The sequence below is a fragment of the Streptomyces sp. NPDC006687 genome, from assembly GCF_040636215.1.
In the GTDB taxonomy this organism is placed as follows: Bacteria; Actinomycetota; Actinomycetes; order Streptomycetales; family Streptomycetaceae; genus Streptomyces.
Genome location: NZ_JBEYJJ010000002.1, coordinates 1 through 453,889, shown reverse-complemented (window position 1 = coordinate 453,889; position 453,889 = coordinate 1). Strand labels below are relative to the sequence as shown.

Here is a 453,889-nt window from a genome sequence, read left to right as displayed (position 1 = left end):
CCGCACGCCTTCATGAAGTTCAGCGCGTTGTCGATCTCCCGCGCGAGCTGCTCGTAGCGCTGCCCGGACGGGGAGGACTTCACGAAGTCCTGGTTCCAGGCGTGCACCTGGCGCAGGTCGGCGTAACCGCCGGTGGTGAAGGCGCGCACCAGGTTCAGCGTCGACGCGGACGCGTGGTACATCCGCTTCAGCCGCTCGGGGTCCGGGATCCGGGCCTCTTCGGTGAAGGCGAAGCCGTTGACGGAGTCACCGCGGTAGGTCGGCAGGGTCACGCCGTCGCGGGTCTCGGTGTCCTTGGAGCGGGGCTTGGAGTACTGGCCCGCGATCCGGCCGACCTTGACGACGGGCACCGAGGCCGCGTACGTCAGGACGGCGCTCATCTGGAGCAGCGTCTTCAGCTTGGCACGGATGTGGTCGGCGGATACGGCGTCGAAAGCCTCGGCGCAGTCGCCGCCCTGCAGCAGGAACGCCTCGCCCTTGGCGACGGCTCCCAGGCGGGCGCGCAGCTGGTCGCACTCGCCCGCGAAGACGAGCGGAGGATACGACTCGAGGTCCGCGACGACAGCGCGCAGGGCCTCGGCATCGGGGTACGAAGGCTGCTGCGCCGCGGGAAGGTCTCGCCAGGTCGCCTTTGCGGCGAGGGCGTGGTTTTCAGCGTTCACGGTCACCTCGTACACATTACGGCGTCGGCCCGGGTGTCCGGCCGGACGCCCACCTGGTGAGACGGTCGCGTTCCAAGGTCCACGGGGCCCGGACCGGCCGAATGCAAGGCCCCGCCGGGGGGAAATCGGGAAAGCGGCGATTCCGGGGTGGTGTGGGCTAAGGTGCCTCCCATGTACGCGCTCTCCGTCCAGAACTGGTGGTGGTCCGCTCCCGGCGGCCCACTCCTCGCGCGTACCCACTGACACGAGCGAACCGAAGGCCGCCCCGAGGGGCGGCCTTCCGCGTACGCAGGCAGGCGCCGGCCGTCCCTCCTCCCGACACCCCACCGGAAGGACGTCCGCCCCATGCCCCAGTGCGACTTCTCCCTCACCCGGCTCCTCGACGACGCCGCCCCGCCCTTCGCGCTGCTGCGCCGGCGCACCCCCGGCCGGGACCACGACACCGTCGAGGTGCTGCTGGGCCCGGTCCACGAGGCCGCGCGCCTGGCGGAGCTGCCCGTCCGCGCGCTGCCCACCCTGGCCCTGGTGCCGTTCCGCCAGATCCGCGAGCGCGGGTTCGACGTACGCGACGACGGCACCCCGCTGAGCGTGCTGGCCGCCGAGGAGGCGTACGAGATCCCGCTCGCGCAGGCACTGGCCGCGCTCCCGGACCACCCGGTACGGGTGGAGGGCGGGGGCTTCGACGTCGGTGACGAGGAGTACGCGGCCACCGTCGAGCGGGTGATCCGCGACGAGATCGGCCGGGGCGAGGGCGCGAACTTCGTGATCCGGCGCACGTACCGGGGCCGGATCGGCGGCTTCGGCCGGGCCGACGCCCTGGCCCTGTTCCGGCGGCTGCTGGAGGGCGAGCGGGGCGCGTACTGGACGTACGTGGTCCACACCCCGGACCGCACCCTGGTCGGGGCCAGCCCCGAGGTCCACGTCCGGATGGCCGGCGGCACGGTCGTCATGAACCCCATCAGCGGCACCTACCGCCACCCCCCGGGCGGCCCGACCGCCGAGTCGCTCCTCGCCTTCCTCGGCGACCGCAAGGAGACCGAGGAGCTGTCGATGGTGGTCGACGAGGAACTGAAGATGATGTGCACGGTCGGCGACATGGGCGGGACCGTCGTCGGCCCCCGGCTGAAGGAGATGGCCCACCTCACGCACACCGAGTACGAACTGCGCGGCCGTTCCTCCCTGGACGTACGGGAGGTGCTGCGGGAGACCATGTTCGCGGCGACGGTGACGGGCTCGCCGGTGCAGAACGCCTGCCGCGTCATCGAACGGTACGAGCACGGGGGCCGCGGCTACTACGCGGGCGCCCTGGCGCTGCTCGGTCTGGACGCCTCCGGCGCCCAGACCCTGGACTCCCCCATCCTGATCCGCACCGCCGACATCGCCCCGGACGGGACGCTGCGGGTGCCGGTCGGGGCCACCCTGGTGCGCCACTCCGACCCGCACGGGGAGGTCGCGGAGACCCACGCCAAGGCCGCCGGGGTCCTGACCGCCCTCGGCGTACGGCAGGCCCCGCCCCGGCCGGCCTCCGCCGGGGCGGTCCGGCTGGCGGACGACCCCCGGGTGCGGGCGGCGCTGGCCGCGCGGCGGGCGGACCTCGCCCCGTTCTGGCTGCGGATGCAGGAGCGCCTGCCCGCGGCGGGCGGACACGCGCTGGTGGTGGACGGCGAGGACACGTTCACCGCGATGCTCGCGCACGTGCTGCGGGCGGCCGGCCTGGCGGTGACGGTACGCCGCTACGACGCCCCGGGGCTGCGGGAGACGGCACTGGCCTGGGACGGCCCGGTCGTGCTGGGCCCCGGCCCGGGCGACCCGGCCGACGGGGCGGACCCGAAGATGCGGATGCTGCGCGGGCTGGCGGGCGAACTGCTCGCCTCGCACCGGGGCGGCCTCCTCGGGGTCTGCCTGGGGCACGAGCTGCTGGCGGCGGAGCTCGGCCTGCCGCTGGTCCGCAAGGCGGAGCCGGCGCAGGGGGCGCAGGTGCGGATCGACCTCTTCGGCAGGCCCGAGGTGGTCGGCTTCTACAACACCTACACCGCCGCCTGTGACGCGGAGGCGGAGGCGGAGCTGGCCGCGCACGGGGTCGAGGTCTCCCGCGACCCCCGCACCGGGGAGGTGCACGCCCTGCGCTGCGCGGCGCGCGGCTTCGCGGGCGTGCAGTTCCATCCGGAGTCGGTCCTGACGTTGCGCGGCGCGCAGCTCGTGTCCGACCTCGTCCGGGTTCTGACCCCGGCGGGGCGGCGGGGGTAGCGGGACGGGGCCGGGGGCTGCCCTGCGGGGCCGGTCCCCCACCCGCCCTTCGCCCGTTCCCACGGGCTCGGCCCCTGGCCCCGCGCCTCGAACGCCGGCGGGGCTGTCTGTGGCTCCGCGGCGTTCGAGGCGCGGGGGCGAACCTCGGGCCGGGCCCGGGACCAGGGTGTTCTCGGCGGTGGCTCAGCCGAAGAAGACCCCGGCCTCCGTGTACAGCTTCGGGTCCACCGTCTTCAGCTTCGCCGTCGCCTCGGCGATCGGGACGCGGACGATGTCCGTCCCCTTGAGCGCGACCATCTTCCCGAAGTCCCCGTCGCGCACCGCGTCGATCGCGTGCAGCCCGAAGCGGGTGGCCAGCCAGCGGTCGAAGGCGCTGGGGGTGCCGCCGCGCTGGATGTGTCCGAGGACGGTCGTACGGGCCTCCTTGCCGGTCCGCGTCTCGATCTCCTTGGCCAGCCACTCCCCCACGCCCGACAGCCGGACGTGGCCGAAGGAGTCCCGGGAGACGGCGTCCTTGAGCACGAGGTCGCCGTCCTTGGGCATGGCCCCCTCCGCCACCACCACGATCGGCGCGTAGCTCGCCCTGAAGCGGGAGGTCACCCAGGCGCAGACCTGGTCCACGTCGAAGCGCTGCTCGGGGATGAGGATGACGTTGGCCCCGCCCGCGAGGCCCGAGTGCAGGGCGATCCACCCGGCGTGCCGGCCCATGACCTCGACGACCAGCACCCGCATGTGGGACTCGGCGGTGGTGTGCAGCCGGTCGATGGCCTCGGTGGCGATGCCGACGGCGGTGTCGAAGCCGAAGGTGTAGTCGGTGGCCGACAGGTCGTTGTCGATGGTCTTGGGCACGCCCACGCAGGGGATGCCGTACTCCTCGTACAGCCGGGCGGCCACGCCCAGGGTGTCCTCGCCGCCGATCGCGATGAGCGCGTCGATCTCGGCCTTGGCGAGGTTCTCCTTGATGGCGCGCACCCCGTTGTCGGTCTTGAAGGGGTTGGTGCGCGAGGAGCCGAGGATGGTGCCGCCGCGGGGCAGGATCCCGCGGACGGCGGGGATGTCCAGCGGGACGGCGTCCCCCTCGACCGGGCCCCGCCAGCCGTCCTTGAACCCGACGAACCCGTACCCGTACTCCTGGACGCCCTTGCGGACGACGCCCCTGATCACCGCGTTGAGCCCGGGGCAGTCGCCGCCGCCCGTGAGCACTCCGACCTTCATGGAATCTCCCTTCGCCATGACGGCCACGCTAGTGGTGACCCAGGTCACAGGGGATCGGTCGGTGTGCGCAATTCCGGTGGAATTACGGGGCGTTGCGTACGCGTGTTCACTCGTACGGGGAAGAAGGAGGATTTACACCTCGTCGAGCCCGCGTTCTATCGCGTACCTGACGAGCTCCACCCGGTTGTGCAGCTGGAGTTTGCCGAGGGTGTTCTGGACGTGGTTCTGCACCGTGCGGTGCGAGATGACCAGCCGCTCCGCGATCTGCTTGTACGACAGCCCCTTGGCCACCAGCCGCAGCACCTCGGTCTCCCGGTCGGTCAGCTGGGGGGCCTTCGGCTCGTCGGCGGCGGCCGGCGCCGGGTCGGTGGCCAGGCGCCGGTACTCGCCGAGGACCAGCCCGGCCAGCCCCGGGGTGAACACCGGGTCCCCGACGGCGGTGCGGCGGACCGCGTCGATCAGCTCCTGGGCCCCGGCGGACTTCAGCAGGTAGCCCGTCGCCCCGGACTTCACCGCCTCCAGCACGTCCGCGTGCTCCCCGCTCGCCGACAGCACCAGCACGCGCAGCGCGGGATCGGCGCCGACCAGCTCCTTGCAGACCTGGACCCCGGGCATCCCGGGCAGGTTGAGGTCGAGGACCAGCACCCTCGGGGTGACGGCGCGGGCGCGGCGTACCGCCTCCGGTCCGTCCCCGGCGGTGGCGACGACGTCGAAGCCGGCGGCGGCCAGGTCTCGGGCGACCGCGTCCCGCCACATCGGATGGTCGTCCACGACCATCACCGTGATGTCGTGCAGCTCGTTCGGGTCCTCGTTCACTGGGTCCTCCCCCTCGGTACTTTCAGTTCCACTTCGGTGCCCTGCCCGGGGACGGACACCAGCTCGGCGCTGCCGCCGAGGTCGCGCAGCCGGCCCCGGATGGACAGGGCCACCCCCATCCGCCCCTCGCCCTCCGCCTGGTCGAGCCGGCCGGCCGGGATGCCGGGGCCGTCGTCCCGTACGGTCACGATCACCTCGTCGCCCCAGTCCTCCACGAGGATCCAGGCGCGGGCCCCCTCCCCGGCGTGCTTGCGCACGTTGTCCAGGGCGGCCCCCACCGCTGCGGCCAGCTCCCGCGCGGCGGGCACCGGCAGCGGCACCGCGGTGCCCGGCTCCGCGAAGCTCACCCGGGAGCCGGCGTGCGGGGCGAGCAGGGAGCGCAGGTCCACCTCGCCCTCGTCGGCGCCCGGCTCCTCCACCTCGTACGTGTCCACCAGCGCGCCGAGCGACTCGTCGTGCGAGACCCGCGAGGGGCGGACCAGCCCGCTGGAGACCAGGGTGCGCAGCGCCACCTCCTGCTCCCCGGCCATCCGGCCCAGCTCGGCGGCCTCGCCGCCCAGCTCGGTGCCGCGCCGCTGGACCATGGCCAGGACCTGGAGGACCCCGTCGTGGATGTCGCGGGCGAGGCGTTCGCGCTCGCGGGTGGCGGCCTCGATCTCCAGGGCGCGGGCGAGGGTCGCCTCACTGGCCCGGGCGACCTCGACGACGTAGCCCAGCGCTATGGAGGCGACCCAGACCAGCAGGACGTTGTGCAGGGTGTCGCGGGTCGGGTCGCCGCCGTGGATGGCGATGTTGGCGACGGCCACGAAGGTCGAGGCGATACCGGCCCACCGCCAGCCGCCCTTGAGGGCGAAGGCGAGGACCGAGCCCGCCGTCCAGATGCTGGGGAGGGTCGGGCCGCCCGCCTGGATGCGGGCGTGGGCGTCGGCGAGCGGGGTGAGGGCGATCCCGGCCAGGGCGACGGTGAGGTCGCCTGCGAGGAAACCCCTGGTGCAGCGCGCCGCACCGGAGACCCGGCGGTGGGTGGCCGACGTCCAGACGACGAGGACGGCGAGGTAGCCGGCCGCGACGCCGGGGCGGACGAAGTCCCGGTACGCGGAGGCGAACAGCAGGACGGCGTAGACCATGGTGAGCAGCCGGTAGGCGGTCAGCGCCCGCCACAGCGGCTGCTCGACCGACATCCGTACGACGCGCTCGCGCTTCGCCGCCATCTCCCCCACCCCCGCCGCGCGGACGGCGGCCTTGCTCGGTCCTGCTCCTTACTCGGCCTTGTCGGCCTTGTCGGCCTTGGCCGCTTCCTTCGCGGCCTTCTCCGCGTCCGCGATCTGGCGCTTGGCGGCCGTCGCGTAGATGTCGACGTACTCCTGGCCGGAGAGCTTCATGATCTCGTACATGACCTCGTCGGTCACCGAGCGCAGGATGAAGCGGTCCCCGTCCATGCCCTGGTAGCGGCTGAAGTCCAGCGGCTTGCCGATCCGGATGCCGGGGCGCATCAGCTTGGGGACCACCTTGCCGGGCGGCTGGATCTTCTCGGTGTCGATCATCGCCACCGGGATCACCGGGGCGCCCGTGGCCAGCGCCACCCGGGCCAGACCGCCGGGCTTGCCCCGGTAGAGGCGGCCGTCGGGTGAACGGGTCCCCTCGGGGTAGATACCGAACAGCTCTCCCCGCTCGATGACCTCGATGCCGCTCTTGATGGCGGCCTCACCCGCACCGCGCGCGCCGGAGCGGTCCACGGGGAGCTGGCCGACGCCCTTGAAGAAGGCCGCGGTGAGCTTGCCCTTGACCCCGGGGGAGGTGAAGTACTCCGCCTTTGCGATGAAGGTCACCTTCCGGTCCAGCACGGCCGGGAGGAAGAAGGAGTCGGAGAAGGACAGGTGGTTGCTCGCGAGGATCGCCGGCCCCTCCGCGGGAATGTTCTCCAGGCCCTCCACCCACGGCCTGAAGGCGAGCTTCAGCGACCCGCCGATGGAGAACTTCATAGCGCCGTAGATCAACTCGAAAGCCTTCCTGTGTCTGTCGATCAGACCATAACCCGTGGCTCCACCGAGAGCTCCCGACGACCCTGGTCGGTGTCATCCCGGTCGCGTACGGTGAAGTCACACAGCGCGACGCACCCACGTGTACCCGTACCCGTACGCCACACGCGTCGCCGTCAGGTCCTCACCCCTCAAGGAGACTGTGGTGCCCGTCCTCCCTGGAGCAGAGCCGTTCCGCCACGAGGGCGGAGAGGTGGGCGTGCTCCTCTGCCACGGCTTCACCGGTTCCCCCCAGTCGCTGCGCCCCTGGGCCGACTACCTGGCCGGGCGCGGACTGACGGTCTCGCTGCCGCTGCTGCCGGGGCACGGCACGCGCTGGCAGGACATGCAGCTCACCGGCTGGCAGGACTGGTACGCCGAGGTGGACCGGGCGCTGCGCGAGCTGCGGGAGCGGTGCTCCCAGGTGTTCGTGTTCGGGCTCTCGATGGGCGGCGCCCTGACGCTGCGGCTGGCCGCCAAGCACGGGGACGCCATCAGCGGCATCGTCCTCGTCAACCCGGCCAACAAGGTGCACGACCCCCTGGCCTTCGCCCTTCCGGTGGTCAAGCACCTCATCCGCTCCCGGCCCGGGATCGCCAGCGACATCGCCAAGCCGGGCTCGGTGGAGACCGGCTACGACCGGGTCCCGATGAAGGCCGCGGACTCGCTGCGCAGGTTCTTCCGGCTCGTGGACTCCGAGCTGCCGCAGGTCACGCAGCCGCTGCTGCTGCTCCACAGCCCCCAGGACCACGTGGTCCCGCCGGTGGACTCCGAGCGGATCCTGGCGCGGGTGTCGTCGACGGACGTCACGGAGACCCTGCTGGAACAGAGTTACCACGTCGCGACGTTGGACCATGACGCGGAGCGGATCTTCGCGGACAGCTATGCGTTCGTCGGGCGGCTCGCGAAGAGCGTCGGCAGGGAGGGGGCGGCCAGCGGTGGCTGAGCACGAGGAGTCCTCCGGGGAGGTGCCCCCGCTGGACGAGGAAGCGGCGTGGGCCGCGATCGTCGCCGGGTACGGGCAGGAACCGCCGGACCCGCCGGGCTCGCGTCCGTTCCGGCCGATCGAGAACCTGATGCTGCCGGAGGAGGACGTCCAGCCGGAGCCCCCGGCCGCCGCCCCGACGGCGGCGCTGGGCAGCTCGGTGGTGTTCGCCCCGGGTGTCGGCCTGGGCCCCCGCGACCACGCGCCGGCCGGGCCGGAGGACGAGGACCCGGCGGCGGAAGCGTCCGACGAGGGCCACTTCGTCCCCCCGGAACCCCCGGAGCTCCCGCCGGCGGACACGACGGCGAAGTTCGCCTGGCTCGCGGTGGTCGGCGGCCCGGTCCTGCTGCTCGTGGCGGTCCTGCTCCAGTGGGACATGACCTGGTGGCTCACCACCCTGGGCATCGGCGGCTTCCTGGGCGGCTTCGCCACCCTGGTGGCCCGCATGTCCTCCGACCCCGACGACGGCGACGACCCGGGGCGCGGGGCGGTGGTGTAGGGAGGCGGGGGCCGGCTGTCTGCCCCGCGAGGGGTGGGTCGCGCCCGGTGTCCGCCCACCCGCCTCCCCTTCTCCGTACGCGCCGGACCGCTACGCGCTTCTCTCCGCTCGGCGTCCGGCGGCCGTCATGGGCTGGTAGCCCGCAGCCGTAGGGCCGCCAGGACCGGGAGGTGGTCCGTGGCCGCTCGGAGGTCTGGGGCGGGGAGGGCCGTGGGGACGCCGCAGGCGAGGACTTCGACGGAACGGGTGGTGAAGATCGCGTCGATGCGGCGCGTCGGGGAGGACGAGGGGAAGGTGGGTTCGCCGCCCCAGGGGGCCGTCGTGCGGCAGTCCTGGAAGGCGTGGGCGAGGTGGGTGAAGGCGGGGCCCGGTGGGGGCTCGTTGACGTCGGCGGCGACGATGACGTGCGGGGCCTCCAGTGCCCCGGCCCGTTCCACGAGGAGCTCGGCCTGGGCGGCCCGTTCCGTCGGGTCCAGCGACAGGTGGGCGCTGATCACGCCCACCCTGGCCGCGCCGAAGCGGACGACCGCCGTGGCGAAGCCGCGGCGGTGCAGGCCGGGGGTGAGGGGGAGCAGGACGTCCTCCGTACGTTCCACGAAGGCCCGTAGCGAGCACAGGAGCAGCGGTCCCGCCGCCGTCGCTCCCCCGCCGAGGACCACCAGGTCGGTCTTGGACGCCAGCCGGGCGGCGTGCTTGCGCCAGCGGAAGAACCGGGGGGCCTCCTGGACGAGGACGAGGTCCGGGGCACAGGCCCGGATCACCCGGGCCAGCGCCTCCTCGTCGTCGCGCAGCGAGCGCACGTTGTAGCTGAGGACCCGGATCACGGCGGAGCCGTCGGGCTCGGTGTGGGAGCGGGGCAGCGCGTCGGGCGCCGCGCCGGCGTCGGGCAGCGGCTGGGGCGTGGGCAGCGTGTCGGGCACCATGACCGCAAGATACGCAGCCGCCCGCCGCTCCCACAGGGGGCGCGGCGGGCGGCTCCAGAGGTGTCCGAGCGGGGTTCAGCCCTGGCGGGCCAGGTCGGCCGCGCCCACCAGCCCGGCCTTGCCGCCGAGCTGCGCGGCGAGCACCTGGGCGTGCGGCCGCCAGGCGCCGCCGATCAGCCAGCGCTTGAAGGACTTGCGGATCGGGTCGAGGACGAGGTCGCCCTCGTCGGAGACCCCGCCGCCGACGATGAACGCCGAGGGGTCGAAGAGGGAGGCGAGGTCGGCCAGGCCCGCGCCGGCCCAGCGGGCCAGTTCGCGGAAGGAGTCGACGGCCACCGGGTCGCCCTGGCGGGCGGCCTGGCTGATGTGCTTGCCCTCGATGCCCCCGGGGGTGCCGTCGCCCAGGCCCAGCAGGACGGTCGCGTTCTCGGGGGTGGCGTTGGCGCGCTGCTTGGCGTAGCGGACGAGGGCGCGGCCGGAGGCGTACTGCTCCCAGCAGCCCTGGCTGCCGCAGCCGCACAGCAGGCCGTCGGGGACGACCCGGATGTGCCCGAACTCGGCGGCGACGCCGAAGCGGCCGCGCCGGAGCTTGTTGCCGATGATGATGCCGCCGCCCAGGCCGGTGCCGAGGGTGATGCAGATGACGTCCTCGTGGCCCTGGCCGGCGCCGAAGCGGTACTCGCCCCAGGCGGCGCAGTTGGCGTCGTTCTCGACGACGACGGGGAGGCCGATGCGCTGCTCGACCTTGTCCTTGAGCGGCTCGTGGCGCCAGTTGATGTTCGGCGCGAAGAGGACGGTGGCGCGCTTGTCGTCCACGTATCCGGCGGCGCCGATGCCGACGGCCTCGATGGCGTGGTTGCTGCTGACCTCGGAGACGGCGGCGCAGATCGCCTCCGTCACGCCGTCCGCGGTCGGCGGGGTGGGCACCTTGTACGTCTCAAGGATGGTGCCCTCTTCGTCGACCACGCCGGCCGCGATCTTGGTGCCGCCGATGTCGACGCCGATGGTGAGTCCCATTAGTCCCTCGGTTTCCGGTCAAGCCCCGCCACGGCCAACCGTACCCGAGGCGGACGGAGTCTCAGTCGAGATCGATCCGCTGGGCCGGGCCCTCGTCGGGTCCGTCGTCCTGTCCGTCGTCCTCGTTCCGGGCGGGGCCGGGGGCCGGGGGGTCGGTGCGCGTCCAGCGGCGTTCGTGGCCTTCGACGGCCGAGCGGTAGGCGGCGAGCAGCTCCGACCCGGCGGCGGCGAGGTGGCCGAAGACCTCCGGGTTGCGCTCGATGACGGGCTTGGCGGCGGTTTTGGCCTGGTGGACGACCTGGCGTACGGCGTCCTGGGCGGCGGCGGCGAACTCCGGGTTGTTGAGCGCGGAGACCTTGTCGGCGACGGCCTCGAAGAGCTTGAAGAGCTCCTCGGCGGCGGTGCCCGTGGCGCCGCCGGGGGCCTTCTCGCGCCCGGCGGCCCGGCGCCGCTCCTGTTCGGCGGCGAGGTCCTCGGCGCAGGCCCTCGCCCAGGCGTCGGCGTCGGCGTCGGTGGGGCGGTCGGTGGCCTCGCTCATGGCGGACTCTCCTGCGGCGGCTGCGATAGGGGCTACTTCCGACGGTACCCGAACGGGGGTACGCGGCTCAGCGCGCCCGGGGCCACAGCTGCGGGTCGGGAGTGAAGCGGATGCGGAGCACCCCGTCGGTGAGGGCGGCGCCGGAGACGGTACAGCGGCGCAGGGCGGAGGGGAGGGAAACGGTCCTGCGGTACGGGCCCGCCGCGAGGAGGAGCTCGTCGCCGCGCCGGATCAGGTCGAGCTCGGACTTGCGGGCGCCCGGCAGGGGGACGGCCCAGACGAGCACCCCGTCCTCGGCGAGCCGGTCCTCGACGGGCCAGCCGGGGTGCCCCTGCGGTGCGGGGGCGGGGTCGAGACCCTCGGCGGAGGCGAGCTCCCCGGGCTCCCCGGGGTCGCGGCCGAGGTGCGGGAGCGGGACCACGGTGAGCTCCCGCCGCCACCGCGCGAGGTGCTCGCCCTGCTGGGCGGCGAGCCCGGCCAGCCAGGGGTCGGCGCGGTCCTGGGGGACGAGCCGGTTGGCCACGAGGTCGTGGACGGGCAGCCCGTACAGGGCGAGGCCGAGCCGGCCGGTGCGCAGGGCGGCGTCGGCGGCCGGTCCGGGTTCGGCGACGAGGCGGACGCGGGTGGCGGGGGCCTCGATGACGGCCTGGACGGCGGCGAGCTCCTCGTCCCAGCGGGCGGCGGTCTCGTAGAGCCACTGGGCGGGCATCGGGACCCCGGCGAGCTGGGCGAGTACGGGGCGCAGGGCGCGGGCCGCCTGGCGTTCGGCGGGCAGCAGGCGGGCGAGGTAGCGGCGCAGCTGGGCGGGGAGGGCGAGGGTGGTCAGGGCCTGGTGCAGCGGGGGGAGGTCCACGACGACGAGGTCGGTGCCGGGTGCGGTGGCGGCGCGGCGCAGGCCGCGCAGGAGGGCGAACTGCTCGGCGCCGGGGAGCTCGGTGAGTTCCTCGGCGCGCAGGGGGCTGCCGCCGAGCATCCCGAGGAGGGTGGCGCCGCGTTCCTGGAGGGCGGCGAGCTCGGTGCGGAACTCCTCGCCTGAGTCGATGCGGGCGAGGCGGAGCCCGTCGGGGGTCGGGGCGCCGGCCCACGGGTCCTCGGCGCACAGCAGGAGCACGCTCCGGCCGGCGCGGGCCGCGGCGAGGGCGGTGGCGGCGGCGACGGTGGTCCGGCCCGACCCGCCGGGGCCGGTGACGAGCAGGGTGTGCGGCATACGGTGCTCCGGGTCGTAGATCATCTTCCCCCGCACGCTACGCCGCCCACCCCCCTGTCCCCGGCCCAGGGGGCCCGGCCCAAGCCGGAAAGGCTCAGGCCATGGCGTTGGCCAAGGCTCAGGCCGTGGACTCCACGCGCTTCTTCAGGCCCGCCAGGGCGCGGTCGATGATGACCTTCTCCGCCTTGCGCTTGATCATGCCCAGCATCGGGATCTTGACGTCGACCGTCAGCTGGTAGGTGACCTCGGTGCGGCGGCCGCCGTCCAGGGGGGCCAGGCGGTAGGAGCCGTCCAGCTGGCGGAGCATCTGGGACTTGTGGAGGGTCCAGCTGACCTCGTCCTGGCCCTTCCAGCTGTAGGACAGCGTGTGGTCGTCCTTGATCGCGCCCGCGTCCAGCAGCAGCCGTACCTTCTCGGCGCGGCCCTCGGCGTCGGTGGACAGCACCTCGGCCTCCTTCACCTCGCCGGTCCACTCGGGGTAGCGGGCGAAGTCGGCGATCACGGCCATGACCTCGGCCGGGGCGGCCTCGATCGTGATGCTAGAGCTGGTGTGTTCCGCCATCGCGGGCGCTCCTCCGTGGGGTACCGCCCAGCGGGAGCTGGGGCAGGGTGTTCGGCAGGGGTGAAGGCTATCGCGCGCGGGGGCCCCGGCCGTCCGGGACCCCGCTCCCCGGACGTCCCGTCACCACTCCAGGGCCCAGGGGCGGCCCGTCGCCGCGAAGTGGCCCACGTTCACGCACTCCGTGCCGCCGATCCGCATGCGCCGTGCCATCGGCTGGTGGACGTGTCCGAAGAGGGCGTAGCGCGGCCTGGTGCGGCGGATCGCGGCCAGCAGGGCGGCGCTGCCCCGCTCGAAGCGGCGGGCGACGGTGTCGTAGCAGAGCTCGGGGACCTCCGGCGGGATGTGGGAGCACAGCACGTCGACCTCGCCGAGCGCCTCGACCTTCGCCGCGTACTCCTCCTCTTCCACCTCGTACGGGGTCCGCATCGGCGAGGGCAGCCCGCCGCCGACGAAGCCGAAGACGCGGCCGCCGATCTCCACCCGCTGCCCGTCGAGGACGGTGGTGCCGGGGCCGGCGTACTCGGGCCACAGGGCGGGCATGTCGACGTTGCCGTAGGTGGCGTACGTCGGCGTGGGGAAGGCCGCGAACATCCGCGCGTACTGGCGGCGGACGGCCTGCTCGATCAGCGCTTCCCTGTCCAGGTCGCCCCAGAGCCGGCGGCCGAATTCCCGCGCTTCGGCGAAGCGGCGGGCGGTGCGCAGCTCGACGATCCGGTGGGCGTTCTCCACGCCGAAGAGGTCCGGGAAGATCCCGCGCGAGTGGTCGGCGTAGTCGAGGAAGAGGACCAGGTCACCGAGGCACAGGAGGGCGTCGGCGCCCTCTCCGGCCCGGGCGAGGGCCTCGGTGTTGCCGTGGACGTCGCTGATGACGTGGACCCGTGTACGCCTGCTGCTGGCACCCATGCCGCCACCCTAGGGGCGGTGCGGCCCAGCGGGTAGAGGGGGGCTCGCAGGCGGCCGGACCTGCGGTTACTTCCGGGTCCTGAAGCCGGTCGACTACGCTCGGCTGCGCTGTGGAGGCGTTTGCGATGCACGGCGAAGTCCAGAATGTGACGCACGGAACATCTGGCCGGTTCCCTCTATCGGGAACCCACTACCGGTGGGTAACGTCCGGTCGGTCCACACGGTGGCGATGGCGCCCAGAGGAGCAGCAGTCTTGCGCGAGTTCAGCCTTCCGGCCCTGTACGAGGTCCCGTCGGACGGGAACCTGACGGATCTCATCCGCCGCAACGCCGCCCAGCACCCAGACACCGCCGTCATGAGCCGCAAGGCCGGCGGCCAGTGGCTGGATGTGACCGCTACGGAGTTCCTCGCCGAGGTGCGGGCGGCCGCCAAGGGCCTGATCGCCGCGGGCATCCAGCCCGGCGACCGGGTCGCGCTGATCTCCCGCACCCGCTACGAGTGGGTCCTGTTCGACTTCGCGATCTGGAGCGCGGGCGCCGTCACCGTCCCGGTGTACGAGACCAGCTCCCCGGAGCAGATCCAGTGGATCCTCTCGGACTCCGGCGCCGTCGCGGCCATCGTGGAGAGCCCGGCCCACCGCGCGAACGTGGAGGCCCTGCGCGACCGGCTGCCGGAGCTGCGCGAGGTCTGGGAGATCGAGCAGGACGCCTTCGGCGCGCTGAAGGCCGCCGGGGCCGGCGTCCCGGACGCCGACGTGGACACCCGCAGCTCGCTGGCCAACGCCGACGACCCGGCGACCATCGTCTACACCTCGGGCACCACCGGCCGCCCCAAGGGCTGTGTGCTGACCCACCGCAACTTCTTCGCCGAGTGCGGCAACGTCGTGGAGCGGCTGAAGCCGCTGTTCCGCACCGGCGAGTGCTCGGTGCTGCTGTTCCTCCCGGCCGCGCACGTCTTCGGCCGCCTGGTGGAGGTCGCCGCGGTCCTGGCGCCGATCCGGCTGGGCTGCGTACCGGACATCAAGAACCTCACCGAAGAGCTCCAGTCCTTCCGCCCCACGCTGATCCTCGGCGTGCCGCGCGTCTTCGAGAAGGTCTACAACTCGGCCCGTGCCAAGGCCCAGGCCGACGGCAAGGGCCGGATCTTCGACGCCGCCGCCGACACCGCGATCGCGTACAGCCGGGCGCTGGACCTGCCCTCGGGCCCCTCCTTCGGCCTGAAGCTCAAGCACAAGGTCTTCACCAAGCTGGTCTACAGCAAGCTGCACGCCGTCCTCGGCGGCCGCGGCGAGTACGCGATCTCCGGCGGCGCGCCGCTGGGCGAGCGGCTCGGCCACTTCTTCCGCGGTATCGGCTTCACCGTCCTGGAGGGCTACGGCCTGACGGAGACCTGCGCGGCCACGGCCTTCCTCCCCTGGGACAAGCAGAAGATCGGCACGGTCGGCCAGCCGCTGCCGGGCTCGGTGCTGCGCATCGCCGACGACGGCGAGGTGCTGGTGCACGGCGAGCACGTCTTCAAGGAGTACTGGAAGAACGAGGCGGCCACCGCCGAGGCGATGTCCGACGGCTGGTTCCACACCGGTGACGTCGGCACCCTCGACGAGGACGGCTACCTGCGGATCACCGGCCGGAAGAAGGAGATCATCGTCACGGCGGGCGGCAAGAACGTCGCCCCCGCCGTGATCGAGGACCGGATCCGCGCCCACGCGCTGGTCGCCGAGTGCATGGTGGTCGGCGACGGCAAGCCGTTCGTGGCGGCGCTGGTCACCATCGACGAGGAGTTCCTCGGCCGCTGGGCCGCGGAGAACGGCAAGCCGGCCGGGTCGACGGCGGCGGAGCTGCGGGAGGACGCGGACCTGATGGCCGCCGTCCAGAAGGCCGTGGACGACGGCAACGCGGCGGTCTCCAAGGCGGAGTCGGTGCGCAAGTTCCGCATCCTCCCCGCCCAGTTCACGGAGGAGTCCGGCCACATCACGCCCTCGCTGAAGCTCAAGCGCAACGTGGTCGCGAAGGACTTCGCGGACGAGATCGAGGCCCTGTACCGCTCCTGACCGCGCCGGAGCCCTCCTGACGGCGCGCGGCTCTAGCGCGGGTCCTCGGCCAGGATCCGCTCCATGTTCCGCTCGGCCAGGGCCGTGATCGTCACGAACGGGTTGACGCCGAGCGAGCCGGGGACGAGCGATCCGTCGAGGACGTAGAGCCCCCGGTAGCCCTTGACCCGGCCGTAGCCGTCCGTGGCCTCGCCGAGGACGCAGCCGCCCAGCGGGTGGTAGGTGAAGTTGTCGGCGAAGGCCCTGTTCTCTCCGAACAGGTCGTAGCGGTACATGGTGACGTTCTTGCGGTTGATGCGGTCGAAGAGGTTCTTGGCCGCCTGCACCGACGGGGTGTTCTGGTCGCGGGTCCACAGCAGCCGCGCCGAGTCGGTGGCGGCGTCGTAGGTGAAGTGCCCGCGCTCCGGGTTCTTGGTGATGGCCAGGTACATCGAGATCCAGTGCTCGATGCCCATGGGGAGCGGGGCGATCTCCGCGAAGACCGGGTTGGCGGCGTTGTCCCAGTCGTCGATGCCCAGGGCGGGCATGGTGGACTGGTGGGCGCCGACGGTGTCCCAGAGGTGGTTGGCGCGGGCGGTCATGATGTTGCCGTTGGTGCCCCAGTTCTGTCCGACCCGCTCGCTGAGCGCGGGCAGGGCGCCGGTCTCACGGGCGCGCAGCAGGATCTCGGTGGTGCCGAGGCTTCCGGCGCCGAGGAAGAGCTGGGCGCAGCCGAGTTCGCGGACCTGGGTGGTCCTGCCGGTGAGGTCGCTGGTGGTGACGGTGAGGACGTACCCTCCGGCCGGATCCTGGCGTACGGCGGTCACGCGCTGCATGGTCTCGATGGTGACGTTGCCCGTGCCGAGGGCGGCCGCGAGGTAGGTCTTGTCGACGCTCTTCTTGCCGTGGTTGTTGCCGTAGATGACCTCTCCGGCGAGCGCGGACTTCGTGGCCGTGCCGGCCGCCTCGCGCTGCATGTACCCGAAGTCGTAGACGTTGGGCACGAAAGTGGTCTTCAGGCCGGTGTTCTGGGCGTGCTTGCGGGAGGTGCGGGCGAAGCGGTACCACTCGGTGGACTCGAACCAGTCCGGGTCGATGGCGTTGACGCCGAGCATGGCGCGGGCGCGGGGGTAGTAGGTGCCGTACATCTCCTCGGCGTCGACCTGGGGCAGCACCTCGGAGAAGTAGGAGCGCCGCGGCGTGGGGGCCATACCGCCGTTGACGAGGGACCCGCCGCCGACGCCCCGGCCGACGTAGACGGACATGTCGCCGTAGTTCACCCGGTCGAGGACGCCGGGGTAGGGGCTGATGTCGCGGTTGACGACGTCCAGCCAGAGGAAGGTGGCGAGCGGGGCCTCGGTGCGGTTGCGGAACCACATGGAGCGCTGGTCGGGGGCGGTGGTGGCGGGGAAGACCTTCCCGTCGGGGCCGGGGGTGTCCCACAGCCGTCCCATTTCGAGGACGACGGTACGGACGCCGGCCTGCCCGAGGCGGAGCGCGGCGACGGCGGACCCGTAGCCGGAGCCGACGACCACGGCGGGGGCGTACTGGGCGGCGGGCGGGGCCTCGGCGGCGGTGGCGGTGGCGAGGCCGATGCGGGTCAGGCCCAGCGCGGCGGCGGTACGGAGGGCGGCGAGGCCGAGTTGACGGCGCGTCAGGTTGGGGGTCATGCGGGCATCATGAGCGGATTCCGCCCAACCGGCCATAACGCGGAGCGCCACGCATCTGAGGAACAGTCAGTCATGGCTGGACGGTAACCGGCCGGTGCGCACGGCGGTCCGTTTCCGGCCGTTTCCGCCGTTTCCGCTCCACGGGAGCCCGGTCCCCGCTACAGCAGTTCGCGCAGGCGTTCCGCGAGGAGGTCCCAGCGCCAGCGGGATTCGACCCAGGCGCGGCCCGCCGCCCCCATCCGGGCGCGCAGGGCGGGGTCCTGGAGGAGGGGGACGATGCGGTCCGCCGCCGCGGCCGGGTCCCCGCCCGGGACCACCCAGCCGGTCTCCCCCGGCAGCACCGCGTCCGGCGCCCCGCCGGAGTCCCCCGCGACCACCGGGAGGCCGGTCGCCGAAGCCTCCAGGTAGACGATGCCGAGGCCCTCCACGTCCAGCCCGCCCCGCCGGGTCCGGCAGGGCATCGCGAAGACGTCCCCCGCCCCGTAGTGGGCCGGCAGCTCCGGCCACGGGACGGCGCCGGTGAACACCACGGAGCCGGCGACGCCCTTCGCCTCGGCCAGCGCCCGCAGGTCGGCCTCGTACGGGCCGCCGCCCACGATCAGCAGCGCCGCGTCCGGCACCCGCGCCAGGATCCTCGGCATCGCCTCGATCAGGGTGTCCTGCCCCTTGCGCGGCACCAGCCGCGAGACGCAGACCACCACCGGGCGGTCGCTGAGCCCCAGCCGGTCGCGGACGGCGTCGCCGCCGGAGCCGGGGTGGAAGGTCTTCTCGTCGACGCCGGGCGGCAGTTGGACCATGCGGGCGGCGGCCGGCTCCGTGAGCGCCGAGGCGATCCGGGAGCGGGTGTACTCGCCCAGGTAGGTCAGGGTGTCGGTGCCCTCGCCGATCCGCCGCAGCAACTGGCGCGCGGCCGGCAGCTGCGCCCAGCCCGCCTCGTGCCCGTGGGTGGTGGCGACGATCCGCCGCGCACCCGCCCTGCGCAGCGCCGGGCCCATCAGGCCCAGGGGGGCGGCCGCGCCGAACCACACCGACTCACAGCCGTGCTCACGCAGCAGGGACACCGCCCGCCTGGTCACGCGCGGGGTCGGCAGCAGCATGGTGGTGCGGTCGCGCACCACGGTGAAGGGCTGCTCGGCGTCGAACGCGGCGGTGGCCTCGCGGCCCTCCGCGCTGCGCTTCCAGGTGGAGGCGTAGACGACGACCCGGTCGGGGTCCAGCCGCAGCGCCATGTTGTGCAGGAATGCCTGGATACCGCCGGGGCGGGGCGGGAAGTCGTTGGTCACGATCAGCGTCTTGTGCATCCCGGCCAACGTACCGGACGGCCGGGACGGCCCAGCGCAGCCCCGGGCGCGGGCCGTCCGCGGGCGCTGCCCGCGGGCCCGGGCCAGGTGCGGGCACAGGCCCGGGCGCGGGCCCTACCCCAGATCCTCGCGCAGTGACCGCTGCCAGTCCGTGGTCAGGGCGGGGAGGTCCGTGTGCAGGGTCTGTTCCAGGGCGGCCGGCAGGGGTTCGCGGGCGGCGTGTTCGTAGAGGGTGACCAGGGCGGCGTCGCCCCAGCGGGCGGCGATGAGCCGGCAGGCCAGCCAGGCGCCCTCGTAGGCGCGGGCCATCGCCTCCGGGTTCCCGCCGAAGGTGAAGGCCGCGTCCGCCGGGAGGGCCGCCGGGAACTCGCCGCCCCGGACGGACCGGGCGAGGGCGGGCGCGGCCTCGGCGGGGCCCAGGGGGCTCCCCCGGTACGCCGCCCAGTCCGCGAACCCCTCGGAGAGCCACTGCGGTGTGCGGGCGGAGGTGGCGGTCCGGGTCGCCACATGGGTGGCCTCGTGGGTGAGGACGATCTGCCGGCCCGCCTGCGAGAGCCCGGCGTACCCCTCCGGGTTGACCACCACGCGGTCCGCCGGGGCCGGTCCCCCGCCGGTGGCGCCCGTGGTGACGGCCCCCATGCCCCGGTAGGTGTCGGCGGCCCGCCCCAGCAGCGCCGCCATACCGTCCAGGGAGGCGGGGACCTCCACGACCAGCCGGCCCGCCCACGGCCGCGGCCAGGCGGCGTTCACCGCGGGGACCGCCCGGTCGGCCTCGGCCGCGACGGCGGACAGGGTCTGCGGGCTCTGCCCGACGCCGAGGACGAGGGCGTGCGCACCCCGTACGACGGCCACCTCCCCCTGGTCCCACAGCTGTGCCGGCGCCCCCGGAGCGGGCCGGTCGGCGGTGACCCGCCAGGCCGCGCCGCCGCCGTCGCCCGGGGCCAGTTCCAGCTCGCGGGCGGAGGTGGCGGGGGCGGTGTCGTAGCCGGCGAGGCGGTAGCGCAGCTCGGCGCGTGCGAAGGCCCGTACGCCGTCCCGCCGGACCGAGGTGACCTCGTAGGACCAGCCCTCCAGCGGGATCCCGGCGAGCTTCGCGGGCGGGGCCGCCGCCCAGTCGGCCACGGCCCGCCGCACCGCGGCGCCGTCGGACGGGGCGTCGGGCGCCGCGCAGCCGGCGACCGCCGCCAGGGCCAGGCACGAGGCCGGCGCGAGCAGCCGTACGAGGAGCCGGACGAGGGGGGCGCGGCGGACGGGATCCATCCGCCGATCGTACGCAGGGGCGGGATCAGGGCCGGGTGACCGAGGACACCGGCATCATGCCGACGGGGTCGTAGCGGACCCGGGCGCCGGGGTAGGGGGCGTGGATCACCTGGCCGTTGCCCACGTACATGCCGACGTGGCTGGCATCCGAGCGGTACGTCACCAGGTCCCCCGGCTGGGCCTGCGAGAGCGGCACCCGCCGGCCCGCGTACCGCTGCGCCTGCGAGGTGCGCGGCAGGGAGACCCCCGCCTGGCGGTAGGACCACACCATCAGCCCGGAGCAGTCGAAGCCGGAGGGGCCGGTGGAACCCCACACGTAGGGCTTGCCGACGGCCGCGCGGGCGGCCATCACGGCGGCCATGGCCCGGCCCGAGGCATGGCCGCCGCCCATAGGCGGGCCGGGCAGGTCCGGCAGGTCGGCGCCGTCGCGGCCGCCGGAGCGCGAGGCCCGCTCGAAGTCGGCGCGCTCCTCGGAGGGCATCTCGTTCAGCAGCCGGCGGGCGGCGGCGAGCTTCGCGGTGACGGCGCGCTTCTGGGTGGCCACCTCGGTGCGCAGGGCCTCCAGTTCGGCGAGCTTGCGGGAGGCGTCCTGGCGCTGCCGGCCGATCCGGCGCTGCTCCTCGCGCAGTTCGGCCAGCTGCTGGGCCTGGCGGCCGCTGAGCCGGTCGAGGACGGCGGCCTTGTCGAGGTAGGCGCCAGGGTCCTCGGAGAGCATCAGCTCGACGGTGGGGTCGAGTCCGCCGGAGCGGTACTGGGCTCCGGCGAAGGTGCCGAGGACCCCGCGCATGGTGTTGACGCGGTCCTGGGCGCGGGCGACGGCGTCCTGGGCGCGGCTGATCTCGGCGCGCAGCGCGTCGGCCTTCTCCCCCGCCTGGTTGAACTTCTCGGTGGCCTGTTCGGCCTCCTCGAAGAGCCGGTCCACCTGGGCACGGGAGCTGCTGGCGGGGTCCTGCGGGAGGCGGGGGGCGGCTCCGGCGGGTACGCCCGTCATGGCCACGGCGGCGGTGGCCGCGGCGGCGGTGAGGACGGTGACCTTGGCGCTCCGGTCGAGGCCGCCGCTCACGGCCCGGCGATGGGACCCCACGTGGCACCGCTCCCTTCCGCTGCGCGGGCCCGGGTCCGCCCCCGTGGACGGCCGTGTGCCGGGTTCCGCGCTGGCCGACAGTAGCCGCGCGGTCACGCACCGGCCAACGACCGCCGCGGGGCCCGCACACCGGCGCCCCGCCTCTGACACAGGTCAGGGGCGGGGCGCGGGGTCAGCTCGGGTCCGCGCGATTCGCCCGGATGGGCGGTGTGGGGCGCGTCCCCCGGGGGTGGGAGGGAGGTCAGCCGACGCGGACGCCGAACTGGAAGGGCATGTTGCTCATGGCCTCGAAGTGCACGCCGCTGTTGGGGTTCGCGGCGTGGAAGACCTGGCCGTTGCCCGCGTAGAGGCCCACGTGGTGGAGGTCGCTGTAGAAGAAGACGAGGTCCCCGGGCTGGAGTTCGTCGCGGCCTATGCGGGTGCCGTCGTTGACCTGGGTGTAGGTGGTGCGGCTGATGCTGACGCCGGCCTGGCGGTAGGCCCACTGGGTCAGGCCCGAGCAGTCCCAGGAGCTCAGGCCGGTGTCGCCCATGTGGTAGGCGTCGCCGTCGTGCTGGACCGCGGCGGCGAGGGCGGCCGCGGCCCGTCCCGACCCCTTCGCGGCACCGGACTTGGCGCCGGCGGCCTTCGCGGCGGCCGCGCCCTCCTTGGCCTCGTCGCTCTTGAGCTCGCCGCGCTCCTGCGCGGTCAGCGAGTTGAGCAGGGCCTGGGCGTCGGTGAGCTTGCTCTGGGCGGCGGCCTTCTGCGCGGCCAGCTCCTTGCGGACGGCGTCGAGGTCGGCGAGCTTGCCCGCGGCCTCCTGGCGCTTCTGCGCGAGGGTGCGCTGCCGGGCCTGGATCTGCCGGATCTGCTCGACCTGCTTGCCGCTCAGCTGCTGGAGCGTGGACGCCTTGTCGAGGTAGGTGTCCGGGTCGCCGGAGAGCAGCAGGGCCAGGCTGGGGTCGACGCCTTCACCGCGGTACTGGGCGGTGGCCATCGAACCGAGGGCGTTGCGCAGGGAGTTGACCTCGTCCTGGCCGCGCGCCACCTGGTCCTGGAGCTGCTCGATCTCCTTCTCCAGCTTCTCCTGCCGCTCCTTGGCCCCGTCGAACTTCTCGGTGGCCTGCTCGGCCTCCTCGTAGAGGGCGTCGACCTTGGTCTTGACCTCGTCCTTGTTCGGCTTGTCGGGGGCTGCCGAGGCCGACGGGGCGGAGAGGGCGACGGCCGCGGTGGCGAGAGTGGTGAGCACGCTCACACGGGTGCGGGTCGGCGGCTTGGGTCGACGGTGGGACGCCACGGACGGGAGCTCCTTCTGCCTGGAGTCGCCGAGACGGGTCGCACGCTCGGCGGCACGCCTCCGCCCGCACCCGAATGGGTGTCCTGCCGAACGAAGGTTTGATCCGACCCTAGTGACCCGTCCGTGATCAGTTCAAATCCCGGAACGCAAAAATCCGCAACCCTTCCGGCTTCTTTACCCGGCGTCCACGCTGTGTGCAGCCCCCTTGACGGTACGTCTCCCGGACGTACCGCCAATTCCGGCATAAGCACCAGCAGTTACATCAGAGGCAAGAGCTACGAAACACGGGCGAGCCGCTTGAGCAGCAGCGCCGACGCCACCGGCCGGGCCCCCGCCTTCGCCACCCCGTCGGCCACCTCGCGGTCGGTGGAGACCACCACCACCGGGCGGCCGGGCGGCTCGGCGCGCACCAGCTGGCGGATCAGCTCGTCCGCCGTCACCCCGGCCTTGGAGAACAGCACCCGCACCCCGCGCGGCGGCGCCAGCAGCACCGGCGCGGCCAGCTCCGCCCCGTCGAAGACGCAGGTCATCTCCGCGCCGGTCTGCGCGGCCAGCATCGACAGCCCGCCCAGCAGCCGCAGCCGCTGCTTCTCCAGCGGCATCGTCGGATAGCCGGTCTTGGTCACGTTGTAGCCGTCGACCACCAGATGCGCCTGCGGCAGCGCCAACAGCTGGTCCAGCAGCGCCGGATCGGTCTCCGACAGCGCCCGCGCCGCGATGTCCTTCGGGGTCATCCGGCCCGGCTCCACGGCCTCCACGGTGTCCGCGGGCCGCGTCGACACCGGCGGCAGCGCCAGTTCACGGCGCAGCCCCGCCGCCGCGTCGAGGACGGTGTCCAGCAGCAGCCGCAGCCGCATGTCCTCGACACTGCGCCCCTCGCGGGTGGCCCGGCGCGCGGTCTCCAGCGCCGACTCGGCCTCCGCCAGACGGGACTTCAGCCGCCGGGACTCGCTCTCGGCGGCGGCCACCTGCGCGGCCGCCTCGCCGCGGATCCCGTCGACCTCCGCACCCAGCTTGCGCAAGGCCGCCTCACCCCGCTTGACGTCGCTCAGGGCGCTGCGCAGCTTGCGCTGAAGCGATTCCGCTTCCCTGCGGGCGGCGTCCAGCTCGGACCGCACCTGCTCGACGCCGGTGCGCTGGGCCTCGCGCAGCTGGGCCAGTTCCGCGCGCAGCCGCTCCAGCTCGCGCCGGTTCTCGTCATCGGCCCGCTCGGCGTCGGCGCGCAGCGCCTCCTCGCCGGCGGCCGCCACCAGCTTGACCCAGCCGGCCGGGCGCAGCACGTACGCGACGGCCGCCACGTCCAGCGGGTCCGCGGCGGCCGGCGGGGCACCGGACTCCAGTGCCCCGGCCAGTTCGGGCTGGGCCTCGCGCACCTTGTCCGCGACCCGGCTGCGGAAGACGACGTCCCCCTCCACGGCCGCGGCCATGGCGGTGCCCGCGAACTTGGCGCGCCGGCTCGGGGTGAACCGGGCGTACTGGCGCAGCTGCGCCGGGAGGTCGGCGACCGTCAGGCCGCCGAAGGCGTCCGAGACGAGCGAGACGACCCGGCGCCGCACGCCTTCCGGCAGCGGGCGGTCGAGGACCTCCGCGGCGTCGCCGGCCGCGTCGGCCGGCCCGGCGCCGCTTGCTGGCTCCACAATCCGTCACCCCTACCGTGATCTCCTGTGGGCCCGGCTCCGTCAGGAGTCGGCGCCCGGCCTGTCGACGAGCTCGATCTGGTCCACCGCGTTGCACCAGCGGCAGCGGACCGACTCGATGGTCTCACTGACCACCTCGCGCTCCTCGACCTTGGGCTCCCCGGCGAGGTCGAGGTGGACGTACTCCACCACCTTCGACGACCGGGTGACGTCGAACCGCGTGAGGTTGCCGCACAGGGTGCAGCGCCACCGGGTGGTGTCGGTCGGCAGGGGAACCGTCGTCATCAGGCCGCTCTCTCCTTCGTAGCTCATTCAATTAAAGCCTTCCGCGGCGGTCGGCGGACCGCAGCACGTAACCCTACGGCCTGGCACCACCCTCAGGAGGGTCCGCCTGCGTCATGCTCTGTCGCATGATCGTAAAGTGGCGGACCGTGCGGGAGGCCGCCCGGGGCCCCGTGGTCACGTACGCGCTGATCGCCGCCTGCTGCGCGGTGTTCCTGGCGAGCCCGGCCTCCGGCCTGAACCCCTCCTACGGCACGGGCGAGCGGCTGGTCGCGACGGGGACGGCCTACTTCCGGCACTGGGGCGTGGTCCCGGACGAACTGTTCTCCGGCGGGCTGCTCCCGGGGGCCGCGCGCCCGCTGCTGACCCCGCTGACCGCGCTGTTCGTCCACGGCAGCTGGCTGCACCTGCTCGGGAACATGCTCTTCCTCTACGTCTTCGGCGCCATGACGGAGGAGCGGATGGGCCGGGCTCCGTTCCTGCTCTTCTACCTCTGCACCGGCTACGTGGCCCTGGCGGCCTACGCGGCGGCCAACGCCTCCTCGGACCAGACTCTGGTCGGGGCGTCCGGCGCGATCTCGGCGGTGCTGGGGGCGTTCCTGTGCCTCTTCCCGCGGGCCCGGGTGACGTCCCTGTTCCCCTTCCTGCTGTTCCTGCCGCTGCGGTTCCCGGCGTGGATCGTGCTGATGTTCTGGTTCGGGCTCCAGTGGCTGGCCGCGCACCGGGCGGGGAGCGGGCCGGGGGTGGCCTACCTGGCCCATGTGGTGGGCTTCTCGGTGGGGTTCTGCTACGCGTGGGCGCGATATCGCCGTACGACTAGAGTGAGGCGACCAGTGACTGCCGGCGAGGGAGACAGCCAACCGTGATCACCGCGATCGTGCTCATCAAGACCAGCGTGGACCGGATCCCCGAGATCGCCGAGTCCATCGCCCAGCTGGACAGCGTCAGCGAGGTCTACTCCGTCACCGGTACGTACGACCTGATCGCGCTGGTGCGCGTGGCCCGCCACGAGAACCTGGCCGACATCATCCCCGGCCGCATCAGCAAGATCCCGGGCGTCGAGGCCACGGACACCCACGTCGCGTTCCGCACCTACTCCCAGCACGACCTGGAAGCCGCCTTCGCCATCGGCCTCGACGCCTAGGGGGCCTGCCCTACACCGCCGGGACGCAGCGGCCCTCTTCCGTGCGGTACCGCCACTTCGCGCCGTCAGTGACGAGTTCGCGCACCGCGCGGACGAAGCGCTCCACGTGCTCGTCGGGGGTGCCGGCGCCGAAGCTGACGCGGATCGCGTTCAGGGACCTCTCGCCCGCGGCCGCCTCCGGCGCGCCGCACTCGCCGGGCTCCTGCGGCTCGCCGCCGAGCAGGGTCCGCACCAGCGGGTGGGCGCAGAACAGCCCGTCGCGCACGCCGATCCCGTACTCGGCGGAGAGCGCCGCCGCGAAGTGCGAGCTGTTCCAGCCGTCGACCACGAACGAGATGACGCCCACGCGCGGGGCCTCGTCGCCGAACAGCGACAGCACCCGTACCTGCGGGACCTCCGCCAGCCCCTCGCGGACCTTCGCGATGAGGTGCCGCTCGCGGGCGACGAGCCCGTCGAAGCCTGCCTCCTGGAGCGCCCGGCAGGCGGAGGCGATGGCGTAGACGCCGATGACGTTCGGCGAGCCGGCCTCGTGGCGGGCGGCGGTGGTGTGCCAGGCGACCTCGACCCCGCCGTCCTCGCGGCGGGCGACCGTACGGGAGGCGCCGCCCCCGGCGAGGTACGGCTCGGCCTCCTGGAGCCAGTCCGCCCGGCCGGCGAGCACGCCCGAGCCGAAGGGCGCGTACAGCTTGTGCCCCGAGAAGGCGACCCAGTCCACGTCCAGCTCCTCTACGGAGACCGGGTGGTGGGGGGCCAGCTGGGCGGCGTCCAGCACGATCCGCGCGCCGTGGGCGTGCGCGGCGGCGGCGAGCTCCTTGACCGGCCACAGCTCGCCGGTGACGTTGGACGCGCCGGTCACGCAGACCAGGGCGGGGCCGTGGGGCTCCCGGTCGGCCAGCGCCCGCTCCAGGGTGGCGACGGCCTGGGCCGGGGTGCGCGGGGCGTCGAGGTAGGTGACCTGCGCGTCGCGCCAGGGCAGCAGCGAGGCGTGGTGCTCGGTCTCGAAGACGAACACCTGGCAGCCGGCCGGGAGCACGGCCGCGAGCAGGTTGAGGGAGTCGGTGGTGGAACGGGTGAAGACCACCTGGTCACCGGCGCGGCAGCCGAGGAACGCGGCGACGGTGGCCCGGCTCTGCTCGAAGAGGTCGGTGGAGAGCTGCGAGAGGTATCCGGCGCCGCGGTGGACGCTGCCGTAGTACGGGGCGTACGCGGCGACGTCGTCCCAGACCCGCTGGAGCGCGGGGGCGCTGGCGGCGTAGTCCAGGGCCGCGTAGCTGACCTCGCCGCCGGTGACCAGCGGGACGGTGACGTCCCGTCCGAGCACGGGCAGCGGCTCGGCACACACGGGCTCGGCGGGGGCGGTACGGACGGTGGTGGTGGCGGCGGCGTTCAGGGATGCGGACATGGCGGTATCTCCCGGCAGGCAGGGGCGGAATGGCTTCGGTGTGCCCGTACGCGGGGACGGCTGCGCGGCGCGGCGGGGCGCACGGCGGTGACGGCCGTCAGGGGTACGGGAAGTGCCTCGGAAGCGGTGCGGGTACGCGGAAGGGACCCGGTGTCCGAGGGGTGAAGAAGGGGCGGAGTCGCCCTATCGCATTCGCTTGCTCACGGAAAACGCTCCTCGGAGGACCAGGACCCCTGGTGTCGAGGGATCCGCGCTTGCCGTAGACCTCGCTGCCTACGGCCTGGTCATCACCCGGGGCACCCCGCCACGGAAGGAGGGTTGCCGGACAGCGAGCCGGGGCCAAAACGCTGTCACTCGTGACCTTGGAGAGCATCCTGCCACAGGATGCCCGCAGCGCAAGACCCCGGTCCACGATGCGGACCGGGGTCGTGGCGGAGAACGGCTCAGGCGTTGCTGGCCGCCACCCAGCGCTCCAGCGCGGCCCGGGCGGCGCCCGAGTCGATGGACTCGGCCGCACGGGCCATCCCCGCGGCCAGCTGCTCCTCCAGCGAGCCCGGGCCCGGGTCCAGGGCCACCAGGGCGGACGCCGCGTTCAGCAGGACGGCGTCGCGCACCGGACCGGTCTCCCCCGCCAGCAGGCGGCGGGCCACGTCGGCGTTGTAGGAGGGGTCGCCGCCGCGCAGGGCCGAGATGTCGATGGTCCCGATGCCCACGTCGCGCGGGTCGAAGGCGTGCTCGGTGATCCGGCCCTCGCGCACCCACCACACCCGGGAGGTCCCGGTGGTGGTCAGCTCGTCCAGGCCGTCGTCCCCGCGGAAGACCAGGGCGGAGGTGTTCCGCTCCGCGAGCACCCCGGCCATGATCGGCGCCAGCCGGCCGTCCGCGACCCCGACCGCCTGGGCCGTGACCCGGGCGGGGTTGGTGAGCGGGCCGAGGCCGTTGAAGGCGGTGCGCACCCCCAGGTCCCGGCGGGCCGAGGCCGCGTACCGCAGGGCCGGGTGGAAGACCACGGCGGCGCAGAAGGTGATGCCCGCCTCCTCGGCGACCTCGGCCACCCGCCGGGGGGTCAGGGCCAGGTTGACGCCGAGCTTCTCCAGGACGTCGGAGGAGCCGCTGGCGGAGGAGGCGGCCCGGTTGCCGTGCTTGACGACCTTCGCGCCCGCGCCGGCGGCCACGATCGCGGACATGGTCGAGATGTTGACGGTCTTGGCGCCGTCGCCGCCGGTGCCGACGATGTCCACGGTCCGCCCGGGCACCTCGATCAGGTTGGCGTGGGCGTACATCGTCCGGACGAGTCCCGTGTACTCCTGGACGGTCTCGCCCTTGGCCCGCAGCGCCACCGCGAAGCCGGCGATCTGCGCGTCGGTGGCCTCCCCGCGCATGATCCGCTCCATGGCCCAGGCGGTGTGGTCGGAGGTGAGGTCGCGGCCGCTGAGCAGGGCCTCCAGGATGCCCGGCCAGGTGGGGGCCGCCACGCTGTCGCCGCCTGCCGGGGTCGCAACGTTCATGGTCAGCTCCTGCTGCTCGTCGGGTTCTCCCGTCCAAGGGGAAGGATCTCAGCCTATCCAGCCCCGGAGACGGCAATGAGCCCCCGTCCAGACCCTGGACGGGGGCTCTTGCCGTGGCGACACCAGGATCGACCTGGATCGATCCCTCAAGCGGTCATGCCGGAGATCAGTGGTGGCCGTGGCCGGACTGGATCTCCTTGTACTCCTCGGCGGTGGGCTTCGGGATCTGGTTGCCCTCCGCGTAGAAGCCCTTGCTGAGCTTGGCCCGCAGCTTCTGGGCGCCCGTCACCTTGCGCTCGACGCCGTTCTCGTCGACCGTCGGGCCGAGGTCGAGCGGCTTGTACTGCTCGTGCGAGGTGAGGGTGTGCAGCTTGCCCTGCGGGAGCGGCTCGTGGACCTCGACGAACTCACCGTGCGGCAGACGCTTGATGATGCCGGTCTCGCGACCGTGCAGCACCTTGTCGTGGTCCCGGCGCTGGAGGCCGAGGCAGATCCGCTTGGTGGCGATGAACGCCAGCACCGGGACGACGAAGAAGCCGATCCGGACGAACCAGGTGATCGAGTTGATCGACAGGTGGAAGTACTGGGCGAACATGTCGTTGCCGCCGCCGATGAGGAGCACGATGTACTCCGCGATCCAGGCGACACCGAAGGCCGTACGGGTCGGGACGTTGCGCGGGCGGTCCAGGATGTGGTGCTCGCGCTTGTCGCCGGTGACCCAGGACTCGATGAACGGCCAGACGGCGATCGCGCCGAGGACCAGCGGGAAGAGCAGCAGCGGGATGAACACGCCCAGGACGAGCGTGTGGCCCCACAGGTTGATCTCCCAGCCGGGCATGGCACGGATCAGGCCCTCGGGCATACCCATGTACCAGTCGGGCTGCGCACCGGTGGACACGTGGTCCGGGCGGTACGGGCCGAGCGCCCAGATCGGGTTGATCGAGGCGAGGGCCGCGATGGCCGCGATGACACCGAAGACCAGGAAGAAGAAGCCTCCGGCCTTGGCCATGTAGACCGGCAGCAGCGGCATGCCGACGACGTTGTTGTTCGTCTTGCCGGGACCCGCGAACTGGGTGTGCTTGTGGTAGAAGACCAGGATCAGGTGGGCCACCAGCAGGCCCATCATGATGCCGGGCAGCAACAGGATGTGGATCGAGTAGAACCGGGCGACGAAGTCGCCGCCGGGGAACTCGCCGCCGAAGAGGAAGAACGACAGGTACGTGCCGACGATCGGCACGGACAGGATCGCGCCCTCCATGAAGCGGACACCGGTGCCCGAGAGCAGGTCGTCCGGCAGGGAGTAACCGGTGAAACCGGTGAACATGCCGAGGACCAGCAGCAGGAAGCCGAAGATCCAGTTGACCTCACGCGGCTTGCGGAACGCGCCGGTGAAGAAGACGCGCATCATGTGCACGACCATCGCGGCGACGAAGATCAGCGCCGACCAGTGGTGGATCTGCCGGATGAGCAGACCGCCGCGGACGTCGAAGCTGATGTCCAGCGTCGAGGCGAACGCCTCGGACATCTGAACGCCCTGCATCGGCACGTACGAGCCGTGGTACACGACCTCGTTCATGCTCGGGTGGAAGAACAGCGTCAGGTACACACCCGTGAGGATGATGATGATGAAGCTGTAGAGGCAGATCTCACCCAGCATGAAGGACCAGTGGTCCGGGAAGATCTTGCGCATGTTCGCCTTGGCGAGGCTGTAGATCCCCAGGCGGCCGTCCGCCCAGTCGGCTACGCGCTCGCCGCGCGGCGCTTTGCGCTCGGTGGTGGTGGCAGTGCTCATCCGCGCTCCCAGAATGCAGGACCGACGGGCTCTTCGAAGTCGCCGAGCGCTTCGAGGAAGCCTTCGTCATTGACGCCGATCCGCAGCTGCGGAAGCGCGTGACCAGCGGGGCCGAAGATGACTCGGGCGCCGTCGGAGAGGTCGAAGGTGGACTGGTGGCACGGGCAGAGCACGTGGTGCGTCTGCTGCTCGTACAGGCTGATCGGGCAGCCGACGTGGGTGCAGATCTTGGAGTAGGCCACGATGCCCTCGTGGGACCACTCCAGCTCCTGCTTGTCCTTGATGTCCTCCGGCTTGATCCGGACGAGCATCAGGGCGGCCTTGGCGATCTGGACCTGGAAGTCGTGCTGGTCCTCCTCCAGGCCCTCGGGCATGGCGAAGGTGAGCGAGCCGACCAGGACGTCCTCAGGGCGCAGCGGCTCCATGGTGTTCTGGTTGATGATCAGCTTGCCCTTGGCCCAGACGGTCTTGCGCAGCTTCTTCTCGGGCAGCGGGCCCAGGTCGCGCAGCAGCATCACGCCGGAGAGCGGCACCAGGGCCAGCGCACCGAGCAGGGTGTTGCGGATCAGCGGGCGGCGGGCGATGCCGGACTCGTTCGCACCGTCGGCGAAGTCCTGCATGACCTTGGCCTTGACGTCCGCCGGCGCCGCGATCTCGTGGCGGTCGTCGGCGACCTCGACGTCGGACATCAGGGTGCGGGCCCAGTGGACCGCGCCCGCGCCGATGCAGAAGAGGGCCACGCCCAGGGTCAGGCCCAGGGCGAAGTTGAGCGCGCTGACCTTGCCGATCGGGAAGACGTAAATGATCTTGTCGACCGGGATGGACACGTACGAGGCGATGAAGGCGACGGTGGCCAGCATCGACAGCGTGAACAGCATCGCCACCGTGCGCTCGGACCGCCGGGCGGCCCGCTCGTCGATGTCCTGGATGCGCGGCTTGTGGACCGGGAGGCCCGGGTCGGCGAACGGGTCGTCCGCGACCGCTACGGCACCGTGGTGCGCGTCGCCCTGCTCACTCGGCAGGTGCTTGTCTTCGGGAATGTCTTGGCTACTCATGACTTCTTGGCCTTAGCGGTGTGGGCCGCGACCCAGACGGCGACAGCGATCAGCGCACCCAGACCGAAGATCCAGCCGAACAGACCCTCGGAGACGGGGCCGAGGCCACCGAGCTTCAGGCCGCCAGGGCTGACCGACTTCTCGCCGTTCACGTTCTGGAGGTACGCGATGATGTCCTTCTTCTGCTTCTCCGGCATCGTGCTGTCGGGGAAGGAGGGCATGTTCTGCGGGCCGGTGAGCATGGCCTCGTAGATGTGCTTCGGCTCGACGCCCTCAAGGTTCGGGGCGTACTTGCCGTTCGTCAGCGCGCCGCCCTCGCCGGTGAAGTTGTGGCACTGCGCGCAGTTGTTGCGGAACAGTTCGCCACCGGCGGCGACGTCGGCACCGGCCGGGTCGTACTGCTTCTCGGTCGGCGTGATCGGGCCGGCACCGAGAGAGGCGACGTACGCCGCGAGCTGGTCGATCTGGGCCTGGGAATAGATGTTCCGCTTCTTCGGCACCTGGGCGCCGGGCTGCTGCGCGGGCATACGGCCCGTGCTGACCTGGAAGTCGACGGCCGCGGAGCCGACGCCGACCAGGCTGGGGCCGTCGGTGGAGCCCTGACCGCCGGTGCCGTGGCAGCTTGCGCAGCCCACGGCGTAGAGCTTCTTGCCCTCCTCGATGGCGAGGGACTGGGCGGTTTCATCGGCCTGCGCCTTGCCAGCGGGCGCGAAGGCGGCGTACAGCCCCCCAGTGACCGCCAGCGCGAAGAGTAGAACGACGACCGCCGCCAGCGGATGGCGTCGTCGTGCGGAGAGCTTTTTCACGGATTACCCCGGTGTCAGGATCTTCTGCGTCGGTGTTTCTGGATGGTGTGCCGGGCGGGCCCGGCGACGTTTCGCTACTTGATCAGGTAGATCGTGGCGAAGAGGCCGATCCAGACGACATCGACGAAGTGCCAGTAGTAGGACACGACGATGGCCGACGTGGCCTGTTCGTGGGTGAACCTCTTGGCCGCGTACGTCCGGCCGAGGACCAGCAGGAAGGCGATGAGTCCGCCCGTCACGTGCATACCGTGGAAGCCGGTGGTCAGGTAGAACACCGTGCCGTACGGATCGGACGAGAGGCTCAGGCCCTCGTGCTTGACCAGCTCGGTGTACTCGAACACCTGGCCGCCAATGAAGATCGCACCCATGACGAACGTGATGATGAACCACGTCCGGAGCTTCTTCACATCACCGCGCTCGGCGGCGAACACGCCGAGCTGGCAGGTGAGGGAGGAGAGCACCAGGATCGTGGTGTTCGTCGCCGAGAAGGGCAGATTCAAGGCCGCGGCCTGCTCTGTCCAGTGCTCGGCGCCCATCACGGATCGCAGGGTGAAGTACATCGCGAAGAGGGCCGCGAAGAACATCAGCTCGGAACTCAACCAGATGATGGTTCCGACGCTGACGAGGTTCGGCCGGTTGACCGTCGGGTGCGCGTGCCCGGTATCTACTGTCGTTGCTGTCGCCACGACCGACATTATGTCGGTCGCTTATCCCGCCCTCACCCCGGGGGGTGCCGTTCGGAGTGTCAGGGGGGTGTGCAAGGCCCGAACGGCCCATCAGACCGACCCGCGCGAGCTCTTCCCCCGGGGTGACGGAACCGATGTTGACACGGGGTCGGACGGAGTAGCATCCCGCGCATCATCAGCGTGATTCACGGACACGTGGAGGAACGAAATGCGGGCGACTGCGCGGGTTCTGGTCTACAGCGACGACGCGGGCACCCGGGAGCAGGTGCGGCTGGCGGCCGGGCGCAGGCCGGCCCCCGACCTGCCGCCGGTGGAGTTCCTGGAATGTGCCACGCTTCCAGCGGTCCTCAAGGAACTGGACGCCGGCGGCATCGACGCGTGCGTGCTGGACGGTGAGGCGGTCCCGGCCGGGGGCATGGGGGTGTGCCGGCAGATCAAGGACGAGGTCTTCCGGTGTCCCCCGGTGCTGCTGCTGATGGGGCGCCCCCAGGACGCCTGGCTGGCGACCTGGAGCCGTGCGGACGCGGCTGTCACCCTTCCGGTGGACCCGGTGGAGTTCCCCGAGGCCCTGGCGGGCCTCCTGCGCGCCCGCCTGAAGCCGCAGGCGGCCTGAGACGCGGCCGAGGGCCTGCGGGCGGTCTGTGGCCGCCGGCAGGCCCTCGCGGCTGTACAGGGGCCGTCGGGCCCTGCCGTTAGGCGGTGGCCCTGCCGCTAGACGGTGGGGCGCAGGCGGGCCTGGTCGACGGCGCTGCGGCCCTCCTGGGTGCCCTTGAGGAGGTAGCTGCCGTCGCGCCACTCCTTCCAGTCCAGGTTCCAGTCGCCGAAGCCGTTGCCGAAGGGCTCCATGTCCTCGCCGATGCTGTTGATCACCCGGACGACGTCGCCCTCGGTGATGTTCTCGTAGAACCAGGCGGCGTTGGCGGTGCTCATGCCGGTGCAGCCGTGGCTGACGTTCTCGTAGCCCTGGGAGCCGACCGACCAGGGCGCGGCGTGCACGTACTCGCCGCTCCAGGTCACACGGGTGGCGTAGTAGACGGGGAGGTTGTAGTACTCGCTGCCGCCGATGCCGACGGTGTCCCCGCGCATCTGGACGAAGTACTGCTTGCCCAGCACCACCTTGACCCCGTTGCGGGTGGAGAAGCCGGGCTTTCCGGTGGTCACCGGAATGGTGTTGATCACTTCTCCGTTGCGCTCGAACGTGAGGGTGTGCGCGGCGGCGTCGGTGGTGACCTCCACGCGGTCGCCGATCTCCAGCTTGAGGGGCTTGGACGCGGATCCGTGGAGGTCGTCCTCGATCTTGACGCCCTCCAGGTTGCTCCGTACGGAGACCCAGGAGTGGGCGGGCCAGTAGTCCTTGGGGCGGAAGTGCAGGTTCTTGTCGTCCACCCAGTGCCAGGCGCCCTCGACGGGTTCGGGCGTGTCGATGACCAGGCCGCGTTCGACGAGGGCGCGGGCGGCCTTGTCCTTGACGGGTTCGCTGAGTTCGGCCGTGATGGGCTGGCCGACCCCGTATTTGCCCTCGTCCGGGCCGAATTCGACCTTGAGGACCTTCTTGGCCGGGGTGGTGTCGAAGGCCAGCGTGCGCTGCCCTGGAGCGCCGTCCTGGTTCTCCGTGCTGACGGTGACGGTGTAGTGGACGCCCGCCGCCATCGGTGAGGTGCTGTGCCAGCGGTCGCCCTTGGCGGAGAGCTCGCCCGCCAGGCGGCGTCCTTGGCTGTCGACGGCCGTCACGTCCGTGATCCGGGTCTCCGCGCCCTTGGCGGTGACCTCCAGGGGCTTGTCGGGGTCGGCGGCGCGGCCGCTGCCGGGCGGCTGGTTGAAGACGATCTGCTTGCCCGCGTCGTACGGGCGGGCTGACAACGGGTTGTCTGCGGACCCCCCGCATGCGGTGGCGCCGGCACCGAGGGACGCGACCAGCAGGGAGCAGCTGAGTACCGTCCAATGACGCGGTGAGTGCTTCATGCGATCAACGCTATGAACATATGACTATTACGTCGCGCGGGGTGACTGCAAACGAGGGGCCCGGACTCCTCCGAAAAGGTGTCCGGGCCCCTCAGCACTGCTCACACGGCTACGACCGGCGCCGCCGCCTACTGGTTCTGGTTCTCACCGCGGTAGTACTCGTACACCCAGCCCCACAGGCCGATCATGATGATCGGGGCCGAGAAGTACATGAGCCACCAGCCGAAGATGACGCCCATGAACGCGAGCGCGCCACCGATGCCCAGCGAGAGCGGCTGCCAGCTGTGCGGGGAGAAGAACCCCAGCTCGCCCGCCTCGTCCGCGACGTCGGCCTCCAGGTTGTCCTGGGCCATCTCGTCCACGCGCCGGGCCGTGAAGGCCAGGTAGTAGCCGATCATGGCGCTCAGGCCGAAGGCCAGCGCGAGAGCGGTGGTGCCGACCGGCTCCTTCGACCAGACGCCGTAGACGACGGTCATGATCAGGATGAAGACGGAGAGCCAGAGGAACATCTTGCCCTGGATCTTCACTTGCCGGCCTCCTTGCCACCGGTGAGGGCCTCGGCCGGGGCGTGGTGCTCAAGGTGGTCGAGCGCCGCGATCTCCGGGTGGTGCAGGTCGAACGCCGGCGATTCGCTGCGGATGCGCGGCAGGGTGAGGAAGTTGTGCCGCGGCGGCGGGCAGGAGGTCGCCCACTCCAGCGAACGGCCGTAGCCCCACGGGTCGTCGACCTCGATCTTCTTGCCGTACTTGGCGGTCTTCCAGACGTTGTACATGAACGGCAGGAAGGACAGGCCGAGGACGAAGGAGCTGATCGTCGAGATCGTGTTCAGCGTGGTGAAGCCGTCGGCCGCGAGGTAGTCCGCGTAACGGCGCGGCATGCCCTCGGCACCCAGCCAGTGCTGGACCAGGAACGTGCCGTGGAAGCCGATGAACAGCGTCCAGAAGGTGATCTTGCCGAGACGCTCGTCCAGCATCTTGCCCGTGAACTTCGGCCACCAGAAGTGGAAGCCGGCGAACATCGCGAACACCACGGTGCCGAAGACGACGTAGTGGAAGTGCGCGACGACGAAGTACGAGTCGGAGACGTGGAAGTCCATCGGGGGCGAGGCCAGGATGACGCCGGTCAGACCACCGAAGGTGAAGGTGACCAGGAAGCCGATCGTCCAGAGCATCGGGGTCTCGAAGGACAGCGAGCCCTTCCACATGGTGCCGATCCAGTTGAAGAACTTCACACCGGTCGGGACCGCGATCAGGAAGGTCATGAAGGAGAAGAACGGCAGGAGCACACCGCCGGTGACGTACATGTGGTGCGCCCACACGGTCACCGAGAGGCCGGCGATCGCGATCGTCGCGGCGATCAGACCGATGTAGCCGAACATCGGCTTACGGGAGAAGACCGGGATGATCTCGGAGACGATGCCGAAGAACGGTAGCGCGATGATGTACACCTCTGGGTGTCCGAAGAACCAGAAGAGGTGTTGCCACAGCAAGGCGCCGCCGTTGGCCGCGTCGAAGACGTGCGCACCGAACTTCCGGTCGGCCTCCAGCGCGAAGAGCGCGGCGGCCAGGACCGGGAAGGCGAGCAGGACCAGGACACCGGTCAGCAGCACGTTCCAGGTGAAGATCGGCATGCGGAACATCGTCATGCCGGGAGCGCGCATGCAGATGATCGTGGTGATGAAGTTGACCGAGCCGAGGATCGTACCGAAGCCGGAGAAGGCCAGACCCATGATCCACATGTCGGCGCCGATGCCCGGCGAGCGGACGGCGTCCGACAGCGGGGAGTAGGCGAACCAGCCGAAGTCGGCCGCACCCGAGGGGGTGACGAAGCCGGCGACAGCGATGGTCGAGCCGAAGAGGTACAGCCAGTACGCGAACATGTTCAGCCGCGGGAACGCCACGTCGGGCGCGCCGATCTGCAGCGGCATGATCCAGTTCGCGAAACCGGCGAACAGCGGGGTCGCGAACATCAGCAGCATGATCGTGCCATGCATGGTGAACGCCTGGTTGAACTGCTCGTTCGACATGATCTGCGTGCCCGGACGGGCCAGCTCGGCGCGCATGAAGAGCGCCAGGATGCCGCCGATCAGGAAGAAGATGAACGACGTGACCAGGTACATCGTGCCGATGGTCTTGTGGTCGGTGGTGGTGAGCCACTTCACGACCACGTTGCCCGGCTGCTTGCGCCGCACCGGCAGCTCGTTTTCATACGAGTCGGCGGCGGCACCCTGGGATTCGTTGAGGATGCTCACAGTTTGTTCACTTCCGCATTCCGGGCGGGGTCAGTCTGCTTGATGCCGGCCGGCAGGAAGCCGGTCTGCCCCTTCTCCGCCAGCTGCTTCAGGTGGGCCTTGTACTCCGCGGGGGAGACGACCTTCACGTTGAACAGCATGCGGGAGTGGTCGACACCGCAGAGCTCGGCACACTTGCCCATGAAGGTGCCTTCCTGGTTCGGGGTGACCTCGAAGACATTGGTGTGACCGGGGATGACGTCCTGCTTGAACAGGAAGGGCACCACCCAGAAGGAGTGGATGACGTCGTTCGACGACAGGACGAAGCGGACCTTCTCGCCCTTGGGCAGGTAGAGGGTCGGCCCCGGGTTGTTGGTGTCCGCGTTCCGGTCGCCGGGGACGCCCTTGTCGTAGACGCCCTCGGCGCCCGCGGGGAAGTCCTTGGTGAAGCGGTCCGGGAGGGAGGCGAGCTCCTTCGGAACCACACCCGCCTTCGGGGTCGCGGCGTCGCCGTCGACGTTCTCGACGTAGTTGAAGCCCCAGCTCCACTGGAAGCCGATCACGTTGATCGTGTGCGCCGGCTTGGAGAGGGTGAGCAGCTTCGACTCATCACGCGCGGTGAAGTAGAACAGCACCGAGACGATGATGAGCGGGACCACGGTGTACAGCGCCTCGATGGGCATGTTGTACCGGGTCTGCGCGGGGACCTCGATCTTCGTCCGGCTACGCCGGTGGAAGATGACGCTCCACAAGATCAGGCCCCACACCAGGATGCCCGTGATGAGAGCGGCCGCCCAGGATCCCTGCCACAGGGAGAGGATGCGAGGCGCCTCCTCCGTGACCGGGGTGGGCATTCCGAGGCGGGGGAAGTCTTTCCAGGTGTACGAGCAACCAGTGGCGGTCGCCAGGACCACGCCCGCAGTCAGCGCCTGCAGCAGCTTCCGCCGCATCGGGCGCCGCGGCGAGCGGTCGGAGCCGTAGGGACTCACGTAGCGCCTTCCCGAGAGTCTCGGCCCGCGCGGCCGGCCGCGGCCGTGTTCGGGTCGGTCGCCGGCCCTGACGCAGGCAGGGGTTTGGATGTTTATGCGGACCAAACCCTACTGGACGCTATTTGGGGCCGCGCGGGGAGGGTGCCCAACGCGCCGCTACTGCCCCCGAAGGGATGGATCCGCCGTACGGGGGACCGTCCGTCCGGCCCTGAACGGCGGGCCCGGGACGGCATCTGACGCCCCCTGAACCCGCCGCTGACCAGGGCCGCGTGTCCGGCCGGGACCCGCCCGGCGGGACGGGCCCCGTTCCCCGTGCCGCCCCTGCCTTACGGTGGCCGGATGCCGTACTTCGACACCGCCTCCGCCGCCCCGCTGCACCCCGTGGCCCGGCAGGCGCTGCTGGCCGCACTGGACGAGGGCTGGGCGGATCCGGCCCGGCTGTACCGGGAGGGCCGGCGGGCCCGGCTGCTGCTGGACGCGGCGCGCGAGGCGGCGGCCGAGGCCGTCGGATGCCGCCCCGACGAGCTGGTGTTCACTCCTTCGGGGACGCACGCGGTTCACGCGGGCGTCGCGGGGGCGCTCGCGGGGCGCCGGCGGGTGGGCGGCGGCCTGGTGGTGTCGGCCGTCGAACACAGTTCCGTGCTGCACGCGGCGCAGGCCCACGCGGCGGCCGGGGGGACGGTGACGGAGGTTCCGGTGGACCGGGCCGGCGCGGTCTCGGCCGCCGGGTACGGCTCCGCCCTGGCCTCCACCACGGCTCTGGCGTGCCTCCAGTCGGCCAACCACGAGGTGGGCACCGTCCAGCCGGTGGCCGAGGTGGCCGAGGTCTGCGCGGCCGCGGGGGTGCCGCTGCTGGTGGACGCGGCCCAGTCGCTGGGCTGGGGCCCGGTGGAGGGCGGCTGGTCGCTGCTGGCGGCCAGCGCCCACAAGTGGGGCGGCCCGCCCGGGGTGGGCCTGCTGGCCATCCGCAAGGGGGTCCGCTTCGCCCCCCAAGGCCCCGCCGACGAACGGGAGTCGGGCCGCTCCCCCGGTTTCGGCAACCTCCCGGCCGTGGTGGCGGCGGCGGCCTCGCTGCGGGCGGTGCGGGCGGAGGCGGACGCGGAGGCGGCGCGGCTGCGGGTGCTGGTGGACCGGATCCGGCGGCGAGTGGCCCGGCTGGTGCCGGACGTGGAGGTGGTGGGCGACGCGGACCGGCGCCTGCCGCACCTGGTCACCTTCTCCTGCCTGTACGTCGACGGCGAGACCCTGCTGCACGAGCTGGACCGGGCGGGGTACTCGGTCTCGTCGGGCTCCTCGTGCACGAGCTCCACGCTGACCCCCAGTCATGTGCTGCGGGCCATGGGGGTGCTGTCGGAGGGGAACGTACGGGTGTCGCTGCCGCGGGGGACGACGGCGGAGGAGGTCAACGGCTTCCTGGAGGCCCTGCCGCGGGCGGTGGCCGGGGTGCGGGCGGAGCTGGGCGTCCCGGACGCCGCGCCGGACGCCCCGCCGGTGGCGGAGTCGGTGGAGATCGACGCCCTCGGGCAGCGGTGCCCGCAGCCGGTGATCGAGCTGGCGCGGGCCGTCCTCACCGTCCCCGTCGGCGGGACGGTGACGGTGGTCTCGGACGACGAGGTGGCCCGGCTGGACATCCCGGCGTGGTGCGTGCTGCGGGGACACACGTATCTGGGCGAGAGCCCGCGCGCCGCCGGCACGGCCTACCGGGTCCGCCGCGCCACCTGACCGGGGTGCGGGGCGGGGCGAGGCCCCCTTCCCCGGGGCTCCGCCCCGGACCCCGCGCCTCGAACGCCGGCGGGGCTGGAACCAGCCCCGCCGGCTGGGCTACGCGTCCAGGTGGGCGCGGACTTCGGCCGCCGCCTGCTCGCCGTACGCCTTCGTGAAGCGCTCCATGAAGTGGGCGCGGGCCAGGGTGTACTCCTGGGTGCCCAGCGTCTCGATGACCAGCGTCGCCAGCATGCACCCCAGCTGCGCCGCCCGCTCCAGGCTCACGCCCCAGCCCAGACCCGTCAGGAACCCGGCGCGGAACGCGTCGCCGACACCGGTCGGGTCGACCTTCGCCGTCTCCTCGGGGCAGCCGACCAGGATCGGCTCCTCACCGGCCCGCTCGATCCGCACGCCGCGCGCGCCCAGGGTGGTGACCCGGGTGCCTACCTTGCCCAGGATCTCCTCGTCGGTCCAGCCGGACTTCGACTCGATGAGGCCCTTCTCGTACTCGTTCGAGAAGAGGTACGTCGCGCCCTCCATCAGGGTGCGGATGTTCTCCCCGTCCATGCGGGCGATCTGCTGCGAGAAGTCCGCCGCGAAGGGGATCTGGCGCGTGCGGCACTCCTCCGTGTGGCGGAGCATCGCCTCGGGGTCGTCGGCGCCGATGAGGACGAGGTCCAGCCCGCCCACCCGGTCGGCGACGGCCTTCAGCTCGATCTGCCGGGCCTCGCTCATCGCGCCCGTGTAGAAGGAGCCGATCTGGTTGTGGTCGGCGTCCGTGGTGCAGACGAAGCGCGCCGTGTGCAGCACCTCGGAGATCCGCACGGAGGCCGTGTCCACCCCGTGCCGGTCCAGCCAGGCGCGGTACTCGTCGAAGTCCGAGCCGGCGGCGCCGACCAGGATCGGGCGGCTGCCGAGCTGGCCCATGCCGAAGCAGATGTTGGGGCCGACACCGCCCCGCCGGACGTCGAGGTTGTCGACGAGGAAGGAGAGGGAGACCGTGTGGAGCTGGTCGGCGACGAACTGGTCGGCGAAGCGGCCCGGGAAGGTCATGAGGTGGTCGGTGGCGATGGAGCCGGTGACTGCGATGCGCACGGCGTGGACGCTCCTGCGGAGGACGGCGGGTGACAGTCAAAGCTACCCGGTCCCCGCCCCCAGGCCGATCGGCAGAAACTACCCCGTAGTAGGACTTCCTTCGCCCGACCTGGCGTGTCTACGGTGCCCCCATGACCTATACCGATGGTTTCGGTTACACCCAGTACACCGAGTACACCGCCGACGTGCGCCCCGGTTTCGCCCGGCTGCTGGGCGACTGCGCCCGGATGGCCCCGCACTGGGCGGCCGCGCCCGGTCCCCGGCCGGCACGGGTGGCGCCCTCGCAGATCCACGGGGTCCGCGTCCCGCCGGCCTCCGTCCGGCTGATCGCCGCCACGGCGGAGTACGGGGAGTAGGAGGGGAACCGGTTCGGCGGTCCGCGCGTCCCACCCGCATCACATACGGCGGGACACGCGAAGGAGCGAGCGGTGACCAGCGAACAACCCGACACATCACGCGCCACACGACGGCGGCCGGCCTGGGCCATCGGCTCCGTCGCCGCCGCCGTCCTGCTGGCCGGCGGCGGTACGGCCTACTGGGCGTCGACGGCGTACGGGGACGGCTCGGGCGGCGGCGGCCGTACGGGCAGCACCGCGGCCGTCGCCCCCCGCACCTCGGGGACCCCTTCCCGGCCGGGCATCGCCCCCGGGGAGCCGGACCCGAACGGTGGCGGGGTCACCTACAAGGCGGAGGGGCCGCTCCCCCAGGGCCCGGGCTCCGCACCCTCCTTCACCGCGTCCGGGGAGGTCGGCTCCGAGGAGGTGGCCCGGCTCGCGCAGGCCCTCGGGATCTCCGGCGCGCCCCGGCTCAGCGGTGAGCAGTGGCTGGCCGGTGAGTCCGCCGACGGCTCCGGGCCCCGGCTGAGCGTGACCCGCAAGGCCCCCGGCACCTGGAGCTTCTCCCGCTTCCAGGCCGGCGGTACGGGCACCGGCGCCGGAGCGGGGGACGACTGCGTCCGCGGCAAGGACACCTGCGGCCCGGCCACGCTCCCCGAGGAGGGCGCCGCGAAGCCGGCCGCCCCGCAGGACGCGGGCCCCGGCAAGCCCGTCACGGAGGAGGCCGCGAAGGCCGCCGCCGCGCCGGTGCTGGCGGCCGCCGGGCAGGGCGACGCGAAGGTGGACGCCCGTCTGGTGACGGGGTCGGTCCGGGTGGTGGTCGCCGACCCTGTGGTGGGCGGCCTGCCGACGCAGGGCTGGTCCAGCCGGATCACCGTCGGGGCGGACGGCCGGGTGGTGGCGGCCAGTGGTGAGCTGAAGGCCCCGGTCCGCGGGGCGGAGCAGCCGGTGGTCGGGGCCGCCGAGGCCCTGGACCGCCTCAACGCCGCCAGCAAGGGCGGCGGTGACGGCACCGGCCCGGGCCCGAGCGGCTGCGCGACCTCGGTGCCGCTGACCCCGGACACCGCGCAGGGGGCCACGGACACCCTGCCCTGCAACCCGGAGCCGCGCCCGATGAAGCCGCCGCGGACCGAGAGCGTGAAGGGTGCCGTGCTCGGCCTGGCGGCGGGGACGGTCGACGGCGGGCGGGGACTGGTGCCGGCCTGGCTGTTCGAGGTGGCGGGTACGGACGGCAAGCCCGGCCGTACGGTGGTCCAGCCGGCGGCGGCCGGTCAGGGCGGCGGCGCCACCACGGCGCCGATGCCCCCGCTGGGCCGTACCGTGCCCGGGTTCTCGTACGCGCAGGCGGACCGGACGCTGACGGTGAACTTCTGGGGCGGGATGTGCAGCACCTACGCCCTGGAGGCCCGGGAGGAGGCCGGTTCGGTGCTGGTGAAGATCACGGACACCCCCGTCAAGCCGGGCCAGGAATGCGTCATGCTCGCCAAGGAGATGTCCGTCACGGCGCAGCTCGCCAAGCCGCTGGACGGCCGCGCGGTGGTCGACGCGACGACGGGCAAGCCCCTGCCCCGCCAGTAGCCGGGCGGCACGGACGAGGGCCCGGGCGCCGGTCGGATCGACCGGGGCCCGGGCCCTCGTCGTGCGTTCAAGCCCGCCGGATCAGCCTGGTTTAGCTGAAGGAGTCGCCGCAGGCGCAGGAGCCGGTGGCGTTCGGGTTGTCGATCGTGAAGCCCTGCTTCTCGATGGTGTCGACGAAGTCGATGGAGGCGCCGCCCAGGTAGGGGGCGCTCATGCGGTCGGTGACGACCTTGACGCCGTCGAAGTCCTTGACGACGTCGCCGTCGAGGGAGCGCTCGTCGAAGAAGAGCTGGTAGCGCAGGCCGGAGCAGCCGCCGGGCTGGACGGCGACGCGCAGCGCCAGGTCATCGCGGCCTTCCTGCTCCAGCAGGGTGCGGACCTTCTCGGCGGCGGCGTCGGACAGGAGGATGCCGTCGCTCACGGTGGTCTTGTCGTCCTGTACGGACATCTGCATTCACTCCCGAAGTGGGCGGCTCCCCGCCGGAGGCTGGGGAAACGTCGGACTCTTGCCGTCGGTGGCAACCAGGCGGACCGCGGTTTCATTCCGGGTCCGGCGCCTTGTTTCAGATATTCATGCTCGCACACCCGCGGGGAGCGGTGGACCCCGCGCGGAAGGCCGCTGGAGTGCGCCGCGGCGGAGCGGGCGAATGCGTCACATCGACATTATCGCCATCGTCAAAGTGACGTGAAGCGGTTATGATAGATAGCGTCATATAGACGAGAAGTCGAAGTGACGCCTTCGGAAGCGCTCTTCGGAAGGCACCTAGTCGCAGAACAGAAAGGGTGCGTGTCGTGACCACCGCCCAGCCCTTGGACGTCCAGCCGACGCCCCTTGCCCTGCTGCTGCTCGGCCGCGAGTCCGACCCGAAGAGCGAGCGCGGGGTGGAGTGCCCCGGCGACCTGCCCTCGCCGTCGGACCCGGACCTGGTGGCCCGCGCCCGCGCGGCGAAGGAGAAGCTCGGGGACAAGGTCTTCATCCTCGGGCACCACTACCAGCGGGACGAGGTCATCGAGTTCGCCGACGTCACCGGCGACTCCTTCAAGCTCGCCCGCGACGCGGCCGCCAAGCCGGAGGCCGAGTACATCGTCTTCTGCGGTGTGCACTTCATGGCCGAGTCCGCGGACATCCTGACCTCCGACGACCAGAAGGTCGTCCTGCCCGACCTCGCGGCCGGCTGCTCGATGGCCGACATGGCCACCGCCGAGCAGGTCGCCGAGTGCTGGGACGTGCTCACCGAGGCCGGGATCGCCGGCTCCACCGTGCCGGTCTCGTACATGAACTCCTCTGCCGACATCAAGGCGTTCACCGGCAAGCACGGCGGCACCATCTGCACCTCCTCCAACGCCAAGAAGGCCCTGGAGTGGGCCTTCGAGCAGGGCGAGAAGGTGCTCTTCCTCCCGGACCAGCACCTGGGCCGCAACACCGCCGTCCGCGACATGGGCATGTCCCTGGACGACTGCGTGCTCTACAACCCGCACAAGCCGAACGGCGGGCTGACCGCCGAGGAGCTGCGCGGCGCCAAGATGATCCTGTGGCGCGGCCACTGCTCGGTGCACGGCCGGTTCAGCGTGGACTCGGTCAACGACGTGCGCGAGCGCATCCCGGGCGTCAACGTGCTGGTGCACCCCGAGTGCAAGCACGAGGTGGTCGCGGCCGCGGACTACGTCGGCTCGACGGAGTACATCATCAAGGCGCTGGAGGCGGCCCCGGCCGGCTCCAAGTGGGCCATCGGCACCGAGCTGAACCTGGTCAAGCGCCTGGCGAACCGATTCGCCGCCGAGGACAAGGAAGTCGTCTTCCTCGACAAGACGGTCTGCTTCTGCTCGACCATGAACCGCATCGACCTCCCCCACCTGGTGTGGACCCTGGAGTCCCTGGCCGCGGGCAACCTCGTCAACCAGATCCGGGTCGACAAGGAGACGGAGAGCTTCGCCAAGCTCGCGCTGGAGCGCATGCTCGCCCTCCCGTAGGCGGCACCGGAACACGTACGAAGGGGCGCCCCCCGGCCCGGGGGGCGCCCCTTCGGCGTTCACGAGGTCAGACGGTCACCCGGTCCTCGTCCGCGGCCGGGACCACCGTCAGCTTCGCCGCGCGCCGGGCCGAGCGGCGCTCGCGGCGACGCTCCTTGCGCAGCTCGATCGCCGTGTACAGGGTCGGGACGAGCAGCAGCGTCAGCAGGGTGGAGCTGACCAGGCCGCCGATCACGACCACCGCGAGCGGCTGAGAGATGAAGCCGCCCTCGCCGGTCACGCCCAGAGCCATCGGCAGCAGCGCGAAGATCGTCGCCAGGGCCGTCATCAGGATGGGGCGCAGCCGGTGCCGGCCGCCCTCGACGACCGCCTCGACCACGCCCAGGCCCTGCGCCCGGTACTGGTTGACCAGGTCGATCAGGACGATGGCGTTGGTGACCACGATGCCGATGAGCATCAGCATGCCGATCATCGCCGGGACGCCCATGGGGGTGCCGGTGACGATGAGCAGGCCCAGCGCGCCCGTGGCGGCGAAGGGGATCGAGACCAGCAGGATCAGCGGCTGGACCAGCGAGCGGAAGGTCGCGACCAGCAGCAGGAAGACGATCGCGATGGCCGCGAGCATGGCCAGGCCGAGCGAGCCGAACGCCTCGTCCTGGTCCTGGGAGACGCCGCCGATGGAGGCGGTGGCCCCGGCGGGCAGGTCCAGGGCCTTGAGCCTGGTCTGGAGTGCGGCGCTGACCGCGCCGGTGTTGTCGCCGACGGGCTTGGCGGTGATGGTGGCGGCGCGGGCGCCGTCGATCCGGGTCATCGCGACCGGGCCGGGGACCTCCTTGACCTCGGCGATGTCGCCGAGCCGGGCGGGGCCGACGGGCAGGGCCTGGAGCTCGGCCAGGGTGGTGGCCGGGTGGGCGGAGCGGATGACGACGTCCCGCTCGGTGTTGTCCAGGACGGCCTTGCCCACCGGGTTGCCGCGGACGGCCTGGGCGACGATCGCGCCCAGCGCGGCCTGGTTCAGGCCGGCCTCGGCGGTCTTGGGGGTGGCGGTGACCGAGATCCGGGGCACGGACTGGGCGAGGTCGCTCTGGACGTCGGTGACGTCCTTGAGCGTGGCCACCTCGGCCCGGACCTGCTCGGCGGCCTTGGCCAGGACGGCGCCGTCGCCGGCCTTGACGACCACGCTCAGGTTCTGGCTGCCGAAGCCGCCGCCCGCCGACAGGGAGGTGTCGCCGATGCCCTGGAGCTTGCCGAGGGCGTCCTGGATGCGCTGCTTGACGGCGTCGGAGTGCGCGGCGTCGTCCAGGGTGACCTGGTAACTGGCCTGGTTGGTGCCGGTACCGCCGCCGAAGGCCGCGAGGAAGCCGGAGGAGCCGACGGTGACCTGGTAGTCCTTGACGCCCTCGACGGAGGCCAGGGCCTTCTCCACCTTGCGGCTCGCCTCGTCGGAGGCGGCCAGGGAGGTCCCGGCGGGCAGCTCCTGCTTGACGGTGAGGACGTCCTGCTCGCCCTGGTCGAAGAAGTTCGTCTTCAGCAGCGGGGTCATCCCGAAGGTGGCGACCAGGACCACGACCGCGATCGCGATGCTGGTCAGGCGGCGCCGGGTGGCGAAGCCCAGGACCCGTACGTACAGGCGCTGCAGGCGGCTGCGCGCCTCCTTCTCCTCCGCCTCGCGGCGTGCCCGCTCCGGGTCCTCGGACGTGCCTCTGGGGGCGCGCAGGAACCAGTACGAGAGCACCGGTACCACCGTCAGGGAGACCAGCAGCGAGGCCAGCAGGGCGGCGGTGACGGTGAGCGAGAAGGAGCCGAAGAGCTCGCCGACCATGCCGCCGACCAGGCCGATCGGGAGGAAGACGGCGACGGTGGTGAGGGTGGAGGAGGTGACCGCGCCGGCCACCTCCTTGACGGCGGCGGTGATCGCGGCCTCGCGCTCCTCGCCGTAGCCGAGGTGGCGCTTGATGTTCTCCAGGACCACGATCGAGTCGTCGACGACGCGGCCGATGGCGATGGTGAGCGCGCCCAGCGTCAGCATGTTGAGCGACAGGTCGCGGGTCCACAGCACGATCAGGGCGAGGACCACGGACAGCGGGATGGACACCGCGGTGACCAGCGTCGAGCGGATCGAGGCCAGGAAGACCAGGATCACGATCACCGCGAAGACCAGGCCGAGCAGGCCCTCGGTGGTGAGGCCCGAGATGGAGCGGGCCACGGCCGGGCCCTGGTCGCTGACGACGGTCAGCGCGGCGCCCGAGCCGAGCTGGGAGCGCAGCTCGGGGAGCTTGTCCTTGACGGCGTCGGAGATGGCGACGGCGCTGCCGTCCTTGTCCATGGTGAGGACGACGGCGAGGCTGGGCTTGCCGTTGGTGCGGGTGATCGAGTCGGCCCTGGCCGGTTCCTGCGTGACGGCGGCCACGTCGCCGAGGCGGACGGCCGGCTTGCCGGGGCCCGCGGTCAGCCGGAGGTCCTCCAGCTGGGCGAGGGAGGTGTAGCCGGAGCCGACGCGGACGGTGCGGTTCTTGCCCTGTTCGTCGAAGGAGCCGGCGGGGACGGTCGCGCCGCCCGCCTTGAGGCCCTCGGCGAGGGCGGCGCCGTCGAGACCGGCGGCGGCGAGCTTGGCGTTGTCGGGGGTGATGGTGACCTGGAGGTCGCGGACGCCTTCGACGCTGACCCGGCCGACGCCGTCGAGGTCCTCCAGGACGGGGACGACGGAACGGTTCAGCTGGTCGGCGAGGGCCTGCTGGTCCTTGTCGGAGGTGGCGGCGAGGACGACGGTCGGGATGTCGTCGGTGGAGCCGGCCACCACCTGCGGGTCCACCTCGGCGGGCAGCCGGACGCGGGCCCGGTTGACGGCCTGCTGGACGTCGGCGACGAGCTGCTTGGTGCCGCTGTCGCCGTAGTCGAAGGTGGCCCGGATGAGGGCGTTGCCCTCGCTGGCGGTGGAGGTGATGCCGGTGATGCCGTCGACGCCCTTGAGGGTGTTCTCGATGGGCTCGACGACCTGCTTCTCGACCACGTCGGGCGAGGCGCCCTGGTACGGCGCGAGCACGGAGACCATCGGCAGTTCGATGGACGGCAGCAGCTGCTGCTTGAGCTGCGGGATGGCTATGGCGCCGAAGAGCAGCGCGACGATCGACACGAGGCCGATCAGGGCTCTCTGGGACAGGCTGAAGCGGGACAGCCAGGACATGGGCGTGGGATCTCTCTGCAGTGACGAACGCGAAGGGCGACGGCTGGGCGGCGAAGGCCAGGGGACGGAGGCAGGGACGGAGGGCGGGTACGGAGGGCGGGGGCGAACGCGAGGAGGCGAACGCCGAGGGGCTCCAGCCTCTCCCGCGCCGGGCGGGCGCCGCGTCGCCCGCAGGTCCCGTCCTCACCCGCCGCATACCGCGCCCGCAGTACGCCGTCCGCCCGCGGGACCGCTGCGCGCCGGGACGGGATCAGTCGGCGCGCGGGCGGACCAGGCCCGATTCGTACGCGATGACCACCAATTGCGCCCGGTCCCGGGCCCCGAGCTTGGCCATGGCCCGGTTGACGTGCGTCTTCACCGTCAGCGGGCTGACCTCCAGCCGGGCGGCGATGCCGTCGTTGGACAGGCCCGCCGCCACCTGGACGAGGACCTCCCGCTCGCGCCCGGTCAGCGCGGCGAGCCGCTCGGCGTGGGCCGAGCCCCCGGCGGGAGCGTCGTCGTGGCCGCCCTGGGCGAGGAAGCTGGCGATCAGCCCCTTGGTGGCGGCCGGGGAGAGCAGCGCCTCGCCGGCGGCCGCGACGCGGATGGCGTTGAGGAGCTCGTCCGGCTCGGCGCCCTTGCCGAGGAAGCCCGAGGCCCCGGCGCGCAGGGCCTCGACCACGTACTCGTCCACCTCGAAGGTGGTCAGCATGACGACGCGGACCCCGGACAGCTCCGGGTCCTGGCTGATCATGCGGGTGGCGGCGAGCCCGTCGGTGCCGGGCATCCGGATGTCCATCAGGACCACGTCCGCCCGCTCCTCGCGGGCCAGGGCGTACGCCTGGGCGCCGTCGGACGCCTCCCCGACGACCCGCATGCCGGGCTCGGAGTCGACCAGCACCCTGAACGCGCTGCGCAAAAGCGCCTGGTCGTCGGCGAGCAGCACCTTGATGGGGGCGCCGCCCCGCTCCTGGGCCCGGTAGTCGTCCACGCCCCGAGGGTACGCGGGCGCCCCGGCGCGGGATCAGCCGAGGGCGAGGACGACCAGGACGGCCGTGGCCGCCGTCTCGCAGACGGCCCCGAAGACGTCGCCGGTGACCCCGTCGAAGCGGCGGACGCAGCGGCGCAGCAGGAGTTCGGCGGCGAGCAGGCCCGCCAGGACGGCCGCCGTCTGCCGCGCGGCGGCGGGCAGCCCGGCGGGGAGGGCGGCCAGCGCGGCGGCGGCCAGCACCAGGGCGGCCACCAGGGCCGCCACGCGGGGCGGGACCGCGCCCGCGACCGCCGCGCCGAGCCCGCCGGGCCGGGCGGCGGGCACGCCCCGGCGGGAGGCCAGCGTCATCGCGAGCCGGGCGGTGACGGCGGCGGTGACGGCGGCGAGGGCGCCCCGGCTCCAGGAGCCGGCGTACGCCTCGGCGAGGGCGGCGACCTGGATCAGCAGGACGAACAGGAGGGAGATGACGCCGAAGGGGCCGATGTCGGACTGCTTCATGATCCGCAGGGCGTCCTCGGCCGGCTTGGCGCTGCCGAGCCCGTCGGCGGTGTCGGCGAGCCCGTCGAGGTGGAGGCCGCGGGTCAGGGCGGCCGGGACGGCGACGGTGACGGCCGCGGCGAGCAGCGGACCGCCGCCGAGCAGCAGCAGGAGGGTCCCGGGTACGGTGGCGAGCAGGCCGACGGCGAGGCCGGCCAGCGGGGCGCAGGCCATACCGGTGCGGGCCGCGGGCCGGTCCCAGCGGGTGATCCGCGCGGGCAGGACGGTCAGCGTGCCGAAGGCGAAGCGGATGCCGTCGGCCAGGGTGGCGCGCTCCGCGGGCGGCACCGGCGGTCGGTCTTCGGTCGAATCTGTCATCGGCGCGAACGCTACCCGCTCACGGCGAGCGGTAAATTGCTCATTACGCGTCATATCGGAAGCGGGTGTCGTGGGTCACTGGTGGGTGCGCAACATCGTCGAGCCGGGGAAGCTCCCGTTGCTGCTCGCGCTGTTGTCGTTCGTGCTGTCGTTTCTGGTCACTCGTGTGATCACACGGCTGATCCGGGCCGGCCGGGGCCCCTTCAAGAACATCACCCCGGGTGGTCTGCACGTCCACCACGTGGTCCCCGGGGTGGTCCTGGTGATCATCGGCGGGTTCGGGGCGGTGGGCAGCCGCGGGCACGGCTTCGGCGCCTGCCTGTCGGCCGTGCTGTTCGGGCTGGGCGCGGGGCTGGTGCTGGACGAGTTCGCGCTGATCCTGCACCTGGACGACGTCTACTGGAGCGAGCAGGGCCGCAAGAGCGTGGAGATCGTCGTCCTGACGGCAGCGATGGTGGCGCTGGTGCTGGGCGGGCTCCTGCCGTTCGGGGTCAACGAGCTGTCCGCCGGGGAGCGGCACAGCCGCGGGCTCGTCGTGATGAACACCGCCACCAACTTCTTCCTGGCGCTGATCGCCCTGTGGAAGGGCAAACCGCGTACGGCGGTCTTCGGGACGGTGATCCCCTTCGTGGCGCTGATCGGGGCGATCCGGCTGGCCCGGCCCGGCTCCCCGTACGCGAAGCGGTTCTACGCGCACCGGCCGCGCGCCCGCGCCAAAGCGGGGCTGCGGGCCTTCCACCACGACCGGCGCTGGGCCCGCCCGCGCCGCCGGTTCGAGAACTTCATCAGCGGGCTGTCCGACCCCGACCGGGACCGGGAGCGGGAGAAGAGCCGTCGCGGATGAGGTGAAGGGCCCGCCCCCTGGCCGGGGGCGGGCCCTTCACCCGTGTCGGTGTCCGGTGGCGCGGGGCCGCGCTCAGCCCGGGATCAGTCCGCCGTCGCTGAGCATGTCCCGGACCTGTGAGAGCGTCGCGTCCGGCGCGGGCAGGATCAGGTCCGAGGGCTCCAGGGAGTCGTCGGGCAGCGGCTCGCCGATGCGCCGTACGGCATCCAGCAGGGCCACCAGCGTGCGCCGGAAGGCCGCCTCGTCGCCGGACTCCATCTCCGCGAGGAGAGCGTCGTCCAGCTCGTTGAGCTCGGCGAAGTGGCTGTCGGCCACCTTCAGCTGGCCTTCCCCCATGATGCGGACAATCATGACGGGCCCCTGTCCTACTGCTTGTCGAACCGGTGCGGGGTCTGCTGCGGCTGGGCGGTGCCCGGGGCACCGCCTTCGATGGCCTGCTGCTGCGCGGACGGGCCGCCGGCCAGCTCCGCCTTCATCCGCTGGAGCTCCAGCTCGACGTCGTTGCCGCCGGAGAGGCGGTCGAGCTCGGCCTGGATGTCGTCCTTGGAGCCGAGGCCGCTCTGGTCGTCCAGGGCGCCGGAGGCCAGCAGCTCGTCGATCGCACCGGCCCGCGCCTGGAGCTGCGCGGTCTTGTCCTCCGCGCGCTGGATGGCGAGGCCGACGTCGCTCATCTCCTCGGAGATCCCGGAGAAGGACTCCGCGATGCGGGTCTGGGCCTGGGCGGCGGTGTAGGTGGCCTTGATGGTCTCCTTCTTCGTACGGAAGGCGTCCACCTTGGCCTGGAGGCGCTGCGAGGCCAGCGTCAGCTTCTCCTCCTCGCCCTGGAGGGTCTGGTGCTGCGTCTGGAGGTCGCTGACCTGCTGCTGGAGCGAGGCGCGGCGGGACAGGGCCTCGCGGGCCAGGTCCTCACGGCCCAGGGCGAGGGCCTTGCGGCCCTGGTCCTCCAGCTTGGCGGACTGGGTCTGCAACTGGTTGAGCTGCAGTTCCAGGCGCTTGCGGGAGGTCGCCACGTCGGCCACGCCGCGGCGGACCTTCTGCAGCAGCTCCAACTGCTTCTGGTAGGAGTAGTCGAGGGTCTCGCGCGGGTCCTCGGCCCGGTCCAGGGCCTTGTTCGCCTTCGCGCGGAAGATCATCCCCATACGCTTCATGACACCGCTCATGGGCTTCGCGCGCCCCCTTCTAGACGGACTGTGTTCCAGATCACCGACAGGTCCCACAGTACGGGCCCTGCTTCCATTACCGCACTGTTCGCGTACGGATGCGCTCCTCCTCCAGGACGACTGCTCCCGCCGCCATGTCAGGCGTGAGGAGGAGGTGATCCCCAAGGGCCTCGGGAACCCCCGTACCCGGAAGACGCCCGCCGTTGCCGGATCGTTCCCCGGCGAGGTGGGCCGCCCGCCCCCGACCACGTAGGGTTGTGTCTGTGTTTGGTAGCCGCTCCTCCAAGGAAGAGAAGGCCGCCGCCACCGAAAAGGTGAGCGCCGGTCCCTCGCAGCCCCGTGACCCGCAGGCCCCCAAGGGCCGCCCGACGCCGAAGCGCGCTGTCGCCCAGTCGCAGCGCAAGGCCGTCGTGGCCTCGACCGGCAACCGCAAGGAGGACACCCGACGGGCCCGCGAGCGCCGCCGCGAGGAGATGGCCCGGCAGCGCGAGGCACTGGCCAACGGCGACGAGCGCTATCTGCCCGCCCGCGACAAGGGCCCCGTCCGCCGGTTCGTCCGTGACTTCGTGGACTCCCGCTTCTCCGTCGCCGAGATGTTCCTGCCGCTGGCCGTGATCATCCTGGTGCTGAGCATGATCCGGGTCCCGTCCATCCAGAACGTCGCGCTGATGCTGTGGCTCGGCGTGATCGTCCTGATCATCCTGGACTCGATCGGCCTGGCCTTCCGGCTGCGCAAGGCGCTCAATGAGCGCTTCGCGAACGAACCCCGCCGCGGCGCCCTCGCCTACGGCCTGATGCGCACCCTCCAGATGCGTCGCCTGCGTCTGCCCAAGCCGCAGGTCAAGCGCGGGGAACGGCCCTGACCGCAACGGTGCCCGGCCCGTCCGGGGCGTCGAAGGGGGAGGGCTTCTCCGGGGGAGCCAGGCTGTGGCTGGAGGGCCTGGGCGGACTGCGCAACGCCGTCCGCCAGGAACTCGTCGGCCGGCAGGTCGAGGAACAGATCACCCACCGCTTCCCCGTCGGGCAGCGGCTGCGCGTCCTCGACGTCGGCATGGGCCAGGGCACCCAGGCGCTGCGCCTCGCCCGCGCCGGGCACATGGTCACCGGGCTGGAACAGGACGCCGCCATGCTCGCGGTGGCCCACGCCGCACTGGCCGCCGAGCCCGCCGGGATCCGCGACCGGGTCGAGCTGATCGAGGGCGACGGCCGGGAGACGGGCGCGCACTTCGGGCCGGGCAGCTTCGACGTGGTGCTGTGCCACGGCGTACTGATGTATGTCTCCGAGCCGGACGCCATGCTCGCCGGGCTGGCCCGGATGCTGGCGCCCGGCGGACTGCTGTCCCTGCTGGTGCGCAACGGCGACGCGCTCGCCCTGCGGCCCGGGCTGTCCGGGGACTGGCCGGGGGCGCTGGCGGCCTTCGACACCGTCGACTACACGAACCGGCTGGGCCTGGAGGTACGGGCCGACCGGCTGGCCGACCTGACCGCCACCCTGTCGGGCATCGGCGCGCCCCTGCACACCTGGTACGGGGTGCGCGTCTTCACCGACGGCACCGAGGCCGGGGCGGAGCTCCCGCCGGAGGAGGAGCTGGAGCAGCTGCTGGCCGCCGAGGAACGCGCCGGGCGCACCGATCCGTACCGGTCGGTGGCCGCGCTGCTGCACCTGTGCGGGGTGCGGGGCTAGCTGTGGTGGCCGGGGCGGAGCCGCTCCCCGCCCCGGCAGGATCGCGTCAGGCTTCCGCGGCCGCGCTGAGGCTCATCGCGTAGATCTCCGTGTCGTCCTCGAACAGGGTCACCCGCTCCGCGCCTCCGTCCAGGAGCTCCTTCCAGACCTCACCGATCCAGGACTCCGCGTCCCCCTGCGTGGTGAACTCCTCCGGTTCCACCGCCGGGGTGGTCTCGCTGCCGTCGGCCTTCTCGAACCGCCACGTCCACGCCATGTCCGCCTCCGTTGGTCGTCCGCTCTTCGTCTTGAGTGTGCCCGCAGCGTAACCGGGCGCGCACCACTACCGGTGAAGCGAGAGGATCTCCGTGTGGAACTCACTCTCCTCGGCACCGGTACCCCCGAAGGACTGCCCCGCCCCGGCTGTCCCTGCGCCGTCTGCGCGGTCTGCGTCGGCACCCGGTCGCGCGCCGCGACCTCCGTCCTCGTCGACGGCGCGCTGCTCCTCGACCTCACCCCCGGAGCGGTGCTCGCGGGGGCCCGCGCCGGGCATTCCCTGGCCGGCGTACGCCAGGTGCTGCTGACCCACCCGCACGACGGGCCGCCCGTGGAGCTGCCGCCCGGGCTGCCCGCCGCCGGGCGGGTCCCCGACGGGCGGGAGCTGGCCGTGATCAGCGGGCACCGGGTGCGGGCGGTGCCGATGGACTCGCCCGGCACCGGGTACGAGGTCACCGGCCCCGACGGGGCCCGGATGCTGTACCTGCCTCCTGGGGGTGCGCCGGCCGGCACCGAGGGCGTGCCCGCGCGCCGCCCCTACGACGTGGTCCTCGCCGATGTCCTCGGCCGGCCCGAGGCCCTGGTCCGGCTGCGCTCGACCGGCGCCGTCGGCCCCTCCACCGACGTCATCGCCGTCCACCTCGACCACGACACCCCGCCCGGCCGGGAGCTGGAGCGCCGCTGCGCCGCCGCCGGGGCCCGCGCGGTGCCCGACGGCACCACCGTCGTGGCCGGCGACTACCACGCGGTGCCGGACGTGCCCCGGCGCACGCTGGTGCTGGGCGGGGCCCGCTCCGGCAAGTCCGTGGAGGCCGAGCGGCGCCTGGAGTCCTTCCCCGAGGTCACCTACGTGGCCACCGGCGGCACCCGTGAGGGCGACGCGGACTGGGCCCAGCGCGTCGGCCTCCACCGCGAGCGGCGCCCCGCCGGCTGGCGGACGTCCGAGACCTGCGAGCTGGTGCCGCTGCTGGAACTGCCCGGGGCTCCCCTGCTGATCGACTGCCTCGCCCTGTGGCTCACCGACGCCATGGACCGCGCGGGGGCCTGGGACGACGAGGTCTGGGCGGCCGGCGGCCAGAAGGAACTGCGCGCCCGCGTCGCCGCCCTGGTGGCGGCGGTCCGCGCCACCCGCCGCACGGTGGTGCTGGTGAGCAACGAGGTGGGCTCCGGGGTGGTCCCGGCGACCGCGGCCGGACGGCGGTTCCGCGACGAGCTGGGCCGCCTCAACAACGCGGTGGCGGGCGAGTGCGAACACGTCCTCCTGGTCGTCGCCGGGCAGGCCCTCGTACTCAAGGAGCAGCCGTCGTGACGGATCGGCGGCCGCCCCCGGAAACAGGGCCCCGGGCGGCTGTAATCTCTGGCAGATGACCACGCTGAATCTCGACGACTTCTCCGATCTGATCGAACGCCCCGACGGTGGCGTCCGGCGTGACGCCGAGGAGCGCCGTGGACGCCTCGCCGTGCCGCCGGGCGCCCTCGGCCGGCTCGACGAGCTCGGCGAATGGCTGGCCGCCGCCCAGGGCCGGGTGCCGGTCAGGCCGGTCGAGCGGCCGCGGGTCGTCCTGTTCGCCGCCGACCACGGCATCGCCGCGGCCGGAGTCTCCGCCCGCCCCGCGGGCAGCGCCCACCAGCTGGTGCGCGCGGTGCTCGACGGGACCAGCCCCGTCGCCGTCCTCGCCGAGCGCTTCGGCGCGGGCATCCGCGTCGTCGACGCGGGCCTGGACTGCGATCCCGCGCTGCTGCCCGAGGACGTGACCCGTCACCGCGTACGGCGCGGCAGCGGCCGTACCGACGTCGAGGACGCGCTCACCGTGGAGGAGGCCGAGGCCGCGCTCCGGCTCGGCATCAAGATCGCCGACGAGGAGGCCGACTCCGGCACCGACCTCGTCGTCCTCGGCGACCTCAGCGTGGGCGGCACCACCGTCGCCGCCACCCTCGTGGCCGCGCTGTGCGGCACCGACGCCTCCGTGGTCACCGGCCGCGGCGGCCTGCCGATCGACGACCTGGCCTGGATGCGCAAGTGCGCCGCCATCCGCGACTCGCTGCGCCGCGCCCGCCCGGTGCTCGGCGACCAGACGGCGCTGCTGGCCGCGGTCGGCGGCGCCGACCTCGCCGCCATCACCGGCTTCCTGCTCCAGTGCGCGGTACGCCGTACGCCCGTCATCCTCGACGGGGTGGTCTCCGCCGCCTGCGGGCTCGTCGCCCAACGGGCCGCGTTCCGCGCCCCGGACTGGTGGCTGGCGGGCCAGAGCAGCGGGGAGCCGGGCCAGGCCAAGGCACTGGACCGGATGGCGCTCAACCCCGTGCTCGACCACGGCGTCACAGTGGGAGAGGGAACCGGGGCCCTGCTGGCGCTCCCCCTGGTCCAGGCGGCGGCCGCGCTCGCCGCGGAACTCCCGGAACTTCCGGAGCCCGCGGAGCTCGCGGAGACGCCGGCCGGCCAGCGGCCGGCGGACCAGAAGACGGACTGAAAGTACCGGGCACCACGGGCCTGACCAGTCCGCAGTGCTCGTACGGCATGCGGACCGGTGGCGCCCATATCATCGCGTTTCATGGGAGAGGTCCGCTTGACCAGCGTAGAAACCGACCGGACGAGCCTCGATCAGGCTTCCGGCAAGGGTTCCAACAACAACAAGAAGGAGAGGGAGCAGGGAGCGGAAGCCTCCGCGAAGCCCGCGACCCGCCGGGGCAGCCCGAGCTCGCGGCGCGGCGCCGCCTTCGCGGTCTGGTACCTCCGGGCCGTCACCTTCGTCAACTTCCTCAGCGCGGTGTGGCTTTCGCTCGGGCAGGACCTGCGCCGGCACAACACCGCCGACTTCTACACCCCGTACCTGCTGACGGCCGGCTTCGCCTCCGGCCTGTTCTCGCTGCTGCTCGCGGTCACCATGGGCCGCCGCAAGCGGGCCGCGTGGATCCTGAACCTGGTGGTCAGCGGCCTGCTGCTGCTGGCGTTCGCGGTCGCCGCCTTCGCCCCGTGCACCAGCGGCGAGTTCAGCCTGTGCTACCCGGAGTTCCGCGACCACGCGCAGAACTGGGTCTCGCTCGCCCTCACCGCCGCCTTCGTCGGCGCGCTGCTGGTGGGCCGCCACGAGTTCTACGCCAAGGGCGACCGCTCCAACCCCAAGCTGGCCAGCGCCGTCGCCGCCGTCGGCCTGCTGCTGACCTCGCTGGTCGCCGCCCTCCTCGTCGGCGCCACCAACACCGACCCGGACCGGGCCGACGCCACGTTCCTGGCCCGCTGGCGCTACGGCGTCATGCGGCTGATCACCCTGGCGCCCGACGACAAGGCGTACAACGCGATCACCACCCCTCCCTGGGTGGACGTCTTCATCAACGTCATGTCGATGCTGCTGCTGCTCGCCGTGCTCTTCGCGGCCTTCCGCTCGCGCCGCGCCGTCGATCCCCTGACCCCCGAGGACGAGGAGAAGCTGCGCGCGCTGCTCGCCAAGCAGGGCGACCGCGACTCCCTCGGCTACTTCGCGCTGCGCCGCGAGAAGTCCGTCATCTGGTCCCCCACCGGCAAGGCGGCCGTCACCTACCGCGTCGTCGGCGGCGTCTCGCTGGCCTCCGGCGACCCCATCGGCGACCCCGAGGCATGGCCCGGCGCCATCGAGCCCTGGCTGGCCGAGGCCCGCGAGCACGGCTGGGTCCCGGCCGTGATGGGCGCCTCCGAGGAAGCCGGACAGATCTACGCCCGGCACGGCCTGGACGCCCTGGAGCTCGGTGACGAGGCCATCGTCGAGACCGACGAGTTCACGCTGGAGGGCCGCGCCATGCGCACCGTCCGGCAGGCGTACAACCGCGTCAAGCGCGCCGGCTACACCGTCCGCATCCGCCGCCACGCCGACATCCCGGCCGACGAGATGGCCGTGCTCCTCCAGCGCGCCGACGACTGGCGCGACGGCGCCACCGAACGCGGCTTCTCCATGGCCCTGGGCCGCCTCGGCGACCCCGCCGACGGCCAGTGCGTGATGCTGGAGTGCACCGACGGCAACGGCGAGCTGCGCGCCGTGCTGTCCTTCGTCCCCTGGGGCCCCAAGGGGCTCTCGCTGGACCTGATGCGCCGTGACCGGGACTCGGAGAACGGCCTGATGGAGTTCATGGTCATCGAACTCCTGGAACGCTCGAAGGAGATCGGCGTCACACAGGTCTCACTGAACTTCGCGATGTTCCGTTCCGTCTTCGAGCGGGGGTCCAAGCTCGGGGCGGGTCCGGTGCTGCGCATGTGGCGCTCGCTGCTGAGCTTCTTCTCCCGCTGGTGGCAGATCGAGTCCCTCTACCGGGCCAACGCCAAATACCGCCCGATCTGGGAGCCGCGGTTCATGCTCTTCGAGAAGAGTTCCGACCTGCTGCGCATCGGCATCGCGGCGGGCCGGGCCGAGGGCTTCCTGGAGGCGCCCGGCCTGCCGAAGTGGCTGCACCGCAGACATCTGGAGACGATTCGTTGACGTCGTGGACGACGGCCTCACCGCGGCGGTTCGCCCGCCGCGAGTGGGGCCCCCTGTTCTGGACCCTCAGGGAGGCGCTCGTCCGCGACACGTGGCGTGCCGTCCCGATGACCATCGGCGCGGTCTGCCTCACCTCGGTCTTCCAGGTCGTGCAGAACACGCCCTGGGGCTTCCAGCCCGTCCAGAACCTCGGGTCCGTCAAGGCCGTCGACCCCCTGTGGCTCGCGCTGCTGCGCACGCCGCTGTCCCTCTTCGTCCCCGCCCTGGACCTGCCGGTGTGGGGGGCGCTCGCGCAGGTCCTGCTCGTCTTCGGCATCGCCGAGATCTGCATCGGCTGGTGGCGCACCCTGATGATCGGCTACGTCGCCACCCTCGCCGGCACCACGTACGCCCGCATCGGGCTCTCGCTGGGCCCCCACCACCCCTTCGGGCTGCCCGTCACCGACCGGGTCGTCAACGACACCGGGCCCTCGGCCGCCGTGGTGGGGCTGGCCATCTACGTCTGCTGGCGCTACCGGGCGTACTTCACGGGCACCCTGGTGATCCTCGTGATGATCGGGGAGGTGCTGATCAAGGACAACCTGGCGGGCAAGGAGCACCTCGCGGCCATCGCCGCCGTGATGGCGGTGTGCGTGGTGCGCGCCAAGTGGGGGCCGCCCCGCTCCCGCGCCCCGCTGGGGCGGCGTACGGCGCCGCGGCCGTCCGGTCCGCCGCCGGGGCCACCGGAGCCGCCGCCTTCCGCGCCGCCGTCCCCGCCGGCGTCCGGGTCCGGGCCGGCGTCCGGGCCGGCGTCCGGGCCGGCGAAACGGTCCTTCGGCGGCGTCTGACGCCGTACGACCGGCGGTGGGCGCGAGCCCTTACCGTATCCGGGTGACGACCACAGACCTCGGGCCCGGGCCCTTCCCCACCGCGCGGCAGTGGATGCGGGCCCATCCGCGCGCCACCGACGCCGTACTGGCACTCGGGGCACTGGGCTTCATGGTCGTCGGCTCCTTCGTCGACCCGCACGGCCCGCTCGGCCCCACCTTCCGCACCCGCGCCCCCGAAGCGGTCTCCCTGCTGCTGATGCTGCTCGGCGCGGCCGCCCTCGTCTTCCGCCGCCGCGGCCCGCGCAGCGTCCTCGCCGTCACCTGCGGGCTGGCCCTGGTCGAACTGTCCACGGGCGAACCGCGGGCGCCCGTCGCGATGAGCGCGGTCATCGCCCTGTACACGGTGGCCGCCCGCACCGACCGGCCCACCACCTGGCGGACCGGCCTGCTGACGATGGCCGGCCTGACCGGGGTGGCCATGCTGGCGGGGCCGCTGCCCTGGTACGCGCAGGAGAACATCGCCATCTTCGCCTGGACCGGCATGGCCGCGGCCGCCGGCGACGCGGTCCGCAGCCGCCGCGCCTTCGTCGACGCCATCCGGGAACGGGCCGAACGCGCCGAGCGGACCCGCGAGGAGGAGGCCCGGCGGCGCGTCGCCGAGGAACGGCTGCGCATCGCCCGGGACCTGCACGACGTCGTGGCCCACCACATCGCCCTGGTCAACGTCCAGGCCGGGGTGGCCGCCCACGTCATGGACCGGCGGCCCGACCAGGCCAAGGAGGCCCTGGCCCACGTACGCGACGCCAGCCGCTCGGCCCTGAACGAACTCCGTGCCACGGTCGGCCTGCTGCGGCAGTCCGGCGACCCGGAGGCCCCGACGGAGCCCGCACCGGGACTGGCCGTCCTGGACGAGCTCCTCGCCACCTTCCGGCACGCGGGCCTCCCGGTGGAGGCCACCGTCCAGCTCGGAGCGGGCACGGACCCGCTGCCGGCGGCGGTGGACCTGGCGGCGTACCGGGTGATCCAGGAGGCCCTGACCAACGTCCGCAAGCACGCGGGCCCGGGCGCCCAGGCCCAGGTCAGCGTGGTCCGGGTGGGCGCGTCGGTGGAGGTGACGGTCCTGGACGACGGCGGCGACTCCGCCGACTCCTCCCCCGCCCCACCCACCCCGGCCGGCGGCCACGGCCACCTGGGCATGCGCGAACGCGCCACGGCCCTGGGCGGCACCTGCACCACGGGCCCCCGCTACGGCGGCGGCTACCGGGTCCACGCGATCCTGCCGGTGTGAGGGCGCGCGGCTCCCCCGGCAGCGCGCCGCCGGACCGCCTCGCTCAGCAGCAGTTGGGGAAGTCCCAGGGCCACCAGCCCTGGCCGAGGGCGGGGCGGACCTTGCCCACGAAGGCGCCGTTGCTGTTGTGGAGGTAGATGCCCGTGCGGAGCGTGCCCCCGGAGTTGTCTTCCGTCACGTTGATGGAGCTCGCCGCGCGGGCGGAGCCCATGGGGTCGGGCATGCCCAGGGAGACCCACCCCGACCATTGCTTGTGGTCGGTCCAGCGCGTCCACACCGCGTAGTCGAGGCCGACCAGGAACTGTTCCCGCTCGCCGCCCGGCAGGGCGTGGGTCTTCACCCCGTAGTCACATATGTACTTGCCGCCGCCCCCGGCGTTGCAGCTGTCCGCCGCCTGCGCCGGTGCGACGGCCATGGCCGTTCCCGCGAGGGCGGCGACGGCGACTGCGGCGGCCTTGATCTTCTTCAACCTGAGCACCCTGGTCTTTCAGTGTGATCGGCTCAAGCCGGGCCTTGTGGCCCGACTCTGACATTTCGTCACCTTACCGGGGGCCGTTGCGTCCCGCCCGGGCCGTCAGCAGGGTTTGCGCCAGGCGTCCAGGTCGTACTTCTTCTGCATCGAGCTCAGGTTCAGCTTCTTCGATCCCGCGCAGAACTCCTTCGGCGAGCGTTCGTACTCCACGTGGAAGACCGCCTTGTCCGCCTTGACGAAGGGGGTGAGGCGGTCGCACTCCTCGTATTCGGCGCACTGTTCGTTCACCGCGAAGTCGAAGTCGCCGAGCAGTTCGGGGATCTGGTCGAGGTCGTTCTTCAGGCCCACCGACATCCCGCGCTCGTGCGCCAGGCGGGCGATCAGGCGGTTGTAGGCGAGCTGGTGGCCGGCGGTCAGGGGGAAGCCCGTCGTGTTGCGGTAGCCGTCCATGTTGTCCGGTTCCACCGCGTCGAAGCCCTTGGCGCGGCACATGTCGAGGCGCTGGGCCATCAGGGGTTCCAGGGCGGCCGTCTGGCGGATGTCCAGCCAGCGTTCGCCCTCCCAGCCGTTGTCCTCGCCGAGGAGGGACTGGGGGAAGGCGGCCGCGTCGGGGCGGAAGTCCTCCCAGGCGCCCGTGGAGACGTAGCAGATGGTGCGGCGGCCGGCCGCCCTCAGGGTCGCCACCTGCTCCTTCGTGGTGTTGAAGCCGTCGATGTCGTACACCGGCACCTTCACCGAGGTGTCCAGCTTCCCCGTCAGCTGCCACTGCCAGGGCGTACCCGGCCGGGGCTGCCAGCGCCCTCCCGGCGGCGACGAGGACGGGGACGGACCCGGCTCCGGGGTTTCGTCGTCGTCCGGGGTCGCCGTGCAGGCGGCGGTGAGCAGGAGCAGGCCGGTGACGGCGGCCACCGCGGCGGGGAAACGCTTCATCCTGCGGTCTCCAGGGCGTACGGGAGGGTGCCCCACGGGTGGGCGCCGGTGCCGGGGACGGCGCAGTGGACGGCCGCCCGGCGTTCGGCGGCCAGTTCGGCGGCCGGGGCGTCCGGCGGGACGGCGTACACGAGGTGGCAGAACCGGTCGGCGGGGTGGTCGGCGGTCCAGGGGGGCGGGGTGGCGGAGCCGTCGCGGTAGGCGTCCCAGGGGCCCTCGAAGGTCACGAGGAGGTCGGCGAGGGCGGCGTACCCGGGGTGCGGGTGGACGCCGTGGTTCAGGACGAGCGTACGGGCCCCGGCGGCGCGGGCGGCGACGGTGAGCCGGCCGTAGTGGGGCAGCAGTTCGGACCCGGAGGCGGCCTGGTCGAGGAAGGCGCCGTCGGCCCCGTACCAGTCGCGGTGGCGCAGCAGGTCCTGGACGACCTCGGCGTGGGGACGGCGCCCGTAGTCGGTGTCGGTGTAGCCGAGGACGGCCACGCCCGCCTCCCGCAGCCGGGCGGCGACGGCGGCGAACCGCTCGTCGGGGGCGGTGCCCGGCCCGCTGGCGGGGTTGAGCACCACGGAGTGCAGCCGGCCGGCGCAGGCGATGAGCCGCTCCCACGCCTCGGGCCGGTCGGCGGGATGCTCGTAGAGCGGGACCAGGAGCATGGGGGCCTTCTCGGGGTGCGGGGTCATCGGTGGGCCGTCGCACGGCCGAGGAGCAGGCAGACGAGGACGGCCAGCACACTCGCGGCGGCGCCGGCCACCGCCAGCTGGACCAGCCGGGGCTGGCCGGCGCCGGCCAGCAGGGCCAGGCTCTGGGCGGCGGCCGCGGCGGCGCAGACCACGGCGGCGGGGCGGACGGCGCCGAAGGACTGCAGCAGCAGCCCCGTCCACATCACCGCGCCGAGCAGCAGCAGGACGGCGACGCGGTCCCAGGTCAGGGACGGGGCCTGCGGCCAGAGCAGGGTTCCGGTGGTGCCCAGCAGGAACAGCACCGTCAGGTACGCGGCGAGGCACCGGGCCAGGGTGGTGAGCATCCGGCTCCGGAAGGCCGAGGGGGAACGGGCCGCGCGGAGTCCCGCGAGGCTGCCGCTGCGGAAGCGGTGCAGGAGCCATTCGGCGGGCCCCATGCTGAGGGTGAGGGCCACCGCCGAGGGCGCCGAGACCGCTTCGGCGGGGCCGCCGGTGAGCACCTCCCCCAGGGCGGCGTACAGCACCAGCAGACCGGTCCCGAGGCCGAACACCCCGTAGGGAACCGAGTCCCCGATGCGGGGTCCGCGCCGGGTGTGGTCCTCCTCGGCACCCCGCAGCATCCGCCACCGCACCGCGCCCCCCTCGCCCGGGTGGCGCTGCGCCCAGCCGGGGGCGCCTCCGGCGATCCTGCGCACCGCACCCCGTACGCCCGCCGCCAGGGGCAGCTCCCGCAGGGCCAGGGCGCAGGCCGCGGTGAGGGAGACCAGCAGCAGGGCCACCCGTACCGGCACGGGAGGGTCGCTGAACAGCGCGAGCACCGACCCGGCTGCCATCGGGGCGAGGGCGGCGAGCAGCAGCCGCTCCCGCCGCAGGACGAGCAGGACGGTAGCGGCGCCCACGTACAGGGCCTGCCCGGCGGCGAAGGCGTACGAGAACGGCGGCCCGCCCGGTACGGCGAACGCGGCGGCGGTGCCCAGGAGGGCGCCGACGGGGGCTCCGACGAGCAGGGTCCGTCCGGCGGCGGCCCGGTCGCCGAGGCCGATCCAGGTGTAGGCGCGGTGGGACAGGGTCTGGTCCCAGACCCAGCCGATGAGGGCGCCGGCGAGCAGGGTCAGGGTGCCTGCGGGCAGTCCGAGCCGGTCGGGCGGTCCTTCGAGGAGGGGTTCGCCCAGGAGGTAGGCGAGGCCGGGCAGGGCGAAGATCAGCCCGCGCAGGAGGCAGGCGGTGAGGGAGACCTTCCAGGGGTCGGGGAGGGCGTCGGGTTCGGGGAAGGATCGGGGGACGCGGGTGAAGAGCTCCTCGGCGAGGGCGAAGGAGTCGGGGCGGCCGTAGGTGAGGCGGATGTACTCGTCGGTCATGCCGTCGGATTCGAGGACGGCGGCGATCTCGTCGGGGTGGACGGCGGCGGCGACGAACCCTTCCAGGCGTCCGGCGAGTTCGTCCATCGGGTCGGCCCCGGGCCGGCCGGGCCGGGGCAGGGCGGGCAGGGTGTCGGTGGCGGCCGCCGGTGCGCCGCGGCGCGGGCGGGCCACGTGGCCGACGTGGACCCAGGAGCCTTCGGGGCCGGGCGGCTTGAGCCAGAGCGATCCGCTCACCACACGCTCCCGTCGGCCGCGAGTTCCCGGTACCAGGGGTCGGCGAGGCGGGGGGTCCACGGGTCGGCGGGCTGGAGGGGCAGGACGGGCCGCGCGGCCTGCTTCTGCTCGTCGAGCCCGCGGTAGATGTGGCGGAAACCGTCCACGGACTGGTGGAGGGTGAACTTCTCGACGACCCGTTTGCGGGCCAGGCGGCCGAGTTCGGCGCGGCGTGCGTCGTCGCGCAGCAGGGCGAGGGTGGCGCGGGCCATGGTCTCGGGTTCGCGGGGCGGGACGACCAGGCCGGTGTCGGCGACGGCTTCGCGGACGCCGCCGACGTCGGTGGAGACGGTGGTGCGGCCGCAGGACATGGCTTCGATGATGCTGAAGGGGAAGCCCTCGCTGATGCTGGAGAGCATCACGACGCTGCCGGCGGCGTAGGCGCGGGCGACCTCGCTGATGCGGCCCTCCCAGCTGATCCCGTCGGCGACGCCGAGTTCGGCGGCGAGTTTCTCCAGCCGCAGCCGGTACTCCTCGCAGCCGGCCGGGACGGGGCCGAAGAGGCGCAGCCGCAGGGCGGGGAGTTCCTCGCGCATGAAGGCGTAGGCGCGGATGAGGGTTTCGAGGTCCTTGATGGGGTCGATACGGCCGCACCAGCTGAGCGTGGGCACCTCGGGTTCGGGGCCGGCCTCGGGGAAGACGTGCGGGTCGACGCCGTTGTAGACGGTGCGGATCCGGTCGGAGTCGGCGCCTCCGCGCTCCTCCCAACGGCGGTTGTACTGGTTGCAGGGGGTGATCAGGTCGGCCTGCCGGTAGCCCTCGGAGTTCAGCTCCCGGTAGAAGCCGAGCACGAGGGCCTTGACGGGCCAGCGCTGGGCGGCGCTGCGGTAGCCGAGGTAGCGCTCGCGCAGGTAGATGCCGTGCTCGGTGAGGAGGAAGGGGACCCCGTCGAGGCGTTTGGCGGCCAGGGCGGGGAGGGTGGCGAGGCCGCTGCTGACCGCGTGGGCGACGCTGTCGGGCGGGATCCGCACGGCGAGCGGGCGCAGGGCGTGTTCCAGCAGGTCGGTGGCGGTGAGGGCGTCGTGGACGGTGGGGTCGGCGGAGGCGGTGGCCAGGCCCGGGCGGGTCCACACGGCCATGAGCAGGCGCAGGACGGATTCGGAGCGCAGGGCGGGGGCGAGCCGGCCGGCGCGGGCGAGGCGGGCGAGTTCGGCCAGGGCGTCGGAGAAGGAGGAGCCGCCGGGGCCGGCGGTGGCGTGCCCGGGGTCGAGCAGGGAGAGCAGGAAGGTTTCGTAGACCTCGGTGAAGCGGCGGTGGGCCTTCCCGCGGAGGGTGGTGCGGCGGGTCTTCGGGGGCGGCGGGCCCCACAGTGGGACGGCGGTGTGCCGGTAGACGTTGCGCGGAAGCTCCCAGGTGACCGGCTCGCGTCCGGAGCCGGTCAGGGCTATGACGTTGAAGTCGACCTCCGGCATCCCGCGTACCAGTTGGTCGCACCAGGTGCTGACGCCTCCGTGGACGTGCGGGTAGGTGCCTTCGGTGAGCATGGTGACATGACGCCCATGGCTCATGTGCTGAGTCCCCCCAGGACGGAAAAGGGGCCGGCGCCCGTGGTGGGCGGACGCCGGCGCTGGGTACTGCCGGGTGGAGCGGATGACGGCGAAGGCGCGCGGCGCGCGCCGCGGTCAGGGGAGCCGGAGGGTGACCGCCGACTGGAGCAGCTCGGGGCCCGTCCAGGTGGAGCGGGTTCCGGCGTAGGCGGTGCCGAAGTCCGCGGTGCCGAGGAGCAGCTGCTTCTTGGTGCCGTTGGGCGCGGTGAGCGGGGCGAGGATGCCGGAGGGCGCCTTGACGGTGACGTCCTTGCCGATGCGGTAGGCGGTGACCTGGCCGGCGGCGATGGCCTTGTCCCAGGCGGCGCGGCGCTGGAGCTCGGTGCCGGTGGCCTTCATGCTCTGGTTGACGATGGGGGCGCTGGGCGCGTAGAGGGAGCGGTAGGTGTCGAGGACCTGGTTGAGCACCGGGTAGAGGGTGCGGTCCTCCGCGAGGTTGGACTGGTGGACGTAGTGCGGCTTGGGGTCGTTGGCCAGGACGTGGCGCAGGGCGGTGCGGGCCTCGGCCGGGACGATGTAGTCCTGGTAGCCGGTGGCGGCGTCCAGGGGGGCGGGCAGGCAGGTGGAGGTCGCCGGGTTGTCCTCGCACAGGCCGCTGCCGCCGTCGGCGCGGCTGGTGTAGATCCAGTTGTACTCGTCGGCCATCTCGGCGTTGGTGCCCGTGTTGTAGTACACGTTCATCGGGTACCGGGGCACGGTCAGGGCGGCGCCGACGGCCCGCTGGTCGGGTTCGCGGGAGTTGTCGCTGCCGGCCCACTTGACCCCGTTGTCGGCGAGGGCGCCGGCCAGGTTGGGGTTGTCCTCGGGCTGCTGCGGGAGGGTCTTGAGGCCGGAGTGCTCGCCGGTGACGAGTTCGGTGCGGTCGGTGGTGAGGCCCTTGGACGCGGCCCAGTTGTTGTTGTCGCGGATCTGGGCGGAGATGTCGGCCCGGCTCATCCAGCTGGTCTGGCCCTGGGCGTCCTTGGTGCAGGTCCAGGGGGTGGTGGTGGTGTCCTGGGTGCAGCCGAGGAAGAGGTGGGTCCAGGTGTGGTTCATCCAGCGGTACTTGGCCTTGTCGGCCAGCAGCTGGGTGGTCAGGGCGTCGGTTCCGCCGTTCTCGGTCTTCCACTCCTCGCCGGCGCCCGCGTTGAAGAGCAGGTCCAGCTTGAAGTCCTTGGCGGTCTGCCACTGCGCCAGGTACTGGGCGTCGGCGGCGGTCATGCGGATGGTGGACTCCTTGCCCTCGCCGCCCGCGCAGGCGTAGTCGCCGGGGGTGCAGTTGAGGGTCTTGTCCCAGCGGGCGTCGGGGGCGAGGACGTCGTCGACGTGGACGGCGAAGTAGTTGCGCTCCTGCCCGAGGTGGACGCCCTGGGTGAGCCAGTCGACGATGCCGCGGGCCAGCAGCCGGAACTGCTGCTGGTACTGGTTGTAGCCGAAGGTGACGACGAGTTCGCTGCGCCCGTCGTGGGCGTACTCGCCGACGAGGGAACCGCGTCCGGAGCCGACGGGGGCGTCGACGTAGCTGGTGTAGCCGGCCCTCGGCTTGGCCAGGAACCCGTAGCTCTCCGGAATGAGGGCGGAGTTGTCCTCGAAGGCGACTTGACCGCCGAGGTAGCCGAAGGGGCCCGTCTTGCCGGCGGCGGTGACGGCGGCCTGCGTGCCGTCGAGGGTGCCGGCGTAGCCGCCGTTGTCGGTGTATTCCAGGCCGACTTCGGGGTGGGCCCAGGTGTAGGCGTCGACCTGGCGGATCCCGTACGCCGTCTCGTACGCGGTGAGCGCCGCCATCTCGGCGGAGCCGGCGCCGAAGGGGTTCTCGTTGGGCAGGATCACGCCCTGGTACTTGGCGCGCGGCCGGCCGCTGACGGTGTCGCTGAGGAAGGCGGCGTCGATCACCGGGCGGCCGGCGGCCCCCAGGTCGATCCGCGTGAACGGGACCCCGGTGTCGCGGAGTTCCGCGGTGAGCGCGCCGACCGAGCTGCCGCCGTCGTCGACGACCAGCACCTTCAGGTCGATGCGCGGGACCACCGTCGCCGCGTGGGCGGTGGTGGCGGGTACCGCAACGGACAGCAGCGCCGCTGCGCCCATGGCTGCGGCGGCCCTGTTCATCCGGTTCTTGTTGACCATTTCGGCCTTTCCCCCCGCAGGCGTCCCCCGGTTCGGCCCATGGCGGACGGCCGGGCCGGGGAGGCTCTGTGGAAATCATGCAAAAGGACCCCGCGTCCCCTTGCGAGAGTGGCTCGATCTTCGCGGACCTCGTCAGGTCTAGGCGGCAAACCTGGAGCAGAGTCCACGGATGGGTGAACCTGGTGGCCCCGTGGTCGAACAAGTTGCCAAACCTTCGAGTGACGTACGGGTGACGGGCTGCGCGTAGGCTCGTTTCCGGCGGCCGTCGGGCCCGAATACGATCGCTGCGGAGCGGCCGGCGACCCCGACGCGACAGAAGCGCCCATATAACACAAACGGAAGCGAGACTTCACCACCGTGACTGCTCTGACTCTCAGCACTGCCGGCGCGGCGACGCTGCGCGCCGACGCCCTCGTGGTCGGCGTGGCGAAGGGCCCGAAGGGGCTCGTCGTGGCCGCCGGCGCGGAGGCCGTGGACACGGCGTTCGACGGAAAGCTCGCCGCCGTGCTCGATGCGCTCGGCGCCTCCGGCGCGGAAGGCGAGATCACCAAGCTGCCCTCCCCGGCCGGCCTCAAGGCCCCGGTCGTGCTGGCGGTCGGCCTGGGCTCGGCGCCCGAGCAGGACCAGTCCTTCGACGAGGAGGCCCTGCGCCGCGCCGCCGGCTCCGCCGCCCGCGCCCTGCACGGCTCCAAGAAGGCCGCCTTCGCCCTCCCCCTGGAGGACGCCTCCGCCGTCACCGCCGTGGCCGAGGGCGCGCTGCTGGGCGCGTACGCCTTCACCGCCTACCAGGGCGGCGAGAAGAAGAACGGCAAGGACGAGAAGAACGGCGGCCCCAAGCAGCCGCTGGCCGAGGTGGCCCTGCTCGGCGCCAAGCCGCGCGACAAGGAGCACAAGGCCGCCGCCGAGCGCGCGGCCGTCGTCGCCGCCGAGGTCAACGTCGCCCGCGACCTGATCAACACCCCGCCGAACGACCTCACCCCCGCCGCCTTCGCCGCGATCGCCGCGGCGACCGCCAAGGAGCTGGGTCTCAAGGCCCAGGTCCTGGACGAGAAGGCCCTGGTCAAGGGCGGCTACGGCGGCATCATGGGCGTCGGCAAGGGCTCCGAGAACCCGCCGCGCCTGGTGAAGATCGCCTACACCCACCCCGAGGCGGACAAGCACCTGGCCTTCGTCGGCAAGGGCATCACGTACGACTCGGGCGGCATCTCCCTGAAGCCGGCCGGCCACAACGAGACCATGAAGTGCGACATGTCGGGCGCCGCCGCCGTGTTCTCCTCGGTCGTCGCCGCCGCCAAGCTGGGCCTGAAGGTCAACGTCACCGGCTGGCTCGCCCTCGCCGAGAACATGCCGTCCGGCTCCGCCACCCGCCCCGGTGACGTCCTGCGCATGTACAGCGGCAAGACCGTCGAGGTCCTGAACACGGACGCCGAGGGCCGCCTGGTCCTGGGCGACGCCCTGACCAAGGCGTCCGAGGAGAACCCGGACGCGATCGTCGACGTGGCCACCCTGACCGGCGCCATGGTGCTGGCGCTGGGCGACCGCACCTTCGGCATCATGGCCAACGACGACGCCTTCCGCACCTCGATCCACGAGATCGCCGAGGAGGTCGGCGAGTCCTCCTGGCCGATGCCGCTCCCCGAGGACCTGCGCAAGACCATGGACTCCCCGACGGCGGACATCGCCAACATGGGCGTCCGGATGGGCGGCGGCCTGGTGGCCGGCCTGTTCCTCCAGGAGTTCGTCGGCGAGGGCATCACCTGGGCCCACCTCGACATCGCGGGCCCCGCCTTCCACGAGGGCGCCCCGTACGGCTACACCCCCAAGGGCGGCACCGGCTCCGCCGTCCGCACCCTGGTGCGCCTGGCCGAGCGCACCGCCACCGGCGACCTGGGCTGACCCGCCCCCGCCGCAGCGCACGAACCCGCCCCGGGACCGGCACCTCGGCCCCGGGGCGTGTTCGCTCTGGAAGAAATCTTGAGGATCAGTAGGTTTCTACGCCCGGGTAACCCGGACTTCGGGCGGAACCACGGTGCACACCCGGGGCCCGGCGTCCCGTGTTCCCCCGACAAATGCGAAGATGGGTTCTCGGCAGGACAGGGCCCCCACCACAGGGCCGAAGAAACAAGCGGCCGATTACCAGCCGCCGCCCGGTCACAGAGGACCGGTGCCCGGCGCACATGCATGGAGGACGTGACGTGGCGAACGACGCCAGCACCGTTTTCGACCTAGTGATCCTCGGCGGTGGCAGTGGCGGCTACGCCGCGGCACTCCGCGCATCGCAGCTGGGTCTCGACGTTGCGCTGATCGAGAAGAACAAGCTCGGCGGCACCTGCCTGCACAACGGCTGCATCCCCACGAAGGCTCTGCTGCACGCCGGTGAGATCGCCGACCAGGCGCGCGAAGCCGCGCAGTTCGGTGTCAAGGCCACCTTCGAGGGCATCGACATCGCCGGTGTGCACAAGTACAAGGACGACGTCATCGCCGGCCTGTACAAGGGCCTGCAGGGCCTGGTCGCCTCCCGCAAGGTGACCTACATCGAGGGTGAGGGCCGCCTGTCCTCCCCGACCTCCGTCGACGTGAACGGCCAGCGCGTCCAGGGCCGCCACGTCCTGCTGGCGACCGGCTCCGTGCCGAAGTCGCTGCCCGGCCTGGACATCGACGGCAACCGCATCATCTCCTCGGACCACGCGCTGGTCCTGGACCGGGTGCCGCAGTCCGCGATCATCCTGGGCGGCGGCGTCATCGGCGTCGAGTTCGCCTCGGCGTGGAAGTCCTTCGGCACCGACGTCACCGTCATCGAGGGCCTCAAGCACCTCGTCCCGGTCGAGGACGAGAACAGCTCCAAGATCCTGGAGCGCGCCTTCCGCAAGCGCGGCATCAAGTTCAACCTCGGCACCTTCTTCGAGAAGGCCGAGTACACGGAGTCCGGCGTCCGCGTCACCCTCGCCGACGGCAAGACCTTCGAGGCCGAGGTGCTGCTGGTCGCCATCGGCCGCGGCCCGGTCTCGCAGGGCCTGGGCTACGAGGAGCAGGGCGTCGCGATGGACCGCGGCTACGTCCTGGTCGACGAGTACATGCGCACCAACGTGCCGACCATCTCGGCCGTCGGTGACCTCGTCCCGACCCTCCAGCTCGCGCACGTCGGCTTCGCCGAGGGCATCCTGGTGGCGGAGCGTCTGGCCGGTCTGAAGACCGTTCCGATCGACTACGACGGCGTTCCGCGCGTCACGTACTGCCACCCGGAGGTCGCCTCCGTCGGCATCACCGAGGCCAAGGCCAAGGAGATCTACGGTGCGGACAAGGTCGTCGCCCTGAAGTACAACCTGGCGGGCAACGGCAAGAGCAAGATCCTGAAGACCGCGGGCGAGATCAAGCTCGTCCAGGTCAAGGACGGTGCCGTGGTCGGCGTCCACATGGTCGGTGACCGGATGGGCGAGCAGGTCGGCGAAGCCCAGCTGATCTACAACTGGGAAGCACTGCCGGCCGAGGTCGCGCAGCTCATCCACGCGCACCCGACCCAGAACGAGGCGCTCGGCGAGGCCCACCTGGCCCTCGCCGGCAAGCCCCTTCACGCACACGACTAATCCACAGTCACGGGCGCGACGACCACTTCCGCACTTTCGTAAGGAGCAACTGAAACCATGCCGGTTTCCGTAACCCTTCCGGCGCTCGGTGAGAGCGTCAGCGAGGGCACTGTCACCCGTTGGCTGAAGGCCGAGGGCGAGCGCGTCGAGGCCGACGAGCCGCTGCTCGAGGTCTCGACCGACAAGGTCGACACCGAGATCCCCTCCCCCGTCGCCGGCATCCTCGCCTCCATCAAGGTCGCCGAGGACGAGACCGTCGAGGTCGGCGCCGAGCTCGCCATCATCGACGACGGCTCGGGCGCCGCGGCTCCGGCCGCCGCTCCGGCCGCCGAGGCCCCCGCCGCTCCCGCGCCGGAGGCCCCGCAGGCCGCCCCGTCGACCGAGGCCGAGACCCCGGCTCCGGCGCCGACGGCCGAGGCGGCCGCCGGCGGCGGTTCGGCCGAGGGCACCGATGTCGTGCTGCCCGCGCTGGGCGAGTCCGTCACCGAGGGCACCATCACCCGCTGGCTGAAGGCGGTCGGCGAGTCGGTCGAGGCCGACGAGCCGCTGCTCGAGGTCTCCACGGACAAGGTCGACACCGAGATCCCCGCGCCGGTTTCCGGCACCCTGCTGGAGATCGTCGTCGGCGAGGACGAGACCGCCGAGGTCGGCGCCCGTCTGGCCGTCATCGGTGTCGCGGGCGCTGCCCCGGCCGCCGCCCCGGCCGCTCCGGCCGCGGCTCCGGCTCCGGCCGCCCCCGCTGCCCCGGCCGCCGCTCCGGCTCCGGCCACCCCGGCCGCCGCTCCGGCTCCGGTGGCTCCGGCCGCTCCGGTCGCCGCTCCGGCTCCGGTGGCTCCGGCCGCTCCGGTCGCCGCTCCGGCCCCGGTGGCTCCGGCCGCCCCGGCTCCGGCCCCGGTCGCCGCTCCGGCTCCGGTCGCCCCGGCCGCCCCCGCCGCTCCGGCCCCGGCCGGTGACGAGGGCGCCTACGTGACCCCGCTGGTGCGCAAGCTCGCCTCCGAGTCCGGCGTCAACCTGGCGACGGTCACGGGCACGGGCGTCGGCGGCCGTATCCGCAAGCAGGACGTCCTGGCCGCCGCCGAGGCCGCCAAGGCCGCCGCCGCTCCGGCTCCGGCCGCCGCTGCCGCCCCGGCCGCCGCGAAGGCTCCGGCCGCGGTGTCCGAGCTGCGCGGTCAGACGGTCAAGATGACCCGCATGCGCAAGGTCATCGGCGACAACATGATGAAGGCCCTGCACTCGCAGGCGCAGCTCAGCTCCGTGGTCGAGGTGGACATCACCAAGATCATGAAGCTGCGCGAGCAGGCCAAGGCCGGCTTCCTCGCCCGCGAGGGCGTCAAGCTGTCCCCGATGCCGTTCTTCGTCAAGGCCGCCGCCCAGGCGCTGAAGGCCCACGCGGTCGTCAACGCCCGGATCAACGACGACGAGGGCACCATCACCTACTTCGACTCGGAGAACATCGGCATCGCCGTGGACTCCGAGAAGGGCCTGATGACCCCGGTCATCAAGGGTGCCGGTGACCTCAACCTGGCCGGTATCGCCAAGGCGACCGCCGACCTGGCCGGCAAGGTCCGCGGCAACAAGATCACCCCGGACGAGCTGTCCGGCGCGACCTTCACCATCAGCAACACCGGCTCGCGCGGTGCGCTGTTCGACACGGTGATCGTTCCGCCGAACCAGGTCGCCATCCTGGGCATCGGTGCCACGGTCAAGCGTCCGGTGGTCATCGAGACCCCCGAGGGCACCGTCATCGGCGTCCGCGACATGACGTACCTGACCCTGTCCTACGACCACCGCCTGGTGGACGGCGCGGACGCGGCCCGGTACCTCTCGGCCGTGAAGGCGATCCTTGAGGCCGGCGAGTTCGAGGTCGAGCTCGGTCTCTGAGCCCCCGGCCCCCGTCTTCGGGACCCGCTGACGGCGCCCCCGCCCGGATTCGTCCGGGCGGGGGCGCCGTCGTTGTAACGAGCCTCACCCTGCGTCCCTGACCACGAACGCATCGCAGCAGGCCACGGCGGCCTTATTGTCTAGGCATCAGGCCCCGCGTGTCCGCACACACAGGAGTTGAACCCCGATGATCACCCCACCCGTCGTGCACTCGCTGCGCGAGCAGATCCGCGAGCACATCGTGGAGGGGATCGTCAGCGGCCGCTGGAAGCCCGGCGAGCGGATCGTGGAGCGCCGGATCGCGGTGGAGCTGGAGGTCAGCCAGACGCCCGTGCGGGAGGCTCTGCGCGAGCTGGAGACGCTGCGGCTGATCGAGTCGGCGCCCAACAAGGGCGTACGCGTGCGGAACCTCTCCGCGGCCGACCTGGAGGAGATCTACCCCGTCCGGGCCGGTCTGGAGCAGATCGCCGCCGAGCTGGCCGCTCCGGGGCTGGCGGCCGACTGCTCGGCGCTGGAGCCGCACGTGGCGGCCCTGTGGGAGGCCGACCGGCTCCAGGACGGTACGGCGCAGGTGCGGCACACGGTGGGCTTCCACCGGGAACTGGTGCGGGCGGCGGGCAACAGCGTGCTGCTGCACACCTGGGAGAGCCTGGGCATCGAGGTGTTCACCGCCCTGTCGATCCGGTGGCTGGGAACCGTCCAGAAGTCGTACGCCGAGGAGCACGAGGCCCTCGTGGCGGCGTTCCGCAGCCAGGACCCGGATATCGGGGTGCTGGTGAAGCGGCATGTTCTGGGCTGCGCTCCACGTAGCGCCTGACCTGCGGTTTTGAGGAATCCTCCAGGGGATCACCGGCGCTTTGGCGTGTACTGATGAAACCGGCACGGCGTGCCTGAGTTCATGGCACCGGGTGCCGACTTTCGTCCGGGCGTCGAATAATCGTCACTTTTATTTGATCGATCATCGATCAGGGATTTACAGTCACTCCGGGCCCTCACCAGGGCCCGTCAGCCCTGTCCTGCCCGTCAGGGTTCTCTTCACCACCTCCTCTCCTTTGTCCGGAAGGCGGCGCACACCGATGTCCGACCCCGTAGGAAAGCTTCCGAGCGAGCTCGACCAGCTCCCGGACCGCGACACCGAAGAGACCGCCGAATGGGCGGCCTCCCTCGACGCCGTCGCCAAGGCCGCCGGTACGCGCCGCGCCGAATACCTGCTCCGCCGCACCCTCCAGCACGCCGAGGCCGCCGGCCTCGCCCTGCCGAAGCTGCTGGAGACGGACTACGTCAACACCATCCCCACCTCCGCGGAGCCCGAGTTCCCGGGTGACGAGGAGATGGAAGCCAAGATCACCGCCTGGAACCGCTGGAACGCGGCCGCCATGGTGACCCGCGGCTCCAAGTACGGCGTCGGCGGCCACATCGCCACCTTCGCCTCGGCGGCCTGGCTCTACGAGACCGGCTTCCAGCACTTCTTCCGCGGGAAGGAGGCCGACGGATCGGGCGACCAGCTCTACATCCAGGGCCACGCCTCCCCCGGCATCTACGCCCGCGCCTTCCTCGACGGGCGCGTCTCCGAGCAGCAGCTCGACAACTTCCGCCAGGAGTCCGGCGGCAACGGCCTGCCGTCCTACCCGCACCCGCGGCGCCTGCCGTGGCTGTGGGAGTTCCCCACGGTCTCCATGGGCCTCGGCCCGCTCTCCGCGATCTACCAGGCGCGCTTCAACCGCTACCTGCAGAACCGGAACATCAAGGACACCTCCAACTCGCACGTCTGGGCCTTCCTCGGCGACGGCGAGATGGACGAGCCCGAGTCGACCGCCGCCCTGGCCCTGGCCTCCCGCGAGCAGCTCGACAACCTGACGTTCGTCATCAACTGCAACCTGCAGCGCCTCGACGGCCCGGTCCGCGCGAACTTCCGCGTGGTCCAGGAGCTGGAGGCCCAGTTCCGCGGTGCCGGCTGGAACGTCATCAAGACCCTGTGGGGCTCCGCCTGGGACGAGCTGTTCCAGCTCGACACCACGGGCGCCCTGGTCCGCCGTATCCGCGAGGTGCCGGACGCGCAGTTCCAGACGTACGCGACCCGTGACGTGGCCTACATCCGCCAGCACTTCTTCGGCGCCAGCGCCGAGCTGGTCCAGCTGGCCGGCGTCCTGTCCGACGCGAAGATCGCCGAGTGCTTCCACTCCTCGCGCGGCGGCCACGAGCCCCGCAAGGTCTACGCCGCGTACAAGGCCGCCCTGGCGCACAAGGGCGCGCCGACGGTGATCCTGGCGCAGACCGTCAAGGGCCACACGCTGGGTGCCGGGTTCGAGTCGAAGAACGCGAACCACCAGATGAAGAAGCTGACGGTCGACGAGTTCAAGGACATGCGCGACCTGCTCGGCCTGCCGATCCCGGACAGCGCCTTCGTCGACGGCAAGGTCCCGTACGGCCACCCGGGCGCCGACAGCCCCGAGGTGCGGTACCTGCACGAGCGCCGCGCGGCCCTCGGCGGCCCGGCCCCGGCCCGCAAGGTCCACCACGTGGCCCTGCCGGCTCCGGCCGACCGCTCCTTCGCCCCGCTCATCAAGGGCTCCGGCAAGCAGGAGATGGCCACCACCATGGCCTTCGTCCGCCTCGTCAAGGACCTGATGCGGGACAAGGAGACCGGCAAGCGCTGGGTGCCGATCGTCCCGGACGAGGCCCGTACCTTCGGTATGGAGTCCCTCTTCCCGTCGGCCGGCATCTACTCGCCGCTGGGCCAGACGTACGAGCCGGTCGACCGCGACCAGCTGATGTACTACAAGGAGGCCAAGGACGGCCAGATCCTCAACGAGGGGATCACCGAGGCCGGCGCCATGGCCGACTTCATCGCCGCCTGTACGTCCTACGCGACGCACGGCGAGCCGATGATCCCGTTCTACATCTTCTACTCGATGTTCGGCTGGCAGCGCACCGCCGACCAGATGTGGCAGCTCGCCGACCAGCTCGGCAAGGGCTTCATCGTCGGCGCCACGGCCGGCCGCACCACCCTGACCGGTGAGGGCCTCCAGCACGCCGACGGCCACTCGCACCTGATCGCGTCCACGAACCCGGCGTCACTCAACTACGACCCGGCGTTCGCGTACGAGATCGCGGTGATCGTCAAGGACGGTCTGCGCCGGATGTACGGCGAGCAGCCCGAGGACGTCTTCTACTACCTGACGGTCTACAACGAGCCGAAGGTGCAGCCGGCCATGCCCGAGGGCGTGGAGGAGGGCATCCTCAAGGGCCTGTACCGGTTCAACACGGCCGCCGACCTGGAGGCCGCCCCGGCCGCCGACGCCCCGAAGATCCAGCTCATGGCCTCGGGAACGGCGATCCACTGGATCCTGGAGGCACAGCGGCTGCTGGCCGCCGACTGGAACGTGGCCGCCGACGTGTGGTCCGCCACCTCCTGGGGCGAGCTGCGCCGCGACGCGCTGGAGTGCGACGAGGCCCTGCTCCGCGGCGAGGAGCGCACCCCGTACGTCACCCGCGTGCTGGAGGGGGCCCCGGGCCCGGTCCTGGCCGTCTCCGACTGGATGCGCCAGGTACCGGACCAGATCAGCCAGTGGGTCCCGCAGGACTACACCTCGCTGGGCACGGACGGCTTCGGCCTCTCCGACACCCGCGAGGGCGCCCGCCGCCACTTCGGCGTCGACGCGCAGTCCATCGTGGTGGCCGCGCTGGCCCAGCTCGCCCGCCGCGGCGAGGTCCCGGCGTCCGCCGTCAAGGAGGCCCGGGAGCGCTACGGCCTGTAGTCCCGGGCCCGTCCGGCCACGAGGCGGTCCGTCCCTTCGGGGGCGGGCCGCCTCGGCGCGTTCAGGCCCGCGTGAGCGGGGGCTGGTCGCTGATGCGGCCGGGCGGGGGACGGGGCAGCGGCCTTTGGCCGTATGAGCGGTGGCGGTGGGCGCGTGGACCCCGGATGCTGTATTCCGTGATGGACGAGACGGAGTTCTGGGAGATCGTCGACCGTACGCGCGAGGCTGCCGGGGGCGACCCCGAGGAGCATGCCGAGCTGCTCGTGGAACGGCTGACCCAGCTGGACCCCGACTCCGTGCTGGATTTCGCGCGGCACTTCGAGTCCCGGTACAACCGCGCGTACACCTGGGACCTGTGGGGGGCGGCCTGGGTGCTGCTGGACGGGGCCAGCGACGACGCGTTCGACTACTTCCGGTGCTGGCTGATCGGGCAGGGCCGGGAGGTCTTCGAGGGCGCGGTGCACGACCCGGACCAGCTGGCCGTGCTGCTGGACGAGTTCGACGAGGAGATCGACGGGGACGGCGAGGAGCTGGGGTACGCGGCCGACGAGGCGTACGAGCAGCTCACCGGCTCCGTCGCCCCGGACCTGGGTGTCCCCCTCCAGGCGGAGGAGCCGGAGGGCACCCCGCTGGACTTCGAGAACGAAGCCGTGCTCGCGGAGCGCTTCCCCCGGCTCTGGGACCGCTTCAGGGCCTGAGCCGGCCCGGGGCGGTCAGTAGTGGGTGCCGCCGTCGATGCGGATCTCGGTGCCGGTGATGAAGGCGCCGTCCTCGGAGCCGAGCATGGCGACCACGCCGGCGACGGTCTGCGGGCCGGCGAAGCCCTGGCCGAGGGCCGGGGCCAGCTTGGTGAAGAGGGACCAGTCGGTGTCCTCGGGCAGGCCGGGGCCGTTGCCGGTGGTCATGCCGCTCTCGATGGAGCCGGGGGCGACGGAGACGAAGCGCAGGCCCTGCTTGCTGTACTCGGCGGCGAGGGCGTGGGTCATCGACTGGATGCCGCCCTTGCTGGCCGCGTAGGCGGACATGTAGGGGTGCGCGAAGGACGCCGAGGTGGAGCTGAAGTTGACGACGACCGGCTGGTCGCCCGCCAGGAGGGCGGGGAGGGACTCGCGGATCATCAGGAAGGTGCCGGTCAGGTTGACCGCGATGACCTTGTTCCAGAGGTCGAGGGTGGTCTGGTGGGTGTGGGCGGAGCGCAGGATGCCCGCGGCGTTCACCAGGACGTCGATACCGCCGAGGGTGTCGACGGCGGCGGCGACACCCTCCTTGACCGCGGCCTCGTCGGATATGTCCAGTACGGCGGTGGTCAGCCGCCCGGCGTTGCCTCCCCCGGCTGCCGCCGGGAGGTGCCCCGCAGCAGCGGCCTGGTCGGCGGTGGCCTTGAGGCCGGCCTCGTTGACGTCCACGGCGTGCACACGGCCGCCCTCGGAGAGAATGCGGTGCACGGTGGCCTGGCCGATGCCGGAGCCGCCGCCGGTGATGAGGACGCGTCGTCCTTCGTAACGGTTCATGGGGCGCAGCGTAGCGACTCGATGGCACATTTTGCCACCCTGTCACACATTGCATTCATCGGAGCCGACTGGCGGTAGGCTTCCCCCGTGAGATCTCCCCGCCCGTACTCCCCCCAGAGCGGCTCCGGAGCCCAGTCCCTGACCGAGCGCCGCAAGGCCGCCACGCAGCTCGACATCGCCCGCGCCGCCTGCGAGCTCTTCGCCGCGCACGGCCCCGACGGGACCACCGCCGAGGACATCGCCCACCGGGCCGGGGTCGCACTGCGCACGTTCTACCGCTACTTCCGCAACAAGCAGGAGGCCGTGGCCCCGCTGCTGGCGGGAGGCGGCGACGCCTGGCGCGCCCTGCTCGCCGAGGAGGACCCCGCCACCCCCCTCGCGCAGTCCCTGGAGCGGGCCGTGACCCGCGCCCTGAGCGACTCCAAGGCCGTCGAGGAGGGCCTGGAGGTCACCCGCGGCCTGCTGCGCGCGGCGGCCACGGACGAGGCCCTGCGGGCCGTCTGGTACCGGGTGAACCAGGAGTCGGAGGAGCGGCTGGTCCCGCTGGTGGCCCGGCTCGCGGGCGAGGACGCGGACGAGATGTCCGTACGCCTGGTCGCCGCGGCCGCCACCGACGCGATCCGGATCGCCCTGGAACTGTGGTCCGCCGGCGACGCCCCGGTGGGCGGTCCGGACTCCCCCGCCGACCTCGCGGTGCGCTGCCTGCGCCAGCTGACCAGCGCGATGCCCCTGCTCCGCTGAGCGCGGGGCAGGGGCATCGTCGGGGGTTCGGTCAGGTACGGCGAGGGTCAGCGCCAGCCGCCCCAGTCGTCGGACCAGTTCGCGTTGTCCCAGCGGCCCCAGTCACCGTGGTGGTGCCAGTTGCCGTGGCCGTTGCCGCAGTCGTCGTCATCGTCCCAGTTGTTGACCCACCGGGAGTGACTCGAGTGGTTCCAGTTCCAGTTGTTCCCGTCGTGGTCGTGCGCGGACGCGCTGCTCAGGGGCAGCAGCGCCAGGGTGGTTCCTGCGGCACCCGCGACGAGCGCACCGATGATCCTACGGCGCATGGTGATGCACCTCCGAACATATCTCGCTGATCGGGCTTATCGGGCTTTTAGGGCCTTATCAACGGTTACTCCACCTGAGCGACATGTCAAAAGCGGGAGGCCCCCCGCCGCTCTCCGAAGAGAGCGGCGGGGGGCCTCCCAGCAGGCACTTCACGGCCCGTGGGGCCGGCTTTTCTAGAGGTCGAAGTAGAGCTCGAACTCGTGCGGGTGCGGACGCTGCGCGATCGGGGCGATCTCGTGCGTGCGCTTGTAGTCGATCCAGGTCTCGATGAGGTCCGGGGTGAAGACACCGCCGGCCAGGAGGTACTCGTGGTCCTCCTCCAGGGCCTTGAGGACGTCCTCCAGGCTGGTCGGGACCTGCGGGACGTTCGCGTGCTCGTCCGGGGAGAGCTCGTAGAGGTCCTTGTCGATCGGCTCCATCGGCTCGATCTTGTTCTTGATGCCGTCGAGGCCCGCGAGGAGCAGCGCCGAGAAGGCGAGGTACGGGTTCGAGGACGGGTCCGGCGCGCGGAACTCGACGCGCTTGGCCTTCGGGTTCGAGCCCGTGATCGGGATGCGCATGGCGGCGGAGCGGTTGCGCTGCGAGTACACCATGTTGACCGGCGCCTCGAAGCCCGGCACCAGGCGGTGGTAGGAGTTCACCGTCGGGTTGGTGAAGGCGAGCAGCGACGGGGCGTGCTTGAGGATGCCGCCGATGTAGTAGCGGGCGGTGTCCGACAGGCCCGCGTAGCCGGCCTCGTCGTAGAAGAGCGGCTCGCCGCCGGCCCACAGGGACTGGTGGACGTGCATGCCCGAGCCGTTGTCACCGAAGATCGGCTTCGGCATGAAGGTCGCGGTCTTGCCGTTCTTCCACGCGACGTTCTTCACGATGTACTTGAAGAGCATCAGGTCGTCGGCCGCGGCGAGCAGCGTGTTGAACTTGTAGTTGATCTCGGCCTGGCCACCGGTGCCGACCTCGTGGTGCTGGCGCTCGACCTGGAGGCCCTGGGCGTCGAGCTCCAGGGAGATCTCGGCGCGCAGGTCGGCGAAGTGGTCGACCGGGGCGACCGGGAAGTAACCGCCCTTGTAGCGGACCTTGTAGCCGCGGTTGTTCTCCTCGGAACCGGTGTTCCAGGCGCCGGCCTCGGAGTCGATGTGGTAGAAGCCCTCGTTCGCGGTGGTCGCGAAGCGCACGCTGTCGAAGATGTAGAACTCGGCCTCGGGGCCGAAGAACGCGGTGTCCGCGATGCCGGTGGAGGCGAGGTACGCCTCGGCCTTCTTGGCGATGTTGCGCGGGTCGCGGCTGTACGCCTCACCCGTGATCGGGTCGTGGATGAAGAAGTTGATGTTCAGCGTCTTGTCGCGGCGGAACGGGTCCAGGCGGGCGGTCGTGATGTCGGCGCGCAGCGCCATGTCCGACTCGTGGATGGCCTGGAAGCCGCGGATCGAGGAGCCGTCGAAGGCGAGCTCCTCCGCCGGGTCGAACGCGCGCGCCGGGATCGTGAAGTGCTGCATCACACCGGGCAGGTCGCAGAAGCGCACGTCGACGAACTTGACGTCGTTCTCCTCGATGTACTGCTTCACTTCTTCGGCGTTCTTGAACATCCAAGTCCTCCTACTCCCGGTCCCGGGGCAGGGACGGGCTGTATAGCTCCTGGCGCGTCAGTGCGGTGCCGCACGCTGACCCGACCATAAGCAGACGGGATTTCCCAAGCATGACCCATTTGTTTCGCACAAGTTAACCAGGGTCCCGTCCAGGTCGCGTCGAAGGGCACCGGTACCGTGGTGGAGTGGACAACAGGCAAGCAATCGGTTCCTGGCTCTCCGGCCCCCGCGCGACCGCCGAGGAGATGGGCGTCGACTTCGGCTATCCGGGTCAGCAGCTCGGTCTGCCGCAGTCGGGGCCCGGCTCCGTGGCGCGTTTCGGGCGCCGGCTGGGCGCGGTGGCCATCGACTGGATCGGCTGCCAGCTGATCGCATACGGGCTCATCACCCACGGCGACCTGCGGTCGGCGGGCAACTGGACGCTGCTGCTCTTCGTGGCCCTGTCCCTCCTGACGGTGGGCACGGTGGGCTTCACGCCCGGCAAGCGGATTCTCGGCCTCCGGGTGATCTCGCAGAACGGCGGCCGCCTGAGCCTGCCGCGCGTGGTGCTCCGTACGGTGCTGCTGGCGCTCGTCGTCCCGGCGCTGGTCTGGGACCGGGACGGCCGCGGACTGCACGACCGGCTCTCGGGCGCCGTCCAGGTCCGGATCTGAGCGGGCAGAGGAACGAGCGGAGAAAAGAGCGCCCTGCGAGCCTTCCGGCTCGCAGGGCGCTCCTGTGTCGTATACGGGTCAGCGCGGGCGCTGGCCGCGCATCCCGCGCCCGGGGACCGGGCCCTTCGGGATAGGCATGTTGCTCATGAGGTCGCCCATGGCCCGCAGCTTGTCGTTGACCTGGGTGATCTGGGGGCCGGACAGGACGCGCGGGAGCTTCAGCAGCGTCGTGCGCACCTTCTTCAGCGGCACCTCGCCCTCGCCGGTGCCGACGATGAAGTCGTGGACCGGGACCTCGGGCATGATCCGGGCCAGCTTCTTCTTCTCTGCCGCGAGCAGGGACTTCACCCGGTTCGGGTTGCCCTCGGCGATCAGGACCACGCCCGCCTTGCCGACGGCCCGGTGGACGATGTCCTGGTTCCGGTTCATGGCGACGGCCGGGGTGGTCGTCCAGCCCCGTCCCACGTTGTCCAGTACGGCCGCGGCAGCGCCCGGCTGCCCCTCCATCTGCCCGAAGGCAGCCCGCTCGGCCCGCCGTCCGAAGACGATCGCCATCGCGAGGAACGCCACCAGGAAGCCCAGGATGCCCAGGTAGACCGGGTGGCCGATCAGGAAGCCGATCGCAAGAAAGACACCGAAGGTGACGATTCCCACGCCCGCGACGATCAGACCGACCTTCGGGTCGGCCTTGCGCGTCATCTTGTACGTCAGGGCGATCTGCTTCAGTCGCCCGGGGTTCGCAGCAGTCTCTGCGTTTGACTTCCTCGCCATAAGGCGAAGTTTACGTGGCCTGCGGGGTACGGGTCGCCGCGGCCTCGAGTACGTGCTCGGTTTCCACCCGGTCCTTGGCCCTGCGGCGGTCCTCCAGGACGGCCGTCCAGGCGTTGCGCCGGGCACCGCTCATGAGCAGCGACTCGATGCCGCGGACGGCTTCACTGAAGGACGGGATGGCGATGGCGCGGACAGGCGCGGCCTGCATGATGTCGGTCCCTACTCTCGTACTCGCGTCGATGGCGTGTGCGGTGCGTGGATCCAGCGTCACTGACTGGTGTTACCAGCGCATGCCCAGTGGGTCAAACGTTGTGAAACATTGACGCGGCCCGCCGGACTCTCCATATGAAAGAGCCTAGGGGCCGCGTCATCGCGTACTACTCACCGGTAAGTTTTTGTGCCCGACCTCACACGCTCCGTGTGCGCCGGGCGGAGGCGGTCAGACGGCCGCGCGCTTCTCCATCGCCTGGGTGTAGAGGCGGCCGGCGCGGTAGGAGGACCGGACCAGCGGCCCGGACATCACGCCGGAGAAGCCGATCTCCTCGGCCTCCTTCGCCAGCTCGACGAACTCGGCCGGCTTCACCCAGCGCTCCACGGGGTGGTGGCGCGGCGAGGGCCGCAGGTACTGGGTGATGGTGATGAGCTCGCAGCCCGCCTCGTGGAGGTCCTTCAGCGCCTCGCTGACCTCCTCGCGCTCCTCGCCCATGCCGAGGATCAGGTTCGACTTGGTGACCAGGCCGTACGCGCGGGCCTGGGTGATCACGTCGAGGGAGCGCTCGTAGCGGAAGCCGGGGCGGATCCGCTTGAAGATCCGGGGCACGGTCTCGACGTTGTGCGCGAAGACCTCGGGGCGGGAGGCGAAGACCTCCTCCAGCAGCTCCGGGACGGCGTTGAAGTCGGGGGCCAGCAGCTCGACCTTGGTGTGGCCGCCCTCGCGGCCCGCCGTCTGCTGGTGGATCTGGCGCACGGTCTCCGCGTACAGCCAGGCCCCGCCGTCGGCCAGGTCGTCGCGGGCGACGCCGGTGATGGTGGCGTAGTTCAGGTCCATGGTGACCACGGACTCGCCCACGCGGCGGGGCTCGTCCCGGTCCAGGGCCTCGGGCTTGCCGGTGTCGATCTGGCAGAAGTCACAGCGCCGGGTGCACTGGTCGCCACCGATGAGGAAGGTGGCCTCGCGGTCCTCCCAGCACTCGTAGATGTTGGGACAGCCGGCTTCCTGGCAGACCGTGTGCAGTCCTTCGCCCTTCACCAGGGCCTGCATCTTGGTGTACTCGGGACCCATCTTCGCCCGGGTCTTGATCCACTCGGGCTTGCGCTCGATGGGGGTCTGGCTGTTGCGGACCTCCAGGCGCAGCATCTTGCGTCCGTCGGGTGCGACTGCGGACACGACCGGCTCCCTGTGACTTCGATTCTTCGGCGCCCACCAGGGTACGCCCGTAATTTCGTACGTTCTTCCGTCCGGCCAACCGGGAGGCGGCCGGACGCATTCCCCCGGGCGTCAGCCGGCGGCCGGCGCGGCCTCGCGTTCGATCGCGCGCGGCTTCGGCTCGGCGCTCTCCAGGACGTCCCTCAGGTGCCTCTCGACGACCGGCAGCACCTCGGCGATGGTGATCTCGCGGCCCAGCTCGTACGAGAGCGAGGTCACACCGGCGTCGCGGATCCCGCAGGGGATGATCCGGTCGAACCAGGTGCTGTCCGGGTTCACGTTGAGGGAGAAGCCGTGCATCGTGACGCCCTTGGCGACGCGGATGCCGATGGCGGCGAGCTTGCGGTCCTCGCGGCGCTGGCCGGCGTTGGACGGGGCGTACTCGGCGCCGGCCAGGCGGGCGTCGAACTCGTCGTCGCCCATCCGGGGGTCGAAGTCCAGGGAGAGGCCGCCGGTCTTGGGACGGTCCTCCACGGGGTCGCCGAGGACCCAGACGCCGGAGCGGCCCTCGACCCGGGTGGTCCGCACGCCGAACTCGGTGGCGGTGCGGATCAGGGCCTCCTCCAGGCGGCGTACGTGGGCGACCACGTCGACCGGGCGGGGCAGCTTCAGGATCGGGTAGCCGACCAGCTGGCCCGGGCCGTGCCAGGTGATCTTGCCGCCGCGGTCCACGTCGATGACGGGCGTGCCGTCGAGCGGGCGCTCGCTGGGGTCGGTGCGGCGGCCGGCGGTGTAGACCGGCTCGTGCTCCACCATCAGGCAGGTGTCGTCGATCTCGTCGGCGAAGCGGGCCGCGTGGACGCGCCGCTGCTCCTCCCAGGCCGCGGTGTACTCGACGGATTCCGGCCCGAAGCCCAGATGGACAAACCGAAGCTCAGTCACCGCAGCGCCTCCTCGTTGAACCTGCTGTGTGCACGTATCCGCACCGGTCCAGGGTACGGCGGCCCGCGCGCGCCCCCTCAGGGCCCCGGTCCGGAGCCCGGTCCCGGCCCGGTCAGGGGCTCGTCCGCGGGCCCGGCTGCGGGTCGGGGAGGCGGCGGGGGCGTCTGCGGCCGGCCGGGGGGCGGTCGGGGTCCTCGTCGGCGCGCGGCAGCCGGCGGTGGCCCTCGGTGTGGTCGTTGACCCAGCCGCACACCCCGCACGCGTAACGCCCGTCCAGCCCCGCGATGTGGGTACCGCAGCGGCGGCACTGCCCCTCGGTGAGCTCGGGGGCGGCGAGCGGCGCGCCGGGCTGCGCGTTCTCGTGCGCGGCGGGCGGGTGCGGCCCGTCGGGTCGGCGGTTCATGGGGGCGCAGCTTACGTGGAGATCGTCGACCCGTCCGTAAAGAGCCCTACCCATTCTGCACACGATCGGATGAATGTGGGGCAGAGAGGGCAGCGCAGGCGGAGTTGGCCGCTACATTCACGCCGTTCACAGGGCCGGGACCCCGGTCCGTCACGTACGGAAACCGTGGAGCCGATGACGGAACGACCTGCCCAGCGCGTCCCCAACCGGCAGCTCGCCGCGCTGATCGCGGAAGCGGGGTTCTCCAACGCCGGGCTCGCCCGCCGCGTCGACCAGCTGGGGCTGGAGCACGGGCTGGATCTGCGGTACGACAAGACCTCCGTGACCCGGTGGCTGCGCGGCCAGCAGCCCCGTGGCACGACCCCGGCGCTGATCGCGGAGGTCTTCACGCGGCGCCTGGGGCGGCGGCTGTCGGCCCAGGACCTCGGCCTGGACGCGTGCGCGCCCGTGTACGCGGGGCTGGAGTTCGCGGCCACCCCGGAGGAGGCCGTGGACATCGCGAGCGGGCTGTGGCGCAAGGACTCCGGCTCGCACGCGGAGCTGCGCAAGATCGCCTTCACCCCGGCCGGGCTCGTGGTGCCCAGCCGTGACTGGCTGATCGGGCGGGCCGACGAGCGGGTGGGACGCGGCGCGGACCCCGCCGCCCACCGGGTGCCCGCGCAGGGCCGCGCGACGGTGCCCCGGCAGCGGCAGATCGACCGCGGGCCCGGGCAGCGGGTCACCGGCGGGGACATCGCGGCGCTGCGGTCGGTGAGCGAGCTGTTCCGCACCCTGGACCACGCCTACGGCGGCGGCCACGCCCGCCAGGCCCTGGTGCGGTACCTGGAGCACGAGGCCGAGCCCATGCTGCGCGGCACGTACGGGGAGACCACCGGGCGCCGGCTGTTCTCGGCCGCCGCCGACCTGACCCGGCTCGCGGGCTGGACCTCGTACGACATCGCCGCGCACGGGCTGGCCCAGCGCTACTTCGTGCAGGCGCTGCGGCTGGCGCAGGCCGCCGGGGACCGGCCGTACGGGTCGTACGTGCTGGTGACGATGAGCCGCCAGGCGGTGTACCTGGGGCACGGCCGGGAGGCGGTGCAGTTGGCCCGGGTGGCCCAGCAGGGCGTGGGTTCGGGGCCGCCGCCGGTGGTGCAGGCGCTGCTGCACGCGGCGGAGGCGCGGGGGCACGCGGTGCTGGGCGAGGTCCGGGCGGCGACGGCCTCGCTGGTACGGGCCGAGCGGGCGCTGGGCGCGGCCCGGCCGGGGGACGACGTACCGCACTGGGCGCGGGCCTTCGACGAGGGGCAGCTGGCGTACGAGTTCGGGCACTGCCACCGCGACCTCCAGCAGTACCGGGCGGCGGCCCAGCACGCGGAGCGCTCGCTCCAGCTGCGCTCGCCGGGGTACGCCCGCTCGCGGCTGTTCTGCCGGGTGGTCCTGGCGACGGCCCGGCTGGGGCTGGGCGAGCTGGACCAGGCGTGCGCGCTGGGGGCGGAGGCGGCGCAGCAGGCGAGCGAGATGCGGTCGGTGCGGGCGGTGGAGTACGTCCGCGACTTCGAACGCCGTCTGGAGCCGTACCGCGACGCGGCGGCGGTCAGGACGTACCGCGACCGGGTGGCGGCGCTGTCCTGACGCCGGCACGGGCGGGCGCGGCGGGGCACCCCCGGCGCGGCCGCGGCCGTGCCCGGCCCGGGGCCGCGCCGGGCCGGAGGCGGCCGTGCCCGGCCCGGGACGGGCACACCTCGGCCGGGCGCGGCCGTCGGAGCAGCGCCGGGCAGGCGGGGGCGCCGCCCGAGGCTCCGAGCACGGCCAGGCACACCTCGGCCCGGCCGGGGCCCGTGGGCTGCCGGAGTCGGCGGCGTGGGCCGACGCGGCCACCGGCCCGGGGACGGGCCCACCTCCGACGGGCGCGGCCGTCGGCGCGGCGCCGGTCGGGCGGGTCGGGGGCCGGCCCGTTCGCGGTCGGGGGGTCAGGCTGCTGCGGCTGGGAGCGGGGGTTCCTGGTGGGCCGGGAGGGGGATGCCGAAGTCGCGCAGGAGGGCGGTGGCGGCGCGGCGGGCGGAGTGGAGGGCGCCCTGGACGGTGTTGGCGTCGCGGTGGTCGCCGCAGACGTAGAGCCCGGCCAGGACCCGGACGGGCCGCTGCCGGTCGTGCGGCGGGGGCATGGCCGGAACGGCCTCCGGGGTGTGGTGGACGGCCAGCAGCTCCCAGTCCCGGGTCGCCGTCTCGTACAGCCGGGCCAGCCGGGCGGCGACCGTGCGGGCGGGCGGCGGGGGGCCGTGGACGGTGGTGGTGACCAGGCTGCGGCCCGCCGGGGCCCGGGTGGGGTCGACGGCACTCATCACGGTGGTGTGGGCGAGCGGCCACTTGGGGTCGGCGTCCAGCAGCAGCGATCCGTCCCAGGGCAGGGGCTCGGCGGTGGCGTGGTGGATGACGGTGACCTCGTGGAAGGCGGGCACCCGCAGGCCGGGGAGCAGTTCGGCGGCGGCGCGGGCCCCGGTGGCGAGCAGGACCGAGCGACAGCCGAAGTCCCCGTGCTCCTCGGTGGTGACGAGGTTGGTCGCCACCGACCGCACGCGGACCCCGGTGCGGACGGTGCCGGGCGGCAGGCCCGCGGCGAGGAGCTCGGGCAGGACCGCCGCACCGCCCTCGGGTACGGCGAGGCGGCCGCGGGCGAAGGTGCGCAGGGCGAGGTCGGCGACGCGGCTGGAGGTGGTGAGGTCCGGGTCGCGCAGCAGGGCCGAGAGCAGGGGCCGCAGGATCCCGTTGACGGTGCGCGGCGGCAGGCCCCGGGAGCGGAGGGCGGCCAGGGCGGTGCGCTCGGGCCGGGCCAGGAGGCGGTCGGGGGGCAGTGCCGCGAGGCGGGCGAGGGCGGCGCTGAGCCGGGCCTGGTCGAGGGAGCCGCTGGCCAGCGCGCGGGCGGGGGTGAGGGCCCCGGCCCGCTGCCGCTTTCCGTCGGCGCCGTGCACGAGGACCCCGGGGGCGAAGGGCCGCAGGGTCAGGGCTTCCAGGCCCGGGGTGCGGGCGGGTTCGGTGTACGCGGTGTTGAGGAGCTGGCCGACCCGGTCCAGGCGGAATCCGCCGGCCGACGCGGTGGCCATGCGGCCGCCGGGGTCGTCGGCGGCCTCCAGGACGCTGACGCTGACCCCCGCGGCGATCAGGTGGTGCGCTGCCGCGAGTCCTGAGACTCCGGCTCCTACGATGACGACGTCGCTGCTGAGCACGTGCCCCTCCCCGAGGTCGGCGCGGCGGCTGTGTGGGGATCGTTCTTCCCCCAACCGGCTCCAGGAGAACCCGAGTCGGGTGCGGTATTCCGCACAACTCCGGTCGCACACCGGTCGCATACGGGTCACAACCGGTCGCACACGGGCGCCCCTGCGCCACCCCCGTCAGGACAGCGCCGCCCGGATGGCCTCCTCGATGCGCGGGTGGGTGAAGGTGAACCCGGCCTCCAACAGGCGGGTGGGCAGCACCCGCTGACTGCCCAGCACGTCCTGCGCGAACTCCCCGAGCGCGACGCGCAGCACCGGGGCCGGAACGGTGCACAGGACCGGCCGGTGCAGGACGCGGCCCATCGCGGCGGTGACCTCGCGGTTGGTCAGGGGCTCGGGGGCGGTGAGGTTGAACGGGCCCGACAGGCCGGGGGTGTCGATCAGGAACCGCAGGGCGGCGACCTCGTCGCGCATCGAGATGTACGACCAGTACTGCCGCCCGTCGCCGAGGCGGCCGCCGACACCCGCCCGGAAGACGGGGAACAGCCGTCCCCAGGCGCCGCCCTCGGCGGAGACCACGAGCCCGGTGCGCGCGGACACCGTCCGGATCCCGGCGTCCCGCGCGGGGGCGGCGGCCGCCTCCCACTCGACGCAGACGGACGGCAGGAACCCGTCGCCGGCGGGGGCGGACTCGTCCACGGCCCTGCTGCCGGTGTCCCCGTAGTACCCGACGGCCGACCCGCACACGAACACCGCGGGCGGTTCCGCCATCCCGGCCAACGCGCCCGCGACGGCGGCGGTGCCGAGGACCCGGCTGTCGCGGATCTCCCTCTTGTACGCGTCCGTCCACCGGTGGTCCCCGACGCCGGCCCCCGCGAGGTGCACGACGGCGTCACACCCGCGCAGTCCGTCGGTGTCGACGTACCCGCTCGCGGGGTCCCAGCGCGCCTCGTCCGGCCCGGCGGGGGCGCGGCGGACGAAGCGGACGGTGTCGTGGCCGTCGGCGTGCAGGGAGCGGACGAGGGCCTTGCCGATGAGTCCGGAAGCTCCGGTGAGGGCGATGCGCATAGGGGCAGTCTGGCCCTCCGCCGCCCGGCCCGCCCGCACCGGCACACACCGCTCCCGGCGCCGCCCGGGCTCTGTCGCGGCTCAGGCGGAGCCCAGCCAGGTGCCCACCGCGTAGGTGACCGCCATCGCCAGGGCCCCGCCCAGGACGTTGCGCAGTACCGCCCGCGGCACCGGCGCCCCGCCCAGCCGGGCGCTCACCACCCCGCACAGCGTCAGCGCCGCCAGCACCGCCGCCACCGTCACCGGCACCCGCACCGATGCCCCCGGCAGGACGATGGCCAGCAGCGGCAGCAGCGCCCCCACCGTGAAGGCGACCAGGCTGGCCAGCGCCGCGTGCCAGGGGTTCGCCAGCTCGTCCGGCTCGATCCCCAGCTCCACCCGCGCGTGCGCCCGCAGCGCGTCGCGCGCCGTCAGCTGCTCGGCGGCCTCCCGGGCCACGTCCCGGCTCAGTCCCCGGTCGGCCAGCAGGTCCGTCAGCTCGGCCAGCTCCGCCTGCGGATCCTCCGCCAGCTCGCGCCGCTCCAGGTCGAGCGCCGCCCGCTCGGAGTCACGCTGGGAGCTGACCGAGACGTACTCCCCCACCGCCATCGACAGCGAGCCCGCCAGCAGGCCGGCCACCCCGGCCGTGAGGATCTCCGCCCGTGAGGTGGTGGCCCCGGCCACGCCCACCACCAGGCCCGCCGTGGAGATGATCCCGTCGTTGGCCCCGAGGACCCCGGCCCGCAGCCAGTTCAGCCGGGTGCTGATGGCCGCGCTCTGCGTCTGCGTCACCGCTCCACTGTCGCGGTCCGCGGCCGCCCCGGCCAGCCCGCCGGGGCCACCCGGCGTGCGCCGCCCCGCACCCCGTACCAGGGTGGAGGGGTGAGACCAGGGCCGAGCCGGAGGGCGAGACGCGAGCGGGACGAGCCCGGCTGGCTGCACGGGGCGCCGCCGCCGCGCTGGGCCCGGATCGCCCCCGTGGTGGCGCTGGGCGCGCTCTGCGCCGCCCAGTGGACCACCGCCACCGCCGAGCTCGGCTACTTCCTGGCGGCCCTGCCGGCCGTGGCCGCCTTCGCGTACGGGGCCGCCGGCACCGCCGTCTTCGGCGTCCTGGTGCTGGTCCTCCTCGGCGATCCCCGGCTCGGCGTGGGCCACGCCCGCGGCACCGACCTGGCCACCGTGGCCACCGTCGGGCTGCTCAGCGTGGTCATCGCCTGGGTGCGGCGGCGCCGGGACGCCCAGCTGGTCAGCGTCCGGACCGTCGCCGAGGCCGCCCAGCTGGCGGTGCTGCCGCCGGTACCGGAGCAGGTCGGCGGGGTGAGCTGCTCGGGGCTGTACCGGGCGGCCCAGCGGGGCACGCTGGTCGGTGGCGACCTGTACGACGTACGGGCCGGGCCGTACGGGGTCCGGGCGGTGGTCGGGGACGTCCAGGGGCACGGGCTGGCCGCCGTCGGCACGGTCGCCTCGCTGCTCGGCGCCTTCCGGGAGGCGGTGCTGGACGACCCGGGGCTGGAGGCGGTCGCGGCCCGGCTGGACCGGCGGCTGGCGGCCGACGCGGCGGCGGACTCGGTGGCCCACCCCGAGCTGTTCGCGACGGCCGTGCTGCTGGAGTTCCCGCCCGGGCTGGACCTCGTACGGATCGTGTCGTGCGGGCACCCTCCGGTGCTGCTGCTGCGGGACTTCACGGTCACGGAGGTGGCCGCCGAGCCGGGCCCGCCACTCGGTCTGGGCCTGGCCGGGCCGGCCCTGCCCGAGGTCGCCGAACTGCCGCTGCTGCCGGGCGACCGGCTCCTCGCGCACACCGACGGGGTGACCGAGGCCCGCGACGCGGCGGGCCGCTTCTACCCGCTGGCCGACCGGGTCCCGGTCGTGGCGGGCGACCCGGAGGGCCTGGTGCCGGCGCTCTGGCAGGACCTCGCGGACTTCAGCGGGGGCGGGCCGAGCGACGACGTGGCGCTGCTGGTGCTGTCGCCCGATCAGCGGTTGTCCGGCGGGCCGGGGCGTCCCTAGATTCAGGGGGCATCCCCCGCGCGTCCTCGTCCCGGAACCCCAGACCCCCCTTGGGAGCCGCCATGGCCATGCCGATGCTGCTGATCACCGGCACCTTCCGGGCGAAGAACCTCAGGCCGGACGGCGACACCGTCGCCTTCACCCCGGACGACCCCGCCGACTGGAAGCGCGTCCCAGGGGCCCGGCCGGTCCTGCCGAAGTGGGACGGCAGCGCCTCCATCCGGCTGGAGGGCGTCGACGCGCTGGAGACCCACTACGGGGACGAGCACTCGCCCTCGGGCGTGCAGCACCAGCCGCTGGGCCTGGCCCACGCGGCCGCGGACGCGCTGCTGACGGCGCTCGGCTTCACCGACTTCCACCGGGACGACCACGAGAAGATCATCAGCACCATCCCCGAGGTCACCCACGGCTACGTCCTCACCCGCGGCGCCGACGTCTCCGGCCGCTGCGTCGCCCTCGTCGGCAGGGACTTCCAGCCGGCTCCGAACGGCTACGAGATCGACGTCGACGAGCGCGCGCTGAAGAACACCGCCAACTACCAGCTGCTCGCCAAGGGCCTGGTCTACCCGACCTACTACAGCGAGTTCCCCGAGCTCCTGCGCGCCTCCCTCACCGCCGCCGCCACGGCGGCGGCCGCCCGGAACCCGAAGCCGGGCGTCTGGGCGAAGGACACGACCACGACCGGCACGAAGGTCACCGGCCTGTCCTCGCTCACGGACGAGGACACCGGGGCCGTGATCCTGCCGAAGCTCTTCCGCAGGCTGAAGGACTACCTGGACCTCAACCCCGCGGACCCCTCCCTGTCCTGCTTCCGCGCCTATCTGGCGGGGGCCTCGGAGGACCGGTTCTTCCTCCAGGGCGAGCCGGAGGTGTTCAGCGGCATGCACCACCTCGTCGAAGTCACCGGCGACACGGTCAGGATGACGCACGGTCCGGAGGAGATCGTCTTCGTGGAGAAGTGATCCGGGCGGACGGCCCGCCGGCGCGCGGAGCCGCCGGCCGGCCGTCGGCGTGCGGGGTGCCTGCCGCGCCTCAGGCGGCGTTGGCGACGATGAAGGCGCGGACCATGCGGCAGGTGAGGTTGGACGGCCGGCGGATCCCCACCCGGACGGCCATCGTCCGTATCTTCCGGTTGGTGGCGCGCTTGGCGTCGTACGTGCCCGTGTCGAGCAGCGAGATGGCCAGCCGCATGGCCTTCAGGCGGCGGTTGTGATTCTCGTACCACTCGCGGGGCAACCCCGCCGGCAGCGGCTTCTTCCTGGGCGTCATCATGCTCGCGGCAGCGGCCATCTACAGCCTCCCAAACGGTAGTTGGCTTCCTGTCGTTCTCCTTCGATTTTACCGGGGGGCACTGACAAAAGCCCTGGCCGGACGGCGGTCCGCCGCCTTCTGACTAGGCTTTCCGGCATGGAGATCTGGATCAACCCCGCCTGTTCGAAGTGCCGCAGCGCACTGACCCTGCTGGACGCGGAGGGCGCCGAGTACACCGTCCGCCGCTACCTGGAGGACGTACCGTCCGAGGCCGAGATCCGCGAGGTGCTCGGCCGCCTCGGCCTGGAGCCCTGGGACATCACGCGCACCTCCGACCCCCTGGCGAAGGAGACCGGCGTACGGGACCTGCCGCGCGAGGCGACGGACGAGGCCCGCGCCCGCTGGATCGCCCACCTGGCGGCCCACCCGAAGCTGATCCAGCGCCCGATCATCACCGCCGAGGACGGCACGGCGGTCGTGGCCCGCTCGGAGGAGGCGGTCCGCGAGGCCCTCTCCCGCAAGGGGTAGCCCCGCCCGCTACCCGGCGAGGAGGCGGGCGATGTCGGCGGCCGCCGTGAAGGGCAGCGCGTGGTGCGAGGCCCCGGGCAGCACCTCGACCCGCGCCCCCGGCAACGCCTCCCGCGCGGCCCGCGCGACGCGCCGGGGGTCGTGGCACCGGGCCGCCCCGGCGACGAGGACGTCGACCGGCAGCCCCCCGAGCCCGGCGAGGGCGGGCCGGGGCCCGGTCACCGGCCGGACGGTGGGGAAGGCGGCCACCTCCTCCTGGAGCCGCAGCCAGGCGGGGTCGAGCGGGACCCCGCCGGTCTCCCAGGCGAGGAACGAGCGGATCCGGGCCGGGGTGGGCCGCACGAGCACCGGCAGGGCGCGCAGCAGGTAGGCGGGCCGGAGTCCGGCGAAGACCCGGGCCGGGTCGAGCAGCACGAGCCGCTCCAGCCGCTGCGGCCGGACGGCGGCCGCGTGGGCGGCGATCCACGCGCCGTAGGAGTGCCCGGCCAGGGTCACGGGCCCGTCGGCGAGGGCGTCGAGCAGCGCGTCGAGCCACCCGACGAGGTCCCCGGGGCTCAGCACGGGCCGCCCGGGCGCCGGCACGCTCAGCCCCGGCTCCCCCACCAGATCCACCGCGTGGACCCGCCACGCCCGGGCCGGCAAAGCCCCCACGCAGCCGCCCCACACGACGGAGCCGGCCCCGCCCCCCGGCAGCAGCACCAGCGGGGGCGCCCCGAGCGGACCGCAGCTGTTGACCCGGGTGACCCCGTACGGCGTGGGCACCTCGACGGCCTCGGCGGACACGGGCCACCGGGCGAGGGCCTCGTCGTAGGCGGCGCGGAAGGACGTCGGGACCATGGTGCTGCTCCGCTCTCCCGGCTCGATCCCTCGCTGGGCGATAATCTCGCTGAGCGAGGGAATGGAATACCGGGGATCCTAGGCGGGAGACGGCATGGACGACAAGGACCTGGAACTGGTGCACCTGCTGCGGGCGGTGGCCATCGAATTCGGCCTGCGTCAGGCGGAGTTCGCCACCGCCAACGGGATGCACCCGACGGACGTACGGGCCCTGGTCTGCCTGCTGGACGCCGCCCGGGCCGGCGAACCGGCCACGGCGGGCCTGCTCGGCGCCCGCCTGGGCCTGAACTCGGCCGGTACGACGGCGGTGATCGACCGGCTGGAACGCCTCGGCCACACCACCCGCGCCCGCGACCCCCACGACCGCCGCCGCGTCCTGCTGACGGTCACCCCGCAGGCGGTCCGCCTGGGCCGGACCTTCTTCGGCCCGGCGCTCGCCACACTGGCGGAGGCGACGGCCGCCCTCACCGCAGCCGAACGGCAGGCGGTCCACCACTTCCTGACCACGGCCCGCGCCGCTTTCGCTGGCCCCGACAGGGGCTCGGGACAGCCGGGCGGCAGCCGGGAGACCGGGGCCTCGTTCATCTCGCCCTCATCCCCCACCCCGTAGGGTGGGGCGGACACCGAAAAGGAACAAACCGCACCAAAACTCCGAGCGAGCCCGGGACCACCATGACCGACGCCCACGCCCACGCCCACGACCACGCCCCCGACCAGCGCCCCACCGCCCCCGGCGGGCGCGTGCTGCCGCCGCCTCGGCGGGGGGCCGACTGGATGTTCGGCGGGGTGTACGGGACCGTGCTGGCCAGTGGGCTGCTGGCCGCGCTCGACGAGACGGGCGGGCCCTACAACCCCTTCTACGACGCCAGCTGGATCCTCGTCACCGCCGTCGCCGCCGGGCTCGCGCACGGGTACGCGCACCATATGAGCACCCACCAGGCGGGCTCCGCCGCGTACCGGTGGCGGCTGCTGGTGCGGGGGCTGTGGAACGAGTGGCCGATGATCGTGGCCGCCCTGCCCACCGTGCTGCTGCTCGTCCTCGCCGGGGTCGCGCACTGGGAGTCGTACGGGGTGACGGCCGTCGGGCTCGGGCTGAACACCGCGCTGCTCTTCGCCTGGGGCTCCTTCGTGGCGGTCCGGGTCGGCTACCGGATGGGCCCGGCCTTGCTCATCGGCCTGGCCGACGCCACGATCGGCCTGGCCATCATCGTCGCCAACGCCGTCATCAAGTGAGGCCCCCCGTCAGGCGGGCGGGGCGCCCAGCTGCGACTCCGCCTCCGTGAGGATCTCCGTCAGCCGGGCCCCGAACTCCGCCCCCCGGGGGTCGGGCACGCCGGTGCGGGCCGCGGTGAGGACGGCGTCCAGGGCGCGCCCGTAGGCGCCGGGGACGTCGCTCCAGCCGGGCAGCGCGAAGACGCCCTCCGCCCCGCGCAGCTCCAGCCCCACCCCGGCCGCCGCGGCCGGGGCGCTCAGGCCGAGGACGGCCGTGCTGGCGGCGCCCGAGTCGTGCCGCAGGGCGAGCTGGACCGTGTCGGCGGGCCCACGGGCGGCGGTGACGGCGGTGACCTCGCCCAGGACCGGGATCAGGACGGACAGCGCGTGGGGGCCGACGTCCCACAGGCCGCCCTTGGCCTTGCGCCAGGGCGAGTCGGCGTACGCGCTGGCCTCGCCGCCGGGCGGGAAGACGGCGCCGAGCCAGTGGGCGGAGGCGGTGAACCAGCCGCTGCGCCCGGCCTGTTCGCGGACCCACCCGGCGGTGGGTTCGGCGAAGCGGAGCGTCAGGAAGACGACGGAGGCGACGCCGTGCGCGGCGGCGGCGTCGGCGACGGCGCGGGCGTCCGCGACGGTCGTGGCGACGGGCTTGTCCAGCAGCAGGTGGCAGCCGGCGGCCGCCGCGCGCACGGCGAGCGGGGCCTGGACGTCCGGCGGCAGGGCGAACGCCACCACGTCGCAGTCCTCGAACAGCGCGTCGGGGTCCTCGTACGCCTTCACCCCGTACGCGGCCGCCAGCTCGGCCGCCGCTTCCGGCCGGCGGCCCCACACGCCGGCGAAGTCGGAGCCGGCGTGGGCGGCGAGGGCGGGGGCGTGGGTGCGGCGGGCCCAGGGGCCGGTGCCCAGCAGGCCGACGCGGGGGCGGGGGTGGCCGGGGGCCCGCTCGGGGCCGTCGCCGGAGGAGTTCAGATCGGACGAAACGCTCACCCGTCCAGTCTGCCCCACGCGGCGGACGACGCGGGGCCGGGCCCGCGCGCGGGCGTGGGAGTGGCGCGGGGGTGTGGTGGCGGTGGGACGAATCCGTCCGCGATGCGGTACGGCCGCCCGAGGCGGGGTGACCAACGCGGTTTTTCTGTCGGCGGTTTGCCGGGATTGTGACGGCCTGACGAAGAGATCACGACGGAATTTGAGATTCCGATCCACCAAGTGAGACGCGGTCTGCCTCAGGCCCGCGCTTTCTGCTTCAATGACGCCCATGGCCAGCTACTCGTACTCCCCGACAGGTCGCAGCGACCTGGAGCCGTTCTGGCCGTCCCGGCAGGACCACGACTTCGACCGGGTGTGTCGCCGCGCCGAGAACGCGCCGGCCCTCTAAAGCCTCCGGGACCCCTGACCTCTCCACCAGACCCCTCCCGGGGCCTTCGGTCTGCGCGGTACGCAACGACTACGTGCCTACGCACACGTGCCCATGCACACGTACGTCTTCTGCCGACCACTCCGCGTGAAAGAGCTGACCACTCATGGCGAACACCCGCTCCCTCGCTTCTGCCGCCTCCGCTGCGACCTCCGCCCCCCTGCCCTTCCCGGCCGGTGCCCGCCATCGGCTGCGGGCCGTCGAACGGGACGAGGTGGCCCGGGTGGTGGACCTGCTCCCGCCGGGCGCCACCTGGCTGCCCGCGCCCCAGCACTCCCTGCCCGCGCTGCCGGGCCAGCCGCCCATGGTCGGCTATCTGGTCCTCGTACCGGCCGACCAGCAGCCGATCGCCTTCGCCCCGCAGTCCGTTCCCGTCCCGGGGCACGGGGCGGGGGCCGGGGCCGCCGCTCCCGTCCAGCCTGGGGCGCCGTCCTCGACGACGACCGGAGACACGCTCGTGCGGATCGACGCCGCGCGGCGCACGGCGGAGGTCGACGGCGAACAACTGGACCTCACCTACCTGGAGTTCGAGCTCCTCGCCCATCTGGTGGCCCACCCGCACCGGGTGCACAGCCGGGACCAGCTGGTCACCACGGTGTGGGGCTACGGCCACGTCGGCGACGGCCGGACGGTCGACGTCCACATCGCCCGCCTGCGGCGCAAGCTGGGCGCGGCGCACCGGGGTGCGATCCAGACCGTGCGCCGCGTGGGGTACAAGTACACGCCGTGACGGGACGGCCGGGAGGGGTCCGGGCGGGACCGTACGCACTGAGGAGGGCGTACGGTCCCGCCCGGCCGGCCTCCGTTACGCGGGGGCCCCGCGGCCCGCGCGCCGGCGGGCGGCGAAGCCGAGGGCCACGTCCACCGCGAGGAACACCAGCAGGCTGATGCCCAGCAGCGGGACGAACCAGCCGATCACGGCGGTCACGCAGGCGAACGGCAGCAGCACGCCCACCGGCAGCTTCCGCCAGGCCCCGCGCGGCTGGGCCCGGCCGGCGGACAGGGCGCGGTCCTTGGTGGGCCGGCGCATCCACCACATCCGGTAGCCCCAGACGATCAGGAACATCACCGCGACGGCGAGCGCGGCCAGCGCGATCTGGTTGGCGATCCCGAAGGTCAGGCCCATGTGCAGGTCGATGCCGAACCGGGTCAGCTGCGCGAGGAGCGGGTAGTCCGCGAAGCGGAGCTCGTCCATGACCCGGCCGTCGGCGGGGTCGACGGCGACGGAGTCCAGGTGTACCGGCAGGGTCTTGTCCGCCTCCTTGATCACGTAGCCCTTGCCGTGGGCGGGCAGGGTGACGCGCAGGCTTTCGGTGACCCCGGCGGCGCGGGCGGCGGCGACGGCCTTGTCGATGCCGATGTCGGGGGCGGTGTCGGGCATCGGCATGGACATCTCCGTGCCGTCGGGCATGACGTGTCCGGCGTGCTCGCCGCCGCCGGTGGCTCCGGTGCCGGGGGTGAGGGTGGCGGTGACGGAGGGGGTGGCCCCGCCGAGCCGGTCCTGGAGCTGCCCGATGTTCTCACCGGCGTACTTCGACCAGGTCAGGCCGGTCGCGGAGAGGCCGACGAGGCCGACGGCGGCCCAGAGGCCGATGCTGCCGTGCCAGGAGAGGGTCTTGCGGCGGCCGGTGGCCCCGCGGTCGGGGACGACCAGCTGTGCGGCGCGGGTGCGGCGGCGGCCGATCCACAGGGCGAGGCCGCCCAGGGTGACCACCCACAGCCAGCTGGCGGCGAGTTCGCTGTAGTTCCGGCCGAACTCGCCGAGCTGGAGGCTGGAGTGGAACTCGCTCAGCCAGGCCCGCAGCGGCAGGGCGTCACCGGTGGTGGTGAGCTGTCCGCGCACCTCGGCGGTGTAGGGGTCGACGAAGACGGTGCGGGTCCGGCCCTCCGCCAGCGCCGGTTCCTCCATGACCACGCGGGTGGTGGCGTCGGGTTCGGGCGCGGGCCACACGCCGACGACCTTGCCCTGGGGTTCGGCGGCCTGGGCGGCCTTCACCTGGGTGCTGAGGGGGACGGCGCTCTCGCCGACCCGGTCGACGGTCAGTTCGTGGGAGTACAGGATCCGTTCGGCCTGCCAGGAGCCGGCGTAGAGCAGGCCGGTGGCGGCGGCGAGGAAGAGCACGGGGGCTATGAGCAGGCCGGCGTAGAAGTGCATGCGCAGGAGCAGGGGGCGCAGCGCGGCCCATCCGCGCGTGGCTCCGCCGGTTGCCGGGGTGGTGGTGGGGGCGGCGGCGTCCCGTTCGGGGGCGTCGGTGAGGTCGTCAAGGGACATGTCGGTCCTGGGGATCGGCGAAACGGGGGACCGGCCCCGGTGGCCTCGCCGCCCCGCAGGCGCCGGTCAGGTGGCGCGGGCGGGCAGCGGCCAGGGGGCCGTGGTGCGGGTGTCTCGCCGACGGGGCGGCCCCCGGCGGACGGCCGTATGGGCGTGCACGGCCCCGCGCAGCCGGCGCGGCCGGTGGTACGGGGGCTGCTGCGCCGGCGGGGCCGGTACGGGGGCCACCCGGGTGCGGAGCAGTACGAGGACACGGGCGAGCGGCCGGGCGGCCAGCAGGGCCGTGGCCCCGATCACCCCGGCCAGCCGGAACACGGCGGCCTCGCCCCGGGCCAGCCAGAGGGCGCAGAGGACCCCGGCGAGCAGGTGCGCGGCCACCATCCCGAAGCCACCGTGCCCGGCCATGGCCGCCAGGCCGGCGAGCCCGCCCATGCCGGTGCTCATCCCGTCGGCCGTCGCGGCGGCCATCCCGTCGGCCGTGGCCGCGGTCATGCCGGCGGCCATACCGTCGGCCGCGGCGTGGGCCGAGGCCATCCCGTCCGCCATGGCGGTGGCGGCGGAGGCCATGCCGTCCGCCGTCCCGGGGGCCGGGGCCGCCCCGTGGGCGTGGACCATGCCGGTGAGGTCGGCCAGGCCGGCGGCGTGCGCCATGGCGGCCGGGTCGTGCGCTCCGGCGGCGTGGGCCGTACCGGCGGCGTCCGCCAGCCCGGAGGCGTGAGCCGTCCCCGTACCGGCGGCGTCCATCGGCCCCGGAGGGCCCGTGCCGGGCAGGGGCCGGTGCCGGTGGTGGGCCGCCTGCGGCCCCTGGGCGGCGGAGAAGGTGACGTGGAGCGCCGCCTGGGCCGACAGGAGGGCCGCCGTGATGCCCAGGGGGCCGCGGCGGCGGCCGGCGGCGGTCCAGGCGAGGGCGGCCGTTGCGGCGAAGGCCGCCAGGAGCCAGGGCAGGGGAATGTCCCGGCCCGACATGTGGACGTGCCCCACGGCGGCCAGCGCCACACACACCGCCGCGAACATCGCGGCGCGCGGGGCGCGCATCGGCACGTGGGGGCGGGGTCCGGACATGTCCTGGTCATGTTCTCACGGGGCCCGCCACCGGGCGCTCCGGACCCGTATCCGATCATGGACGGATGAATTCCCTGCCACGGTCATGGTCCCCGCTCCCCCTCGGCGCGCTCTACGCCGGCGGGGTCCAGCTCGGGGCACTCGCACTGGAGCGGCTGGAGCCGGCCGAGCGGGAGCGGGTGCTGCGCGGCTGCTCGACCAACGTCGACAACCTCGACGGGGGCCGCTGGGAGACGCTGCTGAGCAGCGCGCTCGTCGTCGAGGAGCCGATGCCGCTGCCGTACGCCCTGCTGCTGGCCGCGGTGCTGGGCTACGCGGAGTACGCGTACGGGGCCTGGTGGACGGCCGCGGTCTTCCTCTTCGGGCACGCCTCGGCGACGCTCCTCGTCCACGGGGTGCTGCGCCGCACCGCCGGCCCCGGGACCCGCCGGGCCGTGGACGTCGGCACGAGCTACGGGTTCAACACCGTGCTCGGGGCGCTGACCTCGGCCCTGCCGCGCGGGGCGGTGCGGACGACGGTCCGGGCCGGGCTGCTGGCCCTGGCCGTGCGGCCGGTGCTGCGGCGGCAGCGGACGTTCACCGACGCCGGCCATCTCGTGGCGCTGGGCCTGGGGATCGGGCTTTCGGTCGCCGCCGATTATCTTTCTGGATCAAACCATCGGAAAATCGCTCATATCTGAGCCGAACCCGCGCCGGGCCGGGTCCTCCCCGCGCCGCGCGCACAACGCTGGAGCCGCCACGATGACCGCCAAGCCCTCCACCACCGTCGCCAATCTCCGCGACCTCGGTGGCACCCCGCTCCCCGGCGGCCGTACCGTCCGCTCCGGCCTGCTCTTCCGTGCGGGCGCCCTCGACCGGCTCGACCTCGACACCGACCCGGTGATGTCCGCGCTGGGCCTGCGTACGGTCATCGACCTGCGCAGCGACGCCGAGCGGGCCGACCACCCGGACCGGATACCGGACGGGGTCCGCCTGCTGGTGCGCGACGTCCTGGCGGACAAGATCAGCGAGTCCCGGATGCCGGCCGCCGCGCAGCTCAAGGACCTCCTCGCCGATCCGGTGGTGGCCGAGGAGCACCTGGGCGACGGCAAGGCGCACGCCCTGTTCGGCTCGGTCTACCGCTCCTTCGTCAGCACCGGCTCCGCGCACGCCGCGTACCGCACGCTGCTGACCGAGGCCGCCGACCCGCAGGCGGGCCCGCTGCTGTTCCACTGCACGGCCGGCAAGGACCGTACGGGCTGGGGTGCGACCGTGCTGCTGTCGCTGCTCGGCGCCGACGACGACACCCTGATGGCCGAGTACCTGTCGGTGAACCCGGCGGTGAAGGCGGCCTTCGCCCCGATGATCGAGGGCTTCACCGCCGCCGGCGGGGACCCGGACATCGCGCTGGCGCTGATCGGGGTGTTCCCGTCCTACCTGGAGGCGGGGCTGGACGAGCTGTACCTGCGGTTCGGGTCGATGGAGAGGTACGTCCGCGAGGGCCTGAAGGTCCCGGACGAGACGGTCGAGGCGCTGCGCGCCCGGTTCACCGTCTGACCGGGCGGTCCCGTCCCGCGTCACGGGGGGCGGGCCAGATTCGTCCGAACGTGTGCGCTGGTGCGGGTGACCATCCCACGATTCGCTCGTTCTGCTGAACGTGACTGCGCCGGATACCGCCACCCGACCCCTGCCCCCCGACGTCGAGCAGGCCGAGGCCGCCATCGTCGAGCACTACCCCCGGCTGGTGCGCCTCGCCTACCTGGTGCTGCCGCCCTCCCTGGGCCGCAACCGGCGGGTGCTCACCGCCCACTCCCTGACCCAGCGGGCGCTGCCGCGCGGGCGGCGGGCCGCCGCCGGGGAGGTGCAGGGCGGGGTGCCGGCGCAGCGGGGCGGGCTGGACGGACCCGACTCGGGATACGCGTACGTACGGCTGCGCGTGCTGCGGGCCGCTCTGGAGGCGGGGATCCCGCTGACCTTCAGGGCGCTCCCGCTGCGCGGGCAGTTGCCGGCGCTGCTCCCGCAGGTGTGGGGGCTGCGGCTGTTCCCGCGCGCGGGCGGGGCCGAGGAGCTGGCGCTGGACCAGTGGCTGGCCACCCTGAACGGCCCCGGCCGGGCGGCGTGCGTGCTGCGGGCGCTGGAGGGGCTGGCGGAGCCGGATGTGCTGCGGGTGCTGGCGGAGGCCGGGGTGGCCGATCCGGAGGCGGCGGTCGCGGAGTCCGGGAATCCGGCGCACGACGCCCTGTTCGCCTCCCCCGAGTTCGATCCCTGCGTGCTCCAGGCCCGGCCCACCGACCTGCTGCGCCGCCGCCGCTTCGCGCGGGCCGCCGTGGCGGGGGCGGCCGCCCTCGCGGTGTGCGGGGCGCTGCTGGCGCTGCCGGGCGGCGGCTGGGGCGCGGACGGGCCCGCCGCCCCGCCGTACGCGCGCAACGCCGTGGCCGAGCAGGCGCTGGACCCGGGGCAGCTGGTGCGGGTCGCGCCCGCGGCGTGGCGTACGTCCTCCCGTACGGACTACTCCGCCTGGCCGGCGCGCGGCGACCGGGCCGGGGACACCGAGCTGCTGCGGCGGGCGCTGGCCGTGTGGGCCCGTCCGGGCAAGGCGGTGGTGGTCTCGGCCACGCCGGGGACGCCTTCGGGGCCGCCGATGGGCCCGGCGCAGCTGCTGTTCGCGGGGACCGTGGACCAGGCGGTGGTGGTGCTGCTGTACGACGGGCTGCGGGTGGTGCGCTACGCCGAGCCGCGCAACGGGACCGCCGGCGCGGCCCTGGACTTCGCCCGGACCGACGGGGCGACGGCGGACACCGCGACCGCGCTGGTGCTCAGCCGGGTCGACGGCAACGTCCGCTATCTGACGGCGCCTTGGGTCACCGCCGCCGCGGTGCGCGACCTGCTGAAGCCGGGGGAGGAGCCGGCCGCGCTGAAGCTCACCCCGGACGGGCTGACCCCGCCGGTGCTGGGTCCCGCGCCGAACGGGCAGTGCAGCAGCTGGAGCGCGCTGGCCCTGACCGGTGACGGGGCCACCCGGCTGGTCACCGACCTGGGCGAGCTCACCCCGGCCCGGCTGACCTCGGGCGCGCCGGGTGCCGCGCGGGACGTGACGGAGGCGGCGGAGCTCGGGGAGTGGTCGAAGACGGCGTGTCTGCTGCCGTCGGTGCGCTCGCACGGGGTGCGGTCGGTCAACGCGTGGACGTACGCGAAGCAGCCGCTGCCGGAGGGTGACGGGGCGGCGACCTGGCTGTGCAGCCGGGCGGAGACCTGGCGGGGGACGGCGGACCGGGTGCAGGTGCAGTTCCTCGCCCCGGGGGCCGCGCTGGCCGCGCAGGCGGCCAAGGCGGAGGGGTCGGCCGCGTGCGGGCCCCGGGAGCCGAGGGTGCTGGCCGGGGTGCTGTGGAAGTCCCGGGCGGGGCAGTGGTACGTGCTGGCGGCGGGCAGCGCGCAGTTCGCTTCGCTCACGGCGACCGGGGGCGGGGTCAACGGCAGCGCGAACGGCAACCGGCTGGCGGTGAAGGCCGCCGAGGGGGCGCAGGTGGACCTGTCGGGGAAGCTGACGGACGGGAGCCGGGCCGGGGCGCTCCGCTAGGTGTCGGGGGCCGGGGGCCGGGGGGCGGATGGTGCGTCGGCCGCGGGGTGTTCGTGGCTGGGCGCGCCGTTCCCCGAGCCCCTGGGGGACTGGGCGGCCGTTCGGAAGTGCGGGTTTGGCACGGGGGGTTTTGCTCCCGGGTGGGCGTCAGTACATTGACGCCATGTCTAATACGCCGGTCGCGCCCGTCCCCGTGGCGTCGGAACACATAGACCTCCAGGCACGGAACGTGTCGTTCTCCTGGGACGCCACCCCGCTGCACTGGCTGCCCGGTGAACCCTTCGCCGGGCACACCATCAACGTGCTGCACCTGCTGCTCCCCGCCGGCGAGCGCTGGTTCGTGCACGTCTACAAGCAGGTGCTCCCGTACATCACCGACGAGCGGCTGCGGGCGGACGTCGTCGGGTTCATCGGGCAGGAGGCCATGCACGCCGCCGCCCACGACGACGTACTCCCCCACCTCAAGCGCCTGGGCCTGGATCCCACCCCCTACACCGCCCAGGTGGACTGGCTCTTCGAGAAGCTCCTCGGCGACCGCACCCTCCCGCCCGGCCGGGCCCGCAAGTGGTGGCTGATGGAACGCGTCGCGATCATCGCGGCCATCGAGCACTACACCGCCTTCCTCGGCGACTGGGTGCTCAACGCGACGGAGCTGGACCGGCGCGGCGCCGACCCGATGATGCTGGACCTGCTGCGCTGGCACGGCGCGGAGGAGGTCGAGCACCGCTCGGTGGCCTTCGACCTGTTCCTGCACGTGGACGGCGGCTACCGGCGCCGCGTGCGGACCTGGGCCACCGCCTTCGCCGCCCTGGTGTTCCTCTGGCAGCGCGGCGCCCGCTTCTTCATGGCGAACGACCCCCAGCTGCCCGGCGCCAAGGCGTCCCTCGGCCAGTTCCTCCGGGCGGGCCGCAGGGGGGTGCTGCCCTCGGCGGGGGCCATGGCGAGGTCGATCCCGACCTACCTCTCCCGCACCTACCACCCCTCCCAGGAGGGCTCCACCGCCCAGGCGCGGGCCTACCTGGCCTCCTCCCCCGGCGCCAACGGCGGGGTGCGGCCGTGAGGCGGGCCCTGGCCGTCACGGCGGTGGCGGGGGCCGCCGTACTGACCCGGCGGGCGCTGCGCAAGCGGATCGGCCGCTCCCCCCTGTGGCCGCTCCCCGCGCTGGAGACCCCGGTGTCGGGCTGCTCCCCGCGCCGCTGGCTGCGCACGCTGGTCGTGGAGCGTACCGAGCCCGCCGAGGGGGTGCTGCGGCTGGTGCTGGAGTCCGACGAGCTGCCGCCCTGGACCCCGGGCGCGCACGTGGACGTACGGCTGCCCTCGGGGCTGGTGCGCCAGTACTCGCTGTGCGGGGACCCGGCCGACTCCGGCCGTTACACGATCGCGGTCCGGCTGGTCGAGGACGGGCGCGGCGGCTCACGCGAGGCGCACGCCCAGCTCGTGGAGGGCGCGGAGCTGGAGGTGCGGGCGCCGCGCAACCGGTTCGAGCTGCTGCCCGCCCCCGCGTACGCCTTCGTCGCGGGCGGCATCGGGATCACCCCGGTCCTGCCCATGCTCCGCGCGGCGACGGCGGCGGGCGCCGAGTGGACCCTGCTGTACGGGGGCCGCTCGCGGGCCTCGATGCCGTTCCTGCCCGAACTGGCCGCGTACGGAGGGCGGGTGACGGTCGTCGCCCAGGACGAGGCGGGCCTGCCGGACCTGGCCCCGCTGGCCGGGCTGCGGCCGGGCACCCTGGTGTACTGCTGCGGCCCCGACCCGCTGATGGAGGCGGTCGTCCGGGCCGCCCCGGACGCTTCGGCGGTGCACCTGGAGCGGTTCGGCGCGGCGGTGACCGGGCCGGCGCGGGCCTTCACCGTCGAACTGGCCCGCAGCGGCGGCTCGGTGGAGGTCGGGGCCGGCGAGTCCGCGCTGAGCGCGGTGCGGCGGGTCCTGCCGGACACCCCGTACTCCTGTGAGCAGGGGTTCTGCGGGACCTGCCGGCACCGGGTCCTGGCGGGTGCGGTCGACCACCGCGACGAGCTCCTGACGGACGAGGAGCGCGCGGACTCGATGCTGCTGTGCGTCTCCCGCGCCGCCTCGGACCGGCTCACGCTGGACCTCTGAGCAACTGGCCCGGCCGCCCGCGAAGTAGGGTGTCGGCATGACGACCGGGGTGCGGCGCAGGATGGGTGTCGAGGAGCGGCGGCAGCAGCTGATCGGGGTTGCCCTGGAGCTGTTCAGCCACCGCTCGCCCGACGACGTGTCGATCGACGAGATCGCGGCGGCGGCCGGGATATCCCGGCCGCTCGTCTACCACTACTTCCCGGGCAAGCTGAGCCTGTACGAGGCCGCGCTGCGGCGGGCCGCGGACGAGCTGGCCGAGCGCTTCGTCGAGCCGCGCGAGGGTCCGCTCGGGGCCCGGCTGCTGCGGGTGATGGGCCGGTACTTCGCCTTCGTCGACGACCACGGGCCCGGCTTCTCGGCGCTGCTGCGCGGCGGTCCCGCGGCGGGCAGCAGCCGGGCCAACGCCATGATCGACGAGGTCCGGCAGGCGGCGTACGAGCAGATCCTGCTGCACATCGGCGTCGAACGGCCCCCCGCGCGCCTGGAGCTGGTGGTGCGGTCCTGGGTGTCGCTGGCGGAGTCGACGGCACTGCTGTGGCTGGACGGTCGGCGGATCCCGCGCGCGGAACTGGAACTCCAGCTGGTGCACGACTTCGCGGCGCTGGCCGCCGTGAGCGCCGCGTACGACGCGGAGATGGCGCAGATCCTCGTCGCCATCCTGGCCGGTGAGCCGGCCGACGGGCCGTTCGGTGAACTGGTCGGGCGGCTGGCGACGCTGGTGCCGGGCCCCCGCGAGGACGTGGCGGACCTGTGACGGACGACCCCCGGGCGGGTGGGGGCCGGGCGGCGCGGCTGGCGATAATGCCCGCGTGATCATTGACGACGGGATCGTGTTCCGGGCGGCCGGGGAGAAGGACGCCGGAATCCTGGTGAAGCTCTACGACCAGGCCGCCCGGTGGATGCGCAAGCAGGGCATCGACCAGTGGAAACCGGGCGAGAAGGACGCCGCGCACTTCCGGGGGAAGATGCGCGACGGGGAGGTGTGGCTCGCCGCGGACGCGGACGGGCAGGTCGTCGGCGCGTACGAGCTGTGGTGGTCCGACGAGGAGGCGTGGGGGGTCCAGCCGCCGGTCGCGGGCTATGTGCACCGGCTGATGGTGGACCGGGAGACGGCCGCTCCGGGGACGGGGCTGCGGCTCCTCGCCCACGCCGAGCGGCGGATCGCCCGGACCGGGCGGGAGCGCGCGCGGCTGGACTGCGTCTCGACGAACCCCCGGCTGCTGGCGTACTACCGGGGCGCGGGCTACCGGGTGGTGGGCGAGTTCCCGTCGAAGCAGGGCAAGGACGGGCGGGTGTACGGGGTGATCCTGCTGGAGCGGCGCCTGGACGTCTGAGGGGGCGGGTACCGGAGTCCGTCCGGTACCCGCCCCCTCAGGCGTGGTGCGTCAGCCGCGCTTGAACACCGCGACCGTCCGCGCCGGGGTGGTGAACTCCCCCGTCGTCCGGTCGTACGCCGCCGCCTTGACGGCCCGGTCGGAGCCGCCCGCCTGGACGGGGTGCAGGGCGTAGCCGGTGCCGGCGAGGGCGGGGACGCGCTGGGCCTGGGCGGTGGGGGTGGCGTTGAAGACCACCACCAGGTCACCGAGGGCCATGGTGAGCACGCCCGGGGTCTCGCCGGGGCCCGACAGCGGGAAGGACAGCCGTTCCTGCACCGCCTGGGCGGTGGTGAGGGCGAAGGCGGGTTCGGTCGTACGGATCCTCAGCAGGTCCCGGTAGGCGGCCGAGGCGCCGTCGATGTCGGCGCAGCCGGGGGCCGGGCCGCTCAGCAGGGGCTTGGCGTAGGGCCACTTGGCGCGGTTGTCGGCGGCGGGCGGCAGGCCGCGGCCGAAGCCGTTGCCGTCGCGGCAGTCCCAGTGCAGGGCGTTGAACCAGTCGCCGCTGTCGAAGGAGTTGCGGTCCAGGGACTTGGAGCGGAGCAGGTCGCTGCCCGCCTGGGAGAGGGCCGGGCCCTGGGAGAGGGCGGCCGTGGCCATCGCGAGGACCTGCATACGGGCCCGGTCGGCGGTGGCGGTGCCGGCGGGGAGCTTGTAGGCCAGGGCGTCGTAGAGGGACTCGTTGTCGTGGGCGTCGGCGTAGGCCAGGGCGTCGCCGGGGGCGGCCGCGTAGCCGGCCGGGGCGCCGTTGTAGTCGATCCCGGAACCCTGGGTGCGGCGGCCGGTGGAGTCGGTGAAGGCGTACGAGGCCAGGTTGCCGGTGAGACCGACCTTGAGGAGGTCCTGGTCGTGCAGCAGGCGGGCGCGCTGCTGCTCGGGGGTGCCGTTGGCGGGTGAGCCGTTGGGGTCGGTGAAGAGGCCGGTGGCGAAGCCCTGGACGCGGGGGTCCTCGTCGAAGGGGCCTCCGCCGCGTACGGCGTCGCGGGCACGGTCGGAGAAGGTGGCGATGCCGGTTCCGGCCATGTTCTTCTGGGTGGCCTGGACGAAGCGGGCGTCGTCGGCGACCTCGCCGAAGTTCCAGCCCTCGCCGTAGAGGACGATCTTCTTCCCGTCGACCCCGTCCTTGGCGACGGTGAGCTCGTCGAGGGCCTTGCGGACGGCCAGGATGTTGGCCTTCGGGTGGTGGCCCATGAGGTCGAAGCGGAAGCCGTCCACCTTGTACTGCCTGGCCCAGGTGACGACGGAGTCCACGACGAGGCGGCCCATCATGGCGTTCTCGGGTGCGGTGTTGGAGCAGCAGCTGGAGGTGGCGACGCTGCCGTCGGCGAGGAGCCGCTGGTAGTAGCCGGGGACGACGCGGTCCAGGACGGACTGGTCGGACTGGCCGGAGGCGATCGTGTGGTTGTAGACCACGTCCATCACGGTGCGCAGCCCGGCTCCGTTGAGGGACTGGACCATCCTGCGGAACTCGACGGTGCGGGCGGTGCCGTCCGGGTCGCTGGCGTACGAGCCCTCCGGGACGGTGTAGTGCAGCGGGTCGTAGCCCCAGTTGAAGCCGTCCTTGGCGGCCGCGGCCGTCACGCACTCCTGCTGGGACGCGGAGTCGGGGGCGTAGGACTTCAGGTCGCAGGCGGGGGTGGTGCGCTTCTTGGGGTCCTCGGGGACGCTGCCGAAGTCGAAGGCGGGCAGCAGGTGGACGTAGGAGGTGCCGGCGGCGGCGAGTTCCCGCAGGTGGCGCATGCCGGCGGAGTCGGTGTCGGTGAAGGCCAGGTACTGGCCGGGGTGCTTGCTGGTGGCGTCCGCGATCGAGAAGTCGCGGATGTGGAGTTCCTGGATCTGGGCGCTGCTGAAGGGGACGGGGGCCGGCTTGCGCAGGTCGCGCCAGCCGGGCGGGGCCAGTCGGGGGTCGGCCAGGTCGACGGCCAGGCTGGAGGCCGAGTCGGTGGTCAGGGCGGTGGAGTAGGGGTCGGTGACCAGGTTGCGGACGATCTGGCGGGTGCTGGGCGCCCACACGGTGACGGCGTAGCGGTAGGGCTTGCCGGTCCAGGAGCGGTCGCCGCGCACCGACCAGACGCCGGTGGTGTCGTCGCGGCGCATGGGCACGGTGCGGCCGTCGAGTTCGAGGGTGACCTGCTGGGCGGTGGGGGCCCAGACGGAGAGGGTGGGGCGGCCGTCCTTGAAGACGGGGCCGAGGGGGGTGGTGGCGGCGTTCGCCGCGTACAGGTCGTCCAGGACGCCGGCGAGCTGGACTCCGGTGGCGGCGAGGACGGCCCCGTTGGCGGCGCGGGCGCTGGCGACGAGCTGGCCGCGCAGGGCCTCGCGGACCCGGTCGCGGTCGCGGGGGTCGACGGTGAAGGCGGTGTACGAGGCCAGGTGCGGGAACTTCTGCTTCTGGGCGGCGGTGAGGGCGGAGCGGGTCAGCCGCAGCCACTGGGCGCCGTTCTCGTGCAGGAGGCCGTCGCCGGCGGTGATGCGGCCGTCGTGGGAGGCGAGGAGCTGGGCGGAGGCGGCGGTGGCGGGGGCGTTCCAGGCGAGGGTGTCGCGGTCGATCCAGACGGCCTCGGCCTTGGTGAGGTCGAGGGCGGCGCCGGATCCGGCCTGCTGGGGCAGGAGGTACTTCTCACGGCCGCCGAGCATCCACACCTCGTGGCCGGTGGCCTTGAGGTCGAGGGACTGGTCGGCGGGAAGGTCCTTCTCGTCGCCCTTGTGGAGGATGTAGCTGAGGCTGGTGGCGCCGGGGGCGAGGGGGACCTCGTAGACGGCGCCGTACGGGTCGGTGCGGACGGGCAGCAGCGGCTTGGACCAGTCGGTGGGGGCGGCGGCGCCGCTCCACACGTGCAGGCCCCAGCCGTCGTAGGCGCCGTCGGGGCGCTGGTAGTGCAGGACGGCCTTGGCCTGGTCCTGCGGCGGGTAGGCGGGGCGGTCGGTGCGGGCGGCCTCCTGGCCCTGCTCCAGCCAGACCTCGCCGCCGCGGCTGAGGTCGAGGGTGCGGTCGGCGGCCACGTCCTTGGTGCCGTCCTTGTTGATGACGAGGTAGCCGAGGGTGGTGGCGCCGGGCTTGAGGCGGACGTAGGCGAAGGCCCCGTAGGCGTCGCGGCCGGTGAAGGGGTGCCCCTCGGGCTGTTCCTTCGACGGAGCGGCCTCGCCGTCGGCGAGGTCGCCCCAGGCGTACAGGCGCCAGTCGGTGTAGTCGCCGTCGGGGCGGTGGTAGTGGACGACGGCGTAGTCGCGCTGGGTGGCGGTGGGGGGCGTGGGCGGCGGGGTCTGGCCCGCGGTGGTGGCGGCGAGGGCGGAGGCGGTGCGGCCGCCCGCGTCGACGGCGACGGCCTTGTAGCGCAGGGGGGTGCCGGCGGGGGTGGTGGCCGGGACGGTGTCGGTGACCTTGTAGGGGGCGTGGTCGGCGGAGCCGAGGACCCGCCAGGCGCCGGTGCCGGTCTGCGCGGCGAAGACCACCCGGGTCAGGGCGCCGGGGCCGCCGGCCGGGGGGACGTCGGCGGACAGCTCGACGGTGCCGGTGGCGCCGGGGGCGGGGGCCTTGAGGGTGAGGGAGGGGCCGGTGGCGGGGGCGGGGAGGGGGGCGGTGGCCTCCAGCACGGTGGTGGCGAGGGCCGGGACGGTGACGGTGAGCTTGCCGGCCGGGGAGGCGGTGCTCAGGCCGGTGGCGTAGAGGGCGTTCGGGCCGGTGGCGGCGGGGGCGCCGTGGAGGACGCGGTAGCGGGCGCCGGCGGGGGCGTCGAGCTGGACGGTCCTCGGCTCGGCGGCGTTGTTGGCGGCGACCAGGTACTCGGTGCGGGTCCTGGGGTCGGTGCGGGCGAAGGCGTAGACGCTGCCGTCGGAGAGGCGCTCGCTCTGGATACCGTCGCGCAGGGCGGGGTGGTCCTTCACCAGCTTCGAGAGAGCACTGATCTGCTGGTAGAGCGGGTGCTCCGGATCGTAGGCGTCGCTCGCGGCGGTGCGGGCGGTGCCCAGCTCGTCGTCGTCGAGGTAGTCGGCGATCCGGGTCGCGAAGAGCGGCTGGCGGGCGTCCTTGTCACCGCCGGAGCCGGTGAAGCCCTGCTCGTCGCCGGAGTAGACCACCGGGTTGCCGCGGGAGAGGAACATCAGCTCGTTGGCGAGCCGGTAGCGGTCCAGCAGTTCGGCCTCGCCGGCGCCCGGGTGGTCCTGCTTGAGGAAGCTGCCGAAGCGGCCCATGTCGTGGTTGCCGAGGAAGGTGACCTGCTCGTAGGCGTTGGCCTTGTCGGTGGTGTACCGGAAGTCGTCGCCGAGGACGGAGGCCAGACGTCCGGCGGGCGCGCCCTGGGAGGCGTACGCGCGCAGGGCGTCCTGGAGCGGGAAGTCGAGGGTGGCGTCGAGGCGGCCGCGGGTCACGTAGGGGGAGGTGACGGCGGTGTCGGCGGAGTAGACCTCGCCGAACATGAAGAAGTCCTTGCGGCCGCGGCGGGCCGCGTACTGGTCGAGGGCGGTGGCCCACTGGGTCCAGAAGTCCATGTCCACGTGCTTGACGGTGTCGATGCGGAACCCGTCCACGCCGAAGTCGCGGACCCACTTCTCGTAGATCTTCTCCATGCCGCTGACGACCTCGGGCCGCTCGGTCCACAGGTCGTCCAGGCCGGAGAAGTCGCCCTGCTGCGCCGACTCCCCGGCGAAGGTGGAATCTCCCCGGTTGTGGTACAGGGACGGGTCGTTGAGCCAGGCCGGGGACTTGAGGTCCTTCTTGCCGGCGGGGACGACAGGGGTACGGGGGAAGCTGCGGGCGGCGTCGACGGCGGGGAACTTCCGCTTCCCGTCGGCGTAGTCGCTGTCGTCGAAGGGGACGCCGTCCTTGGTCAGGTAGGGGAAGGCGCCCTGGGAGAGGTAGTCGTGGGAGCCCTCCTTGTAGTCGATGACGTCGGCGGTGTGGTTGGTGATGACGTCGAAGAAGACCTTCATCCCCTTGCCGTGGGCCTTGTCGATGAGGCGGGCGAGGTCGGCGTTGGTCCCGAAGTGCGGGTCCACCTGGGTGAAGTCGGTGATCCAGTAACCGTGGTAGCCGGCCGAGGCGTTGGCTCCCTCGCCCTGCACGGGCTGGTTCTTGAAGATCGGCGCCAGCCAGATGGCGGTGGTGCCGAGCCCCTTGATGTAGTCGAGCCGGTCGGTGATCCCCTTGAGATCCCCGCCCTGGTAGAAGCCCTTGTCCGTCCGGTCCAGGCCGGTCTGGAGCCGGGTGCCGGTGAGCCCGCCGGTGTCGTTGCGCGGGTCGCCGTTGGCGAAGCGGTCCGGGAGCACGAAGTAGAACTGCTCGCGGGTCAGATCGTGCCGGGCGGGCTCGGCGGCGAGCTTCGCGTCCGAGGGCGGCGCCGGCGGTGTGGCGGCGGCCGCGGAGTGGGGCAGGGCCGGCAGGACGGTCACGGCCAGGGTGGCGGCGACGATCCCCGCTGCGGGGCGTATCAAGGGGGCTCTCCTCGGGGAGGTGAGGGCCGCCCGGCGTGGCAGGGTCAGGGGTGCCGGACGGCCCTGGTCGGGGGGCGCGGGGTCAGTTGCGCCAGGTGTCGGTCAGGGTGACCTTGCCGTTGGCCGGGACGCTGGCGGAGCGGTTGGCCCCGCTCTCCCAGGTGACGTTCCCGGAGGCGTCCTTGCGGACGTACTTGTACGAGAACGCCGTCCCGGCGGGGAGGGTGACGTCGAGCTTCCAGACGGGGTAGGCGGCCGGGTCGAGCTTGAGGGCGGCGCCGGGGTTCCAGGAGCCGAGCTCCGGGCGGTCGCCGGTGACGTAGACGTCCTGGCCGGGGACGGTCGTCGCGGTGACGGCGAAGGAGGCCCCGGCGGTGGCCGCCGGGGCGCCGGTGCAGGTGCGGGCGCCGGCGTGCAGGGCCAGGGCGGTCTGGGGGGCGAGGGTGGCGGTGAACCGGCCGCCGGAGTCGACGCTGACGGCGCGGCCGCTCTGCACGTCGCAGTAGGTCCCGGCCGGGAGGGAGGTCTGGAAGGTGCGGGTCAGCGGGGCGCTCTCGTGGTTGAGGGCCACGTACGCCCTGGTCCCGCGTCCGAAGGCGATCTGGTTGCCGCCGTTGTCCCACCAGTCGCTGACGCCCTGGCCCCGGGCGGCGTTGCGGAAGGCCACCATGGAGGAGAGCTGCGGCCAGGCGTGCTGGCACTTCCACCCGTCGCTGTAGCAGGCGTTGACGGCGCCGCCGTTGGGCGGTCCGGCGTCCTTGTCGGTCCACTCGTAGCCGGAGTGCACGTCCGGGGAGCCGTAGGGCCAGGCCAGCATGAAGACGCCGGCCAGGGTGTAGTCGGCGCCGTCCTTGTAGTTGAGGGTGTCGCCGACGCGCTCGGTGTCGTGGTTGTCGACGAACACCGCGGCCTGGCCGGAGGGCATGTACCCCCACGCTTCGCCGAAGTTCTTCAGATAGGCGAGCTTCTCCCCCTGGAACACCCGCTTCAGGTCGCGGGCGTACCGGAACTCCTGCACGTCCCCGGTGCCGAGGTACTCGGACGGTGCCACGGCCTCGCCGGCCCCGTAGATCGCCTCCTGCTTCCAGTAGACGGCGGGGTTCGTGAGGCGGGACTTGATGTTGGCGAGGTCGGCGGCGGGCATGTGCTTGGCGGCGTCGATGCGGAACCCGTCGACCCCGAGGGACAGCAGGTCGTTGAGGTACCCGGCGATCCGCCCCCGCACGTACTCCTCACCGGTGTCGAGGTCGGCGAGCTGGACGAGCTCGCAGTTCTGCACGTCGGCACGGTTGTGGTAGTCGGAGACGGTGGCCCGGCAGTCGTCCATGTCGGCGCCGGAGTAGAGGCCCGGGTAGTCGTACTTGGTATACGAAGACCCGCCTGTACCCACACCGTTGCCCGCGGCCATGTGGTTGATGACGGAGTCCGCGACGACCTTGACCCCGGCGGCGTGGCAGGTGCCGACCATCCGCTGGAAGGCGGCCCGGTCCCCGAGCCGACCGGCGATCTTGTAGCTGACGGGCTGGTACGAGGTCCACCACTGGGGCCCCTGGACGTGCTCCTGCGGCGGCGACACCTGCACGAACCCGTACCCGGCGGGGCCGAGGCTGTCGGTGCACGCCTTGGCGACGGAGTCGAACCGCCACTCGAACAGCACGGCGGTGACGTCCTTGTCCCCCGGCGGGGAGGCGGAGGCGGACGGCGCCTGCGCGGTGAGGGTGGCGGCGGCGAGCGCGGCCACCGCGAGCCCGGCTCTGCCGGCGCGCGCGGGTAGGGATCTGGCCATGTGGGGGCTCCTCCTGGCGGGAAGGCGTGGGGGGTTGCACGCGACCGTAGGGCGCGGCCAGGAGTGTTGCAAGAGCTTGCGCAAGAGATTGCAGAATTGTTTCCGGGCAGGCACCCGCCCGCCCCACCGGCACGCCTAGGTTGGGCGGTATGACTTCTGCGCTTCTCATCGGATACGACCCGCACGCGATACCCGTCCCGGACATCGACGGAGCGGCTGTCCAGGCAGCCCTCGACGCGGAACTGGCCCGGTTCGGCGAGCACGGCATCGACGCGGCGATGACGCTGATCGTGTGGGACGGCTCGACCGAGTCCACGCTGATCGCGTCACTCACCGAACGCCCGTGGGACGTCGTGGTCATCGGCGGCGGCATCCGCAAGGCGGAGCCGCTGCTGCCCTTGTTCGAGCAGATCCTCAACCTGATCCGCCGCCACGCCCCCCAGGCGGCGATCGCGTTCAACACCCACCCCGGCGACAGCGTCGAGGCAGCCCTGCGCCGGCTCTGATCCGGGCGCACGAAAAAAAGGGGGGTGGGAGGCGGCTTGCGCCGCGCCCCACCCCCTCAGGCTCCCGCTAGTTGACGTTCACGGCCTTCCAGGCCGCCGCCACCTGCTGGTACTCGACGCCCGTCGCGCCGTACAGGTCGGCCGTCGCCTTCAGGGTCGCCGTGCGGGCGCCCGCGTAGTCGGTGGTCGAGGTCATGTAGGTCGACAGGGCCTTGTACCAGATCTTGTACGCCTTGGTCCGGCCGATGCCCGCGACGGTGGACCCGTCGTAGGTCGGCGAGTTGTACGCGACGCCGTTGACGGTCTTGGCGCCGCTGCCCTCGGACAGCAGGTAGAAGAAGTGGTTCGCGACGCCCGACGAGTTGTGGACGTCGAGCCGGCCCACCGTCTTGGACCAGTAGTCGGCGGAGGCGCCGTCCTTGCTGGGCTTGTCCATGTACCGCAGCGGGCTGCCGTCACCCCGGATGTCGATCTTCTCGCCGATGAGGTAGTCACCGGGGTCCGAGGCGTTGTTGGCGAAGAACTCCACCGAGGTGCCGAAGATGTCGCTGGTGGCCTCGTTGAGACCGCCGGACTCACGGCTGTAGTTGAGCTTGGCGGTGGCGGCGGTCAGGCCGTGGCTCATCTCGTGGCCCGCGACGTCCAGCGCGGTCAGCGGCCGCTGGTTGTTCTGGCCGTCTCCGTAGGTCATGCAGAAGCAGCTGTCGTCCCAGAAGGCGTTGACGTAGGCGTTGCCGTAGTGGACGCGGGAGTAGGCGGCCCTGCCGTCGCCGGCGATGCCGTTGCGGCCGAGCTCGCTCTTGTAGAAGTCCCAGGTGACGGCCGCGCCGTAGTGGGCGTCGACGGCGGCGGTCTGCCGGTTCGACGGGGTGCCGTCGCCCCACTTGTCGTCGGCGTCGGTGAAGAGGGTGCCGGTACCGGAGGTGCCGCCGTTCAGGTCGTACGTCTTGTGGCCGCCGCGCGCGGTGTCGGTGAGGCTGAACGCCGATCCGCTCGGCGCGGTGCCCAGGGTGACGGAGCCGGAGTACTCGCTGGTGCCGGTGCCGGTGTCGATGGCCTCGTAGGAGTAGAGCTCGGCCCCGGTGGCGGCATCGGTGATGACGTGGCGCTCGCTGGGCGTGCCGTCGTGCTGGGTACCGGTGACCACGGTCTCGTACGCGAAGACCGGCTTGCCGGTCGCGGCCCACACGACCTGACGCCCGCCGGCGGGAGCCGCCCGCAGGGCGGAACGGGCGCCGGCCGGGGCTATCTTCGCCTCGACGGCCTTGTCGGCCTTGCGGCTGCCGTCCTTCTTCTGGTGGACGACCAGGTCACCACCGAGGACGGGAAGCCCCTGGTACGTGCGCTCGTAGCGGGTGTGCACCGTACCGTCGGCGTCCTTGATGACGTCACGGGCCACGAGGCGCTCGTCACCGCCCAGCCCGATGGCACGGGCGGTGTCGGGCGCCGCGTTCTGCGCCTCACCGATCGCCTGCGCACGCGCTCCGGCCGTCAGCTGAAGCGCGGTGGCCCCGGCCTCCCGCTCGGCGGAGGCACTGGCGGAACCGGTCTGGACGGCGATGGCGACCATGGCCGCCGAGGCGACGAGTGCGGCGGCGCGCAGGGTGCGGGGGGTGCGGAATGAGGACATGGGGAAGGTCACTCCTTCGTAGCCGTGGGGGGACTGGCTGAGAGAGTGCCATCAACCCGACCTGGATGACAGGTACGCAACAAGGATTTGACCTGCCGTTGTCCGTTGAGCGGCGCACAAGCTCCGCTCAACGAACGAAAACCACCCATTCCGCTTCCGCTTGTGGGAAGTTGAAGCGACCCCCTGAAACAATCCCCGCCGCCTAACCTGTCGGTGTCGCGTTGCAAGGAAGGGGCAAGGCAGCATGTCGTACGACGCAACCCCGGACCCGTACGCCGATCCGCTGGTGTTCGGTCAGAGAATGCAGATCCTCCGCACACGGCGCGGACTCACCCGAGACCAACTCGGCGGCCTCCTGGGGCGCTCGGCCTCCTGGGTCAAGGCAGTCGAGACCGGCCGTCTGCGCACCCCGCACCTGCCGGTCGTCCTCCGGGTCGCCGAGGTGCTCCGCGTGCGGAACCTCTCCGAGCTGACGGGGGACCAGTCCCTCCCCGCCGACCTCTTCGCCGGCCCCGGGCATCCCCGCTTCGCGGAAGTACGCGAGGCCCTCAACTCCCTCAACCTCGGCACCACCCCCGAAGCACCCCCGGCCGCCCACCTCACCGCCTGCCGCCGCAAACGTCCAGCCCGCGTATGACCAGCCCCAGACCAGCGGCAGCCGCCGAGACGGGAGAAGCGCGTAGCGATCTGCGGCGCCCAGGGCCCCGAACGCTGCTCTGTTCGGCGTTTCGTGCAGGTATCAGCCCCAGACCAGCGGCAGCCGCCGGAACGGGAGGAGCGCGTAGCGATCTGCGGCGCGGGGAGGCGCTGGCCACCGGCTGAGGCCGGCCCGGATGCCCGGTCTGCCGGCCCCCGACCCCTCGCCTCATCGCCGAGGGAGCCGAATGTCCGCTTCTGGCCCGGCCCGTTCTTCTGGGGGCTTCCCGGCAGTCCTTGTCTTTCCGGGGCGGGCCGGCCTGTCAAGGGTGGCCGAAGGCCATCGCGCAGCGACGCGACCGAAGGGAGCGCCCTTGACAGGCCGGCCCGAACCGGAAGGACCGTGGGACTGACGGGAAACCCCCAGCCCCTCCCTGAGACCGCCCGACGGGCTACCGCCTCCGAACCACCGCCCCGCAGACGGGGAGGCGGGTGGGCAAACACCGCCCAGCCCCTACCCGCCGAGGGGGAGATAGCGGGCCCGCCCCGCACCCGGCCCGCCCCGCACCCGGGGGAAGGCGGGTGGGCAAACACCGCCCAGCCCCTACCCGCCGAGGGGGAGATGGCGGGCCCGGGCCACAGGGGCCCCCTACCCCGCCCCCGGCCCCGGTCCCGTCGACCCCCTCACCACCAGCTCCGGCTGGAAGACGTACTCCGTGCGCTGGACCGGGGTCCCCGCCACCGCCTCCAGCAGGGCCCCCACCGCCGCCGTGGCCATCGCGCGCACCGGCTGGCGGACCGTCGTCAGCGGGGGGTCCGTGAAGGCGATCAGCGGGGAGTCGTCGAAGCCGACCACCGAGACGTCCTCCGGGACCCGCAGCCCCCGTTCCCGGGCGGCGCGGATGACCCCGAGCGCCATCATGTCGCTCGCGCAGACCACCCCCGTGCAGCCCCGCTCCAGCAGGGCGCCGCCCGCCGCGTGGCCCCCCTCGACGGTGAACAGGGTGCGCTGGACGAGCCCCTCCCCGTCCGCCCCCGGCCGGGCGGCCAGGAAGCCCTGCTCCTTGCGCGCCGAGGGCACGTACCGCGTCGGCCCTATGGCCAGCCCGATCCTGCGGTGCCCGAGCTCCTCCAGGTGCCGTACGGCCATGTCCGCCGCCGCCCGGTCGTCGGGGGAGACGAAGGGCGCCTGCACGTGCTCGTTGAACCCGTTGACCATGACGAACGGCAGCCCCCGCGCCGCCAGCCGCTGGTAGCGCGCCGGATCGGCGGTGGCGTCCGCGTGCAGGCCGGACAGGAAGACGATCCCGGTGACCCCCCGCTCCTCCAGCTGCTCGACCAGCTCGTCCTCGGTCGCCCCGCCCGGCGTCTGCGTGCACAGCACGGGCGTGTACCCGTGCCCAGCGAGCGCCTGCTCGATGACCTGGGCGAACGCCGGGAAGATGGGATTGGTCAGCTCGGGGATCAGCAGCCCGACCAGCCCGTTGCTGCGCCGCTTCAGCCGCACCGGCCGCTCGTAGCCCAGCAGGTCCATGGCGGCCAGCACCCGGTGCCGGGTGCCGGCCGCCACGCCCGCCTTGCCGTTGAGCACACGGCTGACGGTCGCCTCGCTGACCTGGGCCTGCGAGGCGATGTCCGTCAGCCGCAAGGGGGAACTCACCCCTGCCACCACACCGCGGTGTCGGCGGGCAGGACATCCGCGTCAGCGCCCAGGTCACCGCTGGCCAGCAGCACGGAACCGACCGCCGGTATCCGCACGTCCTCCCCCGTCGTGTTGACGGCGCAGACGAACGACCCGCGACGGAACACCAGGACCCCCTCCGGCGCGTCCTGCCACTCCACCGCGTCCCCCGCCCCCAGATCGGCGTGCTCCCGCCGGATCCGCAGCGCCGCGCGGTAGAGCTCCAGCGTCGACTCCGGATCCCCGGTCTGCGCCTCGACACTCAGCCCCGCCCACTCCTGCGGCTGCGGCAGCCAGCTGCCGCCCGTCCCGAACCCGTACGGGGCCTCGTCGCCCGACCACGGGATCGGCACCCGGCAGCCGTCGCGGAGCCCGTCCTGGCCGTTCTGCTTGAAGAACGACGGGTCCTGGCGCACCTCGTCCGGCAGTTCCGTCACCTCCGGCAGGCCGAGCTCCTCGCCCTGGTAGACGTACGCCGACCCCGGCAGCGCCAGCATCAGCAGCGCCGCCGCCCGCGCCCGGGCCAGGCTGCCGAGCCGGGTCCGGTGGCGGACCACGTCGTGGTTGGACAGCACCCAGGTGGTCGGGGCGCCCACGGGCCGCATGGCGTCCAGCGACGCGTCGATGGTGGCGCGCAGCGCGGCGGCGTCCCAACCGGTCGTCAGATAGTGGAAGTTGAACGCCTGGTGCAGCTCGTCGTGACGCACGTACAGAGCGGTGCGCGAGACGTTCGGCGCCCATGCCTCGGCGACGCCGATCCGCTCGCCCGCGTACTCGTCGAGGACCTTCCGCCACGAGCGGTAGATCTCGTGGACCCCGTCCTGGTCGAAGAAGGGCAGCACCTGGTTCCCGAGCAGCTTGAGCTGCTCGTCACGGCCCAGGTCGGGCAGCCCGGGGGCCTTGACCAGCCCGTGGGCCACATCGATGCGGAACCCGTCCACCCCGAGGTCGAGCCAGAACCGCAGCACCGACCGGAACTCGTCCTGCACGGCCGGGTGTTCCCAGTTGAAGTCGGGCTGCTCGGGGGCGAAGAGGTGCAGGTACCACTCCCCGTCCGCGACCCGCGTCCACGCCGGGCCGCCGAAGATGGACTCCCAGTCGTTGGGCGGCAGCTCGCCGTCCTCCCCCTTCCCCGGGCGGAAGTGGAAGCGTTCGCGCAGCGGCGTCCCCGGGCCTTCGCGGAGGGCCTGCTTGAACCATTCGTGCTGGTCGGAGCAGTGGTTGGGGACGAGGTCCACGATGATCCGCAGGCCCAGCGCGTGGGCTTCGCGGATGACGGCGTCGGCGTCGTGCAGGGTGCCGAACATGGGGTCGATGGCCCGGTAGTCGGCGACGTCGTAGCCGGCGTCGGCCTGCGGGGAGGCGTAGAAGGGGCTCAGCCAGACGGCGTCGACGCCGAGCTCCTTGAGGTAGGGCAGTCTGCCGCGGATGCCCGCGAGGTCCCCCATGCCGTCCCCGTTGGAGTCGGCGAAGCTGCGCGGATAGACCTGGTAGATCACCGCGTCTCTCCACCAGCCGGACCGGGTCCCGGTCGGGGTGGGGAGGGCGTCGGCGAGGTGCTGGGTCATGGTGTCCTTGGAGAGTCGGGCCGGTCGTGGTTCGGGCGCCGGGTCGTCAGCCCTTGGTGGCGCCCGCCGTCATACCGGCGACGAGGTGACGCTGGGCGAACAGGAAGAAGACGGCCGCGGGGATGGCGATGAGGACGGAAGCCGCGCTCATGGCCCCCCAGTTGGAGGTGTACTGCGTGACGAAGGTCTGCAGTCCGCCGGCGAGGGTGAGGTTCTCCTCGCCGACCATGAAGGCCGAGGCGTAGGCGACTTCACCCCAGGCGGTGATGAAGGCGTAGAAGCCGGTGACGGCGAGGCCGGGCTTGGCGAGCGGGAGGATCAGGCGCCAGAAGGTGCCGAAGGGGTTGAGCCCGTCGACCCGCCCGGATTCGTCGATCTCGACCGGGATGGTGTCGAAGAAGCCCTTCATCATCCACGCGCAGAACGGCACGGCGATGGTGAGGTAGGTGATGATCAGGCCGAGCGGCTGGTTCAGCAGCCCGAGGTCCCCCATGAGGTTGTAGAGGGGGACGATGAGGATGGCCATGGGGAACATCTGCGTGATGAGCAGGGTCCACATGAGCGGCTTCATACCGGGGAACCTGAAGCGGCTGACGGCGTAGCCGGTGGTGGCGGCGATGAACACGCCGAGGACCGTGGTGACTCCGGCCACCAGCACGGAGTTCCAGAACCAGCTCAGGAAGTGGCTGGACTCCAGCAGGTAGGAGTAGTTCTGGAACGTGGGTTCCTTCACGAAGTCGGTGCTGATGGCGTACTTCGCGGGCTTCAGCGAGGTCAGCAGGATCCACAGCACCGGGAACACGGCGATGACGGACGCGACGAGGAGCATGGCGTGCAGCCCGAAGGAGGCGAGCGGCGAGCGCGCACCGCGCGGCCGGACGCCCTCCCTCGAAGCGGCGGCGGTATCGGACGAGGTCACGGAAGCGGTATCGGACGAGGTCACGGTCACCACACCTCTCCCTGCTTGCGCAGCGAGCGCCGGTAGACCAGCGCGAAGATCATGAGCAGGCCGAGGATCAGTACGCCCCAGGTCGCGGAGCCGGCGAAGTCGCGCGGGCTGGCGACGAACGCCTCGCGGAACGCCTGGGTGACGAGGATCTCGGTGGAGTCGCCGGGGCCGCCCCGCGTGAGCAGGAAGATCACCGGGAACATGTTGAAGGTCCAGATGGTGGAGAGCAGGATCACCGTCATGCTGACGGCGCGCAGCCCGGGCAGGGTGATGTGCCGGAACCGCTGCCAGGGTCCGGCGCCGTCCATCTCGGCGGCCTCGTACAGCTCCGCGGGGATCGACTGGAGCCCGCCGAGCAGGGCGACCATCATGAACGGCACGCCGAGCCAGACGTTGACGGCGACGACGGAGAGCTTGGCCCAGGTGGGGTCGTCCAGCCACGGGATCGCGGAGACGCCGCCGCCGTCGAGGATCTTGTTGAGGATGCCGTTGTCGCGGTTGAAGAGGAACCGCCAGGCGAAGACGGAGACGAAGCCGGGCACGGCCCACGGCAGGATGAGCGCCATCCGGTAGGCGGCGCGGCCCCGGAACTGCCGGTTGAGGACGGTGGCCAGGGCCAGGCCGAGGGCGAAGGTGATGGAGACGCAGGCGACGGTCCACACCACCGTCCACACCAGCCGCTGCCAGAAGACGGGGTCGCCGAGGACGGCCGTGTAGTTGTCGAGCCCGACGAACGAGTACGTGGCCTCGATGTGCCGGACGCCGATCGTGCGGGCGACGTTGCGCTCGCTGGCGTCGGTCAGCGAGAGGTAGACGCCGCGGACGAGCGGCCAGCCGACGATGACGCCGAGGACGAGGACGACCGGCGTGACCATGGCCCAGGCGTACCAGTGCGTGGCGAAGGCGCGGCCGATGCCGCCGCGCGGGCCCCCTCCGCCCGCGCGGCGGCTTCGGGCGGCCGGGGCGGCCGCGCCCTTGGCGGCCGTGCTCCTGGCGTCCGTGCTCCCGCCCGCCGTGCTCTGGTCAGCCGCGCTCTTGGCCGTCGTGCGGCCGGGGCCACGGCCGGCGAGGGTCGTCTCGCCGTCCGCGGCCCCGGTCACCGACCGGCTGGTGTCAGCAGCCATCGTCCGTACTACTTCCAGCCCTTGAGGATCTTGCGGAACTCGGTGCCGGCCGCCTTGGCCGCGTCCTCGGGGCTCGACGCCCCGGTGACGGCCTTGGTGTACTGGACCTTCAGCGGCTCGAAGAGGGAGCCGTTCTCCGGGATCCAGGCGCGCTGCACGGCCTTGTCGACGGCCGGCTTGAAGAACTGGACCATCTCGCTGTTCTTGACGTCCGGCTGCTCGTAGGCGGCGGTGCGCGTCGGCAGCAGGCTCAGCTCCTTGGCGGACTGCACCTGGACCTCCTGGGAGGTCATGTACTCGACGAAGGCGTGCGCGGCGGCGGTGTTCTTCGAGCCGGCGTAGACGGCGAGGTCGTGGCCGCCCTGCGGCGCGCCGCCCTTGACGGAGCCGGCCGGGACGGGGGCGATGCCGAGGTTGGCCTTGTCCTTGAACTGCTCGCCGGCGTAGGTGTCCTCCACGGCCCAGGGGCCGTTGATCATCATCGCGACCTCCCCGGACTTGAAGGCGGTCTGCATGTTGGTCCAGCCGTCGGTGGCGTTGGTGACCGCCGCGCCGGAGGCGACCAGGTCGCGGGCGGCCTTGAAGCCCTTGATGCCGGCCTCGTTGTCGATGGTGACGGTCTTGGCCTTGGCGTCGACCAGGTCGCCGCCCTCGCCGTAGAGGAACGGCAGGAGCCAGTAGGAGTCGTCACCGCGCAGGTAGAGGCCGGTCTTGCCGGTCTTGGCCTTGATCGCGGCCGCGGCGGTCTTCAGCTCCTCCAGGGTCTTGGGGGGCTGGACACCGGCGTCGGCGAGCATCTTCTTGTTGTAGAAGAGGCCGAGGGTGTCGATGACCTGCGGGACGGCGAAGGTCTTGCCGTCGAACCGGCCGCTGGCCACGGCCTGCGGCAGGAAGTCGGCCTCGACCTTCTTGACCTGGTCGCCCGGGACCTCGTCCAGGTAGCCGAGGGAGGCGAAGTCGGCGACCCAGCCGACGTCGGCGCGGATCACGTCGGGGGCGTCGGCACCGCTGCTGAAGGCGTTCTTGACCTTGTTCTGGGCGTCGCCGTAGGGCACGTTGACGTACTTGACGGTCACCTTCGGGTGCTTCGCGGTGAAGCCTTCGGCGATCTTCTGGAAGCTCGCCTTCTCCGCGTCGTTCGAGGTGTCCCACCAGGTGACGGTGCCGGTCAGCTCGCCGCCGGCCTTCGTCTCGCCACCGTTGTCCTTGGTGTCCCCGCCGCAAGCCGTCGCCGCGAGCGCCAGGGTCGCGACCAGCGCGGTGGCCGCTATGCCACGCCGCATATGAACTCCTTCGATGATCCCGGCCGCGCCCTCGCGGTCCCGAGTTGCAGGGAACGTAACAAGACTGAAAGCCGACGGAAAGACCTTGCGGCAATTTTCTGCAAGCGACGGTGATCGTTACATCCGTGTGTCCATCCAGTTGCCGCAGCTTGCTGTTAGTTCGAGCCCGCTTCGATTCCACAGGCCCGCAACCACGGGGCGTGCACGCGCGTTGACTGCGGTATGAACCACGAGTTGACGGCCGTGCCCCTTGCAAGAGCTTCCAGCAACCCGGCCGCGGGCGGCGGCTGGTGGCGTGATGCCGTCATCTACCAGGTGTACGTCCGCTCCTTCGCCGACAGCGACGGCGACGGGATCGGGGACCTGCGCGGGGTGCGCGAGCGGCTGCCGCACCTGGCCCGGCTCGGGGTGGACGCGGTGTGGCTCACCCCCTTCTACGTCTCCCCGCAGGCGGACGGCGGCTACGACGTCGCCGACTACCGGGCCGTCGACCCGCTCTTCGGCGACCTCGCCGACGCCGACGACCTCGTCCGTGCCGCCCACGCCCTCGGGCTGCGGGTGATCGTGGACGTGGTGCCGAACCACACCTCCGAGCGGCACCCCTGGTTCCAGGACGCCCTCGCCGGGGTGCCCGGCGCCCGGGAGCGGTACCTGTTCCGCCCGGGGCGCGGGGTGGACGGCTCGCTGCCGCCCAACGACTGGGAGTCCGTCTTCGGCGGGCCCGCCTGGACCCGGGTCGCGGACGGGGACTGGTACCTGCACCTGTTCGCCCCCGAGCAGCCCGACCTCGACTGGGAGCACCCGGAGGTGGCGCAGGAGTTCGCCTCGGTGCTGCGGTTCTGGCTGGACCTGGGGGTCGACGGGTTCCGGGTGGACGTGGCCCACGGCATGGTCAAGGCCCCCGGGCTGCCGGACATCGGCCGGGGCGCGCAGGCCACGCTGATCGGCACCGAGCCGCTGCCCTTCTTCGACCAGGACGGGGTGCACGCCATCCACCGCTCCTGGCGCCGGCTACTCGACTCCTACGAGGGCTCGCGGATCGGGGTCGCCGAGGCGTGGGCGCCGACCTCGGAGCGGCTCGCGCTGTACGTACGGCCGGACGAGCTGCACCAGGCGTTCAACTTCCGCTTCCTGAACTGCCCGTGGGACCCGGCGGCGATGCGGACGGTCATCGACGAGTCCCTGGCCGCGACCTCGGCGGTGGGGGCGCCGACGACGTGGGTGCTGTCCAACCACGACGTCGTACGCCATGTGACCCGGTACGGGGGCGGGGCGCAGGGGCTGGCCCGGGCGCGGGCGGCGGCGCTGCTGATGCTGGCGCTGCCGGGGTCGGCGTACGTCTACCAGGGCGAGGAACTCGGCCTGCCCGAGGTCACCGACCTCCCGGCGGAGGCCCGCCAGGACCCCGCCTTCCGCCGCCGGCCGCCCGCGGCCCCGGCGCCGGCCACCATCCCGGCCCCGGCGCCGGATCCGGACGAGCGGGATGCGAAGGAGGGGCAGGACGCGCAGGAGGGGCAGGACGGCCTGCGCGACGGGTGCCGCGTCCCGCTCCCCTGGTCGGGCAAGGAGCCCCCGTACGGCTTCGGCCCCGGCGGCAGCTGGCTGCCGCAGCCCGCCGGGTGGGGCGGACTCACCGTCGCCGCGCAGACCGGCGACCCGCACTCCACCCTGGAGCTGTACCGGGCCGCCCTGGAGCTGCGCCGCGCGCTGCCGGGCCTGGGTGCGGTCGAGGCGGGCCAGGGCGGCCCCGTCGAGGACTGGCCCGGTCCGGGGGCGGGGCCCGCGGTCTACGCCCGGGGCATGCGCTGGTGCCCGGCGCCCGAGGGGGTGCTCCTCTTCACCCGGCCCGGCTTCGCCTGCACGGTCAACACCCGGCCGACCACGGTGCAGATGCCGAGCCCCGGCCGCCCCGTCCTCTCCAGCGCCCCGGTGGAGACCGACGGCCGCACGGTCCGTCTTCCTGCGGATTCCTGCACGTGGTGGGCTTTGTGAGCCGCCTACCGGTACAGTCCCATCCCGTGACCGCACGGCTTGCCGACATCGCAGCCCAGGCGGGGGTCAGCGAAGCCACAGTCAGCCGCGTGCTCAACGGCAAGCCCGGCGTGGCCGCAGGCACCCGTGAGTCCGTGCTGGCCGCGCTGGACGTGCTCGGCTACGAGCGGCCCGTACGCCTGCGCCAGCGCAGCGCCGGCCTCGTCGGCCTCATAACCCCGGAGCTGGACAACCCCATCTTCCCGGCCCTCGCGCAGGTCATCGGCCAGGCACTGACCCGGCAGGGCTACACGCCGGTGCTGGCCACGCAGACGCCCGGCGGGTCCACCGAGGACGAGCTGACGGAGATGCTGGTGGACCGGGGGGTCTCGGGGATCATCTTCGTCTCCGGACTGCACGCCGACACCACCGCCGACATGGGCCGCTACGACCAGCTGCGCGGCCAGGGCGTCCCGTACGTCCTCATCAACGGCTTCTCCGACAAGGTGCGGGCCCCCTTCGTCTCCCCCGACGACCGGGCCGCCATGCACCTCGCGGTCACCCACCTCACGGCGCTCGGGCACACCCGGATCGGGCTGGCGGTCGGCCCGAAGCGGTTCGTGCCGGTGCTGCGCAAGATCGAGGGCTTCCGGGCCGCCGTGCAGGAGCGGCTCGGGCTCGGCGGGGCGGAGGCCGAGGAGCTGATCCAGCACTCCCTGTACAGCCTGGAGGGCGGCCAGGCGGCCGCCGCGGCGCTCATCGCCCGGGGCTGCACGGCCGTCGTGTGCGCCAGCGACATGATGGCCCTCGGGGCCATCCGGGCGGCGCGCCAGAAGGGGCTGCGGGTGCCGCAGGACGTGTCCGTGGTCGGCTTCGACGACTCGCCGCTCATAGCGTTCACCGATCCGCCGCTGACCACCATCCGCCAGCCCGTGCAGGCCATGGGGCAGGCGGCGGTGCGCACCCTGCTGGAGGAGATCGGCGGCACCCCGGCCCCGCACAGCGAGTTCGTGTTCCTGCCGGAGCTGGTGGTGCGCGGCTCGACGGCCTCGGGCCCTGGACAGCGGCGCGGGGCAGAGTAAGGGCTCCCCCTCGGGCTGTCCTCCGCAGGGCGGACCGCAGGCGCCGAAGACCCTCCGGAGGGATGATCGGAGGCGAGGACGCATCTGGCAGACTCTCTCCCCATGGGTGAAGCGAGCGTGAAGACACTGGAAACTCCCCCGGCCCCCGCCGGGGGCACCGCCAGCACGGACGCCTCCGCACCCTCGGCGGCCGAAGGCGGCAGCCGTCCGGAAGCGGACCGCACCCTCCTGGACCGGCTGCGGGCCGCGCGCCGGCCGAGGATCTGGTTCGAGGTCCTGCTGATCGGCATCAGCTACTGGACCTACTCGCTGATCCGCAACGCGGTCCCCGAGCAGAAGGCCGCCGCGCTCGCGAACGCCGACTGGATCTGGAGCGTCGAGCGGGGCCTGGGCATCGCGGTGGAGCACTCCGTCAACCAGGCGGTGAACTCGGTGACCTGGCTGGTGGTGGGCATGAACTACTACTACGCCACCCTCCACTTCATCGTGACCATCGGCGTGCTGGTGTGGATCTACCGCTTCCATCCGGGCCGTTACGCCGCCACCCGCCTGGTCCTCTTCGCCACCACGGGCGTGGCCCTGCTCGGCTACTACTTCTTCCCGCTCGCGCCGCCCCGGCTGATGAACGGGCAGCGCTTCGTCGACACCGTGCTGGTGCACCACACGTGGGGCTCGATGGCCTCCGGGAACCTCAAGCACATGTCGAACCAGTACGCGGCGATGCCGTCCATGCACATAGGGTGGTCGCTCTGGTGCGGCCTGACGATCTTCGCGGTGGCCTCGGCCCCGTGGGCGCGGATCCTCGGGCTGCTCTACCCGGCGGCGACCCTGGTCGTCATCGTCTCCACGGCGAACCACTTCTGGCTGGACGCCCTGGGCGGCATGCTCTGCCTGGCCTTCGGCTACACGGTCTCCCGCACCTGGTACGGCTCCCTCCCCCACCACCTTCCCCGCACCCCCCAGGACACCACCCCCCACCCGGCGACAGCCGCCCTCCTGGCCCGCTTCGGCCGCGCCTGAGGTCAGTCGACGGCCTGCAGATACACCCGGCTGCTGGCGTCATCCACCCGCACGACGGCCACGTGCATGAAGTCGACCTCCCCCGCGCACGGCGCGCACACCTGCCCCGTGCGCACCCCGGCCACGGAATCCGGCTCGGGCAGCCCGAGATGCGCGAAGGGCGCGACGGGCTGCGGCCCGGCGAAGGACTTCGGCCCCGCTTTCACCGGCTGCTCCGGCTTCAGCCGTTCGAGAAAGCCGTCCACATCGGCGGTGGGCAGCACGAACGCGAGCAGCAGCTGATCTTCCTGGAACCCCTTCTGATAGCCGGCCTTCAGCTCCCTCGCAGCCGCGGGCACCGGCACCCGAAGCCTCTGCCCCACCTCCTCAGCGGAGACCCCGTCCACCCAGTAGGGCACGTCCCGCCCCGCCACCGAACCCCCGTCACACCCCGCGACGAGCCCGGCGACCACGGCCAGGAGTCCGCCCATCACCGTCAGTCGCCCTCCGCGTCTCACCTGGCGTCTCCGTTCCGTCCGGGGTCAGTGCGGGTCTCGTCCCGGCCGGGGGCCTCGGGAGCCGGGGCGGGGCCGCCGGAGTCGAGGTCGTGCTGCTGCACCGAGCTGCTTCCTCTCATGTCGAATTCCCTGGCCAGACCCACCGTGTGGAGCCGGGCCATGTCGGCGTCGGTGACGGAGGTGGGGCCGATGGGCGTGGCCTTGCCGCTGTCCCAGTTGTAGCGGTCCCACACGTTCACCTGGTAGTCGATGCTGACCTGCGGCCTGCCGTCGGCGCCGGGCACCGCCGTCACCACACCCGTGGAGTTCGTCATCCCGCTGCCGACTGCCAGGAACCAGTTCCGGTCAGGGGCCCCGCTCTGCGCGGCATGGGTGTAACCGTCGGCGTGGGTTTCCACGGGGATGGCGACGGGTTGGCCACCGGACTTCTCGAACGCCGCCAGCGCCTGTCGGCGCCAGTCGTCCTGTTCGTCGGCACGCGGCTCTGCCGCCTTGTCCCGGAGGTTCGCGCTGTCAGTCAGCATCCGGTCGACGTCGAGGTCGAGGTCGAGCGGCGTGCCGGTACCGCGCAGGTAGTGGTCCATGTGCCGGGCCGCGTCGGGCATGCCTACGAAGTTCATGCCGGCCCCCTACCTGAAGTACGCGTCGAGCCGGGAGACGGGCACCGCCGAGCCGTCCCGGTTGCGCAGGGACGCCGCGATGGCCTCGTCGTCCGCGGCGTGCGCCTTCTTCGAGTGGTCCAGGTGGTTCGAGATGTGCGCGCATGCCTGGAGGACGGCCCTCACCTGCGAGGTCCACACCGACACCGCCGTCTCCAGCTCACCGCCCAGCGCGAAGCCGCTCGCCTTCAGGGCCGCGGCCGCCTGCATCGTGGAGCCGGAGCCCTGCTGGTCGATGCCCGCGCCCGCGATGTCGGCCTGCTTCAGCAGCCGGCCGTGCAGGCCGAACGCCTCGTGCCCCACCGCGCCGAGATCGTCCTGGTGCACCACCAGGTCGGCGTCCGGCGCGCCTCCCGGAAGCTGGTTGAGCCGCATCGGCGTCTGCCGGGCCGCCACGTCCGCCTTGGCCTGGTCCCATTCGTTCCACCCCATCGGACCATTCCACCACGCGGGACGGGCTCCTGATCACCCGTCAGCGGGGTTCACGCGCCGTAGAAGAGGTCGTCCACGACTGCGCGGGCGCGGCGGGTGGTGCGGCGGTATTCCTCCAGCATTTCGCCCACCCTGCCCTCCGGGTAGCCGAGGTAGCGGCCCACGGCTGCCAGTTCGCGGGCGTCCGCCGGGAAGGTGTCGCCGGCGCGGCCGCGGACCAGCATGACGGCGTTGCGGACGCGGGTGGCCAGGACCCATGCCTCGTCGAGGATCTGGGCCTCCTCCGTCGTCAGCAGGCCGGCGGCGTTGGCGGCGGCCAGGGCGTGGCGGGTGCGGGTGGTGCGCAGGCCCGGTTCGGCCCAGGCGTGCCGCATCTGGAGGAGCTGGACGGTCCACTCGACGTCGCTGAGGCCGCCGCGGCCGAGTTTGGTGTGGAGGGTGGGGTCGGCGCCGCGCGGGAGGCGTTCGGTCTCCATGCGGGCCTTCAGCCGGCGGATCTCGCGGACCGCGTCCTCGCCGAGCCCTTCGACGGGGTAGCGCAGGGGGTCGATCAGCTCGATGAAGGTACGGCCCAGGTCGGCGTCGCCCGCGACGGGTTCGGCGCGCAGCAGGGCCTGGCTCTCCCAGGTGAGGGACCAGCGCCGGTAGTAGGCGGCGTAGGAGGCGAGGGTGCGGACGAGGGGGCCGGAGCGGCCCTCGGGGCGCAGGTCGGCGTCGATGAGCAGCGGCGGGTCGGCGGTGGGCAGCTGGAGCAGCCGGCGCATCTCGGCGATGACGGTCTGGGCGGCCTTGGCGGCCTCCTGTTCGCCGACGCCCTCGCGGGGCTCGTGGACGAAGAGGACGTCGGCGTCGGAGCCGTAGCCGAGCTCGTGTCCGCCGAAGCGGCCGACGCCGATGACGGCGAAGCGGGTGGGGAGGGTCTCGCCCCAGTGGTCGCGTACGGCGGCGCGCAGGGCTCCGGCGACGGTGGCGGCGGTGAGTTCGGAGACGGCGTCGCCGACCCGGTCGACGAGGGCGCCGCAGTCCTTCTCGGCGGGGCTGTCCTCGGTGCCGTAGGAGGCGATGATGTCGGCGGCGGCGGTGCGGAAGAGCTCGCGGCGGCGGACCCCGCGGGCGGCGGCGACGGCGGCTTCGGCGCTGTCGGCGCGGCCGACGGCGGCGAGTACCTCCTGTTCGAGGGCTTCGTGCGTACGGGGCCGGAGGTTGTCCGGGTCGCCGAGGAGGGCGACGGCCTCGGGGGCGCGCATGAGGAGGTCGGGGGCGAGGCGCCCGGCGGACAGGACGCGGGCGAGGTTCTCGGCGGCGGCGCCCTCGTCACGCAGCAGGCGCAGGTACCAGGGGGTCTTGCCGAGGGCGTCGGAGACCTTGCGGAAGTTGAGGAGTCCGGCGTCCGGGTCGGCGGAGTCGGCGAACCAGCCGAGGAGGACGGGCAGCAGGGTGCGCTGGATGGCGGCCTTGCGGCTGACTCCGGAGGCGAGGGCTTCGAGGTGGCGCAGGGCGGAGGCTGGGTCGGCGTAGCCGAGGGCTTCGAGGCGCTGGCCGGCGGCGGCCGGGGAGAGCCGGGTCTCGCCGGGGGCGAGCTGGGCGACGGCGTCGAGGAGGGGCCGGTAGAAGAGCTTCTCGTGGAGGCGGCGGACGACGGAGGCGTGCCGGCGCCATGCCTTGTTCAGCTCGGCGACGGGTTCGGTGCGCAGGCCCATGGAGCGGCCCAGGCGGCGCAGGTCGCTCTCGTCCTCGGGGACGAGGTGGGTGCGGCGGAGCCGGTGGAGCTGGATGCGGTGTTCCATGGCGCGCAGGAAGCGGTACGCGTCGTGGAGCTGGGCGGCGTCGGCGCGGCCGACGTAGCCGCCGGCGGCGAGGGCGTGGAGGGCGTCGAGGGTGGTGCCGGAGCGCAGGCTGGTGTCGGTGCGGCCGTGCACGAGCTGGAGCAGCTGGACGGCGAACTCGACGTCGCGCAGGCCGCCGGGGCCGAGTTTGAGCTCGCGGTCGATCTGGGAGGCGGGGATGTTGTCGACGACGCGACGGCGCATCTTCTGGACGTCGGCGACGAAGTTCTCGCGTTCGGCGGCCTGCCACACCAGGGGGGTTATGGCCTCGATGTACTGGGCCCCGAGCTCGGGGTCGCCGGCGACGGCGCGGGCCTTGAGGAGGGCCTGGAACTCCCAGGTCTTGGCCCAGCGCTGGTAGTAGGCCAGGTGGGAGGCGAGGGTGCGGACGAGGGGGCCGTTGCGGCCCTCGGGACGGAGGTTGGCGTCGACGGGCCAGATGGTGCCCTCGACGGTGGTCTCGGAGCAGATCCGCACGAGGTGGGAGGCGAGGCGGGTGGCCGCCTGGATGCCCTTGCCCTCGTCGGTGCCGGGCGCGGCCTCGCCGACGAAGATCACGTCCACGTCGGAGACGTAGTTGAGCTCGTTTCCTCCGCACTTGCCCATGGCGATGACGGCGAGGCGGCAGGCGGCGGCGTCCTGGGGCGCGGCGGCCGAGGCGATGCGCAGGGCGGCGCGGAGGGTGGCGGTGGCGAGGTCGGCGAGCTCGGCGGCGGTCTGGGCGAGGTCTATGGTCCCGCAGACGTCGCGGGCGGCGATGGAGAGCAGGCAGCGGCGGTAGGCGACGCGCAGGGCGACGGGGTCGTGGGCGTCGGCGAGGCCGCGTTCGAACTCGGGCAGGCCGGGGTGGAGGTCGGCGGCCTCGTAGGTGACCAGGGCCCGCCAGTCGTGGGGGTGGCGGGCGAGGTGGTCGGCGAGGGCCGCGGAGGCGCCGAGTACGCCGAGGAGGCGGTCGCGCAGGGGTTTGGCGCTGACCAGGGTGTCGAGGAGGAGCGGCAGGTCCTCGGCGCTCTGGGCTTCGGCGAGGCGGACGAGGCCGAGGAGGGCGAGGTCGGGGTCGGCGGTGGCGCCGAGGGCGTCGAGGAGCACGGGGTCGGCCCGTACGGCGGCCAGCGCCTCGGCGTCGAGGAGCCGGGACGCGGCGGTGGGGTCGGTGAATCCGCTCCGCAGCAGCCGGATGAAGGTACTGCTCCTGCGTCCCGGGACTGTCATCCCGCCGCCTCCCGAGTCTGTCGCCGCCTGGTGGTCCGGTCCTCTCCCGGAGCGAGCCTATCCGGAGCAGGCGTTCGACTCACCGGACGCCGTGGCGCATATCATGAGGCGGATTATCGGATTATCTGCTTACTTTTAGCTCTCTAGAACTGTGCGTCAGGGGCCCGGTCCCCGCCCGACCGGCCGCGAGGAGCCCCATGTCCGACGGACCCCCGTCCTCGCGCCCTGCCTCCACGCCCGCCCCCGAGCCCGGCCCGACCGCCTCTGGGGCGGCCCGCGAGGCCGCCGCGACCGTCCGGCACGGCCATGACCACGGCCACCACCACGCCGGACACCCCCGCGCCCGCGCGGTCGTCAAGGCCGTGGCCCTCCTCGCCGCCACCGCCGCCGGGGGCATGCTCATCCTGCGCGCCAACGAGGCCCTCACCGGCCTCGACACGCCCGCCCGCACCGGCTCCCCGGCCCCCGCCGCCGTCACCGCCGACGCCCCCGACCCCGGCCGGGTGCTCCAGATCGTCGCCCACCCCGACGACGACCTGTACTTCATGAACCCCGACCTCGCCTACTCCATAGCCGCCGGCCACCCGGTGACCTCCGTCTACCTCACCTCCGGCGAGGCCGACGGGATCAACGCCGGTTCCGGCAAGGCGGCCTCCACCCGGCCCGACAAGCCCGCCTACGCCGAGGCCCGGCAGAACGGCATCCGCGCCGCCTACGCCAAGATGGCCACCGGCGACCGCAGCAGCGCCTGGAAGCGCACGGTCATCCCGACCAAGGGCGGCGGCCACGCCGAGGTGGACGTCCTCGTCGCCCGGCCGCAGATCAACCTGGTCTGGCTCCAGCTGCGCGAGGCCGGCACCGTCTACCAGGACGTCCCCGACAGCCTCCACGGCCTGTGGGACGGCAAGGTGGCGCGCCTGGAGTCGGTGCTCGCCTCCGGCAGCCCCGTCCGGCACGGGTTCACGTACACCAGGGAGCAGGTCGTCCAGACCATCGTCGGCATCCTGGAGCGCTACCGCCCCACCACCCTGCGCACCCAGGACCCGACCCCCGGCCGCTTCCACGACACCAAGCGCTACACCGACCACCAGGACCACTTCTACGGCGCCCGGTTCGTCCAGCGGGCGGCCGAGGAGTACGCGGCGGTGTTCAGGAACCGCCCGCACTTCACCGTCCAGAACTACGTCGGCTACTTCAACGGCTCCCTGCCCCACGCCCTCGGCCCCGGCGAGGCCAAGGACAAGCTGGACATCCTGGACACCTACGCCTGGCTGGACAAGGAGAACCACTGCGGCAGCGAGGCCGGCTGCGGGGACCTCAAGGTCGCCGAGCACCCCTCGGGCAACGGCTGGACCCAGTCCATCAACTACGCCCGCGGCACCGGCACCACCTGGCTCACCTCCGACGCCGAGCACGGCCTGTGGGCCTTCAAGGTCCTCGACGGCCAGGCCGCCCTCTGGCACCGCGACGGCCTCATAGGCCGCTGGAGCGGCCCGGTCCTGCTCCCTGGAACCGGGATGGACCAGGGCATATCCACCGTCACCCTCCATGACGGCCGGATCGCCGCCTTCGGCACCCGCACCTCCTTCGGCGAGAAGCCCGCCGACTACCGGCGCGAGGTGGTCTACGCCGTCCAGCGGGCCCCCGGCTCCGAGGAGTTCGGCCCCTGGCAGTCGCTCGGGACCCCGGAGCTCTCCGACGCCGACTGGACCTCCGACATCAGCGCGCCCGCCGTGTCCGTCGACGGGACCGGCGCCCTCGCCGTCTACGTCCGCGACGGCGCCTCCACCCTGCGCGGCCGCGTCCAGCGCCCCGACGGGACGTGGGGCCCGTGGGAGGCCCACGGCGGCACCGGCCTGCACGGCAGCCCGGTCACCGGCACCGACGGTGCCGGGCGGCGGATGGTCTTCGCCGCCACCACCACGTCCGTGACCGGGTGGCTCCAGCCCGCTCCCGGCGCCCCCCTGGGCCCGGCCACCCCGACCGGCCTGCCCGAGACCACCCTGCCGATCACGGCGGAGGGCCGCGAGGGCGGCGTACGGATCTGGTTCCGCAAGCCCGGCTCCGGCAACGTCCGCACCGCCCTGATGACGGCGGACGAGGGGCTCAAGGCCACCGGGCTCACCGACCTCGGCGGGCTCCAGGGCTTCGGCGCGGTGACGGCGAGCGGACACGTCCTCGCCGGCCGCTCGGCGGGCGGCCTGCTCGGCGCGGACGTCGGCCCGGGGCAGCCCTGGCAGCGCTCACCGCTGATGTTCGTGGGCGCGCCGTCCAGCACCATGACCGGCAAGAACCTGGTCAGCCTGGCGGTGGTGGGGCTCGACGCGCGGCTGTACGTCACCTCGTCGGCGGACGAACCCGACGCGTACCTGGCCCCGTGGCAGCCGGTGGGGCCGCGCAACACGGCGCCGTAACCCCCGTACCGCGCGCCCCCGCAACCCCGTGACTCCCCCCTGCACCCCCCTGCGCGGGCATAGCGGACGTACCGCCGGGACAGACACCCTCCGTGCCGGAGCAGCCCCGACGCCCCGCCCCCTGCGGTGATCCCGCCGCCGCGGGACCCCCGCGGCGGTCCACGATGCGGACGGACACCCGCCGCACGCCGAGCGGTCGGGCATCCTCACACCCGGTCGTTTTCGGAAGACACGCGTCATCGGCGCAGATCGGTGAACCAACTCGCCCGAATCCGCCTCTTCATGACTGCACAGCGGTTCTTCCCGCCCGGAACGACCTCAAGGCGTAACCGATGCCCGTTTCCCGCCGCCGCTTCCTCCTCGCGGCCGTCCTGCCCATGCTCACCCTGGGCGCCTCCGGCGTGCTCTCCATCGCCTCCGGCCAGCAGACGGCGGCCGAGGCCACCGCGGGCAAGGACCCGTCCGCCCTGCTGCCCGTCAGCATCACCTCCGGCACGGTCGTCCAGATCGTCGCGCACCCCGACGACGACCTGTTCTTCATGAACCCCGACCTCAGCCGCTCCCTGCTGGCCGGACTCCCCGTCACCACCGCCTACCTCACCTCCGGCGAGGCCGACGGCCGCAACGAGGCCAACGGCGGCCAGGCCAAGGACCCGCAGCAGCCCGCCGACCGCGCCCGCTACGCGGAGGCCCGGCAGAACGGCATACGCTCCGCCTACGCCCAGATGGCCACCGGAGACCGCACGAGCGCGTGGAAGCGTACGGTCATACCCACCGCCGGCGGCGGTCAGGCCGAGCTCGACGTCCTCGTCGCCCGGCCCCAGGTCAACCTGGTCTGGCTCCAGCTGCGCGAGGCCCGCAATCCGGCCGCCGCGAACCCCGACAGCCTGAACGGCCTGTGGAACGGCGAGATACCGGCGCTGGGTTCCCAGCTCACCACCGGAACCCCGGTCAAGCAGCCGTTCTCGTACACCAAGGACCAGGTCGTCCAGACCATATCGGGCATCTTGGAGCGCTACCGTCCGACGACGATACGGATGCAGGACCCCACCCCGAACCGCTACCCGGACACCGGCAAGTTCACCGACCACCAGGACCACATGTACGGCGCCCGCTTCGCGCAGGCGGCCATCGCCGCGTACGCCGAACGGGTCGCCGAACGGCCGCGGTTCTCGGTGCAGAACTACCTCGGCTACCACAACGGCACCCTCCCCCACGCCCTGGACCCGCAGACCGCCGAGACGAAGATCGGCTACCTGAAGACGTACGCCTGGCAGGACCACGCCGACTACTGCGGCTCCCCCGACGGCTGCGGCGACCGCAAGGTGGCCGGCAGCCCCACCGGCCGCAACTGGGCCCAGTCCCTGCGCTACGCCCGCGCCGACAACGCCTCCTGGCTCACCGAGGGCACCCCGGGCCGGCTCTGGGCCTTCGCCGCCCTCGACGGCAGGATGGCCGTCTGGACCCGCGACCGCTCCGGCACCTGGACCGGCCCCGACCTGCTCCCCGGCACCGGCATCGACTCCGGCGCCACCACCGCCCGCCTCCCCGACGGCCGCCTCGCGGTCCTCGCCACCCGTACGGTGATCGGGGCGCGGCCGGCCGACTACCGGCGCGAGGTGGTGTACGCCGTCCAGGGCGCCCCCGACGGCCCGTTCGGCCCCTGGCAGTCCCTCGGCACCCCCGAACCCGGTGACGGACCCGGCACCTCCGCGATCAGCGCCCCCGCGGCCGCCGTCGATGCGGCGGGCCGCCTCACCGTCTACCTCCGCGACAGCGCGCGCACCCTGCGGGCCCGCGTCCAGCAGCCCTCGGGCGCCTTCACCGACTGGCAGAAGCTGGGCGGCGCCGACCTCCAGAGCGACCCGGTCACCGTCACGGACGCGGCGGGCCGCCGCCACGTCTACGCCACCACCACGGCGTCCGTCCTGGCCTGGACCCAGCCCGCCCCGGACGCCCCGCTCGCCGGCCCCCACCCCACCGGCCTGCCCGCCACCACGGTCCCCCTGACGGCCACCCGGGACGGCGCGGGCATCCGCCTGTACTTCCGCCGCCCCGACTCGGGGGTGGTCCGCAGCGCCCTGGTCACCGCCGGCCCGGGCGCCCCGCAGGTCTCCGGCGTCTCGGAGTCCGGCGGCCGGGCGGGCTACGGCGCGATCGGCGTCGCGGGCCGCCTCCTGACGGGCCGCGCCGAAGCGGGCACGGTCTCCACCGCCACCCTGGGCGGCCCCCCGGCCTGGACGGAGTCCCGCATGCTGTACACGGGCGCCCCGTCAGCGGTCCTCGACACCACGGGCACCCCGACCACAGCCGCCCTCGGCCTGGACGCCCGACTCCACACCGCCACCCCCCACCCAGCCACCCCGGCCCCCACCTGGCACCCGGCCACCTGACCCCGCACACGCCCGTGGCCCCACCCCCGAAGCGGGGGCGGGGCCACGGTCACACCGGCCGGAGCGCTCGGGACCTCAGAGCACCGGGAGGTTCTTGCGGAGTTCGAAGGCGGTGACCTCCGAGCGGTATTCCTCCCACTCCTGCTTCTTGTTGCGCAGGAAGAAGTCGAAGACGTGCTCGCCGAGGGTTTCGGCGACCAGTTCGCTGCGTTCCATCAGGGAGATGGCCTCGCCGAGGTTCTGGGGGAGGGGCTCGATGCCCATCGCGCGGCGTTCGGCGTCGGAGAGGGCCCAGACGTCGTCGTCGGCGCCCGCCGGGAGCTCGTAGCCCTCCTCGATGCCCTTGAGGCCCGCCGCCAGGAGGACGGCGTAGGTGAGGTAGGGGTTGGCGCCCGAGTCGATCGAGCGGACCTCCACCCGGGCGGAGCCCGTCTTGCCCGGCTTGTACATCGGGACGCGGATCAGGGCCGAGCGGTTGTTGTGGCCCCAGCAGATGTACGAGGGGGCCTCGCCGCCGGAGCCGGCCGTGCGGGAGGATCCGCCCCAGATGCGCTTGTAGGAGTTGACCCACTGGTTGGTGACCGCCGCCGTCTCCGCCGCGTGCCGCAGCAGGCCCGCGATGAAGGAGCGGCCGACCTTCGAGAGCTGGTACTCGGCGCCCGACTCGTAGAAGGCGTTGCGGTCGCCCTCGAAGAGGGAGAGGTGGGTGTGCATGCCCGAGCCCGGGTACTCGGAGAAGGGCTTCGGCATGAAGGTCGCCTGGACACCCTGCTCCAGCGCGACCTGCTTCATGACCAGGCGGAAGGTCATGATGTTGTCGGCCGTCGAGAGGGCGTCGGCGTAGCGCAGGTCGATCTCCTGCTGGCCGGGCGCGCCCTCGTGGTGGCTGAACTCCACCGAGATGCCCATGGATTCGAGCATGGTGATCGCCTGGCGGCGGAAGTCCATGCCGACGTTCTGCGGAGTGTGGTCGAAATAGCCGGAGTTGTCCGCCGGGACCGGGCGGGTGCCGTCCAGCGGCTTGTCCTTGAGCAGGAAGAACTCGATCTCCGGGTGGGTGTAGAAGGTGAAGCCCAGGTCGGAGGTCTTGGCGAGGATGCGCTTGAGGACGTAGCGCGGGTCCGCGAAGGACGGGGAGCCGTCGGGCATCAGGATGTCGCAGAACATCCGGGCGGTCCCGGGGGCCTCGGCGCGCCACGGCAGTATCTGGAACGTGCCCGGATCCGGCTTGGCGATCATGTCGGACTCGTAGACGCGGGCGAAGCCCTCGATCGCGGAGCCGTCGAAACCGATGCCCTCGTCGAATGCCTGCTCCAGCTCGGCCGGAGCGACCGCGACGGACTTCAGGAAGCCCAGTACGTCGGTGAACCACAGGCGCACGAAGCGGATGTCGCGCTCCTCGAGCGTCCGGAGGACGAATTCCTGCTGCTTGTCCATGCCTTCATCCTCGCAGTTCAGACGATCTGTGCACCACCGACCCGAGGGGCGGCCGGCACAGCCGGGCCCGTCCAGTATCCCTAGTGGTGGTTTCCGCCACATTACGCACCCCCGGAGGCCGATGGCACCCCCGCTCTGACCGCAGGCCCGTCATGAGCATTACCATCTGCGGCCATGGGGGGCTGGGAGCACACGCGGAGCGGGCGTCACGGGCGTCCCGCCCGTCGGGGTGCCCTTCTACTGCTGCTCGCCCTCGGTGTGATGGCCGGGCTGGGGTTCCTGTGCGTGCGCGGTGGCGGCCCGGCCGTGGCGGGGGCGGGGGGTGCCGGTGGCGCCGGTGGTGCCGAAGGGGCGACCGTCCGGGCGCACGCGGGGCACGGTGCGCACGCCGGGCACGGTGCGTACGCGGGGAGTGACCAGCGGGTCGCCTGTGTGTCCCCGTACGAGCTGCCCGGCTGTTCTCCCCTCTCCCATGTGACCCCGGCCGTCCTGCCCGCCCCGCCGCCCGCCGTCACCGCGGCGCCGCCCGGACCGGCGCCCCGCGCCCTCCCGGCGGCCACGGGCCCGGTGCGGCCCCCGGGGACCCTCGCGCGCGCCCCCGACCTGCACGCCTTGCAAGTGCTGCGGACCTGACGGGTCCGGCGCCGTACACGACATCACCGGCACCACCCACACCCCCCTCAGCAGAAGGAACAGGGCACATGGCCAGCAGCAGGACGTCCGAGAAGAACTCCCGCCAGAACCGCATAGCCGAGATGCGGCGCGCCGAGAAGGCGCGCGACCGGCGCAACAAGATCATCGCGATCAGCGTCTCCGGGGCGGTCGTCGCCGGGCTCATCGGCTTCGGCACGTGGGTGCTCATGGACCAGAAGCAGAAGGAAAAGGACGCGGCGGCGGCCCGCAAGGCACCGGTCAACGGCGAGCAGAGCTGGGACGTGAAGAAGCTCGGCCGCAACCACGTCGAGACCCCGGTCAAGTACGAGATGAACCCGCCGGTGGGCGGCGACCACAACCCCCGCTGGATGAACTGCAACGGCGACGTCTACAAGAACGCGATCCCCGAGGTGAACGCCGTGCACTCGCTGGAGCACGGCGCGGTCTGGGTGACGTACAACGAGAAGGCCGCGAAGGCCGACGTCGACACGCTCGCCGCGAAGGTGGGCAAGACCCCCTACACGCTGATGAGCCCGGACAAGGAGCAGGCAGGCACGATCATGCTCAGCGCCTGGGGCAAGCAGCTGACCGTCGACAAGGCCGACGACCCCCGGGTGGCTCAGTTCTTCACCAAGTACGTGCAGGGCCCGCAGACCCCCGAGCCGGGCGCGGCCTGCACCAACGGGCTGGGCGAGAAATGACCCGCAGCCGCACGAACCGCACGTACTGGGCCGCCGGCACGGGAGTGGTCCTGGCCGCGCTGTTCGCGGCGGGCGCCACCTTCGCCACGGCGGACGGTTCGCGGGACACGGACGGCTCCACCGCCTCGCGGACGCCGGCGCTGTACTCCCCCGACGCCGGTTTCGCCCGGGACATGGCGGTGCACCACCAGCAGGCGGTGGAGATGTCCTTCATCGTCCGCGACCGCACCCAGGACGAGCCGGTGCGCGGGCTCGCGTACGACATCGCCAACACGCAGGCCAACCAGCGCGGGATGCTGCTGGGGTGGCTGGACCTGTGGGGGCTGCCGAAGGTGGTGGCCGACGAGCCGCCCATGTCGTGGATGGCGTCCATGGGCTCCGCGGACGGGCACGAGGCCCATGCGGGGCACGAGGGGCACGTCACCAAGCCGGGGGCCCTCATGCCCGGGATGGCCACCAAGGAGGAGCTCGACCGGCTCGGCGCCAGCAGCGGCAGGGACGCGGAGGTGCTCTACCTCCAGCTGATGACCGACCACCACAAGGGCGGCGTCGCCATGGCCCAGGGCTGCGCCCAGCAGTGCCGGACCCCGGCGGAACGGAAACTGGCCCAGGGCATGGTCGAGGCGCAGCAGTCGGAGCTGAAGCTGATGGCGGACATGCTCAGGCAGCGGGGGGCCGCGCCGCGGGAGTGACCCGGGGCAGCCTACCGCCGCTCCGTCGCGTACCGGACCGCCCGCGCCACCTGGTGCGGGCGGTCCAGCATGAGCAGGTGCCCGGCCGGCGCGGCCACCTCGAAGCGGGCGCCGAGCCGGTCGGCGAGGGCCGCCTGGCGGGCGAGCCAGCGCCGGGCGGCCCGGCCGGAGGTGCCGTCGTGCGCGGCGAGGACGGTGACGGGGGCCCTCAGGGGGTGGCGCGGGCGCAGGGCGAGGAGTTCGGCGGCGGTGTCGGGGTAGCGGGAGTTCTCCAGGAGGATCCCGCGCCAGACGCGGCCGGTGCGGTAGCAGCGGCGTACGAGGCCCCGCGCGGCCGGGTCGCCGGCCCGGCTCCCCGCGCGGGAGGCCCGTACGGCGGCCCGGCGGACGGCCGGGCCCAGCGCGGCGGGCAGACCGGTGGCGGTGAGCGCCCAACCGAGGGCGCGGGCGGCGCCGGTGCGGAGGGCGGCGGGCAGGAGCGTACGGGGGCGCGTCTCCTCGACGCTGGAGTCGACCAGGACCAGGGCGGCGGTGCGGTCCGGGTGGAGGCGGGCGAACGCCTCGGCGTGGAACCCGGCGAGGGAGTGCCCGACGACGGTGACGGGGCCGGCGATGCCGAGCGCGTCCAGCAGGACGGCGATACGGCGGGCCTCGCCGGCGGCGGTGGGCGGTGCGGGGGCCGGGGCGCTGAGGCCGTGGCCGGGGCGGTCGAACCGGATGACGGTCCGCCCGGCGGCCACGAGGAGGGCGGCGACCTCGTCCCAGTCGAACCAGGCCAGGGCGAGCCCGGCGCTCAGCACCACGGGAGGGCCCTCGCCCTGCACGAGCGTGTGCAGGGCGGTGCCGTCGACCCGGAGGAAGCGGCCGGAGCCGGGGTGGGTCACAGGCGGCGCTCCTTGTGAACGGAGTACGCGAGCAGGCCCAGCCAGAGCGCGACGAGCAGCACCTGGAGCCGCTGGCCGGCGCCGAGGGCCCAGGTGCCGTGCCCGGCGGTGAACAGGGAGATCGCGGTCAGGGTCCAGGCGGTGGCGAGCAGTTCGAGCCCGACGAGGACGGGGCCGTAGCGGGCGAGCGGGGCGAGCCGGCCGTAGCGGCGGGCGGCGAGGGTGAGGGCCACGATCCCGGCGAGCGCGCCGGCCATGGCGAGGCTGCTGCTGACGGCGTGGGCCTGGTGGGTGGCCGGGACGAGCCCGGCGGTCTCGCGGGCGGCGCACACGGGGTCGGCGGTCGGCCGGCAGCTCAGCGGAAGCCAGGCGTCGGCGGCGGTGGCCGCCCCGAAGAGCGTGACCCCGCCCCAGCCGGCGAGGGTCCAGGGGCGACGGGCCTCGGCGCCCCGGAGCAGCCGGAGGAGGGCGAGGAGCCCGCCGAGGAAGACGAGCAGCCCGGCGGCGAAGTCGGTGGCCCGGAACACCCCGCCGAGCGGCTGATCCTGCGCGGCGAGCTCACTGACGTAGGTCTGGACGGGGTCGACCCCGGTGGCGAGAACAACCTCAAGCACCCAGCCGGTATAGGCGGCCGCCCCCAGCCCGACGATCCAGGCGACCACCCGGGGGCGGGAACCGGTCTCGGCGCCGCCCGAACCGAGGGCTCCGCCGGTGTGGGGGGCGGCGCCGGGGCGGCCCGGGCTGGGGGCTGCGCCCGTGTGAGCGCCGGCTCCGCAGGCCGCGCCGGTATGGACATCGGCCCCGAACGGGCCCGAGCCGGGGGCTCCGCCGGTGTCGGGGTCGGTGCCCGGGCGGCCCGGGCCGGCGGCTGCGCCCGTGTGAGCGCCGGCTCCGCAGGCCGCGCCGGTATGGGCACCGGCCCCGGCGGCTTCGCCTGAGTGAGCGCCGGTGTCCGGGCGGCCCAAACCTGTGGCTCCATCTGTGCGGGCGTGGCTCTCGGGGCCGCCCGACCAGGGGGCTCTCCCAGCGTGGGCGCCGGTCTCCGGGCCGCCAGAACCGGGGGCTCCGCCGGTGTCGGAGGCGGTGCCGGAGCGGCCCGGGCCGGCGGCTGCGCCCGTGTGGGCGCCGGCTCCGCGGGCCGCGCCGGTGACGGGGCGACCGGACGCGGCGACTTCGCCGGTGTGGGCACCGGCCCCGGACGGGCCCGAGCCGGGGGCTCCGCCGGTGTGGGGGGCGGTCTTCGGGTGGTCGGGACCGGGGGTGGGTTGGGTACCCATACGGTAATGATCCTCAGCTGACCGGGCATCGGCGCGCGGCGCCCCGCACGGCGGCGGGGCCGTCCGGCGGAGTCCCTCACCCCTCAGAACGAGGCGGCGGCACCCCGCGTTCCCGCCCTTGGGCCGGATTCCGGCAGATCGGGCGAATTCCGCTGCGGCAGGGCGGGCGGGGGGCTATCCGGTTGGAGGTGACGGACGGTCATGGCAGGCTGCCCGCATCTCCGTAAGCCGTACTTCCCGAGGACGCCGCCAGGTATGAGCACCCCGCCGAACACCCCGCCCGACCCGCCGGCCACCCCGGAGCCGACCCGGATACCCGAGCCCATACCCTCGCCGGAGAACCCCGCCGCGACGGCCCGGCTGCCGCTCGCCAAGCCGGAGGCGGCCGCTACGTCGGCCGAGGAGCCCCGGCAGGACCCGGAGCCGCAGGAGGCACCGACGGAGCCCGAGACCCCGGCGGCACAGCCCGCCGGCCCGGCCGGCGACCCCGCCGAGACGGCCCGGCTGTCGTTCGACAAGGCCGCCGCCCCGGCCGGTGAGCCGCAGGACGCCCCGCCCACAGCCGCGGCCCCGGTGGCGCAGTCCGGCGCCCCGGACGACGACCCCGCCGCGACGGCCCGGCTGCCGCTCGCCAAGCCGGAGGCGGCCACCGCCTCGGCCGAGGAGCCCCGGCAGGACCCGAAGCCGCAGGAGGCACCGGCGGAGCCCGAGACCCCGGCGGCACAGCCCGCCAGCCCGGCCGGCGACCCCGCCGAGACGGCCCGGCTGTCGTTCGACAAGGCCGACGCCCCGGCCGGTGAGCCGCAGGACGCCCCGGCTACGCCTCCCAGCCCGACGGAGGACGTCAGTGAGACGGGCCGCCGGTTGTCGCTGAGCAAGCCCGACACCTCGGACCGGGAGCCGCAGGACGCCCCCGTTGCGCCTCCCGCCCCGGCGCAGGACCCCGACGAGACGGCCCCGCTGTCGCTGAACCAGGCCGACGCCCCGGCCGGCGACCCCGCCGAGACGGCCCGGCTGTCGCTCGACAAGCCGGAGGCGGCCATCGCGTCGGCCGAGGAGCCCCCGCAGGCCCCGCCTGCCCCCACCGCCCCGGCGCCGGGTCTCGCCGGGACGGCGCCGCTGCCGCCCGAGGCGGCCGGGGCTTCGCCGGCGCAGCCCGGGGCCGGTGCCGGGGGCGCGGCGGGGCCGCAGGGGCGTGACCCCTGGGCGACGCCCGCCCCTGGGGCGGCGCCCGTTGCGCCGCCGCCGCACGGTGGTGCTCCGTACGCGGCAGCCGCCGGGTCCTGGGCACCGCCCCCGCCGGCCTACCCGGGGTACCCGGGACCGGGCCAGCCGGGCCAGCCGAGCCAGCCGAGCCAGCCGAGCCAGCCAGGAGCGGGATACCCCGGACAGCCTGGGAACCCGGGCCGGCCGGGAGCGGGGCACCCGGGCCAGCCAGGCGCCGGGTACCCGGGCACGCCGGGAGCCGGGTACCCCGGGCAGCCGGGGCACCAGGGGCCGGGGTACCCCGGGTATCCCGGGTACCCGGGCCACCACGGCCACCCGGGCTACCCCGGCCACCCCGGCCACCCCGGCGTGGCCGGCTACTACCCCGTGCCCCCGCCCGCCGGCAACGGCATGGCCGTGGCCGCCCTCGTGCTCGGGATTCTTTCCGTGGTCCTCGGGCCCGTCCCGTTCCTCTTCTGGCTCGGGGCCGGTCTCGCGTTCACCGGGATCGGGCTGGCCGGCGGGGGGATCGGGCGGGCGCGGCGGGGAGCCGGGCGGAGGGGGATGGCCGTCGCCGGGGCGGTGCTCGGGATCGCCGGGCTCGCCGCCTCCGCGGGCGGGTGGTTCCTGACCACCGCCATCCTCGACCGGGCCCGCGACCGCGTCCACGAGCGGCTGGACGACCGCCCGTGGGACGACGAGGACCCGGAGGGCGACCCCGACCCCGGCCCCTCCTTCCCGCCCCGCGCCCCGAAGGGCCCCGGGTTCACCACGCCCGTGCCCTTCGGCCGGACGGTGACCTACCCCGAGGGCATCAAGGTGACCCTGGCGCCGCCGCACCAGTACGTCAGCAAGGCCGACTGGATGGACGTGGGCAACGCCGTCGAGGTGTCCTTCACCATCACCAACACCTCCGACAAGCCCCACAAGGTCATCTACGCCATGCCGGCGGTGAAGGACGACAAGGGCGGCAGCGCCAAGCTCGTCTTCGACGGCGACACCCCGAAGCGGATCGAGGGCGTGATCCAGCCCGGCCAGTCCGCGACCGGTACCGCCGCCTTCAAGGTCCCCGAGGGGACCAGGAGCATCACCGCCGAGCTCTCCCCCGGCATCCTGATGGACCCGGCGAAGTTCAGCGGACCCGTCGAGTAGCCCCTCCGAAGAGAGACGAAGAGAGACGAAGAGAGAGGCGAAAGGGACGCACGAGCGCCCGGGTCCAGGACATCGCGTCAGAAAGACGATTAGACTGGGCCCGTGCCTCAACTTCGCCTCGCGCTGAATCAGATCGACTCGCGGGTCGGCGACATCGCCGCCAACGCCGCCTCGGTCGTGCACTGGACCCGGCACTCCGCCGAGCAGGGCGCCCACCTCGTGGCCTTCCCCGAGATGGCGCTGACCGGGTACCCCGTCGAGGACCTCGCTCTGCGCGGGTCCTTCGTCGAAGCCTCCCGCACCGCCCTGGTGGCCCTCGCGCGGCGGCTGGCCGACGAGGGCCTCGGCGAGCTCCCCGTCCTCGTCGGCTACCTCGACCGGGCCGAGCGGGCCGCCACCCGGCTCGGCCTCCCGCCCGGCTCCCCGGAGAACGCGGCCGCCGTGCTGCACCGCGGTGAGGTCGTCCTGCGCTTCGCCAAGCACCACCTCCCCAACTACGGGGTCTTCGACGAGTTCCGCTACTTCGTCCCGGGCGACACCCAGCCGGTGATCCGCGTGCGGGGCGTCGACGTCGCCCTGGCGATCTGCGAGGACCTCTGGCAGGACGGCGGCCGCGTCCCCGCCACCCGCTCCGCCGGGGCCGGACTGCTGATCTCCGTCAACGCCTCCCCGTACGAGCGCAACAAGGACGACGTGCGCCTGGAACTGGTGCGCAGGCGGGCCCGGGAGGCCGGCTGCGCCCTGGCCTACCTGGCGATGATCGGCGGCCAGGACGACCTCGTCTTCGACGGGGACTCCATCGTCGTGGACGCCGCCGGGGAGGTCCTCGTACGGGCCCCGCAGTTCTCCGAGGGCTGCGTCCTGGTGGACCTCGACCTGCCGGCGGCCCGGGACGACGCCCCGGAGGGGACCGTGGACGACGGGCTGCGCATCGACCGCGTCGTGCTGTCCGCCGAGCCGGTGGAGCCCTACGAGCCGGTGGTGAGCGGCGGCTACGCCGAGCGCCTCGACGACGACGAGGAGGTCTACGACGCGCTGGTCGTGGGTCTGCGCGCGTACGTGAAGAAGAACGGGTTCCGCTCCGTCCTGATCGGGCTGTCCGGCGGCATCGACTCCGCGCTCGTCGCCGCCCTGGCCTGCGACGCGATCGGCGCGCAGAACGTCTACGGCGTCTCGATGCCCTCGAAGTACTCCTCGGAGCACTCCCGGGAGGACGCCGCCGAACTGGCCCGGCGGACCGGCCTGAACTTCCGGACCGTCTCCATCGAGCCGATGTTCGACGCCTACACGGGCGCGCTGGAGCTGACGGGCCTGGCCGAGGAGAACCTCCAGTCCCGGCTGCGCGGCACCCTGCTGATGGCCCTGTCGAACCAGGAGGGGCACATCGTGCTGGCCCCGGGCAACAAGTCGGAGCTGGCCGTCGGCTACTCCACCCTCTACGGGGACTCGGTCGGCGCGTACGGGCCGATCAAGGACGTCTACAAGACGGACGTCTTCCGGCTCGCCCGCTACCGCAACCGGGCGGCGGCCGAGCGGGACGAGACCCCGCCCATCCCGGAGAACTCGATCGTGAAGCCGCCGAGCGCCGAACTGCGCCCGGGGCAGGTGGACACGGACTCATTGCCGGACTACCCGGTGCTGGACGCGATCCTGGAGCGGTACGTGGACCGCGACCAGGGGCTGGAGGAGATCGTGGCGGCCGGCTTCGACCGCGTGCTGGTGGCGAGGACCATCCGGATGGTGGACACGGCCGAGTACAAGCGGCGCCAGTACCCGCCGGGCACGAAGATCTCCGCGAAGGGCTTCGGGAAGGACCGCCGGCTGCCGATCACCAACGGCTGGCGCGAGCACCCGTAGCCGCGCCGTACGCGAAGGGGCCCCGCCGCGGCTGCGGCGGGGCCCCTTTCCCGTAGGCGCCCGCGCTACTTGCGGCCCGTGAGCCGCGCCGCGATGGGGAGGTGGTCGCTGCCCGTGCGCGGCAGGGTCCAGGACGCCTCCGGCTTCACCCCGCGGACCATGATCTGGTCGATGCGGGCCATCGGGAACGGGGCCGGCCAGGTGAAGCCGAAGCCGTTGCCGGCGGCGCCCTGGGTGGAGCGCATCTGCGAGGTGACCTCGGACAGGGAGCGGTCGTTCATCGTGCCGTTGAGGTCGCCGAGCAGCACGACGTTCTTCAGCGGCTCGGCGGCGAGGGCCGCGCCCAGCGCGTCGGCGCTGTTGTCGCGCTGGTTGGCGGTGAACCCGGCGTTGAGCTTGACGCGCACCGACGGCAGGTGGGCGACGTAGACCCCGAGCTCGCCGAAGGGGCCGGCGACGGTGGTGCGCATGGCCCGGGTCCAGCCCAGCCGGATGTCGACGGGCCTGCTGGAGGTCAGCGGGTACTTGCTCCACACGCCGACCGTGCCCTCGATGGCGTGGTACTTGTACGTGCTCGCCAGGGCCTTCTCGTAGACCGGGACGGCGTCGCCCCCGAGCTCGGTGAGGGCCAGGACGTCGGCCCCGGACGCGGCGACCGAGCGGGCGGTGCCGCGCGGGTCGCGGTTGTCGGCGTCGACGTTGTGCGTGGCGACCGTCAGGTTGCCGCCGGGGCCCGACTTGTCGCTGATCAGACCGCCGAACAGGTTCACCCAGACCACGGCCGCCAGCAGGATCGCCAGCAGGGCGGTGGCGGACCTGCGGACCACCGCGACGACCAGCAGGACCGGCACGAACACGCCGAGCCAGGGCAGGAAGCTCTCGGTGAGGCTGCCGAGGTTGCCGATGTCGTTGGGTAGCTCCGCGTGGAAGACCATGATGCCGGCGATCAGCAGGGCGCAGGCGGCGGTGACGACGCCCCGCTTCCAGATGCCGGGATCCCGGCGCAGCGCCGCGAGTTCGCGGCGCAGTGCGTCCCACCGGCGTCGCAGTCCGGATCCGGAGGGCCCGGGCTCGGAGCCGCCGTTCCCCGTCTCCGTCACGTACGCCTGTGTCATGCCATGTCCTCGCTGCCGTGCTCGCGCTCCGTCCCCGCCCCCTGACCCTAGGCGATGTTCGGAGCCTTCCTCGCCGTCCTTCGCGGCCGTACGACCGGGAGGACGAACGGGCGTGCGGCCGGGGTTCCGCTTGTCACGAAACGCGCACATTGGCTCCGGTGCGCCTGGAGACCGGCCAGGGGTGTGACGGACCGGTCACGACGACGCGGCTGCGCCACTTCCGCCGACGGGCGGACGGGTGCCACCATGGGTGGTGAGTCCGGGGACGCCGTGAGGGCGCCTCGAGATGACACAAGGAGCAGTTGCAATGACGCATGCCGTTTCGCCTGCCCGCGAAGCCGCCTCCCCCACCCTGTACGGAGGCACGGGCACCCGGCGCATCACCGTCCGCGACCTCACCCTCGCCAAGGAGCGCGGCGAGAAGTGGCCGATGCTCACCGCCTACGACGCCATGACGGCGTCCGTGTTCGACGAGGCGGGCATCCCGGTCATCCTCGTCGGCGACTCGATGGGCAACTGTCACCTCGGCTACGACACCACCGTCCCGGTGACGATGGACGAGATGACGATGCTGTCGGCGGCCGTCGTACGCGGCACCAGCCGGGCCCTCGTCGTCGGCGACCTGCCGTTCGGTTCCTACCAGGAGGGCGCCGTGCAGGCGCTGCGCAGCGCGACCCGGCTGGTCAAGGAGGCCGGGGTCCAGGCGGTCAAGCTGGAGGGCGGCGAGCGCTCGCTGCACCAGACGGAACTGCTCGTCCAGTCCGGCATCCCGGTCATGTCCCACCTGGGCCTGACCCCGCAGTCCGTGAACGCCATGGGCTACCGGGTGCAGGGCCGCGGGGACGAGGCCGCGCACCAGCTGCTCCGGGACGCGAAGGCGGCGCAGGACGCGGGTGCCTTCGCGGTGGTGCTGGAGCTGGTCCCGGCGGAGCTGGCCGCCGAGGTCACCCGGTCCCTGCACATCCCGACCGTCGGCATCGGGGCGGGCGCGGAGTGCGACGCGCAGGTGCTGGTGTGGACCGACATGATGGGCCTGACCAGCGGGAAGATGCCGCGCTTCGTCAAGCAGTACGCGAACCTGCGCGCGACCATGGGTGACGCGGCGAGGGCCTTCGCCGAGGACGTGGTCGGCGGGACGTTCCCGCAGGCGGAGCACGCCTTCCACTAGGCGGCCCCGGTTCCCGTGCGGAGCCCGTCGGCCCCGGTGCCGGCGGGCTCTGCCGCGTCCACCGACAGGGCGTGGGCGGGCCTTCGGCGGGCTGTCGGTCGGCTGTCGGAGGTTTGTCAGTGGCGGCTGGTCCCATGGTGGACATGACGCGAAACGACAACACTCCCTACGCCGTCGAAGTGCGGGGGCTGGTGAAGCACTACGGCGACACGAAGGCCCTGGACGGGGTCGACCTCTTCGTCCGCGAGGGCACCGTGCTCGGTGTCCTCGGCCCCAACGGCGCGGGCAAGACCACCCTGGTGCGCTGCCTGTCCACCCTGATCACCCCGGATTCCGGTTCGGCGACGGTCGCGGGCTACGACGTGGTCCGCCAGCCGCGCCAGCTGCGCCGCACCATCGGCCTGACCGGCCAGTACGCCTCGGTCGACGAGAAGCTCTCCGGCTGGGAGAACCTCTACATGATCGGCCGGCTGCTGGACTTGTCCCGCAAGGACGCCCGGGCCCGGGCCGAGGAGCTGCTGGAGCGGTTCTCCCTGACGGAGGCCGCGAAGAAGGCCGCGATGCACTACTCCGGCGGCATGCGCCGCCGGCTGGACCTGGCCGCCTCGATGATCGGCCGCCCGGCCGTCCTCTACCTGGACGAGCCGACCACCGGTCTGGACCCCCGTACCCGCAACGAGGTGTGGGACGAGGTGCAGCGGATGGTCGCCGAGGGGGCCACCGTCCTGCTCACCACCCAGTACATGGAGGAGGCCGAGCAGCTGGCGAGCGAGCTGACGGTCATCGACCGCGGCAAGGTCATCGCCAACGGCAAGGTGGACGAGCTGAAGGCGCGCGTCGGCGGCCGCACCCTGCGGATCCGCCCGGTGGCCTCCGCCGACCTGCCCGACATGGCCCGCGCCCTGTCCGAGGCCGGCCTGGACGGGGTGTCCGGCGCCCAGGCCGTGCCGGACGAGGGCGTCCTGCTCGTCCCCGTCCTCAGCGACGAGCAGCTGACCGCCGTCGTCGGCCTGCTGGCCGGCCGCGGGTACGCGATCGCCGACCTCGGCACCTACCTGCCCAGCCTCGACGAGGTGTTCCTGTCCATCACCGGACAGCGGACGGCCCCGTCCGAGGACTCCGTTCCCCACAAGAAGACCGAGAAGAGCAAGGAGGTCGCGGCATGAGCACCGTCACCACCACCAGGCCCGCGACCGCCCGCGGCGGCGCGGCCCCGGACCCGTCCGAGGACGGCCGGATCGGCCTGCGGGGCAACCTGCGCCACATCGGCGCCCTGGTGCGCCGCAACGCCCTGCAGATCAAGCAGGACCCGGAGTCGATGTTCGACGCCGTGTTCATGCCGATCATCTTCACGCTGCTGTTCGTGTTCGTCTTCGGCGGCGCGATCTCCGGCAAGGGCAACCAGGAGCAGTACGTCAACTACGTGGTGCCCGGTCTGATGGCGATGATGGGCATGAACATCGCCATGGGCGTCGGCACCGGCGTCAACGACGACTTCAAGAAGGGCGTGATGGACCGGTTCCGGTCCATGCCGATCGCCCGGTCCTCGGTGCTCATCGCGAAGATCGTCGTGGAGCTCGGCCGGATGATGGTCGCCATCGCGATCCTGCTGGCCGTGGGCTTCATGCTGGGCCTGTCCGTCCACTCGGCGGTGGACCTGCTGCTGGCCATCGGGCTGTCGGCGGTCTTCGGCGCCTCCCTGATGTGGATCTTCATCCTGCTGGGTCTGACGATGAAGACCGCGCAGGCGGTCCAGGGCATGGCGATGCTGGTCCTGATGCCGCTGCAGTTCGGCAGCTCGATCTTCGCCCCGCCGACGACGATGCCGGGCTGGCTCCAGGCGTTCACGGACTACAACCCGCTGTCGAACCTGGCCGACGCGGCGCGCGGCCTGATGAACGGCACGGCGCTGGGCCACTCGGTGTGGGTGACCCTGGCCTGGTCGGTGCTGATCACCGCGGCCGCCATGCCGCTCGCGGTGCGCAAGTTCCGCCAGAAGACCTGATCCGGCCGGCCGGTCCGTTCCGGATCGCGTCCCGGACCGGGCTCCGCACGGGGGCGGGTCAGTAGAGGGCGGCGGCTTCCTCCAGGGTGAGGCCGCCGCCTTCGGCGTGCGCGGCCTCGTACGCCGCGTCCCCGAGTGCCGTCCGCGCCAGTTCCTCGGCGCGGGCGGCGTCCTCGCGTTCCGCGGTGACGGCGAAGTGCCCCTCGGGCAGGTGGGCGTGGTAGGCGCCGACCAGCCGGGCCGCGTCGTGGGCCCGCCGCCGGCCGCCGAGCGAGGCGAGGGAGACGGCGGCCGACACCAGGAACACGGCGGGCAGCTGCGGGGCGACCATCGCCGCCAGCGGGTGGCGGACGGACTCATGGGCTTCGCGGATGCGGTCCAGGGCGTCCTCGTACTTGCCCTCCTGGTTGTCCAGCCAGGCCGTCATGGCGTGCAGGAACACGTCGAAGACGGCGAACGCGCCGCGCGCGAACTCCTCGTGCAGCAGGACGATCTGGGCGCGAGCCTCGGCGATCCGGCCGGTGCGGCCGAGGAGTCCGGCGTAGAACAGGCGGGCGGCGGGCATGGCCTCGTTGCCGAACCGCTGTCCGGTGGCGGTGATCTCGGCGAGGATCTTTTCGGCCTCGTCCAGCCGGCCGCTCTCCATGACGGCACCGGCCATCCGCACCCGCAGCACCGTCATCTGGGCGCGGGCGCCGAGCCGTTCGGCGTGGGTGATGGCGTCGAGGTAGTCCTGACGGGCGAGTTCGTACGCGCCGCTCTTCTCCCGGGCCTCGGCGCGGGCGGACAGCGCCTCGGCGCAGCCCCAGTCGTCGCCGAGCTCGCGGAAGAGGGCCAGACTCTCCTCGGCGTCGCGGGAGGCGTCGTGGGCCCAGTCGGCGCGGTTGGCGAGGATGTTGGCCCGCAGCTGGAGGGCGGAGGCGAGTTCCCAGCGGTAGCCGAGGGCGCGGGAGGCGGTGACGGTCGCCTCGATGACCTGTTTGAGCAGCCCGGGCTGCCCCGAGATCATGACGGCGTAGATCCACAGGGAGCCCGGTGTGCGGCAGGTCTGCGGCAGGCCCGGCCGGTAGGTGGCGAGGATGCCCTGGACCTCGGCCTGGAGCTCGGGGCTGTCCCAGGTGGCGGCCGTGTGGTCGCGGGAGGTGAGGCGTACCAGGTGCAGGGCGCGCCATGCTTCGGCGAGGACCTCGCCGGAGTAGGGCGGCGGCGAGTCGAGGAGCCTCTCGTACAGCGGCTCGGCGGGTACGTGGGGCGGGGCGAAGGGGTCGGGGCCCAGGGCGGCGGCGGCCTCGGTCCAGTGCCGGATCTCGCCGCGCAGGTCCTGCATGTGCCAGTACCAGGCGAGGGCGTGGACCAGGCACAGGACCTCGCCGGTGTCGCGGGTGGCGACGGCCCGGCGCAGGGCGGTGCGGAGGTTCTCGTACTCGGTGGCGATGCGGTCCACCGCCGCGCGCTGGCCGCGGCCGCGCAGCCGGGGCTCGGTGGTGCGGGCGAGTTCGCGGTAGTGGACGAGGTGGCGGCGCTCGGTGTCCTCGCGGTCGCGGCCCGCACCGGCCTCGTCCAGGCGTTCGGCGGCGTACTCGCCGACGGTCTCCAGGAGCCGGTAGCGCATCTCGCCGGCCGGGCCGGGGGCGGCGACGACGAGGGACTTGTCGACCAGGGCTGCCATCACGTCGGCGACGTCGAGGCCGCTGCCGTCGGCGCAGACGGCCTCGGCGGCCTCCAGGTCGCAGCCGCCGGCGAAGACCGACAGCCGGCGCAGGACGGCCCGTTCGGGCGCGTCGAGCAGGTCCCAGGACCAGTCGACTACGGCGCGCAGGGTCTGCTGGCGGGGCAGGACGGTCCGGGCGCCGCCGGTGAGCAGCCGGAAGCGGTCGTCGAGCCGGTCGGCGATCTGCCGGAGGGTGAGCAGCCGCAGCCGGGCGGCGGCCAGCTCGATGGCCAGCGGCAGCCCGTCCAGCCGGCGGCAGATCTCGGCGGCGGCCCCGGGGTCGTCGGCGACGCGGAACCCGGGCCTTGCGGCGGCCCCCCGGTCGTCCAGCAGCCGCAGCGCGACGGGGTCGGGCAGCGGTTCGACGGGCCGCAGGAACTCCCCGGGCACGCCGAGCGGTTCGCGGCTGGTGGCGAGGATCCGCACGCCGGGGCACCGGGTCAGGATCCGCTCGGCAAGTTCGGCGGCGGCGCCGATCACGTGCTCGCAGTTGTCCAGGAGCAGCAGGAGCCGGCGGCGTGAGCAGTGTTCGGCGAGCAGGTCGAGGGGGCGGTCGCCGGTGCGGTCGGTGAGCGCCCGCAGTTCCTCGGCGGCGGCGCCGCGCAGCTTGGTCTCGCGGGCGCCGAGGGCGGCGAGGGCGGCCTCGGCGACGTCCTCGGGGTCATCGACGGGCGCGAGCTCCACGAGCCACACCCCGTCGGGCCACTCCCCCGCGGGGTGCGCCTCGGCGGCCTCCTGCGACAGCCGGGTCTTCCCCGCGCCGCCGGGCCCGAGCAGGGTGACCAGGCGGGCCCGGGAGAGGTCGTCCCCGATGACCCGGATGTCCTCCTCCCGGCCGACGAAGGTGGTCAGCCGCGCCCGCAGGTTCCCCGTCACGGGGGCGGGGGCGGCCGGTGCGGGGCGGGGCGGCGGCGGGGCCGGGTCGTCGGTGGGGTCGTCGGTGAGGAGTTCGGTGTGGAGGGCGCGCAGGGTCGGCCCCGGGTCGGTGCCCAGGCGGGTGGAGAGGTCCCGGCGGACCGTCTCGTAGGCGGCCAGGGCCTCGGCGGGGCGGCCGGCGGCGCGGAGGGCCCGGATGCGGAGGGACTGCAGGGACTCGTCCAGGGGGTGGCGGGCGCACAGTTCGGTCAGCTCCGGCAGGGCCTCTTCCGCCTGGCCGACAGCCAGCGCCGCGCCCAGGCGGCCCCGGCGCGCGTCCATCCGTACGGCCTCCCAGCGCGCGGACTCGGCCGCCGGATCGGGGAGGGAGGCCAGCGCGGGGCCCCGCCACAGCGCGAGGGCCTCGTCGTACAGGGCCGCCGCCCGGGCGGGGTCCTCGGTGGCCGCGGCGGAGCGCACGAGCCCTTCGAAGCGGTACAGGTCGACGTCCTCCCGTCGCGCCGCCAGCCCGTAGCCGCCCTCGCCGGAGCGCACGGCCTCGTGTCCCAGGGCCCGCCGCAGCCGGGCCACCAGCGCCTGGAGCGCGGCCGGGGCGTCGGCCGGCGGGTCGCCGTCCCACACCTCGGCGACCAGCAGCCCCGCGGGCACGGTCCGGCCCGGTCGCAGCGCGAGCGCCGTCAGGAGCGCGCGCAGGCGTGCGCCGCCGACGGCGACGGGGGTCCCGTCGTCGCGGACGGCCTGGGCGGAGCCGAGAATCGCGTAGCGCACCGGCCCATTGTCCCCGGCCCCCGCCCCCGCCCGGGCCGCGAGCCCGGGATAGGTTTCGCCGCATGGTTCACCAGGGCGGCCGCAGTGAGCGGCGTATCAGTTCCGTTTTCCTCGGCATCGTCGCCGTCATGGCGGTCACCGGCTGGGCGGTGTGGACCGGGTACGGGACGAGCCCGGGGCTGGCGGTGTTCCTCTTCGTCACCTCGGCGTGGGTGGTCTCGCTGTGCCTGCACGAGTACGCGCACGCCCGGACCGCCCTGCACGGCGGTGACACCACCATCGGCGCCAAGGGCTACCTCACGCTGAACCCGCTGAAGTACACGCACGCGCTGCTGAGCATCGTGCTGCCGGTGGTCTTCGTGATCCTGGGCGGGCTGGGCCTGCCCGGCGGGGCCGTGTACATCGAGCGGGACCGGATCCGGGGCCGCTGGCGGCACAGCCTGATCTCGGCGGCGGGCCCGCTGACGAACGTGGCCTTCGCGGTCATCTGCACGGCGCCGTTCTGGCTGGACGCCCTCGACGGGGTGCCGGTGCCGTTCCGTTTCGCGCTGGCCTTCCTGGCACTGCTCCAGGTGTCGGCGGCGATCTTGAACTTCCTGCCGGTCCCGGGCCTGGACGGCTACGGGGTCATCGAGCCCTGGCTGTCGCACCGCGCCCGCCGCGAGCTCGCGCCGCTGGCGCCGTTCGCGCTGATCGGGGTGTTCGCGCTGCTGTGGATCCCGGAGGTCAACAGCGCCTTCTTCGACGTGGTCCAGGCCGTCCTGCGGGCGCTGGGCGTCTCGGACCTGGAGACGTACTGCGGCCACGACCTGTACCGCTTCTGGCTGGACCAGGACGGTTTCTGCGCCGCCCCCGTGGACTGACGCGCCGCCTCCCCGTCAGGCGGTGCCGCGCTGCTTCTCGGCCTTGGCCTTGCGCAGGTAGAACCAGGCCATGTTGGACGTCACACCCGCCAGCAGCACCCACACGATCCCGAGGAAGCTGCCCTCCACGAAGGCGACCACGGCGGCGGCCACGGCAAGGACGCAGGCGACTACGGCGAACACGGCAAGGCGGGGCATCGGGAACAGCTCCTCGGCGACGCGGGACGGGGTCGAGCCCCTCCAGTGTCCCCCATCCCTCCCGGGCCCCCGCCCCCGCGGCGCGGGGACCGGGGACGGGGCCCGGGCGGGGGCTCAGACGTCCGTGAGGCGCAGGCCCGCGTGGGCCTTGTAACGGCGGTTGACCGAGATGAGGTTGGCGACCATCGCCTCCACCTGGTGGGCGTTGCGCAGGCGGCCCGCGAAGACCCCGCGCATCCCGGGGATCCGGGCCGCGAGGGCCTGGACCAGGTCGGTGTCGGCGCGGGACTCGCCGAGGACCATGACGTCGGTGTCGATCTCCTCGACGGAGGCGTCCTGGAGGAGGACCGCCGAGAGGTGGTGGAAGGCCGCGGTGACCCGGGAGCCGGGGAGCAGGGCGGCGGCCTGCTGGGCGGCGCTGCCCTCCTCGACCTGGAGGGCGTACGCGCCCTGCTTGTCGAAGCCCAGCGGGTTGACGCAGTCGACGACGAGCTTGCCGGCGAGGTCCTCGCGCAGCGCTTCCAGGGTCTTGGCGTGGCCCTCCCACGGCACCGCGATGATGACGATGTCGCTGCGGCGCGCGCACGCGGCGTTGTCGGCGCCCTCGATACCGAGGCCCAGTTCCCGCGCGGCGGTCTCGGCGCGGTCGGCGGCCCGGGAGCCGATGATCACCTTCTGGCCGGCGCGGGCGAGGCGGTAGGCGAGGCCGCGGCCCTGGTCGCCGGTGCCGCCGAGGACGCCGACGACCAGGCCGGAGACGTCGGGCAGGTCCCAGGGGTCCTTGGCCGGCGGCTTCTGCGTGCTGGCTGAGTCTGAGGAAGTCATGGGTGCGAGCGTACTGCCGGGTAGGACGGTCCCGGAGGGGTGGGAGAGGCGCGAAGCGCTCCCGGGGGCCCGGTGGTTGCGGCAGGATGCCGGCCATGGATGCCGTGAGGGTGGCTCTGTTGCGCGAGGTGCTCGCGGGGACGGCGTGGCCGGGTGAGGCGCGGCGGTTCGCCGGGTCGCTGCGGCGGGCGGTGGTACCGGCCGGCGGGGGGCTGCTGCTGGTGGGGACGGAGCGGTACGAGCCCTGGCACCTGGCGGCGCACCTGGTGGACGAGGCCGCCTGGTCGGGGCAGCCGGAGCTGGCGCCGACCCTCGTACGCCACCGGGTGCTGCCGGGCGCGCCGCCGCACCTGTCGGTCGGGCTGGGCCGGCTGGAGGCGGCCCGGCGCGGGCACACCCTGCTGGTGGTGGCTCCGGAGCAGCCGGGCGAGGGCCTGCTGGAGCGGGTCCACGACGCCCGGCGGGCCGGGGCGACCGTGCTGTCCCTGGACGGCGGCGACGCGGATCTGGGCGCCCTCGCGCATGACGCCCTGTCGGTGCCGGCCGAGGAGGGCACCCCGGACCTGGACACCGTGCAGCACCTGGTGGGGGCGGCGGCCGGGGAGAACGGCCTGCCGGTGCGGCGGGGTGGTGCGGGCGTGGGGAAGCTGCGGGACCGGCTGGCGCGGCTGGCCGATCAGCTGACCGCGCCGCCGCCCAGCCGCTGGTAGCCGGGGCCCGTCAGGGGGTGGCCGTACCGGTGCCGTCCCCCTCGTCCTCGCCGGTCTTGTCGTTCCAGTGGGGGTCGTTCTGCCATTCGAGGTTGCGCTCCTGCGCCGTCTCCATGGCGCGGGCGGCTTCCTCGCGGCTGGTGTACGGGCCGAAACGGTCCTTCGCGGGGCAGTCGGGGCCCTCTTCCACCTTCTTGTGGACCAGGCAGTAGTACCACTCGCCCGGTTTGCCCACCTGACGCTTCTTGAACAGTGCCATCTCTCCGCAGGCTCCTCTCGGTCCTCGTCTACAGCGCCATGCTGCCCCATGGCCGATCGATACACTCGCTTGCATGTCTGGCCAGTCGCTGCTCGTACCAGGCGAGCTCTCCCCCGCCCGTTCCGTTCCCGGAAACATCCGCCGCCCCGAGTACGTCGGCAAGCCCGGCCCCAAGCCGTACTCCGGACCCGAGGTGCAGTCCGCCGAGACCATCGAGGCCATGCGCGTCGCGGGCCGTATCGCCGCGCAGGCGATGGAGGAGGCCGCGAAGCACATCGCGCCGGGGGTGACCACGGACGAGCTGGACCGCGTCGCGCACGAGTACATGTGCGACCACGGCGCCTACCCCTCGACGCTCGGCTACCGGGGCTTCCCGAAGTCCCTGTGCTCCTCGGTCAACGAGGTCATCTGCCACGGCATCCCCGACTCGACCGTGCTGCGCGACGGGGACATCGTCAACCTCGACGTGACCGCGTACATCGGCGGGGTGCACGGCGACAACAACGCCACCTACCTGTGCGGCGAGGTGGACGAGGAGTCGCGGCTGCTGGTGGAGCGCACCCGCGAGGCCCTGAACCGGGCCATCAAGGCGGTCAAGCCCGGGCGCCAGATCAACGTCATCGGCCGGGTCATCGAGTCGTACGCGAAGCGGTTCGGCTACGGCGTGGTCCGGGACTTCACCGGGCACGGCATCAACTCGTCCTTCCACTCCGGCCTGATCATCCCGCACTACGACAGCCCGCACGCGACCACGGTCATGGAGCCGGGGATGACGTTCACGATCGAGCCGATGCTGACGCTGGGCACCCACGAGTACGACATGTGGGAGGACGGCTGGACGGTCGTCACCAAGGACCGCAAGCGGACCGCGCAGTTCGAGCACACGCTGGTGGTGACGGACACGGGGGCGGAGATCCTCACCCTCCCCTGAGCGGCTTTTTACCGACAACGCGTCGGGAACACATTGACGCGGGCGGACACCGGCAGGAGGATCGGGCGTGGCGGCGGTGTCGCCGCGCCCGATTCCCCTTCCGCGGAGGTCCGACGTGGACGCCTTCTCCACGCTCATCCGTACCGCCTCGCACGAGCAGCACACCGAAGCCGAGACCTCCGCCTTCATGAGCGACCTGCTCGGCGGGCGGCTCGGCGTGGACGCCTACACCCGCTACACCGAACAGCTGTGGTTCGTGTACCGGGCGCTGGAGGACGCGGCCGACGGGCTCCGCGCGGACCCGGTGGCGGGACCGTTCATCCGTCCGGAGCTGATGCGGGTGGCGGAGATCGAGCGCGACCTGGCGCACCTGATCGGGCCGCACTGGCGGGAGGCCGTCACCGCGCTGCCCGCCACGCGGGCGTACGCGGCCCGGGTGGCGCGGTGCGCGGCGAGCTGGCCGGGCGGATACGTCGCCCACCACTACACCCGCTACCTGGGCGACCTCTCCGGCGGGCAGATCATCCGGGACAAGGCGGAGCGCACCTGGGGATTCGCCCGCAAGGGTGACGGGGTGCGGTTCTACGTCTTCGCGGACATCGCCAACCCGGCGGCGTTCAAGCGGGGCTACCGGGAGCTGCTGGACGCGATCGACGCCGATGACCTGGAGAAACGCCGGATCATCGACGAGTGCAAGCGGGCCTTCGACTACAACGGGGCCGTGTTCCGGGAGCTGGGCGAGGAGTTCCCGATCAGCGCGTGAGCCCGGCTCACGAAGCCCATGAGCCCCACGAGCTCACGAGGCTCACGAGGCTCACGAGGCGAAGCGGACCCGGCCGCCCAGTTCCACCGTGCCGTCCGGGGCCGGGGCGGTGAGCAGCTGGGAGCCGGCGCCCTGGGTGATGTTCAGGGCGCGGTTCAGCTCGGCGGTGAGGAGGATCGCCGCCGAGCCGGTGGCCTCGTCCTCGGCGACGGCCCCGTCGGGGCGGCGCGGGAAGCCGCGGGCGCGGATCCGGCCGGCGGCCTCGTCCTCCCAGGCCCAGGCGTAGAGCCAGCCCTCGCCGGGCGGCGGGGTGGGCAGGGCCTCGACCTCGGCGGCGGTGGCGTACTGCCGGGTGCGCTTGCCGGTGACCCATTCGGGGCGGGCCGTGATCCAGGTGAACTCCCCGTCGCCCCGGGCCCATACGGATCCGGCGGGCGGCTGGAGCTCCTCGATGTCGAGCAGCCAGGCGAGTCCGACGAGCGGGTGACCGGCGAAGGACATGCGCGTGCCGGGGGTGCGGATGTCGACGATCCCGCGTTCGGGGTCGTCGACGAACACCGTCTCGCTGTAGCCGAGCTCGGCGGCGAGGGCCTGCCGGGCCTGGTCGTCCGGGACGGTGCGGCCGTCGCGGACGACGCCGAGCAGGTTGCCGTGCCGGCCGTCGGCCGCGCAGAACACCTTGATCACGTCGAGATCGTTCACGTCGGCATTGAAGCACGGGCCGGTGCGGCCCCCCGGCCTTGACTTCCGCTTGACTTTCGCTTGGGCCGGCCATGGAGGGGCCGTAACGGCCTCGTGTCCGGGATCGGCCAGTGAGAGCTGAATCACTGGACGAGTGGGCGTCGGTCAGGTAAGCCTCGGTTAAGTTAGGTCCGCCTCACCAGCTTGTTCCACGCCTCCACCTCGCCAGGAGCCTCCATGCGACCCGCCCGCCTCACCGTCCTCACCGCGGCCGCAGCCGTCGTCGCGCTCACCGCCGTCACCGGCTGCGCGGAGAAGAGCGACAAGGGCGGCTCGGGTGCGCTGCACGTGAACGCGACCGACAGCGCGTGCGAGGTCTCCGCGACGGACTTCCCGGCGGGCAAGGTCTCCGTCGAGGTGGAGAACAAGGGCTCCAAGGTCACCGAGCTGTACGTGCTCTTCCCCGACGACCGCATCGTCGCCGAGCGCGAGAACATCGGCCCCGGCACCAAGGCCACCATCACCGCGGAGATCAAGGCCGGGGACTACGTCTTCGCCTGCAAGCCGGGCATGAAGGGCGACGGCATCCGCACCAAGGTCAAGGCCACCGGCAAGGGCGGCTCCGAGAAGCGCAGCCCGGAGCTGGACGCCGCCGTGGCCGCGTACCGCAAGTACGTCCAGGAGCAGGCCGACGAGACCCTGCCGAAGGCGCAGGTCTTCGCCGACGCCGTCAAGGCCGGCGACCTGGAGGCCGCGAAGAAGGCGTACGCCCCCTCCCGCCTGGGCTGGGAGCGCACCGAGCCGGTCGCCGAGTCCTTCGGCGACATCGACCCGAAGGTGGACGTCCGCGAGGACGGCCTGGAGGCCGGCCAGGACCCGGCGAAGGACTGGACCGGCTGGCACCGCCTGGAGAAGGCCCTGTTCCAGGACAACCGGATCGGCGACGACGAGAAGAAGCTGGCCGACACCCTGATCACCGACCTCACCGCCTGGCAGAAGAAGGTCGGCCAGGCCGAGATCACCCCCACCTCCATGGCCAACGGCGCCAAGGAGCTCCTCGACGAGGTCGCCACCGGCAAGGTGACCGGCGAGGAGGAGCGCTACAGCCACACCGACCTGGTCGACTTCAAGGCCAACGTCGAGGGCGCCGAGAAGTCCTACGAGCTGCTCAAGCCCGTCACCGCGAAGAACGACCCGGAGCTCGCCAAGCAGCTGGACACCCAGTTCGCCGCGCTGAACACCCTCCTGGACAAGTACCGGGCGGACAAGAACGGCTACGAGTTCACCTCCTACGACAAGGTCGGCGAGACCGAGCGCAAGGAGCTCTCCGACGGCGTCAGCGCCCTGGCCGAGCCGCTGTCGAAGCTGGCCGCCGCGGTCGCCAAGTAGTCCACCGCCAGGCAGAGGGGGAGATCCCACCATGACCGACGCCCAGGAGCCGAAGGTGTCCCAGTCCCAGGAGTCCCTGGAGTCCGTGGAGTCGACCGATTCCACCGGGCCCGCCGCGGCGCCCTCGCGCCGTGCCCTGCTCGGCTGGGGCGGGGCCGGGCTGGCGCTCGGCGCGGCCGCGGCCGGCGGCGCCGTCGCGGCACTGGGCGGCGGCTCGGACCTCGCGCCGGCGGCCTCCGCCGGGGCGGCCGTCCCCTTCCACGGCGAGCACCAGGCGGGCATCGCCAGCGCCGTCCAGGACCGGCTGCACTTCGCCGCGTTCGATGTGAAGACCAAGGACCGCGAGGAGCTCGTCAAGCTCCTCAAGGACTGGACGGCGGCCGCCCGGCTGATGACGGCCGGCCTGCCCGTCGGTGACGTGTTCGAGGGCGTCCCCGAGGCCCCGCCGACCGACACGGGCGAGGCCCTGGGCCTCAAGCCCTCCCGGCTCACCCTGACCATCGGCTTCGGCCCGGGCCTGTTCGCCAAGGACCGCTTCGGTCTGGAGGGCAAGCGCCCCGAGGCCCTGGTGGACCTGGAAGCCTTCCCCGGCGACAACCTGGACCCGGCCCGCTCCGGCGGCGACCTGTGCGTCCAGGCATGCGCCGACGATCCGCAGGTGGCGGTGCACGCCATCCGCCAGCTGGCCCGCATCGGCTTCGGCAAGGTGGCGGTGCGCTGGTCGCAGCTCGGCTTCGGCAAGACCTCCTCGACCACGCCCGACGAGCAGACCCCGCGCAACATGATGGGCTTCAAGGACGGCACCCGGAACATCTCCGGTACCGACACCGCCGCCCTGGACAAGCACGTGTGGGTCGGCGCGGGCGACGGCAGCGCCTGGCTGACCGGCGGCTCCTACCTGGTCGCCCGCCGGATCCGGATGCACATCGAGACCTGGGACCGCACCTCGCTGCGCGAGCAGGAGGACGTCTTCGGCCGTGACAAGGGCGAGGGCGCGCCGGTCGGCAAGTCCAAGGAGCGCGACGAGCCGTTCCTGAAGGCCATGAAGCCCGACTCGCACGTGCGCCTGGCGCACCCCGACAGCAACGACGGCGTGGCGATCCTGCGCCGCGGCTACTCCTTCACCGACGGCACGGACGGACTGGGCCGCCTCGACGCGGGCCTGTTCTTCCTCGCCTACCAGCGCGACGTCCGCAAGGGCTTCGTCGCGATCCAGCGCCGGCTGTCGAAGAACGACGCGCTGAACGAGTACATCCAGCACGTGGGCTCGGCCGTCTTCGCCGTCCCGCCGGGCGTCCGCGACAAGGACGACTGGTGGGGCCGGACGCTGTTCGCGTAGTCCCCTCCGGAGAGGAAACGCCGTGTTCGGCAACTATCTGATCGGCCTGCGCGAGGGGCTCGAAGCGAGCCTGGTCGTCTGCATCCTGGTCGCCTACCTGGTGAAGACCGGGAACCGGGCCGCGCTGCGGCCCGTGTGGCTCGGGATCGGGATCGCCTGCTCGATCTCCCTCGCGTTCGGCGCGCTGCTCACCTTCGGCACGCAGGAGCTGACGTTCGAGGCGCAGGAGCTGCTCGGCGGCAGCCTGTCCATCGTCTCGGTCGCTCTGGTGACGTGGATGGTCTTCTGGATGAAGAAGACCGCGCGGCACCTGAAGAGCGAGCTCCAGGGCAAGCTCGACGCGGCGCTCGCGATGGGCACCGGCGCGCTGGTCGCCACCGCGTTCCTGGCGGTGGGCCGCGAGGGCCTGGAGACGGCGCTGTTCGTGTGGGCCTCGGTCCGGGCCAGCGGGGAGGGCTCCTCCGCGCCGCTGATCGGGGTGCTGCTGGGCATCGCGACCGCCATCGTGCTGGGCTGGCTGTTCTACCGGGGCGCGCTGAAGATCAACCTGTCGAAGTTCTTCACGTGGACGGGCGGGATGCTGGTCGTCGTCGCGGCGGGTGTCCTCGCGTACGGGGTCCACGACCTCCAGGAGGCCGGTTTCCTCGGCGGCCTGCAGGACAAGGCGTTCGACATCAGCGGGGCGATTCCGCAGGACAGCTGGTACGGAGTCCTGCTGAAGGGCGTCTTCAACTTCCAGCCGGACCCGACGGTGGCCCAGCTGGTGGTCTGGACCCTGTACCTGGCGGCGGTCCTGACGGTGTTCCTCCTCCCGGCGGGCCTGCGGGGCGCGGCCAAGACCCCGGCCGCCGTGAAGTAACCGTGTACGACCTGCGCCCGGTCAGCTCCCCCAGGGGGCGGACCGGGCGCTGTGCGTTGCGGGGGCTATCCGCGGCCGATGTACGGCATGGCCGTGGCCATCACCGTGGCGAACTGGACGTTCGCCTCCAGCGGGAGTTCCGCCATGTGCAGGACCGTGCGGGCGACGTCCGCCGCGTCCATCACCGGCTCCACCGCCAGCTGTCCGTTGGCCTGGAGGATCCCGGTCTGCATCCGCGCGGTCATGTCCGTGGCCGCGTTGCCGATGTCGATCTGCCCGCAGGCGATCCGGTGGGGCCGCCCGTCCAGGGACAGGGACTTCGTCAGGCCGGTCATGGCGTGCTTGGTGGCCGTGTAGGCGATCGAGTGCGGCCGGGGGACGTGCGCCGAGATGGAGCCGTTGTTGATGATGCGGCCGCCCTGCGGGTCCTGTTCCTTCATCATCCGGAAGGCGCCCTGGGCACAGAGGAAGGCCCCGGTGAGGTTGACGTCGACGACCTGGCGCCAGTCCTCGTACGCGATGTCCTCCAGCGGGACCCCGGAGGGGCCGAAGGTGCCGGCGTTGTTGAAGAGGAGGTCGAGGCGTCCGTAGCGGGCCCGGACCGTCTCGAACAGGGCGGTCACCTCGCCCGGGTCGCTCACGTCCGCCCGTACGGGCAGGACGTCCCCGCCCTCCGCCGCCGCGGCGGTCTCCTCCAGGGGCTGGATCCGGCGCCCGGCCACGGCCACCGACCAGCCGGCGCCGGCCAGGGCGAGGGCCACGGAGCGGCCGATCCCGGAGCCGGCCCCGGTCACTACAGCGATCTTGTTCCCACGTGCGCTCATGGGCCCGGAGAGTACGTCACAGCGGACATCCGGCCCGGGACGGTCCGACAGCTGAGAGCATGGTCCGGTCCGGGGTACGCAAAGCAGATGAAACGACTGGAAAGACAGGAGTCCTGTATGTCGGAGAGAGGCCCGTCGGCGGCCCCCTCGCACGAGTCCTCACCTTCGGCTCCCGTCACCGTCCCCCTGAAGGCCGCGCGCCGCACCGGTCTGCTGGTCACCTTCATCCTGGGCGGGCTGACCGCCCTGCCCCCGCTGTCCATGGACATGTACCTCCCGGCCCTGCCGCAGGTCACCGCCGCCCTGGGCAGCCCCGCCGCGACCATCCAGCTCACCCTCACCTCCTGCCTCGCCGGCATGGCGCTCGGACAGCTGGTCATCGGGCCCATGAGCGACAAGTGGGGGCGCCGCCGGCCCCTGCTGACCGGGATGGCCGTCTACGTCCTGGCCACCGCGATCTGCGCCCTCGCCCCCTCCGCCGGGCTGCTCATCGGCTTCCGGCTGCTCCAGGGCCTGGCCGGGTCGGCGGCGATCGTCATCGCCCGGGCCGTCGTCCGCGACCTGTACGACGGCGTCGAGATGGCCCGTTTCTTCTCCACCCTGATGCTGATATCCGGCACCGCCCCGATCATCGCCCCGCTGATCGGCGGCCAGGTGCTCCGCTTCGCCGACTGGCGCGGGGTGTTCGTCGTCCTCACCGCCGTCGGCCTGGCGCTGACCCTGGTGGTCTGGCGCGGGCTGGGCGAGACGCTGCCGCCCGAGCGGCGCCAGACCGGCGGTGTGGGCGCCGCGCTGCGGACCATGCGGGGGCTGCTCGCGGACCGGGTCTTCGCCGGGTACACCCTGGCGGGCGGCTTCGCCTTCGCGGTGCTCTTCTCGTACATCTCCGCCTCGCCGTTCGTCGTGCAGGAGATCTACGGGGCCTCCCCGCAGGCGTTCAGCCTGCTGTTCGGCCTCAACTCCGTCGGGCTGATCGTCGTCGGCCAGGTCAACGGCAAGCTGCTGGTCGGGCGGGTCAGCCTGGACAAGGTGCTGGCCGTCGGGATCGCCGTGTTCATGACCGCCTCCGTGGCCCTGCTGCTGATGTCCGCCGGGGTGTTCGGGAAGGCCGGGCTGCTGCCCGTCGCGGCGGCGCTGTTCGTGCTGATGTCGGCGATGGGCCTGGTCCTGCCCAACACCAACGCGCAGGCCCTCATGCGCACCCCGCACGCCGCCGGATCGGCGTCGGCGCTGCTGGGCACCTCCTCCTTCCTCGTCGGCGCGGTGGCCTCGCCGCTGGTCGGGATCGCGGGCGAGCACACGGCCGTGCCGATGGCCCTGGTGCAGCTGAGCTGCTCGGTCCTGGCGGCCGGCTGCTTCCTGGCCCTGTGCCGGCCCTGGCGGGAGCGGGAGCCGATGGCCGCACCGGCCGGTACGGCGGCCCAGGCCGATGCGGCAGCACCGGCCGATCCGGCGGCGCCGTAAACTTCGCTGGTGAACGCCACCGCCCCCACCACCGCCGAAACCCTCCGCAGCGCCCTCGGCGGGCTGCTCGACGGACTCCCGCAGAAGCAGGCCACGGCCGCCGTCGAGCGGCTCATCACCCACTACCGGGGCACCATCCCCACCGACGCCCCCGTGCTGCGCGACCGCTCCGACGTCGCGGCGTACGCGGCGTACCGGATGCCGGCCACCTTCGAGGCGGTGCGTTCCGCGCTGGACGGGCTGGCACAGGCCGCGCCGCAGTGGGCGCCGGGCTCGCACCTGGACGTGGGCGGCGGGACGGGCGCCGCGGCCTGGGCGGCGGACGCCCTGTGGGAGGGACCCCGTACGACGACCGTGCTGGACTGGGCCGAGCCGGCCCTGGCCCTGGGCAAGGAGCTGGCCGGCCGCTCCGCCTCCCCCACCCTGCGCGCGGCCGAGTGGCGCCGGGCGGTCATCGGGGCGGGGGTCGCCCTGCCGGAGGCCGACCTGGTCACCGTCTCGTACGTGCTGGGCGAGCTGACGGAGGAGGCCCGCGAGGCCGTCGTGGCGGAGGCGGCCCGCGCCGGGCAGGCCGTCGTCCTCATCGAGCCGGGCACGCCCGAGGGGTACCTGCGCATCCGCGCGGCCCGCGAGCAGCTGATCGCCGCCGGGCTGAAGGTGGCCGCGCCCTGTCCGCACGACGGGACCTGCCCCATCGAGGTGGGCCGGGACTGGTGCCACTTCTCGGCGCGGGTCAGCCGCTCCTCGCTGCACCGGCAGGTCAAGGGCGGCTCGCTCCCGTACGAGGACGAGAAGTTCGCCTACGTGGCCGCGACCCGCTTCCCCGCGGCGCCCGTCCCCTCCCGGATCACGCGCAGGCCGCAGATCCGGAAGGGGCTCGTCCTGCTGGACCTGTGCGGTCCCGAGGAGTCGGGGCTGGGCCGGGCCACCGTCACCAAGCGCCACGGCGACCTCTACAAGGCGGCCCGGGACGCCGAGTGGGGCGAGCAGTGGCCCCCCGCCGGCCCGGACCGCGACCTCTAGACCGGGACCTCCAGGCCGAGACCTCTAGGCCGGTATCACTAGGCCGGGACCTCCAGCACCGGGGAACTCTGGGCCGGCAGCTCCGTGACGGGCTCCGCCGGGCGGAGTTCCTGGGTGCAGCACTTCACGCTGCCGCCGCCCTTGAGCAGCTCGCCCAGGTCCATCGGGATGGGCTCGAACCCGCGCGAGCGCAGCGGTGCCAGCAGCCCGGTCGCCGCCTGCGGGAGCAGCACGTGCCGCCCGTCGGAGACCGAGTTCAGCCCGAAGGCGGCCGCGTCCTCGGCGTCCACGAGCAGGGCGTCCGGGAAGAGCCTGCGCAGCACGGCCTGGCTGCCCGGCGAGAAGGCCGCCGGGTGGTACATGATCTCGTCGCCGTCGAGCACGCACAGCGCCGTGTCCAGGTGGTAGTAGCGCGGGTCCACCAGGTCGAGGCCGATGACGGGGCGGCCGAAGAACTCCTGCGCCTCGTTGTGCGAGAGCGGGCTGGAGCGGAAGCCCCGGCCCGCCAGGATCCAGCTCGCGGTGACGGCGAAGTCCCCCTCGCCCTCGTTGACGTGCGCGGGCTCATGAACGTCGGTGAAGCCGTTGGCCCGGAACCAGTCGAGGTGGATCTCCGCCTCGGCGGTGCGTTCCGGGTAGGCGAAGCGGGCGCCGAGGACCCGGCCGTCGACGACGAGGGCGCCGTTGGCGGCGAAGACCATGTCGGGCAGGCCCGGCTGCGGTTCGAGGGTCTCCACGGTGTGCCCGAGGGAGAGGTAGCGGTCCCTCAGGTCCTCCCACTGGGCGACGGCGAGGGGCAGGTCCACCGGTTTCGTGGGGTCCATCCACGGGTTGATGGAGTACGTGACCTTGAAGTGTGCGGGTGCGCACATCAGGTAGCGCCGGGGTGTGGCGTCTCTGCGCAAAGAAGGCTCCTCACGACTGCGGACTCGCGGTACGGGTGTGTACGGAGAGAATCGTCCCCCCTCGGGGGCCGGGCGCACAGTGGACTGATCGGGTGGTTTACCACAACGGACGGGAGACGAGACGTCTCGCCGGGTTGGTAGGTTGGGGCGATGAGCAAGCTCCCGGACTCCGGCCGCCGCAGCGAGCGCTCCCGGCGCGCCATCCTCGACTCCGCCCTCGCCCTGGTCGGCGAGGTCGGCTACGACAAGCTGACCATCGAGGGCATCGCGGCCCGCGCGGGCGTCGGCAAGCAGACCATCTACCGCTGGTGGTCCTCCAAGGCGGCCGTCCTGCTGGACGCCTCGCTGGCGCTGGCCGGAGAGGCCGGCCGGGAGGCGGACTGGTCCGGATTCCCCGATACGGGTGACCTCGCCGCCGACCTCAAGTCCGTCCTGCGGGCCACCGCCGACGAGTTCGCCGACCCCCGGTACGAGGCCCCCCTGCGCGCCCTGACGGCGGCCGCGGCGACCGACCCCGAGCTGGGGGCGCGCTTCACCGAGCAGCTGATGGAACCGCAGCTCGTGCTGTACGAGGCCCGGATGCGGGCGGCCCAGAAGGCCGGGCAGCTCGCGGCGGACGCCGATGTACGGCTGGTGGTGGAAATGCTGCTGGGCCCGTTCACGTACCGGTGGCTGCTGCGGACGGCCCCCCTGACGCACGCCTACACCGACGCCCTGGTGGACTCCGTCCTGGGCGGGGTGGGCCACGGGGGCGCCGACGTGGCAAAAGTCACCGTCCGATAGCCGGACGGCTGCTGACCTCGGCAAGGCCGAGAACATATGGCCTGATTGTGCGGTTATCGCAGGAAGTAGGCGCGGGGGTCCGATCGGGGGGTGCGGTCATCCGGCCCCGGGGATGGTGGGACGATGGAATGGTCTGCCGGGGCAACGGTGAGGTGAGGGGATAGATGGGGTCTGAGTCCGGCCGCGTCAAACGCGGCGAGCAGAGCAGGATCTCCCAGTGGCTGCGCCGCCGCGCGAAACCCGCTCCCGAGGACCCCGGCAGGGAACGCGAAGCGCTCCTGCTGGCCGTCGCCGCCGCCGGCCTGCCGGTGGCCCCGGCCGCCCACCCCGTCGGCTACCGGTGTTCGTGCGACCGCATCGGCTGTCCCACGCCGGCCCGGCACCCGGTCTCGTTCGCCTGGCAGACCCAGTCGACCACCGACCGCGCCCAGATCGAGCGCTGGGCCCGCAGCCAGCCCCAGGCCAACTTCATCACCGCCACCGGCATGGTCCACGACGTCCTCGACGTCCCCCTGGAGGCCGGCCGCAGCGCGCTGGAGCGTCTGCTCGCCGCCGGTGTGGAAGTCGGCCCGGTCGCCGAGTCCGGCGGTACGGGCGACCAGGCGCGGATGCTCTTCTTCACGGCCACCCGGGGCACGCCCGAGGACGAGGACGAATGGTGGCCCTGCGAGCTGGACTGCCACCCCGAGACCATGGACGAGCACCCCGGCCTGCGCTGGCACTGCCGCGGCAGCTACGTCCTGCTCCCGCCGGCCGCCCTGCCGGGCGACCTCGCGGTCACCTGGGTGCGCGACGTCAGCCACCCCCTGCCGGACCCCCTGACCCTCCTGGAGACCCTGACGGACGCCTGCGCCCAGTACGCGGGCACCTCCGACCAGACCCCGTCCCCGGTCGCCTGGCCCCTGGGCCGCTGACGGCCGTGCCCCGTCGGCGGATCGGGGGGCCGGGGCCGCCCCGGCCCGGCCCCTGGACCGCCCGGCCGCCCCGCGTGGCGGCGTCCCGTCAGTGGATCTGGGTGACGACCACGTCCAGGGACCAGGCGCGGCCCGCCTTCGCCGGGGGCTCGGCCTCCACCACGTAGCCCAGGTCCCGCAGCGCGGTCACCAGCTCCTCCGGGCCGGCCGGCTCGGCCCCGGCGAGCAGCAGGTCGCGGACCAGGCGGCCCTTCGTCGCCTTGTTGAAGTGGCTCACCACCGACCGCTTCTCCACCCCGTCCACGATCTGCGCGTGCAGCACCCGCACCGTGGCCGTACGCCCCGCCGTCTCCCCCTTCGGCTTCCACGCCGACGCGTACGCCGACGAGCGCAGGTCCAGCACCAGCCCGTCCCCGGCCGCCTCCGGCATCACCTCGGCCATCGGCGTACGCCAGTACGCTCCCAGCGCGCCGAGCCCCGGCAGCTTCACGCCCATCGAGCACCGGTACGAGGGGATCCGGTCGGTCACCCGCACCGCACCCCACAGCCCGGAGAACACCAGCAGCGTCCGCTCGGCCCGCGCCCGCGCGGCGGCGGGCAGGCCGGCCAGGCCGAGGGCGTCGTACAGCACACCCGTGTAGACCTCCCCCGCCGGCCGGGCCGGCGCCGACCGCAGCGCGGCGTTCTTCGCGACCTCGCCCCGCAGGCCCTCGCTGAGCCCCAGCACCTCGCGCGCCTTGAGCTCGTCGCCCGCGCACAGCTCGACCAGTTCCTCCAGCACGGCCGCCCGCGCCCCGGCCAGCCCGGGCAGCGACAGCGAGGCGGGGTCGAGCGGTGCGCCGGAGCCGCCGGCGGCCTTTCCCTCGGAGGGCGGCAGCAGCACGAGCACGGTGGTTCTCCTATCGATGGCATGACACGGGGGGTGCGGCCCCCGGGCCAGGGTAGACGGCCCGCCGCCCCGCCGGTCCCGGCCGGAGCGCCCCGGTACCCGTACGCTCCGCCGCCGAGAAGAACTCCCGGCCAGGACATACGCTCGGTCCATGCCACACCGTCACCTGCACATGCAGCCGCACATGGCCGGTGCGGACGGTGCCGCCCTGGGCGCCGCGCTGCGGGCGCTGCGGACCCGGCTCGCCGTGCCCGACGCCTTCCCGGCGGAGGTGCTCGCCGAGGCCGAGCGGGCCGCTGCCGCTCCCCGGCTGCCCGCCGAGGACGCCACCGAGATCCCCCTGTTCACCATCGACCCGCCGGGCTCCGTGGACCTCGACCAGGCCATGCACCTGGAGAAACGGTCCTCCGGCGGCTACCGCGTCCACTACGCCATCGCCGACGTCGCCGCCTTCGTCACCCCCGGCGGCGCCCTCGACGCCGAGGCCCACCGCAGGGCGACCACCCTCTACTTCCCCGACGGCCGGGTCCCACTGCACCCGCCCGCGCTCTCCGAGGCCGCGGCCAGCCTGCTGCCGGACGGCCCCCGCCCGGCCCTGCTGTGGCGGCTGGACCTGGACGCCGAGGGACGGGTGGAGACCACCGAGGTCCGCCGGGCCCTGGTGCACAGCCGGGCGAGACTCGACTACGACGGCGTGCAGAAGGCCATCGACACCGGCACCGCCGAACCGGCCCTGGCCCTGCTGAAGGACATCGGGATCCTGCGCGAGGCGCTGGAGACCGCGCGCGGCGGGATCTCCCTGAACGTCCCCGAGCAGGAGGTCGTCGCCCGCGACGGCTCCTACGGCCTGACCTACCGGGCACCGCTGCCCGCCGACGGCTGGAACGCCCAGATCTCCCTGATGACCGGGATGGCCGCCGCCGACCTGATGCTGGCCGCCGGGACCGGGATCCTGCGCACCCTCCCGGCCGCCCCCGACGGCGCGGTGGGGCGGCTGCGGCGGGTGGCGGCGGCCCTGCGGATCGAGTGGCCGCACCACGTCCCGTACGCCCAGCTGGTGCGCTCCCTCGACCCCCGGATCCCCGCGCACGCCGCGTTCCTCCAGGAGTGCACGGCCCTGCTGCGCGGCGCCGGGTACACGGTGTTCACGGACGGCGAGCTGCCCGACCCCGCCGTGCACGCGGCGGTGGCGGCCCCGTACACGCACTGCACCGCCCCACTGCGGCGGCTCGTCGACCGCTACACCGGCGAGCTGTGCGTGGCGGCGGTGGCGGGCGCGGCGCCGCCCGAGTGGGCGCTGGCGGCCCTGGCGGCGCTGCCGCACGAAATGCAGGAGGGCACCCGGCGGGCCAACGCGGTGGAGCGGGGGTGCGTGGACCTGGTCGAGGCGGCCGTGCTCCAGGACCGCGTCGGGCAGACCTTCGAGGCGACGGTCATCGACGTGGAGGAACACGACCCGCAGACGGGCACGGTCCACCTGGAGGACCCGGCGGTGGTCGGCCGCATCGAATCCCCGACGGCGCCCCTCCCCCTCGGCGCCCGCATCCCGGTCCGCCTCACCCAGGCCGACCCGTCCACCGCCAGAGTCCTCTTCGCCCCCGCCTAACCGACCGTCCGCCGCAGGGCGGTGACCAGGCAGCTCATCCGTTCCTCACGCCCCTCGGCAGACACAGTGGAAACCCTGCCGCTGCGTCAAGGTCAAGCCCCGCCACCGGCAGCCGGTAGCATGGTCGGCACGACAGACGAGTCGGCTGGACGGCCGCGTCGGGATCTCCGGATCCCGCCGAGGAACGTCCGGGCTCCACAGGGCAGGGTGGTGGGTAACGCCCACCCGGGGTGACCCGCGGGACAGTGCCACAGAAAACAGACCGCCGGGGGCTTCGGCCCCCGGTAAGGGTGAAACGGTGGTGTAAGAGACCACCAGCGCCTGAGGTGACTCAGGCGGCTAGGTAAACCCCACCCGGAGCAAGGTCAAGAGGGGTCGTTCTCGGACGGCCCTGCGCGAGCGTTCGAGGGCTGCCCGCCCGAGTTCGCGGGTAGACCGCATGAGGCCGGCGGCAACGCCGGTCCTAGATGGATGGCCGTCTCCCCGGCGACCGCGAGGTCTCCGGGCGACAGAACCCGGCGTACAGGCCGGCTCGTCTGCCGTTCCCATCGTCCGGGGTTCCCGAACGCCCCTCGGAGGGGCGTGCCATGGGGCACGCTCGGATCCATGACCGATCACTCCGCGGCCGTCGCCGCCGCCGCCGCGCACATACACGATCTCGCTGAAGCGACCTCCGACCCGCGCAACGCGTACGCGGGCCACGCCGAGATCGCCTCCGTGACCGCGGGCCTGCTCGGCCTCGCCCAGCACCTCGAAGCCGCCCTGGAGCACCTGGCCCGGCACATCGAGCGGCACGACGGCGACTGGGACACCGCCGAGAAGGGGCGGCGGCTTCCCGCCCAGGACGGGCGGGCGGCGGGCCGCCGGATCCGCACCGCCGCGGCCGAGGCCGGCAACATGGCCCGCGCCCTCGGCGGGTCCGTGGAGGCCCTGGGCCGTGTCTAGCCGCCGCCCGCGCCGTGAGGCGGGCCGGCGGGCGGCCGTGTCGACGCCTACCGCAGGTGGGAGGTGTCGTTGAGCAGCCGGAGCGAGGCGTTGCCGTCGGCGTAGTAGGCCACCGCCGAGAGGGAGGCCGCGGAGAGCTCCATCTTGAACAGGGACTCCGGCGGGGCGCCCAGCGCGAGGCGGACCAGCGTCTTGACCGGGGTCACGTGCGTGACCAGCAGCACCGTGCGGCCCGCGTACGCGGCCAGCAGCCGGTCCCGGGTGGCCGAGACCCGGCGGGTGACGGCGGCGAAGCTCTCGCCGCCGCCCGTCGGGGCGGCCTTCGAGGAGTCCAGCCATGCCTGGAGGTCGTCGGGGAAGCGCTCGCGCACCTCGGCGAAGGTGAGACCCTCCCAGGCGCCGAAGTCGGTCTCGCGCAGGCCCTCTTCGACGGTGACGGGCAGCCCGAGGCGGTCGGCGACGGCCTGAGCGGTCTCACGGCACCGGCGCAGCGGCGAGGTCACGACGGCCTGGACGGTCCCCCGCGCGGCCAGCGCCTCGGCCACGGCAAGAGCCTGCCGGCGCCCGGCCGGCGACAGCTCGGGGTCGCTGCCGCCGCTCCCGGAGAACCGCTTCTGCGGGGTCAGGGCAGTCTCCCCGTGCCGCAGCAGTACGAAGGTGGCGGGCGCCCCCACATCGGGGCCGCCCCACCCGGTACCCACGGGAGCTTCCTGCGCCTGCCCGCCGACGGCCGGGGCGGCGGCCGCCCCCGCCTCCGCGGCTCGCGTACCCGCCGGGACCAGCAGCCCGGCCACCGTCGCGGGGGCAGAGCCGCCGGGGGCCAGGGCCTCGGCTTCGTCGAAGAGGGTTCCGGCCTCGGGTGCGGTAGCCGCGCTGCGGGCGGCGCGCAGATCGGCGGCGGGCGCGCCCGGCGTCCCGTCCGGCTCGGCAGCCGCGCGGGGTCCGGCCTCCGGGGCAGCGGCCGCGCTGCGGGCGGCCCGCAGGTCGGCGGCGGGCGCGCCCGGCGTCCCGTCCGGCTCGGCAGCCGCGCGGGGTCCGGCCTCCGGGGCAGCGGCCGCGCTGCGGGCGGCCCGCACGTCGGTGGTGTCCCCGGCGGTACCCGCCACCGTGCCGGCTCCCGCCGGGGCCGGGGCGGCGGCGCCCGTGAGGCGGCCGGAGGCCAGGGCCGCGCGGGCCGCTGCCGCGCCCTTCGCCGCGTCGCCCGGGGGGCCGGACGGGGGCGCGGGGGGCGTCGGGGCGGAGCGGGGTTGCCACGGGGTGCCGGTGCGGCCCGCGTCCATGGCCTCGTTGGCCAGGCGGTCCGCGTGTTTGTTGCGCTCGCGCGGGATCCACTCGTACGTGACCTGCCCGCGCGGCAGGATCGTCGCCGCCTCCGCCGCCAGCGGCCTCATGCCGGGGTGCTTGATCTTCCAGCGGCCCGACATCTGCTCCACCACGAGCTTCGAGTCCATCCGGACCCGGACCTCCGCGTCGGGGTCCAGCTCGCGGGCCGCCTTCAGGCCCGCGATCAGGCCCCGGTACTCGGCGACGTTGTTCGTCGCGACGCCGATGAACTCGGCGCGTTCGGCCAGGGTCTCCCCCGTCACCGGGTCCAGGACGACCGCGCCGTAGCCGGCGGGCCCCGGGTTGCCCCGGGAGCCGCCGTCGGCCTCCACGACGAACCGCCGCATCAGATGCCCGAGTCCGCCGTACGGACCAGGATGCGGCCGCAGTTGTCGTGGCGTACGACCTGGTCGCGGGCGGCGGCCTTGATCTCGTTGACCTCCGCCATGTCCAGCTCCAGGCGGCAGCCCTCGCAGCGGCGCTGGTACAGGCGCGCGGCGCCCACGCCGCCCTGCTTGACGCGGATCCTCTCGTACAGGGCCATCAGGTCCGCCGGCATCGAGGCGACGACGACCTCGCGGTCCTTGGCGATCTTCGCGGCCTCGGCGTCCAGCTCACCGGTGGCGGCGTCGCGGCGCGCGGTGGCGTCGGCCAGCTTGGCCTCCAGGGCGGAGACCCGCTCGGTGATCGTGGTGACGCGCTCCTGGGCGCCCTCAAGGCGCTCCATGACCTCCAGGACGACGTCCTCCAGGTCGGCCTGCCGCTTGGCGAGCGAGGCGACCTCGCTCTGGAGGTTCGCCAGGTCCCGGGCCGAGACGCCGGCGCCCGACTCCAGGCGCTGCTGGTCGCGCGCCGCGCGCTGGCGCACCTGGTCGACGTCCTGCTCCGCCTTGGTCTGCTCGCGGGCGGCGTCGCTGGCCTGGGTCTGGGCGGCGACGAGCAGGTCGCGCTGCTGGCTGAGGTCCTTGGTCAGGGAGTCGACCTCGGCGTGCTCGGGCAGCGAGTTGCGCTTGTGGTCGAGCTGCGACAGCCGGATGTCCAGGGCCTGGATGTCGAGGAGTCGGATCTGGTCGGCGGGCTCGGCGTTCAGTTGGGGGCTCCAGAGGAACTAGAAGGGGTGGTTCCGGACGGCGCGTGCGCCGTCCACGGGTCGGTGACCGTGCGCGAGACGTGGGTCCGCAGACCCCAGCCGTGGCGCTCGGAGAGGGCGTCGAGCTGGGCCGCGGCCTGCTCGCACCAGGGCCACTCCGTGGCCCAGTGGGCGGCGTCGACGAGGGCGAGCGCGCTCTGCTCGCGGGCCTCGGACACCGGGTGGTGACGCAGGTCGGCGGTGAGGAAGGCGTCGACGCCGGCGGCGCGGACCTGCGCGAAGAGGCTGTCGCCGGAGCCGCCGCTGACGGCGACGGTACGGATGACCGCCTCCGGGTCGCCGGCGCTGCGGATGCCCTGGGCGGTGCGCGGGAGCCGGGCGGCGGCGCGGGCGGTGAACTCGCGCAGGGTCTCGGGGCGGTCCAGCTCGCAGATCCGGCCGAGGCCGCGGCGGCCGGAGGGGTCCGTCGGGTCGGGCACGAGCGGGCCGGTGACGCGCAGGTCGAGGGCGCCGGCGAGGGCGTCGGAGACGCCGGGGTCGGCGGTGTCGGCGTTGGTGTGGGCGACGTGCAGGGCGATGTCGTTCTTGATCAGCGTGTGCACGACACGGCCCTTGAAGGTGCCCGCCTCGACGGTGGTGGTGCCGCGCAGGTAGAGGGGGTGGTGGGTGACGACCAGGTCGGCGCCGAGCTTCACCGCCTCCTCGACGATCTCCTGTACGGGGTCCACGGCGAACAGCACCCGGGTGACCTCGGCGTCGGGGTCGCCGCAGACGGTGCCGACGGCATCCCACTGCTCGGCCCGCGAGGGGGGCCAGAGTGCGTCCAGCGCGGCGATGACTTCAGAGAGAGAGGGCACGGGCCAAGGCTACCGTCCGTGGCGGCCGGCCAGCCTGTCCCCCGGACGGGGGGTGGGCGGGGGCGCCGGGCGGCGCGCCGGCCCCGAAGGCCCCGGACGTCCCGAACGCCCCCTGTCCGGAGCACAGCCGCCACCTCCGCCACGTGCGAACCGCGGCCCTGCCACCCGTACGTGTGAAGCGTGCGGGGTCGCGTTGTCCGGCCGGAAGCGCGAAACCTAGGTTCCTCCCGGAGGTGACGGCCCGGATGACTGTCTGTGCCACCGAGATGACCACGACCGCCCCCCTCACGATCACCGCCGACGGGGCGTACGCCGCGCGGCTGGCCGGGGAGGGCGAGGCCCGCTATCCCGAACGCTGGACGCTGGACGGGCCGGAGCCGTACGCGGTGCCGCTGCCGCTGGCGCAGCCGGAGGAGGCCGACAGCGAGGTGCTGCCGCTGGCCGACGGGCGGGTGCTGATCCACCGCCGGGTGGCCGACCGGCACGCGTTCGCGCTGCTCTACCCGTCGGGCACCTATACGGGCCCCCGCCCGGCCGGCCCCGACGCCGGGCCGCGCACCGGTGAGCTCCAGCTCGGCGGGGTCGAGGCCGGGGAGGGCCTGCGGGTGCGGCTGCTGCCGCCGTCCCCCGACGGGCGCACCGCCTACGCCCTGGCGGTGGACGGCGAGGAGACCACCGTCTGGCAGGTGGCCGGGCACGCCTCCGAGGGCCCGAGGCGGGCCGCCGTACTGCCGGGCCGCTGCTCGGGCGGGGTCTGGCTGGACCGTGCGGGCCGGCTGCTGTCCCTGGACCGCGAGCAGGACGGCCGCACGAAGGCCGTCGCCGTGGACCTGGCCCGGGGCGGGGTGGTCACCCCGCTGCTCCAGATCGCCGAGGACAGCGACGACCGGCTGCTGCTGGCCGCCCCGGACAGCGGGCTGCTGCTGATCCGCTCGGACGCGCCGGGCGAGCCCCGGCTCGGCTGGGGGGTGCTGGGCAGCGCCCGCCCGGTCCGTTTCCCGGAGTGCCTGCGGCTGGAGGACGCCCACCCCTTCGCGGTGCAGCCGGGCCAGGTCCTGATGCCGGAAACCTGCGGGGTCGCCCTCCGCGTCGGCGCCTCGGAGCTCGCCCTGTGGCGCCCCGCCGACCGCCACGTCTTCCGCCTCCCGGCCCCGGCGGGCTGGCTGGGCACGGGCCGCTGGACCCCGGACGGCCACCTCCACCTCCCGCACACCACCCCGGAAACCCCCTGCGGCCTCGTCACCCTCACCCAGCCGTCGTCCCCGCCCCCACCGATCCACCTGGACCCACCCCCGAAGCCGAAGCCCACCCCCCGCCCCATCCCCCTCCAGCAGGCCCCCCTGGGCTGAGCCCCGGGGAGTGCGTCAGGACGGCCGCAGGGCGGTCAGGAGGCGGGTGTGGAGGAGGCGGACTGCGGGGGACGGTGGGGACGGGCGGGTGATCAGGCCGAGGCGGGCGTGGGTGGGGGCGTCGGTGAAGGGGGTGGCGCGGAGGGCGGAGCCCTGGGTGGAGGAGGGGCTCAGGACGGCGACGCCCGCGCCGCGTTCGGCGAGGTGCAGGAGGGCGGTCGGGGAGGCGGCTTCGAGGTCCACGCGGGGGTCGAGGCCGAGGCGGCGGCAGGAGTCCTCGTAGGCCGCGCGGATACCGGTGCCCCGGGGGAGGCAGAGGACTTTCTCGCCCCGGAGGCCGGCGAGCGGGGGCCGGGGCCGGTCGAGGGGGTGGCCCGCCGGGACGACGGCGGCGATCGGCTCGTCGATGACGACGGCCGTCTCCAGGCCGGGGGCGGTCTCGCCGGCGTATCCGATCAGCGCGAGGTCGAGGGAGCCGGCGAGGACCTGGGCCTGGAGGTCGTCCGAGTGGCCCTCGTGCAGGCTGAGTTCGATGCCGGGGTGGCTGCGGCCGAGGTCGGCGACGGCGTCCAGGAAGGGCGGGATCGAGCAGCCCATGACCATGCCCAGCCGGACCCGCCCGCGCACGGCGTCGGCGAACTCGGCCGCGGTGTGCCGGATGGCGTCCAAGGTGGCGAGGGCGCTCCGCGCGAGGGGGAGGACGGCCTCACCGGCCGGGGTGAGGCGCACCTGGCGGCCGGAGCGGTCGAGGAGCCGCTGGCCCAGCTCCCGCTCCAGCTTGGCCACCTGGGTGCTGATGCCGGACTGGCTGACCTGGAGGCGGTGGGCCGCGCCGGTGAACGTCCCCTCGTCCACGACCGCCGTGAAGTAGCTCAGCTGATGGGTCTCCATAACCAGTGATGATAGCCCGTATGTGAATCATCTGTTGGACAGATGACTGCGGGGCTCGGCAGGCTAGGGGCATGACCAAGACGCAGAGCAGTGCACGAGAGCTTGCCGGGGCCTACTTCACCGCCTGGGAGGCGGGTGACTTCGAGACGATGAGCGGGCTGCTGGCCGAGGACGTCGACTTCGTCGGGCCGCTGGGGACCGCGCAGGGGACGGAGGAGGCGCTGGCCGGGCTGCGGGGGCTCGGGCAGGTGCTGGAGAAGATCGACGTGCGGGTGCGGGTGGCGGAGGGCGACGAGGTGATCACCTGGTTCGACCTGCACACCAGCATCGCTCCCCCCGCCCCGACGGCGAACTGGATGCGCGTCCGGGACGGGAGGATCGCCCGCATCCGCGTGACCTTCGACCCGCGCGGGCTGCTGGCGGGGTTCGGCGAGCGGCGCTGAGCGACGCGCCGGTGCCAGCGCCCGCGGGTCGGCGCCGTCGTGGATCGACGCCCGCCGTGCGTCAGCGCCCGTCGTGCGTCAGCGCCCGTCGTGCCTGAGGCCCAGGACCTCCGGCGAGGCGAAGGTCTCGTTCGGCGGGCGGGAGGCGTAGTGCGGGGTGAGGAGGGAGTCGAGTTCCTCGAAGGAGAAGGTCTCCTTCGAGGTGTCGAACTTCGCCGCCACCCGGGGGCGTTCCATCACCACCACGATCCCCCCGTGCACCACGAACAGCTGCCCGTTCGCCCGCGCCGACGCCGGGGAGGCGAGGTAGCCGACCAGCGGGGCCACGTGCTCCGGGGCGAGCGGGTCGAGCGTGCCGTCCTGCGGGACCTCGAAGCCGGCGAAGACGTCCTCGGTCATCCGGGTCCGGGCGCGCGGGCAGATCGCGTTGGCGGTGACCCCGTACTTGGCCAGGGCCAGCGCGGTCGAGGTGGTCAGGCCGACGATGCCCCCCTTGGCCGCCGCATAGTTCGGCTGGCCCGCCGAACCGCCGAGGAACGCCTCGGAGGAGGTGTTGACGATCCGCCCGTACACCGGGCCGCCCGCCGCCTTCGAGCGCTCCCGCCAGTGCGCGGAGGCGAAGCGGGTGGTGTTGAAGTGGCCCTTGAGGTGGACCCGTATCACCGAGTCCCATTCCTCCTCCGTCATCGAGAAGACCATCCGGTCCCGCAGGATCCCCGCGTTGTTGACCAGGACGTCCAGCTTCCCGAACCGGGAGACGGCCAGCTCCACCAGCTCCCGCGCCTGCGCGAAGTCGGCCACGTCCCCGAGGTGTGCCACCGCCTGCCCGCCCGCCGCGCGGATCTCGGCGGCCACCTCCTCCGCCGGGGCGGCCGACGCCTCCCCCGAGCCGTCGCGCCCGCTCTGGCCGAAGTCGTTGACGACCACGCTCGCGCCGAGCCGGGCCAGTTCGAGCGCCTCCGCCCGGCCGAGCCCGCGCCCCGCGCCGGTGACGATGGCGCTGAGCCCCTCAAGTGGCAGTGACATGGGCAGGATTCCTCTCGGATCAGATCTCTATGCAGGTGCGCAGGGCCGTGCCGGTGCGCATCTGGTCGAGGGCGTCGTTGATCTCGCTGAGCTGCACCCGGTGGGTGATCAGGCCCTCCAGGTCGATCCGTCCGGCCCGCCACAGGGCGATGGTGCGCGCGTAGGAGCGGAGCACGTCCCCGCCCCCGTACATGGAGGGGAGGATCTTCTTCTCGTCGAAGAACAGCGAGAACATGTCGATCTGGAAGTTGTCGTCCAGGGCGCCCGCGCCGACGATCACCACCGAGCCGCCGCGCCGGGTCATCTGGTACGCGGTGCGGGCGGTGACGGACTTGCCGACGACCTCGAAGACGTAGTCGAAGCCCTCCCCGGAGGTGATCCGGGCCTTGGCGTCGTCGAACGCGTCCGGCGCGACCGCCTCCGTCGCCCCGAACCGCAGGGCCGCCTCCCGCCGCGACTCCACCGGGTCGACGGCGACGATCTGCGCCGCGCCCTGCACCTTGGCGCCCTGGATGACGGAGATGCCGACGCCTCCGCAGCCGATGACGGCGACGGAGGAACCCGCCTCCACCTTGGCGGTGTTGATCGCGGCGCCGAGTCCGGTGGTGACGCCGCAGCCGATGAGCGCGGCGATGTCGAAGGGCACGTCGTCGGGGATCGGGACGGCGCAGTTCGCGGCGACGACGATCTCCTCGGCGAAGGTTCCGGTCGCGGCGAAGCCGAACACCTCCCCGCCCGGCCGGCGGAAGTTGGGGACGCCCGCGTTGGCCAGGCTCTCCAGGCACAGGTGGCCCTGGCCGCGCGTGCAGGCGGCGCAGTGCCCGCACGGCGGCAGCCAGCAGACGAGGACCCTGTCCCCCTCCTGGTGGCTGGTGACCCCCTCACCGACGCCGGTGACCACCCCGGAGCCCTCGTGGCCGGGGATGAAGGGCGCGGGCTGCGGCAGGACGCCGCTCATCGCGGAGAGGTCGGAGTGGCACAGGCCGGTGGCCCTGATGCGGATGCGCACCTTGCCGGGGCCCAGGCCCACGGCTTCCACGTCATCGACGACTTCCAGCTTGTCCTGGCCTATCTCGCTCAGCAGTGCTGCGCGCACGGTGCGGCTCCTTAAGGGGGTGAGCAGGCGTTACGCGTGTTCGACGACGGTGTCGGCGAGGACCGGGGCGTCGTCACGTCCGGCGGCGGTCACCGCGACCAGGACGCGGCCGGGCTCCTGCCACATCCGGATGCGCAGGGTCTCGCCGGGGAAGACGATCCCGGCGAAGCGGGTGCGGTAGGCGCGGACCCGGGAGACGTCGCCCCCGAGGACGGTGTCGACCACGGCCTTGAGGGTCATCCCGTACGAGCACAGGCCGTGCAGGATGGGCCGGTCGAAGCCGGCCAGCTTGGCGAACTCCGGGTCGGCGTGGAGGGGGTTCCAGTCCCCGGAGAGCCGGTAGAGCAGGGCCTGTTCCTCCCGGATCGGCCGCTCCTCGGTGCGGTCGGGGGCCCGGTCGGGCAGCTCGCCGCGCACGGAGGGGCCCCGGTCGCCGCCGAAGCCGCCCTCGCCCCGGACGAAGATCTGCGCGTCGCTCGTCCACAGCGGCCCGTCGGCGTCGGCGACCTCGGAGCGCAGCACGATGACGGCGGCCTTGCCCTTGTCGTAGACGGCGGCGACCTTGGAGGTGGAGGTGGCCCGCCCCTGGACGGGGATCGGGCGGTGCAACTCGATGGAGTGTCCGCCGTGCAGGACGTTCGCCAGGTCCACCTCGATGCCGGGGGCGGCGAGCCCGCCGAGCATGGCCATGCCGGCGCCGGCGACCGTCGCGAAGCTGGGGAGCACGTGGAGCCTGGACTCCAGGGTGTAGCGGAGTTCGTCCGGGTCGGTGGCGGGGCGTCCCGCGCCGAGGCCGAGGTGGTAGAGCTGGATGTCCTTGTGGTCCCAGGCGATCTCCCCCTGGCGGGGGTCGGCGGCGAGGGCCCTGGCGGCATCGATCGGCATTCGGATGCTGCTCCTTCTGCTCTGGAAGACCTCGGCGCGACCGTCCGCACCGTCGGCCGCACCGAGGTCGCATGCGGAGCCGGTTCTAGAACGCGTTCTAGGAGGCGGCTGAGGGAATGTATAACGCACGGCCCGGTGGTTGGGAAGACTGCTGACTCGCCGTCAGGTCGCTGTGGCGCGCTCCGTGTTACGGGCCCACGGGCGGCCCGGGCGGTAGCCTGCGGCGGTGGATGAGATGCCCGTGGCCCACCGGCCCGCCCGCTCCCTGCGTGTGCTGCTGCTCCCGCCGAACCCGCCGCTGGCGGTGCACCTCGGGCTCCTCCCGGACATCGAGGTGGTGGCCTCGCTGACGCAGCGGCCGCAGGTGGCGCTGGTGGAGGACCCCGCCGCGGTGGCGGAGCTGCTGGCCGAGGACCCGGAGTGCCGGGTGCTGGTGGCCACCGGCTCGGCGCACCCGGGGCTGCGGGAGGCCGTCCTGGAGGCGGGCGCGGCGGGGCTGGTGCTGCGGGACGGGCCGGTCGAGGAGCTCGCGGAGTGCCTGCGGCGGGCCTCGATGGGCGAGACGGTGGTGGACCCGGCGCTGGCGGGACCCTGACCGCCCGGCGCCGACGGGCCCCCGACCATGCCGAAGCCCTCCGCCGGCCAGGGGTGGAGGGCTTCGCCCGGGGCCTCGGGGCCCCGGTCAGTTCCCCGCGGTCCAGTCGTCGACCGTCCGCGAGGGGTCCAGGGCGACGGGCAGGCTCATCAGCCCGCGGAAGGCCGGGAAGGGCCCCTTGAGCCAGTCCCCCTCGGCGGGGGTCGGCAGGGCGAGGACCATCTCCGGGAAGCGGTCGAGCAGCGCCGTCAGGCAGATCTCCAGCTCCAGCCGGGCCAGCGGGGCGCCCAGGCAGTAGTGGGGGCCGTATCCGAAGCCGAGGTGGCTGCTCTGCAACCCTTCCCGGGTGAAGTCCAGGGTGTCGGGGTCGGGGAATTTCTCCGGGTCGCGGTTGGCGGAGGAAAGGGCGATCTGCACGACGGCGCCCTTCGGAATGACCGTCCCGCCGATTTCCACGTCCTCCAGCGCATACCGGAAGGTGGACGTTTCCACCGATCCCTCGAACCGCTGCATTTCCTCGATCGCCTGGGGCAGCAGTTCCCGGTTCTCCTTGACCATCCGGAACTGGTCGGGATGGGTCAGGAGGCTGTAGACGCAGTTCCCGATCTGGAGGGTGGTCGTCTTGTGCCCGGCGAAGAGCAGCACCCAGATCATCGAGACGAGTTCGTCGTCGTTCAGGGGCTCTTCCTCGTGCGGGGTCTCCACCAGCATGCTGAGGAAGTCGTCCGTGGGCTGCTGCCGGGTGCGGTGGATGTGGCGGGCGAAGTAGTCGCGGAGCCAGAGCTCCGCCTCCTCCAGGTCGCCCCGGAGGTCCTTGCTGAACCGGGAGCGGGTCACGACCGCGAACCACTTCAGGACCTCGGTCCGCTCGTCGCCGACGATGCCGAGGAGTTCGCAGATGACCATGACCGGGAGCGGCAGCGCGAACGCCTGCATCAGGTCGACGGGCCGGTCCGTGGGGCAGCGGTCGAGCAGCCCGTGGGCGAGCTCCTCGATGTGCGGGCGCAGGGCGTGGATGTGGCGGGGGGTGAAGGCGGTCTTGGCGATGTGGCGCAGCCGGGTGTGGCGGGGCGGATCGGCGAACAGGAGGTTGTCGTCGAGCGCCTCGCAGAGGTCGCCGAAGAGGGCGTGGTAGAGGTCGATGCCCTCGTGCATGTCCTTGCCGATGCGGGGGTCGGCGAGGAGGGCGTGGGCGTCCTCGTAGCGGGTGATCAGGTACGTGTCCACGCCGTGGCCGGGGGTGAGGCGGGCGATGGGGGCCTGTTCGCGCAGGGTGCGGTAGACCGGGTAGGGGCACTGGCGGTATGCGGGCGTGCTCTGCGTCGCGGCCGCCACCGCCTCGTGCAGCGCGAGACCGTCATCCGCCGCGGTAGTCGGTTCAGTCGTCACGCGCCCAGACCTTTCGGGTAACCCGGAATTGACAGTCGGCTCCTTTCCCGGGGCGGTTCGACGGTGAAACCCGATTGAGCCGTTCGGAGCCGAAAGCCACCCCTGCGGAATGTCCGGGCGGCGGGGGGCGGACGCCGCCCTAGGGTGTGCGGTGGTTTTCGATTCGCGGGCCGACGAAGGGGAAATGCGCACATGCCGGAATACGGTGCGGGCGGCCTGGCCGTCGGCGGAGCGGGACGCGTGGACGCGGTGGCGGGGCCGGAGGACGACGGCAGCCGGGCGGTGATCGACGTCCACCACCACTTCTGCGCGCCGGCCTGGCGCCGGTGGGCCGAGGAGCGGGGCCTGATCGGCCCGCGCTCGCTGCCGCCGTGGGCCGGGTGGGAGGCGGAGGCCGCGCTGGCGCTGATGGACCGGGCGGGCATCGCGGTGGCGGTGCTGAAGCCGATGCTGCCGGCGCGGTACGAGAGTGCCGCGCAGCTGCGGGAGGCGGTGGCCGTCACGCTGGAGGCGGCGGCGGAGGTGGTCGAGGCGCACCCGGGCCGCTTCGCGTTCCACGCGCCGCTGTTCCTGGACGAGGAGGAGGTCTCCGTCTGGACCCTGCGACGGGGGCTGGACGAGCTGGGCGCGGTGGGCGTCAACGTGACGGCGAACTACCGGGGCGTCTACCTGGGCGACCCCTCGTACGACCGCGTCTTCGCCGAACTGAACGACCGCGCGGCCATCGTGGACACCCACCCCCACAACCTCCCGGACGGCCCGACGGGCGGCCACCCGACGGTGTCGCCGCGCGGCGCGGGCGGGATGGGCGGCGGCCCGGGCGGGCCCGGCCGGTCTGACGGCCCCGGCGGCCCCGGCGGGGGAGGCGGCCCGGGCGGGCCCGGCAGTCCCGGCGGCCCCGCAGGCCCCGGCGGGCCGGGCAGTCCCGGCAGCCCTGGCAGCCCTGGCAGTCCAGGCGGCGCAGGCGCCGCAGGCGCCGCAGGACGCCCCACTGGCACGGGCGGCCCTGGTGGCCCCGGTGGCCCCAGCGGCCCCGGTGGCCCCGGCGGGACAGGCGGCCCGGACGGGCCGGGCAGTCCCGGCAGTCCTGGCGGCGCAGGCGCCGCAGGACGCCCCACTGGCGCGGGCGGCCCCGGTGGCCCCGCAGGCCCTGGTGGTCCCGGCGGCCCGGGCGGGCCCGGCGGCCCCGGGGCGGTGCCTGGGGTGCCGAACTTCATGTGTGACTTCCTGCTCGACACCACTCGGGCCGCCGTCAACATGATCCGGACGCGGACGCTCGACCGGTTCCCCGAGTTGTCCGTGATCCTGCCGCACGGGGGTGGGTTCCTGCCGCACATCGCCACGCGGATGGCCGCCTTCGGCGGGGCCTTCGAGCCGCCCCTGGAGCCCGAGGTCGTGCGGGACCACATGCACCGGTTCTACTACGACACCGCCGGCCCGCTCTCCCCCGCCGGGACCCTGCTCGCCACCGTGGACCCCGGACGGATCCTGTTCGGGAGCGACTGGCCCGCCTGCCCCGCCGGGGTGGTCGCGGACGTGGCCGTGCCCGCCCTGGCCGCCGACCCCGCGCTGAGCGTCCGGCAGCGGCGGGGCATCAACCGGGACAACGCCCTGCGGCTGATGCCCCGGCTGGTGCACGTGTAGGTCGTCTCTTCCGGACCTTGTCGCTCAAGCCCGCGTCGCTCCCCCAGCTACCGCTGGGAGGTGCCCCCAGGTGCCGTGCATCGGCGCCTTGGCCGGGCGCCGCCGTACTGGACCTACTTGGTGCCCTGCCAAGGCGGCGGGGTGCGAGGCCGGGCGGCGCGGGTCAGACAAGATCCGGAAGAGCCGGCCCAGGGCGCGTCGGCGCGCCTCACCACCGCTCACCGGCGCAGCAGCGTCACCACCGCCGCCCCGCCCAGGCCGATGTTGTGGGCCAGCCCCACCCGGGCGGCGGGCACCTGGCGGGCCCCCGCCTCGCCGCGCAGCTGCCACACCAGTTCCGCCGCCTGCGCGAGCCCCGTCGCCCCCAGCGGGTGGCCCTTGGAGATCAGGCCGCCCGACGGGTTGACCACCCACCGGCCGCCGTACGTGGTGGCCCCGCTCTCCACCAGCTTCCCCGAGGCCCCGTCCGCGCACATGCCGAGCGCCTCGTACGTCAGCAGCTCGTTCACCGAGAAGCAGTCGTGCAGCTCCACCACGTCGACGTCCTCGATCCCGAGCCCGGAGTCCTCGTAGACCCGGCGGGCGGCGGCAGCCGTCATCGGCTTGCCGACCACGTCGATGCAGGAGCCCCCGAAGCTCTCCTGCGTGTCCGTGGTCATGGCCTGGGCGACGATCTCCACCGCCTTGTCGTGCAGCCCGTGCGCCACGAGGAACCGCTCCGAGACGACGAGCGCCGCCGCCGCGCCGTCGGAGGTCGGCGAGCACTGGAGCTTCGTCAGCGGGTCGTGGATGGTCCGGGCGGCGAGGACCTCCTCCACCGTGTAGACGTCCTGGAACTGCGCGTTCGGGTTGTGCGCCGAGTGCCGGTGGTTCTTGGCGCCGACCGCCGCGAGCTGTGCGGGCGTGGTCCCGTACCGCTCCATGTGCTCGCGGGCCGCGTCGCCGAATATCTGGGCGGTGGGCGGGGACATCTCGAAGCCGTGCGCGGCGGCCATGATCCCGTAGTGCCGGGCGACAGGTGACGTGGCGAAGTCGCCGCCGTCGGCCCCGCCCCCCAGCGCGCCCCGCTTCATCTTCTCGAAGCCCAGCGCGAGCACGCAGTCGCTGAGACCGCCCTGCACGAACTGGCGGGCCATCATCAGCGCCGTCGAGCCGGTGGCGCAGTTGTTGTTGACGTTGTAGACGGGGACCCCGGTCAGGCCCAGCTCGTACGCCGCCCGCTGTCCGGCGGTGGAGGGCTGGAAGCAGTAGCCCACCGGCACCTGCTCCACCAGCCCGTAGTCCACCCCGGCGTCCGCCAGCGCGGCGCCGCCGGCCTCGCGGACCATGTCCCAGTACTGCCAGTCCCGCGACTCCGGCTTCTCGAACCGCGTCATGCCGACGCCCACGATGTACGACTTCATCACAGCTGCCCTTCAGTCCCTGGGAAGGCCGAGGAGCCGCTCGGCGACGACGTTGAGCTGGACCTGCGTGGTGCCCCCGGCGATGGTCAGGCAGCGCGACATCAGCATCCCGTGCACCGCCCGCTCCCCCGCCCCCTCCCGCACCGCGCCTGCCGGGCCCAGCAGTTCCAGCGCCAGCTCGGCGGTCCGCTGTTGGTGCGGGGTCTGCACCAGCTTCCGTACGGAGGCCCCCGCGCCCGGTTCCAGCCCGGACACCTGCTGGAGGGTGGTGCGCAGCCCGATGCAGGCGAGCGCGTGGGCCTCGGCGGCGAGCGCGCCGATGCGGACCCCGTACGAGGCGTCGAGGCCGGGGGAGGCGGCGATCAGCGCCTCCAGCCCGCTGTCGAAGGCGACCTGGTCGGCCATGTGGACGCGTTCGTTGCCGAGGGTGTTGCGGGCCGCCTTCCAGCCGCCGTCGGCCGCGCCGACCAGGGCGTCCGGGGGCAGCAGGGCGCCGTCGAACCAGACCTCGTTGAAGAGGGAGTCCCCGGTGATCTCCTTCAGGGGGCGGATCTCGATGCCGGGGGTGTGCTTCATGTCGACGACGAAGTAGCCGAGCCCCCGGTGCTTGGGCGCCCCCGGGTCCGTGCGGGCGAGGAGGATGCCGAAGTCGGCGGTGTGCGCGGAACTCGTCCACACCTTCTGGCCGTTGATCCTCCAGGAGCCGTCGTCGGTCCGCTCCGCCCGGGTGCGCAGGGAGGCCAGGTCGGAGCCGGCGTCCGGCTCGGAGAAGAGCTGGCACCAGGTGACGTCCCCGCGCAGGGTGGGCAGGACGTAGGTCTCGCGCTGGGCCTCGCTGCCGAAGGCGATCAGTGAGGGCACGATCCAGGTCGCGATCCCGAGCTCGGCGACCTTGACCCCGGCCGCCCGCATCTCCTGCTGGATCACGATCTGCTCGGCGGGTCCGGCCCCGCGCCCGTACGGCGGCGGCAGGTAGGGGGCCGCGTAGCCGGTCGGCGCGAGCACCCGGCGGGCGGCGGCCGGGTCGAGGCCAAGGGCTGCCCCGATGGCGGCGCGGGCGGCCGCCCGGTGGGTCTCGGCCTCCGCCGGGAGCTCCAGGCGCAGCTCGCGCCGGGCTCCGGCGGCGGCGAGGCGTACGGCGCGCAGCCGGTGGGTGTCGCCGGGGCCGAGCAGCTGGCGGGCGACGAGGGCGCGGCGCAGGTGGATGTGGGCGTCGTGCTCCCAGGTGAAGCCGATGCCGCCGAGGATCTGGACGCAGTCCTTGGCGCAGGAGTACGCGGCGTCCAGGGCGGTGGCGGCGGCGAGGGCGGCGACCAGCGAGCGGACGGCGGGCTCCTCTTCGGCGCCGAGGGCGGCGTCCCAGGTGAGGGCGCGGGCCTGTTCGAGACGGACGAGCATGTCGGCGCACAGGTGCTTGACGCCCTGGAACTGCCCGATGGGCCGGCCGAACTGCTCGCGCGTGCGGGCGTAGCCGGCGGCGGTGTGCACCGCCCAGGCGGCGGTGCCGCAGGCGTCGGCGGCGAAGAGCAGGCAGGCCGCGTCCCGCACCTGGGCCTCGTCCAGCTCCAGCAGCCGCCCGGCCGGCACCCGCACCCCCTGCGCCCGCACCTCGGCGGTGGGCCGGGTCGGGTCGGCGCTCTCGTGCGGCCGGATCCCCAGCGCGGCGGCGTCCACGGCGAACCACCGCACCCCCTCCCCCACCCGCGCGGCGAGCAGCACCACCTCCGCCTCGGCGGCCCCGAGCACGGGCGGCGCGACCCCGTCCAGCCGCCACCCACCCCCCTCGGCGGCCACGGCGGTGACCCCGCCGGGCGCCAGGGCCACCGCCCCGACCCGCCCGTCCAGCGGTTCGGCCCCTGCCCGGTCCAGGAGTACGGAGGCCAGCGCACTCGGCAGAAACGCCCCGGGCAGCGCCGCCCGGGCGGCCTCCTCCACGACGACGGCCAGATCCAGCAGCGACCCGCCCTCCAGATGAGGCGTCGCCAGCCCCTGCGCGCACAGCCCGTCCCAGTAGCCGGGCCGCGCCCCCGCCTGGGGCGGTGCGTCCAGCAGCTTGCGCACCGCCTCGGGCGGCACCTCCCGCCCCACCCAGCCGCGCACGGCCTCGGCCAACTCCCGCTGCTCCTGCGTGATTCCGATGCCCATGCGCGGCAGACTAGAACACGTTCCAATCTGACGGAAGGTCAGGTGCGGGTGTTCTTCGCCGCCTCCGGAGCCGCCTGCGGAGCCCCCGCACCCCGGTACCGGTCCGCCAGCGTCTCCACCGCCCGCGCCACGGCCGCCCGGAGCTCGGGCGGACCGAGGACCTCCGCCTCCACCCCCAGCCGGAGCAGGTCGCCGACCGCCACCGCCTGCGACTCCACCGACAGCTCCACCTCCACCCACCCGTCCCCGTCCGCCGCCCCGGCCCCCTCCAGCGCCCGCGCCCCCGGCGCCCCGCACTGCATCGGCAGCAGGCGCTGTCCGCGCGGGGAGAGCCGCAGGCGGGCCACGCCCTGGTGCAGGGCGGCCTCCAGGCGGCGGGAGGACTCCTCCCAGTGGGCGGCGAGGTCGAAGCCGGCCGGGCGCTCGAAGGTCCCGCCCGCCTCCTCCGCCGCCAGCAGCCGGGACACCCGGTAGGTGCGGGCGCTCCCCTCCGCCGCCGCGACCAGGTACCAGATGCCGCCCTTGAGGACGAGCCCCAGCGGGTGCAGCTCCCGGGCGCGGACCTCCCCCGACCAGCGCCGGTACTCCACCCGCAGCACCCGCTGCTCCCACACCGCCCGCGCCACCACCGCCAGGTGCGGGACGGAGTCGGCGTCGCGGAACCACGCCGGGGCGTCCAGGTGGAAGCGGTCCTGCACGAGGCGGGCGCGGTCCGCCAGCGCGGCGGGCAGCGCGGCCTCCAGCTTCAGCCGGGCGGTGGCCACGGCCCCGCCCAGCCCCAGATCCCGGGCCGGTCCCGGCGCCCCGGCCAGGAACAGGGAGCCGGCCTCGGCATCGGTGAGGCCGGTCAGCCGGGTGCGGTAGCCGTCCATCAGCCGGAAGCCGCCGGCGGGCCCCCGGTCGGCGCAGACGGGCACCCCGGACGCCCCGAGCGCCTCGATGTCCCGGTACACCGTCCGGACGGACACCTCCAGCTCGGCGGCGAGTTCCGGGGCGGTCATCCGGCCCCGGTTCTGGAGCAGCAGGAGCAGGGAGAGAAGCCGGTCGGCGCGCATCGGCCCATTGTGGCCAGGCCACCCGGTGTACCTGACAGAAGGTGTCAGGTACACCGCTCAGGCTGGAGCCACACCGCGCGGGAGAAGCCCGGGCGGCCCGCCCCTGAGGAGCCCCATGCCCACGCGCACGACGACCGGCCAGTTCACCTTCGCCAACTGGGAGGAGCGCACCGTCAGCCCGGAGGGCGCGACCCCGAAGCTGGCCCACGCCTCGGTCGTCAACTCCTTCACCGGCGGCATCGAGGCCGCCGGGACCACCTGCGAGTACTCGATCGTCTACGTCACCGAGAAGACCGGCACCTACACCGGCATGGAACTGCTCGCCGGCTCCCTCGACGGCCGCACGGGCACGTTCGCCGTCGAGGAGCGCGGCGCGTTCCACCCCGACGGCACGGTGGAGTGCACCTTCGAGGTGGTCCCGGGCTCGGGCACGGGTGAGCTCACCGGCCTGAGCGGAACGGGCACGTTCCTAGCCCGGCACGGCGAACCGTCCGTGCCCTACACCTTCGTGTACGAGCTGGACTGATCAGAGCCCGCGCACGAACGCCGTGAATGCGGCGGGGCTGACGGTGAAGGCGGGGCCGTCGGGGTTCTTGGAATCCCGCACGGCCACCCGGCAGGGGTGCTCGGCGATTTCGACGCAGTCACCGCCGTTGTCAGCGCTGTACGAGGACTTACGCCACTTTGCGCCCGTCAGGCTCTGGTTAATGTCCATAACGCTCCTCCATTACGCGGGCGATCCGTACCGCCGATTCCTCCACGGAGAGCGCGGCGGCCTGCAAAAGATCGTAACGGAGGGAACCCTCCCTGAGGGTCTGCGGATTGGCCGTCATGTACCCCTGGGCGAAGTCTTCGGTATAGACGATGTCGGGGTCGTCCTCGAAGCGCAGGATGTTGAACGATCCTGGTAGCCCCGCGTGCGCCCCCGCCTCGAAGGGCAGGATCTGTACCTGCACCCACTGCTTCTCCCGCATGGCCAACAAGTGGGCGAGTTGGTTCCACATGACCTCGCGGCCGCCGATCTCCTGATGCAGTACGGCCTCGCTCATCACCACCCACATCAGCGGCGGGTCCTCACGGTCGAGGAGGCGCTGCCGGTCCAGTCGGGCCTCGACCTTCGCGTCCAGATCCCCCTCGGGCCACACGCCCAGCACCGCCCGCGCGTACGCCTCCGTCTGGAGCAGCCCGTACACCAACTGCGGCTGGAACGAGGAGATGTACGTCGCCCGCGCCTCCATCTCCGCGTACGCCTGGAACCACGCCGGCAGCTGGCTCCTGAGCACCAGCCCCACCAGACGGGAGAACGCCCCTCCCGTGTCCAGCGCCGCGTCCACCCGCTCCGAGAACTCCCGGGTCGGTACCTTCCGCGCCGTCTCGATCTGCCCGATGAGGGACCCGGTGCAGAAGACGATGCTCCCGAGCTGTCCTTGTTTCAGCTCGGCTTCCTCCCTTATGCGGCGCAACTCGGCGCCGTAGTAGTCCAGCGGAGACGCACAGGGATCGAGATCGCGGATGTTGACCATGATGAGGCGGTCACCCCCAAGTTCACGCCGCAGGGCGTTGGTTTCGGTCTGTAGCCGAGCGTAATGACCGGACTCCACTCTGGTGACATGAATCACGCAACTGACCACGCTCCGGCGGAAATGGGCGGCAGCTACCGCATGGGCTTCACTGTGGGTGAGCATTCGGCCGGCCATATGCGGCGGATCCTGCGGCTGTTCCTGGACCGCTGGGAGATGCCCCGGCTGGCCGACGCCGCCGAGCTGGCGCTGACCGAGCTGGTCGCCAACGTCGTCCGGCACGTACCCGGACGCGGCTGCGGGGTGCTCATCCTGCGCCGGCCCGAGGGGCTGCGGGTCGAGGTGTCCGACGACAGCCCCGAGCAGCCCCGCCCCTGCGAGGGGGACGACGTCCTCGCGGAGGGCGGGCGCGGGCTGCTCCTCGTGGAGGCCGTCACCGACCGCTGGGGCACCGAGCCGCGCGCCGTCGGCAAGACGGTGTGGTTCGAGTGCGACGACCTCCCCCGGCCCCTTCGCAGGCGGGAGGCGGTCCGGGGCGCAACCCGCCGGTAACACCGCCGGAGGCATAGGGCACCATGGGCCGCCACACACCGCGCACCCCCCGGAGGAGCACCCATGGCGCCCGCCACCCCCAAGCCGGAGACCCTCGCCGCCTTCGAGGCAGCCAAGGGGTTCATGCCCGTCGGCGAGGGCCTCGCGCTGTACGAGGCGGCCTCCGCCGCGGCCGGGCTCGGGCTGCCGCTGCTGGAGGTCGGCACGTACTGCGGGCGCTCCACCATCCTGCTGGCCGACGCCGCCCGTGAGGCGGGGGTGGCGGCGATCACCGTCGACCACCACCGGGGCAGCGAGGAGCAGCAGCCGGGCTGGGAGTACCACGACCCGACGGTGGTGGACCCGGAGATCGGGCTGATGGACACCCTCCCCACCTTCCGCCGCACCCTCCACCGGGCCGGGCTGGAGGAGCACGTCATCGCGATCGTGGGCCGCTCCCCCCAGGTGGCGGCGGCGTGGGGCGGCCCGCTCGGGTTCGTCTTCATCGACGGCGGCCACACCGACGAGCACGCCACGGGCGACTACGAGGGCTGGGCCCCGCACCTGGCGGTCGGCGGCACGCTCGTCATCCATGACGTGTTCCCCGATCCGGCCGACGGCGGCCAGGCCCCGTACCGGATCTACCTGCGTGCCCTGGCCTCCGGAGCCTTCGAGGAGGTCTCCGTGACGGATTCCCTCCGGGTCCTGCGCCGTACGTCCGAGGGCATCTAGCCGGGGCACCCACACGGCCCACACCCCGGAACGACAATCGGACCACGCCCTCGGATGGCGCAGGATCCGTACGAGGGTCGGCCGGGCGTTCTAGCATCGCGACGTGCGCTACGACGACAGCCCTCCGCCGCCCGAGTCCGCCTCCTCCATCAGCCCCGACCGGCCCTGGTTCGCCCGCCGCCCCGCCCTCGCGGTGGGGCTCGCGGCCCTGGCCCCGACCTGCCTGGCCGGCTGGCTCCTGACCCAGGTCCTGGCCGGCCCGGGCCAGGCCGCCCCGCAGCCCGCGGCGGCGCCGCTCGCCGCCGCCTCCTCCCCGCCGGCCGCCGCGGACGCCAAGGCCAGCGCCTCCGCGAGCGCCCGGGCCGCCTCCCCGGCGGCGGCCCCCGCCAAGGGCCCCCTGGCAGGGCGGACCGTCGTCATCGACCCGGGGCACAACACCGGGAACTTCCAGCACGGCCGGGAGATCGACCGGCAGGTGGACATCGGCACCAACCGCAAGGAGTGCGACACCACCGGCACCACCACCAACTCCGGGTACATGGAGGCCGAGTTCTCCCTCGACGTCTCGCACCGGGCGCGGGCCCTGCTGGAGGCCAAGGGCGCCAAGGTGGTCCTCACCCACGACGGCGACCGCCCCTGGGGGCCGTGCATCGACGAGCGGGCCCGGATCGGCAACCAGGCGGCCGCCGACGCCGTCATCTCGGTCCACGCCGACGGCGCCTCCGCGGGCAACCGGGGCTTCCACGTCATCCTCCCCGCCCGGGTCAAGGGAGGTGCGGCCGACACCGCGCCGATCGTCGGCCCCTCCCGCGACCTCGGCGAGCGCATCGCCGCCAACTTCGCCCGCGCCACCGGCTCCGCCCCGGCCAACTACCTGGGCAGCGGTACGGGGATGGTCGTCCGCGACGATCTGGGCGGGCTCAATCTCTCGACCCGGCCCAAGGTGTTCCTCGAATGCGGCAACATGCGTGACGACAAGGACGCGGCGCAGCTGATGAGTCCGCAGTGGCGGCAGAAGGCCGCCCAGGGCATCGCGGACGGCATCACCGGCTTCCTCGGCGGGTAGTCACGGGGGCGGGCTCCGGCCTCCCCGGTCCTCCCGGTCGCGGAAACCTCCGTACCATGGGGGCGCCCGATCCGCCCTGCCGAACCGAGAAGGACACCAGAGACGTGAACATCCGCTCCCTCACTCGAGGAGACGGCGTGGTGATCGGAGCAGCGGTGCTGCTGTTCATCGCCTCGTTCCTCGATTTCTACTCCATCACCGGCGCCGACCTCCCGAGTGCGTGGGACACCGATGTCTACGGGCTGGCCCTCCCGACCATCTTCCTGACCGGGTTCATCGCGGCGGGCCTGCTGATCGCGGCCCGCTTCCAGCCCGAGGGCCGCAAGCTCGGCGGGCTGACGCTGACGGCCTGGGGCACGGTGCTGGCGGTGGCGGCCGCCTGGAACGCCCTGTGGTCGCTGATCACCACCCCGGCGCGGGCCGACCTGGGCGCGGGCTGCCTGCTCGCGTTCCTCGGCACGCTCGTCCTGGCCGGTGTGGCCGTGGCCGGGTCGAAGATCCCCGCGCTGGCCGGGCCGCTGGTGCCGGAGCCCAAGCCCGTCACCGCCCAGCCGTACGGGGCCCAGCCCGGCACCGGTTACGGCTACCCGGGCGCCCAGCAGCCTCCCGGCTACGGGACCACCCCGCAGCCGGACGCGCCGTACGGCGGCACCCCGCAGGACTCCGCCGGCGGCGGGTTCCAGGCCGCCGCGGAGTTCACCCCGTTCTGGTTCGCGGTGCCGGTGGCCCGGCCCCTCTTCGCCGAGGACGGCTCCCCCAACCCGATCGCGGAGCTCGCCCCGGGCACCTGGTACCTGGCCGTCGACCAGCGCGGCCCGTCCACGCTGATCGCCCAGACCCAGGACGGCCGCCGCGGCGTCCTCAACGACACCGCGGGCATCCAGCGCGGCTGACCCGCCCCGCCCCGTACGCACCGACGGCCCCCCGCCTCCACCGGCGGGGGGCCGTCGCTCTTTCCGGCGGGGCCATGGTGCCCTACAGTCGCCCGCACGAAGACCTGACGCGCCGTCAGGTCGAGCAGCGCGGAGGGGACGGCCATGCGCCTCGGACTCGCACTCGGCTACTGGGGCCGCGGCCCCGTCCCCGGCCACCTCGACCTCGCCACCGAGGCCGAACGGCTGGGCTACGACTCGGTGTGGACCGCCGAAGCCTGGGGCTCCGACGCCTTCACCCCGCTCACCTGGATCGCCGCCCGCACCTCCCGCATCCGCCTGGGGACGGCGATCGCGCAGATGGCCGCCCGGACCCCGGCCGCCACCGCCATGCACGCCCTCACCCTGGACCACCTCTCCGGCGGCCGGATGATGCTGGGGCTGGGCCTGTCCGGGCCTCAGGTGGTGGAGGGCTGGTACGGGCGCCCCTTCCCCGCGAGCCCGCTCACCGCCACCCGCGAGTACGTCGACGTCGTCCGCCAGGTGCTGCGCCGGCAGGCGCCCGTCACCCTGGACGGCCGCTTCCACGCCCTCCCGTACCGGGGTGCGGACGGCACCGGCCTCGGCAGGCCCCTCAAGCCCATCACCCACCCGCTGCGCGCGGACCTGCCGCTGCTGCTGGGGGCGGAGGGCCCGAAGAACATCGCCCAGACCACCCGGATCGCGGACGGCTGGCTCCCGCTGTACTGGTCCCCGACCCGCCCGGACGTCTACCGGGCCTCCCTCACCGGTCTCCCCGAGGGGTTCATGATCGCCCCGATGGCCCGGGCGCAGGTCTGCGAGGACGTCGCCGAGGGGCTGCTGCCGGTCAAGGCGATGCTCGGCTTCTACATCGGCGGCATGGGCCACGCGGCCAGCAACTTCCACGCCGACCTGATGGCCCGCATGGGCTACGAGGAGGAGGCCCGGCGGATCCAGGAGCTGTTCCTGGCGGGGCGCCGGCAGGAGGCGGTCCTCGCCGTCCCGGACGCCTTCGCCGACGAGATCTCCCTGATCGGCCCCCGCGCACGCATCGCCGAACGCCTGGACCTGTGGCGCGAGGGCCCCGTCACCGACCTCCTCGTCACCGCCCCGGACCCGCACACCCTGCGGGTCCTGGCGGAGCTGAACAGCTAGGGCCGTGGGGGCTCACGGGAGAATCACGCACCGCCGTACGCGTCGATGAATTCGGCGATGAACCGCGCGGTGCTCTTCGGGCTCAGCGCCTGGGCCTGCACATGCGCGTAAAGGTCGCTGTAGAGACGTACGTCGGATCGTTTCTCCACATAGAGGTCGCTGGTGAACCTCTCCAGGTACACCACATTCGCATCGGCGGCGTCGGCGAATTCGAGCAGCGAGAACTGCCCCGAGACACCTGGGTGGGCCCCCACCTCGTGCGGAAGGACCTGCACGGTGATGTGCGGCTGGGCGCCGAGGCGGATGAGATGTTCGAGCTGCTCGCGCATGACCTCGCGGCTGCCCACGACGCGCCGCAGCGCCGATTCGTCGAGCACGGCCCATAAGCGCAGCGGGTGGTCAGGGGCGCCCAGCCGGTCCTGGCGCCGCAGCCTCACCCGGAGGCGGGTGGCGGCCTGCTCGGCGGTGGCATGAGGGATCGTTCCTGCGATGACCGCCCGCGCGTAGGCCGGAGTCTGCAGCAGGCCCGGGATCAGCAGGGGCTCGTAGGTCCGGATCGCGACGGCCTCGGCCTCCAGGCCGATGTAGGCGCCGTACGGGATGTCGCCGTAGGTGTTCCACCAGCCCTGCCGGCCCGACTCCCCGGCCAGCCGCATCAGGTCGTCGACCAGCCGCTGGTCCTGGACCCCGTACAGCCGGCAGAGATCGCGCACGTCGCGCGGTTTGACGAGGCGACGGCCGTTCTCCAGGAGGCTGATCTTGGGCTGGGAGATCAGCAGCCGTTCCGCCACTTGCCGTGTCGTCATACCGCTGGCCTGCCGGAGCCGGCGTAGCTCCGATCCCAGCCGGCGCCTGCTGACGGTGGGGTTGATATCGACGCCCACGGGGTGTGTTCCTCCGCTCCGAGACCCTCGTTCCGGTGAGCAGACTGCCATGTCCCCCGGGGAGCCGAGTCCGTCCTGGCGCCGTGTCGCGCACGGCCGTCGAGCGGCTCGGGGAGGGGACCGCAGGAAATGCGATTTCCCCCCGTCATGCGCAGTTGAGCCAATTCGGCGATTCGTATGACCGGCTTGTCAGTGGCAAATGACGGACGGCCGGGAAATCGCCGAGCAGGTCCCGGCCATTTACATGTTTCTGCGTAATATGCCAGCGACAGCGAGACGGTCCTGTGCGGTCGAGACCGTCAATGAATTTCCCACCCACTCACAGGAGTTGGCCCCTCGATGACGCTGAACATCTCCGGCACGGCGCTAAGACGCACGACGCCGGTCTGGATCGCGACGGTACTCGCCACGGTGATCGCCTCTGCCGTGGTCGCGGTGACGCCGACCCGGGCACATGCCACCGCAACATCCGTACCTCTGGGCACGGCCGCCAGCTTCGCCGTGCTGGCCGGCTCGGAGATCACCAACACCGGCCCCTCGGTCATCACCGGTGACCTCGGGGTGAGTCCGGGAACCGCCATCAGCGGTTTCCCGCCCGGGACCGTGAACGGCACCGTTCACTCCGGCCCGGTCGACCCCGTGGGTCTCCAGGCCAAGAGCGACCTGGTCGTGGCGTACGACAACGCCGCAGGACAACCGTTGGACGCGACTCTTCCGGCGGATGCCGGGGGCCTGACGCTGGTTCCGGGTGTGTACCGCGCCCCCGACACCCTCGGGCTCACCGGCACCCTCACCCTGAACGCCCAGGGCAACCCCAACGCCGTGTGGGTGTTCCAGGTCCCTTCGGGTCTGACCACGGCGAGCTCCAGCAACGTGTCCCTGATCAACGGGGCCTCACCCTGCAACGTGTTCTGGCAGATCGGAAGTTCGGCCACCCTCGGCACCGACACCAACTTCGTCGGCACGATCATGGCCCTGACCTCCATCACCCTGACCACGGGCGCGGACATCGACGGACGGGCGCTGGCCCGTAACGGCGCGGTGACGATGGACACCAACACGATCAACCGTGGGACGTGCGCCGCCGGCACCACCGGCGGAACCACGGGCGGTCTGGTCACGGGCGGCGTCGTCGCCGGCACCACGACCGGCGGACCCACGACCGGTGGCACCACGACCGGCGGCCCGACGACGGGCGGCACCACGACGGGCGGTCCCACGACCGGCGGCACGACCGGCGGCGTGCTCGGCGGGGTACTCGGGGGTGCGACGACCGGTGGCACCAATGGCGGACTGCTCGGCGGCGTGCTCGGCGGGGCGACGACGGGCGGCGGCCTCATCGCCGGCGCCACGACGGGAGGCGTCACGGGCGCGACGACGGGCGGAACCAACGGCGGCACGACCGGCGGAATTCCCAAGCCGCCCCACCACAAGCCCGGAAAGCCCGGCCATGACGTCCCAGGGCGGCCGGGTCACGACAAGCACGACAAGCACGATCACCACGGCCGTCCCGACCACGGGGATCACGGCGGACACGAGGACGGGCCCCACGACGGGCCCGACGAGGGGCCCGACTACGGGAACCACGAAGGACCGCGAAGTCGCGCGTAACTCCCGGGGCGGCCTGAACACCAGGCGGTCACGCGCGATTCGCGAGTAGGGCGGGTGGCGCGCGGCGGATCGGCCTCGATCCCGTCGCGCGCCGCTCGCGCAAGCCGGAAGGAGCGGATGGATGAGCACGACGGAGCAGTCACGATCCGGGCCCGCGCTGGAGGGCCACGACGGCGGCCCGGAGTCACCCCCGGAGGATTGCGGGCCGCGCCGCCGGCTGGGGGTGGGAACAGGCGCCTTCGTCGTCCTGTGCCTGGCCACGGCGCTGATCCACGTACTCGTGGTCTTTCTCCATGTGGCACCGGCGAACGCCGTCTCACAGCTGTACAGCGGACCGGTCAACGCGTGGATCTATCCGCTTTTCGAGCAGAACTGGCGCCTCTTCGCCCCGGACCCGGAGTCGGTCAACCGCAAGATCTCGGCGAGGACCGGCCACGCCGCCCCCGACGGCAGTGTGCGGGTGAGCGACTGGTTCGACCTGAGCGCCGTGGACGACTCCGCTGTCGAGCACGACCCCTTCCCGAGCCACACGGCACAGAACATGCTCCGGCGCGCCTGGAGTTCCTACCTCGAAGCGTTCGGCGGTGACGACGAACCGCACTCGGAGCGGGCCGTGATGATGCGGACGTACCTGCGCAACATCGCGGCGGACCGCGTCGCCGCCCACAGGCGCGGATCCTTCGACTCCATCCAGCTCCGGGTGGTCACGCTTCCCGTCCCCGCCCCGGACGCCCCAGGCGCTGCCCACCGGGTCGCGCCCCTCGACACCCGTTACCTGCCCTGGTGGAAGGTGGCCCCCCATGGAACAGACTGAGCCGACACTGCTCGACCGCATGGGCGCGCTCGTCGCCGTACTGACCGAGCGGCCCGTCTCCCTGTACGCGGCGGCGGTCCTGCGCATCGGATACGGACTGCTCTACCTCGTCTTCCTCCTGCGCGAGTTCCCGCACCGCGACGAGATCTGGGGTCCGGGGTCGCCCTGGACGCCGGAGCTGGCGCGGCAGCTGTTCGACCAGACCGGGTGGGTCAGCGTCCTCACCCTCTCCGACAGCCGGCCGTACTTCGAATGCTGCTACGCGGCGGCCGTCCTGACGTCCGTGCTGTTCACGCTCGGCTGGCGGACCAGAGCGGTGTCCGTGCTGTTCGCGGTCATGGTCGCGTCGTTCCACGCGCGGGCGGTCTTCATGACGGACGGAGGCGACAACCTCTTCCTCCTCATGGCCGTGTACCTGGTCTTCACCGCGTGCGGCCGGCGCTGGTCCTGGGACGCGAGCAGGAAGCCGAGGGCGGCAGCGGACGGCGGCCGGTACCGGCTCCGGTGCCGCGCGTTCGGTCGCACCGCGAGCACCGTGCTGCACAACTGCGGCATGTTCGTCATCGCGGCCCAGGTCTGCTTCCTCTACGGGTCCGCGGGCCTCTACAAGGTGCAGGGCGGCTCCTGGGGCAACGGAACCGCCCTGCACTACGTGCTGAACCTCGACCTCTTCCGGCCGTGGCCCGCGCTGTCCCTCCTGATGGACGCGCACCCGGTCGCGCTGGCCATCGCCGGCTACCTGACGGTCCTGCTCCAGGTCGCCTTCCCGTTCGTCCTGTTCGGCAGGCTCAAATACCCCGTACTGCTCATGCTGGTGAGCCTGCACCTGGGGATCGCGGTCCTCTTGGGGCTTCCGGTCTTCTCCGGAGTGATGATCGTCGCGGATGCCGTCTTCCTTCCGGACCGCTTCTACCGGTCCCTGGCGCGCCTGTGGCCGCGGACCTTCCGGCCGGCCCCGGCGGGAGAATCCGCACTCGTGCCGGTTCAGCACGGGCCGGCCGGCTCGGCCACCACCCGCGGGTGCGCACCCGCGCTCGCCGCCACCGCAGACGGCTCCCGGTAGGCCGTGGGGCGGTCAGCCGCCGAGCTGGGAGAGGCTCGGCACCCTGTCCGTCACCGGGGCGTCCGCGCTCTGGCCGGCCTGCTTCACGCCGGTGATCACGTTCTCGAAGGAGCTGATGTCGGCGTCGCCCGCCTCGCCCTTGCGGAGCTTGCCGGCGAGGTTCTTGAGGGAGTCGATGCCCGCCGTCAGCGGTGCCACCGCCTTCGACAGCAGCGGGTCGCCCTTGGCGTTCTCGGCCGCCGCCTTCAGCCGGTTGTAGGCGAAGGCGCCCGCGAGACCCGCCTTGATCAGCGCGAACGTACGGCCCTTGGCGCCCTTCTTGAACTTGCCCGCCCGGTACGGCTTGATGATCCACTGGTAGGTGGCGCCCGCCGCCAGCCCCGCGTTGGCGACGAAGCGCGTCTTGGCGAACTTCTGCCGCTCCGCCGAGGTGCTCGGCTCGGGCGTCGCCGCGGCCAGCTCATCGGCCTCGGCCGCGTCCGGCTCCGCCACCGCGAGGGCGGCCAGCTCCGCCGCGGTCGCGGCCGAGGACGCCTCCTCCCGCCGGCCCCGGTCGCCGCCGGAACCGCAGGCGGTCGCGCCGGCCAGCAGCGCAGTGGACAGGAGTACGGCCGTCACGGCGCGACGGAATCGAACGGTGGTGGGTACGCGCACGGTTGCCTCCGGGGACTGAGGGGTCCTCCGCAGCCTCACCCGGCCGCCGCCGCTCCGCCACCCGGGTCACCCGTCCGGAGACCTCCGGGCCCCGCCCCGGGGCGGTACGGGTTTCAACCGTGCCGGAACGGCAAGACGCCGGGCATGGACCGGTATCGCATGGCAGGACCCCGCGCCGGCTGGTCGGCCGGACGGATCGTGGCGCTCGCCGCCGACCTGGTGGCGCTGATCATCGTCGTGTGGATCGTCCTGGACCTACTGGACGCGAACGGCTCCAACGCGGTCGTCCAGTGGTTCCACGACGCGGCGACCTGGCTGGCCGGCTGGTCCATCGGCATCTTCCACCTCAGCCGGCACTGGGCCCAGGTGATCGTCGACTACGGCATCGCCGCCGTGGTCTACCTGGTGGCGGGCCACGCCCTGGCCCGACTCCTGAGCCGGCTCTAGGCGACCTAGCAGCAGCCGGGGTCCATGCCGGGCGGGAGCCGCTCGCCGCCGAAGACCTCCGTGGTGGCCTCGTCCCCGCCGAGGGCGGCCACGGCCAGCAGGAGCGAGCCCGCCGTCCAGGTGGTCTGCTCCACCGGCCACACCGCCCGGTCCTCGAAGACGTAACCCGTCCAGTACATGCCGTTCTCGGCGCGCAGGTGTCCGATGGCGCGCAGGATCTCCAGCGCCCGGTCGGACTCCCCGACCGCCCACAGGGCGAGCGCGAGCTCGCAGGACTCCCCGCCCGTCACCCACGGGTTCGGCAGCACGCACCGCACCCCCAGGTCCGGGACGACGAACTCCTCCCAGCGCTCCTCGATGCGCGCCCTGGCCTGCGCACCCGTCAGGGCACCGCCCAGCACCGGGTAGTACCAGTCCATCGAGTAGCGGGACTTGTCCAGGAACCGCTCCGGGTGCCGGCGTATCGCGTGGGCGAGGGCGCCCGCCGCGAGCTCCCAGTCCGGCTGCGGGTCGCCCCGGTGGTCGGCGATGGCCAGGGCGCAGCGCAGGGCCTGGTGGATGGAGGAGGAGCCGGTCAGCAGGGCGTCGGTGACGGGCGTGCCGTCCGCCTCCCGCTTCCAGCCGATCTCCCCGCCGGGCTGCTGGAGGCCGAGGACCCATTCGACGGCGGCCAGGACGGCCGGCCACATCCGGTCCAGGAAGGTGTCGTCGCCGGTGGACAGGTAGTGGTGCCAGACGCCGACGGCGATGTAGGCGACGAAGTTGGACTCCCGGCCCGCGTCCTGCGGCTGGGCGGTGTCGACCCCGTCGGGCCGGTCGGCGTAGGCGGCGTACCAGGAGCCGTCCGGGTTCTGGTGGCGGGCCAGCCAGGCGTAGGCCCGCTCGGCCGCCTCGTGCTCGCCCGCCGCGTCCAGGGCCATCGCGGCCTCGGTGTGGTCCCAGGGGTCGAGGTGGTGGCCCCGGAACCACGGTATGGCCCCGTCCGGCCGCTGCGCGGCGAGTATCCCGTCCACCGTGCGGGCCGCCTGTGCGGCGGTCAGGACGCCGTCCAGCACGAGGTGTTCGGGTACGGTGCGCCCCGGCGAGCTCACTGGGCGGAGCCGGCGGCGCCGGCGGCTTCGACGGGGAGGTGGGGCTTGGTCGCGTACGCCACGAAGCTCTTGCCGATGAGCGGGTTGAGGGCCTGCTCGGCGAGGCGGGTGGCCAGCGGCTTCTTCATGATGTCCCACACCAGGAGCTTGTGGTACGCCTTGACCGGCAGCGCCTTGTCGTTGTCCACGCCGAAGGCGCACTTGAGCCACCAGTACGGGGAGTGCAGTCCGTGCGCGTGGTGGGTGCCGTACGGCTTGAGGCCCGCGGCCCGCATCTTGCCGAGCAGTTCGTCGGCCTTGTAGATGCGGATGTGACCGCCCTCGACCTCGTGGTAGGCGTCGGACAGCGCCCAGCAGATCTTCTCCGGGCCGTAGCGCGGGACGGTGATGGCGATGCGGCCGCCCGGCTTGAGGACGCGCACCATCTCGGCGAGGACGCCCTTGTCGTCGGGGATGTGCTCCATCACCTCGGAGATGATGACGACGTCGAAGGAGTCGTCGGGGAAGGGCAGGGCGAGGGCGTCGCCCTCCATGGCGGTGGCGGTGGCCCCGGCCGGAGCCTCACCGGCCTCCTTCATGGCGGCGAACCACTTGGCGACCTCGCGGATCTCCTCGCCGTTGCGGTCGACGGCGACGACCTGGGCTCCGCGCCGGTAGCACTCGAAGGCGTGCCGGCCTGCGCCGCAGCCCAGATCGAGGACGCGGTCGCCGGCGGCGAGCGGGAACCGGGAGAAATCGACGGTCAGCACGGGGTCCTGCCTTCGCGGTCACGGGGGTGAAGGGTGGTGCGGATGGTGCGGATGGTGCGGGTGTTGCTGCGGATGCGCGGTGGGCCGGTGGGGGCGCGGCCCGGCTACCGGGAGCTGCGGGCGGCGGCCGCGCGCTCGATCGCGGCCCGGTAGTGGGCGGCGGTGCCCTCGGCGGCTCTGGCCCAGGTGAACCGGGCCAGCACCCGCTCCCGTCCGGCCGCACCGAGACGGGCGCGCAGGGCGGCGTCGCCCAGCATCCGGCCCAGCGCGGCGGCCAGCGCCCCCGCGTCACCGGGCGGCACGGCCAGGCAGGTCTCCCCGTCGGGGCCGGCGACCTCGGGGATGGCCCCTCCGGTGGTGGCGACCAGCGGGGTGCCGGTGGCCATGGCCTCGGCGGCCGGGAGCGAGAAGCCCTCGTAGAGGGAGGGCACACAGGCCACCTGGGCGCTGCGCACCAGGTCCACGAGTTCGGCGTCGGTGATGCCCTTGACGAAGCGGACCGCGTCCTGGAGCCCGTACGACTCGATCGCGCGGGCGACCGGCCCGCTCTCGGCCCGCTTGCCGACGACCACGAGGTGCGCGCCGGGCTGCTCGGTGCGCAGTTTGGCGAGCGCCTCGACCAGGTGGACCAGCCCCTTGAGGGGGACGTCGGCGCTGGAGGTGGTCACGATCCGCCCGGGGACCTCGGCCACGGACGGGTCGGGCGACCAGAGGTCGGTGTCGGCGCCGATGTGGACGACGTGGATGCGGTCGTCGCGGACGCCCAGGTGCTCGGCGATCTCCTGCCGGGAGGAGCCGGAGACGGTCAGGACGGACGGCAGGCGGCGGGCGACGCGCCCCTGCATCCGCGTGAAGGCGTACCAGCGGCGCACGGAGGCCCGCTTCTTGCGGTCCTTGGCGGCGGCGAGGTCGAGCTTGCGGTCGACGGTGATCGGGTGGTGGACGGTCGTCACCAGCGGGGCGCCGAGGTCGCCGAGGAGGCCGTAGCCGAGGGTCTGGTTGTCGTGGATGACGTCGAACTCACCGGCGCGGGCCCGCAGATGGCGCCGGGCGCGCAGCGAGAAGGTCAGCGGCTCGGGAAAGCCGCCGGTCCACATGGTGGCGACCTCCAGGGCGTCGATCCAGTCCCGGTACTCCTCGCGCGCGGGCGTACGGAACGGGTCGGGGCTGCGGTAGAGGTCGAGGCTGGGCAGCTCGGTGAGGGTGGCGCCGGTGTCGAGGACCGGGTAGGGCTGCGCGCCGATGACCTCGACGGAGTGGCCCAGCTTGACGAGTTCGCGGGACAGGTGGCGGACGTAGACGCCCTGGCCGCCGCAGAACGGGTTCCCCTTATAGGTGAGCAGGGCGATCCGCAACGGGCGTCCGCCGTCGGCGGCGGGCGCTCCCAAAGCCTCGAAAGGGCTCGTCACCATGGCCTCTGCGGTCACTCTCGGCCCCCTTCTCCCTGCACCGTCGCCGGAGCGTAACCGCTCGTATCATGTAGAACAAGTTTCAGACTTGATCCGTCGAAGACCATTGAATCTACCGGCCGGAAACCACACCGTAAGAGGTGGAGCAGGTGATTCGCGCCACGGCTCGGACGCCTGACATGCTTGCTTCCGGACCCTCCCGGAATCAGCCCCGGCAACGACACGGAACGCCAGGAACGGGACACATGACAGCGGAAGCGAAGGCCGTCACGAGACCGGCGACCACGGCGGGCCCGGCGTCCCCTCCCCTGACGGAGCGCCAGGAGGCCCGCCGCCGCCGGATCCTGCACGCGAGCGCGCAGCTGGCGAGCCGGGGCGGCTTCGACGCGGTGCAGATGCGGGAGGTCGCGGAGTCCTCCCAGGTGGCGCTGGGCACCCTGTACCGGTACTTCCCATCCAAGGTGCACCTGCTGGTCGCCACCATGCAGGACCAGCTCCAGCACATGCACACGACCCTGCGCAAGCGGCCCCCGGCCTCCGAGGACCCGGCGGAGCGGGTCGCGGAGACCCTGATGCGGGCGTTCCGGGCGTTGCAGCGGGAGCCGCAGCTGGCGGACGCCATGGTCCGCGCCCTGACGTTCGCGGACCGCAGCGTCAGCCCGGAGGTGGACACGGTCTCCCGGCTGACGACGGCGATCATCCTCGACGCGATGGGCCTGGAGGCCCCTCCGACGGCGCAGCAGCTCTCGGCGGTCCGCGTCATCGAGCACACCTGGCACTCTGCGCTGATCACCTGGCTGTCGGGGCGGGCCTCGATCGCGCAGGTGAAGATAGACATCGAGACCGTCTGCCGGCTGATCGGCCTGACGGGCGCCGAAAAGTCCTGATCGTGTTGTCGTGGGGGCGGGGTCAGTCCTCCGCGCGGCGCAGGATCAGGGTGGCGAAGCTCCAGGCGGCGCGGTAGCCGTGCAGCCATTCGCCGCGGCGGGTGGCGGCGAAGTCCCGGACCTGGGCGCTGTCGGGGTGGTCGGGGTGGTCCAGGGCCCAGGAGGCCAGGGTGCCCCAGTTCGCCCACTCGTAGTCGTCGAGCTCGCGGCGGGTGCTGACGTGGCCCTGGACGGGGGTCCAGCCGGCGGCGACGACACGGTCCACGGTGGTGGCGAGGTCCGCCGTCTCCTCGCCCATGATCTCCAGCTCCAGTGGGGAGGGCTCGCCTTCCCATATGCCGTCGCCGACCATGACGCGGCCGCCGGGCGCCAGGTGCGCGCGGGCGGCTTCCAGGGTGGGCAGCAGACCGCCGAAGGCGTGGGTGGAGCCCACGCACATGACCAGGTCGAAGCGGTGGGGCGAGGAGAACTCCTCGGCGCTCTGGCAGTGCAGCGCCAGGCGGCCGTCGACGCCGAGGCGGACGGCCTCCCGGCGGGCGTCCTCCAGATCGGACGCGGAGATGTCCACGCCCTCGGCCCGCACCCGCGGGTGCTCGGCCAGGGCGCGCAGGAGCCATGCGCCGCCTCCGCAGCCGAGGTCCAGGACGCGCGCGTCGCCGCGCGGGAGGGCCTGGGCGAGGAGGCGGCTCACGGAGTCGTCCCCCAGCGGGGACTTGACGGGGTGGTGGGTATGGGCGAGCTGGGACAGCTGTTCACGGTTCACCGGCGCAGCCTCGCAGCGGGCGCCCGCGTACGCACCCCGTTTTCCGGACGGGCCGACGGTCAGACGGGCTGGGCCGCCTCGGGCTTCAGCGCGCCGCGCAGTCCGTCGCGGAACTCCTGGCTGTCCTCCTCGCCGTGGACGGAGACCGCGTGCTGGACGGCCGCCTCCATGACCTCGTCTTCCTCACCGATGATGGTCAGGGTGCACCCGATCTCGCTCGGGAACTCCCTGCAGTCCATGACCTTGCGCATGACGCACCTCCAGTGGCGATGCCGGTCATACGCTCCACGATCCTCCGGTTGCCCGTGAAGGGGAAGCCGGGGGGACGGCGCGGGGTCGCGGTCACTCCTCCGGGGGGAACACCGGCTCGCCGGTCCCCGCCAGGGTGATCAGGATGGCCTCCACCGGGCAGCCCTCCGCCGCCGTGAGGGTGGGCTCGTCGGCGTCCGTCTCGGGTGCGCGGGGGTGGGACTGGCGGGCGGAGTCGAGGGCGAAGGCTCCGGGGGCGTGGTGCACGCACTGGCCCGAGCCGATGCAGACCGCGCGGTCCACCTCGACGCGCCAGCGGTCCCCCATCAGGAGCCCGCCGGGAGGTGGATCATCTTGTGCTCCAGGTACTCGCTGAGCCCCTCGGGCCCGAACTCCCGGCCCACACCGCTGTTCTTGTAGCCGCCGAAGGGGCCGAGCATGTCCAGGCTGAAGGTGTTGACGTTGAAGGTGCCGGTGCGGACGCGGCGGGCGAAGTCGATGCCGTGGGCGGTGTCGGCGGTCCAGACGCTGCCGCTGAGGCCGAACTCCGAGTCGTTGGCGATCCGGGCGGCCTCCTCCTCGTCCCCGTAGGGGATCAGGCAGACGACCGGGCCGAAGATCTCCTCCTGGGCGATCCGCATCCCGTTGTCCACGTCACCGAAGAGGGTGGGCTCGACGTACCAGCCGCGGTCCAGGCCCGCCGGGCGGCCGCCGCCCGCGAGGATCTTGGCCCCCTCCTCCTGCCCGATGCGGATGTAGTCGAGGGAGCGCTGCTGCTGGCGCCGGGCGACGAGCGGGCCGAGCTGGGTCGCCGGGTCGAGGGGGTCACCGACGACCAGGGCCCCGGCCGCCGCCGCGAGGGCCTCGGCGAACTCCCCGTACCGGCTGCGCGGGGCCAGGATGCGGGTCTGGGCGACGCACGCCTGGCCGTTGTTCATCCAGGCGGCCGGGACGATCCCGGCGACGGCCGCCTCCAGGTCGGCGTCGGGGAGGATCACGGCGGCGGACTTGCCGCCGAGTTCGAGGGTGACCCGGGTCAGGTTGCGGGCGGCGACCTCCATGACCCGCCGGCCGGCCGCGACCGAGCCGGTGAAGGCCACCTTGTCGACGCCGGGGTGGCCGACGAGGTACTCGCTGACCTCGCGGTCGGCGGGCAGCACCGACAGCACGCCCTCGGGCAGTCCGGCCTCGCGGGCGATGTCCGCCAGGATGAAGGAGTCCAGCGGGGCCTCGGGTGAGGGCTTGAGGATCACCGAGGAGCCGGTGAGCAGCGCCGGGGCGAGCTTGGCGGCGGCCACGAACTGCGGGACGTTCCAGGGGATGACGGCGGCGACGACCCCGACCGGCTCGCGGCGTACCAGGATCGGGCCGAGGGCGCCCTGGCGGCGCTCCTCGTACGGGTAGTCGCGGGCCACGGTGATGGCGGCGTCGTAGACCATCATCGCGCCGAGTGCCTGGGCGAGGACGCTCCAGGAGTACGGGGAGCCGTTCTGGGAGCTGATGGAGCGGGCGATCTCCTCGTGCCGGACGGTGATGGCGTCCTTGATGCGGGTGACGACGGCGATCCGCTCGTCCAGGGAGAGCCGGGGCCAGGGGCCCTCGTCGAAGGCCCGGCGGGCGGCGGTGACGGCCCGGTCGACATCGGCCTCACAGGCGTGCGGGACGCTGCCGATGATCTGCTCGGTGTGGGGGGAGACCACGCGGATGGTGCCGGTGCCCAGCGGATCGGTCCATTGCCCGCCGATGAACAGCTGTCCGTGTTCCACGAGCTCGGTCATGTCCGATGCCTCCAAGGGCTGCGCACGTTTCCGCCGGTGTCGCAGAACTGATACCAGTTCTAGTTCCAGGAGTCCACGGTCAGGACCGCGGGGGCGTCGAGGGATCCCAGGCATCCGGTGGATCGTCAGGACTGTTGATGGGTGGTCGACTTGGGCTACTACTGGAACGCGTTCTCGTCGGAACGGATCGAGCCGGAGCCAGCCAGGGAGTCCCCATGTCACAGGTCATGTCGCAGGTCACCGACCACGGCGGGGGCGTCTGGGGCCTGAAGGTCCCCATCCCCGGCAACCCCCTCGGCCACACCCTCGTCCATGTCCTCGACACCGACGCCGGGCCCGTCCTCGTGGACACGGGCTGGGACGACCCCGCCTCCTGGGACGCCCTCGCCGCCGGGCTCGGCGCGCTCGGGCTGTCCGTGAGCGAGGTGCACGGGGTGGTCATCACCCACCACCACCCCGACCACCACGGTCTGTCCGGGCAGGTGCGGGAGGCTTCGGGGGCGTGGATCGCCATGCACGCCGCCGACACCGAGGTGGTCCTGCGGACCCGCTCCGCCGAGCCGGGCGTCTGGTTCGCCTACATGGACGAGAAGCTGGCCGCCGCCGGGGCACCCGAGGAGCACCTCGCCCCGCTGCGGGCGGCCCGGGAGAGCGGCCGGACGCGGACCCTGCCCGGGCTGCGGGCCGCCGTCCCCGACCGGGAGATCGTCCCCGGCGAGCTGCTGCCGCTGCCCGGGCGCCGGCTGCGGGCGATCTGGACCCCCGGGCACACCCCCGGCCATGTCTGCCTCCACCTGGAGGAGGCCCACCCCGCGCGGCTGCCCGGCAACGGCCGGCTCTTCTCCGGCGACCACCTGCTGCCCGGGATCACCCCGCACATCGGCCTGTACGAGGACCCGGAGGACACCCGGGTCACCGACCCCCTCGGCGACTACCTCGACTCCCTCGAACGCGTCGGCCGCCTGGCGCCCGCCGAGGTGCTCCCGGCCCACCAGCACGCCTTCACCGACGCCTCCGCCCGGGTACGGGAGCTCCTCGCGCACCACGAGGAGCGGCTGGCCGGCCTCCTGCGGCTGCTGGCAGATCCACTGACCCCGTGGGCGCTGGCGGAGCGGATGGAGTGGAACCGGCCCTGGGAGCAGATCCCGTACGGCTCGCGGAACATCGCCGTCTCGGAAGCGGAAGCGCATCTGCGGCGGCTGGTGAAGCAGGGCCGGGCGGAGGCGGTACCGGGCAGCGACCCGGTGGCGTACCGGGCGGTGTGAGGGGGTGGGGGGCGGGGCGGCCCGGCCGGGGTGCGGGGGCCCGGGGCGGCGGCTGTGGGCGGGGTCCCGGCGGCCGGGGCCGGCCGGTCGGGGCGGGGGTGCGGGGCCCAAGGGGCGGGGGTCCGGGGCGCGGGGCGGCGGGCGGGGGCGGGGGGCCGGTGGCCCGGGGGTGGCGGGCGGGGGCGGGGGTCCGGTGGCCCGGGGGGTGGCGGCTGTGGGCCGGTAGAGTGAGGCCGTCGTCCACACTTCCGTACGGGGGGAAGCCGGTGCGAATCCGGCGCTGACCCGCAACCGTGACCCGGCCCGCCACACGCGGGGCGGGGAGCCGGATTGCCCCGTAGCGGAGGTGCGCGGCTCGTGCCGCCGGGGCTTCCGGCGGCCGGCACCGTCGAGGTAAACGGAGCCGGAGCCCGGTGCCTTGCGCGTGCCCGTCTCCCGCTCCCCGCACGAGAGGCACCCGCCCCGCCATGAACGTCCGCCGCAGCGCCGCCGCGCTCGCCGCCTCCGCCGTGCTCTGCGCGGGCGCCGCCCCCGTGGCCCTCGCCGACACCCCGCCGCCCGCCCCCTCCGCGCCCCCGGTCATCCCCTCGGGTTTGTTCGGCAAGGCCGACCCCTCCTACGACGGGGTCTGGCGCCAGTCCCTCGCGCTGCTCGCCCAGCAGACCGTGGGCGAGAAGCCCGCCCCGCAGGCCGTGGACTGGCTGACCGGCCAGCAGTGCGCGAACGGCGGCTACGCCTCGTTCCGCGCGGACGCGGCCAAGGGCTGTGACGCGACGACCATGTTCGACACCAACGCCACCGCCGTCGCCGTGCAGGCGCTCAAGGCCCTCGGCGGCAAGGACGCCCAGGTCAAGAAGGCCGCCGACTGGCTGAAGTCCGTCCAGAACGAGGACGGCGGCTGGGCCTACGTCCCCGGCTCCCCCAGCGAGGGCAGCTCCACCTCGCTCGTGATCAGCGCGCTCGCGGTGGCGGGCGAGAAGCCGGCCGAGGTGAAGTCGAAGGCCGGCAAGTCCGCCTACGACGGCCTGCTCTCCTTCCAGCTGGGCTGCTCCGCCGAGCCGGCCGCCGACCGGGGCGCCTTCGGCTACCAGCCGGCCGACGGCAAGCTCCCCGCCAACGCCGACGCCACGGCCGCCGCCGTCCTGGCGGGGCTGGGCAAGGGCGCGCTCGTCGAGCCCGCCACCACGGACACCCCCACCGCCGCCCTCGCCTGCCCGGCGGGCGCCACCGACCCGGCGGGCGCCGCCCAGGCCGCGGCCGCCTACCTGGCCGAGGCGCTGAAGAAGGACGGCCACCTGACGGCCGTCACCCCGGGCGCCGACCAGCCGACGCCCGACACCGGCAACACCGCCGACGCCGTGATCGCCCTGGCCGCGGCCGGGCACCGGCAGGCGGCGGCGGGCGCGCTGGAGTGGCTGAAGAACAACTCCGCCTCCTGGTCCAACCGCAACCCGGCCGCCCTGGCCACCCTGGTCCTGACGGCCCACGCCACGGGTACCGACCCGAAGTCCTTCGGCGGCGTCGACCTGGTGGCGGCGCTGAACGCCACCGGCCCGGCCCCGCAGCAGCCGGACGCGGAGGCGCAGAAGGTGGAGAACAAGGAGGACAAGACCACCGGCTCGGGCGGCCAGAACCTGTGGTGGATCATCGGCACGGGCGCCGCGGCCGGTATGGGCATCGGCATCCTGCTGAGCGGCCGGCGCAAGAAGAACGAGCTGTGAGCCGGCGGCGTACGCGGGGTGCGGTCGGCGTACTGGCCGCGCTGGGCCTGCTGCTGACCCTGTTCGCGGCCTCCCCCGCCCTGGCCGCGAGCTACCGCTACTGGTCGTTCTGGCAGAGCGGCGCGGGCGGCACCTGGGAGTACGCCACCGAGGGCCCCTCGACGGCCCGGCCCGCGGACGGCGCCACGCTCGGCTTCCGCTTCGCGGTGAGCAAGGACGCCGGCGCTGAGGCGTCCCGGCCGCGCACCGGCCCCGGCTTCGAGGCCGTCTGCGGGGGCACCGCGGCGGCGGAGGGCCGCAAGCGGGTGGCCCTGGTCCTCGACTTCGGCGAGCCCGGCGACACCCCCGCCGGGGAGACCCCGCCGCAGGACTCCCCGCGCACGGCCTGCGCCCAGCTGCCCCCGGACGCCACGGCGGCGGAGGCCCTGGCGTCGGTGGCCAAGCCGCTGCGCTACAACGGGGCGGCGCTGCTGTGCGCCATCTCCGGCTACCCCAAGTCGGGCTGCGGCGAGCCGATCGCCGACCCCGCCCCCAAGCCGACCGCCTCCGGCGCGGCCTCGACGCCGGCCGCCTCGGGCGGGGGCTCGGGCCCCTCGGCCGGAGTGGCCGCAGGCGCGGCGGCGGTGGCCGCCCTGGCCGCAGCGGCCGTCTGGCAGTCCCGCCGCCGCACCCGATGACCCCCACCGCCACACCGGACGACCGGACCCCGGGGGGTGGGGGCCCGGCCGCCGCCGGGCCGGGTCCTGCCGCCGAGGGTGGAGGCCCGGCCGCCGCCGGCGCGGGCCCGGCCGTCGTCGGCGCAGGCCCCGCCGGCGTCGGCGCAGGCCCGGCCACCGCCAGCGCAGGCCCGGCCACCGAGGGTGGAGGGCCGCCCACCGCTGGTGCCGGGCCGGCCGCAACGACCGCCGACGCGGCACCGACCCCCGCACCGGCCCCGGTCGGCAGGGGCGGACGTCCCGCCGGAGCAGCCTCAGGCGTGCCATCGGCCCCGTCCGACGGGGGCGGGGCCGCCACGGCGCCTGCCGCCGGCACCCGACCCCGTGCGGCAGGGCCGAAGGCCCCGGCCCACGACACGACAGCCCCCGGCCACCCGGCCGCAACGCCCGCCGACGCAGCACCGACCCCGACCGACCGGGGCGGGGCAGCCGCGGAGCCTGCCGCCGGCACCCGACCCCGTGCGGCAGGGCCTAAGGCCCCGGCCCACGACACGACAGCCCCCGGCCACCCGGCCGCAACGCCCGCCGACGCAGCACCGACCCCGACCGACCGGGGCGGGCCGGTCGGGGCGGCTGCCGCCGGCACCGGGCCCTGTGCGGCAGGGCCCAAGACACCGGCCCACGACCCCGTCGGCACCCGACCCCGTGCAACTGGGCCGGAGGCACCGGCCCCCGACACGGCGGCCCCCGGCCACCACCCGGCCGTTCGGCCCGGACGTCCCGGCGGGGCCGGCCGGGCGGCGAGGCGTGCGGGCGGCGGCACGGCGCGGTCGCGGGTCGTGGGGCGGCGCAGCGGTCACGGGCCCGCAGGCGACGGCGTGACCCCGGCCCGGCCCGGCGCCGCAGGGGCCGGTCGGGGGCCGGGCCGGGCCTCGTACAACCGCCGGAGACACTGGCGGGCTCCGCAGGCCCGGCGCAGCAACGCCCTGCATGCGGGGGCCTGGTGGCTGTGGGCCCTGGGGCTCGCGACCGCCGCCTCCCGGACGACCAACCCCCTCCTCCTCGGGCTGATCATCGGCGTCGCCGGGTACGTCGTCGCGGCCCGGCGGACCGAGGCCCCCTGGGCGCGCTCCTACGGTGCCTTCGTCAAGCTCGGCCTGTTCGTCATCGGCCTGCGGCTGCTGTTCTCCGTGCTGCTGGGCTCCCCCCTGCCCGGCACGCACGTCCTGTTCACCCTGCCCGAGCTGCCGCTGCCCGCGTGGGCGCAGGGCATCCGGTTCGGCGGCCGGGTCACCGCCGAGCAGCTGGTGTTCGCGTTCTACGACGGGGCGAAGCTGGCGACCCTGCTGATCTGCGTGGGCGCGGCCAACGCCCTGGCCAATCCGGCGCGGCTGCTGAAGTCGCTGCCCGCCGCGCTGTACGAGGCGGGCGTGGCCGTGGTCGTGGCGATGACCTTCGCGCCGAACATGGTCGCGGACGTGGCCCGGCTGCGCACCGCGCGCCGGCTGCGCGGCCGCCCCACAGGTGGGGTGCGGGCCGTCCTCCAGATCGGCCTGCCGGTGCTGGAGGGCGCCCTGGAGCGCTCGGTGGCCGTCGCCGCCTCGATGGACGCGCGCGGCTACGGCCGCACGGCGCAGGTCCCGCCGGCGGTGCGGCACACCACCACCGCGCTGACGCTGGGCGGGCTCCTCGGGATGTGCGCCGGCACCTACGGGCTCCTCGCGGCGGAGGGCGCCGCCTTCGGGCTCCCCCTGCTCGGCGTCGGCCTGGCCCTGGCCCTCGCGGGGCTGCGGCTGGGCGGCCGGCGCAGCATCCGCACCCGGTACCGGCCCGACCGGTGGGGGGCGCGCGCCTGGCTCGTCGCCGGGTCGGGGGCGGCGGTGGCGGCCCTCCTCATCCGTGCGGGGTCGGTGGACCCGGAGGGGCTCCGGCCGGGGGTGATCCCGCTGGTCGCGCCGGGCCTGCCGCTGTGGCCGGCGGCGGCGGTCCTCATCGGCCTGCTCCCGGCGCTCGTCGCCCCCACCCCACCGCCCCCTCTCTCCCAGGAGTCCACGCAGTGATCCGCTTCGACCAGGTCACGGTGACGTACGACGGCGCCGCCCGGCCCTCCCTCCGCGACGCGGACTTCACCCTCCCGGAGGGGGAGCTGACGCTGCTCGTCGGCCCGTCGGGGGCCGGCAAGTCGACCCTGCTGGGGGCCGTGTCGGGGCTGGTCCCGCACTTCACGGGCGGCACCCTGCGGGGGCGGGTGACGGTGGCGGGGCGCGACACCCGTACGCACCGGCCGCGTGAACTCGCCGACGTGGTGGGGACGGTGGGGCAGGACCCGCTGGCCCACTTCGTGACGGACACGGTGGAGGACGAGCTGGCGTACGGCATGGAGTCCCTGGGGCTGGCGCCCGCGGTGATGCGGCGCCGGGTGGAGGAGACCCTGGACCTCCTGGGCCTGAACGAACTCCGCGACCGCCCGATCGCCACCCTCTCGGGCGGCCAGCAGCAGCGGGTGGCGATCGGCTCGGTCCTGACGACGCACCCGAAGGTGCTGGTCCTGGACGAGCCGACCTCCGCCCTGGACCCGGCGGCGGCGGAGGAGGTCCTGGCGGTGCTCCAGCGACTGGTCCACGACCTGGGCACGACGGTCCTGATGGCGGAACACCGCCTGGAACGCGTCATCCAGTACGCCGACCGCATCCTGCTCCTCCCCTCCCCGGGCACACCCCCGGTCCTGGGCACCCCGCCCGACATCATGTCCGTCTCCCCGATCCACCCCCCGGTGGTAGCCCTGGGCCACCTGGCAGGCTGGACCCCCCTCCCCCTCACCATCCGCGACGCCCGCCGCGAAAGCACACCTCTCCGGGCCCGGCTGTCCGACCATGCCGTTGCAACCCCGGCGACGCTTGAGGCGCGGGCCTTCCCAGCCCCTCCGACGCTTGAGGCACGGCGATCCGAGGCCGCAACCCCCGAAACGGGGCCCGGGGCGCAGACCCGACCCCTCCCAGCCCCGCCGGCGCTTGAGGCGCGGGGATCCGGGGCAGCGCCCCGGGGAACGGTGGAAGGGCGGGGCGGGGAGCAGCACCGCGCAGCGGCACCCCCGGCATCCGCCCCACGCCGCCTCCTGGCCCGCCTCTCCGGCCGCACCCCGGCCCCCACCACCGCCACCGCCCCGACCGGCACGGACACGGACACGGACCCGGGCACCCCCACGCCCACCCCCGCTCCCACGCCCACCCCCGCCGCAACCACCACCCACCTCCACATCCGCCGAGCCCGCGCAGAGGTCCTCCACGACATCACCCTCACCGTCGCCCCCGGCGAAACCATCGCCCTCATGGGCCGCAACGGCGCCGGCAAATCCACCCTCCTCGCCGCCCTCACCGGCACCCTCGCCCCCACCACCGGCCAGGTGACGGTCGGCGGCCGCACCCCCCACCGCACCCCGCCCGCGGACATGGTCCGCCGCGTCGGCCTCGTCCCGCAGGAGCCCCGCGACCTCCTGTACGCCGACACCGTCGCCGCCGAGTGCGCCGCGGCCGACGCCGACGCCGGGGCCGCGCCCGGAACCTGCCGGGCCCTGGTCAGCACCCTGCTGCCCGGCGTACCGGACGACACCCACCCCCGCGACCTGTCCGAGGGCCAGCGCCTCACGCTCGCCCTCGCCCTGGTCCTCACCGGCCGGCCCGCCCTGCTCCTCCTGGACGAGCCCACCCGCGGCCTGGACTACGCCGCCAAGGCCCGCCTCGTCGAGATCCTGCGCGCACTCGCGGCCGACGGGCACGCCATCGTCCTGGCCACCCACGACGTGGAGCTCGCCGCCGAGCTGGCCGACCGCGTCGTCATCCTGGCGGGCGGCGAGATCGTCGCGGACGGCCCGACCGCCGAGGTCGTGGTGTCCTCCCCCGCCTACGCCCCCCAGGTGGCCAAGATCCTGGCCCCGGGCCACTGGCTCACGGTCTCCCAGGTGGCCGCCGCCCTGGAGACCACCCCGTGAACCCCAACCCCACCAGCCCCACCAGCCCCACCCACATCCGCCCCGCCCGCCCCCTCCGCATCGGCCCCCGCGCCGCCGCGGCCCTGATCCTCGTCACCCTCATCGGCATCGCCGCCTTCGGCTGGCCCCTCCTCGCGGACGCCCAGTCCGGCCTGGCCCACTCCCAGGACGCCCCCTGGCTCTTCGCCGCCCTGCTCCCGCTCCTCGTGGGCGTGGTCGTCGCGACCATCACCGACCAGGGGATGGACGCCAAGGCGGTGGCGATGCTCGGCGTACTCGCCGCCGTCGGGGCGGCGCTGCGCCCGCTGGGCGCCGGCACGGCCGGCCTGGAGCCCATGTTCTTCCTGATGGTGCTCAGCGGCCGCGTCCTCGGCCCCGGCTTCGGCTTCGTCCTCGGTGCCGTCACGATGTTCGCGTCCGCCCTGCTCACGGGCGGGGTGGGGCCGTGGATGCCGTTCCAGATGCTGGCCATGGGCTGGTTCTCGCTGGGCGCCGGGCTGCTGCCCGGGCCGCAGCTCCGGGGCCGGGCGGAGCTGGCGCTGCTCGCGGCGTACGGGTTCCTCGGCTCGTTCGCGTACGGCACGATCATGAACCTCCAGGGCTGGGTCCTGCTCCAGGGCCTGGGCCAGGGGGTCTCCTTCCGCCCGGGCGACCCGCTGCCGGAGAACCTCGCGCGCTTCTTCGCGTACTGCCTGGCGACCTCGCTCGGCTGGGACCTCGGCCGGGCCGCACTGACCGTCGTCCTCACCCTCACCCTCGGCGGAACGCTCCTCCGGGCCCTGCGCCGGGCGACTCGCAAAGCTGCCTTCGACGCCCCGGTTTCCTTCGATTCGGGGGTCGGAAGTGGCCCGCACCACGCGCCCGAAAGGACACACCCGGCCACACACGGTGACATCGGACCCGCCCAGCGGTGAGGCGCCCCACAGGACCCACGTCACATCCGACCCGCCCTAGTAGCCCGACCTCCAGCCCCCGACCCACCCCCTCACCAGCCACAACCGGCCCCTCCCCACCCGGGCCGTCGGCACCGCCCTCCGACCCCCGCTAGTAGCAGGGGGGCGTTGCCAGGCCGTCCGGGGCCTGGCTAACTGGTGATGTCGCCAAGCGGCCGGGGCGCACCGCCCCCCGCCGGTCGAACCCCTCTCCCCCGTGTGAGTGGCTCACGCATGGTCCGCCGTGCGATGCGACCGCCCCTGTTCCCGTCGGAAGGTTCCCCTCCGTGTCCAACGCCGTCATCCGCCGCATCGCCGCTTCGAAGAAGACCCTCGCCGGTTCCGTCCTCGCCCTGGGTGTCGCGGGCTCGATGCTCGCCACCGTCCCCGCGCAGGCCGCCCCGACGAGCGCCAAGGCGATCGCCCAGCAGATGATCAAGGACCCGGCGCAGTTCGCGGCCTTCGACAAGATCGTCACCCACGAGAGCGGCTGGGACTACACCGCCACCAACTCCTCCTCCGGCGCCTACGGCCTGGTCCAGGCCCTCCCCGCGTCGAAGATGTCCTCCGCCGGCTCGGACTGGAAGACCAACCCCGCCACCCAGATCAAGTGGGGCCTGGACTACATGAACGACCGCTACGGCAGCCCGGTCGGCGCCTGGAACTTCTGGCAGGCCAACCACTGGTACTAAACCACCAGCAGCACACATGCGAAGAGCCGCTCTCCCGGAAACCCCGGGCGAGCGGCTCTTCGCGTGTGTGCTCGCTTCCTCAAGCCCGGCCGCCGCCGTCCCAGCGCATCAGGTTCTGGAACAGTTCGCCCTGCTCGATGGCGTCGTCGAGGGCGTTGTGCGTGTGGGGGCGGTCCGAGAGCAGATGGCTCGGCATCGACCGCTTCGTCGCCTCACTGATCCGCACCCCGGCCTTGGCGGCGTACAGCGACTTGAGGTCCATGCAGCGCGAGTGCCCGAAGGGCGAGCCGCCGTCCGCGAACCGCATGAAGTACCAGTACATCCACATCCAGTCGTAGCCGAGCGGGTAGGCGACGAAGACGGGGGTGGCTCCCAACTCCCCGGCCACGCCCGCGATCCACCGGGCGGCCGCGTTCATGGCCTCGCCCGGCTCCCGACCCTCCCGCACCAGCAGCTCGCGGTCCAGCCCCCCGACCGCCAGCGCCTCCGGGTCATAGGCATCACTGATCGGCTTCAGCTCGGCGTAGAAGGTCCGCTCGCCCGGATCGACGGCCCGGAACCCGTCCCCGTCACGAACCCCTGCGACCGCCATCCCGAAACTCGACATCGAGAACGGTCCGGGCACCGGGCCGTCCGCCTCGACGTCGGCGGAGACGTAGAACTCCGCTCTCGCCACACCCCTCACCCGACTTTCCGCAGAAACACCCGATAATTCTGGCTCAGGTGGTTCTCCACCCGATCCAGAGCCCACGTTTCACCATGGACGCTGAACGTGTCCCCGATGCCGAGGTCGTATTCTTCCTCTCCATCGGCTTTGACGAAGAGGGTGACCATGACGGCTCCTCCGTCCGGGGCGTAGACGTGGATCGCGACAAACGTCGCGTCACTGTGCGCCCAAGGAACCGCATGCCGCAGCACGATTTCCCCGACCATCGCATTCACTCCGTCGTCGTGTAGTGGTTCTCGTGGGTTCCCGGTCGCGGAAGTACGAGGGTTGCGCGACCAGCACGACGTACGCGAGGAACGAGTCGACCACGCACCCGACCAGTGCGGGGACGAGCACCAGCTTCGCAGACCCGGACGTCGCCCTGCTCGACCGGGTGAGCACCCGGCCGTTGCCGTACACGGCGTAGGGGCTGAGGGCAGACGAGGGCCCCGGTGGCCGGCCTCCCCAGGTCCGGCCGCCGGGGCCTTCGCACCCCATCCCACGGGTTCGGTGGGCGCCTGCGGCGGCGCGGTGGGTTCAGAGGCGCTGGATGATGGTCCCCGTCGCCAGCGCGCCACCCGCGCACATGGTGATCAGCGCGAACTCCTTGTCCCGCCGCTCCAGTTCGTGCAGCGCGGTGGTGATCAGCCGGGCGCCGGTGGCACCGACGGGGTGGCCGAGGGCGATGGCGCCGCCGTTGACGTTGACCTTCTCCAGGTCCTGCCCGAAGACCTGGGCCCAGCTCAGGACGACGGAGGCGAAGGCTTCGTTGATCTCGACGAGGTCGATGTCCCTGAGCGACATCCCGGCCTTCCCCAGCACCGCCCGCGTCGCGTCGACGGGCCCGTCCAGGTGGAAGTGCGGATCGGCGCCGACCAGTGCCTGGGCGACGATCCGGGCGCGCGGCCTGAGCTTGAGCGCGCGGGCCATCTTCCGCGAGGCCCACATCACGGCGGCGGCCCCGTCGGATATCTGCGAGGAGTTCCCTGCGGTGTGCACGGCCGTCGGCATGACCGGCTTGAGCCGGGCCAGGGCCTCCATGCTGGTGTCGCGCAGGCCCTCGTCCCGGTCGACCAGCCGCCACATCCCCTGGCCCGCCGCCTGCTCCTCCTCGGTCGTCGGGACCTGGACGGCGAAGGTCTCCCGCTTGAAGCGCTCCTCCCCCCAGGCGACGGCGGCCCGCTCCTGGGAGAGCACCCCGAGCCGGTCGACGTCCTCGCGGGTCAGACCGCGATGGCGGGCGATCCGCTCGGCCGCCTCGAACTGGTTGGGCAGGTCGACGTTCCACTCGTCCGGGAAGGGCTTGCCCGGGCCGTGCTTGGAGCCGGAGCCGAGCGGGACCCGGCTCATGGCCTCGACCCCGCAGGCGATGCCGACGTCGATGACCCCGCCGGCCACCATGTTGGCGACCATGTGGTTGGCCTGCTGGGAGCTGCCGCACTGGCAGTCGACGGTGGTGGCGGCGGTCTCGTACGGCAGGCCCATCGCGAGCCAGGCGTTGCGGGCGGGGTTCATGGACTGCTCGCCGGCGTGGGTGACGGTGCCGCCGACGATCTGCTCGACGCAGTCCGGCTGGATTCCGGTACGGGCGAGGAGCTCGCGGTAGGTCTCGCCGAGCAGGTAGGCGGGATGCAGGTTGGCCAGGGCGCCCCCGCGTTTCCCGATGGGCGTGCGTACGGCTTCGACGATGACGGGTTCCGCGGCCATGAGCTCGTCCTCTCCTGCACATTCTGCACAGCGCCGGCGCGGCGGACCGTCCCGGCGACCGCTGCGCTCGAACTAGTACGCGTTCTAGTTCCCCACCGAAGTCTTATGACCCGGACCCCGCCACGCAAGGGTCTTGCACGCCCCCTCCACGGATTCCACACGCAAGAGGTGGCGCGGGGACCCTTGTCACTTGTAGAACTCGTTACTACCGTCGAGCCAGTTTCTGAGGGACCGTCAGACTTCGCCGTCAGCTTCTCCGTCAGACTTCGCCGTCAGGGCTTGCCGCCAGAGCTTGCCGTCAGACCTTCGTTCGACCCTGGAGTCGCCCGATGTCCTGTCCCGCGCTGCCCGAAGGCTTCGACGCCACCGACCCCGACCTCCTCCAGGAACGGGTGCCGCTCCCGGAGTTCGCGCGGCTTCGGCAGACCGCTCCGGTGTGGTGGTGCGCCCAGCCGCGCGGTGTCACCGGGTTCGACGACGAGGGCTACTGGGCCGTCACCCGGCACGCGGACGTCAAGTACGTCTCCACGCACCCGGAGTTGTTCTCCTCCACCGCCAACACGGCGATCATCCGTTTCAACGCCCACATCCAGCGCGAGAACATCGAGGCCCAGCGCCTGATCATGCTCAACATGGACCCCCCGGAGCACACCCGCGTACGGCAGATCGTGCAGCGCGGCTTCACCCCGCGCGCCATCCGCGGGCTGGAACAGGCCCTCCGGGACCGGGCGCGGAAGATCGTCGCGGAGGCGCGGGAGGCGCGGGGGGCCCAGGAAACCCGGGAGGCCGCGGACGACGGCAGCTTCGACTTCGTCACGCGCGTGGCCTGCGAACTCCCGCTCCAGGCCATCGCCGAACTGATCGGCGTACCGCAGCGGGACCGGGCCAGGATCTTCGACTGGTCGAACAAGATGGTCGCGTACGACGACCCGGAGTACGCGATCACCGAGGAGGTCGGCGCCAACGCGGCCGCGGAGCTCATCGGGTACGCGATGAACCTGGCGGCCGAGCGCAAGCAGTGCCCGGCCCAGGACATCGTCACCCAGCTGGTGGCGGCGGAGGGCGAGGGCAACCTGCGCTCCGACGAGTTCGGCTTCTTCGTGCTGCTGCTGGCGGTCGCGGGCAACGAGACCACCCGCAACGCCATCAGCCACGGCATGCACGCCTTCCTCACCCACCCCGAGCAGTGGGAGCTGTACAAGGCGACCCGGCCCGCGACGGCGGCGGAGGAGATCGTGCGCTGGGCCACCCCGGTGGTCTCCTTCCAGCGCACCGCCACCCAGGACACCGAGCTGGGCGGCCAGAAGATCAAGGCGGGCGACCGGGTGGGGATGTTCTACTCCTCCGCCAATCACGACCCCGAGGTCTTCCGGAACCCGGAGGTCTTCGACATCACCCGCGACCCGAACCCGCACCTCGGCTTCGGCGGCGGCGGCCCGCACTTCTGCCTCGGCAAGTCCCTGGCGGTCATGGAGATCGACCTGATGTTCAACGCCCTCGCCGACACCCTGCCCGACCTGCGGCTCGCCGCCGAGGGCGCCGGGCCGCGGCGGCTGCGGGCGGCCTGGCTCAACGGCATCAAGGAGCTCCGCGTCACCGCCGGCTGACCCGCGACGCCTACCGCCCCGCGGCGGCCAGCCGGTCCGGCTCGTCCGCCTCCGACCGCCGCTGCGCGGGCAGGGTCACCCTCAGCGCGCGCGGCCCCGACAGGACGTGGACCAGCCCGAACCCCGCCGCGACGACGGCCGCGCCGCCAACCGCGTCCAGGACCCAGTGGTTGGCGGTGGCCACGATCGCGCACACCGTGATCAGCGGGTGCAGCGCGCCCAGCAGCTTCTGCCACCCCTTCGGCGCCAGCACCACGGCCACCACCCCGCACCACAGCGCCCAGCCGAAGTGCAGCGAGGGCATCGCCGCGTACTGGTTGGAGATCGCGGTCATGGCCCCGTACGAGGGGTGCGCCAGATCCTGCGCCCCGTGCACGGTGTCGACGAAGCCGAGGTCCGGCATGAGCCTCGGCGGGGCGAGCGGGAACAGCCAGAACCCGGCCAGCGCGAGCACCGTCGCCAGGCCCAGCGAGGCCCGCGCCCAGCGGTAGTCGCCGGGGCGGCGCCAGTAGAGGACCGCGAGGATCGCGAGCGGCACCACGAAGTGGAAGGAGGAGTAGTAGAAGTTGAAGAACCCCTCCAGCCACGGCGCGTCGGCCACCGCCCGGTTCACGGTCCGCTCGATGTCGATGCCGAGGACCCGCTCGATGCCGTGGATCCGGCTCCCGTTCCGCTCGGCGAGCCCGCGGCTGGCGGGGGCGGCGGCGCGGATGTGCGAGTAGATCGAGTAGCCGACCCGTATCAGGAGGAGTTCCAGCAGGAGGTTGGGGCGTGACAGCACGCGCCGCCAGAACGGCAGCAGCGGCACCCGGGCCCAGCGGGAGGCGGCGGGCCGCCCGTGGACGGCGGGGACGGGCGCGTGCCAGTACGGGGAGGAGCGCGGCAGGAACGGCACGGCGCAGGCCGCCGCCACGGCGGTGAGCAGCGGCACGTTGTCCCGTACGGGGGCCAGCACCGCCAGGTCGGGCAGCAGGACCGCGCTCGGCAGGGTGACGGCCAGCACCACCGCCACCGGCCACACCCGCCGGTCGGCGGCCCGCTTCCCGACCTTGCCGACCACCGCGAGCAGCACCCACAGCAGTTGGTGGCGCCCGCCGGCCGGGGACACGGCGACGGCCGCGCAGCCGGTGACGGCGACGGCGAGCAGCGGCTGGCCGTCGCGGGCGTAGCGGGCGGCGCGGCGCAGGGCGGCCCAGGCGATGGCGGCGGCGAGGGCGGCGTAGAGGAAGAGCTCGCCGGGGCCGCCGAGGCCGAAGCGCAGCAGGGCGCCGTGGACGGAGTGGGGGGCGGGGCCGGTTCCGGTGAGGTGGTGGATCCCGTACGTCCCCACGTCCTGCGGCAGGCAGGCCCAGGCGAGGACGGTGGCCCCGGCGAAGGTCGCGGCGGCGGCCCGGGCCGCGGGGCGGCGGCCGGTCAGCCACAGCAGCGGGACGAAGAGCAGCAGGGCGGGCTGGAGGGCGGCGGCGAGACCGACGAGGAAGCCGGCGGGTTTCCCGGCGGGCACGAGCGCCCACGGTCCGGCTGCCGCACCACGGCCCGCGCCGCGCCTGTCACTGGAGTTCACCACCGGCACGACGATATCCCGCGCGCGATCCCTAGGATGGCGCCATGAGCATCGTGAAGATCAACGCCCTGACGGTTCCCGACGAGCAGCGGGAGGTGCTGGAGCAGCGGTTCGCCTCGCGGGCAGGGGCCGTGGAGAACTCGGACGGGTTCGAGTGGTTCGAGCTGCTGCGGCCGATCGAGGGGACGGACCAGTACCTGGTGTACACGCGCTGGCGGTCGGAGGAGGACTTCCAGGCGTGGATGGAGGGGCCGATGAAGGCGGCGCACCAGGGCGGCGGGGGCGCTGGTGGCGGTGACCGGCCGAAGCCGGCGGCGTCGGGGTCGCAGGTGTGGTCGTTCGAGGTCGTGCAGCAGGCGGCGCCGAAGAAGGCGTGAGCGGGTGAGCGGAGGGCCCGGGGGTGTCGCGCTCGTCGCCTCCCGGGCCCTTTCGTGTGTGCGGGGCTCCGTCTGTCCGGCTCAGCCCCAGAAGGCGTCGCTCTCGTCGATGTCCTGGGTGCACTGGTCGATGTCGGTGATCTTGCCGCCGACGATGGTGAAGAAGAGCCCTTCGTGGATCTCGATGCCCCGGTCGCCGCGGTCTCCCATGGCGGTGTGGAAGGACATCGCGTGGCCCCTGCCGTCGACCAGGACCCGTTCCAGGCGGACGCGGAAGGTGCCGTTGGTCTCCTCTCCCATGCGGCGGTAGAGGTCGAGGACCGCTTCCCGCCCCTTGTGGTGCCCGGACAGGGGGCTGGTGCCGGGCACGTGGTGGATGACGTCGGCCGTCATCAGGCTGCCGAGGGTCTCCATGTCGCCTTTGTCGAAGGCTTCGTAGCCGCGGCGGATCAGGGCACAGTCCGGATGCTCCGACATGACCGTCCACCTTTCACTCGTATCGCTCGTACTGCTCGTACTGCTCGTACCGCCCGTATCGTTCGTACGATTTACACCTTTCCTCATCATCGGTCCGTTCCTGTGGATATTCCACGCGGGAGGCGGCCGCGGGTCTCCACAATGGCGCCATGGACAGGAATTCGATCACCAGGGAAGACAGTGTCGGTACGGCCGCGGGCGCGGGGACGGGCACGGGGACGGGCGCGGGCACGGGCACGGGCGCGGATCCTGCGGGCGGCCGCGGCGGCGGCTCGGGGTGGGTCGTCGCCGTGGAGCCGTACACGACGGCGGACGCCACCCTCCTCCGGCGCGCGTACTACGCGGAGATCGCCGGGCGGTACTGGAAGCGGTCCGTGACCGAGGCGGAGATCGACCAGGGGATGCTGGACTTCCCCGCCGATGGTCTCCGACCGCCGACGGGGAACTTCGTGGTCGGCCGGCTCGACGGGCGGCCCTTGGCGTGCGGCGGCATAGTCCTCCTCGATCCGGCGACCGCCGAGCTGACGAGGATCTACGTCGACAGCAGCGCGCGGGGCACCGGTGGCGGGGCGGCCCTGCTCGCCGCGCTGGAGGAGGAGGCCCGCGCGATGGGCGCCGAGCGGATGCGGCTGGACACCCGGACCGACCTGGTGGAGGCCCGCGCCTTGTACGCGCGCCATGGGTACCGCGAGATACCGGCGTACAACTCAGGCCCGTACGCCCAGCACTGGTTCGAGAAGCCGCTGGTCTGACGCACGCCGGCCGGCGCCTCGGTCGACGCGCCGGTCAGCGGGCCGCGTGATCCCGGCGGGGGGCGGTGTCGTAGGGCTCATCGGCGTCGGATCCGCACAGCTCCCGGTTCAGTTCCTCGACGAGCTTGACGAGGTCCGTGGGGCGCTCGGGGCCCCACCAGTCGCCTAGCAGTTCGGCGAGGGACTCCTGCCGGGCCCCGGCCAGCCGGTCCGCGGTCTCGCGGCCCCGGTCGGTCAGGACGAGCGAAAGACCCTCCCGCACCGCGAGCCCGCGCTCCTCGACCTGGCGGGCCGCTTCGGTGATGACCCTGAGGGGGACCGCGGTGCGCTCGGCGAGGAAGCCCGGATCGACCGAGCCGTACTTCTGGATCCGCAGCAGCAGCCAGCTGGCGGCGGGCAGGAGGTCGTAGCCGGCCTTCGCGGTGATCTTCTCGTAGACGCGCACCCGGCCCTCACGGGTGCCGAGCAGCGACAGGGCCCGGGCGACCTCTTCACGGGATGAGCGCTGGACCGGGTTGGAGGCGAGGGTCTCCGTCACATCGGGTGCGGTCACGGAGCCGCGCAGCTTGTCCTCCTTGAGGAACCAGGAGGTCAGGAACGCGAGCAGGACCACGGGCACCGCGTAGAGGAAGACGTCGGTGATGGCGCTGGAATAGGCGTCCAGGACCCGGGGCCGAACCGTGGGAGGAAGGGCGCCGATGGCCCGCGGGTCCGCCTCCAGGCGGGCGGGGCTCGCGGCGGCCGGGAGCGGGACTCCGGCGAGGGTGGCGGTGAGCTTCTCGCCGAGCCGGCTGGTGAAGATCGTGCCGAAGATGGCGACGCCGAAGGAGGCGCCGATGGAACGGAAGAAAGTGGCACCGGAGGTCGCGACGCCGAGGTCCTCGTAACTGACGGCGTTCTGCACCACCAGGACGAGTACCTGCATGACCAGACCGAGACCGACGCCGAAGACGAAGAAGTACACGCTCACCTCCAGGTCGGAGCTGGTGCGCTCCAGCTGGTGCAGGAGGAGCAGCCCGACGGCGGTGACGGCGGTGCCGGTGATGGGGAAGACCTTCCAGCGCCCGGTGCGGCTGACGATCTGCCCGGAGGTGGTGGAGGCGATCAGCAGGCCGAGCACCATCGGCAGCATGTGGACACCGGACATGGTCGGGGAGACGCCCCGGACGACCTGGAGGAAGGTCGGCAGGTAGACCATCGCGCCGAACATGGCGAAGCCGATGATGAAGCTGATCAGGGAGCAGAGGGTGAAGGTGCGGATGCGGAACAGCTTCAGGGGGAGGACGGGTTCGGCGGCCCGCCGCTCGACGAACAGGAAGGCGACGAGGAGGACGGCACCGAGGACGGCCAGACCCACGATCCGGGCCGAGCCCCAGCCCCAGCCGCCGCCGAGGGAGGCGACGAGGACGAGGCAGGTGGCCACGCCGGCGATCAGGACGGTGCCGACGTAGTCGATGGTGTGCCGGGAGGGGCGGGCGGGGATCCGCAGGGCCGCGGCGATGACGAGGAGGGCGACCAGACCGATGGGGAGGTTGATGTAGAAGACCCAGCGCCAGGAGAGGTGGTCCACGAACAGACCGCCCAGCAGGGGACCGAGCACGCTCGTCGCGCCGAAGACGGCACCGAAGAGGCCCTGGTACTTGCCGCGCTCACGGGGCGGGACGATGTCGCCGACGATCGCCATCGACAGCACCATCAGTCCGCCGCCGCCCAGACCCTGGAGGGCGCGGAAACCGATCAGCTGCGGCATGTCCTGGGCGAGGCCGCAGAGCGCGGAGCCGATCAGGAAGATGACGATGGCGCCCTGGAAGAGCTTCTTGCGCCCGTACTGGTCGCCGAGCTTGCCCCACAGCGGGGTGGCCGCGGTGGACGCCAGCATGTAGGCGGTGACCACCCAGGACAGGTGCTCCATGCCGCCGAGCTCGCTCACGATGGTCGGCAGGGCCGTGGAGACGATGGTCTGGTCGAGTGCGGCGATCAGCAGGCCGAGCAACAGGGCCCCGATCGAGACGAGTACCTCGCGCGAGGCATGTTCGGCGCCCTGGGCGGGATTCACGGGCGACGCGGTCACGTCCTGAGCCATCGGCTCCTCCTCACGCCGGATCAACATCTCCACCCATCCTGAGCGGTCTGTCCGGTTATGGCCTCTTGGAAGGGTTGGGTGGGACCCAGGGGGTCTGCATAATCGCTGGCAGTGTCCAGGGAGGGGTTACCAGTGAGCGCTGAGCGCTGTCCGGAATGCGGCGCCACAGGCGCCGACTGCACATGCGCGCGGGGGGTCGGGTTCAATCCCCTGCGCATCCGCCCGTACATGGCCGCCCCCGACGCCAACGGAACGGTTCCGGCATGGACGCACCCCCAGCCGGTCCTGGGAGCCGTCACCCCACCGCCCCCCTCCGAGCCCACCCCCTTCCCGGAACTCCCCGCCGACGCCGCCCCTGGGGCAGCAGCGGGAGGTGGAGGGCCTTGGACGACTGGGGGGCCTCAGGCGGCCGGCGGGCCTGAGGCGGCTGGTGGGGCTGGGGGAGCTTGGGCGCCTGAGGCAGCTGGCGGCCCTGAGACGGCTGGGGCAGCTTGGGCGCCCGAGGTGTCTGGGGCGCCAGGGGCACTCGGGGCGCCTGGGGTGCCTGGTGCCGATACGGCGCCGACGACTCTGATCCCGCCGGTTCCGGCCGGTGCGGGGTCCAGCGGCCCGCAGGGCCAGGACGCACCGACGACCGTGATTCCTCCCGTCCCGGCCGGTGCGGAGTTCGGCGGGTCGGAGGGCCAGGACGCACCGACGACTGTGATCCCACCCGTCCCGGCAGCTCCCGGGCCGGGGACGACCGGGCAGGGGATAGCCGACCCCGGGGCGCCCGGGCTAGGTATGGCCGGTCTAGGTATGGCCGGACCGGGTATGGCCGGACCGGGTATGGCCGGCACCGGGATGCCCGGGCCGGAGATACCCGGGCCCGGCAGGGCCGGACCGGGGGCGGCCGGGCCAGGGGCGGACCCCGGGATACCCGGGCCCCCGTCGGCCGGGGAGACCATGCGGCTGCGGGCCGTGCCCCCGCCGGGGGCCGGGCGCGGCGCCGGGCGGCGGCCGAAGCGGGGGCGCCTGGTTCCCCTGCTGGTCGCGGCGGGGGCGGTAGTGGCCGCGGGGGCGGTGGCGCTGTGGCTGTTCACCGGCTCCGGGCAGGACGGCACCGCTCTGGCCGACGCCAAGCCGTCGGCGGCGGTGGCCGGCGAAGCCCCGGCCGGTGCGTCGCAGACCCCGTCCAGCCCAGCGGCGAGCGCCTCCGGTTCGCCGTCCCCCTCGGCCAGCGCCAGCGCCTCCCGATTGGCGTCGGCCTCGGCGTCCGCCTCCCCGAGCCCTTCCCGCACGACGGCGGGCCCGTCCCCGAGCCCTTCCGCGAGCGCGCCCCGTACCACCAAGCCCGCCGCCCCGCCCCCGCCCCCGCCCGCCAAGGCCCCGACCCTGCGCCCCGGCGACTCGGGTCCCGAGGTGCTGAAGCTCCAGCGGCTGCTGGCGGACCAGGGGCTGTACGACGGCCGGTTCGACGGCCGGTACAACCGCTCGGTGGAGCGGGCCGTGACGGACTTCCAGATGGAGTCCGGGGTCTACGACGACCCCTGGGGCGTCTACGGCCCGGCGACCCGGCGGGCCCTGGAGGGATAGGTCACGCGACGCCCGGTGGCGCACACCGCCCCGGTTTTGTATCGTGTAGGAACAAAGTGGTTCCGTCCTCACTCCCTGACCGGTGGACGGAACCACTTGTTCTCTTCTCCCGCCCCGTCTGGAGCCCGCCGATGCCGGCCAGCACCGCCCCCGCCCAGGTCGTCCTCAACGCAGGGGCGCTGCTCCTGGACATGGACGGCACCCTCGTCAACTCCGACGCGGTGGTCGAGCGCTGCTGGCGCGCCTGGGCGCTGTCGCACGGTCTGGATCCGCAGGAGGCCCTCAAGGTGGTCCACGGCCGCCAGGGCTACGCCACCATGGCCCTCCTGCTCCCCGAGCGTCCGATGGAGCTCAACCACGCCGAGAACGCCGAGATGCTGGCCCGCGAGACGGCCGACACCGACGGCGTGGTGCCCGTCGCGGGCGCGCCCGCCTTCATGGCGGCGATCGCCCGCCTGCCGCACGCCCTGGTCACCTCGGCCGACGCCGCGCTGGCCTCGGTCCGTATGGCGGCCGCCGACCTGCCGATGCCGCGGGTACGGATCACCGCCGAGTCCGTCGGGGCCAGCAAGCCCGACCCGGAGGGCTTCCTCAAGGGCGCGGCCGAGCTCGGCGTGGACCCGTCCGACTGCGTGGTCTTCGAGGACTCCGCCGCCGGTATCGCGGCGGGCCTGGCGGCCGGGATGCGCGTGATCGGCATAGGCCCGCGCGCCGCGGCCCACGGCCCGACGGTCCACGTCGACGACCTCACGGCGGTCCGCGTCGAAGCCTCCGGGGACGGCTCCGTCCGGCTGACCCTCACCCCGGCACGGTAGCCGCGCCGGGGCGGGGCCCCGTCCTCGTCAGCCCGCGATCGCCTCGTACAGGGAGAACCCGGCCAGCGCCGCCATGACGCAGGCCGCGACCTTGGTGATGAGCCGCAGCGGGACGTACTTCATGAGGGTGCGCCCGCCCAGGATGCCGATGCCCGCCACCGCCCACAGCGCCAGCACGGCGCCGAGGCCGACGGAGAGCGGGTTGTCGTAGCGCGCGGCCAGGTTGGCGGTCATGATCTGGGTCAGGTCACCGAACTCGGCCACCAGGATCAGCATGAAGCCGGCGCCGGAGACCTTCCAGAAGGACTGGTCGGCGGGCGCCTTGACCTCTTCCCCCTCGTCGCTCTTCTTCAGCAGCAGCATGGCCGCGCCCGCGAGGAACAGCAGGCCGACGACGGCCTGGACGAGCCGGTGCGGCAGCAGCGTGAGCACGCTCCCGGCGGCGATGGCGAGCGCGACGTGCACGGCGAAGGCGGCGGCCACGCCCGCGAAGACGTAGGAGGCGCGGTAGCGGGTGCCGAGCATCAGACCGGCCAGGGCCGTCTTGTCGGGGAGTTCGGCGAGGAAGACGACGCCGAAGGCGATCGCCAGCACGGTGAAGCTGAACACGGGCAGAAAACCTCGATCGGTCGGGCAGGACGCCATCGGGACCGAGAGACCTGGGGTGTTTCAGGGGTCGCTTCGGCTCGGCGGCGCCCTGGGGTATGTCGACACTCGGCACGCCGCGCGCACACCCCGAGGCATGCGGCGCCGCGCGTCGCGTCACATGGACAGGACACTGCGGCCGAAGGTCTCGCTGGCGGTCCGCTGACGCGGTCCGCCTCCGGGCGCCGGCTGGTGTGACCCAGCAGTATGTCGACGGTCCGGCGAAGAGCTACTCCCCTTCTGCTCCGTCCAGGGTACGCGACGACAACCGCACCGCCGGGCTGCCCGGAATGTGAGCTTGGTCCCAGCCTGCCCTCCTCCGGCAGCCGGAATCTCAACTTCCCCTTGGATGGGGGCCGTTGATCTCCTTGATGTGACGTGCCCATGTCGGCAATCTGTCACCTGGCGCCCATCCCCAGGCCATCCGGCGCCGCCACCATGGCCGCGCCCCGCCGGGGCGGCACGGCCATCACCCCCCCACTTCAGGGAGCCCCTCATGCCCCTCACGTCCTTCCGTGTGCCGTCTTTCTACGCGCGTCAGGCCCGCCGCACCGGACGCGTCGGCGTCCTCGCGTCCGCCGTCGCGCTCGCCGCGCTCACCTCTCTCGTGAACGCCCCGGCCGCCCTGGCCTCCCCGCCCACCCCGATCAGCGCCGCCGAGGCCCGCGCCTACCTGGCCACCGTCACGCCCACGGCCGAGGGCTCCCTCACCGGCTACAGCCGCGACCAGTTCCCGCACTGGATCACCATCTCCGGCACCTGCAACACCCGCGAGACGGTCCTCAAGCGCGACGGCGTGAACGTCGTCACCGACTCCTCCTGCGCCTCCGTCAGCGGCAGCTGGTACTCCGAGTACGACGGCGCCACCTGGACCGCCGCCTCGGACGTCGACATCGACCACATGGTCCCCCTCGCCGAAGCCTGGCGGTCGGGCGCCAGCAGCTGGACCACCGCCAAGCGCCAGCAGTTCGCCAACGACCTCACCCGCCCGCAGCTCATAGCCGTCACGGACAACGTCAACCAGGCCAAGGGCGACCTCGACCCGGGCAAGTGGCTGCCGCCGCGGACCGCCTACCGCTGCACCTACGCCCGCTCGTGGGTCCAGGTGAAGCAGTACTGGGGGCTGAGCATGGACTCCGGGGAGAAGACCGCCCTGGTCAACGTCCTCAGCGGCTGCTGACACCCCGCCACTCCCCGTGAATGTCACCCCCCTTCTCCCCCGCCAGGGGGAGGCCGGGCCCCTTCCTCGCCCCGTACCGTGATCGAAAGGGCTGTCGAGGAGGGGGAGTCGGATGGCCGGACTGCGATTGGGCCCGCTGCTGCGTTACGTCGACTGGGACACGGGCGGATCCGCCACGCTGTGGGTGGAGGCGGACCGCCCGTGCACGGCGGAGGTGAGGTGCGCCGACGGAGCGGGCGGGAGCGCCCGCACCTTCCAGATCGCCGGCCACCACTACGTGCTGATACCGGTCACCGGCCTGACACCGGGCACGGCCACGGCGTACGAGGTACTGCTCGACGGCGCACCGGTCTGGCCCAAGCCGGGCGGCCGCTTCCCGCCGAGCCGGATCGCCACCCCGGCCGTGGACGGCGGCCCCGGGGGCCCAGGGCCGGCCCTGCGGATCACGTTCGGCTCCTGCCGGCAGGCCGCCCCGCCCGCCGGCCGGCGCGGGCCGCACGGCGCCGACGCCCTCGACACCCTCGCGGCGCGCCTGGCCGCCGACCCCGCCGAGACCCGGCCGGACCTCCTGCTGCTGCTCGGCGACCAGGTCTACGCCGACCAGCTGTCGAAGGAGACCCGGCGGTGGCTGGCCGCCCGCCGGGACCTGCGCGAGGCCCCGGGCGCCCAGGTCGCGGACTACGAGGAGTACACCCGCCTCTATGACGAGTCCTGGGGCGACCCGGAGATCCGCTGGCTGCTGTCCACCGTCCCCAGCCTGCACATCTTCGACGACCACGACGTCATAGACGACTGGAACACCAGCGCCTCCTGGCTGGCGGAGATACGCGCGACCCCGTGGTGGCCCGAGCGGATCCTCAGCGGGCTGATGTCGTACTGGGTGTACCAGCACCTCGGCAACCTCTCCCCCGCCGAACTCACGGCCGACCCCCTGTACGCGGCGGTACGGGCCACCCCCGACGGGACGGACGCGCTGCGCGCCTTCGCGGCCGCGGCGGACGCCGATCCGGCGTCGGTGCGCTGGAGTTACCGGCGGGACTTCGGCCGGACCCGGCTGCTGATGGTCGACACCCGGGCGGCGCGGGTGCTCGCGGAGGACGGCCGGGCCATGCTCGACCCGGCGGAGCAGCGCTGGCTCCGCGACAACGCCCTCGACGGCCAGGGGCGTTACGACCACCTGCTGATCGGCTCCTCGCTGCCGTGGCTGATGCCCCCGCTGATCCACGACGCGGAAGTGTGGAACGCAGCGCTCTGCCGTGGGGAGCGCGGGCAGAGATGGGCCCGGATCGGGGAGGACCTCCGGCGGCGCAGCGACCTGGAGCACTGGGCGGCGTTCCCCGCGTCCTTCGCCGCACTGAGCGACCTGATCGAGGAGGCCGGGACGGGCCCGAAGGCTCCGGCGGTCGTCGCCGTCCTGTCGGGGGACGTCCACCACGCGTACGTGGCCGAGCCGCTCATACCCAGTACGGCGCGGGTCTTCCAGCTGACCTGTTCGCCGGTGCACAACTCCATCCACACCGCGGTGAAATGGGGGTTCCGGCTGGGGTGGTCGCGGCTGGGCCGCTGGCTCGGGCGCGGGTTCTCTCGGCACGGCCGGACGGGGCGGCCACCCCTGAGCTGGCGGCGTACCGCCGGACCGTGGTTCGGCAACCAGCTGATGACGCTGACCCTGGAGGGGCGTCAGGCCCGGCTCCGGCTCGACCAGGCCCGCTCTTCGCGGGCGGGCGCCCGGCTGGTGACGGTGCTGGACCGCCGGCTCACCGGGGCGGAGTAGGGCGGGGCTCCGGCCCGGGGCCGCCGGGCGTACGCTGTATGGCTGTCAAGCCGCCCCTGCCGCCTCCCCGCGACCACGCGGCGCTCCGGACTGGGGAGTCCCGCTGTGATCGAGACAATGGGGTCGCTGACCGCGAGCCCGTGGATCTACGTCCTGGTGGCGGTGTCGGTCCTGCTCGACGTGTTCCTCCCCGTGCTGCCGAGCGGGGTGCTGGTGGTCAGCGCCTCGGCGACCGCGGCCGCGGCTGCCGGACCGCCCGCCCGGCTTCCGGACGTCGCGGTGCTGCTGGCCGTCGCCGCCTCGGCCTCGGTGCTGGGTGACCTGGCGGCGTACCGGCTGGCCCGCTACGGCGGACCCCGCCTGGACCGGACCATCGCCCGCTCCCGCCGCCTGACCCGGGCCCATGAACGGCTCGGTACGGCCCTGGCCCGCGGCGGCGGCCTGCTGGTGGTACTCGCCCGCTTCGCCCCGGCCGGCCGGTCGGTGGTGTCGCTGGGCGCGGGGAAGACGCAGCGCAAGCTGGCGGAGTTCCTGCCCTGGTCCATCCTGGCGGGCCTCAGCTGGGCGAGCTACAGCGTGGCCCTGGGCTACTTCGGCACCCAGTGGCTGGGCACGGCCTGGCTCGGCACGGGCATCTCCCTCGTCGCCCTCCTCGCAGCGGGCTCCCTCACCACCTTCCTCCTCAGCCGCCCCGCCCCCACCCCCGCCTGACCCGCCGAAGCTCCCAGCGGGGCACCGGAGGGATGAGCCGGGTGGGGCAGCGAGTCACCCGTTTACCCGGCAGGGATCGCCGCCCGACGCCCCGGCTTCTAGCGTCCAGAGCACGGCCCGTCACCGAACCGGCGTCACATCCGTGCCCAGCCGTGCCGTCCCAGGAGCCCGAGGAGACCCCGCCATGCCCCCCACGCACACCCGGCATCGTCTGACCGGAGTCGCCGCCGCGGCACTGGTCATCGCAGCCGCCTCACCCGCCACACTCGCCTCCGCCCTTCCCGCCGGCGGGGCGACGCCCTCCGCCACCGTCTCCCCCGGCACCGTCGCGCCGGGCGGCCGCGTCGGCCTCAACCTCGACGGCTGCGGCACCCGGACCGCCCGGGCGTCCTCCCGGGTGTTCAACGCCGTCACACTGGCCCCGGGCAACTCCACCGCGAGCAACCTCTTCGGCGCGGCGACCGTCTTCAGCGACGCCACCCCGGGCTCGTACCCCGTCACCTTCGAGTGCGACGGCCGACGCGTCACCGTCACCCTCCAGGTCTCCCCCGGCGCCGCCCGCGGTGGCCTCGGAGGCAGCGTCGACTCCATGGGCCGGGGCCTGATCGCCGTCGGCGGCACCCTCGCGGCCGGCGCCCTCGGAACCGGGATCTGGCTGCTGCGCCGCCGCGCGGCGGAGGCCCGCTGACCCGGCGGCCTCCCAGGATCCGGACGACGGCCTCAGAGCGCGGCGGCGGCCCGCCCGCGCACCTGCACCCCGTCCAGGAGCAGCCGGGTCGCCTCGGCCACGGCGTCCACGGCGGCGTCGAACACCTCCCGGTTGTGCGCGGCCGGCGCCCGGAACCCGGACACCTTCCGTACGTACTGGAGCGCGGCCGCGCGGATCTCCTCCTCGGTGGCCTTCTCGGGGATGGCGGGCGGGCGCAAGGTCTTGATGGAGCGGCACATACCTCCACTATGGCCCCGCCGGCGGCAGCTCCGCCCCCGAAAGCCGCATGATGAGCCCGGCCTGCAACCTCCCCCGCAGGTCCGGGTCGGCGACCTCATCCAGCAGGACGACCGCCTGCCGGATGCTCTCCGCCGCCCGCCGGTCCTCCCTGAGCGAGGCGGTCTGGGCGGCCATGTGCCGCAGGGCGGTGTCGGCCCGCCGGTGGAACAGCTGCCCGACGAGGGTGACGACCACACCGACCGAGCTGGTCACCACCCCGATGTACGCCTCCCCGCCGCTCTCGGCCTTCCACACCCCGAGCCCGATCCCGAAGAGCAGCACGGCCGCGCCGACCCCGGAGAACCACTGGCTGGTGGCGAAGCTGCTGCGGGCCTGCGTCAGCCCGTAGGCGTAGTACTCGACGAGCATCGGCGTGAACTCGTCCTCCCGCTCCCCTCCGCCTTCCCCCCGCCCCCGGGAGGCGTCGACGAGCCGCGGCTCACCCGCCTCGGGCGCCTTCCCCCCGATTTGCGCCAGCAGCCGCCTCCGCTCGGCGTCCCGCTCCCGCTCGAACCGGTCCCGTCCCGGCCACCAGGCCGCCAGCACCCCCAGCCAGGCGGCTCCCACCCCGACCGCGCCGACGGGCCAGACCCACTCCGCGACACCGGCCACACCGACCACCCCCGCGGTATGGTCCCCGCGCCGCCGCGCGGGAAACCGGGCCGGCTCCTAAACTGACGAACGCCCGGATTGTCCATGCACAGGCGAATCGAGGGAGACTCCGATGGCCAAGCGAGGAAACAAGAAGCGCGCCCGCAAGAAGAAGAAGGCCAACCACGGCAAGCGCCCCAACGCCTGACCTCGTCCCCACCCTCCGCGAGCCCCGGCCGCACCCGGCCCGGGGCTCGCGGACGGGACTCACCCGCCGTGCCCGACACCCCTCACGACCGCCGGGGCCGCCGCCACGCTCGCCGCCGACTCCCCCTGCGACGCGACACCGCCCGCGACGAAGGCGGCCACGGTCAGAACCATCATGTAACGGAACATCCGCCGCTTCACCGGCGCCGGGTTCGGCTTGGGGCTCGGGTTCTGGGACACAGCTGAAGCTCCTCTCCCACTCAGCGCCGCTCCGCCGTCCCGTCGCGACCGCACCTCCAGTAGGCCCCCCACCCCCACCCCCGGTCACGCCCCGCAACCCCGTGACTTGACGAACGCCCCCATCCCCCCACGTCGCCTCCGCGCTGCCCCTGACCTCCTCCAGGACCCGCAGACGCCAAAGGCCCCCAACCATGATCGGTTGGGGGCCTTCGTGCTGGTGGGCGCGGACGGTTTCGAACCGCCGACATCTGCTTTGTAAGAGCAGCGCTCTACCCCTGAGCTACGCACCCGTGGACGAGTGGACAGCCTACATGGAGGGCGCACCCCCCATGCAAACCCGTTGCCGTGGGGGAGAATGGACCCCGGGCTTGGCGGACGGGGTACGGGAGAGGGACTGTGGCGACGGCATCCCGGCGGTGGTTCGGTGGGCGGGACGAGAGTCGGCGGGCGGATGCGCAGGCGGCGAAGGATGCCGCCGCGGCGGCGTTCTACGAGCTGGACACCGCTCAGCGGGACTTGAGGATCTCGCTGGAGACCATCGCCGCCGCCGACGGTTCGCCCGCCGCGCGGCAGGCCGGTGAGGGGTTCGCCGCGCTCGGGCGGCGCATCGACGAGGTCAGCAGCGCCTACATCGAGGCCGTCGACGCGCACGACCTGGACCGGGTCGACCTGGAGGGCTCCGTCGCCGCGCAGGCCAGGCAGCAGCTGACGCGGGCCCGGGACGACCTGGTGCGGGTCAAGGGCGAGCTGGAGCGGTTCGCGCAGGGGTTGCAGCCCCTGCTGGACAAGGCCGAGACGCAGCTGGCCCGGGTCGCGCCCGCGCGGGAGCGGGCGAAGGCGGCGCTTCTGGCCGCGAGCGATGCGCTGGACTCCGTACGGGCCAAGGGGATGCGGGCCGACGACCTGGCGGCACACCTCGCCGCGCTGGCCCCCGAGCTGACGAAGCTGAACCAGGGCGCGGCGCAGCACGGCGTGCAGGAGACCGTGCGCCGGGCCGACCGGATCCTGCGGGACGCGGAGGCGGTACGGGCCGAGGCGGAGCGGCTGCCGGAGCGGGCGGCGGAGATCGACCGGCGGCTGGTGAGCCTGCGGACGCGTGCGCAGGCGTTGCGGAACCGGGCGGACCGGGTGGCTCCGGTGCTCAGTGAGCTGCGCCGCCGGTTCAGCGCGGCCTGCTGGCAGGACCTCCAGCACGTTCCCGACCAGGCCGTACGGGATGTCGCGCAGGCCGAGGAGCGGCTGGCGGAGGCCGGGCGGGCGCGGGAGGAGCAGCGCTGGGCCGATGTGACGGCGCTGGTCGAGGCGGTACGGACCGCGCTGGACGCCACCGACGAGGCGGTGTCGGCGGCGCAGGACCGGCTGTCGCGGCTGGAGGCGGTGGCGCGGGACCCGCAGGAGGAGGTGCGGCGGACCCGGTTCGCGATCCGTGACGCGCAGCGCCTGGCGATGGAGGGCCGCAGTGTGCCCGATCCGCGGCACGCGCGGCCGCTGGACGAGGCGGTGGCGCGGCTGGAGCGCGCGCTCGCCGGGCTGGAGGGGCGCCACCCCGACTACTGGCACTTCCTCCAGGAGATGGAGGAGGTCCGGACGGCGGTGGGCCGGGTGGTGACCGACATACGGGGCCACCGCGCCGGCGGGTAGGGCCCGAGGATCGGGTGGCTCCTTGAGCGCCTGGGCGGGTGGCCCTTGGCCGACCCGGGCGGCCAAGAGCAGCGTGGCCGGGGGGCCGGGTCCGGGTGACCGGTCCGGGTGACCCTTGGCGGGCGGACGAGGACCCGGCGGCCCCTTGGCCGCCGCAGGCGGCCAGGCGGCCAGGCGCAGCCCGGTCCGGGCGGCCAGGTCAGCGTGGCCGAGTCGGGCGGTCGGGTCCGGGTGATCAAGTCGCGGCCGGGCCAGGTGACCGGGGCCGGGTAACCAGGCCAGGGCACGGGTCCAGGTGACCCTGGCCGGCCGGCGGCGGCCCGGCGGCCCGCCCCCGACCGCCCCGCGCCCCCCGGTTGTCCCCAGCCCCGCCGCGGCGGATGCTGGAGGGTGGTGGGAACGGAAACGAGGAGGCGCCATGGCTGTCCACGCATTCCACAGGTCCCGCGTGCGCCACGCACCCCCCGCGCGCCAGGAGTCACCCTCGTACATGCCGCACGCCGCCTACGGGTGCACCGAGCCCCACGACCACTACGCGCCCTACGTCGCCCACGAGCCCTACGGCCCGCCCCCCGAGCGGCAGGGGCCGCGGCTGGCGGAGCGGCTGCTGCACCCCGTCAACGCGCGGCTCGACGACCACCTGCCCGCCGACCACAAGCTCAGCCAGGTCTACCGGGTCGGCGCCGGGCTGACCGGTCTGCTGCTGATGGTCTTCGGCATCCTGGGGCTGGTCCACCGGATCGGCTTCTTCGACACCGGCGGCGACACCGTGCTGGCCCTGAACACCAACGGCTCGCTGAGCGTGCTGTCGATCTGCATCGGCGCCCTGCTCTTCGCCGGGATGGTGATCGGCGGGACCTTCGCCTCCACCCTCAACATCGCGCTGGGGCTGCTCTTCATCGCCAGCGGGTTCGTGAACCTCGCCCTGCTGGACACCGGCCTGAACTTCCTGGCCTTCAGGATCCAGAACGTGCTGTTCAGCTTCGTGGTCGGCGTGATGCTGATGTGGTTCGGGATGTACGGGCGGGTGGGCAGCGCCCTGCCCCACGACAACCCGTACTGGCGCGCCCGCCACCCCGAACAGGCCGCCCGCGAGGACCGTATTCGCGGCGGGACGGCGGCCCGCTGAGCCCGCGCACTCGGTAGCCTGTGCGCATGCCTCGTTACGAATACCGCTGCCGGACCTGTGACGACACCTTCGAGGTCAGCCGTCCCATGGCCGAGTCCTCCGCGCCAGCCGACTGCCCGGCCGGGCACGGCGACACCGTGAAGCTGCTGTCCGCCGTCGCCGTCGGCGGCACGAGCAGTGCCCCCGCGCCCGCCGGTGGCGGGGGCTGCTGCGGCGGGGGCGGCTGCGGCTGACGCGAAGCCCGTCAGCGCTTGCGCGACAGGGTGAGGCCGTCCGAGATCGCCAGGAGGACGGAGTCCATGCGGGTGTCCGCCATGACGTGGTCGTTGAACGCGCGGACGCTCGCTCCCCTGCTCTCCGGCGACTCGTCCAGCACCGTCCCGTGGAAGAGGGTGTTGTCGGTGACGATCAGCCCGCCCGGGCGTAGCCGCGGGACGAGTTCCTCCCAGTAGAGGATCTGGTTCTCCTTGTCCGCGTCCACGTACGCCATGTCGACGTGCGGCTCGGTCGGCAGGGCGCGCAGGGTGTCCAGGGCGGGGGCGATGCGCAGGTCGATCCGGTCCGCGACGCCGGCCGCCTCCCAGGCCGCGCGGCCGTACGCGGTCCACTCCCGCGACACGTCGCAGGCGATGAGACGGCCGTCCGCCGGCAGGGCCTGGGCCATGGACAGGGTGGAGAAACCGGTGAAGGTGCCGACCTCCACGACGAGCTTCGCGCCCGTCAGCCGGACCAGGAAGGCCAGCAGCGGACCCTGTTCCTCCGCCGACTGCATCCCGGCGGAGTCGGGGAACTTCTCCCAGGTGGTGGCGACCAGGCCCCGCTGGAACTCGTCCAGCGGGGGGTTGTGCGCGAGGACGTAGCGGTAGAGCTCGTCGGTGATCTTGGTGGTGTTGCCCTTGGTCATGCGGTCAGTGTGGCAGTGCCGCGACCGCCTGCCCGAAGGCGCGGACGATCTCCTCGCCGGCGAGTACGCCGGCCTCGTGCAGGGCGGTGACCGCCAGCGCCGTCCAGCCGGCGTCGGCCAGTTCGCCGTGGCCCGGCCGCCAGGCCCGGTCGGCGGCCAGCAGCAGGTCGGCGTCGAGGAGGGAGTCGCCCGCGGCGAGGGCGGTGGTGGCACCCGTACGGCGGGCCACCTCGCGCATGGCGGCGCTCTTGGTCAGCGGGCGCGGGACGGCGTAGACCTTGCGGCCCTGGAGCGAGACGGTCCAGCCCCGCTCCTCCGCCCACGCGGTGAGGGCCTTGAGCCACTCGTCGGGGAGCAGCGCCCGCTCGACGACCAGGTAGGCGAAGAGGTCCTCGGCGATCCGGGTCTTGCGCAGCCACTGCGGGTCGGACACGGCGAGCAGGTGTTGGTGGACCTCCTCCAGGGGGGCGCACTCCCGCGCGAGCCGCCGGGCCACCGCGCGCCGCCAGTCCCGGTCGGGGACCCCGTCCACCAGCAGCTGTCCGCCGTTGGCGCAGATCGCGTACCGGGCGGGGGGCCCGGGGAAGCGGATCCGCTGGTACTGCTTGCGGGTACGGGTGGTCGTCGGGACGAACACCACCGCCGGGTCGGCGGCCAGGGCGGCCAGCAGCGCCGCCGCCGTCTCCGTCATGAAGGACAGCGGCCTGCCCTCGTGCACCTCGACGCACAGCAGCCGGGGGGCCTGCGGGTCGGGCATGGTCAGGCCGAGGGCGGCCGCCGAGTAGATGAGCGTGCGGTCGAGGTCGCTGGCGACGAGGACGGTTCCTTGGCGGGTCACGGGGCGGCAACTGCCTTTCCGTCGGCGCCGGTGGCGCCGCGCGTGAAGCGGGGGTGGATGAGTCCTACACAGGTGTACGGGAGGCCGTCGACCTCCTCGACGGGGACCCCGCGCTGCCCCGCGAGCAGGCGTACGTGGTCCAGGTCGGGGCCGGCGCCGCGCTGGGCCAGGATCTTCCACGGTACGCGGCGCAGCAGCACGCGGGTGGTCTCGCCGACGCCCGGCTTGACCAGGTTCACGTCGTGGATGCCGTACTCCTCGCTGATCCGCTCGACCGCCGCCCAGCCCACCCAGGTGGGGGTGCGGTCGGCGGCGAGGAGCTCCTTGACCTCGGCGTCGACGGCGTCGGCGACCTCGTCGAAGCGGGCGGCCACGGCGTCCACGAAGGCGGTGGACACGTCCGCCGCGGCCAGTTCGCGGTAGAACTTCGCGCCGTGGAAGTCGCCTGGGCCCACCAGGTCGGAGCGGAGCACCGTGCGCGAGACCAGTCCGGAGACGGTGGAGTTCAGGCAGGCGGAGGGGATCAGGAAGTCCTCCCGGGTGCCGTACGTCTGCACGCAGGAGCCCGGGTCGGCGAGGACGACGATCTCCGGGTCGAAGCCCGGGAAGCCGGCCAGGGCCTCGCGCAGCTCGCGGGTGATGGCGCCCTTGCCGGTCCAGCCGTCCACGAACACCACGTCGGCCGGGTCGTGGTGGGCGGCGAGCCAGCGCAGGGCGTTGGCGTCGATGCCGCGGCCGCGCACGATGGAGACGGCGTAGTGCGGCAGGTCCAGGCCGTGCCGGGCGGCGGCCCAGCGGCGCATCAGCACACCGACGGGCGTTCCGGCGCGGGCCAGCGAGACCAGCACCGGGGCCGGTGACCGTTCCGCGAGGACGGTCTCGGTGACGGTGCCGACGGCGCGGGCGACGCGGGCGGCGGAGGCGGTCAGGGCGTCCTGGTAGAGCTCCTGGTAGCGGGCGGAGGGCTGGTACTCGACGGGCAGGGACTCGGCGTAGTGCGCGCCGCCGGCCTGGATGGCCTCCTCCCGCTCCTCGGTCGGGGCCTCGAGCTCGACGGCGGAGAGGTCCTGGAGCAGCCAGCCGACGTCCTCGGGGGCGTACGAGGAGAAGGCGGGCCCGCGCAGGGGCTGCGGCAGGCTCGGCTCGGGCCCGGCCTGCTCCCGCCGGTGCGGTTCGCCCGCCGCGCCGGGCGCGTACGAGGGGACGACGGCCAGCACGACGGCGCCGGTGTGCGGGGCCAGGGCCGCGAGCAGTCCGGTGCGCAGCTCGGGGGTGTCCCCGGCGGAGTCCACGACGGCGACGACCGCGTCGAAGCCGGCGCCGGCGACGTTGTAGGCGTACCGGTCGCCGGGGCCGTCGGCGGGAGCGTCGTGGGCGGGGAAGACCAGGCGGCTGCGGATGGCGTAGCCGGGGTCGTCCACGGCGAGGACGGGCGAGCGGGTGGTCGAGGAGAACCGCACCTCGGCGGCGGCCCTGCTCTCCTCCAGGGCCGTGGCGAGGCGCAGCGGGGCGTACATCAGCTCCTCGGTGCCGAGGACGAGCACCCGCCCGGCCCGCTCCGGCAGCGCGGCCGCCACCTGCCGGGCCAGCCCGGGCAGGGCCGTCTCCAGCGCCTCCCGGTGCCGGGGCGTGAAACCGTGCCGGCCCCCGTCGGGCACCCCGCCGGGCCACTCCAGGGCGACCCGCGCGTACGGGAGGCCGGCCGCTCCGGCGTCGGCGCCCACGGGCCCCGAGCTCTCCGGCTCGTACCGCTCCACCAGGGCCTGGCCCTTCGCCAGGACTCCCTCCGGGAGAGTGACCGTGCCCGAGGCCAGGGCGATCAGGTCCACGCGGGCGCCCAGGCCGGCGGCGAAGGCGGTGAGCCGGTCGCGGTCGGCGGCGGAGCGCATGTCGACCAGGGCGACGACCACGTAGTGGCCGCGCGGGTGGCGGGCGTGCAGGTCGCGGATGGTGTTCAGGACGGTGTTGCCGGTGGAGAACTCGTCGTCGACGAGGACCAGCGGGCCGTCTCCGGCCAGCAGGCCGGGGTCCTCGGGCAGCAGCAGGTGGGAGGTGGCGTGCGAGTGCGCCTCCTCGAACCCGCCCGCGGGGCGCACCCCGGGCACCGGGCGGCGCGTGGAGTGCAGATAGGGGGCCGTGCCCAGGCCGTCGGCGACGCAGTGGCCGAGCCCGGTGGCGGTCTCGGCGTAGCCGAGGACCACGGCGGAGGCGGCGGAGTCCCCCAGCAGCTCCCGGACCCGCTCGCCGAGCCCGAACCCGGCGGCGTACACCGTCGCGGGCGACTGCGGGACGTGCTTGCCGAGCACCTGCGAGACCAGCAGGTGCGCCCGCTTGGGGTTGCGCCGCAGCGCCAGCCCGAGCAGCTGCCTCAGCCGCTCGCCGCCATCAGCGTCCTCCAGGCGTACGCCCAGCCGCCGCGCCACCCAGGTCCCCGGCCACACCGTGTCGATGTCGATCGCCTCGCTCCTCATCGTTGTATTCGCCCTCGGCGGCTGCCCGCTCACAGCTGGAGCCCGGCCGTCAGGAGGTCGACGAAGCCGACCTCCTCCCTCGCCACGCCGAAGACCTCGGCGCGCAGCATGGTCCGCTCGGCCCACGCCCGGTGCGGCTTCACCTCGTTCATCTTGTTCGTGTAGGCCGAACGCATCACTCCGCCGCCGTCGCGTTCGGGCCGCAGGATGTCCTGGGCGTCGCTGAACTCCTCGTGGGAGACGACCGACAGCGCGTGCACGGGCGTGACGTGGGCGGGGTGGATGCAGGTCTTGCCGAGCAGTCCGTTGGCCCGGTCGAGCTCGACCTCGCGCAGCAGCCCGTCCAGGTCGTGCTCGATCAGCGCGGTGCGCAGCTCCTCGACGCCCTCCTCCAGGAAGGGGCTGCGGCGCAGCTGCGGCTTGAAGAGGCGCTGCTGGCTGCGGAAGTACTCCCAGACGGGGCCAGTGACGGTGAAGCCGGTGCCGTCGGCGCGGCTGAGGACGTTGACCACGTCGGCGATGACGCCGGCCACGATCTGGACGTCGTAGGCGGTCATGTCGGGGGTGCGGCGCAGCCCGTAGACGGAGCAGAAGTCGGTGACGCCCAGGCGCAGGGCCAGGACCCGCTCGCGGTGGCGGCCCACGGTGCGGGAGATGCCGGCGAGGGCCGCCGCCCGGGTTTCGAGGTGGAGGAGCTCGGGGGTCTCCAGGACGGGCATGGCGTACAGCCGGGGCAGGCCGCTGACGGCCTCGGCGTGGGCCACGGCGTCGAGGAAGGCCGTTCCACGGGTCTCCGTGAATTTGGGAAGGACGAATCCGGCCAGATTCCGCGCGGAGCGGCCGAGCCGGCGCACGAGGTCGGGTATCTGCTCGGCGGTGCGGACGCGGATGAAGAGGAGGGGGACCTCCTCGGCGCCGCCGCCTTCCGCCTCGTGGTCCGCCGCGTCGCGCTCGGCGTCGAGCACGGCGAACTGCCGGACGAGGTTCTCCTCACCGTCCACGACGTCGGAGTCGCTGATGGAGTCCTCCAGGCAGAGGACCATGGAGACGACTCCGCGGCCCGCCTGCTTGCGGATGTCGGCGGCCAGCCGGGGGCGGGTCGCCGGGCTGTAGAGGGTGGCCCCGAGCGCGGCGGCGAGGGTGCGGGCGGGGGAGGCCAGGGTGAAGTCCGCGGGCTCCTGGTGGAAGAGCTCCTTACGGACCGTGGGCGTTATGTGCCCGAAGTGACGCATGTGCTTCCCCTGTACTGCCTCGGCGGCCCGACTGGCGTGGCCGGTAATAGTACGTACGAACCTGAGTCAAGAGTTCCTCAAACGCATGAAGTTCCGGTAACCCTCTCGCACCATGCCCAGGCTCACCGGACGGGGGCAAGGGCGTACGGGGGGCCGCATTGTTCCCCGCCCGTCCGGGAGGGCAGGATGACGGGCATGACGCACGCGATGCAGAAGGGCTCCAACATCCCGGTGGCCGCCACGGCGGTCCGGGCGGTGCTGCGCTGGACCACCGGGCCCGAGGTGCCGGACGTGGACGCCTCGGCGCTGCTCGTGGGGGCGGACGGGCGCGTGCGCTCGGACGAGGACTTCGTGTTCTACAACCAGCCCCGCCACCCCTCGGGGTCGGTCTGGCGGCTGGGCAAGAAGCAGGTCGGCGAGGCGGTCACCGACGCGGTGCAGGCCGACCTGCGGGCCGTGCCGCCGGCCGTCGACCGGGTCCTGGTGGTGGCCTCCGCCGAGGACGTGCCCTTCCAGCACGTCCACGACCTGCGCATCCAGCTCTACGACGCCTCCCCCGGCGCCGCCGCGGAACCGCTGGCCCACTTCGACGTGCGGCCCGAGACCGGCGCCGAGACGGCGCTGATCTGCGGAGAGCTGTACCGGCGCGGCGAAGGGTGGAAGTTCCGCGCCCTGGGCGAGGGGTACTCCGACGGCCTGGTGGGGCTGGCCACGGACCACGGCATCTCCGTCGACGAGAACGCCGCCGAGGCCGGGGAGGCCGCCGTCGCGGCCGCCGGGGCCCCGGCACCCGGGTCCGCCGACGACCTCACCGCCGCCATGCGCCCGCCCGTGCCCGGCCCGGTCACCCAGGCGCCGCCGCCCGTCGAGCCCGCGTACGGCTACCCGCAGCAGGTCTCCCCGGTGCCCGTGCCGGCTCCGGGCGGGGACCCCTCGTTCCGGCTGCCGGTGCAGGGCCCCCAGTTCATCCGCCGCTGACGGCCGGCGGGGCTCACGCCTTGGTCTTGTAGCCCCGCCCCCACTGGAGCCCCCACCCGTACAGCCGGTCGAGCTCGGCCTGGAACCCGTACACGAACTTCACCTCGCGGCGGACGATCAGCTCACCCTTGACGTTCTCCAGCGAGACCACCGCGCAGGAGCGGGCCTGCGGGTGGCGCTCCTCCAGCGGGATCTCGATCCGCGGGCCGGCGGTCGGGAAGAGGGTGACCAGGGCGTGCGTGCGGTCGAAGGCGGGCGTCTGGTCGTAGATGTAGACGAAGACCAGCAGCCGCTTGATCTCATCGGCGTGGTCCAGGTTGACGTAGAGGGTCTCCCCGGAGGGCGAGCCGAACCGGTCGTCCCCGCTGAGCTTCACGTACGGCGGGTCGTTGAGGTCGCCGAGCAGGTTGCCCAGCGGCTGTACGGCGCCGCGGGTGCCGTCCGTCAGCTCGTACAGGCAGCCCATGTCGAGGTCGACGTTGACCATGCCCTGGGTGTGGGCCTGGACCATGTCGGGCTTGAACAGTTTGAACGGGTGGCGGAAGAGCTGGCCGCTCTGGCCGGAGGCGCCGCCGATGTCCGAGGTGCGCATCCTCCAGGAGAGGTTCACCCGGAGGTTGCCGTGGACGGCCTGCTGTTTGGTGAGCGAGACCGTCGGCTGCCGTTTGGTCAGCTCGATCGCGTTCGACGAGGCGTTGCCCGAGTCGAACCGCATGGCGCGGGCGCCCCTGATCCCGTCGAAGAACCCGTCGAAGAACCCCATGGATCCCAACCCCCCTGGTCGGTCGTTGCGCGGATATGCCGCGGGGCGGCCGCGCGGTCCCGTGGGATCCGCGCGGCCGCCCCGCCGGAGAAGAGACGGCTCCTGTAGGAGCGTTCCGCAATCAGGGCCGGGTCACACCCCGGCGCCGACCTCCGCCGGCTCCCCGTCGCCGCCCTCGGCCTCCAGCCGCTTGTTGCGGCGGACGGAGGACCAGAAGGACCAGGCGATCAGCACGACGCCGACGAGGCCGGTGATGACCTCGTTGATCTCGTACTGGATGGTGACGAGCAGGATCACGGCGAGGGCGCCGATGGCGTAGTGCGCGCCGTGCTCCAGGTACACGTAGTCGTCGAGGGTGCCCTGGCGGACCAGGTAGACCGTGAGCGACCGGACGTACATGGCGCCGATGCCGAGGCCGAGCGCCATCAGCACGATGTCGTTGGTGATGGCGAAGGCGCCGATGACCCCGTCGAAGGAGAAGGAGGCGTCGAGGACTTCCAGGTAGAGGAACATGAAGAACGCGGCCTTGCCGGCCATCACGACCGCCGGGACGGGCTTGCCGCTCTTCTTGGCGGCTTCCTCCGCCTCGTGCTCGGCCTCCTCCTCTTCCTCCAGCCTGTTCTCGAAGTAGCCGGAGAGGCCGCCGACCACCATGTAGGTGATCAGGCCGAGGATGCCGGAGACGAGGACGGTCTGCGCCTTGTCCACATGGGCGCCGCCGTGCTGGTGGGCCTGGGTGGCGAAGGTCATCGAGGTGATGACGAGGACGATGAGCGCGATGCACGCGGACAGCATGTCGATCTTGCCGAGCTTGGCGAGCGGGCGCTCCAGCCAGGCGAGCCACTTGATGTCACGGTCCTCGAAGATGAAGTCGAGGAAGATCATCAGCAGGAACATGCCGCCGAAGGCGGCGATGGACGGGTGGGCGTCCGTGACCAGCTGCTGGTACATCTCCTTGTCGTTCATCGCGAGATCGACCGCGTCGATCGGCCCGATCTTGGCGCTGATCGCGACAATGACGACGGGGAAGACCAGGCGCATGCCGAAGACGGCGATGAGCACGCCGACGGTGAGGAAGATCTTCTGCCAGTAGGCATTCATCTTCTTCAGGATTCCGGCGTTGACCACCGCGTTGTCGAAGGACAGCGAGATCTCCAGGACCGCCAGGATCGCCACGATCCCAAAAGCGGTCCACCCCCCGTAGAACACCGCTGCGGCGAGACCGAGCGCAGTGATTGCGAACGACCAGCCGAAGGTTTTGAGAACCACTGGCACCCCATCGTCTTGTACGGCTTTACGAAACGTTGACCCCGAAGTCTAGAGCGATGCCGCGCAGCCCCGACGCGTACCCCTGCCCCACCGCCCGGAACTTCCACTCGCCCCCGTACCGGTAGACCTCGCCGAAGATCATCGCCGTTTCGCTGGAGGCGTCCTCGGTCAGGTCGTAGCGGGCCAGTTCCTGGTCGTCCGCCATGTTCACCACACGGATGAAGGCGTTGCTGACCTGGCCGAAGCTCTGCCGGCGGCTGTCCGCCTCATGGATGGAGACCGGGAAGACGATCTTGTCCACCTGGGCGGGGACCTTGGTGAGGTCGATGATGATCGACTCGTCGTCGCCCTCGCCCTCACCGGTGAGGTTGTCGCCGGTGTGTTCGACGGAGCCCTCGGGGCTCTTCAGGTTGTTGTAGAAGACGAAGTACTGGTCGCCGAGCACCCGGCCGTCGCGGCAGAGCAGTGCGCTGGCGTCGAGGTCGAAGTCGGCCCCCGTGGTCGAGCGCGCGTCCCATCCGAGCCCGACCAGAACCCGGGTGAGGTTCGGTGCCTGCTTGGACAGGGAGACGTTGCCCCCCTTGGCGAGTGTGACGCCCATGATGTGGTCCTCCCCGAACGACGTGTGATGGTGGCCCCGCCACCCGCCTCCATGGTGGCAAAGCCGGTCCGGCGCCGTACACAGAGGTGCACGGCGCCGGACGGACGGTCTTCGCCCAGGGGGCTCAGACGTTGACGCCGAAGTCCTGCGCGATGCCGCGCAGGCCCGAGGCGTAGCCCTGGCCGATGGCGCGGAACTTCCACTCCGCGCCGTTGCGGTACAGCTCACCGAAGACCATGGCGGTCTCGGTGGAGGCGTCCTCGGAGAGGTCGTAGCGGGCGAGCTCGGTGTTGTCGGCCTGGTTCACCACGCGGATGTACGCGTTGCGGACCTGGCCGAAGCTCTGCTGACGGCTCTCGGCCTCGTAGATGGAGACCGGGAAGACGATCTTGGCCACATCGGCCGGGACGGCGGCGAGGTTGACCTTGATCGCCTCGTCGTCGCCCTCGCCCTCGCCGGTCAGGTTGTCACCGGTGTGCTCGACCGAGCCGTCCGGGCTCTTCAGGTTGTTGAAGAACACGAAGTTCGCGTCGCTGGCGACCTTGCCCTGGTCGTTGGTCAGGAGCGCGCTGGCGTCGAGGTCGAAGTCGACACCGGTGGTGGTGCGGGCGTCCCAGCCCAGACCGACGATGACCGCCGTCAGGTTGGGCGCGGCCTTGGTCAGCGAGACGTTGCCGCCCTTGCTGAGGCTGACTCCCACGAGTCCTCCATTGGTGTGTGTGGGGCGGTGCCCCGCGTGCGTTGCTACCGGATCAACGTGCAGATCCTAGTGACGGGTTCCCGCCCGCAGGCGGCTTTTCACGGCGAACCCGTCCGGGATCGCTCTAGAGGCTGTCGAGGGCCTTGATGTACTCGTTCAGGTCACGGGCGTCGGGCAGCCCGTTGACGACGCTCCAGCGCACGACGCCCTCCTTGTCGATGACGAAGGTGCCGCGGACCGCGCAGCCCTTCTCCTCGTCGAAGACGCCGTACGCGCGGGAGGTCTCGCCGTGCGGCCAGAAGTCGGACAGCAGCGGGTACTCCAGGCCCTCCTGCTCGGCGAAGACGCGCAGGGTCGGCACGGAGTCGTTCGAGACGGCCAGCAGCTGGACGTCGTCGTTCTGGAAGCGGGGCAGCTGGTCGCGCAGCTCGCAGAGCTCGCCGGTGCACACGCCGGTGAAGGCGAACGGGTAGAAGAGCAGCACGACGGCCTTCTCCCCCCGGAAGTCCGAGAGCCGCACGGTGGCGCCGTGGTTGTCCTTGAGCTCGAAGTCCGGGGCCTTGGTTCCGACCTCGATCGCCATCTCTCGCATCCCTTCGTTCCTGCGGTCCCCCACGGGGCCGTTCGGGTGGGACCCACCCTAATGTGCGAGAACGCGCACGCCCCGCCGGCCCGGGGCGAACCGGGGCGGCGGGGCGTGCGTCCCGCTGGGCTGCGGGGCGTGGCTCAGCGCTTGGCCTTGGCGGTCTTCGGCGTCACCAGCTTGGTGGAGGTCCACTCCTTGCCGACGGGCAGCCCCTTGGCAAGGGAGAGGCCGGCCGTCTCGGCGGCCTCGCTGATGTCGCTGGCCTCGACGTAGCCGACGCGGCCCGTCTTGGGGGTCAGCAGCAGGATCAGTGCGCCGTCCTCGACCAGGTTGGTCGCATCGACCAGGGCGTCCGTCAGGTCGCCGTCCTCGTCGCGGAACCACAGCAGCACCGCGTCGGCGACGTCGTCGTAGTCCTCGTCGGCGAGCTCGGTGACGAGATCCTCGACGGCTTCACGGAATTCCTGATCGACGTCCTCGTCGTAGCCGATCTCCTGGACCACCTGTTCGGACTGGAAACCCAGCCGGGCGGCCAGGCTCTCCGCGTGGTCCGCGGTCGCGCTCACGGGGTGCCTCCTGCTCATGTTCGGTGAATGTCTTCCGGCGGCGCGCGTACGCGCAGCATTGGGCGTAGTCCACACGGGCGCGGCGGATCGCGCAAGTACCCGGCCGCCGTGACCGTCGAAACGGTGACGATTGCGGCCGTCTCGCCGCAACTTTGCCGTATGTTTCAGGCTTCCCTGCTGGGCCGCCGGTGATTCATCCCACACCATTCCCGCTCATTCGGCATCACAGAGGACTTTCCCACCTGTTTGAGGGACGAACGGTTTTGCGATGCCGGTGATCGCCCTGGGCGTAAGGTTGCGATTTGGCCCCAGCGCGTCCAGGGCCGGCACGGCCCGCCCGGCACTCCTTCCCCGCTCCAGGTGTTACCCAGTGGTAGAGGTGAAGATTTGGGCCGGGCGTAAGACCATGGGAGGCGGCGACCCAAGGCACGACTCCCCTGACAGCGAAGGAACAGCGTGGCTTCCGCATCCGATCGCAATCCGATCATCATTGGCGGCCTGCCGAGCCAGGTCCCGGACTTCGACCCGGAGGAGACCCAGGAGTGGCTCGACTCCCTGGACGCCGCCGTCGACGAGCGGGGCCGTGAGCGTGCCCGCTACCTGATGCTGCGGCTGATCGAGCGGGCCCGCGAGAAGCGGGTGGCCGTCCCCGAGATGCGCTCGACGGACTACGTCAACACCATCGCCACCAAGGACGAGCCCTTCTTCCCCGGCAACGAGGAGATCGAGCGCAAGGTCCTCAACGCCACCCGCTGGAACGCGGCCGTGATGGTCTCGCGCGCCCAGCGCCCCGGGATCGGCGTCGGCGGCCACATCGCCACCTTCGCCTCCTCCGCCTCCCTCTACGACGTGGGCTTCAACCACTTCTTCCGGGGCAAGGACGAGGGCGACGGCGGCGACCAGATCTTCTTCCAGGGCCACGCCTCCCCCGGCATCTACGCCCGCGCCTACCTCCTGGACCGGCTCACCGAGCAGCAGCTCGACTCGTTCCGGCAGGAGAAGTCGAAGGCCCCGTACGGCCTGTCGAGCTACCCGCACCCGCGGCTGATGCCGGACTTCTGGGAGTTCCCGACCGTCTCGATGGGCCTCGGCCCGCTCGGCGCGATCTACCAGGCACGGATGAACCGGTACATGGAGGCGCGCGGGATCGCCGACACCTCCCGGTCCCACGTGTGGGCGTACCTGGGCGACGGCGAGATGGACGAGCCGGAGTCGCTGGGCCAGCTGTCCATCGCCGCCCGCGAGGGCCTGGACAACCTGACCTTCGTCGTCAACTGCAACCTCCAGCGCCTCGACGGCCCGGTGCGCGGCAACGGCAAGATCATCCAGGAGCTGGAGTCGATCTTCCGAGGGGCCGGCTGGAACGTCATCAAGCTGATCTGGGACCGCTCCTGGGACCCGCTGCTGGCCCAGGACCGCGACGGCATCCTGGTCAACAAGATGAACTCCACCCCCGACGGGCAGTTCCAGACGTACGCCACCGAGTCCGGCGCGTACATCCGCGAGCACTTCTTCGGCGGGGACCAGCGGCTGCGCGCGATGGTCGAGAACATGACCGACCGGCAGATCCAGCACCTGGGCCGCGGCGGCCACGACCACAAGAAGGTCTACGCGGCCTACGCGGCGGCCAAGGCCCACAAGGGCCAGCCGACGGTGATCCTGGCGCAGACGGTCAAGGGCTGGACCCTCGGCCCGAACTTCGAGGGCCGCAACGCCACGCACCAGATGAAGAAGCTGACGGTCGACGACCTCAAGCGCTTCCGCGACCGCCTGCACATCCCGATCACCGACGCGCAGCTGGAGAACGGCGCCCCGCCGTACTACCACCCGGGCCGCAACTCGCCCGAGATCCAGTACATGCACGACCAGCGCAGCGCCCACGGCGGCTACGTGCCCACCCGCGTGGTGCGCGCCAAGCCCCTGGCCCTGCCGGACGACAAGGCGTACGCGGCCGCCAAGAAGGGCTCGGGGCACCAGTCGATCGCCACCACGATGGCCTTCGTCCGCATCCTGAAGGACCTGATGCGGGACAAGGAGATCGGCAAGCGCTTCGTGCTGATCGCGCCCGACGAGTACCGGACCTTCGGTATGGACGCCTTCTTCCCGAGCGCCAAGATCTACAACCCGCTGGGCCAGCAGTACGAGGCGGTCGACCGCGACCTGCTCCTCGCCTACAAGGAGTCCCCGACCGGCCAGATGCTGCACGACGGCATCTCGGAGGCCGGCTGCACGGCCTCGCTGATCGCGGCGGGTTCGGCGTACGCGACGCACGGCGAGCCGCTGATCCCGGTCTACGTCTTCTACTCGATGTTCGGCTTCCAGCGCACGGGTGACCAGTTCTGGCAGATGGCCGACCAGCTGGCGCGCGGTTTCGTCCTGGGCGCGACCGCCGGCCGTACCACCCTGACGGGTGAGGGCCTCCAGCACGCCGACGGTCACTCCCAGCTGCTCGCGTCGACCAACCCGGCGTGCGTGGCGTACGACCCGGCCTACGGCTACGAGATCGCGCACATCGTCAAGGACGGCCTGCGCCGCATGTACGGCCCGACGGAGACCAACGAGCCCGGCGAGGACGTCTTCTACTACCTGACGGTCTACAACGAGCCGATCCTGCACCCGGCCGAGCCGGCCGACGTGGACGTGGAGGGCATCCTCAAGGGCATCCACCGCGTCTCCCAGGGCGGCTCGGGCGCCGTCGGGGCGCAGCTGATGGCCTCGGGCGTGGCGGTGCCGTGGGCGCTGGAGGCGCAGCGGATCCTGGCCGAGGAGTGGAACGTCCGGGCGGACGTCTGGTCGGCGACCTCCTGGAACGAGCTGCGCCGCGAGGCCGTCGAGGTGGAGGAGCACAACCTGCTCCACCCGGAGGAGGAGCAGCGCGTCCCGTACGTGACCCGGAAGCTGTCGGGTGCGGAGGGGCCGTTCGTGGCGGTGTCGGACTGGATGCGGGCGGTGCCGGACCAGATCTCGCGCTGGGTACCGGGGACGTACACCTCGCTGGGCGCGGACGGTTTCGGCTTCGCCGACACGCGCGGCGCGGCGCGGCGCTTCTTCCACATCGACGCCCAGTCGATCGTGCTGGCGACGCTGACCGAGCTGGCCCGTGAGGGGAAGATCGACCGGTCGGCGCTGAAGCAGGCCATCGACCGGTACCAGCTGCTGGACGTGGCGGCCGCCGACCCGGGCGCTGCGGGCGGCGACGCGTAACAGCTGGGGCGGGAGGCCCCGGGAGGGTCACTCGTACGTGGGGGCGCTGGGACACCTGTCCCAGCGCCCCCTTCCGTTGTCCCTACGATGATCGGTATGAAGGAACCCTCCCGCCAGGCGCGGTGGGAGCGCCGTACTCAGGTCCCCCTGCTGGTGCTCGCCGTGGCCTTCGCCGTCGCCTATGCCGTGCCGATCGTCGCGCCGGACGCGGGCGAGGCCGTGCACCTGGCCTGCACCCACGCGGAGTGGGCGGTGTGGGCGGCGTTCGCGGTGGACTACGTGGTGCGGCTGGGGCTGGCGGGGGACCGGAAGCTCTTCGTACGGACGCACTGGCTGGACCTGGCCGCGGTGGTCCTGCCGCTGGTGCAGCCGCTGCGGCTGCTGCGGCTGGTGGCGACCCTGATGCTGGTGGGGCGGCGGGCACGGATGGCTCCGCAGATCCGGCTGACCACGTACGTGGCGGGCGCGGTGGTGGGGCTGCTGATGTTCGGCTCGCTCGCGGTGCTGAGCGTGGAGCGGGACGCGCCGAACGGCAACATCAAGAACCTGGGCGACGCGGTGTGGTGGTCCTTCACCACCATGACCACCGTCGGGTACGGGGACCACTCCCCCACCACCGGGCTGGGCCGGGTCCTGGCGGTGGGGCTGATGCTGTCGGGGATCGCCCTGCTCGGTGTGGTGACCGCCAACATCGCCGCCTGGTTCATCGCCCGTTTCGAGCGCGACGACCAGGTGGAGCGGCTCCAGCTGGCGGCCGTCCGGGAGCTCCAGGAGGAGGTACGGGCGCTGCGGGCCGAGGTCGCGCGGCTGGACCGCGGCCCCCGGTGCGCGATGCCCGCCCAGCTCCCCCTGGACCCCGGGCCGGCCGCCGGCCGGGCGGGGCCTACCGCTCCCACACCTTGAACGCCCTGACCTGGTAGGGGGACTGGGGCAGCCAGACCCCGTCGCCCGGGTAGGTCTGGAACTCACCGGTCTCCGCGCACTCGGCCGACTGGTAGGTGGTCACCGGGCGCCCGGTGCGGTTGACCAGGGACTGGTAGCCGGCCGTGGGCGGCAGGGCGGTGCAGCTGTTGATGTCGAGGGTGCTGAGGTCGTAGGTCTGCTTCGTTCCCTTGAAGTCCGGTTTCGCCCACAGGCACAGCTCCCCCGTGGCGCAGGGCGGGGAGGCGGCGTGGGCGCCGGTGGCGGTGGACGGGATGAGGGCGCAGGCGGCCAGGAGGGCGGCGGCGAGGGTGGTGACGCGTGCGGTGCTCCACGTACGCATGACGGGGTCAACTCCTTGTGGACGTAACAGCCCCGGACGGTTTCCGGTGGCTCCGTGACCCCACGCTGACCTGCGAAGACGCCCGGGCGGAAGGGGCCGCGGGCGGGTCCACCCTGATAGGCGACAGCCCCGCCGCACAGGTGGCGGCGGGGCTGTGGCGGGCGCGGTGTTGACGCGGCCGTAACGGCGGGCGGTGCGGCTCAGATGTGGGCCGCACCCGCCCCGGCCTCGGCGTTCTCCCCGCGCTTGGTGAAGCAGGCGACGACCGCGGCGAGGACCGCGACCACTGCGGCGCAGGTGAAGGCGGTGCTCATACCGGAGACGAAGGTCTCGTGCGCGACGGTGGAGACGGTGTGGGCGACCGGCTCGGGAGTCCCGGGCGGGACGGGGGCGATGCCGACCTGGACGCCCTTCTCCGCGAGTTCCTGCTGCTCGGGGGTGAGCGGGGGCAGGCCCGCCCGCTGCCAGTTGTCCCCGAACGTGTCACTGACCTCGGCCGCCATGACCGCTCCGAGCACGGCGGTGCCGAGGCTCCCGCCGACCTGCATCGCGGCCTGCTGGAGGCCGCCGGCCACGCCGGAGAGCTCCAGCGGGGCGTTGCCCACGATGACCTCGGTGGCGCCGACCATGACGGGTGCCAGGCCCAGGCCCAGCAGGGCGAACCAGAGGGACATGGTCAGGGTGCCGGTGTCCGGGGTGAGGCGGGACATCCCGAAGCAGGCCACGGCCGTGGCCACCATGCCGGCGACGAGCGGGACGCGCGGGCCCATCCTGGTGATGGCGGCGCCGGCCAGCGGGGAGCCGATGATCATCATTCCGGTGAGCGGCAGCAGGCGCAGGCCGCTGTCGACCGGGCTCATCCCGTGCACGTTCTGCAGGTAGAAGGTGACGAAGAACAGCCCGCCCATGAAGGCGAACGCCATCAGCACCATCAGCACGGTGCCCGCCGACAGCGCCAGCGAACGGAACATCCCGAGCGGGATCAGCGGCTCGGAGACCCGGGTCTCCCAGAAGGCGAAGAGCGCGAAGCACACCAGGGAGCCGATGAGGAAGAGCAGGGTCTTCACATCGCCCCAGCCCCACTCGGCGGCCTTGATCAGCGCCCAGATCAGGGAGAACATCGCGGCCGACAGCAGCACGATGCCCGGCAGGTCGAAGGAGCGCGGGGCGTTCTCCGCGCGGTGGTCGAGCAGGATGAACAGGCCGAAGAGCAGCGCGACGACGCCGACCGGCACGTTGATGAAGAAGACTGACTGCCAGCTGACGTGCTCCACGAGCAGGCCGCCGACGATGGGCCCGGCCGCGGTCGAGGCGCCGATGACCATGCCCCAGATGCCGATGGCCATGTTGAGCTTCTCGGCGGGGAAGGTGGCGCGCAGCAGGCCGAGCGCCGCGGGCATCAGCAGGGCACCGAAGAGGCCCTGGGCGACGCGGAAGCCGATGACCAGCCCCACTCCGGTGGACAGGCCGATCACGGCCGAGGAGAGCCCGAAGCCGGCGATGCCGATGAGGAAGGTCTGGCGGTGCCCGAAGCGGTCGCCGAGCTTGCCGGCGGTGATCAGGGAGACCGCGAGGGCGAGAAGGTAGCCGTTGGTGATCCACTGCACCTGGGCCAGGCTGGCGCCGAGGTCCTTCTGGATCGCGGGGTTGGCGACGGCGACGATCGTGCCGTCGAGGGTGACCATCATGACGCCGATCGCCACGGCGAACAGCGTGAGCCACGGGTGGCCGCGCAGGCCGGCGCGGGCCGGTGACGTACTCGACTCCTTGGCGAGGGTGATCTGATCAGTCATGCAAGCAGGTTAATGACAGCGACTGACAGTTCACAAACGGCTCAACGCGGCAGCGGCTGTCAGCTCCGTCACGGGTACCCTGACCGCTCACTCAGCGTCAGACGCAGCATCAGAGAGGACCCCGCGGTGATGACCGACGAGCGGCCTGCCCGGGCGGCCGGACTGCGCGAGCGCAAGAAGCGGCGCACCCGCGACGCGCTGCTGCGCGCCGCACTGCTGCTGTTCGTCTCGCAGGGCTACGACCGGACGACCGTCGACGAGATCACCGAGACGGTCGAGGTCTCCCAGCGGACCTTCTTCCGTTACTTCGCGAACAAGGAGGAGGTGGCCTTCGCCGTGCAGGACCTGGTCGAGTCGCACTTCGTCGCCGCGCTGGCCGCCCGCCCGGCCGGGGAGCCTCCGCTGGAGGCCATGCGCAACGCCGTGCTCGCCGCCTGGGACACCGTTGACGAGGCCATTTCCGAGGTGGTCCCCGTCGACCTCTACATGCGGGCGTACCGGCTGATCGAGTCCACCCCGGCCCTGCTCGCCGTCCATCTGCGGCGCTCCACCGAGCTGGAGGAGCGGATCGCCCGGCTGATCGCCGACCGCGAGGGCCTCGACCTGGACGCCGACCCGCGGCCCCGGATCGCCGTCGCCATGTTCTCCGGGGTGATGCGGGTGACCGGGCGGCTCTGGGGGCAGGGCGAGGACGTGAGCGTGACCGCGATCCGGCGGATGACCGAGGCGTACCTCGACCAGATCGGCCCCGCCCTGGCCTCCGACTGGCGGGACCCGGAGCACATGACGACGGATTCCGGCCACCTCACGGGCGCACCCTGACGGCCTCTTCCGCGACGGAGCGTGACCGCGGGGGCGGCGTAAACACCGGACGGCCGTGAGTCCCGTCACCCCTGCCACCACGGGCTCCAGCGGCGTCCTAGGCTGGTTCCAGTGAACCTGCCCGGCCTCCCCGCCCACCCCACCGCCGACGCCCCCGTGCGCCTGGCCGCCCTGCGCATGCTGCTCGCGCTCGGCGTCGTCTTCCTCATGCTGGCGACCACCGGCTGGACCGCGGTGCACCGGCCGGACGCCGGGGTTCCGGCGCGGGCCGCCGCACTCGCCGCGTGGACCACGGCCCGGGTCGAGGGCCGGCCGGTGCCGGCCGCCGACGCCCCCGCACGGACGGTCGCCCGCTTCTTCGCCGGACTCGACGCCGCCCAGCGCACCCACCTCGCCGACGGCTACCCCCTCGTGGTCGGCAGCCTCGACGGAGCCCCCGCCGCCCTCCGCTACCGGGCCAACCACAACGCGCTCGCCCAGGCCGCACGGCTGGAGGAGGCCCGGGGCCAGGACGTCGCCCTCACCCCGGCCGACCGTGCCAACGCCATACGCCGGGCGCACCGCTTCGAGTCCCTCGCCGAGAGCGGCCGGCAGATCCTCCTCTTCGACCCCAGCGGTGACGGCCTGGTCGCCGAGGTCTTCGGAGACCTCGACACCGCCCGCCGGGTCTCGGTGATCGTCCCCGGGGTGGACACTGACGCCCTCACCTTCGAGCGCAGCCAGCGCCGGCTCACCGCCCCCGCCGGCATGGCGCAGTCCCTGTACGAGGCCGAGCGCGCCGCCGCGCCCGCCTCCCGTACGGCCGTCATCGCCTGGGCCGGCTACGTCACCCCCGCCGGGGTCGGGGTGGACGCCGCCACCGGCCGGCTCGCCGTCCTGGGCGCCGCCCGGCTGGAGGCCCTGGCCGCGGCGCTGCCCGGCGACGCCAGCGTGGCCCTGTTCTGCCACAGCTACGGCTCGGTGGTGTGCGGGGTCGCCGCGCACCGGCTGCCCGACCGGGTGACCGACGTGGTGGTGGCGGGCAGCCCCGGGATGCGCGCGGGGAACGCCGCCGAGCTGCACACCTCCGCGCGGGTGTGGGCGACGCGGGCCGAGGGTGACTGGATCGCCGACGTCCCGCACCTGGAGGTCGGCGGGGTCGGGCACGGCGCGGACCCGGTGTCGCCCGGATTCGGCGCCCGGCTGCTGTCCTCCGCCGGCGCGCACAGCCACACCGGCTATTTCGAGCCAGGCACCGCCTCGCTGGAGAACTTCGCCAAGATCGGAACCGGCGGTTTCGGTTCCGTCGCGTGCGCGAACGGCAGCGACGACTGCCGTGCCGATGTCCCGGGCTCGAACGGCGGCTGACGCGCCCGCTGCGGGGGCCCGCGGGAGGGCCGCCGGGGCGTTGACGCTCCGCCAACCCGTAGCAAGTCGAAAAAAACGGGCCGGATGACGAGGGGGACGCGTGGGGGCGCGTCCCTTTACCATGTGCCGCATGGGTGACGTACTGGCCGGAAATCATGCCGTCTGGGAGTTCGACGCCGACTCGGACTCGGTGCTCATCCGCTTCGCACGGGGGATACGCACGCCCAGGCTCTGGCAGGCACTGGGTGAGCGCCGGATCCCCCTGGAAGCGCTGTCCGGGGTGACGGTGGGGACCGGCCCGGCCGGTGTGGCGCGGCGGGAGAGCGTGGTGCTGCGCGCGCTGCCGCGGCCCGGGGCGGATCCGCTGATGGAGGCTGCCGCCGGGCAGCTCAAGGAGTCCTGCGATCCGTACCGGCTGGTGCTGCCCGCGGACCGGGCGGAGCAGGCCGCGGACTTCGCGCGGGCGCTGCGCGAGCGGCTGGGGCCCGACGACGTCAGGGATCCCGCGCAGCGGTTCCTCGTCGCCGTCCCCCCTCCGCCGCTCCAGCTGAAGGCGTACGACGCCCGGGTGGGCTTCGACGGGTCGGCGGTGACCTTCCACTGGTCGCGGACGGGCGCGAGCAGCGCGAAGTGGCGCGCCGGGGACCAGCGGTTCGCGCTGGCCGCGCTGGCCGGGGTGGAGTGGGTCTCCCCTGACCGCCCCGGCGGCGGGCACCTGCGGCTGCTGCGGCGCGAGGGCGCCGAGGCCCCGCCGGCCCCCGACCACGACCTCGCGGCGGCGGTGTTCGGCATGGGCTGCGGCGCCGTGCACGAGTCGCTGCCGTTCGCGGCCGCCGTGCTCGCCGCGCTGCGGGAGCGGGCCCCGGTGGGCTCCGTGCCCCGGGCCCGGACGTCCGGGGAGCGGCTCCGGCACCTCAGCGAGCTGCACAGCACGGGCCTGCTGACGGACGCCGAGTACGAGACCCTCCGCGCCCGCTTCACCGCCGGAGCCTGATCCGCCGGATGCCCCTTACGCCTCCCGGGCCGCCGAGGTGAAGGTCATGTCCGGGTAGCGGGCGCCCGCCACCTGGTCCGCCAGGGGCTCCAGCAGGGCCAGCTCCGCCGCCGTCAGGGTGATCCGGGTGGCGGCCGTGTTCTCCGCCAGGCGCCCCGGCTTACGGGTGCCCGGGATCGGCACCACCGTCAGCCCGTGCACCGACGCCCGCTGCTGCACCCACGCCAGCGCGACCTGCGCCGCCGTCACCCCGCGCGCGGCGGCGATCTCCCGCAGGGGCGCCAGCAGGGCCGCGTTGGCCTTGGCGTTCTCCCCCGTGAAGCGCGGCTGACTGCGGCGGAAGTCATCGGCCGGCAGCTCGGCCGCCGCGTCGGCGAAGGCCCCCGTCAGGAAGCCGCGGCCCAGCGGCGAGTACGGCACGAAGGCCACGCCCAGCTCCGCTGCGGCGGGCACCGCGCTGCGCTCCACGTCCCGGCTGAACAGCGACCACTCCGACTGCAGGGCCGCGATCGGGTGCACCGCGTGCGCCTCGCGCAGCTCCGCCCCGGTGACCTCGCTGAGCCCCAGGTGGCGCACCTTCCCCTCCTGCACCAGCTCGGCCATCGCGCCCACCGACTCCGCGAAGGGCACGGCCGGATCGCGGCGGTGCATGTAGTAGAGGTCGATGACCTCCACGCCGAGCCGCCGCAGGCTGCCCTCGACGGCCTGGCGGATGTACGCGCGGTCGTTGCGGATCCCCCGGTAGGCCGGGTCGTCGCTGCGTTCGAGGGCGAACTTGGTGGCCAGGGTGATCTCGTCCCGGTGGGCGGCCACGAAGGGGGCCAGGAACTCCTCGTTCGCCCCGCGTCCGTAGGCGTCCGCCGTGTCGAAGAGGGTGACCCCCGCGGCCAGCGCCGCGTCGAGGGTCGCGCGGGCCGCCGCCTCGTCGGTGTCCCCGTAGAACTCGCTCATGCCCATGCAGCCGAGTCCCTGGATGCCGACGACCGGGCCGCCCTTGCCCAGCTCGGCGCGTGCGATCTTGTCCTGCTCCGTCATGACTGTGCCTTCCCCGTTCCGGCGTTCACGGTGTTCTTCCGCCCATAGAGCGCGATCTTGTAGTCCAGGACGTCGAGGGCGTCCGTCAGCTCGGCGACCCGCGCCAGCACCTCCCGGCGCGTCCGCTCCAGCAGCGCGCGGCGCTCGTCGACCGTGTGGTCCCCCTCGCGGACGAGCTCGGCGTAGCGGACCATGTCCGCCACCGACATGCCGGTGGCGCGCAGCTTGCCGACGAAGGCCAGCCAGTCGAGGTCCTTGTCGCTGAACCGGCGCTGCCCCGAGTGGGAGCGGTTCACGTGCGGCATCAGGCCGATCCGCTCGTACCAGCGCAGCGTGTGCTGGGTCAGACCGGTCCGGCCCTCGACCTCGCTGATCGTGTACCTCGTCTCCGTCAGGCTCATGACCTCCACGCTAGAACCCTGGAGTGCACTCCAAGCAAGTGCGTGCACCGGGCACGGGGCCAGTAGGCTCGGGGCCATGGAGAGCCTGGAACCCGTGAACACCTTGGCCAGCCTGCGGACCGTCGAGAGCTGGCCGGTGCCGGCCGCCGCCGCGGCCGTCGTCCGCGCCGACGGGAGCCTCGCCGGCTCCCACGGCCCGGTGGACCGCCGTTTCCCCCTGGCCTCGGTCACCAAGCCGCTCGCCGCCTACGCGGTCCTCGTCGCGTACGAGGAGGGAGCGGTCGAGCTGGACGAGCCGGCCGGACCCGAGGGCTCGACGGTCCGTCACCTCCTCGCCCACACCAGCGGCCTGGCCTTCGACGAGCACCGCGCGACCGCCCCGCCCGGGCAGCGCCGGCTGTACTCCAACGCCGGCTTCGAGGTCCTCGGCGACCACCTCGCCAAGGCCACCGGCATCCCCTTCGCCGACTACGTGCGCGAGGCCGTCTTCGAACCGCTGGGCATGACCTCCTCCAGCCTGGAGGGCTCCCCCGCCAAGGACGGCGTCTCCACCGTCTCCGACCTGGTGCGCTTCGCCGCCGAACTCCAGGCACCCCGGCTGCTCGACGTCCGCACGGTCGCCGAGGCCACCTCCGTGGTCCACCCCGGCCTCAAGGGCGTCCTGCCGGGTTACGGGCACCAGTCGCCCAACGACTGGGGGCTCGGCCTGGAGATCCGTGACGGCAAGTCCCCGCACTGGACGGGACTCACCTCCTCCCCGCGCACCTTCGGCCACTTCGGCCAGTCCGGCACCTTCCTGTGGGTGGACCCGGACGTCCGCGCCGCCTGCGTGGTGCTGACCGACCGCGCCTTCGGCCCCTGGGCCGTCGAGGCGTGGACCCCGTTCACCGACGCGGTCCTCGCCGAGCTGCGCGCCCGCTAGGCAGTCGGCCGGACGCTACAGCGGCAGTTCCCAGACCAGCAGCTCGCACGGGGACCCGGCCGTGATCACCAGGCCCTTCTCGCCGGTGATCCGCGCCGCGTCGCCGGGCCCCAGCTCCGCCCCGTCGAGCCGCAGGTCCCCGTGCACCACGTGCAGGTAGACCCGCTCGGCGTCCGGTACGGGGACCCGCTCGCCCGCGCCCGGCCGCCGTACGCGCAGCACCGCGCCCGCCGCCGGCACCTCGTACGGGGCGCCCTCCGCGAGGTCCCGTACGACCTCGTACGAGGGCTCCCCGCCGGCGGTCAGCGGGGCCAGCCACATCTGCACGAACCGCAGCGGCCGCCCGCCGTCGTTGCGCTCCACGTGCCGGGCCCCCGAGCCGGAGCCCAGCCGCTGCACGTCCCCGGGCCGGACGGTGCCAGTGTGGCCGGTGGTGCTGTCGCGGTGGGTGAGCTCGCCCTCGACCACCCAGGTCACGATCTCGGTGTGGCTGTGCGGGTGCTCGTCGAAGCCGGAACCCGGGGCGAGCAGCTCCTCGTTGCAGGCGAGGACCGGGCCGAAGCGGATGTTGTCCGGGTCGTAGAAGGACCCGAAGGAGAAGGCGTGCCGGGTGGTGATCCCGGCGGCCGGATCCCCTCCCGCGTACCGGTCGGCGGCGCGGCGTACATCGATCATGTCAGCCACCGTAGCCGCCCGCCGGGGCGCAGGGCCCGGGACCGGGGTCCGCGCCGGGCCGCCGATAAGGCAGTCTTGTCCCGTGCCCCAACCCGAACGTGAGCATTCCCCCGAGACCCGTCCCGCGCATCCGGCCCATCCGCATGCGGCGACGCTGCGACGGCTGGAGAAGTCCTCCGGCCGCCTCGCCGCCAACGCCATCGCGCGCATGGACGAGGCGCTGCCGTGGTACCGGGCGATGCCTCCGGAGAACCGCTCGTGGATCGGCCTGGTCGCCCAGGCGGGCATCGCGGCGTTCACGGAGTGGTTCCGGCACCCGGAGACCCCGCAGGCCATCTCCACCGATGTCTTCGGCACCGCCCCGCGGGAGCTGACGCGGGCGATCACGCTGCGCCAGACCGTGGAGATGGTCCGGACGACGATCGAGGTCATGGAGGCCGCGATCGACGAGGTGGCGGCCCCCGGCGACGAGTCGATCCTGCGCGAGGCGCTGCTGGTCTACGCCCGGGAGATCGCCTTCGCGACCGCCCAGGTGTACGCGCAGGCCGCCGAGGCGCGCGGGGCGTGGGACGCCCGGCTGGAGTCGCTCGTCGTCAACGCCGTGCTGTCGGGCGAGGCGGACGAGGGCGCCCTGTCGCGGGCCGCGGCGCTCGGCTGGAACTCCCCGGAGCACGTGTGCGTGGTCCTGGGCACCGCCCCGGAGGGGGACAGCGAGCTGACGGTCGAGGCGATCCGCCGCGCGGCCCGCCACCACAAGCTCCAGGTGCTCACGGGGGTGCTGGGCGACCGGCTGGTGGTGATCGCGGGCGGCAGCGACAACCCGCTCCAGGTGGCGAAGTCGCTGATCGGCCCGTTCGCGGCCGGGCCGGTGGTGGCCGGGCCGGTGGTGCCGGACCTGCTGAACGCGACGAAGTCCGCGCAGGCGGCCGCGGCCGGGCTGAAGGCGTGCACGGCCTGGCAGGACGCGCCGCGCCCCGTACTGGCGGACGATCTGCTGCCCGAGCGCGCGATCGCCTCGGATCCCTCGGCCAGGGAGCAGCTGGTGGAGGAGATCTACAGACCGCTGGAGGAGGCGGGCTCGGCGCTGCTGGAGACGCTGAGCGTCTACCTGGAGCAGGCGAGCAGCCTGGAGGGGGCGGCCCGGATGCTGTTCGTGCACCCCAACACGGTGCGCTACCGGCTCCGACGTGTGACCGACGTCACCGGCTGGTCACCCTCCGATGTGCGCTCCGCGTTCACGCTGCGGATCGCCCTGATTCTGGGGCGTCTGGCCGACGGAGATCAGCAGCCCTAGACTTTTGTCGGACATCAACAATTCCCCCGACGGTTCTTCGTCCCTGTCCCCACGGGCGGCGGAGACCATCCACAAGAGAGAGTGTGAGGGTGCTCGTACTCGTCGCTCCCGGCCAAGGCGCTCAGACGCCCGGCTTCCTGACTCCCTGGCTCGAACTGCCCGGCGCCGCCGAACGCGTCGCGGGCTGGTCGGACGCCATCGGGCTGGACCTCGTCCACTACGGCACCAAGGCCGACGAGGACGCGATCCGCGACACGGCGGTGGCCCAGCCCCTGCTGGTCGCGGCCGGCCTGCTGTCCGCTTCCGCGCTGGGCGCCCCGTCGGCCTTCGGCGCCGTCGCCGGCCACAGCGTCGGTGAGATCACCGCGGCCGCGTACGCCGGCGTGCTGGGCGAGGCCGACGCGCTGTCGTTCGTCCGTACCCGCGGGCTGGCCATGGCCGATGCCGCCGCCGTCACCGAGACGGGCATGGCAGCGGTCCTGGGCGGTGACCAGGACGTGGTCGTCGCGCACCTGGAGAAGCTCGGGCTGACCCCGGCCAACATCAACGGCGCGGGCCAGATCGTGGCCGCGGGCACCGCGGAGCAGATCGCGGCCCTGGTCGCCGACAAGCCCGAGGGCTCCATGAAGGTCGTCGCCCTCAAGGTCGCGGGCGCCTTCCACACGCACCACATGGCGCCCGCGGTCGCCACGCTGGCGGAGGCCGCCCAGGCCCTCACCCCGGCCGACCCGACGCTGACGTACGTGTCCAACCGGGACGGACTCGTGGTCGAGTCGGGCGCCGACGTCGTCGCCCGTCTGGTCGGCCAGGTCGCCAACCCGGTGCGCTGGGACCTGTGCATGGAGACCTTCTCCCAGCTGGGCGTCACCGGGATCGTCGAGCTGAGCCCCGGCGGCACCCTGACGGGCCTGGCCAAGCGCGCGCTCAAGGGCGTGCCCAGCGTGGCGCTGAAGACGCCGGACGATCTCGACAAGGCCGCGAAGCTCATCGCCGAGCAGACGGCCTGAGAGTAGGAGCCCACACAGCATGTCCAAGATCAAGCCGGCCAAGGGCTCCCCGTACGCCCGCATCCTCGGCGTCGGCGGCTACCGCCCGACCCGTGTGGTGCCCAACGAGGTCATCCTGGAGACGATCGACTCCTCCGACGAGTGGATCCGCTCCCGCTCCGGCATCGCGTCCCGGCACTGGGCCTCGCCCCAGGAGACCGTCGCCGCGATGTCGGTGGAGGCGTCCGGCAAGGCGCTCGCCGACGCCGGGATCTCCCCCGAGCAGATCGGTGCGGTGATCGTCTCGACGGTCTCGCACTTCAAGCAGACCCCGGCCGTCGCGACGGAGATCGCGCACCGGATCGGCGCGGTCAAGCCCGCCGCCTTCGACATCTCCGCGGGCTGTGCCGGTTTCGGCTACGGCCTGACCCTCGCCAAGGGCATGGTGGTGGAAGGTTCCGCCGAGTACGTCCTCGTCATCGGGGTCGAGCGGCTGTCGGACCTGACGGACCTGGAGGACCGGGCGACGGCCTTCCTGTTCGGCGACGGCGCCGGCGCCGTGGTCGTCGGCCCCTCCCAGGAGCCGGCCATCGGCCCCACGGTGTGGGGTTCGGAGGGCGACAAGTCCGAGACCATCAAGCAGACCGTGCCGTGGGACGAGTACCGCAGCACGGACACCGCCCAGAAGTTCCCGGCCATCACCCAGGAGGGTCAGGCGGTCTTCCGCTGGGCCGTCTTCGAGATGGCCAAGGTGGCCCAGCAGGCGCTCGACGCGGCCGGGATCACCGCGGACGACCTGGACGTCTTCATCCCGCACCAGGCCAATATGCGGATCATCGACTCGATGGTGAAGACTCTCAAGCTGCCGGAGCACGTCACGGTCGCCCGTGACGTGGAAACCACCGGCAACACGTCGGCCGCCTCGATCCCGCTCGCCATGGAGCGGCTCCTGGCGACCGGAGCGGCGAAGAGCGGCGACACCGCGCTCGTCATCGGCTTCGGGGCGGGGCTCGTCTACGCCGCGACGGTCGTTACCCTCCCCTAGGGCCCGGATCACCTCCCGGACCTGAACCACCAGCTAGCTAGCTACAGAAGGAGCGCCACATGGCCGCCACGCAGGAAGAGATCCTCGAAGGTCTCGCGGAGATCGTCAACGAGATCGCGGGCATCCCGGTCGAGGACGTCCAGACCGACAAGTCCTTCACCGACGACCTGGACGTCGACTCCCTGTCCATGGTCGAGGTCGTCGTCGCCGCCGAAGAGCGCTTCGAGGTGAAGATCCCGGACGAGGACGTCAAGAACCTCAAGACGGTCGGCGACGCCGCCGACTACATCCTGAAGCACCAGGTCTGAGCCTGACGAGCGTTTGTCGCCACCCCGCGGTGGCGCCGTGACAATTCAGCACCCCCTGAGACGTGGAGAAAGAATTCCTGTGAGCCCGACCAATCGCACCGTGGTCGTCACCGGTATCGGCGCAACCACTCCGCTGGGTGGCGACAGCGCTTCGACCTGGGAAGGTCTGCTCGCCGGCCGGTCCGGCGTATCGCCCCTGGAGGGCGAGCGCTTCGCCGAACTGCCGGTCCGCATCGCCGCCCAGGCCGCAGTGGACCCGGGTGAGGTCCTGCCCCGGCCGCTGGCCCGCAAGCTCGACCGCTCGGCGCAGTTCGCCCTCATCGCGGCCCGTGAGGCATGGGCCGACGCGGGCTACACCGCCCCCGCCGGCGAGGACGAGTCGATCGTCCCCGAGCGGCTGGGCACCGTGATCGCCTCCGGTATCGGCGGCGTCACCACCCTGCTCGACCAGTACGACGTGCTGAAGGAGAAGGGCGTACGCCGGGTCTCCCCGCACACCGTCCCCATGCTCATGCCGAACGGCCCCTCGGCCAACGTCGGCCTGGAGGTCAACGCCCGCGCCGGTGTGCACACCCCGGTCAGCGCGTGCGCGTCGGGTGCCGAGGCCATCGGCTACGCCGTCGAGATGATCCGTACCGGCCGTGCCGACGTGGTCGTCGCGGGCGGCACCGAGGCGGCGATCCACCCGCTGCCGATCGCGGCGTTCGCCAACATGATGGCGATGTCCAAGAACAACGAGAGCCCGACCACGGCCTCCCGCCCCTACGACAAGGCCCGCGACGGCTTCGTCCTCGGCGAGGGCGCCGGCGTCGTGGTCCTGGAGTCCGCCGAGCACGCCGCCCGGCGCGGCGCCCGGGTCTACTGCGAGGTGCTGGGCCAGGGCCTGTCCGCGGACAGCCACCACATCGCGCAGCCGGAGCCGACGGGCCGCGGTGTCGCCGCCGCCCTGCGGAACCTGCTCGACAACACCGACCTGGACCCGGCCGAGCTGGTCCACCTGAACGCGCACGCCACGTCCACCCCGCAGGGTGACACGGCCGAGCTGAAGGCGCTGCGCAAGGTCCTGGGCGACGACCTCGACCACATCGCGATCTCCGCGACCAAGTCGATGACCGGTCACCTGCTGGGCGGCGCGGGCGGTATCGAGACGGTGGCGACCGTGCTGGCGCTGTACCACCGGATCGCCCCGCCGACGATCAACGTCGACGAGCTGGACGACGACATCGACGCGGACATCGTGCGCGGCGAGGCCCGCAAGCTGCCCGTGGACGGTCCGATCGCCGCGATCAACAACTCCTTCGGCTTCGGCGGCCACAACGTCTCGCTGGCGTTCCGCACGGTGTAGCGCGCCCAACCGGTACGAAGAAGGCCCACCCGGACACCGGGTGGGCCTTCTTCGTGGGGCGGTGCTACACCACCTGGTGGAGCCAGCGGACCGGGGCGCCCTCGCCGGCGTAGCGGAAGGGCTCCAGCTCGTCGTCCCAGGGCTTGCCGAGCAGCTTGGCGATCTCCGCCTCCAGGTCGGTCTCGCCGCTCGCGGAGCGGGCGAGGGCGGCGCGCAGCCGGTCCTCCGGGATCAGGATGTCGCCGTGCATACCGGTGACGGCGTGGAAGATGCCGAGCTCCGGGGTGGAGCTGTAGCGCTCGCCTTCGGCGGTCGGGCAGGGTTCGGCGGTCACCTCGAAGCGGAGCAGGTGCCAGCCGCGCAGGGCGGAGGCGAGTTTCGAGGCGGTACCCGCCTCGGCCTGCCAGGAGAACTCGGCTCTCCAGGTGCCGGGGGAGGCGGGCTGCCTGATCCAGTCGAGGTTCACCCGCACCCCGAGCACGCCAGCAACAGCCCATTCCACGTGCGGGCAGAGCGCGCGCGGTGCGGAATGCACGTACAGAACTCCACGTGTCGTCACCGGGACCTCCAGTGTGGGACGAGGTCGGGAATAAACTCCAGAAAACGGACAGTATGTGACGTGATGTAATGTAACGGAAAATAATGGAACATTGCGTAACGGCACCTGCGGCCGAAACGCCACGGGAAAAAGCTACCGTGCGCCAGGGGTCCTGGTGTGACGTACGGTCGCTCCGAAGCCCGTAAACGCAGAGCATTCACTCAGCAGGACGCCCCGGCAAGGACGCGGGGCGACGAGGGAGGACCCCCCGATGCGCACCACCGCCGCGCGCCGCCGCGCACGCCGGACCGTCACCGGCGCGGGCGTGGCGGTGGCCGTCCTGGCCGCGGCGGTCACGGGGTGTGACGACTCCGGTCCGCCGGCGAAGGGCGGTGAGCGGGGGGCGCAGGCGAAGCCGCGCTGGAACCCGGCGCCGGCCTCCGTCGCCGCCGTGGGGGACTCCATCACCCGCGGGTTCGACGCCTGTTCGGTGCTGGCCGACTGCCCGGAGGTCTCCTGGGCCACCGGCAGCGATCCCGCCGTCAACTCGCTGGCCGCCCGGCTGCTGGGCCAGGCGGAGGTGCCCGTACGCAGCTGGAACCACGCGGTGACCGGCTCGCGCATGGCGGACCTGCCGGGGCAGGTGGCCGAGGCGGCGCAGCACAAGCCGGGCCTGGTCACGGTCATGGTGGGCTCGAACGACGCCTGCCGGCCCACGGCTTCGTCGATGACCCCGGTGGCGGAGTTCCGCGCCGAGTTCGAGCAGGCGCTGAAGGAGCTGCGGGCGGCTTCGCCGTCCTCGCAGGTGTACGTGTCCTCCGTGCCGGACCTGCAACGGCTGTGGGAGCAGGGCAAGGACGACCCGATGGTGCGTCAGGTCTGGAAGCTGGGGATCTGCCAGTCCATGCTGGCCGAGCCGCTGGCCTCCGACGCGCAGGCCACCGCCCGGCGGGAGCGGGTGCGGGCGCGCGTGGTCGAGTACAACGAGGCGCTGCGGCAGGTCTGCGCGCAGGACGCGCTGTGCCGCTACGACGGCGGCGCGGTCTTCCAGTACCCCTTCGGGGCGGAGCAGCTGAGCCACTGGGACTGGTTCCACCCCGGCAGGGACGGGCAGGCACGGCTCGCCGAACTGGCCCACCGGCAGGTGACGGCGGCCGATCCGCCGCGTTGACCCGGCGGGGCCGGGCGGGGTCCGGGGGGGGCGGTTCCGGGCCGCTCTGCGGCCGGGGCGGGGGTGATTTCCGGCCAGTGCGCCGCCCCGGCGTGTCGCGGCCCCTACAGGTGGAGGGTGGCCGTGAGCCGGGTGTCGGCGTACGAGTGGCTCGCCCGGACCTCGTAGCCGCCGCCGATCCGGCGCCAGCCGTACGCCTCCTCGTCCCAGACCTCGAAGGCCCGGCCGGGCAGCGCGATGTCCACCTCGACGCTCTCCCCCGGCCCCGCCTCCACGCCCGCGAAGCCGGCCAGCCAGCTCGCCGGGCGCTCCACCGGGTCCGCGACGGGCGCCAGGTAGACCTGGACGACCTCACGGCCGGGCCGGGCGCCGGTGTTGGTGAGGCGGACCCGGACGGACTCGGCGGTGGCCTCCAGGGACTCGTAGGCCCAGTCGGTGTAGCCGAGGCCGTGACCGAAGGGGTAGGCGGGCCGCACCCCGTGGGCCTCGTACGCCCGGTAGCCGATGAGCAGCCCCTCGCGGTACTCCAGCCGCCCCTCCTGGGGGACGACCTCGGTGACGGGCGCGTCGGCGAGGGAGGCGGGCCAGGTGGTGGGCAGGCGGCCGCCGGGTTCGGCGTCGCCGAGGAGGACGTCGGCCAGGGCGGCCCCGCCCTCCTGCCCGGGGAACCAGGTCAGCAGGACGGCGGCGACGTCCTGGCGCCACGGGAGTTCCACCGGGGAGCCCGCGTTGACGACGACCACGGTGTGCGGGTTGGCGGCGGCGACGGCCCGCACCAGGTCGTCCTGGCGGCCCGGCAGCCCGAGGCCGCCGCGGTCGAAGCCCTCGGACTCCACCCGCTCGGTGGTGGCGACGACCACGACGGCGGTGTCGGCGGCCCGGGCCGCCCGTACGGCCTCCTCGATCAGCTCCTCGGGGTCGCGGCGCGGACCGAGGTGGAGCAGGGAGAACAGGACCGCCTTGAGCGGCATCCCGGCCATGTCGGGCACCTGGTACGTCAGCGAGACCCCGACCGGCTCCCCGGCGGCCAGCACGGCCCTCGCCCGCTCACAGGGGGCCCCGAAGAACGCCTCGAAGGGGTCGGCCTCGTCGCCCATCCCCTGGACGCCCTCCCACAGGGTCCGTCCGCCGACGGCGAGGCGGAAGGCGCCGAGCCCGCGCGTGCCGAAGACGTGCTCCCCGCTCTCGCGCGGCAGGAACGTCCCGGTGATCTCGACACTGGCCAGCGTCTCGTACGAGGCGCCCTCGGGGAGGTCCTCGCCGATCCACTGGACCTGCCCGCTCGGCAGGCCGCCCTCGCCGAGGACCGCCCCGGAGGCGTCGCGGCAGACGGCGCGCAGCTCGAACCCCCGCGCGGCGGGAGCGGGTTCCTCGCTGGGGTCGGCGCCGACGGCGTAGGTGAGGGCGCCTTCGGGGAGGGCGGCCGTCAGCCCGTCGAGCGGGGAGACCACCCGTTCGGGGAAGACGGTGGCGCTGCCGCCGCCGAGGACGCGGGCGTCGCGGGCGGCGGCGCCGATCAGGGCGACGGTGCGGCCGGAGGACCGGTCCAGGGGCAGGGCGCCGTCCTCGTTGCGCAGGAGGACGAAGCCGCGGACGGCGAGCTCGCGGGCCAGGGCCGTTCCGTCGAGCGGCGCGGGCGGCTCGGTGACGGCGGCGCGGGCGCCCTCCAGCAGGCCGGCGCGGGCGGCGAGGCGCAGGACGTTGCGCACGGCCCCGTCGACGGCGGCCCCGTCGGCCTCCCCGGCGCGCACGGCGGCGGCGAGGGCGGGGCCGTAGACGGTCGTCGGGCCGGGCATGGCCACGTCGAGGCCGCCTTCGAGACAGCCGGTGGTGGAGCGGGCTGCCGTCCAGTCGGAGACGTTGCACCCGTCGAAGCCCCATTCGCCGCGCAGCACCCCGTTCACCAGCTGCCGGTGCTCGGTCATGGTGGTGCCGTTGACCTGGTTGTAGGCCGTCATGACGCCCCAGGGGCGGGCGCCGCGGACGATGGCCTCGAAGGGGGCGAGGTAGAGCTCGCGCAGGGGGCGGGGGGCGATGGCGTTGTCCACGGTGAAGCGTTCGGTCTCGGCGTCGTTGCCGGCGAAGTGCTTGACGGTGGTGGCGATCCCGCCGTCCTGGACGCCCTGGACGTAGCCGGTGCCGATGGCGCCGGTCAGGTACGGGTCCTCGGAGTAGCACTCGAAGTGGCGGCCGCCGAGCGGGGAGCGGTGGAGGTTGACGGTGGGCGCGAGGAGGACGTGGACGCCCTTGCGGCGGGCCTCCTGGGCCAGCAGCCTGCCCGCCCGGCGGGCCAGGGCCGGGTCCCAGGAGGCGGCGAGGGCGGTCGGGGAGGGCAGGGCGACGGAGGGGTCGTCGGCGGTCCAGCGCACGCCCCGGACGCCGATGGGCCCGTCCGACATGACCAGGGAGCCCAGCCCGATCTCGGGGAGGGCGGGCAGGGACCACATGTCCTGGCCGGCCAGGAGCCGGGTCTTGGCGTCGAGGTCCAGCTTGCCCAGGGCGGCCTCGACGGCGTCTTCGCGGGCCTGATCGGCAGCGGTCACGGCCGTGCCTCCTCGCTCGGTGTGCGGTGGCGTGCGGTGGGGTCTGCGGTGGGGTGCGGTGCGGTGCGGTGCGGTGCGGTGGCCCATGGTGGACCCTTTCCCTGTAGAGCGGTAGGTGTCGTCATCTTTTCGTGATGAAGGGATGGCATACGGTCGTACGGCCGCCGGGCGGGCCGGAGCGGAAGAGGGGTGTGGCGGGCGATGGTCAGGGCGAAGAGCGAGGAGCGGCGCGGCGAGATCCTCCGCGCGGCGGTCGAGGTGATCGCCGAGCGCGGCTACCGGGGCGCCTCCCTGGGCTCCGTCGCCGAGCGCGTGGGCCTGACCCAGCAGGGGCTGCTGCACTACTTCCCGACCAAGGAGGCGCTGCTGGTCGCGGTCCTGGAGGAGCGCGACCGCTGGGACACCGGCGGCGGCTCCCGCACCGCGGCAGGCAGCTGGCGCCTGGACCTGCTGGCCTCGCTGGTGGAGTACAACGCGATGCGCCCCGGCATCGTGCAGACCTTCTCCGCCCTGCTCGGGGAGAGCGTCACCGACGGCCACCCGGCCCGCGCCTTCTTCACCGAGCGCTACGCGCAGGTGCGCGGGGAGATGGCCGCCGTCCTGCGCGCCGAGTTCGGCGAGCGCCTGCCCTCCGGCCTCACCCCCGAGGAGGCCGCCCCCCTGCTGACGGCGGTCATGGACGGCCTCCAGTACCAGTGGCTACTCGCCCCTGAATCGGTGGACATGCCGGCCGCGTTCCGCTCCTTCCTGACGCTCCTCCGGGGCCCGCAGGGCTGACCCGCCGGGCCCGTGGAGCGGCTCGGCCTCCTCACCGCCGGCCCTACGGCCGGCCGATGCCGCCGGCCCGGCGGACGCCTTCGGAGCGCGGGCCGCTCCTGGGCGGCGACGAGCCCGACGGCCGCCGGACGCGTACCCTCCCGCGGTCCGCGGGCCTGGCATCCTGGGCGGCATGAAGATCGCCGCCGCGCAGCTGACCTGCATACCCGCCGACGTCACCGCCAACGCCGCGAGCGCCACCGCCCTCGCGGCCGAGGCCCGGGACCGGGGCGCGGAGCTCCTCGTCCTCCCCGAACTCGCGCTCACCGGCTACGAGCTGGACGCCCTCGCGGAAGACCCCTCCCTGTGGGTGTCCGACGCCGACGACCCCCGCCTGGACGGCCTGCGCTCCTCCGGGATCGCCGTCGCCGTCAACGTCGCCCTGCGCACCCCGCACCCGCTGCCCGCCATCGCCACCCTGGTCTACGGCGCGGACGGCGCGCACCTCACCACCTACGCCAAGCAGCACCTCTACCAGCAGGAGCAGGCCGCCTTCACCCCCGGCACCGAGGACGGCCGCTTCGAGCTCGGCGGCCTCCGCTTCTGCCTGGGGATCTGCTTCGACAACCACTTGCCGGACCTGGCGGCCCGGGGCGCCGCCGACGGCTGCCGCGTCCACCTGGCGAGCTCCCTGTACGGCACGGGCGTCGGCGTCACCGAGCGCGCCACCGTCTACCCGGGCCTCGCCAAGGAGCACGGCCTCTACGTGGTCCTCGCCAACCACGTCGGCCCGGCGGGCCCCTGGACGGGCTGCGGCGGCGCGGCGATCTGGGCTCCGGACGGCACCCTCCTGGCGGAGGCGGACGCCCTCACCCCGGCGGTGGCCACGGCGGAGATCCCTACGCCCCTCTAGCCACACCCCCCTGGGCGGAGGCGGAGGCGGCGGCGGAGGCGGCGCCCGGCAGGAGGCGTCTGGCCCCCCACTCCCCCAGGGCCTCCAGGGCCCCGTTCAGCTCCTGGCCGAGCGGAGTCAGCGCGTACTCCACGCGCGGCGGGACCTCCTCGAAGACCTCGCGGTGGACTATGCCGTCCGCCTCCAGCTCCCGCAGCTGCGCCGCGAGCACCTTCTCCGAGACCCCGGGCACCAGACGGCGCAGCTCACCGAAGCGGCGCCCCGGGCACTGCTCCAGCTCCCAGAGGATCGACACCTTCCACTTGCCGTCGATCACCGCCATCGCGGCGGCGATCCCGCAGTGGTCCGCACCCGGCCTGCGCGTCAACGCCATCCCGCCCACCCCTCCCACCTGCTCGCTCACCTCGGGGTAACCACCCACTCCGAAGTGCGTACTTGAGCCCCCGTCAGCCTGCCACCAGGCTAAACGGCATGACTGACAACGACACCCCGCACCGCCCGCTCACCCTGCTCGGCCTCGGCGACATGGGCACCGCCCTCGCCCGCACCTGGCTCGCCGCCGGACACCCCCTGACCGTCTGGAACCGCACCCCCGCCAAGGCGCGGGCCCTGGCCGCCGAGGGCGCGGCCGTCGCCGCGAGCCCCGCCGGGGCCGTCGCCGCGAACACCCTGGTCGTGCTCTGCCTGCTGGACGACGCCAGCATCGGCTCCGTGCTGGACGGGCTGGACCTGGCGGGCAAGGACCTGGTCAACCTCACCACCGGCACCCCCGCGGAGGGCCGGGCCCGGGCCGCCTGGGCCGAGGAGCGCGGCGCGCGCTTCGTGGACGCCGGGATCATGGCCACCCCGCCGATGATCGGCGTCCCGGAGGCCGGCGGGTACGTCTTCTACAGCGGCTCCCGCGCCCTCTTCGACACCCACCGGACGACCCTGGAGGTCCCGGCCGGTGCCCGCTTCGTCGGCACGGACCCGGGTCACGCGGCCCTGCACGACGTGGCTCTGCTGAGTGCGATGTACGGGATGTTCGCCGGGATCTCGCACGCCTACGCGCTGATCGAGGGCGAGGACATCGCGCCGAAGGACCTGGCACCGCTGCTGTCGGAGTGGCTGGGGGCGATGGGCTTCTTCGTCGGGAACGCCGCCGAACGGCTGACCTCCCGCGACTTCACCACCGGAGTGGTGTCCAGCCTCGCCATGCAGGTCGAGGCGAGCGGCACGCTGCTGCGCACCGCCGCCGACCAGGGGGTCAGCGCCGAGCTGATCGAGCCGTACCTGAGGCTGATGAAGGAGCGCCTGGACGCCGACCCGGCCGCCCACGCGGGTGAGGACACGGTGGGGGCGCTCACCCTGCTCCGCCGCACCGCCGTCCGCTGAGCCCGGCTTCCGGCCTCAGGAGTACGAGCGGGGGTCCGGGTGGGGCGCCGGAGGGTGGCCGGGGGTCTTCCCGTAGCCGTAGCCCTGCTGCCCGTGACCACCGGCCGGGGCCTGGCCGTAGCCCGGTGCCTGGCCGTAGCCCTGCTGCCCGTTGCCCTGCTGCCCGTAACCCGGCTGCCCGTGGCCCTGCCCCGGAGCCTGCGGGTACGCCTGGCCCGGGGCCGGCGGGTAGCCCTGGCCGGAGGGCCGGCCGGCGCCGTACGGGCCGGGGCCGCCGTACGGGCCGGGGCCGCCGTACGGGCCGGGGCCGCCGTACGGGCCCGCCTGGGGCTGGGCCTCGTCCCCCGTACCGTCCTCGGAGGGTTCGGCCCCGTCACCCACCAGGTCCCGCGCCAGCAGGGTCGCCCCCGCCACCGCGCCCGGCATCAGGAAGACCGCCACCAGCGGGACCAGGAACGCCAGCACCAGCGGCACCCCGAAGCCGAGGGCCGTCGCGCGCCGCCCGCGCAGCAGGGCGAGCTGCTCGTCCAGGTCGACCCGGCGCCGCTGGAGGGCGACGGAGGTCAGCTCCTGGGTGAGGAAGAAGCCGGAGACGCAGAAGCCGATCACCGGGACCACGGTCTGCCCGACCACGGGGATGAACCCGAGGGCGAACAGCAGGATCCCGTACAGCATCACCCGCACCAGGAGCCGCACGCTGTCCCGGGCGGAGATCCACAGGTCCGCCCAGAACGAGCGCCCCGACTCCGGGACATCGCCGCCCTCGGCGCGGTCGACCTGCTCCGAGAGGGACTCGTAGAAGGGCTGCCCGACCAGCAGCGTCACGGCGGTGAAGGTGATCACCGAGAGGAACAGCCCGAGGGAGACCACCAACGCGGTCAGGAAGCCGCGGAAGAGCCCGAGCCAGGGCGAGGACCAGTCCGAGGCGAAGGGCGTGGCCCAGGCGGTGAAGTCGTCGGCCCCGTAGAAGAGGCCGGTCAGCGCCGCTCCGTACAGCAGCAGCGAGACCAGGCCCGGCAGGAGGCCGAAGCCGAGCCAGCGGCCGTGGCCGAACACCCATCTCTGTCCGGCCATCAGGTACCGGAAGCCCCCCGCAAGATCACGCATGGCGCCAGTCTACGGCGAAGGCCGCACCCCCCGAGGGGTGCGGCCTTCGCCGGCTGCGGCGCGGGATCAGGCGACGTTCAGCTCGACCGTGATGTTGCCGCGGGTCGCCTTGGAGTACGGGCAGATCTGGTCGGCCTTCTCGACCAGGTCCTTCGCGACGGCGGCGTCCACGTTCGGGATCGAGGCGGTCAGCTTGACGATGATGCCGAAGCCCTCGTCGTTCTTGCCGATGCCGACCTCGGCGGTCACGGTGGAGCCGCTGACGTCGATGTTCTCGTTGCGGGCCGCGACGCTGAGGGCACCCTGGAAGCAGGCGCTGTAGCCGGCGGCGAACAGCTGCTCCGGGTTGGTGCCGGCGCCGCTGCCGCCGAGCTCCTTCGGCGGGTTCACGACGACGTCGAGCTTGCCGTCGGCGGTGGCGACGCGGCCGTCACGGCCGTTCTCGGCGGTGGCGACGGCCGTGTACGCGACGTCGGACTGGGTGATGGACATGAAAGCGAATCCTCCAGATAGTCGCCGCGACTCGCGCCCACGATCGCGACGGTATGGAGGGAGCCTAACGGGTGAACGTGACGATCATCTTTCCGGTGTTCTCACCGCGCAGCATTCCGAGGAAGGCGTCGGTCGCGTTCTCCACGCCCTCGACCACCGTCTCGTCGTAGCGGAGCTCGCCGGAGGCCAGCCAGCCGGCCACGTCCTTGACGAACCGCGGCTGGAGGGCGGCGTGGTCGCCGACCAGGATGCCCTGGAGGCGCAGGCGCTTGCCGATGACCATCATCAGGTTGCGCGGGCCGGGGGCGGGCTCGGTGTCGTTGTAGCCGGCGATCGCACCGCACAGGGTGGCGCGGCCGTGCACGTTCATGGCGGAGATGGCGGCCTCCAGGTGGTCACCGCCGACGTTGTCGAAGTAGACGTCGACGCCCTCGGGGGCGGCTTCCCTCAGCTGCTCGGCGACGGGGCCGTTCTTGTAGTTGAAGGCGGCGTCGAAGCCGTACTTGTCGGTGAGGAGCCGGACCTTCTCCTCGGAGCCGGCGGAGCCGATCACCCGGGAGGCGCCCTTGATCTTCGCGAACTGGCCGACGAGGCTGCCGACCGCGCCCGCCGCGCCGGAGACGAAGACCGAGTCGCCCTCCTTGAAGGAGGCGACCTCGAAGAGGCCCGCGTAGGCGGTCAGACCCGGCATGCCGAGGACGCCGAGGTAGGCGGAGAGGGGGGCGAGGGAGGCGTCGACCTTGGTGGCGTGCCGCGCGTCGAGCTCGGCGTACTCGCGCCAGCCCAGCATGTGCAGGACGTGGTCGCCGACCTCGAAGCCCTCGGCGGCGGAGGCGACGACCTCGCCGACCGCGCCGCCCTGCATCGGCTCGTCGAGCTGGAAGGGCGGGATGTAGGACTTGGTGTCGTTCATCCGGCCGCGCATGTAGGGGTCCACGGACATGTGGAGGTTGCGGACCAGGATCCGGCCGGCACCGGGCTCGGCGGAGACGGGTACCTCACGGAGGGCGAAGTCCTCGGCCACGGGCCAGCCCTGCGGACGGCGGACGAGGTGCCACTCGCGGCTGACGGCGGGGATCTGAGACATGAGGGACTCCTGAGAGAGATGAGGGGAGGCGAATGCTTCACGACCTGAAACAACCATGCTCCTGGATATTTCATGTTGTCAAGTAAATGGGTACTCTGGTGCCATGCCCAGTCGTCGCGCAGACCCAGTGACCGTCGAGGTCGTCGAGCTCATCGGCGACGTCGTGGCCCGCTACCACATGGAGTACGAGGAGGCGGCCGCCCGCCACCAGCTCACCGGCGCGCAGGCGAAGGTGCTGACGCTGCTGTCCCTGGAGCCGCTGCCCATGCGCCGCATCGCGCAGAAGCTGCGGTGCGAGCCGTCCAACGTCACCGGCATCATCGACCGGCTGGAGACCCGCGGCCTGGTCGAACGCCGTCCGGACCCGGCCGACCGCCGGGTGAAACTGGCCGCGCCCACCGCGGCCGGGACCGAGACGGCGGAGCGGCTGCGGGAGTCGCTGGACTTCGCGCGCGAACCGCTGGCCGGACTCTCCGCCGAGGAGCGCACGGCCCTGCGGGACCTGCTCAGGCGGATGCTGGGCTGACCCCACCCCTGAACGGCCCACCCTTGACCCGGCCCCTGACCGGCCGGCCCGGGCCCGCCCCGCTCAGCAGAAGATCCAGAACACGCACGAGTCGGTCGGCTTCGGCTTCGGCTTGCCCGGCTGGGTTTTCGTGGGGGCCGGCTGCGCCGTGCCGGAGCCACCGGGCGACGGCTTCCCCGTCGCCGACGCCGTCGGCTGTACGGTTGCCCCTCCGCCGGAACCTTTCTGCGAGGGCGTCCCCGTCGGGGCGGAGGCGCTCGCGCTCACCGAGGGCTGCGCGGAGGCGCTCGGGCTCCCGCTGGGCCGGGCCTTCTTCGCCACCCCGGCCGGACCGCCCGCGGGCAGGGCCGAGGGCGCGGCCGGCGCCTCGCTCGGCAGGGCGTCGGGCTGCCGGGGCCCGCCGTCGACGAGCTCCACCCGGTCGGCCCGGTCCGCGCCCCCGTCGTCGCCCGTGATCCGGGCCACGGCGATCGAACCCCCGGTCGCGAGCACCAGCCCCAGGCCGACGGCCAGGGCGGTCCTCCCCCGTCTGCGGCGGGAGGCCGCGCGCCTGCGCGTACCGGCGCGGCCCTCGTGGGGGGCGGTCAGAACGACGAGCGAGTCGGCGAACACCTCGGCCAGCGCGGGCTGCGGCTCCGGGGCCGGGCCCGGAACTCCGGGCGCGGCGACCGCCAGGTGCTCGGCCGGGGTCCCGCACCCGGCGCAGGCGAGCGCGCCGTTGAGGTGCCTCTGACAGGCGGGGCAGAAGTAGTTCATGGGGCCCGCAGGCTACGTGGTCCCCGGCTACGAAGGTGTTCCGGGGGCGTGAGGATCCTGTGTGGAATATTGACCTCCATGGCCGAGACACCCCGCCCGGGGCGCCCGGGAGCCTTCGGGCCGGGCGCCTTCCAGCTGGTGCTGCTGCGCAGGATGGCGGACTTCCAGCCCGGCCTCGCGGAGGAGGCCCGGCTGCGGCTGGGGGCCACCCTCGCCGAGCAGCGGGAGGCCAACCGGCGCTGGCAGGCCATGGTCAGGTCCCCCCGCTCGCGCGGGGCGCTGGCCCGCTACCGGTCGGTGCTCGGGCCTCCCGAGTCGGCCGGGCGGCGCCGGATCGGCGACCTGGAGTGCGAGGCGCTGCTGTGGCCGGTGCCGCTCTGGCCGGAGCTGCGCTTCGAGGTGCTGGCCGCGCCGGACGGGGCGGTGTGGAACGAGTGGCTGGTGCGGGCCCCGGGCGCGCGGGGTCCCGTACTGCGGACGGAGGCGGACCTGGCGCCCTGGGCGGCGACCGTGGACGAGGTGGCCCGGGCCTTCGCGCCGGTCCGGCCGATGGAGGGCACCGCGCCGACGCGCTGGCGGCTGGCCTTCACCGCGTCGGGGCGGCCCCTGGTGGCGGAGTTCACGTACGGGCTGCTCCAGCGGGTGCAGCCGGCGGACGGAACGGCGTAGGGCTTCGGGACTTCAGGAGCGCAGGAAGGCGCGGACCCCGGCGGAGGTGGCCGCGTCACCGAGCAGGGCGTTGTGGTCCAGGCAGCCGACCGCGGTGTTCAGGGCCCCGGTGAGCGGGACGCTGCTGTCGGGGTTGACCACCTCGTCGCAGTCCGACCAGAAGGTCGCGTACTTCACGGCGCCGGGGGTCTCGTCCCCGGCGGCGAGGTTCTTCACCACGTAGGAGCCCGGGGTCATGTCCCGGCACGCCTGGTCCCAGAGGGCGCAGGCCCAGGCGGTGGAGGTGCCGTGGTTGGGGCCGGCCAGGGAGACCCAGTGGCCGACGGTCGCGGCGCCGCCGCCGTACTTGACGTACCAGCGGCTGACGAGCGAGCCGAAGGAGTGGCCGACGAGGTCCACCCGGGCCGCGCCGGTCTGCCGGCGGACCTCGTCCACGTAGGCGGCGAGCCGGCCGGAGAGCACCTCGTTGACGGACTGGTGGGTGTCGTAGCCGAAGGAGAAGAGCTCGGAGTCGGCGTACCCGTCGGCCCGGAGGTCCGCCCGGAGGGAACCCCAGACGCCGGGGTCGGCGTTGTAACCGTGGACGAGGACCACCGGATTGCGGGCGGCGGCCGGCTGCCTCGGGGGCGCGGCCTGGGCCGGGAGGGCGGGGAAGAGGGCGAGGCAGAGGGTCAGGAGCGGCAGAAGCGGCAGGAGCTTCTGGCGGGGTGTCAGCATCGGGTCCCCTTTACCTTGTTACGCGCGGGTAGCGCGGATGGTGCGCGCATGGTGGTGCCTGTCGGTGCAGAAATCCACCCCCGTGCAGCACGCCCGCCCCTTCCGCCACGCCCCGGGCGGAGCATTCCAGCGGGCGGTATGCCCCATTGACCCGAGAAGATATGAAGTATCGACCGGCCTCCGTCGGTCCCTTTCCTACCCCGCGCTCTCGGGAGGACCTGCCGTGACCGTCAGTCTTGAGCAGTTGCGCCGCTGCCACGTCGCCGTCGACCTGGGAGCCGCGAGGACCCGCGTCTACGTGAAGGGCGCCGGCCTCGTGGTCGACGAGCCCAGCGTCGCCGCGGTCAACACCCGCACCGGCGCCCTCATCGCCGTCGGCACCTTCGCCGAACGGATGACGGGCCGCACGCCCGACTACATCCGCGTCGTCCGCCCCGTCTCCGGCGGCACGGTCGTCGACATCGAGATGGCCCAGCGGATGCTGCGTCACCTCCTCGGCGAGAAACTGCGCCGCGCCCTGCGCCGCAAGCCCCGGCTGCGCGCCGCCTGCTGCACCCCGCACGACGCCGACCCGCTGGCCCAGCGCGCGGCCGTCGAGACGATGGTCGGGCTGGGGGCGCGGCGCGTCGAACTGGTCGACACCCTGATCGCGGCGGCCGTCGGCTGCGGCCTGCCGGTGGAGCAGCCGACCGCGACGATGATCATGGTGTGCGGGGCCGCGGCCACCCAGGTGGCGGTCCTCTCCCTCGGGTCGATCGTCACCGCCCAGCGGATCCCCGTCGGCGGCGAGGCCATCGACCACGCCGTGGTCCAGCACCTGCGCCACGCCCACGAGCTGATGCTGCCGAGCCAGGCCGTCCGCCCCCTCCAGCTCGCCCTGCACGGCAACGGCATCACCTCGGAGGGCCCCGCCTCCACCCTGATCCACGGCCGCGACGTGTCCACCGGACTGGCCCGCTCCGTGCACGTGGACACCGCCGCCGTGCGCCACGCCATCCACACCCCGCTGACGGCCGTCCTCGACGGCATCGGCCGCGTGCTGCGCGACTGCCCGCCGGACCTGGTCGCCGACCTGACGGACCGGGGGATCATGATGGTGGGCGGCAGCGCCCTGCTGCCGGGGCTGGACCAGATGCTGCGGGATTCGACCGGGATGCCGGTGGCCATCGCGGAACGGCCCGACGTGTGCGCCGTCATGGGTCTCGGCGCGATGCTCGAAGGGAAGATCGCCCCGATGGTCCTCAACCCGCTGGCTGCATGAGACCGAACCCCACCGACGAGGGCCCGGGCACGGCTGCGGCCGCGGTCCCGGGCCCGGGTGCGGAGCCGGAGCCGGGCGGGGCCACGTCCCGCCTTCCGGTGCTGCTGGACGCCGTCCTCAGCGTCGGCTCGGAGCTGGAGCTCCAGCCCACCCTCCAGCACGTCGTGGACTCCGCGACCGACCTGTGCGGCGCGCGGTACGGCGCCCTCGGGGTGGTCGACCCCGAGCGCGGCCGGCTGACGCAGCTGTTCACCGCCGGGATCACCGAGGCCGAACGCGCCGCGATCCCCCGGCTGCCCGACGGCCGCACCGGCGTGCTCGGCGCGCTGATCACCGAGGCGCGTCCGCTGCGGCTGGACGACCTCACCCGCGACCCCCGCTCGGCCGGCTTCCCGCCCGGGCACCCGCCCATGCGCAGCTTCCTCGGCGTCCCCATCCGGGTGCACACCGAGGTCTTCGGGAACCTCTACCTCACCGAGAAGCGCGGCGGCGGTCCCTTCACCGACGAGGACCTCGCGCTGATGCGGGTGCTGGCCTCGCAGGCCGGGATAGCGATCGGCAACGCGCGGCTGTACGAGACCGCCCGCCGCCGGGAGCGCTGGATCGAGGGCGCGGCCGCCGTGACCACCACCCTGCTGGCGGGGCGGCCGGCGGCCGACGCCCTGATGTGCGTCGCCGAACGGGCCCGGCTGCTGGCGGACGCGGCGGCCGGCGTGGTGCTCCAGCCCACGCCGGAGGGCGGTATGGAGATCGTCGCCGCCTCCACGCACGGGGACCCCGGCGACCTGGTCGGCACGACCATCGCACCCGGATCCCCGGTGCTGGAACAACTGCTCGGCGGTGAACCCGTCTTCATAGAGGACTCCGCGACCGACCCCCGGATGACCACGCACGTGCGCGAGCGCTTCGGCCCGAGCATGATGCTGCCGCTCCAGAGCGGCGGCCAGCTGATCGGCACCCTGGCCCTGCCCCGGGCCCGGGGCGGCCGCCCGTACGACGCCGTGGACCGGCTGCTGGCCTCGCAGTTCGCCTCCCAGGCGGCCCTCGCGCTGGTCCTCGCCGACGCCCAGCACGACCGCGAACAGCTCGCGGTGTACGAGGACCGCGACCGCATCGCCCGCGACCTGCACGACCTGGTGGTCCAGCGGCTGTTCGCGACGGAGATGATGCTGGAGAGCACCCGGCGGCGGTCCTCGAACGCCCCCTCGGGCGACGTGGAGGACGTCGGCGCCGAACTGAGCCGGGCCGTGGACGAGCTGGACTCCACCATCCAGGAGGTCCGCACGGCCATCTTCGCCCTCCAGCAGCCTCCGACGGACGCCCCGGCGACCTTCCGCGGCCGGGTCCTGCGCGAGACCGGCGGGGCCGCCGTCCTGCTGGGCTTCCAGCCGTCGGTCCACTTCGCGGGCGCGGTCGACGCCCTCCTCCCGGACCGCGTCACGGACGCCCTCCTGGCCACCCTCCGCAGCGCCCTGGCAGCGGCCCACCGCCGCAGCGCGGTCACCAGCATCCAGGTCGAGATCGACGCCACCCCCTCCCGCGTCCGCCTCACGGTCTCCGACGACGGCCTCACGGACTCGGGCCCGAGGGGCACGACGGTGACCTGGGAGTCGGGACTGTAGCGGGCGCACCCCACCGCCTACGCTGGCCCGGTGACGACCCGTCTGCCGGCCCGCGCCGCCATCGCCGCCCTCACCGACCCCGGGAGCTTCGAGGAGTTGCCCGCGCCCTGTGCGCAGTACCCCGACGACGACGGCCCCCTCGGCTGGGCCGGGTACGACGCCTCGCTGGCCCGGGCCGGCGCCCGGACCGGGGAGCGGGAGTCCGTCGTCGTGGGGACGGCCCGGGTCGGCGGCCGCGAAGCGGTGCTCGTCTCCTTCGAGTTCGGCTTCCTCGGCGGCAGCCTCGGGCGGCGTACCGGTGACCGGCTGGAGGCCGCGTACGGGCACGCCCGCGAGCGCCGCCTGCCGCTGGTCTCCCTGATCGCCACCGGCGGCTCCCGGATGCAGGAGGGGATGCTCGCGCTGGCGCAGCTCCAGCGGGTGGCCCGCCAGTGCGTGCTGACCCGGGCCGCCGGGCTCCCGCAGATCGCGGTGGTGCGCGATCCCACCACCGGCGGCGGGTGGGCCACCCTGGGGGCGGGGGCCGACGTGGTGCTGGCGCTGCCCGGGGCGCAGGTCGGCTTCGCCGGGTCCCGGGTGCGGCCCGCCGACGCCGACCCGGCGGCCTACACCGCCGAGGGGCAGTACGACGCCGGGCACGTGGACGCCGTCGTCCCCCCGGCGGAGCTCCCCCGCGCGGTCGGGGACTGGCTGCGGGTGCTGGCCGCGCCCCGCGCCGCCTCGCCGGTCGAGCCCCCGGCCGCGCTGGGCGGCGTCACGCCCCCGCTGACCGGCTGGGACGCCGTCCAGCAGGCCCGGCGCCCCGGGCGGCCGCGGGCGCGGGCGTACCTGGACGCGTACTTCGAGCTGCGGCTGCCCCTGCGCGGGGACCGGGCCGGGGCCTTCGACGCCGGGATGCTGTGCGGGTTCGGGCTGCGGGAGGGCCACGCGGTGGCGTACGCCGCCCAGTGCGGCACCGCCACCCGCCCGGCGGGCTACCGTACGGCCGCCCGCGTCATCCGTCTCGCGGACCGGCTCGGCGTCCCGGTCCTCACCCTGGTGGACACCCCCGGCGCGGCCAACGACGCCGCCGCCGAACACGCGGGCGCCGGCCCGGCCATCGCGGACTGCTTCGCGGCGGTGGCGGCGGCCACGGTTCCGGTGACGACCCTGCTGATCGGCGAGGGCGGCTCGGGCGGGGCACTCGCCCTGGCCTCGCCGGGGAACACCTGGGTGACCCCGGACAGCTACTTCTCGGTCATCGCCCCCGAACTGGCGGCGGCCATCCTCAAGCGCCCCGCCGACCAGGCCCCCGCCACGGCGGCCCAGCTCCGCATCCGCCCCCAGGACCTGGTCGCCCTCGGCGTGGCCCGGGGGATGGTCGGGCCGCCCGCCTAGACCGCCCCTGCCCCGCCCCGCCGGGCCGCGTACGCCCGCTCGTCCGCGTCCGCCAGCCAGAACAGGAGCGGCGGGATGAGCACTTCCTGCACGATCAGCACCACCTGGAACCAGTGCGGCCGGCCCTCCACGGCCAGCGACAGCAACCGTCCCACGGTGCCCAGCGCGAACACAGCCGCCAGCCCGCGCACCAGGCGCGCCGGGACGGGATCCTGGCGGGCGGCCCACACCCAGGCCAGCCCGTAACCGGCGAAGAACGCGCCGAGGAACCGGCCCAGGCTGTCCACCGTGGGACCGGCATCGTCCTCGCCCGGAATCGCGACGTTGCCGGCGGCCACGTGCCACAGCCCGATCGCCGTGCACGCGATGCCCATCACCCACGAAAAACCCCGGAGTGCCTTGGCCATAGCTGCACCTCCCCCTTAGTTGACGTGTGTCTACTAAGACTCACCTTAGGGTGCCTTGCTAGACACGTGTCAAGTACTCTGGACGCGTGCCACCCCGCCGACGCCTGACACCCGCCGACCGCCGCGCCCAGCTGCTCGCCGTCGGCGCACGGCTGTTCTCCGCCGCTCCCTACGACGAGGTCCTGATGGAGGACGTCGCCCAGCAGGCAGGCGTCTCCCGCGCCCTGCTCTACCAGCACTTCCCGAGCAAGCACGCTCTCTTCGCGGCGGTCTACCAGCAGGCAGCCGACCGGCTGCTGGAGGCCACCCGGCTCGACCCCGACGCCACGCTCGTCGAGCAGCTGGCGCAGGGGATGGACGCCCACCTCGACTACTTCATCGCCAACCGCCATGCCGTGCTGGCCGCGAACCGGGTGCTCGCGGGGGACCCGGTCATCCACACGATCATGACGAACGAGCTCGACGCCCTCCGCTCGCGCCTGCTCGGCGTACTCCCGCTCGCCGACGGAACCGACGGAACCGGCGGAGCTGACGGAGAGGGCGGCGGCACGCACGCCGCCGTCTCCTCGGCCCTGAGGGCCTGGCTCGTGTTCGTCCAGGTGCTCTGCGTGGACTGGCTCACGCACGAGACCTGCACCCGCGCCGAGCTGCGGGACACCTGTATCGGCGCCGCGGTGGGCGCCCTGCGCGCCCTGCTCCCCGAGGACCCGGCCCCCGACTGGCCGCCGGGCGGCCGCCGGAGCCAGTCGTCCTACGCCTGCGGCGACCGGGAGTCGTAGCGGGCGAACGAGCGCCACCGCGCGGCCAGCAGCCCCAGGACCACCACGCACGCGAGCCCGCCGCCCGTGATGGCGACGGCCGGGGAGGTCAGGTCGCCCACGGCACCGGCCAGGAAGTCCCCGAGCCGGGGCCCGCCCGCGACGACCACGATGAACACGCCCTGGAGCCGCCCGCGCATCCCGTCCGGGGTGGCCGTCTGCATCATCGTGGAGCGGAACACCATCGAGATGGTGTCGGCGCACCCGGCCAGCGCGAGGAACAGCAGCCCCAGCCAGAGGTTGCGCATCAGCCCGAAGACGGCGATGGCCAGCCCCCAGGCGGCGACGGACAGCAGGATCGCCAGCCCGTGCCGCCGGATCCGCCCCTGCCAGCCGGAGAACACCCCGCCGAGCAGCGCACCCACGGCGAGGGCGGCGACGAGCAGGCCGACGGTCTTGGCGTCGCCGCCGTACCAGAGGAGGGCGATGGCCGGGAACAGCGCCTTCGGCTGGGCGAGGACCATCGCGGCCAGGTCGGAGAAGAAGGTCATCCGCAGGTTGGGCGTGGTCGCGAGGAAGCGCAGCCCGTCCATCACCGACGCCCGCCCCGTGCGGCCCTCCGGCAGCATCGCGGGCAGCCGCCACATGGCGTACAGGGCGGCGGAGAAGGTCACGACGTCGATCAGGTAAGCCGCCTGGTAGCCCCACCAGCCGACGATCAGGCCGCCGAGCAGCGGCCCCAGCATGGTCCCGGAGGTCATGGTGACGGAGTTCAGCGCGTTCGCGGCGGGCAGCTGCTCGGGTGGCAGCAGCTTGGGGATCATGGCCGAGCGGGCCGGCCCGTTCAGCGCCCCGCAGACGGCCTGGAGGGCGACGACGGTGTAGAGCAGCCAGACCCGGTGGTAGTCGAGCAGGGCCGCGGCGGCCAGCCCGGCGGACAGCACGGTGAGCCCGCTCTGGCTGTAGAGGCCGAGCTTGCGCCGGTCCACCCGGTCGGCGATGGCCCCGCCGTACAGGCCGAAGGCGACGAGGGGGACGAGCGAGAAGAGCCCGACCAGGCCGACCGAGAAGCTGGAGCCGGTGATCGCGTAGACCTGGAGCGAGATGGCCAGAGCGGTCATGGCCTGGCCCATCCAGGAGATGGTGCCGCCCACCCACAGCCGCCGGTAGTGGGCGGACGTGCGCAGCGGGGTCAGGTCGGCGAATATGCGCCGCTTCGGTCGGGGCGGGGAGGCGGTACCAGTCACACGGGATGGTAACCGGCACGTTCTAGGACGCCCCTGGAGCCGAGGGGACGTTCACCCGCCCCGCACACCCGCGCGACACTCCCGGCCCACCCGGCTCCTGACTTTCACCCTGTGCCCACTTCTGCCGCTAACTCGCCACTATCGCCCGACATTTGACCGGATCGGCCTTGCTCCCGCGCCCCCTCATCGGCCCATGATGAAAGACTCGTATGTCCAGGGAGGCGTAGTGATCGATCCTGGCAACAGCACCACGAGCCCCGGCGACACCGACCCCTCGGGCCTCGCCCTGCGCACCGTGAGCGGTGTCACCACCCCCCTCACCATGGGGGTCGAGGAGGAGTTCCTGCTCGTCGACGAGCGCACCCTGCGGGTGGTCCCGGCCGCCCCGCTCGTCCTCGCCACCGCCGCCGGGCTCCCCCAGCAGCTGCACCCCGAGGGGACCCGGTACCAGGTGGAGATCTCCACCCCGGTCGCCGACTCGGCGATCACCCTGCGCGAGGAGCTCGCCGCCCTGCGGCGGACCCTCGCCGCGGCGGCCCGCGCGCACGGCTGCCGGCTGCTGGCGGCCCCCTCGCCCGTCGTGGCCGTCGAAGGGCCGCTGCACCTGACCGACGACGAGCCCCGCCAGCGCGAGCAGCACCGCCGGTTCGGGGCGCTGACCGACACCCTGGTCAGCTGCGGCCGCCACATCCACATCGGCACCCTCGACGTGGACACGGCCGTGGCGGTGTCCAACCGGGTCCGGCCCTGGCTGCCCACGCTGATCGCACTGGCGGCCAACTCCCCCTTCTGGGGCGGCCGCGACACCGGCCACTCCAGCTGGCGGGCGATGGCCTGGGCGGGCTGGCCCTCGGCGGGCCCGCCCCCGCACTTCCCGTCCACGGCCCACTTCCGGCGCTCGGTACAGACCCTGCTCGGCTCCGGGGCCGCCCTGGACACCAAGATGGTCTACTGGGACCTCCGCCCCTCGGGGAACTGGCCGACGCTCGAAATCCGGGCGCCCGACATGTCCCCCGACATCGACACGGCCGTACTCCAGGCCGAGCTGGGCCGGGCCCTGGTCTCCTCGGCGCTGCGCGACATCGCGGAGCAGCGTCCCGACCGGCCGATACGGGACGACGTGCTGCGCCTCGCCCGCTGGCGGGCGGCCCACGACGGCCTGGAGGGCTTCGGTCTGGACCCGTACACGGGCGCCGAACTCCCGGCGGCCGACCTGGCGGAGGCCCTGCTCGACCTGGTCGCCCCGGACCTGGCCGCCGCCGGCGACCTCGACCACGCGGCCAAGACCCTGGCCGGCCTCCTCCGCGACGGCTCGGGCGCCCACCGCCAGCGCATGGCCTTCGCCCGCCGCCAGGATCTGACGGACGTACTGCGCCACCTCACGGACGAAACGGAGGACTTCTAGCCGGTCACCCCCTCCCCCGGGGACCGGAAGCCGCAGGTGCACGAGGTCCCGTATCCGCTGCTCGCAGGGGGGCGGGTGGGGCGGCCCCGGACCGGGGCACGGTGCCCCGCCCGGCGTCGCGCCCGTCCGGCCGACTGCGCGGCGGGTCGGCCCAGCGGGCCCGTGCACGGCTGGAACCATGCGTCCATGGCATCCCAGGCAGGCACGGCCAAGAGTTCGGCGTCGGCGAAGTCGCGAGTCGTGCTGGTGACGCTCGCGGCCGGCCAGTTCCTGATGGCGCTCGACAGCTCCGTCATGAACGTCTCCATCGCCACGGTGGCCGAGGACGTGGGGACCACGGTGACGGGCATCCAGGGCGCGATCACCGCCTACACCCTCGTGATGGCGATGTTCATGATCCCCGGCGGCAAGGTCGGGGCGCTGATCGGACGCAAGCGCTCGTTCATGATCGGCTGCTGCGTCTACGGGGCCGGCTCCTTCACCACGGCACTCGCGCCGAACCTGCCCGTGCTGCTGCTGGGCTGGTCGTTCCTGGAGGGGATCGGGGCGTCGCTGATCCTGCCCGCGATCGTGGCGCTCGTCGCCGGCAACTTCGCCGTCGAACGCCGTCCCGCCGCCTACGGGCTCGTCGTGGCGGCAGGGGCCGTGGCGATCGCGCTCGGGCCGCTCATCGGCGGTGTCGCGACGACGTACTTCTCCTGGCGGTGGGTCTTCGCCGGGGAGGTCCTGGTGGTGCTCGGCATCCTCGTGCTGGCGCGCCGCATCGCGGACGCCCCGCCCGGCGAACGCCGGAGCATCGACTACGTGGGCGCCGTCCTCTCCGCGCTCGGGCTCGGGATCTTCGTCTACGGCGTGCTCCGGTCCGACGAGTGGGGCTGGTTCCAGCCGAAGCCCGGCGCCCCCGCGTGGCTCGGGGTCTCCCTGACGACCTGGCTGATGCTGGCCGGTCTGGCGCTGGTCTGGCTCTTCCTCCACTGGGAGGCCAAGGTCGTCGAGCGGGGGCGGGATCCCCTCATCGATCCCGGCATGCTGCAGAACAGGCAGCTCACGGGCGGCCTGACGATGTTCTTCTTCCAGTTCCTCGTGCAGATGGGCGTGTTCTTCGTCGTCCCGCTCTACCTGTCCGTCGCCCTGGGCCTCTCGGCACTGCAGACCGGCGTCCGTCTCCTGCCGCTCTCGGTGAGCCTGCTGGCGGCCGCGACCCTGATCCCGCGTCTCCTCCCGGACGTCTCGCCGCGGCGCGTGGTGCGGCTGGGGATCCTCGCGCTGCTCGTGGGAGCGGTGGTCCTGATGGCCGCGCTCGACGCGGACGCCGGCGCGGAGGTCGTCACCATCCCCCTCCTGCTGGTCGGGCTCGGCATGGGCGCGCTGGCGTCCCAGCTCGGGTCGGTCACCGTGTCCGCGGTGCCGCAGGCGCAGAGCGCGGAGGTCGGCGGCGTCCAGAACGCCGTCACCAACCTCGGCGCCTCGATCGGTACGGCACTGGCCGGCTCGATCATGATCGCCGCACTCACCACGTCCTTCCTGACCGAAGTCGAGGCGAACCCGGCGGTCCCGGACAGCGTCACGAGCCAGGCGGCCGTCCAGCTCCAGAGCGGCGCGCCGTTCCTGTCCGACGCCCAGCTCAAGACCGCCCTCGACCAAGCCGGCGCGAGCGCGGAAGTGTCCAAGGCCGCGCTGGACGCGAACGCTGCCGCCCGGCTCGACGGCCTTCGCGCGGCACTCGCCATCCTGGCCTTCGCCGCGTTGCTCGCCCTCTTCTTCACCCGGCGGATCCCGTCGGCCCAGCCGCGCTCGACGGAGCCGTAGCCCCGGCCCGCGCGTGTGCGGGGGGCGTGCCGGGCGCGCAGCATGGAGGTATGGCTGTCATCCCGCCGGCACGGACCCGCTCCGCGGCCGTCGCAGCCGTCCTGGCAGCTGCCCTGAGCACCGTGCCGGGCGGCCCCGCCCATGCCTTCACCGGCGTCAACCACGAGGACATCACCCGGGCCGCACTGCCCTGGGAGCCCCTCACCCTGACCGCGATGGCCGACGCCCGCGACGGGGCGGTCAACGCCAACGACCACCGCCCCTACTTCGACGTCGGCCCCCTGCACTGCGACAACGCCGACTACCTCGCCCCCCGCTACGCCCCCGGCTACCCCCGCACCCGGGACGAGGCCACCACCGAGCTCCTCGCCTGTATCCGTACCTCCGTGGCCCGCTTCCGCAACGCCGTACGGGCCGCCGACGGCCTCGTCGACGCCGACGGCACGGTGCGCGCCGGCCAGAGCGACCTTTCCTCACCCTGCACGTGGGACGAGAAGGCCGAGCGGGCCAAATGTGCCGTCCTCGAACAGCTCGGCCGCGGCTGGCACCAGATCGAGGACTTCTACTCCCACTCCAACTGGAGCGACCGGGCCGCCCCCGGCCCGATCGGCCTCGACAACCCGCCCGGCCTGGAGCGTAAGGACCACGCGCCGTTCCTCGACATCCGCCGCTACAGCGCCATGAAGGACGCCGACTGGACCCGGGAGGCACGGGAGCGCATTCCCGCGGACCTCGCCACCGGCTGCTACACCGACTTCGACTCCACCGGCGTCAAACCCGCCGACTGCGACGGCCGCGTCTCCCACAACCGCACCCTGAACAAGGACACGCCCGCGTCCGCCCGCGCGCGGACCGGCGACAACTTCCGCCGCGCGACGGCCGGGGCCACCGCCGAGATCACCCGCCAGTGGAACGACTTCAGGGCCGAGCTGCTCACGGCGTACCCCGACCACGGGCGCGGCGAACGGATGGTCTGCGCGCTCGTCCACGACGACCCGGCCACCGCCTGCTCCTGACCGCCCGGGAGGTCACCGCCCGGGCGGTCAGGCGGTGAGTTCGTAGAGGCTCCGGGCCACGGTCCACAGGCCCAGCACGAGGCACGTGACGACGATCGCCTGTTCCGTGTGCCGTTCCAGCCATGCGCGCAAACCTGTCAGGGCCTGCTGCGCCCGCTGCGGCGCGAACACCATGTACAGCTCCATGGTCAGCAGGGAGGAGGTGGCCAGGACGCAGAAGCCCAGGAGTGCCAGGAACGACGCCCCGTGGGAAAGGTCGGCCGATACCACCGTGGTGGCGGCGAGGCCGACCATGCCCCAGGGCTGGAGGAGGACGGCGAGCGAGGCGGCGGACCACACCGTGACCTGGTCCATCCTGGAGGTCTTCGGCCTCTTGGACGCCACCGGCCGCCCCTCGTCCGCCGCGCCGTCGCTGGCGGCGGCCGTACGCCGTCGACGCCACTTGCGCTCGCTGTACACGATCAGTCCGAGCCCGAGGACCACCTTGACCACGAGTACGGCGGTGGAGGGCGGGGAGCGCGGCGGGGGCGGCTCCCCGTCGGTGAGGAGCAGCACGACGGCGATCACGGCCACCAGGCACGCGAGCCAGGCGAGGATGAACGCCAGCCCTTTCCACACCCCGCGGCGGGGGGCGGACACGACCACGACGAACGCCGCGATCGGCAGCGGGTAGAGCGTGATGACCAGGCCGATGACGAGCAGGTCAAGCACCATGGCAACGCATCCGGCTCATACCGGACACCCCATGGCGGGGCATCCGGCTACCCCGCGAGGACCTTGGCCTTCGCCTGCTCGAACTCGGCAGCCGTGATGTCGCCCTTGTTCTTGAGCTCGGCGAGCCGGGCGAGCGCCTCCGCCTGGCTGGTGCCGCCGGCGGTCTGCTGTACGTAGGAGCGGAACTCCTGCTCGCTGCGCTGCATCCGTGCCAGCTCGCGTTCGCCCATCCCGCGCCCGCGGGCGATCAGGTACACGAACACACCGAGGAAGGGCAGGAGGATGACGAAGACGGTCCACCCCGCCTTGCCCCAGCCGCCCAGGTCGTCGTCGCGGAAGATGTCGCCGATGATCCGGAAGAGCAGCATGAACCAGAGCACCCAGAGGAAGATCATCATCATGGTCCAGAACATGTTCAGCAGCGGGTAGTCCACCGCCAGGTCCAGCATCGACTCGTTCATGGCGCGCCTCCGTGTTGACTGTGGGCACAGATGTCGATCGATCGCGGCGTCAGGCCGCCTGAGGGGCGAAGGGGAGCAGTTCGTCCTGTCCCGGCTGCACGACGCCGTAGCTGCTCTCCGGCACCTGGTTCCAGGCACCGGGCAGGTCACCGAGGGGCTCGGACACGATGAGGCGGGTCTCGTCGGACACGTCCTGCAGGAACGTCACGTCAGGGTGCAACGTGCGCAGGGTGTCCACACGGCTGCTGTAGAACAGCGACCTGGATGCGCCCTCGCTGGAGTAGCGGAAGGCCCAGACGCGCTCGCCGTCGGTCACGGCGACCGTCATCTGGAGGGGGAACTCCACACCCCGCTCGCGCCCGACGCGTTCCACGACCCCCGCCATCCGCGCCACGGCGCCGGGCGGGTCCTGGTCCAGGCCGAAGGTGACCGCGAGGTAGAACATCATCTCGGAGTCCGTCGTTCCCTCGATGTCGTTGAACAGCACGGGGTCCACGAGGAGGCAGAGTTCCCGGCGCACGAGGTGGAAACCGGCGATGGAGCCGTTGTGCATCCACAGCCAGCGGCCGTGCCGGAAGGGGTGGCAGTTCGTCTGCTGGACCGCCGTTCCGGTCGACGCCCGGATGTGGGCGAAGAACAGGGGGGACTGGACGTGGTCCGCGATCTCCCGCAGGTTGCGGTTGTTCCAGGCCGGCCCCACGTCCCGCAGGACCGCCGGTGTGCCGCCGTTCTCCGGGTACCACCCGACGCCGAACCCGTCGCCGTTCGTGGTCTCCACACCCAGCTTGGAGTGCAGGCTCTGGTCGATCAGCGAGTGCGCCGGCTTGTACAGGATGGTGTCGAGCAGGAGGGGCGTCCCCGAGTAAGCGAGCCATCGGCACATGGATGATCACCCGTTCCTCGTTGTCCATCTGGGTCCGGAGACCGCTCCCGGCGAGAGCCGAGAGGAAGCCGGCCGGACCCACCGGCATTCCCATCGTCTGCCCTTCCCCTGGTGATCGCCACGCGGGCGGGAGCGGGCCCGCCGGCGCAGGGGAGTCGCCACCCTGAGCGGGAAGCAGCAGGTCAAAAGGGCCGGCCCCGCGGAACGCGGGTCATCGCGAGTACGGCGCACCGGTCGCGGGGCCGGACGCGGGGCTCGCGGGCGGACGGCGCCGGCGAAGGACGGACAGCCTCGTGACCAAGTCCCGTGCGGGCTCCGGTCGTAGGTCGTCCCCCGTGCCAAGACCGGTCGGCAGCAACAAGAAAGCCACGGGTCAGAACGTTTCTTCTGACCCGTGGCACGGTGGGGCGGGTGGGACTCGAACCCACGGCCGACGGATTATGAGTCCGCTGCTCTAACCGGCTGAGCTACCGCCCCTTCACGGCGTGGCGCGTACATGTGTGCGCGCTGTCTGCCGCAGCATAGCCGCTCATACGATCTCCTGCCTCGGGTGCCTCGCATGATCGGCTTCGCCTGCTCAGTGAGACCGCGCTGGAAGCTGCCCGGTTCCCGGCCGGGCAAAAAGAAAGAGGACCCGGACCGGGCCCTCTTCCCTTCCTGCTCCCCCGACTGGACTCGAACCAGTAACCTGCCGGTTAACAGCCGGCTGCTCTGCCAATTGAGCTACAGGGGATTGCGCTCCCCCGACTGGACTCGAACCAGTAACCTGCCGGTTAACAGCCGGCTGCTCTGCCAATTGAGCTACAGGGGATTGCTGCGGTGCCACGAACAGCCCACCTCCGGCCTTGCCGGGGGGCGAGCGCCCGTTGCGAGTCATAGATTAGCGCAAGCAGGGGGGTGCTCCGCCAATCGGTATCGCCAGCCGGCCGGGCACCGACACGACGAAGGGTGGCAGGCATGCGGTACAAGGTCACGTTCCTCGCCGGAGTGGCCCTCGGCTACGTCCTGGGAGCGGCCGCGGGACGCGAGCGCTACGAGCAGATGAAGAAGTCCGCGCAGCGGGTCGCACAGAACCCGGTGGTGCGCAACGCCGCCGAGACGGCGGGACAGGGCGGGCGGGTGTTCGCCGTGAGGGCGTTCACCGTGGTCGGCGACAAGGCCGGTGACGTCCTGCCGAACTCGGTGGTGCGGCGGGTGCCCGGGCTGCGGCGCCGCGGACAGGGGTTCGAGGACGAGTGGGGAACCAGCAACACCTGAACCGGCCGGGCGGACGGCCCGGTGGGGCAGAATTCTCCGCATGGGGATAGTCGCCGGGCTGGACAGCTCTTCCACCTTCACTCGCATCGTCGTCTGCGACACGGACACGGGCGCCGTGCTGCGCCAGGGCTACGCGGCCCATCCGCAGCCGGCGGGCGAGGTGGTCCCCTACGAGACAGACCCGCAGTCCTGGCTGCTCTCCCTCGGGGAGGCGGCCGGGGGCGGGCTGCTGGAGGGGGTCCAGGCCATAGGGGTCTCGGCGCAGCAGCACGGGCTGCTGGCGCTGGACGCGCAGGGCGGGCTGGTCCGGCCCGCCCTGGTCGGCAACGACAAGCGCGGGCAGGCCGCCGCGGCCGAGCTGGTCGAGGCGCTGGGTGGCAGGGCCGCCTGGACGGCGGCCGTCGGCTCGGTGCCGCACGCCGCGCAGCCGGTGGCGAAACTCGCCTGGCTGGCCCGTAACGAGCCCGAGGCCGCGCGGCGGATCGCGGTGCTGATGTCCCCGCACGACTGGCTGGTCTGGCAGCTGCTGGGCCGGCCCGCCCGGCGGACCACCGACCGGGCCGACGCCTCCGGCACCGGGTACTGGTCGGCGGCCACCGGCGCGTACCGTCCGGACCTGGTCGAGCTGGCGCTCGGGCACCGGGCGCTGCTGCCCGAGGTGCTCGGTCCGTGCGACGCCGCCGGGATGACCCCGGAGGGGCTGCTGATCTCCGCCGGGACCGGGGAGACCACGGCCGCCGTGCTCGGGCTGGGCCTGGGGCCGGGGGACGCGGTGGTCTCACTGGGCGCCTCCGGCTCGGTGATGGCCGTGCACCACGAGGCGCTGGTGGAGCCGGGCGGACTGGTCACCTCCCTCGCCGACGCCGCCGGTATGCACCTGCCGGTGGTGAACACCTCCAACGCCGTACGGGCCCTGCGCGGCACCGCCGACATGCTGGGCACCGACCTGGAGGGGCTGAGCGCGCTCGCGCTGAAGTCGACGCCGGGGGCGCACGGGCTCGTCCTGCTGCCGTACCTGGAGGGGGAGCGCACCCCGTACCTGCCGCACTCCGCCGGGACCCTGTCCGGGCTGCGCCGGGATTCGATGAAGCCGGAGCACCTGGCGCGGGCGGCGTTCGAGGGGATGCTGTGCGGGCTGGCGGACGCGCTGGACGTGCTGCGGCACCGGGGTGTGGGGATCCGGCGGGTGTTCCTGCTGGGCGCGGCGGCCGAGCTGCCCGCCGTACAGGCCGCCGCGCCGGGGCTGTTCGGGACCCAGGTCGTCGTGCCGGCTCCGGCGGACTACGCGGCGCTGGGCGCGGCCCGTCAGGCGGCGTGGGCGCTGGGGGTGCAGCAGGGCACGCTGGCCCCGCACACGCCTCCGCTCTGGCCGGCGCCGGCCGCCCAGGTCTTCGAGCCGGGCGAGGAGTTCGCGGCCTGGCAGGCGGTGCGCCAGCAGTACGTGACCACGCGGGAGCAGCTGCACCCGGGCGCCTTCTGAGCCGGGAGCGACCGCATCCGCGCCCGGTCCGCAAGCCCTTGCACGTCCGGGTTCTGGCAGCAAGGGGACCTTGGCACGAAGTGGCCTCCTCCTTTTGACCCCGCTTTGCGAAAAGCGGTAGGGATCAGGCCACCGCTTGGCACAAGATGGAGTGAACCCCCTCGATCTTTGCTACCGGAGCCTGCGCGTGCTCATACGACTTCTGCGGACGTACCTGCGTCCGCACCGGAAACCCATCGCCGCACTGGTGCTGCTGCAACTCCTGCAGACCAGTGCGAGCCTCTACCTGCCCACGCTCAACGCCGACATCATCGACCACGGTGTCGTCAACGGTGACACGGGTTACATCCTGCGCTTCGGCGCGCTGATGCTCGGTGTCTCGCTCGTCCAGCTCGTCTGCAACGTCGGGGCCGTCTACTTCGGCGCGCGGACCGCCGCCGCGCTGGGCCGGGACGTCCGCGCCGCCGTCTTCGACCGGGTGCAGAGCTTCTCCGCCCGCGAACTGGGCCAGTTCGGCGCGCCGTCGCTGATCACCCGTACGACCAACGACGTCCAGCAGGTGCAGATGCTGGCGCTGCTGACCTTCACGCTGATGGTCTCGGCGCCGATCATGTGCGTCGGCGGTATCGCCATGGCCCTCTCCCTGGACGTGAAGCTGTCGGGCGTGCTGCTCGCCGTCGTCCCGGTGCTGGGCGCCTCGGTCGGCGCGATCGTCTGGCGGACGCGTCCGCTGTTCCGCCTGATGCAGCAGCGCCTGGACGTGGTCAACCGGGTGCTGCGCGAGCAGATCACCGGCAACCGCGTCATCCGCGCCTTCGTCCGCGACGGTTACGAGGAGGAGCGCTTCCGCGGCGCGAACTCCGAGCTGACCGGGGTCTCGCTGGCCTCCGGCCGGCTGCTCGCCCTGATGTTCCCCACCGTCATCCTGGTGGTGAACCTCTCCAGCGTCGCCGTCATCTGGTTCGGTGCGATGCGCGTGGACGACCGGGGCATGGAGATCGGGCAGCTGACGGCCTTCCTCGCCTACCTGATGCAGATCGTGATGGCCGTGATGATGGCCACCTTCATGTTCATGATGGTGCCGCGCGCCGAGGTCTGCGCCGAGCGCATCCAGGAAGTGCTCGACACCGACTCCAGCGTCGTCCCGCCGGTGGACCCGGTGCGCACGCTGTCCGTGAGCGGGCGCCTGGAGCTGCGCGGCGCCGACTTCCACTACCCGGGCGCCGAGGCGCCGGTGCTGCGCGGGGTGGACCTGGTGGCCCGGCCCGGCGAGACCACGGCGGTGATCGGCTCCACCGGCAGCGGGAAGTCCACGCTGCTGGGCCTGGTGCCGCGGCTGTTCGACGCGACCGGCGGCGAGGTGCTCGTCGACGGCGAGGACGTGCGCCGGCTGGACCCGCAGCTGCTGGCCCGGACGGTCGGCATGGTCCCGCAGAAGCCGTACCTGTTCTCCGGAACCGTGGCCTCCAACCTGCGCTACGGGCGCCCGGACGCCACCGACGAGGAGCTGTGGCGGGCCCTGGAGGTGGCCCAGGCCAAGGAGTTCGTCTCCGCACTGGAGGGCGGCCTCGACGCTCCCATCGCCCAGGGCGGGACGAACGTCTCGGGCGGCCAGCGCCAGCGTCTGGCCATCGCCCGCACGCTCGTGCAGCGCCCGGAGATCTACCTGTTCGACGACTCCTTCTCGGCCCTGGACTACGCGACGGACGCGGCGCTGCGCGCGGCCCTGGCCCGTGAGACGCAGGAGGCGACGGTCGTCATCGTCGCCCAGCGGGTCTCCACGATCCGCGACGCCGACCGGATCATCGTCCTCGACGAGGGCCAGGTGGTCGGCGAGGGACGCCATCACGAGCTGATGGCCGGCAATGAGACCTACCGGGAGATCGTGCTCTCCCAGCTGACGGAGGCGGAGGCCGCATGAGCGGGCCCGGAGGACGGATGATGATGGGCTCGCCCCAGAGGTCCACGGACTTCAAGGGGTCGGGCAAGCGGCTGCTGGGCCAGCTGACGCGGGACAAGGCGAAGCTGTGGGGCATGGTCGCGGCCGTGGTCGGCAGCGTCGCCTGCTCGGTGGTCGGGCCGAAGATCCTCGGCGAGGCCACGGACCTGGTGTTCGCGGGCATCGTGGGCCGGGAGATGCCGGAGGGCCTCACCAAGGAGCAGGCGCTGGAGGGGCTGCGGTCCCAGGGGCACGGCGGCATGGCGGACATGCTGGCGAGCACCGACTTCACGCCGGGCCAGGGCATCGACTTCGGCGCCGTCGGGGTGGTGGCGCTGTGGGCGCTGGCCGCGTTCACCGTGGCGGCGCTGCTGATGCTGGTCGCGACGAGGCTGTCGAACCTCGTGCAGAACGGCATGGTCTACCGGATGCGCGAGGAGCTCCAGGCGAAGCTGTCGCGGCTGCCGCTGTCGTACTTCGACCAGCAGAAGCGCGGCGAGGTGCTGAGCCGGGCGACCAACGACATCGACAACATCGGGCAGACGCTCCAGCAGACGCTGGGCCAGCTGATGAACTCGCTGCTGACGATCGTCGGTGTGCTGGCGATGATGTTCTGGATCTCGCCGCTGCTGGCCCTGGTCGCGCTGGCGACCGTACCGCTGGCCATGGTGGTGGCGGCGAAGATCGGCAAGAAGTCGCAGCCGCAGTTCGTGGCGCAGTGGAAGAGCACGGGTGCGCTGAACGCCCATATCGAGGAGATGTACTCCGGCCACGCGCTGGTGAAGGTCTTCGGGCGGCAGAAGGAGTCGGCGGAGGTCTTCGCCGAGCAGAACGAGGAGCTGTTCCGGGCCTCGTTCAAGGCGCAGCTGGTCAGCGGCATCATGCAGCCGGTGATGTTCTTCATCTCGAACATCAACTACGTGCTGGTGGCGGTCGTCGGCGGTCTGCGGGTGGCTTCGGGCACCCTGTCGATCGGTGACGTGCAGGCGTTCATCCAGTACTCGCGCCAGTTCTCGATGCCGCTGACGCAGGTGGCCTCGATGGCCAACCTGGTGCAGTCCGGTGTCGCCTCGGCGGAGCGGGTGTACGAGCTGATGGACGCGCCCGAGCAGGAGCCGGACGCGGAGGTTCCGGAGCGTCCGGAGCAGCTGCTCGGGCAGGTCGTCCTGGACAAGGTGGCCTTCCGCTACGAGCCGGACAAGCCGCTGATCGAGAACCTGTCGCTGCGCGTGGAGCCGGGGCAGACGGTCGCGATCGTCGGCCCGACGGGCGCCGGCAAGACCACGCTCGTCAACCTGCTGATGCGGTTCTACGAGGTCACCGGCGGCGAGATCGCCCTCGACGGGGTGGACATCGCCAAGATGACCCGTGAGGACCTGCGCTCGGGGATCGGCATGGTCCTCCAGGACACCTGGCTGTTCGGCGGGACCATCGCGGAGAACATCGCGTACGGGGCCTCCCGCGAGGTCACGCGCGCCGAGATCGAGGAGGCCGCGCGGGCGGCGCACGCGGACCGCTTCGTCCGTACGCTGCCCGACGGCTACGACACGGTGCTCGACGACGAGGGCGCGGGCGTCAGCGCGGGCGAGAAGCAGCTGATCACCATCGCCCGGGCGTTCCTGTCGGATCCGGTGATCCTCGTCCTGGACGAGGCGACGAGCTCGGTGGACACCCGTACCGAGGTGCTGATCCAGAAGGCGATGGCGCGCCTGGCGCACGGCCGTACGTCCTTCGTGATCGCGCACCGGCTGTCCACGATCCGCGACGCCGACGTGATCCTGGTGATGGAGAACGGCTCGATCGTGGAGCAGGGCACGCACGAGGAGCTGCTGGCGGCGGACGGTGCGTACGCGCGCCTGTATGCCGCGCAGTTCGCGCAGGCGGTGGCCGAGGTCGACTGACCGGGCGGCCGGGTGAGCGGGTGGGGGCGTCCTTCGGGGCGCCCCCTTCCCGTCGCGGCCGCCCCTCTTCAGTCGAGGTAGCCGCGCAGCTGGTCGGCGAAGGCGTGGTCGCGGAGCTTGGCGAGGGTCTTGGACTCGATCTGGCGGATCCGTTCCCGGGTGACGCCGAAGATGCGGCCGATCTCCTCCAGGGTGCGCGGCCGGCCGTCGGCGAGGCCGTAGCGCAGCTGGACGACCTTGCGTTCGCGTTCGCCGAGGGTGGACAGGACCGCTTCGAGGTGTTCGCGCAGGAGGAAGAAGGCGGCGGACTCCATGGGCGAGGCGGCGTCGCCGTCCTCGATGAGGTCGCCGAGCGCGACGTCCTCCTCCTCGCCGACGGGGGCGTGCAGGGAGACGGGTTCCTGGGCGAGGCGCAGCACTTCCAGGACCCGTTCGGGGGTCAGTTCCAGGTGGTGGGCGACTTCTTCGGCGGTGGGCTCGTAGCCGCGTTCCTGGAGCATCCGGCGCTGGACGCGGATGACGCGGTTGATGAGCTCCACGACATGGACGGGGACGCGGATGGTACGGGCCTGGTCGGCGAGGGCCCGTGACATCGCCTGGCGGATCCACCAGGTGGCGTAGGTGGAGAACTTGTAGCCGCGCGCGTAGTCGAACTTCTCGACGGCCCGGATCAGGCCGAGGTTTCCCTCCTGGACCAGGTCGAGCATGGTCAGGCCGCGGCCGACGTAGCGTTTGGCGACGGAGACGACGAGCCGCAGGTTGGACTCGATGAGCCGGCGTTTGGCCATGCGGCCCATGACGACGAGCGTGTCGAGGTCGACGGCGAGCTGGGAGTCGAGGTCGGTGGCGCCGGCGAGCCGTTCCTCGGCGAAGAGTCCCGCTTCCACCCGCCGCGCGAGTTCGACCTCTTCGGCGGCGGTGAGGAGCGGGATCCTGCCTATCTCGCGCAGGTACTGGCGGAAGAGGTCGGCGGAGGGGCCGCCTCCCGGGCCGCCCTGGCCGGGGCGGGGCGGCGGGGGCGGCTGCTCGATGAGTTCGAGCACCTCGGGTTCCTCGTCCTCGGGGTGCTCCGCGTCGGCGCCGGCGGCGGGGTCTGTGATGTCGTCCACGGCCAGGGCCTCGGCCTCCGCGGTTGCGATGTCACCGGCGGGGAAGGGGCTGCCGGCGGGGTGGCTCACGTTCACAGTCAGGGTCCGGGTCTGCACGGGGGCGACCTCCAGGGGCTCCGAGGACGGTGGCACCGCACCACAGTGTGGGGTACGGCACATCGCTGCCACGAGGGGCGTGCGGGCACTTTCTGAGCCCGCTGTGTGACCGGATGGTTACCCCCTGGCGGCAACCCCGATGCGGATCGGACTCATGTCCGACGAGCCGTCCCCGTCAGGCCATCCAGAAGAAGACGGCCGTCATCCGCTTGTCCTCCAGCGTGGTGCCCCAGTATCCGGTGGCGCTGTGGATGAGGTTGGCGGAGTAGAGCAGGAGGCGGTTGTAGCGGTGGGGGACGCTGAGGTCCTCGGTGAAGGAGTCCTCGGGGACGAAGCGGGTGCCCAGGGCGTCGACGAGGTTGTTATGCGGGGCGAGGACCTGGTTGCCGCCGAGGACCCCGCCGGGCAGGCTCTGCCGGTAGAAGCTGGTGCCGCAGTCCTTGGGGATCCCGGGGGTCAGGTAGAGGACGGCGGCGTAGCGGCACAGGGTGCGGGAGTCGGTGTGCGGACGGGACTCGCACTCGCCCTCGCCGACGACCTGGACGCAGTTGTGGTTGAAGGTGCCGGCGCCGGCCGGGTCCTCGGCCCAGATCCGCTGCGCGCCGGTGGCCTGCCGCACGAGCTTCTCCACGTGCGCGAGTTCGGCCGGTTCCAGGGCGGGCATGGCGCGCAGGCCGGGCCAGGGCTCGGGCTTGTGCGGGGCGCCCTGGACCCAGTCGTCCTTGGCCAGCAGGCGTTCCCGTACGGCGTCCACGTCGGGCAGTACGTCGTCCAGAACCCAGTAGTCGCGGCCGCGGGTGGGCTTGCGGTAGGGCAGCACGGGGAGGGTGTTCGGGGGTCGGAGTGACATGCGCGGAACGCTAGTTGCGGGACCTGTGAGCCTCGCCAAAGCGGGTGCCAAGACTGCGGCAAGAGATGGTCCGCCCCGGCCGCCGTCACGCGGGTTCGACGCGGACCGCGCACACCTTGAACTCCGGCATCCGCGAGACGGGGTCCAGGGCGGGGTTGGTGAGGGTGTTGGCGCGGCCCTCCCCGTACCAGTGGAAGGGCATGAACACGGTGTCCGCCCTGATGGCGTCGGTGATACGGGCCGGGGCCACCGCCCGTCCGCGCCGCGAGGTGACGGCCAGCGGGGTCCCGTCGGCCACCCCGAGGCGGGCGGCGAGGCGGGGGTGGAGTTCCACGAACGGGCCGGGGGCGGCCTCGTTGAGCTCGGGCACCCGGCGGGTCTGCGCCCCGGACTGGTACTGGGCGACGACCCGGCCGGTGGTGAGCAGCAGCGGGTAGGCGGCGTCGGGGGTCTCGGCGGCCTCGCGGTGGACGACGGGCACGAAGCGGGCCCGGCCGTCCTCGGTGGCGAAGCGGTCCAGGAAGAGCCGGGGGGTGCCCGGGGAGCCCTCGGGGCAGGGCCAGAAGACGCCCTGTTCGGCGGCGATGCGTTCGTAGGAGATGCCGGAGTAGTCGGCGGGGCCGCCCGCGGAGGCGCGGCGCAGCTCCCCGAAGACCTCCTCGGGGTCGGTGGGGAACCCCTTCTCCAGCCCGAGGCGGGCGGCGAGCCCGTGCAGCACCTCCAGATCGCCGCGGACTCCCGGCGGCGGGGTGAGGGCCTGACGGCGCAGCAGGACGCGGCCCTCCAGATTGGTGGTGGTGCCGGTCTCCTCCGCCCACTGGGTGACGGGCAGCACCACGTCGGCGAGGGCGGCGGTCTCGGAGAGGACGACGTCGGCGACGGCGAGGAAGTCCAGGGAGCGGATCCGCTCCTCGACGTGCGCGGCGCGGGGGGCGGAGACGACGGGGTTGGAACCCATGAGGAGCAGGGCCTTCACCTCGCCGCCGAGGGCGTCGAGGAGTTCGTAGGCGCTGCGGCCCGGGCCGGGCAGGCTGTCGGGGTCCACGCCCCAGACCCGGGCGACGTGTTCGCGGGCCGCGGGGTCGGTGAGCTTGCGGTAGCCGGGGAGCTGGTCGGCCTTCTGGCCGTGTTCGCGGCCGCCCTGGCCGTTGCCCTGGCCGGTGAGGCAGCCGTAGCCGGAGTGGGGGCGGCCGGCCCGGCCGGTGGCGAGGCAGAGGTTGATCCACGCGCCGACGGTGTCGGTGCCCTTGGCCTGCTGTTCGGGGCCGCGTGCGGTGAGGACCATGGCGGAGTCGGGGGCGCAGAACATCTCGGCCGCGCGGCGCAGCCGGGGGACGGGGACGCCGGTGATCCGTTCCACGAGTTCGGGCCAGTGGGCCATCGCGGCGGCACGGGCGTCCTCCCAGCCGGTGGTGCGGGCGGCGATGAACTCCGGGTCGGTGCGGCCCTCGGCGACGACGAGGTGCAGCAGGCCCAGGGCCAGGGCGAGGTCGGTGCCGGGGCGGGGGGCCAGGTGCAGGTCGGCGTGTTCGGCGGTGCGGGTGCGGCGGGGGTCCACGACGATCAGCGTGCCGCCGTTGGCCTTCAGTTCGGTGAGGTAGCGCAGGGCGGGCGGCATGGTCTCGGCCGGGTTGGAGCCGACGAGGATCAGGCAGCCGGTGCGCGGGATGTCCTCCAGCGGGAAGGGCAGGCCGCGGTCGAGGCCGAAGGCGCGCTGGTGGGCGGCGGCGGCCGAGGACATGCAGAAGCGGCCGTTGTAGTCGATCTGGGAGGTGCCGAGGGCGACGCGGGCGAACTTGCCGAGGGCGTACGCCTTCTCGTTGGTGAGCCCGCCGCCGCCGAAGACGCCGACGGCGTCGGGGCCGTGGGCACGGCGGGTGCGGGTGAGGCCGGCGGCGACGGCGTCGAGGGCCTGCTCCCAGGTGGCGGGCGCGAGGGGGCCGCCGGGGCGGGTGCGGATCAGGGGCTCGGTGAGGCGCACACGGGAGTCGAGCACGGCGGGGGCGGTGCGGCCCTTGCCGCAGAGGGCGCCGCGGTTCACGGGGAAGCCGGGCCGCTCCTCGACCGTGACACCGCCGCCGTCCGGCTGGGGGCGCAGGTTCATGCCGCACTGGAGGGCGCAGTACGGGCAGTGGGTGGCGGTGGCTTCCTGGCTGCGGGACATACCGGTCAGGGTGGGGGCGAGGTGTTACGGGAGGCGCGCTGTGGCGTTACGGGCCGGGGTGCGGGGGCTCAGCGCGGGCGGGCGGGGGCGGTGAGGCGCCGGCGGCCGGGAGGGGTGAGGCGCCGGCGGGAGGAGCGGGGCGCGGGCGGGAGGAGCGGGGCGCGGGCGGGCGGGGGCGCCGGCGGGGGCGCGGGTCTCCGGTCCGGCCTCACCTCTGGCAGGCTTTGATCATGGACATGCATACTCTGGCGCTCTACGCGTGCGCGGCGGCCGTCCTCGCGTCCGGCGTCCCGCTGCTCGCGTCCCTCGCCGCGGAGGGCCGGGAGCGGACGCCCCCGCCGCTGGCCCTGCTGCGGGCGTGGCGGCGGCCGGTTCCGCCGGTCGCCGCGGGGCTGGTGGCCGTGATGGCGGTGCTCGGAGCGGTCCAGACGGCCGTCCCGGCCATGGTCGGCGCGCTGGAGCGGAAGCCCGACGGCGCGTGGTGGCGGGCCGTGACCGCGTTGCTGGTGCAGTCGTCCGGAGGGGTGCAACTCCTGTTCAACCTGGTCGCGCTCGCCGCCGTCGTCCCGGTCGCGGAGCGGTGGTTCGGACCCTGGCGGACGGTGCTGGTCCTCGCGGTGAGCGGGGTCGCGGCCCAGGCGGTGAGCATGGCGGGCTGGAGCACCCGGGGAGGCGGCGACTCGGTGGCGATCTGCGGCCTCGTGGGCGCGCTCGCCACCGCGTACGCGGCGCGCGGCGGTGTCGCCGCCCTGCGGCGGGCGGCCCTCCTCGTGCCGGCGGCGGCCCTCGTCCTGTGCCTGCTCGCCAACAACCACGGCGTGGGCCTGCTCGTGGGCTGCCTGCTGGGCGTCGTCCCGGCGGCGGCCGGCACCCGTACGCCCCCGGCGGCCCGCCCGGCGTGACGGGCGGGCGGTGGTCCGGGGCGGGCCGGGGCGCTTCCTACCCGCCCGTCAGGTGCCGGACCGTCAGGCCCGCCGTCCAGCCACCGTCGACGGCCAGTTCGGCGCCGGTCGTGTACGAGGCGGCGTCCGAGAGGAGGAAGGCGACGGCGGCGGCGATCTCCTCCGGGACCCCGACCCGCCCCAGCGGCGCGCCTGGGTAGTTGCCCTCCCCCGCCCGGATCCCCACCGGCGCCGTCATCGGGGTCAGCGTCATGCCCGGGTGCACCGAGTTGACCCGGATCCGCGCCTCCGCCAGCTCCACCGCGCCGATCTTCGACAGGCCGCGCACGCCCCACTTGGAGGCCCCGTAGCCGGCGGTGAGCGCCAGCCCCGTGAGTCCGGCGGCCGACGAGACGTTGACGATCGAACCGCCCCCGTTCGCCCGCAGCAGCGGGATCGCGGTCTTCATGCCGATGAACGTGCCGGTCAGGTTGACCTCCACCACCCGGCGGAAGTGCTCGACGCTCTCGTGCTCCAGGAACTGCCCGGTGGCGATGCCCGCGTTGTTGACCAGTCCGTCGAACCGGCCGAACTCGGCGAGGACGTGGTCCAGGGCGGCCCGCCAGTCGGCCTCGCTGGTGACGTCGTGGCGCAGGAAGCGGGCCGCGGCGCCGAGTTCCGCGGCCGCTTCGGCGCCCTCGGCCTCCAGGACGTCGGTGATCAGGACCCGGCCGCCCCCGTCGACGACGGCCCGCGCCGCCGCCGCGCCGAGGCCGCGGGCCCCGCCGGTGATGACGACGGCCTTGCCGCTCAGATCCACCACAGCCACGGTCCCACCCCTGACGCCGCCCACCGGATATGACGAATCGGCATACGCCGCTCGCGGCGTCAGTCTGCCAGAGCGCCCAGGGCCCGTGACACCCCCTCCTCCTTGGGCCCGAGGAAGGTCGGCTTCGGCTTGAACGTGGCGTCGACAGCGGCCTTGCCGGCCGCGAAGACCTCCCGGGCCCCGCCGTAGTACCAGGTCAGATCATGGGCGTTGTCGACGCCGACCCCGTACGACTCCACGCCCGCGGCCCGGCACAGGGCGACGGCCCGGCGGATGTGGAAGTGCTGGCTGACCAGCACCGCCCGGCGCACGCCGAAGACCTCCCGGGCGCGGACGCAGGAGTCCCAGGTGTCGAAGCCGGCGAAGTCGCTGACGATCCGCCCGTCGGGCACCCCGTGCGCGGTGAGGTAGCCGCGCATGGCGTCGGGCTCGTCGTATCCGGTACGGCTGTTGTCGCCGGTGACCAGGACGGCCCTCACCTTCCCGGTGCGGTACAGCTCGACGGCCGCGTCGAGGCGGGCCGCGAGGTACGGGGTGGGCCGGCCGTTCCACAGCCCGGCTCCGAAGACGACCGCCACCCCGGCGTCGGGGGCCCCGGCCGTGTCGCGGAGCCGGCCGTCGGCGGCCGCGTGGGTCCACGCGGAGGGCAGCAGGGCCAGGACGCACAGCGCCATCACGGCCTGCACGGCCCGCCGTCGGGCCCGTACGGTCCCCAGGCGCGGTCGGCGCATGAACGTTCCCCCTGGGTGTGGCGGTGGTATCCGGTACGTGCCGCCGCACGGACGGCGCGTCTGCGGGTCAGGACGCCGCCGGATCCGCGGCGGTTCCCCCGCCGCCTGCGGAGGCCGGCGTGTGAGGAGCCGGCAACCACCCGTCACCCCCGCGCAACGCCCCCGCAATCCGCGCCCCGCAGGATCGGTTCATGACGGAGCCGGTGCACCCTCCCGAAAGCCAGTCCGCCCCCTCCCCCTCCCTCCCCTTCGGCAGCGCGGCCGAGCTGCTGACCCGGATCACCGACCAGCTCGGCGCCCAGCTGAGCGGAGTGCGCCCGCCGCGCGCCCGGCCCCACGGAGCCCCCGCATGCACCCCACCCTCGTCGCCGTGGCCCACGGCAGCCGCGACCCCCGCGCCGCGCTCACCGTCCTCGCCCTCCTCGAACGGGTCCGTGAACTCCGCCCGCGCCTCGACGTCCGGCTCGGCCATATCGAGCTGAACCGGCCGCTGCTGCGCGACGCCCTGGAGGACGCCACCGGTGCGGCGGTCCTCGTGCCGCTGCTGCTCGGGCGCGGGACCCACGTCAAGCGGGACCTGCCCGCCGCCGCGGCCCGCGCCGGGCACCTGCGGGTCCGGGTCGCGGCGCCCCTCGGGCCGCATCCGCTGCTGGTGGAGGCCCTGTTCGAGCGGCTCCTGGAGGCCGGCTGGCAGCCCGGCACGGCCGTCGTCCTGGCCTGCGCCGGCTCCCTCGACCCGGACTCCGCCGCCGACGCCCGCCGCACCGCCGCCCAGCTCTCGGAGCGGCTCGGCGGGGTGCCCGTGACCCCGGCGTACGCCTCGGCGGCCGCGCCCTGCGTGCCCGAGGCCGTACGGGCGCTCACGGCGCGGGGGCACCGGGTGGCGGTGGCCTCGTACTTCACCGCCCCGGGCCGCTTCGCCACCGCGAGCGCCGGAGCCGCCCCGGGCCCGGCCGCCGCCCCGCTGGGCGCCCACCCGGCGCTGGCCCGCCTGGTCCTGCACCGCTACGACGAGGCCCTGGCCCGCCCCGCCGGCCACCGGGAACTGGCCACCGCCTGAGACGGGGCGGCCGGATCGCCCGGACCGGATTGCTCGGATTGTCGGTGCGGGCGGTTACCGTCGGAGCATGGAAGGCACCGCGCACGTCCCCGCGTACGAGTCCTACGACCCCGCCGCCACCGAGCGGTGGGCCGCCGAGCCCGACAAGCGGCCCGGGCGGACGGCCTTCCAGCGCGACCGCGCCCGCGTGCTGCACTCCGCCGCCCTGCGCCGCCTCGCCGGGAAGACCCAGGTGGTCACCCCGGGCACCCGTTCGTACGACTGGGACGCCAGCCCCCGCACCCGGCTGACGCACTCCCTGGAGTGCGCGCAGGTCGGCCGGGAGCTCGGCGCTGCCCTCGGCTGCGATCCGGACCTGGTGGAGGCGGCCTGCCTCTCGCACGACATGGGCCACCCTCCGTTCGGGCACAACGGCGAGGAGGCCCTCAACGAGTTCGCCAAGGACTGCGGCGGCTTCGAGGGCAACGCCCAGTCGCTGCGGCTGCTGACCCGGCTGGAGCCCAAGCGGTTCGTGCCCGACCCGGCCACCGGCGAGCCCGTCAGCGTCGGACTCAACCTGACCCGCGCCTGCCTGGACGCCGCCACCAAGTACCCCTGGGCGCGCGGCGGGCACCCCACCGAACCCGATTCGGTGAAGTTCGGGGCCTACGAGGACGACCTGCCGGTCTTCGAGTGGCTGCGGCGCGGCGCGCCCGCCGACCGCAAGTGCTTCGAGGCCCAGGTGATGGACTGGTCGGACGATGTCGCGTACTCGGTGCACGACTTCGAGGACGGCCTGCACGCCGGGCACGTGGACCCCAACATGCTGTTCGCCGAACCGGAGCGCGCCGCGATCTGGCGGGTCGCCATCGGCCGGTACGTCCCCGCCGACACCGATCCGGAGGAGCTGCGCGAGGCGCTGGACCGGCTGATGGAGCAGGAGTGGTGGCCGCACGGCTACGACGGTTCGGCCGTGGCGCAGGCCCGGCTGAAGGACGCCACCAGCCAGCTGATCGGCCGGTTCTGCCTGGCCGCGGAGGCCGCCACCCGTGAGGCGTACGGCAGCGGTCCGCTGACCCGGTACGCGGCGGAGCTGGTGGTCCCGCGCCGGGCGCGCCACGAGTGCGCCGTGCTGAAGGCGGTCGCCGACCTGTACGTGATGCAGCGCGAGGAGCAGGAGCGGCTGCGGGCCGACCAGCGCATCGTCCTGGCCGAACTCGCCGAGGCGCTCAGCGCCCGCGCGCCGGAGGGACTCGATCCGCAGTTCCGGGCGATCTTCGACGCCGCGCCGGACGACAGGGCCCGCAAGCGCGCGGTCGTCGACCAGATCGCCTGCCTCACCGACGCCTCCGCCCGGTCCCTGCACGCCCGCCTCACCCGGCGCGGACGGCGCGCCGAAGGGTGAGCCGATCGGGCCACTCCCCCTTCCCGGGGCAGGCTCGGTGCGGGACGCTCGCATGTGGCCGCACAGGGCGGAGAGGTTAAGAGGAGGCATCAGGTGGTCGACGCACACCAGACGTTCATCATCGTCGGCGCGGGGCTGGCCGGCGCGAAGGCCGCCGAGACGCTGAGGTCGGAGGGGTTCACCGGCCGGGTGATCCTGATCGGCGACGAACGCGACCATCCCTACGAGCGGCCCCCGCTGTCCAAGGGCTACCTGCTGGGCAAGGAGGAGCGCGACAGCGTCTTCGTCCACGAGCCGTCCTGGTACGCGGGCGCCGACATCGAGCTGCACCTGGGCCAGCCCGCGGTGCACCTGGACCGCGAGGCGAAGACGGTGCGGCTGGGCGACGGCACCCTGCTGCACTACGACAAGCTGCTCCTGGCGACCGGCTCCGAGCCCCGCCGCCTGGACATCCCGGGCACCGGCCTGGCCGGGGTGCACCATCTGCGCCGGCTCGCCCACGCCGATCTGCTGCGCAAGGCGCTGACCTCCCTGGGCCGCGACAACGGGCACCTGCTGATCGCGGGCGGCGGCTGGATCGGCCTGGAAGTGGCGGCCGCGGCCCGCTCCTACGGGGCCGAGGTGACCGTCGTCGAGCCGCTGCCCACCCCGCTGCACGCGGTGCTCGGCCCGGAGATCGGCCAGTTCTTCACCGAGCTGCACGCCGACCACGGGGTGCGCTTCCACTTCGGGGCGGTGCTGACGGAGATCATCGGCCAGGACGGCATGGTGCTGGCCGCCCGTACCGACGACGGCGAGGAGCACCCGGCACACGCCGTGCTCGCCGCGATCGGCGCGGCCCCGCGCACCGCGCTCGCGGAGACCTCGGGGCTGGCGCTGGCGGACCGGCAGCACGGCGGGGGCATCGCGGTGGACGCCTCGCTGCGCACCTCCGACCCGGACGTCTACGCCGTCGGGGACGTGGCCGCCGCCCAGCACCCCCGGCTGGGGGCCCGGCTGCGGGTGGAGCACTGGGCCAACGCCCTCAACGGCGGGCCGGCCGCCGCGCGGGCGATGCTGGGGCAGGAGGTCTCGTACGAGCGGGTGCCGTACTTCTTCTCCGACCAGTACGACGTGGGCCTGGAGTACTCGGGGTTCGCCCCGGCGGGCAGCTACGACCAGGTGCTGGTGCGCGGGGACGTGGGCAAGCGGGAGTTCATCGCGTTCTGGCTCTCCGGCGGCCGCGTGCTGGCCGGAATGAACGTGAATGTGTGGGATGTCACCGAGCACATCCAGGCGCTGATCCTGTCGAAGGCCCCGGTGGACCGCGAGAAGCTGGCGGACCCGTCTGTTCCGCTTGCTTCGCTGGTCCCCGCCGAGGGGGCCTGACGGGATTGCCGCCGCCCCACCGTAGAATTCACGGGTGGCAGGACGGATCAACGACGACGACGTGAAGGCGGTACGGGACGCGGTCCCGATCGACGCCGTGGTCTCCGAGTACCTCCAGCTGCGCAACGCGGGCGGCGGCAACCTCAAGGGCCTGTGCCCCTTCCATGACGAGAAGTCCCCGTCCTTCCAGGTCAGCCCGAGCAAGGGGCTCTACCACTGCTTCGGCTGCCAGGCCGGCGGGGACACCCTCGACTTCATCATGAAGATCGACCACCTCTCGTTCTCGGAGGCGGTCGAGCGTCTGGCCGGCCAGGCCGGGATCACCCTGCGCTACGAGGAGGGCGGCTACACCGCCGGCACCAGCGGCCGCGGGGAGCGGATCCGGCTGGTCGAGGCGCACAAGGCGGCCGCCCAGTTCTACGCCGACCAGCTCGGCGGCGCCGAGGCCGAGATCGGCCGCCGCTTCCTGGCGGAGCGCGGCTTCGACCAGGCGGCCGCCGAGCACTTCGGCGTGGGCTACAGCCCGGCCGGCTGGGACCACCTGACCCGGTTCCTGCGCGGGCGCGGGTTCAGCGACAAGGAGCTGATCCAGTCCGGCCTGGCCCAGGACAGCCGCAGCGGCAAGCCCATCGACCGCTTCCGCGGCCGGCTGATGTGGCCGATCCGGGACATCAGCGGCGAGGTGGTCGGCTTCGGCGCGCGCAAGCTGCGCGAGGACGACAACGGCCCCAAGTACCTGAACACGCCCGAGACGCCGATCTACAAGAAGTCGCAGGTCCTCTACGGCATCGACCTGGCCAAGAAGGAGATCGCCAAGACCTCCCGGGCCGTGGTCGTCGAGGGCTACACCGATGTGATGGCCTGCCACCTGGCCGGGGTCACCACCGCCATCGCCACCTGTGGCACGGCCTTCGGCGGCGAGCACATCAAGATCCTGCGCCGGCTGCTGATGGACAACGCGACGGCCGAGGTGATCTTCACCTTCGACGGTGACGCGGCCGGGCAGAAGGCGGCGCTGCGGGCCTTCGAGGACGACCAGAAGTTCGCGGCGGAGACCTCCATCGCGATCACCCCGGGCGGGATGGACCCCTGCGACCTGCGGCTCGCCCAGGGTGACGCGGCCGTCTCCGGGCTGGTCGAGTCCCGTACGCCCCTGTTCGAGTTCGCGCTGCGGCACATCGTGTCCCGGCACAACCTGGAGAACCCGGCGGGGCGGGCGGCCGCCCTGGACGAGGCGGCGCCGGTCGTCGCCGGGATCAAGAACATCGCGATCCAGCACGAGTCGGCGGTGCAGCTGGCCGGGATGCTGGGCATCCGCGACGAGCAGTTCGTGGTCAAGCGGGTCGCGCAGCAGGCCCGCTGGGCGCGGGACCGCGGCCAGCAGCCGGGGCAGCGGGGGCAGCAGCAGCCCGGCCGCCGCTACGAGGAGGCCGCGCAGGCGCCCGTCGCCGCGCCGGTGGGCGGTCCGGCCCTGAACCTGCGCAGCCCGGCGCACCGCACCGAGCGGGAGCTGCTCAAGCTGGCCCTCCAGCGGCCGGCGCTCGTCTCCCCCGCCTTCGACGCGTACGGCGTCGACGAGTTCACCGCCCCGCCGTACGCGCAGGTCCGCCAGGCCATCCAGGAGGCGGGCGGCGCCGCCCAGGGCACCGAGGACTACCTGGCCCGGGTGCGCGCGGCGGCCCCGAACGACACGGTGCGCGCACTGGTGACGGAGCTGGCGGTGGAGGCCATCCACGCCAAGACGGTGGACGAGGTCTACGCGGGGGTCCAGCTGGTGCAGGTCCGGCTGCGGGCGGTGGACCGCCGGGTGCACGAGATCCAGGGCACGCTGGCCCGGCTCGGCCCGCAGGCCCCGCCGGAGCAGCTCGCCGCGGTCCAGCAGGAGCTGTGGGTCCTCCAGCAGTACGGCCAGCGCCTGCGCAACCGGGGCGCGGAGGGCCTGTAACCCCGGGAGCCTTCCCGCCGGGGGTGCCCCAAGCCCCCCGCTACCTCCGCAGCCAGTCCCCGCCGGGGATCTCGCGACCCGCCCGCGCGAGCCGAAGGGCCAGCGGCGGCGCCGCCAGGTACACCCAGGCCCGGACCCGGCTCCCGTCCCCCCGGACGGCCTCCCGCGCGACCCGGTCGTAGAGGTTGCGCGGGCTGCCCGGACCGGCGTACTCCTCCAGCAGGTCCAGCGCGGCCAGCAGCTCCCCGTACGCGCCGGGGCCCGGGGTGATCAGCGCCCCGGCGATCGCCGAGCCGGCCCGTTCGACGGCGTACGGGTAGCCGGGCCCCTCGTACAGCACCGCGCCCGGCAGCCGGGCAGGCTCCTCGGCGGCGGTGCGGCCGCGCAGGAACAGCCGGTGGTTGACCTCGCCGGGGCGCAGGGTCCCGTACACGAAGAACGGCAGGACGCCGCCCGGCCCGGGCCGATCGACCGATGCCACGAGCCCCTCCTTCCACGCACCCCCACCGTACGCGGCGCGGTCGCACACCGGTACGGGTTTCACCCGGACGGGGCCGGGGTGCCCGGACGGTCGTTCAGTGGCTCTGACCTGCATGGATTCCCTTTCGCGGGCCCACGGCCCACGTGATCTGACGCGGGGTCAGGGTGCGGCCTCCGGGACGTCCGGTTTTCCTCAAGACACGACCCCGTGTCCCCTGGAGTGACCCATGCGCCGCAGGACCGCCCATGTGTTCACCGCCGCCGCGCTGACCGCCGCCGCCTTCGTCGGGCCGGTCGCGGGAGCGGTGGCCGCCGCGGACCTGGGCATGCCCCCCTTCGCGCCCGGGGACTTCGCCGTGCTCGAAGTTTGGCCGAAAACAGCCGTACCGGGTGCCACGGTCACCGTGAACACGAAGGCGTGCGGGCCGGGCGGCCATGCCGAGGGCGACGCCACCACCGTGGGCGGCGGCCGCTTCAAGCTGATCCCGGGCACCCACAAGGAGGTCGTGGCCGGCCAGTTCCAGGTCGCCCGCGACATCCGGCCCGGCACCTACGGCATCGGCGCCACCTGCGCCGACGGCAAGTTCGCCACCGGCGACCTGGTCGTCACCGAGCACGGCCCGCAGGGGCACGTGCACACCGGGGTGGGCGGTGGCACGTCCACCACCACCGACCCGGCCAAGATCACGGCGGGAGCGGCAGTGCTGGCCGCGGCCGCCGTCGGCGGTACCTGGCTCCTGCGTCGCCGGGCGAGCGGCACGCGGAGCTGACGGGCGCCCCCCGCGGCCGAGGCCGCGGTCCGACCGGTACCGCCCCCGTCGCCCGCCCCGCGAGGTCCCCCCGTTCGCGGGGCCGGGCGACGGCCACTGCTGTCCACAGCGAGGCGAAGGGGTACGAGGCATGGCCGGCTTCCCGGGCTTCCGGGGCATCCACCGCATCCGCAGTACCCGGGCCACCCGTGACACCAGTGGCGCCCCCGGCACCCGGGGCACCCGCGGCCTCCAGCGCGTCCGGGGCATCGGGCGCGGACCCGGCGGCCGGCGCGGCGGGGCCGGGCTGGTGGCGCTGGCCCTCTGCACCGGCGTCTGGCTCGTCACCAGCGGCTCCGGCGAGACCGTCGGGCCCCCGCTGCCCTCCCCCGCCGACGCCCTGAGCGCGCAGGCCGTCTACCCCGGGAGCATCGACCCGCTCCCCGGCTCCCCGCCGACCCGGATCCGGATCCCGGTCATCCGGGTGGACGCCCCGCTCACCGGGCTCGGTCTGGACCGCGACGGCAGCCTCGAAGTGCCGCCGCCCGCCCGGGGCGAGCTCGCCGGCTGGTACCGGGACGGGACCACCCCGGGCGCGACGGGTACCGCCGTCATCGCGGGCCACGTGGACAACGCCAGCGGCCCGGCGGTCTTCTACCACCTGGGCGCCCTGCACCGGGGGGCGGCGATCGAGGTGGCCCGCGCGGACGGGCGTACGGCGGTGTTCACCGTCCACGCCGTCGAGGTCTACGACGCGAAGTCCTTCCCGGACCGGCGCGTGTACGGGCCCTCGCCGCGGGCGGAGCTACGGGTGATCACCTGCGGCGGCGGCTTCTCGCCGCGAACCGGCTACCAGGGCAACGTGGTCGTCTTCGCCCATCTCACCGGGACGTACTGAGCCGGGGCCCCACCACCCCGACCAAGATCATCGGTGTGCAGAATGACCCGTATGTCGATCACGAACACGCCCAGAACAGCCACCGTCGACGATGCCGCCGACATCAGCCGCACCCTCGCCCGTGCCTTCGCCGACGATCCGATGATGTGCTGGTTCTTCCCCGACGAGGCCACCCGCGCGGAGGGCCTGGCCCGGTACTTCGAGACCCTCTTCACCCTGCACTACGGCCGCCACGGCGTCTGCGAGCGCACGGACCTCGCGGCCGCCTTCTGGGTGGCACCGGGCGGCCGGGCCCTCCCCGACGAGCAGACGCTCGACGCGCTCGGAGCCGTCCTCGGCGACCGCGCCCCCCTCTTCCGGGAGGGCATCGAGGCGGCCGCCGAGCACGCGCCCCCGGAGGAGCACTGGTACCTGGCCGTGGTCGGCGCCGACCCGGACGGGCAGGGCCAGGGGCACGGCGCCGCGCTGCTGCGCTCGGGCCTGGCCCAGGCCGACGCGGCGGGCCTGCCCGTCTACCTGGAGTCCTCCAAGGAGGCCAACCTGCCCTTCTACGAGCACCTCGGCTTCACCGTGCTCGGCGAGGCGCAGCTGCCCGGCGGCGGGCCCACCCTGTGGGTGATGCGCCGCGCCCCGCGGGCCTGAACCCGGGCGGGCGCCGGGCCCGGGGGTCCGGCGCCCGCTCAGCCCCACTGCTCCAGGCCGAGCTTGACCACCAGCGCGCCGACCACGGTGAGCAGCACGCCCCGGACGAACCCGCTGCCCTTCCTGAGGGCCATCCGCGCCCCGGCCATGCCCCCGGCGAGGTTGAACACCGCCATCAGCCCGGCCAGCTGCCAGAACACCATCCCCTGGTAGGCGAACATCGCGAGCGCGCCGGCGTTGGTGCAGCAGTTGACGATCTTCGCGGTGGCGGAGGCCGTGACGAGGTCGAGGTGGAGGAGCGCGGTCAGGGCCAGCACCAGGAACGTGCCGGTGCCGGGCCCGATGAGGCCGTCGTAGAAGCCGATGCCGAGGCCCGCCAGGGCGATCGTGAGCAGGACGCGCCGCCGGGAGACGGGCGAGGCGGAGGGCGCCGCGCCGAAGCCGGGCTTGAAGATCACCACGGCGGCGACCACCACCAGCACGCCCATGATCAGCGGCCGCATGGTGTCCTTGCTGATCCCGCCCGCCAGCGCGGCCCCGCCCATGGACCCGGCGAGGGCGGCCAGACCGATCCGGACGGCGAGCTTCACGTCCAGGGGCGCCTTGCGCACGTAGGTGACGGCCGCCCCGGCCGTGCCGACGATGGCCACCGCCTTGTTGGTCCCGAGAACGGCGGACGGCTGGGCGTGCGGGAGGCCGAGCAGCAGGGCGGGCAGGAGCAGCAGTCCGCCGCCGCCCACCACCGCGTCGATCCAGCCGGCCGCCGCCGCGGCCACGCAGAGCACGATGATCATCGTCGTTGATATGTCTGGCACGGACCCGACCCTAGGGAGCGGATGCGTGCATGTCCCATCGATGACGGGAAACTTGCGCGAAGCTTGAGGTTCGCGGTCCCGCGCCCCGGCCGCCGTACCGCCTCACCGGGCGCCGCCGCGGGCGCTGAGGCCGGCGTACCGTCCGGGTAACAGGAGCGATGCGGCGGGGAAACAGCCGCCCCGCAGGCTCCTTCCATGACCTCTCAGCAGCGCGTGGTGGTGATCGGCGGCGGACTGGCCGGCCTGCGGTTCGCCGCGCGGCTGGGACCGGCCGCCGCGGTGACCGTCCTCGGCGAGGAGCCCCACGCCCCGTACAACCGGGTCCTGCTGGCCGAAGTCCTGGCCGGCCGGTACGGCGCCGACGTCGCCGCGCTGCCGGACCCCGGACCGGTGCTGCGGCGGGGGGTGCGGGCGGTACGGATCGACCGCGCCGGGCGCCGGGTCCACTGCGACGACGGCACGGCCCCTGCGTACGACGTCCTGGTGCTGGCCACCGGCTCGAACCCGGTCCTGCCGGCGCTGCGCGGACTGCTGAGGCCCGGAGGCGGGGAACTCCCGGCGGGGGTGCACGCGTTCCGCACCATGGACGACTGCCTCGCCCTGGGGGCGGCCGCCGGTCCGGGCGTGCGGGCGGTGGTGATCGGCGGCGGCCTCCTCGGTGTCTCCGCTGCCCGCGCGCTGGCCGCCCGGGGCGCCCGTGTCGTCCTCGCCCAGCAGGCGCAGCGGCTGATGGGGCGCCAGCTGGACGCCGACGCCTCGGCCCTGCTGCACGCCCACCTGACGGCCCTGGGCGTCGAGATCCACACCGAGTGCCGCGTCAGGGGCCTGACCACGACGGACACCCCCTCCACGGCGCCGCCCGGCCACCGCCGGGTGAGCGGGGTCGAGCTCGCCGACGGCTACCGGTTGGCGGCCGACGTCGTCGTCCTCGCCTGCGGGGTGCGCCCCCGTACCGGACTTGCCCAGGCGGCCGGGCTGTTGGTCCGCAAGGGCGTCGTGGTCGACGACCGGTTGCGCACCAGCGACCCCGCCGTCCACGCCATCGGCGACTGCGCCGAGCACGCCGGCCGCCTCTACGGCCTGGCCGGCCCCGCCCTGGAGCAGGCCGACGCCCTCGCCGCCACCCTCACCGGCTCACCCGCCGACTACACCGGCACCCGCGCCCTGACCCGCCTCACCCTCGGCGGCGCCGGCCGCCCCCTGGACCTCGCCGCCTTCGGCGACCCCACCCCGCTCCCCGGCGACGACGTGGTCCGCCTCGCCGACGCCACCCGCCGCACCTACCGCAAGGTCGTCCTGCGCGGCGACCGGCTGGTCGGCGGGGTCCTGCTCGGCGAGCTCTCCACCGTGGGGGCGCTCGCCCGCACCTGGGAGGGCGACGAGCCCCTGGACGCACCGCACGACATGTTCCACCTGCTCACCGACGACGGAGGCCACTGACATGACCGAGCCCCTGCCCGCGATCGTGCTCATCGGGCACGGCATGGTCGGCCAGCGCTACCTGGAGGCGCTCGCCGAGCGCGGAGCCACCGCCACGCACCGGATCACCGTGCTGTGCGAGGAGCCCCGGCCCGCCTACGACCGCGTGCACCTCACCTCGTACTTCTCCGGCAGCAGCCCCGAGGACCTCTCCCTCGTCCCGGCCGGGTTCATGGCCGAGCACGGGATCGAGCTGCACCTGGGCGACCCCGCCGAGCGGATCGACCGCGAGGCCCGTACCGTCACCTCCCGCTCCGGGCGCGTCGTCCCGTACGACGTGCTCGTCCTGGCGACCGGCAGCTACCCCTTCGTCCCGCCGGTCCCCGGCAAGGACGCCCGCGGGTGCTTCGTCTACCGCACCGTCGAGGACCTCCTGGCGATCGAGGAGTACGCCCGGGGCCGCACCAGCGGCGCCGTCGTCGGCGGCGGGCTCCTCGGGCTGGAGGCGGCCGGAGCCCTCAAGGGCCTCGGACTGTCCACCCACGTCGTCGAGTTCGCGCCCCGGCTGATGCCCGTCCAGGTGGACGAGGGCGGCGGCGCGGCCCTGCTGCGCACCATCGAGAACATGGGGCTGAGCGTGCACACCGGCGTCGGCACCCAGGCGGTGCTGACCGGCGAGGACGGCGCCGTCACCGCGATGAGCCTCTCCGACGGCTCCGCCCTCGACACCGAGCTGGTCGTCTTCTCCGCCGGGGTCCGCCCCCGCGACCAGCTCGCCCGGGACTGCGGCCTGGACGTCGGCGAGCGCGGCGGGATCCGCGTCGACGCCCGCTGCCGCACCTCCGACCCCCGTGTGTACGCCGTCGGCGAGTGCGCGCAGGCCGTCGACGGCCGGGTGTACGGCCTGGTCGCGCCCGGCTACGAGATGGCCGAGACCGCCGCCGACGACCTGCTGGGCCGCGAACGGGAGTTCACCGGAGCCGACCTGTCCACCAAGCTCAAGCTGCTCGGGGTGGACGTGGCCTCCTTCGGCGACGCGCACGGCGCGGCCGAGGGCAGCCTGGACGTCGTCTGGTCGGACTCCCGCTCCGGGATCTACAAGAAGCTCGTCATGTCCGCCGAGGGCGTCCTGCTCGGCGGGGTGCTGGTCGGCGACGCCGACGCGTACGGGCTGCTGCGCCCGCTGACCGGCAGCGTCCCGCCGGTCTCCCCCGAGCAGCTGGTGCTGCCCGCCGGGCTCGGCCCCGCCACCCAGCTGGGCCCGTCCGCGCTGCCCGACACGGCGGTGATCTGCTCCTGCCACAACGTCACCAAGAAGGCCATCACCGCCTGCTCGACGCTGCCCGAGGTCAAGAAGTGCACCAAGGCGGGGACGGGCTGCGGCGGCTGCCTCAAGGTGATCGGGCAGCTGCTGCCGCCCGCCGCCGACCCGGGGCTGTGCGGCTGCTTCCCGTACACCCGCGCGGAGCTGTACGAGATCGTCCGCACCCGGCGCCTGGCCTCCTTCCGGGAGCTCCTCGACGGCCACGGCCGGCCTCAGGCCCGGGGCGGCGAGGGCTGCGAGGTCTGCAAGCCCGCCGTCGGCTCGATCATCGCCTCCCTCGCCCCCGCCGTCGGCGCCAGCGGCTACGTCCTGGACGGGGAGCAGGCCGCCCTCCAGGACACCAACGACCACTTCCTGGCAAACCTCCAGCGCAACGGCTCGTACTCCGTCGTCCCGCGCATCCCGGGCGGGGAGATCACCCCGGAGAAGCTGATCGTCATCGGCGAGGTGGCCCGTGACTTCGGCCTCTACACGAAGATCACCGGCGGGCAGCGCATCGACCTGTTCGGGGCGCGCGTGGACCAGCTGCCGGCGATCTGGGCGCGGCTGGTCGAGGCCGGCTTCGAGTCCGGGCACGCGTACGGGAAGGCGCTGCGGACGGTGAAGTCCTGCGTGGGGCAGACCTGGTGCCGCTACGGGGTCCAGGACAGCGTACGGATGGCCATCGGCCTGGAGCTGCGCTACCGGGGCCTGCGCGCCCCGCACAAACTGAAGTCGGCGGTGTCCGGCTGCACCCGCGAGTGCGCGGAGGCGCAGAGCAAGGACTTCGGCGTCATCGCGACGGCCAACGGCTGGAACCTCTACGTCGGCGGCAACGGCGGGGCGGTCCCGCGCCACGCGGACCTGCTCGCGCAGGACCTGTCCGACGCCGAACTGGTGCGGCTCATCGACCGGTTCCTGATGTTCTACATCCGCACCGCCGACCGGCTGGAGCGCACCTCCACCTGGCTGGAGCGGCTGGAGGGGGGCCTGGACCACCTGCGGGACGTGGTGGTGCACGACTCGCTCGGGCTGTGCGCGGAGCTGGAGTCGCTGATGGCCGAGCACGTGGCGCACTACCGCGACGAGTGGGCCGAGACGCTCCAGGACCCCGAGCGGCTGCGGCGGTTCGTGTCCTTCGTGAACGCGCCGGGCGCCCCCGACCCGACCGTGAGGTTCGTCCCCGAACGCGACCAGGTCAAGCCCGACCTGGCCGTCCTGACCATAGGAGGTCCTGTCCGATGACGCTCGAACTGCGGGTGGACGAAGGCTGGCTGACGGTGTGCGAGCTGGACTCGCTCACCCCCGGGCGCGGGGTGGCGGCCCTGCTGCCGGACGGCACCCAGGCCGCGGTGTTCGTCGACCGCACGGGGCGCCCGTACGCGATCGGCAACCAGGACCCCTTCACCGGTGCGCACGTGCTCTCGCGCGGGCTGGTGGGCTGGTCGTCGGGGCGGGCGTTCGTGGCCTCGCCGCTGCTGAAGCAGCGTTTCGACCTGGAGTCGGGGCGCTGCCTGGACGACGAGGAGGTGGCGGTCCGGACCTACCCGGTGCGGACCGCCGCCACCTCCTGAGCCGTCCGGTCAGCCCTGGACGACCGACGGGTCCATCCACATGATCTCCCAGGTGTGGCCGTCGAGGTCGTCGAAGGCCCGGCCGTACATGACGCCGTGGTCCTGGGCGGGGCGGGGCTCGGTGGCCCCGGCCGCCAGGGCCCCGTCGACGAGCTCGTCCACGGCGGCGCGGCTCTCGGCGCTGAGGCAGAGCAGCACCTCGGAGGTGGTCCGCGCGTCCGCGATGGCCTTGTGGGTGAAGTCCTTGTAGCGGGCCTGGGTCAGGAACATCGCGACGATGGACTCGGTGATGGGCATGGAGGCGCAGTTCTCGTCGGTGAACTGGGCGTTGAAGGAGTAGCCGAGCTTGCCCCAGAACGCCTTGGTGGCCTCCAGGTCGCTGACGGGCAGGTTGACGAAGATCATGGTGGAGGACATCCGGGTGTCTCTTCTCTCTGCTGGGGCGTGGCGCGCGGTGCGCGTGCTCCGTTCGTTGCTGTCGAGAGGTAGACCGGGGGCCGCGCCGGAACTCATCGGCGTGCGCGGGATTTTTTCGGTCCGCGAGCGGCGGCGGCCGGAGAGGGCCGCCGCCGCTTCAGGTGAACCGATCCTTCAGGAGACCACCGCACCGCCCTTGAGGAGGGCCGCGCCCAGCGGGGTCACCGTGTGCAGGACCGCGTTGCCGTGGCGCAGGGTGGTCACCAGGCCCGCCTCGCGCATCACGCAGGCGTGCTGGCTCGCCGAGGCCAGGGAGACCCCGGCGCGGCGGGCCAGTTCGCTGGTGGTGGCCCCGTCGCCGATGGCCCGCAGCACCACGGAGCGGGTGTGGCCCACCAGCTTGCCCAGGGTGCGCTGGCGCTGCTCCTCCGCCGGCCGGGCGGACTCCCCGCCGGCGGAGGAGCCGGCCAGCTGGGCGGCGGCCGGGTAGACCAGCACGGGCGGCAGCTCCGGATCGTGGAGGGTCACCGCGGTGCGCCGGCAGAAGAACGACGGCTGGAGCAGCAGCCCGCGCCCCCGCAGCCGTACGTCCCGGTCCACCGGGTACTCGCACTCCAGCACCGGGGCCCGCCAGCGCAGCATCGGCGGCAGCGAGGCCAGCAGCTCGTCCGCGCCCCCGTCCAGGAGGGCGCGGCCGCGTGCGGCCCGCTCGGCCTCGATCTGGGCCTGGATGTGGGTCCAGTACGGTTCCACGGCCGCCCGGTGGTAGCCGCGCAGCTCGCCCAGCAGCCGGGGCAGGTGCTTGGTGCCGCCGTCCATGAACTCCCGCAGCCGGGTCGGCGGCGGGGTCCCGAAGGCCGCGCCGAAGCCCGCGGCGGCGCCCGCGCCCACGAGGGAGAGCTCGTGGCGCAGCCGGTCCGCGCGCAGCCCGCGCAGGGCGTCGAGGCCGACGTCCCACCCGTACTGCCCCTCGGAGGGGGTCAGGAAATCGGGGAAATAGCCCCGGGCCGGTATGAGCGCGCTCAGCAGCCTTGTTTCACCATTCAACCGGCTCCGGGCTTCCGTACGCCATTCGCCGAACAGCCGGGCGTCACGCCGGTCTCTTAAGCGATGAAAACTAAGAATCGTTTCCCACAACGCATCGGGACGCCCTGCCATCCGTACGCGTGCCAGGTCCACTCCAGTGAAATGGATACGCAGCACCGAACCCCCACCTGTGCAACCGCAATCCCCCCGCCCCACGAGTATGCATGCCGTCACACGTGGTCACCACGCCCTTTCGGCCACAGTTGAAACCCCTTTCGGCGGGGGCGTGACAAGCGAAATCCTGTACTCCGCCAGGCACACTCCGGCGCGACCGAAACGCTCCGTGAAGGCCGTGGGGGGCTTTGCGGGGCCTGGCGGTCGGTCGCACCGGGAAGCGCCGACGTGCCTGGCGGATAGGCGGCAGGCGGCGGACGGGTGGGGATCCGTCCGCCGCCTGGCGCCGTAATGACTTCGTTGAATATTTCCCCAAGCCGGGCCGGTGGCGCCTGGGGCGCCCCGCGAATAGCCGGGAGCGCCCGCCCCCGGCAGTCAGGGAACCGGGGGCGGGCGCTGTATGTGGAGCCGGGGTCAGCGGCTGTCGGAGCCCTTGGACTCGGCGGCCGCGCGGCCGGCCTCCAGGCGCGCCACCGGGATCCGGAACGGCGAGCAGGAGACGTAGTCGAGACCGACCTCGTGGAAGAAGTGCACCGACTCCGGGTCGCCGCCGTGCTCACCGCAGACGCCGAGCTTGAGGTCGGGGCGGGTGGCCCGGCCCTGCTTGACCGCGTGGCGCACGAGGGAGCCGACGCCGTCCTTGTCGATGGTCTCGAAGGGCGAGACCCCGAAGATGCCCTTCTCCAGGTAGGCGGTGAAGAAGCTGGCCTCGACGTCGTCGCGGGAGAAGCCCCACACCGTCTGGGTCAGGTCGTTCGTGCCGAAGGAGAAGAACTGCGCGGCCTCGGCGATCTGGCCGGCGGTCAGGGCGGCGCGCGGCAGCTCGATCATCGTGCCGATGCTCAGCTTGAGGCTGGTGCCGGTGGCGGCCTCGACCTCGGCGATGATCGCGTCGGCCTCCTCGCGGACGATCTCCAGCTCCTGGACGGTGCCCACGAGCGGGACCATGATCTCGGCGCGCGGGTCGCCCTTGGCGTTCTTGCGCTCGGCGGCGGCCTCGGCGATCGCCCGGACCTGCATGGCGAACAGACCGGGGATGACCAGGCCGAGGCGGACACCGCGCAGACCCAGCATCGGGTTCTGCTCGTGCAGCTTGTGCACGGCCTGGAGCAGGCGCAGGTCGTTCTCGTTGGCGTCCTTGCGGGACTCGGCGAGGGCGACGCGCACCGACAGCTCGGTGATGTCGGGCAGGAACTCGTGCAGCGGCGGGTCCAGGAGGCGGACGGTGACGGGCAGGCCGTCCATCGCCTCGAACAGCTCGACGAAGTCCTTCTTCTGGAGCGGCAGGAGGGCACTGAGTGCCTCCTCGCGCTCGGAGTCGGTGTCCGCGAGGATCAGGCGCTCGACCATCTCGCGGCGCTCGCCGAGGAACATGTGCTCGGTGCGGCACAGGCCGATGCCCTGGGCGCCGAAGCGGCGGGCGCGCAGCGCGTCCTCGGCGTTGTCGGCGTTGGCGCGCACCCGCAGGCGCCGGACGCGGTCCGCGTAGGCCATGATCCGGTGGACCGCGCCGACGAGCTCGTCGGCGTCGTCCGCACCGGCGTGCATCCGGCCCTCGAAGTACTCGACCACGGGGGACGGTACGACGGGTACCTCGCCGAGGTAGACCTTGCCGGTCGAGCCGTCGATGGAGACGACGTCGCCCTCCTCGATGACCTTCCCGCCGACCGTCATCCGGCGGCGCTTGGTGTCGACGTCGAGCTCCTCGGCACCGCAGACGCAGGTCTTGCCCATGCCGCGGGCGACGACGGCGGCGTGCGAGGTCTTGCCGCCGCGCGAGGTCAGGATGCCCTCGGAGGCGATCATGCCGTCCAGGTCGTCGGGGTTGGTCTCACGGCGGATCAGGATGACCTTCTCGCCGGAGCGGGACCACTTGACGGCCGTGTACGAGTCGAAGACGGCCTTGCCGACGGCCGCGCCCGGGGAGGCGGCGATACCGCGGCCGAGCAGCTCGGCCTTGGCGCTCTCGTCGAAGCGGGGGAACATCAGCTGCGCCAGCTGGGCGCCGGTGACGCGCTGGAGCGCCTCGGCCTCGTCGATCAGGCCCTGGTCCACGAGCTGGGTGGCGATGCGGAAGGCGGCGCCGGCGGTGCGCTTGCCGACGCGGGTCTGGAGCATCCACAGCTGGCCGCGCTCGATGGTGAACTCGATGTCGCAGAGATCCTTGTAGTGGGTCTCCAGCGTCTCCATGATCGTCATGAGCTGGTCGTAGGAAGCCTTGTCGATGGCCTCCAGGTCCGCCAGCGGGACGGTGTTGCGGATGCCCGCGACGACGTCCTCGCCCTGGGCGTTCTGCAGGTAGTCGCCGTAGACGCCCTGGTGGCCGCTGGCCGGGTCGCGGGTGAAGGCGACGCCGGTGCCCGAGTCGGGGCCGAGGTTGCCGAAGACCATGGAGCAGATGTTGACGGCGGTGCCCAGGTCGCCGGGGATGCGCTCCTGGCGGCGGTAGAGCTTGGCGCGGTCGGTGTTCCAGGAGTTGAAGACGGCCTCGACGGCGAGGTCGAGCTGCTCGCGGGCGTCCTGGGGGAACTCGCGGCCGGCCTCCTTCGCGACGATCTTCTTGAAGGACTTGACCAGCTTCTTGAGGTCGGCGGCGTCGAGGTCGGTGTCGACGGTGACCTTCTTGGCGGCCTTGGCCTCGTCGAGGGCGTCCTCGAAGAGCTCGCCGTCCACACCCAGGACGGTCTTGCCGAACATCTGGATCAGGCGGCGGTAGGAGTCCCAGGCGAAGCGCTCGTTGCCGGCCTGCGCGGCGAGACCGACCACGGACTCGTCGGAGAGGCCGATGTTGAGGACCGTGTCCATCATGCCGGGCATGGAGAACTTGGCGCCCGAGCGGACGGAGACCAGCAGCGGGTCGTCCGACTGGCCGAGCTTCTTGCCCATCTTGGCCTCGAGGGCGGCGAGGTGCGCGCTGACCTCGTCGCGCAGCGCGGCCGGAGCCGTACCGCTCTCCAGGTAGACCTTGCACGCCTCGGTGGTGATGGTGAAGCCGGGAGGGACCGGGAGACCCAGGTTGGTCATCTCGGCGAGGTTGGCCCCCTTGCCGCCGAGAAGGTCCTTGAGGTCCCGGTTGCCCTCGGTGAAGTCGTAGACGAACTTCTGATCTTTGTTTTCCGACACGGGTCTCGACTCCTCGAGGACTCGGGTGGCTGCCCTGACGGCCAGGAACATACCCAGATCGAAGGCTTATCGGTACGTCCACTTGGCGGTCATGGGGCCGTAACCACCCGTGCGCCACCGTATCGAAAGTAACCGGTCGGTAATGAGAAGCTACGAACAGCGTTCACCTCCCGAAGGAGGGCGGCTCGAAAACCGCTTGATCCCGCTCGGATGAGCGATCATCGATACATTTGCGTTCAACTCTTGAACGCACAAAGGGTGGCACCCAGTGCCACCCTTTGGAAGTCTTACCCGTGACTTAACTGCTCATCTGAGCGAAACCTCTCCCATGCGTGGCGTATATCACGCGCCACGCAGGGCGATTTGTCAGCCTCCGGACGTGTCCAGCTCCGCGTCCTCGCTCACACCGGCACAGTCGTACGGATCCTTCAGCCAGCCATCGGGCAGGACAACCCGGTTGTTTCCGGACGTCCGGCCGCGCGGGCCGTCCGCGCTCTCGGGCCACGCCTGGTCCAGGTCCAGCTCGCTCAGATGAGCGTCCAGCTCGGCCAGGGAGGAGACGACCGCCAGCTTGCCGCGCATCTCGGATCCGACGGCGAAGCCCTTGAGGTACCAGGCCACGTGCTTACGGAAGTCGATCACCCCGCGCGCCTCGTCGCCGATCCACTCCCCCAGCAGCTGCGCGTGGCGCAGCATGGTGCGCTTGACCTCGCGCAGCGTCGGCTTGTGGAAGTCCTCCGGGCGGCCCTCGAAGGCCGCCACCAGGTCGTTGAAGAGCCAGGGCCGGCCCAGGCAGCCGCGTCCGACGACGACGCCGTCGCAGCCGGTCTCGCGGACCATGCGCAGGGCGTCCTCGGCGCACCAGATGTCGCCGTTGCCGAGGACCGGGATCTCCGGCACGTGCTCCTTGAGGCGGGCGATGGCCTCCCAGTCGGCGGTGCCGCCGTAGTGCTGGGCGGTGGTGCGGCCGTGCAGGGCGATGGCGGTGACCCCCTCCTCGACGGCGATCCGGCCGGCGTCGAGGTAGGTGAGGTGGTCGTCGTCGATGCCCTTGCGCATCTTCATGGTCACCGGGAGGTCCCCGGCGCCCGCGACGGCCTCGCGGAGGATGGCGCGCAGCAGGTGGCGCTTGTAGGGCAGGGCCGAGCCGCCGCCCTTACGGGTGACCTTGGGTACCGGGCAGCCGAAGTTGAGGTCGATGTGGTCGGCGCGGTCCTCCTCGACGATCATGCGGACCGCCTTGCCGACCGTGACGGGGTCCACCCCGTACAGCTGAATCGACCGCGGCTTTTCGGTCGCGTCGAAGTGGATCAGCTGCATGGTCTTCTCGTTGCGCTCGACCAGGGCGCGCGTCGTGATCATCTCGCTCACGAACAGCCCCTTGCCGCCCGAGAACTCGCGGCAGAGGGTGCGGAACGGGGCGTTGGTGATGCCGGCCATGGGCGCGAGCACCACCGGGGGCTGCACGGTGTGCGGGCCGATCGCGAGGGGGGCGGGAAGCGTGGTCATTTCCCCATTGTCCCGCAGCGCCGTTCCCCGCTTATTCGTACGCTCGGCGGTATGCATCACATGAGTGGCGTGGATGACGGGAGCCGGCGCCGCCGTCTGCTCGTCCTGGCGATCTGCTGCATGAGCCTGCTGATCGTCAGCCTGGACAACACGGTCCTGAACGTGGCCCTGCCCGCGATGCGCCGTGAGTTCGGCGCCTCGGTGTCGGGGATGCAGTGGACCATCGACGCGTACACGCTGGTCATCGCCTCGCTGCTGATACTGGCCGGGTCCACGGCGGACCGGATCGGGCGCCGCCGGGTCTTCGCCTGGGGGCTGACCCTGTTCACCGCCGGGTCGGTGCTGTGCTCGCTGGCCCCCGGGCTGCACTGGCTGATCGTCTTCCGGATGGTCCAGGCGGTCGGCGGGGCGATGCTCAACCCCGTCGCCATGTCGATCATCACCAACACCTTCACCGACCCCAAGGAGCGGGCCCGCGCGATCGGCGTGTGGGGGGCGGTGGTCGGTATCTCCATGGCCGCCGGGCCGCTGGTCGGGGGGCTGCTGGTGGACTCGGTGGGGTGGCGGTCCATCTTCTGGGTCAACCTGCCCGTCGGCCTGGCCGCCCTGGCGCTGACCCTGCGGTTCGTGCCGGAGTCCCGTTCCGAGCGACCGCGCCGGCCGGATCCGGTGGGGCAGCTGCTGGTGGTGGTGCTGCTGGGCGGTATGACGTACGCGATCATCGAGGCGCCGGCGCAGGGGTGGAGCGCGCCGCCGATCCTGGCGTGCGCGCTGGCCGCGGTGGCCGCGCTGGGCGGGCTGCTGTTCTACGAGTCCCGGCGCACGGATCCGCTGATCGACCCGCGGTTCTTCCGCAGCGCCCCCTTCAGCGGGGCGACCGTGATCGCGGTGAGCACCTTCGCCTCGCTGTCGGGGTTCCTCTTCCTGACCACCCTCTACCTCCAGGAGGTGCGGGGGCTGAACGCCCTGGACGCGGGGCTGCACATGCTGCCCATGGCCGCGTTCGCCTTCGTGTGCGCGCCGGTGTCGGGGCGGCTGGTCGCCAGTTACGGGCCGCGGCCCTCGCTGCTGGTGTCCGGGGTGGCCATGGGGGTGAGCGGGCTGCTGTTCGCCGCGTTCTCGGCGGAGGCGTCCACGCCGCTGATGTTCACCGGGTACGTGCTCTTCGGCATCGGCTTCGGCCTGGTCAACGCCCCGATCACCAATACGGCGGTGTCCGGGATGCCGCGCTCCCAGGCCGGGGTGGCGGCCGCGGTGGCCTCGACCAGCCGGCAGACCGGCGGGGCGCTGGGCGTGGCGGTGATCGGGGCGGTGCTGGCCTCCGGGACGGCGGGCGGAGCCGACTTCGCCACGGCGACCCGGCCCGCCTGGTGGATCATCACCGGCTGCGCGGTGCTGGTCCTCATCCTCGGGGCCGTCACCACCGGCCCGAGGGCCCACGCCACCGCCCTGCGGACGGCGCAGGCCCTGGAGCCCTCGCCCCCCGCTGCTCAGCAGCCCTCCACAGGTCAGGCTTCCGGGCCGCGCATGGACGGCGGGCTGCCCCCGGCTCCGGGGCCCGCTCCGGCGGGCTGACCGGTCGGCGGCCCCGTGTCGTTCCCGTTCCCCACCCTCTCCACCCTGACGGATGACAGATATTGAAATCTGTCATCCGTCATGCCATTCTCGTTCCATGACCACGAATGAGAACACCTCCGCATCCGTCCCCGCGTCCGTCCCCGCGTCCGGCCCCGCACCCGCCGTCACGGCCCGCCGGCTCGGGGCCACCGGCCCGTCCGTCTTCCCGCTGGGGCTGGGCTGCATGGGCATGTCCGCGCTCTACGGCGAGGCCGACCGGGCCGAGTCCCTCGCGACCCTCCACGCCTTCCTGGAAGCCGCGCCCGAGGGCATGAACACGCTCCTGGACACCGGCGACTTCTACGGGATGGGCCACAACGAGCTGCTGATCAACGAGGCCCTGCGCACCGCCCCGGCCGAGGCCCGCGAGCGGGCGCTGACCAGCGTCAAGTTCGGCGCCCTGCGGACGGTCGAGGGCGGGTTCACCGGGTACGACGGGCGGCCCGAGGCCGTCAAGAACTTCCTGGCCTACTCGCTCCAGCGGCTGGGCCGGGACCACATCGACATCTACCGGGTCGCCCGCGTCGACCCGGACGTCCCGATCGAGGAGACCGTCGGCGCCATCGCCGAGGCCGTCCAGGCGGGGCACGTCCGGCACATCGGCCTCTCCGAGGTCGGCGCGGACACCCTGCGCCGGGCCGCGGCGGTGGCCCCGATCTCCGACCTCCAGATCGAGTACTCGCTGATATCGCGGGGCATCGAGGACCGGATCCTGCCCACCGCCCGCGAGCTCGGCATAGGCGTCACGGCGTACGGGGTGCTGTCCAGGGGCCTGATCAGCGGGCACTTCAGCCGCGACCGGGCGCTCGCGCCCGGCGACTTCCGGGGGATGAGCCCGCGCTTCCAGGGCGAGAACCTCGACCGCAACCTCGACCTGGTGGAGGCGCTGCGCGAGGTCGCCGGGGAGAAGGGTGTGAGCGTCGCCCAGACGGCGATCGCCTGGGTGCTCGCCCAGGGCCCGCGCCGCGGCGTCGACCTCGTGCCGCTGGTGGGTGCCCGCCGCCGGGACCGGCTGACCGAGGCCCTCGGGGCGCTGCGGGTCGAGCTGACCGAGGCCGACCTGGCCGCCATCGAGGCGGCGGTCCCGGCCGGGGCGGCGTCCGGCGAACGGTACCCGGCGGCGCAGATGGCCCACCTCGACAGCGAGCACTGAGCTGGCGGTACGGTCGTACCCATGTCCTCCGCTGCTGCCGAGCCCCTGACCCCCGAGCGCATCCTCGAAACCACCGAGGAGGTGCTGCGCCGCTTCGGCCCCACCAAGGCGACCGTGGTGGATGTGGCGCGCGCCCTGGGTGTCAGCCATGGCAGCGTCTACCGGCACTTCCCGTCGAAGGCGGCGCTGCGCGAGGCCGTCACCGACCGGTGGCTGGCCAAGAGCGTGGTCATGCTGGAGGGGATCGCCTCGGCCCCGGGCGAGCCCGCCCCCTCCAAGCTGGAGTCCTGGCTGGAGGCGCTCTTCGAGGCCAAGCGCCACAAGGCGGGCGACGACCCGGAGCTGTTCGCGACGTACACGGTGCTGCTCGGCGAGAACAGCGGGGTGGTGGACACCCACCTGACGGAGCTGATCGGCCAGCTGACCCGGATCATCGCCGAGGGCGTCGCCGCCGGCACCCTGGCCGCCTCCGATGTGCCGGCCGCCGCGCGCGCCGTCTTCGACGCCACCGGCCGTTTCCATGACCCGCAGTACGTGGCGGACTGGAACTCCCCCACGATCACCACGGAGTTCGAGGCCGTGGTCGGGCTCATCATCAGGGGCCTGCGCGCCTGAACCGGCCCCCGTGCCCGGCCGGCTGGGCGGAATGAGCGGAACGGGCTGCTCCGCGCGGTTTGGTGATCATTTTGAGTCGTGTCGCCTTGTACATGTCATCGACACCTCCTTACGGTCGCCTCACCGCACTACTCAGCACGTTCCAGGGGGAACCTTGTCCACGGCACCCGCACAGTCCGCACCTCCCGCACGCTCCGGCAGAGCCGCCCTCATCGGTCTGGCCCTGACCATCGCGCTCAGCGTGGTCGCGCCGATCCTCACCTACAACACGCTCGTCGACGACCACGGCTGGAGCGAGGCGTCGGCCCTGCTGGTCAGTGGCGCCTGGCCGGTCCTCGACAGCGCCATCATGGTGGCCTGGCGGCGCAAGCTCGACGAGTTCGCCCTCGTCACCCTGGTGTTCCTGGCGATCACCGCCGCCGTCTCCCTCATCGGCGCCCACTCCACGCGGGCCCTGCTGGTCAAGGACTCCGCCGTCACCGGCCTGTTCGGGCTCCTGTGCCTGGCCACGCTGCTCGCGCCGCGCCCGCTGATGTTCTACTTCGGCCGGAAGTTCGGCACCGACGGCACCCCGGAGGGCGTGGCCTACTACAACGGCCTGTGGCGCTTCGAGGGCTTCCGCGCCGCCCAGCGCCGGATGACCCTGGTCTGGGGCGTGGTCTACCTCGTCGAGGCGGCGGTCCGGATCGTCCTGTCGTACGTCCTGGACACCTCGGCCATGGTGACCCTCAGCCCCTTCATGATCTACGGGACGCTCGGCGGCCTGGCCCTGTGGACGGTCCGCTTCGTCAAGCGCACCAAGGCCGAGGGCGAGCGGCGGGCCGCCGCCGCTGCCACCGCCGCGGCCGCTGCCTGACCACGGCGGAGGCGGGAAAAGACCGGTGGCCCGGTGCGCGGATCGCGCACCGGGCCACCGGCTTTCGGAGCGGGGGACTAGCAGCCCAGCAGGCGGCTGCCGAGGTAGGTCTGGATCTGGTCCAGGGAGACGCGCTCCTGCTTCATGGTGTCGCGCTCGCGCACGGTCACCGCGTTGTCGTCCAGGGTGTCGAAGTCGACGGTGACGCAGAACGGCGTACCGATCTCGTCCTGGCGGCGGTAGCGGCGGCCGATGGCGCCCGCGTCGTCGAACTCGATGTTCCAGTTCTTGCGCAGGTCGGCGGCCAGGCCCTTGGCCTTCGGCGACAGCTGCGGGTTGCGGGACAGCGGCAGGACGGCGACCTTGATCGGGGCCAGGCGCGGGTCGAAGCGCATCACGGTGCGCTTCTCCATGACGCCCTTGGCGTTCGGGGCCTCGTCCTCGACGTACGCGTCGAGCATGAAGGCGAGCATGGCGCGGTTGACGCCCGCCGCCGGCTCGATGACGAACGGGGTGTAGCGCTCGCCGGCCTCCTGGTCGAAGTACGTGAGGTCCTGGCCGGAGGCGGCGGAGTGGGCCTTGAGGTCGTAGTCCGTGCGGTTGGCGACGCCTTCCAGCTCGGAGAACTCACTGCCGCCGAAGTTGAAGCGGTACTCGATGTCGGCGGTGCGCTTCGAGTAGTGGGACAGCTTCTCCTTCGGGTGCTCGTACCAGCGCATGTTCTCCTCGCGCATGCCCAGGCCGCGGTACCAGTTCCACCGCTCCTGCATCCAGTACTCCTGCCACTGCTCGTCCTCGCCCGGCTTGACGAAGAACTCCATCTCCATCTGCTCGAACTCGCGCGTGCGGAAGATGAAGTTGCCGGGGGTGATCTCGTTGCGGAAGGACTTGCCCATCTGCGCGATGCCGAACGGCGGCTTGCGGCGCGAGGTGGTCTGGACGTGGGCGAAGTTGGTGAAGATGCCCTGCGCGGTCTCGGGGCGCAGGTACGCCTTCGAGCCGGTGTCCTGGGTCGGGCCGAGGTGGGTCTCCAGCATGCCGGAGAACTGCTTCGGCTCGGTGAACTGACCCTTCACGCCACAGTGGGGGCAGTTGACATCGGCGAGGCCGTTGGCGGGCAGACGGCCGTGCTTGGCCTCGTACGCCTCTTCCAGGTGGTCGGCACGGTGACGCTTGTGGCAGGCGGTGCACTCGGTCAGCGGGTCCGAGAAGGTGGCGACATGGCCGGACGCCACCCAGACCTCGGGGGCCAGGATCACGGAGGAGTCGAGACCGACGATGTCCTCGCGCCCGGTGACCATCGCCTTCCACCACTGGCGCTTGATGTTCTCCTTGAGCTCGACACCCAGCGGGCCGTAGTCCCAGGCAGCCCTGGACCCGCCGTAGATGTCACTGCAAGGGAAAACGAAGCCACGGCGCTTGCTCAGGCTGACGATGGTTTCGATCTTGTCGGCGGCCACGGTGCTCTCTTCATTACGAGGACGAACGGCGAAGGCTTTAGGTTACCGGCGCCCGCACCCTCCACTTCAAGTCGGTATCCCCCTTCCAGCATGCTCCTCCGGGCCCCCGGCCCGGCTTGTTGACAACCGTTTCCATTTTTGATGAAAATGGATGTCATGAACGTACGACGCCTCATACCCGCAGCCGCCCTCACCGGGGCCGTCGCCCTCACCGCCACGGCCCTGACCGCCTGCTCCGGGGCCGGTGCCGCGGGTGCGGACAAGGGCGACAGGCTCGCCGTGACGGCGTCGTTCTACCCCCTCCAGTTCCTGGCCGAGAGGATCGGCGGGGACCACGTGAAGGTCACGACCCTGACCAAGCCGGGCGTCGAACCGCACGACCTGGACATCACCCCCCGGCAGACCGGACAGCTCGGCGACTCCGACGTGGTCCTCTACCTCAAGGGCCTCCAGCCCGCCGTCGACAAGGCCATAGCCCAGTCCGGCGTGAAGCACGTCGTGGACGCCACCACCCTCACCAGGCTGGAGACGCACGGCACCTCCGGCGAGGAGGACCACGACCACGCCGCCGAGGACCACGACCACGGCCACGACCACGGCCACGGGGAGGCGGGCGAGGACCCCCACGTCTGGCTCGACCCCGTCAAGTACGCGGAGATCGCCCGGGGCTTCGGCGCCGCCCTGGAGAAGACCGACCCCGGCCACGCGGCCGACTACAAGAAGAACACCGACGCGCTGGTGGCCGGACTCGCCGCGCTCGACACGGAGTTCAAGGACGGCCTGAAGAACACGGCCTCCCGGACCTTCATCACCACCCACGCCGCCTTCGGCTACCTCGCCGAGCGCTACGGCCTCGACCAGGAGGGCATCTCCGGCGTCGACCCCGAGGCCGAACCCAGCCCGGCCCGGATGAAGGAACTCCAGGCCGTCGCGCAGAAGGACAAGGTCACCACCGTATTCTTCGAGGCCCTGGCCAGCGACAAGACGGCCAAGACCCTCGCCCGGGACACCGGCCTGCGCACCGACGTCCTCGACCCCCTCGAAGGCATCACCGGCAGGTCGCAGGGCGCCGACTACTTCGAGGTCATGCGGTCCAACCTGAAGAACCTCCAGAAGGCCCTGGGAACCAAGTGATGACAGCAGCAACGGAGGCGCGAGCCATGCAGTCAACGCCCCGACCGGCGGACGACGACCAGACCGTCATATCCCTGCGCGGGGCCACCGCCTCGCTCGGCTCCCGGCCCGTGCTGCGCGGGGTCGACCTCACCGTCCGCCGGGGCGAGGTCGTCGCCCTGCTCGGCGCCAACGGCTCCGGCAAGTCCACGGCCGTGCGCGCCGTGGTCGGCCAGGTGCCCCTCACCGGCGGCTCCCTGTCCCTCTTCGGCACCGACTTCAAGCGCTTCCGCCAGTGGCCGCGCATCGGGTACGTCCCCCAGCGCACCACCGCCGCCAGCGGCGTCCCGGCCACCGTCCGGGAGGTCGTCTCCTCCGGCCGCCTCGCCCGCACCCGCTTCGGGATCCTGCGCAAGGCCGACCGGGCCGCCGTCGAGCGGGCCCTGGCGCTCGTCGACATGGACGCCCACGCCGACGCCTCCGTCAACGCCCTCTCCGGCGGACAGCACCAGCGCGTGCTCATAGCCCGGGCCCTGGCCGTCGAACCCGAGCTCCTGATCATGGACGAGCCGATGGCGGGGGTGGACCTCGCCAACCAGGAGGTCCTCGCGAACGCCCTGCGCGAGCAGGTCGCCGCCGGCACCACCGTCCTGCTCGTCCTGCACGAGCTGGGCCCCCTGGAGCCCCTGATCGGCCGGGCCGTCGTCCTGCGCGACGGGTGCGTCGTCCACGACGGACCGCCGCCGGAGGCGGTCGGGCAGCACGCCCTCCCCGGCCACGACCACGTACACCCCCACGCGGCGCACGACGCCGAGCCCCTGCGGACGGGACTGCTGAGCTGATGGACATCCTGCACCAAGCCTTCATGCAGCGGGCGCTGATCGCCGCCGCTCTGGTCGGCATCACCGCCCCGGCGATCGGCACGTACCTGGTCCAGCGCCGCCAGGCGGTCATGGGCGACGGCATCGGCCACGTCGCGATGACCGGTGTGGCCCTGGGCTTCCTGCTCAACACCAGCCCGGTCTGGATGGCGACCCTCGTCGCGGTCGTCGGCGCCGTCGGCATGGAGCTGATCCGTTCGCGCGGGAAGACCAGCGGGGACATCGCGCTCGCCATGCTGTTCTACGGCGGCCTGGCCGGCGGCGTCATGATCATCAACCTGGCTCCGGGGGGCTCCACCGCCAACCTGAGCAGCTACCTCTTCGGTTCGATCAGCTTCGTCTCGCCCGAGGACGTCACCGCCGTGGTGATCCTCGCCGCCTTCGTCATCGCCGTCACCATCGGACTGCGCCGCCAGCTGTTCGCCATCAGCCAGGACGAGGAGTTCGCCCGCGTCACCGGCCTGCCGGTGCGCGCCCTGAACCTGCTGATGGCCGTCACCGCCGCCGTCACCGTCACCGTGGCCATGCGCATCGTGGGCCTGCTGCTGGTCAGCGCCATGATGGTGATCCCCGTCGCGGCCGCCCAGCGGGTCGCCCGCGGCTTCGCCGCGACCCTGGCACTGGCGATGGGGATCGGTGTGGTGGTCTCGCTGAGCGGTACGGCCGCCACGTACTACATGGACGCGCCGTCCGGCGCCACGATCGTGCTGCTCGCCATCGCCGTCTTCGCGGCCACGACGGCCCTGGCCACGCCCCTGGCCAGGCGCCGTGCGAAGGCCGCCCGGGCCGCCGAGGAGGTCTGCACCCGGGACGACGTGAAGGTCTAGGAGGACCGGCCGCCTGGCACAATGAGGCGAGGCCGAAACGAGGAGGAACCGGTGGCGACTGCGCCTGGCGAGACGAATGCCGCGCCAGTACGAGGGCGATCCACCCGGCAGCGGGCCGCCGTGGCGGCGGCGCTGGACGAGGTGGACGAGTTCCGCAGCGCCCAGGAGCTGCACGACATGCTCAAGCACCGGGGCGACTCCGTCGGCCTGACCACCGTCTACCGCACCCTCCAGTCCCTGGCGGACGCCGGCGAGGTGGACGTGCTGCGCACCAGCGACGGGGAATCCGTCTACCGCCGCTGCTCCACGGGCGATCACCACCACCACCTGGTCTGCCGCAAGTGCGGCAAGGCGGTCGAGGTGGAGGGCCCGGCGGTGGAGAAGTGGGCGGAGTCCATCGCGGCCGAGCACGGCTTCGTGAACGTGGCCCACACCGTGGAGATCTTCGGCACCTGCGCGGACTGCGCCGCCGCCGGCTAGCCGGCCGTCCTGGAAAGGGTCGGAATCCGGTCGTCCACCGACCGGATCCGGTCGAATACGTACACCGGAGTACACCGGAGTACGCCCGAGTACGCCCGAGTACGGCTGAACGCACCGGCGCCGCCGGCCCCCCCAGGGGTCCGGCGGCGCCGTCGTGTCCCCGAAGGTCAGCTCCCGGAGCCCTCGGGCTGGTTCGGGACCGCGCCGCCGAAGCGGCGGTCGCGCTGGGCGTACTCCATGCAGGCGTCCCACAGGTGGATCCGGTCGAAGTCCGGCCACAGCACGTCCTGGAAGACCATCTCGGCGTAGGCGCTCTGCCAGATCAGGTAGTTGGAGGTGCGCTGTTCGCCGCTGGGGCGCAGGAACAGGTCCACGTCCGGCATGTCCGGGTAGTAGAGGTACTTGGCGAGGGTCTTCTCGTTGACCTTCGACGGGTCCAGCCGCCCGGCCTTCACGTCCTCGGCGAGGGCCTGCGCGGCGTCGGCGATCTCGGCGCGGCCGCCGTAGTTCATGCAGAAGTACAGCGTCAGCTTGTCGTTGTCCTTGGTCTGCTCCTGGGCGACCTGGAGCTCCTTGGCCACGGACTTCCACAGCTTGGGCATACGGCCCACCCAGCGCACCCGGATGCCGAGCGCGTCGAGCTGGTCGCGGGTCTTGCGGATGAAGTCGCGGTTGAAGTTCATCAGGAAGCGCACCTCGTCGGGCGAGCGCTTCCAGTTCTCGGTGGAGAAGGCGTACAGGGAGATGTTCTTGACGCCCATCTCGATCGCCCCCTGGAGGACGTCCAGGACGCGCTCGGCGCCGACCTTGTGGCCCTCGGTGCGCGGCAGACCCCGCTCCTTGGCCCAGCGGCCGTTGCCGTCCATCACGATCGCGACGTGCTCCGGCACCAGCTCGCCCGGGATCTTCGGCGGACGGGCGCCGGTCGGGTGCGGTTCGGGGAGCATGTACTCGCGGCGGGAGCGTCCCAGGAATCCGCGTACTGCCATGGCGCTTCGGTCTCCGATCTCGGTTACTTCTCGACGTAACGCAAGGAACGCAGTCCGCGCTCCAGATGCCAGTGCAGATAGGCGGAGACGAGTCCGCTCCCCTCGCGCACGTACCGCGGCTCCGCCGCGTCGGCCGTCGGCCAGTCCCCCGTCAGCAGGGCGCTGAGCAGCCCGATGGCCTCAGCAGATGGTACGACGCTTCCGGGGACCCGGCAGTCGCCGCACACGACCCCGCCGGCGCCGACGGAGAAGTGCCGGTTGGGTCCGTGGATCCCGCATTTCGCGCAGTCCTCGAAGCTGGGCGCGTAGCCGTTGACGGCGAGGGAGCGCAGCAGGAAGGCGTCGAGGACCAGGTGCGGCTCGTGCTCCCCGCGCGCGAGGGTGCGCAGGGCGCCGACCAGCAGCAGGTACTGCTGGACGGCGGGCTCGCCCTCGTTCTCGGTGAAGCGTTCGGCGGTCTCCAGCATCGCGGTGCCGGCGGTGTAGCGGGCGTAGTCGGTGACGATGCCGTTGCCGTACGGGGCGATGATCTCGGTCTGGGTGCACAGCGGCAGGCTGCGGCCGATCAGCTCGCTGCCCCGGGCGAAGAACTGCACGTCGGCGTGGGAGAAAGGTTCCAGCCGGGCGCCGAACTTGGACTTCGTACGCCGTACTCCGCGGGCGACGGCCCGGACGCGGCCGTGGCCGCGGGTGAGCAGCGTGATGATGCGGTCCGCCTCACCCAGCTTCTGGGTGCGCAGCACGATGCCGTCGTCGCGGAACAGACTCATGGACCCATTGTCCCCCGCTCCACGGCGGCACCGGCCCCGCCCCGGCTCCGCGGACGGGACCGCCCCTCAGGGCGCGCGCACCGCCGACAGGAGTCCGGCCACCTCCTCCGAGCCCATGCGCAGCGCCGCGCCCACAGTGGCGAGCACCTCGCGCTCGGCCGGGATGTAGGCACCGTCCGCCAGGGCGATCCGGGCGCCCTGGAGCAGGATCGAGGCGCGGCCGGGGGCGGCCAGGTGCGCGGCGAGCGGCTCCAGCGCCTCGTGCAGCTCGATGGACAGCGCCGCCCCGCAGCACTCGGGCCCGTCGTACAGGCCCAGCCGGCCCTCGTCGGTGGCCAGCGCGTCCACCAGGGACTCCAGCTGCTCCCCGGTGCAGTCCTGGAAGCCGGCGCCGCGTACGGCCGACACGGCGGCCTCCACGGCGCTGCGGGAGGAGGTTCCACCGGCGGCAAGCACGGCCAGCGTCACGGTGTGCACGGCGTCGCGCAGGAGCGAGGAGAAGCGGGTGGTGGTGAGGTGGTCCAGCACCTCGGTGCCGAAACGCTGCCGGCACGCCTGGCACTCGACGACGGGTCCGGCCTCCCCGCGCGGGAGCAGCGGCAGGCCGAGCACGGTGAACCGGCGGCGGCCGGTGCGCCGGCGGTAGTTGCGGTCACCTCCGCAGCCGGGGCAGAAGAACTCCCCGTCGCCCACGGTGTTCCAGCTGGTACGAATGCCCCACAGCGTCAGCTTCCGGCCGTCCCCACCCCGAACTGGCAGCACGTCGCACCTCCGTAACTCCCCCGTGGTCCTTCGGACACGGGAGGGGCCCCGCCCGGCAACGACGCCGGGTTCGCGTGATGTTAGCCACATCGGTGAGTGTGCGTCAGCCGTGCGACAAGACAACCTGCGCCCGGGGGCGCACTTGGCCGATCTGCGCCCCCGGCCGAAGGGGCCCGTAGCGGCCCCGGACACGGCGCGACCCCGCTCCTCCGGCCGGAGGGGCGGGGTCGCCCCGGGGGTGGTTCAGCGGCCCGCGCGGTTGACGGCGGAGATGACCGCCTTCAGGGAGGCACGGGTGGTGTTGGCGTCGATGCCGATGCCCCACAGGACCCGGCCGTCGATGGCGCACTCGATGTACGAGGCGGCGACGGCGGAGGCGCCCTCGCTCATCGTGTGCTCGGTGTAGTCCAGCAGGCGGGCGTCCACGCCGATGCCGGCCAGCGCGTCGAAGAAGGCCGAGATCGGGCCGTTGCCGGTGCCGTTCAGGACCGTCTCGACCCCGTCCACGACGGCTTCGACGGTCAGCGTGTCGGTGCCGTCCTTGTCGGTGGTGGTGGAGCCGGAGCGCAGCTGGATGCGGCCCCAGGGGTTCTCGGGGTTGGGCAGGTACTCGTCCGAGAAGACCTCCCAGATGGCCTTCGGGGTGATCTCGCCGCCCTCGGCGTCGGTCTTGGCCTGGATGATCCGCGAGAACTCGATCTGCATGCGGCGCGGCAGGTCCAGCTTGTGGTCGTTCTTCAGGACGTAGGCGATGCCGCCCTTGCCCGACTGGGAGTTGACCCGGATGATCGCCTCGTAGGAGCGGCCGACGTCCTTGGGGTCGATCGGCAGGTACGGGACGGCCCATTCGATCTCGTCGACGGTCTTGCCCTGGGCGGCCGCGTCGGCCTCCATGGCGTCGAAGCCCTTCTTGATGGCGTCCTGGTGGGAGCCGGAGAAGGCGGTGTAGACCAGGTCGCCCGCGTAGGGGTGGCGCGGGTGGACCTCCATCTGGTTGCAGTACTCGCTGGTGCGGCGGATCTCGTCGATCTGCGAGAAGTCGATCTGCGGGTCGACGCCCTGGGAGAACAGGTTCATGCCCAGGGTGATCAGGTCGACGTTGCCGGTGCGCTCGCCCTGCCCGAACAGGCAGCCCTCGATGCGGTCGGCGCCGGCCATCAGGGCCAGCTCGGCGGCGGCGACGGCGGTGCCGCGGTCGTTGTGCGGGTGCACGGAGATGCAGATGTGCTCGCGGCGCGTCAGGTGGCGGGCCATCCACTCGAAGCGGTCCGCGTGGGTGGAGGGCGTGGAGCGCTCCACGGTGGCGGGCAGGTTCAGGATGATCTCGCGGCCGGGGCCGGGCTGCCAGACGTCGCAGACGGCCTCGCAGACCTCCAGGGCGAAGTCCAGCTCGGTGTCGGTGAAGATCTCCGGGCTGTACTGGTAGCCGAAGACGGTCTCGGGGCCCAGCAGCTTCTCGGCGTACTCCATGACCAGGCGGGTGCCGTCGACGGCGATCTGCTTGATCTGCTCCTTGGAGCCGCGGAAGACGACCCGGCGGAAGGTCGGGGCGGTCGCGTTGTACAGGTGGACGGTGGCGCGCCTGGCGCCGACCAGGGACTCCACGGTCCGCTCGATCAGGTCCTCGCGGGCCTGGGTCAGTACGGAGATGGTGACGTCGTCCGGGATCGCGCCCTCTTCGATGATGGAGCGCACGAAGGCGAAGTCGGTCTCGCCGGAGGAGGGGAAGCCGACCTCGATCTCCTTGTAGCCCATGCGCACCAGCAGGTCGAACATCTCGCGCTTGCGGGCGGGGGTCATCGGGTCGATCAGCGACTGGTTGCCGTCGCGCAGGTCGGTGGAGAGCCAGCGCGGAGCCTTGGTGATGCGGGCGTCGGGCCAGGTGCGGTCCGGGATGTCCACCTGCTCGTACACGCCGTACTTGTGGACCGGCATCCCGGAGGGCTTCTGGGTGTGGGTCGCGTTCGTGATGGGCGTGGGGCGACCGGCGAAAGTGTGCTGACTCATGGCGTGGGGCTCCTCGCGTGTCCGCGTGTAGTTCGCTGAACGGCCGACGGCGGTAGTGAAAACCGCAACACCAAACTCCGCGGGGAGGGGGCCGGCCTACGACTACAGACCCTCGCCGCGGCAGCTAAGGAGAAGCAGCCCGAAACGCATGATGGGCCGAGCCTAGCCGAGCCGCGCCGTATCGCGAGGACCTGTTTCAGTATGCAAGACCCGCGTGCCCGATTTATACCCTTTGTGACCCGAAACGCCTTTCCTCCGCCAAGGTCCGGCGGATCCGTCAACACGGCGCGCCGTCTTTGAGACAACCGAATGAATCACGCTCGCCGCTAGTGACACCGGCATCACCCACTGCCACATTTCCGGCATGGACGCCTTCCTCACCCCTGGTCACACCCCCCGCCACCCGGTCTTCTGCACCGTGGTCCCGCCGCACCTGCTGGACAAGGCCGCCCGCTCCGCCGACCCCGCCCGGGCCGACGCCGCCCAGCGCACCCTGGAGACTGACGCCCTCCTGCGCACCCGGCGCCGGATCAGCGCCGTCCGCGGGATCGCCCCGGCTGAGGGGGACACCCCGGCCGCCGACGGGCCGCGCCGCACGATCTACGACGCCCAGCACCACACCCGGCTGCCGGGCAGGAAGGTCCGGGCGGAGGGGGCCGACGCCTCCCAGGACGCCCCCGTCAACCGCGCGTACGCCGGGCTCGGAGCCACGTACGAGCTCTTCCTCAAGGGCTTCGGCCGGCGCTCGATCGACGGCTCCGGGCTGCCGCTGGACGCGAGCGTGCATTACGGCGAGGACTACAACAACGCCTTCTGGGACGGCCAGCAGATGGTCTTCGGCGACGGGGACGGCGACCTGTTCCTCGACTTCACGGTGTCGGTGGACGTCATCGGGCACGAGCTGACCCACGGGGTCACCCAGTACACGGCCAACCTCGACTACCACGGCCAGTCCGGCGCCCTCAACGAGTCCATGTCGGACGTCTTCGGCTCCCTGATCAAGCAGTACTCGCTCGGACAGACGGCGGACCAGGCGGACTGGCTCATCGGGGCCGGACTGCTCGGCCCGAACGTCACCGGGGTCGCGCTGCGCTCGATGAAGGCGCCGGGGACGGCGTACGACGACGACGAGCTCGGCAAGGACCCCCAGCCGGCGACGATGGACGGCTACGTGACCACCTCCCGCGACAACGGGGGCGTCCACATCAACTCCGGCATTCCCAACCACGCCTTCTACCTCGTGGCGACCGAGCTGGGCGGCAAGGCGTGGGAGCGGGCCGGGCAGATCTGGTACGACACCCTGACCGGCGGGCAGCTGACGTCCGGGGCGGACTTCAAGGAGTTCGCCCGGCTGTCGGTGGCGGCGGCCGTGGCCCGGTACGGGGAGGGCGGCGCCGAGCACCGGGCCCTCCAGAAGGGCTGGGCGGCGGTGGGCCTGGGGTAGGAATGCGGGCATGAGGATCGAAGTGGTGCGGACGGGCGGATTCGCGGGGATCGAGCGCCGGGCCGAGGTGGACACCTCGGACCTGCCCGACGCGCAGGAGTGGCAGGCCCTGGCCCTGCGGGCGCTGCGTCCCCACCCCCGGGCCGCCCCGGGCCCGGGCGGGGTCCGGGACGGCTTCGCCTACCGCATCACGGTGGACGGCCGCACGGTGTCCTGCCACGACCCCCACCTCACGGACGCCCAGCGCAGCCTGATCACGCGGGTGCTGAAGGAAGGGGCCTAGGGGCCCACGGGGCTGGAGGGGCGGCGGGTACCGGAGGTGCCCGCCGCACTCGCACGGGTGGCCGAAACCAGCCCCTCCCCGCGCGGGGTCTTTTTGCGGAAACGGCAAGAAGGTTTGGCGCGGTACCGGGGCGGGGCGGAGCATCGGCGGTGTCCGTACCGGCACCGACCGAGGAGCCCCTGTGCCCAGCACCTCCCACGACCACCACAGCCACCAGGGCCACAGCGCCGACGCGACCGGCCAGGCTTTCTGGGACTCCCGTTACCGCGAGAGCGAGCGGATCTGGAGCGGACGGCCCAACTCCGTCCTGGTCCGGGAAGCCGCCGGCCTCACCCCCGGCCGGGCGCTGGACCTCGGCTGCGGCGAGGGCGCCGACGCCGTCTGGCTGGCCGGACGGGGCTGGCGGGTGACCGGTACCGACATCTCGCCCGTGGCCCTGGAACGGGCGGCCGGGCACGCGGCCGAGGCGGGGCTGGCGGACCGGATCGTCTTCGAACGCCACGACCTCGGGGAGTCCTTCCCCGCCGGGGAGTTCGACCTGGTCTCGGCCTGCTTCCTGCACAGCCCGGGCGAGATGCCCCGCGAGCGCATCCTGCGCAGGGCCGCGGCGGCGGTCGCCCCGGGCGGGATCCTGCTGGTGGCCGGGCACGGCGGCCCGGCGCCGGGCGCGCAGAACCCGCACCCGGAGCTGCACTTTCCCACCCCCGAGGAGGTGCTGGCCGCCCTGGAGCTGCCCGAGGAGGGCTGGGAGGTGCTGGTCTGCGCCGAGCACGAGCGGACCGGCGCGGAGGCCGAGCGGCCCGGGCACGGCTACGACAACACGCTCACGCTGCGCCGCCTGCCCTGACCGGGATCACCCGAGGGGGATCAGAAGCCGAGCTTGCGCAGCTGCTTGGGGTCGCGCTGCCAGTCCTTGGCGACCTTCACGTGCAGGTCGAGGAAGACCGGCGTGCCGAGCAGCGCCTCGATGTGCTTGCGCGACTTCATGCCGACCTCCTTCAGGCGGGAGCCCTTGGGGCCGATGATGATGCCCTTCTGGCTGGGCCGCTCGATGTAGACGTTGGCGTGGATGTCCAGCAGCGGCCGGTCCGCCGGGCGGTTCTCCCGCGGGATCATCTCCTCGACGACCACGGCGATGGAGTGCGGGAGCTCGTCCCGTACGCCCTCCAGCGCGGCCTCGCGGATCAGCTCCGCGACCATCACCATCTCGGGCTCGTCGGTGAGGTCGCCCTCGGGGTAGAGCGGGGGGCTCTCCGGCAGCATCGGCGCGATCAGGTCCGCGAGCAGCTGGACCTGCTGGTCGCCGACCGCCGACACGGGGACGATCTCGGCCCACTCGATACCGAGCTCGGTGCCGAGCTGCTGGATCGCGATGAGCTGCTCGGCCAGCTGCTTGGACTCGACCAGGTCGGTCTTGGTGACGATGGCGATCTTGGGGGTCTTCTTGATCCCCGCGAGCTCCTTGGCGATGAACTTGTCACCCGGCCCGAGCTTCTGGTCGGCGGGCAGGCAGAAGCCGATGACGTCGACCTCGGACCAGGTGGCACGCACCACGTCGTTGAGCCGCTCGCCGAGCAGGGTGCGCGGCTTGTGCAGACCGGGGGTGTCCACCAGCACCAGCTGGGCGTCGGGGCGGTGGACGATGCCGCGGACGGTGTGGCGGGTGGTCTGGGGCCGGTTCGAGGTGATCGCGACCTTGGTACCCACGAGCGCGTTGGTCAGGGTCGACTTCCCCGCGTTGGGGCGGCCGACGAAGCAGGCGAAGCCCGCGCGGTGCGGGGCGGTGGGCTCGGGGGAACGATCGCTCATACGGGCCATTCTCCCCGATCCCGTCCGCCCCGCCGACCAGCCCCGCGCACGGCCCGGCACGCGGAGCCCCCCGGCGCCGGGTGAGGGCCGCCCGGCACCCACCCGGCCGGGCGTACGCGGGGGGAGGCAGCGTGACCGCTCCGAGCCGGCCGGCGACCGCGCCACCGCCCGCCGGCCCGCCCGTCAGGCGCGGCCGGCGGTGCGCCCCGTCGCGCGGAACGCCCTCCGGTAGGCCGTCGGGCTCACGCCCAGCGCCGCCTGGACGTGCTTGCGCAGCGACTGCGCCGTACCGAAGCCCGCCTCCCGGGCCACCGCCTCCATCGGCAGCTCCGTCCGCTCCAGCAGCTGCCGCGCCCGCTCCACCCGCTGCCCGGTGATCCACTCCCCCGGGCTGACCCCCGCCTCCTGGCGGAACCGGCGCGTGAAGGTCCGCACCGACACGGACTCCTGCCGGGCCAGGTCGCTCAGCCGCAGCGGCTCGTGCAGCCGGTCCAGCACCCAGGCCCGCGCCGCCGTGGTGCTGGTCTGCTGCGGCTCGGGCACGGGCCGGTCGATGAACTGCGCCTGCCCGCCCTGCCGGTGGGGCGGCACGACGGTCCGCCGGGCCACCTCGTTGGCGACGGCGACGCCGTGGTCGCGGCGGACGACGTGCAGGCACAGGTCGATGCCGGCGGCCACCCCGGCGGAGGTCAGCACGTCCCCGTCGTCGGTGTAGAGCACGCCCGCGTCGACCCGTACGGCCGGGAACAGCCGCTGGAAGTGCTCGGCGGCGGCCCAGTGGGTGGTGGCCGGACGGCCGTCCAGGTAGCCGGCGGCGGCCAGGACGTAGCCGCCCGTGCAGATGGAGACGAGCCGGGTCCCGGGCCGGATGTGGGCGAGGGCCGCCGCGAGCCCTTCCGTCAGCCGGCCCTCGTCGTAGACCGGCCCCAGCTCGTACGAGGCGGGCACCACCACGGTGCCGGCCGTGGCGAGCAGCTCCGGGCCGTGCTCGACGTCGATGGCGAAGTCGGCGTCCGTCCGGACCGGCCCGGGGGCGAGGGCGCACGTCAGGATCTCGTACAGGGGGCGCCCGGCGGGGTCCTTGGCGCGGCCGAAGATCCGGTGCGGGATGCCGAGCTCGAAGGGGAGCAGCCCTGCGAGGGCGAGGACCACCACACGGTGCGGGACGGGGGCGGGGCTAGCGGCAGCGGCCATGGCCCGATCGTATCGAAGCGTGTCGGTCAGGCCACTGTCCTGCGGTCCCCCGCCCCCCGGATGCTGTCCGGGTGACGAAGACAGCTCCCGCCTCCCGCCCCCGCGACACCGCCCTTCCCGCCCCCCGCCCGCCCGGCCGTGTCCACCGGGCCTGGTTCGCCGCGGCCGTCGCCTTCGTGACGATCATCGGCGCCGCGGCCTTCGCTTCCCTCCCCGGACTGCTCATCGAGCCGCTGCACGAGGAGTTCGGCTGGTCGCGCGGCACGATCGGCTTCGCCGTCTCGGTCAACCTCGCCCTCTACGGACTGACCGCCCCCTTCGCCGCCGCCCTGATGGACCGTTTCGGCATCCGCAAGGTCGTCGCGACCGCCCTGACCGTCATCGCCGGCGGCTCGCTGGCCACGGTGTGGATGACCGCCGCATGGCAGCTGGTGCTGTTCTGGGGCGTGCTCGTGGGCCTGGGCAGCGGTTCGATGGCCCTGGCCTTCGCGGCGACGGTGACCAACCGCTGGTTCACCGCCCGGCGCGGGCTCGTCACCGGCGTGCTCACGGCCGCCGGCGCCTCCGGGCAGCTGATCTTCCTGCCCCTGCTGTCCTGGCTGGTCGAGCGCCACGGCTGGCGTCCGGCGTCGGTGACCGTGGCGCTGGCGGCCCTGTCCGTCGTGCCCTTCGTCTGGCTGCTGCTGCGCGACCACCCGGCCGACGTGGGCCTCGCCCCGTACGGGGGCGCGTACGAGCCCCGGCCCGCGCCCGTGCGGGGGGCGGCCCGGCGGGCCGTGGCCGTGCTCCTCCGGGCGGCGCGGACGGGACCGTTCTGGCTGCTGGCGGGCACCTTCGCGATCTGCGGGGCCTCCACGAACGGCCTCGTCCGCACCCACTTCACCCCGGCCGCGCACGACCACGGCATGCCGGTGACGGCCGCCGCGGGGCTGCTCGCGGTGATCGGCGTGTTCGACGTGCTCGGCACCATCGCCTCGGGCTGGTTCACCGACCGGTTCGAGGCGCGCCGCCTGCTGGCGGTGTACTACGCCCTGCGCGGGATCTCGCTGTTGTTCCTGCCGGTGCTGCTGGCGCCGACGGTGCATCCGCCGATGGTGTTCTTCATCGTCTTCTACGGGCTCGACTGGGTGGCGACCGTCCCGCCGACCATCGCCCTGTGCCGGGAGCACTACGGGCAGGACAGCGCCATCGTCTTCGGCTGGGTACTGGCCTCGCACCAGGTGGGAGCGGCGCTGGTGGCCTTCCTCGGCGGGGTGGCCCGGGACGCGCTCGGCTCGTACGACCTGGTCTGGTACGCCTCGGGCGGGCTGTGCGCGCTCGCCGCGCTGATGGCGATGGTGATCCGCCGCCGCCCGGAGCGGCCGGCCGTCCCGGCGGCGGCCTGAGCGCCGCCGTACGCGCGAACGCGCCGCCCGGATGTCCTCGGGCGGCGCGCGGCGGGGTTCAGGCTCCAGCGGGGGTGGTGGACCTCAGGGTGCCGTCCGGGCCGGCGAGCATGACCGGGGTGGCCGGGCCGCCGAGGTCGCGGACGGCGGCGCGGTCGGCGTCGGCCGGGGCGTCGGCGGTGCTGACCACGGCCGCCGCCTCCAGGGAGCGGGCGCCGCTGGCCACCGCCATGGCGACGGCCGTCTGGAGGGCGCTGAGCTTGAGGGAGTCCAGCTCCACGGTCCCGGCGACGTACGTACGGCCGGTCTCGTCCCGTACCGCCGCCCCCTCCGCGACTCCGTTACGGGCCCGGGCGCTGCGCGCCAGGGTGATGATCTTGCTGTCCTCGGGGTCGATCCCCGCTCCCACGCTGCTGTCGGTCATAGCCGAAAGCATAGGGAGCGCCCCGCCGGCGCCGTGCGACGACCCCGCCGGGGCGCGGTCCGGCGGGTGCTCACGGCCGGTCGAGCCGCAGCCGCTGCGCCTTCGGCAGGCCCGCCACGACCAGGTCGTACGAGTCCTCCACCAGCTCCCGCACCAGCGCGTCCGGCAGCTCCCCCACCGTCACGGTGTTCCAGTGCCGCTTGTTCATGTGCCAGCCCGGCACGATCGCCGGGTGCTGCTCGCGCAGCCGCACCGCCGCCTCCGGCTCGCACTTGAGGTTGATCCTCAGCGGCTCCCCGTCCAGCGCGGACAGCGCGAACACCTTCCCCAGCACCTTGAACACCGAGGTTTCGGGGGTGAAGGGGAACTCCTCCACCGCCGCGTTGAAGCCGAGACAGAACGCGCGCAGCTCCGCCGGGGTCATGACGCCTCCTCTTCCGCGGTCTGGGGGGCCAGCGGCTCCACCAGCACCGTGACGATCTTGTTCCGGCGGCCCGCCGGGGATTCGGCCGTCAGCCGCAGCGGGCGCCCGTCCGGCAGGTCCACCACCGCCGAGGCCCCGGCGATCGGCACCCGGCCCAGGGACTTCGCCAGCAGCCCGCCGACCGTCTCCACGTCCTCGTCGTCGAAGGCCAGCGCCCCGAACAGCTCCCCGAGGTCGGTGATGTCCAGGCGCGCCGTGACCCGGTAGCGGTCGTCGCCGAGCTCCTCCACGGGCGGGATCTCCCGGTCGTACTCGTCGGTGATCTCGCCGACGATCTCCTCCAGGATGTCCTCGATGGTCACGATGCCGGCCGTGCCGCCGTACTCGTCGATGACGACGGCCACGTGGTTGCGCACCGACTGCATCTCGCGCAGCAGGTCACCGGCGTTCTTGGTGTCGGGCACGAAGACGGCGGGCCGCATCACGGTCGAGACCAGGTCGGTCTCGGCCTCGCGGTTGATGTGGGTGCGCCGGACGAGGTCCTTGAGGTAGACGATGCCGACGATGTCGTCCTCGTTCTCCCCGGTGACCGGGATCCGGGAGAAACCGGAGCGCAGGGCGAGGGTGGTCGCCTGGCGGATCGTCTTGTAGCGCTCGATGCAGACCAGGTCGGTGCGCGGCACCATCACCTCGCGGACGAGGGTGTCGCCGAGTTCGAAGACCGAGTGCACCATCCGGCGCTCGTCGTCCTCGATCAGCGACTCCGCCTCCGCCAGGTCCACCATCGCGCGCAGCTCGGCCTCGGAGGCGAAGGGCCCCTTGCGGAAGCCCTTGCCCGGGGTGAGGGCGTTGCCGATGAGGATCAGCAGCTGCGGGACCGGCCCCATGATCCGCGCCAGCGGGACGAGGACGTACGCGGCCGCCGTCGCGGTGTTCAGCGGGTGCTGGCGGCCGATCGTACGGGGGGACACGCCCACCGCCACGAAGGAGACCAGCACCATCACGCCGATGGCCACCAGCAGGGCGGTCCAGTTCTCGCCGAACGCGTCGAGGCAGACGTACGTGACGAACACGCCCGCGGCCATCTCGCAGGTGACGCGGACCAGCAGGGCCACGTTGACGTAGCGGGTGGGGTCGGCGGCGACCTGGGCCAGCTTGGCACTGCCGCGCCGGCCCTCCCGTACGGCCTGGTCGGCGCGGAAACTGGAGACCCGGGCGATCCCGGACTCGGCGCAGGCCGCGAACCAGGCCACCACCGTCAGCAGGACCGCCCCGGTGATCAGCTGGTAGGCGCCGGTCACGAGACGGTCGGGGCCGGGGAGGGACCCGTCATCCCGCGCTCACCGCGCCAGCCGTCGACGATGGCCGCCTGGAGGCCGAACATCTCGGCCTTCTCGTCCGGCTCCTCGTGGTCGTACCCGAGCAGGTGCAGCACCCCGTGGACGGTCAGGAGCTGGAGCTCCTCGTCCATGGAGTGCCGCGTGGGGGCCTCCTGGCCCTGCTTCTTCGCCACCTCGGGGCACAGGACGATGTCGCCGAGGAGCCCCTGCGGGGGCTCCTCGTCGTCCTTCGACGGCGGGCGCAGCTCGTCCATCGGGAAGGACATGACGTCGGTGGGTCCGGGCAGGTCCATCCACTGGATGTGGAGCTGCTCCATCGCCGCCTCGTCGACGACGATGACGGACAGCTCGGAGAGCGGGTGGATCCGCATCCGGGCGAGCGCGTAGCGGGCGACGTCGAGGATCGCCTGCTCGTCGACTTCGGTTCCGGACTCGTTGTTGACGTCGATCGACATGGTGCGCTGGGTTCTACTTCCGCTGGTTGCCGTTCCGGGCCGGTCCGGTCTCCCGGGCGGCCTGGCTGTCGTCGTACTTGGCGTACGCGTCGACGATACGGCCGACCAGCTTGTGCCGGACGACATCCTCGGAGGTGAGCCGCGAGAAGTGGATGTCCGGCACCCCGTCCAGGATGTCCTGGACCTGCCGCAGCCCGCTCCTGGCGCCGCCCGGAAGGTCGATCTGCGTGATGTCACCGGTGACGACGATCTTCGAATCGAAGCCGAGCCGGGTCAGGAACATCTTCATCTGCTCGACGGTGGTGTTCTGCGCCTCGTCGAGGACGACGAAGGCGTCATTGAGCGTGCGGCCCCTCATATAGGCCAGCGGCGCCACCTCGATGGTGCCGGCGGCCATCAGGCGCGGGATGGAGTCGGGGTCCATCATGTCGTGGAGGGCGTCGTAGAGCGGGCGCAGGTAGGGGTCGATCTTGTCGAAGAGCGTGCCCGGCAGGAAGCCGAGCCGCTCCCCCGCCTCGACGGCGGGCCGGGTCAGGATGATGCGGCTGACCTGCTTGGACTGCAGGGCCTGCACCGCCTTCGCCATGGCGAGGTAGGTCTTTCCGGTACCGGCGGGGCCGATGCCGAAGACGATCGTGTGCTTGTCGATCGCGTCGACGTACCGCTTCTGGTTGAGCGTCTTGGGGCGGATGGTGCGGCCGCGGTTGGAGAGGATGTTCTGCGTGAGCACCTCCGCCGGGGTCTCCAGCGGGCGGCCCTCCGCGTCGCTGCCGTTCGCCTTGAGCATGGCGATCGAGCGTTCCACTGCGTCCTCCGTCATCGGCTGTCCGGTGCGGAGCACCAGCATCATCTCGTCGAACAGGCGCTGGATGAGGGCGACTTCCGCCGCCTCCCCCACCGCGCTGACCTGGTTGCCGCGTACATGGATGTCCGCCCTCGGGAAGGCGCTCTCGATCACGCGCAGCAGCACGTCACCCGAACCGAGGACGGTGACCATCGGGTGCGTCGCCGGGACGGTGAAGTGCGCTCGCGCCTGGCCCGGTACGGGGCTGTGGGCTGTCGGTGTCTGCGTCATGGGCCGGCACTGTGGCCTGCGCATACCTCCCGCTGAGGGGCCGCTCGGATCGACGGCCTCCGGAGTACCAAGGGTACGTCCACCCCGGACGGTTCCCGAGAGGTTTTCCGGTCCGGCCCCGATGCCCGCTAGACGGGGCTGCGGAAGCCGATGGTGGGGACGGCCCGGCGGCGGGAGCAGGGCAGGGTGCCGGCGGGGACGAGGGCGTCGAGGAAGGCGTAGCGCCCGCGCAGCTCCTCGGGGGCCGTGCGCCACCAGTGGGCCACCTCCGGCCAGCCGGGGGCGGAGAGGGAGCCGCCGAACTCCTGCACCGAGAGGGCGGCGGTCAGCCCGGCGAAGGCCAGCCGGTCCGCCAGCGGCCAGCCCGCGAGGCTGCCGGTGACGAAGCCGGCCACGTACACGTCCCCGGCGCCGGTGGGGTCCAGGGCTTCCACGGCGATGGCGGGCACCTCCGCCGTCTCCCCCGTCCGGGAGTCCACGGCGTACGAGCCCTCCGCGCCCATCGTCACCACCGCGACCGGGACCTTCTCCGCCAGCGCCCGGGCCGCGGCGCGGGGGCAGTCGGTGCGGGTGTAGCGCATGGCCTCGCCGGCGTTGGGCAGGAACGCCTCGCAGTGGTCCAGGTCGGTCAGGGAGGCGAGGTCCCAGCGGCCGGTGTCGTCCCAGCCGACGTCGGCGAAGATCCGCGAGCCGCGTCGGGCGGCCTCGCCGATCCAGTCCTCGCGGCGGCCGGCGGACAGCGAGGCCACGGCGGCACGCGTCCGCGGCGGACACCAGGGGAAGGGGCCGGGCCCGGCCGGGGGCGGGGCTTCGTGGCCGTGGGAGACCATCGTGCGCTCGCCCTCGTAGGCCATGGAGACGGTGACGGGGCTGTGCCAGCCGGGGACGGTGCGCGACATGGACAGGTCGATGCCCTCGCCCTGGGCCAGGGCGTCCCAGCAGTACTCGCCGTAGTGGTCGTCGCCGAAGGCGGCCGCGAGTGAGGTGCGCAGGCCCAGCCGGGCCAGGGCGGTGGCCATGTTGGCGACGCCGCCGGGGCTGGAGCCCATGCCGCGCGCCCAGGACTCCGTCCCCCGGACGGGAGCGGAGTCGAGGCCGGTGAAGATGATGTCGAGGAAGACCGTGCCGGTCAGGAAGACGTCGCAGCCCGGCTCCTGGGGATCGCGCAGCGGGCCCAGCGGGTCGAGCGTCGCATGGCGGCTGGTGCGGCTGTCCCGACTGCTCACGGTGTACTCCCCGTTGGTGTGTCGTCTCTGCGTCCGTCCGGAGGGCTGCCGGACCTGCCCGGGCGCGCCGGGCCGAACCCAGTGTGGCCCACCCCGCCTCGACGCCGCCTAGCGCTTGGGCAGCGGCACGCGGGCGAGGTCGGCGGCGATGGTGAGCTCGCCCTCGAACCCGGCCGCGCGGGCCTCCCGTTCGAACTCCGACGGGTCGGGGTAGCGCTGCGAGAAGTGCGTCAGCACCAGGTGCCGGACCCCTGCCTCCCGCGCCACCCCGGCGGCCTGGGCGGCGGTCAGGTGCCCGTGGTCGGCGGCCAGCCCCTCGTCGGCGTCCAGGAACGTGGACTCGATGACCAGCATGTCGCAGCCCTCGGCCAGCTCCTCCACCCCGGAGCACAGCCGGGTGTCCATGACGAAGGCGAACCGCTGCCCGGGCCGGTGCTCGCTGACCTCCTCCAGGGTGACCTCCCCCAGCCGGCCCTCGCGCTGGATCCGCCCCACGTCCGGGCCCTTGATCCCGTGCCGCGCGAGCAGTTCCGGCCGCATCCTGCGCCCGTCGGGCTCGGTCAGGCGGTAGCCGAAGGACTCCACCGGGTGCGAGAGGCGGCGGGCCTCCAGGGTGTACGAGGGGCCCTGCGCGAGCACCTCGTCCCGGGCGACCGGCTCCTCCCGGAGGCGGACGGTCTCCCGGTAGGCGGTGGCGTACCGCAGCCGGTCGAAGAACTTCTGCCCGGAGGCCGGGTAGTGCGCGGTCACGGGGTGCGGGACCTGGTCGAGGTTGATCCGCTGGATCACCCCGGCGAGGCCGAGGCTGTGGTCACCGTGGAAGTGGGTGACGCAGATCCGGTTGATGTCGTGGGCCGCGACCCCGGCCCGCAGCATCTGCCGCTGCGTTCCCTCGCCCGGGTCGAAGAGGATGCCCTCGCCGTCCCAGCGCAGTAGGTAGCCGTTGTGGTTGCGGTGGCGGGTGGGCACCTGGCTGGCCGTGCCGAGGACCACGAACTCGCGTACGGACACCGGTGGCTACCCGGGCGGCCACTGGAGGCCGCGGCCGCCCAGGACGTGCAGGTGGGCGTGGAAGACGGTCTGGCCCGCGGCGGCGCCGGTGTTGAACACGACCCGGTAGCCGGGCTCGTCGATCTTCTCGTCGGCGGCGATCTGCCCGGCCTCGCGCAGTATGTCGGCGATCACGGTCGGCTCGGCGGCGGCGAGGGAGGCCGCGTCGGGGTAGTGCAGCTTGGGGATGACCAGCACGTGGGTGGGCGCCTGCGGGTTGATGTCCCGGAAGGCGATGGTGGTCTCGGTCTCCCGGACCACCGTCGCAGGGATCTTGCCCTCGACGATCTTGCAGAACAGGCAGTCCGCCTGCGGTTCCCCGGCCATGGCCGCGCCTCCCGTGAAGTGGATCGGTCGGGGCATGCTACCGGCCCGGCCCCGCACCGGGCCCGCCGGGCGAGCGGGGCTCGACCGTCCGCCCCCGCCGGCCCGAGGGCTCCGCCGATGCCGTTCCCCGGCGCGCGCCCCGCTGGGGGCCTACGCCCAGCGTCCGGTGCGGGCCAGCAGGACCGCCGTGGCCGCCGTGCCCGCCGTCGAGGTGCGCAGGACGCTGCGGCCCAGGCGGTACGGGCGGGCGCCCGCCTCCGCGAAGACGGCCAGCTCCTCCGGGGAGACCCCGCCCTCGGGGCCGACCACCAGCACCACCGAGCCCGACTCCGGCAGCGCGGCCGTCGCCAGGGGCTCCGAGGCGGCCTCGCGGTCCTCGTGGAGCACCATCGCCAGGTCGGCGCCCGCCAGCAGCGCCGCCACCTGCTTCGTGGACAGCGCCTCACCCACCTCCGGGAACCGGACCCGCCGCGCCTGCTTGCCCGACTCGCGGGCGGTGGAACGCCACTTGGCCAGCGACTTGGCCCCGCGCTCACCCCGCCACTGGGTGATGCACCGCGACGCCTGCCACGGCACGATGGCGTCGACCCCGGTCTCGGTCATCGTCTCCACCGCGACCTCGCCCCGGTCGCCCTTCGGCAGCGCCTGCACCACCGTGATCCGTACCGCGGGCTCCGGCTCCTCGCGGATCCCGTGCAGGTCCGTGAGCACCAGGCGGTCCTTGCCCTCGGCCGCCTTGACCACGCCCTCCGTCCAGCGGCCCCGCCCGTCGGTGAGGACCACGTCCTCGCCCGGGCCCAGCCGCTTCACGGACACCGCGTGCCGCCCCTCGGCGCCCTCCAGCACGAACTGCGGCCCCGCGGGGACCTCTTCGACCACGAACACGGGGGCCGTCATGACGCTCTCCTCATCTGCAACACACCTTCGACGCGTTCTGCGCCTGGGCCAGTTCGGCCGCCAGCACCTCCACCAGCTCCCCGGCCGGCAGCGCCCGGGCCAGCCGGTGCCCCTGCCCCGCCCACAGCGCCATGCCCTGAGGGTCCCCCGCCGCGGCGGCCGCCTTGCGCAGCCCCGAGGTCAGGTGATGGATCTGGGGGTAGGCGGCCGGGGCGTAGGGGCCGTGCTCGCGCACGAAGCGGTTCACCAGGCCGCGCGCCGGCCGGCCCGAGAAGGCCCGGGTGAGCTCGGTGTGCGGGAACGCCGGGTCGGTCAGGGCCTGCTTGTGCAGCAGGTGGGCGCCCGACTCCCGGCAGGCCAGGAAGGCCGTGCCCAGCTGCGCGGACTCCGCGCCGGCCGCGAGCAGCGCCGCGATCTGCGCGCCCCGCATCACCCCGCCCGCCGCGATGATCGGCAGCGCCACGGCCTCCCGTACCTGGGTGACCAGGGCGAGCAGGCCGACGCCCGCCGTGCCGTCGGTCTGCGGGTCGTCGTGGTGGGTGCCCTGGTGGCCGCCGGCCTCGACGCCCTGGACGCAGACGGCGTCGGCGCCGGCCGCCTCGGCGGTACGGGCCTCCTCGGGCGAGGTCACGGTGACGATGGTGCGGGTGCCGACCGCCCGCAGGCGCGCGAGGGCGGCGGGGTCGGGGCAGCCGAAGGTGAAGGAGACGACCCGCACCGGGTCCTCCAGCAGGATGGCGAGCTTGGCGTCGTAGCCGTCGTCGGAGGTACCGATGATGTCCTCCTCGGCGAGGGAGACCTCGTACCAGCTCGCCTCGCCCGCCAGCTGCCCGCGGTACGCCTCGACGGCGGCCGGGTCGACGTAGCCGGTCTGCGGCAGGAGGAGGTTCACGCCGAAGGGGCGCCGGGTGAGCCCGCGCGTCTGCTTGATCTCCTGGTACATGCCGTCGGCGGTCTTGTAGCCGCCGGCCAGGAAACCGAGCCCGCCCGCTTCGCACACGGCGGCGACGAGGGGCGGGCCGGAGACGCCGCCCGCCATGGGAGCCTGCACGATCGGGTAGGGGTGGAGACCGTTCGGTGCGGAGGACATGGACTGCATCGTGCCATGTCCGGGTCACGGCGCCGAATCATGGCATTCGCCTGGCATAGTCCGCTTTCCCGTCGGCCCGGCGGCGGGGCCCGCAACGGCGAGGAGCCCGGTACGGGGTCCCCCGTACCGGGCTCCTGCACTGCCGTCCGCGGCGGTCAGCGACCGTTGAACGCGTCCTTCAGGCGGCTGAACAGGCCCTGCTGGCCCGGAGCGAACTGGCCCATGGGCCGCTCCTCGCCGCGCAGCTTGGCGAGCTGGCGCAGCAGCTCCTCCTGCTGGGCGTCCAGCTTGCCGGGCGTGGTGACCTCGACGTGGACGATCAGGTCGCCGCGGCCGCCGCCGCGCAGGTGCGTGACACCGCGGCCGTGCAGCGGGATCGCCTGGCCGGACTGGGTCCCGGGCCGGATGTCGATCTCCTCCATGCCGTCCAGCGTCTCCAGCGGGCACTTGGTGCCCAGGGCCGCGGCCGTCATGGGGATGGTGACCGTGCAGTGCAGGTCGTCCCCGCGCCGCTGGAAGGTCGGGTGCGCCAGCTCGTGGATCTCCACGTACAGGTCGCCGGCGGGGCCGCCGCCGGGGCCGACCTCGCCCTCGCCCGCGAGCTGGATCCGGGTGCCGTTCTCGACGCCGGCCGGGATCTTGACCGTCAGGCTGCGGCGGGAGCGGACCCGGCCGTCGCCCGCGCACTCCGGGCACGGGGTGGGGACGACCGTGCCGAAGCCCTGGCACTGCGGGCAGGGGCGCGAGGTCATGACCTGGCCCAGGAAGGACCGGGTGACCTGGGAGACCTCACCGCGGCCGCGGCACATGTCACAGGTCTGCGCGGAGGTGCCGGGGGCGGCGCCCTCACCGGAGCAGGTGCCGCAGACCACGGCGGTGTCGACCTGGATGTCCTTGGTCGTGCCGAAGGCGGCCTCGTCCAGCTCCAGGTCGAGGCGGATCATGGCGTCCTGGCCGCGGCGGGTGCGCGAGCGCGGGCCGCGCTGCGAAGCCTGGCCGAAGAAGGCGTCCATGATGTCGGAGAAGTTGCCGAAGCCGCCCGCGCCGAAGCCGCCCGCGCCGCCACCGCCGCCGCCCGAGGAGGACAGCGGGTCGCCGCCGAGGTCGTAGACCTGCTTCTTCTGCGGGTCCGAGAGGACCTCGTAGGCCGCGTTGATCTCCTTGAAGCGCTCCTGCGTCTTCGGGTCCGGGTTCACGTCCGGGTGGAGTTCACGGGCCAGGCGACGGAATGCCTTCTTGATCTCGTCCTGGGATGCGTCGCGGCGCACGCCGAGTACGGCGTAGTAGTCCGTGGCCACTTACGACTCCGCCAGGATCTGTCCGACGTAACGTGCCACTGCGCGTACCGCTCCCATCGTTCCGGGGTAGTCCATGCGGGTCGGTCCGACCACGCCGAGTTTGGCGACTGCTTCGCCGCCCGAACCGTAGCCGACGGAGACGACGGACGTGGAGTTGAGCCCCTCGTAGGCGTTCTCGTGCCCGATCCGTACGGCCATTCCCGACTCTCCGGCCTCACCCAGCAGCTTGAGGAGCACCACGTGCTCCTCAAGCGCTTCGAGCACCGGCCTGATCGTCAGGGGAAAATCATGTCCGAAGCGCGTGAGGTTGGCGGTGCCGCCGATCATCAGCCGCTCCTCCGCCTCCTCGGCCAGCGTTTCGAGAAGGGTGGCGAGCACGGCCTTGACGGTGGCCCGGTCCTCGACCTCGAAGGACTCCGGGAGGTCCTGTACGAGGTTCGGCACGTCGGTGAACCGACGGCCGACGACCCGGCTGTTGAGGCGTGCCCGCAGGTCGGCGAGGGATTGCTCGCCGAAGGGGGTCTGGGTGTCGACCAGACGCTGCTCGACCCGCCCGGTGTCGGTGATCAGCACGAGCATCAGCCGGGCCGGGGCCAGCGACAGCAGCTCGACGTGCCGGACGGTGGAACGGGTCAGCGACGGGTACTGGACGACGGCGACCTGGCGGGTGAGCTGCGCGAGCAGCCGCACCGTGCGGCCCACGACGTCGTCGAGGTCGACGGCCCCGTCGAGGAAGTTCTGGATGGCCCGGCGCTCGGGCGTGGACAGCGGCTTGACCCCGGCCAGCCGGTCGACGAAGAGGCGGTAGCCCTTGTCGGTGGGGATCCGGCCGGCGCTGGTGTGGGGCTGGGCGATGTAGCCCTCCTCCTCCAGCACGGCCATGTCGTTGCGCACGGTGGCGGGCGAGACGCCCAGTTTGTGCCGCTCGGTGAGGGCCTTGGACCCGACGGGCTCCTCCGTGCCGACATAGTCCTGGACGATGGCGCGGAGCACCTCGAGTCTGCGTTCACTGAGCATGCGCGCACACCTCCGGATGCGGGTCGGTCGGCCGGTCCTGGCCGGGCTCTCTCGGGCGGGCTGGCACTCTGGTGGTCCGAGTGCCAGGAATCCCCCGGTCAGTGTACGGCCGGGTAGTACGCCGCGGGCAAGGGCGGCCCGCCAGGGTAGCGTCGCGGCATGGACGTGCGTTGGGAAGAGGCGGGCTGGGAACGGGTGACCCCGCGGGTGGGCCGGCGACGGCTCCCGGTGTGGGACTGCACGGTGGGACTGGTGGTGGGAGCGGATTCGGTGCTCCTGATCGACCCCGGATCCAGCGTGCGGGAGGGGGCGGCCGTCCGGGCCGAGGCGGAGCGGCTGACCGGCCGGCACGTGACCCATATCGCATTCACGCACGGACATTTCGATCATGTGCTGGGTGGCGCGGCCTTCGCGGGCGCCCGGTCCTACGGGGCGGTCGGGCTGGACCGGCTGATGGCGACCCCCGGCGGCCGGGAGGAGCTGCGGACGAGCGCGGTGGCCCACGGCCTGGCCGGGGAGGAGGCCGCCGAGGCGTGCGGCCTGCTCCGGGCCCCGGAGCACCTGGTGTCGGGCGAGTGGACGCTGGAGCTGGGCGGGGTGCAGGTGCTGCTGGCCAACGTCGGGCCCGCGCACTCGCAGCACGACCTGGCCGTCTTCGTGCCGGGCGAGCGGGAGGCGGTGTTCTGCGGGGACCTGGTCGAGGAGTCGGGCGAGCCCCAGGCGGGCTCGGACGCGGTGCCGGGCCAGTGGCCGGCCGCCCTGGACCGGCTGCTGGCGCTGGGCGGGGAGGACGCGCTGTACGTGCCGGGTCACGGAGCGGTGGTCGACGCGGGCTTCGTGCGTGCGCAACGCGCCACACTGGCGGACCGGTTCGGCGTGTCGCGGGCGTGAGGGCGGCCGCGCTCCTAGTGTCGGCCGGATGCGTGAGTACTCCCCCGACCTGACCCCGCAGTGGAAGCGCGCCAAGGCCGTGCCGGAGGTGCCGGCCGACCCCGGTCTGGTGGTCGAGGTGGCGGGTACGGACTTCTGCGGGGCGGTGGTGGCCTGCGAGGCGGGCACGGTGACCCTGGAGGACCGGTTCGGCAAGCGGCGGGTGTTCCCGCTGGAGCCGCGCGGCTTCCTGCTGGAGGGGGCGGTGGTGACGCTGACCCGCCCGTCACGGGCGCCCGCCGCGCCGGCCCGTACGGCCTCGGGCTCGGTCGCCGTTCCGGGGGCACGGGCGCGGGTGGCGCGGGCGGGGCGGATCTACGTGGAGGGGCGGCACGACGCCGAGCTGGTCGAGCGGGTCTGGGGCGACGACCTGCGGATCGAGGGCGTGGTGGTGGAGTACCTGGAGGGGATCGACGACCTCGCGGCCGTGGTGGCGGAGTTCGCCCCGGGGCCGGACGCCCGGCTGGGCGTGCTGGTGGACCATCTGGTGCCGGGGTCCAAGGAGTCCCGTATCGCGGCGTCGGTGACCTCGCCGGACGTGCTGGTGGTGGGCCACCCGTACGTGGACGTCTGGCAGGCGGTGAAGCCGTCGGCGCTGGGCATCGCGGCGTGGCCGCGGGTCCCGAGGGGCCAGGACTGGAAGACGGGCGTCTGCCGGGCCCTGGGCTGGCCGGAGCACACGGGGGCCGCCTGGCAGCACATCCTGTCCCGTGTGACCTCCTACCGCGACCTGGAGCCGACGCTGCTGGGGCGGGTGGAGGAACTGATCGACTTCGTCACGGCCCCCTGACCGGGCAGCGGCAGCGCGCCGCCGAACCCGGTCCCCCGGGGGCTGCGGTTCACTCCGGGGAGTGATCAGTCCACCAGGTCCCGCACCACCGCGTCCGCCAGCAGCCGCCCGCGCAGGGTCAGCACCGCCCGCCCGGCCTCGTACGGGACCGCCTCCAGCAGGCCGTCGGCCAGGGCGCGGCGGGAGGCCGCCAGGCCCGCCGGGGCCAGGAGGGACAGCGGGACGCCCTCGACCAGGCGGAGCTCCAGCAGGATCCGCTCCACCCGCCGGTCCTCGTCCGACAGCAGCTCGCGCCCCGCGCCCGGGGAGCGTCCCTCGGCGAGGGCGGCCGCGTAGGCGCCGGGGTGCTTGACGTTCCACCAGCGGACCCCGCCGACGTGCGAGTGGGCTCCGGGGCCGGCGCCCCACCAGTCGGCCCCGCGCCAGTACAGCTCGTTGTGCAGGCAGCGGCCGGCCTCGGTGGTCGCCCAGTTCGAGACCTCGTACCAGGAGTAGCCGGCCCCGGCCAGGACCGAGTCGGCGATCAGGTACCGGTCGGCGTGGGTGTCGTCGTCCGTCATGGGGACCTCGCCCCGGCGGATGCGGCGGGCCAGCTGGGTGCCCTCCTCCACGATGAGGGCGTAGGCGCTGATGTGGTCGGGCCCGGCGCCGAGCGCGGCGTCCAGGGAGGCCCGCCAGTCCTCGTCGGACTCGCCGGGGGTGCCGTAGATCAGGTCGAGGTTGACGTGCTCGAAGCCCGCCGCGCGGGCCTCGGCCACACATGCCTCGGGGCGGCCGGGCGTGTGGGTGCGGTCGAGGATCTTCAGCACGTGCTGCCTGGCGCTCTGCATGCCGAAGGAGATCCGGTTGAACCCGCCCGCGCGCAGCTCGGCCAGGTACGCCGGGTCGACGGACTCCGGGTTGGCCTCGGTGGTGACCTCGGCGTCCTCGGCCAGGCCGAACTCGTCGCGGATCGCCGCGAGCATCCGTACGAGGTCGGCGGCGGGCAGCAGGGTGGGCGTGCCGCCGCCGACGAAGACGGTCCGCACGGGGCGCGGGTCGTCGCCGAGCACCTTGCGGGCCAGGCGGATCTCGTCGGTCAGGGTGTCGGCGTAGTTCTCGCGGGAGGCGAGGACGCCGCCGGTGCCGCGCAGCTCGGTGGCGGTGTAGGTGTTGAAGTCGCAGTACCCGCAGCGGGTGGCGCAGTACGGGACGTGCAGGTAGAACCCCAGCGGCCGCCCCCCGGCACCCGCCAGGGCATGCGACGGCAGCGAGCCGTCTTCGGGCATGGGGTCACCGTCGGGCAGTGCGGAAGGCATACGTCCATTGTCCCGCACGCTCCGGGGCCCGGCGGCCCGTACCGGGCGGGGCTCCGCCCGGCACGCGGGGCCCGGCGGGGACGGCGAGCGCGCCGCCCCCGCCCCCGTCCGGCTCGCCGCCGGGCGTCACGCCTCGCGGGAGCCCGCGTACATCTCCTCGATGAGGTGCTTGAACTCACGCTCCACGACGGGCCGCTTCAGCTTGAGGCTGGGCGTGAGGTCGCCGTGTTCGACGTCCAGGTCGCGCGGCAGGATCCGGAACTTCTTGATCGTCTGCCAGCGCTGGAGGTTCTCGTTGAGGGTCTGGACGTAGGTCTCGATCAGCCGCTCGGTCTCCGGCGCGGCCACGACCTCGGCGTACGTCCTTCCCTCCAGGCCGTTCTCGGCGGCCCAGCCGAGGATGGCGGGCTCGTCGAGGGCGACGAGGGCGGTGCAGAAGTTGCGGTCGGCGCCGTGGACGACGATCGCGGAGACGTACGGGCAGACCGCCTTGAACTGGCCCTCGATCTCCGCCGGGGCGACGTACTTGCCGCCCGAGGTCTTGATCAGGTCCTTCTTGCGGTCGGTGATGCGCAGGTAGCCGTCCGGGGAGAGCTCGCCGATGTCGCCGGTGTGCAGCCAGCCGTCGCTCTCCAGGACCTCGTCGGTCTTGTCGGGCTGGCGGTGGTAGCCCTGCATGATGCCGGGGCCGCGCAGCAGGACCTCGCCGTCGTCGGCGATGCGGACCTCGGTGCCGGGCAGCGGCTTGCCGACGGTGCCGGTGCGGTACGCCTCGCCGGGGTTGACGAAGGAGGCGGCGCTGGACTCCGTCAGGCCGTAGCCCTCCAGGATGTGGATGCCGGCGCCGGAGAAGAAGTAGCCGATCTCGGGGGCCAGGGCGGAGGCGCCGGAGACGGCGGCGCGGAGTCTGCCGCCGAAGGCGTCGCGGAGCTTGGAGTAGACGAGGGCGTCGGCGACCTTGTGCCGGGTGGCGAGGCCGAAGGGGGCGGTGGCCCGGCCGGTGCGGCGGTAGTTGTCCTGGGTGACCTTGGCGTACTCGCGGGCGACGCCGGCCGCCCACTGGAAGACCTTGTACTTGGCGCCGCCGCCGGCCCGGGCCTTGGCGGCCACGCCGTTGTAGACCTTCTCGAAGATGCGCGGGACGGCCGCCATATAGGTCGGCTGGACGACCGGCAGGTTCTCGATGATCTTGTCGATGCGGCCGTCCACGGCGGTGACGTGTCCGACCTCGATCTGGCCGGAGGTGAGCACCTTGCCGAAGACGTGGGCCAGCGGCAGCCACAGGTACTGGACGTCGTCACTGTGGATCATGCCGGTGGCGACGGTGGCCTTGGCCATGTACGACCAGTTGTCGTGCGGGAGGCGGACTCCCTTGGGGCGGCCGGTGGTGCCCGAGGTGTAGATCAGGGTGGCGAGCTGGTCGGCGGTGATGGCCGCGATCCGGTCCTTGACGGCCGCCGGGTGCTCGCCGAGGTACTCCTTGCCGCGCGCCTCCAGCTCGGCGAGGGAGAGCACCCAGCCCTCGGGGTCGCCCTCGGCGGCGACCGCGTCGGCCGCCTCCACGACGACCACGTGGTGCAGCGCGGGGAGGTCGGCCCGGCGCTCGCGGGCCTTGGCCAGCTGGGCGGCGTCCTCGGCGATGAGCACCCGGCTCTCGGAGTCGGCGAGGATGAAGGCGGACTCCTCGGCGTTGGTGCTGGGATAGATCGTGGTGACGGCGCCGCCCGCGCACATCACGCCCAGGTCGGCGAGGATCCACTCGACGCGGGTGTTGGAGGCGAGCGCGACCCGCTCCTCGGGGCGCAGGCCCAGGGTGATCAGGCCGGCTGCGATGGCGAAGACCCGGTCGGCCGCCTGCCCCCAGCTGAGCGACTTCCAGTCGTCGGGGCCTCCCCCGGGGCGGGCCGAGGGCACGGGGTAGCGGTACGCCTCCCCGTTCGGCGTGGCGGCGACGCGGTCAAGGAAGAGGGCCGCCACGGTGGGCGGGCGGTTCTCGATCAAGGTCTGTGTGTCGCTCACGACATCCTCCGGACCGGGTCCACGCGGCCAGGGCGTGGGCGTGGGGCGCTTGGACTGGCGGGGTGCAGCCGCCGGGTGTGCGGCTGGCAGGTTTTCATTACCGGCCGGTTAACTGGCCGGTAACCATCGAGCTTTGATCAGGGTAGAGGCCGCCCGCCCGGCGCGTAAGGGCCCCCGAGCGGCCGGTTCATAACGAAAAGGGCCCCCATGCCGATGCATGCGGGCCCTTTTCACGCGCCATGGAACGGCCGCGGCTACTTCTTCTTGCCGCTGGACTCGTCGCTGGAGAGGACGGCGATGAACGCCTCCTGCGGGACCTCCACGGAGCCCACCATCTTCATCCGCTTCTTGCCTTCCTTCTGCTTCTCCAGCAGCTTCCGCTTACGGGAGATGTCACCGCCGTAGCACTTGGCGAGGACGTCCTTGCGGATGGCGCGGATGGTCTCGCGGGCGATGACGCGGGAGCCGACGGCCGCCTGGATCGGCACCTCGAACGCCTGCCGGGGGATGAGCTCGCGCAGCTTGGCGACCAGGCGCACACCGTAGGCGTAGGCGGCGTCCTTGTGGCAGACGGCCGAGAAGGCGTCGACCTTGTCGCCGTGGAGCAGGATGTCCACCTTGACCAGGCTGGACGACTGCTCGCCGGTGGGCTCGTAGTCCAGGGAGGCGTAGCCGCGCGTCTTGGACTTCAGCTGGTCGAAGAAGTCGAACACGATCTCCGCGAGCGGGAGCGTGTAGCGGATCTCGACGCGGTCCTCGGAGAGGTAGTCCATGCCGAGCAGGGTGCCGCGGCGCTGCTGGCAGAGCTCCATGATCGCGCCGATGAACTCGGTGGGCGCCAGCACGGTGGCCCGGACGACCGGCTCGAAGACGTCCTTGATCTTGCCTTCGGGGAACTCGCTCGGGTTGGTGACGGTGACTTCCTTGCCGTCCTCCAGCACCACCCGGTAGACCACGTTGGGCGCGGTGGCGATCAGGTCGAGGCCGAACTCGCGCTCCAGGCGCTCGCGGACCACGTCCAGGTGGAGCAGGCCGAGGAAGCCGACGCGGAAGCCGAAGCCGAGCGCCGCCGAGGTCTCCGGCTCGTAGACCAGCGCGGCGTCGTTGAGCTGGAGCTTGTCCAGGGCCTCGCGCAGCTCCGGGTAGTCGGAGCCGTCGAGCGGGTACAGGCCCGAGAAGACCATCGGCTTCGGGTCCTTGTAGCCGCCGAGGGACTCGGTGGCGCCGCCCGTCATCTGCGTGATGGTGTCGCCGACCTTGGACTGGCGGACGTCCTTCACACCGGTGATCAGGTAGCCCACCTCGCCGACGGACAGGCCGTCGGCCGACAGCATCTCCGGCGAGTTGGTGCCGATCTCCAGCAGCTCGTGGGTGGCGTTCGTGGACATCATGCGGATGCGCTCGCGCTTGTTGAGCGTGCCGTCCACGACACGGACGTACGTGACGACGCCCCGGTACGAGTCGTAGACCGAGTCGAAGATCATCGCGCGGGCCGGGGCGTCCTTGACGCCGACCGGGGCCGGGACGGTCTGGACGACGCGGTTGAGCAGGGCGTCGACGCCGAGGCCGGTCTTCGCCGAGACGCGCAGGACGTCGTCGGGGTCGCAGCCGACCAGGTTCGCGAGTTCCTCGGCGAACTTCTCCGGCTGGGCGGCCGGCAGGTCGATCTTGTTCAGGACCGGGACGATCGCGAGGTCGTTCTCCATCGCCAGGTACAGGTTGGCGAGGGTCTGGGCCTCGATGCCCTGGGCGGCGTCCACCAGGAGGATGGTGCCCTCACAGGCGGCGAGGGAGCGCGAGACCTCGTAGGTGAAGTCGACGTGGCCCGGGGTGTCGATCATGTTCAGGATGTGCGTGGTCCCCGTGCCGTCGCCCTCGGTGGGCGACCACGGCAGACGGACCGCCTGGGACTTGATCGTGATGCCGCGCTCACGCTCGATGTCCATGCGGTCGAGGTACTGGGCGCGCATCTGCCGCTGGTCGACGACGCCGGTGAGCTGCAGCATCCGGTCGGCGAGGGTCGACTTGCCGTGGTCGATGTGCGCGATGATGCAGAAATTGCGGATCAGCGCCGGGTCGGTACGGCTCGGCTCGGGCACGTGGCTGGGGATGGCGGGCACGCAGTGTCCTGATTCTCGGGTCGCTGTCGGATCTGCTGTCGAACGGTACGCAGGCTCCCATGGTCCCATGGACCGGGCCATGCGCTCGGTTTGGGCCGGTCGGAGCGCGCCTGGTAGCCTGGGTGGCTGTGTCTCGCATGCCCTCTCAGCAGACGAGCACATCCGGAAAAATACTCTGAACCTGAAAAGGCTCTTTCGTGGCGAACATCAAGTCCCAGATCAAGCGGAACAAGACCAACGAGAAGGCTCGCCTTCGCAACAAGTCGGTCAAGTCCGAGCTGCGCACCTTCATCCGCAAGGCCAACGAGGCCATCCTCGCCGGCGACGCGGAGAAGGCCACCGCTGCGGCCCGCCTGGCTTCCAAGAAGCTGGACAAGGCTGTCTCGAAGGGTGTCATCCACAAGAACGCCGCCGCCAACAAGAAGTCGGCGCTGGCGCACAAGGTTGCCTCCATCTGAGGTTCCGCACTTCGATGTGAAATCGCCGGGACGGACCCAAGCGGGCCCTCTCATCCGCTCCTGACCGGCACTCCGCGCCGCACGCGGCCTGCGTTCGCCACGCGGGTGCGGCGCACTGAGCAGTGACCGAAGGCCCCGGCCTCCGCCCTCCCCAGGGCGGCGGCCGGGGCCTTCGTGTGTCTGTCTACGCTGCCGGCGCTACGGGTGTCGGTGCTACGGGTGCCGGCGGGGTCCTCAGCGGCGCTGGGGGCGGGCCGCCCGGGCCACGGCCACGACGGCCTTCTCCAGGGCGTACTCCGGATCGTCGCCGCCGCCCTTGACGCCCGCGTCGGCCAGGGCCACCGCGCGCAGGGCGTGGGAGACGCCGTCCGCCGACCAGCCGCGCATCTGCTGGCGGACCCGGTCGATCTTCCACGGCGGCATCCCGAGGTCCCGCGCGAGGTCGGCGGGGCGGGCTCCGCGCGGGGCGGAGGCCAGCTTTCCGATCGCCCGGACGGCCTGCGCCAGGGCGCTGGTGATCAGCACCGGCGCCACCCCGGTGGCCAGGGACCAGCGCAGGGCCTCCAGGGCCTCCGCCGCCCTGCCCTCGACCGCCCGGTCGGCGACGGTGAAGCTGGACGCCTCGGCGCGGCCGGTGTAGTAGCGGCCGACCACGGCCTCGTCGATGGTGCCCTCGACATCCGCGCACAGCTGCGCCACCGCGCTCGCCAGCTCCCGCAGGTCGGCGCCGATCGCGTCGACCAGGTTCTGGCACGCCTCAGGGGTGGCGGAGCGCCCCAGCGTCCGGAACTCGCCCCGGACGAACGCGAGCCGGTCGGCCGCCTTCGTCATCTTCGGGCAGGCGATCTCCCGGGCGCCCGCCTTGCGGGCGGCGTCCAGCACCGCCTTGCCCTTGACCCCTCCCGCGTGGAGGAGGACGAGGGCGATCTCCTCGAAGGGGCCGGCGACGTACGCCTTGACCTCCTTCACCGTGTCGGCGCCGAGGTCCTGAGCGTTCCGCACGATCAGGACCTTGCGCTCGGAGAAGAGCGACGGGCTCGTCAGCTCGGCCAGCGTGCCGGGCTGGAGCTGGTCGGAGGTGAGGTCCCGCACGTCCGTGTCGGCGTCGGCCGCGCGGGCGGCCCGCACTACGTCGCGGACGACGCGGTCGAGCAGGAGGTCCTCCTGCCCCACCGCGAGGGTGATCGGGGCGAGGGGATCGTCGGTGGGGTTCTTCCTGGTGGCCATCGGATCCAGCATCCCACGCCGCACTGACAGGGCCCCGCCCCCGGTACCGGAGAATGGTCCGGTGAACCTGCGCCATGTACTGGTCCTGCCCGACCGCGACGCCGCCGAGGAGGTGGCCCAGGAAGCCGTCGACCGCTTCGGCCTGCCCGAGGAGCCGCAGCTGGTGCGCGACGCCCTGGCCGGGGAGGACGACGCCGAGGACGCCCAGTGGCTGGTGGTCGTCGAGGACCCGCAGCAGCGGCTGGACGCCGCCGTGCTGGACGAGCTCGCCGCCGCCTACGAGGGCTGGCTGGAAGCCCCCTGAGCCGGGCGGCGCCCCCCTTATGCCTTGTGGACGATCTGGACGTCCAGCGCCACTTCCACGTTCGAACCGATCGCCGCGATGCCCTGCGCCAGGATCGACTGCCAGTTCAGGGTGAAGTCCTCGCGGTGCAGCTCCGCCGTGGCCCGGCAGGCGGCGCGCGGCTCGCCCTCCAGGCCCGTACCGACGCCCAGGTACTGGGTGTCCAGGGTGACCGTGCGGCTCACCCCGTGGAGGGTCAGGGCGCCGGCCACCGCCCAGCGGCTGCCGCCGCGGTGGATGAACCGCTCGCTGTAGAACTCCACCGTCGGATACCGGGCGGCGTCCAGGAAGTCGGCCGACCGCAGGTGGTCGTCCCGCATCCGCAGCCCGGTGTCGACGCTCGCCGCGTCGATGATGACGTGCATGGTGGACTCCTCCATCCGCTCCCCGATCCGCACTGCCCCGGCGAAGGTGGCGAACCGGCCGTGGATCCGGGCGAAGCCGATGTGCTTCGCGGTGAAGCCGATCGACGAGTGCGTCGGGTCGAGTTCCCAGTGGCCGGGTTGCGGGAGCAGCGGCGGCTCCACCGCGTCCAGGATGATCTCCGCGGTGCCGGGCTGCGCCGGGTCCCCGACGAGCGTCGCCCCGTGGAACGACGCGTAGCCCTCGGCCGTGACCGACAGCCGGTACTCCCCCTCCGGCAGAGCGGCCGTGAACCCCCCGTACGGGTCGGTCTCCCCGCTGATGACCCGTCGGCCGATCGGGTCCGTCACCTCGAACTTGGCCTGGCGTACGGGCTGGTGGACCGTGTCGAGGACCCGGCAGCTCAACAGGCGTGCCGTGGGCGGCAGTGTCAGTGTGGCGGACGTCTGTGAACTGCCGCTCCCGGCCGTATCCGTCCCCCGTCGGCGACCGAACATCGCTGATGCACCCCCGTGCTGTGTGTACTTGGTCGGTCCTGGCGAAGAGGCATTCGATCATGCTGCCGGGTTCGGGGCAAACAGAAGGGTCGCGCCCGGTATGACCGCGCCTTTTCGGACGCCGTCCGGCCGGAACCGCGCGCAGTCCGGAGCCGCTGCCGCAGACGGCCACGGAGCCGTCCGTATCGGTGCGCAGCACAGCGGCCCCAAGGGCTTCGAGCCGTGCGAGGGTGCCCCGCGCCGGGTGTCCGTAGCGGTTGCCGGCCCCCACCGGGACGAGCGCGAGGCGTGGCCGGATCCGATCGGTGAGGCCGGGGTCCTGGTGCGCCGAACCGTGGTGGGCGACCTTGAGCACATCCACCGGCCCCAGTTCCGGATGCTCCCTCAGCAGGGCCTGCTGCGCGTCCGGTTCGAGGTCCCCGAGCAGCAGGAAGGTCAGCCCCGAGGTGCGCGCCAGCAGGGCCACGCTCGCGTCGTTGGGCCCCTGCGGCGGCGGCGCGGACGCCGACGGCCACAGCACCTGCCACTCCAGTGGCCCGGCCCGCCGCCGCTCCCCCGCGGCCGCCGCCACCACGGGGACCCCGGCCGCCGCCGCCGTCCGCCGGACCCGGACCGCCTGCCCGGGCGGGTCCGCCACCGAGGTGGTCTGGATCACCCCCACGGAACGGCCCCGCAGCACCCCGGACAGCCCGCCCACATGGTCAGCGTGGAAGTGGGTCAGCAGCAGCAAGGGCACGCGTTTCACACCGAGCGCGCGCAAACACCCGTCCACCGGACCCGGCTCCGGTCCGGCGTCGACCACGACGGCCGCCCCCTCCCCCACCGCGAACACGGCCGCGTCCCCCTGGCCCACGGCGCACTGGACGTAGCTCCAGCCGGGCGGCGGCCAGCCGGTGAGCGTACGGGTCAGCTGCGGCGGCCGCACCACCACGGCCAGCAGCAGCACCACCGCGGCCGCTCGGATCCCGCGCCGCCGCCCGAACCGCACGCCGAGCACCAGGAGGACCAGCGTGACGGCGGCCAGCAGCACGCCCCCGCCCGGCCCGCCCGGCCAGGGCAGCTCCGCCCCGGGCAGCCGCGCCCCGGCCCGGGCGACGGCGGCGATCCACCCGGCCGGCACGCCCGCGCAGCGTGCCAGCACCCCCGCCAGGGGCAGGGACAGCGGGGCCGTGGCCAGAGCGGCGAAGCCGAGCACCGTGGCCGGCCCCGCCGCGAGCTCCGCCAGGAGGTTGCACGGCACCGCGACCAGGCTCACCCGGCCCGACAGCACGACCACCACCGGCGCGCACACCGCCTGCGCCGCGGCCGCCGCCGCCAGGGCCTCCGCCAGCCTCGACGGCACCCCGCGCGCCCGCAGCGCCCCGGCCCAGCGGGGCCCGAGGGTGAGGAGCGCACCGGTGGCCAGCACCGAGAGCAGGAACCCGTACGACCGGGCCAGCCAGGGGTCGTACAGCACCAGCAGCAGCACCGCCCCGGCCAGCGCGGGGAGCAGCGACCGGCGCCGCCCCGTGGCCAGGGCCAGCAGGGTCACCGCCCCGCAGGCGGCGGCCCGCAGCACGCTCGGGTCGGGGCGGCACACCACGACGAAGCCCAGCGTCAGGGCCGCGCCGCACAGGGCCGTGAACCGCAGCGACAGCCCCAGCCGGGGCGCCAGCCCGCCCCGCTCCACGTACTGCGCCCGCCCGGGAGGCCCGATGAGCAGATACAGCACCACCGTCAGGTTGGACCCGGAGACGGCCAGCAGGTGCAGCAGATCGGTGGCTTCGAACGCGTCGTGCAGGTCGGGCGGGACCCGGGAGGTGTCCCCGACCACCAGCCCCGGCAGCAGGGCCCGGGCATCCCCCGGCAGCCCGTCGGAAGCCTCCCTCAGCCCGGCCCGCAGCCGCCCGGCGGCCCGCTGCACCCGGCCGGGGCCACCCGTCACCCGCGGCGGGACGTCCCCGCCCGGCCGGAGCAACGCCACGGCCCGCTCCCCACCCCGCGCCGGGGCCAGCCGCGCCACCACCTCCACCCGGGCCGAGGGCTCCAGCCGGGCCCACCCCGGGTGCCCGGCCAGCACCCGGACCGGCGTCCGCACCCGGGTCCGCGCACCGTCGGGGCCGGTCACCCCGGTCACCACCGCCTCCAGCACCACCACGGGCGGCCCGCTCCCGCTCCGGGCGGCCCGCGGGTCGGAGCCCACGGTGAGCTCGGCCCGCACCCGGGCGTGCTCCCCGGCCAGCCGCGCCACGGGCCCCGCCCGCGCCTCGGCCCGCTCCAGCCCCGCGACCCCCGCGCCGGCGGCCGCACACAGCAGGGCCGCCGCCGCGGCGGTACCGACCTGCCAGACGGGCCGCACCCCACGGCACCCCGCCACCAGCAGCACCCCCGCCACGGCGACGGCGGTACCCACTCCGACGGCACACCACCCGCCGGGCACCCCGACGCCGACGGCAGCCGCCCCCCACGCGGCCACGGCGGGCCCCACCAACCGCAGATCCACCGGCCCGCCCCGCTCCGGTCCCGGCACGCCCGGTCCCGGCACACCCGGCCCCGCGGCCACGCCCGGGGCCTCGGCGGCGGCGCTCACAGCCGCACCAGCTTCCGCAGCTCGGCGAACCTGCGCTCGCCGATGCCGTCGACCTGCCGGAGATCCTCCACGGCCCGGAACCCGCCCCGGGCGGCGCGGAACTCCACGATGTGCCGGGCCAGGACCGGGCCGACCCCCGGCAGCCCGTCCAACTGCTCGGCGGTCGCGCTGCCGAGGCTCAGCGGTCCGGAACCGGAACCGCCCCCGGAAGCCACCCCGCCCGGAGCCGGCTGCGGGGTGACCCCCACCAGCACCTGTTCGCCGTCCACCAGGAGCCGGGCCCGGTTGAGCCCGGTGGTGTCCGTGCCGGGCCGCACTCCCCCGGCGGCGGCCAGCGCGTCCTCCACCCGGGAACCGCCGGGCAGCCGCCGCACACCGGGGTCACGGACCTTGCCGCCGACGTCCACCACGATGCGGCCCCCCGGACCGCCCGGGCCCGCTCCCGGCACCGGCGGCGGGGTCGGAGGGGGCGCGGGGGCGAGCACCGCGGGGGCCGTCACCGGCCGCGGGCGGCCCGACCAGTACTGCTGGGCGGCGAACCCCACCGCCAGGGCCAGCACCATCCCGACGGCGGCCACCGCCCGAGGCTCCACCCCGCACCGCGCCTGCACCCACACCGGCAGCCGCTCCCGCACCGCCGGCCACCACCCGGGCCCGGGCCCCGGCAGAGGCGGCTCAGCCACCACCCCGACCCCGGCCCCCACCGGCTCCGGAACTCCGGACAACCCCTCAGGCACCGCCCCCGGCGGCGGATCCGGCCGCCGAGGCGGGGCCGACCCGCCCAGCAACGCCTCCGCCCGGCGCCGCACGGCGGCGGGGTCGGGGCGGGGCCGCGAACCGGCCCGGCGGCGGTCGCGGAGCCGCCTGTCGGACCGCGGGACCCTGCCGGGCCCGCTGCCCCCGCCACGGCGGCGGGTCCGGCCGGCCACCGGGGGCCGCCCCTGGACGTCGAGCGATCGGGAGGTTCCTGAGAGGCGCGAGACACGCGTACGAAGAGTCATGCCCCGACGCTAGGGCCGACACCCGGCCGCCCGCTCGGAGGCTTCAATTCCGGTGGATGACCAGCCCGTTGTGGACAACCCCGCCACCCGTTCCAGTGACCGCCACCCCACCCCGGCCTCACCCCACACCCGACCCCGGGCCACCCCAGCCCGACCCGGCCTCACCCCACACCCCACCCCGCCCCAGCCCCCGTCCCCCGGGGTCAGCGCGGCGACACCACCGTCGCGAGCAGTCCCGGCCCGGTGTGGGCGCCGATCACCGCGCCGACCTCGCTCACGTGCAGCTCGCCCAGGCCGGGAATCCGCTCCCGCAGCCGCTGCGCGAGCTTCTCCGCCCGCTCCGGCGCCGCCAGGTGGTGGACGGCCACGTCCACACTGCGCGTCCCGGCCCGCTCGACGGCGAGCTCCTCCAGCCGCGCGATGGCCCTGGAGGCCGTCCGTACCTTCTCCAGCATCTCGATCCGCCCGCCGTCCAGCGTGAGCAGCGGCTTCACCGCGAGCGCCGACCCGAGGAGGGCCTGGGCCGCCCCGATACGGCCGCCGCGCCTCAGGTAGTCGAGGGTGTCCACGTAGAAGTACGCCGACATCTCCGCAGCCCGCTTCTCGGCGGCGGCCACGGCTTCGTCCACCGATCCGCCCGCCTCGGCCGTCTCGGCGGCGGCCAGGGCGCAGAACCCGAGGGCCATCGCCACCATGCCGGTGTCCACCACCCGGACCGGGACCGGGGCGGTCTTCGCCGCGACCACGGCGGCGTCGTAGGTGCCGGAGAACTCGGCGGAGAGGTGCAGGCTGACGATGCCCGTCGCCCCGGCCTCGGCCGCCGCCCGGTAGGCCCGTACGAACTGCTCGGGACCGGGGCGGGAGGTGGTGACCGAGCGGCGCTTCTGCAGGGCCGTGGCGAGGCTGCGGGCCGAGATCTCGGTGCCCTCTTCCAGGGCCTCGTCCCCCAGGACGACGGTCAGGGGGACGGCGGTGATCCCGTGCCGCGCCATCGCCGCCGGGGGCAGATAGGCCGTGGAATCGGTGACGATCGCGACATGGCGGGACATGAGCCGGAGGTTACCGCCCGAGGAGGCGTTCCGGCAGCCCGGGCCGCTTCCGTCACCCCCGCCGCCGCCGGCTTCCGCCCTCAGCCGGCCCCGCACGCCCCTCTCAGGAAGCGGCCTCCGGCCGAGGAGCCTTCTGCCAGGGGTAGGCCGCCTTCGGACCGGACGCGTCCAGCGCGGGCCGCCCCGCCGCCTCACGCGCCTCGGCCGACGCCGGCCGACCGTGCCCCGCCTCCCGGGCAGCGCCCGGCGCGGGCCGCCCCGCCCCCGCGTCCCACTCGGCCGCCGCGGCCGCCAGGTCGTCCACCGACTCCCGCGACCAGTCGCGCAGCGCGCCCGACTCCACCTCGATCTGCGCCGACAGCGCCGCCAGGTCCTCGTCCGCGAACTGGCGGGCCCGGTCGCGCGCCGCCCACCGCAGCGAGTCGGCCGACTCGGTGATCTTGGCGGTGCGCTCCCGCAGCCCGGGCAGGCGCTCCGCTATGCGCTTGCGGTCCGGTTCCTGCTCCAGCCGCTTGAGCTCGTCGTCCAGCTCGTGCCCGTGCCGGCTGAGCCGCTCGAAGAGGGCGATGGACTCCTTCAGCGAGGCGTCCGCCTGCACCCCCTGGTAGAGGGCCGCCTGCGTGGCGCGCATCGACGTCCGCAGGTCCAGCCGCAGCTGCGCCAGCGCCGCCGTGACGCCGACATGGCCGAAGCTCTTGGCCTTCAGGGTGGTGTCCTCGACCGTCCGGCGGGCCTGCGTGAGCGTACGGTCCACGCCGCGCTTGGCGGCGCCGACCGCCTTGACCGTGACCCAGGCGCCCAGCCCCAGGAAGGCGAACAGCACCACCAGGGCAAAGATGATGACCAACGCGCCTACCTCCATGAGGTTCCCTTCCCCGGCCGGTTCCCGACCCCTCCACCGTAAACCCCACGGGCAGGCCGGGGGTTCCCGAAGAACCCCCAACCTGCCCGTACGGGATCACCCCGAGAAGCGGAAACCAGCGGTCAGCGACGCGTCAGATGACGATGTTGACCAGCTTCGGCGCGCGCACGATCACCTTGCGGATCTCCGCGCCGCCCAGCGCCGCCACGACGGCCTCGTCGGTGACCGCCAGCTGCTCCAGGTCCGCCTCCGAGATGCTCGGCGGCACCTCCAGACGGGCCTTGACCTTGCCCTTGACCTGGACCACGCAGGTCACCGTCTCGTCCACCACGTACGCCGGGTCCGCGACGGGGAAGTCCTGGTGGACCACCGAGTCGGTGTGGCCCAGGCGGTGCCACAGCTCCTCCGCGATGTGCGGGGCCAGCGGCGCGATCAGCAGCACCAGGCGCTCGGCCACGGACCGCTCCAGCGGGCGGCCCGCCTTCGTCAGGGCGTTGTTCAGCTCGGTGATCTTGGCGATGGCGGTGTTGAACCGCAGGCCCGCCATGTCCGAGCCGGCCCCGTCGATGGCCTTGTGCAGGGCGCGCAGCGTCTCCTCGGAGGGCTCGGCGTCGATGACCGTCACCGCGCCCGTCTCCTCGTCCACGATGTTGCGCCACAGCCGCTGCAGCAGCCGGTACTGGCCGACGACGGCGCGGGTGTCCCACGGGCGGGAGACGTCCAGCGGGCCCATCGCCATCTCGTACAGGCGCAGGGTGTCGGCGCCGTACTCCTCGCAGATCTCGTCCGGGGTGACGGCGTTCTTGAGGGACTTGCCCATCTTGCCCAGCTCGCGCTTGACCGGCTCGCCCTCGAAGAAGAACCTGCCGTCGCGCTCCTCGACCTCGGTCGCCGCGACCGGGAAGCCGCGGTCGTCGCGGTAGACGTACGCCTGGATCATGCCCTGGTTGAACAGCTTGTGGAACGGCTCGACCGAGGACACGTGGCCCAGGTCGAACAGCACCTTGGACCAGAAGCGCGCGTACAGCAGGTGCAGCACCGCGTGCTCGGCGCCGCCCACGTACAGGTCGACACCACCGTGCGGGGCGCTCTCGCGCGGGCCCATCCAGTACTGCTCGATCTCCGGGTCGACCAGCGCGTCCGCGTTGTGCGGGTCCAGGTAGCGCAGCTCGTACCAGCAGGAGCCGGCCCAGTTCGGCATGGTGTTGGTCTCGCGGCGGTACGAGCGCACCCCGCGCCCGTCGCCGAGGTCCAGCTCGACGTTGACCCAGTCGGCCTTGCGCGACAGCGGGGTCTCCGGCTGGGACTGCGCGTCGTCGGGCTCGAAGGTGCGCGGGGAGTAGTCCTCGACCTCGGGGAGCTCCAGCGGCAGCATCGACTCGGGCAGCGCGTGGGCGACGCCGTCCTCGTCGTAGACGATCGGGAAGGGCTCGCCCCAGTAGCGCTGGCGGCTGAACAGCCAGTCGCGCAGGCGGAAGTTGACGGTGCCCTCGCCGATGCCCCGCTCGGACAGCCACTCGGTGATGGCGGCCTTGGCCTCCACGACGCCCAGCCCGTCCAGGGAGATGCCCTCGCCCGTCGAGTTGACCAGCTTGGCGTCGTGGGAGACGAACGCGTCCTGCCACTCGGCGGTGTCGGTGCCACGGCCGTCGGTCGGCTCGACCACGCAGCGGATCGGCAGCTCGAAGGCGCGGGCGAACTCGAAGTCGCGGCTGTCGTGCGCCGGGACGGCCATGATCGCGCCGGTGCCGTAGCCCATCAGCACGTAGTCGGCGATGAAGACGGGGACCTTCGCGCCGCTGACCGGGTTGACGGCGTACTCGCCGGTGAAGACGCCGGTCTTCTCCTTGGCGTCGGCCTGCCGTTCGACGTCGGACTTGGCGCCGGCCTGCTTGCGGTACGCGGCGACGGCCTCGGCCGGGGTGGCGTGTCCGCCGGTCCACGCCTCACGGGTGCCCTCGGGCCAGGCGGCCGGGAGGAACTTCTCGACCAGCGGGTGCTCGGGCGCCAGCACCATGTAGGTGGCGCCGAACAGGGTGTCGGGGCGGGTGGTGAAGACGGTGATGGCCTCGTCGCCCAGGGCGAAGTCGACGCGCGCGCCCTCGCTGCGGCCGATCCAGTTGCGCTGCTGGAGCTTGATGGCCTCGGGCCAGTCCAGCGCGTCGAGGTCGTCCAGCAGGCGGTCGGCGTACGCGGTGATGCGCATGTTCCACTGGCTCAGCCGGGACTTGAAGACGGGGAAGTTCCCGCGCTCGGACCGGCCGTCGGCGGTGACCTCCTCGTTCGCCAGGACGGTGCCCAGCCCGGGGCACCAGTTGACGGGCGCGTCGGAGGCGTAGGCCAGGCGGTACTGGTTCAGCACGTCGGCGCGCTCGGCGGGGGTCAGCTCCGCCCAGGCGCGGCCGCCGGGGACCTCACGGGCGCCGCTCTCGAAGGCGGCGACGAGCTCGGCGATCGGCCGGGCCTTGTTCGCGTCGGTGTCGTAGTAGGAGTTGTAGATCTGCAGGAAGATCCACTGGGTCCACTTGTAGTACTCGGGGTCGATCGTCGCGAACGACCGGCGCTTGTCGTGGCCCAGGCCCAGGCGGCGCAGCTGGACCTTCATGTTCTCGATGTTCGCCTCGGTCGACACGCGCGGGTGCGTGCCGGTCTGCACGGCGTACTGCTCGGCCGGCAGGCCGAAGGCGTCGAAGCCCAGGGTGTGCAGGACGTTGTGGCCGGACATGCGCTGGTGGCGCGCGTAGACGTCGGTGGCGATGTAGCCGAGGGGGTGGCCGACGTGCAGGCCCGCACCGGAGGGGTACGGGAACATGTCCATGATGAACTTCTTGGGGCGGGCGACGACCGCCGGGTCACCGGCCAGGTCCCCGGCCGGGTTGGGCGCCTCGTAGGTGCCCTCCGCGTCCCATACGTCCTGCCAGCGTGCCTCGATGTCGGCGGCCATGGCAGCCGTGTAACGGTGCCCCTCGGCCGCCTCGGGGGCCGGGGTGTTCGTCTCGCTCATGATTCTGGAAGCTCCATCGATCGTCTCTGCCGTCTCTGCCTGCCCAAACGAAAAAACCCCTCGCACAGGAGGGGACGCCGCGCCGATGCCGACCGTCTTGAGGGGTCGGTGCTGCTCAGCGCGGCTCGGTAAGCAGAAGGCGTACGGCACGCATGGCGTCAGGGTACCGCAGGGGCCCGCGCGACCGCTCGGCCGTTCCGTACGACGAGAAGAGGGCCACCCGATCCGGGTGACCCTCTTCACACTGTGGAGCTAAGGAGAATTGAACTCCTGACCTCCTGCATGCCATGCAGGCGCTCTACCAACTGAGCTATAGCCCCTTGTTTCTCTCTGCCGCCGGGCCCCTTCTCGGTTTCCCTTGCCGGTTCCCCCTGGCGACATCGAGAACATTACACGGTGATGCCCGCAGACCAAAAATCGGTTTCCGGGCGCTGGGTTATGTCCGATTTGCCCGTCTCATGCCCGGGCGAACTGGTAGAAGCGCTTGAGCGTGCAGTGCTCGTCGAGGAGCCGGCCGTAGATCGGCTCACCCTCGAGCTCCCGGTACGTCTCGATGGGGTCGCCTTTTATGATCAGCGCCCGCGCGCATTCCTCGCACCAGTACTGGTAGTCGGGATTGACCGGGTCCATGTCCCGGACGATCGGCGTGCCGTTGTCGCACCAGTCGCAGCGCCGCCGGTGTGCACCCATCCGTCAGCGTCTCCCTCCCGCGTCGGACCGTCGTGTCCCCCTCCGGCCGTCCCGATTCTGCCACGCCGGTCCGGACGGGGTCAGCAAGCACCAGGGGAACAAACGCAAGGATCCCGCCCCCTGTTGGGGACGGGATCCTGATTGTGGAGCTAAGGAGAATTGAACTCCTGACCTCCTGCATGCCATGCAGGCGCTCTACCAACTGAGCTATAGCCCCGCTCTCCGCGGCGTTCCCCCCGTTTCCGGTGTTCTTCGCTGCGAACAAGAAGAACTCTAGCCTGTGACCAGCCGGAAAGTGAAATCCGGGTCGGAGCGCCCCGCGGAGGGCTCAGTCGTCGTCGCCGAGCACCGGTTCCGGCAGGGTGCCGGCGTTGTGCTCCAGCAGCCGCCAGCCGCGCGCGCCCTCACCGAGGACGGACCAGCAGCAGTTGGAGAGCCCGCCCAGGCTCTCCCAGTCACGCGCCTCCAGCCGCAGCAGGCGGCCGATGGTCGTCCGGATGGTGCCGCCGTGGCTGACGACGACGAGCGTGCCGCCCGCGGGCAGCCGGTCGGCGTGGCTCAGCACGACGGGGGCCGCCCGGTCGGCGACCTCGGTCTCCAGCTCGCCCCCGCCGCGCCGCACGGGCTCGCCGCGCTTCCACGCCGCGTACTGCTCGCCGTACTTCTCGACGATCTCCTCGTGCGTCAGGCCCTGCCACTCACCGGCGTACGTCTCACGCAGCGCCTCCGTGTGCGCCACCGGCAGGCGCGTGATGGCGGCCAGCTCGGCGGCCGTGGCCGCGGCGCGCTTCAGGTCGGACGCCACGATGGCGTCCGGTCCCATCGAGGCGAGCAGCCGGGCGGCGCGGCGCGCCTGCGCCAGCCCCGTCTCGGTCAGCTCGATGTCCGTGGAGCCCTGGAAGCGGCGCTCCAGGTTCCAGGAGGTCTGGCCGTGACGCCAGAGGACGATCTTCCTGCCGGTGCCGGCGGAGCCCCCGCCGGCCCTCCCCGTGGTGGTGGCCGCGCTCAGAACAGATCACCGTCCAGGTCCTCGTCCCCCTGGGCCTCACGGAGCTTGGCGTGCTCCTCGGCCTTGCCGAGGGTGAGCTTGGCGTCCTCGGGGAGTTCGATCTCGGGGCAGTCCTTCCACAGACGCTCCAGCGCGTAGAACACGCGCTCCTCGCTGTGCTGGACGTGGACGACGATGTCGACGTAGTCGAGCAGGATCCAGCGGGCGTCGCGGTCGCCCTCGCGGCGCACCGGCTTGGCGCCGAGCTCCTTGAGCAGCCGCTCCTCGATCTCGTCCACGATCGACTTGACCTGGCGGTCGTTGGGCGCGGAGGCGAGGAGGAAGGCGTCGGTGATCGACAGCACGTCGCTGACGTCGTAGGCGATGATGTCGTGCGCGAGCCGGTCGGCCGCGGCCTGGGCAGCGGTGGTGATGAGCTCGATGGAGCGGTCCGTGGCGGTCACTGGCCATGCTTTCGGGTTGGCGGGCAGATCCCTACAAGGGTCTCACGTACTCCCGGCACCACCCGGTCAGGACGGCTTGTAGTCCTTTCCGAGGATCACCACCACGTCCGCGTTCACCACGCCCTCGGCCTTCTTCACGGCCGTCTCCGGCAGCCCCAGCGTCTTGGCGACCTCCACCGCGCGGCTCCGCTGGCCGTCGTCCTGGTACGTGATCTGCGTGGTGGCGGCCGCCCGGTCGGCCTTGCCGCCGTCCACGAAGGCGTAGCCGCCGTTGAGCAGCGCCGCCTTGGCCGCGGCCTGCGCCTTCTCGTTCCCGGTGGCGTCCTTGAGGCCCACGCGCGGGCTCGCGCCGGGCTGGGCCGCGGTGACGGTGCCGCCGAGGAGTTCCTTGACCGTCTTCTTCGCGGCCTCGTCGGTGAGGCCCCCGTCGGGCTTCACCGCGAGCACCTCCGTGCGGTACGCGGCGGTCTTGGCGTGCTCGCCGATCCGCGCCAGGAGGCCGCCGAGGTTCTGCGCGTCGAGCCCGGGGTCCAGGATCTGGCCCAGGCTCTCCACGGTCGTGGCCGCCGCCTTCGGGTCGGAGGGGATCTTGCGCAGGACGGCGTACAGGACCCGGCCGGTGCGCTCCAGCTGCTTGGCCTCGGGCTCGCCCTGCGCCCGGTAGGTGGCGTAGGCGACGGCCATCGCGCCGGTCAGGCTCTGCCGGGGGCCCTGGCCGACGGCGGGGGTCTTGGCCTGGTCGTCGGCGGGGACGGCGGCGTCCGTGTCGAGCTCGATGCCTCCGAGCAGTTCCACGAGGCGCTCCAGGAAGGGGGTGTCCAGGCGCCAGGTGCCGCCGATGCGGGTGCCGAGGACGGTGTCGAGGGCCTCGCGGGTGCCGGTGCCGCCGTCCTCGACGGACTTGGCGAGGGTGGTGCCCGTGCCGTCCTCCTTGGCGACGGCGAGGGTGTTGGGAAGCAGGACGGTGGCGCCCTGCTGGGCGGTGACGTTGTCCACGAGGAGGGCGGTGGAGCTGCCGCCCCGCCGGGTGTTGCGCAGGTGGACGACGATCATGTCGCGCTTCTGGGCTCCGGGGCCCGTCGCGGCGGCCTTCTTCTGGCCGGGTCCGTCGAGGAAGGGCAGTTTGCCCGCGTACCAGAGGTAGCCGAGGCCGCCGACGACGAAGAGGGCCAGGGCGACGATCAGGGCGACCACGCGGTTGCGGCCGCGGCGGCGGGCCTCCTCGCGGCGCTCGGTGCGGCTCTCGGTGAAGGCGAGCCAGTCGATGACGTCCTCGGAGTCCTCGTCCGGCTGGTCGATGAAGGCGAACTGCTCGGTGCGGTAGCCGTCGGCGGGGCGGTCCGGGCGGCGCTGGTCCGCCGCGTCCGCGTCCGCCGTGTCCGCCTCCGCCCGGCGCGGTTCCGGGACGGGGGCCGGGGCGGGCGGCTGCGGGGCGGCTTCCGGGCCGGGGGTCTGCTGCGGGATCCACTGCTGGGGCTGGTCGTAGCCCGGGGCGGGGGCCTGGGCGTACCCCGTCGCCTGCTGTTCGTAGCCGTACTGCTGTCCGTAGGGCTGCTGTGCGTACGGCTGCCCGTACGGGGCCGCGTCCCGCTGCTCGTACGCGTACGGGGGCGGGGCGTCCTGGAGGGGCTGCTGCGCGGGCACCTGGCCGTACAGCGGCCTGCCGTACGGGTCGTAGCCGATGAGCTGCTGCTGGGCGGCGTACGGGTCGTACGGGTCCTGTGGGTCGTTCACCGCGGGCCTCTCCTCGTTGCGGAAGCTCAGGTTCCCCGGTACAGCTCCCGCTTGTCGATATAGCGGACCACACCGTCCGGGACGAGGTACCAGACGGGATCGCCCTCGGCGACGCGGGCGCGGCAGTCGGTGGAGGAGATCGCCAGCGCGGGCACCTCGACGAGCGAGACGCCGCCTTCGGGCAGTCCGTCGTCGGTCAGGACATGGCCGGGCCGGGTCACGCCGATGAAGTGGGCGAGGGAGAACAGCTCGTCGGCGTTGCGCCAGGTCAGGATCTGCGCGAGGGCGTCGGCGCCGGTGATGAAGAAGAGGTCGGCGTCCTCGTTGAGCGCGCTGAGGTCGCGCAGGGTGTCGATCGTGTAGGTGGGGCCGCCGCGGTCGATGTCGATGCGGCTCACCGAGAACTGCGGGTTCGAGGCGGTCGCGATGACCGTCATCAGATAGCGGTCCTCGGCGGGCGACACGGCCCGCTGGGACTTCTGCCACGGTTCACCCGTAGGCACGAACACCACCTCGTCGAGGTGGAATAGGGCGGCGACCTCGCTGGCGGCCACCAGGTGTCCGTGGTGGATCGGGTCGAACGTCCCGCCCATGACGCCGAGCCGGCGCTTGACCGGGCCCGTAGGCACTTCCTGCTCTCCCATGAGCGCAGAGCCTACTGGCCCGGTGGCACGCGCGCGGAGGCCCCGTCCGAACGGGTGGTTCAGCGGTCGCGGTTCAGGCGCGTGGTCACCCAGAGCAGCAGCAGCAGGACGAAGAGCGCACCGCCACCGGTGAGGTAGGGGCTCAGGCTCTCGTGGTTGCCGCCGTGCTCGGCGCCCCCCTCCGAAGCGAGGAGGACGAGGTTGTTGGCGGTGGTGGAGAGGCTCATCAGGCAGGTACCTATCGAGTCGGGGAGCGAGCGGAGACTTCCCTCACATCGTATGCGGGGGCCCCGGGCACGCTCACGCCGACTCATGCGTTGGGGAGGATGGAGCCAGTGCAGCACAGGACGGACCAGGGGGAAGCGCCATGACGGACAGCCGATTCGAGAAGACTCCGGCACGCGAGCGCAGGAGGTTCCCGGGCATCTCCTCCCGCGCGTACGAGCATCCGGCGGACCGCTCGGCCCTGGTCGCCCTGCGCAGACTGAGCGGTTTCGACACCGTCTTCAAGGCCCTCAGCGGGCTGCTCCCGGAGCGGAGCCTGCGGCTGCTGTTCCTCTCGGACTCGGTGCGCGTGGGCGAGACGCAGTTCCCCCATCTGTACGAGATGCTCCGCGACGCCTGCTTCATCCTGGACCTGGAGAAGGTCCCCCTGATGTACGTGCAGCAGGATCCGAAGCCGAACGCCATGTGCATCGGGCTGGACGAGCCGATCATCGTGGTGACGACGGCGCTGGTGGAGCTGCTCGACGAGGAGGAGATGCGGGCGGTCGTGGGCCACGAGGTGGGCCACGCGCTGTCCGGGCACTCCGTGTACCGCACGGTGCTGCTGTTCCTGACGAACCTGGCGCTGAAGGTGGCGTGGGTCCCGCTGGGCAATGTGGCGGTCATGGCGATCGTCACCGCGCTGCGGGAGTGGTTCCGCAAGTCGGAACTGTCCGCGGACCGCGCCGGGCTGCTGGTCGGGCAGGACGTGAACGCCTCGATGCGCGGGCTGATGAAGATCGCCGGCGGCAACCACCTGCACGAGATGAACGTCGACGCCTTCCTGGCGCAGGCCGAGGAGTACGAGACGAGCGGTGACCTGCGCGACTCGGTCCTGAAGATCCTCAACATGCTGCCGCGCACCCACCCCTTCACCACGGTGCGGGCCGCCGAGCTGCGGACCTGGTCACGGAGCCGGGACTACCAGCGGCTCATGGACGGCCACTACCCGCGGCGGGAGGAGGACAAGGACACCTCGGTGACCGACTCCTTCCGGCAGTCCGCCTCGCACTACGCGGACTCGGTGCGCACGAGCAGGGATCCGCTGATGAAGCTGGTCGGGGACATAGCCGGCGGCGCGAACGATCTCGGCGGGAAGCTGCGCGACCGGTTCACGGGCGCGGGCGGCAGCGGTCCGGCCGCCCCGGCGGGCGGCGCCGACGGCGAGGGCGCTACCGGCCGGGGCTGACGGAGGCCGGCGGGGGCGGGCCGGAGGAGGGCTGGGCTGCGGAGGGCTGCGCTGCGGAAGGCTGGGCTGCCGGATCAGCCGAGGGGTCCATGACCCCGCAGAGTCCGGCCGTGCGCCGGGGGTGGCCGCTGGCGTACGGGTCGCTCACCGGCGGGCCGACGGTGGTGGGACCGGCCCCGGCCAGGAGCGGGCGGAAGCCGGCTGCGGGGTCCGCAGCGCAGTCCTGCGGTCCGGCCATCACGTAGGAGGAGGCCAGCTCGGCGCGCCGGGTGGTGAGGTCGTCGTGGTCGAAGCGCAGTCGCAGCTCACGGCGGACGGTGAAGAGGGAGGCCCCGTCGGGCCCGGCGGGCGGGCCGGCGGCTCCCCGTACGGCGTACACGAAGGTGTGGTCGGTGGTGACGACCAGTACCTCCGGGCTGACCTCCTCGTAGGAGAGGCTGCCGCTGACCCGGACGCGGGTGTCGGCCAGGGCCGCGGTCTGCGGGTCGAAGCGGACCAGCCAGCCGGTGGCGGCGTGCCGTCCGTCGCCGGAGGGCGAGGACATGCTCTCGTCGAACTGGGCCAGCTGCCCCGGGTCCAGCAGCATCCGTACCGGCCGGGAGGCGGTGCCGGAGAGCACGTCGGGGTCGAGTGAGGACTGCACCAGGTAGTCCTTGGCGATGGACAGCGCGGCGAGGACCTGGCTCTCGGTGAAGTGGTGGGTGCGGCTCACGGCGGGCAGGGTGATGCCGGCGGCCCCGGTCCGGTAGTCGGCGGCGGGGCTGTGCGCGTAGAGGTCGGCCGGTGTGCCGCCGGGCACGGCGGCGGACGGCGTCAGGGGGACGACGGTGCTGCTGAGCGGCTCGGCGTAGCCGCCGGCCGGGGCCACGTACGGGTTGCGCAGGCCCAGGTAGACGGCGGCGGCGAAGGCCGTCGCGACGAGCAGGACCAGCAGCATGCCCTGGCGGGCGCCACGGCCGGGGGTGCCGGTGCCGCGGCGCGGGGGGCCGCCGCCGGACCAGATGGAGCGGCTGCGGACGGCGCGGGCGTGCTCGCCCATGCGTTCCTGGGCGGAGAACTCCTGGAGGCGGGCAGCACGGACGAAGTCCTCGTCGAACACCACCGACCGGTACTCGTCCGGGTGCAGCTCGTCGTCACCCCCGCCGAATCCCTCGGGGGTGCCGTTGGGCGGATCTCCTGGTACGGCCATCGCTTCTCCCGCTGTCCCCGCTTCAGAGAAGCCCCCAGCTCCGGAACGGGCGAGTGGGGTCGTACCTTCAGGGTTGGCGGCCGACGGGGTACGTAAACGCGCCGACGCCGGCGACTTCCCCGAGCGGGGTACTGGCGGGCGCGGGTGCGGGGTCGGCTTCGCCGGCGGCGCTGCGGTAGACGGCGCTGAAGGCCAGCGCGACCATCCCGAAGCCCATCACGACGGCGAGTACCCAGGCGACCGGTCTCAGCCAGCCGGCCCGGCCCCGGTAGGGGCGCAGGCTGCCGCCGTAGGCCCCGTACGGGCCCTCGGCGCAGCCGTAGGCGCCGGCTTCCCAGGCGGGGTCGTCGTAGGGGTACCCGTCGAGGTGGCCGTAGTCGTCCTCGCCCGCCCAGCCGCCCGCGACGCGGGCCGCCTCGGCCTCCGCGCGGGCCAGGTCGGCGGCGCGCTGGCGCTCGGCCGCGCTCGGTTCATGGATCTCGGCGTTCCGGACGAAGTCCTCGTCGAACACCACGGAGGCGAAGTCCTGATCCGCGCCTCCGCGGTCGTCGTCGGGCTCCCCGTCGTCCGGGAACCGCTTGCCCCCCACGTCGTCCGGCACGGCAACAGCGTAGACCTGGGGGGCCGCTTTGGGCAGGGTGAAAGCCGGAATCCGGCCACACCGGGTGGGGCGGGCGGTTACCGGATGTGACCGTCGCCGGTGACGATGTACTTGGTGGAGGTGAGCTCGGGCAGCCCCATCGGTCCCCGGGCGTGCAGCTTCTGGGTGGAGATGCCGATCTCGGCGCCGAAGCCGAACTGGCCACCGTCGGTGAACCGGGTGGAGGCGTTCACGGCGACGGTGGTCGAGTCGACCAGCTGGGTGAAGCGGCGGGCGGCGGCCTGCGAGGTGGTGACGATCGCCTCGGTGTGCCCGGAGGTCCAGCGGCGGATGTGGGCGACGGCTTCGTCGAGGGAGTCCACGACGGCGGCGGCGATGTCGTACGACAGGTACTCGGCGGCCCAGTCCTCGTCGGTGGCGGGCAGGGCGGTGACCTTGCTGTCCTCGGCCGCGGCCAGGACCCGGGCGTCGCCGTGGACGGTCACGCCGGCCTCGGCGAGGGCGTCGAGGGCGCGCGGCAGGAAGGCGTCGGCGATGTCCCGGTGGACGAGGAGGGTCTCGGCGGCGTTGCAGACTGAGGGCCGCTGGGCCTTGGAGTTGACGAGGATGTCCACGGCCATGCCGAGGTCGGCCTGGGCGTCGACGTAGACGTGGCAGTTTCCGGTACCGGTCTCGATGACCGGGACGGTGGACTCCTCGACGACGGTCTTGATGAGGGAGGCTCCGCCGCGCGGGATGAGCACGTCCACGAGGCCGCGGGCGCGCATCAGCTCGCGGACGGAGTCGCGGGACTCGCCGGGGACGAGCTGGATCGCGTCCGCGGGCAGGCCGGCGCTCACGATCGCGTCGCGGAGGATGGCGACGAGGGCGCTGTTGGAGGCGTAGGCGGAGGAGCTGCCGCGCAGGAGGACGGCGTTGCCGGACTTCAGGCACAGCGCGGCGGCGTCGACGGTGACGTTGGGGCGGGCCTCGTAGATGATGCCGACGACGCCGAGGGGGACGCGGATCTGGCGGAGGTCGATGCCGTTGGGGAGGGTGGAGCCGCGGACGACCTCGCCGACGGGGTCGGGGAGGGCGGCGACGTCGCGCACGTCGGAGGCGATGGCGGCGACCCGCTCCGGGGTGAGGGTGAGCCGGTCGATGACGGTCTCGCTGGTGCCGGCGGCGCGGGCCTTGTCGATGTCGCGGGCGTTGGCGGCGACGATCTCGTCGGTACGGGCCGTCAGCGCGTCCGCGATGGCCAGGAGGGCCGTGTCCTTGGCGGACCGCGGGAGGGGGGCGATGGCCGCGGCGGCCGTGCGGGCCGCTGCCGCGGTGGTTCGGACGGGAGAGGTCGCGGTGGCGTCATCGAGCGAGGTCATGCCGCCCAGGGTAGTCCCCGGACCCCGGGCCCCTCACGGGAGTTCCACCCCGCGAGACGGCCCCGGGGCCGGGGTCTGGTGCCGCTGCGCGGAGCCGTCTCCCCGCCCCGCCCTTCACCCGTTCTCTGGGGGCTCCGCCCCAGACCCCGCGCCTCAGACGCCGGCGGGCCGCAAATGGCCCGCGCGGCGTTTGGGCGCATCCGGCGCGCAGCGGCCCCGCACCCGCGGACGGCGACCGCACCACAGCCCCCGCCCCGGCTGGCGCCCCCGCCCGACCACCGGCGGACGGAGTCCGTCGCAGCGCCGCGAAGCCGGGGAGGCCGCTCGCGGCCGAGCCGCGCGAGGGGCGCGTCAGTAGGGGAGGCCGCTCGCGGCCGAGCCGCGCGAGGGGCGCGTCAGTAGGGGTGCACGCCCACCGGGTGGGCCGGGGGTGGGCCGTAGCCCTCGGCCACGCGCTGGTGGTACGTCGTGCGGTCGATGACCTCCAGCCCGACGATCTCCCATGGCGGCAGCTGCGCCGTCGAGCGGTGTTCGCCCCAGAGGCGGAGGGCGACGGCCGCCGCGTCGTGGAGGTCCCGGGCCTCCTCCCAGTAGCGGATCTCCGCGTGGTCGTCGGCGTACCGGCTGGTCAGCAGGAAGGGGTGGTCGTGCGCGAGCTGCTCCAGCCCGCGCCGCACCTCCGGCAACGGCGTCGGCTCGCCCGAGACGCTCAGCGTCACGTGCCAGAGGCGGGACACCGGGCCCGGTTCCTCACCGCCGGCGCCGTCCCCGGTGCCGACGCTGGTCAGCGCTCGTCTCACCAGCCGCCTCCTGTCTGCGCTACGCGTCGTGTCCGCCCTTCACAGTTGACCAGTCCCCGGCCCGCCGCGCGGTGCTTTTCCCGAACCTCAGCCCTGCAGCAGGACCAGATCGTCCCGGTGCACGACCTCCCGCTCGTACGCAGGTCCGAGCTCCCGCGCAAGGTCGCGGGTGGAGCGGCCGAGGAGCTGTGGGAGCTCCTTGGCGTCGAAGTTGACCAGGCCCCGGGCCACCGCGACCCCCTCGGCGGAGCGCAGCTCGACGGGGTCGCCGGCGACGAAGTCCCCCTCGATGGCGGCGATCCCCGCGGGGAGCAGGGAGCTGCCGCGCTGGGTGACGGCGCGGACGGCGCCGTCGTCGAGGACGAGGTGGCCCTGCGGGGTGGAGGCGTGCTGGAGCCACAGCAGCCGGTCGGCGGAGCGGCGGCCGGTGGGGTGGAAGAGGGTGCCGGTCTCGCGGCCGGCCAGGGCGTCGGCGGCCCGGCTGGCGGAGGTGAGGACGACGGGGACGCCCGCGGCCGCCGCGATCCGCGCGGCCTCGACCTTGGTGACCATGCCGCCGGTGCCGACGCCCGCCTTGCCGGCGCTGCCGATGGAGACGTGGGCGATGTCCTCGGGCCCGCGCACCTCCTCGATCCGGGTGGTGCCGGGCAGCGAGGGGTCCCCGTCGTACAGCCCGTCGACATCGGAGAGGAGGACGAGGAGGTCGGCGCGGACCAGGTGGGCCACCAGGGCGGCCAGCCGGTCGTTGTCGCCGAAGCGGATCTCGTCGGTGGCGACGGTGTCGTTCTCGTTGACGACGGGCAGCGCGCCCATGGCCAGCAGCTGGTCCAGGGTGTTGAACGCGTTGCGGTAGTGCGCGCGCCGGCTGGTGTCGTCGGTGGTGAGCAGCACCTGGCCGACCCGGACGCCGTAGCGGGCGAAGGAGGCGGTGTAGCGGGCGACGAGGAGGCCCTGCCCGACGCTGGCGGCGGCCTGCTGGCGGGCCAGGTCCTTGGGGCGGCGGGCCAGGCCGAGGGGGGAGAGCCCGGCGGCGATGGCGCCGGAGGAGACCAGGACGATCTCCTTCTCCCCGCCGCTGCGGGCCTTGGCCAGGACGTCGACCAGCGCGTCCACGCGGTCGGCGTCCAGTCCGCCCGCCGCGGTGGTGAGGGAGGAGGAGCCGACCTTGACCACGATCCTGCGGGCGTCCACGACACCCTGCCTAGCCGCTGACGCTGCCGCTGACACGTCTTTTTTCCCCTCGCACCGCACGAAACCGACCAACCAACTGGCTCAATCTACGGGGTCACCTGCCGAGCCCGCCCGCCGGTTTCAGCCTCTGGACGCGGAGCCCGCCGAGGCCGGCTCCGGTTCGGCGGCCGAGGCCGTGCCCGCCCCGCGGGTGAGGATCTTGCGCGAGAGCAGGAAGGTGAACGGGATGGCCACCACGGCCGCGGCCAGCGGGGCGATCTTGGTGTCCATGCCGGCCCAGGTCACCAGGGCGTAGAGCCCGGCGGACTGGATGACGTAGTTGGTGACGTTCGTCAGCGGGAAGAGCAGGAACTTCTTCCAGGTGGGGCGGGTGCGGTAGGTGAAGTAGGTGTTCATGAAGAACGAGCCGACCATCGACAGCACGAAGGCCAGGGTGTACGCGGCGAAGTACGGCATCCACGGGTGCAGCAGCAGGTAGATGACGAAGAAGGTCCCGGTGTTCACCCCGCCCACCAGGGCGAAGCGGAAAACCTGGCCCAGCTGATCACGGCGGGAGGGGCGGGAGGAGCCGGAGTCGGTGTTCATCGGCTGCTGCGCTCCGCGACGACCGGTTCCGAGGGCGCGGGGGCCACGGGCGCGCCGTGGGCCTCCTTGACCAGGAAGTGCGGGCGGCGCTTGGTCTCGTAGTAGATACGGCCGATGTACTCGCCGATCAGCCCCAGCATGATCATCTGCATACCGCCGATACCGGCGATCATCGCGATGATCGTGACGTAGCCGGGGGCGTCGATGCCGTTGGTGATCGCCATCACAGTGATCGACAGCGCGTACAGGCCGGTCAGCGCGACGAGCGAGACCCCGAGCCAGATGCCGATGCGCAGCGGCCGGTTGTTGAAGGAGATCAGCCCGTCCATGCCGTAGTTCAGCAGGGAGGCGAACTTCCACTTGGTCTCGCCGGCCTCGCGCTGGGCGTTCTCGTAGTCGAAGTGAACGGTGTCGAAGCCGATCCAGGAGAAGAGGCCCTTGGAGAAGCGGTTGTACTCGGGAAGAGCGAGCAGGGCGTCCACGGCGGGCCGGGACAGCAGACGGAAGTCGCCGACGCCGTCGGTGAGCTCGACGTCGACCCAGCGGTTGACACCGCGGTAGTAGAGGCGGCTGAGGGCCGAGCGGAGCTTCTTGTCCCCTTCGCGGGTGCGCCGGGCGATCACCTGGTCGTGGCCCTGGCCGTAGTACTCCAGCATGGTGGCGATGAGCTCCGGCGGGTGCTGGAGGTCCGCGTCCATGATCACCACGGCGTCGCCGGTGGCCTCGCGCAGGCCGGCGAGCATGCCCGCCTCCTTGCCGAAGTTCCGGCTGAAGGAGACGTAGCGGGTCCGGTCCCCGTGCTCGGCGGCGATCTTCCGCAGCTTGCCGAGGGTCCCGTCACGGCTGCCGTCGTCGACGTAGCAGACCTCGTAGGAGACGGGCAGGGCGTCCAGTACCTTGCGGATCTCCTCGTCGAAGCGGTCGATGACGGCTTCTTCGTTGTAACAGGGGACAACTACCGACAGCTTGGTCATGGGCACTTCCTGCTGGGGTCCGAACGGGTGATTGTCGGCGACCGGACCCGCGACTCACCTCTTCCTTAGAAGTATGCACGGCGCAGGTCGCACTGCCGGAGTCGCGTGCCGCACACGGTAGCTTTGACGGGATAAGCGGAATGGAACGAAGGGATCGAGGTGCACGTGCCTGACGTCTCCGTGGTCGTCATCGTCTACAACGACGCAGAGCGTCTGCCGACAGCCGTCCGGTCGGTTTTGGACCAGACCCTGCGCGGGGTCGAAGTCGTGATCGTGGACGACTGCAGCAAGGACCGGTCCTACGAGGTCGCCCAGGAGCTCGAAGCAGCGCATCCGGGGCGGGTCCGCGCCTTCCGGCTGCCCGAGAACAGCGGCGGCTGCGGCGCGCCGCGCAACCACGGCATCAAGCAGGCCACCGGCACCTACGTCATGTTCCTGGACAGCGACGACGTCCTGGAGCGCAACGCCTGCCGCAACATGCTCGCCGCCGCCGAGCGCACCGGCTCCGACCTGGTCTCGGGCATGTGCGTACGCGTGCACCTGGACAACCGCTGGGGCAAGACCACGGAGTGGTACCCGTGGATCTACACGCGCACCCGCACCCTGGAGTCGATCACCGAGTACCCGGACCTGCTGGTCTACGACACCCTCTCCACCAACAAGTGCTACCGGCGCTCGTTCCTGCTGGAGCAGGGCCTGGAGTTCCCGGTCGGCATCCACTACGAGGACCTGCTGTTCTCGGCCCAGGCGTACGTGGCGGCCCGGCGGATCACGCTGATCCCCAACCACGTCTACTTCTGGAACGTGGTCGAGAAGGCCGCCGCCAAGTCGATCAGCAACCGGCGCCACGAGATCGCGAACTTCGTCCACCGGATGGAGATCCACCGCCGGGTCGACGAGCTGCTCGCCGCCAAGGGCCACACCGCGATCAGGACCGCCAAGGACGCCAAGTTCCTCAAGCACGACCTGGTGCTGCACCTGCGTGACCTCCCGCTGCTGGGGGACGCCTACCGCCAGGAGTTCGCGCGGCTCGCCAACGGCTACCTGGCCGGCATCGACCCGGCCGCGTACGAGAACGTCACCTCCCTCCAGGCCATCTGCGCCTACCTGCTCGGCAAGGAGGACTGGAAGAACCTCCTCGCCGCCGCCGACGCGATGACCAACAAGGGCCGGCTGTCCTCCCCGCTGGCCGAGCGCGACGGGCGGATCTACTGGTGCGGCGAGCACCTCGACGGCCCGGACGGCGAGGAGGCCCGCCGCATACTGGACGTCACCGCGCAGGGCTTCCACACCGCGCCGCTCCCCTCGCTGGCCCTGGGCAACCGCCTGACCTCGTACGAGGACGACGGGCGCGGCACCGTCACCCTCTCCGGCGCCGTCGTCAACCCCCTGGGCCGGATCCGGGAGGACGCCGAGCTGTCGGCCTCGCTGGAGTTCCGGGCACGGCGCCAGATCGGCGTGCGCTCCTTCAGCTTCCCCGTGGCAACCGTGCGGCACGCCGGTGACACGATCGAGTGGAGCACCACCGCCGACGTCGGCGGCACCGTGCGCCCCCTCGGCATCATCGACGCCGTCTGGGACGTGCGCCTGAAGCTGACGGCCGGCAAGGACCGGATGACCACCCGCGTCTCGGTCGGCGGGGTGGACCTGGAGTCCGCGGCCCGGCTGCGCGTGCGCCCGCGCCTGACCCGGCTGGTCTCCGACCGCTTCGAGCCGGAGATGACCAAGAAGGGCAACCTCTCCTACGTCCTGACCGCCGAGGGCCCCGCCGCCGTCCGCACCCAGTCGCTGATCAGCAGCGCGATGCACGGCAAGGCCGCCGGCGTGGTCAAGCGCGGCCTGCGCCGGGCCCTGAAGGCCCGCCGCAACATCGGCTCGGGCGAGCAGAAGGTGAAGGTCTACCACGAGGTCTTCTCGAAGCTGCCCGTCAAGAAGGGCACGGTGGTCTTCGAGAGCCACATGGGCAAGCAGTACAGCGACAGCCCCAAGGCCATCTACGAGGAGCTGGTCCGCCAGAACGCCCCCTTCGAGGCGATCTGGTCCTACGCGGGCGCCAAGCCCACCGGCTTCCCCAAGGAGGCCACCCTGGTCAAGCGCTGGAGCTGGCCGTACCTGCGCGCGCTGGCCCAGGCCGAGTTCTGGGTGGACAACCAGGGCTTCCCGCTGGCGCTGGCCAAGCGCCCGGGGACCACGTACATCCAGACCTGGCACGGTTCCGCCCTCAAGCGGATGGGCTTCCACGAGCCCCGCACCAAGGCGCAGGGCAAGCCCGCACAGGACCGGTTCCAGGCGGCCGTCAACCGCTTCGACCACTTCCTGGTCCGCTCCGAGCACGACGTCCGCACCCTCGCCAAGGGCTTCAGGCTCCGCGACGAGGTGCTGCTGCGCACCGGCTACCCGCGCAACGACGCCCTGGTCGAGGCGCACGCGGCCGAGGTGGACGGCGGGGTGGGGGCACCTCCCGGCGGTAGCCGGGGGAGGGTGCGCGGCCCGCTCGCCGCCGAGCTGGGCATCGACCCGGACAAGCGGGTGCTGCTGTACGCGCCGACCTTCCGGGCCACCGCGGACGGTGCCGTGGAGGGGTTCTCGTTCCCCTTCGACGTGGAGGAGTTCGCCGACCGGTTCGGTGACCGGGTCACGCTGCTCGTGCGCACGCACTACCTCAACAGCGTCAGTCTGCCGCCGTCGGTCGCGGGCCGGGTGATCGACGTCTCCCGCCACCACGACATCACCCCGCTGCTGGCGCTCGCCGACGGGCTGATCACCGACTACTCGTCCGTGATGTTCGACTACGCGGTGCTGGACCGGCCGATGATCTTCTTCGCGTACGACTACGAGAAGTACGCGACGGACATCCGCGGCACCTACTTCGACCTGCTGGACAAGGCGCCCGGGCCGGTGGTGGCCACGGCGGACGAGCTGATGCAGGCCGTCGCCGCCTTCGACGAGGCCGACACCAAGTACGCCGACGCCCGCCGGCGCTTCCTCGCCGAGTTCGGCGAGTACGACCGCGGGGACGCCGCCCGCCAGATCGTCGAGAAGTTCTTCACCAGGAGCGCCAAGTGAGCCGGGACATCTTCATCGTCTCCAACAGCGTGGACGAGCTCGGCGGTGTGACCACCTGGTCCCACCAGATGGCCCGGCTCTTCACCGACCGCGGCCACCGCGTGCACGTCGTCGGCATCGCCCCGGTCGCCGAGGAGATCCGGCAGACGCTGCCCGCCGGCCTCCCGTACGAGATGACCACCCTGTACGAGACCCACCCGCCCAAGGCCCGCCGGCTGCACGGGGTCAAGGGCCGCCTCAACGCCCCCGAACGGCGCCGCCAGGCGGCCCGCCGGGCGGGGATGCGGGCCGCGGCGGAGCAACTGAGCGGACTGTTCCGGGCGGCCGGCCCGGGCGCCGTGGTGATCGTCACCCAGGTGTGGGCGATGGAGTGGGTGGCCCTCGCCGACACCAAGGGGCTCTCCGTCATCGGGATGAGCCACGAGTCCTACGAGGCCAGCCAGAAGTCCACCCGCGGCAACCGGATCCGCCGCTGGTACCCCGAGGTCGACCGGCTGCTCGTCCTCACCCCGGAGGACGCCGACCTGTGGATCCGCTCCGGCATGGAGAACGTCGACAGCATGCCGAACCCGCTGCCGTTCATGCCGGACTCCCCCGCCCCGCGCACCGCGAAGGTCGTCGCCAGCGTCGGCCGCCTCGCCTTCGAGAAGGGCATGGACCTGCTGCTCGACGCCTGGGCGGACGCGGTCCCGCGCCACCCCGACTGGACGCTGCGGATCTACGGGGCGGGCGTCGAGGAGGCCGCCCTGAGGGCGCACTGCACCTCGCTGGGGCTGGACGACTCCGTGGAGTGGCGGGGCAGCACCGACGACGTCCTGGGCGCGCTGAACGAAGCCTCCGTCTTCGCCCAGGCGTCCCGGGCCGAGGGCTTCCCGATCACCCTGCTGGAGGCGATGGCGGCGGGCCTCCCGGTGGTCGCCTTCGACTGCGCGCCGGGCGTCCGGGAGATCGTCCGGCACGGCGAGGACGGGCTGCTGGCCCGCCTCGGCAACACCATGGAGCTGGCCGGGCACCTCGACACCCTGATGTCGGACTCCGCCGCCCGCGACCGGCTCGGCGACGAGGCGTTCCGCAGCGTGCGCCGCTACTCCAGCGACGAGATCACCGACCGGTGGGAGCAGCTGTTCGCCTTCCTGGAACGCTGACCGCGCCGCCCCGCACGAAGCCGCCCGCCCCGGACCTGGTCCGGGGCGGGCGGCTTCGTGTACGGAGGGCGTCAGACGGTGCGGACGTCCTGCCCGTGGTGCTGCGGGGCGCGGTTGGCCACCCAGCCCTCCCACGCCGAGCTGATCATCGCGCGGACGTCGTGGCGGGCCTTCCAGCCCAGCTCCGCGGCGATCCGGTCGGCGGAGGCCACGACCTTCGCCGGGTCGCCGGGCCGGCGCGGGGTGACCACGGGCGCGTAGTCGTGCCCGGTGCCCTCGTTCAGCAGCTCGACCATCTCCTTGACGGAGACGCCCTCACCCCGCCCGATGTTGACGGTGAGGTCCTTGTACTCCCCCGCCGCGCCCCACTCCGCGAGCCGGCGCGCGGCCACCACATGGGCGTCCGCCAGGTCCTCGACGTGGATGTAGTCGCGGATGCAGGTGCCGTCCGGGGTCGGGTAGTCGTCGCCGAAGATCCGGGCGCCCTCGCCCGCGTCGTAGCGCTCGAAGACCATCGGGACCAGGTTGAAGACCCCGGTGTCCGCGAGCTCGGGGGCGGCCGCGCCCGCCACGTTGAAGTAGCGCAGGCAGGCGGTGGAGATGCCGTGGGCCCGGCCCGCGGCCCTGACCAGCCACTCGCCGGCCAGCTTGGTCTCCCCGTACGGGCTCAGCGGCTTGCAGGGGGTCTCCTCGGTGACCGAGTCCACATCGGGCATGCCGTAGACGGAGGCGGAGGAGGAGAAGAGGAAGTTGCGGATGCCAGCCGCGGCCACCGCCCCGAGCAGGACCTGAAGGCCCTCCACGTTCTCGTGGTAGTAGTACAGCGGCTTCTCGACGGACTCGCCGACCTGCTTCTTGCCCGCCAGGTGCACCACACCGGTGATCCCGTGCGCGGCGATGGCCTGGTCCAGGGCGAGCCGGTCCAGCACCGAGGCGGTCACCAGCGGCACGCCCTCCGGTACGCGGTCCGCCCGGCCGGTGGAGAGGTCGTCGAAGACCACGACCTTCTGCCCCGCGAGCAGCATCGCGCGGACGACGTGGGCGCCGATGTATCCGGCGCCACCGGTGATCAGAAACGTCATGGCTATTCTCCCGAGCTCTGGCGTGACCTGCGCGTGCGGGCGCGGTCGAGGCGGTTGCGTACGAAGGTCAGCGCGCCCCCGGCACCGGGGGCGAGGCGCAGCGCGAGCGCGCCGGAGGCCGTGCGGTAGGGCTGCGCCAGCAGAACACCGTACCGGCTGCTGGGCAGGGCCCGGCGGCGCAGCAGTCCCCCGAGGGGGCGCAGCGAGGTGACGGGGCCGCTCCCGTCGGCGTAGCCCACGGCCGCCCGGACGTCCCACGCCTGCATCCCGCGCAGCCCCCGGCGGCGGCCCTCGGCGGCCAGCGCGGCGAGCCGGAACGGGACCTCGGCACTCCAGCCGTCCCCGTCGGCGGCGGGCCGCAGCTCCGCCGGGCGCACCAGGACGGGATCGCCGCCGGTGCGGGGCAGGAAGCTCAGCTGGACGCTCTGCGGGCGGGCCTGCGCGAGCCGCCCGTACAGCTCCCGCACCCGGACCTGGACGGCCCCGCGCCCGGCGGGCCGCGCGTCGACGGTCAGCGGCAGATCGGCGGCGGGCAGGGCGTCGAGCCCGTCCAGCGGGACCGGGAGCTCCTCGCTCCACACCGGCTCCCCGTCGCCGCCGGTGGCGTACGGGGGCAGCAGCCGGGCCGGCTCGGCGGCCAGGCCGGTCATCAGCCGCTCCACATCGGCGGGCGGGGCGGACGAGGCCAGCAGCACGCGGGCGGTCCAGCGGGCGCGGGCGGGGGCCGCGTCGAGGTCGGCGGGGTCGAAGCCGGACAGGTAGTCGCGGGTCAGGGTCCACCAGGCGGCCCGGTAGCCGGGGTCCTGGCCGAGCTCGCGCAGGTACATGCGCAGGTCGTAGTCGAGGAACTTCACCTGGCAGGCGTGCCCCAGCTCCGGGGAGGCGGCGGCGAGGGTGCGGGAGGCGGTGCGGTGGGCCTCGACGCGGGAGGCCCAGTTGCCGATGTCCTTGCGGTCCAGGGAGATGGACACCTGGGCGGCGCGGCGGCGTACGTGCCACACGTAGACGAGGTCGCCGACGACGGCGATGCGGGGGGCGGCGGCCAGGACGCGGGAGGTGAAGACGAAGTCCTCATAGACGAACCGGCCGTCGGGGAAGCGGATCTGGTGCTTCTCCAGGAAGGAGCGGTCGTACAGCTTGTTGACGCAGAGGGTGTCGCGGACCAGCTCGGGCCGGTCGGCGGGCCGCTCGACCACCTCGCCCGGCGTGTACAGCCCGGGCATCCACGGCACGTCGCGGCCCTCGGGCAGCTCGCGCCGCACGCACGCGCCGACGGTGACGGGGGCGCGGTGCTCCTCGGCGGCGCGCACCAGGGCCGTGGCGGCGCCGGGCGGCAGGACGTCGTCGCTGTCGAGGAAGAGGACGTACGGGGAGGTCGCGGCGGCGATCCCGTCGTTGCGGGGGGTGCCGCAGCCGCCGCTGTTCTCGGTGCGGTGGATGACCTTCAGCCGCGGGTGGGCGGCGGCCAGCTCGTCCAGGACCCGGGCGGTCGCGTCCGAGGAGGCGTCGTCGACGGCGATGACCTCGGCGACCACCGGGCCCTGGGCGAGGGCCGAGGAGACGGCCTCGCCCACGAGCCCGGCGTCGTTGTACGCGATCACGACCACGGAGACCGAGGGGGTGTCGCTGCTGGAATTGCTGCTGCTCACCCGCAGGATCCTAGGCGAACGGCGTAAGGGCGGCCTCAAGGCCGTCCTTACGCCGGTACGGACAGGCTGGATCAGAAGGGACGGAACTCGTCGTACTCCTGCTGGGCGGCGTCGCCGCGCTTGGCGTCCTTCTCCTTGCGGCGCTGCGTGGCCGGACGCGGGGCCTCCAGGCGGTGGTCCTCACCGCGGCGGCCCAGCATCTCGGCGCCGGCCATCATGGTGGGCTCCCAGTCGAAGACGACCGCGTTCTCCTCGGAGCCGATGGCGACGCCGTCGCCCGCCTTGGCACCGGCCTTCCGCAGGGCCTCCTCGACACCGAGGCGGTTGAGGCGGTCGGCGAGGTAGCCCACGGCCTCGTCGTTGTTGAAGTCGGTCTGGCGCACCCAGCGCTCCGGCTTCTCGCCGCGCACCCGGTACACCTCCTCCACCTCGTCGTAGGTGACGGTGAAGCCCGCGTCGTCCACGGCCTTCGGGCGGATGACGATACGGGTGGCCTCCTGCTTGGGCGTACGGGCACGCGCCTTGGCCACGACCTCGGCGAGGAAGTAGGACAGCTCCTTCAGGCCCGTGCGGGCGACCGCGGAGACCTCGAAGACCTTGTAGCCGCGCGCCTCCAGGTCCGGGCGGACCATCTCGGCGAGTTCCTGGCCGTCGGGGATGTCGACCTTGTTCAGCACGACCAGGCGCGGGCGCTTCTCCAGGCCGCCGCCGTAGAGCTTGAGCTCCTCCTCGATGAGGTCGAGGTCGCCGACCGGGTCGCGGTCGGACTCCAGGGTGGCGGTGTCCAGGACGTGCACGAGGACCGAGCAGCGCTCGACGTGGCGCAGGAACTCCAGGCCCAGGCCCTTGCCCTGGCTGGCGCCGGGGATCAGGCCGGGAACGTCGGCGATGGTGTAGACGGTCGAGCCGGCGGTGACCACGCCCAGGTTCGGGACGAGGGTGGTGAAGGGGTAGTCCGCGATCTTCGGCTTGGCGGCGGAGAGCACCGAGATCAGCGAGGACTTGCCGGCGCTCGGGAAGCCGACCAGCGCCACGTCGGCGACGGTCTTGAGCTCCAGGACGATGTCGCCGGTGGTGCCGGGGACGCCGAGGAGGGCGAAGCCGGGCGCCTTGCGGCGGGCGGAGGACAGCGCGGCGTTGCCGAGGCCGCCGCGGCCGCCCTCGGCGGCCACGTAGGTGGTGCCCTGGCCGACGAGGTCGGCGAGGACGTTGCCCTCCTTGTCGAGGACGACGGTGCCGTCCGGCACGGGCAGGATCAGGTCCTGGCCGTCCTTGCCGGAGCGGTTGCCGCCCTCGCCGGGCTTGCCGTTGGTGGCCTTGCGGTGGGGGCTGTGGTGGTAGTCCAGCAGGGTGGTGATGGCCTGCTCCACCACCAGGATGACGTCACCGCCACGGCCGCCGTTGCCGCCGTCGGGTCCGCCGAGCGGCTTGAACTTCTCCCGGTGAACGGAGGCGCAGCCGTGGCCCCCGTTACCCGCGGCGACGTGCAGCTCGACGCGGTCCACGAAGGTGGTCATGGGTGTTCCTCCAGATACATACGGGAATGTCCCGGGCAGGCCCTGCTGCCCATTAAACGTGTCTATGTGACAACGCGCCGAGGGCGGACCTCTCTTCCCGGCGCCTGCCGGGAAGAGATGAGATCCGCCCTCGGGGTGTTACGAACGCTTGTGACTCAGCAGGAGCTGGATCAGGCGGCCGGAACGATGTTGACGACCTTGCGGCCACGGTGCGTGCCGAACTGAACGGCACCGGCCTGCAGCGCGAACAGCGTGTCGTCGCCACCGCGACCGACACCCGCACCCGGGTGGAAGTGGGTGCCGCGCTGGCGGACGAGGATCTCGCCGGCGGAGACGACCTGACCGCCGAAGCGCTTCACGCCGAGCCGCTGAGCGTTGGAATCGCGCCCGTTCCGGGTGGACGATGCGCCCTTCTTGTGTGCCATGTCTCAGTCCCTCTTACTTCGCAGCCGTGGGGATACCGGTGACCTTGATCGCCGTGTACTGCTGACGGTGACCCTGGCGACGGCGGTAGCCGGTCTTGTTCTTGTACCGCAGGATGTCGATCTTGGCGCCCTTGTGGTGGTCCACGACCTCGGCCTGGACCTTGATGCCGGCCAGCACCCACGGGTCGCTGGTCACAGCGTCGCCGTCGACAACGAGCAGGGTCGAGAGCTCGACCGTGTCGCCAACCTTGGCAGTGGAAATCTTGTCAACCTCAACGATGTCGCCGACAGCAACCTTGTGCTGGCGACCACCGCTGCGCACGATGGCGTACACGCGGATCTCTCTCTCACTCGGGGCGGAAACTCCTGAAGCCAGCCGCTCACGCGGGCCGGGGCCCGCGGTGATCCGGAATTGGACGAGCGGCCTCTCCCGGGGGCCATCCGCTGACGCGGAGGGTGCGGGAGGAAGGTGCTCAGGAGCGCGGCGCGCTGGACGTAAACGTCCAGGACACGCCGACGGTCTAGGTTACGGGGCCGGTCGAGGAGGGTCAAACCGGGCCCCGCGCGCCCGTGGGGCCCCGCCGTCCGGCGGGGCCCCACGGGCAGGGGCCGATCAGTCCTCGGCCGGGGCGGAGACCGACGGCGGGGTCTGCTGCTCCGCCGCCGCGGTCTTCTTCGTCGTCCGCTTGGCGGCGGTCTTCTTGACCGTCGTCGTCTTCTTCGCGGCCGTCTTCTTGGTGGCCGCCGCCTTCTTGGCCGGGGCCTTCTTCGCCGTGGCCGCCTTCTTGGCCGGAGCCTTGCGGGCGGTCTTCTTCGCCGGCGCCGGGGCCTCGGCCTCCGCCTCGGTCTCCGCCTCCGGCGCCGCCTGCGCGACGGGCTCGGCGGCGGTCTCGGCCGCGGGGGCCTCGACGACCACGATCGCGGCCTCCACCGCACCGGCCGGTGCGGTGGCCCTGCGGACGGCGCGACGGCGCGGACGCGCCGGGGCGGCCTCCACGACGGGCTCCGGCTCGGTCACGGGCTCCTCGACGACCGGGACGACCGCTTCCGGCTCCTGCTCCGGCTCGGGCGCCACGACGGGCTCGGCGACGGCCTCCACGACCGGCTCCGGCTCCGCCTCGGTCACGGCCTCCGCGACCGGCTCCACGGCCGCGGCGGTGGCCTTGCGGGTCGCCCGGCGACGGGTACGGCCCTTCGGCGCGGCCTCCTCGGCGACGGGCGCGGCCTCGACCGGAGCGGCCTCGACCGTCTCCGCGGCCTCCATGGCCTCGGCGACGACCTCGGCGGCCGGCTCCAGCACCGTGTCGACGGGCTCGGTGACCGGCTCCTCCTCGACGACCGGGGTCACCGGCGCCGGGGCGGCCTGCCGCTCACCACCGCGCGGGGCGCCCGCCGGAGCGGTCGCCTTACGGGTGGCACGGCGGCGGTTGCGACGCCCGCTGATGCCCGCCGCGGCCTCGGCCTCGGCCGGGCTGCTGTACAGCTCCTCGCCGGGGACGAACGCCGGCTCGGGCAGCGCGCGCGGCGCGGCGGCCTCGGCGGCCACCTCCGCCTCGGTCTCGTCCTCGAACTCCTCGGAGCCGGCCGTCCCGGCCGTCTCCAGCTCGTGCTCGTGCTCGTGCTCCAGGGCGCGGCCGCCCCGGCGCTTGGCCCGCTTGCCGTTGCCGCCGCCGCCGACCGAGGCCGGGGTCTCCATGTGGACGATGACGCCGCGGCCGTTGCAGTGGACGCAGGTCTCGGAGAAGGACTCCAGCAGGCCCTGGCCCACCCGCTTGCGGGTCATCTGGACCAGGCCCAGCGAGGTGACCTCGGCCACCTGGTGCTTGGTGCGGTCGCGGCCCAGGCACTCCAGCATCCGCCGCAGCACCAGGTCGCGGTTGGACTCCAGGACCATGTCGATGAAGTCGATGACGACGATGCCGCCCAGGTCGCGCAGCCGCAGCTGGCGCACGATCTCCTCGGCCGCCTCCAGGTTGTTCCTGGTGACGGTCTCTTCGAGGTTGCCGCCCTGACCGGTGAACTTGCCGGTGTTGACGTCGATGACGATCATCGCCTCGGTCTTGTCGATCACGAGGGAACCGCCCGAGGGCAGCCACACCTTGCGGTCGAGCGCCTTGGCGAGCTGCTCGTCGATCCGGTACGTCGCGAAGACGTCCACCTCGGAGGTCCAGCGGGACAGCCGGTCGACCAGGTCCGGGGCCACGTGGGACACGTAGCCGTGGATGGTCTCCCACGCCTGGTCACCGCTGATGATGACCTTGGAGAAGTCCTCGTTGAAGATGTCGCGCACGACCCGGACGGTCATGTCCGGCTCGCCGTACAGCAGGCTCGGCGAGGAGGTCGTGATCTGCTTCGACTTCTTCTGGATGTCCTCCCACTGCTGCTGCAGACGCTCGACGTCGCGGCGCAGCTCGTCCTCGCTCGCGCCCTCGGCGGCGGTGCGCACGATGACGCCCGCGTCCTCGGGGACGATCTTCTTGAGGATGGTCTTCAGACGCGCGCGCTCGGTGTCGGGCAGCTTGCGGCTGATACCGGTCATCGAGCCCTCGGGCACGTAGACCAGGTAGCGGCCGGGCAGCGAGACCTGGCTGGTCAGGCGGGCGCCCTTGTGGCCGATCGGGTCCTTGGTGACCTGCACCAGGACCGACTGGCCGGACTTGAGGGCGGACTCGATGCGGCGCGGCCCGTTGGCCAGGCCCAGCGTCTCGAAGTTGACCTCGCCGGCGTACAGGACGGCGTTGCGGCCCTTGCCGATGTCGATGAAGGCGGCCTCCATCGACGGCAGCACGTTCTGGACCTTGCCCAGGTAGACGTTGCCGACGTACGAGGTGGCCTCTTCCTTGTTGACGTAGTGCTCGACGAGCACGTTGTCCTCGAGGACGCCGATCTGGGTGCGCTCGCCGGCCTGGCGGACGACCATCACGCGCTCGACGGCCTCACGGCGGGCCAGGAACTCGGCCTCGGTGATGATCGGGACGCGGCGGCGGCCCTGCTCACGGCCCTCGCGGCGGCGCTGCTTCTTCGCCTCCAGGCGGGTCGAGCCCTTGATGGACTGGACCTCGTCGGACGGCTCGGCCTTCTCGCGCGCCGGGCGCGGCTCGCGGACCTTGACGACGGTACGGACACCGTCCTCCTCGCCCGCCTCGACCTCGGCGGCGTCACCGCTGCGGCGACGGCGGCGGCGGCGACGGCGGCTGGAGGAGGAGCCGAGGGCCCCCTCCTCTTCCTCGTCCTCTTCGTGCTCGGCGTCCTCGTCGGCGGCTCCGGCCTCGGCCTCGGCCTCCTCGTCGGTGCCCTCGTCGAGGTCGGCGGCCTCACCACGGCGACGACGGCGGCCACCACGGCGACGGCGGCGCGAGGGGCGCTCGCCCGACTCGTCGGCCTCTTCCTCGTCCAGCTCGGCGGCCTCGGCCTCCGGCTCCTCCTCGGCGTACTCGGCCTCGGCGGGGGCCACGGGCTCGGGGGCGCCGCGACGGCGACGGCGACGGCCGCCCGGCTGGGCGGCGACGGGCGCCTGGACCTCGGCGACGGCCTCGGTCTCCTCCTCCTCGGCCTCCTCCTCGGCGGAGGCGGCAGCGGCCGCGGCGGCCAGGGCGGCGGTCTCCGGGGTCTGGAACATCGGCTCGGCGAAGACCGGAGCCTGGAAGACCGGGACGGCGGGACGCGCGGCGCGGCGGCCGGCGCGGCCCGTCGGGGCGGGCGCCTCCGTCTCGGCGGCGGCCTCGGGCTGCGCCGGCGCGGCGGCCGGGGCGGTGGCCCGGGTGGCGCGGCGACGGCCGCGCTTGGGGGCGTCGACGGCGTCGGCGACGGTCACGGCGCGGGCGGCGGCCTTGGGGGCCTCCTCGGCGGGCTCCTGCGCCACGGCCGGAGCGGCCTCGGCGGCGGCCGGAGCGGCGACGGAACGGGTGGCACGGCGGCGGGTCCGCGGAGCGGGGGCGGAAGCGGCCTCCTCCTCGACGGCGGCAGGAGCCGGGCTCTCCACGACCAGCTCGACCGGCTCGGCGGCAGGCGGGGCGGCCACGGCACGCACCGCACGGCGACGGGCACGCGGAGCCGGAGCGGCGGGAGCCTCCTCGGCCACGGCGGGCGCGGCGGTCTCGGCGGGGGCCTCGGCCTCGTCCTCGGCGGCGTCGGCGGCCGGAGCAGCCGGGGCGGCCACGGCGCGGGTGGCACGGCGGCGGGTCCGCGGGGCGGGAGCGGCCGGAGCCTCCTGCGCGACGGACTCCGCCACGGGCTCCTCGACGGCCGCAGCGGCGGTCTCGGCGGCGGGCGCCTCGGCGGCCGGAGCGGCGACCGAACGGGTGGCACGGCGGCGGGTCCGCGGAGCGGGAGCGGCCGGAGCCTCCTCCTCGACGGCGGCAGGAGCCGGGCTCTCCACGACCAGCTCGACCGGCTCGGCGGCAGGCGGGGCGGCCACGGCACGCACCGCACGGCGACGGGCACGCGGAGCCGGAGCGGCCGGGGCCTCCTCGGCCACAGCGGCAGCGGGAGCCGGAGCGGGGGTCTCGGCGGCGGTCTCGGCGGCCGCGCTCTCGGCGACGGCGCCGCCGGGCGGGCCGGCCGGGCGGGACGCGGCGCGGCGGCGCCTGCGCGGGGGCAGGTTGTCGCTCGGGCTGCTGCCGTTACCGGCGGTGGGGGTGGTGTCGTTCTCGTTGTTGAGCATGCGGGGTTCTCCCGTCACGCTCCCGGGCGCCGCGGCTGACATCCGGTCCGGCGCGGCTCCGTGCGATGTACGCGGAGCCGGCCTCCGGGGCGCGTTCGCCACACGGGAGCTCTAGTCCATGGGCCGCCGGTTCCGTACGTCGTGTCCGTACGGCCTGGCGGAAGTCTTCAGGTCTGTGCGCTGCCCGACCCAGGTGGCTCCCGAGTGCCAGGGCGGCGCGACGACGACGATCCCTACGCGGCGGGACCTTCCGGCGCCTTCGCGTCGGCGTTCACGGCGGCCGTGGGTGGGGCGGCCGTGTCGGCCTCGCGGTCGGGCGCGAGCGGGTCGGTCACCGTGCCGGACTCCTCGTCGAAGAGCCCCTGCGCCAGCCTGGTCACCGCAGCGGGGACCGGCGGCGCCAGGTCGGCCACAGCGTGAAGACCGGACAGGACGTCGTCGGGTCGCACGGCAGGTGTCAAATGCCGAACAACCAGCCGCAGTATCGCACAAGCATGGTCCAGCGGCCTATCAACCTGGGCCGGAAGGGCTTCGAGGCTGACGACCGCTCCGCGGGTGTCGAAGGTCCGCACCCCGTTCTTGGTGCGGCGCTGCACCTCCACCGTCCCGGCGGCGAGGAAGGTCTCCACCGCACGCTGGGCCTCGGCGAGCTCCACGCCCTCCAGGCGCAGCTCCCAGACGGAGGCGGTCAGCCGGTCCGCGAGCCCGGAGGTGCGGGCCTCCACGGCGTCGATGATGTCGAGGCCGAGCGGCATCGACTCGTCGAGCAGCTCGCGCAGCGTCTGCGGGTCGCGGGGCGCCGCGAGGGCGATCTCCAGGTACTCGGCCTCGCTGCCGGTGCCGGTCGGCGCGGCGTTGGCGTAGGAGACGCGGGGGTGCGGGGTGAAGCCCGCCGAGTACGCCATGGGCACCTCGGCGCGGCGCAGGGCGCGCTCGAAGGCGCGCTGGAAGTCTCGGTGGCTGGTGAACCGGAGGCGGCCACGCTTGGTGTAGCGCAGTCGGATGCGCTGCACCACCGGTGCGGGAGGCGGGCCTTCGGGCTGTCGCTTGCCCAGTGGTTCTTCTCCTTGTGCGGGGCGTCGCGGCTCGCGCGCCGCCCTGAGTTCCGTCGACCCGTCCGGTTCACCCCCGCCGCTGGGGCAGGGAGATCTCGGCTGCGGGTGCCGCGTCAGCGGCTGTCGTACTACCCAGAGTACGCGCCCGTGACCTCGCCGGTTCCCCGGCGGGCCCACCGAACAGCGCCCGCCGCATCTCGGTGCGTGCCTCGCGCACCGCGGCGCGGGAGGTCCGCCATACCCGGCGCAGCGCGTGCCCGGCGGGCGCGACGACCTGCCGGCGGACCCAGGCGAGGGGCCGGGCGACGCAGCCGCGCCACAGCCGGCGCAGTCCCCGGCCGAGGGCGAGGGTGATCCGGCCGGCGAGGTGCCAGGCGGGGGCGAGGACCTGCCGCGCGAGGAACACGGCCGGCGGCGCGAGGACGTGGACGAGGACCCACCCCACCCCGCGCCCGAGCGGCAGGACCGCGTACCGCCACAACCCCGCCCACGGCCAGACGAACACCAGGAGGCACACCCCGCGCACCAGCCACCGCACCCCGTGCCCGAGCGGCGTCAGCACCCGCCGGTGCACCCAGGTCAGCGGCCCCCGCAGCAGCCACGCCAGAGCGGCCCCCACGGGCGCGAGCACGTACCGCCCCAGCGGCCGCAGCAGGTAGCGGTACACCGCTCCCCCGGCCGGGACGGCGAGGTAGCGCCACAGCCCGACCCAGGGCCAGTACAGCAGCGCCATGCCCAGCGGCCGCAGCAGATACCCCCACAGCCGCACGCACACCCACCCGAGCCCCTGGCCGACCGGCGCGAGCAGGTGCCGCCGGACCCTACGCGCGCAGCCCGCGAGCAGGTCCCACAGCACCCGCACGGGCAGCACCACCAGCACGGCCACGACCTTCACCGGAACCCTGACGGCCCCCGCCGGCCCCCCGTCCCCGCCCTGCCCGGCCCGCGACCTCTCGATGTCCATGCCGCTAAGGACACCAGAACCCCCGAACCCGTTGCGCCGCCCCCTGGACGGTCACGCCTCCGACACGCGTATGCCCCCCACCGGAACCGGTGGGGGGCATACGCAGCAGCGCTCAGATCACTTCACGACCGACAGCGGCAGCAGCTTCTTGCCGGTGGGGCCGATCTGGATGTGGGTGTCCATCTGGGGGCAGACGCCGCAGTCGAAGCAGGGGGTCCAGCGGCAGTCCTCGACCTCCGTCTCGTCGAGGGCGTCCTGCCAGTCCTCCCACAGCCAGTCCTTGTCCAGACCGGAGTCGAGGTGGTCCCAGGGGAGGACTTCCTCGTACGTGCGTTCGCGGGTGGTGTACCAGGCCACGTCGACGCCGTGGGCGGGCAGGGTCTTCTCCGCCGCCCGCATCCAGCGGTCGTACGAGAAGTGCTCGCGCCAGCCGTCGAAGCGGCCGCCGTCCTCGTAGACGGCGCGGATGACGTCGCCGATGCGGCGGTCGCCGCGGGAGAGGAGGCCCTCGACGATGCCGGGCTTGCCGTCGTGGTAGCGGAAGCCGATGGAGCGCCCGTACTTCTTGTCGCCGCGGATCTTGTCGCGGAGCTTGGTCAGGCGGGCGTCGGTCTCCTCGGCGGAGAGCTGCGGGGCCCACTGGAAGGGGGTGTGCGGCTTCGGGACGAAACCGCCGATCGACACCGTGCAGCGGATGTCGTTCTGGCCCGAGACCTCACGGCCCTTGGCGATGACGTTGATGGCCATGTCGGCGATCTGGAGGACGTCCTCGTCGGTCTCCGTCGGCAGGCCGCACATGAAGTACAGCTTCACCTGGCGCCAGCCGTTGCCGTAGGCGGTGGCGACGGTGCGGATCAGGTCCTCTTCCGAGACCATCTTGTTGATGACCTTGCGCATGCGCTCGGAGCCGCCCTCGGGGGCGAAGGTCAGGCCAGAGCGGCGGCCGTTGCGGGTCAGCTCGTTGGCCAGGTCCACGTTGAAGGCGTCCACACGGGTCGAGGGCAGCGAGAGGCCGACCTTGTCGTCCGTGTAGCGGTCCGCGAGGCCCTTGGCGATGTCGGCGATCTCGCTGTGGTCCGCGGAGGAGAGGGAGAGCAGGCCGACCTCTTCGAAGCCGGTGGCCTTCAGGCCCTTCTCCACCATCTCGCCGATGCCGGTGATGCTTCGCTCCCGCACGGGGCGCGTGATCATGCCGGCCTGGCAGAAACGGCAGCCGCGTGTGCAGCCGCGGAAGATCTCGACGGACATCCGCTCGTGGACGGTCTCGGCGAGCGGGACCAGCGGCTGCTTGGGGTAGGGCCACTCGTCGAGGTCCATGACGGTGTGCTTGGAGACGCGCCACGGCACGCCGGAGCGGTTCGGCACGACCCGGCCGATGCGGCCGTCCTCCAGGTACTCCACGTCGTAGAAGCCCGGGATGTAGACGCCGCCGGTCTTCGCGAGGCGCAGCAGCACCTCCTCGCGGCCGCCCGGGCGGCCCTCGGCCTTCCAGGTGCGGATGATCTCGGTCATGTCGAGGACGGCCTGCTCGCCGTCGCCGATGACGGCCGCGTCGATGAAGTCCGCGATCGGCTCGGGGTTGAAGGCCGCGTGGCCGCCCGCGAGGACGATGGGGTGGTCGACCGTGCGGTCCTTGGCCTCCAGCGGGATGCCCGCGAGGTCGAGGGCCGTGAGCATGTTGGTGTAGCCCAGCTCGGTGGAGAAGGACAGGCCGAACACGTCGAAGGCGGAGACGGGGCGGTGGCTGTCGACCGTGAACTGGGGCACCTGGTGCTCGCGCATCAGGGCTTCGAGGTCCGGCCACACCGAGTAGGTGCGCTCGGCCAGGACGCCCTCGCGCTCGTTGAGCACCTCGTAGAGGATCATGACGCCCTGGTTGGGCAGGCCCACCTCGTACGCGTCCGGGTACATGAGCGCCCAGCGGACGTCACAGGCGTCCCAGTCCTTGACGGTGGAGTTGAGTTCACCGCCGACGTACTGGATGGGCTTCTGCACATGCGGGAGCAGAGCTTCGAGCTGTGGGAAGACCGACTCGGACATCACGCGACTTTCGTGAAGCGGGCAGGGGGCGACTCTCAAGCGTACCCCGGGCCCCGGGCGCCCTTCTCCACGTGATCATTTCGGGAAGGCCCGCAACCTGCGCCGCCCGGCCCTGGCCCAGGCGGCCGGGAGCCGCTGTTCGAGGAGGTCGCAGCGGGCTTCCTCCCGGCCGTGGAGCAGGCCCCAGGTGTACGCGGACTCCCCCGCGTCGGCTGCCTGGGCGCCGAGGCCGAGGAGGGCCTCGCGGGAGACGACCCCGTCGCGGTGTTCGCCGAGCAGGCTCTGCACCGACTTGGCGGCCTTGACCAGGCGCCGGGCGGGTTTGCCGAGGGCGGGGGCGGCGGCTTCGGCGGCGTAGCGGACGCGTTTGGCGGCCTTGCGGGCCTCGTGGAGGGCGCGGTCGCGTTCCTCACCGGGGTCGAGGGCGAGGGCGGCGGCGACTCGGTCGCCGAGCCGGTCCCAGTCGCGCAGGGCGGCCTTGCGCAGGGGTTTGGCGGCGGGTTTCGCGGCGGCGGGGCGCAGGGGCGGGCTGGTGAGGAGGGCGTCGACGGAGTCGAGGAGGGCCAGGTAGCGGTCGGTGTCGAGGGCGGCGAGGGCGCGCCGGCGGGTACGGGCGCGGCGGTGGGTGTTCCAGGCGCGGAGCCGGTCGCGGACGGGGCCGACGCGCAGGGAGGGCGGGAGTTCCCCGAGGCGGGCGCGCAGCCGTTCGAGGAGGACCTCGCGGTCGCGGTCGGCGCCGAGTTCACCGGCGAGCCAGCGCAGCTCCGCGCGGACGGGGTCGGTGGCGGCGCGGTCGAGGAGACCGCGGTGGGTGGCGAGGGCGCTGCGCATCCGGCGGATGGCGACGCGCATCTGGTGGACGGAGTCGGGCACGTCGCGGCGTACGGCGGGGTCCTGGGCGACGAGGACCTCGCGCTGGCGCCGCAGGTACGCCAGGACGTGCGCGCCGGCCGTGCCGTCGGCGGGGCCGGGGCCGGGCCGGGTGTGCGGCGGGGCGCCGGTGGCGGTGAGGGCGCGGGCCAGCTTCGAGGGGGCGGCGCCGGGGCGCAGGCCCGCCTCGGCGAAGCGGGCTTCGACGGCGTCGAGGAGGGCGGGGTCGCCGTGGTCGGCGAGTTCCACCTCGACCTCCGTCCAGGCGGTGGCGGCCCGGCCGCGTTCGGCGCGGACGGAGTCGGTGCACAGCTGGGCGAGGAGGCGGCCGTCGGCGTCGAGGAGGTCGTCGGTGTGGCGCTCGGAGTGCATCCGGACCCGGGGTTCGAGCGGCCGGTGGCGGGTCCGGGAGCGGACGAGGGCGGCGAGCTCGGGCGGGAGGGCGTCGGAGAGGGGGGCGCGGACCTCGTCGCGGACGCCGGGGGCGACGGGCAGTTTGAGGTGCCAGCCGGCGTCCTCGCCCCCGGTGCGGCGGCGCAGGGTGATTCCGTCGGCGGCCAGCGCCCCGTCGGGGGTGTCGTAGTAGACGGCGTAGAGGTCGGCGGTGCCCCGGTCGCGGACGGCGGCGACGGAGGCGGTGCCGGTGAGGTCGGGCATCCGCCGCCGCCCGGCCCGGGCCTTCTTCCCGTCCCTGAACTCGAATTTCCGCTCGGTCTCGCGCTGGGTGTCCGCCATGGATCGAATCTAGTACCGATCCGGGACGATGGCAGGCCGCTGCGCCCAGCGGCGGGAAACGGCCCGCGCACCGCCGGGTTCAGGCCGACATCGGCCGCTGGACCCTTATCGACTGGAGCAGTCCGACGGCCACCCAGACGGCGAACATGGAGGAGCCTCCGTAGGAGACGAACGGCAGCGGGAGTCCGGCGACGGGCATGATGCCGAGGGTCATGCCGATGTTCTCGAAGGACTGGAAGCCGAACCAGGCGATGATCCCGGCGCAGACGATGGTCCCGTAGAGCTCGGTGGTCTCGCGGGCGATCACGCAGGCCCGCCACAGGATGACGCCGAGCAGGACGAGGATCAGTCCGGCCCCGACGAAGCCGAGTTCCTCCCCGGCGACGGTGAAGACGAAGTCGGTCTGCTGTTCGGGGACGAACTGGCCGGTGGTCTGGGAGCCCTTGAAGAGCCCGGAGCCGAGCAGGCCGCCGGAGCCGATGGCGATGCGCGCCTGGTTGGTGTTGTAGCCGACGCCGGCGGGGTCGAGGTCGGGGTTGGCGAAGGCGGCGAAGCGGTTGATCTGGTACTCGTCGAGGACGCCGAGCTGCCAGATCAGGATCGCTCCGGCGGCGCCGGAGGCGAGCAGGCCGGCCACCCAGCGGTTGGAGGCACCGGAGGCCAGCAGGACGCCGAGCACGATGATGACCATCACCATGACGGAGCCGAGGTCGGGCATCAGCATGACGATGCCCATGGGGGCGGCGGCCAGGCACAGGGCCTTGACCACGGTGCGGTGGTCGGGATGTTCGAGGTCCCCCGCGTCCACACGGGCCGCGAGCAGCATGGCCATGCCCAGGATGATGGTGATCTTGACGAACTCGCCCGGCTGGAGGGAGAAGCCGCCGCCGATGACGATCCAGGCGTGGGCGCCGTTGATGGTCGAGCCGAGCGGGGTGAGCACGGCCAGGACGAGCACCAGGGAGAGCCCGTAGAGGATCGGCACGGCTCCGCGCAGGGTGCGGTGGCCCATCCAGATGGTTCCGATCATCAGCACGAGGCCGATGCCGGTGTTCATGGCGTGGCGGGTGAGGAAGTAGTACGGGTCGCCCTGGTTGAGGGAGGTGCGGTTGCGGGTGGCCGACCACACCAGCAGGCAGCCGAGGAGGGACAGCGCCAGCGCGGACAGCAGTATCGGCCAGTCGAGCCGGCGCAGGACGGAGTCCCGGGCGGTCAGCTTGGCGACGGGCCCGCGCTGGGGCGCGTAGCGGGAGACGGAGAACTTGTTCGCGGTCTGCACGGGGCCTCAGTCCTGCCGGGCCGCGGGCGGGGCCGGCGGGCCGGCGAGCGCGGGCGGGGCGTCCTCGGGGGACGGCGGCACGTAGGGGCGGATCTCGGGGGCGTCGATGGAGCCGTCCGGCTGGATGGCGGGCAGGCTGGCCTGCGGCTTGGGCAGCAGCGCCTTGGAGAGGTCCTGCTTCCCGGACATGTCGAGGCCGTAGATGGCGTTGTAGATGTTGCGCACGGCGGGGCCGGAGGCGCCGGAGCCGGTGCCGCCCTGGGAGATGGTCATGATGATCGTGTAGTCGTCGGTGAAGGTGGCGAACCAGGAGGTCGTCTGCTTGCCGTAGACCTCGGCGGTGCCGGTCTTGGCGTGCATGGGGATCTGCTTCTGCGGCCAGCCGCCGAAGCGCCACGCGGCGGTACCGCGGGTGGCGACGCCCTCCAGGGCTTCGCTTATCTGCTGCCGGGTCTTCTCGTCCATGGGCAGCTTGCCGTGGGCCTGCGGCTTGATCTCCTCGACGTGCTTGCCGTCGGCGCTGACCACCGCCTTGCCGATGGTGGGGTTCCACATCGTGCCGCCGTTGGAGATGGCCGCGTAGATGGTGGCCATCTGGATGGGGGTGACGAGGGTGTCGCCCTGCCCGATGGAGTAGTTGACGGCGTCACCGGCGCGCATGAGGTTGCCTTCGAGGCAGTTCTCGTAGGAGAGCAGCTCGACGTAGGTGCCGCCCTTCTTGCCGGTCTTGCACCACTGGTCCTTGTTGGCCTCCCAGAACCGCTGCTTCCAGGCGCGGTCGGGGACGCGGCCCTTCTCCTCGCCGGGGAGGTCGATGTGGGTCTCGGCGCCGAGGCCGAACTGGTGGGCGGTCTTGTAGAAGATCTCCGCCGGGTTCTTCACGGGGTGGAGCCCGCCGTCCTTGAGCCACTGCTGGTGGCCGAGGGCGTAGAAGACGGTGTCGCAGGAGACTTCGAGGGCCTGGCCGAGGGTGATGTTGCCGTGGCCCTGGGACTCGAAGTTCTTGAAGACCTGGCCGCCGATGGAGTACGAACTGGGGCAGGGGTAGCTGCCGTCGAACTTGTATCCGGCGTTGACGGCGGCGGTGGTCGGGATGACCTTGAAGATGGAGCCGGGGGCGGCCTGGCCCTGGATCGCCCGGTTCATCAGCGGGACGTTGGACTCCTTGGCGGTGAGCTTGGCGTAGTCCTTGCCGGAGATGCCGCCGACCCAGACGTTGGGGTCGTAGGTGGGGTTGGAGGCCATGGCGACGACCCGGCCGGTCTTCGATTCGAGGACGACGACGGCTCCGGCGTCGGCCTTGTAGGGGACGCCGGTGTTGCGGTCGATCTGCTTGCGGGCCTCGACCATGGCGGCGTTGAGCTCGTACTCGGCGACGCCCTGGACGCGGGCGTCGATGCTGGTGACGAGGTGGGCGCCGGGGACCGCGGGGTCGTTCTCGGCCTCGCCGATGACCCGGCCGAGGTTGTCCACCTCGTAGCGGGTGACGCCGGACTTGCCGCGCAGCTGCTTGTCGTAGGTGCGTTCCAGGCCGAAGCGGCCGACCTGGTCGGAGCGCAGGAACGGCGAGTTGGTGTTCTTCGCCTTCTGGATCTCGCTGTCGGTGACCGGGGAGAGGTAGCCGAGGACCTGGCCGGTGTTGGCCCCGCCGGGTGCCGGGTAGCGGCGTACGGCGGTGGGTTCGGCGGTGATGCCGGGGAAGTCCTCGGGGCGTTCGCGGATCTGGAGGGCCTGCTGGGTGGTGGCCTCCAGGGTGACCGGGATCGGCTGGTAGGGGGAACCGTTCCAGCAGGGCTGGGGGGTCTTGGAGTCGCAGAGCCGGACCTTGTCCATGACGTCCTGCGGCTTCATGTCCAGCACTCCGGCGAGGCGGGTCAGGACCCCCTTGCCCTTGTCCTTTATCTTCATCAGCTCGGTGCGGCTGGCGGAGACGACGAGGCGGGTCTCGTTGTCGGCGAGCGGGATGCCCCGGGCGTCGAGGATGGAGCCGCGCACGGCGGGCTGGACGACCTGCTGGACGTGGTTGTTCTTGGCCTCGTCGGCGTACTCCGCGCCGTTGCGGATCTGGAGGTACCACAGCCGCCCGCCGAGGGTGAGCAGCAGCGAGAAGACGAGCACCTGGAGGATGACGAGCCGGATCTGCACCCGGGGGGTGCGGCCGGTCTCCGGAATGTTGGTCACTACTGCTCCCCCGTCACAGCTTCCTGACGCTCTTCACGCTCTTCATGCCTTTGACATCCCTGATGCCCTTGATGCTCTTGACGCCTTTGACGCCCTTTATGCGGCCGGCGCGGTTGGCGCGGCCGCGCGCGCTCATCAGCCGCAGGCCGCCGCGCTGGCTGCCGATGCGCAGCCCGGTGCCGCCGGCCAGCCAGCCGGAGGCGACGTCCTTGCCCTGCGGGGGGCCGCCGTTGGCCTCGACGGCCATCGGGTCGTTCTCGGCACGGCGGGCCAGGGCCATGATGAACGGCACGGTGAACGGCGCGAGCAGCAGGTCGTAGACGGTCGCGGTGGCCAGCAGCCCGACCAGGCCCACGTGGCGGGCGGCGGTGTCGCCGACGAGGGCGCCGACGCCCGCGTAGAGGAGGGTGGAGCCGATCGCGGCGGCCAGGACCGTCAGCATCGGCCCCCAGGCGGAGCGGAAGCGGCCGTTGTCGGGGCGGGCGAGGCCCACGAGGTAGCCGATGAGGCACAGGACGAGGGCGTAGCGTCCGGCGGCGTGGTCGGCGGGCGGGGCGAGGTCGGTGAGCAGGCCGGCGGCGAAGCCGATGAGGGCTCCGCTGACGTGCCCGTAGACCAGGGCGAGGCCGACGACGGTCAGCAGGACGAGGTCGGGCACGGCTCCGGGCAGCTGGAGCCGGCCCAGGACGGTGACCTGGAGGACGAGGGCGACGGAGACGAGCGAGCCCGCGAGGAGGATCCGGTTGATGCGCATGGCGGTCAGCTCCTACTCGTCGGCCGGCTTGCCGGGAACGCTGGCGGAGGGCGACGGGGTGACCGTGACGGTGACCGTCGGCGTGGGCTTGGGCGGCTCCGGCTTGGGCGGCAGGACGGCGTCGCGGGGGTCCTCGCGCGGGGGCATGACGACGACGCCGACGATGTCGAGGCGGGAGAAGCCGACGAAGGGGCGGACCCACACGGTGCGGGTCAGGTCGCCGCGCGAGGGGTCCACCTTGACGACCTCGCCGATGGGGACGCCGGGGACGAACGGCTTGTTGGCGCGGGAGCCGAAGGTGACGAGCCGGTCGCCGGGGCTGATCTTGGCGCGGCCGTTGAGCATCTGCACGGAGAGTGCGCGGTCGCCCTGTCCGGTGGCGAAGCCCAGTTCGCCGGTCTTCTCCAGGCGGGTGCCCACGGTGAAGCCGGGGTCGTTGGCGAGGACCACGGTGGCGGTGTCCGGGCCGACGGTGGCGACGCGTCCGACGAGCCCGTCCCCGTTGAGGACGGTCATGTCGCGCTCGATGCCGTCCTTGCTGCCGGCGTCGATGGTGACGGTCCAGGAGAAGCCCTGGGCCGCTCCTATCCCGATGACCTCGGCGCCCTTGATCCCGTACTGTCCGGCGCCGGCCCGCTTGAGCATCTCGTCCAGCTCGTGGATGCGGCTGCGGTTGCGGTCGTCGCTGCCCAGGCGGGTCTTCAGCGCGGTGTTCTCGCGCTCCAGGGCGGTGATCCGGTTGTGGCGCTCGTCGGAGTCGCGGACGGCCCCTATGGCGTGGGCGACCGGGTCGACGGCCGTCGCGACGCCCTTCTCGACGGGGCCGAAGACGGCCGCGGCGGCCCGCCGGGCGCCGTCGACGGGCGAAGCCTCTCCGGCCCTGATGTCCACCGTGATCAGCGCGAACGCGATGGCGATCAGCAGTACCAGGAGCAGCCGGCTCTCTCGTGTGTCCCTCACGTGCGGCGGCCGTGCCTTCCTCGTAGAAACTCGTACGGTGAAACTCGGACGGCGGAACCGTTCCGGCGGTGCCGGGGCTCTGCGGACTGTGCCTGTATATCAACGATCCGCCGCACGGGAGCGGCAGCACCCGTACGGCGGATCCTTGTGTTCCACTTGCCCCGTTACGGGGATTTGATCATCGCCGGGGCTGGGCGTCCAGGACCTGCTGGAGGGCCTCGAACTCCTCGACGCACTTGCCGGAGCCGAGGGCCACGGAGTCGAGGGGGTCCTCGGCGATGTGGATCGGCATGCCCGTCTCGCGGCGCAGCCGCTCGTCGAGCCCGCGCAGCAGGGCGCCGCCGCCGGTCAGCACGATGCCGCGGTCCATGATGTCGCCGGAGAGCTCCGGCGGGCACTTGTCGAGGGTGGTCTTGACGGCGTCCACGATGGCGTTGACGGGCTCCTCGATGGCCTTGCGCACCTCGGCCGCGGAGATGACCACGGTCTTGGGCAGGCCCGAGACCAGGTCGCGGCCGCGGATCTCGGTGTGCTCGTCCTTGTCGAGGTCGTAGGCCGACCCGATGGTGATCTTGATCTGCTCGGCGGTGCGCTCGCCGAGGAGGAGCGAGTACTCCTTCTTGATGTGCTGGATGATCGCGTTGTCCAGCTCGTCCCCGGCCACCCGGATGGACTGCGCCGTGACGATTCCGCCGAGCGAGATGACGGCGACCTCCGTGGTGCCGCCGCCGATGTCCACGACCATGTTGCCGGTGGCCTCGTGGACGGGCAGGCCCGAGCCGATGGCGGCGGCCATGGGCTCCTCGATGATGTGCACCTGACGGGCGCCGGCCTGCGTGGACGCCTCGATGACGGCGCGGCGCTCCACTCCGGTGATACCGGACGGCACGCAGACCACCACGCGCGGACGCGCCAGGTAGCGACGCTTGTGGATCTTGAGGATGAAGTACCGGAGCATCCGCTCGGTGATCTCGAAGTCGGCGATCACGCCGTCCTTGAGGGGGCGTACGGCGACGATGTTGCCGGGCGTGCGCCCGATCATCTTCTTCGCCTCGGAGCCGACCGCCAGGATGCCACCGGTGTTCGTGTTGATGGCGACCACGGACGGCTCGTTCAGGACGATTCCCCGGCCCCTCACGTACACCAGCGTGTTGGCGGTCCCGAGGTCGATCGCCATGTCACGGCCGATGAACGACATGTTGTTCCCCTTGTTCCCCATGAGGAGCGTCTGGCCTTCCAGTTGATAGCGGCTGCTGTCAGGTCGGCGAGGTGGGTGTGTGGGTGGAGGCCCCATCGTAGTGCCGCGGGTACGGACATCGCGCGACGGGACTCCGGCAATCCCGCCGGAACGGATACCCGCCCCCTTAGTGGTGACGTCTTGTCCTGTGCAGGCGTTCCCGAACCGCCACCGTAATACCGAAGGGCGACCGAAATTACTTCGGTCGCCCCAGGTCCTGAGCGCTATTTGGCTGATGTCACGTCAGAAAGGAGTGTTCGCCGCCGGTCACAGAGCGGGGAAGAACAGCTTCAGCTCGCGCTCCGCGGACTCCTCGGAATCCGAGGCGTGGATCAGGTTCTCCCGGGTGATGGAACCGAAGTCACCGCGGATGGAACCGGGCGCGGCGGCGATCGGGTCGGTGGGCCCGGCCAGCTGCCGGACACCCTCGATCACGCGTTCCCCTTCCACCACGAGGACGACGACCGGGCCGCTCGCCATGAAGCCCATCAGGGGCTCGTAGAAGGGCTTGCCCTTGTGCTCGCCGTAGTGCGTCTCAAGGGTTTCCTGGTCCAGCGTGCGCAGCTCCATCGCCGGGATGGTCCAGCCGGCCTTGCGCTCGATACGGCCGATGATCTCGCCGACCAGCCCGCGACGGACGGCGTCGGGCTTGAGGATGACGAGCGTGCGCTGGGTCATGTGGTAACTCCTTGCGGCATACGGGTGCGGTAGGGCGAATCTACAGGGCCGGTACGGGGCACGGTCACGCAGCGTCAGCCTCGGCCTGACGGGCCGCCCAGCTCGCCTTGATCGCGTCGATCCGCCGGCCATAGTGCACCGAGCACCACCACAGGCCCGCGAACACCGCGCCCAGGAAGAACATCATCGGGACCACGAACCCGCTCGCGATCAGCCCGATCTGCAACGCCCAGCCGAGCTCCACCGCGCCCCGGCGCGAGAGCATCCCGCACAGCAGCACCGACAGCAGCATCGTCACGCCGCAGACCGTCCACACCTGGGCCTGGGTCAGGTCCGGGTTCTTCATGGCCACCAGGCCCGCGAAGCCGACGACGAAGAATTCACCGATCAGCGTGCTCGCGCAGAGCGTGCGCATCGATCCCTCAGCCCCTCTTGAACAGCAGGCGGGCCTCGCCCACCGTGATCACGGAACCGGTCACGAGGACCCCGGCCCCACCGTATTCGGCCTCTTCCTCCGCCAGCGTGACGGCCGCCTCCAGGGCGTCGTCCAGCCGCGGCTCCACCTGCACCCGGTCGGGGCCGAAGACCTCCACCGCGATGGCGGCCAGCTCGTCCGCGCCCATCGCCCGGTGGCTGGTGTTCTCGGTGACGACGACCTCCGCGAAGATCGGCTCGAACGCCTCGAAGACGCCCTTGACGTCCTTGCCCTCGCTCGCCGCCACCACACCGATCAGCCGGCTGAACCCGAACGCCTCGGTGACGGCCTCCGCCGTGACCTGGGCCCCGGCCGGGTTGTGCGCGGCGTCCAGGATCACCGTCGGGCTGCGGCGCACGACCTCCATCCGGCCAGGCGAGGTCACCGCGGCGAAAGCCTGCCGCACGGTGTCCACGTCGAGCTCGCGCGCCTGCTGTCCGCCGACGCCGAAGAACGCCTCGACGGCGGCCAGCGCGACCGCCGCGTTGTGCGCCATGTGGGCGCCGTGCAGCGGCAGGAAGATGTTGTCGTACTCGCCGCCCATCCCGCGCAGGGTGAGCATCTGGCCGCCGACCGCCACCTCGCGGGAGACCACGCCGAACTCCATGCCCTCGCGGGCCACGGTCGCGTCCACCTCGACGGCCCGCTTCAGCAGCACCTGCGCGGCGTCCACCGGCTGCTGCGCCAGGATCACGGTGGCGTCCTGCTTGATGACGCCGCCCTTCTCCTGCGCGATCTCGCCCGGCGTGGAGCCCAGGCGGTCGGTGTGGTCCAGGCTGATCGGAGTGATCACCGCGACCGAGGCGTCGATCACGTTGGTGGCGTCCCAGGTGCCGCCCATGCCGACCTCGATGACGGCCGCGTCGACGGGGGCGTCCGCGAAGGCCGCGTACGCCATACCGGTGAGGACCTCGAAGAAGGACAGCCGGAAGTCCTCGGCCGCGTCGACCATCTCCACGTACGGCTTGATGTCGTGGTAGGTCTCGATGAAGCGCTCGGCGCTGATCGGCGCCCCGTCCAGACTGATCCGCTCGGTGACCGACTGGACGTGCGGGCTGGTGTAGCGGCCGGTGCGCAGCTCGAAGGCGTTCAGCAGGGCCTCGATCATGCGGGCCGTGCTCGTCTTGCCGTTCGTACCGGTGACGTGGATGGTCGGGTAGGCGCGCTGGGGCTGGCCCAGGACGTCCATCAGCGCCTCCATGCGGGAGACGGACGGGTCCAGCTTGGTCTCGCCCCAGCGGGTGGCGAGCTCCTGCTCCACCTCCTGGAGCGCCTTGGCCACCTCGGGGTCCTCGGGGCGGGAGGGCACCGGGTCGCCCGTGGGCGGGCCCGCCTGGGCGCGCAGGGTCCGGCTCCCGGCCTCGATCACCGCCAGGTCGGGGTCGCGCTGGGATTCTTCCGCCACTATCTCGTCGAACTCGTCGAGCGTGGCGTCGCGGTCGCGGTCGGGGCTCTCGGGCTGCTGCTCACTCACGGGCCCAGTCTACGGACGCGGACCCCGGCCGTCGGCTCGGAGGGCGCCGGGTCAGCCGCGCGGCAGGGTCGCCACCACCTCGTAGGCGTCCTCGCCGCGCCGCGCCGTCAGGGTTCCGCCCAGGCTGCGGACGCGCTCGGCCATGCTCGCCGTGCCCGAGCCCGCCGAGACCGGGGCCCGGCCGGGGCTGCGGGCCGGGAGGGCGTTGCGGACGGTGATCCTCAGCTGGGGGCCGTCCGTGCGGACCGACACCTCGATGGTCTCCCCCCGCGCGTGCTTGGCCGCGTTCGTCAGGCACTCCTGCACCACCCGGTAGACCGCAGCCTGCCGCAGCGGGGACAGGTCGTGCGCCTGCGGGTCCATCGTGAGCCGGACCGGTGACCCGGCCCGCCCGCTCTGCTCCGCCAGCGCCGCCAGCCCCTCCACCCCGGGGGTCGCGGCCCGCTCCCCGCGCTGGACGATGATCTCGTTGAGGGCCAGATGGGCCCGCCGGGCCGTGTCGGACAGCTCCTCGAAGTCCTTGGCGTACGGGGTCTCGCGCGCCCGCATCGACAGCACCTCGGAGCGGACCGTCAGCAGGGTCAGCTCCCGCCCGACGAAGTCGTGGACGTCGCGGGCGACGGAGGTCCGCTCCTGCTGCACGGCGGTCAGCACCGCCGCCTCGGCCCGCCGGGCCTCCAGCTCCCGCACCAGGTCGTGCCGGTAGGCGGCGATCCCGACGGCGGAGGCGAGCACCCCGATGGGCACGACCAGGCTCAGGAAGGCGCTGAGCGTCGCCGCCTTCGGCTCGGGCCAGCCCGGCAGGCAGAACACCCCGAGCGCGTAGGCCACGTAGCCGGTGGTCGCCAGGACTGCGGCCCGCCGGCCCCGGTTGCGGCCGACGGAGTACAGGGCGAACTGGATCAGGGTCAGCTCGTGCAGCCAGCCGATGAACAGCAGTGCGGTGGCGTACGGGACCCACGGCATCCGGCGCCGCACCAGCAGGGTGGCGCAGCCGGCCGTCAGCGCCAGGGCCGCCTGCCAGCCGTTGAGGGAGTTGTCGGCGGCCGCCAGGCCCGGCAGGTCCAGCGCCATCAGGCCCAGGCAGCTGAGCGCGGCGACGGCGTCCTGAGCGCGCGGGGAGGCGCCCCAGCCCTCGGCGAGCCGGCGCCCGCGGGCCACGGCCCGGTTCCATCCCGGGACGGAGGACGAGAGGTGCATGTCCCCCATCATGCGGGCTCGGCGGCCGGGCACGTGCGAGAGGCCCCCGCCGGACGGGCGGGGGCCTCTCGGCGATGCTTCGCCTGCCGGTGTCAGGCGGCGGGCAGGGCGTCCAGCTGGGCCTGGATCCGGGCGATGTCCGCCTCGGCCTTGGCCAGCCGGCCCTTGATCTTGTCCACGACGTTGTCGGGTGCCTTGGCGAGGAACGCCTCGTTCCCCAGCTTCGCCTCGGCCTGCTGCTTCTCCTTCTCGGCGGCGCCGAGGTCCTTGGTGAGGCGCTTGCGCTCGGCGGCCACGTCGATGGTGCCGGACAGGTCCAGGGCGACGGTGGCTCCGGCGACCGGCAGGGTGGCGGTGGCGCTGAAGCCCTCGCCCTCCGGCTGGAGGCGCAGCAGCTGGCGGATGGCACCCTCGTGCGCGGCAAGCTGCGTACCGGCCAGGTCCAGGCGCGCCGGGACCTTCTGGCCCGGCTGCAGCCCCTGGTCGGCGCGGAACCGGCGGACCTCGGTGACGACGGCCTGGAGGTTCTCGATCTCCGCCTCGGCGGCCTCGTCGCGGAACCCGCTGTCCTGCGGCCAGTCGGCCACGACGATGGACTCACGGCCGGTGAGGGTGGTCCACAGGGTCTCCGTGACGAAGGGGACGACCGGGTGCAGCAGGCGCATCAGGACGTCCAGGACCTCGCCCAGGACCCGGCCGGACGCCTTGGCGCCCTCGCCGCCCGCGAAGAACGTGGTCTTCGACAGCTCGACGTACCAGTCGAAGACCTCGTCCCACGCGAAGTGGTACAGCGCCTCGCTGAGCTTGGCGAACTGGAAGTCCTCGTAGTACGCGTCGACCTGCGCGACCGTCTTGTTCAGCCGGGACAGGATCCAGCGGTCGGTGGCCGACAGCTTCTCGGCCGGCGGCAGCTCGCCCTCGATCGTGGCGCCGTTCATCAGCGCGAAGCGCGTGGCGTTCCAGATCTTGTTGGCGAAGTTGCGGGACGCCTGGACCCAGTCCTCGCCGATCGGCACGTCGGTGCCCGGGTTGGCGCCCTTGGCCAGGGTGAAGCGGACGGCGTCGGAGCCGTACTTGTCCATCCAGTCCAGCGGGTCGACGACGTTGCCGAAGGACTTCGACATCTTCTTGCCGCGCTCGTCGCGGACCAGGCCGGTCAGGGCGATGGTCTTGAACGGGACCTCGCCGTCCATCGCGTACAGGCCGAACATCATCATCCGGGCGACCCAGAAGAAGATGATGTCGTGGCCGGTCAGCAGGACGTCGGTGGAGTAGAACTTCGCCAGGTCCGGGGTCTTCTCCGGCCAGCCGAGGGTGGAGAACGGCCACAGGCCGGAGGAGAACCAGGTGTCCAGGACGTCGGTGTCCTGGGTCCAGCCCTCACCGGTCGGCGGCTGCTCGTCGGGGCCGACGCAGACGATCTCGCCGTCCGGGCCGTACCAGATCGGGATCCGGTGGCCCCACCACAGCTGGCGCGAGATGCACCAGTCGTTCATGTTGTCGACCCAGTCGAAGTAGCGCTTCGACATGTCCTCCGGGTGGATCGCGACGCGGCCGTCGCGGACCGCGTCCCCGGCCGCCTTGGCGAGCGGCTTGACGTTGACCCACCACTGCATCGACAGGCGCGGCTCGACGGTGGTCTTGCAGCGCGAGCAGTGGCCGACGGAGTGCATGTACGGGCGCTTCTCGGCGACGATGCGGCCCTGCTCGCGCAGGGCGCCGACGACCGCGGAGCGGGCCTCGAAGCGGTCCAGGCCGAGGAAGGGGCCGTGGACGGTGATGACACCGTGCTCGTCCATGATCGTCATGTTGGGCAGGCCGTGGCGCTGCCCGATGGCGAAGTCGTTCGGGTCGTGCGCCGGGGTCACCTTGACGCAGCCGGTGCCGAACTCGGGGTCGACGTGCGTGTCCGCGACGACCGGGATCGAGCGGTCGGTGAGCGGCAGCTTGATGAGCCGGCCGATGAGGTGCTGGTAGCGCTCGTCGTCCGGGTGGACGGCGATGGCGGTGTCACCGAGCATCGTCTCGGCGCGGGTCGTGGCGACGACCAGGCTGTCCTCGCCCTCGCCGTACCGGATGGAGACCAGCTCGCCGGCGTCCTCCTGGTACTCCACCTCGATGTCGGAGATGGCCGTGAGGCAGCGGGGGCACCAGTTGATGATGCGTTCGGCGCGGTAGATCAGCTCGTCGTCGTAGAGCTTCTTGAAGATGGTCTGGACGGCCTTGGACAGGCCCTCGTCCATGGTGAAGCGCTCGCGCGACCAGTCGACGCCGTCGCCGAGGCGGCGCATCTGGCCGAGGATCTTGCCGCCGTACTCCTCCTTCCACTGCCAGACCCGCTCGACGAACTCCTCGCGGCCCAGGTCGTGGCGGGACTTGCCCTCCTCGGCGAGCTGCTGCTCGACCTTGTTCTGGGTGGCGATACCGGCGTGGTCCATGCCGGGCAGCCACAGCGCCTCGTAGCCCTGCATCCGCTTGCGGCGGGTCAGGGCGTCCATGAGGGTGTGCTGGAAGGCGTGCCCCAGGTGGAGCGAGCCGGTGACGTTCGGCGGCGGGATGACGATGGTGTACGGGGGCTTGTCGCTCGCGGGGTCGGCGGTGAAGTACCCACGCTCTACCCAGCGCTCGTAGAGCTTCCCCTCTACCTCGGCCGGCGCGTACTGGGTCGGCAGTTCGGAGTCGGGGGCACTGGGTGTCTGCGTGTTCTCGGTCACGGGCACAGTTTAGAGCGGTAACGGTCCGGTACTGAAACCGGTAATCCGGGGGCCCGGCCGCCTGCCCGGGCGGGGCTTCCGCCAGGATGTGTGAAACGGATAAGCGGATCAGCACACCTCACAGGGGGACGCGGGATGAGTTACAACCAGCCAGGGCCGTACGGCCAGCAGCCGCAGCAGCCGGGCCCCTACGGCCAGCAGCCGCCCCCGCCGCCGGGCCCGTACGGCCAGCCCGCCCCGCAGCCGGGCTACGGCTACCCCCAGCAGGCCCCTCCCCCGCCGCCGGCCTACCCCCAGCAGGGCGGCTACCCCCCGCAGCCCCCGCAGCCGGCCTACGGCTACCAGCAGCCCCCGCAGCAGGGCTACATGCCCCCGCCGCAGCCCCCGAAGAAGTCCAAGGCGGGCCCGGTCATCGCGGTGATCGCGGTCCTGGCCATCGCCGGCGGCGCCGGCTGGTGGTTCCTGGGCGGCGGCGCGGGCGGCACGGTCTCGGACGCGACGAAGGGCTACAAGCTGGTCGCACCGGAGTCGGTGGGCGAGTTCCAGAAGAACCCGAACTACAAAGAGCAGCCGATCAGCGACAAGGACAAGAAGGAAGCCGAAGCCGCCGGCATCAAGAACCCCACCCAGGTGGGCATGAGCTACCAGTCCGGCGACCCGAAGAACCCGCTGACGACCAAGGGCCTCACGTTCAGCGGTCTCTACGGTGAACTCGCCGACCCGGAGAAGTCCGTGGACGCCTACTTCGCCCTGTTCAAGGCGAACGCTGCTCAGAAGAACGACAAGGCGACGATCGAGCTCATCGGCAGCCCCAAGTCCATCACCCCGGCCGGTTTCAAGGGCGCCGTGCTCAAGTGCCAGGAGATCAAGTCCATCCCCAAGGACCCGTCGACCACCAAGGGGATCAAGGAATTCGCGGCGCCCCTCTGCATCTGGGGTGACTACAGCACGCTGGCCGTGGTCACCGCGTCGGACGCGGCCTCCATCATGGCCGGCAAGCCTGGCTACACCCTGGAGCAGGACGCGGACTTGGCCGCGAAGCTCTACAACACCGCCCGCGTGAAGAAGTAACCCTCGGCAGGTACGCGAAAGGGGCGCTCCCCAGCGGGAGCGCCCCTTCGGCGTACAACGACCGGGTCGCTACGCCGACTTCTCGTGCGGGCCCTGGTCCTTCGGGACGATGCGGGGGACCAGGGTGGGGTTGACGTTGGAGCGGACCACGTCCGACGTGATGACCACGCGGGCCACGTCCTTGCGGGACGGGACCTCGTACATCACCGACATCAGCACCTCCTCCATGATGGCGCGCAGACCGCGCGCGCCGGTCTGGCGGAGGATGGCCTGGTCGGCGATGGCTTCGAGGGCCTCGCGCTCGAAGTCCAGCTCCACGCCGTCGAGTTCGAACAGCCGCTGGTACTGCTTCACCAGCGCGTTGCGCGGCTCGACCAGGATCTGGAGGAGCGCCTCGCGGTCCAGGTTGTGGACCGAGGTGATGACGGGCAGACGGCCGATGAACTCCGGGATCATCCCGAACTTCACCAGGTCCTCCGGCATGACCTCCTGGAACTGGTCGCTCGCCTCGATCTCCCGCTTCGAGCGGATCGTCGCCCCGAAGCCGATGCCCTTGGCGCCCGCGCGCGACTCGATGATCTTCTCCAGGCCGGCGAAGGCGCCGCCCACGATGAAGAGCACGTTCGTCGTGTCGATCTGGATGAACTCCTGGTGCGGGTGCTTGCGTCCGCCCTGCGGCGGGACCGAGGCGGTGGTGCCCTCCAGGATCTTCAGGAGAGCCTGCTGCACGCCCTCGCCGGAGACGTCACGCGTGATCGACGGGTTCTCGCTCTTGCGGGCGACCTTGTCGATCTCGTCGATGTAGATGATCCCGGTCTCGGCCTTCTTGACGTCGTAGTCGGCCGCCTGGATCAGCTTCAGCAGGATGTTCTCGACGTCCTCGCCCACATAGCCCGCCTCCGTCAGCGCGGTGGCGTCGGCGATGGCGAACGGGACGTTCAGCATGCGGGCCAGGGTCTGCGCCAGCAGGGTCTTGCCCGAGCCCGTGGGGCCCAGCAGCAGGATGTTGGACTTCGCGAGTTCGATCGCGTCGTCACGGCCCGCCCCGCCGCCGTTCTCGCCGGCCTGGACGCGCTTGTAGTGGTTGTAGACCGCTACCGAGAGCGCCTTCTTCGCCGGCTCCTGGCCGACGACGTAGCTCTCCAGGAACTCGTAGATCTCACGGGGCTTGGGGAGTTCCTCCCACCGGACCTCGGAGGTCTCCGCGAGTTCTTCTTCGATGATCTCGTTGCAGAGGTCGATGCACTCGTCGCAGATGTACACACCGGGTCCTGCGATGAGCTTCTTCACCTGCTTCTGGCTCTTCCCGCAGAACGAGCACTTGAGCAGGTCGCCGCCGTCACCGATGCGTGCCACGAGGTGCTTCCCCTTCGCCTGGGAGACGCCTGGTTCAGCGCTCCTGGTGCCTCATATCCGACGGTACCTTGCCGGGGGCCCCGTACGGGGCCCCCTTGACGCGGTTCACAACGCAGAATCCTGCGGTGCGGCCACGCCAACTGGCGGCAAGGATCAGACCGCGTTCATCTTGCGGGTCGAGACGATCTGGTCGATCAGACCGTAGGCGAGCGCGTCCTCGGCCGTGAGGATCTTGTCGCGCTCGATGTCCTCGCGGATCTTCTCGATCGGCGTGGAGGAGTGCTTGGCCAGCATGGTCTCCAGCTGGTCGCGCATGCGCAGGATCTCGTTGGCCGCGATCTCCAGGTCGGAGAGCTGCTCGCGGCCGGTGCCGCCGGACGGCTGGTGGATCAGCACGCGGGCGTTCGGGAGGGCCATGCGCTTGCCCGGGGTGCCGGCGGCGAGCAGGACGGCGGCGGCGGAGGCCGCCTGGCCCATGCAGACCGTCTGGATGTCGGGCTTCACGAACTGCATCGTGTCGTAGATGGCCGTCAGCGCCGTGAAGGAGCCGCCGGGGCTGTTGATGTAGATCGAGATGTCGCGGTCCGGGTCCATCGACTCCAGGCACAGCAGCTGCGCCATGACGTCGTTGGCGGAGGCGTCGTCGATCTGCACGCCGAGGAAGATCACGCGCTCCTCGAAGAGCTTCGCGTACGGGTCGTACTCGCGCACGCCCTGCGAGGTGCGCTCGACGAAGCGCGGGACGACGTAGCGGTTGTCCACCTGCGGGCCGGTGTAGAGCGCGCTCGCGGAGAAGTTGTTCTGCATCTGGGTGTTCACCATCCTGGTGGCGTTCTGCGGGCTGAGGGTGCCTGGAACGGGCGGGCGTACGAGGTCTCGTGCGCCGGGATCAGGCCCCGGTGCCGCCGCCGCCCGGGACCAGGGACGCGGCGGAGATGATCTCGTCGATGAGGCCGTAGTCCTTGGCCTCCTCCGCCGTGAACCAGCGGTCGCGGTCGCCGTCGCGGATGATCGCCTCCACGGTCTGGCCCGAGTGGTGCGCGGTGATCTCAGCCATGCGCTGCTTGGTGCGCAGCAGGTACTGGGCCTGGATCTTGATGTCCGAGGCCGTGCCGCCGATGCCGGCGGAGCCCTGGTGCATCAGGATGTCGGTGTTCGGCAGCGCGAAGCGCTTGCCCTGGGCGCCGCCGGTGAGCAGGAACTGGCCCATGGAGGCGGCCATGCCCATGCCGATGGTGACGACGTCGTTCGGGATGTACTGCATGGTGTCGTAGACCGCCATGCCCGCCGTCACGGAGCCGCCGGGGCTGTTGATGTACAGGTAGATGTCCTTCTCCGGCTCGGCGGCCAGGAGCAGGAGCTGCGCCGTGATCTTGTTGGCGATGTCGTCGTCGACCTGCTGGCCGAGGAAGATGATGCGCTCGCCGAGCAGCCGGTTGTAGACATGGTCGCCGAGGCCGCCACCGATGGACGGCTCACCCGCGGCGTAAGGCTTCAGATTCGTCACGTATCCACCTGCTCGTCTCCGACGGCCACATGCCGTCTCAGCGTCTCGTTCTGGGGCGCGGACCGGGCGGTGGTGTGATGCCCCGCCGACTCCGGGTGCTCCCGTGCCCTCGTATTCATGGACCCTAACGCGCAGGTCGGACAACGCCATCCCGCTTCCCGAACTGTTCGCTCGGAGCGCAAGGTCCCGAAGGCGTGCGGAGGGTGTGCGGAAGGGCCCGTACACGGCTGCGTACGGGCCCTTCCGGGGCACTGCTCAGCGGGCTGCGCCCAGGGTGTTACTTGGCCTCGTCGTCACCCTCGGCGGCGGCCTCCACGGCCTCGGCGGCCGTCTCGGTCTCGGCCTCGTCCTCGTCGTCGGAGAGGTCGACGACCTCACCGTTGGTGTCGACGACCTTGGCGGCCTCGACGACGACCGCGAGGGCCTTGCCGCGGGCGACCTCGCCGACCAGCATCGGGACCTGGCCGCCCTCGACGACGGCCTGGGCGAACTGGTCGGGGGACATGCCGGAGGACTGCGCGCGGCGCATGAGGTGCTCGGTGAGCTCCTCCTGGTTGACGCCCAGCTTCTCCTTGTTGACCAGGGCGTCCAGCAGGAACTGGGTCTTGATGCCCTTGACGGCCTGCTCGCGGGTCTCGGCGTCGAACTCCTCGACCGTCTTGCCCTGGATCTCCAGGAACTTCTCCAGGTTCAGGCCCATCTGGCCGAGCTGGTGGTGCTCCAGGTTGTGCTTGCGGGTCTGGACCTCGTCCGCGAGCAGCTTCTCCGGGACGGGGATCTCGGCGAGCTCCAGGAACTTCTCGAGCACGCGCTCCTGGGCCTGGGTGGCCTGGTCGAACTGCTTCATGTTCTCAAGGCGCTTGCGGCTGTCGGCCTTGAGCTCCTCGAGCGTGTCGAACTCGCTCGCCATCTGGGCGAACTCGTCGTCCAGCTCCGGCAGCTCACGGGCGGAGACCTTGGTGACCTTGACGGTGACCTCGGCGTCCTTGCCCTCGGCGGAGCCGCCCTTCAGCTGCGAGGTGAAGGTGGCCTCGCCGCCGGCCTCAAGGCCCTTGACGGCCTCGTCGATGCCGTCGAGGAGCTCGCCCGAGCCGATGGTGTAGGAGACGTCGGTGGCGACGCCGTCCGCGAGGACCTCGCCGTCGACCTTGGCTTCGAGGTCGATGGTGACGACGTCACCCTCGGCGGCGGCGCGCTCGACGTCCTTGGTGGACGCGAAGCGGCCGCGCAGCTGCTCGACGGACTTCTCGACGTCCTCGTCCGAGACCTCGACCGCGTCGACCTCGACCTCGATGCCGGAGTAGTCCGGGATCTCGATCTCGGGGCGGACGTCCACCTCGGCGGTGAAGGCCAGCAGCTCGCCGTCCTTCAGCTCGGTGATGTCGACCTCGGGCTGGCCCAGCGGGTTCAGGTCGGCCTCGTTGACCGCCTCGGTGTAGAACTTCGGGAGGGCGTCGTTGACGGCCTCCTCCAGCACCGCACCGCGGCCGAAGCGCTGGTCGATGACGCGGGCCGGGATCTTGCCCTTGCGGAAGCCCTTCACCGTGACCTGCTGGTTGATCTTCTTGTACGCCGCGTCGAGGCTGTCCTTGAGCTCCTCGAAGGGCACCTCGACAGTGAGCCGAACCCGAGTCGGGTTCAGGGTCTCCACGGCGCTCTTCACGGTTCGGTCTCCTTGGTGGCTGACTGCTAGGGGTTCTGCCGGAACGCTGTGATTCAGCGGCCTCGACGGATTCGGCCCGGTACATCAGACACACGGGCACGCAGCTTGCATAGTAACCGCAAGCGGCAATCAGCCCACAACGCGATCTTGTGGAGACCCTGCTGGTGGTCGGGGTGGCCGGATTCGAACCGACGACCTTCCGCTCCCAAAGCGGACGCGCTACCAAGCTGCGCCACACCCCGTCGGTGCGACACGTAGGGTACATGCCCGAAGACGCTCCGGCGCCCCCGGTTTTCCCGCCCGCCGCACGCACGCGCGGCCGGGACGGGGACACGGCGCCCGAAAGCGGTGTGCACTCCCCCGGCGCGACCCGCTAGGATGCTGTCCGTGCCCAGGTCCGACGGACCTTGGCGCGCGCGTTGCGGGTGTAGCTCAATGGTAGAGCCCTAGTCTTCCAAACTAGCTACGCGGGTTCGATTCCCGTCACCCGCTCTCAACGGCTCAGGGCCGGGTCGAGGACGTCTCCTCGGCCCGGCCCTGACGCGTTTGGCGGCCCTGTTCGCCGGCCGCGTCCGCCGGGTTCAGAGCTTGATGCCCGCGATGGTGTCGGCGAGGGAGTTCAGGAAGCGGTTGACGTCCGGGGCGATGGAGCTGGACGCCAGGAAGAAGCCGAAGAGGACGGCGACGATCGCCGGGCCCGCCTTCATGTGCTTGCCGCGGATCAGGATCACCAGGATGATCGCCAACAGAACCACGACTGACAGCGAAATGGCCACTTCTGATCACACCTTCGGTCGTCCCCTGGCCGGCCCGGGGCGCGCGGCCGTGCGCACCCCCACATGGTCCATCCTCCCACCAACCGGGCCCACCTACCCTCCTTGTGACGAATCGACAGCACATCTTTCCCGCCAAGCACAGACGAACCGGGCACATTCCGGTCCGGTCAGGGGGTGGTGACGCCGAGGAGGGAGCGGACGCGGGCGTACTTGGCGGTCAGCCGGTCGCGGGTGGGCGCGTCCAGGACGGACAGGCGTACGGGGTCCGCGTTGTGCGCGAGGTCGGCCTCCTTGACGAGGAGGGCGCCGGGGGTGGCGAGGATGCGGGCGGTGTACTCCTCCAGCGGCTCTCCGGGGCGTTTGGTGAGCGCCAGGACCATGTCCTTGACCTCCTGGGGGACGGCGGCGGCCGCGAGCTGCTCGCCGCTGAGCGCCTCGTCCTCGACGGAGTCGTGCAGCCAGGCGGCGGCCTGCTGGGCGGGGCTGCCGCCGCGCAGGCGGACGCCCTCGGCGACGGCCGCGAGGTGCTCGGCGTAGGGGCGGCCCGCCTTGTCGGTCTGACCCTCGTGCGCGGAGCGGGCCAGGGCCTCGACCTCGGCGAGGGTCAGCGGCCGGTCGGTCATACGAGCTCCTTCGCTGCGGAACGCAGGGCCTCGGCGGCCCGGCGCACGTCGGCGGGTGTCGTACGCCAGTTGGAGAACGCGGCGCGCAGGGCGGGGGTTCCCGCGAGGACGGTGGGGGTCACGAACACCTCCGGGGCGACGGCCTCGCGGAGGGCGGCCAGCCGTTCGGGGGTGGGGTCGTGGGCGAGGGTGAAGCAGACGACGTTGAGGCGGACGGGGGCCAGCAGGCGCAGGGCCGGGTCCTGGCCGAGGAGCTCGCCGAGGGCGTGGGCGCAGGCGGTGTCCCGTTCGACGATCTCGCGGTGGCCCGCGCGGCCGTAGGCGCGCAGGGTGAACCAGGCGGCCAGGGCGCGCAGCCGGTGGGAGTTCTCCGGGGTGAGGTGGACCAGGTCGGGGTCGGGTCCGAGGGGGCCGAGGTAGGCGGCGGAGTTGGCGAAGACGCGGGTCTGGAGGTCGCGGCGGCGGGTGAACTGGACGGCGCTGTCGTAGGGGACGTTGAGCCACTTGTGGAGGTCGACGCAGACGGAGTCCGAGGCGTCGAGGCCGGCGGTGAGGTGGGCGTGCGCCGGGGAGAGGGCGGCGAAGGCGCCGAAGGCGGCGTCGGTGTGCAGCCAGAAGTCGTGGCGGTCCTTGAGGGCGGCGACGGCCCGCAGGTCGTCGAAGTCGACGGTGTTGACGGTGCCGGCGTTGGCGACGACGACGGCCGGGCCGGGGGTGTCTGCGAGGGCCCGGTCCAGGGCGGCGGGGTCGACGGCCTCGCGGCCGGGCAGGGTGGGCACCGGGACGAGGGCGGTGCGGCCGAGGCCGAGGACGGAGAGGGCCTTGGCGATGGAGGAGTGCGGGGCGCCGGAGAGGACCCGTACGGGGCCGAGGGCGGCGACGCCGTCCTGGGCCGGGGAGACGCCGAGGCGCTCGCCGAGCCATTCGCGGGCGATGGCGAGGCCGACGGTGTTGGAGAGGGTGGCGCCGCTGACGAAGGTGCCGGTGTGGGCGGCGGACAGCCCGAAGAGCTCGCGCAGCCAGCCGACGGTCTCGCGTTCGAGGTGCTGGCCGGCGGGGTCGAGGGAGGAGTTGGAGTTCTGGTCGTGGACGGCGGTCAGCCAGTCCCCCGCGAGGGCGGCGGGGGTGGCGCCGCCGGTGACGAACCCGAGGTAGCGGGGGCCCGCGGAGCCCGAGAGCCGGGGCTCCCAGCGGGTCCGGAACTCGGCGAGGGCGGCGGCTGTGCCGGTGGTGGTGGCGGGGAGCGGGTGGGACGGCTCGGGCGGGCCGTCCTGCGCCGGGAGCACGGGGCGCGCGTCCAGGGCCGCGAGGGCGTCGAGGGCGGCGTGCCGGGTGGCTTCCAGCAGGGCGGGGAGGCGGGCGAGGTCGGCGGCGAGGGTGTCGTCCATGGCCGGACGGTATCCCTGGGGGGAGCGGCCCCGAACGTACCAATCACCACGAGGTGGCCCGGCCCCTGCCTCCCGCTGCGCGTGGCCGTTCCCCGAGCTCCGTCCGGCCCCGCGCCTCAAGCGCCGGCGGGGCTGGAGGAGCGCGTGGGCTGCGCCGCAGGGGAGGCTGAAGGAGCGCCCGCGCGGCGCCCGGCCCCGCAGGTGCGGCTCAATACACGGCGCTCCGCGCCCGCGCCTCAAACGCCGGCGAGGCTGGAAGCACCCCGGGGCTGCACCGCTGGCGGAGCCGGAAGAGCCCCTGCCTGCGCGAAGCCGGGGAGGCCGGTCACGGCCGAGGCGGGCGGCGCGTCGGAAAGGTGGGCCGGTCACGGCCGAGGCGGGCGGGCGGCGCGTTAGAAAGGGGTGCGGCGGATGAGGAGGAGGGCTCTGTCGTCGTTGACGTCCTTGGCCACCTTTTCGATCAGGTGCCACGCCGCCCCCTCCCAGCCCGCCGCGACGTAGCGGTCGGCCTCGCCCGTGAGGCGGTCGATGCCCTCGCTGATCTCGCGGTCGGCGGTTTCGACCAGGCCGTCGGTGAAGAGCATCAGGACGTCGCCGGGCCGCAGGTTGCCGCGGGCCGGTTCGAACTCGGCGCCGTCGTAGACGCCGAGGAGGGGGCCCTCGCCGGACTTCTCCTGCCAGCGGCCGGTGCCGGCGGAGAGCTGGAGGGCGGGGAGGTGGCCGGCGGAGAAGAGGTCGTAGTCGCCGGTCTCCAGGTCCAGGACGAGGTGGATGGAGGTGGCGAAGCCCTCCTCCCAGTCCTGGCGGAGCAGGTAGCCGTTGGCGGCGGGCAGGAACTCCTGGGGCGGGAGGGCGCCGAGGAGCCCGCCGAAGGCGCCGGAGAGGAGGAGGGCGCGGGAGCCGGCCTCCATGCCCTTGCCGGAGACGTCGGTGAGGACGACCTCCAGCGTGCGCCCCCCACGGGTGCGGGCGGCGACGACGAAGTCCCCGGAGAAGGACTGCCCGCCGGCCGGCCGCAGGGCCATCTCGCGGTGCCAGCCCGGCGGCAGCGCGGGCAGCTTGCTCTGCACCCGGATGCGTTCGCGCAGGTCGAACAGCATGGTGCCGCCCCGCCGCCACGGCACGCCGACGCGGCTGCGGAACTGGGCGATGATCAGGCCGAAGAACCCGCAGGCGGCGACGACCAGCACGGTTCCGGGGGTGACCCGGGCCGGCCCCTCGGTGTACGGGCCGAGGGCCAGCGCCTCGACGATCAGGGCGGTCGCGGAGGCCGCGTACAGCCCGAGCAGGCTGGCGGGCCGCAGCAGCAGGCCGCCCGCCACGATGGGCAGGACGAGCGCCGACGGGGAGAACCAGACGGGCAGCACCAGCGTGCCGCAGGCCAGCGCGGGAACGGTCAGCAGCAGGACCGCGAAGGCCAGCCAGTCGGAGGCGTCCCCGCGGAAGTAGTCGACGGCGGATTTGCGCAGGGCTGTGCGGGCCCGGTGCGACAGCATGCGCGCCCGGGCCCTGAGCGTCTCCACGCGTGCTCCGGCCATCCTCCGGGACCCTATCCATCATGGCCGGGCGCGCGCAGGGGTACCCCCGTTCCGACGGGCCGCGATGGCCCGAAAACAGATCGACCGCACCGTATTGCCCTGGTAGGGATGGGCCCATGGCTCTTGATACGCGCGTGTTGACGGCTGATGAGTGGGATGTCTGGTACGACCACCTGGAACTGGCGTTCGGTGGCGTGCCGGAACCCCCCGAGGAGCGGGCCCTCTACCGGTCCCTGACGGAGTACGACCGCTCGCTGGGCGTCTGGGACGGCGGGACCTGTGTCGGTTCGGCCGGTGCCTTCAGCTTCCGGCTGTCGGTGCCGGGCGGGGCGGTGGTCCCGGCGGCGGGCGTGACCATGGTCGGCGTGGCGCCGACCCACCGCAGGCGGGGCGTGCTGACCTCGCTGATGCGGCGGCAGCTGGACGACGTCCGCGCCGCCGGGGAGCCGCTCGCGGTGCTGACGGCCTCGGAGCCGGAGATCTACGGGCGTTTCGGCTACGGCACGGCCGCGTACGAGCTGTCGGTGGACGTCGACACCACCCGCGTCCGGCTGCGCGTGCCGCCGGGGACGGACGCGGTGCGGCTGCGGCTCGTGGACCCGCTGAAGGCGCTCACCGAATGCGAGCGGGTCTACGCGGCCCTGGTGCCGGGCCGGCCGGGGATGCCGGCCCGGCGGCCGGGGTGGGAGATGCAGGCGCTGCTGGACCCGGAGTCGCGGCGGTCGGGGGCGTCGCCGCTGAAGTGCGTGGTGGCGGAGGACGCGGCCGGGCAGGTCGTCGGCTACGCGCGCTACCGGGTGCGGCCGGACTGGGAGCCGACCGGGTCGGACGGCACGGTGCTGGTCGGCGAGGTGGACGCGCTGGACCCGGCGGCGTACGCGGCGTTGTGGCGGTACCTGTTCGAGATCGACCTGACCTGGCACGTCCGGGCCTCCGGGCGGCCGGCGGACGATCCGCTGCTGCACCTGGTCACCGACGTCCGGCGGATCCGGGCGCGGCAGCGGGACGCGCTGCACCTGCGGGTGGTGGACCTGCCGGGGGCGCTCCGGGCGCGGCGGTACGGGGCCCCGGTGGACGTGGTGCTGGAGGTGGAGGACGCCTTCTGCCCGTGGAACGCGGGGCGCTGGCGGCTGACCGCCCAGGGTGACGCGGGCGACGGGGCCGGGGTGCGGTGCGTGCGTACGGAGGACCCCGCCGAGCTGGCGCTGTCCGCGCGGGAGCTGGGCTCGGCGTACCTGGGCGGGGTGACCCTGACCTCGCTGGCCGCGGCCGGGCAGGTCAAGGAGCTGCGGCCGGGCGCGCTGCGCGAGACCTCACGGGCCTTCGCGGGCGACGTGGCCCCCTGGCGGCCGCACAACTTCTAGCGCGGCTAACGGCGCTGGCAGGTGGGGCACCAGAAGAGGTTGCGGGCGGCGAGGTCGGCGGTGCGGATCGCGGTGCCGCAGATGTGGCACGGCAGCGTCGCGCGGCGGTAGACGTACACCTCGCCGCCGTGGTCGTCGACCCGCGGCGGGCGGCCCATGGCCTCGGGGAGGTGTTCGTCGCGGACGGTGTCGATGCGGTTCCTGCGGACGCCCTCGCGCATCAGCTCCGCCAGGTCGGCCCAGATCGCGTCCCATTCGGCGCGGGTGAGGTCCCTGCCCGGGCGGTAGGGGTCGATGCCGTGGCGGAAGAGGACCTCGGCGCGGTAGACGTTGCCGACGCCCGCGATGACCTTCTGGTCCATCAGGAGGGCCGCGATCGTCGTACGGCTGCGGGAGATGCGGGACCAGGCGCGGCCGGGGTCGTCGTCGGGGCGCAGGGGGTCGGGGCCCAGGCGGTCGTGTATCGCCTTCTTCTCCGCCTCCGTGATCAGGGCGCAGGCGGTGGGGCCGCGGAGGTCGGCGTAGTGGTCCTCGTTGAGCAGGCGCAGCCGGACCGTCTCGGTGGCCGGCGGGGCCGGGGCGGGGCCGAAGCCGAGCTTGCCGAAGAGGCCGAGGTGGATGTGGATCCAGGCGTCGCCGAGTTCCAGGAAGAGGTGCTTGCCGTGGGCTTCGGCGCTCTCCAGCTGCCGCCCGTCGAGCAGGGCCGCGCTGTCGGCGAAGCGTCCCTGGGGGCTGCTGACCCGGACCGGACGGGCGGCGAAGCGCTCGGTGTGGTCCTGGGCGAGGCGGTGGATCGTATGGCCCTCGGGCACGCCGTGCTCCTGCTTCCTTCGGTCAGGGGTGTGCCGCCGGACGGACCACGTCCGGCGGCACGGGGGGACTACTGGTCCTGCGGGTGGTGGGCCGGGATCGGGGGGAGCTCGCCGGTCCGCTCGTAGTCCGAGAGCATGTCGATGCGCCGGGTGTGGCGCTCCTCGCCGGAGTACGGGGTGGCCAGGAACGCCTCAATGAAGCTGGTGGCCTCGTCCTGGGTGTGCATCCGGCCGCCGACGGAGATGACGTTGGCGTTGTTGTGCTCGCGGCCGAGCTTGGCGGTCTCCACGCTCCAGGCGAGGATGGCGCGGACGCCCTTGACCTTGTTGGCGGCGATCTGCTCGCCGTTGCCGGAACCGCCGATCACGATGCCGAGGCTGTCGGCGTCCGCGGCGGTCTTCTCCGCGGCGCGCAGGCAGAACGGCGGGTAGTCGTCCACCGCGTCGTAGATGTGGGGCCCGCAGTCGACGGGCTCGTGGCCGTTGTTCTTGAGCCAGTCCACGAGGTGGTTCTTGAGCTCAAAACCGGCATGGTCGGATCCGAGATACACGCGCATGGGTCGAGTGTGGCATGCGCCGCCTCGAACCAAGGCGGAGGGGTGTCGCATAAATCACTTCTAAACCTCAAGTAAACCCAAAGAACGCAGATAGGAGGGTCAGGACCTTGATCCCGAGATGGGGGCCTTGGGTAACCATCGGATGAAGGTCTTCCGCACTGGCCGGAAATCGAGGTTGAATGCCGGAACTCTCCACCCGAGAACCTAAGGATTCGTCCATGAGCACGACGACGACCCTTCAGAAGGCAGGCGGCCCCACCGGAGAACCCGGTTCCGCGCAGCCCTCCGACGGTCTCAAGGCCGGTCTCAAGAACCGCCACCTGTCCATGATCGCCATCGGCGGTGTCATCGGCGCCGGCCTGTTCGTGGGCTCCGGCGGCGGCATCGCCAAGGCCGGCCCCGCCATCCTGATCTCGTACCTGCTCGTCGGGGCGATGGTCGTCTTCGTGATGCGGATGCTCGGCGAGATGGCCGCCGCAAGCCCCAACTCGGGCTCCTTCTCCGCTTACGCCGACCGGGCGCTCGGCCGCTGGGCCGGCTTCTCCATCGGCTGGCTGTACTGGTTCTTCTGGGTCGTCGTGCTCGCCGTCGAGGCGACCGCCGGCGCGAAGATCCTCGAAGGCTGGATACCGGCCGTCCCGCAGTGGGCCTGGGCCCTGATCGTGATGGTGGTCCTGACGGCCACCAACCTCGGCTCCGTGGCCTCCTACGGCGAGTTCGAGTTCTGGTTCGCGGGCATCAAGGTCGTCGCCATCGGCGCCTTCGTGATCGTCGGCCTGCTCGCCGTCTTCGGCGTGCTGCCGGGCTCGGACAACCCGGGCGCGGGCTTCGCCCACCTCACCGACGCCGGCGGGTTCATGCCGGGCGGCTGGGGCTCGGTCCTCACCGGTGTGCTGATGGTCGTCTTCTCCTTCATGGGCAGCGAGATCGTCACCCTGGCGGCCGGCGAGTCCGAGGACCCGCGCCGCGCGGTCACCAAGGCCACCAACTCGGTGATCTGGCGCATCGGCGTCTTCTACCTGGGCTCGATCTTCGTCGTCCTCACCCTGCTGCCGTGGAACGACAAGTCGATCGTCGAGAAGGGCTCGTACGTCGCCGCCCTGGACTCAATCGGCATCGCGCACGCCGGCCAGATCATGAACGTGATCGTCCTGACGGCCGTGCTGTCCTGCCTGAACTCGGGCCTCTACACCGCTTCGCGCATGGCGTTCTCGCTGGGCGAGCGCGGTGACGCGCCCAAGGTGTTCGCCAAGACCAGCAAGAACGGCGTGCCCACGATCGCCATCCTGGGCTCGGTGGTGTTCGGCTTCATCGCCGTCTACTTCAACTACACCTCGCCCGACACGGTGTTCAACTTCCTGCTGAACTCCTCCGGCGCCATCGCGCTGTTCGTGTGGCTGGTCATCTGCCTGACGCAGCTGCGGATGCGCGGGATCCTGATGCGGGAGGCCCCGGAGAAGGTCACCGTGAAGATGTGGCTCTTCCCGTATCTGACCTGGGCCACCGCCGCGATGATCACCTTCGTCCTCGGCTACATGGTCTACGACAAGGACAACCGCGAGACGGTGCTGTACTCGCTGCTCGTGGCGGCCGTCGTGATCGCGATCGGCGTGGCGCGCAACCTCCGCCGCAAGGACGTGGCGGCCGAAGCCGCGGCCGTGACCGACGCCGTCTGACCGGCCCCGCACACGGCAGCAGCCCCGGACCGCCCGCTCGCGGTCCGGGGCTGCTGCGTAGGGGCACGGGGGGTCAGCCGCGGCGGCCGGCCAGCTTCCAGGCGGCCGGCAGGGCGCCCATGGCCAGCGCGGCCTTGAGGGCGTCGCCGATCAGGAACGGCGTCAGGCCCGCCGCGACGGCCGCGCCGAGCGACATCCCGGTGGCCGCCATCAGGTACGGCACGCCGACCGCGTAGATCACAGCCGAGCCCAGCACCATCGTGCCCGCCGTACGCGGCACCGAGCGGTCGGCTCCGCGCCGCGCGAGGGCGCCGACGAGGGTGGCGGCCAGCAGCATGCCGAGGACGTAGCCGAAGGAGGCCCCGCCCGCGCCGGAGGTACCGCCCGCGAACCACGGCAGGCCGGCCGCGCCGAGGGCGGCGTACAGGCCGAGCGCGAGGAAGCCGCGCCGGGCGCCGAAGGCGGTGCCCACGAGCAGCGCGGCGAAGGTCTGGCCGGTGACCGGGACGGGAGAGCCGGGAACGGGTACGGAGACCTGGGCGGCGAGGCCCGTGAGCGCGGCTCCGCCGACGACGAGGGCGATGTCGCGGACGCGGCTCGCGGGCAGCAGGTCGGCGAGGACGGCGCCGGGCCGGAAGGAGACGGAAGCAGTGCTCATGAGGGGCTCCGGGGGGTGGTGATCGACAGGACACCGTGACGCTAGTGCGCGCCGCCGCGCCGCCCCACCGCCGGCCGGGACAAAGGGCCGCCGTCCGCTTTGGTGGGGACCACACAAAGCCCGCCTCTTACACCCCGGTTGAAGTGATCCCCGTCACGGGGAACATCCGATGACACATCCTTTTTGCTCCCACGGGCGCCCTCCAGCCAGACTGTAGGGTCCCGCCAATCCCTAGCGCAGCCCCCAGCGCCGCTTGGCCGACCGAGAGTACGAGCACCTTCCTCATGCGCGACCCACTGCCCGAACCGTCCGTCACCGAGGGCGCCCTGCCCCCGGAACCCCTGAGCCACAGTCTCAAGCAGCGCCACCTGACCATGCTGGGCCTCGGCGGGGTGATCGGCGCCGGCCTCTTCGTCGGCTCCGGCGCCGGCATCGGCATCGCTGGCCCCGCGATCATCTGCTCGTACCTGCTCGCGGGCGCGCTCGCGATGCTGGTGATGCGGGCCCTCGGCGAGATGTCGGCGGCGATGCCGGCCTCCGGCTCCTTCTCGGTCTACGCGCAGAAGGCGCTGGGGCGCTGGGCCGGTTTCTCGGCGGGCTGGCTGTACTGGTTCCTGCTGGTCGTGGTGCTCGCCGTGGAGGCGACCGGCGCCGCGAAGATCGCGCACGGCTGGCTGCCGTCCGTCGACCAGTGGGTGTGGGTGCTGGCCTTCATGGTGGTCTTCACGCTCACCAACCTCGCCGCGGTGCGCAACTTCGGCGAGTTCGAGTTCTGGTTCGCCGCGCTGAAGGTCGGCGCGATCGTGCTGTTCCTGATCCTGGGCACCCTGGCGGTGTTCGGCCTGCTGCCGGACTCCGAACCGGTGGGCCTGGCCAACCTGAGCGGCCACGGCGGGTTCTTCCCCCAGGGGATGGGCGGGGTGGTCGCGGGCATGCTCGCGGTCGTCTTCGCCTTCGGCGGCCTGGAGGTCGTCACCATCGCGGCCGCCGAGTCCGACGACCCGGCCCGTTCGGTGTCCCGCGCGGTGCGCAGCGCGGTGTGGCGCATCCTCTTCTTCTACGTCGGCTCGATGCTGGTCATCGTGACCCTGCTGCCGTGGGACTCCCTGGAGCCGGGGCAGAGCCCGTACGTGGCCGTGCTGGACTCGATCGGGATCCCGGCGGCCGGGCAGATCATGAACATCGTGGTGTTCGTGGCCCTGTTGTCGGCGCTCAACGCGAACCTGTACGGCTCCTCGCGCATGGTGTTCTCGCTGGCCGAGCGGGGCGAGGCGCCGAAGGCGCTGCTGAAGGTCTCGGGCGGCGGGGTGCCGCGGCGGGCGGTGCTCGCCTCGGTGGTGTTCGGGTTCGTGTCGGTGGTGCTGAACCTGCTGTGGCCGGACACGGTCTTCCTCTACATGCTCAACGCGGTCGGCGCGGTGCTGCTGTTCGTGTGGGCGCTGATCGCGGTCTCGCAGCTGCGGCTGCGGCCCCGGCTGGAGCGGGAGATGCCGGAGCGGCTGACGCTGCCGATGTGGGCGTTCCCGTACCTGACCTGGGCGGCGCTGCTGGGGATGGCGGCGGTGCTGGTGCTGATGCTGTTCGACGACTCGGCGCGGCCGCAGCTGCTGTGGTCCTCGGGCGCGGCGGCGGTGGTGCTGCTGGTGGCCGGGTACCGGGAGGTCAGGGCGCGCCGGGGCTGAGCCCCCGTCACCTGCGTACGGACGGACGAGCGGCCCGGGACATCCGTCCCGGGCCGCTCGCGTCCTGTGCGCGGGTACGGTCACGGCGCGTGAGCCGAGTGTCCGCATACTGAACAGCGAACGTCCGATAAACGGACGGTCGGCAGACTGGGCCCATGAGTCAGAGCACCATCACTCCTTCCGGGCCGGGGCCCTCCGCAGCCGCCCCCGAGGCCGGTTTCCCCCTCGGCAACGGCCTCAAGCAGCGCCACCTTTCGATGATCGCCCTCGGCGGGGTCATCGGCGCCGGTCTCTTCGTCGGCTCGGGCGCCGGCATCGCGGCCGCGGGCCCCTCGATCGTGCTCGCGTACGCGGTGTCCGGCCTGCTGGTGATGTTCGTGATGCGGATGCTCGGCGAGATGTCGGCGGCGAATCCGGCGTCGGGCTCCTTCTCGGTGCACGCCGAGCGGGCGATCGGTCCCTGGGCCGGGTTCACGGCGGGCTGGATGTTCTGGACGCTGCTGTGCGTGGGCGTGGCCATCGAGGCCATCGGCGCGGCGCACATCATGACGGGCTGGTTCCCGGGCACCCCGTCGTGGCTGTGGGTGCTGGTGTTCATGGCGCTGTTCTGCGGCAGCAACCTGGGGGCGGTGCGCAACTTCGGCGAGTTCGAGTTCTGGTTCGCCGCGCTGAAGATCGGTGCCATCGCCCTGTTCCTGGGCCTGGGTGTGCTCGCCGTCCTGGGCCTGCTGCCCGGGACCTCCTCCCCCGGCGCCGCCAACCTGGCGCACACCGGCGGGTTCCTGCCCCACGGGGTCGACGGGCTGCTCGTCGGCGTGCTGGCCTCGGTCGTCGCCTACGGCGGCCTGGAGACGGTGACCATCGCCGCCGCGGAGTCCGACGACCCGGTGCGGGGCGTGGCCCGGGCCGTGCGGACGACCATGTGGCGGATCGCGGTGGTCTACGTCGGCTCCATGCTGGTGATCGTCACCCTGCTGCCCTGGAACGACCCGGCGGTCACCGGGCGCGGCCCGTACGCGGCGACCCTGGACCACCTGGGCATTCCGGCGGCCGGCCAGATCATGAACGTCGTCATCCTGGCCGCCCTGCTGTCCGCGATGAACGCCAACATCTACGGCTCCTCGCGCATGGCCCACTCCCTGGTCTCCCGGGGCCAGGGCCCCCGGGCGCTGGGCAAGGTCTCCGGCGGGGTGCCGCGCCGGGCGGTGCTGGCCTCCTGCGGGTTCGGGTTCGTCACGGTGCTGCTGTCGTACTGGTACCCGGACACCCTGTTCGCCTGGCTGCTGAACATGGTCGGCGGGGTCGTCCTCGTCGTCTGGGGCTTCATCGCGGTCTCGCAGTTCGTGCTGCGCCGGCGGCTGGACCGGGAGGCGCCGCAGAAGCTGACGGTCCGGATGTGGGGCTTCCCGTACCTGACGTGGGTGGCGCTCGCCGGGGTGGCCGGAGTGCTGGTGCTGATGGCGGCGGGTGAGGACACCCGTACGCAGGTGCTGTTCACCGGCGGCCTGACGGTGGCCCTGGCGGCCACCGGGTACCTGATGCAGCGCCGGGCGGCGCCCCGGAGCTGACGGCCCGGCAGTTTTCCCGAACCCCCGAGGCGGGTCCCGTGTGCGACACGGGGCCCGCCTCCGCGCGTACTCCGGCGACCCTTACGCGCGACGTGGAATAGATACTGCTAGCGTGCAGTTGCGCATTGATTGCAATAAGGATCGGCACGCCGAGGGGACCGGACACACGTATGGCCATCTACACGCTTCCTGAGCTTCCTTACGACTACGCGGCGCTCGAACCGGTGATCAACCCGCAGATCATCGAGCTGCACCACGACAAGCACCACGCCGCCTACGTCACGGGCGCCAACACCACGCTGGAGCAGCTGGAGGAGGCGCGCGCGAAGGAGAACTGGGGCGCGCTGAACGGGCTGGAGAAGAACCTGGCGTTCCACCTCTCCGGCCACATCCTGCACAGCATCTACTGGCACAACATGGCCAGCCCGAAGACCGGCGAGGGCGGCGGCGAGCCGACCGCGGCCGACGGGGTGGGCGACCTGGCCGACGCGATCACCGAGTCCTTCGGCTCCTTCGCCGCGTTCAAGAAGCAGCTGACCTTCGCCTCCTCCGCGACCCAGGGATCCGGCTGGGGCGTGCTGGCGTACGAGCCGGTCAGCGGGCGCCTGATCGTCGAGCAGGTCTACGACCACCAGGGCAACGTGGGCGTGGCCAGCACGCCGATCCTGGTCTTCGACGCCTGGGAGCACGCCTTCTACCTCCAGTACAAGAACCAGAAGGTGGACTTCATCGAGGCCATGTGGAACGTCGTCAACTGGCAGGACGTGGCCCGCCGCTACGCCGACGCCAAGGCGAACACCCCGCTGCTGATCCCCGCCCAGGGCTGACCGGCACCCCGCAGACCGCCCGCCTCGTGATCGTCTTCTCAGCCTTCGCGTGCGGGTGTGCAGAGCGGAAGACCCCCGTGAGGACGTGCTCACGGGGGTCTTCTGCGTCGAGGGGCGGGGACTACTCGAAGATCGGGCCCTGCGTACGGGTGCGCTTGATCTCGTAGAAGCCGGGGATGGAGGCGACCATCAGGGTGCCGTCCCACAGCCGGGCGGCGGCCTCGCCGCGCGGGGCCGGGGTGACGACCGGGCCGAAGAAGGCCACTTCCCGGCCGTCGGCGCCGGGTACGGAGATCACCGGGGTGCCGACCTCCTGGCCGACGCGCTCGATGCCGTCGTTGTGGGAGTCGCGCAGCACCTCGTCGTACTCGTCGGAGTCGGCGTAGGCCAGCAGCTCGGCCGGCAGGCCGGCCTCCTCCAGGGCCTCGGCGATGACCTCGCGGGTCGCGCCGCGGTCCTCGTTGTGGATCTTCGTGCCGAGGGCGGTGTACAGCTTGCCGGTGACCTCCTCGCCGAACTTCTGCTGGGCGGCGATCACCACGCGCACCGGGGCCCAGCCCTTGGGGCCGAGGATCTCGCGGTAGCGCTCGGGCAGCTCTTCGAGCTTGTTCTCGTTGAGCACGGCCAGGCTCATCACGTGCCAGCGGACCTCGACGTCACGGACCTTCTCGACCTCGACCATCCAGCGGGAGGTCATCCAGGCCCAGGGGCAGAGGGGATCGAACCAGAAGTCGACCGGGGTCTTCTCGCGCACCTGGGTGTCGGTCATGTCTCTCCTTGACTCACATCGGGATCTGCGGCATGTCTTTCTGACTGACGGCGTCCTTGTGGCCAACGGGCCCGGGGCCGTACGCATTCCCTGCGTGGGAGGATTCGACAGAAGAAGCGATCACGCACGAAGGAGTGCTACGTGCCCGGTGAGAATCTGTCCCGTGACGAGGCCCGCGCGCGGGCCGAGCTGCTGTCCGTCGACGGCTACGAGGTGGTCCTCGACCTGAGGTCCGCGGTGGACGAGGCCGAACCGGCCGAGGGGCCCAGGACGTTCCGCTCGGTGACGACCGTGCGCTTCCGGTCCGCGGTCCCGGGCGCCTCCTCGTTCGCGGACCTGATCGCCCCGTCGGTGAACTCCGTCACCCTCAACGGGCGCGCCCTGGACCCGGCCGCCGTCTTCGACGGGGCGCGGATCGCCCTGGACGGCCTGGCCGCCGAGAACGTCCTGGTGGTCGACGCGAACTGCGCCTACAGCCGGACCGGCGAGGGTATGCACCGCTTCGTCGACCCGGAGGACGGCGAGGTCTACCTCTACACCCAGTACGAGCCGGCGGACGCCCGCCGGGTGTACGCGAACTTCGAGCAGCCCGACCTGAAGGCCCCGTACCGCTTCGAGGTGGCCGCCCCCGAGGGCTGGCGGGTGTGGAGCAACGGCGCGGAGGAGTCCCGCGAGGGCGGCGTGTGGCGCTTCGCCCAGACCGCGCCGATCTCCACGTACATCACCTGCGTGGTGGCGGGCCCGTACCACTACGTCACGGACACCTACACGCGCGGGGACCTGACGATCCCGCTGGGCGCGATGTGCCGCAAGGGGCTGGCGAAGCACTTCGACGCCGACGACATCTTCCTCGTCACCAAGCAGGGCTTCGACCTCTTCCACGAGATCTTCGACTACCCCTACCCCTTCGGGAAGTACGACCAGGCGTTCGTGCCCGAGTACAACCTGGGCGCCATGGAGAACCCGGGGATGGTGACCTTCCGCGAGGAGTACATCTTCCGCGGCAAGGTGACGCAGGCGTCCTACGAGCGGCGCGCGAACGTCATCCTGCACGAGATGGCGCACATGTGGTTCGGCGACCTCGTCACCATGAAGTGGTGGGACGACCTGTGGCTGAAGGAGTCCTTCGCGGACTTCATGGGCTCCTTCGGGCTGGTCGAGGCCACCCGCTTCGACCAGGCGTGGGTCACCTTCGCCAACAACCGCAAGGCGTGGGCCTACCGGGCCGACCAGCTGCCCTCCACCCACCCGATCACGGCCGACATCCGTGACCTGGAGGACGCCAAGCTGAACTTCGACGGCATCACCTACGCCAAGGGCGCGGCCGTGCTCAAGCAGCTCGTCGCGTACGTGGGCCGGGAGGCGTTCCTGGACGGCGCACGGCGCTACTTCAAGGCGCACGCGTACGGGAACACCACCCTGGACGACCTCCTGTCGGTGCTCGGCGAGGTCTCGGGGCGGGACATGGCCGAGTGGTCGCGGGCCTGGCTCCAGACGGCCGGGGTCAACGCGCTGACCCCGGTGGTCACCACCGACGCGGGCGGCCGGCTGACCGAGCTGGCGGTGGTCCAGGAGGGCGAGCAGCTGCGCCCGCACCGGATCGCGGTGGGCCTGTACCGGCTGGAGGCCGACGGCGCGCTGGTGCGCTACGCGCGGGCCGAGGCCGACGTGGCGGGCGTCCGCACGGCCGTCGGGGAGCTGGCCGGGCTGGAGCGGCCGGACCTGGTCCTGGTCAACGACGAGGACCTCACCTACTGCAAGATCCGCTTCGACGAGGTCTCGCTGGCCACCCTCCGCGGCCACCTGGGCGACCTCACGGACCCGCTGGCCCGCGCCCTGTGCTGGTCGGCGCTGTGGAACCTGACGCGGGACGCGCTGATGCCCGCCCGGGACTTCCTGTCGCTGGTGCTCGCGCACGCGGGCCGGGAGACCGACGTCGGCGTGCTCCAGCAGCTGCACGCGCAGGCGCTGACCGCCGTCGGCCACTACGCGGCGCCCGACTGGCGCGAGCAGGGCGGCCGGGAGCTCGCGGCGGGCGCCCTGCACGAGCTGCGGCTGGCCGAGCCCGGTTCCGAGCACCAGCTGACCTGGGCCCGGTTCTTCGCGGCGAGCGCGGCCAGCGAGGGTGACTTCCAGCTGCTGCTGGGGCTGCTGGAGGGCTCGGCGCGGATCGACGGGCTGGAGATGGACCAGGAGCTGCGCTGGGACTTCCTGCTGCCGCTGGCCGCGCACGGCGTGATCGACGAGACCGTGCTGGCCGCCGAACTGTCCCGCGACGACACCGCCTCGGGCAAGCGGCACCAGGTGCGCTGCCTGGCCGCGCGGCCCTCGGCGGCGGTCAAGGACCAGGCGTGGGCGGTGGTGGTCGAGTCGGACGCGCTGTCGAACGCGCTGGTCGAGGCGACCATCAGCGGGATGCAGCAGCCCTCGCAGCGGGAGCTGCTCGCCCCGTACGCGCAGCGCTACTTCGAGGCGATCGAGCGGGTCTGGGCGGAGCGCTCGATCCAGATCGGCATCGACGTGGTCAAGGGGCTCTACCCGGTGCTCCAGGACTCGCAGGCCACCCTGGACGCGACCGACGCCTGGCTGGCGGCCCGTGCGGACGCGGCGCCCGCGCTGCGCCGCCTGGTGCTGGAGTCCCGTGACGACCTGGCCCGGGCGCTGCGCGCGCAGTCCTGCGACGCCTGAGCCCTCCGGCCTCGTCCGCCCCGTCCGGCCACTCGCCGGGCGGGGCGGCCCGCTGCCGGGGCCTGTCGCCTGTCCGGGACGATGGGCTATCGGCAGTCGAACGTCCGTACTTTAGCCCCGTCTTGTCCTGATTTGACGACGAACGTGTAACAGGCGTTAGCGAGGCCATGGCCTGAGGGAATCACCGCGTCATGAACCAGAACGCACCCCTCCCCCTCGCCCACCTCAACGCCAGCCGCCCCCGCGTGCTGACCCTCGCCCAGCTGCGCGAGCACGGCGTCAGCGCGGCCGAGGCCGCCGGCCGGCCGTGGCAGCAGGTGCTGCCCGGGGTGTTCCTGCTGCACTCCGGTCCCGCCACCAGCGAGGAGCGCCTCCACGCCGCCCTCCTGTACGCGGGCCGGCGCGGCAACGGGGAGGCCATGATCACCGGGCTGGCCGCGCTCGCGCTCTACCGGTTCTCCGCCACTCCCGCGCTGCTCTCCCTCCCCCACATCGACGTCCTCGTCCCCAACACCCGCCGGCTGCGCTCCACCGGCGACGTGCGCATCGTGCGCACCCACACCCCGCCCCGCCCTCTGGAGCTGACCGGGCTGCCCGTGGCCCCGGTGGCGCGGGCCGTCGCCGACGCCGTCGCCCAGCTCGACGACGCCGACACGGTGCGCCGCATCCTCAGCGAGGCCGTGCGCGCCGGGCACTGCGAACCGGCCGCCGTCGTACGGGAGCTGACGGTGGCCCGGCTGCTGAACCGGCAGCACGTGGTGGACGCCGTCGAGGCCCTGCTCGCCGAGGGCCGGGCCCTCGCGGAGGACCGGCTGTACCAGCTCGTACGGGGCTACGAGCTCCCCGAGCCGGTCTGGAACGTGGACCTGCGGCTGCCCGGGGGGCCGCACCTGGGCGGGGTGGACGCGTACTGGCCCGACCAGGCGGTGGCCGTCGAGATCGACACCCGCGCCCCGCGCCAGGGGGAGGACGAGGACTGGGCCGAGGCCGTCCACAAGCGGGAGACCCTGGAGCGGCTCGGCGTGACCGTCCTGCACCTGACCCCGCGCAAGCTGCGCGACTGGCCCGAGCAGCAGGCGGCGGTCGTCCGGACCGCCCTGACGGCCGCCTGCGACCGCGAGCCCGCCGCCTACCTGGTCGTACTGCCCCGGTGAGGGCCGCCCGGGTTCGCCGGGTGGGCCGGAACGGCCGGGTTCGCCGGGGAGTACTCCGGGGCACTCCACCGCAGCCGCCCCGGGTGCAGGCTCTCCACCGCCGCCTCCACCCGGAACAGAACGCTACGGCTCCCGTCGGCCGCGTACGCGGTCCGGGCCCGCCCGCTCAGCTGGAGCAGCCCGCCCGTCTCCCAGTCGGGGAAGAGCAGTCCGGCCCGCTCGTCGAGGGCCAGGTTCCCCAGGGTCAGGAACATCGCGTTGCCCGGATAGTCCGGCCAGCGCAGCTCGGTGGGCGAGAGCACCTCCACGAAGCCCGGCATCCCGCCCCGGTGGCTCGCGTCGACTCCGCCCGCCCCACCTGTGGTGGCGATGAAGAAGGTGTCGGCGGCGCGGACGGCCCGCCCCTGGTCCGGGGTGAGCAGCGCGGAGCGCCGTACGATCCCGGGCCCCCCGGCCACCAGGTCCAGCGGCCGGCGCTGCTGGAGGTACTTCGGGCAGTTGGAGAAGACCTCCTCGGCCGCCACCGCGAAGCCTCCGGCCGTCACGGTGAGGGCGCCGTTGAGCCGCATCCGGCGCCGGGTGCGCGGGTCGAGGGCGATGGTGCCGACCGGGGTGCCGTCGGCGGCCAGCACCCCGGTGAGGGGATCCCCGTCCGGCAGGCCGCCGCGGACCGCGATCCGGTCCGGCCCGGTGGCCCGTACGAACCCGGGCGCGCCGGTGAGCAGCGAGGCCCACAGCCGCCCCGCGCCGTCGGCGGCGCCGACGACCAGGTGGGGCTGGAGGGCGAGGAAAGCGGCCGCCACGTCCCGGATGCCCGGGCGGATGGAACGGCCGGCGTGCTCGGCGCGCTCACGGACGCCCAGGCGCTCCTGTACGGCCAGCGAGCCCTGATGGTACGGGTCCATGACGGCCCTCCTTCCCTGAGCTTCTAGAAGAACCCGCAGGTCGGGGCAGACGCGGAGGGCGCGGGAGCGTCCTCGGCCCCGGTCGGTACGGAGATCTCCAGGCGGGTGCCGTCCGGGTCGTGGAAGAAGATCCCGCCGGAGGCCGCACCCTCGCGGTGGGCGACCACGCCCTCGTAGGCGAAGTCGACGCCCAGCCCGCGCAGCCGCTCCTCATACGCCCGGACCTCCTCGATCGCGCCGGCGGAGAACGCCAGGTGGTGCAGCCCGGCGGCCTGCGGGGCGTAACGGTCCTGCGCCTGCTCCCAGAGGGTCAGGACGAGCTCGCCGTCCCGGCCGAGGAAGGCGAAGCGGCGCCCCTCCTCCTTGCCCTCGCCCAGCAGCTCGAAGCCGAGCGCGTCGCGGTAGAAGGCGAGCGAGCGCTCCAGGTCGGTGACGTTGAGGCCCACGTGCCCGGTGCGGAGCGTGCCGGCGGTGATGGTCATGAGGGTTCCTTCCCCGAGGAATGCCGGCCTGCCCGGCGTTCTAACCTTCTAAATCGAGATTAACGGTTAGAGATCAGAGCGTCAACCGGTCACGTACCCTTGAGGGGTTAGCGGGTGCGAGGAGGCGGACATGACGGCAGTACCGACGACGGACCCCCGCCCGCTCACCGGGGAGCCGCTCGCCCTCGACCTGGTGAACACGCGCTGGCGGCCGGAGGGCGTGCCCACCGACCTCTTCGCCGGGGCCTTCGGCCTCAGCCGGCTGGAGGGGCTGGCCCTCTGGCTGCGGAGCACAGGGCTGGACGAGCGCTTCCGCGCCGACAAGTCGACCCTGGTCCACCTGCTGACCGCACGCGAAGCCCTCGCCCGCGCCGTCGCGGACCCGGCCGATGCCGACGCCCGCCGACTGGTCGACGCCGTGCTGGAGCACGGCCGCATCCGGGCCACCCTCACCGACGAGGGCCCGGGCGAACGGGCCGAGTTCGACGACCCTTCCTGGGGACCCGCCTGGAGCGCGGCCCGCAATTATCTGGAACTGCTGGAGTCGGCGGCCGGCCGGATCCGCAAGTGCGCCTCGGAGACGTGCATCCTGCACTTCCACGACACCTCGCGCAACGGCACGCGACGCTGGTGCTCGATGGCCGTCTGCGGCAACCGCGCCAAGGCGTCGCGCCACTACGCGCGCACGCGCGAGCGCTGAACGGTCGGAATCTGTCACACCCATGGGCGCGGCGGCGCTCCGACATGCGCCCGTCACACTGCCTGAAAGTCGATAAATCCACTGCCTGACACCGCAGGTCGCCCCGGCTTGCCCCGGCATGTCCGTGGTGGCGGGAACCCCGCCCTGGCGGGTATCCGCCATGTCAGGTCTCGGTCAATGACAACCCTCCCCAAACAGCTGTCACTTACGCAAGGCTGACCGGTCATCCGGCACCGAATTCCGGACCGTATCTATCTCTAGCCAGGGATGCTGATGACCCTCGATTCCCCCAGCTCCACCGGGGCCATACCCGGCGCCCGGCGCGCGGCCCGCGTCGCGGCGGCCGCGGGCCTGGTGGCCGCGCTCTGCGCCACCGGAGCCGTACCCGTCTTCGCGGCGACCGGCGACACCGACCCGCGGACGGCGGCGCCGACCAAGTCGGCCGACCAGAAGCTCGGTTCGGCCGACGCCGAACTGCTCCAGGAGGCCAAGGCCAAGGGTGACGCGACCGTCACCGTCATGGTCGCGACCGCGCCGGGCCAGACCAAGCAGGTCACCGACCAGCTCGACGCCGTCCAGGGCGCTTCGGTGGGCCAGACGTACGACAAGCTCGGCTACGTCCGCGCCACCCTCCCGACCGACAAGGCGGAGGCGGCGCTGAAGGCGGCGGCCAAGCTGGAGTCGGTGCACGGCATGGATCTCAAGCAGGAGATCCAGCTGCCGGACCCGCGCCCGGACTCGGGCAAGGACGGCTCGGGCAAGAAGACCGCCGCCGAGACCTACCCCGGTCCGGACAAGAACACCCCGGCGAAGAACCCGTACAACCCGTCCTTCGAGACCGGCGCGGTGGACTTCGTCCAGAAGAACCCGCAGGCCGACGGCCGGGGCGTCACCATCGGCATCCTCGACTCCGGCGTGGACATCGCCCACCCGGCGCTGCAGAAGACCACCACCGGCGAGCGCAAGATCGTCGACTGGGTCACCGCGACCGACCCGATCCTGGACAACGACGCCACCTGGCGCCCCCAGGTCACCCCGGTCACCTCCACCGGCGGTTCCTTCACCGCGGGCGGCCAGAGCTGGAAGGCCCCCGAGGGCACCTTCCAGTGGAGCCGCTTCAGCGAGTCGATCACCGCCACCGGTGACATGAAGGGCGACGTCAACCGGGACGGTGACACCACCGACAAGTTCGGCATGCTGTACGACCCGGCTGCCGGCACCGTCCGCGTGGACACCGACCAAGACGGCGACTTCACCAACAACGAGCCGATGAAGCCGTACAAGGACGGCTACCAGATCGGCTACTTCGGCACGGACAACCCGGCGACCGACGTCGCCGAGCGGATCCCCTTCGTGATCCAGATCCGCAAGGACGTCCCGATGGACCCCTTCGGCGGGGACTGGGTCGGCAAGAAGGCCGACTTCGTCAACATCGGCATCATCGAGTCCGAGCACGGCACGCACGTCGCGGGCATCACCGCCGCCAACAGCCTCTTCGGCGGCAAGATGAACGGTGAGGCGCCGGGCGCGAAGATCGTCTCCTCGCGCGCCTGCTCCTGGTCCGGCGGCTGCACCAACATCGCGCTGACCGAGGGCATGATCGACCTCGTCGTCAACCGCGGCGTCGACATCGTCAACATGTCGATCGGTGGTCTGCCGGCGCTGAACGACGGCAACAACGCCCGTTCCGAGCTGTACAAGAACCTCATCGACACCTACGGCGTCCAGCTCGTCATCTCGGCGGGCAACGAGGGCCCCGGTGTCAACACCATCGGCGACCCCGGCCTGGCCGACAAGGTGGTCTCGGTGGGCGCCGCGGTCTCCAAGGAGACCTGGGCCGCCAACTACGGCTCCGGCGTGACCACGAAGTACAACATGTTCCCCTTCTCCTCGCGCGGTCCGCGTGAGGACGGCGGGTTCACGCCGACCATCACCGCCCCCGGCGCGGCCATCAACACCACCCAGACCTGGCTGCCCGGCAGCCCGGTCAAGGAGGCGGGCTACAGCCTGCCGGCCGGCTACTCGATGCTCCAGGGCACCTCGATGTCCTCGCCGCAGGCGACGGGCGCCAGCGCCCTGCTGATCTCGGCCGCCAAGCAGGCCAAGATCGCCCTGGCCCCGGCCAACCTGCGGGTGGCGCTGACCAGCACCGCGAAGAAGATCGACGGTGTCCCGGCGCACGCCCAGGGCGCGGGCCTCATCGACGTCAACAAGGCGTGGGAGTCCATCCAGCGCGGCGCCAAGGCCAACGAGTTCACGGTCAAGGCCCCCGTCGACACCGCGCTCGACCAGTTCCTGAAGACCCCGGGCTTCGGCACCGGCCTCTACGACCGCGAGGGCGGCCTGAAGGTCGGCCAGAAGAAGGTCTACGACGTCGTCGTCACCCGCACCACCGGTCCGAAGTACGGCACCCGCCACGACCTGAGCTGGCGCAACAACGACGGCACCTTCAAGGTCGTCGGCGGCTACGACTACGTCACGCTGCCGCTGAACAAGCCCGTCACCATCAAGGTCGAGGCCAACGTCAAGTCGGCCGGCGTCCACAGCGGCATCCTGCAGCTCGACGACCCGACCACCGAGGGCATCGACAAGCAGATCCTGGCCACGGTCGTCGCCTCGACCCCGCTGGCGCAGCCGTCGTTCACGCTCTCGGACACCTCCTCCGTGCAGCGCAACAGCCACAAGTCGTACTTCGTGACGGTCCCGCAGGGCGCCAAGACCCTTGAGGTCGCGCTCGGCGGCCTCGCCGCGGGCAGCCAGACGCGCTTCATCTCGATCCACCCGTACGGCACGGGCGTCGAGGACAGCGCCACCACCCAGTGCTACCCGAACTACGACAACCCGGCCAACAAGTGCCGCCCCGACCTGCGCTCGTACGACAACCCGCAGGCGGGTGTCTGGGAGATCGAGGTCGAGTCGCGCCGTACGTCGCCGCTGCTGGACAACCCGTTCAAGCTGGACGTCTCCGTCCTCGGCGCGGGCTTCGACCCGGCGGTCAAGGTCCTGCCCGAGGTCAAGCAGGGCACCCCGGCCCCGGTCCAGTGGACCGTGAAGAACACCGGCGCCGCGATCTCCGGCGGCAAGCTCCAGGGCGGCCCGCTCGGTTCCGCGAAGGTCGACAAGCCGACCATCGCCGCCGGCGAGACCAAGACCACCGAGATCACCGTCGGTGAGGGCGTCTCCCGTCTGGACGTGGGCATCAACCACACCTCCGACGCCGGCGCCGACCTCGACCTGGAGGTCTACAAGGACGGCGTGAAGGTCGCCTCCTCGGCCGACGGCGACTCCGACGAGTCCGTGAGCCTCGACAAGCCCGCCGCCGGTACCTACACCGTCAAGGTGATCGGCTACGCGGTCCCGTCCGGCTCCACCACGTACGACTACCGCGACGTGTACTTCTCGTCCGCCCTGGGCACCGTCCAGGTCGACGAGGCCGCCGCGGTGAACCTCGCGACCGGCGCCTCCGCGCAGGTCTCGGCGAACGTCCTGGTCTCCGCCGCGGCCCCCGAGGGCCGTCAGTTCTTCGGCGAGGTCAAGCTGCTCAACGGCCGCGGCACCGCCGCCGGCACCGGCAGCGTGCAGATCGACAAGGTCACCCCGTAAGGGCGTGAGCTGAAGGCATGACGAAGGGGCGGGCACCCGGTGTACGGGTACCCGCCCCTTCCGCATGGCCCCCCTCGGGCCGGCTGCGTCAGTTCTTCAGCGAGCCCAGGTCCTGGGCATAGGTGCCCACCGCGTACGCGATCACGTCGAGGTTGGTGTCGAACGCCTTGAGGTCGAGGTTCTTCAGGGTGTCCCCCGCTCCGTGGTAGTTCGGGTCGTACGGGGCCCCCGCCGTGCCGCCGTAGCGCTTGGCCTGCTCGGCGGTCTTGATGCCCTCGGCGCCGGTGAAGGTGCCGCCCGCCGGGATGCCGTTCTCGATGAACGGGCCGTAGTCGGAGCGCCCGTCGAAGTCGCTGCCCTCGTGCGGCCTGCCCTTCCTGTCCAGGAAGCCGTTGATCAGCGACTCGATCTGCGCCGAGCCGGCCGGGCCGGCGCCGGCGCCCGTCTTGTCGGAGTCGTCGCCGTCGTAGACGAACTGCACCGGGTTCGGCGAGGCGATCATGTCGAAGTTCAGGTAGAGGGCGATGTCCTTCTTCTGCCGCTCGGACAGCTGCGCCACGTAGTGCTCCGAGCCCAGCAGGCCCAGCTCCTCCGCCGACCACCAGGCGAAGCGCACCTTGTTGGCGGGGCCCTTGCCCTTCTTGTTGGCTCCCTCACCGGCGAGCTTGAGGGCGACTTCGAGGAGACCGGCCGAGCCGGACCCGTTGTCGTTGATGCCGGGGCCCTCGGGGACGGAGTCCAGGTGCGCGCCGACCGTCACCACACGGTCGGCGCGGCCTCCCCTGGTCTCGGCGATCACGTTGCGGGTGGTCTTCCTGATGTGCTCCTGGTCCAGTTCCAGGCGCACCTTCACCTCCCCCTTCGCGGCGGCCGCGGCCAGCGCCTCGCCGTCGGCCAGGGTGATGCCCGCGCTGGGAATGACCCCCTCCGAGGGGGAGGAGAACCCGCCGCGGACCGGGGTGGTGCCGCTGTGGTTGTAGACGATCACCCCGGCCGCGCCGGCCGCGGCGGCGGCCCGCTGCTTCTCCACGAAGGTGCACGCACCCCGCTTGACCAGGGCGATCTTCCCGGTGAAAGCGCCGGCCGGATAGTCGTCGGCGGTGCAGCCCGGGGTCTCGTCCACGCGCGCGAGGGCGAGCGGGGCGGTCAGCCCGCCGGCCGGGGTGGACGGGGTGAAGGTGAAGGCGGCCGTGGCCAGCTCGCGCGGCTGGTCGCCGAGGACGGTGGTCCGTTCCGTCCTCGTGTGCGCCTGGTAGATGTCGAAGTCCTGGTACGAGACCTCGTAGCCGGCCTTCTCCAGGGTGTCGTGGACGTAGGAGGCGGAGGCGGCGTGGCCCGGCGTGCCCGCGGCGCGGTTGCCTCCGTTGGCGTCGGCGATCTGCTGGAACTTCGCCAGGTGGCGGTAGGCCCCGCGGGCGGTGACCTCCTCGACCAGCTTCTGGGCGAGCCGGCCCTCGCGCGGGTGGGCGGCGGCCGCCGGGGCGGCGGTGGCGGTCAGCAGGGCGGGCGCGGCGACGGCGGCGGCCGCGAGGGCGGCGAGGGCCGGTATGGACCGGCGGTGGGTGCTGCGCATGGTGTTCCCCCCGGGTGGGTGCTTCGGTGGTTCGGTTCCTGGTGTGACGTGTTCGGATGACGATCACGGCTGAACGGAAGCTAACCGGTTCCGACCAGGCAAAACGGACCTCCGGCGGCCGTGAAACAGCCCCGTCACGTACTCGTCATGGGGGTTCACGGCTCCGACACTGTCCGTACCTCGGACAATGGATTGGACAAGCCTCGTGGGGTCGAACGCATGATGGCCTCACGCGCCCGCGTCGTACCACCAGAAGGAGTCACCGTGAGGGTCGGAATCGTCGGAGCCACCGGACAGGTCGGCGGAGTCATGCGCGGCATCCTCGCCGAGCGGAAGTTCCCGGTCGACGAGCTGCGGCTGTTCGCCTCGGCCCGTTCCGCCGGCTCGACCCTGGAGTGGCAGGGCCAGGAGATCACCATCGAGGACGCCAGCACGGCGGACTACTCCGGCCTGGACATCGTGCTCTTCTCCGCGGGCGGCGCGACCTCCAAGGCCCTCGCCGAGAAGGTCGCCTCCCAGGGCGCCGTCGTGATCGACAACTCCTCCGCCTGGCGCCGCGACCCCGAGGTCCCCCTGGTGGTCTCCGAGGTCAACCCGCACGCGGTCAAGGACCGCCCCAAGGGCATCATCGCCAACCCGAACTGCACCACCATGGCCGCGATGCCCGTGCTGCGCCCCCTCCACGAGGAGGCCGGGCTCGTCGCGATGATCGCCACCACCTACCAGGCCGTCTCCGGCTCCGGCCTGGCGGGCGTCGCCGAGCTCAAGGGCCAGGCGTGCGCCGTCTCCGAGGCCGCCGACCAGCTGACCTTCGACGGCGGCGCGGTGGAGTTCCCCGAGCCGGCCGTCTACAAGCGGCCCATCGCGTACAACGTGGTCCCGCTGGCGGGCAACCTGGTCGACGACGGCTCCTTCGAGACCGACGAGGAGCAGAAGCTCCGCAACGAGTCCCGCAAGATCCTGGAGATCCCCGGGCTGAAGGTCTCCGGCACCTGTGTGCGCGTCCCCGTCTTCTCGGGCCACTCCCTCCAGGTCAACGCCCGCTTCGAGCGTCCCATCAGCGTCGAGCGCGCCTACGAGCTGCTCAAGGACGCCCCGGGCGTCGAGCTGTCGGAGATCCCGACCCCCCTCCAGGCCGCCGGCCAGGACGCCTCGTACGTGGGCCGCATCCGGGCGGACGAGACGGTCGACCACGGCCTCGCGCTGTTCCTCTCCAACGACAACCTCCGCAAGGGCGCCGCGCTGAACGCGGTGCAGATCGCGGAGCTGGTGGCCGAGGAACTGCGCGGCTGACACCCGGGGCGGACCGGAGGCGGCGGCGCCGGTGACGGCGCCGTGTTCGCCTCTGGATTACTCCTGCCCGGTGACGGGCCCTGCATGGAAGGATGGCGGGGCAACGTCACCATCAAAGGAGATGAACGCGTGCCTGGCACGAATCTCACCCGTGAAGAGGCTCAGCAGCGGGCGAAGCTGCTCACCGTCGACTCGTACGAGATCGAACTCGATCTCAGCGGCGCGCAGGAGGGCGGCACCTTCCGGTCCGTGACCACCGTGCGCTTCCAGTCGGCCGAGGCGGGGGCCGGTACCTTCATCGACCTGGTCGCGCCCGCCGTGCACGAGGCCGTGCTGAACGGCGAGGCCCTGGACGTGGCCTCCGTCTTCCGCGACTCGCGCATCGCCCTGGACGGCCTCGCCGCCGGGGCCAACGAGCTCCGCGTCGTCGCGGACTGCGCCTACACCAACACCGGTGAGGGCCTGCACCGCTTCGTCGACCCCGTGGACCAGCAGGCGTACCTGTACACCCAGTTCGAGGTGCCGGACGCGCGGCGGGTCTTCGCCAGCTTCGAGCAGCCCGACCTGAAGGCGACCTTCCAGTTCACCGTGACGGCCCCCGAGGGCTGGACGGTCATCTCCAACTCGCCGACGCCCGAGCCGAAGGACCGGGTGTGGGCCTTCGAGCCGACCCCGCGGATCTCCTCGTACATCACCGCCCTGATCGTGGGCCCGTACCACGCGGTGCACAGCTCGTACGAGGGCAAGGACGGGCAGGTCGTGCCGCTCGGCATCTACTGCCGTCCCTCGCTCGCCGAGTTCCTCGACGCGGACGCGATCTTCGACGTGACCCGGCAGGGCTTCGACTGGTTCCAGGAGAAGTTCGCCTACGACTACCCGTTCGCCAAGTACGACCAGCTGTTCGTGCCGGAGTTCAACGCGGGCGCGATGGAGAACGCGGGCGCGGTCACCATCCGCGACCAGTACGTCTTCCGCTCCAAGGTGACGGACGCCTCGTACGAGGTGCGCGCGGAGACCATCCTGCACGAGCTCGCCCACATGTGGTTCGGCGACCTCGTCACCATGGAGTGGTGGAACGACCTGTGGCTGAACGAGTCGTTCGCCACCTACACCTCGATCGCCTGCCAGGCGTACGCCGAGGGCTCGAAGTGGCCGCACGCCTGGACCTCGTTCGCGAACTCCATGAAGACCTGGGCGTACCGGCAGGACCAGCTGCCGTCCACGCACCCGATCATGGCCGACATCCGTGACCTGGACGACGTCCTGGTCAACTTCGACGGCATCACGTACGCCAAGGGCGCCTCGGTGCTCAAGCAGCTCGTGGCCTACGTCGGCATGGACGCCTTCTTCAAGGGCGTGCAGGCGTACTTCAAGGCGCACGCGTTCGGCAACACGCGCCTGTCGGACCTGCTGGGCGCCCTGGAGGAGACCTCCGGCCGCGACCTGACCACCTGGTCGAAGGCGTGGCTGGAGACCGCCGGGATCAACGTGCTGCGGCCCGAGATCGAGACGGACGGGGAGGGGGTCATCTCCGCGTTCGCCGTGCGTCAGGAGGCCCCGGCCCTGCCGGCCGGCGCCAAGGGCGAGCCGGTGCTGCGGCCGCACCGCATCGCGGTGGGCCTGTACGACCTGGACGGCGGCAAGCTGGTCCGGACCGACCGGATCGAGCTGGACATCGACGGCGAGCTGACGGCCGTGCCGGAGCTGGTCGGCCGGGCGCGTCCGGCGGTGGTGCTGCTCAACGACGACGACCTGTCGTACGCGAAGGTCCGCCTGGACGAGGTCTCCCTGGCCAACGTCACCGCGCACCTGGGCGACTTCACCGAGTCGCTGCCGCGGGCGCTGTGCTGGGCGTCGGCGTGGGACATGACCCGTGACGGCGAGCTGGCCACGCGCGACTACCTGGCGCTGGTCCTGTCGGGCATCGCCAAGGAGTCGGACATCGGCGTCGTGCAGTCGCTGCACCGCCAGGTGAAGCTGGCCATCGACCTGTACGCCGACCCGGCGTGGCGGGAGCAGGGCCTGGCGGCCTGGACGGACGCCACGCTGGAGCACCTGCGCGCGGCCGAGCCGGGCAGCGACCACCAGCTGGCGTGGGCGCGGGCCTTCGCGGCGACGGCGCGCACGCGGGAGCAGCTGGACCTGCTGGCCGGGCTGCTGGCTGGGGATGAGACCGTCGAGGGCCTCGTCGTCGACACCGAGCTGCGGTGGGCGTTCCTGGAGCGGCTGGCCGCGACGGGGCGTGCCGACGAGGCGGAGATCGCGGCGGAGCTGGAGCGGGACGCGACGGCGGCCGGCGAACGGCACGCGGCGACGGCGCGCGCCGCGCGCCCGACGGCGGAGGCCAAGGCGGCGGCCTGGGCCGCGGTGGTGGAGTCCGGCGACCTGCCGAACGCGGTGCAGGAGGCCGTGATCGGCGGCTTCGTCCAGAGCGACCAGCGGGAGCTGCTCGCGCCGTACGCGGAGAAGTACTTCGCGGTGGTCAAGGACATCTGGGCCGACCGCAGCCACGAGATCGCCCAGCAGATCGCGGTGGGGCTGTACCCGTCGTTCCAGGTCTCGCAGGCCACGCTCGACGCCACGGACGCCTGGCTGACCTCGGCCGAGCCGAACGCGGCCCTGCGCCGCCTGGTCTCGGAGTCCCGCTCGGGCATCGAGCGCGCCCTGCGCGCGCAGGCGGCGGACGCGTCGGCGGCCGCAGCGGCGGCCGCGGCGGCGGTCTGACGGGGCGGGGCCCGCACCTTGGGGTGCGGGCCCGCCCAAGCCTGCGGGCCCGCGCCTTGGGGTGCGGGCCCGTCGGGCGGCCGTGGGCTCGCGGTGCGGGCCCGCTTTTCCCCCTCGACGGGTAGGGGTTCAGCGGTGCCTGCCCACCCGCCTCCCCAGGTGCGGGCCCGCTATCTCCCCCTCGACCCCCCGGGCCACATCGGCGCCTGCCCACCCGCCTCCCCGAGTGCGGGACGGTGGTTCGGGGGGCGGGATCCCGTCGGGCGGGACTGGGCGGCCGGGCGGCACTGGTGGGGTCGGTGGCCCGGCGGGCCGGTCTCAGAGAAGCCCTGGGGGT

The 453,889-nt window shown here is 72.8% G+C and carries 402 protein-coding genes, 8 tRNA genes, 1 other RNA gene, 3 pseudogenes and 2 riboswitches (1 of these 416 cut by a window edge); of the genes and pseudogenes, 176 read left to right on the top strand and 238 right to left on the bottom strand.

Going from position 1 to position 453,889, the window contains the following annotated elements:
- Positions 1-668 carry the 5' end (the start) of a class II 3-deoxy-7-phosphoheptulonate synthase gene (locus tag ABZ716_RS04440; protein ID WP_351881097.1) on the bottom strand. It extends 688 nt beyond the left edge of the window, so only the first 668 of its 1,356 coding nucleotides appear in the window; it begins with the start codon at positions 666-668; its stop codon lies off the left edge, out of view.
- A gap of 339 nt (positions 669-1,007) precedes the next feature.
- Here ABZ716_RS04440 and ABZ716_RS04435 point away from each other — a divergent pair, with 339 nt between their 5' ends.
- Positions 1,008-2,909 carry an anthranilate synthase family protein gene (locus ABZ716_RS04435; RefSeq protein WP_358956387.1) on the top strand — a complete coding sequence of 634 codons (1,902 nt, stop codon included), beginning with the start codon at positions 1,008-1,010 and terminating at the stop codon, positions 2,907-2,909.
- Positions 2,910-3,092: 183 nt separating this feature from the next.
- Here the strand turns inward: ABZ716_RS04435 and ABZ716_RS04430 are convergent, their stop codons facing one another.
- From ABZ716_RS04430 to ABZ716_RS04415, 4 genes are all read right to left on the bottom strand, one after another.
- Positions 3,093-4,124 (bottom strand): 6-phosphofructokinase, encoded by a 1,032-nt coding sequence (locus ABZ716_RS04430; RefSeq protein ID WP_351881572.1) that lies wholly within the window; start codon positions 4,122-4,124, stop codon positions 3,093-3,095.
- Positions 4,125-4,256: 132 nt separating this feature from the next.
- A complete protein-coding gene (locus ABZ716_RS04425; protein ID WP_351881574.1) occupies positions 4,257-4,901 on the bottom strand; it encodes a response regulator transcription factor in 645 nt (214 codons plus the stop codon).
- Positions 4,902-4,936: 35 nt separating this feature from the next.
- A complete protein-coding gene (locus ABZ716_RS04420; RefSeq protein WP_358956385.1) occupies positions 4,937-6,151 on the bottom strand; it encodes a DUF5931 domain-containing protein in 1,215 nt (404 codons plus the stop codon).
- 48 nt (positions 6,152-6,199) lie between these two features.
- A complete protein-coding gene (locus ABZ716_RS04415) occupies positions 6,200-6,922 on the bottom strand; it encodes a lysophospholipid acyltransferase family protein (protein WP_355965857.1) in 723 nt (240 codons plus the stop codon).
- A gap of 202 nt (positions 6,923-7,124) precedes the next feature.
- On the opposite strand from ABZ716_RS04415, the gene ABZ716_RS04410 reads away from it, so the two are divergent.
- Positions 7,125-7,904 carry an alpha/beta fold hydrolase gene (locus tag ABZ716_RS04410; RefSeq protein ID WP_358956382.1) on the top strand — a complete coding sequence of 260 codons (780 nt, stop codon included), beginning with the start codon at positions 7,125-7,127 and terminating at the stop codon, positions 7,902-7,904.
- Entirely contained in the window at positions 7,897-8,442 is a 546-nt protein-coding gene (locus ABZ716_RS04405; RefSeq protein ID WP_358811564.1) for a hypothetical protein, read from the top strand. The genes ABZ716_RS04410 and ABZ716_RS04405 overlap by 8 nt, the downstream gene beginning before the upstream one ends.
- 125 nt (positions 8,443-8,567) lie before the next feature.
- Here ABZ716_RS04405 and ABZ716_RS04400 read toward each other — a convergent pair whose 3' ends face one another.
- From ABZ716_RS04400 to ABZ716_RS04375, 6 genes are all read right to left on the bottom strand, one after another.
- Positions 8,568-9,365, bottom strand: a complete 798-nt coding sequence (locus ABZ716_RS04400; RefSeq protein WP_358811563.1) for an endonuclease/exonuclease/phosphatase family protein — start codon at positions 9,363-9,365, stop codon at positions 8,568-8,570.
- A gap of 75 nt (positions 9,366-9,440) precedes the next feature.
- Positions 9,441-10,382, bottom strand: a complete 942-nt coding sequence (locus ABZ716_RS04395; RefSeq protein ID WP_351881115.1) for an ROK family glucokinase — start codon at positions 10,380-10,382, stop codon at positions 9,441-9,443.
- Between the two features lie 61 nt (positions 10,383-10,443).
- Positions 10,444-10,920, bottom strand: a complete 477-nt coding sequence (locus ABZ716_RS04390; RefSeq protein WP_358956380.1) for a DUF5304 domain-containing protein — start codon at positions 10,918-10,920, stop codon at positions 10,444-10,446.
- 67 nt (positions 10,921-10,987) lie between these two features.
- Positions 10,988-12,151 carry an ArsA-related P-loop ATPase gene (locus tag ABZ716_RS04385; RefSeq protein ID WP_358956378.1) on the bottom strand — a complete coding sequence of 388 codons (1,164 nt, stop codon included), beginning with the start codon at positions 12,149-12,151 and terminating at the stop codon, positions 10,988-10,990.
- Between the two features lie 94 nt (positions 12,152-12,245).
- Positions 12,246-12,689 carry an SRPBCC family protein gene (locus tag ABZ716_RS04380; RefSeq protein WP_351881124.1) on the bottom strand — a complete coding sequence of 148 codons (444 nt, stop codon included), beginning with the start codon at positions 12,687-12,689 and terminating at the stop codon, positions 12,246-12,248.
- A 120-nt stretch (positions 12,690-12,809) separates the two neighbouring features.
- On the bottom strand, positions 12,810-13,592 hold the full coding sequence (locus ABZ716_RS04375) for a metallophosphoesterase (protein WP_358956375.1): 783 nt from the start codon (positions 13,590-13,592) through the stop codon (positions 12,810-12,812).
- A gap of 253 nt (positions 13,593-13,845) precedes the next feature.
- Here ABZ716_RS04375 and ABZ716_RS04370 point away from each other — a divergent pair, with 253 nt between their 5' ends.
- Complete coding sequence (locus tag ABZ716_RS04370) at positions 13,846-15,642, top strand: AMP-dependent synthetase/ligase (RefSeq protein WP_358956373.1); 1,797 nt, start codon at positions 13,846-13,848, stop codon at positions 15,640-15,642.
- Between the two features lie 32 nt (positions 15,643-15,674).
- Here ABZ716_RS04370 and ABZ716_RS04365 read toward each other — a convergent pair whose 3' ends face one another.
- The 7 genes from ABZ716_RS04365 to ABZ716_RS04335 all read right to left on the bottom strand — a co-directional run bounded on the left by ABZ716_RS04365 (position 15,675) and on the right by ABZ716_RS04335 (position 24,134).
- The gene (locus tag ABZ716_RS04365) at positions 15,675-17,291 is read right to left on the bottom strand and encodes a GMC oxidoreductase (RefSeq protein ID WP_358956370.1); all 1,617 of its coding nucleotides are present in this window, start codon (positions 17,289-17,291) and stop codon (positions 15,675-15,677) included.
- A gap of 158 nt (positions 17,292-17,449) precedes the next feature.
- Positions 17,450-18,592, bottom strand: a complete 1,143-nt coding sequence (locus ABZ716_RS04360) for a glycosyltransferase family 4 protein (RefSeq protein WP_358811557.1) — start codon at positions 18,590-18,592, stop codon at positions 17,450-17,452.
- Between the two features lie 114 nt (positions 18,593-18,706).
- Positions 18,707-19,852 (bottom strand): hypothetical protein, encoded by a 1,146-nt coding sequence (locus tag ABZ716_RS04355; protein ID WP_358956368.1) that lies wholly within the window; start codon positions 19,850-19,852, stop codon positions 18,707-18,709.
- Positions 19,853-19,877: 25 nt separating this feature from the next.
- Positions 19,878-20,936 (bottom strand): NlpC/P60 family protein, encoded by a 1,059-nt coding sequence (locus ABZ716_RS04350; RefSeq protein ID WP_358956365.1) that lies wholly within the window; start codon positions 20,934-20,936, stop codon positions 19,878-19,880.
- 241 nt (positions 20,937-21,177) lie between these two features.
- Complete coding sequence (locus ABZ716_RS04345) at positions 21,178-22,212, bottom strand: NlpC/P60 family protein (protein ID WP_358956363.1); 1,035 nt, start codon at positions 22,210-22,212, stop codon at positions 21,178-21,180.
- Between the two features lie 275 nt (positions 22,213-22,487).
- Positions 22,488-23,852 (bottom strand): NYN domain-containing protein, encoded by a 1,365-nt coding sequence (locus tag ABZ716_RS04340; protein WP_358956425.1) that lies wholly within the window; start codon positions 23,850-23,852, stop codon positions 22,488-22,490.
- Between the two features lie 39 nt (positions 23,853-23,891).
- Positions 23,892-24,134: a hypothetical protein gene (locus ABZ716_RS04335; RefSeq protein ID WP_079426254.1), complete on the bottom strand. Its 243-nt coding sequence runs from the start codon at positions 24,132-24,134 to the stop codon at positions 23,892-23,894.
- Positions 24,135-24,247: 113 nt separating this feature from the next.
- Between ABZ716_RS04335 and ABZ716_RS04330 the strand changes: the two genes are divergently transcribed.
- Together ABZ716_RS04330 and ABZ716_RS04325 are read left to right on the top strand one after the other, a co-directional pair.
- Positions 24,248-24,997: a rhomboid family intramembrane serine protease gene (locus tag ABZ716_RS04330; RefSeq protein WP_358811553.1), complete on the top strand. Its 750-nt coding sequence runs from the start codon at positions 24,248-24,250 to the stop codon at positions 24,995-24,997.
- On the top strand, positions 24,994-25,275 hold the full coding sequence (locus ABZ716_RS04325) for an Lrp/AsnC ligand binding domain-containing protein (RefSeq protein WP_007263678.1): 282 nt from the start codon (positions 24,994-24,996) through the stop codon (positions 25,273-25,275). Before ABZ716_RS04330 ends, ABZ716_RS04325 begins: the two co-directional genes overlap by 4 nt.
- 10 nt (positions 25,276-25,285) lie before the next feature.
- Here ABZ716_RS04325 and ABZ716_RS04320 read toward each other — a convergent pair whose 3' ends face one another.
- The 6 genes from ABZ716_RS04320 to ABZ716_RS04295 form a co-directional block, all read right to left on the bottom strand.
- Positions 25,286-26,677 (bottom strand): aminotransferase class V-fold PLP-dependent enzyme, encoded by a 1,392-nt coding sequence (locus tag ABZ716_RS04320; protein ID WP_358956361.1) that lies wholly within the window; start codon positions 26,675-26,677, stop codon positions 25,286-25,288.
- Positions 26,678-26,922: 245 nt separating this feature from the next.
- A riboswitch (SAM riboswitch) is annotated at positions 26,923-27,039 on the bottom strand.
- 81 nt (positions 27,040-27,120) lie between these two features.
- Positions 27,121-28,185 (bottom strand): anthranilate phosphoribosyltransferase, encoded by a 1,065-nt coding sequence (gene trpD, locus ABZ716_RS04315; protein WP_358811551.1) that lies wholly within the window; start codon positions 28,183-28,185, stop codon positions 27,121-27,123.
- A 166-nt stretch (positions 28,186-28,351) separates the two neighbouring features.
- Complete coding sequence (locus tag ABZ716_RS04310; protein WP_358811550.1) at positions 28,352-29,977, bottom strand: cytochrome bc complex cytochrome b subunit; 1,626 nt, start codon at positions 29,975-29,977, stop codon at positions 28,352-28,354.
- On the bottom strand, positions 29,974-31,032 hold the full coding sequence (locus tag ABZ716_RS04305; RefSeq protein ID WP_358811549.1) for a Rieske 2Fe-2S domain-containing protein: 1,059 nt from the start codon (positions 31,030-31,032) through the stop codon (positions 29,974-29,976). The genes ABZ716_RS04310 and ABZ716_RS04305 overlap by 4 nt, the downstream gene beginning before the upstream one ends.
- Entirely contained in the window at positions 31,029-31,838 is an 810-nt protein-coding gene (locus ABZ716_RS04300) for a c-type cytochrome (protein WP_351881163.1), read from the bottom strand. The genes ABZ716_RS04305 and ABZ716_RS04300 overlap by 4 nt, the downstream gene beginning before the upstream one ends.
- 74 nt (positions 31,839-31,912) lie before the next feature.
- Positions 31,913-32,533, bottom strand: a complete 621-nt coding sequence (locus ABZ716_RS04295; protein WP_358811548.1) for a heme-copper oxidase subunit III — start codon at positions 32,531-32,533, stop codon at positions 31,913-31,915.
- 199 nt (positions 32,534-32,732) lie between these two features.
- Here ABZ716_RS04295 and ABZ716_RS04290 point away from each other — a divergent pair, with 199 nt between their 5' ends.
- Positions 32,733-33,137: a hypothetical protein gene (locus tag ABZ716_RS04290; protein WP_351881169.1), complete on the top strand. Its 405-nt coding sequence runs from the start codon at positions 32,733-32,735 to the stop codon at positions 33,135-33,137.
- Between the two features lie 98 nt (positions 33,138-33,235).
- Here the strand turns inward: ABZ716_RS04290 and ABZ716_RS04285 are convergent, their stop codons facing one another.
- The 4 genes from ABZ716_RS04285 to coxB all read right to left on the bottom strand — a co-directional run bounded on the left by ABZ716_RS04285 (position 33,236) and on the right by coxB (position 37,705).
- Entirely contained in the window at positions 33,236-34,486 is a 1,251-nt protein-coding gene (locus ABZ716_RS04285) for an Ig-like domain-containing protein (protein WP_358956358.1), read from the bottom strand.
- A gap of 128 nt (positions 34,487-34,614) precedes the next feature.
- On the bottom strand, positions 34,615-35,013 hold the full coding sequence (locus ABZ716_RS04280; RefSeq protein WP_351881174.1) for a cytochrome c oxidase subunit 4: 399 nt from the start codon (positions 35,011-35,013) through the stop codon (positions 34,615-34,617).
- A complete protein-coding gene (gene ctaD / locus ABZ716_RS04275; protein ID WP_351881177.1) occupies positions 35,010-36,737 on the bottom strand; it encodes a cytochrome c oxidase subunit I in 1,728 nt (575 codons plus the stop codon). The genes ABZ716_RS04280 and ctaD overlap by 4 nt, the downstream gene beginning before the upstream one ends.
- Positions 36,734-37,705 (bottom strand): cytochrome c oxidase subunit II, encoded by a 972-nt coding sequence (gene coxB / locus ABZ716_RS04270; protein ID WP_351881180.1) that lies wholly within the window; start codon positions 37,703-37,705, stop codon positions 36,734-36,736. The genes ctaD and coxB overlap by 4 nt, the downstream gene beginning before the upstream one ends.
- Positions 37,706-38,044: 339 nt before the next feature.
- Here coxB and ABZ716_RS04265 point away from each other — a divergent pair, with 339 nt between their 5' ends.
- Positions 38,045-39,427 (top strand): aminotransferase class V-fold PLP-dependent enzyme, encoded by a 1,383-nt coding sequence (locus ABZ716_RS04265; protein WP_358956355.1) that lies wholly within the window; start codon positions 38,045-38,047, stop codon positions 39,425-39,427.
- Between the two features lie 99 nt (positions 39,428-39,526).
- On the opposite strand, the gene ABZ716_RS04260 is transcribed toward ABZ716_RS04265, so the two are convergent.
- Positions 39,527-40,504, bottom strand: coding sequence for a carbohydrate kinase family protein (locus ABZ716_RS04260; RefSeq protein ID WP_358811545.1), 978 nt, complete (start codon positions 40,502-40,504; stop codon positions 39,527-39,529).
- A gap of 131 nt (positions 40,505-40,635) precedes the next feature.
- Between ABZ716_RS04260 and ABZ716_RS04255 the strand changes: the two genes are divergently transcribed.
- Together ABZ716_RS04255 and ABZ716_RS04250 are read left to right on the top strand one after the other, a co-directional pair.
- Positions 40,636-40,860 carry a hypothetical protein gene (locus tag ABZ716_RS04255; protein WP_351881189.1) on the top strand — a complete coding sequence of 75 codons (225 nt, stop codon included), beginning with the start codon at positions 40,636-40,638 and terminating at the stop codon, positions 40,858-40,860.
- 72 nt (positions 40,861-40,932) lie between these two features.
- Positions 40,933-42,417, top strand: a complete 1,485-nt coding sequence (locus tag ABZ716_RS04250; RefSeq protein WP_358956353.1) for a hypothetical protein — start codon at positions 40,933-40,935, stop codon at positions 42,415-42,417.
- 91 nt (positions 42,418-42,508) lie between these two features.
- Here ABZ716_RS04250 and ABZ716_RS04245 read toward each other — a convergent pair whose 3' ends face one another.
- On the bottom strand, positions 42,509-42,865 hold the full coding sequence (locus ABZ716_RS04245) for an iron-sulfur cluster assembly accessory protein (protein WP_030029080.1): 357 nt from the start codon (positions 42,863-42,865) through the stop codon (positions 42,509-42,511).
- 335 nt (positions 42,866-43,200) lie between these two features.
- Between ABZ716_RS04245 and nadA the strand changes: the two genes are divergently transcribed.
- Positions 43,201-44,388 carry a quinolinate synthase NadA gene (nadA, locus tag ABZ716_RS04240; protein ID WP_358956350.1) on the top strand — a complete coding sequence of 396 codons (1,188 nt, stop codon included), beginning with the start codon at positions 43,201-43,203 and terminating at the stop codon, positions 44,386-44,388.
- A 67-nt stretch (positions 44,389-44,455) separates the two neighbouring features.
- Here the strand turns inward: nadA and ABZ716_RS04235 are convergent, their stop codons facing one another.
- The 3 genes from ABZ716_RS04235 to ABZ716_RS04225 all read right to left on the bottom strand — a co-directional run bounded on the left by ABZ716_RS04235 (position 44,456) and on the right by ABZ716_RS04225 (position 49,397).
- Positions 44,456-47,572 carry an efflux RND transporter permease subunit gene (locus ABZ716_RS04235; RefSeq protein WP_358956348.1) on the bottom strand — a complete coding sequence of 1,039 codons (3,117 nt, stop codon included), beginning with the start codon at positions 47,570-47,572 and terminating at the stop codon, positions 44,456-44,458.
- 250 nt (positions 47,573-47,822) lie between these two features.
- Positions 47,823-48,542, bottom strand: a complete 720-nt coding sequence (locus ABZ716_RS04230) for a response regulator transcription factor (protein WP_358811541.1) — start codon at positions 48,540-48,542, stop codon at positions 47,823-47,825.
- 33 nt (positions 48,543-48,575) lie between these two features.
- The gene (locus tag ABZ716_RS04225) at positions 48,576-49,397 is read right to left on the bottom strand and encodes an adenosylcobinamide-GDP ribazoletransferase (RefSeq protein ID WP_358811540.1); all 822 of its coding nucleotides are present in this window, start codon (positions 49,395-49,397) and stop codon (positions 48,576-48,578) included.
- A gap of 70 nt (positions 49,398-49,467) precedes the next feature.
- Here ABZ716_RS04225 and ABZ716_RS04220 point away from each other — a divergent pair, with 70 nt between their 5' ends.
- Complete coding sequence (locus tag ABZ716_RS04220) at positions 49,468-50,241, top strand: hypothetical protein (RefSeq protein ID WP_358811539.1); 774 nt, start codon at positions 49,468-49,470, stop codon at positions 50,239-50,241.
- Between the two features lie 72 nt (positions 50,242-50,313).
- Here ABZ716_RS04220 and ABZ716_RS04215 read toward each other — a convergent pair whose 3' ends face one another.
- Together ABZ716_RS04215 and ABZ716_RS04210 are read right to left on the bottom strand one after the other, a co-directional pair.
- Positions 50,314-50,592, bottom strand: coding sequence for a hypothetical protein (locus tag ABZ716_RS04215; protein ID WP_358811538.1), 279 nt, complete (start codon positions 50,590-50,592; stop codon positions 50,314-50,316).
- Positions 50,593-50,606: 14 nt separating this feature from the next.
- On the bottom strand, positions 50,607-51,401 hold the full coding sequence (locus ABZ716_RS04210) for a PspA/IM30 family protein (protein ID WP_358811537.1): 795 nt from the start codon (positions 51,399-51,401) through the stop codon (positions 50,607-50,609).
- 263 nt (positions 51,402-51,664) lie between these two features.
- Here ABZ716_RS04210 and ABZ716_RS04205 point away from each other — a divergent pair, with 263 nt between their 5' ends.
- Together ABZ716_RS04205 and ABZ716_RS04200 are read left to right on the top strand one after the other, a co-directional pair.
- Positions 51,665-52,264: a DUF3043 domain-containing protein gene (locus ABZ716_RS04205; protein ID WP_358811536.1), complete on the top strand. Its 600-nt coding sequence runs from the start codon at positions 51,665-51,667 to the stop codon at positions 52,262-52,264.
- A 77-nt stretch (positions 52,265-52,341) separates the two neighbouring features.
- Positions 52,342-53,085 (top strand): class I SAM-dependent methyltransferase, encoded by a 744-nt coding sequence (locus ABZ716_RS04200; protein WP_358811578.1) that lies wholly within the window; start codon positions 52,342-52,344, stop codon positions 53,083-53,085.
- 46 nt (positions 53,086-53,131) lie between these two features.
- On the opposite strand, the gene ABZ716_RS04195 is transcribed toward ABZ716_RS04200, so the two are convergent.
- On the bottom strand, positions 53,132-53,341 hold the full coding sequence (locus tag ABZ716_RS04195) for a hypothetical protein (protein ID WP_351881222.1): 210 nt from the start codon (positions 53,339-53,341) through the stop codon (positions 53,132-53,134).
- Between the two features lie 93 nt (positions 53,342-53,434).
- Between ABZ716_RS04195 and ABZ716_RS04190 the strand changes: the two genes are divergently transcribed.
- The 5 genes from ABZ716_RS04190 to ABZ716_RS04170 all read left to right on the top strand — a co-directional run bounded on the left by ABZ716_RS04190 (position 53,435) and on the right by ABZ716_RS04170 (position 59,885).
- A complete protein-coding gene (locus ABZ716_RS04190) occupies positions 53,435-54,649 on the top strand; it encodes a bifunctional adenosylcobinamide kinase/adenosylcobinamide-phosphate guanylyltransferase (protein WP_358811535.1) in 1,215 nt (404 codons plus the stop codon).
- Positions 54,650-54,704: 55 nt separating this feature from the next.
- Positions 54,705-55,811, top strand: a complete 1,107-nt coding sequence (cobT, locus tag ABZ716_RS04185; RefSeq protein ID WP_358811534.1) for a nicotinate-nucleotide--dimethylbenzimidazole phosphoribosyltransferase — start codon at positions 54,705-54,707, stop codon at positions 55,809-55,811.
- Positions 55,812-55,892: 81 nt separating this feature from the next.
- Complete coding sequence (locus ABZ716_RS04180) at positions 55,893-57,788, top strand: phosphatidylglycerol lysyltransferase domain-containing protein (protein WP_358956345.1); 1,896 nt, start codon at positions 55,893-55,895, stop codon at positions 57,786-57,788.
- Entirely contained in the window at positions 57,785-58,615 is an 831-nt protein-coding gene (locus ABZ716_RS04175; RefSeq protein WP_358956342.1) for a hypothetical protein, read from the top strand. The genes ABZ716_RS04180 and ABZ716_RS04175 overlap by 4 nt, the downstream gene beginning before the upstream one ends.
- 94 nt (positions 58,616-58,709) lie before the next feature.
- Positions 58,710-59,885, top strand: coding sequence for a histidine kinase (locus ABZ716_RS04170; protein ID WP_358811577.1), 1,176 nt, complete (start codon positions 58,710-58,712; stop codon positions 59,883-59,885).
- A 43-nt stretch (positions 59,886-59,928) separates the two neighbouring features.
- On the opposite strand, the gene ABZ716_RS04165 is transcribed toward ABZ716_RS04170, so the two are convergent.
- The 6 genes from ABZ716_RS04165 to ABZ716_RS04140 form a co-directional block, all read right to left on the bottom strand.
- Positions 59,929-60,354: a hypothetical protein gene (locus tag ABZ716_RS04165; RefSeq protein WP_358811531.1), complete on the bottom strand. Its 426-nt coding sequence runs from the start codon at positions 60,352-60,354 to the stop codon at positions 59,929-59,931.
- 105 nt (positions 60,355-60,459) lie between these two features.
- Complete coding sequence (locus ABZ716_RS04160) at positions 60,460-61,287, bottom strand: endo alpha-1,4 polygalactosaminidase (RefSeq protein WP_358956340.1); 828 nt, start codon at positions 61,285-61,287, stop codon at positions 60,460-60,462.
- Positions 61,284-61,964: a spherulation-specific family 4 protein gene (locus ABZ716_RS04155; RefSeq protein WP_358956337.1), complete on the bottom strand. Its 681-nt coding sequence runs from the start codon at positions 61,962-61,964 to the stop codon at positions 61,284-61,286. Before ABZ716_RS04155 ends, ABZ716_RS04160 begins: the two co-directional genes overlap by 4 nt.
- Positions 61,961-63,559 carry a hypothetical protein gene (locus ABZ716_RS04150; RefSeq protein ID WP_358956335.1) on the bottom strand — a complete coding sequence of 533 codons (1,599 nt, stop codon included), beginning with the start codon at positions 63,557-63,559 and terminating at the stop codon, positions 61,961-61,963. The genes ABZ716_RS04155 and ABZ716_RS04150 overlap by 4 nt, the downstream gene beginning before the upstream one ends.
- Positions 63,556-65,106 (bottom strand): GT4 family glycosyltransferase PelF, encoded by a 1,551-nt coding sequence (gene pelF / locus ABZ716_RS04145; protein ID WP_358811527.1) that lies wholly within the window; start codon positions 65,104-65,106, stop codon positions 63,556-63,558. Before pelF ends, ABZ716_RS04150 begins: the two co-directional genes overlap by 4 nt.
- A gap of 114 nt (positions 65,107-65,220) precedes the next feature.
- On the bottom strand, positions 65,221-67,248 hold the full coding sequence (locus ABZ716_RS04140) for a hypothetical protein (RefSeq protein ID WP_358811526.1): 2,028 nt from the start codon (positions 67,246-67,248) through the stop codon (positions 65,221-65,223).
- Positions 67,249-67,605: 357 nt separating this feature from the next.
- On the opposite strand from ABZ716_RS04140, the gene ABZ716_RS04135 reads away from it, so the two are divergent.
- From ABZ716_RS04135 to ABZ716_RS04110, 6 genes are all read left to right on the top strand, one after another.
- Entirely contained in the window at positions 67,606-69,144 is a 1,539-nt protein-coding gene (locus tag ABZ716_RS04135; RefSeq protein ID WP_351881254.1) for a leucyl aminopeptidase, read from the top strand.
- Positions 69,145-69,443: 299 nt separating this feature from the next.
- Positions 69,444-70,832, top strand: a complete 1,389-nt coding sequence (gene lpdA / locus ABZ716_RS04130) for a dihydrolipoyl dehydrogenase (RefSeq protein ID WP_351881257.1) — start codon at positions 69,444-69,446, stop codon at positions 70,830-70,832.
- A 57-nt stretch (positions 70,833-70,889) separates the two neighbouring features.
- Complete coding sequence (sucB, locus tag ABZ716_RS04125) at positions 70,890-72,713, top strand: 2-oxoglutarate dehydrogenase, E2 component, dihydrolipoamide succinyltransferase (protein WP_358956332.1); 1,824 nt, start codon at positions 70,890-70,892, stop codon at positions 72,711-72,713.
- Between the two features lie 190 nt (positions 72,714-72,903).
- Complete coding sequence (locus tag ABZ716_RS04120) at positions 72,904-73,530, top strand: GntR family transcriptional regulator (RefSeq protein WP_351881585.1); 627 nt, start codon at positions 72,904-72,906, stop codon at positions 73,528-73,530.
- A gap of 259 nt (positions 73,531-73,789) precedes the next feature.
- Entirely contained in the window at positions 73,790-76,471 is a 2,682-nt protein-coding gene (gene aceE, locus ABZ716_RS04115) for a pyruvate dehydrogenase (acetyl-transferring), homodimeric type (RefSeq protein WP_358956329.1), read from the top strand.
- A gap of 179 nt (positions 76,472-76,650) precedes the next feature.
- Positions 76,651-77,169 carry a DUF4240 domain-containing protein gene (locus ABZ716_RS04110; RefSeq protein WP_351881588.1) on the top strand — a complete coding sequence of 173 codons (519 nt, stop codon included), beginning with the start codon at positions 76,651-76,653 and terminating at the stop codon, positions 77,167-77,169.
- Between the two features lie 15 nt (positions 77,170-77,184).
- On the opposite strand, the gene ABZ716_RS04105 is transcribed toward ABZ716_RS04110, so the two are convergent.
- On the bottom strand, positions 77,185-77,982 hold the full coding sequence (locus ABZ716_RS04105) for an SDR family oxidoreductase (protein ID WP_358811523.1): 798 nt from the start codon (positions 77,980-77,982) through the stop codon (positions 77,185-77,187).
- An 87-nt stretch (positions 77,983-78,069) separates the two neighbouring features.
- Between ABZ716_RS04105 and ABZ716_RS04100 the strand changes: the two genes are divergently transcribed.
- On the top strand, positions 78,070-78,723 hold the full coding sequence (locus ABZ716_RS04100) for a TetR family transcriptional regulator (RefSeq protein WP_358956327.1): 654 nt from the start codon (positions 78,070-78,072) through the stop codon (positions 78,721-78,723).
- Between the two features lie 47 nt (positions 78,724-78,770).
- Here the strand turns inward: ABZ716_RS04100 and ABZ716_RS04095 are convergent, their stop codons facing one another.
- Together ABZ716_RS04095 and glnA are read right to left on the bottom strand one after the other, a co-directional pair.
- On the bottom strand, positions 78,771-79,028 hold the full coding sequence (locus tag ABZ716_RS04095; protein ID WP_358956324.1) for a hypothetical protein: 258 nt from the start codon (positions 79,026-79,028) through the stop codon (positions 78,771-78,773).
- 174 nt (positions 79,029-79,202) lie between these two features.
- Positions 79,203-80,612, bottom strand: a complete 1,410-nt coding sequence (gene glnA, locus ABZ716_RS04090) for a type I glutamate--ammonia ligase (protein WP_351881274.1) — start codon at positions 80,610-80,612, stop codon at positions 79,203-79,205.
- A 185-nt stretch (positions 80,613-80,797) separates the two neighbouring features.
- Between glnA and ABZ716_RS04085 the strand changes: the two genes are divergently transcribed.
- Positions 80,798-81,265: an RDD family protein gene (locus tag ABZ716_RS04085; protein WP_351881277.1), complete on the top strand. Its 468-nt coding sequence runs from the start codon at positions 80,798-80,800 to the stop codon at positions 81,263-81,265.
- A gap of 78 nt (positions 81,266-81,343) precedes the next feature.
- Here ABZ716_RS04085 and ABZ716_RS04080 read toward each other — a convergent pair whose 3' ends face one another.
- The 5 genes from ABZ716_RS04080 to ABZ716_RS04060 all read right to left on the bottom strand — a co-directional run bounded on the left by ABZ716_RS04080 (position 81,344) and on the right by ABZ716_RS04060 (position 84,747).
- Complete coding sequence (locus ABZ716_RS04080; protein ID WP_351881280.1) at positions 81,344-82,036, bottom strand: DUF4191 domain-containing protein; 693 nt, start codon at positions 82,034-82,036, stop codon at positions 81,344-81,346.
- A 10-nt stretch (positions 82,037-82,046) separates the two neighbouring features.
- Entirely contained in the window at positions 82,047-82,244 is a 198-nt protein-coding gene (locus tag ABZ716_RS04075) for a hypothetical protein (protein ID WP_351881283.1), read from the bottom strand.
- Between the two features lie 231 nt (positions 82,245-82,475).
- Positions 82,476-83,423 carry a lipoyl synthase gene (gene lipA / locus ABZ716_RS04070; protein WP_351881286.1) on the bottom strand — a complete coding sequence of 316 codons (948 nt, stop codon included), beginning with the start codon at positions 83,421-83,423 and terminating at the stop codon, positions 82,476-82,478.
- A 111-nt stretch (positions 83,424-83,534) separates the two neighbouring features.
- Complete coding sequence (gene lipB, locus ABZ716_RS04065) at positions 83,535-84,344, bottom strand: lipoyl(octanoyl) transferase LipB (protein WP_358956321.1); 810 nt, start codon at positions 84,342-84,344, stop codon at positions 83,535-83,537.
- Positions 84,345-84,456: 112 nt separating this feature from the next.
- Positions 84,457-84,747 (bottom strand): hypothetical protein, encoded by a 291-nt coding sequence (locus ABZ716_RS04060; RefSeq protein ID WP_358811518.1) that lies wholly within the window; start codon positions 84,745-84,747, stop codon positions 84,457-84,459.
- A 174-nt stretch (positions 84,748-84,921) separates the two neighbouring features.
- Here ABZ716_RS04060 and ABZ716_RS04055 point away from each other — a divergent pair, with 174 nt between their 5' ends.
- Positions 84,922-86,361: a regulator gene (locus ABZ716_RS04055; RefSeq protein WP_358811517.1), complete on the top strand. Its 1,440-nt coding sequence runs from the start codon at positions 84,922-84,924 to the stop codon at positions 86,359-86,361.
- Between the two features lie 338 nt (positions 86,362-86,699).
- On the opposite strand, the gene ABZ716_RS04050 is transcribed toward ABZ716_RS04055, so the two are convergent.
- The 3 genes from ABZ716_RS04050 to ABZ716_RS04040 form a co-directional block, all read right to left on the bottom strand.
- Complete coding sequence (locus ABZ716_RS04050) at positions 86,700-87,953, bottom strand: FAD-dependent oxidoreductase (RefSeq protein WP_358956319.1); 1,254 nt, start codon at positions 87,951-87,953, stop codon at positions 86,700-86,702.
- A gap of 165 nt (positions 87,954-88,118) precedes the next feature.
- The gene (locus ABZ716_RS04045) at positions 88,119-89,009 is read right to left on the bottom strand and encodes a TIGR01777 family oxidoreductase (protein ID WP_358956317.1); all 891 of its coding nucleotides are present in this window, start codon (positions 89,007-89,009) and stop codon (positions 88,119-88,121) included.
- Between the two features lie 81 nt (positions 89,010-89,090).
- A complete protein-coding gene (locus tag ABZ716_RS04040) occupies positions 89,091-89,780 on the bottom strand; it encodes a VIT family protein (protein WP_358811514.1) in 690 nt (229 codons plus the stop codon).
- A 90-nt stretch (positions 89,781-89,870) separates the two neighbouring features.
- On the opposite strand from ABZ716_RS04040, the gene ABZ716_RS04035 reads away from it, so the two are divergent.
- Together ABZ716_RS04035 and ABZ716_RS04030 are read left to right on the top strand one after the other, a co-directional pair.
- Positions 89,871-90,998 (top strand): PP2C family protein-serine/threonine phosphatase, encoded by a 1,128-nt coding sequence (locus ABZ716_RS04035; protein ID WP_358811513.1) that lies wholly within the window; start codon positions 89,871-89,873, stop codon positions 90,996-90,998.
- 62 nt (positions 90,999-91,060) lie between these two features.
- Positions 91,061-91,960, top strand: a complete 900-nt coding sequence (locus ABZ716_RS04030; protein WP_358956315.1) for a nuclease — start codon at positions 91,061-91,063, stop codon at positions 91,958-91,960.
- Positions 91,961-92,030: 70 nt separating this feature from the next.
- Here ABZ716_RS04030 and ABZ716_RS04025 read toward each other — a convergent pair whose 3' ends face one another.
- The gene (locus tag ABZ716_RS04025; RefSeq protein WP_358811511.1) at positions 92,031-92,288 is read right to left on the bottom strand and encodes a hypothetical protein; all 258 of its coding nucleotides are present in this window, start codon (positions 92,286-92,288) and stop codon (positions 92,031-92,033) included.
- 117 nt (positions 92,289-92,405) lie between these two features.
- Between ABZ716_RS04025 and ABZ716_RS04020 the strand changes: the two genes are divergently transcribed.
- The gene (locus tag ABZ716_RS04020) at positions 92,406-92,777 is read left to right on the top strand and encodes an ArsC/Spx/MgsR family protein (protein WP_358956313.1); all 372 of its coding nucleotides are present in this window, start codon (positions 92,406-92,408) and stop codon (positions 92,775-92,777) included.
- A gap of 9 nt (positions 92,778-92,786) precedes the next feature.
- On the opposite strand, the gene ABZ716_RS04015 is transcribed toward ABZ716_RS04020, so the two are convergent.
- Positions 92,787-93,614 carry an alpha/beta hydrolase gene (locus ABZ716_RS04015; RefSeq protein WP_358956311.1) on the bottom strand — a complete coding sequence of 276 codons (828 nt, stop codon included), beginning with the start codon at positions 93,612-93,614 and terminating at the stop codon, positions 92,787-92,789.
- A 94-nt stretch (positions 93,615-93,708) separates the two neighbouring features.
- Here ABZ716_RS04015 and ABZ716_RS04010 point away from each other — a divergent pair, with 94 nt between their 5' ends.
- Together ABZ716_RS04010 and ABZ716_RS04005 are read left to right on the top strand one after the other, a co-directional pair.
- Complete coding sequence (locus ABZ716_RS04010; protein WP_358956309.1) at positions 93,709-94,224, top strand: MarR family winged helix-turn-helix transcriptional regulator; 516 nt, start codon at positions 93,709-93,711, stop codon at positions 94,222-94,224.
- Between the two features lie 62 nt (positions 94,225-94,286).
- Complete coding sequence (locus tag ABZ716_RS04005; protein ID WP_358956307.1) at positions 94,287-94,847, top strand: hypothetical protein; 561 nt, start codon at positions 94,287-94,289, stop codon at positions 94,845-94,847.
- A 9-nt stretch (positions 94,848-94,856) separates the two neighbouring features.
- On the opposite strand, the gene ABZ716_RS04000 is transcribed toward ABZ716_RS04005, so the two are convergent.
- Positions 94,857-95,795, bottom strand: a complete 939-nt coding sequence (locus ABZ716_RS04000; RefSeq protein ID WP_358956423.1) for a Gfo/Idh/MocA family oxidoreductase — start codon at positions 95,793-95,795, stop codon at positions 94,857-94,859.
- 551 nt (positions 95,796-96,346) lie between these two features.
- On the opposite strand from ABZ716_RS04000, the gene ABZ716_RS03995 reads away from it, so the two are divergent.
- Positions 96,347-96,970 (top strand): winged helix-turn-helix domain-containing protein, encoded by a 624-nt coding sequence (locus ABZ716_RS03995; RefSeq protein ID WP_358956305.1) that lies wholly within the window; start codon positions 96,347-96,349, stop codon positions 96,968-96,970.
- A 75-nt stretch (positions 96,971-97,045) separates the two neighbouring features.
- Here ABZ716_RS03995 and ABZ716_RS03990 read toward each other — a convergent pair whose 3' ends face one another.
- The gene (locus tag ABZ716_RS03990) at positions 97,046-98,512 is read right to left on the bottom strand and encodes a PepSY domain-containing protein (RefSeq protein WP_358956303.1); all 1,467 of its coding nucleotides are present in this window, start codon (positions 98,510-98,512) and stop codon (positions 97,046-97,048) included.
- Positions 98,513-98,578: 66 nt separating this feature from the next.
- Positions 98,579-99,574 (bottom strand): hypothetical protein, encoded by a 996-nt coding sequence (locus ABZ716_RS03985; RefSeq protein ID WP_358956300.1) that lies wholly within the window; start codon positions 99,572-99,574, stop codon positions 98,579-98,581.
- 65 nt (positions 99,575-99,639) lie between these two features.
- Between ABZ716_RS03985 and ABZ716_RS03980 the strand changes: the two genes are divergently transcribed.
- The 7 genes from ABZ716_RS03980 (at position 99,640) to ABZ716_RS03950 (ending at position 106,564) form a co-directional block, all read left to right on the top strand.
- Positions 99,640-100,254 carry a rhomboid-like protein gene (locus ABZ716_RS03980; RefSeq protein ID WP_358811503.1) on the top strand — a complete coding sequence of 205 codons (615 nt, stop codon included), beginning with the start codon at positions 99,640-99,642 and terminating at the stop codon, positions 100,252-100,254.
- A gap of 61 nt (positions 100,255-100,315) precedes the next feature.
- Positions 100,316-101,110 (top strand): tyrosine-protein phosphatase, encoded by a 795-nt coding sequence (locus ABZ716_RS03975; RefSeq protein ID WP_358956298.1) that lies wholly within the window; start codon positions 100,316-100,318, stop codon positions 101,108-101,110.
- A 100-nt stretch (positions 101,111-101,210) separates the two neighbouring features.
- Positions 101,211-103,130, top strand: coding sequence for a hypothetical protein (locus tag ABZ716_RS03970; RefSeq protein ID WP_358811501.1), 1,920 nt, complete (start codon positions 101,211-101,213; stop codon positions 103,128-103,130).
- A gap of 163 nt (positions 103,131-103,293) precedes the next feature.
- Positions 103,294-104,190 (top strand): metal-dependent hydrolase, encoded by an 897-nt coding sequence (locus ABZ716_RS03965; RefSeq protein WP_358956296.1) that lies wholly within the window; start codon positions 103,294-103,296, stop codon positions 104,188-104,190.
- A complete protein-coding gene (locus ABZ716_RS03960) occupies positions 104,187-105,230 on the top strand; it encodes a PDR/VanB family oxidoreductase (RefSeq protein WP_358956293.1) in 1,044 nt (347 codons plus the stop codon). Before ABZ716_RS03965 ends, ABZ716_RS03960 begins: the two co-directional genes overlap by 4 nt.
- Before the next feature lie 37 nt (positions 105,231-105,267).
- Positions 105,268-105,984 carry a TetR/AcrR family transcriptional regulator gene (locus ABZ716_RS03955; protein WP_358956291.1) on the top strand — a complete coding sequence of 239 codons (717 nt, stop codon included), beginning with the start codon at positions 105,268-105,270 and terminating at the stop codon, positions 105,982-105,984.
- A 55-nt stretch (positions 105,985-106,039) separates the two neighbouring features.
- A complete protein-coding gene (locus ABZ716_RS03950) occupies positions 106,040-106,564 on the top strand; it encodes a GNAT family N-acetyltransferase (protein ID WP_358956288.1) in 525 nt (174 codons plus the stop codon).
- A 51-nt stretch (positions 106,565-106,615) separates the two neighbouring features.
- Here the strand turns inward: ABZ716_RS03950 and pulA are convergent, their stop codons facing one another.
- Complete coding sequence (gene pulA, locus ABZ716_RS03945; protein ID WP_358956286.1) at positions 106,616-112,033, bottom strand: pullulanase-type alpha-1,6-glucosidase; 5,418 nt, start codon at positions 112,031-112,033, stop codon at positions 106,616-106,618.
- 82 nt (positions 112,034-112,115) lie between these two features.
- Complete coding sequence (locus tag ABZ716_RS03940) at positions 112,116-113,819, bottom strand: carbohydrate-binding module family 20 domain-containing protein (protein ID WP_358956284.1); 1,704 nt, start codon at positions 113,817-113,819, stop codon at positions 112,116-112,118.
- A 149-nt stretch (positions 113,820-113,968) separates the two neighbouring features.
- Between ABZ716_RS03940 and ABZ716_RS03935 the strand changes: the two genes are divergently transcribed.
- Complete coding sequence (locus tag ABZ716_RS03935; RefSeq protein WP_358956282.1) at positions 113,969-114,325, top strand: hypothetical protein; 357 nt, start codon at positions 113,969-113,971, stop codon at positions 114,323-114,325.
- A gap of 67 nt (positions 114,326-114,392) precedes the next feature.
- Here the strand turns inward: ABZ716_RS03935 and ABZ716_RS03930 are convergent, their stop codons facing one another.
- Positions 114,393-115,955 carry a M4 family metallopeptidase gene (locus ABZ716_RS03930; RefSeq protein WP_358956280.1) on the bottom strand — a complete coding sequence of 521 codons (1,563 nt, stop codon included), beginning with the start codon at positions 115,953-115,955 and terminating at the stop codon, positions 114,393-114,395.
- A gap of 244 nt (positions 115,956-116,199) precedes the next feature.
- On the opposite strand from ABZ716_RS03930, the gene ABZ716_RS03925 reads away from it, so the two are divergent.
- Positions 116,200-116,592 carry a helix-turn-helix transcriptional regulator gene (locus ABZ716_RS03925; protein WP_358956278.1) on the top strand — a complete coding sequence of 131 codons (393 nt, stop codon included), beginning with the start codon at positions 116,200-116,202 and terminating at the stop codon, positions 116,590-116,592.
- Between the two features lie 648 nt (positions 116,593-117,240).
- Here ABZ716_RS03925 and ABZ716_RS03920 read toward each other — a convergent pair.
- From ABZ716_RS03920 to ABZ716_RS03900, 5 genes are all read right to left on the bottom strand, one after another.
- A complete protein-coding gene (locus ABZ716_RS03920) occupies positions 117,241-118,260 on the bottom strand; it encodes a LacI family DNA-binding transcriptional regulator (RefSeq protein WP_358956276.1) in 1,020 nt (339 codons plus the stop codon).
- On the bottom strand, positions 118,248-119,840 hold the full coding sequence (locus tag ABZ716_RS03915) for a glycoside hydrolase family 13 protein (RefSeq protein WP_358956273.1): 1,593 nt from the start codon (positions 119,838-119,840) through the stop codon (positions 118,248-118,250). The genes ABZ716_RS03920 and ABZ716_RS03915 overlap by 13 nt, the downstream gene beginning before the upstream one ends.
- 46 nt (positions 119,841-119,886) lie before the next feature.
- A complete protein-coding gene (locus tag ABZ716_RS03910) occupies positions 119,887-120,669 on the bottom strand; it encodes a carbohydrate ABC transporter permease (protein WP_358956420.1) in 783 nt (260 codons plus the stop codon).
- 116 nt (positions 120,670-120,785) lie between these two features.
- Entirely contained in the window at positions 120,786-121,913 is a 1,128-nt protein-coding gene (locus ABZ716_RS03905) for a sugar ABC transporter permease (protein WP_358956271.1), read from the bottom strand.
- An 8-nt stretch (positions 121,914-121,921) separates the two neighbouring features.
- The gene (locus tag ABZ716_RS03900) at positions 121,922-123,196 is read right to left on the bottom strand and encodes an extracellular solute-binding protein (protein WP_358956269.1); all 1,275 of its coding nucleotides are present in this window, start codon (positions 123,194-123,196) and stop codon (positions 121,922-121,924) included.
- A gap of 222 nt (positions 123,197-123,418) precedes the next feature.
- On the opposite strand from ABZ716_RS03900, the gene ABZ716_RS03895 reads away from it, so the two are divergent.
- The 3 genes from ABZ716_RS03895 (at position 123,419) to ABZ716_RS03885 (ending at position 127,269) form a co-directional block, all read left to right on the top strand.
- Complete coding sequence (locus ABZ716_RS03895) at positions 123,419-125,188, top strand: glycoside hydrolase family 13 protein (protein WP_358956267.1); 1,770 nt, start codon at positions 123,419-123,421, stop codon at positions 125,186-125,188.
- A 26-nt stretch (positions 125,189-125,214) separates the two neighbouring features.
- Positions 125,215-126,249, top strand: coding sequence for a LacI family DNA-binding transcriptional regulator (locus tag ABZ716_RS03890; protein WP_358811486.1), 1,035 nt, complete (start codon positions 125,215-125,217; stop codon positions 126,247-126,249).
- A 102-nt stretch (positions 126,250-126,351) separates the two neighbouring features.
- The gene (locus ABZ716_RS03885; RefSeq protein WP_358956264.1) at positions 126,352-127,269 is read left to right on the top strand and encodes a phosphatase PAP2 family protein; all 918 of its coding nucleotides are present in this window, start codon (positions 126,352-126,354) and stop codon (positions 127,267-127,269) included.
- A 2-nt stretch (positions 127,270-127,271) separates the two neighbouring features.
- Here the strand turns inward: ABZ716_RS03885 and ABZ716_RS03880 are convergent, their stop codons facing one another.
- Genes ABZ716_RS03880 through ABZ716_RS03865 form a run of 4 tightly spaced genes read right to left on the bottom strand, consistent with a single transcriptional unit; the run spans position 127,272 to position 131,895 of the window.
- Positions 127,272-127,739, bottom strand: a complete 468-nt coding sequence (locus ABZ716_RS03880; RefSeq protein WP_358956262.1) for a hypothetical protein — start codon at positions 127,737-127,739, stop codon at positions 127,272-127,274.
- 23 nt (positions 127,740-127,762) lie between these two features.
- Positions 127,763-128,386, bottom strand: a complete 624-nt coding sequence (locus ABZ716_RS03875; protein WP_358956259.1) for a hypothetical protein — start codon at positions 128,384-128,386, stop codon at positions 127,763-127,765.
- A gap of 9 nt (positions 128,387-128,395) precedes the next feature.
- Positions 128,396-128,857 carry a hypothetical protein gene (locus tag ABZ716_RS03870; RefSeq protein ID WP_358956257.1) on the bottom strand — a complete coding sequence of 154 codons (462 nt, stop codon included), beginning with the start codon at positions 128,855-128,857 and terminating at the stop codon, positions 128,396-128,398.
- 50 nt (positions 128,858-128,907) lie between these two features.
- Entirely contained in the window at positions 128,908-131,895 is a 2,988-nt protein-coding gene (locus ABZ716_RS03865; RefSeq protein ID WP_358811482.1) for a bifunctional [glutamine synthetase] adenylyltransferase/[glutamine synthetase]-adenylyl-L-tyrosine phosphorylase, read from the bottom strand.
- A 197-nt stretch (positions 131,896-132,092) separates the two neighbouring features.
- On the opposite strand from ABZ716_RS03865, the gene ABZ716_RS03860 reads away from it, so the two are divergent.
- Both ABZ716_RS03860 and ABZ716_RS03855 read left to right on the top strand, forming a co-directional pair.
- Positions 132,093-134,309 carry a PIG-L family deacetylase gene (locus ABZ716_RS03860; RefSeq protein WP_358956255.1) on the top strand — a complete coding sequence of 739 codons (2,217 nt, stop codon included), beginning with the start codon at positions 132,093-132,095 and terminating at the stop codon, positions 134,307-134,309.
- Between the two features lie 332 nt (positions 134,310-134,641).
- On the top strand, positions 134,642-136,702 hold the full coding sequence (locus ABZ716_RS03855; protein WP_358956253.1) for a PIG-L family deacetylase: 2,061 nt from the start codon (positions 134,642-134,644) through the stop codon (positions 136,700-136,702).
- A 75-nt stretch (positions 136,703-136,777) separates the two neighbouring features.
- Here the strand turns inward: ABZ716_RS03855 and ABZ716_RS03850 are convergent, their stop codons facing one another.
- Positions 136,778-138,139: a glutamine synthetase family protein gene (locus ABZ716_RS03850; protein WP_358811478.1), complete on the bottom strand. Its 1,362-nt coding sequence runs from the start codon at positions 138,137-138,139 to the stop codon at positions 136,778-136,780.
- Positions 138,140-138,376: 237 nt separating this feature from the next.
- On the bottom strand, positions 138,377-138,526 hold the full coding sequence (locus ABZ716_RS03845) for a hypothetical protein (protein WP_358956250.1): 150 nt from the start codon (positions 138,524-138,526) through the stop codon (positions 138,377-138,379).
- 45 nt (positions 138,527-138,571) lie between these two features.
- On the opposite strand from ABZ716_RS03845, the gene ABZ716_RS03840 reads away from it, so the two are divergent.
- The 3 genes from ABZ716_RS03840 to ABZ716_RS03830 all read left to right on the top strand — a co-directional run bounded on the left by ABZ716_RS03840 (position 138,572) and on the right by ABZ716_RS03830 (position 140,186).
- Positions 138,572-138,772, top strand: a complete 201-nt coding sequence (locus tag ABZ716_RS03840; protein ID WP_358956247.1) for a hypothetical protein — start codon at positions 138,572-138,574, stop codon at positions 138,770-138,772.
- Between the two features lie 68 nt (positions 138,773-138,840).
- The gene (locus tag ABZ716_RS03835) at positions 138,841-139,494 is read left to right on the top strand and encodes a DUF3105 domain-containing protein (protein WP_358811476.1); all 654 of its coding nucleotides are present in this window, start codon (positions 138,841-138,843) and stop codon (positions 139,492-139,494) included.
- The gene (locus tag ABZ716_RS03830) at positions 139,491-140,186 is read left to right on the top strand and encodes a DUF305 domain-containing protein (RefSeq protein ID WP_358956244.1); all 696 of its coding nucleotides are present in this window, start codon (positions 139,491-139,493) and stop codon (positions 140,184-140,186) included. The genes ABZ716_RS03835 and ABZ716_RS03830 overlap by 4 nt, the downstream gene beginning before the upstream one ends.
- A gap of 11 nt (positions 140,187-140,197) precedes the next feature.
- On the opposite strand, the gene ABZ716_RS03825 is transcribed toward ABZ716_RS03830, so the two are convergent.
- Entirely contained in the window at positions 140,198-141,070 is an 873-nt protein-coding gene (locus ABZ716_RS03825) for an alpha/beta fold hydrolase (protein WP_358956241.1), read from the bottom strand.
- Positions 141,067-141,720, bottom strand: a complete 654-nt coding sequence (locus tag ABZ716_RS03820; protein ID WP_358956418.1) for a DUF998 domain-containing protein — start codon at positions 141,718-141,720, stop codon at positions 141,067-141,069. Before ABZ716_RS03820 ends, ABZ716_RS03825 begins: the two co-directional genes overlap by 4 nt.
- 882 nt (positions 141,721-142,602) lie before the next feature.
- Here ABZ716_RS03820 and ABZ716_RS03815 point away from each other — a divergent pair.
- The gene (locus ABZ716_RS03815) at positions 142,603-144,705 is read left to right on the top strand and encodes a DUF4352 domain-containing protein (protein ID WP_358956239.1); all 2,103 of its coding nucleotides are present in this window, start codon (positions 142,603-142,605) and stop codon (positions 144,703-144,705) included.
- 102 nt (positions 144,706-144,807) lie between these two features.
- Positions 144,808-146,562: an NAD+ synthase gene (locus ABZ716_RS03810; RefSeq protein WP_358811472.1), complete on the top strand. Its 1,755-nt coding sequence runs from the start codon at positions 144,808-144,810 to the stop codon at positions 146,560-146,562.
- 65 nt (positions 146,563-146,627) lie between these two features.
- Here ABZ716_RS03810 and ABZ716_RS03805 read toward each other — a convergent pair whose 3' ends face one another.
- Entirely contained in the window at positions 146,628-147,677 is a 1,050-nt protein-coding gene (locus tag ABZ716_RS03805; protein ID WP_358811471.1) for an endonuclease/exonuclease/phosphatase family protein, read from the bottom strand.
- Between the two features lie 307 nt (positions 147,678-147,984).
- On the opposite strand from ABZ716_RS03805, the gene panB reads away from it, so the two are divergent.
- From panB to ABZ716_RS03790, 3 genes are all read left to right on the top strand, one after another.
- On the top strand, positions 147,985-148,845 hold the full coding sequence (gene panB / locus ABZ716_RS03800) for a 3-methyl-2-oxobutanoate hydroxymethyltransferase (protein WP_358811470.1): 861 nt from the start codon (positions 147,985-147,987) through the stop codon (positions 148,843-148,845).
- A 134-nt stretch (positions 148,846-148,979) separates the two neighbouring features.
- Positions 148,980-150,011 carry an ATP-binding cassette domain-containing protein gene (locus ABZ716_RS03795; protein WP_358956416.1) on the top strand — a complete coding sequence of 344 codons (1,032 nt, stop codon included), beginning with the start codon at positions 148,980-148,982 and terminating at the stop codon, positions 150,009-150,011.
- Positions 150,008-150,850, top strand: a complete 843-nt coding sequence (locus tag ABZ716_RS03790; RefSeq protein ID WP_358811469.1) for an ABC transporter permease — start codon at positions 150,008-150,010, stop codon at positions 150,848-150,850. Before ABZ716_RS03795 ends, ABZ716_RS03790 begins: the two co-directional genes overlap by 4 nt.
- A gap of 58 nt (positions 150,851-150,908) precedes the next feature.
- On the opposite strand, the gene ABZ716_RS03785 is transcribed toward ABZ716_RS03790, so the two are convergent.
- Positions 150,909-154,205: a BTAD domain-containing putative transcriptional regulator gene (locus tag ABZ716_RS03785; protein WP_358956237.1), complete on the bottom strand. Its 3,297-nt coding sequence runs from the start codon at positions 154,203-154,205 to the stop codon at positions 150,909-150,911.
- Between the two features lie 62 nt (positions 154,206-154,267).
- On the opposite strand from ABZ716_RS03785, the gene ABZ716_RS03780 reads away from it, so the two are divergent.
- Positions 154,268-155,068, top strand: coding sequence for a site-2 protease family protein (locus ABZ716_RS03780; RefSeq protein WP_358956235.1), 801 nt, complete (start codon positions 154,268-154,270; stop codon positions 155,066-155,068).
- Between the two features lie 15 nt (positions 155,069-155,083).
- Here ABZ716_RS03780 and ABZ716_RS03775 read toward each other — a convergent pair whose 3' ends face one another.
- Positions 155,084-155,266, bottom strand: a complete 183-nt coding sequence (locus ABZ716_RS03775; protein ID WP_358811466.1) for a hypothetical protein — start codon at positions 155,264-155,266, stop codon at positions 155,084-155,086.
- A gap of 114 nt (positions 155,267-155,380) precedes the next feature.
- The gene (gene npdG / locus ABZ716_RS03770; protein WP_358811465.1) at positions 155,381-156,091 is read right to left on the bottom strand and encodes an NADPH-dependent F420 reductase; all 711 of its coding nucleotides are present in this window, start codon (positions 156,089-156,091) and stop codon (positions 155,381-155,383) included.
- Between the two features lie 95 nt (positions 156,092-156,186).
- Between npdG and ABZ716_RS03765 the strand changes: the two genes are divergently transcribed.
- Positions 156,187-156,801, top strand: a complete 615-nt coding sequence (locus ABZ716_RS03765) for a hypothetical protein (RefSeq protein WP_358811464.1) — start codon at positions 156,187-156,189, stop codon at positions 156,799-156,801.
- Between the two features lie 10 nt (positions 156,802-156,811).
- On the opposite strand, the gene ABZ716_RS03760 is transcribed toward ABZ716_RS03765, so the two are convergent.
- Positions 156,812-157,060: a hypothetical protein gene (locus ABZ716_RS03760; RefSeq protein WP_351881447.1), complete on the bottom strand. Its 249-nt coding sequence runs from the start codon at positions 157,058-157,060 to the stop codon at positions 156,812-156,814.
- Between the two features lie 73 nt (positions 157,061-157,133).
- Here ABZ716_RS03760 and map point away from each other — a divergent pair, with 73 nt between their 5' ends.
- Positions 157,134-157,991 (top strand): type I methionyl aminopeptidase, encoded by an 858-nt coding sequence (map, locus tag ABZ716_RS03755; RefSeq protein ID WP_358811463.1) that lies wholly within the window; start codon positions 157,134-157,136, stop codon positions 157,989-157,991.
- Between the two features lie 115 nt (positions 157,992-158,106).
- Positions 158,107-158,754 carry a biliverdin-producing heme oxygenase gene (locus tag ABZ716_RS03750; protein WP_351881453.1) on the top strand — a complete coding sequence of 216 codons (648 nt, stop codon included), beginning with the start codon at positions 158,107-158,109 and terminating at the stop codon, positions 158,752-158,754.
- 51 nt (positions 158,755-158,805) lie between these two features.
- Here ABZ716_RS03750 and ABZ716_RS03745 read toward each other — a convergent pair whose 3' ends face one another.
- Complete coding sequence (locus ABZ716_RS03745; protein ID WP_358956233.1) at positions 158,806-159,456, bottom strand: PhzF family phenazine biosynthesis protein; 651 nt, start codon at positions 159,454-159,456, stop codon at positions 158,806-158,808.
- Between the two features lie 216 nt (positions 159,457-159,672).
- Here ABZ716_RS03745 and efeO point away from each other — a divergent pair, with 216 nt between their 5' ends.
- From efeO to efeU, 3 genes are read left to right on the top strand one after another with little or no spacing between them, the layout of a single operon-like run.
- A complete protein-coding gene (gene efeO / locus ABZ716_RS03740) occupies positions 159,673-160,824 on the top strand; it encodes an iron uptake system protein EfeO (protein ID WP_358956231.1) in 1,152 nt (383 codons plus the stop codon).
- Positions 160,825-160,855: 31 nt separating this feature from the next.
- Positions 160,856-162,163 carry an iron uptake transporter deferrochelatase/peroxidase subunit gene (efeB, locus tag ABZ716_RS03735; protein ID WP_358956228.1) on the top strand — a complete coding sequence of 436 codons (1,308 nt, stop codon included), beginning with the start codon at positions 160,856-160,858 and terminating at the stop codon, positions 162,161-162,163.
- 22 nt (positions 162,164-162,185) lie between these two features.
- On the top strand, positions 162,186-163,022 hold the full coding sequence (gene efeU / locus ABZ716_RS03730) for an iron uptake transporter permease EfeU (RefSeq protein ID WP_358956225.1): 837 nt from the start codon (positions 162,186-162,188) through the stop codon (positions 163,020-163,022).
- A 65-nt stretch (positions 163,023-163,087) separates the two neighbouring features.
- On the opposite strand, the gene ABZ716_RS03725 is transcribed toward efeU, so the two are convergent.
- Positions 163,088-163,846, bottom strand: a complete 759-nt coding sequence (locus tag ABZ716_RS03725; RefSeq protein ID WP_358956223.1) for an SDR family oxidoreductase — start codon at positions 163,844-163,846, stop codon at positions 163,088-163,090.
- A gap of 117 nt (positions 163,847-163,963) precedes the next feature.
- Here ABZ716_RS03725 and ABZ716_RS03720 point away from each other — a divergent pair, with 117 nt between their 5' ends.
- Positions 163,964-165,310: a multidrug effflux MFS transporter gene (locus tag ABZ716_RS03720; RefSeq protein WP_358956221.1), complete on the top strand. Its 1,347-nt coding sequence runs from the start codon at positions 163,964-163,966 to the stop codon at positions 165,308-165,310.
- A 9-nt stretch (positions 165,311-165,319) separates the two neighbouring features.
- Positions 165,320-166,333 carry a small ribosomal subunit Rsm22 family protein gene (locus ABZ716_RS03715; RefSeq protein WP_358956218.1) on the top strand — a complete coding sequence of 338 codons (1,014 nt, stop codon included), beginning with the start codon at positions 165,320-165,322 and terminating at the stop codon, positions 166,331-166,333.
- 38 nt (positions 166,334-166,371) lie between these two features.
- Here the strand turns inward: ABZ716_RS03715 and ddaH are convergent, their stop codons facing one another.
- Complete coding sequence (gene ddaH / locus ABZ716_RS03710) at positions 166,372-167,238, bottom strand: dimethylargininase (RefSeq protein WP_358811455.1); 867 nt, start codon at positions 167,236-167,238, stop codon at positions 166,372-166,374.
- A 150-nt stretch (positions 167,239-167,388) separates the two neighbouring features.
- On the opposite strand from ddaH, the gene ABZ716_RS03705 reads away from it, so the two are divergent.
- Both ABZ716_RS03705 and ABZ716_RS03700 read left to right on the top strand, forming a co-directional pair.
- A complete protein-coding gene (locus ABZ716_RS03705; RefSeq protein WP_358811454.1) occupies positions 167,389-168,021 on the top strand; it encodes a TetR/AcrR family transcriptional regulator in 633 nt (210 codons plus the stop codon).
- A gap of 164 nt (positions 168,022-168,185) precedes the next feature.
- Positions 168,186-168,935 (top strand): bifunctional DNA primase/polymerase, encoded by a 750-nt coding sequence (locus tag ABZ716_RS03700; protein ID WP_358811453.1) that lies wholly within the window; start codon positions 168,186-168,188, stop codon positions 168,933-168,935.
- 88 nt (positions 168,936-169,023) lie between these two features.
- On the opposite strand, the gene yaaA is transcribed toward ABZ716_RS03700, so the two are convergent.
- The gene (yaaA, locus tag ABZ716_RS03695) at positions 169,024-169,824 is read right to left on the bottom strand and encodes a peroxide stress protein YaaA (RefSeq protein ID WP_358811452.1); all 801 of its coding nucleotides are present in this window, start codon (positions 169,822-169,824) and stop codon (positions 169,024-169,026) included.
- 151 nt (positions 169,825-169,975) lie between these two features.
- Between yaaA and ABZ716_RS03690 the strand changes: the two genes are divergently transcribed.
- The 3 genes from ABZ716_RS03690 to ABZ716_RS03680 all read left to right on the top strand — a co-directional run bounded on the left by ABZ716_RS03690 (position 169,976) and on the right by ABZ716_RS03680 (position 172,375).
- On the top strand, positions 169,976-171,430 hold the full coding sequence (locus tag ABZ716_RS03690; RefSeq protein ID WP_358811451.1) for an RNB domain-containing ribonuclease: 1,455 nt from the start codon (positions 169,976-169,978) through the stop codon (positions 171,428-171,430).
- A gap of 137 nt (positions 171,431-171,567) precedes the next feature.
- Positions 171,568-171,969, top strand: an RNA gene (rnpB, locus tag ABZ716_RS03685) — RNase P RNA component class A.
- A 67-nt stretch (positions 171,970-172,036) separates the two neighbouring features.
- Positions 172,037-172,375: a hypothetical protein gene (locus ABZ716_RS03680; RefSeq protein ID WP_358956215.1), complete on the top strand. Its 339-nt coding sequence runs from the start codon at positions 172,037-172,039 to the stop codon at positions 172,373-172,375.
- Positions 172,376-172,422: 47 nt separating this feature from the next.
- Here the strand turns inward: ABZ716_RS03680 and ABZ716_RS03675 are convergent, their stop codons facing one another.
- Genes ABZ716_RS03675 through ABZ716_RS03665 form a run of 3 tightly spaced genes read right to left on the bottom strand, consistent with a single transcriptional unit; the run spans position 172,423 to position 175,645 of the window.
- The gene (locus ABZ716_RS03675; RefSeq protein WP_358956213.1) at positions 172,423-174,045 is read right to left on the bottom strand and encodes a bifunctional RNase H/acid phosphatase; all 1,623 of its coding nucleotides are present in this window, start codon (positions 174,043-174,045) and stop codon (positions 172,423-172,425) included.
- Positions 174,045-174,788 carry a C4-type zinc ribbon domain-containing protein gene (locus ABZ716_RS03670; protein ID WP_358956414.1) on the bottom strand — a complete coding sequence of 248 codons (744 nt, stop codon included), beginning with the start codon at positions 174,786-174,788 and terminating at the stop codon, positions 174,045-174,047. The genes ABZ716_RS03675 and ABZ716_RS03670 overlap by 1 nt, the downstream gene beginning before the upstream one ends.
- Complete coding sequence (locus ABZ716_RS03665) at positions 174,785-175,645, bottom strand: Nif3-like dinuclear metal center hexameric protein (RefSeq protein WP_358956210.1); 861 nt, start codon at positions 175,643-175,645, stop codon at positions 174,785-174,787. Before ABZ716_RS03665 ends, ABZ716_RS03670 begins: the two co-directional genes overlap by 4 nt.
- A gap of 245 nt (positions 175,646-175,890) precedes the next feature.
- Between ABZ716_RS03665 and ABZ716_RS03660 the strand changes: the two genes are divergently transcribed.
- Positions 175,891-176,994 (top strand): hypothetical protein, encoded by a 1,104-nt coding sequence (locus ABZ716_RS03660; RefSeq protein ID WP_358811448.1) that lies wholly within the window; start codon positions 175,891-175,893, stop codon positions 176,992-176,994.
- Between the two features lie 15 nt (positions 176,995-177,009).
- On the opposite strand, the gene ABZ716_RS03655 is transcribed toward ABZ716_RS03660, so the two are convergent.
- A complete protein-coding gene (locus tag ABZ716_RS03655; protein ID WP_358811447.1) occupies positions 177,010-177,885 on the bottom strand; it encodes a LysR family transcriptional regulator in 876 nt (291 codons plus the stop codon).
- A 71-nt stretch (positions 177,886-177,956) separates the two neighbouring features.
- Here ABZ716_RS03655 and ABZ716_RS03650 point away from each other — a divergent pair, with 71 nt between their 5' ends.
- Positions 177,957-178,328 (top strand): nuclear transport factor 2 family protein, encoded by a 372-nt coding sequence (locus ABZ716_RS03650; protein WP_358811446.1) that lies wholly within the window; start codon positions 177,957-177,959, stop codon positions 178,326-178,328.
- A 78-nt stretch (positions 178,329-178,406) separates the two neighbouring features.
- Here the strand turns inward: ABZ716_RS03650 and ABZ716_RS03645 are convergent, their stop codons facing one another.
- From ABZ716_RS03645 to ABZ716_RS03635, 3 genes are read right to left on the bottom strand one after another with little or no spacing between them, the layout of a single operon-like run.
- Complete coding sequence (locus ABZ716_RS03645; protein WP_358811445.1) at positions 178,407-179,354, bottom strand: 3-oxoacyl-ACP reductase; 948 nt, start codon at positions 179,352-179,354, stop codon at positions 178,407-178,409.
- A 19-nt stretch (positions 179,355-179,373) separates the two neighbouring features.
- Positions 179,374-180,450, bottom strand: a complete 1,077-nt coding sequence (locus ABZ716_RS03640; protein WP_358956207.1) for a Zn-dependent alcohol dehydrogenase — start codon at positions 180,448-180,450, stop codon at positions 179,374-179,376.
- A 30-nt stretch (positions 180,451-180,480) separates the two neighbouring features.
- Positions 180,481-181,335, bottom strand: coding sequence for a MaoC/PaaZ C-terminal domain-containing protein (locus ABZ716_RS03635; RefSeq protein ID WP_358811443.1), 855 nt, complete (start codon positions 181,333-181,335; stop codon positions 180,481-180,483).
- Positions 181,336-181,570: 235 nt separating this feature from the next.
- Here ABZ716_RS03635 and ABZ716_RS03630 point away from each other — a divergent pair, with 235 nt between their 5' ends.
- Entirely contained in the window at positions 181,571-181,930 is a 360-nt protein-coding gene (locus tag ABZ716_RS03630) for a DNA-binding response regulator (RefSeq protein WP_358956412.1), read from the top strand.
- 87 nt (positions 181,931-182,017) lie between these two features.
- Here ABZ716_RS03630 and ABZ716_RS03625 read toward each other — a convergent pair whose 3' ends face one another.
- Positions 182,018-183,319, bottom strand: a complete 1,302-nt coding sequence (locus ABZ716_RS03625; protein ID WP_358811442.1) for a cytochrome P450 — start codon at positions 183,317-183,319, stop codon at positions 182,018-182,020.
- Between the two features lie 192 nt (positions 183,320-183,511).
- On the opposite strand from ABZ716_RS03625, the gene ABZ716_RS03620 reads away from it, so the two are divergent.
- A complete protein-coding gene (locus ABZ716_RS03620) occupies positions 183,512-184,963 on the top strand; it encodes an amidohydrolase family protein (RefSeq protein WP_358956204.1) in 1,452 nt (483 codons plus the stop codon).
- A 218-nt stretch (positions 184,964-185,181) separates the two neighbouring features.
- On the opposite strand, the gene ABZ716_RS03615 is transcribed toward ABZ716_RS03620, so the two are convergent.
- The 3 genes from ABZ716_RS03615 to ABZ716_RS03605 are packed head-to-tail and all read right to left on the bottom strand — an operon-like array spanning position 185,182 to position 189,566.
- Positions 185,182-186,366 carry a beta-ketoacyl synthase N-terminal-like domain-containing protein gene (locus ABZ716_RS03615; RefSeq protein WP_358811440.1) on the bottom strand — a complete coding sequence of 395 codons (1,185 nt, stop codon included), beginning with the start codon at positions 186,364-186,366 and terminating at the stop codon, positions 185,182-185,184.
- Positions 186,367-186,378: 12 nt separating this feature from the next.
- Positions 186,379-188,511, bottom strand: coding sequence for an acyl-CoA dehydrogenase family protein (locus tag ABZ716_RS03610; protein WP_358956201.1), 2,133 nt, complete (start codon positions 188,509-188,511; stop codon positions 186,379-186,381).
- 38 nt (positions 188,512-188,549) lie between these two features.
- A complete protein-coding gene (locus ABZ716_RS03605; RefSeq protein WP_358956199.1) occupies positions 188,550-189,566 on the bottom strand; it encodes a WYL domain-containing protein in 1,017 nt (338 codons plus the stop codon).
- A 115-nt stretch (positions 189,567-189,681) separates the two neighbouring features.
- Between ABZ716_RS03605 and ABZ716_RS03600 the strand changes: the two genes are divergently transcribed.
- Positions 189,682-190,092 carry a DUF3224 domain-containing protein gene (locus tag ABZ716_RS03600; RefSeq protein WP_358956197.1) on the top strand — a complete coding sequence of 137 codons (411 nt, stop codon included), beginning with the start codon at positions 189,682-189,684 and terminating at the stop codon, positions 190,090-190,092.
- Here ABZ716_RS03600 and ABZ716_RS03595 read toward each other — a convergent pair whose 3' ends face one another.
- Positions 190,093-190,281 (bottom strand): DUF397 domain-containing protein, encoded by a 189-nt coding sequence (locus ABZ716_RS03595; RefSeq protein ID WP_351881540.1) that lies wholly within the window; start codon positions 190,279-190,281, stop codon positions 190,093-190,095.
- Positions 190,271-191,089 carry a helix-turn-helix transcriptional regulator gene (locus ABZ716_RS03590; RefSeq protein ID WP_351881543.1) on the bottom strand — a complete coding sequence of 273 codons (819 nt, stop codon included), beginning with the start codon at positions 191,087-191,089 and terminating at the stop codon, positions 190,271-190,273. Before ABZ716_RS03590 ends, ABZ716_RS03595 begins: the two co-directional genes overlap by 11 nt.
- A gap of 87 nt (positions 191,090-191,176) precedes the next feature.
- Here ABZ716_RS03590 and ABZ716_RS03585 point away from each other — a divergent pair, with 87 nt between their 5' ends.
- The 5 genes from ABZ716_RS03585 (at position 191,177) to ABZ716_RS03565 (ending at position 195,463) form a co-directional block, all read left to right on the top strand.
- Positions 191,177-191,638, top strand: a complete 462-nt coding sequence (locus ABZ716_RS03585) for an ATP-binding protein (RefSeq protein WP_358956194.1) — start codon at positions 191,177-191,179, stop codon at positions 191,636-191,638.
- A gap of 63 nt (positions 191,639-191,701) precedes the next feature.
- Complete coding sequence (locus tag ABZ716_RS03580; RefSeq protein ID WP_358811434.1) at positions 191,702-192,349, top strand: class I SAM-dependent methyltransferase; 648 nt, start codon at positions 191,702-191,704, stop codon at positions 192,347-192,349.
- A 103-nt stretch (positions 192,350-192,452) separates the two neighbouring features.
- Positions 192,453-193,415 carry an N-acetylmuramoyl-L-alanine amidase gene (locus tag ABZ716_RS03575; RefSeq protein WP_358811433.1) on the top strand — a complete coding sequence of 321 codons (963 nt, stop codon included), beginning with the start codon at positions 192,453-192,455 and terminating at the stop codon, positions 193,413-193,415.
- 104 nt (positions 193,416-193,519) lie between these two features.
- On the top strand, positions 193,520-194,308 hold the full coding sequence (locus ABZ716_RS03570; protein WP_358811432.1) for a DUF5336 domain-containing protein: 789 nt from the start codon (positions 193,520-193,522) through the stop codon (positions 194,306-194,308).
- A 144-nt stretch (positions 194,309-194,452) separates the two neighbouring features.
- Positions 194,453-195,463: an LLM class F420-dependent oxidoreductase gene (locus tag ABZ716_RS03565; protein WP_358956192.1), complete on the top strand. Its 1,011-nt coding sequence runs from the start codon at positions 194,453-194,455 to the stop codon at positions 195,461-195,463.
- A 23-nt stretch (positions 195,464-195,486) separates the two neighbouring features.
- On the opposite strand, the gene ABZ716_RS03560 is transcribed toward ABZ716_RS03565, so the two are convergent.
- Positions 195,487-196,347, bottom strand: a complete 861-nt coding sequence (locus ABZ716_RS03560; protein ID WP_358956190.1) for a helix-turn-helix transcriptional regulator — start codon at positions 196,345-196,347, stop codon at positions 195,487-195,489.
- Positions 196,348-196,686: 339 nt separating this feature from the next.
- Between ABZ716_RS03560 and ABZ716_RS03555 the strand changes: the two genes are divergently transcribed.
- The 3 genes from ABZ716_RS03555 (at position 196,687) to ABZ716_RS03545 (ending at position 199,835) form a co-directional block, all read left to right on the top strand.
- Complete coding sequence (locus ABZ716_RS03555; RefSeq protein WP_358956188.1) at positions 196,687-197,958, top strand: ice-binding family protein; 1,272 nt, start codon at positions 196,687-196,689, stop codon at positions 197,956-197,958.
- A gap of 121 nt (positions 197,959-198,079) precedes the next feature.
- Positions 198,080-198,772, top strand: a complete 693-nt coding sequence (locus tag ABZ716_RS03550; RefSeq protein WP_358956185.1) for a DUF5819 family protein — start codon at positions 198,080-198,082, stop codon at positions 198,770-198,772.
- Positions 198,759-199,835, top strand: coding sequence for an HTTM domain-containing protein (locus ABZ716_RS03545; protein ID WP_358956182.1), 1,077 nt, complete (start codon positions 198,759-198,761; stop codon positions 199,833-199,835). The genes ABZ716_RS03550 and ABZ716_RS03545 overlap by 14 nt, the downstream gene beginning before the upstream one ends.
- A 12-nt stretch (positions 199,836-199,847) precedes the next feature.
- On the opposite strand, the gene ABZ716_RS03540 is transcribed toward ABZ716_RS03545, so the two are convergent.
- Positions 199,848-200,453 carry a hypothetical protein gene (locus tag ABZ716_RS03540; RefSeq protein WP_358811426.1) on the bottom strand — a complete coding sequence of 202 codons (606 nt, stop codon included), beginning with the start codon at positions 200,451-200,453 and terminating at the stop codon, positions 199,848-199,850.
- 195 nt (positions 200,454-200,648) lie between these two features.
- Here ABZ716_RS03540 and ABZ716_RS03535 point away from each other — a divergent pair, with 195 nt between their 5' ends.
- The gene (locus ABZ716_RS03535) at positions 200,649-200,936 is read left to right on the top strand and encodes a hypothetical protein (RefSeq protein ID WP_351892471.1); all 288 of its coding nucleotides are present in this window, start codon (positions 200,649-200,651) and stop codon (positions 200,934-200,936) included.
- 5 nt (positions 200,937-200,941) lie between these two features.
- Here ABZ716_RS03535 and ABZ716_RS03530 read toward each other — a convergent pair whose 3' ends face one another.
- The 3 genes from ABZ716_RS03530 to ABZ716_RS03520 all read right to left on the bottom strand — a co-directional run bounded on the left by ABZ716_RS03530 (position 200,942) and on the right by ABZ716_RS03520 (position 204,203).
- Positions 200,942-202,027: a prenyltransferase gene (locus ABZ716_RS03530; protein WP_358811424.1), complete on the bottom strand. Its 1,086-nt coding sequence runs from the start codon at positions 202,025-202,027 to the stop codon at positions 200,942-200,944.
- Positions 202,024-202,776, bottom strand: coding sequence for a class I SAM-dependent methyltransferase (locus tag ABZ716_RS03525; RefSeq protein ID WP_358811423.1), 753 nt, complete (start codon positions 202,774-202,776; stop codon positions 202,024-202,026). Before ABZ716_RS03525 ends, ABZ716_RS03530 begins: the two co-directional genes overlap by 4 nt.
- A gap of 104 nt (positions 202,777-202,880) precedes the next feature.
- The gene (locus ABZ716_RS03520; protein WP_358956180.1) at positions 202,881-204,203 is read right to left on the bottom strand and encodes a glycosyltransferase family 4 protein; all 1,323 of its coding nucleotides are present in this window, start codon (positions 204,201-204,203) and stop codon (positions 202,881-202,883) included.
- A gap of 227 nt (positions 204,204-204,430) precedes the next feature.
- Here ABZ716_RS03520 and ABZ716_RS03515 point away from each other — a divergent pair, with 227 nt between their 5' ends.
- Complete coding sequence (locus tag ABZ716_RS03515) at positions 204,431-205,072, top strand: TetR family transcriptional regulator (protein WP_351892463.1); 642 nt, start codon at positions 204,431-204,433, stop codon at positions 205,070-205,072.
- 22 nt (positions 205,073-205,094) lie between these two features.
- Here ABZ716_RS03515 and ABZ716_RS03510 read toward each other — a convergent pair whose 3' ends face one another.
- The 4 genes from ABZ716_RS03510 to ABZ716_RS03495 form a co-directional block, all read right to left on the bottom strand.
- The gene (locus ABZ716_RS03510; RefSeq protein ID WP_358811421.1) at positions 205,095-205,835 is read right to left on the bottom strand and encodes a class I SAM-dependent methyltransferase; all 741 of its coding nucleotides are present in this window, start codon (positions 205,833-205,835) and stop codon (positions 205,095-205,097) included.
- Between the two features lie 59 nt (positions 205,836-205,894).
- Positions 205,895-206,086 (bottom strand): DUF1059 domain-containing protein, encoded by a 192-nt coding sequence (locus ABZ716_RS03505; RefSeq protein ID WP_358811420.1) that lies wholly within the window; start codon positions 206,084-206,086, stop codon positions 205,895-205,897.
- A gap of 91 nt (positions 206,087-206,177) precedes the next feature.
- Positions 206,178-206,411, bottom strand: coding sequence for a ferredoxin (locus tag ABZ716_RS03500; RefSeq protein ID WP_358811419.1), 234 nt, complete (start codon positions 206,409-206,411; stop codon positions 206,178-206,180).
- On the bottom strand, positions 206,411-207,862 hold the full coding sequence (locus tag ABZ716_RS03495) for an aldehyde dehydrogenase (RefSeq protein WP_358956177.1): 1,452 nt from the start codon (positions 207,860-207,862) through the stop codon (positions 206,411-206,413). Before ABZ716_RS03495 ends, ABZ716_RS03500 begins: the two co-directional genes overlap by 1 nt.
- 215 nt (positions 207,863-208,077) lie before the next feature.
- Between ABZ716_RS03495 and ABZ716_RS03490 the strand changes: the two genes are divergently transcribed.
- From ABZ716_RS03490 to ABZ716_RS03460, 7 genes are all read left to right on the top strand, one after another.
- Positions 208,078-209,127 (top strand): MBL fold metallo-hydrolase, encoded by a 1,050-nt coding sequence (locus ABZ716_RS03490; RefSeq protein ID WP_358956175.1) that lies wholly within the window; start codon positions 208,078-208,080, stop codon positions 209,125-209,127.
- Positions 209,128-209,383: 256 nt separating this feature from the next.
- Positions 209,384-209,463, top strand: a riboswitch (cobalamin riboswitch).
- Positions 209,464-209,594: 131 nt separating this feature from the next.
- On the top strand, positions 209,595-210,848 hold the full coding sequence (locus ABZ716_RS03485) for a prenyltransferase/squalene oxidase repeat-containing protein (protein ID WP_358956173.1): 1,254 nt from the start codon (positions 209,595-209,597) through the stop codon (positions 210,846-210,848).
- The gene (locus tag ABZ716_RS03480; RefSeq protein ID WP_358956170.1) at positions 210,845-211,525 is read left to right on the top strand and encodes an SCO2322 family protein; all 681 of its coding nucleotides are present in this window, start codon (positions 210,845-210,847) and stop codon (positions 211,523-211,525) included. The genes ABZ716_RS03485 and ABZ716_RS03480 overlap by 4 nt, the downstream gene beginning before the upstream one ends.
- Positions 211,526-212,382: 857 nt before the next feature.
- Entirely contained in the window at positions 212,383-213,564 is a 1,182-nt protein-coding gene (locus ABZ716_RS03475) for an energy-coupling factor transporter transmembrane protein EcfT (protein ID WP_358811414.1), read from the top strand.
- Positions 213,561-215,492, top strand: a complete 1,932-nt coding sequence (locus ABZ716_RS03470; RefSeq protein ID WP_358956167.1) for an ATP-binding cassette domain-containing protein — start codon at positions 213,561-213,563, stop codon at positions 215,490-215,492. The genes ABZ716_RS03475 and ABZ716_RS03470 overlap by 4 nt, the downstream gene beginning before the upstream one ends.
- A complete protein-coding gene (locus ABZ716_RS03465; RefSeq protein WP_358956163.1) occupies positions 215,489-216,406 on the top strand; it encodes an ECF transporter S component in 918 nt (305 codons plus the stop codon). The genes ABZ716_RS03470 and ABZ716_RS03465 overlap by 4 nt, the downstream gene beginning before the upstream one ends.
- 305 nt (positions 216,407-216,711) lie before the next feature.
- The gene (locus ABZ716_RS03460) at positions 216,712-217,116 is read left to right on the top strand and encodes a transglycosylase SLT domain-containing protein (RefSeq protein ID WP_355971092.1); all 405 of its coding nucleotides are present in this window, start codon (positions 216,712-216,714) and stop codon (positions 217,114-217,116) included.
- Between the two features lie 79 nt (positions 217,117-217,195).
- On the opposite strand, the gene ABZ716_RS03455 is transcribed toward ABZ716_RS03460, so the two are convergent.
- The 3 genes from ABZ716_RS03455 to ABZ716_RS03445 all read right to left on the bottom strand — a co-directional run bounded on the left by ABZ716_RS03455 (position 217,196) and on the right by ABZ716_RS03445 (position 219,529).
- The gene (locus ABZ716_RS03455) at positions 217,196-217,792 is read right to left on the bottom strand and encodes an exonuclease (RefSeq protein ID WP_358809872.1); all 597 of its coding nucleotides are present in this window, start codon (positions 217,790-217,792) and stop codon (positions 217,196-217,198) included.
- 5 nt (positions 217,793-217,797) lie between these two features.
- Positions 217,798-218,049 (bottom strand): DUF6406 domain-containing protein, encoded by a 252-nt coding sequence (locus ABZ716_RS03450; RefSeq protein WP_358956410.1) that lies wholly within the window; start codon positions 218,047-218,049, stop codon positions 217,798-217,800.
- 310 nt (positions 218,050-218,359) lie between these two features.
- Positions 218,360-219,529 carry a steroid 3-ketoacyl-CoA thiolase gene (locus ABZ716_RS03445; protein ID WP_358956160.1) on the bottom strand — a complete coding sequence of 390 codons (1,170 nt, stop codon included), beginning with the start codon at positions 219,527-219,529 and terminating at the stop codon, positions 218,360-218,362.
- A gap of 329 nt (positions 219,530-219,858) precedes the next feature.
- On the opposite strand from ABZ716_RS03445, the gene ABZ716_RS03440 reads away from it, so the two are divergent.
- Positions 219,859-221,136, top strand: coding sequence for a cytochrome P450 (locus tag ABZ716_RS03440; protein WP_358809873.1), 1,278 nt, complete (start codon positions 219,859-219,861; stop codon positions 221,134-221,136).
- A gap of 10 nt (positions 221,137-221,146) precedes the next feature.
- On the opposite strand, the gene ABZ716_RS03435 is transcribed toward ABZ716_RS03440, so the two are convergent.
- Positions 221,147-222,700, bottom strand: a complete 1,554-nt coding sequence (locus ABZ716_RS03435) for a phosphatase PAP2 family protein (protein ID WP_358956408.1) — start codon at positions 222,698-222,700, stop codon at positions 221,147-221,149.
- 44 nt (positions 222,701-222,744) lie between these two features.
- Between ABZ716_RS03435 and ABZ716_RS03430 the strand changes: the two genes are divergently transcribed.
- The gene (locus ABZ716_RS03430; RefSeq protein ID WP_358809874.1) at positions 222,745-223,077 is read left to right on the top strand and encodes an antibiotic biosynthesis monooxygenase; all 333 of its coding nucleotides are present in this window, start codon (positions 222,745-222,747) and stop codon (positions 223,075-223,077) included.
- 81 nt (positions 223,078-223,158) lie between these two features.
- Here the strand turns inward: ABZ716_RS03430 and ABZ716_RS03425 are convergent, their stop codons facing one another.
- Positions 223,159-223,554, bottom strand: a complete 396-nt coding sequence (locus ABZ716_RS03425; RefSeq protein WP_358809875.1) for a nuclear transport factor 2 family protein — start codon at positions 223,552-223,554, stop codon at positions 223,159-223,161.
- Positions 223,555-223,844: 290 nt separating this feature from the next.
- On the opposite strand from ABZ716_RS03425, the gene ABZ716_RS03420 reads away from it, so the two are divergent.
- A complete protein-coding gene (locus ABZ716_RS03420) occupies positions 223,845-224,306 on the top strand; it encodes a GNAT family N-acetyltransferase (RefSeq protein ID WP_358810210.1) in 462 nt (153 codons plus the stop codon).
- 34 nt (positions 224,307-224,340) lie between these two features.
- Here the strand turns inward: ABZ716_RS03420 and ABZ716_RS03415 are convergent, their stop codons facing one another.
- Positions 224,341-226,389 carry an MFS transporter gene (locus ABZ716_RS03415; protein ID WP_358809876.1) on the bottom strand — a complete coding sequence of 683 codons (2,049 nt, stop codon included), beginning with the start codon at positions 226,387-226,389 and terminating at the stop codon, positions 224,341-224,343.
- Between the two features lie 945 nt (positions 226,390-227,334).
- Between ABZ716_RS03415 and ABZ716_RS03410 the strand changes: the two genes are divergently transcribed.
- Positions 227,335-227,964, top strand: coding sequence for a peptidoglycan-binding domain-containing protein (locus ABZ716_RS03410; RefSeq protein WP_358956158.1), 630 nt, complete (start codon positions 227,335-227,337; stop codon positions 227,962-227,964).
- A gap of 131 nt (positions 227,965-228,095) precedes the next feature.
- Complete coding sequence (locus ABZ716_RS03405; protein ID WP_358956156.1) at positions 228,096-228,779, top strand: HAD-IA family hydrolase; 684 nt, start codon at positions 228,096-228,098, stop codon at positions 228,777-228,779.
- 27 nt (positions 228,780-228,806) lie between these two features.
- Here the strand turns inward: ABZ716_RS03405 and ABZ716_RS03400 are convergent, their stop codons facing one another.
- Positions 228,807-229,388: a TMEM165/GDT1 family protein gene (locus ABZ716_RS03400; RefSeq protein WP_358956153.1), complete on the bottom strand. Its 582-nt coding sequence runs from the start codon at positions 229,386-229,388 to the stop codon at positions 228,807-228,809.
- Positions 229,389-229,920: 532 nt separating this feature from the next.
- On the opposite strand from ABZ716_RS03400, the gene ABZ716_RS03395 reads away from it, so the two are divergent.
- The 4 genes from ABZ716_RS03395 (at position 229,921) to ABZ716_RS03380 (ending at position 233,777) form a co-directional block, all read left to right on the top strand.
- On the top strand, positions 229,921-230,604 hold the full coding sequence (locus tag ABZ716_RS03395; protein ID WP_358956150.1) for an HNH endonuclease family protein: 684 nt from the start codon (positions 229,921-229,923) through the stop codon (positions 230,602-230,604).
- A 112-nt stretch (positions 230,605-230,716) separates the two neighbouring features.
- Positions 230,717-232,378, top strand: coding sequence for an alkaline phosphatase D family protein (locus ABZ716_RS03390; RefSeq protein ID WP_358956147.1), 1,662 nt, complete (start codon positions 230,717-230,719; stop codon positions 232,376-232,378).
- Positions 232,379-232,483: 105 nt separating this feature from the next.
- Positions 232,484-233,089: a VTT domain-containing protein gene (locus ABZ716_RS03385; RefSeq protein ID WP_358956145.1), complete on the top strand. Its 606-nt coding sequence runs from the start codon at positions 232,484-232,486 to the stop codon at positions 233,087-233,089.
- A gap of 184 nt (positions 233,090-233,273) precedes the next feature.
- Positions 233,274-233,777 carry a hypothetical protein gene (locus ABZ716_RS03380; RefSeq protein WP_351889132.1) on the top strand — a complete coding sequence of 168 codons (504 nt, stop codon included), beginning with the start codon at positions 233,274-233,276 and terminating at the stop codon, positions 233,775-233,777.
- Between the two features lie 32 nt (positions 233,778-233,809).
- On the opposite strand, the gene ABZ716_RS03375 is transcribed toward ABZ716_RS03380, so the two are convergent.
- The 4 genes from ABZ716_RS03375 to ABZ716_RS03360 form a co-directional block, all read right to left on the bottom strand.
- Positions 233,810-234,037, bottom strand: coding sequence for a DUF2277 domain-containing protein (locus tag ABZ716_RS03375; RefSeq protein WP_358956143.1), 228 nt, complete (start codon positions 234,035-234,037; stop codon positions 233,810-233,812).
- A 7-nt stretch (positions 234,038-234,044) separates the two neighbouring features.
- A complete protein-coding gene (locus tag ABZ716_RS03370; RefSeq protein WP_358809883.1) occupies positions 234,045-234,689 on the bottom strand; it encodes a hypothetical protein in 645 nt (214 codons plus the stop codon).
- A gap of 246 nt (positions 234,690-234,935) precedes the next feature.
- Positions 234,936-235,115 carry a hypothetical protein gene (locus tag ABZ716_RS03365; RefSeq protein WP_358956141.1) on the bottom strand — a complete coding sequence of 60 codons (180 nt, stop codon included), beginning with the start codon at positions 235,113-235,115 and terminating at the stop codon, positions 234,936-234,938.
- Between the two features lie 215 nt (positions 235,116-235,330).
- Positions 235,331-235,405: transfer RNA gene (locus ABZ716_RS03360), tRNA-Val, on the bottom strand.
- A 106-nt stretch (positions 235,406-235,511) separates the two neighbouring features.
- On the opposite strand from ABZ716_RS03360, the gene ABZ716_RS03355 reads away from it, so the two are divergent.
- The 3 genes from ABZ716_RS03355 (at position 235,512) to ABZ716_RS03345 (ending at position 238,118) form a co-directional block, all read left to right on the top strand.
- Positions 235,512-236,756: a hypothetical protein gene (locus ABZ716_RS03355; protein WP_358956138.1), complete on the top strand. Its 1,245-nt coding sequence runs from the start codon at positions 235,512-235,514 to the stop codon at positions 236,754-236,756.
- A 418-nt stretch (positions 236,757-237,174) separates the two neighbouring features.
- Complete coding sequence (locus ABZ716_RS03350) at positions 237,175-237,885, top strand: DUF4383 domain-containing protein (protein WP_358809886.1); 711 nt, start codon at positions 237,175-237,177, stop codon at positions 237,883-237,885.
- Positions 237,886-237,911: 26 nt separating this feature from the next.
- Positions 237,912-238,118, top strand: a complete 207-nt coding sequence (locus ABZ716_RS03345) for a zinc ribbon domain-containing protein (protein ID WP_351889143.1) — start codon at positions 237,912-237,914, stop codon at positions 238,116-238,118.
- An 11-nt stretch (positions 238,119-238,129) separates the two neighbouring features.
- Here the strand turns inward: ABZ716_RS03345 and ABZ716_RS03340 are convergent, their stop codons facing one another.
- Genes ABZ716_RS03340 through ABZ716_RS03325 form a run of 4 tightly spaced genes read right to left on the bottom strand, consistent with a single transcriptional unit; the run spans position 238,130 to position 243,330 of the window.
- Positions 238,130-238,789, bottom strand: coding sequence for an O-methyltransferase (locus ABZ716_RS03340; protein WP_358956136.1), 660 nt, complete (start codon positions 238,787-238,789; stop codon positions 238,130-238,132).
- Between the two features lie 4 nt (positions 238,790-238,793).
- Positions 238,794-239,627 carry an HAD family hydrolase gene (locus tag ABZ716_RS03335; protein WP_358956133.1) on the bottom strand — a complete coding sequence of 278 codons (834 nt, stop codon included), beginning with the start codon at positions 239,625-239,627 and terminating at the stop codon, positions 238,794-238,796.
- On the bottom strand, positions 239,624-242,098 hold the full coding sequence (locus ABZ716_RS03330; protein WP_358956131.1) for a phosphoribosyltransferase: 2,475 nt from the start codon (positions 242,096-242,098) through the stop codon (positions 239,624-239,626). The genes ABZ716_RS03335 and ABZ716_RS03330 overlap by 4 nt, the downstream gene beginning before the upstream one ends.
- 29 nt (positions 242,099-242,127) lie before the next feature.
- Positions 242,128-243,330, bottom strand: a complete 1,203-nt coding sequence (locus ABZ716_RS03325) for an HpcH/HpaI aldolase/citrate lyase family protein (protein WP_358956129.1) — start codon at positions 243,328-243,330, stop codon at positions 242,128-242,130.
- Positions 243,331-243,516: 186 nt separating this feature from the next.
- Between ABZ716_RS03325 and ABZ716_RS03320 the strand changes: the two genes are divergently transcribed.
- Positions 243,517-244,308 carry a TerD family protein gene (locus ABZ716_RS03320; RefSeq protein ID WP_358956126.1) on the top strand — a complete coding sequence of 264 codons (792 nt, stop codon included), beginning with the start codon at positions 243,517-243,519 and terminating at the stop codon, positions 244,306-244,308.
- Positions 244,309-244,321: 13 nt separating this feature from the next.
- Here the strand turns inward: ABZ716_RS03320 and ABZ716_RS03315 are convergent, their stop codons facing one another.
- The 6 genes from ABZ716_RS03315 to ABZ716_RS03290 all read right to left on the bottom strand — a co-directional run bounded on the left by ABZ716_RS03315 (position 244,322) and on the right by ABZ716_RS03290 (position 248,793).
- Positions 244,322-245,071 carry a Tellurium resistance gene (locus ABZ716_RS03315; RefSeq protein WP_358809892.1) on the bottom strand — a complete coding sequence of 250 codons (750 nt, stop codon included), beginning with the start codon at positions 245,069-245,071 and terminating at the stop codon, positions 244,322-244,324.
- A gap of 132 nt (positions 245,072-245,203) precedes the next feature.
- A complete protein-coding gene (locus tag ABZ716_RS03310) occupies positions 245,204-246,340 on the bottom strand; it encodes a DUF475 domain-containing protein (RefSeq protein WP_358809893.1) in 1,137 nt (378 codons plus the stop codon).
- Positions 246,341-246,365: 25 nt separating this feature from the next.
- Entirely contained in the window at positions 246,366-246,941 is a 576-nt protein-coding gene (locus ABZ716_RS03305) for a TerD family protein (RefSeq protein WP_351889161.1), read from the bottom strand.
- Between the two features lie 124 nt (positions 246,942-247,065).
- Positions 247,066-247,641: a TerD family protein gene (locus ABZ716_RS03300; protein WP_351889164.1), complete on the bottom strand. Its 576-nt coding sequence runs from the start codon at positions 247,639-247,641 to the stop codon at positions 247,066-247,068.
- 124 nt (positions 247,642-247,765) lie between these two features.
- A complete protein-coding gene (locus ABZ716_RS03295; protein WP_351889166.1) occupies positions 247,766-248,224 on the bottom strand; it encodes a peroxiredoxin in 459 nt (152 codons plus the stop codon).
- 143 nt (positions 248,225-248,367) lie between these two features.
- Positions 248,368-248,793: a DUF3052 domain-containing protein gene (locus ABZ716_RS03290; RefSeq protein WP_355971115.1), complete on the bottom strand. Its 426-nt coding sequence runs from the start codon at positions 248,791-248,793 to the stop codon at positions 248,368-248,370.
- Between the two features lie 456 nt (positions 248,794-249,249).
- Between ABZ716_RS03290 and aceE (ABZ716_RS03285) the strand changes: the two genes are divergently transcribed.
- Together aceE (ABZ716_RS03285) and ABZ716_RS03280 are read left to right on the top strand one after the other, a co-directional pair.
- The gene (gene aceE / locus ABZ716_RS03285) at positions 249,250-251,997 is read left to right on the top strand and encodes a pyruvate dehydrogenase (acetyl-transferring), homodimeric type (RefSeq protein WP_358956123.1); all 2,748 of its coding nucleotides are present in this window, start codon (positions 249,250-249,252) and stop codon (positions 251,995-251,997) included.
- Positions 251,998-252,093: 96 nt separating this feature from the next.
- Positions 252,094-252,900 (top strand): potassium channel family protein, encoded by an 807-nt coding sequence (locus tag ABZ716_RS03280; RefSeq protein ID WP_351889173.1) that lies wholly within the window; start codon positions 252,094-252,096, stop codon positions 252,898-252,900.
- Here ABZ716_RS03280 and ABZ716_RS03275 read toward each other — a convergent pair.
- Together ABZ716_RS03275 and ABZ716_RS03270 are read right to left on the bottom strand one after the other, a co-directional pair.
- A complete protein-coding gene (locus ABZ716_RS03275) occupies positions 252,881-253,261 on the bottom strand; it encodes a peptidase inhibitor family I36 protein (RefSeq protein ID WP_358809896.1) in 381 nt (126 codons plus the stop codon). The two genes, ABZ716_RS03280 and ABZ716_RS03275, sit on opposite strands and share 20 nt — an antisense overlap.
- 200 nt (positions 253,262-253,461) lie before the next feature.
- On the bottom strand, positions 253,462-255,054 hold the full coding sequence (locus ABZ716_RS03270) for an MFS transporter (protein ID WP_358809897.1): 1,593 nt from the start codon (positions 255,052-255,054) through the stop codon (positions 253,462-253,464).
- Positions 255,055-255,183: 129 nt separating this feature from the next.
- Here ABZ716_RS03270 and ABZ716_RS03265 point away from each other — a divergent pair, with 129 nt between their 5' ends.
- The 3 genes from ABZ716_RS03265 (at position 255,184) to ABZ716_RS03255 (ending at position 258,217) form a co-directional block, all read left to right on the top strand.
- Entirely contained in the window at positions 255,184-255,876 is a 693-nt protein-coding gene (locus tag ABZ716_RS03265; RefSeq protein WP_358809898.1) for a TetR family transcriptional regulator, read from the top strand.
- 177 nt (positions 255,877-256,053) lie between these two features.
- Positions 256,054-257,223 carry an alpha/beta hydrolase gene (locus ABZ716_RS03260; RefSeq protein ID WP_358810211.1) on the top strand — a complete coding sequence of 390 codons (1,170 nt, stop codon included), beginning with the start codon at positions 256,054-256,056 and terminating at the stop codon, positions 257,221-257,223.
- A gap of 130 nt (positions 257,224-257,353) precedes the next feature.
- Positions 257,354-258,217: a DUF4429 domain-containing protein gene (locus ABZ716_RS03255; RefSeq protein WP_358956121.1), complete on the top strand. Its 864-nt coding sequence runs from the start codon at positions 257,354-257,356 to the stop codon at positions 258,215-258,217.
- A 15-nt stretch (positions 258,218-258,232) separates the two neighbouring features.
- Here ABZ716_RS03255 and ABZ716_RS03250 read toward each other — a convergent pair whose 3' ends face one another.
- Complete coding sequence (locus ABZ716_RS03250; RefSeq protein ID WP_358809900.1) at positions 258,233-259,252, bottom strand: aldo/keto reductase; 1,020 nt, start codon at positions 259,250-259,252, stop codon at positions 258,233-258,235.
- Positions 259,249-259,653, bottom strand: coding sequence for a MerR family transcriptional regulator (locus tag ABZ716_RS03245; RefSeq protein ID WP_358809901.1), 405 nt, complete (start codon positions 259,651-259,653; stop codon positions 259,249-259,251). Before ABZ716_RS03245 ends, ABZ716_RS03250 begins: the two co-directional genes overlap by 4 nt.
- A gap of 103 nt (positions 259,654-259,756) precedes the next feature.
- Between ABZ716_RS03245 and ABZ716_RS03240 the strand changes: the two genes are divergently transcribed.
- The gene (locus ABZ716_RS03240) at positions 259,757-260,575 is read left to right on the top strand and encodes a serine hydrolase domain-containing protein (protein ID WP_358956406.1); all 819 of its coding nucleotides are present in this window, start codon (positions 259,757-259,759) and stop codon (positions 260,573-260,575) included.
- A gap of 15 nt (positions 260,576-260,590) precedes the next feature.
- Here the strand turns inward: ABZ716_RS03240 and ABZ716_RS03235 are convergent, their stop codons facing one another.
- Positions 260,591-261,250, bottom strand: coding sequence for a pirin family protein (locus tag ABZ716_RS03235; protein ID WP_358809902.1), 660 nt, complete (start codon positions 261,248-261,250; stop codon positions 260,591-260,593).
- Between the two features lie 82 nt (positions 261,251-261,332).
- Between ABZ716_RS03235 and ABZ716_RS03230 the strand changes: the two genes are divergently transcribed.
- From ABZ716_RS03230 to fabF, 5 genes are all read left to right on the top strand, one after another.
- The gene (locus ABZ716_RS03230) at positions 261,333-262,544 is read left to right on the top strand and encodes a helix-turn-helix domain-containing protein (RefSeq protein ID WP_042819076.1); all 1,212 of its coding nucleotides are present in this window, start codon (positions 261,333-261,335) and stop codon (positions 262,542-262,544) included.
- Between the two features lie 89 nt (positions 262,545-262,633).
- On the top strand, positions 262,634-263,551 hold the full coding sequence (locus ABZ716_RS03225; RefSeq protein ID WP_358809903.1) for an ACP S-malonyltransferase: 918 nt from the start codon (positions 262,634-262,636) through the stop codon (positions 263,549-263,551).
- 19 nt (positions 263,552-263,570) lie between these two features.
- Entirely contained in the window at positions 263,571-264,575 is a 1,005-nt protein-coding gene (locus ABZ716_RS03220) for a ketoacyl-ACP synthase III (RefSeq protein WP_358809904.1), read from the top strand.
- A 59-nt stretch (positions 264,576-264,634) separates the two neighbouring features.
- On the top strand, positions 264,635-264,883 hold the full coding sequence (locus tag ABZ716_RS03215; protein WP_351889198.1) for an acyl carrier protein: 249 nt from the start codon (positions 264,635-264,637) through the stop codon (positions 264,881-264,883).
- A gap of 79 nt (positions 264,884-264,962) precedes the next feature.
- Positions 264,963-266,228 (top strand): beta-ketoacyl-ACP synthase II, encoded by a 1,266-nt coding sequence (fabF, locus tag ABZ716_RS03210; protein ID WP_351889200.1) that lies wholly within the window; start codon positions 264,963-264,965, stop codon positions 266,226-266,228.
- 64 nt (positions 266,229-266,292) lie between these two features.
- Here fabF and ABZ716_RS03205 read toward each other — a convergent pair whose 3' ends face one another.
- Complete coding sequence (locus tag ABZ716_RS03205) at positions 266,293-266,787, bottom strand: DUF3145 domain-containing protein (protein WP_030757646.1); 495 nt, start codon at positions 266,785-266,787, stop codon at positions 266,293-266,295.
- Between the two features lie 250 nt (positions 266,788-267,037).
- Between ABZ716_RS03205 and ABZ716_RS03200 the strand changes: the two genes are divergently transcribed.
- Positions 267,038-267,937, top strand: a complete 900-nt coding sequence (locus ABZ716_RS03200) for an SGNH/GDSL hydrolase family protein (RefSeq protein ID WP_358809905.1) — start codon at positions 267,038-267,040, stop codon at positions 267,935-267,937.
- A 104-nt stretch (positions 267,938-268,041) separates the two neighbouring features.
- On the opposite strand, the gene ABZ716_RS03195 is transcribed toward ABZ716_RS03200, so the two are convergent.
- Positions 268,042-270,480 (bottom strand): glycoside hydrolase family 3 C-terminal domain-containing protein, encoded by a 2,439-nt coding sequence (locus ABZ716_RS03195; RefSeq protein ID WP_358956118.1) that lies wholly within the window; start codon positions 270,478-270,480, stop codon positions 268,042-268,044.
- A gap of 201 nt (positions 270,481-270,681) precedes the next feature.
- On the opposite strand from ABZ716_RS03195, the gene ABZ716_RS03190 reads away from it, so the two are divergent.
- Both ABZ716_RS03190 and ABZ716_RS03185 read left to right on the top strand, forming a co-directional pair.
- Complete coding sequence (locus tag ABZ716_RS03190) at positions 270,682-271,257, top strand: TetR/AcrR family transcriptional regulator (RefSeq protein ID WP_358809907.1); 576 nt, start codon at positions 270,682-270,684, stop codon at positions 271,255-271,257.
- Positions 271,258-271,429: 172 nt separating this feature from the next.
- On the top strand, positions 271,430-272,149 hold the full coding sequence (locus tag ABZ716_RS03185; RefSeq protein ID WP_358956115.1) for a carbon-nitrogen hydrolase family protein: 720 nt from the start codon (positions 271,430-271,432) through the stop codon (positions 272,147-272,149).
- Here ABZ716_RS03185 and ABZ716_RS03180 read toward each other — a convergent pair.
- A complete protein-coding gene (locus ABZ716_RS03180; protein ID WP_358956404.1) occupies positions 272,136-272,522 on the bottom strand; it encodes a helix-turn-helix domain-containing protein in 387 nt (128 codons plus the stop codon). The genes ABZ716_RS03185 and ABZ716_RS03180 overlap by 14 nt on opposite strands.
- A gap of 98 nt (positions 272,523-272,620) precedes the next feature.
- On the opposite strand from ABZ716_RS03180, the gene ABZ716_RS03175 reads away from it, so the two are divergent.
- Complete coding sequence (locus tag ABZ716_RS03175) at positions 272,621-273,523, top strand: NAD(P)-binding domain-containing protein (protein WP_358956113.1); 903 nt, start codon at positions 272,621-272,623, stop codon at positions 273,521-273,523.
- A gap of 381 nt (positions 273,524-273,904) precedes the next feature.
- Here ABZ716_RS03175 and ABZ716_RS03170 read toward each other — a convergent pair.
- The 3 genes and pseudogenes from ABZ716_RS03170 to ABZ716_RS03160 all read right to left on the bottom strand — a co-directional run.
- Positions 273,905-274,630 (bottom strand): annotated as a pseudogene (locus ABZ716_RS03170) (EI24 domain-containing protein); the annotation flags it as partial.
- Positions 274,631-274,696: 66 nt separating this feature from the next.
- A complete protein-coding gene (locus ABZ716_RS03165) occupies positions 274,697-275,122 on the bottom strand; it encodes an organic hydroperoxide resistance protein (protein WP_351889217.1) in 426 nt (141 codons plus the stop codon).
- 64 nt (positions 275,123-275,186) lie between these two features.
- Positions 275,187-276,209, bottom strand: coding sequence for an NADP-dependent oxidoreductase (locus ABZ716_RS03160; protein ID WP_351889219.1), 1,023 nt, complete (start codon positions 276,207-276,209; stop codon positions 275,187-275,189).
- Positions 276,210-276,312: 103 nt separating this feature from the next.
- On the opposite strand from ABZ716_RS03160, the gene ABZ716_RS03155 reads away from it, so the two are divergent.
- On the top strand, positions 276,313-276,735 hold the full coding sequence (locus tag ABZ716_RS03155) for a MarR family transcriptional regulator (protein ID WP_355971133.1): 423 nt from the start codon (positions 276,313-276,315) through the stop codon (positions 276,733-276,735).
- Between the two features lie 63 nt (positions 276,736-276,798).
- Here ABZ716_RS03155 and ABZ716_RS03150 read toward each other — a convergent pair whose 3' ends face one another.
- Complete coding sequence (locus ABZ716_RS03150; RefSeq protein ID WP_358956111.1) at positions 276,799-277,491, bottom strand: hypothetical protein; 693 nt, start codon at positions 277,489-277,491, stop codon at positions 276,799-276,801.
- A gap of 78 nt (positions 277,492-277,569) precedes the next feature.
- Here ABZ716_RS03150 and ABZ716_RS03145 point away from each other — a divergent pair, with 78 nt between their 5' ends.
- Positions 277,570-278,160, top strand: coding sequence for a hypothetical protein (locus ABZ716_RS03145; protein WP_358956109.1), 591 nt, complete (start codon positions 277,570-277,572; stop codon positions 278,158-278,160).
- A 12-nt stretch (positions 278,161-278,172) separates the two neighbouring features.
- On the opposite strand, the gene ABZ716_RS03140 is transcribed toward ABZ716_RS03145, so the two are convergent.
- Complete coding sequence (locus ABZ716_RS03140; RefSeq protein ID WP_358956107.1) at positions 278,173-278,877, bottom strand: alpha/beta fold hydrolase; 705 nt, start codon at positions 278,875-278,877, stop codon at positions 278,173-278,175.
- A 223-nt stretch (positions 278,878-279,100) separates the two neighbouring features.
- Here ABZ716_RS03140 and ABZ716_RS03135 point away from each other — a divergent pair, with 223 nt between their 5' ends.
- Genes ABZ716_RS03135 through ABZ716_RS03125 form a run of 3 tightly spaced genes read left to right on the top strand, consistent with a single transcriptional unit; the run spans position 279,101 to position 283,137 of the window.
- Positions 279,101-280,138: a rod shape-determining protein gene (locus ABZ716_RS03135; protein WP_358809913.1), complete on the top strand. Its 1,038-nt coding sequence runs from the start codon at positions 279,101-279,103 to the stop codon at positions 280,136-280,138.
- The gene (locus ABZ716_RS03130) at positions 280,135-281,760 is read left to right on the top strand and encodes a GAF domain-containing protein (protein ID WP_358956104.1); all 1,626 of its coding nucleotides are present in this window, start codon (positions 280,135-280,137) and stop codon (positions 281,758-281,760) included. Before ABZ716_RS03135 ends, ABZ716_RS03130 begins: the two co-directional genes overlap by 4 nt.
- Positions 281,761-281,790: 30 nt before the next feature.
- The gene (locus tag ABZ716_RS03125; RefSeq protein WP_358956102.1) at positions 281,791-283,137 is read left to right on the top strand and encodes a carboxyl transferase domain-containing protein; all 1,347 of its coding nucleotides are present in this window, start codon (positions 281,791-281,793) and stop codon (positions 283,135-283,137) included.
- On the opposite strand, the gene ABZ716_RS03120 is transcribed toward ABZ716_RS03125, so the two are convergent.
- On the bottom strand, positions 283,134-283,544 hold the full coding sequence (locus ABZ716_RS03120; RefSeq protein WP_358956099.1) for a DUF4345 domain-containing protein: 411 nt from the start codon (positions 283,542-283,544) through the stop codon (positions 283,134-283,136). The genes ABZ716_RS03125 and ABZ716_RS03120 overlap by 4 nt on opposite strands.
- 86 nt (positions 283,545-283,630) lie before the next feature.
- Here ABZ716_RS03120 and ABZ716_RS03115 point away from each other — a divergent pair, with 86 nt between their 5' ends.
- A complete protein-coding gene (locus ABZ716_RS03115; RefSeq protein WP_358956096.1) occupies positions 283,631-284,323 on the top strand; it encodes a TetR/AcrR family transcriptional regulator in 693 nt (230 codons plus the stop codon).
- On the opposite strand, the gene ABZ716_RS03110 is transcribed toward ABZ716_RS03115, so the two are convergent.
- Positions 284,296-285,549, bottom strand: a complete 1,254-nt coding sequence (locus ABZ716_RS03110; RefSeq protein ID WP_358809918.1) for an MFS transporter — start codon at positions 285,547-285,549, stop codon at positions 284,296-284,298. The genes ABZ716_RS03115 and ABZ716_RS03110 overlap by 28 nt on opposite strands.
- A 226-nt stretch (positions 285,550-285,775) precedes the next feature.
- On the opposite strand from ABZ716_RS03110, the gene ABZ716_RS03105 reads away from it, so the two are divergent.
- The 3 genes from ABZ716_RS03105 to ABZ716_RS03095 all read left to right on the top strand — a co-directional run bounded on the left by ABZ716_RS03105 (position 285,776) and on the right by ABZ716_RS03095 (position 289,779).
- The gene (locus ABZ716_RS03105; RefSeq protein WP_358809919.1) at positions 285,776-286,954 is read left to right on the top strand and encodes a glutamate--cysteine ligase; all 1,179 of its coding nucleotides are present in this window, start codon (positions 285,776-285,778) and stop codon (positions 286,952-286,954) included.
- 186 nt (positions 286,955-287,140) lie between these two features.
- Positions 287,141-288,763, top strand: a complete 1,623-nt coding sequence (locus ABZ716_RS03100; protein ID WP_358956093.1) for an MFS transporter — start codon at positions 287,141-287,143, stop codon at positions 288,761-288,763.
- A 50-nt stretch (positions 288,764-288,813) separates the two neighbouring features.
- Positions 288,814-289,779 carry a hypothetical protein gene (locus tag ABZ716_RS03095; RefSeq protein WP_358956090.1) on the top strand — a complete coding sequence of 322 codons (966 nt, stop codon included), beginning with the start codon at positions 288,814-288,816 and terminating at the stop codon, positions 289,777-289,779.
- 27 nt (positions 289,780-289,806) lie between these two features.
- Here ABZ716_RS03095 and ABZ716_RS03090 read toward each other — a convergent pair whose 3' ends face one another.
- The 6 genes from ABZ716_RS03090 to ABZ716_RS03065 all read right to left on the bottom strand — a co-directional run bounded on the left by ABZ716_RS03090 (position 289,807) and on the right by ABZ716_RS03065 (position 292,648).
- Positions 289,807-290,493, bottom strand: coding sequence for a GAP family protein (locus ABZ716_RS03090; RefSeq protein ID WP_358956088.1), 687 nt, complete (start codon positions 290,491-290,493; stop codon positions 289,807-289,809).
- A 47-nt stretch (positions 290,494-290,540) separates the two neighbouring features.
- Positions 290,541-290,954, bottom strand: a complete 414-nt coding sequence (locus ABZ716_RS03085) for an SHOCT domain-containing protein (protein ID WP_358809923.1) — start codon at positions 290,952-290,954, stop codon at positions 290,541-290,543.
- Positions 290,955-291,003: 49 nt separating this feature from the next.
- On the bottom strand, positions 291,004-291,837 hold the full coding sequence (locus ABZ716_RS03080; RefSeq protein ID WP_358809924.1) for a class II glutamine amidotransferase: 834 nt from the start codon (positions 291,835-291,837) through the stop codon (positions 291,004-291,006).
- Between the two features lie 403 nt (positions 291,838-292,240).
- Positions 292,241-292,314: transfer RNA gene (locus ABZ716_RS03075), tRNA-Ile, on the bottom strand.
- Between the two features lie 183 nt (positions 292,315-292,497).
- A tRNA-Asn gene (locus ABZ716_RS03070) sits at positions 292,498-292,570 on the bottom strand.
- 5 nt (positions 292,571-292,575) lie between these two features.
- Positions 292,576-292,648, bottom strand: a tRNA-Asn gene (locus ABZ716_RS03065).
- A gap of 146 nt (positions 292,649-292,794) precedes the next feature.
- Here ABZ716_RS03065 and ABZ716_RS03060 point away from each other — a divergent pair.
- The 4 genes from ABZ716_RS03060 to ABZ716_RS03045 all read left to right on the top strand — a co-directional run bounded on the left by ABZ716_RS03060 (position 292,795) and on the right by ABZ716_RS03045 (position 298,414).
- The gene (locus ABZ716_RS03060; protein ID WP_358809925.1) at positions 292,795-293,094 is read left to right on the top strand and encodes a YtxH domain-containing protein; all 300 of its coding nucleotides are present in this window, start codon (positions 292,795-292,797) and stop codon (positions 293,092-293,094) included.
- A gap of 40 nt (positions 293,095-293,134) precedes the next feature.
- Positions 293,135-294,574 (top strand): FGGY family carbohydrate kinase, encoded by a 1,440-nt coding sequence (locus ABZ716_RS03055; RefSeq protein WP_358809926.1) that lies wholly within the window; start codon positions 293,135-293,137, stop codon positions 294,572-294,574.
- Positions 294,575-294,761: 187 nt separating this feature from the next.
- Positions 294,762-296,495, top strand: coding sequence for an ABC transporter ATP-binding protein (locus ABZ716_RS03050; RefSeq protein WP_358956085.1), 1,734 nt, complete (start codon positions 294,762-294,764; stop codon positions 296,493-296,495).
- Entirely contained in the window at positions 296,492-298,414 is a 1,923-nt protein-coding gene (locus tag ABZ716_RS03045; protein ID WP_358956083.1) for an ABC transporter ATP-binding protein, read from the top strand. Before ABZ716_RS03050 ends, ABZ716_RS03045 begins: the two co-directional genes overlap by 4 nt.
- A gap of 68 nt (positions 298,415-298,482) precedes the next feature.
- On the opposite strand, the gene ABZ716_RS03040 is transcribed toward ABZ716_RS03045, so the two are convergent.
- From ABZ716_RS03040 to ABZ716_RS03030, 3 genes are all read right to left on the bottom strand, one after another.
- On the bottom strand, positions 298,483-299,619 hold the full coding sequence (locus ABZ716_RS03040) for an RNA polymerase sigma factor (protein WP_358956401.1): 1,137 nt from the start codon (positions 299,617-299,619) through the stop codon (positions 298,483-298,485).
- Positions 299,620-299,794: 175 nt separating this feature from the next.
- Positions 299,795-300,469, bottom strand: a complete 675-nt coding sequence (locus ABZ716_RS03035) for a DUF6445 family protein (protein ID WP_358956080.1) — start codon at positions 300,467-300,469, stop codon at positions 299,795-299,797.
- Between the two features lie 85 nt (positions 300,470-300,554).
- Positions 300,555-302,633, bottom strand: a complete 2,079-nt coding sequence (locus ABZ716_RS03030) for a molybdopterin oxidoreductase family protein (protein WP_358809931.1) — start codon at positions 302,631-302,633, stop codon at positions 300,555-300,557.
- Between the two features lie 230 nt (positions 302,634-302,863).
- On the opposite strand from ABZ716_RS03030, the gene ABZ716_RS03025 reads away from it, so the two are divergent.
- Complete coding sequence (locus ABZ716_RS03025) at positions 302,864-303,535, top strand: rhomboid family intramembrane serine protease (RefSeq protein ID WP_358956077.1); 672 nt, start codon at positions 302,864-302,866, stop codon at positions 303,533-303,535.
- A 37-nt stretch (positions 303,536-303,572) separates the two neighbouring features.
- Here ABZ716_RS03025 and ABZ716_RS03020 read toward each other — a convergent pair whose 3' ends face one another.
- Positions 303,573-304,337 (bottom strand): glucose 1-dehydrogenase, encoded by a 765-nt coding sequence (locus ABZ716_RS03020; RefSeq protein WP_358956398.1) that lies wholly within the window; start codon positions 304,335-304,337, stop codon positions 303,573-303,575.
- Between the two features lie 65 nt (positions 304,338-304,402).
- A complete protein-coding gene (locus ABZ716_RS03015; RefSeq protein ID WP_358809933.1) occupies positions 304,403-305,074 on the bottom strand; it encodes an ElyC/SanA/YdcF family protein in 672 nt (223 codons plus the stop codon).
- A 191-nt stretch (positions 305,075-305,265) separates the two neighbouring features.
- Between ABZ716_RS03015 and ABZ716_RS03010 the strand changes: the two are divergent.
- The 4 genes and pseudogenes from ABZ716_RS03010 (at position 305,266) to dnaG (ending at position 310,831) form a co-directional block, all read left to right on the top strand.
- Positions 305,266-306,134 (top strand): annotated as a pseudogene (locus ABZ716_RS03010) (sirohydrochlorin chelatase).
- 67 nt (positions 306,135-306,201) lie between these two features.
- Positions 306,202-307,518 (top strand): deoxyguanosinetriphosphate triphosphohydrolase, encoded by a 1,317-nt coding sequence (locus ABZ716_RS03005; protein WP_358809934.1) that lies wholly within the window; start codon positions 306,202-306,204, stop codon positions 307,516-307,518.
- A gap of 93 nt (positions 307,519-307,611) precedes the next feature.
- Positions 307,612-308,886: an FAD-dependent oxidoreductase gene (locus tag ABZ716_RS03000; protein WP_358809935.1), complete on the top strand. Its 1,275-nt coding sequence runs from the start codon at positions 307,612-307,614 to the stop codon at positions 308,884-308,886.
- Positions 308,887-308,920: 34 nt separating this feature from the next.
- A complete protein-coding gene (dnaG, locus tag ABZ716_RS02995; protein WP_358956075.1) occupies positions 308,921-310,831 on the top strand; it encodes a DNA primase in 1,911 nt (636 codons plus the stop codon).
- A gap of 40 nt (positions 310,832-310,871) precedes the next feature.
- Here the strand turns inward: dnaG and ABZ716_RS02990 are convergent, their stop codons facing one another.
- On the bottom strand, positions 310,872-311,312 hold the full coding sequence (locus tag ABZ716_RS02990) for a gamma-glutamylcyclotransferase family protein (RefSeq protein WP_358956073.1): 441 nt from the start codon (positions 311,310-311,312) through the stop codon (positions 310,872-310,874).
- Positions 311,313-311,538: 226 nt separating this feature from the next.
- Here ABZ716_RS02990 and ABZ716_RS02985 point away from each other — a divergent pair, with 226 nt between their 5' ends.
- The 3 genes from ABZ716_RS02985 (at position 311,539) to ABZ716_RS02975 (ending at position 313,600) form a co-directional block, all read left to right on the top strand.
- Entirely contained in the window at positions 311,539-312,081 is a 543-nt protein-coding gene (locus ABZ716_RS02985; protein WP_358956071.1) for a hypothetical protein, read from the top strand.
- A 130-nt stretch (positions 312,082-312,211) separates the two neighbouring features.
- The gene (locus ABZ716_RS02980) at positions 312,212-312,958 is read left to right on the top strand and encodes a class F sortase (RefSeq protein ID WP_358809939.1); all 747 of its coding nucleotides are present in this window, start codon (positions 312,212-312,214) and stop codon (positions 312,956-312,958) included.
- Between the two features lie 42 nt (positions 312,959-313,000).
- Positions 313,001-313,600, top strand: coding sequence for a GNAT family N-acetyltransferase (locus tag ABZ716_RS02975; RefSeq protein WP_358956069.1), 600 nt, complete (start codon positions 313,001-313,003; stop codon positions 313,598-313,600).
- Between the two features lie 38 nt (positions 313,601-313,638).
- Here the strand turns inward: ABZ716_RS02975 and ABZ716_RS02970 are convergent, their stop codons facing one another.
- Complete coding sequence (locus ABZ716_RS02970; RefSeq protein WP_358809941.1) at positions 313,639-314,415, bottom strand: TSUP family transporter; 777 nt, start codon at positions 314,413-314,415, stop codon at positions 313,639-313,641.
- 195 nt (positions 314,416-314,610) lie between these two features.
- On the opposite strand from ABZ716_RS02970, the gene ABZ716_RS02965 reads away from it, so the two are divergent.
- Genes ABZ716_RS02965 through nirD form a run of 3 tightly spaced genes read left to right on the top strand, consistent with a single transcriptional unit; the run spans position 314,611 to position 318,711 of the window.
- On the top strand, positions 314,611-315,855 hold the full coding sequence (locus tag ABZ716_RS02965) for an FAD-dependent oxidoreductase (protein WP_358956067.1): 1,245 nt from the start codon (positions 314,611-314,613) through the stop codon (positions 315,853-315,855).
- Position 315,856: 1 nt separating this feature from the next.
- Positions 315,857-318,382 carry a nitrite reductase large subunit NirB gene (nirB, locus tag ABZ716_RS02960; RefSeq protein ID WP_358956064.1) on the top strand — a complete coding sequence of 842 codons (2,526 nt, stop codon included), beginning with the start codon at positions 315,857-315,859 and terminating at the stop codon, positions 318,380-318,382.
- Complete coding sequence (nirD, locus tag ABZ716_RS02955; RefSeq protein ID WP_358809944.1) at positions 318,379-318,711, top strand: nitrite reductase small subunit NirD; 333 nt, start codon at positions 318,379-318,381, stop codon at positions 318,709-318,711. The genes nirB and nirD overlap by 4 nt, the downstream gene beginning before the upstream one ends.
- A gap of 9 nt (positions 318,712-318,720) precedes the next feature.
- Here the strand turns inward: nirD and ABZ716_RS02950 are convergent, their stop codons facing one another.
- From ABZ716_RS02950 to dusB, 4 genes are all read right to left on the bottom strand, one after another.
- The gene (locus ABZ716_RS02950) at positions 318,721-319,128 is read right to left on the bottom strand and encodes a VOC family protein (protein WP_358809945.1); all 408 of its coding nucleotides are present in this window, start codon (positions 319,126-319,128) and stop codon (positions 318,721-318,723) included.
- A gap of 174 nt (positions 319,129-319,302) precedes the next feature.
- Positions 319,303-320,331, bottom strand: a complete 1,029-nt coding sequence (locus ABZ716_RS02945; RefSeq protein ID WP_351891261.1) for a winged helix-turn-helix domain-containing protein — start codon at positions 320,329-320,331, stop codon at positions 319,303-319,305.
- 411 nt (positions 320,332-320,742) lie between these two features.
- Entirely contained in the window at positions 320,743-323,451 is a 2,709-nt protein-coding gene (ppdK, locus tag ABZ716_RS02940) for a pyruvate, phosphate dikinase (RefSeq protein WP_358809946.1), read from the bottom strand.
- Positions 323,452-323,817: 366 nt separating this feature from the next.
- On the bottom strand, positions 323,818-324,960 hold the full coding sequence (dusB, locus tag ABZ716_RS02935) for a tRNA dihydrouridine synthase DusB (protein ID WP_351891266.1): 1,143 nt from the start codon (positions 324,958-324,960) through the stop codon (positions 323,818-323,820).
- 60 nt (positions 324,961-325,020) lie between these two features.
- Here dusB and ABZ716_RS02930 point away from each other — a divergent pair, with 60 nt between their 5' ends.
- The 4 genes from ABZ716_RS02930 to ABZ716_RS02915 all read left to right on the top strand — a co-directional run bounded on the left by ABZ716_RS02930 (position 325,021) and on the right by ABZ716_RS02915 (position 329,201).
- Positions 325,021-326,535: an MFS transporter gene (locus ABZ716_RS02930; protein ID WP_358956396.1), complete on the top strand. Its 1,515-nt coding sequence runs from the start codon at positions 325,021-325,023 to the stop codon at positions 326,533-326,535.
- A gap of 97 nt (positions 326,536-326,632) precedes the next feature.
- Positions 326,633-327,730, top strand: coding sequence for an aldo/keto reductase (locus ABZ716_RS02925; RefSeq protein WP_358956061.1), 1,098 nt, complete (start codon positions 326,633-326,635; stop codon positions 327,728-327,730).
- 21 nt (positions 327,731-327,751) lie between these two features.
- Positions 327,752-328,345: a TetR family transcriptional regulator gene (locus ABZ716_RS02920; RefSeq protein WP_358956059.1), complete on the top strand. Its 594-nt coding sequence runs from the start codon at positions 327,752-327,754 to the stop codon at positions 328,343-328,345.
- A 154-nt stretch (positions 328,346-328,499) separates the two neighbouring features.
- Positions 328,500-329,201 (top strand): VC0807 family protein, encoded by a 702-nt coding sequence (locus ABZ716_RS02915; RefSeq protein ID WP_358956056.1) that lies wholly within the window; start codon positions 328,500-328,502, stop codon positions 329,199-329,201.
- 77 nt (positions 329,202-329,278) lie between these two features.
- On the opposite strand, the gene ABZ716_RS02910 is transcribed toward ABZ716_RS02915, so the two are convergent.
- Entirely contained in the window at positions 329,279-330,661 is a 1,383-nt protein-coding gene (locus ABZ716_RS02910) for a glycine--tRNA ligase (RefSeq protein WP_351891274.1), read from the bottom strand.
- A 156-nt stretch (positions 330,662-330,817) separates the two neighbouring features.
- Between ABZ716_RS02910 and ABZ716_RS02905 the strand changes: the two genes are divergently transcribed.
- Genes ABZ716_RS02905 through ABZ716_RS02890 form a run of 4 tightly spaced genes read left to right on the top strand, consistent with a single transcriptional unit; the run spans position 330,818 to position 333,962 of the window.
- Positions 330,818-331,795, top strand: coding sequence for a metal ABC transporter substrate-binding protein (locus tag ABZ716_RS02905; RefSeq protein WP_358956053.1), 978 nt, complete (start codon positions 330,818-330,820; stop codon positions 331,793-331,795).
- Between the two features lie 26 nt (positions 331,796-331,821).
- Positions 331,822-332,616, top strand: coding sequence for a metal ABC transporter ATP-binding protein (locus ABZ716_RS02900; protein ID WP_358956050.1), 795 nt, complete (start codon positions 331,822-331,824; stop codon positions 332,614-332,616).
- On the top strand, positions 332,616-333,482 hold the full coding sequence (locus ABZ716_RS02895; RefSeq protein ID WP_355971168.1) for a metal ABC transporter permease: 867 nt from the start codon (positions 332,616-332,618) through the stop codon (positions 333,480-333,482). The genes ABZ716_RS02900 and ABZ716_RS02895 overlap by 1 nt, the downstream gene beginning before the upstream one ends.
- Before the next feature lie 51 nt (positions 333,483-333,533).
- The gene (locus ABZ716_RS02890; RefSeq protein WP_069920211.1) at positions 333,534-333,962 is read left to right on the top strand and encodes a transcriptional repressor; all 429 of its coding nucleotides are present in this window, start codon (positions 333,534-333,536) and stop codon (positions 333,960-333,962) included.
- Positions 333,963-334,129: 167 nt separating this feature from the next.
- On the opposite strand, the gene ABZ716_RS02885 is transcribed toward ABZ716_RS02890, so the two are convergent.
- The 4 genes from ABZ716_RS02885 to leuA form a co-directional block, all read right to left on the bottom strand.
- Positions 334,130-334,951: an isoprenyl transferase gene (locus tag ABZ716_RS02885; protein WP_351891283.1), complete on the bottom strand. Its 822-nt coding sequence runs from the start codon at positions 334,949-334,951 to the stop codon at positions 334,130-334,132.
- 23 nt (positions 334,952-334,974) lie between these two features.
- Positions 334,975-335,721 carry a DNA repair protein RecO gene (gene recO / locus ABZ716_RS02880; RefSeq protein ID WP_358956047.1) on the bottom strand — a complete coding sequence of 249 codons (747 nt, stop codon included), beginning with the start codon at positions 335,719-335,721 and terminating at the stop codon, positions 334,975-334,977.
- Positions 335,722-335,787: 66 nt separating this feature from the next.
- Positions 335,788-336,483, bottom strand: coding sequence for a TerB family tellurite resistance protein (locus ABZ716_RS02875; protein ID WP_358956045.1), 696 nt, complete (start codon positions 336,481-336,483; stop codon positions 335,788-335,790).
- A gap of 243 nt (positions 336,484-336,726) precedes the next feature.
- Positions 336,727-338,490, bottom strand: a complete 1,764-nt coding sequence (gene leuA / locus ABZ716_RS02870) for a 2-isopropylmalate synthase (RefSeq protein ID WP_358956042.1) — start codon at positions 338,488-338,490, stop codon at positions 336,727-336,729.
- 364 nt (positions 338,491-338,854) lie between these two features.
- Here leuA and ABZ716_RS02865 point away from each other — a divergent pair, with 364 nt between their 5' ends.
- From ABZ716_RS02865 to ABZ716_RS02855, 3 genes are all read left to right on the top strand, one after another.
- Positions 338,855-339,934, top strand: a complete 1,080-nt coding sequence (locus ABZ716_RS02865; protein WP_358956039.1) for a M4 family metallopeptidase — start codon at positions 338,855-338,857, stop codon at positions 339,932-339,934.
- A 10-nt stretch (positions 339,935-339,944) separates the two neighbouring features.
- Positions 339,945-340,217 (top strand): protealysin inhibitor emfourin, encoded by a 273-nt coding sequence (locus ABZ716_RS02860; protein WP_351885020.1) that lies wholly within the window; start codon positions 339,945-339,947, stop codon positions 340,215-340,217.
- Positions 340,218-340,398: 181 nt separating this feature from the next.
- Complete coding sequence (locus ABZ716_RS02855) at positions 340,399-341,064, top strand: class I SAM-dependent methyltransferase (RefSeq protein ID WP_358956036.1); 666 nt, start codon at positions 340,399-340,401, stop codon at positions 341,062-341,064.
- 20 nt (positions 341,065-341,084) lie between these two features.
- On the opposite strand, the gene era is transcribed toward ABZ716_RS02855, so the two are convergent.
- Positions 341,085-342,026: a GTPase Era gene (gene era / locus ABZ716_RS02850; RefSeq protein WP_358956033.1), complete on the bottom strand. Its 942-nt coding sequence runs from the start codon at positions 342,024-342,026 to the stop codon at positions 341,085-341,087.
- Between the two features lie 183 nt (positions 342,027-342,209).
- Positions 342,210-343,220: a helix-turn-helix domain-containing protein gene (locus ABZ716_RS02845; protein WP_358809954.1), complete on the bottom strand. Its 1,011-nt coding sequence runs from the start codon at positions 343,218-343,220 to the stop codon at positions 342,210-342,212.
- A 71-nt stretch (positions 343,221-343,291) separates the two neighbouring features.
- Between ABZ716_RS02845 and ABZ716_RS02840 the strand changes: the two genes are divergently transcribed.
- The gene (locus tag ABZ716_RS02840; RefSeq protein ID WP_358956030.1) at positions 343,292-344,605 is read left to right on the top strand and encodes an MFS transporter; all 1,314 of its coding nucleotides are present in this window, start codon (positions 343,292-343,294) and stop codon (positions 344,603-344,605) included.
- Positions 344,606-344,663: 58 nt separating this feature from the next.
- Here ABZ716_RS02840 and ABZ716_RS02835 read toward each other — a convergent pair whose 3' ends face one another.
- The 12 genes from ABZ716_RS02835 to hrcA form a co-directional block, all read right to left on the bottom strand.
- A complete protein-coding gene (locus ABZ716_RS02835) occupies positions 344,664-345,029 on the bottom strand; it encodes a cytidine deaminase (RefSeq protein ID WP_358956027.1) in 366 nt (121 codons plus the stop codon).
- Positions 345,030-345,099: 70 nt separating this feature from the next.
- Positions 345,100-345,453 (bottom strand): MmcQ/YjbR family DNA-binding protein, encoded by a 354-nt coding sequence (locus tag ABZ716_RS02830; RefSeq protein WP_358809956.1) that lies wholly within the window; start codon positions 345,451-345,453, stop codon positions 345,100-345,102.
- Positions 345,450-346,754: a hemolysin family protein gene (locus tag ABZ716_RS02825; RefSeq protein WP_358809957.1), complete on the bottom strand. Its 1,305-nt coding sequence runs from the start codon at positions 346,752-346,754 to the stop codon at positions 345,450-345,452. The genes ABZ716_RS02830 and ABZ716_RS02825 overlap by 4 nt, the downstream gene beginning before the upstream one ends.
- Positions 346,751-347,248: an rRNA maturation RNase YbeY gene (gene ybeY, locus ABZ716_RS02820; RefSeq protein WP_351884996.1), complete on the bottom strand. Its 498-nt coding sequence runs from the start codon at positions 347,246-347,248 to the stop codon at positions 346,751-346,753. Before ybeY ends, ABZ716_RS02825 begins: the two co-directional genes overlap by 4 nt.
- A 13-nt stretch (positions 347,249-347,261) precedes the next feature.
- A complete protein-coding gene (locus ABZ716_RS02815) occupies positions 347,262-348,323 on the bottom strand; it encodes a PhoH family protein (RefSeq protein ID WP_358809958.1) in 1,062 nt (353 codons plus the stop codon).
- 128 nt (positions 348,324-348,451) lie between these two features.
- Complete coding sequence (locus tag ABZ716_RS02810) at positions 348,452-349,549, bottom strand: PfkB family carbohydrate kinase (RefSeq protein WP_358809959.1); 1,098 nt, start codon at positions 349,547-349,549, stop codon at positions 348,452-348,454.
- A 108-nt stretch (positions 349,550-349,657) separates the two neighbouring features.
- Positions 349,658-350,560 carry a ribonuclease Z gene (locus ABZ716_RS02805; RefSeq protein WP_358956024.1) on the bottom strand — a complete coding sequence of 301 codons (903 nt, stop codon included), beginning with the start codon at positions 350,558-350,560 and terminating at the stop codon, positions 349,658-349,660.
- A gap of 6 nt (positions 350,561-350,566) precedes the next feature.
- Positions 350,567-350,926, bottom strand: coding sequence for a histidine triad nucleotide-binding protein (locus tag ABZ716_RS02800; RefSeq protein ID WP_358809961.1), 360 nt, complete (start codon positions 350,924-350,926; stop codon positions 350,567-350,569).
- A gap of 150 nt (positions 350,927-351,076) precedes the next feature.
- On the bottom strand, positions 351,077-351,823 hold the full coding sequence (locus tag ABZ716_RS02795; RefSeq protein ID WP_358809962.1) for a 16S rRNA (uracil(1498)-N(3))-methyltransferase: 747 nt from the start codon (positions 351,821-351,823) through the stop codon (positions 351,077-351,079).
- Positions 351,824-351,833: 10 nt separating this feature from the next.
- Positions 351,834-352,913, bottom strand: coding sequence for a nitronate monooxygenase (locus ABZ716_RS02790; RefSeq protein ID WP_358956021.1), 1,080 nt, complete (start codon positions 352,911-352,913; stop codon positions 351,834-351,836).
- Between the two features lie 155 nt (positions 352,914-353,068).
- Positions 353,069-354,211 (bottom strand): molecular chaperone DnaJ, encoded by a 1,143-nt coding sequence (dnaJ, locus tag ABZ716_RS02785; RefSeq protein WP_358956018.1) that lies wholly within the window; start codon positions 354,209-354,211, stop codon positions 353,069-353,071.
- The gene (gene hrcA / locus ABZ716_RS02780) at positions 354,212-355,228 is read right to left on the bottom strand and encodes a heat-inducible transcriptional repressor HrcA (RefSeq protein ID WP_351884971.1); all 1,017 of its coding nucleotides are present in this window, start codon (positions 355,226-355,228) and stop codon (positions 354,212-354,214) included. It abuts the gene before it with no gap.
- 159 nt (positions 355,229-355,387) lie between these two features.
- Here hrcA and ABZ716_RS02775 point away from each other — a divergent pair, with 159 nt between their 5' ends.
- Positions 355,388-356,119 carry an MBL fold metallo-hydrolase gene (locus ABZ716_RS02775; RefSeq protein WP_358956014.1) on the top strand — a complete coding sequence of 244 codons (732 nt, stop codon included), beginning with the start codon at positions 355,388-355,390 and terminating at the stop codon, positions 356,117-356,119.
- 28 nt (positions 356,120-356,147) lie between these two features.
- Positions 356,148-356,948, top strand: a complete 801-nt coding sequence (locus ABZ716_RS02770) for a DUF3097 domain-containing protein (RefSeq protein WP_358956011.1) — start codon at positions 356,148-356,150, stop codon at positions 356,946-356,948.
- Between the two features lie 65 nt (positions 356,949-357,013).
- Here the strand turns inward: ABZ716_RS02770 and hemW are convergent, their stop codons facing one another.
- From hemW to lepA, 3 genes are all read right to left on the bottom strand, one after another.
- Positions 357,014-358,246: a radical SAM family heme chaperone HemW gene (gene hemW / locus ABZ716_RS02765; RefSeq protein ID WP_358956008.1), complete on the bottom strand. Its 1,233-nt coding sequence runs from the start codon at positions 358,244-358,246 to the stop codon at positions 357,014-357,016.
- Positions 358,247-358,372: 126 nt separating this feature from the next.
- Positions 358,373-360,265, bottom strand: coding sequence for a long-chain fatty acid--CoA ligase (locus tag ABZ716_RS02760; protein WP_358809966.1), 1,893 nt, complete (start codon positions 360,263-360,265; stop codon positions 358,373-358,375).
- A gap of 254 nt (positions 360,266-360,519) precedes the next feature.
- The gene (gene lepA, locus ABZ716_RS02755; RefSeq protein WP_358809967.1) at positions 360,520-362,385 is read right to left on the bottom strand and encodes a translation elongation factor 4; all 1,866 of its coding nucleotides are present in this window, start codon (positions 362,383-362,385) and stop codon (positions 360,520-360,522) included.
- 197 nt (positions 362,386-362,582) lie between these two features.
- On the opposite strand from lepA, the gene rpsT reads away from it, so the two are divergent.
- Positions 362,583-362,843 carry a 30S ribosomal protein S20 gene (gene rpsT, locus ABZ716_RS02750; protein WP_351884954.1) on the top strand — a complete coding sequence of 87 codons (261 nt, stop codon included), beginning with the start codon at positions 362,583-362,585 and terminating at the stop codon, positions 362,841-362,843.
- 234 nt (positions 362,844-363,077) lie between these two features.
- Here the strand turns inward: rpsT and holA are convergent, their stop codons facing one another.
- On the bottom strand, positions 363,078-364,070 hold the full coding sequence (gene holA, locus ABZ716_RS02745; protein WP_358956005.1) for a DNA polymerase III subunit delta: 993 nt from the start codon (positions 364,068-364,070) through the stop codon (positions 363,078-363,080).
- A gap of 61 nt (positions 364,071-364,131) precedes the next feature.
- On the opposite strand from holA, the gene ABZ716_RS02740 reads away from it, so the two are divergent.
- Positions 364,132-364,374, top strand: a complete 243-nt coding sequence (locus ABZ716_RS02740; RefSeq protein WP_358809969.1) for a hypothetical protein — start codon at positions 364,132-364,134, stop codon at positions 364,372-364,374.
- A 17-nt stretch (positions 364,375-364,391) separates the two neighbouring features.
- Here the strand turns inward: ABZ716_RS02740 and ABZ716_RS02735 are convergent, their stop codons facing one another.
- The 14 genes and pseudogenes from ABZ716_RS02735 to ABZ716_RS02670 all read right to left on the bottom strand — a co-directional run bounded on the left by ABZ716_RS02735 (position 364,392) and on the right by ABZ716_RS02670 (position 378,505).
- Positions 364,392-365,273 carry a YceI family protein gene (locus ABZ716_RS02735; protein ID WP_358956002.1) on the bottom strand — a complete coding sequence of 294 codons (882 nt, stop codon included), beginning with the start codon at positions 365,271-365,273 and terminating at the stop codon, positions 364,392-364,394.
- Positions 365,274-365,406: 133 nt separating this feature from the next.
- A pseudogene (locus ABZ716_RS02730) lies at positions 365,407-367,815 on the bottom strand (ComEC/Rec2 family competence protein); the annotation flags it as partial.
- A gap of 23 nt (positions 367,816-367,838) precedes the next feature.
- Complete coding sequence (locus ABZ716_RS02725) at positions 367,839-368,525, bottom strand: ComEA family DNA-binding protein (protein ID WP_358955999.1); 687 nt, start codon at positions 368,523-368,525, stop codon at positions 367,839-367,841.
- A gap of 521 nt (positions 368,526-369,046) precedes the next feature.
- Positions 369,047-369,892: a DegV family protein gene (locus ABZ716_RS02720; protein ID WP_351884939.1), complete on the bottom strand. Its 846-nt coding sequence runs from the start codon at positions 369,890-369,892 to the stop codon at positions 369,047-369,049.
- A gap of 103 nt (positions 369,893-369,995) precedes the next feature.
- Positions 369,996-370,754, bottom strand: coding sequence for a hypothetical protein (locus tag ABZ716_RS02715; protein WP_358955996.1), 759 nt, complete (start codon positions 370,752-370,754; stop codon positions 369,996-369,998).
- 133 nt (positions 370,755-370,887) lie between these two features.
- Complete coding sequence (gene leuS / locus ABZ716_RS02710) at positions 370,888-373,758, bottom strand: leucine--tRNA ligase (RefSeq protein ID WP_358955993.1); 2,871 nt, start codon at positions 373,756-373,758, stop codon at positions 370,888-370,890.
- Positions 373,759-374,005: 247 nt separating this feature from the next.
- A tRNA-Ala gene (locus ABZ716_RS02705) sits at positions 374,006-374,078 on the bottom strand.
- Positions 374,079-374,214: 136 nt separating this feature from the next.
- The gene (locus ABZ716_RS02700; RefSeq protein WP_030229679.1) at positions 374,215-374,448 is read right to left on the bottom strand and encodes a hypothetical protein; all 234 of its coding nucleotides are present in this window, start codon (positions 374,446-374,448) and stop codon (positions 374,215-374,217) included.
- A 144-nt stretch (positions 374,449-374,592) separates the two neighbouring features.
- A tRNA-Ala gene (locus ABZ716_RS02695) sits at positions 374,593-374,665 on the bottom strand.
- Positions 374,666-374,776: 111 nt separating this feature from the next.
- On the bottom strand, positions 374,777-375,457 hold the full coding sequence (locus tag ABZ716_RS02690; protein WP_351885049.1) for a histidine phosphatase family protein: 681 nt from the start codon (positions 375,455-375,457) through the stop codon (positions 374,777-374,779).
- Positions 375,454-375,900, bottom strand: a complete 447-nt coding sequence (gene rsfS / locus ABZ716_RS02685) for a ribosome silencing factor (protein ID WP_351884929.1) — start codon at positions 375,898-375,900, stop codon at positions 375,454-375,456. Before rsfS ends, ABZ716_RS02690 begins: the two co-directional genes overlap by 4 nt.
- A gap of 66 nt (positions 375,901-375,966) precedes the next feature.
- On the bottom strand, positions 375,967-377,634 hold the full coding sequence (locus tag ABZ716_RS02680; protein ID WP_358955990.1) for a LytR C-terminal domain-containing protein: 1,668 nt from the start codon (positions 377,632-377,634) through the stop codon (positions 375,967-375,969).
- Positions 377,635-377,660: 26 nt separating this feature from the next.
- Entirely contained in the window at positions 377,661-378,278 is a 618-nt protein-coding gene (gene nadD, locus ABZ716_RS02675) for a nicotinate-nucleotide adenylyltransferase (protein ID WP_351884923.1), read from the bottom strand.
- A 59-nt stretch (positions 378,279-378,337) separates the two neighbouring features.
- Complete coding sequence (locus ABZ716_RS02670; protein ID WP_351884920.1) at positions 378,338-378,505, bottom strand: hypothetical protein; 168 nt, start codon at positions 378,503-378,505, stop codon at positions 378,338-378,340.
- Between the two features lie 140 nt (positions 378,506-378,645).
- Between ABZ716_RS02670 and ABZ716_RS02665 the strand changes: the two genes are divergently transcribed.
- Positions 378,646-379,731, top strand: coding sequence for a M48 family metallopeptidase (locus ABZ716_RS02665; protein ID WP_358955987.1), 1,086 nt, complete (start codon positions 378,646-378,648; stop codon positions 379,729-379,731).
- Here the strand turns inward: ABZ716_RS02665 and ABZ716_RS02660 are convergent.
- From ABZ716_RS02660 to ABZ716_RS02630, 7 genes are all read right to left on the bottom strand, one after another.
- Positions 379,715-380,920: a hypothetical protein gene (locus tag ABZ716_RS02660; RefSeq protein WP_358955984.1), complete on the bottom strand. Its 1,206-nt coding sequence runs from the start codon at positions 380,918-380,920 to the stop codon at positions 379,715-379,717. The two genes, ABZ716_RS02665 and ABZ716_RS02660, sit on opposite strands and share 17 nt — an antisense overlap.
- Before the next feature lie 67 nt (positions 380,921-380,987).
- Positions 380,988-381,521, bottom strand: a complete 534-nt coding sequence (locus ABZ716_RS02655; protein WP_358955981.1) for a hypothetical protein — start codon at positions 381,519-381,521, stop codon at positions 380,988-380,990.
- A gap of 77 nt (positions 381,522-381,598) precedes the next feature.
- The gene (locus tag ABZ716_RS02650) at positions 381,599-382,882 is read right to left on the bottom strand and encodes a glutamate-5-semialdehyde dehydrogenase (protein ID WP_358955978.1); all 1,284 of its coding nucleotides are present in this window, start codon (positions 382,880-382,882) and stop codon (positions 381,599-381,601) included.
- Between the two features lie 395 nt (positions 382,883-383,277).
- Entirely contained in the window at positions 383,278-383,685 is a 408-nt protein-coding gene (locus ABZ716_RS02645) for a hypothetical protein (protein ID WP_358810217.1), read from the bottom strand.
- Positions 383,686-383,769: 84 nt separating this feature from the next.
- Positions 383,770-384,873: a glutamate 5-kinase gene (proB, locus tag ABZ716_RS02640; protein WP_358809978.1), complete on the bottom strand. Its 1,104-nt coding sequence runs from the start codon at positions 384,871-384,873 to the stop codon at positions 383,770-383,772.
- A 120-nt stretch (positions 384,874-384,993) separates the two neighbouring features.
- Positions 384,994-385,458: a GtrA family protein gene (locus tag ABZ716_RS02635; RefSeq protein WP_358955975.1), complete on the bottom strand. Its 465-nt coding sequence runs from the start codon at positions 385,456-385,458 to the stop codon at positions 384,994-384,996.
- A complete protein-coding gene (locus ABZ716_RS02630; RefSeq protein WP_358955972.1) occupies positions 385,455-386,432 on the bottom strand; it encodes a glycosyltransferase family 2 protein in 978 nt (325 codons plus the stop codon). Before ABZ716_RS02630 ends, ABZ716_RS02635 begins: the two co-directional genes overlap by 4 nt.
- 159 nt (positions 386,433-386,591) lie before the next feature.
- Between ABZ716_RS02630 and ABZ716_RS02625 the strand changes: the two genes are divergently transcribed.
- Positions 386,592-389,498 carry a bifunctional glycosyltransferase family 2 protein/CDP-glycerol:glycerophosphate glycerophosphotransferase gene (locus ABZ716_RS02625; protein ID WP_358955969.1) on the top strand — a complete coding sequence of 969 codons (2,907 nt, stop codon included), beginning with the start codon at positions 386,592-386,594 and terminating at the stop codon, positions 389,496-389,498.
- On the top strand, positions 389,495-390,643 hold the full coding sequence (locus ABZ716_RS02620; RefSeq protein WP_358955966.1) for a glycosyltransferase: 1,149 nt from the start codon (positions 389,495-389,497) through the stop codon (positions 390,641-390,643). The genes ABZ716_RS02625 and ABZ716_RS02620 overlap by 4 nt, the downstream gene beginning before the upstream one ends.
- A 71-nt stretch (positions 390,644-390,714) precedes the next feature.
- On the opposite strand, the gene galE is transcribed toward ABZ716_RS02620, so the two are convergent.
- The 20 genes from galE to ABZ716_RS02520 all read right to left on the bottom strand — a co-directional run bounded on the left by galE (position 390,715) and on the right by ABZ716_RS02520 (position 418,595).
- Positions 390,715-391,725 (bottom strand): UDP-glucose 4-epimerase GalE, encoded by a 1,011-nt coding sequence (gene galE, locus ABZ716_RS02615; RefSeq protein WP_358809983.1) that lies wholly within the window; start codon positions 391,723-391,725, stop codon positions 390,715-390,717.
- 2 nt (positions 391,726-391,727) lie between these two features.
- The gene (locus ABZ716_RS02610) at positions 391,728-393,374 is read right to left on the bottom strand and encodes a glycosyltransferase family 2 protein (RefSeq protein WP_358955963.1); all 1,647 of its coding nucleotides are present in this window, start codon (positions 393,372-393,374) and stop codon (positions 391,728-391,730) included.
- A 71-nt stretch (positions 393,375-393,445) separates the two neighbouring features.
- On the bottom strand, positions 393,446-394,891 hold the full coding sequence (gene obgE / locus ABZ716_RS02605; RefSeq protein WP_351884885.1) for a GTPase ObgE: 1,446 nt from the start codon (positions 394,889-394,891) through the stop codon (positions 393,446-393,448).
- A gap of 170 nt (positions 394,892-395,061) precedes the next feature.
- Positions 395,062-395,316, bottom strand: a complete 255-nt coding sequence (gene rpmA, locus ABZ716_RS02600) for a 50S ribosomal protein L27 (protein WP_008738950.1) — start codon at positions 395,314-395,316, stop codon at positions 395,062-395,064.
- A 13-nt stretch (positions 395,317-395,329) separates the two neighbouring features.
- Positions 395,330-395,650 (bottom strand): 50S ribosomal protein L21, encoded by a 321-nt coding sequence (rplU, locus tag ABZ716_RS02595; RefSeq protein ID WP_045947825.1) that lies wholly within the window; start codon positions 395,648-395,650, stop codon positions 395,330-395,332.
- A gap of 279 nt (positions 395,651-395,929) precedes the next feature.
- Positions 395,930-399,979, bottom strand: coding sequence for an Rne/Rng family ribonuclease (locus ABZ716_RS02590; protein WP_358955960.1), 4,050 nt, complete (start codon positions 399,977-399,979; stop codon positions 395,930-395,932).
- 233 nt (positions 399,980-400,212) lie between these two features.
- Positions 400,213-400,992 carry a TIGR03936 family radical SAM-associated protein gene (locus ABZ716_RS02585; protein WP_358955957.1) on the bottom strand — a complete coding sequence of 260 codons (780 nt, stop codon included), beginning with the start codon at positions 400,990-400,992 and terminating at the stop codon, positions 400,213-400,215.
- Positions 400,993-401,101: 109 nt separating this feature from the next.
- Positions 401,102-401,998, bottom strand: coding sequence for a hypothetical protein (locus ABZ716_RS02580; RefSeq protein WP_358955954.1), 897 nt, complete (start codon positions 401,996-401,998; stop codon positions 401,102-401,104).
- Positions 401,999-402,115: 117 nt separating this feature from the next.
- Positions 402,116-404,041, bottom strand: coding sequence for a TIGR03960 family B12-binding radical SAM protein (locus ABZ716_RS02575; protein ID WP_351884873.1), 1,926 nt, complete (start codon positions 404,039-404,041; stop codon positions 402,116-402,118).
- A gap of 72 nt (positions 404,042-404,113) precedes the next feature.
- Positions 404,114-405,643, bottom strand: coding sequence for a CYTH and CHAD domain-containing protein (locus ABZ716_RS02570; RefSeq protein WP_358955951.1), 1,530 nt, complete (start codon positions 405,641-405,643; stop codon positions 404,114-404,116).
- A gap of 79 nt (positions 405,644-405,722) precedes the next feature.
- Positions 405,723-406,922, bottom strand: coding sequence for a rod shape-determining protein RodA (rodA, locus tag ABZ716_RS02565; protein WP_358809988.1), 1,200 nt, complete (start codon positions 406,920-406,922; stop codon positions 405,723-405,725).
- Between the two features lie 6 nt (positions 406,923-406,928).
- Positions 406,929-409,103 (bottom strand): penicillin-binding protein 2, encoded by a 2,175-nt coding sequence (gene mrdA / locus ABZ716_RS02560; RefSeq protein WP_351884864.1) that lies wholly within the window; start codon positions 409,101-409,103, stop codon positions 406,929-406,931.
- A 13-nt stretch (positions 409,104-409,116) separates the two neighbouring features.
- A complete protein-coding gene (gene mreD / locus ABZ716_RS02555) occupies positions 409,117-409,857 on the bottom strand; it encodes a rod shape-determining protein MreD (RefSeq protein ID WP_358955948.1) in 741 nt (246 codons plus the stop codon).
- 12 nt (positions 409,858-409,869) lie between these two features.
- Positions 409,870-410,817 carry a rod shape-determining protein MreC gene (gene mreC / locus ABZ716_RS02550; RefSeq protein ID WP_358809989.1) on the bottom strand — a complete coding sequence of 316 codons (948 nt, stop codon included), beginning with the start codon at positions 410,815-410,817 and terminating at the stop codon, positions 409,870-409,872.
- A gap of 178 nt (positions 410,818-410,995) precedes the next feature.
- Entirely contained in the window at positions 410,996-412,015 is a 1,020-nt protein-coding gene (locus ABZ716_RS02545; protein WP_008738981.1) for a rod shape-determining protein, read from the bottom strand.
- Positions 412,016-412,321: 306 nt separating this feature from the next.
- On the bottom strand, positions 412,322-412,732 hold the full coding sequence (gene ndk / locus ABZ716_RS02540) for a nucleoside-diphosphate kinase (protein WP_351884855.1): 411 nt from the start codon (positions 412,730-412,732) through the stop codon (positions 412,322-412,324).
- A 64-nt stretch (positions 412,733-412,796) separates the two neighbouring features.
- On the bottom strand, positions 412,797-413,147 hold the full coding sequence (locus tag ABZ716_RS02535; RefSeq protein ID WP_042812769.1) for a DUF4233 domain-containing protein: 351 nt from the start codon (positions 413,145-413,147) through the stop codon (positions 412,797-412,799).
- A 7-nt stretch (positions 413,148-413,154) separates the two neighbouring features.
- Positions 413,155-414,681 carry a folylpolyglutamate synthase/dihydrofolate synthase family protein gene (locus ABZ716_RS02530; RefSeq protein WP_351884851.1) on the bottom strand — a complete coding sequence of 509 codons (1,527 nt, stop codon included), beginning with the start codon at positions 414,679-414,681 and terminating at the stop codon, positions 413,155-413,157.
- A gap of 51 nt (positions 414,682-414,732) precedes the next feature.
- On the bottom strand, positions 414,733-415,881 hold the full coding sequence (locus tag ABZ716_RS02525) for a histidine kinase (RefSeq protein WP_358955943.1): 1,149 nt from the start codon (positions 415,879-415,881) through the stop codon (positions 414,733-414,735).
- Between the two features lie 92 nt (positions 415,882-415,973).
- Positions 415,974-418,595 carry a valine--tRNA ligase gene (locus ABZ716_RS02520; protein ID WP_351884845.1) on the bottom strand — a complete coding sequence of 874 codons (2,622 nt, stop codon included), beginning with the start codon at positions 418,593-418,595 and terminating at the stop codon, positions 415,974-415,976.
- Between the two features lie 135 nt (positions 418,596-418,730).
- Between ABZ716_RS02520 and ABZ716_RS02515 the strand changes: the two genes are divergently transcribed.
- Complete coding sequence (locus tag ABZ716_RS02515) at positions 418,731-419,666, top strand: hypothetical protein (protein ID WP_358955940.1); 936 nt, start codon at positions 418,731-418,733, stop codon at positions 419,664-419,666.
- 69 nt (positions 419,667-419,735) lie between these two features.
- Here the strand turns inward: ABZ716_RS02515 and clpX are convergent, their stop codons facing one another.
- From clpX to ABZ716_RS02490, 5 genes are all read right to left on the bottom strand, one after another.
- Positions 419,736-421,022 (bottom strand): ATP-dependent Clp protease ATP-binding subunit ClpX, encoded by a 1,287-nt coding sequence (clpX, locus tag ABZ716_RS02510; protein ID WP_351884836.1) that lies wholly within the window; start codon positions 421,020-421,022, stop codon positions 419,736-419,738.
- Positions 421,023-421,175: 153 nt separating this feature from the next.
- Positions 421,176-421,844 (bottom strand): ATP-dependent Clp protease proteolytic subunit, encoded by a 669-nt coding sequence (locus ABZ716_RS02505; RefSeq protein WP_351884833.1) that lies wholly within the window; start codon positions 421,842-421,844, stop codon positions 421,176-421,178.
- 67 nt (positions 421,845-421,911) lie between these two features.
- Positions 421,912-422,529: an ATP-dependent Clp protease proteolytic subunit gene (locus tag ABZ716_RS02500; RefSeq protein ID WP_351884830.1), complete on the bottom strand. Its 618-nt coding sequence runs from the start codon at positions 422,527-422,529 to the stop codon at positions 421,912-421,914.
- 277 nt (positions 422,530-422,806) lie between these two features.
- The gene (gene tig / locus ABZ716_RS02495) at positions 422,807-424,192 is read right to left on the bottom strand and encodes a trigger factor (protein WP_358955937.1); all 1,386 of its coding nucleotides are present in this window, start codon (positions 424,190-424,192) and stop codon (positions 422,807-422,809) included.
- 165 nt (positions 424,193-424,357) lie between these two features.
- Positions 424,358-424,434 (bottom strand) — tRNA-Pro (locus tag ABZ716_RS02490).
- Between the two features lie 179 nt (positions 424,435-424,613).
- Between ABZ716_RS02490 and ABZ716_RS02485 the strand changes: the two genes are divergently transcribed.
- Positions 424,614-424,684 (top strand) — tRNA-Gly (locus ABZ716_RS02485).
- 89 nt (positions 424,685-424,773) lie between these two features.
- Here ABZ716_RS02485 and ABZ716_RS02480 read toward each other — a convergent pair.
- From ABZ716_RS02480 to ABZ716_RS02465, 4 genes are all read right to left on the bottom strand, one after another.
- Complete coding sequence (locus ABZ716_RS02480) at positions 424,774-424,968, bottom strand: hypothetical protein (RefSeq protein WP_079426944.1); 195 nt, start codon at positions 424,966-424,968, stop codon at positions 424,774-424,776.
- Positions 424,969-425,135: 167 nt separating this feature from the next.
- Positions 425,136-425,591, bottom strand: coding sequence for an HD domain-containing protein (locus ABZ716_RS02475; RefSeq protein ID WP_358955934.1), 456 nt, complete (start codon positions 425,589-425,591; stop codon positions 425,136-425,138).
- Positions 425,588-426,979, bottom strand: coding sequence for a pyridoxal-dependent decarboxylase (locus ABZ716_RS02470; protein WP_358955931.1), 1,392 nt, complete (start codon positions 426,977-426,979; stop codon positions 425,588-425,590). The genes ABZ716_RS02475 and ABZ716_RS02470 overlap by 4 nt, the downstream gene beginning before the upstream one ends.
- Before the next feature lie 392 nt (positions 426,980-427,371).
- The gene (locus tag ABZ716_RS02465; RefSeq protein WP_358955928.1) at positions 427,372-428,517 is read right to left on the bottom strand and encodes a PP2C family protein-serine/threonine phosphatase; all 1,146 of its coding nucleotides are present in this window, start codon (positions 428,515-428,517) and stop codon (positions 427,372-427,374) included.
- Between the two features lie 116 nt (positions 428,518-428,633).
- On the opposite strand from ABZ716_RS02465, the gene ABZ716_RS02460 reads away from it, so the two are divergent.
- The gene (locus tag ABZ716_RS02460) at positions 428,634-429,881 is read left to right on the top strand and encodes a GNAT family N-acetyltransferase (RefSeq protein ID WP_358955925.1); all 1,248 of its coding nucleotides are present in this window, start codon (positions 428,634-428,636) and stop codon (positions 429,879-429,881) included.
- 5 nt (positions 429,882-429,886) lie between these two features.
- On the opposite strand, the gene ABZ716_RS02455 is transcribed toward ABZ716_RS02460, so the two are convergent.
- Entirely contained in the window at positions 429,887-430,693 is an 807-nt protein-coding gene (locus tag ABZ716_RS02455) for a DNA-formamidopyrimidine glycosylase family protein (protein ID WP_358810000.1), read from the bottom strand.
- Between the two features lie 68 nt (positions 430,694-430,761).
- Positions 430,762-431,250 (bottom strand): ribose-5-phosphate isomerase, encoded by a 489-nt coding sequence (locus ABZ716_RS02450; RefSeq protein ID WP_351884810.1) that lies wholly within the window; start codon positions 431,248-431,250, stop codon positions 430,762-430,764.
- A gap of 218 nt (positions 431,251-431,468) precedes the next feature.
- Between ABZ716_RS02450 and ABZ716_RS02445 the strand changes: the two genes are divergently transcribed.
- The gene (locus ABZ716_RS02445) at positions 431,469-432,926 is read left to right on the top strand and encodes an amino acid permease (RefSeq protein WP_358955922.1); all 1,458 of its coding nucleotides are present in this window, start codon (positions 431,469-431,471) and stop codon (positions 432,924-432,926) included.
- Between the two features lie 73 nt (positions 432,927-432,999).
- Here the strand turns inward: ABZ716_RS02445 and ABZ716_RS02440 are convergent, their stop codons facing one another.
- Positions 433,000-433,584: a biotin transporter BioY gene (locus tag ABZ716_RS02440; RefSeq protein ID WP_358810003.1), complete on the bottom strand. Its 585-nt coding sequence runs from the start codon at positions 433,582-433,584 to the stop codon at positions 433,000-433,002.
- A 284-nt stretch (positions 433,585-433,868) separates the two neighbouring features.
- Between ABZ716_RS02440 and ABZ716_RS02435 the strand changes: the two genes are divergently transcribed.
- The 3 genes from ABZ716_RS02435 (at position 433,869) to ABZ716_RS02425 (ending at position 437,661) form a co-directional block, all read left to right on the top strand.
- Entirely contained in the window at positions 433,869-435,266 is a 1,398-nt protein-coding gene (locus tag ABZ716_RS02435) for an amino acid permease (protein ID WP_358955919.1), read from the top strand.
- A gap of 155 nt (positions 435,267-435,421) precedes the next feature.
- Positions 435,422-436,834 (top strand): amino acid permease, encoded by a 1,413-nt coding sequence (locus tag ABZ716_RS02430; protein ID WP_358955916.1) that lies wholly within the window; start codon positions 435,422-435,424, stop codon positions 436,832-436,834.
- Between the two features lie 170 nt (positions 436,835-437,004).
- On the top strand, positions 437,005-437,661 hold the full coding sequence (locus tag ABZ716_RS02425; protein ID WP_358810006.1) for a superoxide dismutase: 657 nt from the start codon (positions 437,005-437,007) through the stop codon (positions 437,659-437,661).
- Positions 437,662-437,782: 121 nt separating this feature from the next.
- On the opposite strand, the gene ABZ716_RS02420 is transcribed toward ABZ716_RS02425, so the two are convergent.
- On the bottom strand, positions 437,783-438,430 hold the full coding sequence (locus tag ABZ716_RS02420; RefSeq protein ID WP_358810007.1) for a DsbA family protein: 648 nt from the start codon (positions 438,428-438,430) through the stop codon (positions 437,783-437,785).
- A 141-nt stretch (positions 438,431-438,571) separates the two neighbouring features.
- Between ABZ716_RS02420 and pepN (ABZ716_RS02415) the strand changes: the two genes are divergently transcribed.
- A complete protein-coding gene (gene pepN / locus ABZ716_RS02415) occupies positions 438,572-441,118 on the top strand; it encodes an aminopeptidase N (protein WP_358955913.1) in 2,547 nt (848 codons plus the stop codon).
- 191 nt (positions 441,119-441,309) lie between these two features.
- Positions 441,310-442,272, top strand: a complete 963-nt coding sequence (locus tag ABZ716_RS02410) for a hypothetical protein (protein WP_358810009.1) — start codon at positions 441,310-441,312, stop codon at positions 442,270-442,272.
- Here ABZ716_RS02410 and ABZ716_RS02405 read toward each other — a convergent pair.
- Both ABZ716_RS02405 and ABZ716_RS02400 read right to left on the bottom strand, forming a co-directional pair.
- Positions 442,248-443,177, bottom strand: a complete 930-nt coding sequence (locus tag ABZ716_RS02405; RefSeq protein ID WP_358955910.1) for a pyridoxamine 5'-phosphate oxidase family protein — start codon at positions 443,175-443,177, stop codon at positions 442,248-442,250. The two genes, ABZ716_RS02410 and ABZ716_RS02405, sit on opposite strands and share 25 nt — an antisense overlap.
- Before the next feature lie 23 nt (positions 443,178-443,200).
- Positions 443,201-443,659, bottom strand: coding sequence for a VOC family protein (locus ABZ716_RS02400; protein ID WP_358810011.1), 459 nt, complete (start codon positions 443,657-443,659; stop codon positions 443,201-443,203).
- A 130-nt stretch (positions 443,660-443,789) separates the two neighbouring features.
- On the opposite strand from ABZ716_RS02400, the gene ABZ716_RS02395 reads away from it, so the two are divergent.
- Together ABZ716_RS02395 and ABZ716_RS02390 are read left to right on the top strand one after the other, a co-directional pair.
- Complete coding sequence (locus ABZ716_RS02395) at positions 443,790-444,359, top strand: CGNR zinc finger domain-containing protein (protein WP_358810012.1); 570 nt, start codon at positions 443,790-443,792, stop codon at positions 444,357-444,359.
- A gap of 273 nt (positions 444,360-444,632) precedes the next feature.
- Positions 444,633-447,962, top strand: coding sequence for a S8 family serine peptidase (locus ABZ716_RS02390; RefSeq protein ID WP_358810013.1), 3,330 nt, complete (start codon positions 444,633-444,635; stop codon positions 447,960-447,962).
- Between the two features lie 88 nt (positions 447,963-448,050).
- Here ABZ716_RS02390 and ABZ716_RS02385 read toward each other — a convergent pair whose 3' ends face one another.
- On the bottom strand, positions 448,051-449,535 hold the full coding sequence (locus ABZ716_RS02385; RefSeq protein ID WP_358955907.1) for a M28 family metallopeptidase: 1,485 nt from the start codon (positions 449,533-449,535) through the stop codon (positions 448,051-448,053).
- Positions 449,536-449,799: 264 nt separating this feature from the next.
- Here ABZ716_RS02385 and ABZ716_RS02380 point away from each other — a divergent pair, with 264 nt between their 5' ends.
- Positions 449,800-450,828 carry an aspartate-semialdehyde dehydrogenase gene (locus ABZ716_RS02380; RefSeq protein ID WP_358955904.1) on the top strand — a complete coding sequence of 343 codons (1,029 nt, stop codon included), beginning with the start codon at positions 449,800-449,802 and terminating at the stop codon, positions 450,826-450,828.
- 129 nt (positions 450,829-450,957) lie between these two features.
- Positions 450,958-453,552 carry an aminopeptidase N gene (pepN, locus tag ABZ716_RS02375; protein ID WP_358955901.1) on the top strand — a complete coding sequence of 865 codons (2,595 nt, stop codon included), beginning with the start codon at positions 450,958-450,960 and terminating at the stop codon, positions 453,550-453,552.
- Positions 453,553-453,889: the final 337 nt, after the last annotated feature.

Excerpts from the sequence above, each read along its gene's own strand:
- galE (WP_358809983.1), bottom strand. The coding sequence starts at position 391,725 with ATGACGTTTCTGATCACCGGTGGCGCCGGATACATCGGCGCCCACGTC.
- ABZ716_RS04215 (WP_358811538.1), bottom strand. The coding sequence starts at position 50,592 with ATGATTGTCCGCATCATGGGGGAAGGCCAGCTGAAGGTGGCCGACAGC.
- ABZ716_RS03615 (WP_358811440.1), bottom strand. The coding sequence starts at position 186,366 with ATGAAGTCGTACATCGTGGGCGTCGGCATGACGCGGTTCGAGAAGCCG.
- map (WP_358811463.1), top strand. The coding sequence starts at position 157,134 with ATGTCTGGCCAGTCGCTGCTCGTACCAGGCGAGCTCTCCCCCGCCCGT.
- ABZ716_RS03985 (WP_358956300.1), bottom strand. The coding sequence starts at position 99,574 with ATGTCCGGACCCCGCCCCCACGTGCCGATGCGCGCCCCGCGCGCCGCG.
- ABZ716_RS03445 (WP_358956160.1), bottom strand. The coding sequence starts at position 219,529 with ATGGCCGCGGAACCCGTCATCGTCGAAGCCGTACGCACGCCCATCGGG.
- ABZ716_RS02665 (WP_358955987.1), top strand. The coding sequence starts at position 378,646 with ATGACGGACAGCCGATTCGAGAAGACTCCGGCACGCGAGCGCAGGAGG.
- ABZ716_RS02770 (WP_358956011.1), top strand. The coding sequence starts at position 356,148 with ATGCGTGAGTACTCCCCCGACCTGACCCCGCAGTGGAAGCGCGCCAAG.
- ABZ716_RS03850 (WP_358811478.1), bottom strand. The coding sequence starts at position 138,139 with ATGGACAAGCAGCAGGAATTCGTCCTCCGGACGCTCGAGGAGCGCGAC.
- leuS (WP_358955993.1), bottom strand. The coding sequence starts at position 373,758 with ATGAGCGAGACGAACACCCCGGCCCCCGAGGCGGCCGAGGGGCACCGT.
- ABZ716_RS03340 (WP_358956136.1), bottom strand. The coding sequence starts at position 238,789 with ATGACCAAGGGCAACACCACCAAGATCACCGACGAGCTCTACCGCTAC.
- ABZ716_RS02985 (WP_358956071.1), top strand. The coding sequence starts at position 311,539 with ATGCGCCGCAGGACCGCCCATGTGTTCACCGCCGCCGCGCTGACCGCC.
- ABZ716_RS04395 (WP_351881115.1), bottom strand. The coding sequence starts at position 10,382 with ATGGGACTCACCATCGGCGTCGACATCGGCGGCACCAAGATCGCGGCC.
- ABZ716_RS03650 (WP_358811446.1), top strand. The coding sequence starts at position 177,957 with ATGACCAAGACGCAGAGCAGTGCACGAGAGCTTGCCGGGGCCTACTTC.
- ndk (WP_351884855.1), bottom strand. The coding sequence starts at position 412,732 with ATGACCCAGCGCACGCTCGTCATCCTCAAGCCCGACGCCGTCCGTCGC.
- ABZ716_RS03055 (WP_358809926.1), top strand. The coding sequence starts at position 293,135 with ATGGGGATAGTCGCCGGGCTGGACAGCTCTTCCACCTTCACTCGCATC.
- ABZ716_RS04235 (WP_358956348.1), bottom strand. The coding sequence starts at position 47,572 with ATGTCCTGGCTGTCCCGCTTCAGCCTGTCCCAGAGAGCCCTGATCGGC.
- ABZ716_RS03485 (WP_358956173.1), top strand. The coding sequence starts at position 209,595 with ATGAACGTCCGCCGCAGCGCCGCCGCGCTCGCCGCCTCCGCCGTGCTC.
- ABZ716_RS03590 (WP_351881543.1), bottom strand. The coding sequence starts at position 191,089 with ATGGTCAACATCCGCGATCTCGATCCCTGTGCGTCTCCGCTGGACTAC.
- ABZ716_RS03990 (WP_358956303.1), bottom strand. The coding sequence starts at position 98,512 with ATGTCCCTTGACGACCTCACCGACGCCCCCGAACGGGACGCCGCCGCC.
- ABZ716_RS02580 (WP_358955954.1), bottom strand. The coding sequence starts at position 401,998 with ATGGACATCGAGAGGTCGCGGGCCGGGCAGGGCGGGGACGGGGGGCCG.
- ABZ716_RS03165 (WP_351889217.1), bottom strand. The coding sequence starts at position 275,122 with ATGTCCATCACCCAGTCCGACGTCGCGTACACGGCCGTCGCCACCGCC.
- ABZ716_RS02590 (WP_358955960.1), bottom strand. The coding sequence starts at position 399,979 with ATGCTCAACAACGAGAACGACACCACCCCCACCGCCGGTAACGGCAGC.
- ABZ716_RS03350 (WP_358809886.1), top strand. The coding sequence starts at position 237,175 with ATGGCTGTCCACGCATTCCACAGGTCCCGCGTGCGCCACGCACCCCCC.
- efeB (WP_358956228.1), top strand. The coding sequence starts at position 160,856 with ATGACCGACGCCCAGGAGCCGAAGGTGTCCCAGTCCCAGGAGTCCCTG.
- recO (WP_358956047.1), bottom strand. The coding sequence starts at position 335,721 with ATGAGTCTGTTCCGCGACGACGGCATCGTGCTGCGCACCCAGAAGCTG.
- ABZ716_RS03725 (WP_358956223.1), bottom strand. The coding sequence starts at position 163,846 with ATGAGCGCACGTGGGAACAAGATCGCTGTAGTGACCGGGGCCGGCTCC.
- ABZ716_RS04020 (WP_358956313.1), top strand. The coding sequence starts at position 92,406 with ATGGAGATCTGGATCAACCCCGCCTGTTCGAAGTGCCGCAGCGCACTG.
- ABZ716_RS04335 (WP_079426254.1), bottom strand. The coding sequence starts at position 24,134 with ATGACGACGGTTCCCCTGCCGACCGACACCACCCGGTGGCGCTGCACC.
- ABZ716_RS03130 (WP_358956104.1), top strand. The coding sequence starts at position 280,135 with ATGAGACCGAACCCCACCGACGAGGGCCCGGGCACGGCTGCGGCCGCG.
- ABZ716_RS02420 (WP_358810007.1), bottom strand. The coding sequence starts at position 438,430 with ATGACCGACACCCAGGTGCGCGAGAAGACCCCGGTCGACTTCTGGTTC.
- ABZ716_RS03410 (WP_358956158.1), top strand. The coding sequence starts at position 227,335 with ATGCGGCTGCGGGCCGTGCCCCCGCCGGGGGCCGGGCGCGGCGCCGGG.
- ABZ716_RS03190 (WP_358809907.1), top strand. The coding sequence starts at position 270,682 with ATGGTCAGGGCGAAGAGCGAGGAGCGGCGCGGCGAGATCCTCCGCGCG.
- ABZ716_RS02410 (WP_358810009.1), top strand. The coding sequence starts at position 441,310 with ATGAACCAGAACGCACCCCTCCCCCTCGCCCACCTCAACGCCAGCCGC.
- ABZ716_RS03090 (WP_358956088.1), bottom strand. The coding sequence starts at position 290,493 with ATGGTGCTTGACCTGCTCGTCATCGGCCTGGTCATCACGCTCTACCCG.
- ABZ716_RS03585 (WP_358956194.1), top strand. The coding sequence starts at position 191,177 with ATGAATCACGCAACTGACCACGCTCCGGCGGAAATGGGCGGCAGCTAC.
- ABZ716_RS04265 (WP_358956355.1), top strand. The coding sequence starts at position 38,045 with ATGCCGTACTTCGACACCGCCTCCGCCGCCCCGCTGCACCCCGTGGCC.
- pelF (WP_358811527.1), bottom strand. The coding sequence starts at position 65,106 with ATGAGCCATGGGCGTCATGTCACCATGCTCACCGAAGGCACCTACCCG.
- ABZ716_RS02790 (WP_358956021.1), bottom strand. The coding sequence starts at position 352,913 with ATGTCCTCCGCACCGAACGGTCTCCACCCCTACCCGATCGTGCAGGCT.
- ABZ716_RS03535 (WP_351892471.1), top strand. The coding sequence starts at position 200,649 with ATGGCAGGACCCCGCGCCGGCTGGTCGGCCGGACGGATCGTGGCGCTC.
- trpD (WP_358811551.1), bottom strand. The coding sequence starts at position 28,185 with ATGAACGTTGCGACCCCGGCAGGCGGCGACAGCGTGGCGGCCCCCACC.
- ABZ716_RS03415 (WP_358809876.1), bottom strand. The coding sequence starts at position 226,389 with ATGGCTCAGGACGTGACCGCGTCGCCCGTGAATCCCGCCCAGGGCGCC.
- ABZ716_RS04290 (WP_351881169.1), top strand. The coding sequence starts at position 32,733 with ATGCGGGCGACTGCGCGGGTTCTGGTCTACAGCGACGACGCGGGCACC.
- nadD (WP_351884923.1), bottom strand. The coding sequence starts at position 378,278 with ATGGGAGAGCAGGAAGTGCCTACGGGCCCGGTCAAGCGCCGGCTCGGC.
- cobT (WP_358811534.1), top strand. The coding sequence starts at position 54,705 with ATGACCACGCTGAATCTCGACGACTTCTCCGATCTGATCGAACGCCCC.
- ABZ716_RS02835 (WP_358956027.1), bottom strand. The coding sequence starts at position 345,029 with ATGACCGACAGCAGCGTGGGAGCGGGGATCGACCCCGAGGACAGCAAG.
- ABZ716_RS04385 (WP_358956378.1), bottom strand. The coding sequence starts at position 12,151 with ATGATCTACGACCCGGAGCACCGTATGCCGCACACCCTGCTCGTCACC.
- ABZ716_RS04225 (WP_358811540.1), bottom strand. The coding sequence starts at position 49,397 with ATGACAGATTCGACCGAAGACCGACCGCCGGTGCCGCCCGCGGAGCGC.
- ABZ716_RS03145 (WP_358956109.1), top strand. The coding sequence starts at position 277,570 with ATGGCCGAGACACCCCGCCCGGGGCGCCCGGGAGCCTTCGGGCCGGGC.
- ABZ716_RS02570 (WP_358955951.1), bottom strand. The coding sequence starts at position 405,643 with ATGGCGGACACCCAGCGCGAGACCGAGCGGAAATTCGAGTTCAGGGAC.
- nirB (WP_358956064.1), top strand. The coding sequence starts at position 315,857 with ATGACCGAGCCCCTGCCCGCGATCGTGCTCATCGGGCACGGCATGGTC.
- ABZ716_RS04285 (WP_358956358.1), bottom strand. The coding sequence starts at position 34,486 with ATGAAGCACTCACCGCGTCATTGGACGGTACTCAGCTGCTCCCTGCTG.
- ABZ716_RS03885 (WP_358956264.1), top strand. The coding sequence starts at position 126,352 with ATGGGTGAAGCGAGCGTGAAGACACTGGAAACTCCCCCGGCCCCCGCC.
- ABZ716_RS04110 (WP_351881588.1), top strand. The coding sequence starts at position 76,651 with ATGGACGAGACGGAGTTCTGGGAGATCGTCGACCGTACGCGCGAGGCT.
- ABZ716_RS03275 (WP_358809896.1), bottom strand. The coding sequence starts at position 253,261 with ATGCGTACGTGGAGCACCGCACGCGTCACCACCCTCGCCGCCGCCCTC.
- ABZ716_RS03700 (WP_358811453.1), top strand. The coding sequence starts at position 168,186 with ATGGGGTCTGAGTCCGGCCGCGTCAAACGCGGCGAGCAGAGCAGGATC.
- npdG (WP_358811465.1), bottom strand. The coding sequence starts at position 156,091 with ATGACTTCCTCAGACTCAGCCAGCACGCAGAAGCCGCCGGCCAAGGAC.
- ABZ716_RS02635 (WP_358955975.1), bottom strand. The coding sequence starts at position 385,458 with ATGAACACCGACTCCGGCTCCTCCCGCCCCTCCCGCCGTGATCAGCTG.
- ABZ716_RS03490 (WP_358956175.1), top strand. The coding sequence starts at position 208,078 with ATGTCACAGGTCATGTCGCAGGTCACCGACCACGGCGGGGGCGTCTGG.
- ABZ716_RS04295 (WP_358811548.1), bottom strand. The coding sequence starts at position 32,533 with ATGTCGGTCGTGGCGACAGCAACGACAGTAGATACCGGGCACGCGCAC.
- ABZ716_RS03430 (WP_358809874.1), top strand. The coding sequence starts at position 222,745 with ATGAGCATCGTGAAGATCAACGCCCTGACGGTTCCCGACGAGCAGCGG.
- ABZ716_RS03805 (WP_358811471.1), bottom strand. The coding sequence starts at position 147,677 with ATGACACAGGCGTACGTGACGGAGACGGGGAACGGCGGCTCCGAGCCC.
- ABZ716_RS02390 (WP_358810013.1), top strand. The coding sequence starts at position 444,633 with ATGACCCTCGATTCCCCCAGCTCCACCGGGGCCATACCCGGCGCCCGG.
- ABZ716_RS04245 (WP_030029080.1), bottom strand. The coding sequence starts at position 42,865 with ATGTCCGTACAGGACGACAAGACCACCGTGAGCGACGGCATCCTCCTG.
- ABZ716_RS03085 (WP_358809923.1), bottom strand. The coding sequence starts at position 290,954 with ATGAACGAGTCGATGCTGGACCTGGCGGTGGACTACCCGCTGCTGAAC.
- ABZ716_RS03375 (WP_358956143.1), bottom strand. The coding sequence starts at position 234,037 with ATGTGCCGCTCCATCAAGACCTTGCGCCCGCCCGCCATCCCCGAGAAG.
- ABZ716_RS02860 (WP_351885020.1), top strand. The coding sequence starts at position 339,945 with ATGAGGATCGAAGTGGTGCGGACGGGCGGATTCGCGGGGATCGAGCGC.
- ABZ716_RS03260 (WP_358810211.1), top strand. The coding sequence starts at position 256,054 with ATGCTGCTCGCGCTCGGCGTCGTCTTCCTCATGCTGGCGACCACCGGC.
- sucB (WP_358956332.1), top strand. The coding sequence starts at position 70,890 with ATGCCGGTTTCCGTAACCCTTCCGGCGCTCGGTGAGAGCGTCAGCGAG.
- ABZ716_RS03860 (WP_358956255.1), top strand. The coding sequence starts at position 132,093 with ATGTCCGACGGACCCCCGTCCTCGCGCCCTGCCTCCACGCCCGCCCCC.
- ABZ716_RS03565 (WP_358956192.1), top strand. The coding sequence starts at position 194,453 with ATGCGCCTCGGACTCGCACTCGGCTACTGGGGCCGCGGCCCCGTCCCC.
- ABZ716_RS03855 (WP_358956253.1), top strand. The coding sequence starts at position 134,642 with ATGCCCGTTTCCCGCCGCCGCTTCCTCCTCGCGGCCGTCCTGCCCATG.
- ABZ716_RS04140 (WP_358811526.1), bottom strand. The coding sequence starts at position 67,248 with ATGGTCAACAAGAACCGGATGAACAGGGCCGCCGCAGCCATGGGCGCA.
- ABZ716_RS02440 (WP_358810003.1), bottom strand. The coding sequence starts at position 433,584 with ATGAGCACTGCTTCCGTCTCCTTCCGGCCCGGCGCCGTCCTCGCCGAC.
- panB (WP_358811470.1), top strand. The coding sequence starts at position 147,985 with ATGACGCATGCCGTTTCGCCTGCCCGCGAAGCCGCCTCCCCCACCCTG.
- ABZ716_RS03605 (WP_358956199.1), bottom strand. The coding sequence starts at position 189,566 with ATGCGCGCCGACCGGCTTCTCTCCCTGCTCCTGCTGCTCCAGAACCGG.
- ABZ716_RS03405 (WP_358956156.1), top strand. The coding sequence starts at position 228,096 with ATGCCGGCCAGCACCGCCCCCGCCCAGGTCGTCCTCAACGCAGGGGCG.
- ABZ716_RS03325 (WP_358956129.1), bottom strand. The coding sequence starts at position 243,330 with ATGCGTCACTTCGGGCACATAACGCCCACGGTCCGTAAGGAGCTCTTC.
- ABZ716_RS03215 (WP_351889198.1), top strand. The coding sequence starts at position 264,635 with ATGGCCGCCACGCAGGAAGAGATCCTCGAAGGTCTCGCGGAGATCGTC.
- efeO (WP_358956231.1), top strand. The coding sequence starts at position 159,673 with ATGCGACCCGCCCGCCTCACCGTCCTCACCGCGGCCGCAGCCGTCGTC.
- ABZ716_RS03900 (WP_358956269.1), bottom strand. The coding sequence starts at position 123,196 with ATGCGGCGTGGCATAGCGGCCACCGCGCTGGTCGCGACCCTGGCGCTC.
- ABZ716_RS02700 (WP_030229679.1), bottom strand. The coding sequence starts at position 374,448 with ATGGGTGCACACCGGCGGCGCTGCGACTGGTGCGACAACGGCACGCCG.
- glnA (WP_351881274.1), bottom strand. The coding sequence starts at position 80,612 with ATGTTCAAGAACGCCGAAGAAGTGAAGCAGTACATCGAGGAGAACGAC.
- ABZ716_RS03255 (WP_358956121.1), top strand. The coding sequence starts at position 257,354 with ATGGGTGACGTACTGGCCGGAAATCATGCCGTCTGGGAGTTCGACGCC.
- ABZ716_RS02515 (WP_358955940.1), top strand. The coding sequence starts at position 418,731 with ATGAGTTACAACCAGCCAGGGCCGTACGGCCAGCAGCCGCAGCAGCCG.
- ABZ716_RS03965 (WP_358956296.1), top strand. The coding sequence starts at position 103,294 with ATGTCTAATACGCCGGTCGCGCCCGTCCCCGTGGCGTCGGAACACATA.
- ABZ716_RS03915 (WP_358956273.1), bottom strand. The coding sequence starts at position 119,840 with ATGACCCAGCACCTCGCCGACGCCCTCCCCACCCCGACCGGGACCCGG.
- ABZ716_RS04430 (WP_351881572.1), bottom strand. The coding sequence starts at position 4,124 with ATGAAGGTCGGAGTGCTCACGGGCGGCGGCGACTGCCCCGGGCTCAAC.
- ABZ716_RS03645 (WP_358811445.1), bottom strand. The coding sequence starts at position 179,354 with ATGTCACTGCCACTTGAGGGGCTCAGCGCCATCGTCACCGGCGCGGGG.
- ABZ716_RS03775 (WP_358811466.1), bottom strand. The coding sequence starts at position 155,266 with ATGCCCCGCCTTGCCGTGTTCGCCGTAGTCGCCTGCGTCCTTGCCGTG.
- ABZ716_RS03680 (WP_358956215.1), top strand. The coding sequence starts at position 172,037 with ATGACCGATCACTCCGCGGCCGTCGCCGCCGCCGCCGCGCACATACAC.
- ABZ716_RS03870 (WP_358956257.1), bottom strand. The coding sequence starts at position 128,857 with ATGGGGTGGAACGAATGGGACCAGGCCAAGGCGGACGTGGCGGCCCGG.
- ABZ716_RS03330 (WP_358956131.1), bottom strand. The coding sequence starts at position 242,098 with ATGAGGAGCGAGGCGATCGACATCGACACGGTGTGGCCGGGGACCTGG.
- ABZ716_RS03295 (WP_351889166.1), bottom strand. The coding sequence starts at position 248,224 with ATGGCGATCGAGGTCGGAACCAAGGCCCCGGACTTCGAGCTCAAGGAC.
- ABZ716_RS02465 (WP_358955928.1), bottom strand. The coding sequence starts at position 428,517 with ATGGCCGGAGCACGCGTGGAGACGCTCAGGGCCCGGGCGCGCATGCTG.
- ABZ716_RS03005 (WP_358809934.1), top strand. The coding sequence starts at position 306,202 with ATGGAAGGCACCGCGCACGTCCCCGCGTACGAGTCCTACGACCCCGCC.
- ABZ716_RS04180 (WP_358956345.1), top strand. The coding sequence starts at position 55,893 with ATGGGAGAGGTCCGCTTGACCAGCGTAGAAACCGACCGGACGAGCCTC.
- ABZ716_RS03930 (WP_358956280.1), bottom strand. The coding sequence starts at position 115,955 with ATGTCCTCATTCCGCACCCCCCGCACCCTGCGCGCCGCCGCACTCGTC.
- aceE (WP_358956329.1), top strand. The coding sequence starts at position 73,790 with ATGTCCGACCCCGTAGGAAAGCTTCCGAGCGAGCTCGACCAGCTCCCG.
- ABZ716_RS04310 (WP_358811550.1), bottom strand. The coding sequence starts at position 29,977 with ATGAGCACTGCCACCACCACCGAGCGCAAAGCGCCGCGCGGCGAGCGC.
- ABZ716_RS04390 (WP_358956380.1), bottom strand. The coding sequence starts at position 10,920 with ATGAGCGAGGCCACCGACCGCCCCACCGACGCCGACGCCGACGCCTGG.
- ABZ716_RS03100 (WP_358956093.1), top strand. The coding sequence starts at position 287,141 with ATGGCATCCCAGGCAGGCACGGCCAAGAGTTCGGCGTCGGCGAAGTCG.
- ABZ716_RS04380 (WP_351881124.1), bottom strand. The coding sequence starts at position 12,689 with ATGGCGGAACACACCAGCTCTAGCATCACGATCGAGGCCGCCCCGGCC.
- ABZ716_RS04400 (WP_358811563.1), bottom strand. The coding sequence starts at position 9,365 with ATGGTGCCCGACACGCTGCCCACGCCCCAGCCGCTGCCCGACGCCGGC.
- dusB (WP_351891266.1), bottom strand. The coding sequence starts at position 324,960 with ATGACCACGCTTCCCGCCCCCCTCGCGATCGGCCCGCACACCGTGCAG.
- ABZ716_RS03060 (WP_358809925.1), top strand. The coding sequence starts at position 292,795 with ATGCGGTACAAGGTCACGTTCCTCGCCGGAGTGGCCCTCGGCTACGTC.
- ABZ716_RS02395 (WP_358810012.1), top strand. The coding sequence starts at position 443,790 with ATGACGGCAGTACCGACGACGGACCCCCGCCCGCTCACCGGGGAGCCG.
- ABZ716_RS02865 (WP_358956039.1), top strand. The coding sequence starts at position 338,855 with ATGGACGCCTTCCTCACCCCTGGTCACACCCCCCGCCACCCGGTCTTC.
- ABZ716_RS03690 (WP_358811451.1), top strand. The coding sequence starts at position 169,976 with ATGCCACACCGTCACCTGCACATGCAGCCGCACATGGCCGGTGCGGAC.
- ABZ716_RS03815 (WP_358956239.1), top strand. The coding sequence starts at position 142,603 with ATGAGCACCCCGCCGAACACCCCGCCCGACCCGCCGGCCACCCCGGAG.
- ABZ716_RS02905 (WP_358956053.1), top strand. The coding sequence starts at position 330,818 with ATGAACGTACGACGCCTCATACCCGCAGCCGCCCTCACCGGGGCCGTC.
- ABZ716_RS03600 (WP_358956197.1), top strand. The coding sequence starts at position 189,682 with ATGCCCACGCGCACGACGACCGGCCAGTTCACCTTCGCCAACTGGGAG.
- ABZ716_RS02535 (WP_042812769.1), bottom strand. The coding sequence starts at position 413,147 with ATGCGCACGCTCTGCGCGAGCACGCTGATCGGTGAATTCTTCGTCGTC.
- ABZ716_RS03995 (WP_358956305.1), top strand. The coding sequence starts at position 96,347 with ATGGCGAACACCCGCTCCCTCGCTTCTGCCGCCTCCGCTGCGACCTCC.
- ABZ716_RS03495 (WP_358956177.1), bottom strand. The coding sequence starts at position 207,862 with ATGACCGAGCTCGTGGAACACGGACAGCTGTTCATCGGCGGGCAATGG.
- mreD (WP_358955948.1), bottom strand. The coding sequence starts at position 409,857 with ATGCGCATCAACCGGATCCTCCTCGCGGGCTCGCTCGTCTCCGTCGCC.
- era (WP_358956033.1), bottom strand. The coding sequence starts at position 342,026 with ATGAGCGATCGTTCCCCCGAGCCCACCGCCCCGCACCGCGCGGGCTTC.
- ABZ716_RS02660 (WP_358955984.1), bottom strand. The coding sequence starts at position 380,920 with ATGGCCGTACCAGGAGATCCGCCCAACGGCACCCCCGAGGGATTCGGC.
- ABZ716_RS03390 (WP_358956147.1), top strand. The coding sequence starts at position 230,717 with ATGGCCGGACTGCGATTGGGCCCGCTGCTGCGTTACGTCGACTGGGAC.
- ABZ716_RS04005 (WP_358956307.1), top strand. The coding sequence starts at position 94,287 with ATGACCGACGCCCACGCCCACGCCCACGACCACGCCCCCGACCAGCGC.
- ABZ716_RS03660 (WP_358811448.1), top strand. The coding sequence starts at position 175,891 with ATGACTGTCTGTGCCACCGAGATGACCACGACCGCCCCCCTCACGATC.
- ABZ716_RS02800 (WP_358809961.1), bottom strand. The coding sequence starts at position 350,926 with ATGGCCGGGGAACCGCAGGCGGACTGCCTGTTCTGCAAGATCGTCGAG.
- ABZ716_RS02405 (WP_358955910.1), bottom strand. The coding sequence starts at position 443,177 with ATGGACCCGTACCATCAGGGCTCGCTGGCCGTACAGGAGCGCCTGGGC.
- ABZ716_RS02975 (WP_358956069.1), top strand. The coding sequence starts at position 313,001 with ATGACCCGTATGTCGATCACGAACACGCCCAGAACAGCCACCGTCGAC.
- ABZ716_RS03160 (WP_351889219.1), bottom strand. The coding sequence starts at position 276,209 with ATGTCTCAGATCCCCGCCGTCAGCCGCGAGTGGCACCTCGTCCGCCGT.
- ABZ716_RS02670 (WP_351884920.1), bottom strand. The coding sequence starts at position 378,505 with ATGAGCCTCTCCACCACCGCCAACAACCTCGTCCTCCTCGCTTCGGAG.
- ABZ716_RS03675 (WP_358956213.1), bottom strand. The coding sequence starts at position 174,045 with ATGCGGCGGTTCGTCGTGGAGGCCGACGGCGGCTCCCGGGGCAACCCG.
- ABZ716_RS03080 (WP_358809924.1), bottom strand. The coding sequence starts at position 291,837 with ATGTGCCGATGGCTCGCTTACTCGGGGACGCCCCTCCTGCTCGACACC.
- ABZ716_RS03280 (WP_351889173.1), top strand. The coding sequence starts at position 252,094 with ATGAAGGAACCCTCCCGCCAGGCGCGGTGGGAGCGCCGTACTCAGGTC.
- ABZ716_RS04365 (WP_358956370.1), bottom strand. The coding sequence starts at position 17,291 with ATGACCCCCAACCTGACGCGCCGTCAACTCGGCCTCGCCGCCCTCCGT.
- ABZ716_RS02735 (WP_358956002.1), bottom strand. The coding sequence starts at position 365,273 with ATGTTCGGTCGCCGACGGGGGACGGATACGGCCGGGAGCGGCAGTTCA.
- ABZ716_RS04425 (WP_351881574.1), bottom strand. The coding sequence starts at position 4,901 with ATGGTCGTGGACGACCATCCGATGTGGCGGGACGCGGTCGCCCGAGAC.
- ABZ716_RS04075 (WP_351881283.1), bottom strand. The coding sequence starts at position 82,244 with ATGCAGGCCGCGCCTGTCCGCGCCATCGCCATCCCGTCCTTCAGTGAA.
- ABZ716_RS03045 (WP_358956083.1), top strand. The coding sequence starts at position 296,492 with ATGAGCGGGCCCGGAGGACGGATGATGATGGGCTCGCCCCAGAGGTCC.
- ABZ716_RS03155 (WP_355971133.1), top strand. The coding sequence starts at position 276,313 with ATGCCCAGTCGTCGCGCAGACCCAGTGACCGTCGAGGTCGTCGAGCTC.
- ABZ716_RS03620 (WP_358956204.1), top strand. The coding sequence starts at position 183,512 with ATGCCGGAATACGGTGCGGGCGGCCTGGCCGTCGGCGGAGCGGGACGC.
- ABZ716_RS03975 (WP_358956298.1), top strand. The coding sequence starts at position 100,316 with ATGACCGCCAAGCCCTCCACCACCGTCGCCAATCTCCGCGACCTCGGT.
- ABZ716_RS02815 (WP_358809958.1), bottom strand. The coding sequence starts at position 348,323 with ATGACGCAGACACCGACAGCCCACAGCCCCGTACCGGGCCAGGCGCGA.
- ABZ716_RS03200 (WP_358809905.1), top strand. The coding sequence starts at position 267,038 with ATGCGCACCACCGCCGCGCGCCGCCGCGCACGCCGGACCGTCACCGGC.
- ABZ716_RS03380 (WP_351889132.1), top strand. The coding sequence starts at position 233,274 with ATGCCCCCCACGCACACCCGGCATCGTCTGACCGGAGTCGCCGCCGCG.
- ABZ716_RS03425 (WP_358809875.1), bottom strand. The coding sequence starts at position 223,554 with ATGTCGGAGCATCCGGACTGTGCCCTGATCCGCCGCGGCTACGAAGCC.
- ABZ716_RS03595 (WP_351881540.1), bottom strand. The coding sequence starts at position 190,281 with ATGGACATTAACCAGAGCCTGACGGGCGCAAAGTGGCGTAAGTCCTCG.
- ABZ716_RS03720 (WP_358956221.1), top strand. The coding sequence starts at position 163,964 with ATGTCGGAGAGAGGCCCGTCGGCGGCCCCCTCGCACGAGTCCTCACCT.
- ABZ716_RS03505 (WP_358811420.1), bottom strand. The coding sequence starts at position 206,086 with ATGCGCAAGGTCATGGACTGCAGGGAGTTCCCGAGCGAGATCGGGTGC.
- ABZ716_RS03925 (WP_358956278.1), top strand. The coding sequence starts at position 116,200 with ATGTCGTACGACGCAACCCCGGACCCGTACGCCGATCCGCTGGTGTTC.
- ABZ716_RS03705 (WP_358811454.1), top strand. The coding sequence starts at position 167,389 with ATGAGCAAGCTCCCGGACTCCGGCCGCCGCAGCGAGCGCTCCCGGCGC.
- ABZ716_RS02470 (WP_358955931.1), bottom strand. The coding sequence starts at position 426,979 with ATGGACGACACCCTCGCCGCCGACCTCGCCCGCCTCCCCGCCCTGCTG.
- ABZ716_RS03030 (WP_358809931.1), bottom strand. The coding sequence starts at position 302,633 with ATGTCCCGCAGCCAGGAAGCCACCGCCACCCACTGCCCGTACTGCGCC.
- ABZ716_RS04420 (WP_358956385.1), bottom strand. The coding sequence starts at position 6,151 with ATGGCGGCGAAGCGCGAGCGCGTCGTACGGATGTCGGTCGAGCAGCCG.
- ABZ716_RS03175 (WP_358956113.1), top strand. The coding sequence starts at position 272,621 with ATGACTGACAACGACACCCCGCACCGCCCGCTCACCCTGCTCGGCCTC.
- ABZ716_RS04160 (WP_358956340.1), bottom strand. The coding sequence starts at position 61,287 with ATGAAGCGTTTCCCCGCCGCGGTGGCCGCCGTCACCGGCCTGCTCCTG.
- ABZ716_RS04210 (WP_358811537.1), bottom strand. The coding sequence starts at position 51,401 with ATGAGCGGTGTCATGAAGCGTATGGGGATGATCTTCCGCGCGAAGGCG.
- ABZ716_RS04375 (WP_358956375.1), bottom strand. The coding sequence starts at position 13,592 with ATGGGTGCCAGCAGCAGGCGTACACGGGTCCACGTCATCAGCGACGTC.
- ABZ716_RS03635 (WP_358811443.1), bottom strand. The coding sequence starts at position 181,335 with ATGCCGATCGATGCCGCCAGGGCCCTCGCCGCCGACCCCCGCCAGGGG.
- ABZ716_RS03015 (WP_358809933.1), bottom strand. The coding sequence starts at position 305,074 with ATGCGCCGACCGCGCCTGGGGACCGTACGGGCCCGACGGCGGGCCGTG.
- ABZ716_RS02430 (WP_358955916.1), top strand. The coding sequence starts at position 435,422 with ATGAGTCAGAGCACCATCACTCCTTCCGGGCCGGGGCCCTCCGCAGCC.
- ABZ716_RS03655 (WP_358811447.1), bottom strand. The coding sequence starts at position 177,885 with ATGGAGACCCATCAGCTGAGCTACTTCACGGCGGTCGTGGACGAGGGG.
- ABZ716_RS03760 (WP_351881447.1), bottom strand. The coding sequence starts at position 157,060 with ATGGCACTGTTCAAGAAGCGTCAGGTGGGCAAACCGGGCGAGTGGTAC.
- ABZ716_RS03955 (WP_358956291.1), top strand. The coding sequence starts at position 105,268 with ATGACGACCGGGGTGCGGCGCAGGATGGGTGTCGAGGAGCGGCGGCAG.
- ABZ716_RS03765 (WP_358811464.1), top strand. The coding sequence starts at position 156,187 with ATGGATGCCGTGAGGGTGGCTCTGTTGCGCGAGGTGCTCGCGGGGACG.
- ABZ716_RS02545 (WP_008738981.1), bottom strand. The coding sequence starts at position 412,015 with ATGTCGTTCATCGGCCGTGACATGGCGATCGACCTCGGGACCGCCAAC.
- ABZ716_RS02845 (WP_358809954.1), bottom strand. The coding sequence starts at position 343,220 with ATGGCCGCTGCCGCTAGCCCCGCCCCCGTCCCGCACCGTGTGGTGGTC.
- ABZ716_RS03220 (WP_358809904.1), top strand. The coding sequence starts at position 263,571 with ATGTCCAAGATCAAGCCGGCCAAGGGCTCCCCGTACGCCCGCATCCTC.
- ABZ716_RS02450 (WP_351884810.1), bottom strand. The coding sequence starts at position 431,250 with ATGCGCGTGTATCTCGGATCCGACCATGCCGGTTTTGAGCTCAAGAAC.
- ABZ716_RS03035 (WP_358956080.1), bottom strand. The coding sequence starts at position 300,469 with ATGTCACTCCGACCCCCGAACACCCTCCCCGTGCTGCCCTACCGCAAG.
- ABZ716_RS04255 (WP_351881189.1), top strand. The coding sequence starts at position 40,636 with ATGACCTATACCGATGGTTTCGGTTACACCCAGTACACCGAGTACACC.
- ABZ716_RS02950 (WP_358809945.1), bottom strand. The coding sequence starts at position 319,128 with ATGTCCTCCACCATGATCTTCGTCAACCTGCCCGTCAGCGACCTGGAG.
- ABZ716_RS03905 (WP_358956271.1), bottom strand. The coding sequence starts at position 121,913 with ATGGCTGCTGACACCAGCCGGTCGGTGACCGGGGCCGCGGACGGCGAG.
- leuA (WP_358956042.1), bottom strand. The coding sequence starts at position 338,490 with ATGAGTCAGCACACTTTCGCCGGTCGCCCCACGCCCATCACGAACGCG.
- rpmA (WP_008738950.1), bottom strand. The coding sequence starts at position 395,316 with ATGGCACACAAGAAGGGCGCATCGTCCACCCGGAACGGGCGCGATTCC.
- ABZ716_RS03865 (WP_358811482.1), bottom strand. The coding sequence starts at position 131,895 with ATGACAGTCCCGGGACGCAGGAGCAGTACCTTCATCCGGCTGCTGCGG.
- ABZ716_RS03895 (WP_358956267.1), top strand. The coding sequence starts at position 123,419 with ATGAACCACGAGTTGACGGCCGTGCCCCTTGCAAGAGCTTCCAGCAAC.
- ABZ716_RS03835 (WP_358811476.1), top strand. The coding sequence starts at position 138,841 with ATGGCCAGCAGCAGGACGTCCGAGAAGAACTCCCGCCAGAACCGCATA.
- ABZ716_RS03345 (WP_351889143.1), top strand. The coding sequence starts at position 237,912 with ATGCCTCGTTACGAATACCGCTGCCGGACCTGTGACGACACCTTCGAG.
- ABZ716_RS04360 (WP_358811557.1), bottom strand. The coding sequence starts at position 18,592 with ATGCACAAGACGCTGATCGTGACCAACGACTTCCCGCCCCGCCCCGGC.
- ABZ716_RS02400 (WP_358810011.1), bottom strand. The coding sequence starts at position 443,659 with ATGACCATCACCGCCGGCACGCTCCGCACCGGGCACGTGGGCCTCAAC.
- ABZ716_RS02930 (WP_358956396.1), top strand. The coding sequence starts at position 325,021 with ATGAGTGGCGTGGATGACGGGAGCCGGCGCCGCCGTCTGCTCGTCCTG.
- ABZ716_RS02525 (WP_358955943.1), bottom strand. The coding sequence starts at position 415,881 with ATGCACCTCTCGTCCTCCGTCCCGGGATGGAACCGGGCCGTGGCCCGC.
- ABZ716_RS02460 (WP_358955925.1), top strand. The coding sequence starts at position 428,634 with ATGGCTCTTGATACGCGCGTGTTGACGGCTGATGAGTGGGATGTCTGG.
- ABZ716_RS02775 (WP_358956014.1), top strand. The coding sequence starts at position 355,388 with ATGGACGTGCGTTGGGAAGAGGCGGGCTGGGAACGGGTGACCCCGCGG.
- ABZ716_RS04305 (WP_358811549.1), bottom strand. The coding sequence starts at position 31,032 with ATGAGTAGCCAAGACATTCCCGAAGACAAGCACCTGCCGAGTGAGCAG.
- ABZ716_RS03150 (WP_358956111.1), bottom strand. The coding sequence starts at position 277,491 with ATGAACTACTTCTGCCCCGCCTGTCAGAGGCACCTCAACGGCGCGCTC.
- ABZ716_RS04355 (WP_358956368.1), bottom strand. The coding sequence starts at position 19,852 with ATGGATCCCGTCCGCCGCGCCCCCCTCGTCCGGCTCCTCGTACGGCTG.
- ABZ716_RS03830 (WP_358956244.1), top strand. The coding sequence starts at position 139,491 with ATGACCCGCAGCCGCACGAACCGCACGTACTGGGCCGCCGGCACGGGA.
- ABZ716_RS02965 (WP_358956067.1), top strand. The coding sequence starts at position 314,611 with ATGACCTCTCAGCAGCGCGTGGTGGTGATCGGCGGCGGACTGGCCGGC.
- ABZ716_RS03790 (WP_358811469.1), top strand. The coding sequence starts at position 150,008 with ATGAGCACCGTCACCACCACCAGGCCCGCGACCGCCCGCGGCGGCGCG.
- ABZ716_RS04060 (WP_358811518.1), bottom strand. The coding sequence starts at position 84,747 with ATGAACCGCCGACCCGACGGGCCGCACCCGCCCGCCGCGCACGAGAAC.
- ABZ716_RS04195 (WP_351881222.1), bottom strand. The coding sequence starts at position 53,341 with ATGGCGTGGACGTGGCGGTTCGAGAAGGCCGACGGCAGCGAGACCACC.
- ABZ716_RS03610 (WP_358956201.1), bottom strand. The coding sequence starts at position 188,511 with ATGGGCATCGGAATCACGCAGGAGCAGCGGGAGTTGGCCGAGGCCGTG.
- ABZ716_RS02720 (WP_351884939.1), bottom strand. The coding sequence starts at position 369,892 with ATGTCCCGCCATGTCGCGATCGTCACCGATTCCACGGCCTATCTGCCC.
- ABZ716_RS03515 (WP_351892463.1), top strand. The coding sequence starts at position 204,431 with ATGACAGCGGAAGCGAAGGCCGTCACGAGACCGGCGACCACGGCGGGC.
- ABZ716_RS03795 (WP_358956416.1), top strand. The coding sequence starts at position 148,980 with ATGGTGGACATGACGCGAAACGACAACACTCCCTACGCCGTCGAAGTG.
- ABZ716_RS03630 (WP_358956412.1), top strand. The coding sequence starts at position 181,571 with ATGCCCGTGGCCCACCGGCCCGCCCGCTCCCTGCGTGTGCTGCTGCTC.
- hemW (WP_358956008.1), bottom strand. The coding sequence starts at position 358,246 with ATGCCTTCCGCACTGCCCGACGGTGACCCCATGCCCGAAGACGGCTCG.
- ABZ716_RS02475 (WP_358955934.1), bottom strand. The coding sequence starts at position 425,591 with ATGACCGACCGGCCGCTGACCCTCGCCGAGGTCGAGGCCCTGGCCCGC.
- holA (WP_358956005.1), bottom strand. The coding sequence starts at position 364,070 with ATGGCCACCAGGAAGAACCCCACCGACGATCCCCTCGCCCCGATCACC.
- ABZ716_RS03500 (WP_358811419.1), bottom strand. The coding sequence starts at position 206,411 with ATGGGGGACCGCTGGCGCGTCGAGGTGGACCGCGCGGTCTGCATCGGC.
- ABZ716_RS04030 (WP_358956315.1), top strand. The coding sequence starts at position 91,061 with ATGGCCATGCCGATGCTGCTGATCACCGGCACCTTCCGGGCGAAGAAC.
- ABZ716_RS03910 (WP_358956420.1), bottom strand. The coding sequence starts at position 120,669 with ATGCTCCTCGTCGCGTCCGTCATCGCCGTGTTCCCGGTGCTGTGGATC.
- ABZ716_RS03180 (WP_358956404.1), bottom strand. The coding sequence starts at position 272,522 with ATGGCGTTGACGCGCAGGCCGGGTGCGGACCACTGCGGGATCGCCGCC.
- ABZ716_RS02885 (WP_351891283.1), bottom strand. The coding sequence starts at position 334,951 with ATGGCAGTACGCGGATTCCTGGGACGCTCCCGCCGCGAGTACATGCTC.
- ABZ716_RS03250 (WP_358809900.1), bottom strand. The coding sequence starts at position 259,252 with ATGACGGAGCAGGACAAGATCGCACGCGCCGAGCTGGGCAAGGGCGGC.
- ABZ716_RS03025 (WP_358956077.1), top strand. The coding sequence starts at position 302,864 with ATGGACATGCATACTCTGGCGCTCTACGCGTGCGCGGCGGCCGTCCTC.
- obgE (WP_351884885.1), bottom strand. The coding sequence starts at position 394,891 with ATGACCACCTTCGTGGACCGCGTCGAGCTGCACGTCGCCGCGGGTAAC.
- ABZ716_RS03395 (WP_358956150.1), top strand. The coding sequence starts at position 229,921 with ATGCCCCTCACGTCCTTCCGTGTGCCGTCTTTCTACGCGCGTCAGGCC.
- ABZ716_RS04080 (WP_351881280.1), bottom strand. The coding sequence starts at position 82,036 with ATGGCGAGGAAGTCAAACGCAGAGACTGCTGCGAACCCCGGGCGACTG.
- ABZ716_RS03880 (WP_358956262.1), bottom strand. The coding sequence starts at position 127,739 with ATGGGCGGACTCCTGGCCGTGGTCGCCGGGCTCGTCGCGGGGTGTGAC.
- nirD (WP_358809944.1), top strand. The coding sequence starts at position 318,379 with ATGACGCTCGAACTGCGGGTGGACGAAGGCTGGCTGACGGTGTGCGAG.
- ABZ716_RS03580 (WP_358811434.1), top strand. The coding sequence starts at position 191,702 with ATGGCGCCCGCCACCCCCAAGCCGGAGACCCTCGCCGCCTTCGAGGCA.
- ABZ716_RS03265 (WP_358809898.1), top strand. The coding sequence starts at position 255,184 with ATGACCGACGAGCGGCCTGCCCGGGCGGCCGGACTGCGCGAGCGCAAG.
- ABZ716_RS04055 (WP_358811517.1), top strand. The coding sequence starts at position 84,922 with ATGACGGAACGACCTGCCCAGCGCGTCCCCAACCGGCAGCTCGCCGCG.
- ABZ716_RS03235 (WP_358809902.1), bottom strand. The coding sequence starts at position 261,250 with ATGATCGATGTACGCCGCGCCGCCGACCGGTACGCGGGAGGGGATCCG.
- ABZ716_RS02445 (WP_358955922.1), top strand. The coding sequence starts at position 431,469 with ATGAGCACGACGACGACCCTTCAGAAGGCAGGCGGCCCCACCGGAGAA.
- ABZ716_RS03980 (WP_358811503.1), top strand. The coding sequence starts at position 99,640 with ATGAATTCCCTGCCACGGTCATGGTCCCCGCTCCCCCTCGGCGCGCTC.
- ABZ716_RS04025 (WP_358811511.1), bottom strand. The coding sequence starts at position 92,288 with ATGGCCGCTGCCGCGAGCATGATGACGCCCAGGAAGAAGCCGCTGCCG.
- ABZ716_RS04415 (WP_355965857.1), bottom strand. The coding sequence starts at position 6,922 with ATGAAGTTCTCCATCGGCGGGTCGCTGAAGCTCGCCTTCAGGCCGTGG.
- ABZ716_RS04010 (WP_358956309.1), top strand. The coding sequence starts at position 93,709 with ATGGACGACAAGGACCTGGAACTGGTGCACCTGCTGCGGGCGGTGGCC.
- ABZ716_RS02385 (WP_358955907.1), bottom strand. The coding sequence starts at position 449,535 with ATGCGCAGCACCCACCGCCGGTCCATACCGGCCCTCGCCGCCCTCGCG.
- hrcA (WP_351884971.1), bottom strand. The coding sequence starts at position 355,228 with ATGCTCAGTGAACGCAGACTCGAGGTGCTCCGCGCCATCGTCCAGGAC.
- ABZ716_RS02900 (WP_358956050.1), top strand. The coding sequence starts at position 331,822 with ATGCAGTCAACGCCCCGACCGGCGGACGACGACCAGACCGTCATATCC.
- ABZ716_RS04155 (WP_358956337.1), bottom strand. The coding sequence starts at position 61,964 with ATGACCCCGCACCCCGAGAAGGCCCCCATGCTCCTGGTCCCGCTCTAC.
- ABZ716_RS02650 (WP_358955978.1), bottom strand. The coding sequence starts at position 382,882 with ATGACCTCGCTCGATGACGCCACCGCGACCTCTCCCGTCCGAACCACC.
- ABZ716_RS02895 (WP_355971168.1), top strand. The coding sequence starts at position 332,616 with ATGGACATCCTGCACCAAGCCTTCATGCAGCGGGCGCTGATCGCCGCC.
- ABZ716_RS02435 (WP_358955919.1), top strand. The coding sequence starts at position 433,869 with ATGCGCGACCCACTGCCCGAACCGTCCGTCACCGAGGGCGCCCTGCCC.
- ABZ716_RS03320 (WP_358956126.1), top strand. The coding sequence starts at position 243,517 with ATGACGGGCATGACGCACGCGATGCAGAAGGGCTCCAACATCCCGGTG.
- ABZ716_RS02830 (WP_358809956.1), bottom strand. The coding sequence starts at position 345,453 with ATGACCCCGGCGGAGCTGCGCGCGTTCTGTCTCGGCTTCAACGCGGCG.
- ABZ716_RS03245 (WP_358809901.1), bottom strand. The coding sequence starts at position 259,653 with ATGAGCCTGACGGAGACGAGGTACACGATCAGCGAGGTCGAGGGCCGG.
- ABZ716_RS03305 (WP_351889161.1), bottom strand. The coding sequence starts at position 246,941 with ATGGGCGTCACACTCGCCAAGGGGGGCAACGTCTCCCTGTCCAAGCAG.
- ybeY (WP_351884996.1), bottom strand. The coding sequence starts at position 347,248 with ATGTCGATCGACGTCAACAACGAGTCCGGAACCGAAGTCGACGAGCAG.
- ABZ716_RS03875 (WP_358956259.1), bottom strand. The coding sequence starts at position 128,386 with ATGAACTTCGTAGGCATGCCCGACGCGGCCCGGCACATGGACCACTAC.
- ABZ716_RS03440 (WP_358809873.1), top strand. The coding sequence starts at position 219,859 with ATGTCCTGTCCCGCGCTGCCCGAAGGCTTCGACGCCACCGACCCCGAC.
- ABZ716_RS02505 (WP_351884833.1), bottom strand. The coding sequence starts at position 421,844 with ATGGTGAACACCCAGATGCAGAACAACTTCTCCGCGAGCGCGCTCTAC.
- ABZ716_RS03095 (WP_358956090.1), top strand. The coding sequence starts at position 288,814 with ATGGCTGTCATCCCGCCGGCACGGACCCGCTCCGCGGCCGTCGCAGCC.
- ABZ716_RS03185 (WP_358956115.1), top strand. The coding sequence starts at position 271,430 with ATGAAGATCGCCGCCGCGCAGCTGACCTGCATACCCGCCGACGTCACC.
- ABZ716_RS02630 (WP_358955972.1), bottom strand. The coding sequence starts at position 386,432 with ATGACCAAGCTGTCGGTAGTTGTCCCCTGTTACAACGAAGAAGCCGTC.
- ABZ716_RS02920 (WP_358956059.1), top strand. The coding sequence starts at position 327,752 with ATGTCCTCCGCTGCTGCCGAGCCCCTGACCCCCGAGCGCATCCTCGAA.
- ABZ716_RS03935 (WP_358956282.1), top strand. The coding sequence starts at position 113,969 with ATGACTTCTGCGCTTCTCATCGGATACGACCCGCACGCGATACCCGTC.
- ABZ716_RS03315 (WP_358809892.1), bottom strand. The coding sequence starts at position 245,071 with ATGGGGTTCTTCGACGGGTTCTTCGACGGGATCAGGGGCGCCCGCGCC.
- ABZ716_RS04045 (WP_358956317.1), bottom strand. The coding sequence starts at position 89,009 with ATGCGCATCGCCCTCACCGGAGCTTCCGGACTCATCGGCAAGGCCCTC.
- ABZ716_RS03120 (WP_358956099.1), bottom strand. The coding sequence starts at position 283,544 with ATGGCCAAGGCACTCCGGGGTTTTTCGTGGGTGATGGGCATCGCGTGC.
- ABZ716_RS03140 (WP_358956107.1), bottom strand. The coding sequence starts at position 278,877 with ATGCTGACACCCCGCCAGAAGCTCCTGCCGCTTCTGCCGCTCCTGACC.
- ABZ716_RS03550 (WP_358956185.1), top strand. The coding sequence starts at position 198,080 with ATGAGCACGACGGAGCAGTCACGATCCGGGCCCGCGCTGGAGGGCCAC.
- ABZ716_RS03940 (WP_358956284.1), bottom strand. The coding sequence starts at position 113,819 with ATGGCCAGATCCCTACCCGCGCGCGCCGGCAGAGCCGGGCTCGCGGTG.
- ABZ716_RS04330 (WP_358811553.1), top strand. The coding sequence starts at position 24,248 with ATGCTCTGTCGCATGATCGTAAAGTGGCGGACCGTGCGGGAGGCCGCC.
- ABZ716_RS03780 (WP_358956235.1), top strand. The coding sequence starts at position 154,268 with ATGGTTCACCAGGGCGGCCGCAGTGAGCGGCGTATCAGTTCCGTTTTC.
- ABZ716_RS04320 (WP_358956361.1), bottom strand. The coding sequence starts at position 26,677 with ATGTCCGCATCCCTGAACGCCGCCGCCACCACCACCGTCCGTACCGCC.
- ABZ716_RS02715 (WP_358955996.1), bottom strand. The coding sequence starts at position 370,754 with ATGGAGGTAGGCGCGTTGGTCATCATCTTTGCCCTGGTGGTGCTGTTC.
- ABZ716_RS02425 (WP_358810006.1), top strand. The coding sequence starts at position 437,005 with ATGGCCATCTACACGCTTCCTGAGCTTCCTTACGACTACGCGGCGCTC.
- ABZ716_RS04015 (WP_358956311.1), bottom strand. The coding sequence starts at position 93,614 with ATGGTCCCGACGTCCTTCCGCGCCGCCTACGACGAGGCCCTCGCCCGG.
- ABZ716_RS04435 (WP_358956387.1), top strand. The coding sequence starts at position 1,008 with ATGCCCCAGTGCGACTTCTCCCTCACCCGGCTCCTCGACGACGCCGCC.
- ABZ716_RS04095 (WP_358956324.1), bottom strand. The coding sequence starts at position 79,028 with ATGCGCCGTAGGATCATCGGTGCGCTCGTCGCGGGTGCCGCAGGAACC.
- ABZ716_RS02795 (WP_358809962.1), bottom strand. The coding sequence starts at position 351,823 with ATGACGGCCCCCGTGTTCGTGGTCGAAGAGGTCCCCGCGGGGCCGCAG.
- ABZ716_RS03450 (WP_358956410.1), bottom strand. The coding sequence starts at position 218,049 with ATGGTCGGGGAAATCGTGCTGCGGCATGCGGTTCCTTGGGCGCACAGT.
- ABZ716_RS03270 (WP_358809897.1), bottom strand. The coding sequence starts at position 255,054 with ATGACTGATCAGATCACCCTCGCCAAGGAGTCGAGTACGTCACCGGCC.
- ABZ716_RS02980 (WP_358809939.1), top strand. The coding sequence starts at position 312,212 with ATGGCCGGCTTCCCGGGCTTCCGGGGCATCCACCGCATCCGCAGTACC.
- ABZ716_RS03555 (WP_358956188.1), top strand. The coding sequence starts at position 196,687 with ATGACGCTGAACATCTCCGGCACGGCGCTAAGACGCACGACGCCGGTC.
- ABZ716_RS02925 (WP_358956061.1), top strand. The coding sequence starts at position 326,633 with ATGACCACGAATGAGAACACCTCCGCATCCGTCCCCGCGTCCGTCCCC.
- ABZ716_RS04170 (WP_358811577.1), top strand. The coding sequence starts at position 58,710 with ATGCGGGCCCATCCGCGCGCCACCGACGCCGTACTGGCACTCGGGGCA.
- ABZ716_RS04105 (WP_358811523.1), bottom strand. The coding sequence starts at position 77,982 with ATGAACCGTTACGAAGGACGACGCGTCCTCATCACCGGCGGCGGCTCC.
- ABZ716_RS03545 (WP_358956182.1), top strand. The coding sequence starts at position 198,759 with ATGGAACAGACTGAGCCGACACTGCTCGACCGCATGGGCGCGCTCGTC.